Annotated in this window: 392 protein-coding genes, 8 tRNA genes, 1 other RNA gene, 1 pseudogene and 4 riboswitches (2 of these 406 only partly in view); of the genes and pseudogenes, 214 read left to right on the top strand and 188 right to left on the bottom strand. The window is 62.3% G+C overall.

Annotated elements, in window-relative coordinates; translation table 11 throughout:
- The 7 genes in view from pyrE to ACYQ2T_RS09680 are tightly spaced (at most 18 nt apart) and all read left to right on the top strand, a layout consistent with a single transcriptional unit that may run on beyond the window.
- Positions 1-282, top strand: partial view of an orotate phosphoribosyltransferase gene (gene pyrE, locus ACYQ2T_RS09650; RefSeq protein ID WP_459900212.1) — the 3' portion only. The gene continues 279 nt to the left of window position 1, outside the view; 282 of the gene's 561 nt are visible here — the last part of the coding sequence; the start codon falls outside the window, past its left edge; it ends in the stop codon at positions 280-282.
- Entirely contained in the window at positions 266-877 is a 612-nt protein-coding gene (locus ACYQ2T_RS09655; RefSeq protein ID WP_459900214.1) for a hypothetical protein, read from the top strand. Before pyrE ends, ACYQ2T_RS09655 begins: the two co-directional genes overlap by 17 nt.
- A gap of 7 nt (positions 878-884) precedes the next feature.
- Positions 885-2,162: a L,D-transpeptidase family protein gene (locus ACYQ2T_RS09660; protein WP_459900215.1), complete on the top strand. Its 1,278-nt coding sequence runs from the start codon at positions 885-887 to the stop codon at positions 2,160-2,162.
- Positions 2,163-2,873 (top strand): hypothetical protein, encoded by a 711-nt coding sequence (locus ACYQ2T_RS09665; protein WP_404844008.1) that lies wholly within the window; start codon positions 2,163-2,165, stop codon positions 2,871-2,873. It begins immediately after the preceding gene.
- On the top strand, positions 2,839-4,623 hold the full coding sequence (locus ACYQ2T_RS09670; protein ID WP_459900217.1) for a M99 family carboxypeptidase catalytic domain-containing protein: 1,785 nt from the start codon (positions 2,839-2,841) through the stop codon (positions 4,621-4,623). Before ACYQ2T_RS09665 ends, ACYQ2T_RS09670 begins: the two co-directional genes overlap by 35 nt.
- Positions 4,623-5,423, top strand: a complete 801-nt coding sequence (locus ACYQ2T_RS09675; protein ID WP_459900219.1) for a sugar phosphate isomerase/epimerase family protein — start codon at positions 4,623-4,625, stop codon at positions 5,421-5,423. The genes ACYQ2T_RS09670 and ACYQ2T_RS09675 overlap by 1 nt, the downstream gene beginning before the upstream one ends.
- An 18-nt stretch (positions 5,424-5,441) precedes the next feature.
- A complete protein-coding gene (locus ACYQ2T_RS09680; RefSeq protein ID WP_459900220.1) occupies positions 5,442-6,296 on the top strand; it encodes a histidine racemase CntK family protein in 855 nt (284 codons plus the stop codon).
- A gap of 188 nt (positions 6,297-6,484) precedes the next feature.
- Here ACYQ2T_RS09680 and ACYQ2T_RS09685 read toward each other — a convergent pair whose 3' ends face one another.
- Positions 6,485-7,540, bottom strand: coding sequence for an elongator complex protein 3 (locus ACYQ2T_RS09685; protein WP_459900222.1), 1,056 nt, complete (start codon positions 7,538-7,540; stop codon positions 6,485-6,487).
- A gap of 438 nt (positions 7,541-7,978) precedes the next feature.
- On the opposite strand from ACYQ2T_RS09685, the gene ACYQ2T_RS09690 reads away from it, so the two are divergent.
- A complete protein-coding gene (locus ACYQ2T_RS09690) occupies positions 7,979-8,266 on the top strand; it encodes an integration host factor subunit alpha (protein WP_404844003.1) in 288 nt (95 codons plus the stop codon).
- Here the strand turns inward: ACYQ2T_RS09690 and ACYQ2T_RS09695 are convergent.
- Complete coding sequence (locus ACYQ2T_RS09695; protein WP_459900223.1) at positions 8,256-9,044, bottom strand: septal ring lytic transglycosylase RlpA family protein; 789 nt, start codon at positions 9,042-9,044, stop codon at positions 8,256-8,258. The genes ACYQ2T_RS09690 and ACYQ2T_RS09695 overlap by 11 nt on opposite strands.
- Positions 9,045-9,473: 429 nt before the next feature.
- Here ACYQ2T_RS09695 and ACYQ2T_RS09700 point away from each other — a divergent pair, with 429 nt between their 5' ends.
- The 6 genes from ACYQ2T_RS09700 (at position 9,474) to hisG (ending at position 15,617) form a co-directional block, all read left to right on the top strand.
- Entirely contained in the window at positions 9,474-10,400 is a 927-nt protein-coding gene (locus ACYQ2T_RS09700) for an aspartate carbamoyltransferase catalytic subunit (RefSeq protein ID WP_459900225.1), read from the top strand.
- Between the two features lie 9 nt (positions 10,401-10,409).
- Positions 10,410-11,684 (top strand): dihydroorotase, encoded by a 1,275-nt coding sequence (locus tag ACYQ2T_RS09705; protein WP_459900226.1) that lies wholly within the window; start codon positions 10,410-10,412, stop codon positions 11,682-11,684.
- Positions 11,685-11,766: 82 nt separating this feature from the next.
- Positions 11,767-13,092, top strand: coding sequence for an HD domain-containing protein (locus ACYQ2T_RS09710; protein WP_459900227.1), 1,326 nt, complete (start codon positions 11,767-11,769; stop codon positions 13,090-13,092).
- Positions 13,093-13,259: 167 nt separating this feature from the next.
- Positions 13,260-14,315: a dual-specificity RNA methyltransferase RlmN gene (gene rlmN, locus ACYQ2T_RS09715; protein ID WP_459900228.1), complete on the top strand. Its 1,056-nt coding sequence runs from the start codon at positions 13,260-13,262 to the stop codon at positions 14,313-14,315.
- 7 nt (positions 14,316-14,322) lie between these two features.
- The gene (gene hisI, locus ACYQ2T_RS09720) at positions 14,323-14,712 is read left to right on the top strand and encodes a phosphoribosyl-AMP cyclohydrolase (protein ID WP_459900230.1); all 390 of its coding nucleotides are present in this window, start codon (positions 14,323-14,325) and stop codon (positions 14,710-14,712) included.
- Positions 14,712-15,617 (top strand): ATP phosphoribosyltransferase, encoded by a 906-nt coding sequence (gene hisG, locus ACYQ2T_RS09725; protein ID WP_459900232.1) that lies wholly within the window; start codon positions 14,712-14,714, stop codon positions 15,615-15,617. Before hisI ends, hisG begins: the two co-directional genes overlap by 1 nt.
- Positions 15,618-16,236: 619 nt before the next feature.
- Here the strand turns inward: hisG and ACYQ2T_RS09730 are convergent.
- From ACYQ2T_RS09730 to ACYQ2T_RS09745, 4 genes are all read right to left on the bottom strand, one after another.
- Positions 16,237-17,583 carry a glutamine synthetase family protein gene (locus tag ACYQ2T_RS09730; RefSeq protein WP_404843995.1) on the bottom strand — a complete coding sequence of 449 codons (1,347 nt, stop codon included), beginning with the start codon at positions 17,581-17,583 and terminating at the stop codon, positions 16,237-16,239.
- 826 nt (positions 17,584-18,409) lie between these two features.
- The gene (locus ACYQ2T_RS09735) at positions 18,410-20,737 is read right to left on the bottom strand and encodes a DEAD/DEAH box helicase (RefSeq protein ID WP_459900234.1); all 2,328 of its coding nucleotides are present in this window, start codon (positions 20,735-20,737) and stop codon (positions 18,410-18,412) included.
- Between the two features lie 209 nt (positions 20,738-20,946).
- Positions 20,947-21,675 (bottom strand): hypothetical protein, encoded by a 729-nt coding sequence (locus tag ACYQ2T_RS09740; RefSeq protein ID WP_459900235.1) that lies wholly within the window; start codon positions 21,673-21,675, stop codon positions 20,947-20,949.
- Between the two features lie 202 nt (positions 21,676-21,877).
- Complete coding sequence (locus ACYQ2T_RS09745; protein ID WP_459900237.1) at positions 21,878-23,002, bottom strand: NAD(P)/FAD-dependent oxidoreductase; 1,125 nt, start codon at positions 23,000-23,002, stop codon at positions 21,878-21,880.
- 122 nt (positions 23,003-23,124) lie between these two features.
- Here ACYQ2T_RS09745 and ACYQ2T_RS09750 point away from each other — a divergent pair, with 122 nt between their 5' ends.
- The 3 genes from ACYQ2T_RS09750 to ACYQ2T_RS09760 are packed head-to-tail and all read left to right on the top strand — an operon-like array spanning position 23,125 to position 27,055.
- Positions 23,125-24,093: a YbgA family protein gene (locus tag ACYQ2T_RS09750; protein WP_459901612.1), complete on the top strand. Its 969-nt coding sequence runs from the start codon at positions 23,125-23,127 to the stop codon at positions 24,091-24,093.
- Complete coding sequence (locus ACYQ2T_RS09755; RefSeq protein ID WP_459900239.1) at positions 24,086-25,657, top strand: SDR family oxidoreductase; 1,572 nt, start codon at positions 24,086-24,088, stop codon at positions 25,655-25,657. Before ACYQ2T_RS09750 ends, ACYQ2T_RS09755 begins: the two co-directional genes overlap by 8 nt.
- 9 nt (positions 25,658-25,666) lie before the next feature.
- Positions 25,667-27,055, top strand: a complete 1,389-nt coding sequence (locus tag ACYQ2T_RS09760; RefSeq protein ID WP_459900241.1) for a deoxyribodipyrimidine photo-lyase — start codon at positions 25,667-25,669, stop codon at positions 27,053-27,055.
- Between the two features lie 70 nt (positions 27,056-27,125).
- Here the strand turns inward: ACYQ2T_RS09760 and ACYQ2T_RS09765 are convergent, their stop codons facing one another.
- Entirely contained in the window at positions 27,126-29,456 is a 2,331-nt protein-coding gene (locus tag ACYQ2T_RS09765) for a type IA DNA topoisomerase (protein WP_459900242.1), read from the bottom strand.
- Between the two features lie 238 nt (positions 29,457-29,694).
- On the opposite strand from ACYQ2T_RS09765, the gene ACYQ2T_RS09770 reads away from it, so the two are divergent.
- The 3 genes from ACYQ2T_RS09770 to ACYQ2T_RS09780 all read left to right on the top strand — a co-directional run bounded on the left by ACYQ2T_RS09770 (position 29,695) and on the right by ACYQ2T_RS09780 (position 32,984).
- On the top strand, positions 29,695-30,081 hold the full coding sequence (locus ACYQ2T_RS09770; protein ID WP_459900243.1) for a hypothetical protein: 387 nt from the start codon (positions 29,695-29,697) through the stop codon (positions 30,079-30,081).
- Between the two features lie 134 nt (positions 30,082-30,215).
- The gene (locus ACYQ2T_RS09775; protein ID WP_459900244.1) at positions 30,216-30,977 is read left to right on the top strand and encodes a hypothetical protein; all 762 of its coding nucleotides are present in this window, start codon (positions 30,216-30,218) and stop codon (positions 30,975-30,977) included.
- Positions 30,978-31,145: 168 nt separating this feature from the next.
- Entirely contained in the window at positions 31,146-32,984 is a 1,839-nt protein-coding gene (locus ACYQ2T_RS09780; protein ID WP_459900245.1) for a triose-phosphate isomerase, read from the top strand.
- A gap of 108 nt (positions 32,985-33,092) precedes the next feature.
- On the opposite strand, the gene ACYQ2T_RS09785 is transcribed toward ACYQ2T_RS09780, so the two are convergent.
- On the bottom strand, positions 33,093-34,976 hold the full coding sequence (locus tag ACYQ2T_RS09785) for a LysM peptidoglycan-binding domain-containing protein (RefSeq protein ID WP_459900246.1): 1,884 nt from the start codon (positions 34,974-34,976) through the stop codon (positions 33,093-33,095).
- Positions 34,977-35,130: 154 nt separating this feature from the next.
- Here ACYQ2T_RS09785 and rlmB point away from each other — a divergent pair, with 154 nt between their 5' ends.
- Positions 35,131-35,898, top strand: a complete 768-nt coding sequence (rlmB, locus tag ACYQ2T_RS09790; protein WP_459900247.1) for a 23S rRNA (guanosine(2251)-2'-O)-methyltransferase RlmB — start codon at positions 35,131-35,133, stop codon at positions 35,896-35,898.
- Positions 35,899-36,254: 356 nt separating this feature from the next.
- On the opposite strand, the gene ACYQ2T_RS09795 is transcribed toward rlmB, so the two are convergent.
- Complete coding sequence (locus ACYQ2T_RS09795) at positions 36,255-37,190, bottom strand: IS110 family RNA-guided transposase (protein WP_459898185.1); 936 nt, start codon at positions 37,188-37,190, stop codon at positions 36,255-36,257.
- 445 nt (positions 37,191-37,635) lie between these two features.
- Here ACYQ2T_RS09795 and ACYQ2T_RS09800 point away from each other — a divergent pair, with 445 nt between their 5' ends.
- The 12 genes from ACYQ2T_RS09800 to ACYQ2T_RS09855 all read left to right on the top strand — a co-directional run bounded on the left by ACYQ2T_RS09800 (position 37,636) and on the right by ACYQ2T_RS09855 (position 46,603).
- The gene (locus tag ACYQ2T_RS09800) at positions 37,636-38,616 is read left to right on the top strand and encodes a protein kinase family protein (RefSeq protein WP_459900249.1); all 981 of its coding nucleotides are present in this window, start codon (positions 37,636-37,638) and stop codon (positions 38,614-38,616) included.
- A gap of 17 nt (positions 38,617-38,633) precedes the next feature.
- On the top strand, positions 38,634-39,089 hold the full coding sequence (locus ACYQ2T_RS09805) for a universal stress protein (RefSeq protein ID WP_459900250.1): 456 nt from the start codon (positions 38,634-38,636) through the stop codon (positions 39,087-39,089).
- 45 nt (positions 39,090-39,134) lie between these two features.
- Positions 39,135-40,010 carry a universal stress protein gene (locus ACYQ2T_RS09810; protein ID WP_459900251.1) on the top strand — a complete coding sequence of 292 codons (876 nt, stop codon included), beginning with the start codon at positions 39,135-39,137 and terminating at the stop codon, positions 40,008-40,010.
- Positions 40,011-40,096: 86 nt separating this feature from the next.
- Positions 40,097-41,497 (top strand): F0F1 ATP synthase subunit beta, encoded by a 1,401-nt coding sequence (gene atpD / locus ACYQ2T_RS09815; protein ID WP_459900253.1) that lies wholly within the window; start codon positions 40,097-40,099, stop codon positions 41,495-41,497.
- Complete coding sequence (locus ACYQ2T_RS09820; RefSeq protein ID WP_459900255.1) at positions 41,497-41,877, top strand: F0F1 ATP synthase subunit epsilon; 381 nt, start codon at positions 41,497-41,499, stop codon at positions 41,875-41,877. The genes atpD (ACYQ2T_RS09815) and ACYQ2T_RS09820 overlap by 1 nt, the downstream gene beginning before the upstream one ends.
- A 3-nt stretch (positions 41,878-41,880) precedes the next feature.
- Positions 41,881-42,201, top strand: a complete 321-nt coding sequence (locus tag ACYQ2T_RS09825) for an AtpZ/AtpI family protein (RefSeq protein WP_459900257.1) — start codon at positions 41,881-41,883, stop codon at positions 42,199-42,201.
- Entirely contained in the window at positions 42,182-42,490 is a 309-nt protein-coding gene (locus ACYQ2T_RS09830) for an N-ATPase subunit AtpR (protein ID WP_459900259.1), read from the top strand. The genes ACYQ2T_RS09825 and ACYQ2T_RS09830 overlap by 20 nt, the downstream gene beginning before the upstream one ends.
- The gene (locus tag ACYQ2T_RS09835; RefSeq protein WP_459900260.1) at positions 42,474-43,169 is read left to right on the top strand and encodes a F0F1 ATP synthase subunit A; all 696 of its coding nucleotides are present in this window, start codon (positions 42,474-42,476) and stop codon (positions 43,167-43,169) included. Before ACYQ2T_RS09830 ends, ACYQ2T_RS09835 begins: the two co-directional genes overlap by 17 nt.
- Before the next feature lie 19 nt (positions 43,170-43,188).
- On the top strand, positions 43,189-43,467 hold the full coding sequence (locus ACYQ2T_RS09840; protein WP_404843975.1) for a F0F1 ATP synthase subunit C: 279 nt from the start codon (positions 43,189-43,191) through the stop codon (positions 43,465-43,467).
- 25 nt (positions 43,468-43,492) lie between these two features.
- Positions 43,493-44,239 carry a F0F1 ATP synthase subunit B family protein gene (locus ACYQ2T_RS09845; RefSeq protein ID WP_459900262.1) on the top strand — a complete coding sequence of 249 codons (747 nt, stop codon included), beginning with the start codon at positions 43,493-43,495 and terminating at the stop codon, positions 44,237-44,239.
- Positions 44,236-45,771, top strand: coding sequence for a F0F1 ATP synthase subunit alpha (locus tag ACYQ2T_RS09850; protein WP_459900264.1), 1,536 nt, complete (start codon positions 44,236-44,238; stop codon positions 45,769-45,771). Before ACYQ2T_RS09845 ends, ACYQ2T_RS09850 begins: the two co-directional genes overlap by 4 nt.
- Positions 45,758-46,603 carry a F0F1 ATP synthase subunit gamma gene (locus tag ACYQ2T_RS09855; protein WP_459900266.1) on the top strand — a complete coding sequence of 282 codons (846 nt, stop codon included), beginning with the start codon at positions 45,758-45,760 and terminating at the stop codon, positions 46,601-46,603. Before ACYQ2T_RS09850 ends, ACYQ2T_RS09855 begins: the two co-directional genes overlap by 14 nt.
- Positions 46,604-46,709: 106 nt before the next feature.
- Here ACYQ2T_RS09855 and ACYQ2T_RS09860 read toward each other — a convergent pair whose 3' ends face one another.
- The 5 genes from ACYQ2T_RS09860 to ACYQ2T_RS09880 form a co-directional block, all read right to left on the bottom strand.
- Complete coding sequence (locus ACYQ2T_RS09860) at positions 46,710-47,198, bottom strand: hypothetical protein (protein WP_459900268.1); 489 nt, start codon at positions 47,196-47,198, stop codon at positions 46,710-46,712.
- Between the two features lie 132 nt (positions 47,199-47,330).
- A complete protein-coding gene (locus ACYQ2T_RS09865; RefSeq protein ID WP_459900269.1) occupies positions 47,331-48,329 on the bottom strand; it encodes an ABC transporter ATP-binding protein in 999 nt (332 codons plus the stop codon).
- A 93-nt stretch (positions 48,330-48,422) separates the two neighbouring features.
- Positions 48,423-49,526 (bottom strand): metal ABC transporter solute-binding protein, Zn/Mn family, encoded by a 1,104-nt coding sequence (locus tag ACYQ2T_RS09870; RefSeq protein ID WP_459900270.1) that lies wholly within the window; start codon positions 49,524-49,526, stop codon positions 48,423-48,425.
- Between the two features lie 220 nt (positions 49,527-49,746).
- A complete protein-coding gene (gene mazG, locus ACYQ2T_RS09875; RefSeq protein ID WP_459900271.1) occupies positions 49,747-50,598 on the bottom strand; it encodes a nucleoside triphosphate pyrophosphohydrolase in 852 nt (283 codons plus the stop codon).
- Between the two features lie 4 nt (positions 50,599-50,602).
- Positions 50,603-51,235, bottom strand: a complete 633-nt coding sequence (locus tag ACYQ2T_RS09880) for a CvpA family protein (RefSeq protein WP_459900272.1) — start codon at positions 51,233-51,235, stop codon at positions 50,603-50,605.
- Between the two features lie 360 nt (positions 51,236-51,595).
- On the opposite strand from ACYQ2T_RS09880, the gene ACYQ2T_RS09885 reads away from it, so the two are divergent.
- Genes ACYQ2T_RS09885 through ACYQ2T_RS09900 form a run of 4 tightly spaced genes read left to right on the top strand, consistent with a single transcriptional unit; the run spans position 51,596 to position 56,402 of the window.
- Entirely contained in the window at positions 51,596-51,844 is a 249-nt protein-coding gene (locus ACYQ2T_RS09885) for a DUF4212 domain-containing protein (RefSeq protein WP_459900274.1), read from the top strand.
- 42 nt (positions 51,845-51,886) lie between these two features.
- A complete protein-coding gene (locus ACYQ2T_RS09890; RefSeq protein WP_459900275.1) occupies positions 51,887-53,662 on the top strand; it encodes a sodium:solute symporter family protein in 1,776 nt (591 codons plus the stop codon).
- A gap of 60 nt (positions 53,663-53,722) precedes the next feature.
- Positions 53,723-55,648, top strand: a complete 1,926-nt coding sequence (locus ACYQ2T_RS09895; RefSeq protein WP_459900277.1) for a putative nucleotidyltransferase substrate binding domain-containing protein — start codon at positions 53,723-53,725, stop codon at positions 55,646-55,648.
- 13 nt (positions 55,649-55,661) lie between these two features.
- Positions 55,662-56,402 (top strand): 3'-5' exonuclease, encoded by a 741-nt coding sequence (locus ACYQ2T_RS09900; protein ID WP_459900279.1) that lies wholly within the window; start codon positions 55,662-55,664, stop codon positions 56,400-56,402.
- Positions 56,403-56,405: 3 nt separating this feature from the next.
- Here the strand turns inward: ACYQ2T_RS09900 and ACYQ2T_RS09905 are convergent, their stop codons facing one another.
- From ACYQ2T_RS09905 to ACYQ2T_RS10015, 23 genes are all read right to left on the bottom strand, one after another.
- Positions 56,406-56,963 carry a biotin transporter BioY gene (locus ACYQ2T_RS09905; protein WP_459900281.1) on the bottom strand — a complete coding sequence of 186 codons (558 nt, stop codon included), beginning with the start codon at positions 56,961-56,963 and terminating at the stop codon, positions 56,406-56,408.
- Positions 56,960-57,937, bottom strand: a complete 978-nt coding sequence (gene bioB / locus ACYQ2T_RS09910; RefSeq protein WP_459900283.1) for a biotin synthase BioB — start codon at positions 57,935-57,937, stop codon at positions 56,960-56,962. Before bioB ends, ACYQ2T_RS09905 begins: the two co-directional genes overlap by 4 nt.
- The gene (locus ACYQ2T_RS09915) at positions 57,934-58,248 is read right to left on the bottom strand and encodes a helix-hairpin-helix domain-containing protein (RefSeq protein WP_459900285.1); all 315 of its coding nucleotides are present in this window, start codon (positions 58,246-58,248) and stop codon (positions 57,934-57,936) included. The genes bioB and ACYQ2T_RS09915 overlap by 4 nt, the downstream gene beginning before the upstream one ends.
- Before the next feature lie 2 nt (positions 58,249-58,250).
- Positions 58,251-59,468, bottom strand: coding sequence for a precorrin-6y C5,15-methyltransferase (decarboxylating) subunit CbiE (cbiE, locus tag ACYQ2T_RS09920; protein ID WP_459900286.1), 1,218 nt, complete (start codon positions 59,466-59,468; stop codon positions 58,251-58,253).
- On the bottom strand, positions 59,465-60,565 hold the full coding sequence (locus ACYQ2T_RS09925; protein ID WP_459900288.1) for a cobalt-precorrin-5B (C(1))-methyltransferase: 1,101 nt from the start codon (positions 60,563-60,565) through the stop codon (positions 59,465-59,467). Before ACYQ2T_RS09925 ends, cbiE begins: the two co-directional genes overlap by 4 nt.
- A gap of 21 nt (positions 60,566-60,586) precedes the next feature.
- A complete protein-coding gene (locus ACYQ2T_RS09930) occupies positions 60,587-61,984 on the bottom strand; it encodes a cobyrinic acid a,c-diamide synthase CobB (RefSeq protein WP_459900289.1) in 1,398 nt (465 codons plus the stop codon).
- Positions 61,985-62,779: 795 nt separating this feature from the next.
- A complete protein-coding gene (locus ACYQ2T_RS09935) occupies positions 62,780-65,983 on the bottom strand; it encodes an ATP-binding protein (protein WP_459900290.1) in 3,204 nt (1,067 codons plus the stop codon).
- 15 nt (positions 65,984-65,998) lie between these two features.
- Complete coding sequence (locus tag ACYQ2T_RS09940) at positions 65,999-66,973, bottom strand: substrate-binding domain-containing protein (RefSeq protein WP_459900291.1); 975 nt, start codon at positions 66,971-66,973, stop codon at positions 65,999-66,001.
- 5 nt (positions 66,974-66,978) lie between these two features.
- Positions 66,979-68,316 carry an ABC transporter substrate-binding protein gene (locus ACYQ2T_RS09945; protein ID WP_459900293.1) on the bottom strand — a complete coding sequence of 446 codons (1,338 nt, stop codon included), beginning with the start codon at positions 68,314-68,316 and terminating at the stop codon, positions 66,979-66,981.
- Between the two features lie 247 nt (positions 68,317-68,563).
- Positions 68,564-69,046: a MarR family winged helix-turn-helix transcriptional regulator gene (locus tag ACYQ2T_RS09950; protein ID WP_459900295.1), complete on the bottom strand. Its 483-nt coding sequence runs from the start codon at positions 69,044-69,046 to the stop codon at positions 68,564-68,566.
- A gap of 78 nt (positions 69,047-69,124) precedes the next feature.
- A complete protein-coding gene (locus ACYQ2T_RS09955) occupies positions 69,125-72,259 on the bottom strand; it encodes an efflux RND transporter permease subunit (RefSeq protein WP_459900297.1) in 3,135 nt (1,044 codons plus the stop codon).
- A 2-nt stretch (positions 72,260-72,261) separates the two neighbouring features.
- The gene (locus ACYQ2T_RS09960; protein WP_459900299.1) at positions 72,262-73,422 is read right to left on the bottom strand and encodes an efflux RND transporter periplasmic adaptor subunit; all 1,161 of its coding nucleotides are present in this window, start codon (positions 73,420-73,422) and stop codon (positions 72,262-72,264) included.
- A 240-nt stretch (positions 73,423-73,662) separates the two neighbouring features.
- A complete protein-coding gene (gene tsaA / locus ACYQ2T_RS09965) occupies positions 73,663-74,154 on the bottom strand; it encodes a tRNA (N6-threonylcarbamoyladenosine(37)-N6)-methyltransferase TrmO (RefSeq protein WP_404843951.1) in 492 nt (163 codons plus the stop codon).
- Positions 74,155-74,244: 90 nt separating this feature from the next.
- Complete coding sequence (locus ACYQ2T_RS09970) at positions 74,245-74,676, bottom strand: GtrA family protein (RefSeq protein ID WP_459900300.1); 432 nt, start codon at positions 74,674-74,676, stop codon at positions 74,245-74,247.
- A gap of 2 nt (positions 74,677-74,678) precedes the next feature.
- Entirely contained in the window at positions 74,679-76,091 is a 1,413-nt protein-coding gene (locus tag ACYQ2T_RS09975; RefSeq protein ID WP_459900301.1) for a DUF6056 family protein, read from the bottom strand.
- On the bottom strand, positions 76,084-77,040 hold the full coding sequence (locus ACYQ2T_RS09980; RefSeq protein WP_459900303.1) for a glycosyltransferase family 2 protein: 957 nt from the start codon (positions 77,038-77,040) through the stop codon (positions 76,084-76,086). Before ACYQ2T_RS09980 ends, ACYQ2T_RS09975 begins: the two co-directional genes overlap by 8 nt.
- Before the next feature lie 183 nt (positions 77,041-77,223).
- Positions 77,224-77,301 (bottom strand) — tRNA-Glu (locus tag ACYQ2T_RS09985).
- A 7-nt stretch (positions 77,302-77,308) separates the two neighbouring features.
- Positions 77,309-77,383, bottom strand: a tRNA-Gln gene (locus ACYQ2T_RS09990).
- 282 nt (positions 77,384-77,665) lie between these two features.
- Complete coding sequence (locus ACYQ2T_RS09995; protein WP_459900305.1) at positions 77,666-78,259, bottom strand: GNAT family N-acetyltransferase; 594 nt, start codon at positions 78,257-78,259, stop codon at positions 77,666-77,668.
- Positions 78,260-78,383: 124 nt separating this feature from the next.
- Positions 78,384-78,461 (bottom strand) — tRNA-Glu (locus tag ACYQ2T_RS10000).
- Positions 78,462-78,470: 9 nt separating this feature from the next.
- Positions 78,471-78,545: transfer RNA gene (locus ACYQ2T_RS10005), tRNA-Gln, on the bottom strand.
- 70 nt (positions 78,546-78,615) lie between these two features.
- Entirely contained in the window at positions 78,616-78,954 is a 339-nt protein-coding gene (locus ACYQ2T_RS10010) for a hypothetical protein (RefSeq protein ID WP_459900307.1), read from the bottom strand.
- Entirely contained in the window at positions 78,951-79,463 is a 513-nt protein-coding gene (locus ACYQ2T_RS10015) for a DciA family protein (protein WP_404843945.1), read from the bottom strand. The genes ACYQ2T_RS10010 and ACYQ2T_RS10015 overlap by 4 nt, the downstream gene beginning before the upstream one ends.
- Before the next feature lie 228 nt (positions 79,464-79,691).
- Here ACYQ2T_RS10015 and fliJ point away from each other — a divergent pair, with 228 nt between their 5' ends.
- The 4 genes from fliJ to ACYQ2T_RS10035 all read left to right on the top strand — a co-directional run bounded on the left by fliJ (position 79,692) and on the right by ACYQ2T_RS10035 (position 83,654).
- Positions 79,692-80,135, top strand: a complete 444-nt coding sequence (gene fliJ, locus ACYQ2T_RS10020; RefSeq protein ID WP_459900308.1) for a flagellar export protein FliJ — start codon at positions 79,692-79,694, stop codon at positions 80,133-80,135.
- Complete coding sequence (locus ACYQ2T_RS10025; RefSeq protein WP_459900310.1) at positions 80,122-80,742, top strand: MotE family protein; 621 nt, start codon at positions 80,122-80,124, stop codon at positions 80,740-80,742. The genes fliJ and ACYQ2T_RS10025 overlap by 14 nt, the downstream gene beginning before the upstream one ends.
- Positions 80,743-80,745: 3 nt before the next feature.
- The gene (gene truA, locus ACYQ2T_RS10030; RefSeq protein ID WP_459900312.1) at positions 80,746-81,513 is read left to right on the top strand and encodes a tRNA pseudouridine(38-40) synthase TruA; all 768 of its coding nucleotides are present in this window, start codon (positions 80,746-80,748) and stop codon (positions 81,511-81,513) included.
- A 62-nt stretch (positions 81,514-81,575) separates the two neighbouring features.
- Positions 81,576-83,654, top strand: a complete 2,079-nt coding sequence (locus ACYQ2T_RS10035) for a hypothetical protein (RefSeq protein ID WP_459900314.1) — start codon at positions 81,576-81,578, stop codon at positions 83,652-83,654.
- 155 nt (positions 83,655-83,809) lie between these two features.
- On the opposite strand, the gene ACYQ2T_RS10040 is transcribed toward ACYQ2T_RS10035, so the two are convergent.
- The 5 genes from ACYQ2T_RS10040 to ACYQ2T_RS10060 form a co-directional block, all read right to left on the bottom strand.
- Positions 83,810-84,661, bottom strand: a complete 852-nt coding sequence (locus tag ACYQ2T_RS10040) for a ThiF family adenylyltransferase (RefSeq protein ID WP_459900315.1) — start codon at positions 84,659-84,661, stop codon at positions 83,810-83,812.
- Positions 84,662-84,665: 4 nt separating this feature from the next.
- Entirely contained in the window at positions 84,666-84,893 is a 228-nt protein-coding gene (locus tag ACYQ2T_RS10045) for a MoaD/ThiS family protein (RefSeq protein ID WP_459900316.1), read from the bottom strand.
- 150 nt (positions 84,894-85,043) lie between these two features.
- Complete coding sequence (locus ACYQ2T_RS10050) at positions 85,044-86,987, bottom strand: molybdopterin biosynthesis protein (RefSeq protein WP_459900318.1); 1,944 nt, start codon at positions 86,985-86,987, stop codon at positions 85,044-85,046.
- A gap of 98 nt (positions 86,988-87,085) precedes the next feature.
- On the bottom strand, positions 87,086-88,330 hold the full coding sequence (locus tag ACYQ2T_RS10055; protein ID WP_459900320.1) for a molybdopterin molybdotransferase MoeA: 1,245 nt from the start codon (positions 88,328-88,330) through the stop codon (positions 87,086-87,088).
- 185 nt (positions 88,331-88,515) lie between these two features.
- Positions 88,516-89,148 carry a hypothetical protein gene (locus ACYQ2T_RS10060; protein WP_459900322.1) on the bottom strand — a complete coding sequence of 211 codons (633 nt, stop codon included), beginning with the start codon at positions 89,146-89,148 and terminating at the stop codon, positions 88,516-88,518.
- A gap of 213 nt (positions 89,149-89,361) precedes the next feature.
- Here ACYQ2T_RS10060 and ACYQ2T_RS10065 point away from each other — a divergent pair, with 213 nt between their 5' ends.
- The gene (locus tag ACYQ2T_RS10065; protein WP_459900324.1) at positions 89,362-91,086 is read left to right on the top strand and encodes an aldehyde ferredoxin oxidoreductase family protein; all 1,725 of its coding nucleotides are present in this window, start codon (positions 89,362-89,364) and stop codon (positions 91,084-91,086) included.
- 228 nt (positions 91,087-91,314) lie between these two features.
- Here the strand turns inward: ACYQ2T_RS10065 and ACYQ2T_RS10070 are convergent, their stop codons facing one another.
- From ACYQ2T_RS10070 to ACYQ2T_RS10090, 5 genes are all read right to left on the bottom strand, one after another.
- Entirely contained in the window at positions 91,315-92,085 is a 771-nt protein-coding gene (locus tag ACYQ2T_RS10070) for an adenosylcobinamide-GDP ribazoletransferase (RefSeq protein WP_459900326.1), read from the bottom strand.
- Positions 92,085-92,912: an SAM hydrolase/SAM-dependent halogenase family protein gene (locus ACYQ2T_RS10075; RefSeq protein WP_459900327.1), complete on the bottom strand. Its 828-nt coding sequence runs from the start codon at positions 92,910-92,912 to the stop codon at positions 92,085-92,087. The genes ACYQ2T_RS10070 and ACYQ2T_RS10075 overlap by 1 nt, the downstream gene beginning before the upstream one ends.
- A 1-nt stretch (position 92,913) precedes the next feature.
- Positions 92,914-93,765 (bottom strand): YitT family protein, encoded by an 852-nt coding sequence (locus ACYQ2T_RS10080; RefSeq protein WP_459900329.1) that lies wholly within the window; start codon positions 93,763-93,765, stop codon positions 92,914-92,916.
- A 226-nt stretch (positions 93,766-93,991) separates the two neighbouring features.
- On the bottom strand, positions 93,992-95,419 hold the full coding sequence (ahcY, locus tag ACYQ2T_RS10085; protein WP_459900330.1) for an adenosylhomocysteinase: 1,428 nt from the start codon (positions 95,417-95,419) through the stop codon (positions 93,992-93,994).
- A 19-nt stretch (positions 95,420-95,438) separates the two neighbouring features.
- Complete coding sequence (locus ACYQ2T_RS10090) at positions 95,439-96,362, bottom strand: ArsR/SmtB family transcription factor (RefSeq protein ID WP_459900332.1); 924 nt, start codon at positions 96,360-96,362, stop codon at positions 95,439-95,441.
- A gap of 139 nt (positions 96,363-96,501) precedes the next feature.
- Between ACYQ2T_RS10090 and ACYQ2T_RS10095 the strand changes: the two genes are divergently transcribed.
- From ACYQ2T_RS10095 to ACYQ2T_RS10105, 3 genes are all read left to right on the top strand, one after another.
- Positions 96,502-97,260, top strand: coding sequence for a FadR/GntR family transcriptional regulator (locus ACYQ2T_RS10095; protein ID WP_459900333.1), 759 nt, complete (start codon positions 96,502-96,504; stop codon positions 97,258-97,260).
- Between the two features lie 103 nt (positions 97,261-97,363).
- Positions 97,364-98,392, top strand: a complete 1,029-nt coding sequence (locus ACYQ2T_RS10100; RefSeq protein ID WP_459901614.1) for an alpha-hydroxy-acid oxidizing protein — start codon at positions 97,364-97,366, stop codon at positions 98,390-98,392.
- Positions 98,393-98,449: 57 nt separating this feature from the next.
- Complete coding sequence (locus ACYQ2T_RS10105; protein WP_459900335.1) at positions 98,450-99,247, top strand: sulfite exporter TauE/SafE family protein; 798 nt, start codon at positions 98,450-98,452, stop codon at positions 99,245-99,247.
- Positions 99,248-99,768: 521 nt separating this feature from the next.
- Here the strand turns inward: ACYQ2T_RS10105 and tpx are convergent.
- The 3 genes from tpx to treS form a co-directional block, all read right to left on the bottom strand.
- Positions 99,769-100,281: a thiol peroxidase gene (gene tpx, locus ACYQ2T_RS10110; RefSeq protein ID WP_404843927.1), complete on the bottom strand. Its 513-nt coding sequence runs from the start codon at positions 100,279-100,281 to the stop codon at positions 99,769-99,771.
- Between the two features lie 90 nt (positions 100,282-100,371).
- The gene (gene malQ, locus ACYQ2T_RS10115) at positions 100,372-101,886 is read right to left on the bottom strand and encodes a 4-alpha-glucanotransferase (RefSeq protein WP_459900336.1); all 1,515 of its coding nucleotides are present in this window, start codon (positions 101,884-101,886) and stop codon (positions 100,372-100,374) included.
- 82 nt (positions 101,887-101,968) lie between these two features.
- Entirely contained in the window at positions 101,969-105,328 is a 3,360-nt protein-coding gene (gene treS / locus ACYQ2T_RS10120) for a maltose alpha-D-glucosyltransferase (RefSeq protein ID WP_459900337.1), read from the bottom strand.
- A 316-nt stretch (positions 105,329-105,644) separates the two neighbouring features.
- Here treS and ACYQ2T_RS10125 point away from each other — a divergent pair, with 316 nt between their 5' ends.
- Together ACYQ2T_RS10125 and ACYQ2T_RS10130 are read left to right on the top strand one after the other, a co-directional pair.
- A complete protein-coding gene (locus tag ACYQ2T_RS10125) occupies positions 105,645-105,836 on the top strand; it encodes a FeoB-associated Cys-rich membrane protein (RefSeq protein ID WP_459900338.1) in 192 nt (63 codons plus the stop codon).
- A gap of 65 nt (positions 105,837-105,901) precedes the next feature.
- A complete protein-coding gene (locus ACYQ2T_RS10130) occupies positions 105,902-108,415 on the top strand; it encodes a heavy metal translocating P-type ATPase (protein WP_459900339.1) in 2,514 nt (837 codons plus the stop codon).
- 233 nt (positions 108,416-108,648) lie between these two features.
- On the opposite strand, the gene ACYQ2T_RS10135 is transcribed toward ACYQ2T_RS10130, so the two are convergent.
- Positions 108,649-110,046, bottom strand: coding sequence for a response regulator (locus ACYQ2T_RS10135; protein WP_459900341.1), 1,398 nt, complete (start codon positions 110,044-110,046; stop codon positions 108,649-108,651).
- Positions 110,047-110,147: 101 nt separating this feature from the next.
- The gene (locus tag ACYQ2T_RS10140; protein WP_459900343.1) at positions 110,148-110,831 is read right to left on the bottom strand and encodes a LysE family translocator; all 684 of its coding nucleotides are present in this window, start codon (positions 110,829-110,831) and stop codon (positions 110,148-110,150) included.
- Positions 110,832-111,539: 708 nt separating this feature from the next.
- On the opposite strand from ACYQ2T_RS10140, the gene ACYQ2T_RS10145 reads away from it, so the two are divergent.
- Entirely contained in the window at positions 111,540-112,475 is a 936-nt protein-coding gene (locus ACYQ2T_RS10145) for an IS110 family RNA-guided transposase (protein WP_459898185.1), read from the top strand.
- 121 nt (positions 112,476-112,596) lie between these two features.
- Here ACYQ2T_RS10145 and ACYQ2T_RS10150 read toward each other — a convergent pair whose 3' ends face one another.
- Complete coding sequence (locus tag ACYQ2T_RS10150) at positions 112,597-115,020, bottom strand: methyl-accepting chemotaxis protein (RefSeq protein WP_459900345.1); 2,424 nt, start codon at positions 115,018-115,020, stop codon at positions 112,597-112,599.
- Positions 115,021-115,290: 270 nt separating this feature from the next.
- On the opposite strand from ACYQ2T_RS10150, the gene ACYQ2T_RS10155 reads away from it, so the two are divergent.
- From ACYQ2T_RS10155 to ACYQ2T_RS10165, 3 genes are all read left to right on the top strand, one after another.
- The gene (locus tag ACYQ2T_RS10155) at positions 115,291-117,696 is read left to right on the top strand and encodes a Lon protease family protein (protein WP_459900347.1); all 2,406 of its coding nucleotides are present in this window, start codon (positions 115,291-115,293) and stop codon (positions 117,694-117,696) included.
- Positions 117,697-118,319: 623 nt separating this feature from the next.
- Positions 118,320-118,781 (top strand): MarR family winged helix-turn-helix transcriptional regulator, encoded by a 462-nt coding sequence (locus tag ACYQ2T_RS10160; RefSeq protein WP_459900349.1) that lies wholly within the window; start codon positions 118,320-118,322, stop codon positions 118,779-118,781.
- Positions 118,781-120,187: an MFS transporter gene (locus ACYQ2T_RS10165; protein WP_459900350.1), complete on the top strand. Its 1,407-nt coding sequence runs from the start codon at positions 118,781-118,783 to the stop codon at positions 120,185-120,187. The genes ACYQ2T_RS10160 and ACYQ2T_RS10165 overlap by 1 nt, the downstream gene beginning before the upstream one ends.
- A 114-nt stretch (positions 120,188-120,301) precedes the next feature.
- On the opposite strand, the gene metK is transcribed toward ACYQ2T_RS10165, so the two are convergent.
- The 15 genes from metK to ACYQ2T_RS10240 all read right to left on the bottom strand — a co-directional run bounded on the left by metK (position 120,302) and on the right by ACYQ2T_RS10240 (position 134,100).
- Positions 120,302-121,474 (bottom strand): methionine adenosyltransferase, encoded by a 1,173-nt coding sequence (gene metK, locus ACYQ2T_RS10170; RefSeq protein WP_459900352.1) that lies wholly within the window; start codon positions 121,472-121,474, stop codon positions 120,302-120,304.
- Between the two features lie 21 nt (positions 121,475-121,495).
- Positions 121,496-122,131, bottom strand: coding sequence for a DUF502 domain-containing protein (locus tag ACYQ2T_RS10175; protein WP_404843915.1), 636 nt, complete (start codon positions 122,129-122,131; stop codon positions 121,496-121,498).
- 24 nt (positions 122,132-122,155) lie between these two features.
- Positions 122,156-123,010 carry a pantoate--beta-alanine ligase gene (panC, locus tag ACYQ2T_RS10180; protein ID WP_459900354.1) on the bottom strand — a complete coding sequence of 285 codons (855 nt, stop codon included), beginning with the start codon at positions 123,008-123,010 and terminating at the stop codon, positions 122,156-122,158.
- Positions 123,011-123,217: 207 nt separating this feature from the next.
- Positions 123,218-123,318, bottom strand: a riboswitch (SAM riboswitch).
- Positions 123,319-123,971: 653 nt separating this feature from the next.
- A complete protein-coding gene (locus tag ACYQ2T_RS10185; protein ID WP_404843913.1) occupies positions 123,972-124,631 on the bottom strand; it encodes a redox-sensing transcriptional repressor Rex in 660 nt (219 codons plus the stop codon).
- Between the two features lie 74 nt (positions 124,632-124,705).
- Complete coding sequence (gene atpE / locus ACYQ2T_RS10190) at positions 124,706-125,020, bottom strand: ATP synthase F0 subunit C (RefSeq protein WP_404843912.1); 315 nt, start codon at positions 125,018-125,020, stop codon at positions 124,706-124,708.
- 84 nt (positions 125,021-125,104) lie between these two features.
- Complete coding sequence (gene atpB / locus ACYQ2T_RS10195; protein WP_404843911.1) at positions 125,105-125,797, bottom strand: F0F1 ATP synthase subunit A; 693 nt, start codon at positions 125,795-125,797, stop codon at positions 125,105-125,107.
- Between the two features lie 5 nt (positions 125,798-125,802).
- Entirely contained in the window at positions 125,803-126,234 is a 432-nt protein-coding gene (locus ACYQ2T_RS10200; RefSeq protein ID WP_459900355.1) for an ATP synthase subunit I, read from the bottom strand.
- The gene (locus ACYQ2T_RS10205; protein WP_404843909.1) at positions 126,212-126,478 is read right to left on the bottom strand and encodes an AtpZ/AtpI family protein; all 267 of its coding nucleotides are present in this window, start codon (positions 126,476-126,478) and stop codon (positions 126,212-126,214) included. The genes ACYQ2T_RS10200 and ACYQ2T_RS10205 overlap by 23 nt, the downstream gene beginning before the upstream one ends.
- Before the next feature lie 875 nt (positions 126,479-127,353).
- Positions 127,354-128,562 (bottom strand): [FeFe] hydrogenase H-cluster maturation GTPase HydF, encoded by a 1,209-nt coding sequence (gene hydF, locus ACYQ2T_RS10210; RefSeq protein ID WP_459900357.1) that lies wholly within the window; start codon positions 128,560-128,562, stop codon positions 127,354-127,356.
- Positions 128,555-129,562 (bottom strand): [FeFe] hydrogenase H-cluster radical SAM maturase HydE, encoded by a 1,008-nt coding sequence (gene hydE / locus ACYQ2T_RS10215; protein WP_459900359.1) that lies wholly within the window; start codon positions 129,560-129,562, stop codon positions 128,555-128,557. Before hydE ends, hydF begins: the two co-directional genes overlap by 8 nt.
- On the bottom strand, positions 129,559-130,221 hold the full coding sequence (locus tag ACYQ2T_RS10220) for a hypothetical protein (RefSeq protein ID WP_459900361.1): 663 nt from the start codon (positions 130,219-130,221) through the stop codon (positions 129,559-129,561). The genes hydE and ACYQ2T_RS10220 overlap by 4 nt, the downstream gene beginning before the upstream one ends.
- Positions 130,222-130,380: 159 nt before the next feature.
- Entirely contained in the window at positions 130,381-131,793 is a 1,413-nt protein-coding gene (gene hydG, locus ACYQ2T_RS10225) for a [FeFe] hydrogenase H-cluster radical SAM maturase HydG (RefSeq protein WP_459900362.1), read from the bottom strand.
- A 15-nt stretch (positions 131,794-131,808) separates the two neighbouring features.
- Positions 131,809-132,051, bottom strand: a complete 243-nt coding sequence (locus ACYQ2T_RS10230; protein ID WP_404843903.1) for a TM1266 family iron-only hydrogenase system putative regulator — start codon at positions 132,049-132,051, stop codon at positions 131,809-131,811.
- A gap of 463 nt (positions 132,052-132,514) precedes the next feature.
- Positions 132,515-132,856, bottom strand: a complete 342-nt coding sequence (locus ACYQ2T_RS10235; RefSeq protein WP_459900363.1) for an iron hydrogenase small subunit — start codon at positions 132,854-132,856, stop codon at positions 132,515-132,517.
- Between the two features lie 11 nt (positions 132,857-132,867).
- The gene (locus ACYQ2T_RS10240) at positions 132,868-134,100 is read right to left on the bottom strand and encodes a [FeFe] hydrogenase, group A (RefSeq protein WP_459901615.1); all 1,233 of its coding nucleotides are present in this window, start codon (positions 134,098-134,100) and stop codon (positions 132,868-132,870) included.
- A gap of 743 nt (positions 134,101-134,843) precedes the next feature.
- On the opposite strand from ACYQ2T_RS10240, the gene ACYQ2T_RS10245 reads away from it, so the two are divergent.
- Both ACYQ2T_RS10245 and ACYQ2T_RS10250 read left to right on the top strand, forming a co-directional pair.
- The gene (locus ACYQ2T_RS10245) at positions 134,844-135,530 is read left to right on the top strand and encodes a TVP38/TMEM64 family protein (RefSeq protein ID WP_459900365.1); all 687 of its coding nucleotides are present in this window, start codon (positions 134,844-134,846) and stop codon (positions 135,528-135,530) included.
- Between the two features lie 12 nt (positions 135,531-135,542).
- Positions 135,543-137,033: a dihydrolipoyl dehydrogenase family protein gene (locus tag ACYQ2T_RS10250; RefSeq protein ID WP_459900366.1), complete on the top strand. Its 1,491-nt coding sequence runs from the start codon at positions 135,543-135,545 to the stop codon at positions 137,031-137,033.
- A 196-nt stretch (positions 137,034-137,229) separates the two neighbouring features.
- On the opposite strand, the gene cydB is transcribed toward ACYQ2T_RS10250, so the two are convergent.
- The 14 genes from cydB to mnmL form a co-directional block, all read right to left on the bottom strand.
- Positions 137,230-138,255 (bottom strand): cytochrome d ubiquinol oxidase subunit II, encoded by a 1,026-nt coding sequence (gene cydB, locus ACYQ2T_RS10255; protein ID WP_459900368.1) that lies wholly within the window; start codon positions 138,253-138,255, stop codon positions 137,230-137,232.
- A gap of 54 nt (positions 138,256-138,309) precedes the next feature.
- Positions 138,310-139,611: a cytochrome ubiquinol oxidase subunit I gene (locus ACYQ2T_RS10260; RefSeq protein WP_459900370.1), complete on the bottom strand. Its 1,302-nt coding sequence runs from the start codon at positions 139,609-139,611 to the stop codon at positions 138,310-138,312.
- Between the two features lie 84 nt (positions 139,612-139,695).
- Positions 139,696-140,901 carry an FprA family A-type flavoprotein gene (locus ACYQ2T_RS10265; protein ID WP_459900372.1) on the bottom strand — a complete coding sequence of 402 codons (1,206 nt, stop codon included), beginning with the start codon at positions 140,899-140,901 and terminating at the stop codon, positions 139,696-139,698.
- A gap of 150 nt (positions 140,902-141,051) precedes the next feature.
- Positions 141,052-141,210 (bottom strand): rubredoxin, encoded by a 159-nt coding sequence (rd, locus tag ACYQ2T_RS10270; protein WP_404843896.1) that lies wholly within the window; start codon positions 141,208-141,210, stop codon positions 141,052-141,054.
- A 29-nt stretch (positions 141,211-141,239) separates the two neighbouring features.
- Entirely contained in the window at positions 141,240-141,620 is a 381-nt protein-coding gene (locus tag ACYQ2T_RS10275) for a desulfoferrodoxin (RefSeq protein WP_404843895.1), read from the bottom strand.
- A 530-nt stretch (positions 141,621-142,150) separates the two neighbouring features.
- Entirely contained in the window at positions 142,151-144,166 is a 2,016-nt protein-coding gene (locus tag ACYQ2T_RS10280) for a methyl-accepting chemotaxis protein (protein ID WP_459900374.1), read from the bottom strand.
- Positions 144,167-144,181: 15 nt separating this feature from the next.
- Complete coding sequence (locus tag ACYQ2T_RS10285; protein WP_459900375.1) at positions 144,182-144,652, bottom strand: cytochrome c family protein; 471 nt, start codon at positions 144,650-144,652, stop codon at positions 144,182-144,184.
- A 267-nt stretch (positions 144,653-144,919) separates the two neighbouring features.
- Positions 144,920-146,479 carry a ribonuclease Y gene (gene rny, locus ACYQ2T_RS10290; RefSeq protein ID WP_404843892.1) on the bottom strand — a complete coding sequence of 520 codons (1,560 nt, stop codon included), beginning with the start codon at positions 146,477-146,479 and terminating at the stop codon, positions 144,920-144,922.
- Positions 146,480-146,716: 237 nt separating this feature from the next.
- Positions 146,717-146,898, bottom strand: a non-coding RNA gene (ssrS, locus tag ACYQ2T_RS10295) — 6S RNA.
- A 22-nt stretch (positions 146,899-146,920) separates the two neighbouring features.
- A complete protein-coding gene (gene zapA / locus ACYQ2T_RS10300; protein WP_404843891.1) occupies positions 146,921-147,187 on the bottom strand; it encodes a cell division protein ZapA in 267 nt (88 codons plus the stop codon).
- A gap of 15 nt (positions 147,188-147,202) precedes the next feature.
- Entirely contained in the window at positions 147,203-147,433 is a 231-nt protein-coding gene (gene zapB, locus ACYQ2T_RS10305) for a cell division protein ZapB (protein WP_404843890.1), read from the bottom strand.
- Between the two features lie 45 nt (positions 147,434-147,478).
- Positions 147,479-148,861 (bottom strand): bifunctional UDP-N-acetylglucosamine diphosphorylase/glucosamine-1-phosphate N-acetyltransferase GlmU, encoded by a 1,383-nt coding sequence (glmU, locus tag ACYQ2T_RS10310; RefSeq protein ID WP_459900376.1) that lies wholly within the window; start codon positions 148,859-148,861, stop codon positions 147,479-147,481.
- A 152-nt stretch (positions 148,862-149,013) separates the two neighbouring features.
- Positions 149,014-149,490 carry a methylated-DNA--[protein]-cysteine S-methyltransferase gene (locus tag ACYQ2T_RS10315; RefSeq protein WP_459900378.1) on the bottom strand — a complete coding sequence of 159 codons (477 nt, stop codon included), beginning with the start codon at positions 149,488-149,490 and terminating at the stop codon, positions 149,014-149,016.
- Positions 149,487-150,455, bottom strand: coding sequence for a tRNA modification radical SAM protein MnmL/YtqA (mnmL, locus tag ACYQ2T_RS10320; protein ID WP_459900379.1), 969 nt, complete (start codon positions 150,453-150,455; stop codon positions 149,487-149,489). Before mnmL ends, ACYQ2T_RS10315 begins: the two co-directional genes overlap by 4 nt.
- Positions 150,456-150,601: 146 nt before the next feature.
- Between mnmL and ACYQ2T_RS10325 the strand changes: the two genes are divergently transcribed.
- The 13 genes from ACYQ2T_RS10325 to ACYQ2T_RS10385 all read left to right on the top strand — a co-directional run bounded on the left by ACYQ2T_RS10325 (position 150,602) and on the right by ACYQ2T_RS10385 (position 162,410).
- Positions 150,602-151,642 (top strand): rod shape-determining protein, encoded by a 1,041-nt coding sequence (locus ACYQ2T_RS10325; protein WP_404843886.1) that lies wholly within the window; start codon positions 150,602-150,604, stop codon positions 151,640-151,642.
- Positions 151,596-152,495, top strand: a complete 900-nt coding sequence (gene mreC / locus ACYQ2T_RS10330) for a rod shape-determining protein MreC (protein WP_404843885.1) — start codon at positions 151,596-151,598, stop codon at positions 152,493-152,495. Before ACYQ2T_RS10325 ends, mreC begins: the two co-directional genes overlap by 47 nt.
- Positions 152,496-152,504: 9 nt before the next feature.
- Positions 152,505-152,972 carry a hypothetical protein gene (locus ACYQ2T_RS10335; protein WP_459900380.1) on the top strand — a complete coding sequence of 156 codons (468 nt, stop codon included), beginning with the start codon at positions 152,505-152,507 and terminating at the stop codon, positions 152,970-152,972.
- Positions 152,953-154,743, top strand: coding sequence for a penicillin-binding protein 2 (gene mrdA, locus ACYQ2T_RS10340; protein ID WP_459900381.1), 1,791 nt, complete (start codon positions 152,953-152,955; stop codon positions 154,741-154,743). The genes ACYQ2T_RS10335 and mrdA overlap by 20 nt, the downstream gene beginning before the upstream one ends.
- Positions 154,740-155,855: a rod shape-determining protein RodA gene (rodA, locus tag ACYQ2T_RS10345; protein ID WP_404843882.1), complete on the top strand. Its 1,116-nt coding sequence runs from the start codon at positions 154,740-154,742 to the stop codon at positions 155,853-155,855. The genes mrdA and rodA overlap by 4 nt, the downstream gene beginning before the upstream one ends.
- Before the next feature lie 54 nt (positions 155,856-155,909).
- Positions 155,910-156,335: a bactofilin family protein gene (locus ACYQ2T_RS10350; RefSeq protein ID WP_459900383.1), complete on the top strand. Its 426-nt coding sequence runs from the start codon at positions 155,910-155,912 to the stop codon at positions 156,333-156,335.
- A gap of 154 nt (positions 156,336-156,489) precedes the next feature.
- Positions 156,490-156,906, top strand: coding sequence for a F0F1 ATP synthase subunit B (locus tag ACYQ2T_RS10355; RefSeq protein WP_459900385.1), 417 nt, complete (start codon positions 156,490-156,492; stop codon positions 156,904-156,906).
- 86 nt (positions 156,907-156,992) lie between these two features.
- The gene (gene atpF / locus ACYQ2T_RS10360) at positions 156,993-157,571 is read left to right on the top strand and encodes a F0F1 ATP synthase subunit B (protein WP_404843879.1); all 579 of its coding nucleotides are present in this window, start codon (positions 156,993-156,995) and stop codon (positions 157,569-157,571) included.
- Positions 157,568-158,119 (top strand): F0F1 ATP synthase subunit delta, encoded by a 552-nt coding sequence (locus ACYQ2T_RS10365; protein ID WP_459900386.1) that lies wholly within the window; start codon positions 157,568-157,570, stop codon positions 158,117-158,119. Before atpF ends, ACYQ2T_RS10365 begins: the two co-directional genes overlap by 4 nt.
- 4 nt (positions 158,120-158,123) lie before the next feature.
- Positions 158,124-159,632, top strand: a complete 1,509-nt coding sequence (gene atpA / locus ACYQ2T_RS10370; protein ID WP_459900388.1) for a F0F1 ATP synthase subunit alpha — start codon at positions 158,124-158,126, stop codon at positions 159,630-159,632.
- Positions 159,633-159,651: 19 nt separating this feature from the next.
- A complete protein-coding gene (locus ACYQ2T_RS10375) occupies positions 159,652-160,527 on the top strand; it encodes a F0F1 ATP synthase subunit gamma (protein WP_404843876.1) in 876 nt (291 codons plus the stop codon).
- A gap of 18 nt (positions 160,528-160,545) precedes the next feature.
- The gene (gene atpD / locus ACYQ2T_RS10380) at positions 160,546-161,958 is read left to right on the top strand and encodes a F0F1 ATP synthase subunit beta (RefSeq protein ID WP_459900390.1); all 1,413 of its coding nucleotides are present in this window, start codon (positions 160,546-160,548) and stop codon (positions 161,956-161,958) included.
- Between the two features lie 23 nt (positions 161,959-161,981).
- A complete protein-coding gene (locus ACYQ2T_RS10385) occupies positions 161,982-162,410 on the top strand; it encodes a F0F1 ATP synthase subunit epsilon (protein ID WP_404843874.1) in 429 nt (142 codons plus the stop codon).
- A gap of 1,626 nt (positions 162,411-164,036) precedes the next feature.
- Here the strand turns inward: ACYQ2T_RS10385 and ald are convergent.
- The 4 genes from ald to ACYQ2T_RS10405 all read right to left on the bottom strand — a co-directional run bounded on the left by ald (position 164,037) and on the right by ACYQ2T_RS10405 (position 170,341).
- Complete coding sequence (ald, locus tag ACYQ2T_RS10390; RefSeq protein WP_459900392.1) at positions 164,037-165,140, bottom strand: alanine dehydrogenase; 1,104 nt, start codon at positions 165,138-165,140, stop codon at positions 164,037-164,039.
- A gap of 96 nt (positions 165,141-165,236) precedes the next feature.
- On the bottom strand, positions 165,237-165,728 hold the full coding sequence (locus ACYQ2T_RS10395) for an Lrp/AsnC family transcriptional regulator (protein ID WP_404843872.1): 492 nt from the start codon (positions 165,726-165,728) through the stop codon (positions 165,237-165,239).
- Between the two features lie 775 nt (positions 165,729-166,503).
- Positions 166,504-167,922 carry a sigma-54-dependent transcriptional regulator gene (locus ACYQ2T_RS10400; RefSeq protein WP_459900394.1) on the bottom strand — a complete coding sequence of 473 codons (1,419 nt, stop codon included), beginning with the start codon at positions 167,920-167,922 and terminating at the stop codon, positions 166,504-166,506.
- Entirely contained in the window at positions 167,906-170,341 is a 2,436-nt protein-coding gene (locus ACYQ2T_RS10405; protein ID WP_459900396.1) for a c-type heme family protein, read from the bottom strand. Before ACYQ2T_RS10405 ends, ACYQ2T_RS10400 begins: the two co-directional genes overlap by 17 nt.
- A gap of 242 nt (positions 170,342-170,583) precedes the next feature.
- Here ACYQ2T_RS10405 and ACYQ2T_RS10410 point away from each other — a divergent pair, with 242 nt between their 5' ends.
- The 6 genes from ACYQ2T_RS10410 to ACYQ2T_RS10435 all read left to right on the top strand — a co-directional run bounded on the left by ACYQ2T_RS10410 (position 170,584) and on the right by ACYQ2T_RS10435 (position 174,546).
- Positions 170,584-172,224: a YeiH family protein gene (locus ACYQ2T_RS10410; RefSeq protein WP_404843869.1), complete on the top strand. Its 1,641-nt coding sequence runs from the start codon at positions 170,584-170,586 to the stop codon at positions 172,222-172,224.
- 9 nt (positions 172,225-172,233) lie between these two features.
- Positions 172,234-172,404, top strand: coding sequence for a hypothetical protein (locus ACYQ2T_RS10415; protein ID WP_404843868.1), 171 nt, complete (start codon positions 172,234-172,236; stop codon positions 172,402-172,404).
- A gap of 142 nt (positions 172,405-172,546) precedes the next feature.
- Positions 172,547-172,993, top strand: coding sequence for a universal stress protein (locus ACYQ2T_RS10420; RefSeq protein WP_459900398.1), 447 nt, complete (start codon positions 172,547-172,549; stop codon positions 172,991-172,993).
- Entirely contained in the window at positions 172,990-173,610 is a 621-nt protein-coding gene (locus ACYQ2T_RS10425; RefSeq protein WP_459900399.1) for a hypothetical protein, read from the top strand. Before ACYQ2T_RS10420 ends, ACYQ2T_RS10425 begins: the two co-directional genes overlap by 4 nt.
- Positions 173,611-173,676: 66 nt before the next feature.
- The gene (locus ACYQ2T_RS10430) at positions 173,677-173,970 is read left to right on the top strand and encodes a hypothetical protein (RefSeq protein WP_459900400.1); all 294 of its coding nucleotides are present in this window, start codon (positions 173,677-173,679) and stop codon (positions 173,968-173,970) included.
- Between the two features lie 330 nt (positions 173,971-174,300).
- The gene (locus ACYQ2T_RS10435) at positions 174,301-174,546 is read left to right on the top strand and encodes a hypothetical protein (RefSeq protein ID WP_459900402.1); all 246 of its coding nucleotides are present in this window, start codon (positions 174,301-174,303) and stop codon (positions 174,544-174,546) included.
- Between the two features lie 420 nt (positions 174,547-174,966).
- On the opposite strand, the gene ACYQ2T_RS10440 is transcribed toward ACYQ2T_RS10435, so the two are convergent.
- From ACYQ2T_RS10440 to tyrS, 4 genes are all read right to left on the bottom strand, one after another.
- Positions 174,967-175,374 (bottom strand): rhodanese-like domain-containing protein, encoded by a 408-nt coding sequence (locus ACYQ2T_RS10440; RefSeq protein ID WP_459900404.1) that lies wholly within the window; start codon positions 175,372-175,374, stop codon positions 174,967-174,969.
- Between the two features lie 140 nt (positions 175,375-175,514).
- Complete coding sequence (locus ACYQ2T_RS10445) at positions 175,515-175,844, bottom strand: DMT family transporter (protein WP_404843862.1); 330 nt, start codon at positions 175,842-175,844, stop codon at positions 175,515-175,517.
- Between the two features lie 137 nt (positions 175,845-175,981).
- Positions 175,982-176,830: a 4-hydroxybenzoate octaprenyltransferase gene (locus ACYQ2T_RS10450; RefSeq protein WP_459900405.1), complete on the bottom strand. Its 849-nt coding sequence runs from the start codon at positions 176,828-176,830 to the stop codon at positions 175,982-175,984.
- A gap of 149 nt (positions 176,831-176,979) precedes the next feature.
- On the bottom strand, positions 176,980-178,236 hold the full coding sequence (gene tyrS / locus ACYQ2T_RS10455) for a tyrosine--tRNA ligase (protein WP_459900407.1): 1,257 nt from the start codon (positions 178,234-178,236) through the stop codon (positions 176,980-176,982).
- A gap of 660 nt (positions 178,237-178,896) precedes the next feature.
- Between tyrS and ACYQ2T_RS10460 the strand changes: the two genes are divergently transcribed.
- On the top strand, positions 178,897-180,132 hold the full coding sequence (locus ACYQ2T_RS10460; RefSeq protein WP_459898806.1) for an ISL3 family transposase: 1,236 nt from the start codon (positions 178,897-178,899) through the stop codon (positions 180,130-180,132).
- Positions 180,133-180,411: 279 nt separating this feature from the next.
- Here ACYQ2T_RS10460 and ACYQ2T_RS10465 read toward each other — a convergent pair whose 3' ends face one another.
- The 7 genes from ACYQ2T_RS10465 to ACYQ2T_RS10495 form a co-directional block, all read right to left on the bottom strand.
- The gene (locus ACYQ2T_RS10465) at positions 180,412-183,417 is read right to left on the bottom strand and encodes an AIR synthase-related protein (protein ID WP_459900408.1); all 3,006 of its coding nucleotides are present in this window, start codon (positions 183,415-183,417) and stop codon (positions 180,412-180,414) included.
- A 139-nt stretch (positions 183,418-183,556) separates the two neighbouring features.
- Positions 183,557-186,046, bottom strand: coding sequence for a diguanylate cyclase (locus ACYQ2T_RS10470; RefSeq protein WP_459900410.1), 2,490 nt, complete (start codon positions 186,044-186,046; stop codon positions 183,557-183,559).
- 18 nt (positions 186,047-186,064) lie between these two features.
- The gene (locus ACYQ2T_RS10475; protein WP_459900412.1) at positions 186,065-187,054 is read right to left on the bottom strand and encodes a polyprenyl synthetase family protein; all 990 of its coding nucleotides are present in this window, start codon (positions 187,052-187,054) and stop codon (positions 186,065-186,067) included.
- Positions 187,055-187,105: 51 nt separating this feature from the next.
- Positions 187,106-187,909 carry a 1,4-dihydroxy-6-naphtoate synthase gene (locus ACYQ2T_RS10480; RefSeq protein ID WP_459900414.1) on the bottom strand — a complete coding sequence of 268 codons (804 nt, stop codon included), beginning with the start codon at positions 187,907-187,909 and terminating at the stop codon, positions 187,106-187,108.
- A gap of 192 nt (positions 187,910-188,101) precedes the next feature.
- Positions 188,102-188,800, bottom strand: coding sequence for a futalosine hydrolase (gene mqnB / locus ACYQ2T_RS10485; RefSeq protein ID WP_459900416.1), 699 nt, complete (start codon positions 188,798-188,800; stop codon positions 188,102-188,104).
- A complete protein-coding gene (locus ACYQ2T_RS10490; RefSeq protein WP_459900417.1) occupies positions 188,797-188,970 on the bottom strand; it encodes a hypothetical protein in 174 nt (57 codons plus the stop codon). The genes mqnB and ACYQ2T_RS10490 overlap by 4 nt, the downstream gene beginning before the upstream one ends.
- A gap of 72 nt (positions 188,971-189,042) precedes the next feature.
- Entirely contained in the window at positions 189,043-190,356 is a 1,314-nt protein-coding gene (locus ACYQ2T_RS10495; protein ID WP_459900419.1) for a nucleotide sugar dehydrogenase, read from the bottom strand.
- 77 nt (positions 190,357-190,433) lie between these two features.
- Between ACYQ2T_RS10495 and ACYQ2T_RS10500 the strand changes: the two genes are divergently transcribed.
- Positions 190,434-190,634 carry a DUF2065 domain-containing protein gene (locus ACYQ2T_RS10500; protein ID WP_404843852.1) on the top strand — a complete coding sequence of 67 codons (201 nt, stop codon included), beginning with the start codon at positions 190,434-190,436 and terminating at the stop codon, positions 190,632-190,634.
- A gap of 13 nt (positions 190,635-190,647) precedes the next feature.
- On the opposite strand, the gene ACYQ2T_RS10505 is transcribed toward ACYQ2T_RS10500, so the two are convergent.
- The 5 genes from ACYQ2T_RS10505 to ACYQ2T_RS10525 form a co-directional block, all read right to left on the bottom strand.
- Positions 190,648-192,222: a ubiquinone/menaquinone biosynthesis methyltransferase gene (locus ACYQ2T_RS10505; protein WP_459900421.1), complete on the bottom strand. Its 1,575-nt coding sequence runs from the start codon at positions 192,220-192,222 to the stop codon at positions 190,648-190,650.
- Between the two features lie 67 nt (positions 192,223-192,289).
- A complete protein-coding gene (locus ACYQ2T_RS10510; protein WP_404843850.1) occupies positions 192,290-192,460 on the bottom strand; it encodes a hypothetical protein in 171 nt (56 codons plus the stop codon).
- 749 nt (positions 192,461-193,209) lie between these two features.
- Positions 193,210-195,306: a hypothetical protein gene (locus ACYQ2T_RS10515; protein ID WP_459900424.1), complete on the bottom strand. Its 2,097-nt coding sequence runs from the start codon at positions 195,304-195,306 to the stop codon at positions 193,210-193,212.
- Positions 195,307-195,382: 76 nt separating this feature from the next.
- Positions 195,383-195,781 carry a cytochrome c3 family protein gene (locus ACYQ2T_RS10520; protein WP_459900426.1) on the bottom strand — a complete coding sequence of 133 codons (399 nt, stop codon included), beginning with the start codon at positions 195,779-195,781 and terminating at the stop codon, positions 195,383-195,385.
- A gap of 246 nt (positions 195,782-196,027) precedes the next feature.
- Complete coding sequence (locus ACYQ2T_RS10525; RefSeq protein ID WP_459900428.1) at positions 196,028-196,864, bottom strand: DNA polymerase III subunit delta'; 837 nt, start codon at positions 196,862-196,864, stop codon at positions 196,028-196,030.
- 142 nt (positions 196,865-197,006) lie between these two features.
- Here ACYQ2T_RS10525 and ACYQ2T_RS10530 point away from each other — a divergent pair, with 142 nt between their 5' ends.
- Together ACYQ2T_RS10530 and thpR are read left to right on the top strand one after the other, a co-directional pair.
- The gene (locus ACYQ2T_RS10530) at positions 197,007-197,495 is read left to right on the top strand and encodes a CinA family protein (protein WP_459900430.1); all 489 of its coding nucleotides are present in this window, start codon (positions 197,007-197,009) and stop codon (positions 197,493-197,495) included.
- An 18-nt stretch (positions 197,496-197,513) separates the two neighbouring features.
- Positions 197,514-198,080 (top strand): RNA 2',3'-cyclic phosphodiesterase, encoded by a 567-nt coding sequence (gene thpR / locus ACYQ2T_RS10535; protein ID WP_459900432.1) that lies wholly within the window; start codon positions 197,514-197,516, stop codon positions 198,078-198,080.
- Positions 198,081-198,149: 69 nt separating this feature from the next.
- Here thpR and ACYQ2T_RS10540 read toward each other — a convergent pair whose 3' ends face one another.
- Entirely contained in the window at positions 198,150-198,641 is a 492-nt protein-coding gene (locus ACYQ2T_RS10540) for a hypothetical protein (protein ID WP_404843844.1), read from the bottom strand.
- A 350-nt stretch (positions 198,642-198,991) separates the two neighbouring features.
- Between ACYQ2T_RS10540 and ACYQ2T_RS10545 the strand changes: the two genes are divergently transcribed.
- From ACYQ2T_RS10545 to ACYQ2T_RS10580, 8 genes and pseudogenes are all read left to right on the top strand, one after another.
- Complete coding sequence (locus ACYQ2T_RS10545; protein WP_404843843.1) at positions 198,992-199,435, top strand: universal stress protein; 444 nt, start codon at positions 198,992-198,994, stop codon at positions 199,433-199,435.
- An 84-nt stretch (positions 199,436-199,519) separates the two neighbouring features.
- Positions 199,520-199,987 carry a universal stress protein gene (locus ACYQ2T_RS10550; protein WP_459900434.1) on the top strand — a complete coding sequence of 156 codons (468 nt, stop codon included), beginning with the start codon at positions 199,520-199,522 and terminating at the stop codon, positions 199,985-199,987.
- Between the two features lie 13 nt (positions 199,988-200,000).
- On the top strand, positions 200,001-200,444 hold the full coding sequence (locus tag ACYQ2T_RS10555; RefSeq protein ID WP_404843841.1) for a universal stress protein: 444 nt from the start codon (positions 200,001-200,003) through the stop codon (positions 200,442-200,444).
- A gap of 157 nt (positions 200,445-200,601) precedes the next feature.
- Positions 200,602-201,720, top strand: a complete 1,119-nt coding sequence (hisC, locus tag ACYQ2T_RS10560) for a histidinol-phosphate transaminase (RefSeq protein WP_459900436.1) — start codon at positions 200,602-200,604, stop codon at positions 201,718-201,720.
- Positions 201,713-202,354: pseudogene (gene cmk / locus ACYQ2T_RS10565) on the top strand ((d)CMP kinase); the annotation flags it as partial. The gene hisC and the pseudogene cmk, both read left to right, overlap by 8 nt.
- Before the next feature lie 96 nt (positions 202,355-202,450).
- Positions 202,451-203,185, top strand: coding sequence for a precorrin-4 C(11)-methyltransferase (gene cobM, locus ACYQ2T_RS10570; protein ID WP_459901617.1), 735 nt, complete (start codon positions 202,451-202,453; stop codon positions 203,183-203,185).
- A 155-nt stretch (positions 203,186-203,340) separates the two neighbouring features.
- Positions 203,341-203,736 (top strand): secondary thiamine-phosphate synthase enzyme YjbQ, encoded by a 396-nt coding sequence (locus tag ACYQ2T_RS10575; protein ID WP_459900438.1) that lies wholly within the window; start codon positions 203,341-203,343, stop codon positions 203,734-203,736.
- A gap of 456 nt (positions 203,737-204,192) precedes the next feature.
- Entirely contained in the window at positions 204,193-204,456 is a 264-nt protein-coding gene (locus tag ACYQ2T_RS10580; protein ID WP_404843835.1) for an RNA-binding regulator, read from the top strand.
- Positions 204,457-204,608: 152 nt separating this feature from the next.
- On the opposite strand, the gene ACYQ2T_RS10585 is transcribed toward ACYQ2T_RS10580, so the two are convergent.
- On the bottom strand, positions 204,609-205,601 hold the full coding sequence (locus ACYQ2T_RS10585; RefSeq protein WP_459900440.1) for an NAD(P)H-dependent glycerol-3-phosphate dehydrogenase: 993 nt from the start codon (positions 205,599-205,601) through the stop codon (positions 204,609-204,611).
- Positions 205,602-205,798: 197 nt separating this feature from the next.
- Here ACYQ2T_RS10585 and ahbB point away from each other — a divergent pair, with 197 nt between their 5' ends.
- The 5 genes from ahbB to ACYQ2T_RS10610 all read left to right on the top strand — a co-directional run bounded on the left by ahbB (position 205,799) and on the right by ACYQ2T_RS10610 (position 210,041).
- The gene (gene ahbB / locus ACYQ2T_RS10590; protein ID WP_404843833.1) at positions 205,799-206,278 is read left to right on the top strand and encodes a siroheme decarboxylase subunit beta; all 480 of its coding nucleotides are present in this window, start codon (positions 205,799-205,801) and stop codon (positions 206,276-206,278) included.
- A 238-nt stretch (positions 206,279-206,516) separates the two neighbouring features.
- Positions 206,517-207,785, top strand: a complete 1,269-nt coding sequence (gene hemL, locus ACYQ2T_RS10595; RefSeq protein WP_459900442.1) for a glutamate-1-semialdehyde 2,1-aminomutase — start codon at positions 206,517-206,519, stop codon at positions 207,783-207,785.
- A gap of 16 nt (positions 207,786-207,801) precedes the next feature.
- On the top strand, positions 207,802-208,875 hold the full coding sequence (locus ACYQ2T_RS10600) for a cobalt-precorrin 5A hydrolase (protein ID WP_459900444.1): 1,074 nt from the start codon (positions 207,802-207,804) through the stop codon (positions 208,873-208,875).
- Between the two features lie 44 nt (positions 208,876-208,919).
- A complete protein-coding gene (gene cobJ, locus ACYQ2T_RS10605) occupies positions 208,920-209,627 on the top strand; it encodes a precorrin-3B C(17)-methyltransferase (RefSeq protein WP_459900445.1) in 708 nt (235 codons plus the stop codon).
- Entirely contained in the window at positions 209,628-210,041 is a 414-nt protein-coding gene (locus ACYQ2T_RS10610) for a cytochrome c3 family protein (protein ID WP_459900446.1), read from the top strand. It abuts the gene before it with no gap.
- Between the two features lie 1,469 nt (positions 210,042-211,510).
- Here the strand turns inward: ACYQ2T_RS10610 and ACYQ2T_RS10615 are convergent.
- The 4 genes from ACYQ2T_RS10615 to ACYQ2T_RS10630 all read right to left on the bottom strand — a co-directional run bounded on the left by ACYQ2T_RS10615 (position 211,511) and on the right by ACYQ2T_RS10630 (position 215,719).
- Complete coding sequence (locus tag ACYQ2T_RS10615; RefSeq protein WP_404843828.1) at positions 211,511-211,870, bottom strand: P-II family nitrogen regulator; 360 nt, start codon at positions 211,868-211,870, stop codon at positions 211,511-211,513.
- An 18-nt stretch (positions 211,871-211,888) separates the two neighbouring features.
- Positions 211,889-213,271, bottom strand: a complete 1,383-nt coding sequence (locus ACYQ2T_RS10620; RefSeq protein ID WP_459900448.1) for an ammonium transporter — start codon at positions 213,269-213,271, stop codon at positions 211,889-211,891.
- Positions 213,272-214,227: 956 nt separating this feature from the next.
- Entirely contained in the window at positions 214,228-215,304 is a 1,077-nt protein-coding gene (gene rsgA / locus ACYQ2T_RS10625) for a ribosome small subunit-dependent GTPase A (protein ID WP_459900449.1), read from the bottom strand.
- Positions 215,297-215,719: an RNHCP domain-containing protein gene (locus ACYQ2T_RS10630; protein ID WP_459900450.1), complete on the bottom strand. Its 423-nt coding sequence runs from the start codon at positions 215,717-215,719 to the stop codon at positions 215,297-215,299. The genes rsgA and ACYQ2T_RS10630 overlap by 8 nt, the downstream gene beginning before the upstream one ends.
- Positions 215,720-217,045: 1,326 nt before the next feature.
- Between ACYQ2T_RS10630 and ACYQ2T_RS10635 the strand changes: the two genes are divergently transcribed.
- The 13 genes from ACYQ2T_RS10635 (at position 217,046) to trpA (ending at position 229,100) form a co-directional block, all read left to right on the top strand.
- Positions 217,046-217,852, top strand: a complete 807-nt coding sequence (locus ACYQ2T_RS10635; RefSeq protein WP_459900452.1) for a 2-amino-3,7-dideoxy-D-threo-hept-6-ulosonate synthase — start codon at positions 217,046-217,048, stop codon at positions 217,850-217,852.
- A 29-nt stretch (positions 217,853-217,881) separates the two neighbouring features.
- Positions 217,882-218,856, top strand: coding sequence for a 3-dehydroquinate synthase II family protein (locus tag ACYQ2T_RS10640; RefSeq protein ID WP_459900454.1), 975 nt, complete (start codon positions 217,882-217,884; stop codon positions 218,854-218,856).
- Positions 218,857-218,858: 2 nt separating this feature from the next.
- On the top strand, positions 218,859-219,992 hold the full coding sequence (pheA, locus tag ACYQ2T_RS10645; protein WP_459901618.1) for a prephenate dehydratase: 1,134 nt from the start codon (positions 218,859-218,861) through the stop codon (positions 219,990-219,992).
- A 35-nt stretch (positions 219,993-220,027) separates the two neighbouring features.
- On the top strand, positions 220,028-220,252 hold the full coding sequence (locus tag ACYQ2T_RS10650) for a DUF2283 domain-containing protein (protein WP_404843822.1): 225 nt from the start codon (positions 220,028-220,030) through the stop codon (positions 220,250-220,252).
- 17 nt (positions 220,253-220,269) lie between these two features.
- The gene (locus ACYQ2T_RS10655; protein WP_459900455.1) at positions 220,270-221,622 is read left to right on the top strand and encodes a 3-phosphoshikimate 1-carboxyvinyltransferase; all 1,353 of its coding nucleotides are present in this window, start codon (positions 220,270-220,272) and stop codon (positions 221,620-221,622) included.
- A 12-nt stretch (positions 221,623-221,634) separates the two neighbouring features.
- Positions 221,635-222,399 (top strand): prephenate dehydrogenase/arogenate dehydrogenase family protein, encoded by a 765-nt coding sequence (locus ACYQ2T_RS10660; protein ID WP_459900456.1) that lies wholly within the window; start codon positions 221,635-221,637, stop codon positions 222,397-222,399.
- Positions 222,400-222,601: 202 nt separating this feature from the next.
- Entirely contained in the window at positions 222,602-224,017 is a 1,416-nt protein-coding gene (locus tag ACYQ2T_RS10665; RefSeq protein WP_404843819.1) for an anthranilate synthase component I family protein, read from the top strand.
- A complete protein-coding gene (locus tag ACYQ2T_RS10670) occupies positions 224,001-224,615 on the top strand; it encodes an anthranilate synthase component II (protein WP_459900458.1) in 615 nt (204 codons plus the stop codon). Before ACYQ2T_RS10665 ends, ACYQ2T_RS10670 begins: the two co-directional genes overlap by 17 nt.
- 39 nt (positions 224,616-224,654) lie before the next feature.
- Positions 224,655-225,650 (top strand): anthranilate phosphoribosyltransferase, encoded by a 996-nt coding sequence (gene trpD / locus ACYQ2T_RS10675; protein ID WP_459901620.1) that lies wholly within the window; start codon positions 224,655-224,657, stop codon positions 225,648-225,650.
- Positions 225,643-226,416, top strand: coding sequence for an indole-3-glycerol phosphate synthase TrpC (locus tag ACYQ2T_RS10680; protein WP_459900459.1), 774 nt, complete (start codon positions 225,643-225,645; stop codon positions 226,414-226,416). The genes trpD and ACYQ2T_RS10680 overlap by 8 nt, the downstream gene beginning before the upstream one ends.
- On the top strand, positions 226,413-227,042 hold the full coding sequence (locus ACYQ2T_RS10685; protein ID WP_459900460.1) for a phosphoribosylanthranilate isomerase: 630 nt from the start codon (positions 226,413-226,415) through the stop codon (positions 227,040-227,042). Before ACYQ2T_RS10680 ends, ACYQ2T_RS10685 begins: the two co-directional genes overlap by 4 nt.
- A 76-nt stretch (positions 227,043-227,118) precedes the next feature.
- Positions 227,119-228,285, top strand: coding sequence for a tryptophan synthase subunit beta (trpB, locus tag ACYQ2T_RS10690; protein ID WP_459900462.1), 1,167 nt, complete (start codon positions 227,119-227,121; stop codon positions 228,283-228,285).
- A 44-nt stretch (positions 228,286-228,329) separates the two neighbouring features.
- Positions 228,330-229,100, top strand: a complete 771-nt coding sequence (trpA, locus tag ACYQ2T_RS10695) for a tryptophan synthase subunit alpha (RefSeq protein ID WP_459900464.1) — start codon at positions 228,330-228,332, stop codon at positions 229,098-229,100.
- A 60-nt stretch (positions 229,101-229,160) separates the two neighbouring features.
- Here the strand turns inward: trpA and ACYQ2T_RS10700 are convergent, their stop codons facing one another.
- Entirely contained in the window at positions 229,161-229,931 is a 771-nt protein-coding gene (locus ACYQ2T_RS10700) for a prepilin peptidase (protein ID WP_459900466.1), read from the bottom strand.
- A 164-nt stretch (positions 229,932-230,095) separates the two neighbouring features.
- Here ACYQ2T_RS10700 and ACYQ2T_RS10705 point away from each other — a divergent pair, with 164 nt between their 5' ends.
- Positions 230,096-231,403: a phenylacetate--CoA ligase family protein gene (locus ACYQ2T_RS10705; protein WP_459900468.1), complete on the top strand. Its 1,308-nt coding sequence runs from the start codon at positions 230,096-230,098 to the stop codon at positions 231,401-231,403.
- Between the two features lie 81 nt (positions 231,404-231,484).
- Here the strand turns inward: ACYQ2T_RS10705 and ACYQ2T_RS10710 are convergent, their stop codons facing one another.
- Entirely contained in the window at positions 231,485-232,390 is a 906-nt protein-coding gene (locus tag ACYQ2T_RS10710; RefSeq protein WP_459900470.1) for a sulfite exporter TauE/SafE family protein, read from the bottom strand.
- A 173-nt stretch (positions 232,391-232,563) separates the two neighbouring features.
- On the opposite strand from ACYQ2T_RS10710, the gene ACYQ2T_RS10715 reads away from it, so the two are divergent.
- Entirely contained in the window at positions 232,564-232,698 is a 135-nt protein-coding gene (locus ACYQ2T_RS10715; RefSeq protein WP_459900472.1) for a hypothetical protein, read from the top strand.
- Here ACYQ2T_RS10715 and ACYQ2T_RS10720 read toward each other — a convergent pair.
- Positions 232,695-232,838, bottom strand: coding sequence for a hypothetical protein (locus tag ACYQ2T_RS10720; RefSeq protein WP_404843810.1), 144 nt, complete (start codon positions 232,836-232,838; stop codon positions 232,695-232,697). The genes ACYQ2T_RS10715 and ACYQ2T_RS10720 overlap by 4 nt on opposite strands.
- An 85-nt stretch (positions 232,839-232,923) precedes the next feature.
- Here ACYQ2T_RS10720 and rlmD point away from each other — a divergent pair, with 85 nt between their 5' ends.
- From rlmD to ACYQ2T_RS10740, 4 genes are all read left to right on the top strand, one after another.
- On the top strand, positions 232,924-234,288 hold the full coding sequence (gene rlmD, locus ACYQ2T_RS10725; RefSeq protein ID WP_459900474.1) for a 23S rRNA (uracil(1939)-C(5))-methyltransferase RlmD: 1,365 nt from the start codon (positions 232,924-232,926) through the stop codon (positions 234,286-234,288).
- Positions 234,289-234,595: 307 nt separating this feature from the next.
- A complete protein-coding gene (locus ACYQ2T_RS10730; RefSeq protein WP_459900476.1) occupies positions 234,596-235,180 on the top strand; it encodes a GDSL-type esterase/lipase family protein in 585 nt (194 codons plus the stop codon).
- 269 nt (positions 235,181-235,449) lie between these two features.
- Positions 235,450-236,658 carry a tryptophan synthase subunit beta gene (gene trpB / locus ACYQ2T_RS10735; RefSeq protein WP_459900478.1) on the top strand — a complete coding sequence of 403 codons (1,209 nt, stop codon included), beginning with the start codon at positions 235,450-235,452 and terminating at the stop codon, positions 236,656-236,658.
- A 292-nt stretch (positions 236,659-236,950) separates the two neighbouring features.
- Positions 236,951-237,592: a peroxiredoxin gene (locus ACYQ2T_RS10740; protein ID WP_404843806.1), complete on the top strand. Its 642-nt coding sequence runs from the start codon at positions 236,951-236,953 to the stop codon at positions 237,590-237,592.
- 107 nt (positions 237,593-237,699) lie between these two features.
- On the opposite strand, the gene ACYQ2T_RS10745 is transcribed toward ACYQ2T_RS10740, so the two are convergent.
- The 3 genes from ACYQ2T_RS10745 to ACYQ2T_RS10755 all read right to left on the bottom strand — a co-directional run bounded on the left by ACYQ2T_RS10745 (position 237,700) and on the right by ACYQ2T_RS10755 (position 239,986).
- On the bottom strand, positions 237,700-238,338 hold the full coding sequence (locus tag ACYQ2T_RS10745; RefSeq protein ID WP_459900480.1) for a Crp/Fnr family transcriptional regulator: 639 nt from the start codon (positions 238,336-238,338) through the stop codon (positions 237,700-237,702).
- A gap of 240 nt (positions 238,339-238,578) precedes the next feature.
- Entirely contained in the window at positions 238,579-239,259 is a 681-nt protein-coding gene (locus ACYQ2T_RS10750; protein ID WP_459900482.1) for a TIGR04282 family arsenosugar biosynthesis glycosyltransferase, read from the bottom strand.
- Positions 239,252-239,986, bottom strand: coding sequence for a TIGR04283 family arsenosugar biosynthesis glycosyltransferase (locus tag ACYQ2T_RS10755; protein WP_459900484.1), 735 nt, complete (start codon positions 239,984-239,986; stop codon positions 239,252-239,254). The genes ACYQ2T_RS10750 and ACYQ2T_RS10755 overlap by 8 nt, the downstream gene beginning before the upstream one ends.
- Before the next feature lie 95 nt (positions 239,987-240,081).
- On the opposite strand from ACYQ2T_RS10755, the gene ACYQ2T_RS10760 reads away from it, so the two are divergent.
- Both ACYQ2T_RS10760 and purU read left to right on the top strand, forming a co-directional pair.
- Positions 240,082-240,549 carry a pyridoxamine 5'-phosphate oxidase family protein gene (locus ACYQ2T_RS10760; RefSeq protein ID WP_459900486.1) on the top strand — a complete coding sequence of 156 codons (468 nt, stop codon included), beginning with the start codon at positions 240,082-240,084 and terminating at the stop codon, positions 240,547-240,549.
- The gene (gene purU / locus ACYQ2T_RS10765; protein ID WP_404843801.1) at positions 240,546-241,409 is read left to right on the top strand and encodes a formyltetrahydrofolate deformylase; all 864 of its coding nucleotides are present in this window, start codon (positions 240,546-240,548) and stop codon (positions 241,407-241,409) included. The genes ACYQ2T_RS10760 and purU overlap by 4 nt, the downstream gene beginning before the upstream one ends.
- A gap of 631 nt (positions 241,410-242,040) precedes the next feature.
- Here the strand turns inward: purU and ACYQ2T_RS10770 are convergent.
- Positions 242,041-243,333, bottom strand: a complete 1,293-nt coding sequence (locus ACYQ2T_RS10770) for a type III PLP-dependent enzyme domain-containing protein (protein WP_459900488.1) — start codon at positions 243,331-243,333, stop codon at positions 242,041-242,043.
- 134 nt (positions 243,334-243,467) lie between these two features.
- Here ACYQ2T_RS10770 and thrB point away from each other — a divergent pair, with 134 nt between their 5' ends.
- The 5 genes from thrB to ACYQ2T_RS10795 all read left to right on the top strand — a co-directional run bounded on the left by thrB (position 243,468) and on the right by ACYQ2T_RS10795 (position 249,819).
- The gene (thrB, locus tag ACYQ2T_RS10775) at positions 243,468-244,022 is read left to right on the top strand and encodes a homoserine kinase (RefSeq protein ID WP_404843798.1); all 555 of its coding nucleotides are present in this window, start codon (positions 243,468-243,470) and stop codon (positions 244,020-244,022) included.
- A complete protein-coding gene (locus ACYQ2T_RS10780; protein ID WP_459900490.1) occupies positions 244,012-244,617 on the top strand; it encodes a hypothetical protein in 606 nt (201 codons plus the stop codon). The genes thrB and ACYQ2T_RS10780 overlap by 11 nt, the downstream gene beginning before the upstream one ends.
- 17 nt (positions 244,618-244,634) lie before the next feature.
- Positions 244,635-245,156, top strand: coding sequence for a hypothetical protein (locus ACYQ2T_RS10785; protein WP_459900492.1), 522 nt, complete (start codon positions 244,635-244,637; stop codon positions 245,154-245,156).
- Between the two features lie 153 nt (positions 245,157-245,309).
- Entirely contained in the window at positions 245,310-246,599 is a 1,290-nt protein-coding gene (locus ACYQ2T_RS10790; RefSeq protein WP_459900494.1) for an HD domain-containing phosphohydrolase, read from the top strand.
- Between the two features lie 97 nt (positions 246,600-246,696).
- Positions 246,697-249,819 carry a UvrD-helicase domain-containing protein gene (locus ACYQ2T_RS10795; protein ID WP_459900496.1) on the top strand — a complete coding sequence of 1,041 codons (3,123 nt, stop codon included), beginning with the start codon at positions 246,697-246,699 and terminating at the stop codon, positions 249,817-249,819.
- Positions 249,820-249,862: 43 nt separating this feature from the next.
- Here ACYQ2T_RS10795 and ACYQ2T_RS10800 read toward each other — a convergent pair whose 3' ends face one another.
- The gene (locus ACYQ2T_RS10800; RefSeq protein ID WP_404843793.1) at positions 249,863-250,009 is read right to left on the bottom strand and encodes a hypothetical protein; all 147 of its coding nucleotides are present in this window, start codon (positions 250,007-250,009) and stop codon (positions 249,863-249,865) included.
- Positions 250,010-250,167: 158 nt separating this feature from the next.
- Here ACYQ2T_RS10800 and cbiR point away from each other — a divergent pair, with 158 nt between their 5' ends.
- The 7 genes from cbiR to ACYQ2T_RS10835 all read left to right on the top strand — a co-directional run bounded on the left by cbiR (position 250,168) and on the right by ACYQ2T_RS10835 (position 259,129).
- The gene (gene cbiR / locus ACYQ2T_RS10805; RefSeq protein WP_459900498.1) at positions 250,168-250,920 is read left to right on the top strand and encodes a cobamide remodeling phosphodiesterase CbiR; all 753 of its coding nucleotides are present in this window, start codon (positions 250,168-250,170) and stop codon (positions 250,918-250,920) included.
- 26 nt (positions 250,921-250,946) lie between these two features.
- On the top strand, positions 250,947-251,957 hold the full coding sequence (locus tag ACYQ2T_RS10810; protein WP_404844116.1) for a DHH family phosphoesterase: 1,011 nt from the start codon (positions 250,947-250,949) through the stop codon (positions 251,955-251,957).
- Positions 251,958-252,013: 56 nt separating this feature from the next.
- Positions 252,014-254,680, top strand: a complete 2,667-nt coding sequence (gene polA / locus ACYQ2T_RS10815) for a DNA polymerase I (RefSeq protein ID WP_459900500.1) — start codon at positions 252,014-252,016, stop codon at positions 254,678-254,680.
- Between the two features lie 524 nt (positions 254,681-255,204).
- Positions 255,205-256,368 (top strand): pyridoxal-phosphate-dependent aminotransferase family protein, encoded by a 1,164-nt coding sequence (locus ACYQ2T_RS10820; RefSeq protein ID WP_459900502.1) that lies wholly within the window; start codon positions 255,205-255,207, stop codon positions 256,366-256,368.
- Positions 256,369-256,456: 88 nt separating this feature from the next.
- A complete protein-coding gene (locus ACYQ2T_RS10825) occupies positions 256,457-256,750 on the top strand; it encodes a DUF1844 domain-containing protein (RefSeq protein WP_459900504.1) in 294 nt (97 codons plus the stop codon).
- A 9-nt stretch (positions 256,751-256,759) separates the two neighbouring features.
- Positions 256,760-257,815, top strand: coding sequence for an N-acetyl-gamma-glutamyl-phosphate reductase (gene argC / locus ACYQ2T_RS10830; protein ID WP_459900505.1), 1,056 nt, complete (start codon positions 256,760-256,762; stop codon positions 257,813-257,815).
- Between the two features lie 30 nt (positions 257,816-257,845).
- Positions 257,846-259,129, top strand: coding sequence for an EAL and HDOD domain-containing protein (locus ACYQ2T_RS10835; protein WP_459900506.1), 1,284 nt, complete (start codon positions 257,846-257,848; stop codon positions 259,127-259,129).
- Positions 259,130-259,213: 84 nt separating this feature from the next.
- Here ACYQ2T_RS10835 and rfbA read toward each other — a convergent pair whose 3' ends face one another.
- Complete coding sequence (gene rfbA, locus ACYQ2T_RS10840) at positions 259,214-260,083, bottom strand: glucose-1-phosphate thymidylyltransferase RfbA (protein WP_459900507.1); 870 nt, start codon at positions 260,081-260,083, stop codon at positions 259,214-259,216.
- 156 nt (positions 260,084-260,239) lie between these two features.
- Between rfbA and ACYQ2T_RS10845 the strand changes: the two genes are divergently transcribed.
- Both ACYQ2T_RS10845 and ACYQ2T_RS10850 read left to right on the top strand, forming a co-directional pair.
- Entirely contained in the window at positions 260,240-260,941 is a 702-nt protein-coding gene (locus ACYQ2T_RS10845) for a DUF1614 domain-containing protein (RefSeq protein WP_459900508.1), read from the top strand.
- Between the two features lie 16 nt (positions 260,942-260,957).
- Complete coding sequence (locus ACYQ2T_RS10850) at positions 260,958-261,761, top strand: MogA/MoaB family molybdenum cofactor biosynthesis protein (RefSeq protein ID WP_459900509.1); 804 nt, start codon at positions 260,958-260,960, stop codon at positions 261,759-261,761.
- Between the two features lie 478 nt (positions 261,762-262,239).
- Here the strand turns inward: ACYQ2T_RS10850 and ACYQ2T_RS10855 are convergent, their stop codons facing one another.
- The 3 genes from ACYQ2T_RS10855 to aroC form a co-directional block, all read right to left on the bottom strand.
- Positions 262,240-263,001, bottom strand: coding sequence for an RNA methyltransferase (locus ACYQ2T_RS10855; RefSeq protein ID WP_459900510.1), 762 nt, complete (start codon positions 262,999-263,001; stop codon positions 262,240-262,242).
- A 23-nt stretch (positions 263,002-263,024) separates the two neighbouring features.
- Positions 263,025-264,125, bottom strand: coding sequence for a redox-regulated ATPase YchF (gene ychF / locus ACYQ2T_RS10860; RefSeq protein WP_459900512.1), 1,101 nt, complete (start codon positions 264,123-264,125; stop codon positions 263,025-263,027).
- Positions 264,126-264,283: 158 nt separating this feature from the next.
- Positions 264,284-265,336 (bottom strand): chorismate synthase, encoded by a 1,053-nt coding sequence (gene aroC / locus ACYQ2T_RS10865; protein WP_459900513.1) that lies wholly within the window; start codon positions 265,334-265,336, stop codon positions 264,284-264,286.
- 162 nt (positions 265,337-265,498) lie between these two features.
- Here aroC and ACYQ2T_RS10870 point away from each other — a divergent pair, with 162 nt between their 5' ends.
- Positions 265,499-266,086, top strand: coding sequence for a hypothetical protein (locus tag ACYQ2T_RS10870; protein ID WP_459900515.1), 588 nt, complete (start codon positions 265,499-265,501; stop codon positions 266,084-266,086).
- A gap of 64 nt (positions 266,087-266,150) precedes the next feature.
- Here the strand turns inward: ACYQ2T_RS10870 and ACYQ2T_RS10875 are convergent, their stop codons facing one another.
- From ACYQ2T_RS10875 to ACYQ2T_RS10895, 5 genes are all read right to left on the bottom strand, one after another.
- A complete protein-coding gene (locus tag ACYQ2T_RS10875) occupies positions 266,151-267,095 on the bottom strand; it encodes a DUF1848 domain-containing protein (RefSeq protein ID WP_459900517.1) in 945 nt (314 codons plus the stop codon).
- A 96-nt stretch (positions 267,096-267,191) separates the two neighbouring features.
- A complete protein-coding gene (gene mqnE, locus ACYQ2T_RS10880; RefSeq protein ID WP_459900519.1) occupies positions 267,192-268,268 on the bottom strand; it encodes an aminofutalosine synthase MqnE in 1,077 nt (358 codons plus the stop codon).
- 164 nt (positions 268,269-268,432) lie between these two features.
- On the bottom strand, positions 268,433-269,107 hold the full coding sequence (gene purN, locus ACYQ2T_RS10885; protein ID WP_459900521.1) for a phosphoribosylglycinamide formyltransferase: 675 nt from the start codon (positions 269,105-269,107) through the stop codon (positions 268,433-268,435).
- 185 nt (positions 269,108-269,292) lie between these two features.
- Positions 269,293-270,801 carry a uroporphyrinogen-III C-methyltransferase gene (gene cobA, locus ACYQ2T_RS10890; protein ID WP_459900522.1) on the bottom strand — a complete coding sequence of 503 codons (1,509 nt, stop codon included), beginning with the start codon at positions 270,799-270,801 and terminating at the stop codon, positions 269,293-269,295.
- A gap of 232 nt (positions 270,802-271,033) precedes the next feature.
- Positions 271,034-273,691 (bottom strand): valine--tRNA ligase, encoded by a 2,658-nt coding sequence (locus ACYQ2T_RS10895; RefSeq protein ID WP_459900524.1) that lies wholly within the window; start codon positions 273,689-273,691, stop codon positions 271,034-271,036.
- Between the two features lie 208 nt (positions 273,692-273,899).
- On the opposite strand from ACYQ2T_RS10895, the gene ACYQ2T_RS10900 reads away from it, so the two are divergent.
- Complete coding sequence (locus tag ACYQ2T_RS10900) at positions 273,900-275,165, top strand: BPL-N domain-containing protein (protein ID WP_459900526.1); 1,266 nt, start codon at positions 273,900-273,902, stop codon at positions 275,163-275,165.
- A 63-nt stretch (positions 275,166-275,228) separates the two neighbouring features.
- Positions 275,229-276,359, top strand: coding sequence for an AI-2E family transporter (locus ACYQ2T_RS10905; RefSeq protein WP_459900527.1), 1,131 nt, complete (start codon positions 275,229-275,231; stop codon positions 276,357-276,359).
- A 120-nt stretch (positions 276,360-276,479) separates the two neighbouring features.
- On the opposite strand, the gene hemC is transcribed toward ACYQ2T_RS10905, so the two are convergent.
- The 3 genes from hemC to ACYQ2T_RS10920 all read right to left on the bottom strand — a co-directional run bounded on the left by hemC (position 276,480) and on the right by ACYQ2T_RS10920 (position 278,383).
- Positions 276,480-277,406 (bottom strand): hydroxymethylbilane synthase, encoded by a 927-nt coding sequence (gene hemC, locus ACYQ2T_RS10910; RefSeq protein ID WP_459900529.1) that lies wholly within the window; start codon positions 277,404-277,406, stop codon positions 276,480-276,482.
- A 90-nt stretch (positions 277,407-277,496) separates the two neighbouring features.
- On the bottom strand, positions 277,497-277,733 hold the full coding sequence (locus ACYQ2T_RS10915; protein WP_404843771.1) for an FmdB family zinc ribbon protein: 237 nt from the start codon (positions 277,731-277,733) through the stop codon (positions 277,497-277,499).
- Positions 277,734-277,765: 32 nt separating this feature from the next.
- Positions 277,766-278,383 (bottom strand): D-sedoheptulose 7-phosphate isomerase, encoded by a 618-nt coding sequence (locus ACYQ2T_RS10920; RefSeq protein ID WP_459900531.1) that lies wholly within the window; start codon positions 278,381-278,383, stop codon positions 277,766-277,768.
- A gap of 240 nt (positions 278,384-278,623) precedes the next feature.
- On the opposite strand from ACYQ2T_RS10920, the gene ACYQ2T_RS10925 reads away from it, so the two are divergent.
- Complete coding sequence (locus ACYQ2T_RS10925) at positions 278,624-279,808, top strand: ABC transporter substrate-binding protein (RefSeq protein ID WP_459900533.1); 1,185 nt, start codon at positions 278,624-278,626, stop codon at positions 279,806-279,808.
- A 59-nt stretch (positions 279,809-279,867) separates the two neighbouring features.
- Here the strand turns inward: ACYQ2T_RS10925 and ACYQ2T_RS10930 are convergent, their stop codons facing one another.
- Positions 279,868-280,344 (bottom strand): hypothetical protein, encoded by a 477-nt coding sequence (locus ACYQ2T_RS10930; protein ID WP_459900535.1) that lies wholly within the window; start codon positions 280,342-280,344, stop codon positions 279,868-279,870.
- Between the two features lie 156 nt (positions 280,345-280,500).
- Between ACYQ2T_RS10930 and ACYQ2T_RS10935 the strand changes: the two genes are divergently transcribed.
- Positions 280,501-283,149, top strand: coding sequence for a bacteriohemerythrin (locus tag ACYQ2T_RS10935; RefSeq protein WP_459900537.1), 2,649 nt, complete (start codon positions 280,501-280,503; stop codon positions 283,147-283,149).
- A gap of 159 nt (positions 283,150-283,308) precedes the next feature.
- Here the strand turns inward: ACYQ2T_RS10935 and ACYQ2T_RS10940 are convergent, their stop codons facing one another.
- Together ACYQ2T_RS10940 and cobT are read right to left on the bottom strand one after the other, a co-directional pair.
- Positions 283,309-284,139: a class I SAM-dependent methyltransferase gene (locus ACYQ2T_RS10940; protein WP_459900539.1), complete on the bottom strand. Its 831-nt coding sequence runs from the start codon at positions 284,137-284,139 to the stop codon at positions 283,309-283,311.
- A gap of 284 nt (positions 284,140-284,423) precedes the next feature.
- Positions 284,424-285,503 (bottom strand): nicotinate-nucleotide--dimethylbenzimidazole phosphoribosyltransferase, encoded by a 1,080-nt coding sequence (cobT, locus tag ACYQ2T_RS10945; RefSeq protein WP_459900540.1) that lies wholly within the window; start codon positions 285,501-285,503, stop codon positions 284,424-284,426.
- Between the two features lie 274 nt (positions 285,504-285,777).
- Between cobT and ACYQ2T_RS10950 the strand changes: the two genes are divergently transcribed.
- From ACYQ2T_RS10950 to ACYQ2T_RS11030, 17 genes are all read left to right on the top strand, one after another.
- Positions 285,778-286,632, top strand: coding sequence for a zinc metalloprotease HtpX (locus ACYQ2T_RS10950; RefSeq protein WP_404844115.1), 855 nt, complete (start codon positions 285,778-285,780; stop codon positions 286,630-286,632).
- Between the two features lie 2 nt (positions 286,633-286,634).
- Positions 286,635-287,996: a trypsin-like peptidase domain-containing protein gene (locus tag ACYQ2T_RS10955; RefSeq protein WP_459900542.1), complete on the top strand. Its 1,362-nt coding sequence runs from the start codon at positions 286,635-286,637 to the stop codon at positions 287,994-287,996.
- Between the two features lie 218 nt (positions 287,997-288,214).
- Positions 288,215-288,403 (top strand): ferredoxin, encoded by a 189-nt coding sequence (locus ACYQ2T_RS10960; protein ID WP_404843763.1) that lies wholly within the window; start codon positions 288,215-288,217, stop codon positions 288,401-288,403.
- A gap of 228 nt (positions 288,404-288,631) precedes the next feature.
- Positions 288,632-289,486, top strand: a complete 855-nt coding sequence (locus ACYQ2T_RS10965) for a YkgJ family cysteine cluster protein (protein WP_459900544.1) — start codon at positions 288,632-288,634, stop codon at positions 289,484-289,486.
- Entirely contained in the window at positions 289,487-289,855 is a 369-nt protein-coding gene (locus tag ACYQ2T_RS10970) for a hypothetical protein (protein ID WP_404843761.1), read from the top strand.
- Positions 289,856-289,891: 36 nt separating this feature from the next.
- Positions 289,892-290,518: a tetratricopeptide repeat protein gene (locus tag ACYQ2T_RS10975; RefSeq protein WP_404843760.1), complete on the top strand. Its 627-nt coding sequence runs from the start codon at positions 289,892-289,894 to the stop codon at positions 290,516-290,518.
- A gap of 12 nt (positions 290,519-290,530) precedes the next feature.
- Positions 290,531-291,229, top strand: coding sequence for a DVU0298 family protein (locus ACYQ2T_RS10980; RefSeq protein WP_459900547.1), 699 nt, complete (start codon positions 290,531-290,533; stop codon positions 291,227-291,229).
- A gap of 27 nt (positions 291,230-291,256) precedes the next feature.
- Positions 291,257-291,514, top strand: a complete 258-nt coding sequence (locus ACYQ2T_RS10985) for a hypothetical protein (RefSeq protein WP_459900549.1) — start codon at positions 291,257-291,259, stop codon at positions 291,512-291,514.
- 819 nt (positions 291,515-292,333) lie between these two features.
- Positions 292,334-292,675 (top strand): DVU0772 family protein, encoded by a 342-nt coding sequence (locus tag ACYQ2T_RS10990; RefSeq protein ID WP_459900551.1) that lies wholly within the window; start codon positions 292,334-292,336, stop codon positions 292,673-292,675.
- A gap of 649 nt (positions 292,676-293,324) precedes the next feature.
- Positions 293,325-294,638: a dissimilatory-type sulfite reductase subunit alpha gene (dsrA, locus tag ACYQ2T_RS10995; protein WP_459900553.1), complete on the top strand. Its 1,314-nt coding sequence runs from the start codon at positions 293,325-293,327 to the stop codon at positions 294,636-294,638.
- 12 nt (positions 294,639-294,650) lie between these two features.
- Positions 294,651-295,799 carry a dissimilatory-type sulfite reductase subunit beta gene (gene dsrB, locus ACYQ2T_RS11000; protein ID WP_404843755.1) on the top strand — a complete coding sequence of 383 codons (1,149 nt, stop codon included), beginning with the start codon at positions 294,651-294,653 and terminating at the stop codon, positions 295,797-295,799.
- Between the two features lie 64 nt (positions 295,800-295,863).
- Positions 295,864-296,109, top strand: coding sequence for a dissimilatory sulfite reductase D family protein (locus tag ACYQ2T_RS11005; RefSeq protein ID WP_459900555.1), 246 nt, complete (start codon positions 295,864-295,866; stop codon positions 296,107-296,109).
- 144 nt (positions 296,110-296,253) lie between these two features.
- Complete coding sequence (locus ACYQ2T_RS11010) at positions 296,254-297,651, top strand: cobyrinic acid a,c-diamide synthase CobB (protein WP_459900557.1); 1,398 nt, start codon at positions 296,254-296,256, stop codon at positions 297,649-297,651.
- 22 nt (positions 297,652-297,673) lie between these two features.
- Positions 297,674-298,405: a metallophosphoesterase family protein gene (locus tag ACYQ2T_RS11015; protein ID WP_459900559.1), complete on the top strand. Its 732-nt coding sequence runs from the start codon at positions 297,674-297,676 to the stop codon at positions 298,403-298,405.
- A 3-nt stretch (positions 298,406-298,408) separates the two neighbouring features.
- A complete protein-coding gene (locus tag ACYQ2T_RS11020; protein ID WP_459900561.1) occupies positions 298,409-299,755 on the top strand; it encodes a protein kinase domain-containing protein in 1,347 nt (448 codons plus the stop codon).
- 18 nt (positions 299,756-299,773) lie between these two features.
- Entirely contained in the window at positions 299,774-300,280 is a 507-nt protein-coding gene (locus ACYQ2T_RS11025; RefSeq protein WP_459900563.1) for a GNAT family N-acetyltransferase, read from the top strand.
- Positions 300,281-300,299: 19 nt separating this feature from the next.
- On the top strand, positions 300,300-300,974 hold the full coding sequence (locus tag ACYQ2T_RS11030; RefSeq protein WP_459900564.1) for a YkgJ family cysteine cluster protein: 675 nt from the start codon (positions 300,300-300,302) through the stop codon (positions 300,972-300,974).
- Between the two features lie 279 nt (positions 300,975-301,253).
- Here ACYQ2T_RS11030 and ACYQ2T_RS11035 read toward each other — a convergent pair whose 3' ends face one another.
- The 5 genes from ACYQ2T_RS11035 to rimO all read right to left on the bottom strand — a co-directional run bounded on the left by ACYQ2T_RS11035 (position 301,254) and on the right by rimO (position 307,981).
- Positions 301,254-302,489 carry an ISL3 family transposase gene (locus ACYQ2T_RS11035; RefSeq protein ID WP_459897527.1) on the bottom strand — a complete coding sequence of 412 codons (1,236 nt, stop codon included), beginning with the start codon at positions 302,487-302,489 and terminating at the stop codon, positions 301,254-301,256.
- A 372-nt stretch (positions 302,490-302,861) separates the two neighbouring features.
- On the bottom strand, positions 302,862-303,416 hold the full coding sequence (gene amrA / locus ACYQ2T_RS11040) for an AmmeMemoRadiSam system protein A (RefSeq protein ID WP_459900566.1): 555 nt from the start codon (positions 303,414-303,416) through the stop codon (positions 302,862-302,864).
- A gap of 167 nt (positions 303,417-303,583) precedes the next feature.
- Complete coding sequence (sppA, locus tag ACYQ2T_RS11045) at positions 303,584-304,471, bottom strand: signal peptide peptidase SppA (RefSeq protein ID WP_459900567.1); 888 nt, start codon at positions 304,469-304,471, stop codon at positions 303,584-303,586.
- Entirely contained in the window at positions 304,455-306,191 is a 1,737-nt protein-coding gene (locus ACYQ2T_RS11050) for a 30S ribosomal protein S1 (RefSeq protein ID WP_459900569.1), read from the bottom strand. The genes sppA and ACYQ2T_RS11050 overlap by 17 nt, the downstream gene beginning before the upstream one ends.
- A gap of 488 nt (positions 306,192-306,679) precedes the next feature.
- Positions 306,680-307,981, bottom strand: coding sequence for a 30S ribosomal protein S12 methylthiotransferase RimO (gene rimO, locus ACYQ2T_RS11055; protein WP_459900570.1), 1,302 nt, complete (start codon positions 307,979-307,981; stop codon positions 306,680-306,682).
- Positions 307,982-308,159: 178 nt separating this feature from the next.
- Here rimO and ACYQ2T_RS11060 point away from each other — a divergent pair, with 178 nt between their 5' ends.
- From ACYQ2T_RS11060 to ACYQ2T_RS11085, 6 genes are all read left to right on the top strand, one after another.
- Positions 308,160-309,656 carry a two-component system sensor histidine kinase NtrB gene (locus tag ACYQ2T_RS11060; protein WP_459900571.1) on the top strand — a complete coding sequence of 499 codons (1,497 nt, stop codon included), beginning with the start codon at positions 308,160-308,162 and terminating at the stop codon, positions 309,654-309,656.
- Between the two features lie 70 nt (positions 309,657-309,726).
- Positions 309,727-310,335: an XTP/dITP diphosphatase gene (locus tag ACYQ2T_RS11065; protein WP_459900572.1), complete on the top strand. Its 609-nt coding sequence runs from the start codon at positions 309,727-309,729 to the stop codon at positions 310,333-310,335.
- 91 nt (positions 310,336-310,426) lie between these two features.
- The gene (gene glmS / locus ACYQ2T_RS11070; RefSeq protein WP_459900574.1) at positions 310,427-312,250 is read left to right on the top strand and encodes a glutamine--fructose-6-phosphate transaminase (isomerizing); all 1,824 of its coding nucleotides are present in this window, start codon (positions 310,427-310,429) and stop codon (positions 312,248-312,250) included.
- A 325-nt stretch (positions 312,251-312,575) separates the two neighbouring features.
- The gene (locus tag ACYQ2T_RS11075; RefSeq protein ID WP_459900575.1) at positions 312,576-313,262 is read left to right on the top strand and encodes a Crp/Fnr family transcriptional regulator; all 687 of its coding nucleotides are present in this window, start codon (positions 312,576-312,578) and stop codon (positions 313,260-313,262) included.
- Positions 313,263-313,381: 119 nt separating this feature from the next.
- On the top strand, positions 313,382-313,726 hold the full coding sequence (locus tag ACYQ2T_RS11080; RefSeq protein WP_404843740.1) for a DUF190 domain-containing protein: 345 nt from the start codon (positions 313,382-313,384) through the stop codon (positions 313,724-313,726).
- A gap of 111 nt (positions 313,727-313,837) precedes the next feature.
- Positions 313,838-314,557: a DUF554 domain-containing protein gene (locus ACYQ2T_RS11085; RefSeq protein WP_459900577.1), complete on the top strand. Its 720-nt coding sequence runs from the start codon at positions 313,838-313,840 to the stop codon at positions 314,555-314,557.
- Between the two features lie 87 nt (positions 314,558-314,644).
- Here ACYQ2T_RS11085 and ACYQ2T_RS11090 read toward each other — a convergent pair whose 3' ends face one another.
- Both ACYQ2T_RS11090 and ACYQ2T_RS11095 read right to left on the bottom strand, forming a co-directional pair.
- A complete protein-coding gene (locus tag ACYQ2T_RS11090) occupies positions 314,645-316,303 on the bottom strand; it encodes a methyl-accepting chemotaxis protein (protein WP_459900579.1) in 1,659 nt (552 codons plus the stop codon).
- Between the two features lie 101 nt (positions 316,304-316,404).
- Positions 316,405-317,157, bottom strand: coding sequence for a substrate-binding periplasmic protein (locus ACYQ2T_RS11095; RefSeq protein ID WP_459900581.1), 753 nt, complete (start codon positions 317,155-317,157; stop codon positions 316,405-316,407).
- A 295-nt stretch (positions 317,158-317,452) separates the two neighbouring features.
- Between ACYQ2T_RS11095 and ACYQ2T_RS11100 the strand changes: the two genes are divergently transcribed.
- Positions 317,453-318,232, top strand: coding sequence for a hypothetical protein (locus ACYQ2T_RS11100; RefSeq protein ID WP_459900583.1), 780 nt, complete (start codon positions 317,453-317,455; stop codon positions 318,230-318,232).
- Positions 318,233-318,239: 7 nt separating this feature from the next.
- Positions 318,240-318,938 (top strand): RluA family pseudouridine synthase, encoded by a 699-nt coding sequence (locus ACYQ2T_RS11105; protein ID WP_459900584.1) that lies wholly within the window; start codon positions 318,240-318,242, stop codon positions 318,936-318,938.
- Positions 318,939-319,154: 216 nt separating this feature from the next.
- On the opposite strand, the gene ACYQ2T_RS11110 is transcribed toward ACYQ2T_RS11105, so the two are convergent.
- From ACYQ2T_RS11110 to ACYQ2T_RS11145, 8 genes are all read right to left on the bottom strand, one after another.
- Positions 319,155-320,396: a dicarboxylate/amino acid:cation symporter gene (locus ACYQ2T_RS11110; protein WP_459900585.1), complete on the bottom strand. Its 1,242-nt coding sequence runs from the start codon at positions 320,394-320,396 to the stop codon at positions 319,155-319,157.
- A 138-nt stretch (positions 320,397-320,534) separates the two neighbouring features.
- Positions 320,535-321,278, bottom strand: a complete 744-nt coding sequence (locus tag ACYQ2T_RS11115) for a fumarate reductase iron-sulfur subunit (RefSeq protein ID WP_459900586.1) — start codon at positions 321,276-321,278, stop codon at positions 320,535-320,537.
- 3 nt (positions 321,279-321,281) lie between these two features.
- Entirely contained in the window at positions 321,282-323,114 is a 1,833-nt protein-coding gene (locus ACYQ2T_RS11120; RefSeq protein ID WP_459900588.1) for a fumarate reductase flavoprotein subunit, read from the bottom strand.
- 13 nt (positions 323,115-323,127) lie between these two features.
- Positions 323,128-323,778, bottom strand: a complete 651-nt coding sequence (locus tag ACYQ2T_RS11125; protein ID WP_459900590.1) for a succinate dehydrogenase/fumarate reductase transmembrane subunit — start codon at positions 323,776-323,778, stop codon at positions 323,128-323,130.
- A gap of 104 nt (positions 323,779-323,882) precedes the next feature.
- The gene (locus ACYQ2T_RS11130) at positions 323,883-325,217 is read right to left on the bottom strand and encodes an anaerobic C4-dicarboxylate transporter family protein (RefSeq protein ID WP_459900592.1); all 1,335 of its coding nucleotides are present in this window, start codon (positions 325,215-325,217) and stop codon (positions 323,883-323,885) included.
- A 131-nt stretch (positions 325,218-325,348) separates the two neighbouring features.
- Positions 325,349-326,752, bottom strand: coding sequence for an aspartate ammonia-lyase (gene aspA / locus ACYQ2T_RS11135; RefSeq protein WP_459900593.1), 1,404 nt, complete (start codon positions 326,750-326,752; stop codon positions 325,349-325,351).
- Positions 326,753-327,152: 400 nt separating this feature from the next.
- A complete protein-coding gene (locus tag ACYQ2T_RS11140; RefSeq protein ID WP_459900595.1) occupies positions 327,153-328,577 on the bottom strand; it encodes a sigma-54-dependent transcriptional regulator in 1,425 nt (474 codons plus the stop codon).
- A complete protein-coding gene (locus ACYQ2T_RS11145; protein ID WP_459900596.1) occupies positions 328,574-330,352 on the bottom strand; it encodes a transporter substrate-binding domain-containing protein in 1,779 nt (592 codons plus the stop codon). Before ACYQ2T_RS11145 ends, ACYQ2T_RS11140 begins: the two co-directional genes overlap by 4 nt.
- A gap of 294 nt (positions 330,353-330,646) precedes the next feature.
- Here ACYQ2T_RS11145 and ACYQ2T_RS11150 point away from each other — a divergent pair, with 294 nt between their 5' ends.
- Positions 330,647-332,020: an MATE family efflux transporter gene (locus ACYQ2T_RS11150; RefSeq protein WP_459900598.1), complete on the top strand. Its 1,374-nt coding sequence runs from the start codon at positions 330,647-330,649 to the stop codon at positions 332,018-332,020.
- A 66-nt stretch (positions 332,021-332,086) separates the two neighbouring features.
- Here ACYQ2T_RS11150 and ACYQ2T_RS11155 read toward each other — a convergent pair whose 3' ends face one another.
- The gene (locus ACYQ2T_RS11155) at positions 332,087-333,322 is read right to left on the bottom strand and encodes an ISL3 family transposase (protein ID WP_459898806.1); all 1,236 of its coding nucleotides are present in this window, start codon (positions 333,320-333,322) and stop codon (positions 332,087-332,089) included.
- Positions 333,323-333,635: 313 nt separating this feature from the next.
- Between ACYQ2T_RS11155 and uvrA the strand changes: the two genes are divergently transcribed.
- The 5 genes from uvrA (at position 333,636) to ACYQ2T_RS11180 (ending at position 341,592) form a co-directional block, all read left to right on the top strand.
- Entirely contained in the window at positions 333,636-336,401 is a 2,766-nt protein-coding gene (gene uvrA / locus ACYQ2T_RS11160; RefSeq protein WP_459900600.1) for an excinuclease ABC subunit UvrA, read from the top strand.
- Between the two features lie 207 nt (positions 336,402-336,608).
- Entirely contained in the window at positions 336,609-339,215 is a 2,607-nt protein-coding gene (locus ACYQ2T_RS11165) for a cobyric acid synthase (protein WP_459900601.1), read from the top strand.
- Positions 339,216-339,560: 345 nt separating this feature from the next.
- Entirely contained in the window at positions 339,561-339,962 is a 402-nt protein-coding gene (locus tag ACYQ2T_RS11170; RefSeq protein ID WP_404843723.1) for a Ros/MucR family transcriptional regulator, read from the top strand.
- 119 nt (positions 339,963-340,081) lie between these two features.
- The gene (locus ACYQ2T_RS11175) at positions 340,082-340,756 is read left to right on the top strand and encodes an ABC transporter ATP-binding protein (protein WP_459900603.1); all 675 of its coding nucleotides are present in this window, start codon (positions 340,082-340,084) and stop codon (positions 340,754-340,756) included.
- On the top strand, positions 340,753-341,592 hold the full coding sequence (locus ACYQ2T_RS11180; RefSeq protein WP_459900605.1) for an ABC transporter permease: 840 nt from the start codon (positions 340,753-340,755) through the stop codon (positions 341,590-341,592). Before ACYQ2T_RS11175 ends, ACYQ2T_RS11180 begins: the two co-directional genes overlap by 4 nt.
- A 69-nt stretch (positions 341,593-341,661) precedes the next feature.
- Here ACYQ2T_RS11180 and ACYQ2T_RS11185 read toward each other — a convergent pair whose 3' ends face one another.
- The 5 genes from ACYQ2T_RS11185 to ACYQ2T_RS11205 all read right to left on the bottom strand — a co-directional run bounded on the left by ACYQ2T_RS11185 (position 341,662) and on the right by ACYQ2T_RS11205 (position 347,425).
- Positions 341,662-342,675, bottom strand: a complete 1,014-nt coding sequence (locus ACYQ2T_RS11185; RefSeq protein WP_459900607.1) for a sensor domain-containing diguanylate cyclase — start codon at positions 342,673-342,675, stop codon at positions 341,662-341,664.
- A gap of 115 nt (positions 342,676-342,790) precedes the next feature.
- Positions 342,791-344,440 (bottom strand): AMP-binding protein, encoded by a 1,650-nt coding sequence (locus ACYQ2T_RS11190; RefSeq protein ID WP_459900608.1) that lies wholly within the window; start codon positions 344,438-344,440, stop codon positions 342,791-342,793.
- Positions 344,441-344,530: 90 nt separating this feature from the next.
- Complete coding sequence (locus tag ACYQ2T_RS11195) at positions 344,531-345,085, bottom strand: helix-turn-helix domain-containing protein (protein ID WP_404844114.1); 555 nt, start codon at positions 345,083-345,085, stop codon at positions 344,531-344,533.
- A gap of 108 nt (positions 345,086-345,193) precedes the next feature.
- Entirely contained in the window at positions 345,194-346,840 is a 1,647-nt protein-coding gene (locus ACYQ2T_RS11200; RefSeq protein WP_459900610.1) for an AMP-binding protein, read from the bottom strand.
- Between the two features lie 18 nt (positions 346,841-346,858).
- Positions 346,859-347,425 (bottom strand): helix-turn-helix domain-containing protein, encoded by a 567-nt coding sequence (locus ACYQ2T_RS11205; protein WP_459900611.1) that lies wholly within the window; start codon positions 347,423-347,425, stop codon positions 346,859-346,861.
- 378 nt (positions 347,426-347,803) lie between these two features.
- Here ACYQ2T_RS11205 and ACYQ2T_RS11210 point away from each other — a divergent pair, with 378 nt between their 5' ends.
- Positions 347,804-348,454: a class I SAM-dependent methyltransferase gene (locus ACYQ2T_RS11210; RefSeq protein ID WP_459900612.1), complete on the top strand. Its 651-nt coding sequence runs from the start codon at positions 347,804-347,806 to the stop codon at positions 348,452-348,454.
- 15 nt (positions 348,455-348,469) lie between these two features.
- Here the strand turns inward: ACYQ2T_RS11210 and gmd are convergent, their stop codons facing one another.
- The gene (gmd, locus tag ACYQ2T_RS11215) at positions 348,470-349,558 is read right to left on the bottom strand and encodes a GDP-mannose 4,6-dehydratase (protein ID WP_459900613.1); all 1,089 of its coding nucleotides are present in this window, start codon (positions 349,556-349,558) and stop codon (positions 348,470-348,472) included.
- A gap of 207 nt (positions 349,559-349,765) precedes the next feature.
- On the bottom strand, positions 349,766-350,467 hold the full coding sequence (locus ACYQ2T_RS11220) for an HAD family hydrolase (RefSeq protein ID WP_459900615.1): 702 nt from the start codon (positions 350,465-350,467) through the stop codon (positions 349,766-349,768).
- A 104-nt stretch (positions 350,468-350,571) separates the two neighbouring features.
- Between ACYQ2T_RS11220 and ACYQ2T_RS11225 the strand changes: the two genes are divergently transcribed.
- Positions 350,572-351,723: a geranylgeranyl reductase family protein gene (locus ACYQ2T_RS11225; RefSeq protein WP_459900616.1), complete on the top strand. Its 1,152-nt coding sequence runs from the start codon at positions 350,572-350,574 to the stop codon at positions 351,721-351,723.
- Positions 351,724-351,804: 81 nt separating this feature from the next.
- On the opposite strand, the gene purE is transcribed toward ACYQ2T_RS11225, so the two are convergent.
- From purE to ACYQ2T_RS11275, 10 genes are all read right to left on the bottom strand, one after another.
- Positions 351,805-352,296 carry a 5-(carboxyamino)imidazole ribonucleotide mutase gene (gene purE / locus ACYQ2T_RS11230; protein ID WP_459900618.1) on the bottom strand — a complete coding sequence of 164 codons (492 nt, stop codon included), beginning with the start codon at positions 352,294-352,296 and terminating at the stop codon, positions 351,805-351,807.
- Entirely contained in the window at positions 352,297-353,571 is a 1,275-nt protein-coding gene (purD, locus tag ACYQ2T_RS11235; RefSeq protein ID WP_459900620.1) for a phosphoribosylamine--glycine ligase, read from the bottom strand.
- A 240-nt stretch (positions 353,572-353,811) separates the two neighbouring features.
- Positions 353,812-357,075 carry an efflux RND transporter permease subunit gene (locus ACYQ2T_RS11240; RefSeq protein ID WP_459900621.1) on the bottom strand — a complete coding sequence of 1,088 codons (3,264 nt, stop codon included), beginning with the start codon at positions 357,073-357,075 and terminating at the stop codon, positions 353,812-353,814.
- Entirely contained in the window at positions 357,065-358,216 is a 1,152-nt protein-coding gene (locus ACYQ2T_RS11245; protein WP_459900623.1) for an efflux RND transporter periplasmic adaptor subunit, read from the bottom strand. Before ACYQ2T_RS11245 ends, ACYQ2T_RS11240 begins: the two co-directional genes overlap by 11 nt.
- A gap of 82 nt (positions 358,217-358,298) precedes the next feature.
- Entirely contained in the window at positions 358,299-358,532 is a 234-nt protein-coding gene (locus ACYQ2T_RS11250; protein ID WP_459900625.1) for a hypothetical protein, read from the bottom strand.
- Positions 358,529-358,720, bottom strand: a complete 192-nt coding sequence (locus tag ACYQ2T_RS11255) for a YgaP family membrane protein (protein ID WP_459900627.1) — start codon at positions 358,718-358,720, stop codon at positions 358,529-358,531. The genes ACYQ2T_RS11250 and ACYQ2T_RS11255 overlap by 4 nt, the downstream gene beginning before the upstream one ends.
- Positions 358,721-358,978: 258 nt before the next feature.
- Entirely contained in the window at positions 358,979-359,497 is a 519-nt protein-coding gene (locus ACYQ2T_RS11260) for a hypothetical protein (RefSeq protein WP_459900629.1), read from the bottom strand.
- Positions 359,498-360,002: 505 nt separating this feature from the next.
- Entirely contained in the window at positions 360,003-360,845 is an 843-nt protein-coding gene (locus ACYQ2T_RS11265; RefSeq protein WP_459900630.1) for an ABC transporter permease, read from the bottom strand.
- Positions 360,842-361,837: an ABC transporter permease gene (locus ACYQ2T_RS11270; RefSeq protein WP_459900631.1), complete on the bottom strand. Its 996-nt coding sequence runs from the start codon at positions 361,835-361,837 to the stop codon at positions 360,842-360,844. The genes ACYQ2T_RS11265 and ACYQ2T_RS11270 overlap by 4 nt, the downstream gene beginning before the upstream one ends.
- A 31-nt stretch (positions 361,838-361,868) precedes the next feature.
- Positions 361,869-364,997, bottom strand: a complete 3,129-nt coding sequence (locus ACYQ2T_RS11275; RefSeq protein WP_459900632.1) for an ATP-dependent DNA helicase — start codon at positions 364,995-364,997, stop codon at positions 361,869-361,871.
- A gap of 191 nt (positions 364,998-365,188) precedes the next feature.
- Between ACYQ2T_RS11275 and ACYQ2T_RS11280 the strand changes: the two genes are divergently transcribed.
- The 4 genes from ACYQ2T_RS11280 (at position 365,189) to ACYQ2T_RS11295 (ending at position 370,293) form a co-directional block, all read left to right on the top strand.
- Positions 365,189-365,264: transfer RNA gene (locus tag ACYQ2T_RS11280), tRNA-Ala, on the top strand.
- Between the two features lie 820 nt (positions 365,265-366,084).
- Complete coding sequence (locus tag ACYQ2T_RS11285) at positions 366,085-367,488, top strand: radical SAM protein (protein WP_459900634.1); 1,404 nt, start codon at positions 366,085-366,087, stop codon at positions 367,486-367,488.
- A gap of 3 nt (positions 367,489-367,491) precedes the next feature.
- Complete coding sequence (locus tag ACYQ2T_RS11290) at positions 367,492-368,766, top strand: glycosyltransferase (protein ID WP_459900636.1); 1,275 nt, start codon at positions 367,492-367,494, stop codon at positions 368,764-368,766.
- A 507-nt stretch (positions 368,767-369,273) separates the two neighbouring features.
- Complete coding sequence (locus ACYQ2T_RS11295; protein ID WP_459900638.1) at positions 369,274-370,293, top strand: IS481 family transposase; 1,020 nt, start codon at positions 369,274-369,276, stop codon at positions 370,291-370,293.
- Here ACYQ2T_RS11295 and ACYQ2T_RS11300 read toward each other — a convergent pair.
- Positions 370,277-373,834, bottom strand: a complete 3,558-nt coding sequence (locus tag ACYQ2T_RS11300) for a transporter substrate-binding domain-containing protein (RefSeq protein WP_459900640.1) — start codon at positions 373,832-373,834, stop codon at positions 370,277-370,279. The genes ACYQ2T_RS11295 and ACYQ2T_RS11300 overlap by 17 nt on opposite strands.
- A 216-nt stretch (positions 373,835-374,050) precedes the next feature.
- Between ACYQ2T_RS11300 and ACYQ2T_RS11305 the strand changes: the two genes are divergently transcribed.
- The 3 genes from ACYQ2T_RS11305 to ACYQ2T_RS11315 all read left to right on the top strand — a co-directional run bounded on the left by ACYQ2T_RS11305 (position 374,051) and on the right by ACYQ2T_RS11315 (position 379,092).
- Positions 374,051-374,584, top strand: a complete 534-nt coding sequence (locus ACYQ2T_RS11305) for a hypothetical protein (protein WP_459900641.1) — start codon at positions 374,051-374,053, stop codon at positions 374,582-374,584.
- Between the two features lie 132 nt (positions 374,585-374,716).
- Positions 374,717-375,295, top strand: a complete 579-nt coding sequence (locus tag ACYQ2T_RS11310) for a TetR/AcrR family transcriptional regulator (RefSeq protein WP_459900643.1) — start codon at positions 374,717-374,719, stop codon at positions 375,293-375,295.
- A gap of 344 nt (positions 375,296-375,639) precedes the next feature.
- Positions 375,640-379,092: an acyl-[ACP]--phospholipid O-acyltransferase gene (locus ACYQ2T_RS11315; RefSeq protein ID WP_459900645.1), complete on the top strand. Its 3,453-nt coding sequence runs from the start codon at positions 375,640-375,642 to the stop codon at positions 379,090-379,092.
- Positions 379,093-379,166: 74 nt separating this feature from the next.
- Here the strand turns inward: ACYQ2T_RS11315 and ACYQ2T_RS11320 are convergent, their stop codons facing one another.
- A complete protein-coding gene (locus ACYQ2T_RS11320; protein ID WP_404843693.1) occupies positions 379,167-379,529 on the bottom strand; it encodes a hypothetical protein in 363 nt (120 codons plus the stop codon).
- A gap of 252 nt (positions 379,530-379,781) precedes the next feature.
- Here ACYQ2T_RS11320 and ACYQ2T_RS11325 point away from each other — a divergent pair, with 252 nt between their 5' ends.
- Entirely contained in the window at positions 379,782-380,624 is an 843-nt protein-coding gene (locus ACYQ2T_RS11325) for a nitroreductase family protein (RefSeq protein WP_459900647.1), read from the top strand.
- Positions 380,625-380,763: 139 nt separating this feature from the next.
- Here the strand turns inward: ACYQ2T_RS11325 and rarD are convergent, their stop codons facing one another.
- Positions 380,764-381,666, bottom strand: coding sequence for an EamA family transporter RarD (gene rarD / locus ACYQ2T_RS11330; protein ID WP_459900649.1), 903 nt, complete (start codon positions 381,664-381,666; stop codon positions 380,764-380,766).
- A gap of 127 nt (positions 381,667-381,793) precedes the next feature.
- Here rarD and ACYQ2T_RS11335 point away from each other — a divergent pair, with 127 nt between their 5' ends.
- From ACYQ2T_RS11335 to ACYQ2T_RS11360, 6 genes are all read left to right on the top strand, one after another.
- Positions 381,794-382,381, top strand: a complete 588-nt coding sequence (locus tag ACYQ2T_RS11335) for a DNA-3-methyladenine glycosylase I (RefSeq protein WP_459900650.1) — start codon at positions 381,794-381,796, stop codon at positions 382,379-382,381.
- A 164-nt stretch (positions 382,382-382,545) separates the two neighbouring features.
- Positions 382,546-383,103 (top strand): glycine cleavage system transcriptional repressor, encoded by a 558-nt coding sequence (locus ACYQ2T_RS11340; protein ID WP_459900651.1) that lies wholly within the window; start codon positions 382,546-382,548, stop codon positions 383,101-383,103.
- 36 nt (positions 383,104-383,139) lie between these two features.
- Positions 383,140-384,513, top strand: a complete 1,374-nt coding sequence (locus tag ACYQ2T_RS11345; RefSeq protein WP_404843687.1) for a PFL family protein — start codon at positions 383,140-383,142, stop codon at positions 384,511-384,513.
- 40 nt (positions 384,514-384,553) lie between these two features.
- Positions 384,554-384,907: a tRNA-binding protein gene (locus tag ACYQ2T_RS11350; RefSeq protein ID WP_459900652.1), complete on the top strand. Its 354-nt coding sequence runs from the start codon at positions 384,554-384,556 to the stop codon at positions 384,905-384,907.
- A 475-nt stretch (positions 384,908-385,382) separates the two neighbouring features.
- Positions 385,383-385,458, top strand: a tRNA-Ala gene (locus tag ACYQ2T_RS11355).
- Between the two features lie 141 nt (positions 385,459-385,599).
- Positions 385,600-385,929, top strand: coding sequence for a hypothetical protein (locus ACYQ2T_RS11360; protein ID WP_459900654.1), 330 nt, complete (start codon positions 385,600-385,602; stop codon positions 385,927-385,929).
- 224 nt (positions 385,930-386,153) lie between these two features.
- On the opposite strand, the gene ACYQ2T_RS11365 is transcribed toward ACYQ2T_RS11360, so the two are convergent.
- Together ACYQ2T_RS11365 and ACYQ2T_RS11370 are read right to left on the bottom strand one after the other, a co-directional pair.
- Entirely contained in the window at positions 386,154-386,744 is a 591-nt protein-coding gene (locus tag ACYQ2T_RS11365; protein WP_459900656.1) for a hypothetical protein, read from the bottom strand.
- A 102-nt stretch (positions 386,745-386,846) separates the two neighbouring features.
- Complete coding sequence (locus ACYQ2T_RS11370; protein WP_459900658.1) at positions 386,847-388,373, bottom strand: sigma 54-interacting transcriptional regulator; 1,527 nt, start codon at positions 388,371-388,373, stop codon at positions 386,847-386,849.
- Between the two features lie 230 nt (positions 388,374-388,603).
- Here ACYQ2T_RS11370 and ACYQ2T_RS11375 point away from each other — a divergent pair, with 230 nt between their 5' ends.
- The 4 genes from ACYQ2T_RS11375 (at position 388,604) to ACYQ2T_RS11390 (ending at position 394,293) form a co-directional block, all read left to right on the top strand.
- Entirely contained in the window at positions 388,604-390,190 is a 1,587-nt protein-coding gene (locus tag ACYQ2T_RS11375; protein WP_459900660.1) for a flavocytochrome c, read from the top strand.
- A gap of 140 nt (positions 390,191-390,330) precedes the next feature.
- Positions 390,331-392,016 (top strand): HAL/PAL/TAL family ammonia-lyase, encoded by a 1,686-nt coding sequence (locus tag ACYQ2T_RS11380; RefSeq protein ID WP_459900661.1) that lies wholly within the window; start codon positions 390,331-390,333, stop codon positions 392,014-392,016.
- Positions 392,017-392,115: 99 nt separating this feature from the next.
- Positions 392,116-392,571 (top strand): cytochrome c3 family protein, encoded by a 456-nt coding sequence (locus tag ACYQ2T_RS11385; protein ID WP_404843680.1) that lies wholly within the window; start codon positions 392,116-392,118, stop codon positions 392,569-392,571.
- A 48-nt stretch (positions 392,572-392,619) separates the two neighbouring features.
- On the top strand, positions 392,620-394,293 hold the full coding sequence (locus ACYQ2T_RS11390; protein ID WP_459900662.1) for a cytochrome b/b6 domain-containing protein: 1,674 nt from the start codon (positions 392,620-392,622) through the stop codon (positions 394,291-394,293).
- Positions 394,294-394,784: 491 nt separating this feature from the next.
- On the opposite strand, the gene ACYQ2T_RS11395 is transcribed toward ACYQ2T_RS11390, so the two are convergent.
- Positions 394,785-396,047 (bottom strand): serine hydroxymethyltransferase, encoded by a 1,263-nt coding sequence (locus tag ACYQ2T_RS11395; RefSeq protein WP_459900663.1) that lies wholly within the window; start codon positions 396,045-396,047, stop codon positions 394,785-394,787.
- A 57-nt stretch (positions 396,048-396,104) separates the two neighbouring features.
- Positions 396,105-396,190: riboswitch (ZMP/ZTP riboswitch) on the bottom strand.
- 195 nt (positions 396,191-396,385) lie between these two features.
- Here ACYQ2T_RS11395 and ACYQ2T_RS11400 point away from each other — a divergent pair.
- A complete protein-coding gene (locus ACYQ2T_RS11400; RefSeq protein ID WP_459900665.1) occupies positions 396,386-397,384 on the top strand; it encodes a cache domain-containing protein in 999 nt (332 codons plus the stop codon).
- A 290-nt stretch (positions 397,385-397,674) separates the two neighbouring features.
- Positions 397,675-400,095 (top strand): methyl-accepting chemotaxis protein, encoded by a 2,421-nt coding sequence (locus ACYQ2T_RS11405; protein WP_459900666.1) that lies wholly within the window; start codon positions 397,675-397,677, stop codon positions 400,093-400,095.
- A 170-nt stretch (positions 400,096-400,265) separates the two neighbouring features.
- Here ACYQ2T_RS11405 and ilvN read toward each other — a convergent pair whose 3' ends face one another.
- Complete coding sequence (gene ilvN, locus ACYQ2T_RS11410; RefSeq protein ID WP_459900668.1) at positions 400,266-400,580, bottom strand: acetolactate synthase small subunit; 315 nt, start codon at positions 400,578-400,580, stop codon at positions 400,266-400,268.
- A complete protein-coding gene (ilvB, locus tag ACYQ2T_RS11415; protein ID WP_459900670.1) occupies positions 400,567-402,246 on the bottom strand; it encodes an acetolactate synthase large subunit in 1,680 nt (559 codons plus the stop codon). The genes ilvN and ilvB overlap by 14 nt, the downstream gene beginning before the upstream one ends.
- A gap of 671 nt (positions 402,247-402,917) precedes the next feature.
- On the opposite strand from ilvB, the gene ACYQ2T_RS11420 reads away from it, so the two are divergent.
- The 3 genes from ACYQ2T_RS11420 to ACYQ2T_RS11430 all read left to right on the top strand — a co-directional run bounded on the left by ACYQ2T_RS11420 (position 402,918) and on the right by ACYQ2T_RS11430 (position 406,987).
- Positions 402,918-403,841 (top strand): IS110 family RNA-guided transposase, encoded by a 924-nt coding sequence (locus ACYQ2T_RS11420; protein WP_459898067.1) that lies wholly within the window; start codon positions 402,918-402,920, stop codon positions 403,839-403,841.
- 1,062 nt (positions 403,842-404,903) lie between these two features.
- The gene (locus ACYQ2T_RS11425) at positions 404,904-406,646 is read left to right on the top strand and encodes a YeiH family protein (protein WP_459900671.1); all 1,743 of its coding nucleotides are present in this window, start codon (positions 404,904-404,906) and stop codon (positions 406,644-406,646) included.
- A gap of 80 nt (positions 406,647-406,726) precedes the next feature.
- Complete coding sequence (locus tag ACYQ2T_RS11430) at positions 406,727-406,987, top strand: hypothetical protein (RefSeq protein WP_459900673.1); 261 nt, start codon at positions 406,727-406,729, stop codon at positions 406,985-406,987.
- A 117-nt stretch (positions 406,988-407,104) separates the two neighbouring features.
- Here the strand turns inward: ACYQ2T_RS11430 and ACYQ2T_RS11435 are convergent, their stop codons facing one another.
- A complete protein-coding gene (locus ACYQ2T_RS11435) occupies positions 407,105-407,467 on the bottom strand; it encodes a hypothetical protein (protein ID WP_459900675.1) in 363 nt (120 codons plus the stop codon).
- A 274-nt stretch (positions 407,468-407,741) separates the two neighbouring features.
- Here ACYQ2T_RS11435 and ACYQ2T_RS11440 point away from each other — a divergent pair, with 274 nt between their 5' ends.
- On the top strand, positions 407,742-408,662 hold the full coding sequence (locus ACYQ2T_RS11440) for a diguanylate cyclase (protein WP_459900677.1): 921 nt from the start codon (positions 407,742-407,744) through the stop codon (positions 408,660-408,662).
- A gap of 438 nt (positions 408,663-409,100) precedes the next feature.
- Here ACYQ2T_RS11440 and ACYQ2T_RS11445 read toward each other — a convergent pair whose 3' ends face one another.
- Complete coding sequence (locus ACYQ2T_RS11445) at positions 409,101-410,804, bottom strand: glutamine--tRNA ligase/YqeY domain fusion protein (protein ID WP_459900679.1); 1,704 nt, start codon at positions 410,802-410,804, stop codon at positions 409,101-409,103.
- 187 nt (positions 410,805-410,991) lie between these two features.
- Entirely contained in the window at positions 410,992-412,449 is a 1,458-nt protein-coding gene (locus ACYQ2T_RS11450; protein WP_459900680.1) for an aminotransferase-like domain-containing protein, read from the bottom strand.
- Between the two features lie 645 nt (positions 412,450-413,094).
- On the opposite strand from ACYQ2T_RS11450, the gene ACYQ2T_RS11455 reads away from it, so the two are divergent.
- From ACYQ2T_RS11455 to mnmE, 21 genes are all read left to right on the top strand, one after another.
- Positions 413,095-415,251, top strand: a complete 2,157-nt coding sequence (locus ACYQ2T_RS11455; RefSeq protein ID WP_459900682.1) for a methyl-accepting chemotaxis protein — start codon at positions 413,095-413,097, stop codon at positions 415,249-415,251.
- A gap of 30 nt (positions 415,252-415,281) precedes the next feature.
- Entirely contained in the window at positions 415,282-416,181 is a 900-nt protein-coding gene (locus ACYQ2T_RS11460; protein WP_459900684.1) for an alpha-1,2-fucosyltransferase, read from the top strand.
- Positions 416,178-417,218 (top strand): glycosyltransferase family 2 protein, encoded by a 1,041-nt coding sequence (locus ACYQ2T_RS11465; protein ID WP_459900686.1) that lies wholly within the window; start codon positions 416,178-416,180, stop codon positions 417,216-417,218. The genes ACYQ2T_RS11460 and ACYQ2T_RS11465 overlap by 4 nt, the downstream gene beginning before the upstream one ends.
- Positions 417,215-418,432 carry a glycosyltransferase family 4 protein gene (locus tag ACYQ2T_RS11470; protein ID WP_459900687.1) on the top strand — a complete coding sequence of 406 codons (1,218 nt, stop codon included), beginning with the start codon at positions 417,215-417,217 and terminating at the stop codon, positions 418,430-418,432. Before ACYQ2T_RS11465 ends, ACYQ2T_RS11470 begins: the two co-directional genes overlap by 4 nt.
- Positions 418,429-419,610 carry a glycosyltransferase family 4 protein gene (locus ACYQ2T_RS11475; protein WP_459900689.1) on the top strand — a complete coding sequence of 394 codons (1,182 nt, stop codon included), beginning with the start codon at positions 418,429-418,431 and terminating at the stop codon, positions 419,608-419,610. The genes ACYQ2T_RS11470 and ACYQ2T_RS11475 overlap by 4 nt, the downstream gene beginning before the upstream one ends.
- Before the next feature lie 3 nt (positions 419,611-419,613).
- On the top strand, positions 419,614-421,917 hold the full coding sequence (locus ACYQ2T_RS11480; protein ID WP_459900691.1) for a glycosyltransferase: 2,304 nt from the start codon (positions 419,614-419,616) through the stop codon (positions 421,915-421,917).
- Positions 421,907-422,995 carry a glycosyltransferase family 4 protein gene (locus ACYQ2T_RS11485; RefSeq protein WP_459900692.1) on the top strand — a complete coding sequence of 363 codons (1,089 nt, stop codon included), beginning with the start codon at positions 421,907-421,909 and terminating at the stop codon, positions 422,993-422,995. The genes ACYQ2T_RS11480 and ACYQ2T_RS11485 overlap by 11 nt, the downstream gene beginning before the upstream one ends.
- A 65-nt stretch (positions 422,996-423,060) precedes the next feature.
- Positions 423,061-424,065 (top strand): GDP-mannose 4,6-dehydratase, encoded by a 1,005-nt coding sequence (locus ACYQ2T_RS11490; RefSeq protein ID WP_459900694.1) that lies wholly within the window; start codon positions 423,061-423,063, stop codon positions 424,063-424,065.
- A complete protein-coding gene (locus tag ACYQ2T_RS11495) occupies positions 424,062-425,273 on the top strand; it encodes a glycosyltransferase family 4 protein (protein WP_459900695.1) in 1,212 nt (403 codons plus the stop codon). Before ACYQ2T_RS11490 ends, ACYQ2T_RS11495 begins: the two co-directional genes overlap by 4 nt.
- Positions 425,263-426,456, top strand: a complete 1,194-nt coding sequence (locus ACYQ2T_RS11500) for a glycosyltransferase family 4 protein (protein ID WP_459900697.1) — start codon at positions 425,263-425,265, stop codon at positions 426,454-426,456. The genes ACYQ2T_RS11495 and ACYQ2T_RS11500 overlap by 11 nt, the downstream gene beginning before the upstream one ends.
- A 178-nt stretch (positions 426,457-426,634) precedes the next feature.
- Positions 426,635-427,816 (top strand): MraY family glycosyltransferase, encoded by a 1,182-nt coding sequence (locus tag ACYQ2T_RS11505; protein ID WP_459900698.1) that lies wholly within the window; start codon positions 426,635-426,637, stop codon positions 427,814-427,816.
- 205 nt (positions 427,817-428,021) lie between these two features.
- Positions 428,022-428,897 (top strand): ExeA family protein, encoded by an 876-nt coding sequence (locus ACYQ2T_RS11510; protein ID WP_459900700.1) that lies wholly within the window; start codon positions 428,022-428,024, stop codon positions 428,895-428,897.
- A 198-nt stretch (positions 428,898-429,095) separates the two neighbouring features.
- A complete protein-coding gene (locus ACYQ2T_RS11515; RefSeq protein ID WP_459900701.1) occupies positions 429,096-430,145 on the top strand; it encodes an HD-GYP domain-containing protein in 1,050 nt (349 codons plus the stop codon).
- A gap of 38 nt (positions 430,146-430,183) precedes the next feature.
- On the top strand, positions 430,184-431,323 hold the full coding sequence (locus ACYQ2T_RS11520; protein ID WP_459900702.1) for a polysaccharide biosynthesis/export family protein: 1,140 nt from the start codon (positions 430,184-430,186) through the stop codon (positions 431,321-431,323).
- Between the two features lie 13 nt (positions 431,324-431,336).
- On the top strand, positions 431,337-433,475 hold the full coding sequence (locus tag ACYQ2T_RS11525; protein WP_459900704.1) for a GumC family protein: 2,139 nt from the start codon (positions 431,337-431,339) through the stop codon (positions 433,473-433,475).
- A 9-nt stretch (positions 433,476-433,484) separates the two neighbouring features.
- Positions 433,485-434,927 carry an O-antigen ligase family protein gene (locus ACYQ2T_RS11530; RefSeq protein ID WP_459900706.1) on the top strand — a complete coding sequence of 481 codons (1,443 nt, stop codon included), beginning with the start codon at positions 433,485-433,487 and terminating at the stop codon, positions 434,925-434,927.
- Positions 434,924-435,247 (top strand): hypothetical protein, encoded by a 324-nt coding sequence (locus tag ACYQ2T_RS11535; RefSeq protein WP_459900708.1) that lies wholly within the window; start codon positions 434,924-434,926, stop codon positions 435,245-435,247. The genes ACYQ2T_RS11530 and ACYQ2T_RS11535 overlap by 4 nt, the downstream gene beginning before the upstream one ends.
- A gap of 178 nt (positions 435,248-435,425) precedes the next feature.
- The gene (locus tag ACYQ2T_RS11540; RefSeq protein WP_459900710.1) at positions 435,426-436,358 is read left to right on the top strand and encodes a YceI family protein; all 933 of its coding nucleotides are present in this window, start codon (positions 435,426-435,428) and stop codon (positions 436,356-436,358) included.
- Positions 436,359-436,474: 116 nt separating this feature from the next.
- Positions 436,475-437,656 carry a glycosyltransferase family 2 protein gene (locus tag ACYQ2T_RS11545; RefSeq protein WP_459900712.1) on the top strand — a complete coding sequence of 394 codons (1,182 nt, stop codon included), beginning with the start codon at positions 436,475-436,477 and terminating at the stop codon, positions 437,654-437,656.
- A complete protein-coding gene (locus tag ACYQ2T_RS11550) occupies positions 437,653-438,840 on the top strand; it encodes an HD-GYP domain-containing protein (protein ID WP_459900714.1) in 1,188 nt (395 codons plus the stop codon). The genes ACYQ2T_RS11545 and ACYQ2T_RS11550 overlap by 4 nt, the downstream gene beginning before the upstream one ends.
- Before the next feature lie 50 nt (positions 438,841-438,890).
- Complete coding sequence (gene mnmE / locus ACYQ2T_RS11555; protein ID WP_459900715.1) at positions 438,891-440,291, top strand: tRNA uridine-5-carboxymethylaminomethyl(34) synthesis GTPase MnmE; 1,401 nt, start codon at positions 438,891-438,893, stop codon at positions 440,289-440,291.
- Between the two features lie 89 nt (positions 440,292-440,380).
- Here mnmE and ACYQ2T_RS11560 read toward each other — a convergent pair whose 3' ends face one another.
- Positions 440,381-441,358, bottom strand: a complete 978-nt coding sequence (locus ACYQ2T_RS11560) for a TVP38/TMEM64 family protein (RefSeq protein ID WP_459900717.1) — start codon at positions 441,356-441,358, stop codon at positions 440,381-440,383.
- A gap of 9 nt (positions 441,359-441,367) precedes the next feature.
- Positions 441,368-442,093, bottom strand: coding sequence for a glycosyltransferase family 2 protein (locus ACYQ2T_RS11565; protein ID WP_459901623.1), 726 nt, complete (start codon positions 442,091-442,093; stop codon positions 441,368-441,370).
- A 90-nt stretch (positions 442,094-442,183) separates the two neighbouring features.
- Here ACYQ2T_RS11565 and ACYQ2T_RS11570 point away from each other — a divergent pair.
- A tRNA-Met gene (locus tag ACYQ2T_RS11570) sits at positions 442,184-442,260 on the top strand.
- Positions 442,261-442,404: 144 nt separating this feature from the next.
- Positions 442,405-442,481: transfer RNA gene (locus tag ACYQ2T_RS11575), tRNA-Met, on the top strand.
- 199 nt (positions 442,482-442,680) lie between these two features.
- Here the strand turns inward: ACYQ2T_RS11575 and ACYQ2T_RS11580 are convergent.
- The 3 genes from ACYQ2T_RS11580 to ACYQ2T_RS11590 form a co-directional block, all read right to left on the bottom strand.
- Positions 442,681-443,025, bottom strand: coding sequence for an MGMT family protein (locus ACYQ2T_RS11580; protein WP_459900719.1), 345 nt, complete (start codon positions 443,023-443,025; stop codon positions 442,681-442,683).
- A gap of 535 nt (positions 443,026-443,560) precedes the next feature.
- Entirely contained in the window at positions 443,561-444,271 is a 711-nt protein-coding gene (locus ACYQ2T_RS11585; protein WP_459900721.1) for an SIMPL domain-containing protein, read from the bottom strand.
- Positions 444,272-444,308: 37 nt separating this feature from the next.
- Positions 444,309-445,442: a hypothetical protein gene (locus ACYQ2T_RS11590; RefSeq protein ID WP_459900723.1), complete on the bottom strand. Its 1,134-nt coding sequence runs from the start codon at positions 445,440-445,442 to the stop codon at positions 444,309-444,311.
- 603 nt (positions 445,443-446,045) lie between these two features.
- Between ACYQ2T_RS11590 and ACYQ2T_RS11595 the strand changes: the two genes are divergently transcribed.
- On the top strand, positions 446,046-446,429 hold the full coding sequence (locus ACYQ2T_RS11595) for a ferredoxin-thioredoxin reductase catalytic domain-containing protein (protein ID WP_404843642.1): 384 nt from the start codon (positions 446,046-446,048) through the stop codon (positions 446,427-446,429).
- Between the two features lie 87 nt (positions 446,430-446,516).
- On the opposite strand, the gene thiC is transcribed toward ACYQ2T_RS11595, so the two are convergent.
- The 7 genes from thiC to ACYQ2T_RS11630 all read right to left on the bottom strand — a co-directional run bounded on the left by thiC (position 446,517) and on the right by ACYQ2T_RS11630 (position 453,067).
- Positions 446,517-447,821: a phosphomethylpyrimidine synthase ThiC gene (gene thiC / locus ACYQ2T_RS11600; RefSeq protein WP_459900724.1), complete on the bottom strand. Its 1,305-nt coding sequence runs from the start codon at positions 447,819-447,821 to the stop codon at positions 446,517-446,519.
- Between the two features lie 10 nt (positions 447,822-447,831).
- Complete coding sequence (gene thiE / locus ACYQ2T_RS11605; RefSeq protein WP_459900726.1) at positions 447,832-448,482, bottom strand: thiamine phosphate synthase; 651 nt, start codon at positions 448,480-448,482, stop codon at positions 447,832-447,834.
- Positions 448,479-449,093 (bottom strand): sulfur carrier protein ThiS adenylyltransferase ThiF, encoded by a 615-nt coding sequence (gene thiF, locus ACYQ2T_RS11610; protein ID WP_459900728.1) that lies wholly within the window; start codon positions 449,091-449,093, stop codon positions 448,479-448,481. The genes thiE and thiF overlap by 4 nt, the downstream gene beginning before the upstream one ends.
- Positions 449,090-450,232 (bottom strand): 2-iminoacetate synthase ThiH, encoded by a 1,143-nt coding sequence (gene thiH / locus ACYQ2T_RS11615; RefSeq protein ID WP_459900730.1) that lies wholly within the window; start codon positions 450,230-450,232, stop codon positions 449,090-449,092. Before thiH ends, thiF begins: the two co-directional genes overlap by 4 nt.
- Positions 450,233-450,234: 2 nt before the next feature.
- Positions 450,235-451,005: a thiazole synthase gene (locus ACYQ2T_RS11620; RefSeq protein WP_459900732.1), complete on the bottom strand. Its 771-nt coding sequence runs from the start codon at positions 451,003-451,005 to the stop codon at positions 450,235-450,237.
- Positions 451,006-451,010: 5 nt separating this feature from the next.
- Positions 451,011-451,211 carry a sulfur carrier protein ThiS gene (thiS, locus tag ACYQ2T_RS11625; RefSeq protein ID WP_459900734.1) on the bottom strand — a complete coding sequence of 67 codons (201 nt, stop codon included), beginning with the start codon at positions 451,209-451,211 and terminating at the stop codon, positions 451,011-451,013.
- Between the two features lie 177 nt (positions 451,212-451,388).
- Positions 451,389-451,500, bottom strand: a riboswitch (TPP riboswitch).
- Positions 451,501-451,586: 86 nt separating this feature from the next.
- Positions 451,587-451,692, bottom strand: a riboswitch (TPP riboswitch).
- A 136-nt stretch (positions 451,693-451,828) separates the two neighbouring features.
- Positions 451,829-453,067: a dicarboxylate/amino acid:cation symporter gene (locus tag ACYQ2T_RS11630; RefSeq protein ID WP_459900736.1), complete on the bottom strand. Its 1,239-nt coding sequence runs from the start codon at positions 453,065-453,067 to the stop codon at positions 451,829-451,831.
- 288 nt (positions 453,068-453,355) lie between these two features.
- Here ACYQ2T_RS11630 and ACYQ2T_RS11635 point away from each other — a divergent pair, with 288 nt between their 5' ends.
- The 3 genes from ACYQ2T_RS11635 to ACYQ2T_RS11645 all read left to right on the top strand — a co-directional run bounded on the left by ACYQ2T_RS11635 (position 453,356) and on the right by ACYQ2T_RS11645 (position 459,752).
- Positions 453,356-455,161 carry an aldehyde ferredoxin oxidoreductase N-terminal domain-containing protein gene (locus ACYQ2T_RS11635; protein WP_459900738.1) on the top strand — a complete coding sequence of 602 codons (1,806 nt, stop codon included), beginning with the start codon at positions 453,356-453,358 and terminating at the stop codon, positions 455,159-455,161.
- 308 nt (positions 455,162-455,469) lie between these two features.
- Positions 455,470-456,705, top strand: a complete 1,236-nt coding sequence (locus tag ACYQ2T_RS11640; RefSeq protein ID WP_459900740.1) for an ISL3 family transposase — start codon at positions 455,470-455,472, stop codon at positions 456,703-456,705.
- Positions 456,706-456,962: 257 nt separating this feature from the next.
- On the top strand, positions 456,963-459,752 hold the full coding sequence (locus tag ACYQ2T_RS11645) for an ABC transporter substrate-binding protein (protein WP_459900741.1): 2,790 nt from the start codon (positions 456,963-456,965) through the stop codon (positions 459,750-459,752).
- A gap of 88 nt (positions 459,753-459,840) precedes the next feature.
- Here the strand turns inward: ACYQ2T_RS11645 and ACYQ2T_RS11650 are convergent, their stop codons facing one another.
- Positions 459,841-461,034: a response regulator gene (locus tag ACYQ2T_RS11650; protein ID WP_459900742.1), complete on the bottom strand. Its 1,194-nt coding sequence runs from the start codon at positions 461,032-461,034 to the stop codon at positions 459,841-459,843.
- 196 nt (positions 461,035-461,230) lie between these two features.
- Here ACYQ2T_RS11650 and ACYQ2T_RS11655 point away from each other — a divergent pair, with 196 nt between their 5' ends.
- Positions 461,231-461,373 carry the 5' portion of a hypothetical protein gene (locus tag ACYQ2T_RS11655; RefSeq protein WP_459900744.1) on the top strand. It continues 58 nt past the right edge of the window, so only the first 143 of its 201 coding nucleotides appear in the window; it begins with the start codon at positions 461,231-461,233; its stop codon lies off the right edge, out of view.

Consider the following 461,373-nt stretch of genomic DNA (forward strand, 5'->3'; position numbering starts at 1 on the left):
ATCGTCCGCAAAAAGTCCAAAGGCCACGGCACGAATCAGTACCTTGAAGGTATGGCCAACTTTGAAAAGGGCGCCAAGGTCGTCCTGCTTGAAGATGTGGTGACCACGGGTGGCACCCTTGTCAAAGCCTGCGAGCGCGTGCGCGACGCAGGGCTGGACATTGCCGGCGTCATCTGCGTGCTGGACCGAGAGGAAGGCGGCAGGGAGAACCTGAAAGAAGCCGGGTTGGAACTGACTTCCATCTTCACCCGGAGAGAACTGCTCGATGCGGGCAAGGACTAAACAGCTCCTTTTATTGATTGTCACCTGCCTGACCCTTGGCGCGTGTAGCGTCGAGGGTCGGCAGGCTGTTGACTTTCTGTGGCCGGACCTGAACGACCCCTACGTTGCCGCAACGCGGACGTGGTCGCGCTCCCAGACCTTGTACGACGGGGTGAATGCCGAGTTCACCGCCGTGGCTACCCTTGCGTCCAGCGATTGGCGCGAGGCCTACGCCCAGCGCTATGGCGAGGTCTATGGTCTGACTCCACAGGAGCAGCAGGACTTTCTGGACGACCAGATGCGTGCCCATGAGCGCGAAACAACGTTCATTGTGGCCGTCTCTGGCGCGAAGCGCGAACTGACGCGCCTTGCGCCGCGGCTGAAGACGTGGCGCATTACCGTGCAAAATGACGGCAGAACCGTTCTGCCACAGGAAGTACGCCCCCTGCAGGAAGAGGAGTGGTCCTCCGAGCGGCTGGCGGCATTCTTCCCCCATCACACTCGTTGGCAGAAGTATTATTTTATCCGCTTCGAGCCCCTGTCAGCGGGCCCGGTGCGCCTTATGGTCTCGGGTCCGGCCGGCCGGGTGGCGTTCGACTGGCAGAACTACAAGTAGAGACCTAGTGAACCGACGCATCAGCATCATCACACTCGCGACCATCCTGTGCATGGTTGGTACGTCCTGGGCCTCCGGGTGGAACGCCACTCTGGATAGTCATCCCAATTTGCCCCAGAAGTTTTTGGCCATCGACAAGACGGCGCAGAAATTCTTTGTGTATACGCAGCACAGCCCGCTGCGGCAGGTGCGCAACCTGCCGTGCACCACGGGCCAGCGCAAAGGGGACAAACTGCGTCAGGGCGACCTGCGCACCCCGGAGGGCATCTATTTCGTGGAGCGCCACCTGCAAGGTGGCCTGAACTACGAATTGTACGGGGACCAAGCGTTTACGCTCAATTTCCCGAACCCTGTGGATAAGCTCAAGGGCAAAACGGGCTATGGCATTTGGATCCATGGACGCGGCAAGCCGCTGACCCCGCGCGACACGCAGGGCTGTGTGGCCCTGTCCGACTCGGACCTGCACACCGTGCAGGACGAGATTGCGCCGGGGCTGCCTGTGGCCATCACCACCACCATGCGCGTGAGCGAGGGCATGCCCACCACGCCGTCCGAAATGGATCAGACCATTGACGCCCTTGTGGGCAAGGTGCGGGGCTGGGCGCATGCGTGGGAGACGAAGTCCGACGCCTTTTTCGCGTTCTATCACCCGGAGCGCTTTACGAGGTCGCAGGGCAAGAACTTTGCCGCCTTCAAAAGCCGCAAGGAGCGCCTGTTTGCCACCTATCCGTGGATTCGGGTGATGGTGGACGACATCCGCGTGCTGCCCGGACCGGACTACTGGGTGACCTATTTCCGCCAGTATTACCGTACGCCCACCGTGGTGACGGAGGGCATAAAGCGCCTGTACTGGCAGTATGACGAGGCTGGTGACCTGCGCATTGTGGGCCGCGAATGGCTCCGCACGCCCACCACCCTCAACGACGCTTACCTTGCCGACTCCCGCAAGGCGGTGGAGCCCCTTGTGGACGCATGGCGGGCCGCGTGGGAAAAGGGCGATCTTGACGCCTACCGCGCGTTCTACGACGAAGACGCCACGCAGGACGGCCGCGCCGGTCTGCGCGCCATTGTCCAGCACAAGAAGGACGTCTGGTCCCGCTCCGCGCCCGAGCGCGTTGCGCTGGAGGATGTCCGCTACGCCATCGCCGCGGACGGCATTGCCGTCACCTTCCGTCAGGATTACGCCGCCACCAGCGGCTACAGCGACTATGGCCGCAAGACCCTCGTCTTTGCCCCCTTTGCTGGCGGTTGGAAGATTGTCCGTGAAGACTGGAGACATCTGTAAATGAGCAACGCCAAGTACAATGTGCTGATGATGCGGGACAACAGTCCCGTGCGGCGCTATCGCCTGAGTCCGCTGTGGCTGAAGACCTTTGTCTATCTGCTGCTCATATTGTGCGTGGTGGCCGCGGCTGGCGGCTGGGCCGGATTCACCTTCTGGACCGAGAATGCCGACCTTAAGGAGCAGCTGGCCTCCACCCAGCGCGAACTGCGCGACGCACGCATTGAACTGGAGCGGCTGCAGAACATCGACAGCATCCTCAAGTCCAACGATCCCGAAGAGTTGCAGGCGCTGCTGGGCACGGTGTCTTCCGGCGAAAAAACGCCGCCCAAGCCTGCCAAGCCCCCGGTTGACCTGCGCCGACTCTTTAAGCGAGTGGACCTGCAGCAGGTGGGCGTGGACAACCTGCAGGCCAAGGTTGCCGGAAGCAAAATCAGGATTTCCTTCAACCTGAACAACCTCATATCCTCCGGGTCCATTTCGGGCGTGGTGGGGGTGTCGCTGCTGACCACGGACGGCAACGAACTGCGCCCCAAGGTGAATAAGGACGATCTGGAATTCCAGATTCAGCGGTTTAAGAAAATTCAGACCGCCTTTAACATTCCGGGCAAGACCTCGATGGCAAAGGTGTTCGGCATTCGCCTGAGCATCAAGAATTCGTCGGGGCAGACGCTGTTCAGTGAGACGTATCCGCTGTCGTACATTCGTTCTTAGTCTGCTGCTTGTTGTGGTGTGCGCCGCGCTGGCGCATGCCGAGTCGCATACTTTTTTTAGCGGGACGCAGTACCCGCTGACCGTGCACATCCTGCGCGGCAAGGCCCCCGGCCCCACGGTGATGGTGCAGGGCGGCATTCAGGGCGACGAAGCCGCGGGCTATCTAACCGCGCAAATCCTGACCCGCGCCAAGGTTGATAACGGCACGCTGCTCATTGTGCCCCGGGCCAACGTGCCCACGGTGCACGTGCGCAAACGTCAAATCAACGTGGACCTGAACCGGCGCTTCGACAAAGACTACAACACCTTCTACGAAGACCGCCTCGCGCGGGTTATCCGCTATCTGCTCTCGCGCTCTGACGCGCTGATTCACCTGCACGAAGGGTCGGGATTCTACCGCCCCACCTACGAAGACGTCCTGCGCAATCCCAAGCGCTACGGGCAGTCCATCATCATCGACACCCCGGTGTTTCAGAACCGCATCAATCTTGCCAAGGTAGCCAATACCGTTCTGACGGAACTCAACGCCACCATCGTGCCGGATTACCGCTTTACGCTGTTCAACACGAACACCTTCGCCAACAACACCACCCACCCGGAGCAGCGCAAGTCGCTGACCTACCACGCCCTCAAGGACGTGGGCATCCCTGCGCTGGCCATTGAGGTCAGCAAGGACATCATTCAGGTGGGGTGGAAGGTTATCCAACAGCTTCGGGCCACGTCGCTGGTGCTGGAGCAGTATGGCGTGCACATGACCCTGCCGCGCGTCACCGAAGCGGAAATTGACCGCTACGCGCGCAAAGCGGGGCTTGTGAAGGTCAACGGCCGCAAGGTCGTGCCCGGCCGCACCCTGACGCTGACGGTGCCGCAGGGCTCGCGCATTGAGGCCGAACCGGCCCCGGCGGACGACAACCCCGAGTGGGAGCCCGCTCCGGCGGTGTTTGCCTCGGACCGTCCGGGCGTGAACATCCTTGAGACCCCGCGCCTTGCGTTGACCCCTATTTCCTCGCTGGATGTGCGCGCCGACGGCAAGCGCCTGAGTGAGGTCACGGTGGCGTGCCCGGATGCCGCCGCCATTGCCGGGCGCGGCGCGCCTCCGCGCCCGGGACGGACGCTGTTTGTGTGCTGGCTGAATAAGAAGCTGCACTTTGTTCCGGCGGGCGAAACGCTGGAGACGGTGGACGGGGACCAGTTTGTCATTGAAGGCGTGTGGGACGGCGTGCGTCCGCCCAAGGAAGAGGTGCTCAATTTCAAGGGCTATGTCTCCCAGCGCGGCTACAACAGCGGGCAGGATATGGGGCAGGAAATCATCCTCGACCCGGACATTTTTCTTGGCCGCTTTGTGGAGCATGCAGACGGCCTGACGCGTTGCCGCGTGGTGCGCGAGACCGAAGGCAAAAAGCGGACGGAATTTTACCTGAATATCCGCCCCCGGCGCATCAACGCCGTGGTCTTGCGCGGGAACGATGGCCGCAGGCATCTGGTGCCGTGGCACCCCGGCAACCTGATGCGCCTTCCCGCAGGCAATTACGAGCTCACGGACATCTGGAGCAATGGCAAGCGCGACAAGCTCGTCGCCACCGTGGATGAGGAGCGCGTGCCGTGGAATGGCCGCGTGTCCCTTGTACGCGGGCAGAGCCTGACCCTGACCTTGCGGCAGGCCACCACCTTCCGCGAGGTGGGGCACATGACCTTGCTTGGGGATGTGCCGTCCCTGCAGGCCGTGAACCTTTTGGGAGCCATGCCGTAATGCCGTTTTACGTCAATTTGCCCCTGTCCTATGCGGCGGCGGATGAGCGGTATGTGGCCTTGTTCTTGGACAAGGGCCTGCATCCGGAGCTGGGCATTGACGCGGTGGCCATTGAAACGCTGCCCATGTCGTGGCACAGGCAGACCGCCGCGCGCCTGCGCGATGCCGGGTTGACCTGCGGCGTGCACCTGCCGTTTCATGATTTGCATCCCGGCAGTCCGGACGCGCTTATTGCCGGGGCCACGCGCACGCGCCTTGCGCAGGCGCTGGAGATTGCCGCCCTGTATGCTCCCCGGCATATGGTGGGGCATGCCATGTACTCCACGCGGCTCTACAACGGGCTATACGAGGCATGGCTGGAGCACTCTGTGGAGACGTGGCGGACGACCCTCGCCACATGGCCGGAGCATCCCACGTTGTGCCTTGAGAATGTTTTTGAAAGCGCTCCGGACACCCTTGCCGCCCTTGTTCGCGCCATAGACCACCCCAAAGTGGGCGTGTGCTTCGATGTTGGGCACTGGCACAGCTTTGGCGGCGGCGCGGCGCAGGATGACCTTGAACACTGGCTGGACGTTTTGGGGCCGCATATCCGTCACATGCACCTGCACGACAACGACGGTTCCGGCGACCAGCACAGTGGCATCGGGCGCGGAAAGATTCCTTTTGACCGGCTGTTTGCCGCGCTGGAGCGGCAGGACCTGCGCCCTGGCGTGACCTTTGAACCCCACACGGAAGCCGCCCTTGCCGACGCGTTGGCCTGCCTTGCCGCGCAGCCCGGCTGGTTCTCACGGCTTCTGTAAACCCCGCCACATGCCGCCATGACCGCATCTTCGTACCGCTTCGTCAAAGTCAGTCCCGGTGGCAACACCACCATTCTTCTCCTCGACCCGCCCGAGATGACCGCGCGTGAGCGCGCGGAGCTTGCCGCGCGCCTTATGGACCCGCTTCATCTGGGTGCGGAGCAGGTGGGCTATTTGTCCTGCGGCAGTGAGCCGCATCTTGAGATGATGGGCGGCGAATTTTGCGGCAACGCCGCGCGCAGCGCGGCCTATCTGCTGGTGCGGCAGGGCCACCCGGCCTTTAGCGTCCATGCGGACGAGGCTACGGGCACCCTTGGCGTGTCCGGCGTGGACGCGCCCCTTGAGGTGCGCGTGGATACGGCGCTGGGCACGGCGGCGGTGGAGATGCCCCTTGAGGGCATAAGCGATTGCCTGCACAGCCACGCCGAGGGCTGCGCCGTGGTGCATCTGGATGGCATTTCCCATGTGCTTCTTGACGCGGCGGTGCACCCCTTTCCCGAGGACCCGGTGGCGGCGTGCGCGTCCTACCGCGAGGCCCTAGGGCTGGACGGTCCGGCGGTGGGGTGCGTGTGGTATTCAGCGGTGGAGGACGACTACGCCATTACCCCCGTGGTCTGGGTGCGCGAGACGGCAACAACGCACGTGGAAACCGCGTGCGGATCGGGCACGGTGGCGCTGGCTCTGCTTATGGCGCGTGAGCGCGGCGCGTCCCAGCTGCGGGCGCGTCAGCCCAGCGGCAGCACCATCACGGCCATGGTCCTGCTGGACGGACAGGGCGCGCCAAGTCTGGCGTGGATTGATGGCCCTGTGCGCATTGTGGCCGAGGGCGTGACCCATCTGGAGGCGCCCACAGGCACGCGGCGCAGAAGCTGACGCAAAGCGCTCCCCGAGGGCGTATTTGAGCACATTGACCTGCCGCGTAGAGAAAACGCGCTTTGTCAGGCGGACTTCGTTCCTGCGCCGCGCGTGTCTCTTGTGATTGGAAAGCCGCGTCCAGCAGAGAAGGGCGACAACGATTTGTGATGAGCCCCCGTTCACCCAGAGTGGACGGGGGCTGTTTCTTATGCGGCGGGGGAGGTGGCAGACGAAAGGCAGAAGGTGTCGCCCCCGTGGAAGGTGATGGCCGCGCGCGGCAAGCCTATGGCGGCGTAGCGCTCCGTCATGCGGCCCTTGTGTCCAAGAAGGTCGCTACGGAAGCGCTCCGGGCACGTGAGGCGGTTTGGCGGGGGCGTCATGGCCGCTACGCGGGCGGCAATGGCGTGAAAGAGCGCCTCGGAGCGCACCAGTTGCCCCATGGCCGGGTGCCATGGCCCGTCAAGGATGGCGGAATGCAGGTCGTGCTCGGGCGCAAGGCCGATGCGGATAACATGCACGCCGTGCTCCCACAGCCGCAGCAGGCCCGCGCCAAGGGCGGCGACAGTGGTCTCCAGCGGCCACGGCGCGTAGCCCCCGTCACGCCACGTGGCGGCAAGGGGCGTATCCCGCAGCACAACGCACGGGTACAGCCGCGCCACTTCCGGGCGCAGGGCGCAGGCCGCGTCAATGTCGCGGGCAAAGGCGTCCGGCGTGTTGCCCGGCAGGCCGGGCATAAGCTGTACGCCAAGGGCGAGCCCGGCGTCTGTGACCATGCGGCAGGCGCTTTGGGCCACCTGCGGGGTGTACCCGCGCTGTGAGGCGGCTAGGGAGGCGGCGTCAAAGCTCTGGATGCCAAGCTCCACCATGTCCAGCCCTAGGCCCTTGAGCCGGGCGAGCATGGACTTCGTGATGCAGTCCGGGCGGGTGGAGCAGCGCACGCGCGTAATCAGCCCGGCGTCTCGGAACTCCCGCGCAAGGCCAAGAAAGCGCTCAGGCCATGGCTCCGGCAGGGCAGTGAAAGTGCCGCCGAAGAACGCCAGTTCCAGAGATTTTGTCTTTTTTTTCAATGCCCGGTTGAGTCCAGCCGCGAGATTGTCGTATAGTGTGTGTAGTGGACTCTGCGCCTGGCCCGTCAGGGTGTTTTGCGCGCAGTAGGTGCAGCGGAACGGACATCCGGCAAAGGGCAGGAATACTGGCCAAATTCTGGTCCGGGAGGCCTGCGGAGCCGGGTGACTGAAGGGTGGCGCTGTTCTGTGTGACATAAAGGGGCAGTCCAGCAAAAATACTTGATATAATCAAAAAGGTTATGTAAAAATTGTATTACGCTCGACGCGTATTCTCCACGACTTCTCACGAGGCACCGCCCTGCGGGGCCTCAGCCTGAAATTCATGCTGCACTCGAGCTTAAATCGAAAATGGACAGTACAGTGAGCACCGGCAACCCGTGGACGCACCGCCAAGGTGCAGTGGGGTAAACGCCAAAGGTTCTGCTTGTCCCCCCGGCTTCTTGAACTCTCGGCCCGTACGCAATCGTCCGGCGGCCGCCAAGAGGAACGGGCAGACCACGAAGGCGCCACCGTACCCGACGCCGGGTACCATCCACGCTGCTCACGCCACTATTGTACTCTGTTGCGATTATCCGGCCGTTCCGGATGATTCATACACAACGATCAAAAACCGGGGGAACTGAGGAGGACCACATGGGCAAGACGCTGACCAAAGCCGACATCGTCGACAGCATTTACGAGAAGGTCGACAGAAACAGAGCGGAAGTCAAAGGCCACGTCGAATCCCTGCTGGAGATCATGAAGCAGGCCGTCAAACGTGACCATTCGCTGCTTATCAGCGGATTTGGCAAGTTCGAGGCCTACGACAAGAAGGCCCGCAAGGGCCGTAATCCGCAGACGGACGAGACCATTGTTCTGCCGCCGCGCAAGGTCGTGGTGTTCAGGCTTTCCCGGAAGTTTCGCGCTGAGCTTAATCCGTAAGCACAAAGCTCCCGGGATACCGGCTTTTTAGGCGGGCATGGGCGAGTTTCGCCTTGTCCATGCCCGCAAACACGCCTGCCTGTACGCGCCAGTACGTCTGGCCGCCTATCTCGGCGCGCTGGATGCGGCTTTGCGTGTAGCCCCTGTCTTTGAGGGCCGCGCGCAGGCGCTCCGCGTTGCTGCGTACCGTAAACGACCCCACCTGAATGTAATAGCGCCCCGTCGCCACCGAGCGTGAGACGGAAATGGTGCTGTCTCCTGCCATGCCTATGGCTTCCAGAACAACCGGAGCCGTGCCCGGCTTCACCACCCCAAGGCGCCTTGCCCCTGTGTAGGACAGGTCCACAATGCGGTTCTGGACGAACGGTCCCCGATCGTTCACGCGGAACACCGCGCTCTTGCCGTTATCCTTGTTCGTCACCCGTACCACGGTGTTCATGGGCAGAATCTTGTGCGCGCAGGTCATGTCATACATGTTGTAGCGTTCGCCGTTGGACGTCTTTCTGCCGTGAAATTTTTTGCCGTACCACGAGGCAAGCCCCTCTTGGCGGAAGCCGTCGGCCTTGGCCAGCGGATGGTAGCGCTTGCCCGCCACAATGTAGGGACGGAAGGTGCCCTTGGGGGATGGTCCGGCCTTGTGCCCGTGCGAGGCTGAGCTCTGCCGTTCGGTGCGGGGCAGGGGAGAGGCGTCAGGAAGGCGGCTCTTGCCGCAGGCGGTGAGCACAAGGGCGCACATCGCAGCGGCGATGCAGGGCAGAACAAGACGGCGAAGGGACATGGGCGCTCCGTATGGGGTCAGGTGTGGCTATCCAGTGGACCTCATACCCGAAGACCCGCCGGGTTCGCAACGTCTTCCGGCGCTTCTGTGTCGGTGGCGCGTGGCTTGGCCTTCATATGTTCCAAATGTTCCTTTTGTAGCTATCTATCCAAAATAAAGAGCAAAGTTCTGAACATTGTGCCGCGCATCGCGTTCTGCGGCCGCCCGGCGCGAGGGCACACAGACGGCGCGGCGCGCCCTTTGGTGTGGCAGAGGAAAAAGCGCCGCGTTTTGGGCGTGTTTGGCTGCGATCTGCATTCGCGTGCGGTTTTGGCGCGGCTTTTTCTTGAAACCGGAGCCCAGTCGAGGTAGAGGATACTCCCGGACGGATGACCTAATGATTTCTGACCGGGACGGCATCCCGGTCCTCACCATAATGCGAGGGACCTGATGAAGTGGCCATATAAAGACCTGCTCGATGTCGACATACTCTCCGTGGACGAGGCGAACCGAATATTTGACGCCGCCGAATCCTTTATGGAGATCAATACCCGTTCCGTTAAGAAAGTCCCCACGCTCAAAGGCAAGAGCGTGGTTCTTTTTTTTGCGGAACCGTCCACACGGACCAAGACGTCCTTTGACGTGGCCGGAAAGCGCCTTTCGGCGGATACGTTCTCCCTTGCCAAAAGCTCCAGCAGCCTGACCAAGGGCGAAACCCTCAAGGATACCGTCCTCACCCTCCAGTCCATGAATCCCGACGCCATCGTCCTGCGCGATTCGCGCAGCGGCGCGGCAAAATTCATCGCCGAGCGCCTCAATTGCGCGGTGGTCAACGCCGGTGACGGCTGGCATGCCCACCCCACACAGGCGCTTTTGGACGCCTTCACTCTGCGCCGCGCATGGAATGGCGAGTTCGAGGGCAAGACCCTGCTCATCCTTGGCGACATCACCCACAGCCGGGTGGCGCGCTCCAATGTGCACCTGCTCACCACGCTGGGCGTCAAGGTGCGCGTGTGCGGCCCCAGAACGCTTCTGCCACCGCGCATGGAAACGTGGCCCGTCGAGGTCTACACCAATCTGGACGAGGCCGTGACCGGTGTGGACGCCGTGATGTGCCTGCGCCTGCAGTTGGAGCGCCAGCAGGACGGCCTGCTGCCGGACCTGCGCGAATACGCCCGCACCTACGGCCTTGGCATGCGGCATGTGGAACTGATGAAGCCCCACGCGAAGATTCTGCATCCCGGCCCCATCAACCGGGGCATGGAGCTGTCTTCCGAGATTGCGGATATGGCCGACAGTCTCATCCTCGATCAGGTGGCGTCCGGCGTTGCCATCCGCATGGCCGTGCTCTTTCTCCTCATAACCCGCAAAGACTAGGGGGCCAGCGTGTCCAAACCCGATACAGTTATTCAGAACGCCACATGGCGCGGCGAATCTCACGATCTGCTTCTCTCCGGCGGCGTTGTGCTGGAGCTTCGGCCTTCGGCTGGCGGGCAGGAGTATGCGGACGCAGAGATTGTCGACGCCAAAGGTATGCAGCTTTTGCCCGCTCTTATCGACGTGCACACCCATCTGCGCGAGCCGGGCTTTGAGTGGAAGGAAACCGTCGCCACCGGCCTGACCGCAGCGGCTCACGGCGGTTTTGGCACCGTGATGTGCATGGCGAACACCGACCCCGTCAACGACTGCGCCGCCGTCACCGAGCAGATGCTGGACAAGGCCCGCGCGGCGTTTCCGCAGGGTGGCCCGCGTCTGTTTCCCATCGGGGCCCTGACCATGGGCCTGAAGGGCCGCGAGCTTGCGCCCATGGGCGAGCTGAGGGACGCAGGGTGCCGCGCCGTCTCCAACGATGGCCTGCCCGTGGAGAACAGCGAGCTGTTCCGCCGCGCCGTGGAGTATGCCTCGGACTTTGGCCTCACCGTCATTGACCACTGCGAAGACCCGCACATGGCCCTTGGCACCGGCATCAACGAGGGCGTCATGAGTGCGCGCCTTGGCCTCAAGGGCCAGCCCACCGTGGCCGAGAGTCTGCAAGTGGCGCGCGATATTCTGCTGGCCGAGTATCTGAATCTGCCCATCCACATCGCCCACGTCAGCTGCCGCGAGTCCGTGGAGCTGGTCCGCGCGGCCAAGGAGCGCGGCGTGCCCGTCACTGCCGAGACCTGCCCGCACTATTTGATGTTTACCGAGGAGGCCGTGGAGGGCTACGACACCGCCGCCAAGGTGAATCCGCCCCTGCGGCCTGCCGAGCATGTGGAGGTGATGCGTCAGGCGCTGCGCGATGGCGTCATTGACATGCTCGCCACCGACCACGCCCCCCACGCCACCCATGAAAAGGAAGAACCGTTCTCGCAGGCTCCCAACGGCATCTCCGGCTTTGACACCGCGCTGAGCGCCACTATGCAGCTTGTGGATAAGGGCATCCTTGAGATGGACCACCTCATCCGCGCGTGGACCACGGCCCCGGCCAAGGCCTTTGGCCTGCCCGTCAACACCTTTGCCCCCGGCGATCCCGCGGACTTCGTCCTGTACGACCGTGAGGAATTCTGGGTGGTTTCGCCGGGGTCCATGCACTCCAAGGGCAAGAATACCCCCCTGTCCGGCCAAACAATGCTCGGCAGAACCGCCGCTCTGTACGTTGAAGGACGCCGTGTCGTTTGACGTTCCTGCAGGAGCTTCATATAGTTCCTTCCTTCACACGGATTTGAACCGGCCCGAGTGCATTAGCTAAACGGAGAGATAAATGAGCGACCCGTACAAGGACGCAGTTGGAATCTGCAAGACCATCATGCGAAACGGCTATGACGCCTACGTCGTCAATGCGCGCCTTCAGCGTGAGATCATGCGGGACAGCACCGATATTGAACTGGACATCATGACGGATATCGACTTCCGGGGCCTCGACAAGTTGTTCCCGGAAATCGAGCACACCAACGAGCCCAAAGTCGTTGCCGCGCTTCGTGAAGAGGGTATCCTCTTCCGTTTCTACCCCATCGAGGCCAAGGACGGCGCGTATCCCGAAGACTGCGTGGCGCGGATGACGCCCCGTCTGCTCAAGCATCTGGAGCAGACCAACGAGCTTCCCGCCAGCCTTGCCTGCCCCTACCTGCCGGAGGAGCAGGAAGACTCGTTCATGGGCTTCAAGGACTTCGAAAGCGGCGAAGTGTGCCTGAGCGGTTTCGCCGACGATACCCTCAAGCGCGACTATCTGCGCGGCGTGCGCGCCCTGCGGTTTGCCGCCAACTACCACCTGCCCATTGAAAAGAACACGTGGCTGGCCATCATCCGTGGCGTGCGCCGTATTCTGGACTATGTGTCCGTGTCCGACATCATGGACGAGTGGCGCAAGGTGGAAGCCGAGAACATGCACCTCTTCGTGCGCCTGCTCTTCGACTGCCAGCTGCTGCATGGCCTCATCCCCGAGGTTGCCGCGCTCTCCCGCGTCTCGCACATGGTGCAGGACGAAGAGGAAAGCGTGTTCGACCACGTGCTCAAGGTCATGAAGTACTACCCCGAGGAAAACGCCTACGACTGGAAGGGCACCCTCGCCTGCATGTTCCACGACGTGGGCAAGCTCTACACCGGTGAATACTTCGCCGGAAAGTGGCACTTCTTCCAGCACCACCGCGTTGGCGCACAGGTCACCAGAAAGATTCTGAACCGCCTGCGCTTCGACGCCGAGGACATTGACCTCATCTGCAACCTTGTGCGCTACCACAAGCGCTTCAGCTTCATGCTGACGGACAAGGGTATCCGCCGCTTTATGGTTCTTCCCGATCACAAGCGCATCATCGAGATGGAGCGCGCCGCCGTGAAGGCCAGAGAAGGCAACTACACCGAGTTCAACCACAACATGAAGATGATGGAGCGGACCGAAACGCCCGAGGAGATGCTGGAGCCCCTCCTCAACGGCAACGAAATTATGGACTTCACCGGCATGCAGCCCGGCCCCAGCGTCGGCCTCATCCGCGATGCGCTGCTGCAGGCGCAGGTGGCCGGAGACGTCACCTCCGTGCCCGACGCCGTGGAGTTCGTCATCCGCTACAAGGAACGCGAGAACCTCTCCTAGCACAATCATACCGCCCGGGGCCGCGCGCCCCGGGCTACCATACAGCATGAGAACAGCACGGTGCGGGTGGTGTCAGCCCGCACCGTCCTCTCGTCTCTGCCGCCACAGGGCGCAGGACCGGGAACACCACGCGCCGCAGGCCGTGCGCCATGGATAAAGAAGACAGAATGAACACAAAGACGAACCTGCTCGACCTCACCTTTGAGGAACTGCAATCGTTCCTGCAACAGCTTGGCGAATCCCGCTTTCGGGCCGCTCAGGTGTTCCAGTGGCTTTGGCAGAAGCGTGCCCGCAACTTTGCGGAGATGACCAACCTTTCCAAAGCCCTGCGCCAAAAGTTGGCCGAGTGCGCGGACGTGGTGTACCCCGAACGCGAAAAGACCGCCGTCAGCAAAGACGGCACCGTAAAATTTCTGCTCCGCCTCGCCGATGGCGAACTCATAGAAACCGTCATCATCCCCGAGGAAGGACACACCACCCAGTGTCTTTCCAGCCAAGTGGGCTGCCCCATGGCCTGCACCTTTTGCAGCACCGGGCAGATGGGCTTTACCCGCAACATGACCATGGGCGAAATTCTCGCTCAGGTGCTCGTTGCGCAGGACTACATAGCGGAGCACGAAGACGAAATCGCCCCCGTGCGCAATATCGTCTTCATGGGCATGGGAGACCCCCTGCTCAACGTGCAGGAGGTGCTCTCCAGCCTCACAATCATGACTGATGCAAACGGTCTTGGCTTCTCGCGACGCCGCATCACCGTTTCAAGTGTTGGAATCCTTAAAGGACTGGAGGTGCTCGGGGATTGTGAGCTGGCACAGCTCGCCATCTCCCTGCATGCGCCGACGCAGGAGCTTCGGGAAAAGCTGCTCCCCAAGGCGGCCAAGGCTCTTCCGCTGGATGAGCTTATGGCAACGCTGGACGCCTATCCCCTGAAGCCCCGTGAACGCGTCACCTACGAATACATTCTGCTGCGCGGCGTGAACGACAGGCCGGAGCACGCGCGGCAGCTGGCCAAACTGCTGGGAGCACGCAAGGCGAAGGTGAACCTTATCGCCTACAACGCCGCCCCCGGCGCGCCCTTCGAGGCGCCAGACCACGACGACGTGCTCGCCTTCGAGAAAGTCCTTTGGGACAAAGGCATCGTCGCCATCCTGCGCAAAAGCAAAGGGCAGGATATTGCGGCGGCGTGCGGTCAGCTCAAGGCAAAGCACAACACCCAGTCATAAAAACGCATTGACGAGGATTCACATGTTCGCACCGGACTTTGACAAACAAGGCGGCCTCATTCCCGCCATCGCACAGGACGCCGATACCGGAGAGGTCCTCATGCTCGCCTACATGAACAAGGAAGCATGGGAAAAGACCCTCGAAACCGGCGAAGCCCACTACTGGAGCCGCAGCCGCCAGACCCTCTGGCATAAAGGCGGAACCAGTGGGCATGTGCAAAAGGTCAAGTCCGTCCGCATCGACTGCGACGACGACACGCTTGTCCTGCTCATCGAACAGCTCGGTGGCGCCGCCTGCCACAAGGGCTACCGCTCCTGCTTCTACCGCGAACTTCGAAACGGCGAAATCAACGAATGCTCCCCGGTGGTGTTCGACCCCAAGGAGGTCTACAAATAATGGCTGCCAACAATACCAACGGTAACGGTTCCGTACTCAAGTTCGGACTGCCCAAAGGCTCCCTTCAGGATGCAACCATCTCCCTGTTCGCCCGAGCAGGCTGGAAGCTCCGGCAGCACCACCGCAACTACTTTCCCGACGTCAACGACAAGGCCCTCAAATGCAACCTCTGCCGCGTTCAGGAAATTCCCCGCTATGTGGCCGACGGCACCCTTGACCTTGGCCTCACCGGCCGCGATTGGCTCCACGAAACAGGGTGCGACAAGGACGTCGAAGTCGTCTCCGACCTCGTCTACTCCAAAGTGTCCAACCGCCCCGCGCGATGGGTGCTCGCCGTTGCCGGCGACTCCCCCTACAAGCGCCCCGAGGACCTCGCCGGGAAAAAAATCGCCACCGAGCTTATGAACTTCACCCGTGAGTACTTCGACAACGCCGGAATTCCCGTGCAGGTCGAATACTCCTGGGGCGCAACCGAAGCCAAGGTCGTCGAAGGCCTCGCCGACGCCGTCGTCGAAGTCACCGAAACCGGGACCACCATCAAGGCCCACGGTCTGCGCATCATCGCCGAGCTTATGCAGTCCAACGCCCAGCTCATCGCCAACCCCGAGGCCCTCAAGGACCCCGTTAAGCGCAAGAAGATCGAACAGATCGACATGCTCCTGCACGGCGCCCTCGACGCCGAGTCCATGGTCGGCCTCAAGATGAACGTGCCCGAAGACCGCATTCCGGCCATCCTCGACGAGCTCCCAGCCATCACCGCGCCCACCGTGGCCAACCTTTGGAACAAGGACTGGGTCTCCGTCGAAATCATCGTCAACGAGTCCGTCGTTCGCGACCTCATCCCCAAGCTCGTCGACCTCGGTGCCAAAGGCATCATCGAATACTCGTTGAATAAGATCATCTAGTTCGCCAGTCCGCTATGCGGACCGGTCGTCATTCATGATGAGTACGCCCCGCCTTCCTTTTGGGAGGTGGGGCTTTTTTGTTCTTGTGGCGAGAGGGCGGGTGACGTTGGGAGAGTGGGGGGCAGGAAGGGGAAGGGTGAAGATTTGCCTCCGGCGGTTTAAGGGCTACCGCCCTTAAAAATCCCATTTGCGCACAGACCGGGCGGCTTTGTAAGGTACTGTCGTCACCCCTGACGGCTCTCGTCCGTGTGGTTGGGAAGAGTTTTTTTGGGGGGGCTTGGTGCCGAGTGATGGGCGGTGAGAATCCCTGTTTGAGGTGTGAAGAACAAAGAGAAGGCAGAAGAACCCGCCCACCCACCCCTATTTTCGGGGCGGCTTCCGCCCCGAAAATCCTGGGGATTCTCAAGGGTGTCACACCCTTGAGCCGCCGGAGGCTCTCTTTATCTCTAAGGCCCTTGGTCCTTACAGGCCGAACGACCTAAGGCCGAACGCCTGCGGAGCAAAAAAATTCGGGTCCCAACGTGCTGTTGGCGGGGCCGTACAACGTGAAAAGCCCCCTTTGGGGAAGGGGGCTTTTCGGTGTGCAGTGCGTCGAAGAGGGTAATGGAGGTATGATCGATTACAGGACTGGCAGGTACCTGTTGATCTCGAATTCGGAGACGTGGGTGCGGTAGGCGTCCCACTCGGCGAGTTTGTTTTCCACGAGGTTCTTGTGGAGGGATTCGCCGAGGGTCTCCTTCATAAGCTCGGACTTCTCCAGCTCCTTGGCTGCGGAGTAGAGGTCGCCGGGCAGTGCTTCGATGCCGTGGGTATCCATATCTTCTTCGGTGAAGGCGAAGATGTTTTCCTCCACGGCGGGGGCGAGCTCGTAGCCTTCCTCAATGCCCTTCAGGCCAGCGGCAAGCTGGACGGCAAAGCAGAGGTAGGGGTTGGCTGCCGGGTCGGGGTTGCGAAGTTCGATGCGGGTGGCTGCTTCCTTACCGGGCTTGTACATGGGCACGCGGATGAGGGCGGAGCGGTTACGCTGAGCCCAGGCGATGTACACGGGGGCCTCGTAGCCGGGCACGAGGCGCTTGTAGGAGTTCACCCACTGGTTGGTGATGCAGCAGAATTCTTTGGCGTGCTTCAGCAGGCCTGCGATGTAGGACTTGCACTCGGCGGAAAGGCCGTGGGGGTCCTTGGGATCAAAGAACACGTTGCGGCCGTTCTTGAACAGGGACTGGTGCACGTGCATGCCGGAGCCGTTCTGACCGAAGATGGGCTTGGGCATGAAGGTGGCGTAGGCGCCGTGCTTGCGTGCAACTTCCTTGGTCACCACGCGGTAGGTGGTGGCGATGTCGGCCATCTTGAGGCCTTCGTTGTAGCGCAGGTCGATTTCGTGCTGCGAGGGAGCGACTTCGTGGTGAGAGTATTCCACCTGAATGCCCATGCTCTGCAGCGCGAAGATGATTTCGCGGCGGATGTCGTTGCCGAGGTCGAGCGGCGGTGCATCAAAGTAGCCGCCCACGTCCATCAGCTCGGGGCTGCGGGAGTTGCCGAAAACGAAGAACTCCAGCTCGGGGCCAACGTAGAAGGTGTAGCCCTTCTCGGCGGCCTTGGCGATGACCTTGCGCAGCACGTGGCGGGGATCGTTTTCGTAGGGCGTCATGTCCGGCAGTTTGATGTCGCAGAACATGCGGGCAACAGGACGGTCCGTGGGGCGCCAGGAGACCATCTGGAAGGTGGTGGGGTCCGGGATGGCGACCATGTCGGATTCCTCAATGCGGGTAAAGCCGAGGATGGAGGAGCCGTCAAAGCCCATGCCTTCTTCAAAGGCGGCCTCAAGCTCGCTGGGCGTTACCTGAAAGCTCTTGAGCGTGCCAAGCGTGTCGATGAACCAAAACTGAATGAAGCTGACGTTGTAGTCGCGGACAGCTTTCAGGACGTCATCGGCGTTTTTGCAGTTGAAGACAGGGGCCTGTTCCATGAGTATCCCTCCGGGAATGTGTATTCGTGTAAAGGACGAAAAGCCTTCATCGTCGTCGTTCTGGTCTTTCCATTACAAGAGCCGGGCCAAGAGTGGAAAAACCTTGTGAGACAAGCGGATAGCAAGAACCAGCCTGAATGGCAAATTTTTTATTTTAACAAAAATGTTTCTTTAAGCGCTTTTCAAGCGCAAGAAATAAACAAAAATGCAAAACTACATTTTTTAAATTGCGCCGCGTGCGCAACATTCCGCCACGCATTTCCGCTGGGCCGCATGGCCCTTTAGCGCCATTGTACAGCCCCGCGCGCAGCACAGAATATCACTACGCACCCTACACCCTCTTTCGCTCGCGTGACAAGGCAATGACGATTCCGGAGGCATCTTTGCGCCAAGAGAGGACGAAGAGGGCCTCCGGCGGCTCAAGGGGCGCGCCCCCTTGAGAATCCCATTTGCGCACAGACCGGGCGGCTGTATAGGGCACTGTCGTCACCCCTGACGGCTCCCGTCCGTGTGGATTGGAAGATATTTTTTGGGGGGCGTTGGCGCTGTCTGATGGGCGGTGAGAATCCCTGTTGGGGATGTGTGTGTAGAACAAAGAGAAGGCAAAAGACCCCGCCCACCCACCCCTATTTTTCGGGCGGCTTCCGCCCCGAAAATCCTGGGGATTCTCAAGGGTGTCACACCCTTGAGCCGCCGGAGGCTCTCTTTCTCTCTAAGGCCCTTCGTCCTTTCAGGCCGAACGACCTAAGACCTTGAGCCTGCGGAGCAAAAAATTTCTCCCAAAAAAAGCCGCCAGCCCTTGTGGGGCTGGCGGCTTGTATGCGTTTTAATCCTGACCGCCGTTATTGTTGGTGGCGGGTTTCTTTTTTCTGCGGCGGCGGGGGCGGCGTTTGCGTTTGGGCTTGTCGCTGGTGTCGCCGGCCTGCTGCGCGTCCTGTTTTGGTGCGTCCTGTTTTGGGCGCGGGCTGTCGGAGCGCGCTTCTGCGGGCTTTTTCCGGCCCCGGTTTCTGCTGCTGGTGGCTCTGCTGGGGCGCTTGCGTTCGCTGCGGGGGGCGTCGTCCTTGGGGGCAGGGGCGTCGGCTTCCGTGGGCGGCTGCGGGGTATCGTGCAGGGTCTTTTGGTAGGTCTCGTCGAGCAGCATGGCGACGAGCTGGACGATGTCCTCGTGCTCGCTGAGGGAGCGAACGAGGGGCACGAAGCGTTGCAGGCGCTCGCGGGTGACGGCGTCGATATCGCGGAAGCGTGCTTCCAGCAGGGCGGTGACGCGGTTGCCGACTTCGGCGGCGAGGTCGTCGTCGGAGGGCAGGTCGCGCTTTTCGAGGGTGATGGAATAGGTCTTGGCGATGCGCTCAAGGGAGAGGCGTTCCATGACGTCCACAAGGGAGATGACCTCACCGGAGGCTCCGGCGCGTCCGGTGCGTCCGGCGCGGTGGATGTAGACCTCGTGATCCTCGGGCGGCTCGTACATGAAGACGTGCGAGATGTCGGGGATGTCGATACCGCGTGCGGCGACGTCGGTGGTGATGAGGAAGCGCAGTTCGCGTTTGCGCAGGCGTTCGAGCACTTGTTCGCGTTTGGCCTGCGTCAGGTCGCCGGAGAGTTCGTCGGCGTCGTAGCCGAAGCGCTTGAGCACGGTGGTCAGATAATGCACGTGCTGTTTGGTATTACAGAAGATGAAGCCCGTGGCCGGATTTTCCAGCTCGATGATGCGCACGAGGGCGCGGTCCTTCTGCATGGCGGGGCACTCGAAGTAGACGTGGGGCGTCTCGGCCACGTGCACCTGCGCGCTGGAGAGGGACAGAATCTGTGGCTTGTCCATGAACTCGCCGGCCAGCCGCAGAACGTGCGGGGGGTAGGTGGCGGAGGTCATGAGCATGCTGATGTCGCGGCGGGGCAGATAGGTCTGCACCTGCTTCATGTCTGGGTAGAAGCCAATGGACAGCATACGGTCGGCTTCGTCGAAGACGAGGGTGTCGATGCCTTTGAGGCTGAGGGAGCCGCGCAGCAGATGGTCGAGCACGCGGCCCGGAGTGCCGACGACAACGTGCGCGCCTTCGCGGAAGGCGTCGAGCTGGGCCTTGTAGCTGGTGCCGCCAAAGACGGCGACGGTGCGCAGACCGGTGCCTTCCGCGAGCACTTCGATTTCGCGGGCGACCTGCTGGGCGAGCTCTCGCGTGGGAACGAGGACAAGGGCCTGGCATTCGTTGCGGCCAACTTCGACGCGGTCGAGAATGGGCAGGCCGAAGCTGCCTGTCTTGCCGCTGCCGGTGCGCGACTGAATCATCAGGTCGCGGTTGGCGAGCAGGTAGGGGATGGCCTTGGCCTGTACGGGCATGAGCTTGTCCCATCCGGCGCGGGCGCAGGCATCCTGCAGATGCTGGGGCAGATCGCTCAGGGTAATTTCGGGCAGTGTTTCATCCTCGGGCACTTCGGCAACGCTTTGGGCGGGCCCACGCTTGGGCTTTGCGGCTGGTGCAGGGGCTTCCTGCTTGGGCGCTTCCTGCTCCTTGGCTGGTGCGGGGCGCTCTGTGGGGGCGTCTTCGGCGTGAGTGGGGGCGCTGGGGCGCTCGTCGGCCTTGGGCGCTTTGGGTCGTTCTGAGGATGAAGCTATGGTCGTATCCTTCTCTGCTGCGGGAGAGGCCGCAGGTTCCTGCTCGGCGCTGGGTGTGGCCGGAGCTTTGGGTGCGGAAGCCTGGGGCGCGTTCTCGCGTGCGGAGGGTTTGGAGGCTTTGGAGCGTCTGGAGGAGCTGCGCCGACGTTTGGGGCGCGGCTTGGACGCGGGTTTGTCCGGGCTGGCGTCTGCGCTTGCTTTGGGGGAAGCCTCGGGAGCTTCTGCCTGCTTGGGCGCGCTTTGTGCGGACTCGAGTGCGGACTTTGGGGCGGAGTCGGAAGCGGACTTGGGCGCGTCGTTTTGCGCGGCGTCCTGGGGCGCGTCCGTGCGGGGTTTGCGCGCGGAGCGGCGCCTGCGCGGGCGGCGGGGGCGGGCGGGTTTGTCCTTTGCGCCTTCTGCCGCTTTTGGGGCTGCACCATTGGACTCAACGGGCTTTGAAGCCTCTTTCTTCCCGGAGTCTGCCTGCGGTGCGTCGGCGCTTTTGTCCTTGGTCGGCTGTTTCTTGGCGGGTTTCAGGCCAAAAATGCTGTGGTCATCACTCATGAAACACGTTTCCTCGTAAACGTTTACGTATCTTCGACCCGTCATTATGTGCCATGCTTTATTGATTTTGACCAGTCCCGCGGAAATTTCTTCAGTCGGACCAAGGTCGCGCCGTGGGGTGCGTCTGGGCCGAGCCGACCGGATGAAGCAAGGTCGGACTTCGGGTGCTGGCCACGCATGGAGCGGGCGAAGGCGGCTGCTGCTGGCGCTCACGCCGGTGGCGTGGGGCCGCGCAGGTGGGCAACGGTACGGACGCCTTCAAGCGGTGTTTCCCGGACGAGTTCCACTCGTTTTGTGGGGGCCGCGTTGGCGTTTGGCTGGTCTTGCATGGCAAGAAGCAGTCCGTCGTCTGCCCGGTACCAGTAGGTGGACTTCCTGCTTTTTCCGAGGAAGTCGGTGGCGGTGTATTCGTAGCGCACCGCGCTGACGCGTTTGCCGCAGATGCTGATGTCTTCCGTCCCCTCGCGGTGGAGGGTGACGTGCCAGAAGGTGTCCTGCCGCGCGTTTGCGGTACAGAACCGGATTTCGTCCGTGCCGGCGAGGACAGCGGCGCACAGTTGCAGAGGGGAGGCAACCCAGGGCGCGGTGGCCCGGTAGCCTTTCTGCACGGCGCTTTGTCCTTTGTGGCCGGTTAGTTCCAGCACGCTGTCGGTCTTGCGGAGGATGAGGCGGGTATCGCTCTGCGGGGCGCGATACTCCTCAACTATGGTCTCCATAGTGGCCGTGGCGACAATGGCCCGGGAGGCGCCCTGCGAATGTATCGTCAGACGCCAGCCTTCTTTGGAGGGTTCCACAAGGCAGTCCTGCATACGGACGTCGGCCCCCGGCTCCGTAACACGATAGGCAAGAACCAGCGGTGCGTTTGGGAACGCAAAGGCGGAGGATGTCATCGCGAGAAGGAGAACGAGGCCGAAGGCGGCGGACAGGGAGGGTCTCATGGAGCACCTGAAGGGCCGGGATGGGATTGCTTTCTCAAAAGCGTTCCGGCTGTGAATGAAGGAATACATTCCCTGTGTCCTTGTCAAGAGAAGACTTGCGCCCAAAGTGCGCGGCGCGTGCATTTTTGCGCCGATTTTCTCCCGTTGCCATGGGAAAACCCGTGCTGCTGCGGCGGGTTCGGGGCCAGACGGCACGTTGGCCCTATGTCCGAAACTTTTCCATAAATCGTCTGTCGATGAAGTCCTTAATCCACCATGCGGGCGCGCCGCCGAATACAAGAGGACCCTTGTGGAAGATGCCTGTACCGTCGCCAAGGTTGTACACCAGCAGATACTGTCCGCCGGGGTTGAAGGGTGTGAGTGGGCGGCCCTCCAGCGCCGCAAGCAGGTTGCCGGGCAGGACGGCATGCTGGCGCACGGCGTAGACGCCCACCTTGTCCAGCGGCTGGTCCTTAAAGTGGATGCAGTCGCCGCCGCCAAAGATGCGCGGCGCGCCGATGCTTTGCAGATGCCGGTTCACGGACAGGCCGCCGTCCGGACCGGTCGGCAGGCCCGAGGCCGCAATAAGCTCCGGCGGGCGCACGCCAAGGGCCAGAAAGATAATGTCGCCGCTAAAGACTTCGCCGTTGTCCAGCGTGACGGAGCCGGGGGCGATGGATGTGGCGTAGCCGTGCTCGATGATGGAAATGTCGCGCCGGGTGAGGCTTTTTCGCGCGCGGCGGGCCACGCCGGGATGCGCGCGGGAAAGAAAGTGCTTCCCCGCCAGAATGCGGATGCGGGGCATGCGTCCGCCGTGCTCGTCGCGCATGCGGCGGGCTGCGCCCCAGGTGTTGCCCGCAATCTCAAGGGCGGCGGGGCCGCCGCCGACCACAAGGACGTTGGGCTCGCGCTCCTGCAGCAGGGCCAGCATGCGCTCGCGCGCCATGAGCAGGTTGTCGATGGGTTTGACGGGGTAGACGCCGTCTTCCGGGCCGGGGGTGGTGGCGCCGAGGGTGGGCACGCCGCTGCCGATATTGAGGGAAAGGACGTCGTAGCGCAGTACTGTGCCCGAGGCGAGGGTGACGGCGCGCTCTGCGCTGTCGATGTGCTCTATGGAATCCTGCACAAAGGCCGCGCCCTTGGCGGTGGCCATCTCCTCAACGGGAAAGCTGATGTCGTCTGGCGTGTAGGCGCCGCCCAGCATCCCCGGCCCCATGCCGGAGTAGTGGTGGCGCGGGGCGGGGCTGACGAGGGTGACCGAATGGCCGCGGTCGATGAAGTCCTGAAGGCCGTCAATGACTGCCACATGCGCGTGGCCGCCACCGGCCAGAATGAGATGCTTACCCATGCACTCTCCTTTTCAGCTCAACGGGAAGGGTGTATCCTGCCACTATACCCTGCGCCTACTGGGAGTACAATGCTAGCTTGTAAGGAGTTATTCACGTGGAGGAGAACCTGAAATCCCACGACATGGCCGAAGCCGGCCACGACACACAGCCCATCCGTCTTGGCATTGCCCGGTGCCTGCTTGGTGACGAGGTCCGTTATGACGGCACGCACAAGTTGGACAAATATATCCGCGATGTCCTTGGGCAGTTTGTGGAGTTTGTCCCCGTGTGCCCGGAGGTGGAGTGCGGTATGCCCATCCCGCGCGAGGCTGTGCGCCTTGTGGGGGACGTGGACAGTCCGCGCCTTGTGGGGCGCGAGTCCGGGACGGACTGGACGGAGAAAATGCAGACGTGGGGCAAGACCCGCCTGCGTCAGTTGGAGAGTGAAGACCTGTGCGGCTACATCTTCAGGTCGCGCTCGCCGTCCAGCGGCATGGAGCGCGTGAAGGTGTTTCAGGACAACGGCCAGCCGCTGTATACCGGTGTGGGCATGTGGGCCCGCATGTTTATGGACCACTTCCCCATGCTGCCCTTTGAGGAAGACGGCCGCTTGAACGACATGGGCCTGCGCGAAAACTTCATCAAGCGCCTGTTCGTCACGTGGCGGTGGCGCAACCTGATGAAGGCGGGCTTCTCCATGGGCGCGTTGGTGGACTTCCACACCCGGCACAAGATGCTCATCCTCTCGCACAACCAAAGCGTGTACCGCGAGATGGGCAAGCTGGTGGCCGGAGGCAAAGATATGGACCCGGACGAGCTTGCCGCCACCTACTGGGACCTGCTCAGCCGCGCCATGGCCAAAAAGGCCACGGTGAAGAACCACGTCAACGTGCTCACCCACATCCTTGGGCACTTTAAGGACGATTTGACCTCGGACGAAAAGCAGGAGCTTTTGGACCTTGTCGAATCGTACCGCAAGGGCCTTGTGCCGTGGATTTCGCCGCTGACGCTGGTGAACCACTACGTGCGCAAGTACGACAACGATTACCTGCGTCAGCAGGTGTACCTGAACCCGCATCCCAAGGAACTGAAGCTGTTGTTCCATGCCTGATGCCGCAACGCAAAGAACACGGGTGGCCGTTATCGGCGCCACCGGCTATGTGGGCGGACGGCTTGTGCCGCGCCTGCTGGAGGCCGGGTACGCCGTGCGCGCCGTGGCGCGCTCCGCAGTGAAGCTGCGGGGGCGGCCATGGGGCGGTCACCCGAATCTTGAAGTCGCCGGAGCGGATGTGCACGACCGCGCATCCCTCTCGGCGGCGCTGCAGGGCGTTGAGGTTGCGTATTACCTTGTCCACTCCATGGTGCCGGGGCAGAAGGATTTTGCCAGCGCGGACCGCGATGCCGCCCGCCACATGGCCGAAGCCGCGGCGGAGCAGGGCGTATCGCGCATTATTTACCTTGGCGGGCTGGGGGACGAGGATGACCCGGACCTGTCCCACCATTTGCGCTCGCGCATGGAGACGGCGCGGGTGCTGGCCGAGGGGCCGGTGCCGGTCACCTTCCTGCGCGCGGCCATGATTCTTGGCTCGGGCAGCGCGTCCTTTGAAATCATGCGTTACCTTGTGGACCGGTTGCCGGTGATGGTCACTCCGCGCTGGGTGCGCACCCTGTGCCAGCCCATCGCCATTACCGATGTGCTGGGCTATTTGCAGGGCTGCCTTGATGCGCCGCAGACGGCGGGGCAGACCTACGACATCGGCGGCCCAGACGTGCTGGACTACGAGCAGATTTTCCGCATCTACGCCGAGGAGGCCGGACTGCGTCGGCGGCTGGTCATTCCGGTGCCCGTGTTTACCCCCAAGCTCTCGTCGTGGTGGATACACCTTGTGACGCCCGTGCCTGCCGCCTTGGCGCGCCCCCTTGCCGAGGGCCTGCGCAACGAGGTGGTGTGCCACGAGTCGCGCATAGCGGAGGTCATCCCCCGCCAAACCCTCACCGTGCGGCAGGCTATCCGCCGCGCCCTCGACCGCGTGCGTCAGCACGAGGTGGAAACCTGCTGGGCCGACGCCGGGGAGTTGCTTCCGCCGGAATGGCTGGCCTGCGGCGATGCGCCCTATGCCGGGGGCACGGTGTTGGAGTCCAACCACAAGGTGTTGCTGGCCTGCCCGCCGGAGCGCGTGTGGAAGACCATCCGGGGCATTGGCGGCGTGCATGGGTGGTATTACGCCGAGCCGCTGTGGATGCTGCGCGGCCTTGTGGACCGGCTTATTGGCGGCGTGGGCCTGCGGCGTGGCCGCCGCGACCCGGACGACCTGCGCCCCGGCGACGCGCTGGATTTTTGGCGCGTCACTGCCGTGGAGGAAAACAGCCGCTTGCAACTGCTGGCGGAGATGAAGCTCCCGGGCGAGGCGATTTTGCAATTTTCCCTGACGCCCACCGAGGACGGTGGGACGGAGCTTGCGCAGGTGGCGCGCTTTCTGCCGCGCGGCCTTGTGGGCATTGCCTATTGGTACAGCCTGTATCCGGTGCACGGCTGGCTGTTCAAGGGCATGCTCCGCACCATTGCCGGACGCACGGGATGCGCTGTCTGTGACGCCCCGCACGCCTTTTCCGGCAGTGGCGGCATGTGCGTTTTGCCCGAGGCGCAGGACGCGCCGCCTTCCAAAACCGATTGAGGAGACACGATGCATACCGTTCATCCGGCCCGTGTCCGCCGCGTCCGTGATGGCGCGGGCGGAACCGGGCCTGTTGTGTACTGGATGAGCCGCGACCAGCGCGCGGACGAGAATTGGGCGCTGCTGCACGCACGGGACTGCGCCGATGATGCGGGCGTGCCCCTTGTGGTGGTGTTTTGCCTGTCGCGGACCTTTCTTGGCGCCACGCGCCGGCAATATGACTTTATGTTGCGCGGGCTGGCGGAGACGGCCCAGCGCCTGAGGCAGGTGGGCATTCCCTTCACCGTCCTGCGCGGGGCCGCGCCCGAGACCTTGCCGGGGTATCTGGCGGAAGTCCGCTCCGCGCGGCTGGTGACGGACTTTGACCCGCTGCGCCTCAAGCAGCAGTGGCTGGCGGATGTGGCGCGCGCCGTGGCCTGCACGGTGGATGAGGTGGACGCCCACAATATTGTTCCCTGCCGCCATGTTTCGGACAAGCAGGAGTACGCCGCCCGCACCATCCGCCCCAAAATCCACCGCATGCTGGATGAATTTTTGGAGCCGTTCCCGGAGCTGACGCCGCCGCGCGCCTCCGGCGCGGACTTTGGAATGGATGCCCCGGATGCAGACGCTTCAGACGTGGACGCCCTGCGAAGCTGGGTGCAGGCCGACGCCGCCGTCCCGGCCGTGGACCTGCCACCGGGCGCGGAAGCGGGCTTGCGGCGCATGGAGGATTTTCTGCAGAGCCGCATCCGCCGCTACCATGAGACGAGCAGCGACCCCACGGTGGATGGCGTGTCCATGCTGTCGCCGTATTTGCACTTTGGGCAGGTGTCGCCGCAGCGGGTGGCCCTTGCGGCCAGCGCGTGCGGGCGCGGCGAGGGCGTGACCGCGTTTTTGGAACAGCTGGTGGTGCGCCGGGAGCTCACGGATAACTTTTGCCTGCACAACGAGCGTTACGACAGCTTGGACGACGCGCCGGACTGGGCGCGGCGTACGCTGGATGCCCACCGCGATGACGCGCGCCCGCACCTGTACACGCGTGAGGCCTTTGAGCGGGCGCAGACCCACAGCGCCCTGTGGAATGCGGCCCAGCTGCAAATGGTGCGCACGGGCTTTATGCACAACTACATGCGGATGTTCTGGGCCAAGAAGATTCTGGAATGGTCGCGGACGCCCGAGGAGGCGCTGGAGACGGCCATATACCTCAACGACCGCTACCAGCTTGATGGCCGCGACCCCAACGGCTACGTGGGGGTGATGTGGTCCATCGGCGGCGTGCACGACCGGGGCTGGCGCGAGCGCGAGGTCCTTGGCACCGTGCGCTACATGAACGAGCGCGGCTGCCGCCGCAAGTTTGACGTGGACGCCTATATCCGCGCCTACGGCAACGCCCAGCAGCAGATGCGCCTGCTGTAAGGAGTTCGCCCGTTTTGACAAGAAAAGCCCCCGGCATCGTGCGATGCCGGGGGCTTTTGCGTGGCGGGTGTTAGTCCTCGAAAGTGAGTTCTACGCGGGTGCCGCTTAGCTTGAGGTTGGCGTTGAAGCGCTTGCCCTTTTTGGAGACAAAGCGCCCGCGTTTAAAGGTGCGGCCCTTGGCCAGCAGGTCGCGCATCTGGTTGGGCAGAATTTCCCCGCCAAAGGCGCGGCGGCGGATGCTGAACGCGCAGGTGCCGCCGCTTTGCGCGGCGTTTTCGCACTCGTACACGTCCGGCTGTTCCAGAACGTTTTTGCCGCACAGGGGGCAGGCCCCTACGGATTCCCCCGCGTGCTTGGGCGGGGTTTTGGCCGGGCCGCCAATGGGGAAGCCGTCGGCGTCCACCTGCGGCGCTGGGGCGGCTGCTGGGGCCTGCTCCTGCTGCGGCGCGGTGGCGCTCTGAGGAGCCGGGGCGTCCAGCGGAAAGCCGTCGCGGTCCACGCGGGGGCGGGGCTTAGGCCGGGGCTGGGCGGGCTTCTTGGGCGCGCCGGCCGGAGCCATTGAGGGCGGCGGCAGGGGGAAGCCGTCCTTGTCAAAGGCGCGGTGGTTTCGGATGACCGTCACATTATGGTGCACGTTCTGCCGCACGGCCTGCATGAACTGGCTGTAGGAAAAATCGCCGCGTTCAATGTCGCCGAGCTTCTTTTCCCATTCGCCTGTGAGTTCCGGCGAGGTGACGTCGGGCAGGTGGGCGGTGATGACGTCAACGGCGTGGCACCCGGCATCCGTGGCGATGAGCTTTTTCTTGTCTTTGGCGATGTACTTGCGCGAGAGCAGGGTCTCGATAATTTGGGCGCGGGTGGCAGGCGTGCCAAGGCCGCGTTCCTTCATGGCCTCGCGCAGTTCCTCGTCGTCCACCAGCTTGCCCGCCGTTTCCATGGCGCCAAGCAGGGTGGCGTCCGTAAAGTGGGACGGCGGTTTGGTCTGGTGCGCCTTGCTGTGCAGGTCGTCCACGGCCACCTTGGAGCCCTTGCGCAGTTTGGGCAGGGGATTGTCCTTGGCCGCGCGCCATGGTTCGGCGGCCAGCCAGCCGCGGTCCTTAAAGACCTTGCCCGTGGCTTTGAAGCGCTCGTCCTCCACCGTCACCCACAGCGTGGTGGCCGCAAACTTCACCGGCGGCAGGAAGGCCGCGATAAAGCGGCGGCAGACCATCTCGTAGATATTCCATTCGTTGTCGGACAGGGACTCGCGCACGGCCTTGCGCGCCGTGGGGATGATGGCGTGGTGGTCCGAGACCTTCTTGTCGTTGACGCAGGCAAAGCTGGATTTGGCTTCCTTGATGCGTGTTGCGGCGTCAGCGGAAATGTCCGGGAACAGGTGGTAGGTGGCCCGCAGGTGCGAGAGCGCTTCCTTGAACAGTTCCTTGGTCAGGTAGCGGGAGTCCGTACGCGGATAGGTGAGCAGCTTTTTTTGCTCGTACAGCGCCTGCGCGATGGCGAGGGTGTCCTTGGCGGACAGGCCGTAGCGGGAGTTCGCCTCGCGCTGGAGGGTGGTCAGGTCAAAGGGCAGCGGGGGCTTTTGCTGGCGCTGTTGGCTTTTGGTGCCGTCCACCACGCCGTCCTTGCCAAGGCACTTCTCCACGATGGCGGCGGCGTCCGCTTCCGCATCGATGCGCGTTTCCTTGTACTCCGGCGGCTTGTGCCACACGGCGGAGAAGGCTTCGTCCTCGCGGGACATGGTGGCCTCTACGGTCCAGTAGTCCTTGGGGACGAAGTGCTCAATCTCGCGGCGGCGGTCCACCAGCAGTTTGAGGACGGGCGTCTGCACGCGGCCTACGGTGATGAGGTTTTTGTCCTTGAGGGTGAACAGGCGCGAGTAGTTCATGCCGATGAGCCAGTCCGCCTCGGCGCGGGCAAAGGCCGCAAGGCCGAGGTTGCGCTTCTTTTCGCCCTTTACGGTGCTGGCGAGGGCTTTTTTGAGGCCCTGTTCGGTCATGTCGCTGGCCCACAGGCGGCGGATGGGCTTGTCGCATCCGGCCATGACGTAGATGCGGCGGAAAATCAGCTCGCCCTCGCGCCCGGCGTCAGTGGCGTTGAGGACTTCGGTCACGTCCGGCGCGTCCAGAAGCGACTTCACGATGTGGAACTGCTTGGCGGACTTGGGGAGCACGGCCAGCTTGAAGCGCCGGGGAATCATGGGCAGCTGGTTCATGTTCCAGCGTCCGGCCCATTTTTCGTCCTGCTTTTCTGGCTCGGCGATGTTGACCAAGTGGCCTACCGCCCAGGTGACCGCGTACTGCTCGTTGGCGATATAGCCGTCCTGCCGCGCACCGCGCACGCCGAGGACCTTGGCTATTTCCCGAGCCACGGATGGTTTTTCCGCTATGATGAGTGTTCGTCCCACGTATGAAGCTGCCTCCGGTTCATGATTGCCGCGCGAGCGCGGCTGAGCATGCAATACAATTGAATGGCCCAAAGGGAAAGGGGGCAGGTGGATTTGTATGCGCTGCGCCCCAGCCGGGCCGTCCCCGCGTCCCGGGCAATTCACCTCGACATACGCCCCCGCCTCTTTTACTCTGAGAGAGTGGAAATCTGCGCGCACCAGTACCGCGCGGGAAACCGGAAGCCAAGGGGGCAGGGCCGTGTCGTTTGCCGAAGCCGTTATCGCCGGAGGGGCAGGGGGACTGACTGTTGTGGCCATGGTGGCCGGATGGGCCATGGTGAGCGTGCCGGTGCGCGTTGCGCGCCAGCGTGGCCGGGGGGAGACGCCGTCGGCTCTTGGGGCGGGGCTGCGCCAGCGGGCCCGGCAGGTGTGGGCCCTTGCGCCCTACAGCCCTGCAGTGTTCGTCTTTAGCCTGTGCGTGGCGCTTATTGCGGAGTACGACGGGCGCGGCATCATCCCCTATGTGCTGGCCGTGGTGTGCATTTTCGGCACGGTGGGCATGGTGTTCGCCGGGCTGCATTGGTCCTCACGCCTTGAGGGTGCGCGGAGGGAGGAGAGCGGCTCCCCGCCCCCGCCGGACGCCTGATTCTGTGCCTCTCCTGTGTTGCCCCGCAGCCCCCGGCATGCGCCGTGAACACCTTGCCCCGCGAAAGGTTTGCTTGTTCCGGGACGTATGCTAGAAGGTGATGTCCGAGGGGGACAAAGGAGAACAGAGCAGGAATGTCGAAAACGTGGATACGTACCAAAAGGCCGGAGTTCGTGCGCGATGTCGTGCGCGATTTCTGCCTTGTTCATCGTGAGCTTGAGAAGGAGTTCCGGCACTACGACAAGACCGGACATGTGGATTTCTCCATGATCCGCAACCTCTTGGGGCAGGAAATGAACAAGGGCCTCCTGTGGCGGCTCAAGGACACCGCGCACCTGCTTTTCAAAAAGAACGCCTCGGAAAACGGCCTCAACGGCCAATTCCTCGACTGGAGCATCGGCTACATCTTCCACGACACCATCAAGCTCAAGGAAGATGCCTACCAGCAGCAGAACTACGCCCCGTGGTTCCGCGAGCTCCAGCGCCGCCAGCTCTCCGACGACGCCCGCCTTATTTCGCAGGAGCTTATGCGCGTTCTCGATCAGACCAACGAAAGCATCGAGCGCGAGATAGGCCGCATCCGTTTTATCCTCTTCAATTGCCGCCGCCTGCTTATCGACTATCTGGCCCTGCACCGGGATAATGAACTTCTTGCCCGCTTTCTGCTGGCGCGGGAGGAACTGGTGCGCGAGGTTTTCGGCAGCGGCTACGCCCGCCTGCTGGAAAGCGTGTACGGCGACGAGCCGGAGCTGTTGTATCTGCTGGCCGCGCGCAGCCTGCGCGAAGGCGGCTGGCGCGAGGACGCCATGCGCGCCCTCACCGAGGCCGAACGCATCAACGCCGATCATCCCTTGCTGCATCAGGAACGCGGACGCATCTGCGCCAAACGCTCCTGATGTGGCCGGCCCTGCGTGCGCAAGCATCAACGCAGGGCCACACGCCTGCCGCCGGTGAGGCCATATCCGGCATTTGCACTTCTCCGACTTTTTGGTACCGTTCCGCTACGATAGGGCAGGAATCTTCTGCCATGCGCAATATATTCCAGTACAAAGGAGCCGTACCCAATGCCTTTTCTGCACTTCAACCGTCCTCCAACGTACGCGTTGCAGAACCCTGACGAGCCGGAGCTCTTTCGGCAGAATTTCCCCTACACCAAAGTCGGCCGCGTCAACTTTGACGACAGCTTTCTGGTTCCGCGTCCCGCAGAGCCAATGTTCATAACGGATACCACCTTCCGCGACGGACAACAGGCCAGACCGCCCTACACCGTCAAGCAGATTGCCACCATCTACGACTATCTGCACAAGCTGGGCGGGCATTCCGGCCTCATCCGCCAGAGCGAATTCTTTCTCTACTCCGCCAAGGACCGGCGTGCCGTCGAGACCTGCCTTGCCCGGGACTACGCCTTTCCGGAAGTGACGGGGTGGATCCGCGCCAATCCGGACGACCTGCGCCTCGTCAAGGAAATGGGGCTGCGCGAGACGGGCATGCTTACCTCCGTGTCCGACTACCACATCTATCTGAAGCTCAAAAAAGACCGCCAGCAGGCCATGGACGACTATTTGGCCATCGTGGAAAAGGCCCTTGAGTGGGGCATTGTGCCGCGTTGCCACTTTGAGGACATCACCCGCGCGGATATTGACGGCTTTTGTGTGCCCTTTGCCATCCGCCTGATGGAACTCGCCCGCCAGAGCGGCCTGCCTGTGAAGATTCGCCTGTGCGACACCCTTGGCTTTGGCGTGCCGTACCCCGGCGCGGCGCTGCCGCGCTCCGTGGCCAAGATTGTGCGCGCCTTTACCGACCAGGCTGGCGTGCCCGGCGAGTGGCTGGAGTGGCACGGGCACAACGACTTCCACAAGGTGCTCGTTAATGCGTCCACGGCGTGGCTGTATGGCTGCTCCGGGGCCAACGGCACGCTCCTTGGCTTTGGCGAGCGCACGGGCAATGCGCCGCTGGAGGCGCTGATCTTTGAGTACATCTCCCTCACGGGCGAGGACGACGCCGCCGTCACGGAGGTAATCTCCGAGATTGCGGACTACTTCGTGCGCGAGCTGGATTACCGCATTCCGCCCAACTACCCCTTCGTGGGGCGCGACTTCAACGCCACCAGCGCGGGCATCCATGTGGACGGCCTCATCAAAAACGAGGAAATCTACAACATTTTCGACACGGAAAAGATTCTCGCCCGGCCCATCCCCATCATCATCACGGACAAGACCGGCAAGGCGGGCGTGGCGTACTGGATCAACCAGCATCTGGAGCTCAAAGGCTCCGAGCGCATCGACAAGCGTCACCCCACCGTGGGCAAGATTGCCGGGCATATCGCCCGCGCCTACGAAAAGGGCCGCACCACGCACTTCTCCAACAAGGAGATGAAGGCGCTGGTCAAGCGCTTCATGCCCGAACTGTTCCCCTCGGAGTTCGACCACCTCAAGACCGTGGCCCACACGCTGGCCGCCAAGGTCATCGAGCGCCTGTCCAGCCAGTGCGACATCCGGGGTATGGAGACGTCCGCGGTGGAGCGCTGCATGGACGACTTCCTCGCGGAGTACCCGTTCATCCAGTATCTGTACCTCATCGACACCACCGGCCATATTATCAACAGCGCCGTGTGCAACGCCGAGGACCGGCCCAAGTACACGCTGTTCGACTACACCACCGACTTCTCCGACCGCGAATGGTTCACCGTGCCCATGCGCACCGGCAAACTGCACGTGACGGACTTCTACAAGTCGCACTTCACGGGCAAGCTGTGCCTCACCGTCGCCACCCCTGTGGATGACGAGAATATGGAGATTCAGGGTATCCTTGGCGCGGATATCCGCTTTGAGGAATTGCTGCGCCGCCACGAGGCGCTCATCATGGAGGAGGAAGAGGAGAACGGCGAGGCGCACGCCCGCTAGCCCTGCACAGGGCTTCCTTTCCCCACCTGCCTACCAAGGCGCAAAAAAAGGCTCCGGAGTATCTCCGGAGCCTTTTCTGTGTGGTCGGTATCGTGGTGCGCCGCGCGGCTATTGGTACAGCTTCAGGCTGTCGCCGGGGTAGATGCGCGGGGAGGACATATTGTTCCACGCCATGATGCTGCGCGTGCTGACGCCAAAGCGGCGGGCAATGTCATACAGGGTGTCGCCGCGGCGGACCTTGTAGGTGATGAGCTGCTTGGCCTTGCGCGCTTCGGACTTGGTGCGCTTGGCGGCCACGGTGCTTTGGTCCGGGATGTACAGGCGCTGGCCCGGGCGCAGCGTGCTGCGCGACGAGATGCCGTTTGCGCGCGCCAGCGTCGCCACGGTGGTGTTGTAGCGCTTGGCCACATCCCACAGGGTGTCGCCACGGTGGACCGTGTAGTTGGAGCGCGACTGCGCCAGCTGGCGGGTGCGGGCCTTGGAGGTGCCGCGTCCCGGAATGGCAAGGCGCTGCCCCGGCATAATCTTGGAGCGGGTGGTAATCTTGTTGGCGCGGGCCAGTTCGCTGACGCTAACTCCATGGCGGCGGGCGATGGTCCACAGGGAGTCGCCACGGCGCACGCGGTAGGAGCTTGCCGTCAGGTTGCGCTTGGCGGACCGCTTGTTCACCTTCTGGGCGGTCAGGCGGGTTTGGCCCTTGCCCGGAATCTTCAGCGTCTGGCCCGGACGGATGAGGTTGGAGCGCCTGCCGTTGAAGTTTTTCAGCACCGCGATGGGGACGCCAAAGCGGCGGGAAATGCGGTACCACGAATCGCCACGGCGGACCTTGTAGAACGCGTAGTAGCCCGTGTACGTCTTGAAGTCCGCGCTTGCGAGGTAGCCCTGTGCGGCTTCCAGCTTGTCCAGCGGCACGTACACCGTGCTGGATTTCTGCGGGTGGGTTCCCGGCTCCACGTAGGCGGTGTTCATGGCGTGGAATTCCTTCCACGGCACGTCCAGCGCCTTGGCGAAGGCTTTCAGGTCCGTGCGGGGCTTCGTCTCCACGGAGGCAATTTCGCCGGAGCCGCTCCAGTTGGGCTTTTCAAAGCCCAGCGACTCCAGATTGCGGACAATCTTGATGACGGCCATCAGCTTGGGCACGTACTGGCGCGTCTCGCGCGGGAGGTAGTACAGGCGGCGGCCACGGCGCCAGCGGTTCTGGCGCTTTTTGGACAGCTCAAAGAAGTCGTCACAGCCGCTGCGCTTCATGGCGCGCATCACGCGGCCCTCGCCGGCGTTGTACGCCGCAAGGGCAAGGTACCAGTCGTCAAAGTCGCCGTAGAGCTTGGTCAGGTAGTCCGCGGCGGCGTGGGTGGATTTGTAGGGGTCATAGCGCTCATCCATCCACCAGCCAACGTCCAGACCGTACTTTTTGCCCGTAAACGGCATGAACTGCCACAGCCCCTTGGCACCGGCATGCGAACCGGCTTTGGGGTTGAAGCCGCTCTCCACAAAGGGCAAAAACACGAGGTCATGGGGAAGGCCGCGGTCAGCAAAGACCTTGCGGACATACGGAAGATATGTTTCAGAACGCTCAAGCCAACGGGCGAAGTTCTTGCGCCCCCGCTTGTTGTGGGTAAAATACCGGAAGAAGGAGAGCATTTCCTTGGTTTCCACGGAGTCGAGCTGAAAGCTCAGGTCCGCTTCGGTTTCCAGGGCCTCCTGCTCCGTAGCGGACAAAGGCGCTTCGTCCGCTTCGGCAAATTCCTGCACGGCCTCATCACTGGGCTGTTCAGGTTCCTCGCCATGCTCCGGCGCTGCGGCCAATTCGTCCGGCATGCCCTCGTCCACCGTGATGACGGCGTCCTCTTCGGGCAGCGGCTTCTTTGTGGCGCAGGCCGAAAGCCCCGCGATACAGAGGGCGAGGACCAGCACCAGCAAAGTGCGGGTAACGGCCGTCGCGTGTGTATGTGCCTCTGGGGCGTCGGTCTCAGAGTATGTGTATGTGCTCATCGGTTCAGGATGTGTTTGCGCTCAGTCGAGCATGCTAGGTTAGAAAAATATCTAGAGAACAGCTGTTGAAAGTCAAGGAAAATCGGGATGTAGACTCGGGCTTGAGGGCCTAAGTCCCTGAATTTTTTAGGCAGGCAGCAGGGACGTAACTACCATGAATACCAAAGGAAAAAAACGGCAGACCGGCGGTGACGATAACCTCGTTCCCGGACGCAAGCCCGTTTTGGAACTCGTGCAGAATAGCCGCGACACCGTCGATATGGTGTTCGTGCAGGAAGGCGCACGCGGAAAAGATGTCGGGGCCATCATCGACGCGTGCCGCGATGGCGGGGTGCGCTTTCGTAAAGTGCCGCGGGGCGATATGGCCCGGATGTTCGACGGCAACCATCAAGGCGTGCTCGCAAGAACATCCGCCGCGTCGTACACCGAGCTGGAGGATCTGCTGGACGCCGCGCTGGACGCGCCGCTGCCGCTTCTCCTCGCCCTCGACCAAGTGCAGGACCCCGGCAACGTGGGCGCTATGGCGCGCACGCTCTACGCCCTCGGCGGGGCCGGAATCATCGTCCCCAAAGACCGCACCGCCTACCTCGGCGGAGCCGCCGTCAAGGCGTCCGCCGGCGCGCTGACACGCCTGCCCGTCGCCCGGGTGGTCAACCTCTCCCGCGCTCTCGATGCGTGCGATGAACGCGGTTGGCCTATCTATGGTTCCATGGTCGACCCCGTCGGAAAGAACATGTACGCGCAAGCATTGTCAACTCCGGCCGTCCTCGTCATGGGTAACGAAGAAAAAGGCATCCGCCCCGGCGTTGCCAAAAGGTGCTCGGAAAAATTGACGATTCCCCTGCGCCGGCCCTTCGACTCCTTCAACGTCGCCCAAGCCGCCGCCATCATCATGGGCGAATTCTCCCGCCAACACGGCTAACGCCGTATGGCGAGATGCTGCGACTCTTCAGCGTCCCCTGCTTCGTGTGGAAGCAGGGGACGCTTTTTTTCTTTTGCCTCCGGCGGCTCAAGGGTGTGACACCCTTGAGAATCCCCAGGATTTTTCGGGCGGAAGCCGCCCGAAAAATAGGGGTGGGTGGGCGGGTCTTTTGCCTTCTCTTTGTTCTACACACACATCCTCAACAGGGATTCTCACCGCCCATCACACAGCGCCAACGCCCCCCAAAAAAATATCTTCCCATCCACACGGACGGGAGCCGTCAGGGGTGACGACAGTGCCATACACAGCCGCCCGGTCTGTGCGCACGCAGGATCGTTAAGCAATCGTATTGGCAATCAAGCGTTAAGTGCAGGATCCCAAGGTTTTCCCGTCCGTAAAATCGCATTGCAAATCACGAGAAGCTTCCTTGCACAGGCAGTGAGGGCGACCTTTTTAGGTTTGCCCGCATCGCAAAGACGCTGGTAGAAGGCTCGAATTGCAGGGTTCCAGACAGTCGCTGAGATTGCGCTCATGTAAAGGGCGCTACGTACTTTTATTCGTCCTCCCCAAACGCAACGTTGCCCCGTTTTCTTGCCGCTATCCCTGTTGAATGGTGCCAGGCCTGCTAGAGAAGCTGCTTGCTTCGGCGTTAACGTCCCCAACTCAGGAAAGAAAGCAAGAAGAGTCGCAGAGGTTACTGACGAAATCCCTTTCGTGGTTTCAAGCAACGTTGCCTTATCGCTAAAATCTTTGTCACTGAGAATGTGTTTCTTGATTTCAAGTGACAAACTCTTTTCTTGCGTTCTTAGAGTAGCAATGACGTCTTCAATATAAGGGCGCACATCAGACGAAGCTCGCTGCAAGCGAACGCGCTCCCGGGAAAGGATTTCGACGACCTGCCGACGACGGTTAACTAGAGTTTCCAGCTTGCGCTGAGTTGCCCGGACTTTTTGATTTTCCCGGACAGGGACGACTTCCCCAAACTGAACAAGAACAAGAGCATCAATACGATCCGTCTTCGCCAACACTCCGAGGCTCCGGGCAAAGTCACGCACACGGCGAGGATTCACAACAGCGACGGGAATGCCTTGCTCCATCAAAAAATCTGCGGCGTCAGACTCATATCCACCTGTCGCTTCCACGATGACGAGCTCAACATTATGCGCTTCTGCCGTCTCAACGATTTGCTGAAAACCCGAAGGGGTATTTTCAACAGTGGACGTGCTGTCGTCACCAGAAATGGCGACATCAAGCTTGGCCTTCGATACGTCAATGCCCATGGTGCGTTTCATCGTAGTTCACTCTTCCTTGCAAATTCGAGCTTTGTGCTCTAACAATCATTCGAGTTTGTACTACATATTGCGGCGACCCAGCTTAACAACGAGCTCATTACTCAAGGACGTACGGTCTGCCGCAACAGCCGCCTTCATGCCAGTCATGGAGGCGGCTTCCTTTTTTCTCCGCCTTCGGCTTGAGGGTCAATATACAAGGACGGTAGTCCTTAACCCGCCGGAGGCTCTCTTCCTCTTTTCTTCCCGCGCCTTGTCCCCGGCGCACCTGTCCCCAACTTTTCGTAAAAAATCCGCCAATCGTTCAAAAAGCCTTGCATGCGAGGGGTGCGGGCGGTGTGTGAATGTTGTGCAGAGGCTAGGAGAAGGGAAGGGAGTGTGATAGATTGGGAAAACCTGTGGAGAAAACCGTTGTATCACGGCTGGATGCGTCACTTTGGAGGGCTTTGTGTCACAGGAAGTACGCGACCTTGTCAGGCGATTTATGCCGGACTTTCCACTTGCACGCTGCGGCAAGCTGTATACGGACACGACGGAGTTTATGGACATTTCGTATGGGGATGTCATGCTCCTTGGCGGTCTGCATTATATGGTGCTGAAGGAGGAAGTGGAGCGGCGCTATGGCCTTGAGGACCCGAAGTATTGGGTTAAGCGCTGCCGTGTGCTGGAGACGGGCGAGCGGCGCATTGCCAAGCTGGTGTTCCACGAGAATTTCCCCCTGCGCATCGGCGCTATGGAGGTGCGGTGCTTCCGCAGTCCGGAAAAGGAGGCGCGCATTTTGAACCTTGTCCGGGGTGACCGGCGGTTCATGCAGGGGCAGCCCCTGCACGACAGCAAGGGCAATATTGTGCGGCTGCTGGAGATTGTGCACGGGCGGCGGCTGGACAGCATTGTGGACGGGCTGGAGGTGGGCCACAGGGAATATTTCCTTCAGCATTTGCCGGGGCTTTTGGAAAAGTTCATCGAGGCGGCTGAAGCCATCGACTATTTGCATTCGCGATTTGAAAAGCACGGCGACATCCGCCGCGACCATTTGCTCATTCAGCACGGCTCCGGGCGGCCGTGCTGGATCGACTTCGACTATACCTTCGATTTTCAGGAGAACCCGTTTGGGTTGGACCTTTTTGGACTTGGGAACATCCTTGTCTACCTTGTGGGGCAGGGCGACCTGATCCGCGAGGTCTTTGCCTCGCGCGGGTTGGGCGCGCCGGAGGAGGCGGGCTTGGAGCGTGAGGATTTTTCCATTGTCTTTGCCAACCGCGTGGTGAACCTGCGCAAGCTGTATCCGTATATTCCAGAAGCACTCAATAACGTGCTGATGCATTTCAGCGCGGGGACGTATGTCTTTTATGAATCCGTGGAGGAGTTCCTTGCGGAGCTGCGCCCGTGCGTGCCGCTTGTGCGGCGCATGGCGCGGCAAGCAGGGTGACAACAGGGAGAGGCGTCATGATGGACTGCAGGCGAATTTTGTTGGCGGTGGATACATCGGAAAATTCATTGCGCGCCATTGAGTATGTGGCGCAGATGCTGGGCGGCGGCTGCGGCGGCGAGGTGGAGCTGTTGCACATTGTGCGGCTGCCGGAGCGGGATATGTATCCGGACGAGGAGGCTTTTGACGCCAAGCTGTGCGAGCAGGAGGAAGAATCGCATGCCTTTCTCGACACGGCGCGGGGCATCCTGCTGGACGGCGGCTTTACGGACGAGGCGGTGACAGAGCGGCAACTGTGCATTACGGCGCCATCCATTGCCCAGCACATCCTGCGTATCCAGAAGGAGGGCGGCTTTGGGACGGTTGTTGTTGGCCGCCGGGGCGTGAGCAAAGCTGAGGAATTTCTGTTTGGCAGTGTGTCGAGCAAGGTTGTGCACTACGCCAAGAATTGCAGTGTGTGGGTGGTGGGGTAGACGCGTGGGGCTCAGGCCCGGAGGATGAAGAGCATGGGAGTTGGAATGGAAAAACATCTGCTTGTGACGGTGAGCGGCGAAGAGAGCGCCATGCATGGCATCCGCTTTATCCTCAATTTTTTCAAGAACAGGCAAAACCTGCGCCTGACGCTGTTCTACGCGGCCACCCGCCCGCCGGAGGTCTGGGAGCACGAAAAAAACTTTGAAACGCTGAATGAGCAGCGACGCATGGCGGACAAGGCCGAGGCCAAGGGCCGCAAGGCTCTGGAGGAGGCGCGCACGCACCTGTGCAGTCTGGAACTGTGCGAGGAGCAGGTGGACGCCAAGCTCATGTTCCGCAAGGACACCAAGGCCATGGACATCCTGCGCGAGGGCGAGGAGGGGCTGTACGACGCCATTGTGCTGGGCCGCCGGGGACTGACACGCATAGAACAGCTGGTGGAGGACAGCGTGAGCATGGAAATCATCGGCAAGCAGTCCATTGCGCCGATGTGGATATGCCGCTGGCCGGAGAAGCACCGCCAGCATGTGCTCCTGTGCCTTGACGGATCCGATGCCAGCTACCGCATGGCGGACCATGTGGGATTTATGGTGGCGGAGGAGAAGCACCACCATGTGCGGCTGCTGCGCGTTATCAAGCCGGGAACGCGAAGCCACCGCGAAACCGAAGAAATTTTTTCCCGCGCGGCGGAGTCCCTCTTGGAGAACGGTGTGGACGAATCGCGCATCCGCATGACGGTGCGCGAGCGCAATACGCCGTGGCGGGCCATTATGGAGGAGGCCGAGGACGGCATGTACGCCGCGGTGGCCCTTGGGCGCACGGGCGCGGGGGGCGGCATGTTTAAGCGGCTGTTCATGGGGTCTACGACGATTAACCTTATGCGTGAGCTTGCTGGCGCAGTGCTGTGGGTGCGTCCCTAAGGACGGGGCGAAGCCCTGCCCGGAGGCCCCGGCGCGTGTGAGCGAATTTTCGGCCCCTTGCGGGGCAATCTGCGACTGAGGAGGCAATGACCGTGGTGGAAACCAAAGCGGAAAAAGCCGCCAGCTATGACGGTGTGGTGGATGCGGTTCGCGGCGGCGTGGTGGACGTCTCTTTTCCGGATGGCCTGCCCCCCTTGCGGACGCTGGTACGCACCGATGGTGACGACGGCATCGTGATGGAGGTGGCCTCGCATATTGATGCTGAGCGTGCGCGGTGCCTTGCGTTGATGGCGGTGCAGGGCGTGGCGCGCGGGGACACGGTGCGCGGCGAGGGCAGCCCGCTGGAGGCGCCGGTGGGCGAGGGACTGCTTGGGCGCGTATTTAACGTGTTTGGCGACCCCATCGACGATAAGCCCGCGCCGGACCTTGAGCGGCGCGGCGTGCACCGTGCCCCGGCCCCGCTGTCCGAGCGTGTGGCGGGGGAGGAGGTCTTCCCCACAGGCATTAAGGTTATTGACCTGCTGGCTCCGCTGGAGCGCGGCGGCAAGGCCGGAATGTTCGGCGGCGCGGGCGTGGGCAAAACCGTCGTCATTACCGAGCTTATCAACAACATGGCCGGACGCCACAAGGGCGTGAGCATCTTTTGCGGCATTGGCGAGCGCTGCCGCGAGGGCGAGGAACTCTACCGCGACATGCGCGAGTCCGGCGTGATGGACTCCACGGTGATGGTGTTCGGGCAGATGAACGAGCCGCCGGGGGCGCGCTTTCGCGTGGGGCTGTCGGCCATGACTATGGCGGAACATTTCCGCGACGACAGGGGGCAGGATGTGCTGCTCCTTGTGGACAATATTTTCCGGTTTATTCAGGCGGGCATGGAATTGTCCGGCCTGATGGGGCGCTTGCCGTCGCGCCTTGGCTACCAGCCCACCATGGCGACGGAACTGGCGGAACTGGAGGAACGGATTTCCAGCTCGCGCCGCGCGGCCATTACGTCCATTCAGGCGGTGTACGTGCCTGCTGATGACCTGACGGACCCCTCGGCGGTGCATACCTTTGCGCACTTGTCGGCAAGTATTGTGCTTTCGCGCAAGCGCGCGGGCGAGGGACTGTATCCGGCGGTGGACCCGCTCCAGTCGTCCTCGCGCATGCTGTCGCCTGCGGTGGTGGGCCAGCGGCACTACGACGTGGCGCGCGAGGTGCGCCGCACGCTGGCCTCGTATGAGGAGCTCAAGGACATCATCGCCATGCTGGGGCTGGAGGAACTCTCCAGCGAGGACCGCAAAACCGTATACCGCGCGCGGCGGCTGGAGCGCTTCTTGACCCAGCCGTTTTTCACCACGGAGCACTTTACGGGCAAGAAGGGCCGCATGGTGGACCCGGAGAAGACCGTGGAGGGCTGCGAACGCATTCTTGCTGACGAGTTCGCGGAGATGCCGGAGCCTGCGCTGTATATGATTGGCGACATCGACGAGGCCGGGGGCGCGTGATGCAGCTGAGCGTTGTTCTGCCGCTGAAGGTTTTCCTTGAGGAGGAGACGGACAAGGTGGTGGGCATGGGCCTGCGCGGGGGCTTTTGTTTGCGGCCGCGCCATGTGGATATGGCTACAGCGCTCATTCCGGGCATTCTGTCATGGTGGGCGGATGGCGAGGAGCGCTTTGTGGCCGTGAACGGCGGCATATTGGTGAAAAGCGGCGACGAGGTCCGCGTGGCCACGCGCCACGCCGTCAGCGGCGAACTGGGGCACCTGCGCGAGGCCGTGGACGCCATGACCGAGGAACTGGACGAGGGCGAACGTGCGGCGCGTACGGCTTTGGCGCGCCTTGAGGCGCGCTTTGTGCGCGGTGTTTTGGACTTTGGGAGCCGATAGACCATGCCGGAGAAATTTTCACGCGGGGTGGACAGGCAGGAGCGGCGGCGCATTGGCGGGCGGCGGGACAACCGCCCGGAACTGCTGCGCGGGCTGGGGATGTTTGGCCTTGTGGGCTGGGCTGTGGCCGTGCCGCTGTTGGTGGGCACCTTTGTCGGGGTGTGGATTGACCTGTCGCATCCGGGCACGTCGTCATGGACGCTGATGCTGATGGTGCTGGGGCTTGGTATTGGCTGCGCCCACGCGGCGTACTGGGTCAGCCGCGAGCGGCGGTCCATTTTGCGGGACAAGGAGGAACACGGGCATGACCGTGATGGGAAATGAGCCGATGGTGCTGGCTGTGGCGGCCGTGTGGGGCATGGTCCTTGGCGCGCTGTACTTTGGCGGGCTGTGGCTGAGCCTGCGGCTGGTGCCCGGGCGGCGTCGCCCGCGGGCGACGTTTGGGGCGCTGTATGTGGCGCGCCTTGCCGTGGCCCTTGCCGGATTCTGGGCCGCGCTCACTGCCGGGCCTCTGGCCCTTGGCGCGGCCATGGTGGGATTCATTGCTATGCGCGCGCTCATGGTGCGCCGCCTTGGCGGCGTGAGCGGAGGACGGCATGGATATAAGTCCTGACTGGATTGTATACTGGCGCTACGGCCCGGTCACGCTGAGCGCAACCCTTGTCTATACGTGGGTGGTCATGGCGCTGCTTGTTGGCGGGTCGTGGCTGGTGACGCGGCGGCTGGTGCGGCACGAGGATGTGTTGGCGGGGCAGAAGGTGCCGCGCTGGCAGACCGTGCTGGAGACCGTGGTGGTCTACGCGCGCGGCGAGGTGACGGAGGTGCTGGGCAAGGGCGCGGCGAGTCTGTTGCCGTTTTTGGCGACGCTGTTTTTGTTCATTGCCGTCAGCAATACCTTGGCGGCGGTGCCGGGCTTTATAGCGCCCACGGGGTCGCTGTCCACCACGTCGGCGCTGGCGCTGTGCGTGTTTGTGACGGTGCCGGGCTATTCGTTGCTGCGTGTGGGGCTGCGGAAGTATCTGGTGACCTATGTGCGCCCAACGCCGCTGATGCTGCCCCTGAATATTTTTGCGGAACTGTCGCGGACCATGGCGCTGGCCGTGCGTCTGTTTGGCAATATCATGAGCGGGCGGATGATGGGGGCGATTTTGCTCATCATTGCGCCGCTGTTTGTGCCCGTGGTGATGCAGGTGCTTGGCCTGCTTATCGGGCTGGTACAGGCCTATATTTTCGCGGTGCTTGCCGCCGTGTATATCGCCGCCGGAATTGAGGCGGAAGAGGAATCCCCGTGAAACTGACAAGGAGTCGAACATGGACAGTCTGACCATCGTTGCCGCCGCGTCCATCATCGGCGCGGGATTGTGCATTGGCCTTGGCGCTATTGGCCCGGGCATTGGTGAGGGCCACGCCCTTGGGCGGGCGCTGAACTCGTTGGCCCAGCAGCCGGACGAGGCCAGCACCATCACCCGCACGCTGTTTGTGGGCCTTGCCATGGTGGAATCCACGGCTATCTATGCCTTTGTGGTCACCATGATTTTGCTGTTTGCCAATCCGTACTGGAACTATTTCCTCGGGCAGGCCGGAGGCTGAACCCGGGCAGGCAAGGAGTTCCACCGTGCTGTTTGACTGGTTCACCATTGGCGCGCAGATCGTCAATTTTCTGATCCTGCTGTGGCTGCTGAAGCGGTTCCTCTACGGTCCCATACTGCGGGCCGTGGACAGCCGCGAGGCGGCCATTGCCCAGCGCCTGCGCGATGCCGACGCCGCGCGTGACGCCGCCGAGGAGGAGCGCCGCGCCCTAGCCAGGGACCGCGAGGGCTTCGCCGAGGAGAAGCGTCAGCTTATGGAAAAGGCCCGCGAGGACGTGCAAACATGGCGCGAAAGCGCCGAAGAGCGCGTGCGCGGCGAGGTGGAGGCCCGCCGTGAGCGCTGGCTGGAGAGCCTGAGCGCGGAGCAGGCCGAGTTCGAACGCGCCCTTGCCGAGCGCGTGGCGCGCGAGGTTGTTTCGGTATCGCGCCGGGTGCTCACTGACCTTGGCGACGCGGACCTTGAGGAGCGCCTTGCCGAGGCCTTCCTGCGCGAGGTGCGCGAGCGGCGCGGCGCGGCGGTGTCCGGCCGCGTGACCGTGGGCACAGGCGCGGACATGGGGCCGGAGGCCCAGCGCCGCGTGGCCGAGGGGCTGCGCAATGTGTTCACGGAGGTGACGGAGGTGGACTTTACGCAGGCCTCGGAGCTTGGATTCGGCATGCGGATGGAAACGGGAGACACGCGCATCGGCTGGACGCTTTCCGGTTATCTGGAAGGTCTTGAACAGCGGGTGCTGGACGAACTGGCGGCAACGCCGCAGGGAGGCATGGCGTGAGCGACACGGGCAGAAGCATGCAGAATGCGCTGGAGACCGGAACGCAGGCCGTGGACCGCGCCCTTGGGGACTACGACTACGCGCCCACCACGGAGGAGGTGGGGCGCGTCATCGCCGTTGGCGAAGGCATAGCGTGGGCCGAGGGGCTCGGCGCGGTAGGCTCTGGCGAATTGGTGAAGCTGGCCGGACGTGTTTCGGCCTTGGTGATGGATATTTTGCCGGACAAGGTGGGCCTTGCTCTGCTCGACGACGCCACAGGCCTGTCCGCAGGTGACGAGGCCGTGCGCACCGAGCGCGTGCTGGATGTCCCTGTAGGCGAGGGGCTGATGGGGCGCGTGGTGGATCCGCTCGGGCGGCCGCTGGATGGCGGCGGACCTGTGGACGCCCCGGCACGCTGGCCCGTTGAGCGCGACGCGCCGCCCATCATGCACCGCGCGCCTGTGGAACGGCCAGTGGAGACGGGCATAACGGTCATAGACGCCCTTATCCCCGTTGGGCGCGGGCAGCGCGAGCTCATCCTTGGCGACAGGCAGACGGGCAAGACCGATGTGGCCCTGACCGCCATCCTGAACCAGCAGGGCAAGGACTGCCTGTGCGTGTACTGCGCCGTGGGACAGCGCAGTTCCAGCGTGGCCAGCGCCGTGGAAACCCTGCGCCAGAATGGCGCGCTGGAGTACACCATGGTGGTGGTTGCCGAAGGCGGCGACCAGCCCGGCATGATTTACGCCGCGCCCTTTGCGGCCACAAGCATGGCTGAATACCTTATGCACGAGGGACGCGACGTGCTGGTGGTGTACGACGACCTGACGCGCCACGCCGTGGCGTACCGCCAGCTTTCGCTTCTGCTCCGGCGTCCGCCGGGGCGCGAGGCCTTTCCCGGCGATATTTTCTACCTGCATTCGCGCCTTTTGGAGCGCGCCACCCACCTGCGTGACGAGCACGGCGGCGGCTCCCTTACCGCGCTCCCCGTCATTGAGACGGAAGCGCAGAACCTGTCGGCCTACATCCCCACCAACCTTATCTCCATCACCGACGGGCAGATTTATGTGAATCCGGACCTGTTCCGCAAAGGGCAACTCCCCGCTGTGGACGTGGGCAAGAGCGTGTCGCGCGTGGGCGGGCGCGCCCAGCATCCGGGCTACCGCAAGGTCGCCGGGGACCTGCGCCTGTCGTATTCGCAGTTTCAGGAGCTCGAAGCCTTTGCCCGTTTTGGCACCCGGCTCGACGAGAGCACGCGAAAGACCCTTGAACACGGGCGCCGCGTGCGCGAGGCCTTTAAGCAGCGGCGGTACGAGCGGCTGTCCGCGCCGGAGCAGGTGAGTCTGCTTTTTGCCGTGACTAGCGGCTTTTTGGACACCATCCCCGTGGAGAATTTGCCGGATGTACGTCAGCGTTTGACGCAGGCGCTGGAGCCGCGCGAGGATCTGATGGAGCCGCTCACGCAGGCCGGGCCGGATGACGGGGTGTGGGAGGAGTTGCAGGGCGAGATGGAGCGGTTCTTTGCGGCGGAGGGGGGCGATGATAACCCTTGAGGCGCTGGAAAAGCGCATTGCCACCGCCGGAAATCTGCTGTCCGTGGTGACGTCCATGAAGAACCTCGCGGCGGTGAACATGCGCCAGTATGAGCGCGCCGTGGAGGCTCTGGAACGCTACTCCGTCATCAACGACATGGGGTGGCAGGTGCTGCTGCGCAATGGCGCGCTGCGGCCCGTTGCGCCGCGCGGCGAGGCCGTGTGCCTTGTCATAGGCTCGGATCAGGGCCTGTGCGGCACGTTTAACGAGGCCGTGGGCACAAAGGCGGCAGAGGCGCTGGCGGAGCGTGACAGGGCGCGTGTGTGGTGTTCCGGAGCGCGCGCCGAAAGCGCCCTTGATGAGGCCGGGCACACCCCGGATGGACACATCCCCCAGCCCGCAGGGCTGACGGGCATCAGCACGGCGGCCATGCGCGCCGTGCGGGACCTGCCGGAGCCGCCCGGAGCCTTGACGCTCATTTCCAACGAGCCGGAAAGCGGCGGGGGCTTTCGCACGCGGGTGCGGCAGGTGTTGCCGCTGGACGCCGCATGGCTGGAGGAACACCGGGCCGCGCCGTGGCCGCGCCGGAACCTGCCCATGCCCGGTGTGCCGCGCCGTGAACTGTTTGCCCAGCTGTTCGCCCAGTATCTGTTTATTTCGCTGTACCGGGCCTTTGGCCTGTCCATGGCGGCGGAGAATGCCGCGCGCCTGACGGCCATGCAGCGCGCGGAAAAGAACGTGGAGGAAATGCGCGACGACCTTGCGGCCCAGCATCGCGATTTGCGCCAGAGCCTTATCACGGCGGAACTTTTGGAAGTGGCCGCCGGGTTCGAGGCCCTCGAAGGCGGCTGAACCTCCCCCCGCGCCGCAACCAGATGAAAAACGCGCCCCGCAGACGGAAGCCTGCGGGGCGCGTTGGTATGCTGTATGGGCCGGGACGCCGCCCTTTAGGGCAGGGCTACTGCACGGCTTCGCCGGTTTCGGCGCTGACGTCGGTGAGGCGGGAGAGGTAGTCCTGCACTTCCTGCGTGCCCTTCCACTCCTCGTAGCCGGTCATCCACTCGCCAAAGGACATATATTCCTTGTCCAGTTCATCCTCATGGCCCTGCATCCACAGGCCAAAGAGGTACATCTCAATTTTCAGTTCCTTGGAGTCGAAGCTCTTTTCCACGAGTCCGGGGGGGTACTTTTCCCCGTCGTAGACGCTGGCAACATGCGAGCACACTTCGGTACAGGAGCGTTCGTAGTCGATGAGGCTTTTGTCGTAGCGGTTCGCAAGCTCATACAGGTGGGGGTATCGTCCTTCAATATCCTTGAGGATTTCTTCCGGGATGCCGATGAGCAGGGCCTCGCCCTGTTCTTCTTCCACGAAGTAGAACCGCAGCCAGTTTTCAAACTTCATGACTTCCGCCACGTCGGCGACGGCGTAATCGATTTTGCGCGCCATTGTGTATGCCTCCATTCCGGTCATTGATTACGTTGTGCAGAAGTTCACAAGTAGGCATCAAGTCCGGCGGAGTCAAGGGGCTTGTCTGGGGCACCCGCTGGCGGGCCGTTTTTTCGGCGCTGGCGGCGTGGGTTAGGACTGGTGCAGGTGGCAGGCCACAAAGTGCTCCGGCGCGGCCTCGTGCCATGCTGGCGCGGCGGCGGAGCACACGGGCATGGCCTCGGGGCAGCGGGGGTGAAAGGGGCATCCGGCGGGGGGATTGATGGGGCTTGGGATGTCCCCGGCTACGCGCAGAGCAAGGCCCCCGGATTCCGGGTCCGGGCGCGGCACGGCGTCCAGCAGGGCGCGGGTGTAGGGGTGCAGGGGCGCGGCGTAGATGTCCCGGCTGGGGGCCAGCTCCATCAGGCGGCCAAGGTACATTACGGCGACGCGGTCGCTCATGTAGCCCACCACCGCAAGGTCGTGCGAGATGAAAATATACGTCAGTCCCAGCTTGTCCTGCAGGTCCTGCAACAGGCCGATGACCTGCGCCTGAATGGACACGTCCAGCGCGGAGACGGCTTCGTCGCAGACCACGCAGGCGGGATTGAGGGCAAGGGCGCGGGCAATGGCCACGCGCTGGCGCTGGCCGCCGGAAAATTCATGGGGATAGCGCGAGATGAGCTCCGGGCGCAGGCCCACCCAGTCCATAAGTTCGCGCACGCGCTGACGGCGCTCCCTGCGCGGCACGCCGTGGATGGCAAGGCCCTCGGCAATGGTGCTGCCGATGCGCTTTCGCGGATTCAGGGAAGAGAACGGGTCCTGAAAAATCATCTGCACCTTGCGGGGATAGGCCTTCTTAAAGGCGTGGTCCGCGGACCAGATGTCTGTCCCTTCCAGTTCAATGCCGCCGGACGTGGGGCGCTCCAGCCGTAGCAGCTGGCGCGCCAGTGTGGACTTGCCGCACCCGGATTCCCCCACCAGCCCAAGGGTCTCCCCGGCGCGTACCGATAGCGACACGCCATCCAGCGCGTGGACAAAGCTTGTCTCCGCACCAAAAAGTCCGCTGTCGACGGGGTAGTGCTTCGTGAGGTCGGTAATGCGCAAAAAGGTGGAAATGGCTGGTTCTCCTTGCTCCTGAGGTATGGTCATGGGGACGCTGGCGCGCCCCTGCGGCGCAAGACGGCCGCCCCCGCAGTGTGCCGGGGGCGGCCGGAAATGGCAAGCGTGTGCGGGCGGTTGGCTTTAGCGCAGGGCCGCGTGGAAGGCGTCGGCCACGGAGCGCATATTGGCAAGCCAGTCGTAGGCCAGCGGGTCTGCGGGGATGACGGTGCCGTCCACGCCGCGGGCGATGGCTTCGGCGCTGCGGCGCGCGAATTGGGGCTGGACGAAGATAACGCGCACGCCCTTGGCCTTGGCCGTGGCGATGAGGTGTGCGAGGTCGCGCGGGGAGGGTTCCTTGCCGTCCTGTTCAATGGGCAGCTGGCGCAGGTTGTAGTCCCGCGCGAAGTAGCCCCACGACGGATGGAAGACCATAAACGTGCGCGCACCATCGGACAGGACCGGGGCGGGGGCGTCGTCCTCCTCGTCCGGGGCGTGGTCAAAGGTGGCGGTGAGTTCCATGTGCAGGGCGGTGACGTCGCTGATGAAGGCGGCGTGCCCGGCCTTGTAGGCCTTGGCATTGACGGGGTCGGCAAGGATGAGCGCGTCGCGGATGGTATCCGCCATGCGTACCACATAGCGCGGGGACAGCCAGACGTGCGGGTCCATGGTTTCGGTATCCGCGCTGTGGTCATGGTGTCCAGCGTGATCGTGGTGGGCCGCATGGTCATGATGTCCCGCATGGTCATGATGCTCTTCGCCCTCGTGAGACTCGGCGCCGTCATGGTGGGTGTCGGTGCTGTGCCCCATATTCTCCGCCGCTTCCACCGCATGGTGGGCGCTGTGGTCGTGGTCGCCATCCTCGCCACCGGCGTGATGGTGCGCATGGGGCGCAATGGGAATGCGGGGCAGGCCGTCGGCAATGTTGACGATGCGCATGTCCGCATTGGCGGATGCAAAGCGCGGCAGCCACGCTTTTTCAAAGGGGACGCCAATGGCGAAGTACACCGCCGCATCATTCAGGCGCACCATTTGGCTGGGCTTGGGGTCGTAGAAATGGGGCTGTGAACCGGGCGGCACCATGACCTGCACGTCCACAAGGTCGCCGCCGATGCGTTCGACAAAGTATTTTTCCGGCAGGATGCTCACCGCAACGGACAGGGGCTGGGCCATGGCCGCCCCGGCCAGAAAGACAAGGCCGGCAAAGGCGGCCACAGTATATGCAAAGCAGCGTGATAAAACATGCATAGGCAGACTCCTTTCGCGTACTGTATCGCCCCTTTGCATGCATGTGTCAATGATTGCGGCAGCCCTGCGCGGGCGGGGCTCAGCCAAGATGCCGTGCACCTGCGTGCATGTTGGGGCAGAAAAAAGGCCAGCGCGCGTGGTGCGTCGCTGGCCGGAAAGGCGGGTGGTGAAACGGGCAAAGCGGGCAGGCAAGCAAACAGCCCGCAGGGCGGTGCGCGCCCTATTTCTTGGCCTTTACGCGCTCCCACAGGGCGTTCATTTCATCAAGGCTCAGGTCCGCGATGTCGCGGCCGCCGTTTTGGGCGGCGTCCTCAATGGCGCAGAAGCGGTTCAGGAACTTCACGTTGGCGTCCTCAAGGGCCATGTTGGCCTTGAGACCGTGGCGGCGTCCGTATTCGATGAGGGAGAACAGGTAGTCGCCGAATTCTTCCTGCATGCGCTCTTTGTCGCCGGAGGCTTCGGCCTCCAGCCATTCCTGCCATTCGCTGTCCAGGTGGGCTTTTTGGTCCTCGTCGGACTCCCACGTAAAGCCGGTGCGCGCGGCCTTGGAATTCACGCGGTAGGCCTTGAGCATGGGCGGCAGGCCTTTGGGCAGGGAATCGAACACACGCTTTGGGGCTTCGCCCTCGCCGTTCTTTTCGCGGCGCTTGATGCGTTCCCAGTTGGAGAGCAGTTCGTCCTTGCTGCCGAGGTGCAGGTCTTCAAAGACGTGCGGATGGCGGCGGATCATCTTGGTGGCGCTGTAATCAAAGGAGTCCGCCAGCGAAAAATGTCCGGCGCGGCGGTACAGCTCGGCCACGAAGACCAGCAGGAAGGCCACGTCGCCCAGTTCCTCCATGACTTCGTTGGTGGTCTCGGCGGTGGAATGCGCGGGGGCGTCGTTGCGGATGGCTTCCACGAGTTCAAAGGACTCCTCAAGGATGTAGTCGGTGAGGGTCCAGGGGGTCTGCTCCTTGTCCCAGGGGCAGCCGTTGTCGCCAAGCAGGCTGTCGATAACGCCGGAGAGTTTGTCCAGCGCTTCGGCGGTGGTCAGAGGCGTGGTGGAGGTTGGTGCGTCGGCATTGGTGGGCATGGTACTACTCTGTGGCCTCCTTGAGGGAACTTTTCACGGTGTCGAGCATTTCGAGGGAGCTTTCGCCCAGCTTTTTGCCGGAGGAGCGTGCCCCTTCCAGAAAATCATCCAGAGCCTTTTCGCGCTCGCGCTGCATGCGTTCGCGCAGGTCCGAGGGATCGAAGTTGCGCATTTTGTCCGGGGTGAACTGCGACAGGGTGTCCACGCCGCGCTGCAGGTAGGGCGCAATGGCGGACTCGCGCGTGACGTCGGAGCTGGGCATAAAGGACGCCAGCGCCACCAGCAGAATGCAGCACAGCCCGCCAGCCTTGATAAAGCCGACCGCCGCGCCGCCGGGAATGTCCAGCCACGGCACGGGCATGATGCGGAAAATGCGCACCAGCATCCACGCCACGATGGACACGCCAATCATCACCCCGGCAAACAGCGTGATGTAGGACAGAAAATGCAGCAGGCCCGGGCTTTTGAACCATGTGGAATAAAAGCCCACCAGCATGTCGTTGTGGGCGTTGGCCAGCCAATACGCGAGTATAAGGCCAAGGGTGGACGCCACTTCCTTGATAAGGCCGCGAAACGCGCCCCGGACAAAGAAATAGGCCGCAATGGCAATGAATATGATGTCCAGAAAGTTGAACATGAAGTGGATTTCCTTTTTTGGAGCGGACCGGACGGTCCGGTGTGGCACTGGGGCGGCGCGGGCGGCGGTGCATCCGCGACGCCGGAAAAATCTTTCCGTTACCTACCAGAACAGCGTCCAAAGGTGAATAGGGGTGTTGCACGTCCCGGACGTTGATATGCGTCATTTGGGGGGCGGGCGGCGCAAGATGCGGGGCAGGCGGCGTGTCTGGCGCGCGGCCCGTCCTTTACGCCGCAGGGTGCGCCGTTCACCGATTTGCACGTGCCGCAGGGGCCGGGCGGGTGTATAACGAAAAAGTATCCATACCCCGCACGCGGTGGACGCCCCCCGGCATCCGCCGGCGGGATACAGGAGGTCGTTATGGACAAGCGGCAGGAGTATTGGCGGCGCAACCTCAGGTACATGGTTATTTTGCTCAGCATCTGGGCGGTTGTGTCCTATGGGTGCGGCATTCTCTTTGTGCAGCCCCTCAACGCCATCCACATTGGCGGGTTCCCCTTGGGGTTCTGGTTTGCCCAGCAGGGAGCCATCTATGTCTTCGTGATTCTCATCTTCGTCTATTTCTTTCTCATGCGGCGTTTGGACAAGATCTTTGACGTTCATGAATAGCCCGCCCCTGCTGTGGCGTGCGGAAACCATGCGGAGGGCGCGATGACGCTTCAGGTGTGGACCTATATCATGGTCGGGGTGACCTTTGGGGTGTACTTGACCATTGCGTGGATGTCCCGTGTGCGGGATACCAAGGGCTTTTATGTGGCGGGGGGCGGCGTGCCGCCTTTGGCCAACGGCATGGCCACGGCTGCGGACTGGATGAGCGCGGCGTCGTTCATCTCCATGGCCGGACTCATTTCCTTTTTGGGCTACACGGGCGCGGTGTACCTCATGGGCTGGACCGGCGGCTATGTGCTGCTGGCGCTGTTGTTGGCCCCGTACCTGCGCAAGTTTGGCAAGTTTACGGTGCCGGACTTTGTGGGCGACAGGTACTACTCGCGCACGGCGCGGGTGGTGGCGCTGGTGTGCGCCATTTTTGTCTCCCTCACCTATGTGGCGGGGCAGATGCGCGGCGTTGGCATCGTGTTCTCGCGTTTTTTGGAAACGGACGTGAATACGGGCGTGCTCATCGGCATGGTCATCGTGTTCATCTACGCCGGGCTTGGCGGCATGAAGGGCATCACCTACACGCAGGTGGCGCAGTATTGCGTGCTCATCGTGGCGTTTCTTATCCCGGCGGTGGCTATTTCCCTCAAGATTACCGGCGTTGCCATCCCGCAGATTGGCTTTGGCAGCACCATTCAGGCTGGCCCGGATGCGGGCAAGTACCTGCTGGAGACGCTGGATACCATTGGCAGGGACCTTGGGTTCCGGGAGTATACCTCGGCCTTTGGGGCGGGGAATAAGTCCATGCTGGACGTGTTTGCCCTGACCATGTCCCTGATGGTGGGCACTGCGGGCCTGCCCCACGTGATTATCCGCTTTTACACCGTGCCCAGCGTGCGCGCCGCGCGCCTGTCTGCCGGGTACGCGCTGCTGTTCATCGCCATCCTGTACACCACGGCGCCTGCTGTGGCCTCGTTTGCGCGCTACAACATGATTGGCACCGTGAACGATGCGCCCTACGTGCAGATGCCCTCGTGGTTTACCAAGTGGGAACAGACCGGGCTTATCGCGTGGGTGGACAAGAACGACGACGGTCTCATCCAGTACCGCGCGGGCAAGGTCTTTGCCGGAAAGCCGAACTTTATTGATGGCGCGGGCAGCCACGGCCAGCGGCTGGTGGCGAATCAGGTCACCGAATCCCCCAATGAATTGTACGTGGACCGGGACATCATGGTGCTGGCGAATCCCGAAATTGCCGCGCTGTCGCCGTGGGTCATCGCTCTGGTGGTGGCGGGCGGTTTGGCCGCGGCGCTGTCCACGGCCTCGGGCCTGTTGCTGGTCATCGCGTCCAGCATCTCGCACGACCTGTACTACCGCATCATCAACCGCAAGGCCTCGGAGAAGAAGCGCCTGCTTATCGGGCGCATCATGATTGGCGTGGCCGTGTGTGTGGCCGGGTACTTTGGCGTCAACCCGCCGGGATTTGTGGCGCAGGTTGTGGCGCTGGCCTTTGGCCTTGGCGCGTCCAGCTTCTTCCCGGTGCTGGTGCTTGGCATCTTCTCCAAGCGCACCACGCGCGAAGGCGCCATCTGCGGCATGATTGCGGGCATTGGCTTCACCATGTTCTACATCGTGCAGACCAAGTTCCTTGGCGTTGGCTGGTGGCTGTTTGGCATCAGCCCCGAGGGCATCGGCATGATTGGTATGCTCATCAACTTTGCCGTGACCCTTGGCGTCTCCGCCATTACCGCGCCGCCGCCGCAGGAAGTGCAGGAGCTGGTTGAGAACGTGCGCTCCCCCCGCGGTGCGGGTTCGGCCATTGATCATTAGCCCAACCGGCGCGCGGCGCACACCCGCGCCGCGCGCCGAAAACGCCGGAAGCGAGGCGCTATGCACCGGGACGTGTTCGCGGCCCAGCCGTCGGAAATCATCCCCTTTTTAAAGGCAACGTTGCCCTTCTCCGAATTGGACGACGACGTCCTGCGGGAGTTGGCGCGCAAGTGCTCCATCGACTTCTACCCCAAGGGCACGAGACTGCTCACCCAAGGGGAGAGTGCGGTGGAGCATTTGCTTATTATCCAGCGTGGCGGCGTGCGGCTGTATTTGGTGCAGGAGCAGGGCGGGGACAAGCTGGTGGACTACCGCGGCGAGGGCGGCACCGTGGGCGCGCTGGGCATTATCCGCGAGAGTGTGGCCAGCCTGACGGCTGACACCATTGAGGATACCTTCTGCTTCAAGATGCCTGCACTGGTCTTCCGCCAGCTGGTGGAGACCCACCCGGCCATTGCCCGGCATTTTCTGCACAGCCTCTCGGAGCATTACGTCTCGCGCGCGTTTTCGGAACTGCGCCGCCAGCACGCGGACCTGTGCACGGACAGCCCGTTGTATTTGTTTTCCACCCGCATCGGCGACCTTATCCAGCGCGCCCCGCGCGGGGTGGAGCGGGGGGCGAGCATCCGCCGGGCCGCGCGGCGGATGCTGCGTGGCGGCATCGGCTCGCTGCTGGTGACCGAGGGCGAGGGCGGCGCTCCTGTGGGGATTGTCACGGACAAGGACCTGCGGCGCTGTGTGGCCGAAGGCGTGGACCCTGCCGCGCCTGTGGAGAGCATTATGAGCGCGCCGCTGGTGACGGCCAGCCACCGCGCTGTGTGCTTTGACGCCCTGCTGAGCATGATGGCGGCGCAGATTCACCACTTGGCTGTGGAGGAGGACGGGCGCGTGGTGGGGATGGTGACGTCCCACGACATCATGGTGCTGCAGGGCCGTTCCCCGGTGTATCTGTTCCGCGAGATATTGGCCCAGCGCCGGATTGAGGGGCTGTACGCCCTGTCGCAGAAGGTGCCGCTGGTGGTGGGGTCCCTTATTGAGGAGGGGGCCAAGGCCGGGAACATTACACGCATGATTACCGTGCTGAATGACCTGATTCTGGAAAAGCTGCTGACCATGCTCCAGGACAAGATGGGTCCGCCGCCGGTGCCGTTTTGCTGGATGCTCATGGGCAGCGAGGGGCGGCGTGAGCAGACCTTTCATACCGATCAGGACAACGCCATCATCTACACCGACCCGCAAGACGCGGACGAGGCCGCCAGCGCCGAGGCGTATCTGGCGCGCTTTGCCGATGCCGCGCGGGACCATTTGGGGCGCTGTGGCTACCCGCCGTGCCCCGGCGGCATGATGGCGTCCAATCCGCGCTGGCGGCGGCCCTTTGCGGTGTTTCGGGAGTTCTTTGAGGAGATGATGCTGCGGCCCGAACCGCAGGAAGTGCTCCACGCCACGATTTTCTTTGACTTCCGCCCCGGGTGGGGGCGCGCGGACCTTGGCGAGAGCCTGCGGCGGCACATCACCCTGCACGCCCCGCGCGAGGCTGTGTTCCTGCGGCATTTGGCGCGGGACTGCCTTGGCGCGCGCCCGCCGCTGTCGTTTTTCCGGAACTTCATTGTGGAGAAAAACGGCGAGCACAAGGACACGCTGGACCTGAAGGAGCGCGGGCTGGTGCCCTTTGTGGACTTTGCGCGGCTGTTTGCCCTGCGCCATGGCATTGCGGCCACCAACACGCTGGACCGCCTGCACGCCCTCGGCGCGCAGGAGCACGTAGCGCAGGACCTGTGCTCCGAGGCTACGGAGGCCTACGAATTTTTGATGCAGCTGAGGCTGGTGCACCAGATGCGCCAGATACGTGAGGAACGCGAACCGGACAACCGGGTGCGCCCGTCGGCGCTGACGGACCTTGAGAAGCAGACCCTCAAGGAGGCCTTTGGCGTGATTTCGGGCTTGCAGGGCTTTATTCGGGACGTGTTTCGGCTGAACATCGCCTGACAGGGAGGATGGTATGACGGCACCTGCCGCCACACGCGGGCGGAGCCTTGGGGAGCGCCTGTTGCGCCTTGTGGGCCTTGGCGCGTCCGGGCCGCTGGCCGAGCACCGGAGCCGGTACGCGGGGCTGGATCAGGACCGGCCCCTCACGGACTATACCTTTACGGTGCTGGATACGGAGTTGACGGGCCTGTCGCCGCGCACGGACGAGATTGTGTCCATTGGCGCGGTGAAAGTGCGCGATTTGTCCATTACGGCGGACAGCTTTTATTCGCTGGTGGCGCCGCGCGGCGGCGTGCCCAAGGTGTCTACCATGGTGCACCGCATCACGCCCGAGATGTTGCGCGGCGCCCCGCGCTTGCGGCAGACCTTTCCCCGGCTGATGGAGTTCCTTGGCGACTCGCTGCTTGTGGGGCACAACATCGGGCTGGATATGTCGTTTTTGAACCGCGCGGCGCGCGATATTCTGGGCGGGCGGCTGCGCATTCCGTGCGTGGATACCATGCGCCTTGCGCAGGTGTACGAGCGGGAGTGCTGGGAAAACTACTACGACCAGTTTGACTCGCGCGTGTCGTACCAACTGGGGGATTTGTCCGCGTCCTACGGCCTGCCAGCCTTTGACCAGCACAACGCCCTCTACGACGCCATGCAGACGGCCTACCTGTTTCTTTTCCTTGTGAAGAAATTGAAATCCGGTGGCATTGAGACGCTGCGCGATGTCTACCTCGCGGGGCGCAGTTGGCGGTGGTATCTGTAGGCGCTACAAGCGCAGCAGGCCGCGCCGCTGCATGTGGCGTGCGCAGGCCGCCGCCGCGACGATTTTGACCGCGTCGGGGAGGATAAACGGCGCGATGCCCACCATGGCGGCGCGCTCCATGGAGATATTGAGCACGGCGGCGAGGCGCCACGTGCCAAGGCCGTAGGCCACCACCAGTGCGGCCATGCCCCAGACAACGGCGTGCGCCCATGGGATGGGATTGCGGCGTCCGGCCATGCCCGTCAGCGCCGCTGAGCCCACAAAGGCCGCAAGGTAGCCGCCTGTCGGTCCCAGCAGATAGGCAAACCCCGCATTGCCCCCGGCAAACACCGGCAGGCCGATGATTCCCGCCATAAGGTACAGCGCCACACTCAGCGCGCCGTAGGCCGGGCCAAGGGCATACCCCGCCAAAAACACAAAGAACGGCTGCATGGAAAAGGGAATCGGCCCGATGGGGAAGTGCAGATACGCCCCCACGGCAATGGTTGCCGAGAACATGGCCGTCCACACCAGCCGGTGCAGGGATTCCAGCGTATGCAGGCTGTGCCCGGAGTGCGTCATGCGGGCTCCGGAAGAAGGCCGAGGGCGTCCATGTCCGCACGGTCGGCGGCCACGTCGTTGCCCTGCACGGTCAGGTAGTCGCCAATCATCAGTCCGCTGGCCCCGCACAGCAGGGGGCGCATGCGGTCCGCGCCAAACACGGCGGGGCGGCCGCCGCAGATGCGTATATGCTTGCTTGGCAGCATGAACCGGAGCAAGGCGATGATGCCCGCCGCTTCCCCGGCGCTGAGCAGGGGGCGGGAGGCAAGGGGCGTCCCCGGGATGGGGTGCAGGAAATTGACGGGCACGGAATGCACGCCAAGGTCCGCCAGCGTCCGCGCCAGTTCCGCACGCTGCTCCCATGTTTCGCCCATGCCGAACAGCCCGCCGCAGCAGACCATGAGGCCCGCGTCCACGGCGTCGCGCACGGTTTGCACGTCCTCGTCGTAGCTGTGGGTGGTACAGATGCTGGGGAAGAAGCTGCGGGCCGTCTCCAGATTGTGATGGTAGCCGGACAGGCCAGCATCGCGCAGGGCGGTGAGCTGGGCCGCGGTGAGGATGCCGACGCTGGCGTCGGCGCGCAGGCCAAGGTCGCAGATGCCGCGCACGGCGCGGAGCATTTCGTCAAAGTCCGCCTCGGACAGGCCCTTGCCGCTGGTGACGATGCTAAAGCGCGAGGCACCGGCGGCCTGCATGGCGCGGGCGGCTTCAAGGATGCGCTGCGCGCCCACAAAGGGATATTCCGGGCTGTTGACGCCGTGGTGGGCGGACTGGGCGCAGAAGCGGCAGTCCTCGCCACAGCGTCCGCTTTTGGCGTTGATGATGGAGCACAGGCCTACGGCCTTGCCAAAGGTGTGCTCCTTGATGCGCACGGCCTCGGCGTGGAGGCATGCGGCATCCTCTGCGGCTGCGCACGCAATGGCGCGCACGTCGTCGTCAGTGAGGGCCTTGCCGCCGAGGACGTCGTCGGCAAGGCGCGTGAAATGATGGGTCACGGGGTATCCTTCCAGTCCCACCAGCGCAGGCGCTGCGGGTCGCGTCCGCCTGCGGCGTAATACACCGCAAGGCGAAAGACATAGAGCACGCAGCGGTCCACGTGCTCCCCGCGCTGGCTGATGAGCCTGTCGTACATGTCCTGTGGGTTTTCACCGCGCAGGGCGTCAATATCCGCGTAGTCCAATTCCATAAAAACCTCCGCCAGCCGGGGGCCGACGGTGGGAATGATGCGGAAGACGTCCGGCGCGGTTTCCTTTTGGACCGGTATAGTCGGATTTGGGGTGGATGACAAATGCCGCGGCGGCGTCATGGCTATTCCAGCGGCTTGTCCGCGATGAGGGCGAACACGGGATTCTGCGCGGCAATGCGCAGGTCCCCGGCCAGCGGCGCGGATTCGCCGCCCTGGATGAGGGTGACAGAGTAGGGCCAGTCGTGCTCCTCCAGAATCTGGCGCGCGCGGGTGAGGGTATCCAGCAGTACGGCGTGGGCCACAAGGCGTCCGCCCGGGCGAAGGCGTTTGCACACGATGTCCAGCACGGTGTCGGCGTCCCCAGCAAGGCCGCCGCCGATGAAGATGCGGTCCGGCGTTGGCAGGTCGGCGAGGCAGGCGGGCATGGAGCCGTGCACCACGTCCACAAGGTAGGCGCCGGTGCGGCGGATATTCTCGCGTATCATGGCGACGCGGTTGGCGTTTTTTTCCACGGCGATGACGTTGCCGCGCGTGGTGAGGCTGGAGGCCTCAATGCCGATGGCGCCGCAGCCCGCGCCAAGGTCCCACATCACGGAGTCCGGGCGCAGGCGCAGGGCCGCAATGCCCACGGCGCGGGCAGGGCCCTTGGTGATGAGGTTCTTTTCGCGCATGAACAGATCGTCCGGGGTGCCGAGGCCGAGGGGGATTTGCGGTTCGGCCACGCGCTCCAGCAGCACAAGGTTGCGCGGGGAAAAGCTCTTTTTCCGAGCTTCCTCAAGGGTGTACTTGCCGATGCGTTCCTTGTCGCTTTCCAGGTCCTCCAGCACCCACATGCAGTGGGTTTCGCCGCTTTTGTCCAGAATGCTCTGGGCGATGGCCGAGGGGATGTTGCGGTTGTCCGTAAACACCGCCACCCAGTGGGCCTCAAGCAGGGCGCTGAACATGGGGCGGTAGTCGTTTCGGCCATGCAGGGACACGGTGCGGATGCCCTGCCACGGGATTTTCAGGCGCGCGGCCGCGGCTTGCAGGGTGGTGACGTTGGGGTAGATGCGCACGTCCTCAGGCCCAAAGCGCTCGATGAGCGAGGTGCCGATGCCGAAAAAGAGCGGGTCGCCGTCGGCAAGGACGACAACCTCAAGTCCGTCGGCCTGCCGCGCGGCCATGGTGGCGTACACCTCCTCCAGCGGGGCGGCGATGGGCAGCTTTTCGGCGGGGTGGCCGTCAAAGTGCTCCAGCAGGGCGCGTCCGCCCACCAGCACCTGTGCGTGGTCCAGCAGTGAGCGGGTGTCGTCGGGAAGGTTGTCCGGGTCCTGACCGAGGCCGATGATATGAATGGTCATGATGCGTCCTCCGATGTGACGTGGCAAAGGCGCGTGCCGTCGAAGTCGTAGACGTGGTATTCGATGCGGATGCCCGGTCCGGCAAGGGAAAGGGCAGCGCGCAGCGCGCGGTGTGCAATTGCCGTAACAATAGCATTTTTATGGGCATCGTTCACGAGAATTTCCAGAGCGTGGCGCGCGGTGTTGGCGCCGGCGATATCCCGGGCATGGCCGGGCTGTGCTCCAGCCTGTAGGCACCACTTGGCCAGCAGATCGAAATCGATGCGGTTGTCTTTGGCGTGGGTGTATTCGTAGCCCTGCGCCATCTTGACCAGCTTGCCGAAAAAGCAGCCGATGACGATGCGCGTCATGCCGTGCTGGCGGGCGCCGCGCAGGGCGCTGGCGAAAAAGTCCGCTATCTGCACGCTGGCGATGCGGGGGATGTCCGGCCGGTCCGTCAGCAGCAGGCGCTCTGTGCGCCCGCCGGTGGACAGGGCGATGGTGTGATGCCCTGCCGCGCGGGCCACGCTCAGGGCTTGATTGATGCTGGCTTCGTAGGATTCGTGGCTGTAGGGCTTCACCGTACCGCGCGTGCCAAGGATGGAGATGCCCCCAACAATGCCAAGGCGCCCGTTCATGGTGTGGGCGGCAATGGCCTCGCCGTCCGGGACCTCTATGGTCACGTCCACCGCGCCGCAAAAGTCTGTTTCGTCCATGGCCTCGCGCACGGCGTCTGCAATCTGCTGGCGCGGGGCGGGGTTGATGGCGGCCTGTCCGGGCGGGATGGGCAGGCCGGGTAGGGTGACGCGTCCAACGCCGGCGCCGCCCTCAAGGTGCACCTCGCCGCGTGGCCCGTCCGGCAGCAGGCGCACGACGGCGCAGATGGTGGCCCCGTGGGTGGCGTCCGGGTCATCTCCGCCGTCCTTGGTGACGCTGACGCGGATGGCGTTCCCTTCTGGCTCAAGGGCCGCGATGGGAATGCTCAGGCGGCCGGCGCGCGGGGTCGGCGTGTCCATGACGGCCCCGCGCCACCCGCGCACAAGGGCGAGGAATCCCGCCTTGGCTGCGGCTGCGGCTGCGGTGCCTGTGGTGAAGCCTTCTCGAAGATGTGTGGTCATGATGGTGGCCGCTGCGCAGCGTTACTCTGCCGCGCTCTGGGCTGTGTGGGCGCGGGCGGCGTCCACAAAGGCGCGGGCCGCGTCGGGGTTGGAGGCAAAGTGCACATGGATGTACGAGGCAAGGGTCTGGCGCAGGGCAAAGCCTTCCTTGGCGCCGGTCCAGCCGCGCCGGTCCATGACCTTGTAGACGGCGGGGATGTCCGCGTCCAGCGCGGAGGGCGAGGAGTAGTGGAATTCGTGCCCGCGCAGCATGGTCCATTCCGGCCCGAAAAAGGTGGACGCGGTGGTAACGGCCTCGCGGTAGCCCAGCGCGCGAAAGCGTTTGTCCATGGCTGCATGCATGGGAAAGACGCCCACCATGGGGTGCTCTGCACCCTCGGCGGTGGTGATGCCCCGCATCAGGTACATGAAGCCCCCGCACTCGGCGTACACCGGGGCATTGGCCTCGCTGAATCCGCGCACGGCGGCGCGCATGGCGGCGTTGTCTGAGAGCTGCGCCGCGTGCAGTTCGGGATAGCCGCCGCCAAGGTACAGGCCGCCAATGTCCGGGGGCAGGGCGGCGTCGCGCAAGGGGGAGAAGAAGACGAGCTGCGCGCCCGCGGCCTCAAGCTGGCGCAGGTTCTCGTGGTAGTAGAAGCAGAACGCCTCGTCGCGGGCTACGGCGATGCGCACGGGCTTTTCCGCCTGCGTGGGCGGGGCCGTGGGCGTCAGGTGGCGCTCGGGGCTGCGGTCCAGCAGGCGGCCAAGGTGGCAGCCGTCCTCCATCCACTGGGCCAGCTGGGTCACGGTGTCTTCGGGTAGGTGATGGTCCTGCGCGGTCACAAGCCCAAGGTGGCGCGAGGGCAGTTCAAGGCCCTCACGGCGGCGGAGCAGGCCAAGCAGTGGCGGCTGGCTGCCAAGGTGGTCTGGCAGGCCACGCAGTGCGTCGTCCAGGAGCTGGGCGTGGTTGTCGCTGCCAACGCGGTTCAGCAGAATGCCCGCAAAGTCGATGTCCGGGTCAAAGGCGGTGTAGCCGGTGACAAGGGCGGCGGCAGAGCGCGCCATGGAGCGCGCATCGGCCACCAGCACCACCGGCGCGCCAAGCCATTTGGCGATTTGCGCGGTGCTGCCGTCCTCGCCGGTGCCGGTGCGGCCGTCATAAAGGCCCATGACGCCCTCCACCACGGCGACGTCGGCATCTGCGGCTTCCCGCGCAAAGACCTCATGCACGGCGTCGTGTCCCATCATCCAGCCGTCGAGGTTGTGGCTGGGGCGTCCTGTGATGCGCTCGTGGTGGCCGGGGTCGATGAAGTCCGGCCCGCACTTGAAGGCCTGCACGGTGAGCCCGCGCCGCACAAGGGCGGCCATAAGGCCGAGGCTGGCCGTGGTTTTGCCGCATCCGCTGTGGGTGCCGGCAACGACGATGGTTCTGGTGGGCATAATCCGTCCTGCGTCCGTGGAAATGTGGAAGAAACGAGAGCGTCCGCACTGGATATATCGGAACACGCCGCGCACGAAAAGGGCAAGGCGGCGGGCAAAAAAACAAGCGGACCAAAGCCGCAGGGATGGCTTTGGTCCGCTTGGTAGGGAAATGATGCGAAATGGCTACTGCGTTTCCCGTGAAGCGGGAGGGAAAAAGGGCGGCGGCCGGGTGGAGGAGCCGCCGCCCCATGACATGGTTCTGCACTGCTACTGGAGGTAGGAGCTCAACAATGTGCCATGTCGGAGGTGCCTGTTGTCTGCGAAGCCGCCCGCTTGACGGCCCTGTGGGCCTGCGGCTTCGTTACGGCATGCGGGGCGTCGTCCGCGCAGACGCCGCCCTCGCTGTCTCCGTCTCCGGCAGGTGATGCTGGCAATGTGGTGTCGTGGAAGATGGCTCGTGCGCAGCATGCCTACTGCTGCGGGGGCGTCGCCATTGGAATGGTTGTTCTTCCGCGCCAAGGCCGGGAGGGTGCTTCATGCCGCATCGGCCCCGTGGCATCGCGTGCCGGGATGGAATGGATCTATGGAAAACATGCGACCGCAGTTGCTGTTAAACTGGAGCGCCGCACAATGTGTCGGCTGACTGACATATGTTTGGGCGGTTCGTCAAGCCCCTAGGCGCAATTTTCTTTCCTTGAGGGCATTTTCCGCTGGTGGTGGACGTGGTTCCGGTTTTTGCGGAGGATTTTGACGGTTTGCTTTGGGCAAAATTCGCCTAACCGTGCTCAGGGGGCTGGGGCGGGGCGGCCCTGCTCAGGGGCGGTTGTTGGCCAGCCACGCCGCGATTTCCTTGGCCGTATCCAGCGCGGCGTCGTAGTGCCCGCGTTGCAGTTGGCTGACAAAGGTGTCGCCAAGGGGCTGGAGCAGAGGCGGGAAGGTGGTTGGCGTTACATCACCAAGCAGGGTGCGTATGCCTTCGCTGTCGCCGCGCTGAGCCAGATGTTCTGCCCGCTCCAGCAGGGCCAGCAGACGCGTGGATGTGGTGTCGCGCCGGGTGGGGCGGTGCCCCTCGTGGGGGGCGCCGGGGGCGTCTGCATTTCCTGTGGGGACGTCAGCTTTTCGGGGTGGCTCCTCTTGGGCGTCCTGCTTCAGGGCGTTTTCGATGTCGCGCAGGGCGGTTTCGATGTCACGGATACGGTCTGTGTCCTTGTGCTGCGCCTGAAGCGCGGCGTCCAGCGCGGTGGCGGCCTGCTGGACGTCCGTAGCCACGACGTTTTCGGCCATGCCGATGAGGGACTGCATGACCATGCGCGCCTCACTGAACCGCTCCTGCTCCATGAGGGGCCTGAGGGTGGCGTCAATGCTGGAAAAGTCCTTCACGAGCCGGGCCAGAAGGGAGTGGTATAGCGTCCGGTCGCCTGCCGCGCGCCGCAGTCCTTCGCGCATGTCCACGCCGGGGATGCTGGTGGGCAGGGCGTCGCCGCCGTCCACGCGGCGGGGGAGCGCGCCGTCTTGTGGGGCGGGGGGAGCGTGCTTCGGACCGGGCGTTGTGGGTAAAATCCGCGACAGCGCAGCCACAAGGGAGTCCGCGGTGATGGGTTTCGTGAGCACGGCGTCTAAGTCGATATCCGGCGCGCGCTCATGCAGGACATTCTGCGGGAAGGCTGAGGCCATGATGATGGCCGTGTGTGGCGGTATGCCGGGATGGGTGCGGATGGCGCGTGTGGCGTCAAGGCCGTCCATGACGGGCATGGCCCAGTCCATGATGATGGCGTCAAAGGGCTGGCCCTCCTGCGCGGCCGTGGCCGCGGCGGTCACCGCCGCAGAGCCGTCCACGGCCTCATGGGCTTCAATGCTCAGGTGCGAGAGCATCTGCCGCAGAATTTCACGCGCGGTTGGGCTGTCGTCCACCACAAGGATGCGGTTTGGCGCGGTGTCGGGCAGGGGCGCATGCTGGCGCGTCCGGATTGGTGCGGTGTTGCGCGCCAAGGTGAGCGTCAGGGTGACGGTGGTCCCTTCCGCCGGGGCGGAGTCCAGCGTGATGGAGCCGTCCATGACGTCCACCAGCCGCGCGCAGAGCGCCAGACCAAGGCCGGTGCCGCCGTGTCTGCGGGTGGCGGTTTCATCGGCCTGCGAGAAGGGCACAAAGGCTTCGTCAATGCGCTGCTTGTCGATGCCGATGCCTGTGTCGGTAACGCTAAAGCGGAGGGTGACGGTTTCTCCTTCGTCCTGCTCCACCGCGATGGCAAAGACAACTTCGCCTTCCTCGGTGAATTTGATGGCGTTGTCCATGACCGCATCCAGAATTTGCGCCAGCTTGATGGGGTCGCCCACAAGGTCGAGGGGCAGGTCCGGCGGGATGTCAAAGACGAGGTCCAGTTCCTTGTCCTGCGCCTTGGGCGTTGATGTCGCACTCAGGCCACGGATGATGTCGTCCAGTGCAAAGGGCACCGAATCGAGTTCCATGGCCTGACTCTCAAGGCGGGAAAAGTCCAGAATATCCTCCACCAGCCGCAACAGGTGCAGGGCAGAGGAGTGCATCTTTTCCAGATAGTCCTGCTGCTTGTCCGAGAGTTCGGTCTTTTGCAGCAGGTGCCCCATGCCGATGATGGCGTTGAGCGGGGTGCGTATCTCGTGGCTGATGTTGGCAAGAAAGTTTGCCTTGGCCTGTGCGGCCTGTTCGGCGGCGTCCTTGGCGATGAGCAGGGCGTCGGCGGTTATTTTGCGCTGGGCGATTTCGTCCTGCAGCTTTTCGTTGGCAAGGCTGAGTTCCTGCGTGCGGGCCTGCACGCGCTCCTCCAGTTCATTGCGCGAGCGCATGAGCGCTTTGTAGGCATTGTCCAGGCGGGTGGCCATGTTGTTGAAGGCCGAGGCAAGGGTGCCCAGTTCATCGCGCGAGGTGACGGCAACCGTGCGCGTAAAGTCTTGCGTTTGGGCGATTTCCGTCATTTGGCGGCTGATGGTGGCCAGCGGCTTGGTCACGGCGCGTCCGGCGGCGATGGCGAGAATCATGGCCAGAACAAGGCCGATGCCAAGGCCTGTGAATTCCAGCAGGATGACGGCCTGTGAGCGCTTGGACAGCGCCGTGCGTGAGGCCAAAGTGGCAAGGCGGGCCGCTGGGATGTCTTGATTCCGCAGGGCGGTGGCCAGCGCGTAGAAGGGGGTGCCCGCCGCCGAGGTCTCGACCATGGCGTCCGGGCTTGCCGTGCTGGGGAGCATGCCGTCCATGAGGATATAGGGCGCGTTGGAGGCGAGCAGGGTGCCGTTGGTGGCAAAGATGGCCGAGGCATTCCCCTGAAAGGATTTTTGCTCCGCAAGCCAATCGTCGGTGATGTGGCGGTGCAGCAGGATAGCCCCGAGGGTGGCCGTGTGCTCCTGCAACGTCTCTGGGTCCAGAACAGGGGCGGTGATGGGGGCGACAGCTTCAAGGACAAGCCCGCTGGGCTGGATCGTCCAGTCCACATGCATCCCCACGGGTATGGACAGGTGGTGGGGCAGGTCGCTGGTGGCGGGGACGGGCTTCCACCGTTCGCGGGTAAAGCGGATATAGGCCGAGGGGTTCAGCGGTGCATAGTGCACCGGCCCTTCCTGTTGGGGCACCACAAGGCGCATGGAGTCCTGCGTGGCGTAACCGCGCAGGCCATCCGGGGTGTAGAGGGCCACAAGGTCGTAGAGCTTGGCCCGCCCAACGGTTTGGAGCGACCGGACAATGCTCAGGTACAGGTCCAGCAGGACGTCGGTGTTGCTTTTGTCCAGTTCATAGGCCGAGCGGGCGCGGTAGATAAGGCTTCGGTCGCTGACTTGAAGCTGGAGGGTGCCCTGCATGTTTTGCCGCAGGGACTGCAGGTTTCTGTTGACGGTCTCCAGCTGAGTTTGCAGGTCCTTGCGCGTGGTTTTGCGGTCCTCCTTCAGCAGCACAAGGGTGGACATGCTCCCGCCAAAAAGCGCAACGGCAAGCGCTGGCAAAAATGCCAGAACGAGGAGCTTCATCCGAAGGGAGCGGCGAAGGGGTCTCACTGCGCTGTTCTCCGTCTAGCGGATGCCCTGCCGGGCAAGGTCCTGAACCGCTTGTACGTTGGTTTTGTCCACAATGCCGACACCGGTGTTGATGTCCGTTGGGGTCAGGGCGTAACGCGCCGCAAGGTTGAGCAGTGTTACGGCCATAAAGCTCTGCATGTAGGGCTGCTGGTCAATGGTGAACGCCACAACGCCCGCTTCTATGAGCTGTACTGTCTGTGGCGACAGGTCAAAGCAGCCAACGTACAGGTCGCGCCGCTCCTGCAGCAGGCCGACGAGGGCATGGGTCACCACCGGCCCAAGGCTGAACAGGGCCGAGACGTCCTTGTGCCGCTCCAGATAGTTGCGCATGGCGGAGACGGCCAGCGCCGGGTCGGCGGTCATGTCCACAACGTCCACATTGAGGCCCTTGGGCTCCAAGATGGAGCGCAGCCCGCGCAGGCGCGCCATAATGCCCGGCACGCCAAACTGCTGCGCGGCAACGCATACCCGCCCCGTGAGCTTGCCGGAGGCCAGCGCCTGCCGCGCCGCCCGTTGCCCTGCGGTAAAGTCGTTCATGCCGATATAGGCGAGGAAGGGCGTTGTTGTGCGGTCTACATCCGTGGGGATGGAGTTGAAGATGACAACGGGAATGCCGCGTTGTTTGGCCGCCTTGAGCGAGGGGGTGAAGGCCGTTGGGTGCGAGAGGGTGGTGGCAATGCCGTCAGGTTCCGCAAGGATGGCCTGCTCCAGCAGTTCGCGCTGGCGCATGATGTCGTTGGGAAATTCCGGGGCAAGAATGTGCAGGTCAACGCCGAGGCGCTGTGCGGCGTCGCGCGCGCCCTTGAACTCAATGCCCCAGAAGGGATCGCCCGCACCGGCATGGCTGATGAGAAAGATTGTCGGCTCCTTGGCCTGTGCCGGGGCAAGGCTGAGGAGAACAAAGAGGCAGGTGGCAAGGGCCGCAAGGCCGCAGGAAACGCAGGCTGTTTTGGGCGCAGTGTGTGGCATGACCGTTATCCTTTGGTCGTGAGTTCGCTCCACCGGGCGAGCAGGTAGCGGCTTTCGTCCATGAGGGAGTTCCAGCAGGCGATGCTGCTCATCCTGTCAATGTAGGAGCCGCCGTCACGCCGCTCGCCGGGCTGGGCAATGACCAGTCCATGCGGACTGACGATGGGTTTGGTGGCGGGCTCTCCTTCCATCCAGTAGGCCCACTCGTGCGGCTGCATGGCCTTGTGCATGGTGGCGGGGACGGAGGGGTAGTAGCCTTGCCGCCCGAGGAAGGCCCCAACCCACCCCGAGAGGAACCAGTTCATAAACGCGTAGGCGGCGTCCAGCTTGGCGCCATTAAGGGCGCGGCTGAGTCCCAATCCGTAGCACCAGCCCCGGTGTCCCTCGGCCAGTGGGGGATAGGTACAGGCAATGCCGTGCTGGCGCACCTGCGTCACCGCCGGGGACCACATGGACTGGATGACCACATTGCCCGAGGCCATAAAGTCCACGCTTTCGCCAAAATCCTTCCAGAAGCCATAAAAGTGCCCGCGCCGCTTCAGGCGCAGCAAGTGGCGCATGGTGGCGTCAATTTCCGCGCGGGTCATGTTGGCTTTGTCTTGATAAGTGATGCGTCCTGCGGCTTCGAGGGCAAGGGCGGCGTCAAGGATGCCCACGCCCGGGCGGCTGACAAGGGCGGTGCGTCCGGCAAACTCTGGGCTGAGGAGTTCGCGCCACGAGGTAATGGGCCGCCCAACAAGGTCCGGGCGTACGCCAAGGGTGTCCGCGTTGTACATGGTGGGCACAAGGGCCATGTGGCTGGTGGGACCCGGGGCAAAGGCGTCAGGAGCGTTTGGGCGCAGGTACAGGTGCGTATAGGGCGCGCCGCCCTGGGTGGACAGCGTAGTGTCCCCGAGGCTGCCGTCCGTAAAGATGGTGGAGAGGCGGTCGTATTCGTCTATACGCTTTGTCTCGATGGGGGTCAGCATCTGCAGGCGGACAATGGTGTCGATATTGCCGAAGTCGAGGTCGACCACGTCAACGGACTTGGGCCGGGTGATGGCGCGCCGCATGTTGTCATGGATGGTATTGGCGCGCTCCATGCGGATGGTGATGCCAAGGTCCTTCTGCGCTTGCTTGGCAATTTCCCGGTATCCGCTGACGTTGGAGGCCAAATAGGTGAGTGAGATGTCTTTTTTGGCCCATACAAGGGGGCCGTCCAGAAGTATGGCACCAGCGGTGACGGCCGCCATGCGCAAAAAGCGCCGCCGCGTCATGTGGGCGCGGCAAACGGCCCGTGTCGCCGGGGCGAAGCGGCGCGCCGCAAGGCGGCGCCTGCTGGAGGTGCGGTCGTTGTTGTCCATGCAGCCTCCGGGAATGCCGTTTGGGAGTGACTGGAAGCGTCAACACACGTCAATGCCTGAGTATGCCATAGGCGCGCGGGGAAAGGAAATGTGTGGGGACATTTTCCGTCACCTTTGTTCGGGCCGTAAAATGGCCGAGGCGGGGCATGGTCCATGGACCATGCCCCGCCTCGGTGTGGGGGGAGAGGAGGAGATATGAGGGGTGGTGGGGGTTGGGGGGACTCCTCCTCGGTGCGCCGCGGGCTGCCTAGTTGGCGTGGCCCATGGCGGAAAGCTTGTCCTGCAAATGCAGGAGCACGTTGGTACAGGCGGCAAGGTCGCGCTCGGGCAGGCCCTGAATGGCCTCGTCGCGGATACCGATGGCGATTTCCTCAAACTCGTCAAGGAAGGCATGGGCTTTGGGCTCCAGCACCACGATTTTGACGCGGCGGTCCTGCTCGGACACATGGCGGCTGACCCAGCCGTCCTTTTCCAGCCGGTCCAGCAGGCGGACCAGCGTTGGCCCTTCAATGCCCATGGCCTCGGCCAGTTGCTTTTGCGACACCGCGCCAAGCTCGCTCAGGCACACCAAGGTGACCCAGCGCGCGCCGCTGATGCCAAAGGGTTTCATGCGCTCATCAAGGCGCATGCGCCATTCGCGGGCAACGGCGGCGATAAGCACGCCAAGCTGGCGCGAGTTCGTCTTGAATATCTCCGTGACCTTAACGTCCAGATTGTCCAGTGAAGACATGATGTTCGTCCCTCCTGCCGCACATGGCGGCGGCTGACCCTGACGGGCGGGAGGCGTGAGGGCCTCCCGCCCCGGGAATTATGCGTTCTCGGATGCTACCTTGCGGTTCTTGCGTGCGCCGCGCACCGTTTCGGTGAGCGAGGCCACGGTCTTGTAGAACGCAGGGATGAACAAGGTGGCGATGAAGGTCGCCGCCAGCATACCGCCGATGACGCCGGTGCCGATGGAGTGACGGCTGGCCGCGCCGGCGCCGTGGCTGATGGCCAGCGGCACAACGCCAAGGATGAAGGCCAGCGACGTCATGACGATGGGGCGGAAGCGAAGGCGCGCCGCCTCAATGGCCGCGTCGAAGATATTCAGGCCTTCGCGGTGCTTCATGGCCGCGAATTCGACGATGAGGATGGCGTTCTTGGACGCAAGGCCGATGAGTGTCACCAGAGCAATCTGGAAGTACACGTCGTTGGCCAGCCCACGTATCCAGTTTGCGGTGATGGCGCCAAACAGGGCGAAGGGCACCACCATGATGACCGCAAAGGGCAGGGACCAGCGTTCATACTGGGCCGCAAGGATGAGGAACACCATCAACAGGCCCAGCAGGAATACCTGCGAGGACGTGCCGCCCGTCGCTTTTTCCTGATAGGCGGAACCGGTCCACGCCAGGGTGTAGTCGCCGGGCAGAACCTTGGCCGCCACCTCTTCCATGGCCGCAAGGGCCTGACCGGAGCTGTAGCCCGGTGCAGGGCCGCCAACGATCTTGGCCGCCGGGAACACGTTGAAGCGTTCCACAATGTTCGGGCCAACGGTCTGCTTGATGTGCACCAGCGCGGTGAGCGGGATCATCTCGCCGGTGGCGGAGCGGACGTAGACGTTGCGCAGGTCGTCGGGCGTACTGCGGTAGTCGGACTCCGACTGGATCTGCACACGGAAGGTGCGGCCCATCTTGTTGAAGTCGTTGACGTAGTATGCGCCAAAGGTAGCCTGCATGGTCTGGAACACGCGGTTGACAGGGACGCCAAGGGCCTTGGCCTTTTCGCGGTCGAGGTCGATGTGCAGCTGGGGCGCGTTGGCGCTGAATGTGGTGCTCAAATTGCCGATTTCAGGGCGCTTGGAAGCTTCGGCCACAAGGGTTTTGGTCTGCTCGGCCAGTGCGCGCATGCCAGCGCCGCCACGGCTCTGGACAAAGCCTTCAAAGCCGCCGGTGTTACTCATGCCGCTGATGGGCGGCGGGTTAAAGGCCAGAACCATGGCGTCGGTGATGCCGTAGCTCTTGCGGAAGACGTCCTTCACCGCGTCAAAGGAGGATTCTCCCTCGCCGCGCAGGTCCCAGTCCTTGAGGTTGATGAACATGGTGCCGGAGCTGGTCTTGGCGCTGCCGGAGAACAGGTCATACCCCGAAAGGTTGATGGTGTCCTGCGTGGTCGGGCTTTCGAGCAGCGTGGATTCCAGCGTGTCCATGACGTCGGTGGTGCGGGACAGGGATGCGCCGTCCGGCAGGATGGCGGTGGCGATGAACACGCCTTGGTCCTCGTCCGGCACAAGGCTGCCGGGCACGCGCTGGAACAGGCCCCACGTTACGGCGCACAGGCCCGCAAACAGCAGCACGCCAACCAGCGTGCGCTTGAGCAGGAACCGCACACCAGCGGTGTAGCGGCGGGTGACGCTGTCAAAGAAGGCGTTGAACCAGCGGAAGGGGGCCAGCGGCTGACTGTGGCCGGGCTTCAGCATCAGGGAGCACAGGGCCGGGGTCAGGGTCAGGGCTACAATGCCGGAGAGCACAACGGAGACCGCGATGGTAACCGCGAACTGCTTGTACATTTCACCGGCAAGGCCGCCCATGAACGCAACAGGCACGAACACGGAGCACAGCACCAGCACAATGGCGATAACCGGGCCGGTCACCTCTTCCATGGCTTTGACCGTGGCGTCATGGGGCGAGAGCCCGTCCGTGGACATGATGCGTTCCACGTTTTCAATAACGACGATGGCGTCGTCAACAACGATGCCGATGGCCAACACAAGGCCAAACAGCGTGAGCGTGTTGATGGAAAAGCCCAGCAGATACATGCCCGCAAAGGTACCGACAATGGAGACCGGCACGGCAAGGCAGGGGATGATGGTCGCCCGCCAGTTCTGCAGGAACAGGTAAATGATTAGGAACACGAGGAGCATGGCCTCGAACAGCGTGTGCACCACCTCGTTGATGGAGATGCGGACGAACTCCGTGGTGTTGTACGGCACGGCGTAGTCAATGCCATCGGGGAAGCGGTTGGACAATTCGGCCATGCGCGCGTTGACGCGGTCTGCCGTTTTGAGGGCGTTGGCGCCCGGGGCAAGGAACACGCCAAGGGCGATGCACGGGTTGCCGTTATGCTTACTCTCGATGCTGTAGCTGTAGGCGCCAAGCTCCAGACGAGCCACATCCTTGAGCCGCAGCAGCGTGCCGTCGGGGTTGGCGCGCAGGATGATGTTGCCAAACTGTTCGGGCGTGACCATACGGCCCTGCGTGGTGACGGTGTAGGTCAGCTGGACAGGGTCGCTCAGCGGCTCCATGCCGATGGTACCGGCCGCAAACTGGGAGTTCTGCTCCTTGATGGCGCCCGCGATGTCGTCCGGCGTCAGCTTCAGCTGCGCCAGCTTGTCCGGCTGCAGCCACACACGCATGGAGTAGTCATGGTCGCCAAAGATGATGGCGTCACCCACACCGGGAACGCGGCGCAGGTCGTCCAGGACATTGACGAGGGCGTAGTTGCCCATGAACACGGTGTCGTAGCGGCCGTCGGACTCCAGGTTGATAACCTGCAGCATACTGGGCGAGCGCTTGCTCACCGTGACGCCCTGCTGGCGCACCTCCGTGGGCAGGCTCGACAAGGCGGACTGCACACGGTTGTTGACGTTAATGGTTGCCTGGTCCGGGTCCGTGCCAATGGCAAAGGTCACGGCGATGGACAGCGCGCCGCTACTGGAGCTGGACGAGCGCATGTAGAGCATGTCGTCAACGCCGTTGATTTCCTGCTCCAAGGGCGCGGCAACGGTCTGGGCGATAACTTCGGCGCTGGCGCCGGGGTACGCCGTGGTGACGTTGACCTCGGGCGGGATCAAGTCCGGGTACTGCTCCACGGCCAGCGTCTCAATCGCCAGAGCGCCCGCCAGCGTAATGAGCAGCGAGATAACCGTGGCGAAGATGGGACGGTTGATGAAAAAGCGAGATATCACAGCTAGCCCTCCGCACCCGCGTTGGCGGGTTTGGTTCCGGCCACGTTCACGGGCGTACCGGGACGGACCTTCACCACGCCTTCGGAGACGATGCGCTCGCCGTCCTTCAGGCCGGATTCAACAACAAAGGCCTCGCCAACGGAATCGCCAAGGGTCACCGGGCGCGGGGAGGCGGTGCCGTTTTCGTCCAGCGTGTAGACGATGGGACCGTTCTGCGTGAACAGCACGGCGCGCTGAGGCACCATCAGGCAATTTTCGAGCATGGCGCCATCAAGGAGCACACGCACGAACTGGCCGGGAAGCACCATGCCCTCGGTGTTGGAGAATTCCGCGCGGGAACGGATGGAGCCCGTCATGGGGTCCACCTGCTTGTCCGAGAAGTTGATGTGGCCCTTGGTGTCGTAAATGGTGCCGTCGCTCAGGCGGATGCGTACGCTGTAGCCAGCCTCGGGCAGATGCAGCCTTCCCTCCTCGGCCAGCTTGCGGTAGTGCAGGGCTTCGGTGCCGGGGATGGAAAAGTTCACGTAGATGGGGTCCAGCTGCGTAATGGTCGTCAGCAGGCTGCCGGAGGCGTCCGTGCTGATGAGGCTGCCCTCGGAGCGCGTCTCCTTGCTGGTGATGCCGGAGATGGGCGCGCGAACGTCAGTGTAGCCGAGGTTGATGGCGGCCTCGCGCACGCGGGCGCTGGCGGCTTCCACGTCCGCCTTGGCGGAGTCGTAAGTGGTCAGGGCGTTGTCACGTTCCTGCGTACTCACGGCGCCTTCCTTGAAGAGTTCAAGGATGCGGTCACGGTCGAGGATGGCCTTCTGCAGGGTGGCCTTGCACTTGGCCAGCTGGCCGTTGGCCTGTCCAAGCTCGGCGCGGAAGGGCTCCGGGTCGATGGTGAACATCAGGTCGCCCTCGTTGATGGGGCTGCCTTCCACGTAAGCGCGCTTGAGCAGGATGCCGCCGACACGGGCGCGGACCTGAACCTCGCGCGAGCCAGCGGTCTGGCCGACGTATTCAAGGGTCAGGGGCACGTCGGTGCGCGACACGGTCTGCGCCTTCACCAGCGGCGGGGGCGGGGTGGCGCTTTTGGAGGCTTCGCTCTCGGTGCAACCCGTGGCCAGTGCGGCCGACAGGAGCAAGCAGGCGAACAGTATCAGGTGTTTAGCGTTCTGCATGAAAAACACTCCGTTGCTTCATGTATGGTTCGTGACAAGGAAAAATTGATTAGCAAGCTATTTAATAGGAGGCATAGATATAGGGGCGCACTCATCGGTTGTCAACCCGCGTGAAATAAGGCTTTTGCCCCAAAAATGGAGGGGGAACCAGTGCGGGGTGAGTGAGTTTCCTTGGAGGCAAGAAAATGAAAAGGCCGCCCCCGGAAGAGGGCGGCCAAGTTTCCTGCGGCGGGTGAAATATTATTTTTTGGTGACGAATCGGTCGTCAGACCGCAGGGACTCGCTGAGGGCGGCTTTGTCGTCCAGCCAGCCGCAGCGGGTGGCGTCCGGGGCGTCAAAACGGGGGACGTAGGGCTTAACGTCCAGAAGGGGCGTGCCGCTGAGGACGTCCACCCCGCAGATGTCGAGCCGGTTTCCCGCCCTGCCCAGAAGCTCCACCACGGAAAAGCCGATGGGATTCGGGCGGCGCGGCGCCCGCGTGGCAAAGAGACCGCGCTCGGTGTCGTCCATGAAGGGGGTAACCTTCAGGGAAAAGCCGTTGGACTGATGAAAGGCGTACAGCAAAATAATGTGCGAAAACCCTTCAATGTCCTGCAAGCCCGCCGCGTACTTGGGATCAATATCAATATACCCAATGGCATCCCGCGCCCCGGTGGGCTGAATGGGCATGTCGCTCAGCGACTTATGCGGCGAATGGATGGTGCCGATGGAAGTGAATTCAAATGTGGTCATGAAGCATGCGTCCTGATGGCTGGAGTCGAAAGAACCAAATCGTTCCCACTGCCTTAAGACATAGGCATGACAGGGCGCCGAGGCAAGGGGTTAGGCGTCACCTCCGCGCAGCGCATTGGTCCCGAGGCGGGCAAAGCTGAAAAAAAGGTGCCCAAGAAAGTTAAAGACAAACCCAACTCCGATGCCAAAGGCGTGGGCTGTGCCATTAAGAAGGGACTGGGGAAGCTGGTCGCTTACAAAAGGATGGAGCGCCCAAAGGGCAAATTCACTGCACCCCATGACAACGGCAAGACCAACATGCGCTGTGATGGCGAAGCGAAGAAAGGCGGTTTTCCAGGAGAGCGTGGTGGCAAAAATGCGCTTGTACGACAACACGAAGATAACCACCATCCCAACATATGTGGCTGCGGCGACGCTGTAGAGAAAGGGCATGAAAAGCTCAAAGAGAAAACGGCTGGCAAAGTTCAGCGCAGTGCCGATGACGGACGCCGTAAAGTAGCGGGACAGTGTTCGGAGTACCACGCTTAGTTCCTGTGCTCGAAGGTGATGGAGGTTAAGCGCCAGTAGTCTTTGTAGACGCCAGCAAGCCAGGTTCGTTTCGGGTCATCAAGGGCTCGAAACCATACAGGGTGAGGGTGATTGGACGATACGGGGATAACCGCTGGGCGTTGTGTATGCTTTCGAGCAATTTCTTGTTGTTCTCGTTTAAGGTTTCGGTATTGCAAAAGGTTGCCGTTTGCCAGGTTGTAGAGTGTGAGTGACGTGTTGGGCATAGCGAGAGAAATTACAATGAAGGTTCCGAAAGTAATTTTACTCAGCGCGTGGGAAGAGGCCAGTTTATGAAGTCTTGTTGAAATATCGGCGCAGAACAAGAGAATTCCAACACTGCCAAGGATGATAGCTGTCGCAAAAATACCACTACGAACGCGGGCATATGGATATCCACCGATTGCTGCGTAGGCCAGGAAGTAAATCGCAAACAGAATAAAGAGAAGTATGATAAATATTGAATATGCATTGTGCTTCGTTGTGCCTTTGGCAAGAGGGAGTTGTGTTTTGCTTTTAGGCTTCATGCGTATGCAAATAAAGAGCACTCCTGGAATGAATGGGGAGAGGAAGAACCATTTGAAGGACTCAAAAGCTCCGGATACTCCTCCGCCTAAGCACAGTAGGACTTTATTGAGAATGGAAGCATTAACATGGGGAGAGTTGGTTGCCCGAGCAAAGTTGCCGGGGGCTAGGAAAGACGCGAGAGCGAAAAGTGTGGTCACAAATGCGATCACGAGGAAAGTCCGCTTCGCGTGATGATTATTCAAATAGGCAGTTCCTACAGCCACATAGGTCGTTAAAAGTACGCCCAAGCAGATCATTTCTGTTGCTCCACAACACAGGAAAAGGCTTAGGAACAAAAAAGGCCATAAGAGGGCGTGACGCGGTGCTTTTGCAAGGGCGAGATGAAAAAGGCATGCGAGCAGAATGGGGAAAAAGGAAAAAGAAATTTGGTAGGTCAAGGAGCCCGACATCCAGTAGAGACTTTGGCGAAGAGTGACAGAGGCTGTAAAAAATATACATGTAATGATTAGGGAAAAAAGAACTTTATTACTGAAAGAGTTCTTGCATGCAGTATGAAACGCAGCAAGTGTGCCGCCAAAAAAAATGACAATGAGCAGAAGCGGCAATGTTTGGTAGAGTATGATGTGCCTGTTGAGCGGTTCGAGGAGCGGGATGAGAATATTTGAAGCGTATCGGCCAGACCACGTCATATAGAAGTTTACAAGATATTCAGTAAAAGGGGTGTTTCTTACTTTTAATGCATATGAATAGTCGTCAGCTATTGGGTAAGTGAAGAACGCAGCAATGCAGAAAATACTTACGATAAGTGCCGTGGCGGCGATGTGCGCAGAAGTGTGGTGATTCATGGGATCGGTGTTATTCATGGCTGTCCTTCTCCACGCCACCCTGCTCTTTGAGCAGATACATGGGGCGAAGCTTTACTTCTTCATAGATGCGGCCAAGGTACTCGCCAATGATGCCAAGGGACATCAGGATGCACCCGCCGAGGCCGAGGATGGAGATGAGCAGTGAGGAATAGCCTGGGACATCCACGCCGAAGAAGAGAGTCTTAAGGAAGGTGTATGCGGCGTAGAGGAAGCTGGATGCGGCGACGAGGAAACCAATGTAGGCCCAGATGCGCATGGGGAAGGAGCTAAAGGCGGAGATGCCGTCGATAGCGAAGTTCCAGAGCTTCCAGGAGTTCCATTTGGTTTGCCCTTTGGCGCGCTCGGGGCGGACAAAGTCCACGGTGGCTTCATCGAAGCCGACCCATGCATAGAGGCCTTTAGTGAAACGCACTCGTTCTGGCAGCAGGTTGAGCGCTTCGACAACACGGCGGTCCAAAAGGCGGTAGTCACCAGTGTTTGGAGTAATTTTCACCTTCGAAAAGATGTTGAACACCCTGTAGAAACCCGCTGCTGTTGTGCGCTTCAGGAAGGAGTCGGATGAGCGGCTGTTGCGGAATCCGGCCACGGAGGCATGTCCTGCTTCCCATTTTCTGAGGAATTGTGGGATGAGCTCTGGCGGGTCCTGAAGGTCAACATCCATGATAATGACGGCGTCGCCCTTGGCGTTTCGCAGGCCTGCGGCCATAGCCGTTTCCTTGCCGAAGTTGCGGCTTAGGGACAGGAAGCCAATGGAGTCATCCGTCTCGCTGAGTGTGCGGAGGATGCTGAGCGTCGCGTCGGTGCTGCCGTCGTCGACGAAAAGGAATTTCCACTGGTATGGCTCATTGCGGATGACGTTTCGGACCGTGTCCAAAAAGTAGGCGATGCTGTCCTCTTCGTTGAGGACGGGGACAAGGATGGTAATGGTTTTGACGCGTTCAGGCATTGGCGACTCGCAACAGAGCGTTCTTGACGGCTGAAGGGTTGGAAAAAGGTGCAACCATGAGCGATTCGTGAGTTCTATAGCAAGGAAGGAGTGAGGTCCAGTGCTCGGGAGTGGTGAGAGCTGAGAGGGGCGTTTTGCGCACAAAAAAAGCCCTCCGGATTGCTCCGGAGGGCTGTGCTGTCCTGGCGTCCCCAAGGGGATTTGAACCCCTGTCGCCTGCGTGAAAGGCAGGTGTCCTGGGCCAGGCTAGACGATGGGGACAAGCAGTTGGCTGGCGGACAAGGACTTGAACCTTGATTACTGGGACCAGAATCCAGCGTCCTACCACTTAGACGATCCGCCAACGCGAGAAAAAGCATCTACGGAGAATTTTCGCCGTTGTCAAACGAAAAAATGCGGAGAGGGGTATTTTTTTGTGTGAAGGACGGGGTAGGGGCGCCGGGGCGGGGAAGAGCGTGTGTTTTTGGCGGCAGCGTCGGGTTTTCTGGATGAATTGCGCCGAGGCTTGCGCAAGGGCTTGGAACACAGGGGAAAAGTGTTGTGGAAGCCATGTGGAGTGGCGCGAGGGGGGCTCTTTCTCCACCTCGTGTTCGCAGGGAGTGTTTTCCCTGGGGTATGGCGCTGGCTACGCCTGCGCGCGGTGCTTTTGCCAAGCCTCGCGGGTGATGCGGTACAGGACGAACGGTTGCAGGGGATGATTCGCCGGGACGGCGGGGTGGATGAAGTCGCCATGGGCGTCGCGTGTCATGCCGAGGCGGCGCATAACGGCCAACGACGGGACGTTGGTATGGGCGGTGAAGGCGACAATACTTGTGAGGCCAAGATGCGTGAAGCCAAAGTCCAGCGCGGCGCGGGCGGCTTCCGTGGCGTAGCCGTTTCCCCAGTGCTCCCGGCCAAGGCGCCAGCCCACCTCGACGCAGGGCGTGAAGTGGAGGTCCACTTGAGGCGCGTTCAGCCCCACGAAGCCGAGAAAGGCGCCTGAGTCGCGATGCTCCACCGCCCAGAATCCCCAACCGTTGTCCGCAATGCGCTGCGCCAGATGCTGCGCTGTTTCGTCGCTTTCCTCCCGCGAGAGCAGGGCCGGGAAATAGCGCATGACTTCCGGGTCGGCCCCAAGGGCGGCAAAGGGCGCGCGGTCGGCCTCGCGCCATTGGCGGAGGATAAGGCGCGGCGTGGTCAGTGTGACGGGGGTGGTCTGTGGGGCGTCGTGACGGGGCATGGCGTCTCCTACGGGTGGATTTCCCGTTTCAGTAGCACGGCCTGTATTGGAGGGCGAGAGGGCGAGGCGTGGCGCCTCGCACAACGAAAAAGCCCTCCGGATTGCTCCGGAGGGCTGTGTTTCCTGGCGTCCCCAAGGGGATTTGAACCCCTGTCGCCTGCGTGAAAGGCAGGTGTCCTGGGCCAGGCTAGACGATGGGGACGTGATAAGTTGGCTGGCGGACAAGGACTTGAACCTTGATTACTGGGACCAGAATCCAGCGTCCTACCACTTAGACGATCCGCCAGCGCGGAAACAGCGATTTACGGTTTTCGCCCGGGGGTGTCAACCCTTAAATCGCGCTTTTTGAAATTTCGTTAGGCGGAGTGCGCCAGACGACGGGTGTACTTCTTGAGCTTGTTGATCTTCTTACGGATGATCTCACGCTCTTTGCTGCCCTTCGTGGTCAGCTTCTTGGCGCGCAGCTCGTTCAGCTCTTTTTTGATGCGGGCGATCTGACCCTGGTAGGGGTTGCCCTTGTTCTCGTCGTCGTCAGCGATGCCGAGCACCTCTTTGATGGCGGCGAGGAGAGTGTCTTTGTCCATGCCGGATGCACCGGTGATCTGCGGGATCTCGGCGATGGCGAGTTCGCGCAGTTCCTTGATGGTCATCTTCTCAAGCGGCTTTTTCAGCTCGATGTTGATTTCTTCGCTCATCTCGTTTTCTCCTCCTTGGGAAAGTCTGTATTCGTCGTCCGGGGCTGACGGGTACCGTTTTGCCCTCGTTCGTTGAAAAGCTTCACATAGGCGGCGTAGCACCTTGCCACGGCAGAGTTCGCGTCGAACGCGTCGGCCTGAGAGCCGAGATTCTGTGGGCGACTGGGCTCGAAGCGAACCGCCGAAGTGGTTCTTTTCTTAATTAGGTCCAGTGAAACGCGGTCTCTTATCAACTCTGGGAGAACTTTGTCAAAGCTTTTTGTACCAAGAAAGGCATTCACCTGTTCCAGAATGTATGGCGCATAAAACGTGAGGTCCTGCATGACCATGGAATCTTCCACGCCAATGAGCAGGATGCGTTTTCTATGGCCGATGGGACGGGCAATCTCGGCGATGTGTTCGTCCACAATCTCCGGCCAGTGCCGCCACAGTCGGCGCAGTGTGCGTTGCATGCCATCTGGGTCGTGCTTTTTTAGAAATGCACGCAAGACGGTTTCCATTCTTTGCATAGGGAAGTGCTCTCCTCTCAGTGCAAATGAGCATATCCGTGCGCGATTCGCAACCCATGGGCGCGCATTGGTCAAAATCGGCTCTGCCGCCCTCTTTGCGCTGGCGGTCGCGCCTTGGTATGGTGGGGGCCGCCAGGGCGAAATCCGCTTCGGCCCGGATATTGCTACTTTGCCGGTGGAACCTATTTTGATGTCGCAAGGTTGACGCTACGCTGAAGAGGAAACACCGTGCCCAAACGTTTTTCATTTCGGCTGCAACGGGTGCTGGAGTACCGCGAGCAGCTTGAAACGCGAGCCAGAATGGAGCTTGCCGTCGCCACGCGGGCGCATCAGGAGCAGTCCGCACTGGTGGAGGGCCTGCGCGAGCGTCTGGCCGGGCACGAAGCCTCGCTGGATGGTCGCCGCAATCTTTCCGAAGGCGACCTGTGGCTGTGGCGGATGTATAAGAGTCGTCTGGAGCAGGACATCTCCATTGCCGAGCAGGAGTTGTTTCAGCGCGCCAAGCGCCTGAACGCCTGCAGGCAGGAGGCCGTGAAAACGGCAAAAGAGAAAAAGACCCTCGAACGGTTGCGCGCGTCGCAGGAGACGGCGTTCAACCGCGAGGAGAATGCGCGAGAGCAGAGGGAAGCCGATGAGATGGCCACGCTTCGTTACGAAAATGGGACTCTCTAAGATCGTTAAGGGCCTGATGACGCTGGCCCTTCTGAAATTGTGCCTGCTGACCTTTATTGGGTGGCAGGCTGTGGTCGATGGCCCCGTGAGTACGGTGCGCCAGACCCAGCAGGTGGCCCAGCGCGCCCCGCAGCCTGCGCCCCAGCAGGCGGTGCGCAAGGTGGTGGAGCCCGCAAGGGCCCACGCGCAGGACGCCCCCGCCGCGGCGCAGAGTGAGGCCCAGCCCACCGAGCCGCCCCTCGGCCGCGACGCCCTCATGCAGAAGCAGGAGGAGCTGGACCGGCGCGAGCGCGACCTCAATGCGCTGGAAGACAAAATTGCCCGCGATATGGCCGAGCTGAAAAAGACCCGCCAGCAGATTGAACGGATGCTCGAAGACGCCAAGGCCATCAAGAACAAGCGCGACAAGCACCTTGTGGAGGTCTTCTCCAACATGAAGGCCAAGCAGGCCGCGCAGGTTCTGGAGACCATGGACGAGCGGCAGGCCGTCAAGATTCTGTCAGGCATGCGCGGACGTCAGGCCGGCGAAATCCTCACCTACGTCAACGCCAAGAAGGCGGCGCGTCTGGCCGAAAAGCTGACCCGCTTGCAGATTCCCTTCGAGTAGTCCGTGCCCAGACTGCGACTGGATATCGCCTACGAGGGCACGGCCTATTGCGGCTGGCAGATTCAGGCTGGCCGCGCTGACCAACCAACCATTCAGGGACTGGTGGAATCCGTTATGACCCGCGTATGCGGGTGCCCCGTCCGGGCCTTTGGGTCCGGACGGACGGACTCCGGCGTCCATGCACTGGGGCAGGTGGCGCACATGGACATTCCGCCGGACAAGGCCGGAGTGGACTGGATGCGCGCCTGCAACGCCCTGTTGCCGGACGACGTGGCCGTGACGGCCGCCGCCCTTGTGCCGGACGACTTCCACGCCCGCTATTCCGCCACGTCCAAGACCTATGCCTATAGTTTATGGCTGAATGGCCGATATGTTTTACCGCAAAGGCGGCGCTACGTCTGGAAGACGGGACCGCTGGACATGGCGGCCATGGACGAGGCGGCAAAGCGGCTTGCCGGAGAGCATGACTTTGCCTCGTTTCAAAACACGGGGACGCCCGTGAAGAGCACTGTGCGCACCGTGACGGGCATAACCCGCAGCGCCGGAGCATTCGCTGATGAAGTGGTGTGGCGCTTTTCCGCCGACGGCTTTTTGAAGCAGATGGTGCGCAACCTGATGGGCCTGATGGTGGAAGTGGGGCGTGGACGCTTTGCCCCGCAGGACGTGGACCGCGTCCTTGCTGCGGCGGACCGGAGCGCTGTGCGCTACGTGACCGCGCCGCCACAGGGCCTGTGTATGGAGCACGTCGACTACGCCGGGGCGGACGCCTAGCCCGCCCCGTTTCTCTCCGCCCGCCTTTGCGTGTTCTCGCACCCCTTGTGTTGGGCGGGCATATGGTCAGCATTGATTATCAGGGACGCATCAGCGCGGGTGATACGCTGCGCGGCACCGCTGCCGAGGGCAAGGCCTTTGCCTCGCCCCTTGAGCGGCTGGCCCTTGATTCGCGCGTGGCGTGGCGCTTTGAGAATGCCCAGCGCCGCCAGCGCTACGGCAGGCTGGTCACCGGCACTGTGGAGCGCCTTGGCTCCAAGGTGGCGGCCTTTGAAGACGCCCTTGCCCGCTTTGCATGGCCTGAAGATACCTCCTTTACCCGCGCCCGCCTTGTGACCCCTTCCAATGCCTCGGATGAGCTGTCCGGTCGCCTTGCCGCCCGCGTGCGCCCTCAGGACGAGGTGACGCGCTATTACAAATATTTTTCCAGTGGCCACATGCCGTGGACGTCCACAGACCTTGCCGGTGGCGAATACCGCTTTTCCGTGACCCAAGGGGGCGAGACGGAGAATGTGGACATCGCGCTGGATGACGACGCCACGTGGGGCGATATGGTGGAGCAGGTGGCGGCGGGCATCAATGCGCTGTCCCTGCCCGTGCAGGCGGAGGTTGTCCGCCAGAACGCCCCGAATCAGTATGTTGACGGCCTTGTCGCCGTTGGCTCCGCCCTTGCCATTACCGTCAATCCCGCCGTCAGCGCGCAGGATGTCTCCCTTGCCGATGAGGACGGGCACCTGCTTGCCGAGTTGAATCTGAAAGCAACCACCACGCCCGCCTTTGCCGCCGAAACCTTGCCCTACCGCGTCCGTGTGGACTCTACAGCGCATGCGTCCAGCGTGCGTTCCGATGTACTGGACCCCGGGGCCGCCTCGCCCTTTGCCGCAGGGGAGCATCAGGTGCGCTTTTCCATAAATGGCGCGACTGAGGAGGTGCTTGTCTCCCTTGAGGCGGATATGACCATGGGCGAGGTGCTGCGCGCGCTTGCCGGGGCGCTCAATTCCTCATCGGGGCGCCTGCGGGCGGAGATTCGTGACGGACAGCGTCCGTCTGGGCTGGATACGCAGCCGCTCATGGCGGAGGGCGAGTACTTGGAGGTGACCCTTGTCAGCCCCAAGCGTGGGGAGCGCATGTACCTGCGCGACTTTGGCGGCCCTGTTGTGGACGACGTGCTGGACTTTTTTGACCCGACGGCGGCCTTGCCCGCCGCGCCCGTCAATGGCGAGCGGTATATCGCCTCGGCCACGGCCAATGGCTGGGTGGAGAACCGCATCTATGAATATGACGAGCTCAGCGCCACGTGGGACGAGACCACGCCCACGGACGACAACACTGTGTACAGCGAGGAGGACGACGCGTGGTATTTCTACGATGGGTCGTCATGGACCACCACGGTGGGCGGAACGCTCCTTGAGACCCTTGGCATGAACGCCACGGCGACGCCGGGCATGGATGCGCGGGTGGTGGTGGATGGCGACGAAGTGGTGTCCGAGACCGGGCTGGTGGCGGTGGATAAGGGGCGCGTGGTGTTTGAGGCGCAGTCGTCGTATGGCGAGGCCATTCCCCTGCGCGTGGTGGAGGCCTACGGGGAGGTGGAGGACCGCCTTGCCGATGTGGTGACGGCTTATAATGACCTGCGGGCGTTTGTCCTGCCGCATCAGGAAGTCTTTGAGGACGGCTTTGCCGACCGTTGGCGTGCGGCCATTACCTCGCGCGAGGGGGAGCTTGCGGGGTACGGCATCCGTGAGTTTACGGCGGAAAAACTGCTGGTGGTGGACCGTGAGGCGTTTATGGAAGGCGTCATGCGCGACCCGGACGCGGCGCGCAGCACCTTCGCGGGGCTGAGCGGATTGGTGGCGGACTGGCAAAAGGCGTCGCTCTCGGCGCGGACGCCGGACCTATATGAGCGCCTGCTTCCCAAGTCGGCCCTTGAGGATCCGGGGCCGCCCATTGCCGAGGAATTCGACCTCACCAAGCGCAAGACCCTGCAACAGGTCATCACGTCGCTGGCGACCACGTCCATGCCCGAGGGCAATCCGCTGCTGGAGACCACGGACGTGCTGCGCAATATTGTCACCATCAAGCGCACAGCGCTGACTGCGCCCCTTGCGGGGCCGGGAGGGATTGTGAGCAGGCAGGGTTAGTGGGGTGGCGGAATCCGTTATTCAGCGGGACTTACCAAAAGACGCATTCCTTTGTAGAGCATGGTGCCGCGTTGGCCTCGCGTCGAGCCCGCGCCGCGGGCTTTGCGTGTGTTGAACGTCCGCCCATGGTGGGGGACAGCGGTGGGGGAGGCGGGTTAGGACGCGATGTCAATGGTTTCGAAGCTCATGTCCCGCAGGTCGAACAGGAGCATCTTTCCGGCGAGGGCCGGCGTCCCCGTACCTAGCAGACGCATGATCTCCGCGCTTTGCAGACTGGCGGCGGTATACACGCCTGGAGCAGGGCTGCCGAGGGCGTCCTCGGCTCCGCCGCTGGCGCCAAAGAAGTCCGCCGGACCGGGCTGGCCCGGCATCACCGTGGCAACATAGCCCGACAGGCCCGCGATGCCCGCCGTCACAAGGGGCAGGCCGGCGCGCGCGGCCACGCGTTGCAAGGCGGGGCGGTCGTCCAGTCCGCCAAGGGCGTCCACCACCACGTGGGCGTCTTCGCACATGGCCAGCATGTCGGATTCATCCACCATCACCTCATGGGCCAGAAAGTCCACGGCGGGGTTCACGGTCATGGCGCGGACGGTGGCGGCGCGGGTTTTGGGAATGTCCACGATATCCGTCGTGGAGGTCAGTTGGCGGTTGAGGTTGCTTTCCTCAAAGGAGTCGCCGTCCGCCGCCTCAATGGTGCCAACGCCCATACGGACCATGGCTTCAAGGAGCAGGCCGCCAAGGCCGCCAAGGCCAATGAGCACGGCCTTGGAACACAGCAGGCGCACCTGCCCCTGACAGTCCAGCGTGGAAAAGTTGCGGATGTAGCGCTCCGGGATGACCCCGGCGCCAAGGGCGGCGACTTCTATGGCGCGGAGCGTTTCGCCGCACTCGGCGGCAAGTTCGCGGGCCGCATGGATGCCAAGGCTCAAATAGGGCGAGCCGTCGGGCATGGCTGCGGAGAGGGCAAGCTCCCGCGTTCGGTTGCCTATGGGGTCCGCGCAGCCCATGGCGTCATCCTCCGCCTACGGCAGGGAACAGGCCCACCCGGTCGCCGTCGTGTATGGTGGCGTCCACGGTGGTGTGCTTGTTGTTGATGAACATGATTTTGACCTCGTCGCGGGGGATGCCGAGGTGGTCCATCAGGCCGCCCACGGTGACGCCGTCCGGCGCGGTGTAGGCCGCCGCGTCCTGCGGCTCAAAGGGCTTGAGCGTGGCAAAGCATTTTACTGTGATAATCATGCCCCGCATTGTGGCAAAAAATCACGGAAAGGCAAGCCCTTGTGCTGGTTCGGTCACCGGACCTGCCAGAGGCAGAAAAACGGGCGGCGCTGTGTGCGCCGCCCGTTTTTGTGAATGGTGGGTTGTGTGCCCCGCATGGGGGCGGCCTGCCTAGGGCAGGCCCTGTCCGGCTTCCATGAATTCGCCGGTGCAGGTGGTTTCGTAGCCGCCAAGGGCTTCAATGCTTGTGCGGAAGTCCGCGCTGCGGATGAGGTCCAGCACGGCCTTGACGCGTGGGTCCGCAAGGTGCTCGCGCGGGATGAGCAGGTCGTAGCGCTCACGCGCAAGGGGGACAAAGTCCAGCCCGAGGGCGCGGGCGGCGGCCATGATGCCCAGCCCGCAGTCCACCGCGCCGGTGAGCACGTTTACCGCCACGGCCATGTGGGTGAATTCTTCCTTGTCGTAGCCGTTGACCTGCTGGGGCGTGATGCCGGCCTCGGAGAGGTGCCAGTCCAGCAGGATGCGGGTTCCCGCCCCGCGCTGGCGGTTGATGAACTGCACGTCCTCGCGGGCGAGGTCGTCAACGCCCGAGATGCCTTTGGGGTTTCCTGCCGGGACCATGAGGCCCTGATGGCGCACCGCAAGGTTGACCAGCACTGCGTCCACATCCGGGAGATATTTGCGGACAAAGGGCGTGTTGTAGTCGCCGGTTTCGGGGGCGAAGAGGTGGGTGCCCGCCATGTGGCAGGAGCCGTTTTTGACGGCCATGAGTCCGCCCATGCTGCCCACATGGGTGGAGGCAAGGTGGATGGGCGTCTCCAGCCCCATGAGGGCGTTGGCGAGCAGGTCTATGGTGTTGTCATGGCTGCCCACGGCGACAAGGGTGCGCTCCAGCGCGTCCTGCGGCACGCGCAGGTCGGCGCGGACGGTGGCGCCCTGTTCTACGCCTTCGGAGTTGGCCGGAATGCGGCAGATGCCCTGCGCGCGGGTCATGGTGGTAATCATGCCCGCCCCGCGCGACAGGGGCGTGGCGACGTACTTGCCGCCAACGCGGCCGATGGACAGGCGCAAGAATTCTTCCATGCCCAGCTTGGACGGCACGCTGCGCGTTAGCTCCACGTCCACTTCCGGGCGGCGGGGCAGGGTGCGGCGGGTCAGCCACGCGCACAGCGGGGCCACCAGTTCCTCCATGCACACCACCGCGCTGACGGGATAGCCCGGCGCGCCCACAAGGAGCTTGCCGCCGTGGGCCTTGTCCGCCATGCCCAGCAGGGTGGGCTTGCCGGGCATGGCCTTAATGCCGTGCACCAGCACGCTGCCGACGCTCTCCATGACGGTGCGGGTGTAGTCCTTGGCGCCGGCCGAGGAACCTGCGCCAATGACGATAATGTGCGCGTCTGTGCCAAGGGCGTCTTCCACGGCCTCGATGAGGGCGCCGGGCTTGTCCGGGACGGGCGCGGTGCGGCGGATGTCGATGCCCCAGCTTTGCGCCAGTGCGGCAAAGACCTGCGAGTTGCTTTCCACCACCTGCCCCGGCGCCGGGGTCGGGCGGTCCGTAAAGTCCAGCACCTCGTCGCCGGTGGGAATGACGTGCATGATAATGCGCTCATGCACGGTGACCTCCCAGATGCCCGCAGAGAGCAGCGCGCCAATGTCATAGGCCGTGAGCTCGTGGTTCTGCGGGATGAGCAGTTCCGTGGCGACGATGTCCTCGCCGATGCGGCGTACGTGCTGCCACGGAAAGGCCGGCGCCTCAATGCGGGCGCTGCCGTCGGCGGTCATGACCACGTTTTCGATCATGATGACGGCGTTGGTGCCGTCCGGCAGCGGGTTGCCGGTGTTGACCGGGACAAAGGCGTCCGCCCCAAGGGTGAGGGGCTCGTCCTCGCGCGCGGTAAAGGTGGCTTCGGCGTCCACGGCAATGCCGTCCATGGCCGCACTGTGGTAGGTGGGCGAGGACAGCCGCGCATGGATGGCGCACGCCGTGATGCGGCCTGCGGCCTCGTGGGTGGGAATGGTTTCGGTGCCGAGGAGGCTTTCCCTGTCTAGGGCGGCCTGAACCTTGCCCACGGCTTCGTCAATGGGAATGGTGTCGAGATAGATATTGCGCTTCATGGGTGCCTTCGCTGTGTGCGGTGCTTTGGCTGTTCATGCGCTGTGGCGCGGGCCTGCCGTTGCTGTGCTGTTTGGGACGGTGCCTGTTTGGCGTGCTGTTAGTTGAGCAGCCATACGTCCACGGGGTGGCCCTCGAAGAGGCCTTCCGTATCCGCCGGGATGCGGACCAGCCCGTCGGCGCGGAGCATGGTGCGCAGCAGGCCGGATTTGCCAAGGACGGGCGTGGCTATGCTGGCGCCGTCCTCGCGGGTTTCCAGCCGGACTCGGACGTAGTCCTCGCGCCCCTGTTTGGAGGCGATGTTGCGCCCGAGGGTGGCGCGGCGCACGCTGCGGCGGCGCGGGGCAAAGGCGTCCCTGTCCCCGGCGATGTGGCGCAAAAAGGGCAGGCCAAACACGTGCATCACCACCTGTGCGGAGGTGACCTGTCCGGGCAGTCCCCACACGGCGGTGCTGCCTGCGCGGGCCAGAATGGTGGGCTTGCCGGGGCTGACGGCAACGCCGTGGGCCAGCACCTGCGCGTCGGGCAATTCCTCAATGGCGGCCTGCGTCAGGTCGCGCACGCCAATGGAACTGCCGCCGGAGATGAGCACCACGTCATTTTCCTCTACGCCTTTTTTGATGGCAGCGGCAAGGCTGGCCTCGTCATCGCGCACCAGGCCGTACAGCGTGGGCACGCCGCCTGCGGTGCGCACCAGCGCGCCGAGGGCGTAGCTGTTCACATCGCGGATTTGTCCCGGACGCGGCGTGTCCGTGACGGGGATAAGTTCGTCTCCGGTGGAGATGAGGCCAACGCGCGGGCGCTTTCGCACCGGCACTTCGCTGACGCCAAGGGCGGCCAACAGGCCGACCTCCTGTGGGCGCAAGGGGGTGCCTGCGGTGAGGGCGGGCTGTCCTGCCCGGGCGTCCTCGCCGCGCTGCATAACGTTGTCGCCGGGGGCGACGGACTTGCGGAATTCAATGGTGCCAGCGCCAAGCTCCTGGGTGTGTTCCACCATCACCACGGCGTCCGCCCCTTCGGGCAGGGTGCCGCCGGTGACAATGCCCACACAGTCCCCGCGGGACAGGGGGGCTGAGGGCTGTTCATCGATAGACAGACTGCCCCGGCACTCCAGATAGGCCGGGTTGGATTCGCTTGCCCCAAAGGCGTCGCGCGCGTTGACGGCGTAGCCATCCATGCACGAGCGGTTGACCATGGGCAGGTCTTCGGCGGCGGTGACGTCGCTGGCAAGAATGCGCCCCGCCGCGTCGTGCAGGGGGACGGATGTCTGCGCGAGGGTGGGAAAATCCTTGAGCAGGCCGATGAATGTTTCCGGGCTGACGACTTGAAAGAAACCTTTTTGCACTTCGCCTCCGAACACGTGACGAGAAAATTGAACGATTTAATAGGTCTGCAATACCGCAACACAAGGCAATTGCAAATGCCCCATGTCCGGCGTGGTGGCGGGGCGCGGTAGCTGGGCGCATGGGCGCACTCCCCCCGCGCCCGCGCTGTGCGTGGGCGGCGTTATGCGGTGAAAAGCGGCATGACTCAGGCCGAAACGGTCAGATGGATGATGGCGTCCGCGCATTGGCGCAGGTGCTCTTCAAGGGCGGCAGGAGCGATGGGCGATCCCTCTGCGGTGGCGCTGTGGATGGCGTCCTGCGCCGTGAGGACGGGCGCCAGCGCCCCGCGTGCGCGGCGGGCTGTGAGCTGAACCCCGGCGGCAAAGACAGGAGCGGCCACGCCCTTGGCGATGAAGTTGAAGGCGCGCAGGCGGATGGTTCCGGCGCCGCCTTCTGCCGGCGCGCCGTCCTGCAGGGCAATGCCTGAGCGCATGCGCGCAATGGGGCTGTGGCGGCGCATGGTGATGCCGCAGATGCCGGGAAGCGACCCGGAAAGGGCAAGCGTGCTGCCAGCGGCGATCTCGGCGGTGTCGATATCATCCACGGGGTGGCCTTCGAGAAACACGGTGCTGATGTCGCGGTCCACGTAGTCTGCGGGGATGTGCAGGTGCTGGGTCAGCAGGTCGCGGACCGTCATGGGCTGTGGCAGGGCGATGTCCACGCCCTCTTGCAGGAGGAGGTGCAGGGACGCCGCGTGCCCCGGCGCGAGGCGGATGGCTATTTCCCCGGAAATATCACCGGAACCGGGCTGGGGTGAAATCTTTGGAACGGATTGCAAAATTTTCCTCCGCGCTTCTGTTGGGATTGGTTCGTCTTGGTTATTTTGTGGCGCTTCAATCCGGAGAACAGAATAAACTGTCTTGCAGGAACTGTATGTAACAACAATGCAGTTTTCTATGATTTTGACAATGTATTCAGTTGGTCATAGACGATATGAAGTTTGAAGCATTGAAGCAACAGTTTATCGAGCTGCAAACTGGAGGAAAGCACGATGAAAATTTTGCGTATCAACACTCGCGAGCGTACGTACAAGTACGAGGATATGGGGGAATATGCAGGTCTTGGAGGCCGCGCCCTCACGTCCCGCATTGTGCGTAAAGAGGTTCCGGCCGACGCTCACGCCCTCTCTGCCGACAACAAGCTCATTTTTGCCCCCGGACTGCTGTCCGGCACCATGGCCGCCAACTCCGGCCGCATTTCCGTTGGCGCCAAGTCCCCGCTGACGGGCTCCATCAAGGAGTCCAACTCCGGCGGCATGCTGTCCCAGAAGCTGGCCAAGCTGGGCCTCGCCGCTGTTGTGCTGGAGGACAAGCCCGAAAAGGACGCTCCCTTCACCGCCATCCGCATCACCAAGGACGGCGTGGAATTCTCCGACGCCCCGGACCGTGAAGGCAAGGACAACTACGCGTACCAGAAGGTGCTGGACGAGGCCTTTGGCGGCAAAGCCACCGTGGCCCTCATCGGTACCGCCGGCGAGCAGTGCCTGCAGGCGTCCACCATCCAGTTTACCGACCCCTTCGGCAACCCCGCACGCTCCGCTGGCCGTGGCGGCATGGGCGCTGTGATGGGCTCCAAGCGCGTGCGCTGCATCGCCGTGGACAACTCCGGCGCCAAGGGCATTGAATACGCCGACAAGGACGCGTTCAAGGCCGCCAACAAGCGCTGGACCGAAATCCTCAAGACCCACCCGGTTACCGGTCAGGGCCTTGCCGGATTCGGCACCGCCATCCTCGTGAACATCATCAACGAAGCTGGCGCACTGCCCACTAAGAACTTCCGCAGCGGCCAGTACGAGCACGCCGCCGACGTCTCCGGCGAAAAGATGTCCGAACTCATCGAAAAGCGCGGCGGCAAGGTACACGAAGGCTGTCACCCCGGCTGCGTGATGCAGTGCTCCCAGCGCTACGTGGACGAAAAGGGCGAATACGTGACCTCCGGCTTTGAGTACGAGACCCTGTGGGGCTTTGGTCCCAACGGCCTTGTGCACGATATCGACCTCATCGCCGAAATGGACCGCGTTTGCGACGAAAAGGGCATCGACACCATCGAGATGGCCAACGCCGTGACCATGGCCATGGAAGGCGGCCTCATTGAGTGGGGCGATGGCCCCGCCGCCAAGGCGCTGCTGGAAAAGGTCGGCACTGACGACCCGCTGGGCCGCATCATCGGCAACGGCACGGGCTCCACTGCCGCCGCCTTTGGCGTGGACCGCGTGCCCACCGTCAAGAATCAGGCCCTGCCCGCCTACGACCCCCGCGCGGTCAAGGGTGTTGGCGTCACCTACGCCACCAACCCCATGGGCGGCGACCATACCGCCGGCTACGCCGTGTGTCAGAACGTCCTCAAAGTGGGCGGCGATGTGGACGGCATGAAGGACGACGGCAACGTTGAGCTGTCCAAGAATCTTCAGGTGGCCACCGCGTCCATCGATTCCACCGGCATGTGCCTGTTTGTGGCCTTTGCCGTGCTGGATACTCCGGACGCCATGCAGGTGCTGTGCGACCTGCTCAACGCCCGCTACGGCGGCAACATCACGCCGGACGACGCCCTCGCCCTTGGCGTGCAGACTCTGAAGGACGAGCACTCCTTCAACGCCGACGCCGGCTTTACCAAGCACGACGACCAGCTCCCCCGCTGGTTCAAGGAGGCCCTGCCGCCCCACAACGTGACGTGGGACTACTCCGAAGAGGACCTGCAGGCCGCCAAGACCTTCTAAGGTCGCCCCAATTCCCGCGCAGTACGACAGCGCCCCCGTTCGGCTCTTCCGGACGGGGGCGCTTTGTCTTGTGTGGTGATGGCGCCGCTGAGGGCGCGGCGTGTGGCCGTGGATGGTGCGCAGGGCGGCGATGGGAGGCGGTGCCACGTGGGGCGGCAGGGGCTTCGGCGTCTGTGCCGTGTTGCGCCGGTGGGGGAACCTGTCGGGACCGCGGGGCTTCCCCTGCGGCTAGTAGAACAGCGGCAGCAGGTTGCGCGTCAGGTTCATGGCGATGCACCAGCCCAGCAGGGTGGAGATTTCGCCCCAGATGACGGCCGCGCCCAAAAAGTCGCCGTTCATGCCACCGTGGGTGCGGGCCAGCAGGGCCATTTCCATAATGCCCAGTCCGGCCAGCAGGGCGGTGGGAAGCAGGAAAATAAGGGGCTGGACGAACAGCGCGGCACACAGCGTCTGGATGATGACGAGGAGCACAATGGGCGTGGTTGCGCCGCTCAGAAACAGCCGACCCTGTCCGTCGCGGGTGAGATGGCGGCCGGTGTAGGCCGTGCATACGGAGACGGTGCGGCCCATGATGAAGGCAAACACCACCACGCCATACGCCTGCGCGGCCAGCGCCTGATGCAGCAGAATGATTTGTCCCGCAATGCCCATGACCATGGCAAGAACGCCAAAGGCGCCGTTGCGGCTGTCCTTGACGATGGTCCAGAAGCGTTCGCCGCGCGCGCCGCTGCCCCAGCCGTCAAAGAGGTCGGCCCAGCCGTCCCAGTGCAGGGCGCGGGTCAGGGTCAGGGAGCCGCCAACCACCAGCCACGCCTGTACCCACGGCTGACCGCCAAGAACGCCAAGGGCAAAGGGCAGGGTGACAATGGTGCCGATGATCAGCCCAATAACGGGAAACCACCCGATGGTGGCGGCAACGGTCTTTTCATCATAAATGCGGGCGGGGCCGAGGCGGGTCATGAAGCTGAGGGATGCGAGAAACGAGGTGAAAAAGAGCATTACAGCCTTTGCGCGGCGGCGAGGGTTATGGTGGTGCCGCATGTGGCGGCCAAAAGACGGGCGGCGGAGGCCTGATTCATGGACAGTTCAAGGTAGCCCTGACTGCCTTCAAGCAGGCCCATGCTGCCAAGGGGCAGGTCCGCGTAGGTGCGGCAGCAGGTGACGGCGCCTGTGCGGCCCTTGGCGGACAGGGCAAGCCCTTCCCAGTGGCACAGACGGTCCAGCCACTCGCGGGCCGGCAGGTTCAGAATGCAGTTGCCAAAGCGGTCCACGTGCAGGACCGTGGCGGTGACGGCGGCGTTGTCGTCCTCAAGGCGGGGCCTTGCCCAGTCCAGCGTGACAAGGTCGTCTGGTGCCATTTCCGGGCCGAGGGATTCTGCCTCCGCTCCCTGCGCCAATTGCGCGGCAAGGGGGGCGAAGACGTCGCGCCCGTGGAAGGTGGCACTGACGGTGCGCGGGGAGTGCATGTGCACGGACAGGTCAAACACGCGCACAGGCCCGCCGCTGCCAAGCACAAGGCTGGCAAGGCCGTTGTCCGGGACGATGATGGATTGCCCGTCCTTTTCAAGGAGAACAATCCCCCGCGTGGTGCCAACCCCTGGGTCCACCACGGCGGCGAACACCGTCCCTTCGGGAAAGTGCCGCCTACTGGCGTTCAGGAAGAATCCCCCCTGCGCCAAGTTGAACGGCTCCACCCCGTGGCTGATGTCCACGATGCGGGCGTCCGGCACAAGGGACAGAATGCGGCCTTTCATCTGGGCGACGTACGGGTCGCCCAGACCAAAGTCCGTCAGCAGGGCGATGGGGGCGGGTGTCCTCGCGGTCATGCTAATAGACCTTCCGTCTGGAGAATTTGCGGCCAATGACGTTCATGGGGCTCTCCACAATGGTGAAGGCGTCCGGGTCAATGGCGTAGATGGCTTGTTCCAGCCGCTTGACTTGAATGTTGAACACCACGGTCAGCAGCACGCTCTTGGGCCTGCCGGAGTAGGCGCCGCGTCCGTCGAGGAAGGTGGCGCCCCGGTGCAGGTCGCGCATGATGGCGGCGGCGATTTCCTCGGTCTTGTCCGAGATGATGAAGACCATCTTGCGCTGATGGAACAGCCCAAGGACGTATTCCATAATCTGCGCGGCAATGAACACCGTGGACAGCGAGTACAGCACAAGGTCCACCTTCATGAACAGCATGCTGACCACAAACAGCGCCAGATTGAAGCCAAACGTCACCGCGCCTATGCGCAGATTGTACTTCTGATTGATGGCGACGGCAATGATGTCCGTACCGCCCGTGGATCCAAGCGACCGAAACGTGATGCCGAGGCCGGTGCCAAAGGTGGCTCCGGCGGCAATGGCGGCCAGCCACGGGTCGTGCACCGGCAGCTGCCATGGAATAAGCTCCATGAACACCACAACGGACATGGCCCCATACAGGCTGTACAGGAAAAAGCGGCGGCTGACGCCAAACCAGCCAAAGAGGAAAATGGGGGCGTTGAGCAGAAACAGCCATTGCCCCGGCGAGAGCTTGTCCGTCAGGTAATACAGCAGCAGGCCAAGGCCGGACATGCCGCCGGAGATAAACCCGTGCGGTAGGGCGATGGCTTTGATGCCAAAGGCAAAGATGCCCGTTCCTATGGTGATGAGAGCAAGATTCCACGGTACAGAGTATGTGAAGTCGCGCATGGCCCCTCCCAGGGCTGTTCGCGGCAGGTTTGGAGGCGGCCGCGTTTGGCTTCCCTTTGCCAGTATTTTGCACGAATTGGAAGCCTGATTCCACCCGTCAGAGCCCGGCGCGCGTGCGTTTGAGAAAAAACGCCCCCAGCAACGGCAAAGCGCCCCGCCTCCACAACGGAGACGGGGCGCCCATTCGGTCTTGAGCCAGTATGCCAAAAAGCGGGCGTGGCCGCGCTTAGTAGCGGTAGTGGTCGGCCTTGAAGGGGCCATCCACGGGAACGCCGATGTAGTCGGCCTGTTCCTTGGTCAGGGTGTCGAGCTTCACGCCCAGACGGTCAAGGTGCAGGCGGGCTACTTCTTCGTCCAGACGCTTGGGCAGAACCATGACCTGCGGCTCGTAGTCGTTCTTGGCGAGGTCAATCTGCGCCAGAGCCTGGTTGGTGAAGCTGTTGGACATAACGAAGGAGGGGTGGCCCGTAGCGCAGCCAAGGTTCACCAGACGGCCCTCGGCCAGAACGATGACGCTCTTGCCGGACTTCATGGTCCACTTGTCCACCTGCGGCTTGATGACGGTGCGGGTGCAATCCGAGTTGTCCTCAAGGTAGGTCATTTCGATTTCGCTATCGAAGTGGCCGATGTTGCAGATGATGGCCTCGTCCTTCATGTTTTCCATGTGCTCGCCGCGGATGACGTGGTAGTTGCCCGTGGCGGTGACAAAGATGTCGCCCATGGCGGCGGCTTCGTCCATGGTGGTGACTTCAAAGCCTTCCATGGCGGCCTGCAGCGCGCAGATGGGGTCAATTTCGGTGACGATGACGCGCGCGCCAAAGCCGCGCATGGACTGGGCGCAGCCCTTGCCCACGTCGCCGTAGCCGATGACGACCACAACCTTACCGGCAATCATGATGTCGGTGGCGCGCTTGATGCCGTCGGCCAAGGACTCGCGGCAGCCGTAGAGGTTGTCGAACTTGGACTTGGTCACGGCGTCGTTGACGTTGAAGGCGGGGAACAGCAGTTCGCCGGACTTCTGCATCTGGTAGAGGCGATGCACGCCGGTGGTGGTCTCCTCGGAGACGCCGCGCACCTTCTTGGCGATTTCGGTCCACTTGGTGGGGGTGGCTTCGTAGCTGGCGGCCAGTCGGCTCATGACCACGGCGAATTCCTTGTTGTCCACCTTCTGCTTCAGAATGGAGGGGTCCTTTTCGACCTTCACGCCCTGATGGATGAGCAGGGTGGCGTCGCCGCCGTCGTCCACGATGAGGTCCGGGCCGGAGCCGTCGGGCCAGGTGAGGGCCATTTCCGTGCACCACCAGTATTCCTCAAGGGATTCGCCCTTCCAGGCAAACACCTTGGCCATGCCGGAGTCGGCAATGGCGGCGGCGGCGTGGTCCTGCGTGGAGAAAATGTTGCACGATGCCCAGCGGATGTCCGCGCCCAGTGCGTGCAGGCACTTGATGAGCATGGCGGTCTGGATGGTCATGTGCAGGGAGCCGGTGACTTTCAGGCCCTTCAGGGGCTTTTCGTCGCCGTACTTCTCAATAAGGGCCATCAGGCCGGGAACTTCGCGCTCGGAGAGCTGCATTTCCTTGTAGCCAAAATCGGCTTCGGCAATGTCCTTGACCTTGTAAGGAAGGGTCAGGTCCAGCGGCTGTACGTCTGCCATGGTTCTTTCCTCCGGGAAATTAGTGTTTTGCCGCCTCGAACACCCGAAGCCGCAGCCCCGATGGAAGTTCGAACCGGTCTTCGTTGACGATGGAAAATCCTACTTTCTCCAGCCATGCCCGGACATCGCCGGGGGCAAAGCCCAGCCATCTGTCGCCGGACTCGGTGCGCATGGCCTCCACCTCGTGCTTGTCAAAGTCCGCAAGGACAAAGCGCCCGCCGCCGTGCAGGGCGCGGTAGGCCTCGCCAATGCCCTCGCGCGGGGAGGCCAAATGGTGCAGAGAAAGACACATTACCGCAAAATCCGCTTCGCCGTCAGCAACGGGAAGATGTTCCAGGTCGCCAATGCGCAGGCTAATGCGCCCCGACGCCCCGGCCTGTTCGCCAAAGGCTTCCCGCGCGCGGTCCAGCATCTCCGGCGAGTTGTCCACGCCGATAACGCTCTCCGCCTGCTGGGACAGGGCCGTCAGCAGGCCGCCCGTCCCGCAGCCAAGGTCAAGGGCCGTGCCCGCCCCATGCATGCGGCTGGTGACTAGCCCGGCGATGTCCAGCCCCCCAAGGGTGTCGCGCCGCATCTGGTCCCACTCCTCGGCGATGGAGCCGAAAAAGCGCGCCGTTTCGCGGCGGCGTGCGGCCACAACGCGCGCGGCGGCTGCCGCGTCGGCGTCAAGGTCGGCCTCGGCGTGGACAAAGGGCGACAGCGCGGCAAGGTAGTCGCCAGCTTCGCCCTGCGAAGAGGCCTGGTAGAAGACCCACTGCCCGTCGCGCCGCCATTCGACAAGTCCGGCGGATGCAAGGATTTTCAGGTGCCGCGAGATGCGCGACTGCTTGAGGGCCAGCGCTTCAACAATCTCGGCCACGGCCAGCTCGTGCTCCATAAGGATGCGGATGAGCCGGAGCCGGGTGAGGTCGGCCAGCGCTTTGGAAAACTGTAATATCTGCATATTGAGATATTGTAATATATCGCCTGCGCCGTCGTGTCAATGCATGCACGACCGCCGCGAAACAAAATGTGGTTGGGGGCTTGACTTGGGTGGTCCAATTGGTACTTTGGTCCTACCAATTTTTGCCAGAAGGACAAGTATGCCGCAACGGATACCAGCCGAAGGATTTGCAGGCGGCGGGAGTGTACAGCGCTCCGCCGTGTACGAGCAGATTGTACGGCGCATCAACGAAATGCTCGCCTCCGGCGAGCTTGCCCCCGGAGACCGTCTGCCGCCGGAGCGGCGGCTGGCCGAGGCCTTTGGCGTGTCGCGCAATTCCGTGCGCGAGGCCATCCGCGTGCTGACCCAGCGCGGGGTGGTGGAGACGCGCCCCGGCAGCGGCACCTATGTGGCGCAGGGCCGGGACGATGATCTTGTGGCCGGCATTGCCGACTCCATGCTGGAAGGGCGCACGCGCCTGCGCGAGGTAATGGAGGTGCGCCTTATTCTGGAGCCGCGTGTGGCGCGGATGGCCGCCGTGCGCGCCACTTCCGAGGATGTGGCGGCGCTGCGCGGCACGCTGGAGATGCAGCGGCGCGACGTGGAACGTGGCGGGACTGGAGCCAAACAGGACGAGGCCTTTCACGCCAGCCTTGCGTCCATGTGCGGCAATGCGCTGTTGCACTGCCTGCTTGGCCGTATGCATGGCATGTTTGCCGAAAGCCGCGACGAGGTGCTTGTACCCTCTGAGCGGCGGATGGCCTCTCTTGCCGTGCATGAGGCCATCGTCGCCGCCATTGAGCACGGCGACGGAGCAGCCGCGGAGCGGCGCATGGCCCGCCATGTGCGCGATGTGGCCGACAGGCTGTTCCCCGACGGCGGGCTTGCCGTAGCGGGCGGCTTTACCTTCGAGGACTAAGCGAATGGTTTTTCCGCGCCCCCCGGTCATGACCACGTGGCCCCGGAGCCGGTATTTCATCAGTATATGACGTTTATCAACATCACGGAGTAGCATTATGGAAATGCCCGATGTGCGAGCAAAGGCTAAGGAATTGATGAAAGGGTACTGCCGCGTGTGTCCCGTCTGTGACGGACGCGCCTGTTCCGGCGAAGTGCCGGGTATGGGCGGCCTTGGCACCGGCGAAGCCTTCCGTAGCAACGTCCGCGCCCTGCGCGAGGTGCAGCTGAACATGCGCCTCATGCATGATGCCGCCGAGCCGGATACCTCCACCTCTCTGCTCGGTCTGGACCTTGCCCTGCCCGTTATCGCCGCGCCCATCGGTGGCGTGTCCTTTAATATGGGCGGCGGCATCACCGAAGCCGAATACGTGGACGCCATCCTTGGCGGCTGCAAGTCCCGCGGCATCATTGGCTGTACCGGCGACGGCGTGCCGCCCTTCATCGTCGAGGCCTCCTTCGGCGGCCTGAAAAAGGTGGACGGCTACGGCATCCCCTTCATTAAGCCGTGGGAAAGCGACGAGCTGGATGAAAAGTTCGCCATGGCCTTCGACAGCGGAGCCAAAGTCTACGGCATGGACGTGGACGCCGCCGGACTCATCACCCTGCGCAAGATGGGCCGCCCCGTCGCCCCCAAGACGCCGGACCAGCTGCGTGAAATCATCCAGAAGGTGCATGACAAGGGTGGCAAGTTCATCCTCAAGGGCGTCATGACCGTGGACGAAGCCGAAAAGGCCGCCGAAGTCGGTGCGGACGCCATTGTCGTGTCCAACCACGGTGGCCGCGTGCTCGACCACGCCCCCGGTACCGCCGCCGTCCTGCCCGCCATTGCGCAGGCTGTGAAGGGACGCATCGGCATCATCGTTGATGGCGGTATCCGCGACGGTGTGGATGTGCTCAAGATGGTCGCCCTCGGCGCAGACGCCGTCATGATTGGCCGTCCCTTCTCCGTGGCCGCCGTGGGCGGAACGCAGGAAGGCGTGGAGGCCTATATTGACGCGTTGAAAGCCCAGCTGACGCAGGCCATGGTGCTCACCGGCTGCAAGGACATCGCCGCCGTCGGAAGCCACATTCTCTACACCAACGGCAAGTAGCTTTAACCGGGCCGGAGCCGCCGCGCTCCGGCCCCTTGCATAAGGAATCGGCGCATCATGCTGACTTCGCTTCTTCTTTACGTTGTTCTTGGCGCGTTTGCCGGTGTTCTGGCCGGACTGTTGGGCATTGGCGGCGGTTTGGTCATCGTGCCCCTGCTGACCTTCTCCTTCACATGGCAGGGGGTGCCCCACGAGCATATTCTGCACATGGCCCTTGGCACGTCCCTCGCCACCATTATCTTTACCTCCCTGTCCAGCATGCGCGCCCATCACGGGCGGGGAGCCGTTGATTGGTCCGCGTTTTGGCGCGTGACCCCCGGCATTCTCACCGGCACCTTTCTTGGCGCATGGATTGCCGCGCAGTTGCCGACCAACATTCTCAAAGGCTTCTTCGGCATCTTCCTCTACTACGTGTCCTACCAGATGCTGCTCGGCAAAAAGCCCAGCGCCTCCCGCGAACTGCCCGGCGCCACCGGTATGTTCGGCGCAGGAAACGTCATCGGCGTTGTCTCCAGCCTTGTCGGCATTGGTGGCGGCACGCTGTCCGTGCCCTTCCTCACGTGGTGCAATATGGCCATTCACCGCGCCATCGGCACCGCCGCCGCAATCGGGCTTCCCATCGCCATCTCCGGCACCCTTGGCTATTTCGTCAACGGTATTGGCGTGGAAGGCCGTCCCGATTGGTCCCTCGGCTACATCTACCTGCCCGCGATGGTTGGCATCGTCAGCATGAGCGTGCTTACCGCCCCCTTTGGCGCCAAGCTCGCCCACTCCCTGCCCGTGGCGACCCTGAAAAAATTCTTCGCCCTTCTGCTCTTCGTCGTCGGCACCCGTATGCTCTGGAGCCTCCTCTAGAACGTGCCCGCGCCGCGACAGGAAGACCAATGGAAGGCTCCGCGAAATGCTTCGCGGGGCCTTTTTTATGAGATTTTTTTTGTCTCCGACGGCTCAAGGGTGTGACACCCTTGAGAATCCCCAGGATTTTCGGGGCGGAAGCCGCCCCGAAAATAGGGGTGGGCGGGCGGGATCTTCTGCCTTTTGCTTTTGTCTTTCGTCTTTCGAACAGCCAGACAGGGATGCTCACCGCCCTTCACACCGCGCCAACGCCCCCCCCAAAAAAACTCTCCCATCCACACGGACGAGAGCCGTCAGGGGTGACGACAGTCCCAGATAAAGGCACTCGGCCTGTGCGCAAATGGGATCGTTAAGGGCCCGCGGCCCTTAACCCGCCGGAGGCAAAAATGTTCGTTAAATGAGTATATATTTTAGACCAATAGCACATTTAGGAACACAACAAACAACTGATGCCGCCCGTCCATGGGCACCAAAAAAAGGCCGCCTTTCGGCGGCCTTTCACTTCGTGTCGACTGGTGCGTCTAGAGCGCGGCTTTGGCGGCGTTTATAGCCGCGTTGTAGTCGGGCTCATTGGAGACTTCGCTGACGATTTCCTGATGCGTGATGGCGCCCTCCTTGTTGATGACGAGAACGGCGCGTGCGAGCAGGCGCAGTTCTTTAATGAGCAGTCCATAGTTCGTACCGAAGGAGACATCCTTGTGGTCGGACAGTGTGACGACTTTATCCACGCCTGCTGCGCCGCACCAGCGCTTCTGGGCGAAGGGCAGGTCGGTGGAGATGGTGAGGATGGTCACATCGCCGAGGTTGGCGGCTTCCGTATTGAAGCGCCGGGTCTCCATGTCGCAGACGGGCGTGTCCAGTGACGGCACGGCGGAGACGATGAGGACGCCTCCTGCGTAGTCTGCCAGCGATTTGGGGTTGAGGTCGTTGTCCAGCACGGTGAAGTCGGGCGCTTTTTGCCCAACTTCCACGGGCGAGCCTGTGAGGGTCAGCCCGTTGCCGTGTAGGGTTACGATGCCGCTACGTTCTGCCATGAACTCCTCCTTGCCGTGAGTGGTGAAGGATATGCGGAGCCGATTTACCGCAGGCTCCACTGCCCGTAGTACACGAGATTGAGCTTAGCGTCAGCCGTTTTGCTGATGCGAGTTGCCGCGTCCGGAAAGCTCCGTCAGACGGGCGAGTTGTGTTTCGTGCTGTGTGGTGATGCTGCCGGGGCGCATGCGCCAGTGCCAGTTGCCCTTGAGGTTTCCGGGGCGGTTCATGCGGGCGTCTGCGCCGAGGGCCAGCAGGTCCTGCACGGGGATGATGGCGAGCTTGGCGTGGGAAAGAAAGGCCATGCGCGCCAGAATCCATGGCGCGGTGTCGGCGGTGACGTTTTGGCCGGCGTAGTCGATGAGGCGCTTTCGGGTGGCGTCGTCGGCTTCGTCGGTGAACCAGCCCTTGGCGGGCATATTGTCGTGGGTGCCGGTGTAGACGACGCTGTGCGGGCCGATGTTGTGCGGCGCGTAGGGGTTGCTCGGCAGGTCGTCGCCAAAGGCGAAAAGCAGAATCTTCATGCCCGGCAACGCGTAATGGGCCATGGTCTCGCGCACGTCCGGGGTGATGACGCCAAGGTCCTCGGCCACGAGGGGCAGGGTGGGACGCCTGGCGAAGAGGGTGTCGAAGAATTCGCGAACCGGCGCTTCGACCCATTCGCCGTTCATTGCTGTGGGCTCGCCTGCGGGCACCTCCCAGTAGGCGACAAGACCGCGGAAGTGGTCGATGCGCAGGGTGTCGAACAGGTCCAGATTGCGGAAGATGCGGCGCACCCACCATGAGAAGTTGTTCTTTTGCAGGGCGTCCCAGTCGTAGATGGGGCTTTCCCAGAGTTGGCCGGTGGCGCTGAAGTAGTCCGGCGGCACTCCGGCTACGACGGTTGGGACGTACTCGTCGTCGAGCTTCCAGCAGTGGGGGGCGCTCCACAGGTCGGCGCTGTCGAGGTCCACATAGATGGGCATGTCCCCGAAGAATTGAATGCTGCGCTCGTGGCAGTAGGCCTTGAGGGCGTCCCACTGCTCCTGAAACACCCACTGGAGAAAACGCACTTCGTCCATGACGTCGGCAAGGTCGGCGCGGGCGCGGGCGAGCGCCTCGGGCTGGCGGGTGCGCAGGGGCTCCGGCCATGTGTTCCATGGCTTTTCGCCGTAGCGCGAGCGCAGGGCCACATAGAGCGCGTAGTCGTCCAGCCAGTGGGCGCTCTTTTGGCAGAAGCGGTGATACTCGGGGTGGTTCTGGGGATTGAAGCGGGCGTGGGCCTTGGTGAACAGGGCCTGCTTCCATTCGGTGACGGCGGCAAAGTCCACGGTGTGCTCGGGAAAGTTTGGGGGCGAGGCGATGTCGGCTTCGTCCAGCCAGCCTGCTTGAACAAGGCGTGCGGGGCAGATGAGCAGGGGGTTGCCCGCAAAGGCGCTGACGCTGTGATAGGGGTCGTTCCATGAGGACTGCGCCGTGGGGGTAAGGGGCAGAATCTGCCAGACGCGCTGGCCGGTGCGGTGAAGCATGTCGGCAAAGGCGTAGGCTTCGTCCCCAAGCCCGCCGATGCCGTAGGGGCTGGGGAGCGAGGTGATGTGCATGAGCAGTCCGCTTGAGCGCAGAATCATGTGATCCTCCAGAGCGGTTTTGGCCCAGCCCCGCTTGTGCGGGGCTGGGCGGGTGGTCAGATGATGGATAACGCGGCGTGGCCTAACACGAGGGGCTGTCCACAATGGCCCGGATGGCGGCAAGGGGAACCTGCGTCCATGCCGGGCGGTTTTTCAGTTCCTCGGCGAGTTCGGCCACGGCCTTGTCCAGCAGGAAGCTGTCGAGCAACAGCCGCCGTTCAGTGGGGTCGGTTGGAATCATGACGCTTTGCTTGGCGGTGGCGAGGTACGCGTCAAGGAAGGCGGCCCCGGCCCAGTACTGCCAGTAGCGGCCCCAGCAGAAGAGGTTGGAAAGGTCGCTGACTCGGGCGTAGCCTTGCTCGGCAAAGGCGGACAGCGCGGCAAAGGCGGCAAAGTCCATGGACCGCAGAAGCGTGGCTACATCGCGCAGGGGCGAGCGCAGCAAGCGGCGTTCGCCGTAGGTGCGGTCCGGGTCGCCCTCAAAGTCGATGAGGGCGAAGTCTTGCCCGGTGAGCAGGGCGTGCCCGAGGTGGAAGTCCCCATGGCAGCGGATGCGCTGCCCGCCGAAGCGCTTGGAGGTAATATTCTTGTAGAAGTCCTGAATGGTGGCCTTGTTGTCCAGCGCCCAGTTGGCGTCGCCAAGGGCCTCCTGCGGCAGGTCGTCGATGCGCTTTTTGAGCTGAGGCCACACACGCCCGACGTGACTGCGCAGCCCCTGATACAGGGAGCGCTGATACAGGCGGGTGAAGTCCTCGGGCAGGAAGGCGTCGTGCTCCAGCGTGCCTGTTGGTGAGGACAGCGCGAGGTGCAGCTCCGCCGTGCGCTGGCCGAGGACGGCAAAGCGCTCAAGGGAGGAGCCGAACATTTCTGCGGCGCTCTCGGGCGGCGTGATGCTGGAGACATCAAGCATGTGCTCTTCGGGGATGTTCGGCGCTTCTTCGCGCCGGGCCTGCGCCCTGTCAAAGACGCCTTGGAGCATTTCCAGAACGTAATGCCACGCCGTGCCCTGATTTGGGATGTATTCCGTCAAGGTTGCCAGCGTCATGGGGGCGTGATGGCGGCCGCGGCGGTACTCGATGGCGCCGACCACATTGGGGCTGTGGGGGTAGTTGCGCTCGTTGAGAAAGCGGCCGATTTCCAGTTCCGGGCTGATGTCCGGGTCAAGGCGGCGGAAGAACTTGAGCACGAAGGTGTCGCCAAAGACGATGACGGTGTTGTTCTGGTCCACGCGCGCGGACGGGGAGTGCAGGGTGAAGTCCGCATCCTGCACCATACGCCGCAGGGCGCGGGTGCTGCTGATGGCGATGCGGTCCGTGGCCTCCACGGTGGCGGCGCGCCGGGGCACGTTTTCAAGGAGTGCCATACAGAACGTCCGCGATGCCAGCGCGTCGAAGAGGTAGCCTTCCTCGTTGCTGGCCGCGATGGATATTTTGCCGAGGATGGTGTGCGGCTGTTCGCTGTAGAGGCGCTCGGCGCGGTTGCCCGTGGCAAAACCAAGGGGCACGGAATAGTACTCCTCGGTGCCGTCCATGTATTCCACATGCACGAGGGTGATATAGGCGGGCGGGTCCAGATTGGACACGGTGAGCCACTGGCGGAAGCTGGCCGTGGCGATGCGCCGGTTGCCGCCGCAGAACCATGGCGAGCTGGCAATATAGTGCGGCAGCAGGGATTCCAACCGCTCCAGATGCGGCGCGGCCAACACCTCGTCCCACGAGGCGGAGCAGGCAAAGGCCGGGGTCTCTTCGGTCTTGCCGGTGATGATGTCCGCGCCCACGCGCAGGGGGGCGAGGACGAACCAGAAGAACGTGTGCCCCGCAATGGTCAGGGTGTAGGGCCGGTTGCCGATTTGCGGAAATTCCGAGCGGCCGAACATTTCGACGGGCACCATGCCCGCGAATTCGGAGAGGTCCAGCTCCGCGTGCTGGGCGTAGCGCGACAGGTTGGCGACCACAAGGATGCGCTCGTCCTCGTAGGAGCGCACAAAGCAGAGGATTTTTCTGTTCTCCGGCGAGATGAAGTCGATGTCGCCGCGTCCAAAGGCCTTGTGCTTGCGGCGTAGGGCGATGGTGCGGCGCATCCACCACAGCAGGGAGTGGGGGTTATTTTCCTGCGCGTCCACGTTGACGGTTTCGTAGTGGTATTCCGGGTCGATGATAACGGGCAGGAACAGCTGCTGCGGGTTGGCGCGCGAGAATCCGGCGTTGCGGTCTGCGCTCCACTGCATGGGGGTGCGCACGGCGTTGCGGTCGCCAAGGTAGATGTTGTCGCCCATGCCGATTTCGTCGCCGTAGTAGATGACGGGGGTGCCCGGCAGGGAGAAGAGCAGCGCGTTCATGAGTTCGATCATGCGGCGGTTGTTGCCCATGAGCGGGGCAAAGCGGCGGCGGATGCCGAGGTTGACGCGCATTTGCGGGTCGCGCGCGTACACGCGGTACATAAGGTCGCGTTCCTCGTCGGTGACCATTTCAAGGGTGAGTTCGTCATGGTTGCGCAGGAACAGCGCCCACTGGTTGGTGGCGTTGATGTCCGGGGTCTGTTCCAGAATGTCCAGCAGGGGGAAGCGGTCCTCCATCCACAGGGCCATGAACAGGCGCGGCATGATGGGAAAGTGGAACGCCATGTGGCACATATCGCCGTCGCCAAAGTAGGCCACGGCGTCTTCGGGCCACTGGTTGGCCTCCGCCAGCAGCATGCGCGAGTCGAACTTTTTGTCAATATGGGCGCGCAGTTCGCGCAGATAGTCGTAGGTCTCCGGCAGGTTTTCGCAGTTGGTGCCCTCGCGCTCGTAGAGGTAGGGCACGGCGTCAAGGCGCAGGCCGTCCACACCAAGGCGCAGCCAGTAGTCCACGGTCTGCTTCATGATGCGCCGCACCTGCGGGTTGTCAAAATTCAGGTCCGGCTGGTGGGAGTAGAAGCGGTGCCAGTAGTAGGCCCCGGCCTCGTCGTCCCATGTCCAGTTGGAGTTCTCGAAGTCCTGAAAGATGATGCGCGCTTCTTCGTACTTTTTGTGGGTGTCGCTCCACACGTAGTAGTCGCGCGCGGCGCTTCCGGGTTTGGCGCGGCGGGCGCGCTGGAACCACGGGTGCTTGTCCGAGGTGTGGTTCAGCACCAGTTCGGTGATGACGCGTATGCCCCGGGCGTGCGCCGCGCGCAAAAAGGCCTTGAAGTCGCGCATGGTGCCGTAGTTGGGGTGGATGTCGCGGTAGTCGGACGTGTCGTACCCGTCGTCCTTGAGGGGGGAGGGAAAGAAGGGCAGCAGCCAAATGGCGGTAACGCCAAGGTCCTGCAAATAATCCATCTTTTCCGCAAGGCCCTTGAAGTCGCCCACGCCGTCACCGTCGCTGTCGGCAAAGGCGCGGACGTGAACCTCGTAGATGACGGCGTCCTTGTACCAGAGGGGATCGTTCTCAAATATCTTGCCGGGCTTTTTCTGGGCCATTGTATCGGCTCCTCACGGTTCAGCGCAGGGTTGAGAGTCACAATCACCATACGTCATCTGGCCCAATTCGCCAAGCATCTCCACGTATTTGCCGGGTCGTGCGAAGTGGCGTGCGTTGCGCGCTGCCTGCCTGCGGGGCGGGCCTTTTTGCGCAGCGCCCCGTGGCGCGCGGGAGCGGTGCCCGCCCAAAAGGGGAAAACCCGCCCCAGCATCCTTGACGATACGGGGGACGAGGATTAGATGTTGAAAACGACATTCACTATCATAAAGAAGAATTCAAAGAACACGTCCGGGGTCAGCCCCGGGGGAGGACAGCATGGACAGCAATATATTCGACATTGTGGCCGTTGTGGTTTTGATTGCCGCTGCCGGCGGGTATCTTGTGTGGCGGTACACGAGCAAGAAGTCTTCGGGCTGCGGGTGCGGCTGCGACGGGTGCGATTCCGCCTCATCATCCAAGAGCCTCGACAACCGGGGCGGTGGCTGCGGCGGGTGCGGCGGCTGCTAGGAAGGGTTGCACAGTGGTGCCGGGTCGGCGTAGCGTTCTGAATTATGACCAACGAGCAGAAACCAATGGATGAACAGCACAGCGAAAAGGAAAGCCTGAAGCGCATTCTTGCCCCGGTTAAGGGCATGCATTGCGCCGCCTGTTCCGGCCGCATTGAAAAAGTGGTGGGGCAGATGGAGGGCGTGGACAAGGCGTCGGTGAATCTGGCGGCCGAGACCATGGACGTGGCCTTCGACCCCGCGAAGCTCGACTTTTCCGACATTGCCGACCGCGTGAAGGGACTTGGCTTTGAGACCGAAGCCCCGCCGGACAACCGCGAGGTGACCCTTGCCATCAGCGGCATGCACTGCGCCGCCTGCTCGGGACGCATTGAGAAGGTGGTGGGCCAGATGCAGGGCGTGGAAAGCGCCAGCGTCAGCCTTGCCGCCGAGTCCGGTGTGTTTGCCTTTGACCCGAAGGTCACATCCCAGCGCGCCATCCGCGAGGCCATTGCCAAGCTGGGCTTCACGGCCACACCCGCCAGCGCGGGCACGGATATGTTCGAGGAACGCCAGCAGGAGGCCCTTGCCCGCCTCGCCGATGCGCGGCGGCGGCTGATTCCGGCGTTCGCCTTTGCGCTGCCGCTGCTTATCCTTTCCATGGGGCATATGTTTGGTATGCCGCTTCCGGCGTGGCTGGACCCGGCGCATTCGCCGCTGGCCTTTGCCGTGGCGCAGCTGGTGCTGACGCTCCCTGTGGTATGGTCCGGACGGCACTTCTACCTGCGCGGATTTCCGAATTTGTGGCGGCGCTCGCCGGATATGGACTCGCTCATTGCCGTGGGCACGGGCGCGGCGCTCATCTACAGCCTGTGGAATACGCTGGAGATTGGCCTTGGCGTGAATCCCCACGCGCGGGCCATGGACTTGTATTTTGAGTCCGCGGCGGTGCTTATCGCCATGATTTCCCTTGGCAAATATTTTGAGGCGCGCTCGCGCATCAAGACCTCGGACGCCATCCGCGCCCTGATGCGCCTTGCCCCGGATACCGCGACCCTCGTGGACGACTCCGGCGAGCAGCGCGAAATTCCCGCCGAAGAGGTGGAAGAGGGCGACACCCTGCTGGTGCGCCCGGGCGAGCGTATCCCCGTTGACGGCACGGTGGTGTCTGGACGCTCCGGCGTGGACGAGTCCATGCTGACGGGCGAGTCCTTGCCCGTGACCAAGACCGATGGCGACACCGTGGCGGGCGGCACCATGAATACCTCCGGCGCGCTGACCATCCGTGCGGACCGTGTGGGGCAGGATACCACCCTCGCCCGCATCATCCGCATGGTGCGCGAGGCGCAGGGCACCAAGGCCCCCATCGCCAATCTTGCCGATACGGTGAGCTTTTATTTTGTGCCGACGGTTATGGCCATTGCCGTGGTGTCCAGCCTGGCGTGGCTGGCCTTTGGCGCGGTGGACTTCCCCTTTGCGCTGCGCATCTTTGTGGCGGTGCTGGTTATCGCCTGCCCGTGCGCTATGGGTCTTGCTACCCCGACGTCCATCATGGTGGGCACCGGGCGCGGCGCTGGCCTTGGCGTGCTGGTGAAGAGCGGTCAGGCCCTGCAGGCCGCGCAGGGCGTGCGGGCCATTGTCTTTGACAAGACAGGCACCCTGACCCACGGCACCCCCCGCCTGACGGACATCGTCCCCATTGGCGGCGCGGATGAGGCAGACGCCCTGCGCCTTGCCGCTGCGGCGGAAAGCTCCTCGGAGCATCCTTTGGCCACGGCCATCACAGCCCGCGCCAAGGAGGACGGCGTCCGCCTGCCGCGTGTGGAGAACTTTGAAGCCCTGCACGGACGCGGACTCTCCGCACAGGTGGAGGGGCACACCGTGCTCGTGGGCAACGACGCCTGCATGCGTGAGGGCGGTGTGGACGGACTGGACGCGCCCGAAGTGGGCGAGAAGGCCGCGGCCCTTGCCGCAGAGGCCAAGACCGTTCTGCATATGGCCGTGGATGGCCGCATGACGGCGCTTCTTGCCGTGGCGGACACCATGCGCGAGGAAGCCCCGGAGGTGGTGGCGGAATTAAAGCGTATGGGCCTCAAGGTGGTCATGCTGACGGGCGACTCGGAAGAAACCGCCCGCGCCGTGGCCGCCAAGGTTGGCATTGATGACGTTGCGGCCCGCGTTCTGCCCGAGCGCAAGGCCGAGGTCGTGCGCGAACTGCAACAGCAGGGCCTGTCCGTGGCCATGGCGGGCGACGGCATCAACGACGCTCCGGCGCTGGCGCAGGCGGACTGCGGCATCGCCATGGGGTCCGGCATTGACGTGGCCGTGGAGTCCGGCGATATCGTCCTTGTGCGCGACAACCTGCGAAGCGTGTTGACGGCCCTGCGTTTGTCGCGCGCGGTGCTGCGCAATATTAAGCAAAACCTCTTTTGGGCCTTTGCCTTCAACTCCCTCGGCATCCCCATTGCCGCGGGCGTGCTGCACATCTTTGGCGGGCCCACCCTGAACCCCATGATTGCCGGGACGGCCATGGCTCTGTCCTCCGTGACGGTCGTCTCCAACGCCCTCCGGCTTCGGTTCTTCAACGACGCGGCGCGCTAGCGCGCTCCCCCGCACTGCACACGAAAGAACGGGCCGCCCTGCATGATGCAGGGCGGCCCGTTCGCGTTGAAAAGGGGGCGTCTTTGTCCGCGGGGCTGTTTTGGCCTGTGCGTGGTGCGATGGTGCCGTGCGAACTGGCGGAGCGTCCTCGGCGGTGGTGGCGCGCAACGCGCTACGCGCGTCAGAAGAATGCCGCGCACGAGCGCGTGGGGCGGCGTGAACGGAAAGGGGCGCTACAGCGGCGTCCCGGCCGTGGCCGGACGCGGCGCATGCTGGCCGGATTCCTCCAGGTACTGCAGAAACACGTCCACGCATTCCGGGCACAGGTGCGAGCCGCGCGCGTCGTTGATGATTTCCAGCACCCGGTCCTCGGGCATGGGCGCGCGGTAGGGGCGGTTGCTGGTCAGGGCGTGATAGATGTCCCCCACGGCAATGATGCGCGCAAACAGCGGAATTTCGTCGCCTTTCAGCCCTTGGGGATAGCCGGTGCCGTCAAGGCGCTCGTGGTGGCTCTGCACGGCGGGGATGAGGTCGGCGAGGGAGGGGATGGGGCGCAGGATGTCCGCACCGATGGTGGGGTGCGTTTTGATGATTTCGTACTCTTCGTCCGTGAGCTTGCCGGGCTTGAGGAGCACGGAATCCGGGATGCCGATTTTGCCAAGGTCATGCAGGCGCGCGGCGATTTCAAGGCTTTCTACCTGTTCGGCGGGCATGCCCATGGTGCGGGCCATGCCGGTGGCGATGCGGGCCACGGCTTCGGAGTGGCCGCGGGTGTACAGGTCGCGCGCTTCAAGGGCCTGAATAAGGCTGGTGATGGAGGCCAGCAAAAGGCCGTGTTCGGACTGGAGGCGTTCCTTTTCCCGCAGTAGCTTGAGGAAGTTGTCCGAGAGCAGTTTTTCCGCCGTGTGCACAAGGTGCGGGGCGTTGAAGGGCTTGGGCACATAGGACGCGGCCCCGGCGCGGTACAGCCGCCGGATGGTGCCTTGGTCCGCCATGGAGGTCATGACGAGGAAGGGGATGGAATGCCACTGCGGATGCCGCTTGATGGTGGTGAGCAGTTCCATGCCGCCCATCTGGGGCATCTCAATGTCGCTGATGATGAGGTCCGGCGCGCCGTTGTCCGCAAGCCACTGCATGGCGTCGCGTCCATTGTTGGCCGTGGCAACGCGAAAGCCTGCCTGCGTCAACGCGTCGCTGACGCTGTGGCGGACAAGGGTGGAGTCGTCCACCACAAGGATAAGGCGGCCGCTGATGATATTGGCGCGGTCCAGCACGTCGCGGATGGCGCGGCGGAAGCCCTCGCTCCCGTCGGACTTGGGCAGGTAGCCGTCCGCCCCGGCGTGGAAGCCCTTGTCGATGGCTTCCTCACTGTCCTGCGAGCTGCAGATCACCACGGGCGTACGCGCGGTTTTCGGGTCCGCTTTGAGCTGCTGGCACAGGGTATACCCGTCCATACGCGGCATATCCACATCGGAAATGATGAGGTCGAAATGATCGGCGTGGGCCTTTTCCAGCCCCTCCTGACCATCGCGGGCCTGTGTGACCATAGCGCCAAGCTGGGTCAGCTCGTGCTGGATGGCCTTGCGGATAAGCAGGGAGTCGTCAACGACCAGAATTTTCGGAGTCGGCATGGATGTGCTGTAGGGCATTTTTGCCATCAGTGCAATGCCGGGCGCATGCACGGCGTAGCCGAAGGTTTACAAGTGTTGCCGGATGTTTGCATGTGGCGGGGCTATTGAAGCGCAATGGCATTTCCGCGCTGCGTGTACCAGATAACCCCCTCATGGGCGAGGAAGATGGCAAAGCCCACAAGGATGATGGCCATGCCGCGCAAAATGCTGGTGTACACCCGCGGCGTCAGCAGGCCGGAGGAGCGCGCCACACCGTAGGCCACAGCCATCTTGGCCCCCACCAGCACGGCGTAGAAGCTGACCACAACCAGCACAGGCCCGGTCATGCCCGCTTTCTGCATGGAGGTCGCCATGAGCGGCGTGCCGATGGTGAGCCAGAAGAGGTACGGATGCGGGCTTAAGAGGTTCACCAGCGCCCCTTTCATGAGTGACCGTGGCGGGCGCGCGGCAGGTGCAAAGCTCGGCAAAGGTGCGCTCCACGTCTCGCGGGCGAGGTAGACCAGAAAGCCCGCGCCGATAAGGGAGACAACGCCAAGGCCCTTGGCAAGGCCGGGGATGGTGAGCTCCGATGTGGCGCCAAGGGTGATGGTGCTCAGGACGTACAGGCAGCCCAGCACGATGGGCGAGTCTGAAACCAGCGGCGCAAGGGCCACGCGCAGGCCGGAGGAAAAGCCATTGGATAGGCTTTCCGTGACAACCAGCGTCAGCAGAGGGCCGGGGGCAAGCCCGGCGGCCAGCCCAAGGAGGGTGCCGGTGACGAGGAAAGAGAGGGCGTCGTATGTCATGGGCTAGTGGTGCGGTATTTCACGCGCCTTGGCAAGGGCGGGCGTGTCCGCCGCGCGCCATGTATGGCGCAGAGCATGCAGCGTCGGTTGGTTGTTCGTTGTGTTCCAAAGCGATGTATCATGTTGAAATATGTTGAGAAATTATGAACATTATGCCCGGAGCCGCAAAAAAGTCTCCCCGGCTTCGTGTGCCAAGCCGGGGAGAGTGCCAGAGGGGAGTGTGGGAGTTGGAAGGGGGTTGTCGGAGGTGTCTTTCTCTTCTGTTGTGCGTGCCTCTCTGCGGTGCTTTCAGGGGCTAGGGCGAACCTACGGGGGCACTGTGACGTGGCGGTGACGCCGTGGTGGAAAGTGTGTGTCGCGTGACGTCTGGGGGGCAGAGTGTGCGGGGGGAAGAGCAGTTGTTTCCGCTGTTGGAGGCCGTAATGGATGGCATCACCACACGGCTGGCGTTGGGCATGCCGTGTGGTGATGCCTGCCGTATATTCCCTCCGGGGGGGTAAGGATTTCATCCTTGTATATTGACCCTCAAGCCGAAGGCGGAGAAAAAAGGAAGCCGCCTCCATGACTGGCATGAAGGCGGCTGTTGCGGCAGACCGTACGTCCTTGAGTAATGAGCTCGTTGTTAAGCTGGGTCGCCGCAATATGTAGTACAAACTCGAATGATTGTTAGAGCACAAAGCTCGAATTTGCAAGGAAGAGTGAACTACGATGAAACGCACCATGGGCATTGACGTATCGAAGGCCAAGCTTGATGTCGCCATTTCTGGTGACGACAGCACGTCCACTGTTGAAAATACCCCTTCGGGTTTTCAGCAAATCGTTGAGACGGCAGAAGCGCATAATGTTGAGCTCGTCATCGTGGAAGCGACAGGTGGATATGAGTCTGACGCCGCAGATTTTTTGATGGAGCAAGGCATTCCCGTCGCTGTTGTGAATCCTCGCCGTGTGCGTGACTTTGCCCGGAGCCTCGGAGTGTTGGCGAAGACGGATCGTATTGATGCTCTTGTTCTTGTTCAGTTTGGGGAAGTCGTCCCTGTCCGGGAAAATCAAAAAGTCCGGGCAACTCAGCGCAAGCTGGAAACTCTAGTTAACCGTCGTCGGCAGGTCGTCGAAATCCTTTCCCGGGAGCGCGTTCGCTTGCAGCGAGCTTCGTCTGATGTGCGCCCTTATATTGAAGACGTCATTGCTACTCTAAGAACGCAAGAAAAGAGTTTGTCACTTGAAATCAAGAAACACATTCTCAGTGACAAAGATTTTAGCGATAAGGCAACGTTGCTTGAAACCACGAAAGGGATTTCGTCAGTAACCTCTGCGACTCTTCTTGCTTTCTTTCCTGAGTTGGGGACGTTAACGCCGAAGCAAGCAGCTTCTCTAGCAGGCCTGGCACCATTCAACAGGGATAGCGGCAAGAAAACGGGGCAACGTTGCGTTTGGGGAGGACGAATAAAAGTACGTAGCGCCCTTTACATGAGCGCAATCTCAGCGACTGTCTGGAACCCTGCAATTCGAGCCTTCTACCAGCGTCTTTGCGATGCGGGCAAACCTAAAAAGGTCGCCCTCACTGCCTGTGCAAGGAAGCTTCTCGTGATTTGCAATGCGATTTTACGGACGGGAAAACCTTGGGATCCTGCACTTAACGCTTGATTGCCAATACGATTGCTTAACAATCCTTTTATGGGGGGGGGACGGGTGTGTCGTGAACGGTTCGCCGCCGCCACAGGCGCCCGGCGTCAGCCGGGGCGTGGCCTGTGGCGGGCGGGGCGCGTTAGCGGATGCTTTGGATGAGCGATTCCAGCCGTTTGGCCTGCGTTTCGAGGGAGGCGATGGTTTCCAGCGCGTTGCCGGATTCCGTGGCCGTGGTGCGCGATATGGAACTGATGTCCTCAACCGCGCGGCGTATTTCCTCGCTGGCGGCGGACTGTTCATCCCCTGCGGCGGCGATGGTGTGGATTTGGTCCGCCGTTCCGGCCACCAACTCCACAATTTCCTGCAGGGCGCGTCCGGATTCTTCGGCGAGGGCTGTGGAGCGGGTGACGGCGTCCTCGGCCTTTGCCGTGGCTTCGCGGCTGGAGGCAGCGCTGGATTGGATGCTGGAAATGGACTGCGCCACATCGCGGGTGGCGAGCATGGTCTTTTCCGCCAGCTTGCGGACTTCGTCAGCGACCACGGCAAAGCCGCGTCCCGCTTCGCCCGCGCGGGCGGCTTCAATGGCCGCGTTGAGGGCGAGGAGGTTGGTCTGGTCCGCAATGTCCTCGATAACGGTCATAATTTTTCCGATGCCCTCGGCGCTGACCGACAGCTCGTCCATGGCCGTGCCAATGGCCTTGGTGCGTTCGTGCACCTCGCCAATGGCAGTGACGGCCTCCTCCACAATGGCGTTGCCGCCTTCGGCCTTTTCCCGCGCAATGGTGGCGCTGTGCGCCGCGTCCGAGGCATTCTGCGCGACATCCAGCGTGGTGGCGGACATCTGCTGGACGCTGGCCGCTGTGGATTCGGTGCGCCTGCTTTGGGTCATCGCGCCCTGCTCCATGCTTTGGCTGCGTCCGTGCAATTCCGTTGCGGCTTCGGACACCTGCGAGGCAATGCCCGCAGCCTGCTGGGCCACGCGTTCCAGACTTTGCGTATGTTCCTGAATGCGCTGCTCCTGCTCGCGGATGTGCGTCAGGTCGTAGTACATGGCAAAGGCTCCGAGGATGTCGCCATCAAGGTCATATATCGGCGTTGCGCTGATGCTCACCTGTTTGGCTCCGCTGTGCGTGGCAAGGGCCTGCTCCTCGGCAAGGGTCACGCGCTGGGCCAGGGCGTGAAGAGGGAGCGCCGCGTCAGCGTCTCCGCCGGGCAGCACCTGCTCCAGCGGCTGGCCGGTCAGGGCCTTTGGCTCCTGCGTGCTGCCAAGCAGTGTCAGCGCGTGGGTGTTGATGAAGGCAAGACGTCCCTGCGGGTCCAGGACAAGGCAGGGCTGGGCAATGCCTCTGAGCACGCCCTGTGCAAAACCAAGGCGTTCCTTCACCGTATTGAACATCTGGCGCACTCCGCTGGCCAGTTGGAGCATCTCGGCCTTGAACGTGCCCTCCAGCGTGCAGGAGAAGTCCCCTGCCGCCGTCTGGCGCAGGAAGGCCGTCACGGCGTCGAGGGGGCGGGTAATTTCCCGGCGGACAAAGAGAATGGTCAGCGCAAGGATGATGCATCCTGTCACCGCGCCAAGCAGCAGCGCGGCGCGCCACAGGCGGCGGACCGGAGCAAAGGCCTCTGCGGTGTCAACCTCGGCCAAAAGCGCCCAGCTGAGGCCATGCACCTGCACCGGCGCATAGGCGGACAGTGTTTCCACACCGCCATAGTCCGTTATAATGCGGGTGTCGGCCTCTCCGGCGAGGGCGGCGGTGGCGGCCTTGGTGGTGATGCGCGCTTCATCCGGCGCGGCGTACACCGTCCCCAGGTCCATGGGCGTCGTCGCGTTTTGCAGCGAGTCCGACCGCAGCAGGCCATCCGGGCCAACGATGTAGGTTTCTCCGGTATCGCCCATGCCCGCGCGCCCGTTCATGATGGAACTTAGGCGGTCCACAGGCAGACGCAGGGCGGCCACGCCCTCCACCGCACCGGTATGGTCCAGCACGGGCGAGGCCACAAACATGGCCGGAGCGCCATCCAGCGCCGGGTAGGCGGCCATATCCGCAAAGGTGGTCTGGCCCTCAAGGGCGCGCTTCCACGCCGCGGCGAGGTTGGAGTCCTGCAGCAGCGCCCCCTTGGCGAGGTCTTCACCAAGGTCGCGCCCGCCCTGCACGGTGTAGAGGATGCGGCCATCGTCGCCGATGAGGTAGGCGTCAGCGTAGCCCAGCTTCTTCACGAAGGGCGTAAACGCGCGCGACACATAGGCGGCCAGCTCCGTGTACTCCGCGGCGGTGATGTCCATGCGTTCACCGGCTTTGGCCTCGCCCCATGCGTAGTCGCGCAGCATGCCAAGGGCGTTGTACACATCCTTGGACGTGGCATAGATGCGCGCCTCGTCATGCCATGTGCCAAGCAGTTCGGTGACGGTTCGCTTGCGTGCGTCGCGCACTGAGGTCAATTGATTGAAGGCGGCGTCGGACAGGCTGTCCGTTGCCAGCTTGACGCTGTAAAAGCCCATGAGCGCCGTCGGCAGCAGGCCGACCAGCAGGCAAAACAGCACCAGCTTGGATTTTACACTCATATTCTCCCCCCAAGGTCATTGGAATGCCAGACTGGCAGCAGGAGCTATGGCGTAATACTGTGTGTAACGTATGGCTTTTCTGTGACGTTTCGGTAACATGGGAGGTGACGCGGCGCGACAAACAGCCAAACAGACCCGTAACGTGCGCTCTTCGCCTTGCCCTGCTCCATATTTGGCTGGGTTGTGGATGATGACAAATTGGCGACGAGTGGGTAGTCCTGTGCCAGAGGCGGCTTGACGCCGCGAATATGCAGTATAAGAAGGAGCCCCATGGCTAAACCGAAACCGCTTTCCAGCACCAGACTCCGGGCCGTCATGCCCCCGGAAAAGATCGCCTACGCCGACAGCCGAGAGATTCCGCAGTCCGCAGCCATCAAGCCGCCCCAGCCCCGTGCGCTCATGGGCCTTGAGATGGGCCTCGCCATCAGCGACCCCGGCTACAACGTCTATGTGGCCGGTGACCCGAACCTTGGCCGGACCTACATGGTCCGCCAGTTTCTGGAGCCGCGCGCGGCAAAGAAGGACCGCCCGACGGACCTCGTCTACGTCTACAATTTTCAGGATCCTGACCGGCCGCGCATCATGCGCCTGCCCGCAGGCGGCGGCAAGACGTTCAAAAAAGCCCTCGACGCCGCCATCACGGACATCCGCCGCGAAATCCCCGAGCGCTTGGAGCAGGACTCCTTCGCCCGCAAGAGCGAGACGCTGCTGCGCTCCTTTCAGGACCGGCGCGAAGAGATGGTCCGTGAAATGGAAAAACGGGCATCCGCCAAGGGTTTTGAGTTGGAGGTGGACGAGCAGGGCGGCATGAGCCTCTATCCCCTCGTGGAAGGCAAAGTCGTGTCCGAAATCGACTTCGACAAGCTCGACGTGGGCCTGCGCACCAAGCTCAAGAAGAGCGGCGACACCCTGCTGGCGGAGATGACCAAGAGCCTGCGCCAGCTTACCCGCGAAGAACGCGACTACCGCGAGGACCGGCGCAAGCTGGAACGCAGCGTCGTGGACGCCGTTCTGGACGTGCACCTGAAGCCCCTCGCCGACGGCTACGAAGACAGCGACGACGTCTCCGGCTACCTCAAGGCCCTGCGCGCCGACATTCTCGACAACATGGACCAGTTCCTGCCCGCGGATAGCGCGCCTGTCTCCGGCATGCAGGCGCTCTTTGACGGTGGCTCGCAGGTGGACTTTTTTGTGCGCTACACCGTCAACCGCTTCGTGGATAACTGCGACTGTTCCGGTGCGCCCATCATTTTCGAGAATCATCCCACCGTGGCCAATCTGCTTGGCAGCATTGAGCGGGAATCCGAAATGGGCGCGCTGTACACAGACTTTACCCTCATCAAGGCCGGCGCATTGCACCGCGCCAACGGGGGCTTTCTTGTCCTGCGTATGGAAGACCTGCTGCAGGAGCCGCAGGCGTGGGACGGTTTGCTCCGCGCCCTGCGCGCAGGCGTCAGCAAGATAGAGGACGCGCAGGAACGCGAAGCCATGCGCACCAAGGGCATTGAGCCAAAGCCCGTGCCCCTGTCCGTGAAGGTTATCCTCATCGGCACCGACGACATTTACGAGACCCTCTACGCCGTGGACGACCGCTTCCCAAAGCTCTTCAAGCTCAAGGCGCACATGCAGGACACCGTTCCTCGCAGCGCCAGCTCCATCAAGGGTTATCTGGGCGTCATGGCGCGCATCATCCGCGACGCCGACCTTGCGCCCTTTGACCGCACCGCCCTTGCCGCCCTTGTGGATCATGCTTCGCGCATGGCTGAGGACCAGAAGAAGCTGTCCCTGCAACTCCCCCTCGTGCGTGAGCTGATGATTGAGGCCTCGGCCCTTGCCCGTATGGAGAAGCGCGAGGTTGTCACCAGCGACATCTTCGAGCGCGCCGCCCGCAACCGCGACTTCCGCGCCAATTACTACGAGGAAGAATTCCTCGGCGAGTACGACCGTCAGCTCATCAAGGTCGCCACCACCGGCGACGCCGTGGGCCGCGCCAACGGGCTCGCCGTGACCGCCTACGGCGGCTACGAATTCGGTCTGCCGCACCAGATTTCCTGCACCGTAGGTGTGGGGCACGGTGGCATTCTCGATCTGGAGCGCGAAGCCGAACTCGGCGGCCCCATCCACACCAAGGGCATGATGATTCTCAAGAGCTATCTCACCGGCCTGTTCGCGCAGGACAAGCCCCTCGTCCTCACCGGGAGCCTCTGCTTTGAGCAGTCCTACGTCGAGGTCGAAGGCGACTCCGCGTCCGGCGCCGAGCTGGCCTCGCTCCTCTCCGCGCTCTCCGGCGCGCCCATCAACCACTCCTACGCCTTCACCGGCGCCGTCAGCCAGTCCGGAGCCATCATGGCCGTCGGCGGCGTGACCCGCAAAATCGAAGGCTTCTTTCAGGTCTGCAAGCGTCGCGGCCTGACCGGCAAGCAAGGCGTCATCGTCCCCAAGGACAACGTTGTGCATCTCATGCTCGGCACCGAAGTCGTCGAAGCCGTCAAGGCTGGCATGTTCCACATCTACCCCGTGGAGACCATAGAGCAGGCCATGGAGATTCTCACAGGCCTGCCCGCAGGCAAACGCCGCCCCTCCGGCAAGTTCCCCACCGGCACCCTCTACCGCCGCGTGGACGACCGCCTCGCCGAACTCGCCGAGCTTGCCGCCAAGAACCAGTGCGACGAATAGCCGCACCGTAAGGCGTCTCGCCATTGTGATGTCGTAACGCGCCGCTCCCGGAAATGGGGGCGGCGCTTTTTTGTGCTCCGCAGGCCTAAGGGCCGTGGGCCCTTAGGGATCCCATGTGCGCACAGACCGGGTGCCTTTGTATGGCGCGGTCGTCACCCCTGACGGCTCTCGTCCGTGTGGATGGGGAGTTTTTGGGGGGGATGGCGTTATGGGGTGGGCGAGGGCAGGGCTTTTTGTGCTCCGCAGGCCAAAGGGCCGTGGGCCCTTTGGAATCCCATGTGCGCACAGACCGGGTGCCTTTGTATGGCGCAGTCGTCACCCCTGCCGTGCTCCCGTCCGTGTGGATGGGGAGCATTTTTTTGGGGGGCGTTGTCGCCATTTGAATGCCGGTGAGCATCCCTGTTTGGCGTGAGCAAGAAAAAAGGACAGCAGAATCCACCCCTATTTTCGGGGCGGCTTCCGCCCCGAAAATCCTGGGGATTCTCAAGGGTATCACACCCTTGAGCCGCCGGAGGCATGCCTTCCTTCCCCAAAAACGACCCTCTTGGTAGGGTTTGACACAGCGTCCCCTGAGCGTTAGTTCTCCGGGCAACTGTTCACTAAGCAACAATGGAAATGACGATATGCAGAATTTGAAGGAACGGCGCAAGACGTCTCCGGGGCACAAGGTGTCGCGTTTGGCGCGTCTTCTTGCGCTTCAGGTGGAGCGTACGGCGGCGCCGTTGGGTATTGGGCATGGTCAGGTGCCGTACATGTGCGAGCTGTTGTACCATGGGCGTTTGACGCAGGACGAGCTGGGGGCGCTGGTTGGCGTCAACCGTTCGGCCACGGCGCGCGCTGTGGCGCTGTTGGAGCGCAAGGGGCTTGTGAGCCGGTGCGAGAACCCGCAGAACAGGCGGCAGAAGTTTGTGTCGCCCACGGCGCGTGCCTGCGAGCTTGAGACGGCGTTTTTTGCTGCTTTGGATACGAATAATGAGGTGATGTTCCGCGGCCTGAGTACGCAGGAGCGGAGCATGGCATTGGAGCTTTTGGAGAAGATGGCGGTGAATCTTGATGCCGAACTCCGAGGGGAGGGCGCGGCGTAATGGGTACGACGGCGCAGACACGGCGCGGGGCGCTGTTTGCAGTGACGGCCACGCAGTTTGCTGTTCCGTTCATGGTTTCGGCTGTGGGCGTGGCGCTACCTGTGATTGGCGAGGAACTCAGCGCCAGCGCGGTACAGCTTGGGCTTGTGGAGTCCGGGTATTTGGCTGCGGTGGCGATGATGATGTTTCCCTGTGCGCGGCTGTCGGACATGTATGGCCGGGGGCTGCTCTTTGTCAGCGGCGTGGCGATGTTCACGGTGATGTCGCTGCTGCTTGGCATGTCGCAGAGCATTGAGATGCTTATTGTGTTCCGCGTGATGCAGGGCCTTGGCGGCGCGGCGCAGGTGGCGACGGGGCTGGCCATCCTGACGGAGGTGTTCCCGCGCGAGGAGCGCGGCAGAGCGCTGGGGATTGCCGTCACGGGCGTGTATATCGGCTTATCGCTGGGCCCGTACTTTGGCGGGCTTATTGCGACGCATTGGGGCTGGCGGTGGATTTTCTTTGTGGGCATCCCGGCGTGCCTTGTGGCGCTGTATATGTCCTTCCGCGGGCTTGATGTGCGTCTGCTGCGGGATAGAACGCGCCGGTTTGACTGGGGCGGCTTTGTCCTGAGTGCGTCGGGCCTTGGCATGATGGTGCTGGGCAGCGCGGAATGGGAGGACATGGCGGGCAAGGCGCTGTTTGCGGCCTCGCTCGTGCTGCTGAGCGGCTTTGTGTGGTGGGAGCGGCGGCATGATAGCCCGCTTTTGGACATGGGGCTTTTTTTGAGCAGCCGGTCCTTTGCCTATGGCAGCGCGGTGCAGTTTATTAATTACGCGGCGACCTTTGGCGTGACGTTCTTGATGAGCCTGTATCTGCAGACAGTGCAGGGCATGACGGCGGGGCAGGCCGGGACGATTCTGGTGGCGCAGCCGCTGGTTCAGGCGGCGCTGTCCACCACGGCGGGCCGCATGGCGGACCGCTGGCCGCCGCACCGCATTGCCACGGCGGGCATGGCTGTGGCGACGGTGGGCCTTGCTGTTGCCGCGGGCTTTGACGAGCATACGGCCGTGACCACGGTGGTGGGCATATTGATGCTGTTTGGAACGGGCATTGCGCTGTTTTCCGCGCCCAATACCAGCGTGATTATGGGGAGTGTGCCGCCGGAGCATTATGCCACGGCGTCGGCCATGACGGGCGGTATGCGTACCACGGGCATGACGGTGAGCCTTGTGTGCATTGGCATGTTTTTGTCTGTGTTTATGGGCGAGTACGCGGTGACGGTGGAGACGCACAGCATGTATTTGCAAGCGATGCAGTGGGCCCTTGGCTGTTTTGCCGTGGTGAGCGGGGCGGGTGTGGTGCTGAGCCTGCGCGCGCCCATGCCCCAGCGCGCTGATGAGCCCGCAGAGTCACGCGGGGAATAATGTGAATTGCTGAAAAGAACCGGGGCGGGAGTCGTACGACTCCCGCCCCGGCTTTTGAGGCCCAGCCAACGTGGTGTTGGCTGGGCTTTTTTGTGCTCGTGGATGGCGCGCGGGTTAGACGCGGCATGCGGCTTTGAGGTCTTCGGCGGCGTCGGTGCGCTCCCAGGTGAACTGGGGCAGTTCGCGGCCGAAGTGGCCGTAGCAGGCGCTTTCGGAGTAGATGGGGCGGCGCAGGTCGAGGCGCTTCAGGATGTGGTAGGGGCGCAGGTCAAAGACTTCCTTCACGGCCTTGGTGAGGATTTCGTCCGGAACCACGCCGGTGCCCATGGTGGTCACGAGGGTGGACACGGGCTGCGCCACGCCGATGACGTAGGCAATCTGCACTTCGCACTTTTCGGCCAGACCGGCGGCCACGATGTTCTTGGCGATGTAGCGGCCCATGTAGGCGCCGGAGCGGTCCACCTTGGACGGGTCCTTGCCGGAGAAGGCGCCGCCGCCGTGGGCGCCCATGCCGCCGTAGGTGTCCTGAATGATCTTACGGCCGGTGAGGCCGGCGTCGCCCATGGGGCCACCGATGACAAAACGGCCGGTGGTGTTAATGAACACGCGGGTCTTTTCGGGGTCCACGAATTCCTTGGGCAGGGTCTTGAAGATGACTTCGTTGCGGATGCCGTCGCACAGGTCGTCGTGGGAGACGTCTTCATCGTGCTGGGCGGCGATGACGACGGTGTCGATGAACTTGGGCTTGCCTTCTTCGTAGACGAAGCTGACTTCGGTTTTGCCGTCGGGGCGCAGGAAGTTCAGCACGCCGTCCTTGCGGACCTTGGTCAGGCGCTCGGAGAGCTTGTGGGACCAGTAGATGGGGGCGGGCATCAGGGAATCGGTTTCGTTGCAGGCGAAGCCGAACATCATGCCCTGGTCGCCAGCGCCCTGATTTTCGGGGTCTTCACGGTCCACACCCTGCGCGATGTCGGGGGACTGCTTGTCGATGGAGGAAATCACAGCGCAGGTTTCGGAGTCGAAGCCCATGTCGGAGCTGGTGTAGCCGATTTCGCGGATGGTGTTGCGCACGATCTGGGGCAGATCGGCGTAGCCCTTGGTGGTGATCTCACCGGCGATGAAGGCCATGCCGGTGGTGACCATCGTCTCGCAGGCAACGCGGGAATCGGGGTCCTGCTCCAGCAGGGCGTCCAGTACGGCGTCGGAGATTTTGTCGGCGACTTTGTCGGGGTGACCTTCGGTCACGGATTCGGAAGTGAAGTGGTAGCGTCCGTTGCTGTGAACCATGAGTTCCTCCAAAGAAGTGAGTTACACCTGTTTGTTTTCAGGATTGATTATTCCACCGGATATAAGAACCTTAAACGAGTCTTCTACGCTCATGTCGAGGGTGATGAGTTCGTCCTCAGGCACCATAAGGTAGAAGCCCGACGTGGGATTGGGCGTGGTGGGCACAAAGATATTGATGACGCGTTTTTCGGTACGGCGCTGCATCTCGCCGACGGCGGTTCCGGTCACATACGCGATAGCCCAAACACCCTTGCGTGGATACTCCACCAGCACCACGCGTTTGAAGTCCTTGCCGCCACCATTGATGATGGTGGTCACAAGCTGTTTGACCGCGTGGTAGAACTTGTTCACCAGCGGAATGTTATCGACGATGCGTTCACCAATGCCCATCAGCCAGCGGCCAAGAATGTTGCGGCCAAGCAGGCCGGCGATGAACAGGAATATGAACAGGACAAGGATGCCAAGTCCGGGAACCTTGAAGGGCAAGTAGTTCTCCGGGCGGTAGGCCTGCGGAATGAGCAGGAGCACCTTGTCGCCCCATTTCATGAGCAGCCCAAGGAAAAACGCGGTGGCGGCCAGTGGCGTCGTCACGAGAATGCCCGCCAGCAGGTTGGCCTTGAGCGTATCTTTTATTGTGCGAGCGATGCGTTTAAGCACGGAAGCGTTCTCCAAAAAACAGCGTTAGGCGTCGGCCAGCAGCAGTGTGTTGTCCAGAAGCCGGGCCTTGCCGATGCGGACCGCGGTGGCCGCAAGGGTGGGACCGGTGAGGTCGAGGACGGGCTGAATATTGTCCGGGTGGACCAGTTCAAAGTAGTCAATCTCGGCGCCGGGAATATGCTGGGCGATGTAGTCGGCGAAGGCGGCCTTGAGGGCGGCGGCGCTGCGCTCCCCAGCATGGGCAAGGGCGGCGATGTGCTGAATACCCTTGTGAATGTGCGGCGCGTGCTGGCGCTCCTGCGGGGTCAGGTAGACATTGCGGGAGCTGAGGGCCAGCCCGTCGGCCTCGCGCACGATGGGGCGTCCGATGATTTCTGTTGGGATGAACAGGTCGCGGGCCATGCGGCGCAAAAGGGCCAGCTGCTGCCAGTCCTTTTGGCCAAAGACGGCCATGGAGGGCATGGCAAGGTGCAGCAGAATGGACACAATGGTCGCCACACCGCGAAAATGCACGGGGCGCGAGGCGCCGCACAGATGCTGGGCCAGTGTGGGGACCTCCACCCATGCCGCGTGGTCCTCGGCGTAGATGGCGCGCGGGTCCGGCGCGAACAGCACGTCCACTCCGGCCTCCTCGGCAAGGCGGGCGTCGCGGTCGAGGTCGCGGGGGTAGGCGTCCAGGTCTTCATCGGGGCCAAACTGCGTGGGATTGACGAACAGGCTGACGTAGACGGTGTCCGCATGTTCGCGCGCCCAGCGCATGAGGCTCAGGTGCCCTTCATGAAAAAAGCCCATGGTCGGCACCAGAGCGGTGGTGGCTCCTGATGCGCGCTCTGTCATGGCGTGTTGTTGAAAAGCGTGCGGATCGGTGATGATCTGCATATGTCGTGTTCCTCCGGCCCGGAGCGTGTCCGGGCGAAACTGCGTGGTCGAAAGCGGGCCAGTCGGTTGCCCTGTGTGTGCAGGGCGTTTGGGGCCGAATCTACCGCATGCCGGCGGCGGGCGTCCACCGTCTGGCCGTGGTGGAGCGCGGGCCAAAAAAAAAGAGACCCTCCCGAAGGGGAGGGTCTCATGAATCCAGGATTGTTGTCTCCATGGGTCCCTTTCGGGGCTGGCATTAGCACCTTGCCTTGATGGCAGGTTGCCGGGCGGTCGTCGGGCCAGATCCCTCGCGCCTCTCTGCATGATTCGTTGTCAAAGTGCCCGGCTTGAGCGCCAAAGCAAATAAAACGGTAGACGCCTTACTTTGAAAACGCAAGCGTTTTTCGTCTGTAGCAGGACACTTTTTCGTGGAATATCACCGGAGAAACCGTGAAAATCCGCACTGCACAGGCTTTTGGTGCTGTGTATACGTATTGCTCGTGCGTATGCACGCTTTGAGATGTACTGATGCGTGCATTGTGGTTGTGTGGTCAATCAATTGTTACGCAAGAATGGCGCGGCAGGAGAGGAAAATGGCTTGCGGCAGGGCTTGATGTGGGTTTTGAGCGTTGCGTGCGTGGTACGTGGCGGCAAGGCGGGGAAGCGGCGCGGCAGGACTTCTTGGTACCTCTTTATAAATGAGGCAAAAGATGCGGCAGCGCGGGAAGCGCTGCCGCTCATGCGTATTTACGGAATGCAATGCTGTGTCTGCTTCATGACATGTCGCCTCCGTGACATTTGGAGTACATGGTGTAAGAGAGCAGAGCAGGAATTCTAGGGGGAAGATAGAGAGAAAAAGGGGGAGTTACAGTGCCGTTCAATGGATGCAGAAAATCCCGGAAAGAGGGAAGTGGGAAGGTAGGATTTTCCCTCTCTCCTGACGGCAGGCGGATCCGGTGTCCGCGGGGAGAAAAGAGCCTGTCTAGTCCTGCAGCGCGAGGGTGACGTTAAACGCCACGGCGTAGAAGTGGTGGAAGAAGTCCACGTACTCTACGTTCACGTTGTCGGGCACGTCGATTCGCGCGGGGGCGAAATTCAGGATGCCTTGGATACCAGCGTCCACAAGGTAGTTGCAGGCTCGCTGCGCGCGCTCTGGCGGCGTGGTGATGATGCCGACCTCAATGCCCAGCTCGTCCACCTTCTCTTTGAGGCGGCGGGAGCAGACAACTTCAAGGCCGGAGACGATTTCACCAATCTTGAAGGGGTCGCAGTCAAAGGCGCCAACAATATGGAAGCCGCGCAGACGAAACTCGCGGTGATTGAGCAGGGCGCGACCGAGGTTGCCAACGCCCACGAGGGCGCATTTCCAAACGCGGTCGACACCGAGCGCTTGCTTGATGCTGGTGATGAGGTCCTGCACGTAGTATCCCACACCGCGCACGCCAAACTCACCGAAGTAAGCGAGGTCTTTGCGGATCTGGGACGGATTGACATCACAGGTGCGGGCCAGAAGCTCCGAAGAGATGACGTTTTTGCCATCGCGCTGGAGGTTCTCAAGGACCTGAATGTAGACGGCCATCCTCTGGATAGTGGCTCTTGGAATGTGCTGACTTTTCACTTTTGTAGTTTTTCCGGGATTCATGTGAAATTTTTAACAAAAAAGTGGAAAAAGAAGGCCGCGCCGTGGCGCGGCCCTCAGTGTAGCAATTTTCGTTCTTAAGCGAAAGGCTTAACGAACAGGAGGATCAGGTTGACGACGAGGGCGTAAATGGCGAGGGACTCGACGAAGGCCAGACCCAGAATGAGGGTAACGGTGATCTTACCGGAAGCCTCGGGGTTACGGGCGGTGCCCTCACAAGCGGCCTTGAGGCCCATGCCCTGACCAAGACCACAACCAGCAGCGGCGATAGCCATGCCAATGGCGGAAGCCCAGACGGAAGCGGTAGCAACGCCACCATCAGCGGCGAAGGCAACGGAAGCGACGGCGACGAGAGCCACGGTGTTCAGCACGGTCAGAATAGCTTTACGCATTGGATAAAACCTCCAGGTAGTTGATATACAATCGGTCAAATGACCGTTTCCCCCGGTATCGGGATTGGCGCGCTATGCGCCGGATCAATGTGCGTGTTCCAGAGAGCCCTTCAGGTAGATCATGCCCAGCATGAAGAAGATGAAGGCCTGGATGAACTTCGCCAGTACGAACAGGAAGTACATCGGAAGCGTGCCCACCAAGGGAGCCAAGGTGAACATCAGCACGAGGACGATTTCCTCACCCTTAATGTTGCCGAACAGACGAAGCGTGAGCGACAGCGGACGGGAGAGATGGCTGACGAACTCGATGATCATCATGAGCGGTGCCAGCGCGGGAATCGGACCCATGAAGTGTTTGACGTAGCCAAACTTCCACTTCTTGATGCCAATCCAGTTGTAGTAGAGGAACAGGAACATCGCCATGGCGGCGTTGGTGTTCACGTTGGCGGTCGGTGCGTCGAAGCCCGGAATCAGGCCCACCCAGTTCATGGGCAGGATGAACAGGAACAGCACACACAGGACCGGAAAGACCTTGCGGCCTTCTTCGCCAATGTTGGTGACGACGAAGTCCTCAAGCCCACCGATGATGAGCTCGAAGAGGTTTTGGAGCTTGCCCGGCACCATCTTCAGGTTGCGGCTGACAATGAAAGCCGTAACGAAGAGGAGCAGCATGACGGTCCACGTCAGGCTGATGTGTATCGGGACATGGATTCCCATGGCGTCCAGCGCGTTGGGAACCAGAAGAACCGGATGCGGTAATCCACCACCAGCTGCCATTTTCCTTACGCCTCCTTCGCGTTTTTCCCTATCACCTGGGCGGCGCCCCAGATGAGAATCGTGACCACTACCGTGGAAAGACCGGCGAGCAATGCCGCAACGACCGCGTTTCCCCAGACGATCAGGGCAAACAGAGCCAGACCGGTCAAAAAGAGCCGCCCGTAAAACCTGAAGAGCAGACGGGCTACGGCGCCATCTCTTTTGTGCACGAGATGCTGAACGAATTGAGTCAGGGAAGAGAAGTTCAGCGTGATAAGCACCGCGCCTGCAGCAAAATCAAACAGCCACGGGTACATCCAGCCAAGGCATGCCGCTATGACGACAGAGCCTGTGGCGAGGTACAACTGATTCCGGACCAGGATGCGGACATCCCTCAGCGTGTAGCCCATCCGGTACAGCCGTGCCTCGACGTTCTCATGTATCATCGCGAGACGCATCGTCTTCATCCTTATCGTTCATCATTCGCATCGCCTGCTCATATACGTTTTTGAATCCGGCGGCAATGCCGACAAGGAGGAAGAAAAGCAGTAACCACGGGCCAGTACCGAGCCATTCGTCCAGATAGTAGCCTATGGCCAACCCCACAAACGTGGAGGCCACCATGTGCATGCCGATGGTGCCCACGTCTCCCATAAGGTCAAGGAGGGGTCGTTCGTCTTTCTTCCGTTTGCCAAAGAGCATGTGTGCCGTCCTCACCGTAGCGAGCGACTTGCGTTTCGTTCAAACATTCACAAACAGCAAGCCCCTACCACGGTACGTTGTGCCAAGTCAACGGATATTCTCTGCAATTTCCGGTGCCCATGGCGTGTTTTCGCGGTGTGCATTCCCGTCATGCAAGGCGCTACGCGTGCTCCGGGGAATGTCTGTACAATTGCGACCGGTTGCGTGCCGCTCTGTTCTGTTTCGCCGCACGTGGTTTTGCCCGCGCCTCGCGCTGTGTGGCGGCTGCGCTGGCAAAGCGCTGCGCGCTGCCGGGTGGTCCTGATGCTACAGCCAAGCGCCTGTGCAATCCAGCAGGAATCTGCGCGGCAGGGAGTGCGTGTGGCTGCGCCCTTGCCCTTTGGTGCGCGGCGCGTGTCCTGCCGCTTCCTCTCGGCCTTTTGGCTCCTGTGTTCTGCGGCAGGCTTCTTGGCAGGTGGCTCACGGCGCGCGCAGGCGGCGGGGGACCATGAGCAGGATGATCACCGCCGGCATAAGATGAGGCGTATGCGCAAGCGCATGCCTCGGACCTCGCTTTGTGTTCAGTGCCGGGTTTAGCGCCTGCCCCGCCATCTCCAGCCAAAAACGCAGTCGCCCAGCGCCGCTACGGCGCTGGGCGATGTGTGGGGCGGGAACGGACGTGCCTGCGCAGGTCTGGGCGCGGGGCGCATGCCTGCGTCTGTGCGTCTGACTGCGTGCGGCGCGTCAGGACGCCCTGCGCGCTGCCGCTGGGGAGTATCCGGCGCGCCGTCATCCGGACGGCGCGGCCGGGGCGGTGTGGGCGCGGGTATCCTGCTGCCGTGCAGGACGTTCCCGCCACAACAGGGTGGGGCGCTGTGGCCCGAAGGCGGCCCGTCCTACGGCGTGAGGCCGAGGGGACGGATGACGCGCTCCAGAACGCCCTGCAATTTGGAGATGGCAACCCCGTAGTTGGTGATGGGCACCCCGCGCCGGACGCACTCGCGGATGCGGCGGAGCATCTCGCGGCGGTTCAGCATGCAAGAGCCGCAGTGGATACACAGGGCGTACTGCTCAAGGTCCTCGGGGAAGTCGTGCCCGGCGTAGACGTCAAAGATGATGTCCTTGCCCGTGGCGCGTTTCATCCACTGGGGAATCTTTACGCGGCCGATGTCGTCGTCGGCAACGTGGTGGGAGCAGGCTTCGGCCACCAGTACCTTGTCGCCATCCTTGAGGGTGTCGATGGCGCGGGCGCCTTCCACCAGCGGGCCAATATCGCCCTTGTAGCGCGCAAACAGGGTGGAGAAGGTGGTGGTGGGCACGCGGTCCGGCACGGTGGCCGCCACCTTGTCGATGACCTGCGAGTCCGTGATGACAAGGGCGGGGTCGTCCTTGAGGCCGCTTAGCGCGTCGGCCAGCTCGAATTCTTTGACGGTGACGGCAAGTGCGCCCGCATCCAGCAGGTCGCGCAGGACCTGCACCTGCGGCAGAATCAGGCGGCCCTTGGGGGCGGAGAGGTCGATGGGCACCACGCACACGGCCCACTGTCCGGCGTCCACAAGGTCGCGGCACAGCAGCGGCTCGTCGCGGAATTCCGGCGGCGCGGCGGCGATGAGAGCTTCCTTGAGTTCGGTGATGTTCTCCCCCGTGGTGGCGGAGACAGCCAGCCATGTGATGCCCTCGGCCTCGCACCATGCGGTGTCCGTGGCGGCGGGGGCGGAGCGGTCGCTCTTGTTGAAGACGACGAGGAAGGGGATATCCAGCTCGCGGATGCGGGCGATGGTCTTCTGTTCGTAGGCGTCGAGGCCTTCGTCGCCGATGACCACCACCGCGAGGTCCGAGCGCAGCAGGACCTTGTTGGTGGCCTTCACGCGCAGGCCGCCAAGGTCGCCCTCGTCGTCGAGGCCGGCGGTGTCGTAAAAGGTGACGGGCCCGAGGGGAATCAGCTCGTAGTGCTTGGCTACGGGGTCCGTTGTGGTTCCGGGATGGTCCGAGACAATGGCGATGTCCTGCCCGGTGATGGCGTTGATGAGGGAGGACTTGCCAGCGTTGCGGCGGCCGGCCAGCGCAATGACGAGCCGGACCCCGCGTGGGGCTTTATCAGACATGGGTGCTCCTCGGTGAAAAGCCTTGGGAGGCCGAAGGGGTGTATCCGGCCTCGCGGATCATGGCCTTGACGTCTTCCGCGTAGGCGAGGGCGTCGGACGTGAAGGTGTTTTTGCCGGGGTAGATGGAGTAGGCCGCGCGCACGTCTTCGGGCGTGAGCGAGGGCATGATGACGTTGCAGCCCCGGGCAAGGGCGGTGCAGCGTCCACCCGCTTGCAGAACATCCAGCGCGCTGGTGGCGGGGATGTTTGCCTGCGGGTTCAGCAGGCGCAAAATGGCCGAGGCGCGGTAGTTGGTGTCCAGCGAGCCTTGGGCCTCGCCCGCGAAGGGCGTTTGCGGATGCGGAACAAAGGGGCCAGCCGCAATCATGTCCAGCTCCAGCGAGGACAGGCGCAGCAGGTCGTCGGCAAGGCGTGGCGTGGTCATGCCGGGTAGGCCCGTGATGACGCCGGAGCCGACCTCGTAGCCCAGTTTGCGAAGCTCCTCGATGCGCCGGAAGCGGTCCGCGAGGTTTTCTCCCGGTCGGCAGGCGGCGTACAGGTCCGGGTCCGTGGTCTCCAGCTTGAGGAGATAGCGGTCCGCGCCGCTGTCGCGCCACAGGGCAAAGTCGTCCTCGGTGCGGTCCCCAAGGGAGAGGGTGATGGCGATGTCCTGCTGCTCCTTGATAGTGCGGACAAGGGCGGCGATGGCTTCGCCGGAGTAGGTGAAGTCGTCCCCGGACTGGAGCACAAGGGTGCCAAAGCCAAGTTGCGGCACAAGGGCGGCGGCGTTTTCAATGTGCTTGGCGTCCAGCCGGTAGCGCTGGGCCTTGGTATTGGGGGCGCGCAGGCCGCAGTACTGGCAGCGGCGGCAGCAGTGGTTGGAGAACTCCACAATGCCGCGCAGGTACACGTCCGTATCGAAAACGTCGCGGCGTGTTGCGTCGGCAGCGCCGTAGAGCCATTTGTCGGCGTGGCCGTCCAGCAGGGTGATGATGTCGGAGCGGGAAAGGTTCATGGTCATGCGTCGGGTCCTGTGTGAAGGGTCGTGGCCGAGGCCATGGCGTGACGGCACTCGGCAAGGATGCGCAGGGCCGCGCGCTGGTCGGGCGTGGCGTCGCCGGGGATGCGTCCGGCGTCCAGCCACGCATCAAGCAGGGCGGTGTCCGTGTCCACGCGCATCCAGTAGCCCTCTGGTGCGGGCACTGGGGCGTGGGCGTAGTGGCCAAAAAAGAGACTGTCGTCGATGACGAGGGCCGGGAACAGGCCAAGGTGCGGCGTTATGTGGATGCGCACCCGTTCCGGGTGGCGCGCGGCCAGCCTGCAGACAAAGTCCAGCGAGGCGTCGGCGTGCTCGTGCATGGCCTGCGCGCTCCAGTGGTGGCGCAGGATGCGGGCGGCGTCCGGAACGGCATCCGTCCCCGCGCTGTCCGGGATGTGGGGTGGTGTCCCGCAGTCAAGTGCCTCGCATGCGTCTGCCGCTTTACCAAGGGCCTCGGGGGCGATGTGAATGATGTCCAGCCCCTGAAACTCCGGCGCGGCCAAGACGGCGTCAAACGCCGCGGCGTGGCGGGGTGAGGACGCAAAATTGCCATACACGGCGGCGTGCAAAATGATGCGGCGGCGCGCCGCGGCAAGGGCGTCCGGGACGCCAAGGGCGGCAATGCCGGGAACAGCGAGCATATCGGCTCCTGAAAACGGACGGCACACATGCCTACGCCGCGCCGGGGCGCGGCGGCCTGCAAAAGCGAGGGGGACAACGGAGTGCGTGGAGGGGCGGCAGGCGTATGGCAATGGCCCCCGCCCGCCAATGGCGGACGGGGGCCGTGTCGTCGGTATGCTCTAGAAGTAGAGGTCGCGTTCACCCTCGTCGATGCGCTTCATGCGCTCGGCAATGCGGGTGTGGGTCTTTTCGTCGCCAATGCCTTTGAGTTCCTTTTCAAGGAAAAGGCGTCCCGCCTCGCGGGTCTCGGGGGAGGCGTAGTCGTTGAGGTATTCATTGAAGGTCATCATGGCGTTGGGGTGGCAGAACTTCTGGATAAAGCCCTTTTTGGCCAGTTCCATGAAGTGCTCGCCGGTGCGGCCAAGGCGGTAGCAGGCTGTGCACCACGAGGGCAGGTAGCCCTGCTCCACAACGTCGCGGATGACTTCGTCAAAGGAGCGGTTGTCGCCCACGCAGAACTGCTGCACGTCCGGGCGGTCGTACTCGGGGTCCGTGTACGCGCCGGGGTAGGTGCGGGAGCCGCCGGAAATCTGCGAGACGCCAACCTTGATGAGCTCGCGGCGGTACTCGGCATTTTCACGCGTGGTGAGGATGAGGCCGGTGTAGGGCACGGCCAGGCGCAGGATGGCGACGACCTTTTTGAAGTCGTGCTTGGAGATGGCGTAGGGCGGATCGTAGGACATCTCAGACCCCAGCGCGGGCTCCATGCGCGGGAAGGAAATGGTGTGCGGGCCAACGCCCCAGTCCTTTTCCAGCTGCTCGGCATGCTGGAGCAGGGCCAGCATTTCAAAGCGGTGGTCGTACAGGCCAAAGAGGGCGCCCATGGCCACGTCGTCAATGCCGGCTTCCTGCGCGCGGTGCAGGGCGTTCAGACGCCAGAGGTAGTTGGTCTTGCGTCCGGCAAGGTGGACCTTTTCGTAGGTCTTGCGGTGGTAGCTCTCCTGGAAGCACTGGTAGGTGCCGATGCCGGTTTCCTGCAGGGCGCGGAAGCCGTCCACATCCAGCGGCGCACAGTTGACGTTGACGCGGCGGATTTCGCCGGATTTCTCGGAGATGGTGTCGTACACCACCTGCATGGTGTGGGCGATCCATTTGGCGTCAAGGCGGGGATGCTCGCCGTAGACGAGGAGCAGGCGCTTCTGGCCGAGGTCCTCAAGCACGCGGGTTTCGCTGGCGATTTCCGCGTCGTTGAGGGTGCGGCGGTCAAGGTCGTCGTTGTCGGCGTTGAAGCCGCAGTACGCGCATTTGTTACAGCACTCGTTGGTGATGTACAGCGGCGCGAACAGCACCAGACGGTTGCCGTAAATGCCCTGCTTCACGGCCATGGCCGTGGAAAAGATTTCTTCGTCGAGGTCCTTGTCCGTGTTCTGCAGAAGCACGGCGGTCTCGTACTGGGTCAGCCCCTTGCGTTCCGCCGCTTTGGCGAGGATATCCCGCACTTCCGCGGGGTCCGGGGAGCCTGCCTTTTCAATGGTTGCCCAGATGGCGTCTTCGTTGATGAAGTCCTTGGCCGTGGATGTGTCGATGAGCATTCCCGCCTCCTTGTGCTACACGAGCATGGATTTGACTTTGACATTGGCAAGCTGGCCGAGCCGTCCGGTCATGGCGCCGACCTCGTCCGTGGAAGCCTCGATAATCAGCGAGATAACGTTGACGCCCTTCTCCTTGTAGGGAAGGCCCATACGACCCACCACAATGTGGCCGTAGTCGCTGAGAATCTCGTTGACGGCCGAGGCTGCGGCAGTCCTATCGTGGATGATGATGCCGATAACGCCCATGCGTTTTTCCATGGTTGAGCTCCGTCGCCGTGTGCGGGCGGTTGTGCCTGCGCTGGGCCAGCATCTGGCCGCGCGGGCGGTGGTCAGCTCGATCTGTGAGGGGGATGGAGGAAGTGTGCGGGTGCACCTGTGGCCTTACGCCAGCACTGGTGTGCGGACGCGCAGCGTTCAGGTCGCGCAGTGGCCTCCCCTCTGGTTCAGACGTACGTCCTCCCCGCAGGTCGATTCACGTATATAGGTAACACGAATTTATAAATCGTGTGCCAGAGGAGTACCCGCTTCACTGCGGTATGTCAATGGGGAAAATTGGAGAAAAAGTGAAGAAAAACAGATGGTTAGAAGAAAAATAAAATCCCTACGAAATCCGCAGGATTAGCGGGTTTCGTTCGGGAAAAGGCGGGTGTGGAAGACGGGCGAGCCCTTGGGGTCAGACGCGGTGTCCTTCCCGCAGGCGAGCCCGGTTGCGTGCGGGGACCTAGCGCTTCAGTTCGAAGCCCTTGTCCTTGAGCGCCTGTACTTTGGCGCTGCGGTCAAAGTAGTGCGTGTGCAGCAGGTGGTGCGACTTGTGCCCGCAGGGGCCTTCGGACAGGAAGCCGTCCTTGGCGTACAGGGACATAACAGTCGGGTTGTCCTGCGACTTGCGCAGCTTATAGATGTTGGCGTCAGCATTGTAGACGGAGCGCTGGCGCAGACCGACGAATTCCATGGCGGCGGCCACGGCTTCTTTGGTCAGGTTCACGCCGAGAACGGCGTACCCGCAGGCCAGGCCGGCGGCCTTGATGAAACCACGTCGGGTCAGAGTAGCGACATTGTGCATGGTTTCCTCCTTTAGGCGATGCTGCGCGCGCGGAAGCGCTTGTTGACCTTGGCAATCATGCTCTTGAACAGGGAGGCCTGGACAGCCGGGTCCATGGGCTGGCCGCCGCCGTTCACACAACCGCCGGGGCAGGTCATGATTTCGATGAAGTGGTAGGGGGACTTGCCCGCGCGCACTTCGTCGCAGAGCTTGGCCGCGTTTTCGAGGCCCGAAGCCACAGCCACCTTAACGGTGCCGAAGCCGGGGATGTCGATGTCCGCAGCGTTGATGCCTTCGTGCGTGCGCACGACCTTGATATCGGGAGCGGGCAGGTCCTGGCCGGAGAGTTCCTCGTAGGCCAGGCGCAGGGCCGCTTCCATAACGCCGCCGCTGGTGCAGAAGATGGTCGCGGCACCGGTGGACATGCCAAGGGCGGGGTCGGGCTGGACCTCGGGCAGGGCGTTCCAGTCGATACCGGCCTTCTTGATCATGTAGGCCAGCTCGCGGGTGTTGATGGTGGCGTCGATGTCGCGGAAGCCGCTGGCATCCAGCTCGGGGCGCATGCCTTCGTACTTCTTGGCGATGCAGGGCATGATGGACACGGTGTAGATCTTTTTGGGCTTCTCACCGGTCTGCTCTGCGCCGTAGGTCTTGGCCATGGAGCCGATCATGCCAATGGGCGAACGGCAGGTGGACAAGTGGGGGATGAGGTCCGGGTAGAAGCTTTCGCAGTACTTGATCCAGCCGGGACAGCAGGATGTGAACTGCGGCAGGGGCATCTCGCCGGTCTTCACGCGGTTGATGAGCTCGGTGCCTTCTTCAAGGATGGTGACGTCGGCGGTCCACTCGGTGTCCCACACGTAGTCAACGCCCATCTTCTTGAGAGCAGCGTGCATTTTGCCGCTGACGAAGGTGCCGGTCTCCTCGCCAAAGCACTCGCCAAGGGCGTAGCGCACGGCGGGGGCGGGCATGGTGACCACGATGGTGTCGGGGTCCTGCAGCTTTTCAAAAAGCTCGTCCACGTACGAGACGTTCTCGTAGATGGCGCCATAGGGGCAGCTGAGCAGACACTGGCCGCAGTTCATGCATGCGGCAGGGTCCACGACTTCGTGCACGAAGTCCGCGTTTTCCTGAATGGCTCCGGTGGGACAGTGGTCCTCACACTCAAAGCAGTCTACACAGATCTCGGGATCCACCTGCACAAAGAACATGCTGTCCGGCTCAACACCGTGGGGCGCGTTCATTTTGTAGCGGATGGACTCCATCTCCTGCGTGGCGCCTGCTCCAACCGGCGCAACGCCGGAGAGATCGACCGGCTCGACAGGCGGCTGCTGTGCCTTGCAACCTGACATGGCGATCCTCCTTCCGTTTGAGCGGGCAAACAGCCCGCGTTGTTGAAACACCTCCTGGGAACTGGGAGCGATTGTTACATTTTTTCTATTGATAGTACAATAGGAATATTAATTGCGAAATGTTATTACGCAATGCACGGTGCATACAAAAAATGGCGTTGAGGGCGATGAGACAGGCAATTTTGGGGCGGGAAGCGTCTCTATAGGACGTAGGACGGAAAATTCAAGGAGTGAGAACAGTTATTGCGAACGCAAAGAAGGGCATCACTCCACAACGCTCCCGCCCTGCGCCACTATGAGGAGGCAACGGGGGACGGGGAGCGGATTGTGGATGATGGCACAGCACGCGGGGGAATACCCCGCTGGAAGGAAGAATCATGAAAAAACCCCGCGCGAACGGGGTTAGCGGTAGGATGGGGCACACGGAGGTGTCGTTGTGTGCTGTTCCCATATGCTGAAAATGACTCTACGTGAGGTGTGGTGCGTCGTCAATGCATAATTCGGCCAGTCGTAACGCGAAAGTGTCACGCGGGTGACATATGTGCTACTCGGCCGGGCGCTGTGGTGCGGGCGGCTGGTCTTCACCGCGGGGCTTGTGCAGTGTATATGGAAATGGAAGCGGCGCGTTGTGCGCTGTTGTGAAACAAGGTGGAGTCATGTCGTTACGCAAAGTGGTGGTTCTGGTGCTCGTGTTGCTTGGTCTTGCCGGGTACTTTGTGTTTGATCTTGGGCGCTTCTTCTCTTTGGACTTTGTCCGCGAGCAGCAGGCGTGGTTTGCGTCGGTGTATGCGGAGCACACCGTGGCCGTTATTGGCGTGTATTTCGCTGTCTATGTGCTGGTGACGGCGCTGTCGGTCCCCGGCGCAACGGTGATGACGCTGCTTGGGGGCGGGCTGTTCGGCTTTTGGCTGGGCTTGGTGGTGATTTCCTTTGCCAGCACCCTTGGGGCGACGTTGGCGTGCGCGGCGTCGCGCTTTATCCTGCGCGACTGGGTGCAGCAGCGCTTTGGGGGCAGGCTGGTCACCGTAAACCGGGGCATTGAGCGCGAGGGCGCGCTGTATCTGTTCACCATGCGGCTTATCCCGGCGTTTCCGTTCTTTGCCATCAATCTGGTGATGGGGCTGACCACAATGCCCTTGCTGCGGTACTATTGGGTGTCGCAATTGGGCATGCTGCCCGGAACCATGGTGTATGTGAACGCTGGCAAGGAGTTGGGGCAGCTGCAGTCGCTGTCGGGCATTCTGTCGCCGTCGCTGCTTGCGTCCTTTGCGGCCCTTGGCCTGTTTCCCCTTGTGGTGAAGAAGATTATGACCCGCGTCCGCGCGCGGCGCTTTGGCGCGTAAGGAGCATGGCGTATGGGCTCGTACGACTTTGACCTAGGCATTATTGGCGGCGGGGCGGCTGGGCTGACTGTGGCCGCAGGGAGCGCCCAGCTTGGGGCCAAGACCCTGCTTATCGAGCGCGAGCCCGCCCTTGGCGGCGACTGCTTGCACTATGGCTGCGTGCCCAGCAAGACCTTGCTCCACAGCGCCCATGTCTATCATCAGATGCGCTCGGCCCACCGCTTTGGTCTGCCAAGCGTGGACGTGCCGCCCGTGGAGTTCTACCGCGTTGCCGAACGCATCCGCGAGGTGCAGGCCGTGATTCAGGAGCACGACTCGGTGGAGCGCTTTTGCGGGCTGGGGGCGCGGGTGGAGTTTGGCGAGGCTGTGTTTGTGGACGAGCACAGCGTGCGCGTTGGCGGCGCGGTGTATTCCGCAGGCTCGTGGGTTGTTGCCACGGGTACGCGCCCCGGTGTGCCGCCCATTCCGGGGCTGGACAGCGTGGACTACCTCACCAACGAGCAGATTTTTTCGCTGGATGAACTTCCGGCGTCGCTGACCATCCTTGGGGGCGGACCCATTGCCTGCGAAATGGCGCAGGCGTTCAGCCGCCTTGGGAGCAAGGTCACGCTCATTCAGCGCAGCGCGCATATTCTGTCCGGAGAGGATGCGGATATGGCGGAGGTGGTCCAGCAGGCCCTGCGTGACGACGGCGTCAGCGTGCACGTGGGCACCTCAGTGCGTGAGGTGGTCAGCACCGGGCACGCCGCCGAGGTGGTGTTTACGGATGCGGCGGGCGCGCCGCGCTCTGTGGTGGGCGAGGCGCTTTTTGTGGCGCTGGGGCGTGCGCCGAATATTGAGGGGCTGGGTCTGGAGCAGGCGGGCGTGGACGCATCGCGCCGCGGCATCGGCGTGGACGCGCGTATGCGCACCAATGTGAAGCATATTTACGCCGCCGGGGACGTGACCGGCCAGCATCAATTCACCCACGCCGCAGGCTATGAGGGCGGCATAGTGGTGTCCAACGCGGTGTTTCACCTGCCCCGCAAGGCCGACTACACCAACCTGCCGCACTGCACCTATACATGGCCCGAAAGCGCCTCCATCGGCCACAACGAGAAGTCCGCGGCGAAGGCGGGGCTGGATGTGGACGTCATCACCGAGGATTTTGCAGGCAACGACCGCGCCCTTGCCGAAGGCGAAACGCGCGGACGTATCAAGCTGCTGCTCACAAAGGGCCGTCCCGTTGGCGTGCAGATTGTCGGCCCCCACGCCGGGGAGCTGATTAACGAATGGGTGGCTATCCAAAGCGGCGGCGTGAAGCTGAGCACACTCGCCAGCGCGGTGCATCCCTATCCGACCCTTGGTGAAATCAACAAGCGCGTGGCCGGGAATTACCTTGGCCCCAAGATTTTCTCCGACAAGGTCAAGAAGACCCTGAAGCTGTTCTTCAATTACAAGGGCAACGCCTGCACCCTTGGCGCGCCCGACGCGGGGGCGCTTGCCGAGGATGACGACGCCTGACGCCATGGCGGCATCGCCGCCGATGCAAAAAAGTCAGTATGGGGGCCGAGCCGCGACGTCGGAGCCCTCCTGAAAAAGGCGGATTCCCCTTTGCCCTGCCAGCGCATTTTCCGCCCGCTTCCACAAAAGACGCCGCCCCGGCCAAGGCCGGGGCGGCGTTGTGTTTTCCACAGGGCGGCGGAGAAAAATCGCCGCGTTAGTAGGCTTCCTCGTAGTCGAGGTCGTCCTGCGTGATCTTGTGGGAGAAGGTTTTATACACCCACGCCTGGTACGCGATGACGATGGGGATGGTGATCAAGGTCACGGTGAGCATGATCTTGAGGGTCAGCGGTGTGGACGCCGCGTTGTGGATGGTCATGCTCCATGCATCGTTGAGGCTGGAGGGCAGCAGGCGGGGGAACATGCCCACCACGCCGAACAGCGCGGTGCCGCCAATGCCCACGGCCGAGGCCGTCCACGCGCGCCACAGCCGGCCCGCGCCAAGGGCGGGGCGGATGGCAATCATGCCCGCAACCGCGCCAATGAGGATGACGAACAGCAGCGGGTTCGCCAGATAGTTGGCAAAGGTGTTGGTCTCAACGCCGGTGTAGACCACAAAGAGCACCGCCCAGATGATGAGCACGGGCCATGCCTTGGTGGCAAGGTTCACGGCGCGGTCATGCAGGGGGCCCTGCGACTTGATGCCCAGCCAAATGGAGCCGTGCACCACGAACATGATGACGAAGAGCACGCCGCCAGCCAGCCCGTAGGGGTTCAGCAGCTGCAGCAGGCCCGCTTCGTTGATGCCCTCGGCGTTGAGGGGAATGCCGCGGAAGATGTTGGCAAAGGCCACGCCCAGCAGGAGGGCCGGGGCAAAGCTGCCAATCACGTGGCACACGTCCCACAGCTTGCGCCATGCGTCGCTTTCCACCTTGGAGCGGAACTCAAAGGAAACGCCGCGCAGGATGAGCGCAAACAGCAGCAGGAACAGCGCCGAATACATGGCCGAGAACAGCGCGGCATACGCGCCGGGGAAGGCCGCAAAGGTCACGCCGCCAGCGGTAATAAGCCACACTTCGTTGCCGTCCCAAAAGGGACCGGCGGCATTGTAGATGGTGCGGCGGTCGGTTTCGTTTTTGCTGATGAAGGGCATGATGGTGCCCATGCCCAAGTCGAATCCGTCCAAAATGAAGTAGACGGCCCACAGTACGCCCCACAGCAGGAACCATACAGTCTCTAACATGCCTCTTCCTCGTCAGGTAAGAAGTTGGTGTCGATACCCGTTGTCATGCCCGGCCTATTGCGGACCCTTGCGGGCGTACTTGAACAGCAGGAAGATGTCCGCTGCGCCAAGCAGCAGGTACATGCCCACCAGTGCCGCCAGGGAGAAGCCCACCTGCGTCGTGGTCACGGCGGGCGAGACGCCCTCGGACGTGCGCATCAGGCCGTAGACAACCCATGGCTGGCGGCCAACCTCCGCCACTATCCAGCCGAACTGGTGGGCGAGGTAGGGCAGCGGAATGGTCCATACCAGCGCCTTGAGCAGCATGGGGTAGTCCGTCAGGCGGTTGCGTACCAGCCATGCAAGGCCGGCAAGGACGATGAACAAGGTGCCAAGACCGACCATGGCGCGGAAGGAGAGGAACGTCAGCATGACGGGAGGCCGCTGGTCCTTGGGGAAGTCCTTCAGGCCCTGCACGGTGGCGGAGGGGTCGTTGAAGGCCAGCAGGGACAGCAGGCCCGGAATGGGGAACGCTTCAATGAGGTTCTCCTCATTCTTTTCATCGGGAATCTGCAGCAGGTACATGGGCGCGTAGTCTGTGGTCTCCCAGTGCGCTTCCATGGCGGCCAGCTTGGCGGGCTGCACCTGGGCCACCTCGTTGCCGTGCATGTGGCCCTCAAAGGCGGTGAACAGCGAGAAGATGAGCGCTGCGTAGATGCCAACGCGCATGGACTTCTGGAAGAAATCCGTGTGCGAGCCGCGCAGCAAATGCCATGCGCTGATGCCCATGATAAAGAAGCCCGCGACGATGAGCGATGCCGGAATGACGTGGAAGAACTGCATCCACCCAAAGGGGTTGGTGATAACGTCAAGGAAGTTGGCGAGTTCCGCGCGGCCGTTTTGCAGCGTGTAGCCGACGGGGTTCTGCATAAAGCCGTTGGCCAGCAGAATCCACAGGCCTGAAAGATTGGAGGCGATGGCCACAATCCAGATGGCGGCACAGTGCATCTTGGGCGAGAGCTTGTCCCAGCCAAAGACCCACACCGCAATGAACGTGGACTCAAGGAAGAACGCCACCGTGGCCTCAATAGCCAGCAGCGAACCGAAAATGTCGCCCACATAGGCGGAGTAGCGGGACCAGTTGGTGCCGAACTGGAATTCCAGCGTAATGCCGGTGACGACGCCGAGGGCAAAGTTGATGAGGAACAGCTTGCCCCAGAACTTCGCCATTTTCTTGTACGTCTCGTTGCCGGAGGTGACGTACTTGGTTTCCATCACGGCGACGAGGATGGAAAGCCCCAGCGTCAGCGGGACGAAAATGAAGTGAAACATGGTCGCGGCAGCGAACTGGAGCCGCGAGAGGAACAAAGCATCCATTGTGTGCCCCCTTGGTCGGTGGTTTCCTGCGCCGGTTCAAGAAGCGCCGGAGGTCCGGAGACCCCCGGCGCGTGCGAGACGGATTTAGTCGGCCAGTTTGGCTTTGAGCGCCTTGCCGACGGCGCGGCCCAGTTCAAGGCATTCCTCAAGGGATTCCTTGGCGGGGACGTGCTTGGTCTTCACCGGGTCCACAACTTCAAAGCTCATGGACTCCAGCCATTCGGTGATGGTCTTGACGCATTCGCCGCTCCAGCCGAAGGAGCCGAACGCCGCGCCCACCTTGTTCTGCGGGCGCAGGCCCTTCATGTAGGTGAGCATGTCGGCCACCAGCGGCAGGATGCCGTTGTTGTGCGTGGGGGAGCCCATCAGCACAGCGCCGGACTTGAAGACCTCGGTCATCACTTCGGAGTGGTGGTAGCTCTTCAGGTGCATCAGGCGCACTTCCACGCCCTCGTCCATGAGGCCGTCGGCGATGGCCTTGGCCATCTTTTCCGTGGAGTGCCACATGGTGTCGTACACGATGACGGCGCGGTTCGTGGGCTTTTGCTCGGCAAACTCGCGGTAGGTCTGCATGGCGAACTCCACGTCCTCTTTGCCGCGGAAGATGGCGCCGTGGTCCGGGGCCACCATGTCCACGTCCAGGTCCAGCTCATGCACGCCGTCGAGGGTTTTTTCCACAACGGGGGAGTAAGGCACAACGATGTTGGCGTAGTACTCCATCATGCGGCGCTTCAGGAACCCGCGGTCCAGCTGGTCCGCGTAGCGCTCGGAGGAGGCAATGTTCTGGCCGAAGGCATCGTTGGTGATGAGCAGCTTGTCCTCGGGGATGTAGGACAGCATGGAGTCGGGCCAATGCAGCATGCGGGTTTCCACAAACTGCACGGTGCGCTGACCAAGGGAGATGGACGAGCCGGTCTTCATGGCTTCAATGGGCCAGCCTTCGGGGTGGAAGTGGGCCTCAATGGCACGCTTGCCCATGGGGGAGCAGAAGATTTTTTCGGGCTTGGCCAGCTCGACGAGGTCGGCAAGCAGGCCGCCGTGGTCGGGCTCCAGATGGTTGGCCACGATGTAGTCGATGTCTTCAATGTTCACGACCTGCGCGAGGGTGGCGAGGAATTCGTCGCGGAATTCGGGCTTCACCGTGTCGAACAGGGTGATTTTTTCGTCTTTGACGAGGTAGGCGTTGTACGTGGTGCCGTGACGGGCAATGGAATAGCCGTGAAAGTCAATGCCGTTCCAATCAACGCAGCCAACCCAGTAGATGTCTTTTTTGATTTCAACCGGTCTCATGATTGTTCTGTCCGTTTCGTTTGTGAGTCTGTGTTTCGCCGCGTGCGCGGCGTCTTCCCTGCGGCCCGGTTTCTCTCTCGCGGGCCTTCCGGGCGTGACGGACTCTGCCGCCCCGCCGGGAAGGCCCCCGGCAAGCGGGGGCCATGGATGCTATTCTTTTTCGAAGTCTTCCTTGCCTGCGCCGCAGATGGGGCAGACCCAGTCATCGGGGAGGTCTTCAAAGGCGGTGCCGGGGGCGATGTTGCTATCGGGATCGCCTTCGGCGGGGTCGTACACATAGCCGCACAGGGTGCAAACATACTTGGCCATGAGGGAAATCTCCTTTTGCCGCTGGGGGCTTAGCTCTCGGCCTTCCACAGGCCGTGCAGGTTGCAGTATTCGCGGGCCGTCACGGAGCTGGCGGAAATACAGAAGGTGGCTTCGGGTGCGTCACCGGGCTTCAGGAACTGGCGGTAGGCTTTGCCGTCCGCGATGAGTTCAATCCACTCGATGTAGTGCTTTTCTTCCATGGGGTGGGCCACATCGCCAACCTTCACTTTATAGCCGTCGGCTGTCTTTTCAATGACAGGCACGTGCTTTTCTTTGGCGGCATCCACGGTGTTTTCAGCGAACTTCTTCATGGGCTCGCCACAGCAGACCAGTTCGCCTGCGCCACCATGCAGCACTTCCACAATGTTTCCACATGCTTCACATTTGTAGACTTCTAATACTTCGGGCATGGTTTCCTCCTGTCTTTTCATTGCAGGTGATTCGCAGTTGGTATTAGGAACCATTAGCGATTAAGATGGCCTTTGACAAGGGGTTTGGGCAGGAATTTTCCAAATTCCTTCGTGATGGCAGGGCATTCCAAATGCGCGCGGTGCGGTGAGGTGCGGCGCTGACTGTGGTGCGCCGTGTTGTGATGTGTTGGCATTGAAATCCCATCATCCCCCTAGGAGTTGGAAGGTAGTCTGCCACAATCTGGGCATTTTTCAAATGCCGAAGAGATGGAACGCCTCGGAAAAAGAGGAAAACCGTCTCTTTAAGGATTCACCAACACTATATACGCAAAAGGTGGGGCTCTATCAACACGCTTTCCTGACAGGAAATGAACATTTGAAAGGACGGAGAGTCGCACGGGATGCCGTGCAGTACTGCTGGGAGGAACTGTGCGCTACCTACGCAGTTGGGGAAAAGTGCCCGCATGCTGCATGCGCGTGGCGGTGGGGAACCATGGCATGCAGCATGCGGGCGGCTTGGAGAACCGGACTTATTCGCGGAATTTCTCCACCAAAGTGCTCAGCTGCTTTGCCATGCCCGCCACATCCTGAATGGACGCGTTGGCCGTGGATATGCGCTGGGAGATATCCTGCGACAATTCATTGATGCTGGAGACATTGGCGTTGATTTCATCGCTGGTGGAGGATTGTTGATCCGCCGCCGTGGCAATGGAGCGCACCATGTCCGCTATGGAATCGGATTGGGAGACGATGCGCGTCAGCACGGAGCCCGCGTTGGAGGCCAGGGACTGGGTGTGGGTTGCGCGGTCGCGGGTTTGGTCCATGGCGGAGACAGCGTCGTGGGCGCTTTCCTGAATGCCGCGGATGGCGCCGTCCACCTCGCGGGTGGCCTGCATGGTCTTTTCCGCCAGCTTGCGCACTTCGTCCGCCACCACGGCAAATCCGCGCCCGGCCTCGCCCGCGCGGGCGGCCTCTATGGCGGCGTTGAGCGCTAGCAGGTTGGTCTGGTCCGCGATATCATTAATAACGCTCATAACGTGGCCGATGTCCTCGGCGCGTTCGGACAGGCTGCCAAGGCTTTGGGCAAGGCCCTGCGTTGTCTCGGCCATTTGGCGCGTTTCCATGACGGTGTTTTCCACTTCCTGCCCGCCGTCCTTGGCCACGCCGCTGGCAGAGGTTGAGGCCTCGGCGGCGCGCCCGGCGTTTTGGGCAACCTCCAGAACCGTGGCGTTCATTTCCTCCATGGCGGCCGCCACCTGCCCGGTCTGGGCCGAGGTCTGTTCCATGCCGTTCATGAGTTCCTGCATCTGGTGCGCCAGCTGGTCCGCCGAGGCGGTAAGGGCTGTGGCGACCTCGGTGACGTCATCCGCCACGTGGAGCAGGTTCTCGCGCTGGGCGCGGATGCGCTCTTTGTCGGCTTCCTCCTGCGTCAGGTCAATCATGGTGGCGATGGCGCCGACCACGGCGTCGTTGGCGTCCGTGAGGGGCGAAACTTCGTAGTGCAAGGGGTATTGCGCGCCGTCCTGCCCCGTGTAGGTCAGCTGGCCGCTTGCGCTGGCGCCCGAGGCGATAACGCGGCGCGCCACCTGGGCGTGCTCGGGCGGGCACTGGGCAAAGAGTTCAGACATCTTCCGCCCGGCAATGCGCCCCTCGGGCAGGCCGAGGATGCGGCGCATGGGCTCGTTGGTGAAGGTGACGCGTTCGTCCCGGTCCGTGACGATGAGGGGGATGATGATGCCGTGCAGAATGCTTTTGTTGTATTCCAGCTGGTTCTGCACGGTTTGCACCATGACGCGCAGGTTGTCGGACAGCGAGGCGAGTTCGTCGTCGCCGCAGGTGTCGAATTCCGCGTTGTAATCGCCGTCCTTGATGCGGTCGCTGATGTCGGCGATGCAGACCACCTTGGAGATGACCATACGCTTGATGAAGCCAAGAAGCGCCAGCAGCAGGAAGGCCGCCCCCGCGAGGGAGAGGCCGATGGTCATCTTTTCCGCGTTCCACAGGTCCGCAAATTGCGGGCTGACGTCCTGCATGAGCACCATGGACCCGAGGATGGGCTGGGACGCGCCGTGACAGTGGTGACAGCTTGCCTCGTTGGGGATGGAATTGACGGCCACAAAGTAGGGGCGCCCGCCAATGTGCAGCAGTTCGCCCGCTTCCTGCGGGGCTGCAAGGCTGGCGGAGAGCAGGTTCTGGATGTCCTGTTCCGGGCGGATGGTGGCAAGGTCCTTGCGGACGGCCTCTTCATCCGTGGAGTAGGTGATGTTGCCCTTGAAGTTGGTCAGGAAGACGGTGACGTCGCTGTAGCTGTCCGCCACTTTGCGAAGCTGCATCTGCGTGCCCTCGTTGTCGCCGATGGCCATAGGCTCCTCAATGGCGGAGAGCAGGGTGGAGGCGATGCGGGTGGCAGAGTCGTGGATGATGTCCGTGGTGGCGTGGCGGTGCCACGCGGAGTTGGTGACGCCAAGAACGGCAAAGGTGAAGATGGTGATGATGGAGATGGGGACAATGATCTTGAGCCGCAATGATTTGCTGTAGAATCCCATGCCTGCCGACCTCCTTTAATGCGCCCCGCCGTAGAGCATGGGCTTGAAGTTGAACGCGCCGACACGTTCTTCGTTGTGGCAGTGTTCACAGTCCTCAATGCTCAGCGAGCCGTGGATTTGGTCCGGGTCGCCGCCCCATTCCACATGCACGGAGCCGGGGCCGTGGCAGACCTCGCACCCGGCGTGGCCGAGTTCCGGCGTTTGCTCAAAGCTCACGAATCCGCCGGGTTCGCCGTATCCCGTGGTGTGGCAGGCGTAGCAGCCGCGTTCTTCCTCTTCGGTGAGGTCCGACGACATGATTTTGATGCTGTGGGCGGAGGTGGCTTTTTTGGCGTGGCGCATAAAGTTGTCATACTGTTCGGGATGACACTCCGCGCACGCTTTGGAGCCGACGTAGGTCTTCTCCTGTGCGGCCACAGGACGTGTGAACAAGGGTATTAGGGCCACAGACGCAAGAATAAGCGGTGCAACAAGCCGGATTCGCATGGAATTCCCTCCCTCTTAGAGTCCATGTCAGCTGTATTGCGCCTTGGACAACAGATGTCAATATCCCGAGTTGTGGCATGGGTTTGGGTGATACGTTGTAAGGCCTGCCACATTTCGATTTTTGCGTGTGCGTGCTGTAATGGTCTTTTTTTGTACAAGGGCATTGTGCATTCTATTGAGGACATAGGCGCGGCGCGCTGGGCGCAAAAAAAAGACCGGAAAGGCTGAGCCTTTCCGGTCCGTGTGTTCTGGTTGGGAGCGCTGACGCTACTTGGCGTAGCCCACGGCGCGGCGTTCGCGGATACAGGTCACGCGAATCTGGCCGGGGTAGGTGAGGTTCTCCTCAATCTTCTGGGAGATGTCCTTACACAGCAGGTAGGTCTTGTCGTCGTCGATGCGCTCGGAATCGACCATGACGCGGATTTCGCGTCCGGCCTGAATGGCGTAGGCCTTGGACACGCCCTCGAAGCTGGTGGCGATGCCTTCCAGCTCTTCAAGGCGCTTCACGTAGTTTTCCAGCAGCTCTTTACGCGCGCCGGGGCGTGCGCCGGAGAGGCTGTCCGCTGCCTGGACGAGGACGGCCAGCACCGTGGTGGGGGCGGTGTCCTCGTGGTGGGCGGCGATGGAGTGGATGATGTCCTTGCCCTCGCCGTATTTCTTGGCGAGGTCCGCGCCGATGAGGGCGTGGGGACCTTCCACTTCGTGGTCCACGGCTTTGCCGATGTCGTGCAGCAGGCCGGCGCGCTTGGCCTTTTTGGCGTCCAGACCAAGCTCTGCGGCCATGATGCCGCACAGGGAGGCCACTTCCAGAGAGTGCTGGAGCACATTCTGGGAGAAGCTGGTGCGGTACTGGAGCTGGCCCAGCAGACGGACGACATCAGGATGGATGCCGTGCACGCCCACGTCGAAGGTCGCCTGCTCGCCAATTTCGCGGAGCTTGACGTCCATTTCCTGTTCCACTTTCTTCACCACGTCTTCAATGCGGGCCGGATGGATGCGGCCGTCGCTGATGAGGCGTTCCAGTGCCAGCTTGGCGACCTGGCGACGCAAGGGGGAGAAGGCGGAAAGGACGACGGTTTCGGGGGTGTCGTCAATGATGAGGTCCACGCCCGTGGCGGCTTCCAGCGCACGGATGTTGCGGCCTTCGCGGCCGATGATGCGGCCCTTCATATCTTCGCTAGGCAGGGTGACGGCGGCGACGGTCTGCTCGTTGACGAAGTCGCCGGAATACCGCTGGATGGCGGTGGCGAGGATTTCTTTGGCTTTGCGGTCGCCGGTTTCTTTGGCTTCCATCTCAATCTGACGGACGCGCTTGGCGGCCTCGTGCCTCGTCTGGGATTCGATTTCACCCATGAGGCGTTCTTTGGCTTCTTCAGCTGTCAGGCCGGAGATTTCCTCCAGCTTGGTCATCTGCTGTCCTTCCAGTTCCTCGATGTGCTCCTGACGGTTGGTCAGCTTGCGTTCGAGGCGGGAGAGACGCTTTTCCATGGCGACGAGTTCGGATTCCTTGCGGTTGGATTCCTCTACGCGGCGCTCAAGGCGTTCTTCCTTGTCCTGGTTGCGGGATTCACGTTTTTTGAGGTCGCGTTCAACGTCTTTGAACTCGCCCTCCATTTCTTTTTTCAGGCGGAGGATTTCGTCCTGCGCTTGGAGCATGTACTCCTTGCGCTGGGCCTGTCCTTCCTTACGGGCCTCGTCGAGGATGCGGTCGGCGAGGTCCTTGGCGCCAGCCAGCCGCTTCGATGAGATGTAATTGTGCAGGACATAGCCTGCTGAGGCCCCTAATACCGCGCCGACAATTGCGGCGAACAATATTGCCAAACTCATGGCACTCTCCTTTTATGCGCTACGGGTTGCCGCAAACCCGATATACTTCGGCAGGGCTTCTGCTCCTGCCAGCGGCGAGGGGTGAAGAGCGATACATCGGAAGTGAGCGGCCGGAGGCAGCCGCGGCTGGAAGACCCGCAAGGGGCCATGAGGAAAGGCGGGTGAGGCGTGTTAAGGGTTTATCCTGCAAGCGTTCATGCCGGGTTAAGGTATTCTCCCACAACCAAGAATGTATATATCTACCCCGGGGCGCCGTGTTGGGAACTCTTTTGAACCTTGCAAAGCAAGGTGGGTGCTGCTGTACCTGCCGTCAGGCTCCCCGTCTTGCGGGTGTGCACACGGGCAGGCCTTAAAGCTGCTCCCGTTTTAGAAGTGTTGGCTCAAAAATTGTTCCTCAATCACAAACCCCCCAGGGAGATACGCAAGTATGACGCCCGTTAATCAGGTCCCGCCATTATCGATCTTATCGAGAAGATCGGAAAGTTTTCCATCCAGCTCTTCTAGTTTCCGGTTGCTCTGGAGCAGGTCGTCTGCCAGCCCAAGAGCCAGGAATGTCAACAGCTTCTCTTTGCTCAGTCGTCTACCGTGCTGTGTGATTTCCCGGTACCGTTCCTCAAGAAGCTCCTTTGCCTTGAGAACTCGGGTATGGTCAGCCTTTGCCCTGAAGGAAACTTCCAAATCAAGGACAGAAAGAGTGTAACTCGGCATATGTAGATATTCCGCCTATTCAGTCTCTGACTGAAGTTTTTCCAGCAGATTGTCTATCTTGGCGAGGACGTCTCTCTTTCCGGCCCGTTCGCGCTCGAGTTCGTCGCGCAGAGCTCGGTTTTCGCTTTCAAGCTCTCGTTTGCCACCATCGAGCTCCCGCCGAAGACGCCGGTTTTCCTCCTCCAGAACCCGGTTCTTGGCAAGCATGGAATCGATTCGGGCTTCCAACTGGCTCAGTGCATCCATAGGCGAAATTTCTACCCTGTTCAGATAGTAAAATCAAGAAATGTGTTACTTCCTTCTTGGAAGTTCGCGTTGTTTTGCGCGGGTGATGCCTATGGTATTTTCTTTGACGTTTCGCGTAATTACCGAGCCTGCGCCGACAAGTGCGCCTTTGCCGATGGTTACGGGGGCCACGAGGGCGGTGTTGCTGCCGATGAAGGCGTCGTCCTCAATGACGGTTTTGAACTTGTTCACGCCGTCGTAGTTGCAGGTGATGGTGCCTGCGCCGATGTTGGCGCCTGTGCCCACTTCGGTGTCGCCAAGATAGGTCAAATGGCTGGCTTTTGAGCCGGGGCCGAGGGTGGCCTTTTTCATTTCCACAAAGTTGCCGACCTTGGCCTCGTCGCACACCAGCGCGCCGGGGCGCAGGCGGGCGTAGGGGCCGATGTGGCAACGCGCCTGCACGGTGGCTTGTTCAAGGTGAGAAAAGGGCAGCACGGAGGAGTCCTCGCCGATGTGGCTGTCGTGCATCCACACGTTGGAGGCGACGCTTGCGCCTGCGGCGATGGAGCTTTCGCCAAGGATTTCACAGGGGCCGCAGATCTCGCTGCCCGGGGCAACGTTAGCGCGCGGGCCAATGGTTACAGCGTCCGGGCGGCGGATGAGCACGCCTTCGTCCAGCAGGCCGTCCACAATGCGCTTTCGCAGAAGTTCCTCGGAGCGTACAAGCTCGGCTGGGCTGTTCACGCCCAAAAGGTGCGGGTCACTGCCGCCGTTAATGCCCTGTACGGTCAGCCCTTCGGCCACGGCCAGCGCCACAAGGTCGGTGATGTAGAACTCGCCGCTGGCGTTCTTGTTGGTCAGGCGGCTGAGGAGCGGGCCGATGGTCGCGGTGTTCAGCCAGTAGATGCCCGCGTTGATTTCATGCACTTCGCCGCCGTGGTCCTCGGGGCGGAAGTCCTTGGCCTCGATGATGGCGGCAACCGTGCCGTCCGCGCCGCGCGTGACGCGGCCATATGCGCCGGGGTCGTCGAGGGTCAGGGTCAAAAAGGCAATGTCCGCATTCTGGGCGATGGATTCGTCCATGAGGGCGCGCAAGCTGGCGGCGGGAATGAGCGGCGTATCGCCGTTGGCGACCAGCACGGCGTCCAGCCCCGCACCGGAGATGGCGTCCCACGCCTGCTGCACGGCGTGCCCCGTACCCAGCTGCTGCTCCTGCACGATGAACGCGTCCTGCCCAAGGTGCGAGAAAGCCGCGCGCACGTCATCCGCGCCGTGGCCGATAACGGTCCACAGTCCGGATAGGGGCAGGGTGGACAGGGCGCTGTGGACGTACCACAGCATGGGCTCGCCAAGAATGGTGTGCAGAACTTTGGGCGTATTGGAGCGCATTCTGGTGCCCTTTCCGGCGGCGAGGACCAGTGCGCCTGCGTTCACGGTGCGTTGGGACATATGTTTCATTCCTTGGGATTGCTGTGCGTGGTGCATGCGGCGGCCTGCGGCGCGTCCGCCCACAGCCGCTTAGCGTGGCGGCGGCGGTGTTGTCCAGTGTCTGTACCAGTCTTTGATGTCGCCGCGGGGCCGTTCGGGACCGGGGCGAAGGCCTACGGCGCGGGAACGCCCTCCAGCTCAAGGAGGGCGCGCTTGAGGTCCACGCCCGAGGCGTAGCCGCCAAGGCCGCTTGTGCTCAGCACGCGGTGGCAGGGCACCAGTAGTAGCCATGGATTGCGGCCCATGACCTGCCCCACGGCGCGGGCGCTGTTGGGCGAGCCCGCCATGTCCGCAAGTTCCTTGTAGGTGACGGTGTGGCCGTGGGGGACCTCGCGCCGCAGGGTGGCAAGGACGCGGCGGGTGAAGGCCGGGAGCTTGTGCTCGGCAAGGGGCAGGTCCGGCCACGTGACCGAACGGCCCAGAACATAGTTTGCCAGCACGCGCTGCACCGCACTGCCCGCGGCGGACAGCTTGAGCGATGGCGTTGTGGTTTCGCTCCACGACAGGGCGGAGCCTGTGAGCAGCGCGCCGGACCATGTCAGCGTGAGGGCAAGGGGACCGGCGGTGAGGGTTTCCGTTTGTGTTGTCATGCAAACAGTCCTTGTGGGTAGGGGACGTCGTGCTCAAACCACTCCGGCATGGGGCGGTCCGGGGCAAGGGCGCGCCCCTGCCATGTGTCCAGCCGCGCAAGGGCGGTGGTAACGCCGTTCATGGTGGGTCGCTTCATGGCCGCCCATTCGGGCGCGACAAGCTGGCCGGATTCGGGGTCCGAGACAATACGGTGGACCACGATTTCCGGGCGCAGATGCTCAAGGGCGAAGACCACGGCTTCAATGTACTCCCCACGCGAGGGAAGAGGAAAGGGCGAAGTGCGCCACATGTCCTCAAGGGGGGTGCCCGGGCAGATAAAGAGGTTATGGAGCTTGATGCCGTGGATGGGCAGAGCGTTGACGTAGTCCACACTGGCAAGGAAATCGTCCTCGTCCTCGCCGGGCAGGCCCATAATGAGGTGGGCGCAGACCTTGAGTCCGCGCTCTGCCGCGGCGCGGGTGGCGGCGGCAAAGTCCTCGGCGGTGTGCCCGCGGTTGATGCGGACGAGGGTGTCGTTCCGCGCGGTTTGCAGGCCAAGGTCCAGCCAGATTTCCTCAATGGGCTGGTTGGCCAGCAGGTCGAGCTTGGCGTCGTCAAGGCAGTCCGGACGCGTGCCGATGCACAGCCCCGCCAGCTGCGGCAGGGGCGTGATGCGATCCAGAGTGGCGCGCAGGTGCTCTATGGGGCCGTAGGTGTTGGAATAGGACTGTAAATACGCCAGAAAAAGGTGCGCGCTGTATTTGTCGCCCAGTTGGGTGCGCCATTTGTCCCACTGCGCCGCAAGGTCCGCCCCGCTGGCCAAAAGTCCGGTGCCCGCGCCCTTGGCGTCGCAAAAGGCGCACCCGCGTGTGGACAGGCTTCCGTCGCGGTTGGGGCAGGTGAATCCCGCGTCCAGCGGGATTTTATGGACGCGCCCGCCAAAGCGGCGCTTGAGGTAGGCCGAGAGGCCATGGAAACGGTTCATAAATATGTATCCGGGAGAATTTAGTGTGGACCCCTTGCCTGATGACAGTGGTTTGTATACTAACTCAGAGTGACGTTGCGGGCTGGAGCACACCCAGGTTCCAGCCTTCCGAAATTCCACGAATTCATTGACCCAAGAGAGTGTTTATGTCCAGAATCTTGGATACGGTTCTCGGATTTTTCTCCAATGATCTCGCGATAGACTTGGGCACAGCCAATACTTGCGTTTACGTCAAGGGGCAGGGCATTGTGCTGCGCGAACCCTCCGTCGTTGCCGTCAAACAGGACAGCAAGGGCGGCAAGAAGGTTCTCGCCGTCGGGCTCGAAGCCAAGCAGATGCTCGGGCGTACCCCGGCAAACATCGTCGCCATCCGGCCGATGAAAGATGGCGTCATCGCCGATTTCGAGATCACCGAGGCCATGCTGCGGCATTTTATCACCAAAGTGCACAACAGCCGCCGTCTGGTGCGGCCGCGCATCATCATCTGCGTGCCCACGGGCATTACGCAGGTGGAAAAGCGCGCCGTGAAGGAATCCGCCGAAAGCGCGGGTGCACGCGAGGTGTACCTCATTGAGGAACCCATGGCCGCGGCCATTGGCGCGGACCTGCCCATCACCGAGCCCACCTCCAACATGGTTGTGGACATCGGCGGCGGCACCACCGAGGTCGCCGTCATCTCGCTGTCCGGCATCGTCTACTCCAAGTCCGTCCGCGTTGGCGGCGACAAGATGGACGAGGCGATCATGCAGTATGTGAAGCGCAAGTACAACATGCTCATCGGCGAGAGCACGTCCGAGACCATCAAAATTCAGGCGGGCAGCGCCTACCCCTCGTCCCACGAGGTGGAAATGTCGGTCAAGGGCCGGGACCTCGTCTCCGGTATTCCGCAGAATATCACCATCACGTCCGAAGAGGTGCGCAAGGCCATTGCCGAACAGGTGGACGCCATTGTTCAGGCCTGCCGCATCGCCCTTGAGCAGACGCCCCCCGAACTGGCCGCGGATATCGTGGACCGGGGCATTGTGCTCACCGGCGGCGGCGCGCTGCTGAAGGGACTGGACCAGCTCCTGCGGGAGGAGACCGGACTGCCCATCACCGTTGTGGACGATCCGTTGTCGACTGTTGTGCTGGGGTCCGGCCGTGCGCTCGACAATCTGGACGTCCTCAAGGAGGTCACGATCGATTAACCTCCGATCGCGAAAAGGGGCCATCGGTGCCCTGCTCCTTATTCTGTTCCTGTACCTGAGTCTGTTTACGTGGAATCTGCGTACGGGAGGACTGGACGCCATTTCCGGCCACACGGGTCTGGAGTTCGTCGGCTGGGTGCTCAAGCCCGGCCAGTGGACCGTGGACAAGGCCACAACGCTCTGGCGCGACTACGTCTACCTTGTGGACGTGCGCGAAGAGAACGAGCAGCTTCAGACCCGGGTGGGCCAGCTCAAGCTGGAACTGGCAAAAGTGCAAGAAGACGCCGCCGAGGCCCAGCGCCTCAGGCGGCTCATGTCGTTTGCTCCGGTTCCCGGCTGGTCGCGGCAGGGCGTGCGCGTTATTGCGCACCGTCTTGGCCCCGGCGCTGTGCTGGATACCCTCACCGTGGACAAAGGCTCCTCGACGGGCGTGGACCAAAACGACCCCGTCTGCACTGAGGACGGCGTCATGGGCCGCGTCCTGCGCCGCGGGCTGACCACGGCTACCGTCCTCCTCATCACCGACATCAACAGCAAGCTGCCCGTCCTTGGCTCCCAAAGCCGCGTCAGCGGCGTTTTGTGCGGCCGAAGCGACGAAGGCATGCTGGAAGTGCGATACGTGCCGCAGAACGCCCCCCTTGCCGTTGGCGAGGAGCTGTTGACCTCCGGGCTGGCGGGCATCTTCCCCAAGGGATTGCCCGTGGCGCGGGTGGTGGGTGTTGAGCGCTCGGACATTTCGCTGTTTCTGACCGTGCGGGCCAAACCGCTGGTGGACCTGCGCAATGTCGAGGAGGCGCTTATTCTGCATCAGGAGGCCGTTGTCTCCGAATCCGGGCCAAGCAAGGCGAAATAGGAACCCCACATGCATCCGCTCCTTTGGTGGACACTCTTTACCGTTGCGGGAATCTGGCTGCAGCGTCTGGTTCCCGGCGTGGATTTTCTGGCTCCGGGCCTCGTTATCCTTATGCAGGAGCGCGAGGTCCGCGTTGCCGCGTGGCTGACCTGCATCTGGATTCTGGTGCAGGAGGGCACGGGCGGTATGGCCTTTGGGTCCGCGCTGCTCTGGTACGCCGCCCTTGGCGCGCTGTTTTGGGCGGGGCGCTGGCTGTTCGAGTCCACCAACCTTTTGTTCGTCATGCTCATTGGCATCGCCATGGGCGTGTGGCACGTGGGCCTCTTTGAACTGATGGCCCAGTTGCAGGACCTGTCCGTCTCCACTCCCCGCCTCATGACTGAGGGGCTGTTGCAGGCCGGTATTTTCTTCATCGAGTGGGCCTTTGCCTACGCCATCTACAAAAATTGGGTCCGCCATGGCGCCAACGCACTTTGAACCGGAAGGCCAAGCGCCACCGCGTACCGGTCTCATCCTGCTGCAGTGTCTGATATGGGGCCTGTTCTGCCTCTTTGCCCTGCGCTTTTGGTACCTGCAGGTGCACAAGGGCGCCGAGTTCGCCCAGAAGGCGCGCGACAACCAGCTGCGTCAGGAATACCTGCACGCGCCGCGTGGCCTTATCCGCGACCGCAGCGGCACCCTTGTGGCCGTTAACGAACCCGCCTACGCCCTCGGCCTCATCCGCGAGGATGTCCGCGATATTGAGTCCACGCTGGACCAGATTAGCGCGTGGACCGGCGTGGAACGTGCCGACCTCGAAAAGAAATTCAAGAAGGGCCGCCGACGGGTGAAGCCCTTTGAACCGCTCATCCTTGTCCCGGACCTGCCCTTTGAGCAGCTGGCCCGCATTGAGGCCAACGCTCTGTTTTGGCCGGGGCTGGAGATTGTTGTCCGTCCGCGCCGGTTCTATCCGCAGGGCGCGCTGCTCTCGCATGTGCTGGGCTACGTGGCCGAAGCCAACGAGGACGAACTGGAAAAAGACCCGTCTCTGAGCCTTGGCGACAACGTGGGCAAGGGCGGTCTGGAATATATGCTGGAGGACCGCCTGCGCGGCGAGAAGGGCCTTCGTCAGCTTGAGGTGGACGCCACAGGACGTCGGCTGAACCAGCATACCCTGCGTCCGCCGCAGGCGGGCGAGGATCTGACGCTGTCCATTGACCTTGGCCTGCAAAAACGCTGCTCGGACATGCTGGAGGGCAAGGCCGGAGCCATTGTGGTTATGGAGCCGGAATCCGGCGAAGTCCGCGCCTTTGTCAGCCAGCCGAGCTTTGACGCCAACTGGTTTGTGACCGGGCTGTCCAACAAACAGTGGGCCAGCCTGCGCGATAATCCCATGCATCCCCTGCAAAACCGAGTGGTTCAGAGCACCTATCCGCCCGGTTCGGTCTTCAAGCTGGTGGTGGGCGGCGCTGTACTGGCCGAGGGCATCGACCCCAAGGAAGAGGTCTACTGCCCGGGCTTTATGAAGCTCGGCCGCCGCGTGTTCCGCTGCTGGCGCAAATGGGGCCATGGCAAAACAGATTTCATGAAGGGTCTCGTCAAGTCCTGCGACGTCTACTACTACGAGATGGGCAACCGCCTTGGCGTTGACAAGCTTAGCGCCTTCTCCATGGCCTGCGGCTTTGGTGAGAAGACGGGCATCCGCCTGCCCCACGAAAAGTCCGGCCTCATCCCCACGCGGGAATGGAAGCGCCGCCGCTTCGGCGAATCGTGGCAGGGCGGTGAGACGCTGAACATGGCCATCGGGCAGGGCTACACCCTGGTGACGCCTCTGCAGGTGGCGCGTTTTATCGGCGCGTTGCTCAATGGCGGCGACATCCTGCGCCCCAAGCTCATCGCCGGTGGCGAGCCGGAAAAGCTGGGGCACCTGCCCCTGTCCGATGAACACCGCGAGCTGCTGGTCAAGTCCATGGTCGAGACCGTGAACACCGGCACGGCGCGGCGTCTGAAACGCCGCGACGCCGTCATGGGCGGCAAGACCGGCACCGCGCAGGTGGTGCGCCTCAAGCTCAAAAAGGGCGACAAGCGCCGCAAGCTGGAGGAAATGCCCTACGAGGAACGCGACCACGCATGGCTGGCGGCCTTTGGCGAAAAGGACGGCAAGACCTATGTCGCCGTCTGCATGGTGGAGCATGGCGGACACGGTGGCTCCGCCGCCGGACCAATCCTCAAAAGCGTCTACCAATACCTTTTCGGGAAGAAGAAATGACCCCCATTGACCGCCGCATCCTGCTGCATATCAACTGGTCCCTCTTGGGACTGACGGTTTTGCTGTTCGCCGTGGGCGTGCTGAATCTGTATTCGGCCAGCGGGTTTCGCATGGAGGGCGGGCTGTCCGTCAACCCGTTCTACAAAAAGCAGTTCCTGTGGGGAATGATGGGCTTTGGCGGCATGCTGTTCTTTATGCTGTTCGACTACCGCCACCTCAAGACGCTGGCGTGGCCTATGTTCTGGGTGACGGTGCTTTTGCTGTTGTGCGTGCCCTTTTTCGGCAAAACCATTTACGGCGCGCGCCGCTGGCTGGACCTTGGGTTCTTTAACCTCCAGCCCAGTGAGGTCGCCAAGATTTCCATCCTGCTCATCGGGGCCAAGATTCTGTCCAAAGGCCAGCTGCCCCTTGGGTGGCTGCGGTTGTTTGCCGTCATTGCCGTGGGCATGCTCCCTGCGGGGCTTGTGATACTGCAGCCGGACCTTGGGTCGGGACTGTCTGTCCTGCTCTTGCTGGGCGGCCTTGTGCTGTATCGCGGTGTGGAGATGCGCGTGTTCAAAACACTGGTCATCATGGGGCCAATCCTGATGCCTTTGTCGTGGTTCGTTTTGCACGACTACCAAAAGCAGCGCATTTTGACGTTCCTTAATCCGGGACGCGACCCCCTTGGTGCGGGCTATCATATTATCCAATCGCAGATAGCCATCGGCTCGGGCCGACTGTGGGGCAAGGGGTTTTTGGGCGGCACACAGAGTCAGCTGCGTTTTCTTCCCGAGAAGCATACAGACTTTGCCATCGCCGTTTTTGGCGAGGAATGGGGCTTTATCGGGTGTATTATTCTCCTTTCCCTTTTCTGCCTCTTCCTGTATCAAATTTACCTCACGGCGCATGACGCGAAGGACCGTTTCGGCAGCTTTCTCGCCGCTGGGGTCTTTTTCTATTTTTTCTGGCAGATACTCATCAACATGGGGATGGTGCTTGGCCTGATGCCGGTTGTGGGCATTCCGTTGCCGTTCATCAGTTACGGCGGCAGCGCCACAGTGGTGAATCTGTGCCTCATAGGCCTTGTGTTGAACGTTTCCATGCGCAGGTTCGTGTTCAAGCGCGGATAGCCGCGCGAAAGCCGAACGCGGCCTGCTGTGAACCTTCGTGATCGGGAGCGACTCATGGCGCGCGACGAGATCAATGCCTTTCTTGGCAGCGGGACCACCTACCAGGGGCGCCTGGAGTTCAAAGGTTCCGTCCGTATTGACGGTAAATTCAATGGCGAAGTGGAGTCCGAAGGCACCCTCGTCATCGGAAAGGACGCACGCGTGGAAGGAACCATCCACGTCGGCCAGCTTATCGTAAGCGGCAAAGTGCAGGGAGAAGTGCGCGCCACCGGCAAGGTTGTTTTGCACAAAACGGCCAACGTCGACGGCAGCATGGCCACCCCTGTGCTCATGATGGAAGAAGGTGCGGTAATGGAAGGCAGCATCAGCATGGGCACCAAGAAGGCCGCCCCCAATGCAGAGGCTGGTAAAAACGCCGCCGATGCCCGCCAGACGGGCTCTTCTGCATCCTCCAAACCGTCCCTTGCAGTAACGAAATAGCGCCCGAGAATGTGCTTTTTTTCTCGAGTTGCAGGCGCCTCTGAAAAGCCGCCGCAAAGCCGGTGGTTTATAAAAAAGTTTTGACAGGTCGCTGGAAATTGGCTAAAGGCCGTTTGACTTTGCTCAATAATTCACAACCTCCGAGAGGGCGCGTATGATTGATCTCGATATCACCTTTTTTATTCAGTTTGTGAACTTCGTGGTCACGTTGGTCGTTCTTAACTTTCTTCTCGTCCGTCCCATCCGTGAGATCATCAGAAAGCGTAATGATCGGATGGCCGGATACCTTGAGGACGCCGAAGGCTTCAACGAGACCGCGGAGCAGAAGTTGAAGAACTATTCCGCCGCCCTCGACGAGGCCCGCCGCAACGGCGTGGATATCCGCAGCAACCTCCGCGAAGAGGGTGTTGCCGAGGAGAAGGGCATCATTGAGGCCGCCAACGGCAAAGCCGCCACCGCGCTCAAGGCCGAGCGTGACGCCGTCGCCGCAGAGGTGAAGTCCTGCATGGACGACCTCAAGGCTCAGGTGGATGGCATGGCTGGCAAAGTTGTGGCCAAGGTGCTCGGCTAGTTCCGCGCACAAGGCGAAGCCGTACGGGTTTCGCCTTCTCGTTTTTTGCTTAAGCCAAAGAACCGGATGGAAAGGAGGGTTTCGCGTTGAAAGGGCTCAAACGAATCGTGCCGGCTTTGCTGCTCGTACTGGCAGTGGCATCGGTCGCTTATGCGTCCGAGGCTGGCGGCGCGCACGGGGGGCACGGGCCGAACTGGAAAGACTTCGGACTTCGTGTCGTCAACTTTATCATCTTTGCCGGCATCATCTACAAGTTCGCCGGAAAGAAGATCGCCGAAATCTTCGGTGGCCGCCGCAAACAGATCGAGACCCAGCTGGCCGACTTGGCAGAACGTCGCGAAGATGCCGAGAAAAAGCTGGCTGAGGTCGAGAAGAACATCGCCAACATCGAGCAGGAACGCGAGGCCATCCTGGCCGAGTTCCGTGCGCAGGGCGAAACGCTCAAGGCATCCATCATCGAGGGTGCTAAGGAAAGCGCAGAGAAGATCACCGCCCAGGCCAAGCTCACTGCCGAGCAGGAACGCCGGACCGCCGTTCAGGATGTTCGCGCCGAAGTGGCAGAGCTGGTCGTTGACGCCGCTGAAAGGCTCCTGGCGGAGAAGCTCTCTGCCGATGAGCACAACAAGCTGATCAACGATTCATTAACGAAGGTGGTGCTCAATTGATTGCTGATATCGTAGCACGCAGGTACGCCCGTGCGCTGTTCTCCATAGGACAGCAAAAGGGCGATGCCGAGATCGAGGCATACGGCAAGGACCTGGCCGAATTCGCCTCCGCGATGAAGAACACGCCGGAGCTCGTCAAGATCTTCCGCAACCCCATCTTCACCGTTGAGGAAAAGAAGGCCATCGTGGAGAAGATTCTGTCTAAGCTGGATCCCAATCCTACCGCCAGGAATTTCCTCTTCCTGCTGGCAGACAAGGACCGCCTGTCCATTCTGCCGGAAATCGAAGCCTACTTTGGCGCTCTGCTCGATGAAGCCAAGGGCGTGGTGCGTGGCGAGCTCGTCACCGCCGTCGCACTCGAGGACGCACGGCAGCAGGAAGTCCGCAAGGAACTCGCCGAGCAGCTCGGCAAAGAGCTTGTGCTGGACTTCGATACCAACGCCGACATCCTCGGCGGTGTGGTGCTTAAGGTGGGTGACAAGATTTTGGATGCTAGCTTGCGCGCTCAGCTTCACGGTATGAAAGAACAGATCAAAAGGGGTGAGTAGGGCCATGCAGATCAAAGCTGAAGAAATCAGTAAAATCATTGAGGATTCGATTTCTAATTACGAATCCAAGGTGGAGATGACCGAAACCGGCACGGTTCTCTATGTCGGTGACGGAATCGCCAGAGTCCACGGCGTGGAAAACGCCATGGCCATGGAGCTTCTGGAGTTCCCCGGTGGCCTGATGGGCATGACGCTGAACCTTGAAGAAGACAGTGTGGGTGTGGCCCTTCTCGGCGACGACACCGGCATCAAGGAAGGCGACCCCGTCAAGCGTACCGGCAAGATCTTCTCCGTGCCCGTCGGCGACGCCGTTATGGGCCGCGTTATCGACCCGCTGGGTCAGCCCATCGACGGTCTGGGACCCATCGAGTCCAATGAAATCCGTCCGGTGGAGTTGAAGGCTCCGGGCATCATCGCCCGTAAGTCCGTTCACGAGCCGATGTACACCGGCCTCAAGGCCATTGACGGCATGACCCCCATCGGCCGCGGTCAGCGTGAGCTGATCATTGGCGACCGCCAGACCGGTAAGACCGCTGTCTGCATCGACGCCATCCTGGCCCAGAAGAACTCCGATGTGCATTGCATCTACGTTGCCATCGGCCAGAAGAAGGCTTCCGTGGCCCTCGTTGCCGACGTCCTGCGCAAGCACGGCGCCCTCGAGTACACCACCATCATTTCGGCCACCGCTTCCGAGCCGGCACCGCTCCAGTTCATCGCCGCCTACACCGGCGCGACCATGGGCGAGTACTACCGCAACAACGGCAAGCACTGCCTCATCGTGTACGATGACCTGTCCAAGCAGGCTACCGCGTACCGCCAGATGTCCCTGCTGCTTCGCCGTCCTCCGGGACGTGAGGCCTTCCCCGGTGACGTCTTCTACCTCCACTCCCGTCTGCTGGAACGTGCCGCGAAGGTGAACGACGATCTGGGCGCCGGTTCCATGACCGCCCTGCCCATCATCGAAACCCAGGCCGGTGACGTGTCCGCCTACATCCCGACCAACGTTATCTCCATTACCGACGGTCAGGTGTACCTGGAGCCGAACCTCTTCAACGCTGGTGTCCGTCCGGCCATTAACGTTGGTCTGTCCGTCTCCCGCGTTGGTGGCGCCGCGCAGATCAAGGCCATGAAGCAGGTTGCCGGTACCATGCGTCTGGAAATGGCTCAGTACCGCGAGCTGGCCGCCTTCGCGCAGTTCGGTTCCGACCTCGACAAGGGCACCCAGCAGAAGCTGAACCGTGGCGCCCGTCTGGTGGAACTGCTCAAGCAGCCCCAGTACCAGCCGCAGCCTGTTGAAGAGCAGATTGTGTCCATGTTTATGGCGACCCGTGGCTTCATGGATGATGTCCCTGTTGAGTCTGTTGCAAAGTGCGAGACCGAGCTGCTCGACTTTATGCGCAACTCCAAGGCCGACATCCTTGAGGGCATTAGGACCAAGGAAGTCATCGACGACGAAATCGACGGCAAGCTCCGTGCTGCTATCGAAGAGTTTAAGAAGAACTTTCAGGCTTAATACTTGAGGAGGTCATGACATGCCTTCACTCAAGGATGTCCAACTGAAGATAACCGGGGTCAAGAAGACCAAGCAGATCACGAAGGCCATGAATATGGTGGCCTCGGCGAAGATGCGCAGCGCTCAGGATCGCATTGAGCGCTTCCGCCCCTACGCCGACAAGTTCTACGAGATGCTTGGTGACCTCGCGGCTGGTGTGGATACCGACGCGCATCCGCTCCTTGAAGTCCGCGAAGAAATCAAAACCTCGGCAATCGTCCTGATTACCTCCGACCGCGGCCTGTGTGGCAGCTTCAACACCAACCTCATCAAGAGGGCGCTGAAGCTGGCCGAGCAGAAAGCTGCGGAGGGGAAGACCGTAAAGTTCTATTGCATCGGCAAGAAGGGACGCGACGCTGTCGCCAAGTCCGACTTCGAAATGCCTCTGGGCCTGCCCGATGCCATGAGCCACTACGACTTCACCCTGGCGAATCAGGTCGGAATGCAGGTCATCGACGGCTACCTCTCCGGTGAACTGGACGAAGTGACCGTCGTTTACGGCAAGTTCATTAATATGGTGAAGCAGGATCCGGTGGCGCTGGATATCCTCCCCATCGAGGCCGGCGAGGCCGAAGAGGTGGAAGAGGACTCCGGTGCGGAGTACATCTACGAGCCCGAAGTCGAAGGACTTCTGGCCGAGTTGCTGCCCCGTTTTATCAAGGTCCAGATCTATCGCGGGCTGCTTGACACCTCTGCTTCCGAGCATGCTGCACGCATGACCGCCATGGACAACGCCACAAGGGCTTGCGACGACTTGGTCGACTCCCTCACGCTCGTCTACAACAAGACGCGTCAGGCGGTTATCACCACGGAGCTTATGGATATTGTCAGCGGCGCAGAAGCGCTGAATGGATAAGAAGGGGGCATTATTGCTATGAGTGCTAACGGAAAAATCGTTCAGGTAATCGGCGCCGTTGTTGACGTCGAATTCCCCGCGGGTCAGTTGCCGAATATTCTGACCGCGCTTGAAATCTCAAATCCGAATAACGTCGATGCGCCCGACCTCGTGGTCGAGGTTGCCCAGCACCTCGGCGACAACGTCTGCCGCTGCATCGCCATGGACGCCACCGAAGGCCTCCAGCGTGGCATGGCAGTCGTGAACACCGGCGCACCTATCCAGGTGCCCGTCGGTTCCGGCTCCCTCGGCCGTATCATGAACGTCGTGGGCCGCCCCGTGGACGAAATGGGTGACGTCAAAGCTGACAAGAAGCTCCCCATTCACCGCGCCGCTCCGACTTTCACCGAGCAGAGCACCGACATCGAAGTGCTCGAAACCGGCATCAAGGTCGTCGACCTGCTTATCCCCTTCCCCAAGGGTGGTAAGATGGGCCTCTTCGGCGGCGCCGGTGTTGGCAAGACCGTTATCCTCATGGAGATGATTAACAACATCGCCAAGCAGCACGGTGGTATCTCTGTGTTCGCCGGTGTTGGTGAGCGTACCCGTGAAGGTAACGACCTCTACCACGAAATGAAGGACGCTGGCGTTCTGGAGAAAGCCGCGCTCATCTACGGTCAGATGAACGAACCTCCGGGAGCCCGTGCCCGTGTCGCGCTCACCGCGCTGACCTGTGCGGAATACTTCCGTGATGAAGAAGGCCAGGACGTGCTCCTCTTCATCGACAACATCTTCCGCTTCACCCAGGCCGGTTCCGAGGTGTCCGCACTTCTCGGCCGCATGCCTTCCGCTGTTGGTTACCAGCCCACGCTCGGTACTGACCTCGGTGGCCTGCAGGAACGTATTACCTCGACGGTTAAGGGCTCCATTACCTCCGTCCAGGCCGTTTACGTCCCCGCTGACGACTTGACTGACCCCGCGCCGGCAACGACCTTCTCGCACCTTGACGGTACCCTCGTTCTGTCCCGTCAGATCGCCGAGCTGGGCATCTACCCCGCGGTGGACCCGCTTGACTCCACCTCCCGTATTCTGGACCCCAACGTCCTGGGTGCCGAGCACTATCAGACCGCTCGTGAGGTGCAGGAGATTCTGCAGAAGTACAAGGACCTTGGCGACATCATCGCCATCCTTGGTATGGATGAGCTCTCCGACGAAGACAAGCTCACCGTCGCACGCGCTCGTAAGATCCAGCGCTTCCTCTCTCAGCCTTTCCATGTGGCTGAGGTGTTCACCGGTACCCCCGGCGAATACGTTAAGCTCGAGGACACCATCCGTGGCTTCCGCGAGATTCTCGAGGGCAAGCACGACGACATGAATGAAAACGACTTCTACATGGTCGGTGGCATTGAAATGGCTCTGGAGAAGGCTAAGGCCCGTCAGGCCCAGGGCTAAGTCCTGGTTAACAGGAGGAAGCTATGGCCAAGTCGCTGCATCTTGAGATTGTCACCCCGGACAGACTCGTCCTCAGCCAGGACGTGGAGTACGTGGGAGCCCCCGGTTACGAGGGCGAATTCGGCATCATGCCGAACCACGTGCCGTTTCTGTCCGCACTGAAGATTGGCAATCTGTACTATAAGGAAAACGGCAAGACGTACTACGTCTTCGTCGCTGGAGGCTTCGCAGAAGTCTCCGCTAATAAAGTCACCATCCTCGCTGAAGTGGCCGAAAAAGCCGCTGAAATCGATATCGAGCGCGCCCGCAAGGCACGTGAACGTGCCGAACAGCGCCTCGCACAGCAGCAGGAAAAAATCGACAACGCTCGGGTTCAGGCTGCCCTGGCTCGCGCTCTCGCGCGACTCAATTGCCAGGAACACGCTTCCAGCGCCGGAACCAAAGCGTCCTAAGCGATCGTAACCCATCGCTGTACTGCCCCGAAACAAAGGCGGACCACCTCAAAAGGTGGTCCGCCTTTCGTTTTGCCTCACCAGCCAAGAAGGCGAAAGAATTGTGCCTCCGGCGCCTTGACCTCCTCGGTCGTTCGGCCTGAAGGGATGAAGGGCCTTAGAGATCACGATAGCAGAGCTGTTAGGGAAATACCGTCCTTAACGATCTTTAGGGTTTTTGGAGCGGAAGCCGCTTCAAAAATAGGGTGGTGGTGGGCAACCTGTGCCGCCAGAACCTGTTACCTCTGTTCCCGGACTGAAGCGTTCCCCATGTTCCGGGGTGCACAGGTGAACGTGGGGAGAGGTGGGAGAGTGGGTTCTGTGTGCGTACGGGGGGCTTGTGTGTCGTGGAGCCGCGTGTTCAGAAGGAGAAGGGATAAAACGTTTCCGCCCATGTGTTGGTGATTAAGGCTAATTGTTATGGAGCGCTTGATTGTCGGTCTGAGGCGACTTGTGCTTTGAGGTCGTTCGGCCTGAAAGGCTGTAGAGAGATAAGAAGCAGAGCAGGTTACGGAACGAAGGTGAATTTTCTATACAATCCTTAGGTCTTTTCGAGCGGTAGCTGCTCCAAAAAGAGGAGGGAGGGGGGCGGCTTGTGGTGGGCGCGGGCTGAGGTGGGAGTGTGGCTTCTGTGTCTGCGTACGGGGGCTTGTGTTTTTGGGAAGGTAAGATTTTTCGGTGTTGCCGTAAGAATGGGGAGAGGTGTTGTCGGCCCGGGTGGAGGGATTCGAGGACAGCCTTTCGTTTTCCTCGCTTTGAAGGTGAATGCGTTTTGTGGCGGCCTTCCTCTCCACGTGCCATCGGATTCCTCAGACTTCGTCTCTGCACTGCAGGATACCGCTCTCCAATCCGTACTCCATGCCCCTTTGCCTTCTGTTCTTCCAGTGACAGGGATTCTCACCGCTTAACCACACACCAAGCCCCCCCCAAAAAAACGCTTTATATAACCCCACCGCCCACCTCAGCGCCTCCGCCCCGCATCCCCGCCCCTCGTTCCATCCCATGCCCCGAAAGCCGTCAGGGGTGCCGCCACGCTTGTTCCTGTGGCACGCGTCGTGACCGCACATGGGATTCTTAAGGGCAGCGCCCTTAAGCCTGCGGAGCACATCCCGTTCCGCGCCACCGCACCGCCCACCTCAGCGCCTTCGCCCCGCATCCCCGCCCCCACGTTCCATCCCATGCCCCGAAAGCCGTCAGGGGTTCTGCCACGCTTGTTCCTGTGGCACGCGTCGTGACCGCACATGGGATCCTTAAGGGCAGCGCCCTTAAGCCTGCGGAGCACATCACGTTCCGCGCCATCCCACCGCCCACCTCAGCGCCTCCGCCCCGCATCCCCGCCCCACGTTCCATCTCATGCCCCGAAAGCCGTCAGGGGTGCCGCCACGCTTGTTCCTGTGGCACGCGTCGTGACCGCACATGGGATTCTTAAGGGCAACGCCCTTAAGCCTGCGGAGCACAATTCGCATCGCGCCTCCTCCCCACCATGTCCTGTGGCTCCATCCCAAAAGAAAGCCCCCGACTTTAAGGGGGGTCGGGGGCTTTGGGTGCGGTTTGGTCGGTCCGCACCGGGGGTGAATGAGAGAGTGGTTAGAGGAGTTCCTCTGGGGTCTTGGTCGGCAGGTTGAATGCTTCGCCGACCGCAGGGCAGGTGAGAGCGCCCTGATAAGTGTTGAGTCCCTTCATGAGTGCCGGGTCGTCGCGCAGGGCGTCCATGCCGTTGTCTGCGAGCTTGAGCAGATAGTGGATGGTCTGGTTGGTGAGGGCGAAGGTGGACGTCCTTGGGACGGCGCCGGGCATATTGGTCACGCCGTAGTGTACGACGCCATCGACTTCGTAGATGGGGTCGGCGTGCGTTGTGGGCTTGATAGTCTCGATACAGCCGCCCTGGTCGATGGCAACGTCAACGACGACAGCGCCGGGCTTCATGGTCTTAATCATGTTGGCGGTGACGAGGTTGGGTGCTTTTGCGCCGGGGATGAGTACGGCGCCAATGAGCAGGTCCGCGTAGCGAACGGCGCGGCGGATGTTGTGCTCGGTGGAGGTGGTGGTGATGAGCCGGCCACCGAACACGTCGTCCATGTAGGTGAGGCGATGGTGGTTGATGTCGATGATGGTGACCTGCGCGCCGAGACCGAGGGCCATTTTGGCGGCGTTGGTACCGACGATGCCTGCACCGAGGATAACGACTGCGCCGGGTGTCACGCCGGGAACGCCGCCGATGAGAATACCGCGTCCGCCGTGGGTCTTTTCGAGATAGTGGACGCCGACCTGCGTGGCCATACGTCCTGCAACCTCACTCATGGGCATGAGCAGGGGCAGGGAGCGGTCGGGCAACTGGACGGTCTCGTAGGCGATGGAGGTACAGCCGGACTCCATGAGGGCGGAGGTCAGGGGGCGGTCGGCGGCGAGGTGGAGATAGGTGAACAGAATGAGGTCGTCACGCAGGAGGTGATATTCCTCTTCGATGGGTTCTTTGACTTTGACGACGATGTCGGTGTGCCACGCTTCGTCGCGGGAGACGATGCGTGCGCCTTTGGCGGTGTATTCGTCGTCGGTAATTCCGCTTCCTAGGCCGGCTCCGCGCTCGACGAGCACTTCATGTCCGCGTTTGATGAGGGTCTGGGCGCCACCGGGGGTGAGGGCGACGCGGTTTTCCAGCGTTTTAATCTCTTTGGGCACACCGATAATCATTGGGCCTTCCTTGCTGTTTGGCGTTGGTGATACCGCCGAAAGGGCGGAGCCACAGGTCGGTGGCGGCTCCGCAAGACGCGACGCCGCCGGAATGCCTTAGGGCAGCTGTCGCAGGTCTCGTGCGCCTTTTGGCAGCAGCACCCATTTGCGCCGTGCCTGCATGACCACGAAGGACTCGGTGCCAGTAACGGCGCCAATCTGCGAGAGCTCCTCGTTAATGAAGCGGTAGAGGTCGTCGATGCCTTCCGTCAGGACGATTTCCACCAGCAGGTCGTATCGTCCTGTGACGACGGCGACCCAGTTGACGTTATCGAGCTTGGAAATCTGCTCCATTTTTTGGTCAAGGGTGTTGTGGCTTTCGACGGTGAGGCCGACGAGGGCCACAGTCAGCCCTTTTACGCGGAATGGGTCGACCAGTGCGGCAACGCGTGCCACGCCGGAGGAAATGAGATTCTTAAGGCGGGAGCGGATGGTGGGGCCGGTAACGCCGAGGCGCTCGGCGAGCTTCCCTGTGGACTGCTGGCCATCTTCTGTGAGGGCAGCGACGAGTTTGGCGTCGGTTGAGTCGAGTTTTCGTTGCTGGTCCACGGCGTCCATCCTGGGCTAGGCGAGGTGTCACGGGAAAAAATCCAAACAGCAGGATTTTTCGTAAGCGTCAATTTGTACGGCAGTAAATATCTAATGGGCAAATTGTCTGTCAATATTTTTTCTTGCGCAATCGTTTTGATTGTAGCGTTTTATGACGCTTGGGAAAAAGCGATTGCTGCGGACGCCTGCGGGACGGGGGAAAGGGCGGGATGCGGCGCTCGCGGGGTGCAGAACGGGTTTGGTGAGGAATGCACGCGACGAAGAACTGCGTTGACGTTATGCACGGGGTGATTGCTCAATACAGTGGGTTGCTGGGGATGCGTGCGGCGCTAAAGATGCTGGAGCCTGTTGCGTCAGAACAAGGGAAGGCCGGAACGTTCTCCACAAGAGAGACGTGGCGCATCGGACGGCGTAGTGCGCTGTGGGGCGGCGAAAATTGCTGCGCGGGGGCGAAGGAATGGGGCAAAGGGTGTGGAGAAAGGCTCCATGTTAACGCGTGGTGACGGAGAATAATGCGAAAGGCGCGCTGCAACACAATCTGGCGCGGTTTTGGGTGTGGAAAACGTCCAGCCTGGACACGCGGGCGCCGTGGCCGCTTTACCCCCTCTGGAAGAGTGCGAGAAGTGAAATTCCTTCTGTGGCAGTGACATTTGCGCATTATTCTGCCGTGGAGAAACCCGCCGCCCACGCGGGAGCCATGGCCCTGTGGCGCGGAAAAGCGGAGCCACAGGGCAAAATGGGTGGGGCTGGCTGTGGAAAACTCGCGCACGCCCACCTAACTGCTGCGGAAGGACGCCGCGTGGATGTCGAGGCGTTTGAGAATCTTCTGGAGGGAAACGCGCTCCAGACCCGAGAGCCGCGCGGCTTCGGAGATGTTGCCGCTGGTCTTCTTGAGCAGTTCTGTGACGTAGTTGCGGGTGAATTCGTCCATCACGCGGGCCTTGGCGTCCTTGTAGGGCGGCAGGCCTGCGGGCTGGTCCTCCTCGGCGGGGCGCGACTCGGACAGGCGCACCAAGGGTAGATCAATGACATCCCCCTGCGAGAAGACGGCAAGACGGCGCATGAAGTTTTGCAGTTCGCGCACGTTGCCCGGCCACGGACGGCTGGCGAGGTAGGCGAGCACCTCGGGGGCGATTTCCTTGGGCATCAGGCGCAGCTCGCGGCAGGCCTGCGTCAGGAAGTGGTGCGCCAAAAGCGGGATGTCCTCGGTGCGCTTGTCCAGCGGCGGTACATAGACGCTGAGGACGTTCAGGCGATAGAACAGGTCCTCGCGAAAGAGGCCGTCCTTCATCTTCTGCTCAAGGTCCTTGTTGGTGGAGGCCAGAATGCGCACGTCCACGCGCACGGACTGGCTGGAACCGACGGGGCGCACTTCCTGCTCCTGCAACACGCGCAGGAGCTTTGTCTGAATATTCATGGGAATGTCGCCAATTTCGTCCAGCAGGAGCGTGCCGCCGTTGGCGGAGACGAACAGGCCCTTGTGGGAGCGGTCCGCGCCGGTGAACGCGCCCTTGACGTGGCCGAAGAGCTCGCTTTCCAGCAGCTGGTCGGGAATGGCGGGACAGTTCACCTGCAAAAACGGCCCAGCAGAGCGCGAGGACATGGAGCGGATGGCGCGGGCGACCATTTCCTTGCCGGTGCCGGACTCGCCGGTGATGAGCACGGTGTAGTCGCTGACGGCCACGGCGGCGATGGAGTCCTTGAGGCGCTTCATGGTGGCGGATTCACCGATAAGGCTGGCGCTGAGCTCGCTTTGGGCCATAAGGCTGCGCAGACGGGAATTCTCACCCAGCAGACGGGCGCGCTCAAGGCCCTTGGCCGTAGCGCGGAACAGGTCGTCCGGCTCCACGGGCTTGGTGAGAAAGTCATACGCCCCGGCTTTCAGCGCTTCCACGGCAGATTCAATGGACCCGTAGCCCGTGAGCATGACCACTGTGAGGTTTGGGTCGGCGGTGAGGGCCTGCTGGAGCAGGTCCAGCCCGGACAGGCCGGGCATGCGCAGGTCCGTGAACATGAGGGCGATGCGCTGGGTAGCGAGGATGGACAGGGCCTCCTCGCCGCTGGTGGCGGTGAAGCACGGCGTCTTTGGAAATTCGCGCGTCAGCAGGCGCGAAAGCCCGCGCGCAAAGTCGTGCTGGTCATCAACGATGAGTATGGCGTCGGACGTGGCGTCCTGATTATGCGGTAATGTCATCTGCTGTCTCCGAGATGGGGAAAGTGAGGGTGAACCGTGCGCCCCCGTCGCTGTGAACGGTGATGGTGCCGCCGATGTCGCGCATCAGGCCGAACACCACGGCGAGGCCAAGCCCCGTGCCTTTGCCCACATCCTTGGTGGTGAAGAACGGATCGAAAATCTGGCTCTGCATGTCCTTGGGAATGCCGGGGCCGTTGTCGGCCACCACAATGCGCACGGCGTCCGGCGTGGCTTCGGCGTGCACGCGCACCTCGCCCGTGTCGCGCGGGACCACGTCCAGCGCGTTGATGAGCAGATTGGACAGCACCTGCTCCAGCGAAATGGGGTCCGTGGTCACGGGGGGCAGTGCGTCCGGTACGTCCATGACCAGCCGGGCGTGCCGGGCTTCGGCCTGAACGGTAAAGACGTCGCCAAGCATGCGCAGCACCTCGCCGGGGTCGCTGGGGCCTTTGCCAGCCGAACGGGGGCGGGCAAAGTTCAGGAGGTCCTGCAGCACGTGCTGGGCCTGCTTGGTGTGGCGCAGGATAACGTCCACGTCCGCGCGGTCGTCGTCCTTTTCCGCGCCGGAGCGCAGAAGCTCCGCGTAGCAGGCGATGACGCCGAGGGGGTTGTTGATTTCGTGCGCTAGTCCGGCGGCCAACTTGCCTACGGTGACGAGCTTTTCGCTCTGCTGCATCTGGGCCAGCATCTGCTTTTCCGCCGTGTTCTCACGGGCGTAGACAACGGCGCGGCTGTCGCTCGCCTCTGCGCCGCGTACGGGGTAGATGGAAATCTGGAAGGAGCGCCCGCACGGCAGTTCGCGCTCAAACGAGAGCGGCTGGCCGCCTGCGATAACGCTGCGCAGCGGGCAGGTGTCGCCTTCGTCCCGCGACAGGCCAAACAGCGGCGGCACGGCGTCGACATAGGCCTGCGGGCTGATGGCGGATTCGCCAAGGGCGCGTGCGGCTTCGTTGGCGATAATGACGTTGCAGCCGCCATCCATAAGCAGCAGCGGGTCCGCAATGCCCTCAAAGATGGAGCCGAGCAGGTCGTTCTGCGTCAGCAGGGTGTCCAGCGCGCTGAGGTTTTCCATGGCAATGCCCAGCTGCTGCCCCAGCGCCACAAGGATGTCGCGCACCTGTCCGGGCTCGGTGTCTGCGCTGTCGTCAAAGTACAGGCACAAGTAGCCCTCCACGGTGTGCTCCGAGGAACGCACCGGGATAAAGGCGCTGTCGTAGGTGAGCAGGGGCTCGCCGCTGGCAACCACTTCGCTCCAGTTGTCCGGCTTTTGTGGCTGCACGCCGGGCTTGGGCCACGAGTAGTAGTTCTGCGAGGCCAGCGTGCAGACAAAGGCGGCCTTGCGCGCGTTAAAGCGTTTGCCAATGCGCGGGAGGGCGGCTTCCAGCAGTTCGCGGCGGGTGTGGCTGACGTTCAGCGTGTTGAGGATATTCACGAACAGCGTCACGTCCGTGCGGCGTTCCATGGCCTCGCGCGAGAGGTCGGCGGTGCGGTCGTCCACCATCTGGCGCAGGTTTACGGCGTAGTGTTCCAGTTCGCGCCGCGCCTGTGACAGGTGCGAGGCCAGTTCCTCCACGCCGTGGAGCACGTCCTCAATCTCGTCGCCGTCGCCCAGCTGGGTGAGGACGGAGGTATCCGCCTGTTCGGTGAAGTGGTCCGTCAGGACGTCCGTCAGCCGCCGCAGGTTATGCACCACCACGCGGTTGAACAAAATGTTCACGATGCCAAAGGATAACAGCGCCCCAGCGATGGCAAGGGAGATATAGCCCAGCGTTGCCCCGCGGATGCGTGACAGCGCACTGCCAACGGGCAATGTGACGGCGGTGACGCCGCCGATGGTGTCGACATCATGCCCAAAGCCGCGGGTGTTGCCGTAGCGCTGGATAAGCTCCTTGGGCGCGCGGCCCGGCTCGCCGTGGCAGTTCATGCAGGATGAGACGAATTTCACCGGGCGGGCCGTAATATAGAACTGCTGGCCGTCGATGGTGTCGAACCCGGAGAAGGTGCGCTTGCCCGGGTGGTCCTGAAAATATTGGACGAGCTCGCGCTCGCGCGGGGTGGCCTCGTAGTTGGGATTGCGCGCGCCGATGGCGACGCGGCGGTAGTGCGGACTCAGCGCGCCCGTGGTGGCCATGCCGTCCATGACCTTGCGTGAGATGTACGACGTGCTCATGGCCTCGATGATGAATTGGTCCTCGGGCAGGGCGCGGTACATGGCGGGGCGCAGGGTGCTGCGGACGTAGGTTCGCACCGCCTCCACCTGATTGAGCATCATGTCCGCCTTGCTGGCGACTTCCGTCTCCAGAAGCGTGCGCAGGTGGAAGTACAGCCCGCACGCAAAGAGCAGACCACCGCCGAGGGCGATGCCCGCGAGGCCGAGCAGGAACTTAGTCTGAAGCTTCTTTGGACGGGTGACTTTCATGGGCTCATGGTGTTTGGGTCAATGGTTCACGCGCACAGTAGACGGCCTTTGCGGCTGACGCAAGGGGTGGGTGCGTTCTTGCGGCAACACGTGTTGCCTCGGGTTTGCAAAACGCACGGCGAATGATTCGCGAAAGCGACGACTGCGAAAGCAATTATACGGATTGTGAATATTGGAACACATATTGCTGTAAACGGGCAGACGAAGAGAGGAGGTTTCACAAACCATACGGGAGGTTAGCTATGGCAAATGGCGAACTGGCGCGTCCCGGCAGTGGACCGGTATGGGCCATCAGCGTGATTCTTTTGGCCTACGCGGCCTTGGTGCAGACCGGGGCCATTACGGACACGCTGAAGGCGCTGCATGTGCACAAGGCCATGGATACCATGATCTACCTTGGGTACATTGGCGGTTTTCTCGGCGTGGTCACGGGACTCATCCTGAACATGCGCAAGGACAAACCTGTCGGCAACTTCGACATCTTTGTCGTGAACACCATCCCCGGCATCCTGTTCATTATGCTGCTGGCCATGGGCATCCGCTGGTTTGCGGAGCCGCTCATCACCATCATGTCCACCAACCTTGTGCCCGTGTTGGGCTTCAAAATCCATAAGGTGCTCAACCTCAACTATGTGGTCCTTGGCATCCTTGTGGGTATCGTCATCACCAACACATGGGGCATCCCGAATTTTGCGGCGTCCGGCGTGAAGACCGCCCGGTTCGTCCTGAAAATGGGCGTCATCCTGCTGGGTGCCCGCTACTCCTTTGCCGAGCTGGCAAAGCTGGGCATGACCTCCATCTGGATGATCGGCTTCTTCGTTTTGGGCACCGTGTTTATGGTGCTGTGGCTTGGCCGCGTGTTCGGACAGCCCAAATCCATGAGCGGCGTGCTCTCCGCCGGTATGGGCGTGTGCGGCGTGTCCGCCACTGTGGCCTGCGCCCCCGTGGTCCGCGCCCGCTGCTCCGAAATGGCCTACACCATCGGGACCATCCTCGGCTTTGGCGTGCTGTGCATGTTCGCCTTCCCCACCATTGGCAAGCTGGTGGGCATGTCCCCCACGCAGTTTGGCGCATGGGCGGGCACCGGCATTTTGAACTCCGCACAGGTTGCGGCGGCCTGCCTCGCCTACAACGCCGTGGATATCAAGACCCTCAAGGTCGGCGAAATCTTCAACATCACCCGCGTGCTGTTCCTGCCCATCATCGTTTTGGTGTTGGCCGGCTGGTACGGCCGTCAGTCCGGGCAGCGGCTCACCTTTAAGGAAGTTGTCATCGACAAGTTCCCCCTGTTCATCATCGGCTTCCTGCTGCTGTTCTTCATGTCCTCCATTGGGCTGTTCAGCCCGCCCAGTCACTACAAGGGCAAGTACCTCGACTTTACCTACAACCAGCGCACCGAGGTGACGCCGGAAGAACTCACGGTCATCAAGGGCGCCGTGGCGCAAGGCATTCCCGGTTTGCATGAGGATGAGGCCGCCGCACTGGCCGACCTGGCCCACCAGCGCCAGATTGCCGGCGACTTTGCCGACAAGGACAACCACGCCGTGTACGACGCCACCGGCCGCAAGCGTATGGCCGCTCTGGAATCCATCATCGCCCGCGTGAAGGGCGGCGAGCTGACCATTGCTGCGCCCCTCGTCTCGGCCGTGAAGCACGCCGTCAAGCAGGTGCACAAGAAGTCCAAGACCATTGTGGCCCTTACTGACGCCATGATGTGGTTCTTCGCCTACGGCCTCATTGGCCTTGGGATGCAAATCACGCGCAAGGCCATCACGCAGGCGGGCGGCTGGCCGCTGGCCATCGGGCTTATCTCCGGTGTGACCAAGGCCACGCTGTCCTTCCTTGTGGTTATCCTGTTCGTGAAGGAAGTCGTGCTCAAGTAGGAGGCAAATATGAGCGAGATTCGTACAGAAAACTGCGACGTGCAGCAGGACGATCAGTCCCAGAACGAAGAGCGCGCCCTGTCCGTGTTCGAGTCCGAACGCAACGAGGACCTTACGGCCCTTGGCTTTGTGCTGGTTGTCGTCTTCTTCGTGCTGCTGTTTACCAAATGGATGGCTTAGCTGTCCCATGAGGACGGCTGGCGGAGACTTTCGGCCTGCATAGGGCGGGCCGGATGCACCTCCCTCATTCCGTCTCCCCGGCCCGCACACGGCCCGTGCGGGCCGGGGGCAATCACCCCAAACCCGGAGGCATGAAACGACGATGTTCAGGAATATCCTCGTGGCCAGCCACGGCACCCCCGGCGCGCGTCAGGCCGAGAGCATGGCCGCGTCCCTCGCCCGGGAGTGCGGCGCGGCGCTGACCGTGCTCTCCATCGTCAACATCGACTGGAACGTCATGACAGGGGACGATTGGCTCAATTCCTCAGCCACGCGCAACCACTTTGCCAACTACGTCGAAGGCGAAATTCAGCGCGAGGTCAGCGCCGTGTGGGAACGCATTCAGGAGGAGCATCCCGACCTGTCGCCGCACTTTGTGCGCAAGGTTGGGGAGTTGGAGGACGCCCTTGTGGACGCCGCCGCAGAAGCCGGGGCGGACCTCATCGTGGTCGGCGCGCGGCAAAAGACCCGAACGCCCGGGTTCAAGGCCCGGCTCAAGGGGAAAAAGCTGCACCCCCGGCTCGGCTGTCCGTTGCTGGTGGCCCCATGAGCGTGTATTCTGAAACGATGATAGATACGTCCGGCCGACATTTTAAGGATCTCATGGGCCTGCTCATGCAGCCCCGCGCGGGGTGGACGGAGGTGAATTTGCCGTGGAACAGGGCGTTTTGGGAGGACCTGACGCCCGCCACGCTGGCGCGCCTCAACCCGCACTGGGAGCTGTCCTACGATGAGAAAGGCTCCATGCACATCTACGACCATTTGCTCGACGTCTCCTTCGTGGCGGATATCGACATGCACGTGGACGAAACCGGCTGGGCCGCGCACATCGCGCCCCTTGGCGTGGCTATCATGGCCCGCCCGCAGTCCGGCGAGTGCAACACCCTGTTCAATTACGCCTTCACCGGTGATGCGGACATCACGCTGTCCGGTTCGCAGGCCGAGGAGTGGGCGTTCTATTGGCTGCGCAGTCTGCGCGAGTATCTGCGCGTGTGCGTCGCGCGGGGACCAGCGGGCATCTTTTGGCGCTTTTTTATGCGCCGGTGTTGGCTCAGGATGTCCCCGCCACAGCGGCGCATCAGTCTGTTTATGATTAAGCTGACCCTCATGGAGATGGTGCTCATCGTTGCCCTTGGGGTCGGCTATTGGGCCTACGTCACGCTGTAGCCGCGCCGCACAGGTGCTGCGTCCCCGCGTTAGCAGGGGCAGCGGTCAGGCCAAGGGAGGAAGAACATGCGGAACTGGATGCGGCACTTCTGGTGGTCGTTTTTCGCAATCTGCTACGTTGGGTCCATGCCCGTCATTTTGTATCAACTCATGGGCCAAGGCCGTGACTGGCCCGGCATTTTCCTGCAGACCGCCGTGCTACCATCCGGAGCATGGCAGGCCGACATTCTCTGGACGAACCCCGGGTTGGCCGTGGTGTTCGCCCTCTATATCGCCACCGCGTCCGTCTACGCCACATGGCGGCGCAATGATCATCTCAGCTACCGCGAGTCGCGCGTACAGAGCGCCCGCGGCTTTTAAGCATTCTCACCGCACCACAAGAAAGCAGCCGGGACCCGCAAGCGGATTCCGGCTGTTTCACGTGTGATGTCGAGGCGTCTCGTTGAGGCTGACAACTCCTTAAGCTACCGCCGAAGCTCCCAATATTCCACCGCCATACAGCGCACCTTTTCGCATAAAAATCGACAGCGCAAGAGAACTCTCGCATTCGCGCCGCGCCGTCGCACGCCATACGATAAATCGCCGGAAAAGCGCGGGTATCGGCCGTAGACAGCGGGCGCGTCCGGCCATACCGTGGAACTGCGGCTAAGGTTCCAAGTGTTTCAACTGGAAACGTGTAAGGGAGGAACCATGATCGATAGAGAAAGAATTGCGAACAGGCAGCGTATCGGCAAGAGACTGCTTCAGTGGCACTACGAAGAAGCGCCCCACATCAAGCGTCTCGGCTTTGACGGCGAAAACGAAGAAGCCCGCCGCCTGCAAGGCAAGTTCGGCAACACCCGCGTGCAGACCTCCAAGCGCCGCAAGTACGGAAAGGATGCCATGACCCTTCAGGAACGAAAGTTCGAAGAAGCATGGCCCTGGTACGACTTCTAAGACCACCACCCAGTCACGCGCGAATGCGCGCGGCAGGACATAAGCACCATCTCACCTCCTCAGCCCCGGCACTCGCCGGGGCTTTTTTTGCGGCGAGCCATGGGGGGGGAGGTGCTGCGAATGTTTTTTTGCTCCGCAGGGTTAAGGGCCGCGGGCCCTTAACGATCCCATGTGCGCACAGACCGGGCGGCCTTGTATGGCACGGTCGTCACCCCTGACGGCTCTCGTCCGTGTGGATGGAAGAGTTTTTTTGGGGGGGGCGTTGTCGCCGCGTGCAGGACGGTGAGAATCCCTGTTTGTGGTGGGGAAAAAAACAAGACAAGAGCCCCCGCACCCACCCCTATTTTCGGGGCGGCTTCCGCCCCGAAAATCCTGGGGATTCTCAAGGGTGTCACACCCTTGAGCCGCCGGAGGCTCTCTTTATTTCTTCGGCCCTTCGCCGCTGGCGGTTTTGCCACCACTGAGGAGCCACCCGGCCATGCCCCATGTGAGGTTGGAGGCGTTGGCTGCGCCGTGGCGTTTCAGTCTCCATGCCATGATGGGTGAGCGGTGGCCGGTCATGCAGATGATGACGGCGTGGCGTGTGCGCATTTGGTCGAGGATGGGCTGCGGTGGCAGGGCGGGTGCGGGGATGTTGATGGCGCCGGGGATGTGGAAGGCGCGGAATTCCTGCGGCGTCCTGACGTCGATGAGCAGTGGCGGCGCTTCTGAGTGCAGGGCGGACTTGAGGGCCCATGGCGGGGTCTGTTTGATGCCGAAAAGCAGGACGAGGCCGTCCCAAGCGAGGATGAGGACAATGACGGTTATGATGAGGACTTTGACGTTCATGGTGCCTCCGTATGCGGTGGTGGCGGGCGCGGGGGAACGGTCTGGGGATAGTGGATTATGGACGGAAACGGGGGCGGAGGGCAAGGGGAGGGCGCGCCATCCGCCGCAAATTGCGGATGGCGCTGTGGAAAACGTGTGGATTAATGCGTTGATCCACTGAGGTTCAGGCCGATGATGCCCACAACGATGAAGGACATGAACAGCACTTTTTTGGCGGTGAGTTCGTCGCCGAAGAAGAGCACGCCCATGACGGCGACAAGGGCGATGCCCAGCCCGCACCATGTGGAGTACATGATGCCGAGGTCAAAGTAGCGCATGGCGCGCATCATAAGCCAGAAACACGCGACGTAGAAGCCCGTGGTGGCGATGATGCCCCACATGGCCTTTGCTCCGCCCATGGAGGCGTACTTGAGTGCGGAGGTGCCGAGCACTTCGCAGATGATGGAGAGAAGGAGGTAGACCCATTTCATAGGGATGCTCCCGTCAATGTCTGGAAGAACGCGTTCTTCGTTGAGTACGTGGCCTGCGTGCGGCAGGTGTCTGGAGACAACAAGGCCGCCGAAGTTCCCCTCGGCGGCCTGTGTGGAACAATTGTGTAAGCGTGGGCTTACAGAAAAATGCCGAGCATAACGCCGACGAACAGCACAACGGATATGACGCCATTGAGCGTGAAGAACGCGATGTTCACACGGCTCATATCCTCCGGCGAGATTAAACGGTGTTCGTAGACGAGAATGCCTGCCACAGCGGCCCATACGGGATAGTACCATATGCCGATGCCCGCCGCCCAGCCAGCAAGGCCGAAGAAAATGGCCGTGATGATATGGCTGAACGAGCTGAGGGTGAGCGCCGTAGGGATGCCAAGGCGCGCCGGGATGGAGTGCAGGCCGTGTTCGCGGTCGAATTCCATATCCTGACAGGAGTAGAGGATGTCGAATCCGGCCACCCAGAAGGTCACGCCAAAGAAGAACAGCACGGCGGGCAGGGTGAACGTGGGGTCATAGGCCAGCCAGCCCGCAAGGGGCGACAGGCCAAGAACACTGCCCAGCCAGTAGTGGCACAGCATGGAGAAGCGCTTCATGTAGCTGTAGCCGCCCGCCACAAAGAGCGCCACGGGCGATAAGGTCAGGCACAGGCTGTTCAGCCCAGCGCAGGCCGCCACAAAGATGGCGGCGGTGGCGATAAGGAAGATGACGGTCTCGCGGACGCTAATCTCGCCAGTGACGAGGGGGCGGCCCTGTGTACGCGGGTTCTGGGCGTCTATCTTGAGGTCCGCAAGTCTGTTGAAGCCCATGGCAAAGGAGCGGATGGCCACCATGCCAAGAGTGAGAAAGAGAAAGACCCGCAGCCCCGGCCAGCCGTCAGCCGCCAGAAACATACCGATATACGCAAAGGGCAGGGCAAAGACCGAATGCTCAATCTTTACCATCCTGCACAGGGCGAGAAACTTTTCCATCAGTGCCTCCTTGCGCGTGGCCTCGGCCAGAATGCCGCGTAGCGCCAACGCGTGGTCCGTACAATGGCCGAAAGCGGCCACAGGGCCGCTTTCGGTCAGAGAGATTCATGGACGACTCCCCACAGCCACCATGCGGTGGGGAGCCGAAATTAGTTCAGGGTCACAAGCCCGTAGTGCTTTTTGCCCTTCTTCAGCAGCAGCACTTCGCCGTGCAGAAAGTCATCTGCGGCAGGGCTGTGCATCATGTCTTTGATCTGCTCGCCGTTCACGCGGACAGCGCCGGCCGAGATATCCTTCTTGGCCTGCCCTTTGGACTTCACAATGCCAAGGTCCACCAGCATGTCCGCCAACTGCGGCAGGGAGTTGGACGCGTACTGCACGCTGGGGGCCGACTGCATGGCCGCGCGCAGGGTTGCCACGTCAACAGTGGCAATGTCGCCGCCGCCGAACAGCACGTCCACCGCGCCGAGGATTTTGTTCAGCTCGTCCTCGCCGTGGATCATGATGGTCATCTCAGCGGCCAGAGACTTCTGCGCCTCGCGCAGGTGCGGAGCCTCCTCCACGCGCTTGGCCAGTTCTTCAATCTCTTCCTGCGTCTTGAACGTGAAGAACTTCAGCAGCTTCACCACGTCGCGGTCGTCGGCGTTGATCCAGAACTGGTAGAACTCCCACGGGGAGGTCATTTCAGGATCAAGGTAAATCGCGCCCTTTTCGGACTTGCCAAACTTGGCGCCGCTGGCCGTGGTCAGCAGGGGGAAGGTCAGGGCAAAGGCTTCGCCGCTGGATTTTTTGCGGATAAGCTCCGTGCCCGCCGTGATGTTGCCCCACTGGTCAGAACCGCCGATCTGCAGGCGGCAATCCTTGGTGTTGTACAGGTGATCGTAGTCCAAGGACTGCAAAATCATGTAGCTGAACTCGGTGTAGGAGATGCCGACTTCGTCGCGGTCAATGCGCTGGCGGACAGACTCCTTGCGCATCATCTCGTTCACCGTAAAGTGCTTGCCCACGTCGCGCAGGAACTCGATGGGGTCCATTTTGCGGATCCAATCGTAGTTGTTCAGCACCTCGGTGTCGTCGCCAAACAGCTTGTGCACCTGCTTGCGGATGGCGTCGATGTTGCCGTCAATGATGCTGTAATCCAGCAGCTGGCGTTCCTGGTCCTTGCCGCTGGGGTCGCCAATACGGCCCGTGGCGCCGCCCATCAGCGCCATGGGCTTATGCCCCGCGCGCTTAAAGCGCAACAGCGCCAAAAGCGGCACCATGTTGCCCACGTGCAGGCTCTTGGCCGAAGGGTCAAAGCCACAGTACAGCGTGCGTCCCGGCGTCTCAAAGTACTCGCGGAGATTGGCTTCGTCAGTGGTCTGGAAAACAAGGCCGCGCCATTTCAGCTCGTCGATGATATTCATCGGTCTGTCCTTTTCAAAAACGCCCCCGTCAGGGCGATAAAAGTCATATGGTGAAAGAATGAAAGACTAGGGACGCTGTATACGCCCGGCGCCGGTCCCGGTGAGTGCGCCGGGCTAGCAATACAGACTCTGGGTGTACAGACGGCCATACATGACGTCTGCCCCAGGAAAGGAGGACCGTAAAAAAACGGCGGTGCGGAAGATGAATCGTGAAATATGTATATTTTGCATCATACATTCCCAGAATGTCGGAGATACGGCCTGTGGTTGTAGCCCGTGGCGCCAAGAGAGTCAAATCCAAGGGCACAACGCGCCCGCCGCGCATCCCCCTGCGCCTGCGTTGGGCGCTGCTGACGCGCAAGGGCGTCGGGGTGAGAATGGGGGCGTGGTGTGGGTGTAGGGGAAGAGTGGCGGTGGTCGGCGAGAGTTTTTTTGCTCCGCAGGTTTAAGGGCCGTGGGCCCTTAAAAATCCCATGTGCGCACAGGCCGGGTGCCTTTTATGGGACAGTCGTCACCCCTGACGGCTCTCGTCCGTGTGGATGGGGAGAATTTTTTGGTTCATCTCCTAATTCCGGGGGAAACATAAAAAATTGAGGACAACGGAAACCCTCAGTAATCTCGACAGTTGCACAACAGACGAGAGCTACAAGGAGGGCACCGTTGTCCAAGGGCAAGATTACCCGGTTGTTGGGAGACTGGAAAGGGTATCGTGTTGGAACTGTTCAGCGTCTTGAAGCCAGCGAAGCTCGGAAGCACCCCGAAGTCTGGATCGAGTTGATTCCAATCAGGCGAAGGCGAATGAGATGCAGCGGGTGCGGCAGGCTTGTCTGCGCAGTTCACGACTATGTCGAACGCTGGGTTCGTGACTTGCCTGTATTCGACGCGGCAACGCATTTGCTCGTTATCCGGCGTCGGGTCCATTGTCCCGTCTGTGGACCAAAGCTGGAGCAGCTTCCTTGGCTCGACAGGTATTCGCGTGTCACAAGGCGGCTGGCCGAGTCCGTTGTTCGGCTCTGCCGCATACTTCCCATTAAGCACATCGCGGAATGCTACGGCCTGAACTGGAAGACCGTGAAGACAATCGACAAGCGGTACCTAGCGGAAAAACTCAATCCCATTGACTTGAAAGGCGTCAAGGTTGTCGCAATGGATGAGTTTGCCATCCGCAAAGGACATCGCTACGCCACGATCATCGTCGAGCCTTACACCAAGCGGGTTCTGTGGGTAGGAAGAGGCAACAGCCGGGAGAGCATCCGACCATTCTTTGAACTGCTTGGCCGTGATGGTTGTGCCCGAATTGAGGCCGTTGCAATGGACATGAACGGTGCGTATGCCGCCGAGGTGAAGGCGCAATGCCCGAAAGCCGAGATCGTCTACGATCTGTTTCATGTCGTTGCCAAGTATGGCCGAGAAGTAATCGACCGCGTCCGAAACGATGAGGCCAATCGCCTCAATCATGACAAAGACGCCCGTAAGGTTGTCAAAGGCTCACGATGGCTGCTCCTGCGCAACAGGCAGAATCTCATGCGACAGGAAGATCGAATCCGGCTCTATGACCTGCTTCGAGCCAACAAAAATTTGATGAAGGTTTATATCCTCAAGGAGGATTTGAAGCGACTCTGGGACTACCGATACTCCAAAGCTGCCAAGCGGTTTTGGAAAGGTTGGTACCGCCGCGCCATGCAAAGCCGAGTCGAGCCGCTCATTAAATTCGCTAAGCGCCTCAAACCCTACATCTCGGGCATTATCTCACACTGCCGATATCCGCTACACACCAGCCTACTCGAAGGGATCAACAACAAGATCAAGGTGATCAAACGGATGGCCTACGGCTTTCTCGACGACGAGTACTTCTTTCTCAAAATCAGAGCAGCCTTCCCCGGAATTGGGAGATGAACCAATTTTTTTGGGGGCGTTGACGGTGTGTGAAGGGCGGTGAGAATCCCTGTTTGGCGTGGATGAGGAAAAGAGAAAGAACAAGAAAAGACAAGAGAACCTGCCCGCCCACCCTTATTTTCGGGGCGGCTTCCGCCCCGAAAATCCTGGGGATTGTTAAGGGTATCATACCCTTAACCCGCCGGAGGCCTCTTCTCTTTCCCAAAAAACGGCCCCGCTTTGCATGCAAAGCGGGGCCGTTGGCGTTTATGCTGTCACGCTTGGCGCGGCATGGCGGTGTTAGTTGGCTTTGCCGTTACCGCCGAGGGTGTTTTGCCATGCGTCGGTGAGGGCCTGAACGTGTTCTTCGACGAGGTGCTTGCCGCCGGATTCGATGACGAAGGTCTCGCCGCCGGTGACTTCGCCGATGCAGGCGCAGTGCTGTCCTGCGAAGGCGGCTTCGAAGGCGTCGCGGTTTTCGGGTGCGACGGAGACGAGCAGGCGGGAGTTGGTTTCGCTGTAGAGGATATCGGTGGCTTCCATGCTGTCTGGGCAGACGGGCACGTTGTCGAGGTTGATGCGTGCGCCGATGCGTCCGCCGATGGCCATCTCTGCTGCGGCGACGCCGAGGCCGCCGTCGGAGAGGTCGTGTGCGGCGGTGACGAGGCCGTCGGTGATGGCGCTGTGCAGGGCGTAGTAGCGTTCACGCGCGGTGACGGCGTCCACCTGCGGCACTTCGGTGAAGGGGGCCTTCATCATGTCGGAAATCTCGCTGCCGCCGAGTTCGGGGCGTGTGAGGCCGAGGATGTAGACGAGGTCGCCGGGCTTCTTGAAGTCGGAGGTGACGCACTTGTTGACGTCATCCACGAGGCCGAGCACGGAGAAGAGCACCGTGGGCGGGATGGAGATTTTCTGTCCGCCGCCGGTGTAGTCGTTCTTCATGGAGTCTTTGCCGGAGATGCAGGGCACGCTGAAGGACTGGCAGTAGTGGGCCAGCGCCTGATTGGCGCGCACGAGCTGGGCGAGCTTGTAGTGCCCGTCGGGGGTCTTTTCGGACTGGACGGGGTCGCACCAGCAGAAGTTGTCCGTCCCGGCCATGTGGCGCGGGTTGGCGCCGATGGCAACGGCGTTACGGATGGCTTCGTCGATGGCGGAGGCCATCATCCAGTAGGTGTCCAGCTTGGAGAACTTGGGGCAGATGCCGTGGGAAACGACTATGCCCTTGGTGCTGCCGAGCACGGGACGCATGACGCCAGCATCGGAGGGGCCGTCGTTCTGCGCGCCGGTAAGGGGCTTGACCACGCTGCCGCCCTGCACTTCGTGATCGTACTGGCGGACGATGTATTCCTTGGAGCAGATGTTGAGGCGGCCGAGCATCTTCTTGAGCAGATCGGCGTGATCGGCCACGAAGAAGGGGATGTACGGATCCTCGTCTGCGGGGCGTTCCCAGATGGCCTTGAGCTGCATCTGCGGTACGCCGTCGTGCAGGAACTGCATGGGCAGATAGGCGACGGGGCGGTCCTTGTAGGTGACGTGGAAGTAGCCGGAGTCCGTGAATTCGCCAAGAACACTGGATTCCACGTTCATTTCGCGCGACAGGGTGAGGAAGGCGTCCAGCTTGTCCTGCGGCACGGCGAGGGTCATGCGTTCCTGCGCTTCGGAGAGCAGAATCTCCCACGGGCGCAGGCCGTCGTACTTGAGGGGAGCCTTGGAGAGGTCCATTTTGCAGCCGCCGCAGAACTCGGCCATTTCGCCGACGGAGGAGGACAGACCGCCTGCGCCGTTGTCGGTGATGGCGTTGTAGAGACCGGCGTCACGGGCGCGCATGAGGAAGTCGTACATCTTGCGCTGGGTGATGGGGTCGCCAATCTGCACGGCGGTGGCGGGGGAGCCTTCGTGGAGTTCCTCGGAGGAGAAGGTGGCGCCGTGGATGCCGTCCTTGCCGATGCGGCCGCCGCACATGACGATGGCGTCGCCGGGGATGGCGGTCTTTTCGTGGCTGGGCTTGCCGCTGACTTCAGCGGGTAAGAGGCCGATGGTGCCACAGAAGACAAGGGGCTTGCCGAGGTACTGCTCGTGGAAGACCACGGAGCCGTTCACGGTGGGGATGCCGGACTTGTTGCCGCCGTGCTCCACGCCTTCGCGCACGCCTTCAAGCACGCGGCGGGGGTGCAGCAGACGGGGCGGCAGAACCTTGTCATAGAAGGGCGAGGCAAAGCAGAACACATCGGTGTTGCAGATGAGGTCTGCGCCCATGCCGGTGCCCATGGGGTCGCGGTTCACGCCGACAATGCCGGTGAGCGCGCCGCCGTAGGGGTCGAGGGCGGAGGGGGAGTTGTGCGTTTCGACCTTGATGCAGATGCTGTGGTCCTCATCAAAGGTGATGACGCCGGCGTTGTCCTTGAAGACGGACAGGCAGAAGTCGTCCTCGCCGCGTTCCTCGCGGATGCGGGCGGTGGAGTCCATGATGAAGGTCTTGAAAATGCTGTCGATGGTGGTGCGGGTGCCCTTTTCGCGGTTTTCGTAGTCGATTTTGGCGCTGAAGATTTTGTGCTTGCAGTGCTCGGACCACGTCTGGGCGAGGGCTTCCAGCTCCGCATCCGTGGGGTGGGCGCTGAGGCCTGCGGCCTTGCGCGCGGCGGCTACGTCCGGGGCGGTGTAGTGGTCGCGGATGGTCTGCATCTCCTCAAGGGAGAGGGCGAGGGTGTTCTCGCGGGAGAAGGCGACGAGCTCGTCGTCGGTCATGGACTGCAGGTCAACCTCGGCGACGTCGTCGAGCACTTCGCCGGTGACCTGTGCGGCCTTGGGCTCAAAGCCCGGGGCCTTGGCCCAGTCGGCGGCGGATTTGTACTCAAAGCGCTGGATCAGCTCGTTGGCGAGGAAGTCCTTGCCGATGCGGGCGACGTCGTCCTCGGACAGGTCGCCGGACAGGAGATACTGGGTGGAGGTGTATACCGCGATGGTTTCGGCCTCTTCCGGAGTGCGCTCCAGAATGAGGGCAAGGCTTTGGTGGGCGGTGCGGCCTTCGTTGTCGGTGACGCCGGGCCTAAAGCCCACTTCGATAATCCAGTCGAACCCATCGGCCTGCGGCGTGGTGGAGGCGACGTGGAGGACGGGGTCGTGCAGGGCGGCGGCATCAACGATGGAACGGACGTCGCAATCGTCCACGCCCTGAATGGTGAAGACCTTGATAATACGGCAATCCGTCACGGGCAGCCCCAGCGCGTGGGTGATGCCGTGGGCAACCTTTTTGCCCACAGTGTCCGTGACATGCTTCTGAAGTCCCAACTCAACTCGCCTGAGCATTGACGTGTCTCCCTGTTTGCGTGCTGCTCGGACCGGGAGTCCGGTCCTGCGGTTCCCTTGAAAAGATGAAGCCGGGTCCACGGTTGTGGCCCGGTCTGTCAGTGCGCCCCGCATGGGGCGGCGTCGAAGTCGCGAAAAATCATTCCATCCAGTGGATGCGGTTGCCGCCGACGGCCTTGGCGGCATAGGTGCCTTGGTCCGCGCGCCGCAGCAGGTCCGCCGGGCGTTCGTCCTCGCCGAGGAGCGCCGCGCCCATGCTGAGGCCGACTGCGCCCTTGAAGCGGGTGTTGACCGCCTCGTGAATGCGCTGGGCCAGCGTGCGCATGCCTTCCTCGCTGGTTTCCGTGACAATGACGGCGAACTCGTCCCCGCCGTAGCGGCAGGGATAGTCCGTCCCGCGGCGGACGGTGTGGCGCAAAATCTGGGCGACGCCCTTGAGGACGTCGTCTCCGGCCTGATGGCCGTGGGTGTCGTTGATGGCTTTAAAGCCGTCTAGGTCGAAAAAGAGCAGCCCCAGCGGTCGGCCTGTGCGGCCAAAGCGCTGCGCTTCGCGCTCCAGCAGGCTGTGGAACTGGTAGTGGTTGAACAGCCCCGTCAGCCCGTCGCGCACGGCCTGCCTGCGGAGCTTTTCCTCAAGCCGCCGGATGTCCGTAAGGTCGCGGCCCACAACGAGGTAGGTTGCCTGCTCGCCCGCGGTGCCCACAAGGAGCGAGATGACCATCTCAAGGGGGAGGGGCTTTTCGCGCCCAACATCAAGGGCAACCTCCACACTGGTGGTCTGCGGGTGCAGGCGCGAGGCATCCCATGCGCCGTCGTTTTCGTCCACGGGGGTGGCCACGGTGAACAGATTTTTACCCACGAGGTGGCGTTCATGCTCCGGCGAGGCAAAGGTGATGACGCCGCGCGCGTCCGTGGTGAGCACAACGTCGCGCATGGAGGAAATGACCTGCTCCAGAAATGCCCCCTGCCGCAGGGCCTGCATTTCAACGGAGGAGACCTCGGTGACGTCCTCAATCATGAACAGAATATCCTGCTTGTCCTGCTTGTGGGCGGAGAGATAGACGCAGCGGGGCGGCGTGTCCCCGGAGGGCTGCAGGCAAAAGACCTTGCTGAATGCCTCGCGCGAGGGCGTGGAGAGAAAGTCCGTCCAGTCGCGGCCAAGGCCGGTGGAGCCGATTTCGTGCAGGCAGTCGATGATGAGGCGCCCTTGGGGATTCTGCGGGTAGCCGAGGAGCTCGTAGAGCTTTTGATTCATCTCCCACACGCGGCTTTCGGCGTCGAGGCGGGCAACGCCCACGGGCAGATTATCCAGCGTGCGCGCCTTGCTGACAAGGACCGCTTGGCGCTTGTTGTAGCGTTCAAGGGAGCGGCTGACGAAGCGCAGATACAGCTGCGCCTTGGCCATGATGTCGTCCGAGGCACCGGTGTGGGGGAAGCGGATTTCGCCCCATTTGTCGCCAACGGCAATGAGCTGATGGGCGTCGCCTGCTGCGCCCCGCCATGGCAGGTCGGCAAGCTGTTCGGCCGCGCCGGAGGCGGTGACGCCGTCCTCGGGGTGGCACTGATAGAGGCTCCAGCGGTGCTGCCCCGGTTCGCTCAGGCACAGGTCCCAGTCGCTGAGGGCGAAGTTCCAGCGCAGATGGCGGGCCAGGGTGCGGGCCACGGTGTGGGTGCCGCCGTCGGCGGAGGCGATTTCCATGGCTTGCAGATGGAAGGTCTGCATGTCCTGCAGGGAGTGCTCGTAGAGCCTGTCGGCCTTTGGCACTTCGGAAAGATGGATGGTGGAGAGCATGGAGCGGAAGCGCGTCAGACACATGGCGCGCAGTTCTTCCATCTCCTCGCGGGTGAGGCCGAGAATCTGCCGGATGAAGGCCTCGTGATGGACGAGTTCCTCCGGGGCGTTCATGCCGTGGCAGTCGTTGGCGAGTTCGGCCCAGCGGGTGGCGAGGATGACGATACGGGTCGGAACGGGGTGGCGCTCGATGTCGTCCAAGTCATGGTGGTGGCGGATGCTGTCGCACCCGATGTCCGGGATGTCCCAGAGGCGCAGAAGCTGCGCGGAAAGTTCGGCGTGGTCAACGGACCATATTTCGCGCTCGGCCTCCAGCTGGCCGGGGCGCAGGCAGGTGAGGGGGACCTTTGGCGGAGGCGGCAGGGAACCGTTTTCGTCGCCAGAAAGCGCGATGAGGGAGATATCCTTGAGCAGGGTGCACAGGTAGAGCTTGTCGGCCTTGTCCGGCACGGCGCGCTCGGCCATCAGCCCGGCGGCCACGGCGGACCACACCACCATGCGCCAGTTGCAGAAGGCGTCGTCTGTGTCCACAGCGGCGGACTGGCGCGATTCCAGATAGGAGACGGACAGGGCAATCTTGAGAATCTCGCGCGTGCCGAGGACCACGGCGGCGCGTTCCAGATTGGTGACGCCCTGCGACAGGCCATAAAAGGGGGAGTTGACCAGATTCAGCACGGCCACAGTCATCGCCGGATCAAGGCTGATGATGCGGGCGATGGCTTCGAAGCTCGGCTCGGGTTTGACCAGTTCCTGCAGCAGCTTGGACATTGCGGGCGGGAAGGTCTGTTCCAGACTCTGTCTGGCGGAGGTGAGAACGGTCTTCAAGGCGTGCTGCATGGTCGGGTGCCTGTGCTCCTACTTTTCCCGTGACAGAACGTAGTCCAGAACCGAGTGGAGAACCTCTCGCTCCGGTGTCTCCGGGAAGGCCGAGAGGGCGTCGTGGGCCATGTTGGCGTAGCGCTCTGCGGCTTCGCGTGTTTTCTGCGGCAGGCCAAGGCGCGTTATCTCGCCGAGGATGTGCGCTGTTTCGTCCTCTGTCAGGGCATTGTCCCGGAACTTGGTCAGCACCTGCTGGCGCTCGGCGTCCGGGAGGGAGTCAAAGTAGCCGATGAGCGGCAGGGTGAGCTTGCCTTCCTTCAGGTCGCCGCCCGAGGGCTTGCCCGAGACGTCCGAGGGGGACACGTAGTCGAGGGCGTCGTCCACAAGCTGGAAGGCGATGCCAAGGTACAGCCCGTAGTTGTGGGCGGCCTGTTCCTGCTCTGGTGTGGCTCCGGCGACAATGGCTCCGGCCTCGCACGCGGCCTGAAAGAGGTAGGCCGTCTTGCCGGTGATGATGTCGAGGTAATCGTCGTTGGTGAGGTCCGTATTGCGGACGTTGGCGATTTCCTTCACCTCGCCGGTGGCGGTGCGCAGGATGGCCTCGGACAGGATGGCGGTGAGGCGCGGCTCGCCGTAGTCCGCCACAAGGCGGTTGGCAAGGGCCAGCAGCACGTCGCCTGCGAGGATGGTCACGTTGGGGCCGTAGACGATGTGGGCGCTTTTGCGGCCACGCCGCAGGGCGGCTTCGTCAAGGATGTCATCGTGCAGCAGGGTGGCGGAGTGGAGCATCTCCAGCGAGCAGGCCAGCGGATAGGGCGTATCGCCCTGCGCGCCAAGGGCGCGGGAGGCCAGCAGCGTCAACAGCGGCCGGATGCGCTTGCCCCCAGCGGCCAGAACGTGCTGGATGGGCGGCCGGACACTGCCGTCGAGCTTGTCTGTTTCACGCTCCAAGAACGCATTGATGCGCGGGAGCTCGTTTTCAAGATACGATAAAATAAGCTTGTGCATAGGTGGTGTATTATCCATGTTCCCCTGTTGCAGGGCAAGACAAGAGTAATGGGCTGAACAGGGTGGTCCCTATCCGATAGATGCTCCGGATGCAAGCTGCGAAAGCCTCTTGAGCGCGCAGCGTCCGGCCTCGGACATATCAACGCTCAGGTCGTCCACATAGGCTGCAATGTGCCGCTCCAGCGTTTCATCGTCCATTTCCTGCGCCAAGGTGCGCACCAGCGGCCAGATATCCTCGCGGTGGGCGCGGGCGTGGAGGATGCTGCTGCGGATGCTCTCGGTGATGGCGCCGCGCTCGGCTTCGGGCAGTGCGGTGCGCGCGGCAATGACGCCAAGGGGAATGGGGGCCTCTTCGCCCTGTTCCTTCCACCATGCGCCAAGGTCCATGCGCAGCTGGAGGCCGTAGCGCTCGTAGACGAGGGCGGTTTCGTGGATGACCAGCCCCGCGTCCACCTTGCCCTGTCGCACGGCGTCCACAATGTCCGAGAACAGCATAGGGACGGGGGTGAAGCCGTTTGGCAGGGCGGCGCGCAGTACGGTGTAGGCCGTGGTGCCAAGGCCGGGGACGGCAACGGTCTTCGGGGTCTTAGGCGCGTCGGGGCGTGCCACCAGCTTGGGCCCGGCGCCTTTGCCAAAGGCCGCGCCGCTGTCCAGCACGGTGTAGGTGCGGGTGAGGCCAAGGGATGCGGCGGCGGACATCTTGACGACGTCGTAGCGCTCCTCGGCGGCGGCGTGGTTGAGTTCCTCGACGTCCGCCCACACAAAGCGGACGGGCCGCTCAAGGCGCTCTGGGATGCGGCCCAGAATCCATGCGGCAAAGATATACGTGTCGTTAGGACACGGGGAAATGGCAACGGTCAAAGCATCAGTCATGGTCATGGTCCAATTGCCGGGTCTGTGTCCGGCGTGCCTCCGGCAGGGCCGGAGCGTGGTTGTACTGTTCCCGCTTTGGGGTGTGTGCGGCGCGTGGCGCGGCATAGGCGCGCGTCGTTTGTGACGGCGAAAATCCACGTGCGGCGGATATTTTTGCCGTTTTGGCTGTGGAAAACTGTGCGCCTGGGCGCGTTATTCTGCCGCGGGGCCAAGCAGGGTTTCACAGGCGGCGGCAAGGGCCGCGAAGGCTCCGGGGATGTCCCAGTCTGCCGCGGCGCGGGAGCCAACGGCGTTGGACACCGTGCGCAGTTCAAGGAACGGCACGCCTGCCTGCGCGCAGGCAAGGGCGCAGGCAAAGCCTTCCATGTTCTCCACCTTCGCGTCCGGGTAGCGCGCTTGTATGGTTGCGGCCCGTTCCGGCGTGCCACTGACGCCTGCAACGCTCACAATGGGCGCAAGAGGCCACGCCTGCGGCAGCGTAAGGCCCATGGCCGTTGCGGCGTCGTGCGGGGACAGGGGGAGGCGGTCATACACGTCGCCGCCTTCCCACTGCGCAAAGCCAAGGCCCTGCGGCGACAGCCCGCTTGGCGTGAACAGGCCGTACTCCGGGAAGATTTCAGCGCTTGCGGCGCATGTTGCGCCAAGGGGCAGGGCGGCAAGGTCGAGGCTGCCGCCCAGTCCGGCGTTGACCACGCCGCAAATCTCCGGGTGCGCCCCCAACATGCGGCCTGTGGCAATGCCCGCGCTGACAGGGCCAACGCCCGTAATCAGCACGCGGCACGCGCGCCCATGCAGTGTGGCCGCCGCGCTGCCTCCCGGCTTGGGGAGGTCCTGCAGCGCGGGCAGGGCGGCGGCGCATTCCTTGGCGGTGGCAAAGACCAGCGCAATCATGATTCGTCCTTCCGGATGGTCAGTCTGTACAGGCCGTCGCCAATGCGCGCTGTGGAGACAATGCTGGCGCCCCTGTGCCGCAGGACGATGTCCACCTTTGGCAGGCCCGCCTCGTTGGCGTCGGCCTCCATGGTGCCACCCGGCGGCAGGGACTGGAGATGCAAACTCATCTCCCGGAATCCGGCTCAGCAGTCCTGCCAGCAGTTAATGCGCCGTACGCCGTCCTGCATCGTGCAAAGCTCCTACAGCCGCCACAGTTCCAGCCCGAGGGCTTCGAGGCTGTTGCGGTCGAAAAGGCTCTTGATGTCCATCACCACGCCCTGTTTCGGGTCGCGGAAGAATCCGGCGATGGTCTCGGCCGAGAACGCCATGTATTCCTCGTGCGGCACGGCCAGAATCAGGCCGTCCAGCTCCGTGAATTCCTCAAGGCCCACAAGGTCCAGCCCGTATTCGTGGCGGGCTTCCTCGGGGTCGGCCATGCTGTCGTGGATGAGCACGTTGGCGCCGTATTCGCGAAGCTCCGTCACCACGTCAACAACCTTGGTGTTGCGCAGGTCCGGCACGTTTTCCTTGAAGGTCAGGCCAAGGATGCCGATGCGGGCGTCCTTGATAAGGCAGCAGCGGGCGATGAGCTTTTTGATGAGCGTTTCGGCCAGCCATTTGCCCATGGAGTCGTTAATTTCACGTCCGGCAAGGATAACCTGCGGGTGAAAGCCCATCTCCTCGGCCTTGAAGGTCAGGTAGTAGGGGTCCACGCCAATGCAGTGCCCGCCTACAAGGCCGGGGCGGAAGGGCAGGAAGTTCCACTTCGTGCCTGCGGCCTCCAGCACCTCGACGGTGTCGATGCCCATGCGGTCGAAAATAAGGGCCAGCTCGTTCATCAGGGCGATGTTCAGGTCGCGCTGGGTGTTTTCGATGACCTTGGCGGCCTCGGCCACCTTGATGCAGGACGCGCGGTGCACGCCAGCAGTGACAACGGTTTCGTACACGCGGCAGAGCAGGTCCGCCGTGGCGTCATCCTGTCCGGCCACCACTTTGACGATGGTTTCCAGCGTGTGCACCTTGTCGCCGGGGTTGATGCGCTCCGGCGAGTAGCCCACAAAGAAGTCCGCGCCGCAGGTGAGGCCGGACTGCTCCTCAATGATGGGGACGCAGATTTCTTCCGTGAGGCCGGGGTACACCGTGGATTCGTAGACAATGACGGTGCCGGGGGCGAGGTTGGCTCCAACGGTGGTGGAAGCCCCCGTGACGGGAGTCAGGTCCGGGCGGCGGTTGGCGTCGATGGGGGTGGGCACGGCCACGATGATGAGGCCGGCCTTTTTCAGGTCCGCCGGGTCGCAGGTGTAGTCGATGGAGACGGTAGGGAGCTTGCCGTCCTCAACCTCGCCCGTGCGGTCAAAGCCGCCCTTCAGCTCGTCAACGCGCTTGGCGGAAATATCAAATCCGATGACGGAAAAGTGTTTGGCCAGCGCAACGGCAAGGGGCAGGCCGACATAGCCCAGCCCAACAACGGCAAGGGGCGTCTTTTTGCTACGCAGGTCTTCAAACGATACCATGATGTCAACTCCTTCAATGCACCGGCATCGGGGTGCGGAGGGTGGACAGCGCCTTGGGCCGGATGTAGGACAAAAGCATGATGAACTTTGATTGGAGACTGTTCGTAGCCGCCCTAGGCCTTGCGTGTGTTCTTGAGGGAGCGCTGTATACTCTTGCCGCGAACCAGATGCCGCGCATATTGCGACAACTCGCGGAGCGGCCGCCCTCCGAACTGCGGAAGTTCGGATTGACGGCCGTCATCCTCGGTCTTTTGCTTGTGATGTTCGCGCGGTCTTAGGCGCCGCGCGGACTTATTTCTTCTTTTTCTTCTTGGCGGCGGTCTTTTTACTGGCCGCCTTTTTCTTTTTGCGGGCCGTTGCAGTTGCGGATTTTTTGGTGGCCTTCTTGGGCGCCGCCTGTTCCTCCGCCTGTCCCGTGGCCTCGGTCTTCGCTTCTACGGCTTTTGCCGGGGCTTTCGCAACGTCTTTTTCCGGCGCGGGCTGTGTGGCGGCAGTGTCCTTTTTGGGGGCCGTCTGCACAGGCGCTTTGGCCTGCTCCGCCTTCTTGGGCGTTTCGGAAGCGGCATCAGCAGCCTTCGCCGCTTCAGCCGTCTTCTTTTTAGCCGCAGTCGCAGGCTTTTTTGCCTTTTTTGCGGCAGGCGTCTTGGCGTCTTCTGCCTTGGCCTGAGGCTTTTCAGCCGCGGCCTTCTTTTCCGCCTTTTTGGGGGCCGCTTCCGCGTCCTTCTGCGCCGCTTTTGCCGTCTTGGCAGCGGGTTTGGCCGCCGTCTTGGATGAACTGCTCGCCTTCTTCGCGGGTTTCTCCGCAGGCTTCTTTGTCGTCTTTTCAGCCGTGTCCGCAGCCTTCTTGGGTGCGGTTTTCTTTGCGGTGGTCGTCTTGGCCGTGGCGGTCTTCTTCGGCGTTTCAGCGGCCTTGCTCGCCGTTGCCGCGGTTTTGGCGCTCGTCGTCTTTTTCTTGGCCGCAGGTTTTGCCGCCTTGGCCGTGGTGCTGGTTTCCGCCGCGCTCTTTTTGGCCGCCGTCTTGGTTGCGGCTTTCTTCGCCGGAGCGGCCTTTTTCGTGGCCGCCTTTTTCGGCTTTGGCGCGGTAGCCGTGCTGTACGCATCAAGGGCGAAGGCGACGGCGTCCGGGTTGCGGTCCAGCAGGCCGGAGCCCGGCTCCTCGGGCGCTTTGGACGCCTTGGGGGGAGCGGTGATGGCCGCCGCGCTCTTCTGCGCCACATGGATATTCACAATGCCGGACAGCAGCGGGACATGGTAGACCCGCGCAAAGCCCGAGGCCATGATATCACGCGACAGCTCTTCCGGCGTCGGGAAGCCCGTAATCGTATCCGCAAGGTACGAATACGCGTCCCTGTCGCCTGAGAAGACGCGCCCGATGCCCGGCAGCACCGTGTTCAGGTAAAAATTGTACAGCCCCTTCCAGATGGGTGTGCGTCCGGAGCCGAACTCCAAGATGCACATGCGGCCACCCGGGGCCAGCACGCGGAGCATCTCCGCGTAGGCGTCCTCGCGGGGCTTTATATTGCGGATGCCAAAGGCAATGGTCACGTTGTCCACGCAGGCATCCGGCAAGGGCAGAAACCGACCGTCAGCAAGCACAGGCTGGATGCCGGAGTGTGTGCCCGGCTTCAGCTTCGTCTTGCCCTTCATCAGCATGGGCTTGGAGAAGTCCATGGACAGGACGTCCATCTCAGGGTGCTGGCGCTTGATCTCAAGGGAGACATCCAGCGTTCCGGCAGCAAGGTCCAGCGTGCGGCCCGTCGAGCCAGGACGCAGCGTACGGACCAGCCGTTGCCGCCAATAAATGTCCTGACCAAGGCTCAGGAAATGATTGAGAAAGTCGTACCAGCCAGCAATGCGTCCGAACATGCCAGCAACATTGCCAGCATGACGTGAATGGTCGGGATTCTGCATGTGTGTCGAACCGTGCCTGCGTTTAGCGCTGAATCTGCGCGTTGTCGTCCTCAGCGGAGATGGTGGCCAGAACCTCGTTGTATATCTTGGAAAAATAGTCCGGGAAATTGGTCGGTGAAATGCGGCCCGTTTCAATAAACTTCACCACGATCTCTTTCGTGACCTGCAAAGCCTGCTTCTGTAGCTTTTCCACTGGAGCCTCCCTGTGGATGGCGCTTGCGATGCGATAGAGGTTGTCATTGGAAAAACCCGCCCGGGGGGAAACGTCACCTGACCACCGTGTCAAATGAGACCGGGCGGGTAAAAAGAATAACCCGGTAGGCCATCCCTTTTTTTGTGGGCTTTTAGCATCTTGCATCACAGGAGTCGAGGTTTACTCTACAGCGCCGCCACGTGCGCCCCGCCGCATGCTGCGTTTTGCGCAGGCTTTCGAGCATGGCGCTTGCGTTGGCAGGCGCTCTGCGGCGCAGCGTGCAGCGGTGGGGGGAAGTGGTGCCGGGTGCAGGGTGGATGGAGCCATGGGAGAGTTTTTTTGCTCCGCAGGTTTAAGGGCCGTGGGCCCTTAAAAATCCCATGTGCGCACAGGCCGGGTGCCTGTAGAGGTCGCGGTCGTCACCCCTGACGGCTCCCGTCCGTGTGGATAGGAGAGTTTTTTGGGGGGGCGTTGGCGGTGTGTGAAGGGCGGTGAGAATCCCTGTCTGGCGTGGATGAGGAAAAGAGAAAGAACACGAAAAGACAAGAGAACCCGCCCGCCCACCCCTATTTTCGGGGCGGCTTCCGCCCCGAAAATCCTGGGGATTCTCAAGGGTGTCACACCCTTGAGCCGCCGGAGGCACTCTTCATCTTGTCCCCCCCGGAGCGTAAAAACCCCCGGTCCGCCAAGGGCGGGCCGGGGGATTATTTGAAAGCGGTGGCGGTAAAGCGCGCCGTGGCGCGTTGCCGCTAGTCGTCGCCGAGGGATTTGGCGAGGGCGGCGATTTCTTCGCGTATGATGCGTGCTGCGGCGGCGGGGACGGCCTGTTCCATGTGCTGTTCCACTTCGGCCACGATGGTGTCCTTGAGGCTGCTGGAGAGCTGGCTATCCACTTCGCGGTGCAGTTCGGCGCGCAGGTCGTCGATTTCTTCGAGCAGGGCCTTTTTGAGCGTGGTGGCGATTTCGGCTTGCAGTTCCACCTTGATGGACGCCTTGAGTTCGTCGAGGGACTCGGGCGACGGGGTGGCGTCTGTTTCTGCCAGTTGCTCTTCAAAGGCGGAGAAGCGTGCGTCGAGGCGTTCGTCCAGCGCGGTGCCGACGGAGGACTCAAGGGCGTCCAGCCGTGCCAGAATGCGGTCCAGCGCAGGCGCTGCGGGCTGCTGCGGCTCGGTGGCCGGTTCGGCCTGCTCGGGCGCGGCGGGTGCCGCCTCCGGCGTGGGCGCGGGCGCTTCGGAAGCCTCAGGGGCTTCGGGCTGTGCAGATTCGGCCTCAACGGGAGCCTCGGGCTCGGCCGGAGCTTCCGGCGTTGGCGCTGGGGCTTCCTCGGTGGCCGGGGCTTCGGCTGTTTCGTCAGCAGGTTCCGCGGCAGGCTCTGCGGGGGCGGCTTCGGGCTGCACGTCCGCGCTTGCGGCGAGGGTGTCGAGGTCCGGCCCGGGCTCGGCGTCGGCGTCTATGCCGTCGTCTTCGGGCAGGTCAAAGGAGTCAACGTCCTCGATGTCCGCAAGGTCGGCGAGATCATCCAAGTCGTCCAAGTCGCCGAGGTCGTCCATTGCGTCGCCTAGTCCATCGTCCGCTGCTTCTGCTGCGGGCGCTTCGGCCTCGGGCTCTGCGCTGCTGGCTTCATCGGCGGATGATTCGGCGGCTTCAGGCTCCGCTGCGGCTTCCGGCTCTTCGGTCGCGGGAGCTTCTGCCGCAGGTTCAGGAGCGGGTTCCGGCTCCATAGGCTCGGGCTGCGCGGCGGGCTCGTCTTCTGCTGGTGCTTCTTCGGCGGCAGCTTCGGCTGGAGCGGGCTGAGAATCAGCGCCGGCGGTGTCTGTGGGTTCCTCTGCGGGCTCCTCTGCGGGAGCGCTGGCGGCTTCTTCGGCGGGCTGGTCGGCCTCGGGCGCATCGTTGCTGCCGAGGTCGGCGGCAAGGGCGTCGAGGTCGTCATCGCCAAGGTCACCAAGGTCGTCCAAATCGCCAAGGTCGGGCATGGCGTCATCCATGTCCGCTTCGGCATCTTCGAAAATTTTGTCTTCGTCAGGCAGGGCTGGCGCTTCGGGCGCGGGCTTTTTGGGTGCTTCGGGTTCCGAAGCGGCCTGCGGCTGCTCGTCCTGTGTGGGGTCGTCTGCGGGGGCGTCGTCCTGTGTGTCGGCGCTGGGTTCATCCAGTCCGTCCAGCAGGTCGTCCAGTCCACTCAGGTCGATGTCGTCGTCATCGCCAAGGTCGGTGTCATCGTCGTCTGAGGCGGCAATGTCGTCGAGGGCGCTGAGGTCGATGTCATCGTCTCCGGCGTCGTCTGCGCCGGATTCGGTATCGGCATCAGAATCGCCGCCAAGGAGGGCGTCGAGGTCATCAAGGTCGCCGAGGTCGTCCAAATCGCCAAGGCCGAGGTCGTCGTCCTCGTCGTCTTGGGGGGCGTCGGCAGTGGGGGCGGCGTCTGGTTCGGGCGCGGGCTTTTCGGGGGCGTCGGTAAAGTCGGCGGCGAGGGTGTCGCTTTCTACTTCGTCGAGCAGGGAGTCGATGTCGTCCATGTCGTCGAGGTCGTCGAGTCCGCCGAGGTCGTCGTCAGAGGTGGCGTCTGGTTCGGGCGCGGGCGTGTCGTCGCCAGCCTCGTCCTGCGCATCGCTTTGGGCGTCGGCGTCGTCGTCCAGTCCGAAGTCCTCGTCGAGGTCGGAAAGGTCGATTTCCTGCACATCATCGCCATCTGCGGCGTCGTCGTCGGAAAACAGCTCTTCGAGTTCCTGCTCGAAGCTGAGGTCCATGTCCTCGTCCGACGTGGCTTGGTCCCCATCAGAGAGGTCACCTTTTTTAATGATGTCGGTGAGTTCGAGGATTTCCTCGTTTTTGCCGTTTTCCGGAGCCATGGCGTTACCTCTGGGTTATCCGTGGGGTCTTACGTAGAAGGGGGCCGCTGTGCGGCCCCCAAGACAGCATCATGATTTAGGGATGGCAGGCAGACTTTCTGCAGCCAGTGAGTTCCCGCTTCATCTCTCTGTCCTTGCCGGCGACGTCGCCGTGGCAGCTAATGCAGGACTGAACGTCCTTCACGCGGCGGTTGTGCATGGCCTTGTAGTAAGAGTCGGGACCCTTGGCCTTGCGGTCGAAGTTGTCGTGGCAACCGGCATCGGAGCACTTTTTGATGGCGGAAGAGCCATCCCACTGGTGGTGACAGTCTTTGCACTCGTAGTCACCGTGAGTGGAGTGATTGAAGGTGACAGGCTTTTTGGTAGCCTCCATCTTCAGTCCGTCGGCGGGCGCGTCAGCTGCGTTCAGCACGGGCAGAGCGCAGAAACTCGCAATGGCGAAGCATACAACGCCCAAGAAAAGGATCTTCTTCATCTCGCGTTTACCTCCTCATAGGTAATGATAAAGTATTCACATCGTTCTCACTATTGCACCCGCCGTCAGGTGTCAAGCAGGATGGACGTGAATCGCCGCTAGTGCGTGATGAATTGCGAGGTTTCTGCAAAACTATACCACAAGGGGCGAATCACGCAAACATACGTGATGTATCAGCGTTGATTCTGTCCGCACGGCGACATTTTGCGCGGCTGCGGTAGATGGAGGGTGTGGGGCGGGGCCGTGTTACGGGCGTTCTCGGAGCAGACGGTACGTCCGCGTTGCGAGCCAATCTAGGACCATGGCGGGGTTGACAGCCGTTGGCAGGCTGAGGGCGTCCTCTGCATGGGCGAGGGTTAGGTCGAATTTTTTCAGTCGGCCTAGGTCAAGGCGCGCGGCAAGCTGCGCGCCCATGGGTGAGGGCGAGCGCCCGGCCAATATGGCGGTGAGGTCCTTGCGGCAGGCTAAAACAACCTTGAGGGCAATATCGCGTGTGACGGCGCCCTTGGCGCCGGTTTTGGCAAACCAGCCCGTGCCGCTTTGGGCGAATTGCCCAAGGGCGCGCAGCCAGTCCGCGGCTTCGCCGTCAAGGCCGCCGCCGTGGGGCCACGGCAGGGTCAGCACCCAACTGCGCGAAACCAGCGTCGGCAGCAGGCGTTCGCGCTGCGGGGCCAACAGGACAAACAACGTGCCCGGGCACGGCTCCTCAAGGGATTTCAGCAGGGCGTTGGCCGCCGCGACGATAAGCTCCTGCGCTTCGGCAAGAATGACCACACGCTTGCCGTCGCCGCGCGGGGGCTGGCCGAATAGGGGCTTGAGTTCGCGCACGTCGTCGATTTTGATTTTGCCTTCGCGGCCGTCAAGGAGCTTGATATCCACATGCACGCCCTGCTCAATCTGAACGCAGGCGGGGCAGTGGCCACAGGCCGTGCGGGTGGCGCAGTTGTTGAGGCGCGCCCAGTGCATGGCCATATCCATACGTTCATCCACGGTTCCTCCCTCAAGAAGGAGAACCTGCGGCTGGGTGTCCACAAGACGGGTAAGAACGTCCTGAATTCTGCTGTGCTGTGCTGTGGCGGTCATTCGTATGCTCCGTGGCGGCGCGTGGTGTTTGGTCCGGAAGCGGACGCGGCGCGTCACCGGATTCCGGCGGTGTACCGCAAGCGGGGTTGTATGGCAAACGCGGGACTGCTATCCACAAGGCAAACCTTATGGAGGCTTTGGAGTGGATATACAACGACAGGCAGAGCGTGTGGCCTTTGAGCTTGGTGAGGCGCTGGTTCGGCGGGAATGGTCCGTGGCCACGGCGGAATCGTGCACCGGCGGCCTGATTGCCAATACTTTGACGAACGTGCCGGGCAGCTCGCGCTGGTTTCGCGGCGCGGTGGTGGCCTATGCTAATGATGTAAAGACGGCGCTGCTTGGCGTTGGCGGCAGTGTGCTGGCGGCGCATGGCGCGGTGAGCCGCGAAACCGTAGAAGCCATGGCACCGGGCGCGTGCCGCGCCGTGGGCACGCAGTGCGCTGTTGCGGTCTCCGGCATTGCCGGGCCGGACGGCGGCACGCCGGACAAGCCTGTTGGCACGGTGTGGATTGGCTGGAGCGTGGACGGCGCGGTGTCCTCGCAGGTGTTCCATTTTGCGGGCGACCGCGACGCCGTCAAGGCGCAGACCGCGCAGGCCGCCATTGAGGGCTTGCTCCAGCGGGTGGGGTAGCCTGCCGTGGGAGGGACGATGCGTGACGGCATCCGCGCGTTTATTGGTGTGCCGCTGCCGCAGGAGTATCAGGCGGCGCTTGGGGAGCTGGGTACGTGGCGCAGCCGCCTTGCCTCGCGCACCACGTGGACGCGGCCCGGAAATTGGCATGTGACGCTCCGGTTTCTTGGCGAGCTGTCGCCGCAGAAGCTGGACGAGGTGAAGGTGGCCCTTGGCGGCGTATCGTTTGCGCCGTTTTCTTTGCGGGCCGGAGGCGGCGGCACGTTTCCGCGGCGGGGAAAGCCGCGTGTGGTGTGGGTTGGCGTCGAGGAGGGCAGGCAGGAGCTTGTCCGCCTTGCAGACGCCGTGAACAGGGCGCTTTTGCCCCTTGGGTTCCCCGAAGAGGGGCGCCCCTTTTCGCCGCACCTCACCGTCTGCCGCGTGCGCGAGGCGCGCGGCGACAGGTGGGCAGCGCTGATTGATGCGTTAAGCGATCGGGAGTGGGCGTCTGTGCCGGTGGACCGGTTCACCCTGTGGCGCAGTACATTGACGCCGCAGGGTGCGCAGTATGGGGTGGTATCCGAATATGGGGCCACGTCCGTGTAGCCCCAAGGCTTCGGGAAGACTGTGGTGCGGCGGAAGGCCAGTCCTTTGGCCCGCCGCGCGGGGCAGCCGCTAGGCCATGTAGTCGCCGCGGTTGAGCTTGATGCGCTCGGTCACGGCGAGGACTTCCACCTCGTCGACAATGGCGCCCGCTTGCGGGTTGTCATTGGCGAGGTTTGGCCACTTCTCGCGGATGTCGGCAATGCCGTTTTCAATGGAGGTCAGTTCGCCATCAGCCTGACGCAGAGTCGCTTCAGGCGAGCCGAGCTTCGCGGCATAATTTTCCCATCCATTCAAGAGGTTTTCCAGCGTGTCCATGACGTGCTGTCCCGTCTGCGAGGGTTCACCGGACTGGTCTGTGCCCTGAGCCGTGAGGATTTGGCCGGGCAACAGCCCGGTCATGGGAGGCGTGGGGGCCGTCCCCTGCGTCTTGGACGCCTCCTCGCTCTTCCCGATCGTCTCGGCGAGAAGCTTGCCAAACTCGTCCCCGTTCGTCTTCTGAACGCGGCCGTGTTTTGCTTGCTCCTGTTCGAGGGCTTTAATCTGATCAGGATGGATTTTCATGACACACTCCTATCCGTATGGTGTTTCCCTCGGTATAAGCAAATAGCTTGCCAATGCCGGTAGGAAGCCAACTTTCCGTAATGCTTGATGCTCCGCATGCCGCGCGGCGGCAAAAAATTCCCCAGCAGATTGGTGGTGCGTTGCGCTCCTGCGCCGTGCAGGGAGTTGTGCATGCCTTGGCGTGTACCCGTCAAGTTTACGGAAGAAAAAAGCCCTTGTCGAACCGGGGGAAGTATGGGTAGGGATGAGGTGTATGACTCCCGGAAGGTCCGGAACGCTCTTTTCCTTGATACTGGACGCATGCACCGGCCGTATGCCGGTGTTGCAAGCACCAACCGGAGGCAAGTTCCATGGTACAAGTGAACAAGATTCTATGCGCCGTCGACTTTTCTGACTACAGCCCCAGCGTTGCCGAATATGCTCAGGCCCTTGCCAAGTGCATGAGTGCAGAGGTTGTTGTGCTGTATGTTGCGCCGTCGCTCAATCAGTACGTCGGCTTCCATGTTCCGCCCTCAAGCATCGAGACCTTTGTTGGCGAAATTGTCAGCGGGGCGGAATCCACCATGAATGAATTCATTGAAAAGAATTTTACCGACGTTCCCGTGACAGGGCGCGTGGGAACCGGGTATGCTGCGGAAGAAATTCTGGAGGCGGCCCAGACCGAAGGCGTGGACATGATTGTCATCGGTACCCACGGGCGCAAGGGGATAGACCGTATCCTCTTTGGTTCCGTGGCGGAAAAGGTGGTCAAGAGTGCCGCATGCCCCGTCCTGACTATTCGCCCGGAAGCCTAACGGTTGGGGCGCGTTGCCAAAACACACACCAAGGGCCGTGGTTCCATGAGGACCCCGGCCCTTTTTTCATGGAGGAGAAGGCCAATGGTACAGATGAAACGAATCTTGTGCGCGGTGGATTTTTCGGAGTACAGTGGTCATGTGGCGGAGTATGCCGCCACCTTGGCGGCGTGCAGTGACGCCGAGGTGACGGTCTTTTACGCCGCGCCGTCCTTTGACCAGTATTTGAGCTTTGATGTGCCGCTGACGCGTATTGAGGACCTTGTGGGTGGCATTATGCAAGGCGCGCACGACAAGATGAAGGCCTTCGTGGCGGAGCAGTTTCCCGGCAAAAACGTGACGGCACGCGTGGCGACCGGGTACCCCGCGCAGGAAATAGTCGGCGAGGCCCGTCGGATGCACGCAGATGTCATCGTGATGGGAACCCATGGCCGGGAGGGGCTGGACCGCGTCATCTTTGGCTCTGTGGCCGAGAAGGTGTTGCTGGCCGCGCCCTGTCCGGTACTCACCGTCCGCCCCCGGGCAGTCAGGGAGGACGACGACGAGGAATAGGAGGAAGAACGGTATGAAGGACATTCAGAAGATTTTCTGTGCCATTGATTTTTCCGGACACAGCGCCAAGGTGGCGGAATATACCCGCATGCTGGCGCTGTGCATGTCCGCCGAGGTGGTGGTATTTTACGCCGCGCCCACGCTGGAGCACTATGCCGGGTTTGATGTGCCCGCCAGCAAGCTGAACGCCGTGGTGGGCGACATTATCTCCGGCGCGGAGAAGAGCATGGACGACTTTGTGGAAAAGCATTTTGCCGGGCTTAAGGTCACGCCGAAGGTCGTCAGCGGCTATCCGGCGGACGAAATCCTTGCCATGTCGGATGCGGAGGACTGCGACCTTATCGTTATCGGCACCCATGGCCGAAAGGGACTGGACAGGCTCCTGTTTGGTTCCGTAGCCGAAAAGGTGGTGAAGTCGGCCACAAGGCCGGTGCTCACCGTGCGTCCTGAAGCCTAGATTCCCCGTGGTGCGGGGCGCGCTGTGAGCGCCCCGCACCATTGACTTTCCTGCCGCTTTCCATTCTCATCTGCCCCGCATAGTCAAAAGGAAACCGTTCACCCTTATGCGCGCGCCGCGTCCTGCGCCGCGCGCTCACACCCGTGAGGCATTCGTCATGGATTTGCAGAAGACCGTTCAGCCGCAGGTGCCGGAGTTCAAACCCTACAGCCCCGGACTGGCCATTGAAGAGATTCAGGAGCGTTACGGCCTTGGCCGCGTGGTCAAGATGGCCAGCAACGAAAACCCCCTCGGCACTTCCCCCGTGGTGCACAAGGCGCTGACGGAGCATGCCGCGCTGGCCTTTCGGTATGCGCAGGCCGGGACACCGCGCCTGTGCCGCGCGTTGGCGGAGCATCTGGGCGTGCCGCAGGAGTGTGTGGTGGCGGGCAACGGTTCCGATGAAATCATTGACCTGCTGGTGCGGGTGAAGGCGCGCCCCGGACGCGACAATATCATTGCCTTTTCCCCGTGCTTTTCCATGTATGGCCTTCAGGCGCGGCTGTGCGGGGTGGAATTCCGCCAGACGCCGCTGAACCCGGATTTCAGCTTTCCATGGGACGCGCTGGTTGGTCTTGCGGATGAGAATACGGCCCTGTGCTTTGTGACCACGCCGGACAACCCCTCGGGCTATACCCCGGATGTGGAGGACCTGAAGGCCCTCGCGCGGCGGTTGCCGCCGCAGTGTCTGCTGGTTGTGGACGAGGCGTATATGGACTTCGTCGAGGACCCGGCCGCGCATTCCCTGATGGGCTGTTTGGATGCATTCCCTAATGTGGCGGTTTTGCGCACCTTCTCCAAGCTGTACGGGCTGGCGGGGCTGCGCCTTGGGTATGGGGTTATGCCCGCGTGGCTTGCCAGCTACTGCGCGCGGGTGAAGCCGCCGTTCTCCGTGAATATTCTTGCGGAGGTGGCGGGGCTTGCCGCTCTCGAGGATGCGGATTTTGTCCGCGCCACCCGCCGCGCTGTAAGTGAAGGACGGCAGTATCTGCGCACGGAGTTGACGGAGATGGGCTTTACGGTGCATCCCTCGCAGGCCAACTTTCTGCTGACGGAGATGCCAGCCGCTTCGCCGCTGGATGCGGGCGAATTTGTGGAGCGTTTGCTCCAGCGCGGTATTATTATCCGTCCTATGGGCAGCTACAATATGCCGCGCTCGGTGCGCATCAGCATCGGCAGCGCGGAGGAAAACCGCGAATTCATCGCCACCGCCAAGGAGATTCTGGCCGATGCCTAAGCCGCTTATTGTGACTATTGACGGACCTGCCGGTGTAGGAAAGACCACGCTGGCGCGCCGCACCGCCCAAGCCTTGGGTGTGGCCTATCTGGACACGGGCGCCATGTTCCGCACCACCGCCTTGGAGCTTGGTTCCGGGGCGGATGCGCTGGCCGCCGACGACTTGGACGCGCGCCTTGCCGCGTTGGAGTTCACGTTGTCCGGAGAGGGCGAGGCGTCGACGCTGTTCGTCAATGGCCGCCGTATCGGTGAGGAAATCCGCACGGAAGAGGTGGGCATGATGGCTTCGCGCGTGGCGGTGCTGCCGCAGGTGCGGGCCTTCCAGAAGCTGGCCCAGCAGCGCCTTGGCCGCGCGACTTCCCTTGTGGTGGAGGGGCGCGATATGGGCACCGTGGTCTTCCCCGACGCCACATGCAAGATTTTCCTCGACGCCACGCCGGAAGTGCGCGCCGAGCGCCGGTTTAAGCAATTGCAGGAGATGGGCAAGCCCGCCGACTTGGACGCGCTGGCCCAGCAGATTCGCGAGCGCGACGACATGGACCGAAACCGCGCCGAAGCCCCCCTGCGCCCCGCTGATGACGCCGTTATCATCGATACCTCGCACATGACCATTGATGAGGTTTTTGCCGCCATTACCGCCACCGTGGAGGCCGTGCGCGCCCATGGCGCGTCCGCCGCGCCGGAGCGCAGGGCAGGGACGTCCTTTCAGGACGGACCGGATGTGTGGTTTGTGGGCGCTGGTCCCGGTGACCCGGAGCTCATTACCGTGAAAGGGCAGCGCCTTGTGCGCGAGGCCGACGTGGTGATCTATGCCGGGTCCCTTGTGCCGCGCGCCATTGTTGCCGAAGCGCGCGAGGACGCCGAAGTGTACGACTCCGCGCCCATGAACCTTGACGAAACCCACGCCCTTATCCGCGAGGCCGTGGCGGCGGGAAAGTCCGTTGTGCGCGTGCATACGGGCGATCCGGCCTTGTATGGCGCGGTGCGAGAGCAGGCGCGGTTGCTGGATGCCGACGGCATCACGTGGCAGGTCGTTCCCGGCGTCACGGCGTCCTTTGCTGGCGCCGCCGCGGCAGGGCTGTCCTTCACCGTGCCGGAGAAGACGCAGACGCTGATTATTACCCGCATGGAGGGACGTACGCCCGTGCCCGAGGGCGAACGTCTGCGCGAGCTTGCGCGGCATGGCACGTCGCTGGCTATTTACCTGTCCGCAGGTGACCCGGAGGGCCTTCAAAGTGAATTGGAAGCCGCAGGGCTGGCGGGCGATGTCCGGGTGGTGCTGGCCTACCGCGTGGGCTGGCCCGAGGAGACCCTCGCCTATACGACGCTTTCGGAGCTTGCGGTGACTGCGCGCGAGAATGGCTTTACCCGGCAAACCGTCTTCCTCATCCTGCCCGGCGAGGATGACGAAGAGCATGTCTCGAAATTGTATGACAAGAATTTTGCCCACGGCTACCGCGCCTAGCGCGCCGTGACGCTTCGGCCCCGCCGCGTACTGCGCAGCGGGGCCGCGTTGTCTGTGGTGGAAGGGCGCGTGGGCTGGCCTGCATGGGCAGGTCATAACGCGGCAGCCTAAGGCCGGATATTTCAAGTGACCCTGTGGAAAATGGAGGTGCGCCTGTGGAGAGTCTCGTCATCCCAACGCAGTCCCGGGAAGAGTTGGTCAACATCACATCCGCCGTACAGGACAAGGTCCGCGCCATGGGTTGGACCGACGGCGCACTCCTCCTGTGGTGCCCGCACACCACAGGCGCGGTGACGGTCAACGAGGGCGCGGACCCCGACGTCATGCGCGATATCGTCGTCAACATGCGAAAACTCGTCCCGCACCGGGGCGACTACCACCACGCCGAAGGCAACTCCGACGCGCATATCAAGTCCAGCATGTTTGGTTGCGACCAGATGGTCATTGTCGAAGACGGACGCCTGCAACTGGGGACGTGGCAGAGTATCTACTTCTGCGAATTCGACGGCCCGCGGACGCGCAAGCTGTGGCTGAAGTGGCTTGGGGCATAGGAGTGCGCTCCGGTCGCGATGTGTTTATGGCAGAAATGAAAGCCCCCGGATTGGTCCGGGGGCTTTTTTGCGAGCGGAACCGCATTTGCCAGGACGCAGTAAGGCGAGAGAAAGGGGGTGACGGTGCGCGGTGGATATGATGTAGGGTTTTAATCGGGAAAAGATTGTAAAAGGCTGAGGGGCGGAAGGCTGTATAGTGAAAAAAAGATGCTCAAAAGTTCATGTTTTGATTTTACATGTGCTGTTTAAGGTAGTGTATTGGGCATTGTATGGGAAAAGGCGTGCACCTCGTATTTTTTATTTTGCAAATACAGAAGAAAAACGTTTGACTTTGTTCTCCGGTTGCATGTAGAACCTACAAATCGATTTGAGCGAAGTGCAGTGTTCATCTGAGCATCTGCACAACACACTTCCCCACCTTTTTTCGGGGATGACTTTATTCGGAGTTTATCTATTTTGACCAAGAATATCTATGTCGGCAATCTGTCCTGGGAATGCACCAATCAAGATCTTCAGACCCTTTTTGCTGGTTACGGCGAGGTTTCCTCTGCCCGTGTGATCGAAGATCGTGAGACCGGTCGTTCCCGTGGTTTCGGCTTCGTGGAAATGGAAGCCGCAGGTGCCGAACAGGCTATTGAGACGCTCGACGGCTCGCAGTTCCTCGGACGCGACATCAAAGTGAACGAATCCAAGCCCCGCGAGCGTCGTCCTCGCTACTAAGCGAGACACTTTGCGATTTAAAGCCCACCTTTTGGTGGGCTTTTTTTTGTGCTTTTTTGGGGGGCTATGCTGGAAGCGAGGGTAACCGCCCACAAAAAAACGGCGGCCCCTGTGGAGCCGCCGTTTGTCGTTTCGCGTCTGTCCGCGCGGGACTATTCGTCCTTGAGGCCGCGCGTCATGAGTTCGTGCACGGCGTCCTGCGGGTTCTTGTCGTTGTAGAGGACATCGTAGAGCTGTTCGGTGATGGGCAGGCTGACGCCGAGCTTTTGGCCCAGTGTGTAGACGGCTTCCGTGGTTTTAACGCCTTCGGCAACCGACCGCATTTCTTCCAGAATGTCCACCAGCCGCTGGCCCTGTCCGAGTTTGAGGCCCACCTGGCGGTTGCGCGAGGAGTCGCCCGTGCAGGTCAGGACCAAGTCGCCGAGGCCGGAAAGGCCTTGGAAGGTGGCGGCCTTGGCGCCCAGTGCTTCGCCGAGGCGACTCATTTCCGCAAGGCCGCGGGTAATCAGGGCGGCGCGGGCGTTGGAGCCGAAGTTCAGGCCGTCGGAGACGCCGGCGGCGATGGCCATGATGTTCTTGAGCGCCCCGCCAAGCTCCACCCCGCGGTAATCCGAGGTGGTGTAGATGCGGAACGTTTCCGAGGACAGGGTTTCCTGAATGGCCTTGCCACGTTTTTCGTCAGCGCAGCCGAGGGTGACGGTGGTGGGGATGTCGCGGCTGACTTCGTCCGCAAAGGACGGGCCGGACAGCATGGCAAAGCGCGGCTTCAGCGGCGCAAGCACGTCGTCCACAACCTGCGACATGGTCATCAAGGTCTTCAGCTCAATGCCCTTGTTGGCGCAGATGATGGTTGGTTTTTTGGGCAGATGGGGGCGAAAGCCCTCCAGCGCCTTGCGGGTGTACTGCGCGGGCACAACCCACACGAAGTATTCAGCGCCTTCGGTGGCATGGGCCACATCGGTGGTGGCCTGGAGGCGCTCATCCAGTGTGATGCCGGGAAGGTACCAAGAGTTTTCATGGTCCCGGTTGATCTTTCCAACTACTTCTCGTTCGCGGGCCCAGAGGACCGTTTCCAGCCCCTTGCGGGCAAAGACGTTGGCGAGGGTCGTTCCCCATGCGCCAGCTCCAATCACGGCTATCTTCATATGGCAGCGACTCTCCGTTTAAGAGGGTGTTGATGCGATGGCAGCGTTTGCGTATGCCGATGGCATGCCGCATAGCTACATATCCTGCGCGCCAACGCAAGGCAAGGATGGCGGTTGCAAGGGGGCGAGCCCTTGGGTATCACAGGTCCTTCGGGTGCACGCCCGAACCACCCTTAACAGCAAAGGACGACGAGAATATGGCAGCACGCACTTTCACCGCGTCCCAGCGCGAGGTTCTGCGCCGGATTCAGGGCAATCTGCCCGACAGCCCTACGCCCTTCGCGGATATCGCCGCCGAAGTCGGCGTCACCGAAGAAGAGGTTTTGGAGCTTGTCCGCGGCCTCAAGGCCGACGGCGCTATCCGGCGCTTTGGCGCAACCCTCAGGCACCAGAAGGCCGGGTATTCCCATAATGCCATGGTTGCCTGGTTTGTGGAGGACGGGGTTGATATTGACGAAGTTGGCGCCAAAATGGCCGCCCGCCCCGAAATTTCCCATTGCTACCATCGCCGGAACTGCATGGACTGGCCCTATAATATCTATACCATGATTCATGGCCAGTCCCCGGACGATTACAAACGCGTCGTCGAAGAACTCATCGAGGAAACCGGCGTAACGCAATATGATGTTCTGGAAAGCCTGAAGGAACTCAAAAAATCCTCCATGGTCTACTTTTAGGCGCCGCCTGCACGGGCGCGCCGCGCCCGCGGCGTGTTGCCCGCCGCCCCGCATTACCGGGGCGAAGCATGCCATGGATGACGCCGCCCGCGCGGCGCAGAGCTGCAACCACACGTGACGCGACGGACCGCCGTGCGATGCCCCCCGCATGGCTACATCCCGCACAGACGTTTCTGTATGGGGGACAAGGCCGAAGGACCGGCGCTAACGCGCCGCGCCCAGACGCCGGAGGTTCACTATGAGTACATCGCACAAGCTTTTTGAATTGGCGAAAAACGTCATCCCCGGTGGCGTGAACAGCCCGGTGCGCGCCTGCCTGAGCGTCGGCGTGGACCCGCTTTTCATCGACAGCGCGCAGGGCGCGCATCTCACCACCGTGGACGGCGAAAAGCTGCTTGATTTCGTTATGTCTTGGGGCCCCATGCTCCTTGGCTACTCCCACCCCGAGGTGCAGGCCGCCGCAGCTGCTGCAGCCGCCAAAGGCTCCAGCTTTGGCGCTCCCTGCGCGCAGGAAGTTGAAATGGCCGACGCCGTGGTGCGCACCGTGCCCTCCATCGAGATGGTCCGCATGGTCAGCTCCGGCACCGAGGCCACCATGAGCGCCCTGCGTCTTGCCCGTGGCTACACCGGCCGCAGCAAGGTGCTGAAGTTCGTCGGCAACTACCACGGCCACTCCGACAGCTTCCTCGCCAGCGCCGGTTCCGGTGTTGCGACCCTGTCCATCCCCGGTACCCCCGGTGTGCCCGAGGAGACCGTGGCCCACACCCTGCTGGCCCCATACAACGACATCGACGCCGTCCGCGACGTCTTCGCCAAGCATGGCGACGAAATCGCCGCCGTCATCGTGGAGCCCTGCGCGGGCAACATGGGCCTTGTTCTGCCTGCCGAAGGCTTCCTGCAGGGCCTGCGCGACGTGACCACCGAGTACGGCGCACTGCTTATCTTTGACGAGGTCATCACCGGTTACCGCGCCTCCCTTGGCGGCGCGCAGGGCCGCTTTGGCATTACCCCGGACCTGACCACCCTCGGCAAGATCATCGGCGGCGGCTACCCCGTGGGCGCCTACGGCGGCAAGCGCGAAATCATGGAGCGCATCGCCCCCTGCGGCGACGTGTATCAGGCCGGAACCCTCTCCGGAAATCCCGTGGCCATGGCCGCCGGTCTCGCCACCGTGAAGCTCCTTGAGCAGGCCGACTACGCCGCTCTGGAAGCCCGCACCGCCGCCCTTGTGCAGGACGTAAAGGCCATCTTTGCCGAGAAGTCCATCCCCGTGCAGGTCAACACCGTGGCGTCCCTGTTCACCGTGTTCTTCGCCGAAGAACCCGTGGTGGACTTCGAGTCCGCGCAGAAGGCCGACGGCGAGCGCTATGCGTCCTTCTACCGGCAGATGCGCCAGAGCGGTATCAACCTCGCCCCGTCCGGCTATGAATGCTCGTTTACGTCCTTCGCCCACACCGAAGCCGACTACGACGCCTTCCTGTCCGCCGTGCGCAAGGTGCAGTTCTAAACCGCAGGAGACCATCATGCCCGTCCCGGAACGTGCCGATCATGAAGCGGTCGCCATCTATGCCGTAACACAGGCCGGTGCGCGTCTGGGACGGGTTCTTGCCCGCGAGCTTGGCGGTGAACTGTTCGTCTCCGAACGCTTCGCCGCCGAGTTTGGCGCGGCCTCCTTTCCGCGTCTTGTGCCCTTTGTGGCCCAGACTTATTCCCGCTACGCCCGCCACGTGTTCATCACGGCCGCAGGTATCGCCGTCCGCGCCGTTGCGCCCTTGCTGCGCGGCAAAGACCGCGATCCCGCCGTTGTGGCTGTGGACCAGCGCGGGCGCTACGCCGTCAGTCTTGTGTCCGGCCATCTCGGCGGCGCAAACGACCTTGCCCGCGCCGTGGCCGCCGTCACCGCCGGGCAGGCCGTTGTAACCACCGCCACGGACACCGAGGACTTGCCCTCCCTCGACACCATGGCGCAGGAGCGCGGCCTTGGCATCGCCAATCTTGCCGCCGTCAAGGACGCCAACATAGCGCTCCTCAGTGGCGAAGTGCTCCAAGTCTTCGACCCCGACGATTGGCTGGGCCTTCGCGAGCCGCAAAGTCCCGGTTTGCCCGATTGGACTCGGCATTTTGCGTTCATTGCCAGCCTTGCCGAATGGCGCTCCGGCGCCCCCGGAGTTGTGGTGACGCACTCCGCCATCACGCCGCAGCCCGGCATGCTGGTGCTGAATCCGCCCACCCTTGCCGTAGGCGTCGGCTGTCGCCGCGGGGTGAGTCAGCAGGATATTCAGGAGCATCTGCGCGCCGTTTTTCAGGAAAATGGCCTTGCCCTCGGCTCCATCCTCGGGCTAGGGAGCATCGTCGCCAAGAACGACGAGGAAGGCCTGCTTGCCGCCGCCGCGGATTTCGGCGTCGGTCTGTTTTTTTATGAATCCGAAGAACTCTCCGCCGTGGACGCGCCCAATCCATCACAGCGCGTTATCGAGCGGATGGGAGTACCCAGCGTATGCGAAGCAGCGGCAATGCTGTTGGCAGGGGCGACGACGCTCCTCGTCCAGAAAACGAAAAGCGACCGGGTGACCGTAGCAGTCGCGCAGGTTCCCTGACGGTTATAGGCCTCGGCCCCGGCGACAACGCGCTTTTGGCCCCCATGGCTACCCGCGCCCTTGAGGCGTGCGATGCCATCGTCGGCTACGGCACCTACATGGACCTCGTCCCCGACTCCCTCAAAGCCGGTAAAAAGCACATCGTCACCGGCATGAAGAAGGAACTCGACCGCGTCAGCGCCGCCGTGGACGCCGCGCAGGATGGTCAGGACGTTGTCATCATCTCCAGTGGCGACTCCGGCGTTTATGGCATGTCCGGCCTCGCCCTTGAAATTATCGAGCAGCGCGGTCTGCTCGGTGAGCTTGCCTTTGAAGTTGTCCCCGGCATCCCCGCCCTCAGCGCCGCCGCGTCCTTGCTTGGCGCGCCGCTGATGCACGACTTCGCCGTGGTCAGCCTCTCCGACCTGCTCACGCCGTGGGAGCGCATTGAAAATCGCGTGGCCCACGCCGCCGCCGCAGATTTCGTCATCGTGCTCTACAATCCGCGCTCGCGCCGCCGCGACTGGCAGCTTGCCCGCGCCATCGAGCGCGCCCGCGAGCACCGCGACCCCGCAACGCCCGTCGGCATCGTCCGCAACGCCTACCGCGAAGGGCAGGATGTGCGTACCTGTCGTCTCGATGAATTCGATCCGGAAACCGTCGATATGCTCACCATTGTCATCATCGGCAATTCCCAAACCCGCTTTGCCGGAGCATCGCTCCTGACCCCTAGAGGATACGCCGACAAGTACGATCTGAAAGGACAGGACTAAATGCGACGCACCCTCTGCGGGCTGACAGTGCTCCTCGCACTGCTCGCCCCCGTGGCCGCGCTGTCGGTCAACGCCCCCAAGAGGCCAGACCGCGTTATCGTCACCCGGCCCCGCGGCATGTATCCCCAAAAGCTGCGCGTTCCCTTTCCGCATCAGCGCCACGTCACAATGGCCTGTCAGGACTGCCATCACACGCTCAATGCCCTCGGCAGCGTCGAGAAGTGCTCCACATCCGGCTGTCACGACATGGTCGCCCCGCACTGCCCCCGCGAGATGCGCTCCGGGCGCTACTTCAAGAACGCCTTCCACAAGAGCAAGGCCAGCTGCCGCGGGTGCCACAAGGCCCGCCAGCAAGCCCATGAAAAGTCCGGCCCCACGCGGTGTCGCGGCTGCCACAGCGTTCGCCGCTCCTAGCCCCTCGCGCGTACAGGTCGGTTGCCAAAAATAACACCGCCCCAACCCCTGATAGCTTTCGCGTCAAGGGCTGGGGCGTTTTGCTGTGGGGCGTTGGCCGGAGTGGTGGGGCTGTGTGCGGGAGGGTGGTGTTTGTTAGCGTTGGGAGAAGAGTTTTTTGCTCCGCAGGTCTAAGGGCCGCGGGCCCTTAGAGATCCCATTTGCGCACAGACCGGTTGCCTAGGGAAGGGACTGTCGTCACCCCTATGAGGCTCCCGGTCGTTGGAAGGGGGATTTTTTGGGGGTAAGGGGGATGTTTTGGTGTTTGTTGGCGTTGGGAGAAGAGTTTTTTGCTCCGCAGGTCTAAGGGCCGTGGGCCCTTAGAGATCCCATTTGCGCACAGACCGGTTACCTGGGGAAGGGGCTGTCGTCACCCCTGTGAAGCTCCCGGTCGTTGGGAGGGGGAATTTTTTGGGGGGGCGTTGGCGCTGTGGAATGGCGGTGAGAATCCCTGTTGATCGGGAGGATGTGGAGTGGTGTGGAGTGGGATTTAGGGCGGCCAGCCCGCCATCCAAGAGTGGGACCATGTCCCTTTAGCCCAACACTCCCCAATCACCATCCCCCGCGCGAGGCACGGAATCCCAGAGCATTCGGACGCTTCTAAGCGTCCAGAGCGGCCCAGCCCGTGCCGCGCTCCGCCATACGCCCTCCGCCAAAACTTGCGGACAGCACCCAGTCAGCCCGCCACGATTAATAAAACCTCACCACCCGAGCCTAAACCTCCCTAACCACCAGACCCCCGCGCGAGGCACGGAAACACCAAAGCATTCGGACGCTTCTAAGCGTCCAGAGCGGCCTAGACCGTGCCGCGTTCCACCATCCGCCTACCGCCAACTCCCGTGTACAGCACCCGGTCAGCCCGCCATCCATCCATCAAAACCTCACCACCCGAGCCTAAACCTCCCTAACCACCATCCCCCCGCGCGAGGCACGGAATCCCAGAGCATTCGGACGCTTCTAAGCGTCCAGAGCGGCCTCGCCCGTGCCGTGCTCCGCCATACGCCCACCGCCAACACCCGCGCACAGCACCCGGCCAGTCCGCCCACACTAGCCTAAAAACCACGCCCGAGGCCGCCTCGCACTCACCACCTCCAACAATCCGGCTCCGGCCGGAGGGGGGCGGGTGTCCAGAGGGTGCGGGGGGAATCCTGCAAGGTTCCCCCAACACCCTTTGGCCGTCGGAGACACGGCGACAACATACAGAAATTCCATCGAAAGCATCTCTCGGCCCCGCCAACACAACACCCAACCACCAAGGCCGCTTTCCCTCGACACCGAAAGCACCTCTCGCCCCCGCCAACACAACGTCCACCCACCAAGGACTCTCTTCCCTGCCTTCTCCCCCCCCCCAAAAAAAAACAAACCACCCCGACCGGTAGGAGGCAACCAGTCGGGGTGGCAGTCTTAAGGGAGGACGAAAGGGGGGTGCGCTATGCGACGTCGCGTGTGGCGGCGACGGCCGCGATGTCCGTCTCTCCGGTGCGGATGCGCAGGGAACGTGTTATCTCGGTGACGAAGATGACGCCATCGCCTTCGGCTCCGGTGCGGGCACCTTCTGTTATCGCGTCGAGGGCTGCATCCACAAAGTCCTCGTTGACGCCGATTTCAAGGCGAATCTTCTTGAGCAGGGTGACCTCCACCGGCAGGCCGCGATAGGTCTCGACAAACCCTTTTTGGCGGCCGCTGCCCAGAACGTTTGTGACGGTCATGCTGAAGATATCCTTGGCGTACAGGGCCTTTTTCACTGCGTTGAGGCGCTCGGGCCTGATGTATGCTGTGATGAGTTTCATACTTTTCTCCGGCGGTGGTTATTCGGTGGTGAAGATCTGGAAGCCGTTGTAGGACTCCACGCCATGCTCGGCGATATCGAGGCCTCGGAGCTCTTCGTTTTCTTCAACGCGCAGGCCCATGAAGGCTTTGACTGCGGCGAAGGTGACGACGCCGGTACCGAAGGCCCAGCCGAACACGGAGGCAACGCCGAGGGCCTGAATTCCTAGCTGCGTGAATCCGCCGCCGTAGAAGAGGCCAGTGATGTCGCCGTAGCCGGGGGCGGCCATGAGGCCGACCATCAACGTGCCGTAGGCGCCGCAGACGCCGTGTACGGAGATAGCGCCCACCGGGTCGTCCACCTTGAGGACCGTGTCAATGAACAGGACGGACAGGACAACCAGAATGCCGCCGCCGAAACCGGTGAGAAGTGCTCCCATGGGGGAGAGTTCGTAACAGCCTGCCGTGATGGCGACGAGTCCGGCCAGCGCGCCGTTCATGGTCATGGACGGTTCGGGGTGACCGAAGCGCAGCCATGCGGTGATCATGGCGCCGAGTGTGCCTGCAGCAGCGGCGAGGGATGTGTTGACCGCGATGTAGCCGATAGTCCCGTCGGCGGTGGTGGTGGAGCCGGGGTTAAAGCCGAACCAGCCAAACCACAGGATGAAGACGCCAAGGGCCGCGAGGGGCATGTTGTGGCCGGGCAGGGCGTAGGCCTGTCCATCCGCGCCGTATTTGCCCACACGGGGGCCGACGGCCATGGCGCCGGCAAGGGCGATCCAGCCACCAACGGAGTGTACAACGGTGGAGCCGGCAAAGTCCGCAAAGCCCATGCTTTCAAGCCATCCACCGGACCCGCCCCACAGGCCGCCCCAGCACCAGTGGCCGGAGATGGGGTAGATAAGGCCCGTGACAACCATGCTGACGGCGATGTAGGCCGAGAATTTGGTGCGTTCGGCCACGCCACCGGACACGATGGTTGCGGCGGTGGCGGCAAACACGCTCTGGAAGAACCAGAAGGTCAGCGTCCACATGCCGTCCGGTGTGGTGGCGTCGACGCCCATAAGGCCGAAGCCGCTGCCACCAATCATGGACCCGATGCTGTCGCCGAACATCAGCGCGAAGCCGAAGAGGAAGAAGGCGACGGAGCCGACGGAGAAGTCCAAAAAGTTTTTCATGATGATGTTGCCCGCATTCTTTGCGCGGGTGAAACCGGTCTCAACCATGGCAAACCCAGCCTGCATGAACATGACGAGGATAGCGGCGAGCAGCGTCCACAGAATGTTGGCGTTATCCTGACTCAGCATGGCCTGCGACTCTGCTGCAAAGGCGGCAACGGGAGTGGTGGCGATGACGGCCAGTGTGAGCGCACCCGCAAAGGGGAGCGATAAGGGACGCTTGGGACTGAGCCAGAACACAGACATGAGAGACCTCCTTTTCGGCGCCGCTTGCGGCACCATTTGCGGAAATTCCGCCCCACAGAATCGGGGCGCGACATATCTGCTACAGCAAGCCCCGGGCCAAACTTGATAACACTCCGAAATGATGGGAGTTGTTGAATATCCCCGGACAGCGCAAGATGATAAGTGCGACAAAAATTAACAAAAAAAGCATTTATACACGCTATATAAAATTACAAAAAAGTTAATTTAGAGTTTTTAGATAATACTACGAAAATACTGCGAAAAACCCACCTCTCCGACAAAATGGCAGCCTGAAATGTCAGAATTTCGTGAAAACGGTGCGCCGGGGCTGGTGGGGAGTGGGAGGGGTGTGCAGATGTTTGGGGCTTGGGTTGTTTTGTGTCCTCGTCACAGGGCGAGGCGCTGGCGATGTGGGGCGCTGATGGGGCCTGAAAGAGATGGCGCTCTGTAGAGAAGAGCACCGTCGCGTCAGTAGGCATTGACCTAAAGCGTCCATGTGCCCCCATCCCTCCTATCCTCCAGCGACAACTGCATCCCCGGCATTTCACCCCCACCCACACCACAGCTCCCCACCCCCAATATTGGGATTCTCAAGGGCAACGCCCTTGAGCAGCGTTGCTCTCTTGATCTCTAAGCCCCTTCGTCCTTTCAGGCCGAACGGACGAAGAGCTCAAGCCAGCGGAGCTATCCTCTTGACCGCGGCGTCGCGACCCGGCCCATCCTAGGGCACCGCATTCGGCGCCCCTCATGCGCAACGCCCTTGAGCAGCGTTGCTCTCTTGATTTCTAAGCCCCTTCGTCCTTTCTGGCCGAACGGACGAAGAGCTCAAGCCAGCGGAGCTCTCCTCTTGACCGCGGCGTAACGACCCGGCCCATCCTAGGGCACATAAAAAAGGGTGACTTCGCTGAAAGCGAATCACCCTTTTGTGTTGTGGCAAAAAGCCTCAGTGTGTTGCCTTATTGCCTTTTGTCGTTCTTTTGCGATTTCCGAATCAATTTCGAAAGGGCTTTTTCTTTAGCCTTCCTCTCATGATTCTTCTTTTCATTCACTTTGCTTTCAAGAAAGAGAAGCTCGGAACGCATGTTCAAATAGTTTTTATAGCGTTCCATCTCCAAAGAGCCATCCATGAGCAGTTCGCGTACGGCGCACCCCGGCTCATTTTGATGGGTGCAATCATTGAAGCGGCACCGCTTGGCAGCTTCATGAATCTCGCCGTAGGTGTCGTCTAGGCTCTGCCGACTTCCCCAAAGCTGAAGCTCGCGCATGCCGGGTGTGTCGATCACCATGGCTCCGCTTTCCAGAAAGAACAGCTCCTTGTGGGATGTTGTATGCTTCCCCCTCAAGTCGCTTTCACGCAGCGAACCGGTTTTCAATGCGCTTCTTCCCAAAAGAGCGTTGATCAGCGAGGACTTGCCCACACCGGAATGTCCGGTGAAAGCAAGAGTAGAGCCGCGACGAAAGCTCATTGAGAATGTCTCCAGCCCTTCATGGGTCATGGCACTCACCACGTGGATAGGGAAATCCTCCGCGACGCTCTGGGCTTGAAGCAGGGCGAGGTCCTTGTCGGCGCAAAGGTCTGCCTTGTTGAGGACGATAATCGGCTTGGCGCCGCCTTCCATGGTCATGGCAATATACCGCTCAACGCCCCGGAGATTGAAGTTCCTGCCTCCATCAAGGCCGCAGACGATGCAGAGATAATCAATGTTCGCTGCAATTACTTGCTCCTGCGTTTCCGATCCTGCTCTGTTGCGGGAAAACGCACTGGCCCGTGTCAGGACCTTCTCGATCTGGGCGTAATCGTCGCATTGTCGAATAACGACCCAGTCGCCCACAGTGGGGTAATCAGCCCGGTTGATGGCGGTGTACTGAAAGTGGCCTGAGACGTCTCCGTTCACGACGCCTTGCGGTGTGTATATCCTGTACTGGTGGCGTGATTCCTTTACAACGCGACCAACATTGAATCCTTGATGTTTGTATGGCTGAAACTGGTCTTCGAAAAACGGATTCCAACCGAGTTCTTGCATACTAAACATGTTCGCCACCCATGTGTTGACGTTCAATTTTGTCCAAAGCGATTCTGGCCGGGAAAGGCAATTGCGTAATCAGGCGTGCTGCCAGCGTAAACAGTACGACCTCATTGTCGTCGCAGGCAATGCGGTTGGTGCGGATAAAGCCGCATTTTTGGCACTGGTGTATAACAGCGCACTCCCCGTTGTCCTTAATCCACAAAGCGATTGGCTCCATGGTGCCTCGACAACCGGAACGACGATCACCAATTTTCATGTCCACGTGCTTGCTGTGCAGGCAGTGGCAACAATGGTTTCGATTTTTCGTTCCGCTTAATGGCGAGGGGACTGTGAGTCCGCAATGGTCACATATAAATGGGTTTGTATCAAAGTGTATGGTTTTCCGCTGTCGGGACATGACTTTGCTCCTGCAAATACACATTGTATTTACCTGCCTTTGCAGCCGCTTATGAAGCCTGTCTCTTGATTGGGCGAGAACAGCGCGCGGCAACGCGAACCTATAAAATCCAGTCGGGATTCACAGAGGTTGCCTGCTTGCGCATAGCACAAACCAAGAGCGTGCTTGAAGAAAGCCGCTACAAATGAACGTATCGGGGTAATGACAATATGGGGCAGGGGTGCCCTGTTTTGCGGGATGCGGAAGAAAGTGGGTATAAGAGCAGAAAGCTCCCATTAGAACGTTGTCTAATGAGGAATCTTTTCAAGCGCATTCCTAAAACAGGAACACCCTTTTTACATTTGTAAACATCAAAGCTCCTTTGAATTGATGCCATGCACATATTCAGTGAATGGCGCATTTGTCAATGGCTGATTGCCGTCACGAAATGGATGCTGGTGTGCTTCGTCCTTCGCGGCATCTGGCCTGCATTGAAGAAGTGTTGCGGTCCCGTTGCCCGCCCATGGCGAGCTGGTGTGGGTGTCCTCAGTTGCAGAACCGCACGGATGCCTCCCTGCGGAATCACCTCCGCTCCCGCCCCCATCGTTCAACACACCCGCCATCGCCACCCCACCCCCATCCCCCATATTGGGATTCTCAAGGGCGAAGCCCTTGAGCAGCGTTGCTATCTTGATCTCTAAGCCCCTTCGTCCTTTCAGGCCGAACGGACTAAGAGCTCAAGTCAGCGGAGCTATCCTCTTGACCACGGCGTAACGACCCGGCCCATCCTAGGACACCGCATTCGGCGCCCCTCATGCGCAACGCCCTTGAGCAGCGTTGCTCTCTTGATCTCTAAGCCCCTTCGTCCTTTCAGGCCGAACGGACGAAGAGCTCAAGCCAGCGGAGCTATCCTCTTGACCGCGGCGTCGCGACCCGGCCCATCCCAAGGCACCGCCTGTACAACACTGTGGTGTTGTGGAGGGCGATGCAAAAAATGCTGTTGCATGCGGCGGTGCAGTGACGCGCACGCGTTATATGGGGGCGGGGGAGGGTGGTGTGACGGGGCGTCACAGGATTGAAACATCCAAACCGCTTGACACAGCGGCAAAAGTGGGCGTAACACTTTTCGCATGTGCAACACCACCACCGCTACCACCACCCGCTTTACCATGACCGGCCTGATGTATTTCTGGCTGTTCTTTATGTATTTTATGCGGGCCTGCGGTCAGGGGTGGAAGGGTTTATAGCACGGGTAAAAACCAGCTTTCATCGGGGCCGCAGGCATCAGCCTGCGGCCCTTTTTTATGCAATTTCGGGCTTGTGCAGGCTGGTGTCGGCGCAGATGAGGCGCAACACAGTGGAGATAAGACAATGATGCTTGGCAAAGCCATCCGGCTGGAACGAATGTTCAACCGCAACACGGGACGTACCATCGTGGTTCCCATGGACCACGGGGTGAGTGTTGGCCCCATTTACGGCCTTGTAGACCTCAAGGGCACCGTGAATCAGATTGCGGAAGGCGGCGCGAACGCCGTGTTAATGCATAAGGGGCTGCCACGCTGCACGCACCGTGGTGCGGGACGAGACATTGGCCTTATCATTCACCTTTCTGCCAGCACGTCGTTGTGTCCGACGCCGAATGCCAAAACCCTCGTGGGCACGGTTGAGGACGCGCTGAAATTGGGTGCGGACGCGGTATCCGTGCATGTGAACCTTGGCGATGAGACGGAGCGCCACATGCTGCACTCCCTTGGCGAGGTGACCTCGAAGGCCGCAGAGTGGGGCATGCCTGTGCTGGCGATGCTGTACGCCCGCGGCCCGCAGATTGAAAACGAATTTGCGCCGGAGATGGTTCGCCACTGCGCCCGTGTGGGCGAAGAGCTTGGTGCCGATGTCGTCAAGGTCGCCTACACCGGCGATGTGGAGAGCTACGCCACTGTTGTGGAATCGTGCTGCATTCCGGTGGTGATTGCCGGTGGTCCGAAGCTGGACAACACCACGGACCTTCTGCGTATGGTACACGACAGCATTCAGGCGGGCGGCGCTGGGCTGTCCGTTGGCCGCAACGTCTTCCAGCACCGGGACGTCTCCCGCTTGCTCAAGGCGCTGAACGGCATCGTCCATCAGGACTGGGACCTTGATCAGGCCGTTGAATTCATGGGCGAGAAACTGGACTAGAACCGGCAAAACCACAGCGGAAGCGACCAATGAAACAGATTTTTGTACAAGCCATCCCCTTCGACAAGCACTTCGTGACTCTGGCTCTGGAATCCGGCGTAGACGGCGTTATCGTGGAGAAAAAGGACGCAGAAGCGGTCCGCGCGCTGGCCAAGACAGCCGTGCACACTCCCGGCGATTTCACCATCGTTGCCCTTGGTGGAAAAGAGGACGAGGAAAAGGCGGCAAAGGCCCTTACGGCGGGGAAAAACGTCATCCTGCGCGAGGGATGGGAAATCATCCCTGTGGAAAACCTTCTGGCGCAGGGGCAGGGCCTTGGCGTGGAAGTGGCCTCCTATGACCGGGCAATTCTGGCTGCGGGCATTCTGGAGCGCGGCGTGGATTTCCTTGTTGTGCTGCCCGAGGCGGCGGCGGATTTGAAGGCCATTGTCGGGGAGCTGAAATTGAGCCAAGGCACGTTGGAGCTTGAGACCGCCACGGTCACGGCAGTGGAGCAGGCGGGCCTTGGGCACCGCGTGTGCGTGGATACCCTGAGCATGCTGAAGACCGGCCAAGGCATGCTGGTTGGCAATTCCAGCGCCTTTACCGTGCTGGTGCATGCGGAGACGGAGTCCAACCCGTATGTTGCGGCGCGTCCTTTCCGTGTAAATGCCGGCGCGGTCCATGCCTATGCCGCCATGCCCGGCGACAAAACCAATTACCTTGAAGAGCTGCAGGCTGGGTCGCAGGTGCTGGTGGTGGATGCCTCCGGCAAAACCTCCCTTGCCACGGTGGGCCGGGTGAAGGTTGAAGTCCGCCCCATGCTGCTGGTGACGGCGCGGACCAAGGCCGGCGCAGAGGGCAAAATCTTTCTCCAGAACGCGGAAACCATCCGCGTGGTGCGTCCGGACGGAAGCCCTGTTTCCGTGGTGGAGCTGGTCCCGGGCGATGAAATCCTTGTTCGGACGGACGCGGCGGGCCGCCATTTCGGCATGCGCATTCAGGAAGAGATCAAGGAAGGCTGATGATGGGCGACGCCATGGAGAAGAGCGGCGCGAAGGAGCGCCTTGGCGAGCTCCGCCGCGAAATCGACGCCATAGACGAAGCACTGGTGGCGCTCCTCAACCGCCGGGCGGGCTGCTCGCTGGAGGTTGGGCAGATTAAGCAGGGCTCTGGCGACTGCGTGTTCAAGCCCCTGCGGGAGTTGCAGGTCATGGAGCGCCTGCTGGTGCATGCCGACGCCCTGCCGGAGCGCCATTTGCGCGCCATCTACCGCGAGATTTTTTCATCCAGCCGCCGGCTCCAGCACCCGCAGCGGGTGGCCTACCTCGGCCCCGAGGGCACGTTCTCGTACTTTGCGGGCATTGAATTTTTGGGCCACAGCGCGGACTACATGCCCCAGCAGGACCTGGAGGGCGTGTTCCGGGCGGTGAGCTCGGGCGAATGCGGCCTTGGCGTTGTGCCGCTGGAGAACTCCCTCCATGGCACCGTGGGCCAGAGCCTTGATTTGTTCCTGCGCTTTGACGTGCGCATCCAGAGCGAGCTGTACTGCAAAATCAGCCACAGCGTGCTGGGCGCGGCGCAGAAGCTGGGCGACGTAAAGCGGGTGTACTCGCACCCGCAGCCCCTTGCCCAGTGCGCGCGCTGGTTGCGCGGCAACCTGCCAAACGCTGTGCTGGTGCCTGTGGAAAGCACAGCCGCTGCCGCATCCCGCGTGCAGGACGACCCGGAGGCCGTGGCCATCGGCCATAAGCGCCTCGGCGATATCTTCGACCTGAACGTTCTGGTCGAGGGCATTGAGGACCTGCCGGATAACTGGACACGGTTTGTGGTGATTGGTCAGGGGCAGGAGACGGGAGAAGGGCGTGACAAAACGTCGCTCCTCTTCACCCTGCCGGATAAGCCCGGCGCGCTGTCCGGCGTGCTGGATGTGTTCACCCGCCACGGCGTGAACATGAAGAAGCTGGAATCGCGCCCCATGCGGGGCGAAAAATGGAAGTATGTGTTTTTTGTGGATGCGCAGTGTGATTTGGAACGCAGCGACTTTGCCCATGTCTTGACGGAAGTGGAAGAGCGCTCAACCACCATGCGCATTCTGGGGTGCTACCCGGAGGGAGAGTCCTTTGACGTCTCCTCGCAACCCGGGCCGGACGCGCCGTAAAAAATATTCGCATTTCGCAAAGGGAGAAGAAGGGAATGAAGGTCAACTACGACGAACAGAAGGACGTCCTACGTATCGTCCTCTCCGGAACGCCGGTCCGCCGGTGTGACCATGAAAAGCCCGGCGTGGTGCTGGGCTATGGCGGGGACGGAACACTGGTGAATCTGGAAATCCGCGACGCGTCGCGCAAGATAGACAATCCACGCAGTGTGGATATTGCCATGAACGGGCGCAGCGTGCACGGCATGCGCCTTCTGTAACGTTGGAGAAGACGTCCATGCATATTTCTCATGCCACCGTCCGAGTCAAGGCTCCGGCCAGCAAGTCCATGTCGCACCGCGCCGTCATCGCAGCGGCGCTGGCGCAGGGACAGAGTCGGCTGACCGGGGTTTTGGATAGCGTGGACCTCGACCGGACGATGGACTGCCTGCGCGCCTGCGGGGCGACCATCGAACGCCGTGGCGACACTGTCGTCGTGGATGGGGTTTCAGGCCTGCCCCGTGGTGGGGAGAACGAACCGGCGAACTTGAACGTACACGAATCGGGCACGACCTGCCGTTTGATGACTGGTGTTGTCGCGGCGGGCAGAGGGCGCTTTCGCCTCCACGGAGCGCCCCGCATGCACGAGCGCCCAATCGGTGCTCTTGCCAATGTGCTTGAAGACCTCGGCGCGCAGTTCGTTTGGGAAGGGAAAAAGGGGTTTCCGCCGTTCGTTCTTTCCGCCTCGGGCTTTCCGGGCGGCTCGGTCACCGTTGATGCCGGGGAGAGCAGTCAGTACCTCTCCGGCGTGCTGCTGGCCGCAGCGTGCGCCCGCGAGACGACAACCGTCGCCCTTGGCGGCGAAAAGGTCGTGTCGTGGCCGTATGTGGCACTGACACTGCAAATTCTGGACGACTTCGGCATTGATGTGCGCGTGCAGACCCGCAGCGAAGGCGGCCAATGGGCCGATACCGACTGGCGGGATATGGACGCCGCACGCCCCGGCCATGTGCGCTTTGTGGTGCAGCCGGGCGCTTATGTCAGCGGCGATTATGCCGTTGAGGGCGACTGGAGCAACGCGTCGTACTTTCTTGCGGCGGGGGCTGTTGGGCCGCACCCGGTACAGGTGAGCGGTCTGCGTATGGACTCCCTGCAGGGCGACCGCGCCATGCTGGACATCCTTGGCCTGATGGGCGCGCGCATTACGTGGTCTGCGGACGGCGTGCTGGTTGCGCCGCCGGTCTCCGGCGGCCTGCGCGGGGTGACGGTGGACATGGGCTCGTGCCCGGACATTGTGCCCACTGTGGCTGTTGTGGCGGCCCACGCCACGTCGCGGACCGTCATCACCGGCGCGGCGCATCTGCGCATTAAGGAATGCGACCGCCTTGACGCCACGGCCACGGAACTCGCCAAGGTGGGCGCCAAGGTCACGACCACGGATGACGGGCTCATCATTGACCCGGCTCCCATCCGTCCCGGAGCGGTGGACCTTGCCACCTACGGCGACCACCGCATTCCTATGAGTCTGTCCGTGCTGGAGCTGTCCGGCGTTGTGCCGCGCTTTGATACGCCGGAGTGTGTTTCCAAATCGTTTCCCGGTTTCTGGGACGAATGGGCTGCTGTCCGCCATGTTGCGGGCCGCGCTGAATAGAGAATGAAGAGTATGCAGATAGAAAGCCTCCTTGTCGTCGGCAGTCAGGGCCGAATGGGACAGCTGTTCATGCAGCGGGCCGAGTCGTGTGGACTTGGCGTGCGCGGCGTGGACAGGCCGCTGTCCCGCTCTGCCGTGGCCGAAGCCGCGCGCGGTGCGGACCTTGTGCTGTTGGCGGTTCCTGCCTCCGCCATGCAGGAGGTCGCCGCGCTGTGCGCGTCCGTGATGACGCCGCCGCAGATTCTGGCGGACATCTGTTCCGTGAAGGTGGCGCCAGTGGCGGCCATGATGGCCGTCTACGACGGCCCCGTTGTGGGGACGCACCCCCTCTTTGGCCCCGCGCCCAGCGCGGAGGACAGGCGCGTGGCCGTGGCCGGTGGCCGGGGCCACGCCGAGCGCGATGCGGTGCAGGCCTGCTTTGCCCGCATGGGCTTTGACTCCTTCATGACCACGGTGGACGAGCACGACAGCGCCATGGCGGCCATTCAGGGCCTCAACTTCGTGACCACGGTGTCGTACTTCGCGGCGCTGGCCGGACGCGAGGAACTGGAAAAATTCATCACTCCCTCCTTCAACCGCCGCCTTGATGCGGCCCGCAAGATGCTGACCGAGGACGCCGAGCTGTTCTGCGGTCTTATGGACGTGAATCCGCACACGCAGGAAAGCGTGCGCGCGTTCCGTTCCATGCTCAACATCGCCGCTGGTGGCGACATTGAACTGCTGGCCGAGCGGGCCAATTGGTGGTGGCGTCGTGATACCCTTGGGGGAGACGTGTAACCTTTTGCCAGCCGTCATATCGGCGCACCACCAGAAAAAAGGCCGCATCCCCCCACCGGGATGCGGCCTTTTTTCATGCCGCGCCGGGGGTGGATGCGCAGGGCGGGGCCGCCGTGTGATGGATGCGAATATCGGGTAGAATGGGGCGGGGGACCTCCCGCCAAAGCAGAACGTCAAGACCGCAGCACTCGCGGAGGACAGCATGAGCAGCATATCGGTACGGCAGCACGGCAAATGGATGCCTGCGGACATACAGACCCCCATCAGCCTTTTCCTTGGGTTGGTGGGGCAGCGGCAGGGCATCCTGCTGGAAAGCGCGCAGGTGGATGGCCGCCACGGGCGCTACAGCATTGTGGCATGGAACTTTGCCCTGCGCCTGTCCTGCGACGGCGGCAAGCTGAAAATTGGCGTGCGCGACCCGCGCTTTGAGCCGCTGCGCGAGCTGGCGGACATGCCCTACATGGACGGCGTGCGCGAGGCCATGCGCCGCATTGAAATCACGCCGGAGGAAGGCTTTGAGGACCTGCCTGCCATCACGCGCGGGCTGGTGGGCTACTTCGGCTACGGCGCGGCGGGCATGTTTGAACCCAAGCTCGCCGAGGTCCTGCACCCCGAGGACGCCGAGGCCTGCCTTGTCCTGCCCGGCAACGTGGCGATCTTTGACCACCTGCGCAGCCGTCTGTGCCTGCTGACGCTGAATCCCGGAGTGAAGCCGCAGGTGGATATGAAGGCCGTGGCCCGCGCCGCCGTGAATCCGGACATCGGCGAAACCAGCGTACATCCCGGCAAGCGCGACTATATGCGCAGCGTGGAGCGGACCATAGACCTCATCAAACAGGGCGAATGCATCCAGACGGTGCTGTCCACGCGCTTTTCCGCGCCATTTTCGGGCGACGCCTTTGTGCTGTACCGCCGCCTGCGGCAGGTGAATCCCTCGCCGTATCTGTTCTTTATGCGGCTGCCGGGCATTGAGCTGTTTGGCTCATCGCCGGAACTCCTTGTGCGGTGTGACGACGGGGAGCTTACCACCTGTCCCATCGCCGGAACGCGAAAGCGCGGGGCGACGCCTGCTGAGGACGCGGCGCTGGCCGAAGAGCTTCTTGCCGACCCCAAGGAGCGCGCCGAGCACGTGATGCTGGTGGACCTTGGCCGCAACGACCTTGGCCGCATTGCCACGGCCGGGAGCGTGAGCGTGGATTCCTTCATGCAGGTGGAGCGCTTTTCCCACGTGATGCACCTGACCTCGTATGTGAGCGCGCGCCTTCGCGAGGGGCTGGACGCCCTTGACGTGTTGGCGTCGGCATTTCCGGCGGGCACGGTATCCGGCGCGCCCAAGGTGCGGGCCATGGAAATCATCGCGGACATGGAGCCGCAAGCGCGCGGGCCGTATGCTGGCGCCATCGGCTGGGTCGGCCTCGACAAAGGGCGCGTGGATATGGACACGGGCATCACCATCCGCAGCATGTGGGTGCGCGACGGCACCCTGCATTGGCAGGCCGGGGCGGGCATTGTGTTCGATTCCGACCCGGAGCGCGAATGGGAGGAGTGCGCCAACAAGGCGCGCGTATTGGGAGAGATACTCAAAGGACGCGGAGGCGGCGATGTTCTTGCTGATTGATAACTACGATTCCTTCACCTTCAATCTGGTGCAGGCGTTTCAGCGGCTTGGGCGTGCCCCCCTTGTGCTCAAAAACGACGACCCCCACGTCCTTGAGCTGGCGGACAGCGGCGAGGTAACCAGCGTGTGCCTGTCCCCGGGGCCGAGTTGTCCGGCCAACGCCGGGCTGTGTCTTGAATTCCTTGGGCGGCTTGATCCGGCGGTGCCGGTGCTTGGGGTGTGCCTTGGGCATCAGGTGCTTGGTGAGTATGCCGGCGCGCCCGTGGTGCAGGCAGGGCGCATCATGCATGGCAAGGTGTCGGACATCACCCACGACGGCCAAGGGCTGTTTGCGGACATGCCGAATCCGGTAACGGTTGGGCGCTACCACTCCCTCATTGTGGATGTGGAAAACGCGGCGCCCGAGGCCAAACAGCGGCTGGTGGTCACTGCCCGCACGGAAATGGGCGAGGTTATGGGCATCCGCTATGTGGACAGGCCGTGGGTTGGCGTGCAGTTCCATCCTGAATCCATGCTCACTCCGGAAGGGCTGGCGCTGTTGGCGCGGTTTCCCGAGGGGCTTGTCAGTACACCGCACGCGGCGCGCGCTGGTGCGTAGAAAAACGCTATTCGCAGAAGGAAGGGAATCATGACAGGGATGCACATGGCCGAAGTGTTGGAACTTCTGGCGTTTCATAAGGATTTGCCGCAAGAGATGGCCGAGGAGAGCTTCCGCCGTCTGATGGATGGCAGCATGACGCCGGCGCAGGCCGGGTCGTTTCTCATGGGCCTCAAGACCAAGGGCGAGACGTCCCTTGAACTGACGGCGGCGGTGCGCGCGGCCCTTGAGCAGGCGCGGCTGGTGCCGGGGCTGACGGGCAAGCGCATCGACACCTGCGGCACGGGCGGCGACGGGCAGTGCAGTTTCAATTGCTCCACGGCGGTGGCCCTGACCCTTGCGGGCATGGGGTACGACGTGGTCAAGCATGGCAACCGTTCCGTCTCCAGCACCTGCGGCAGCGCGGACGCGCTGGAGGCCCTTGGGCTGTCGCTGACAACGGAGCCGGACGCCGTGGCCGGGGAGCTTGCGGAGCGGCATTTCGCCTTTTTGTTTGCTCCAGGCTACCATCCGGCGTTTAAGCACGTGATGCCGGTGCGCAAGGAAATCGGCTGCCGCACGCTCTTTAACCTGCTGGGGCCGCTTTTGAACCCCGCGCGGCCGACGCATCAACTGCTGGGTGTGGCTATGCCGGAGTTTGTCCTGCGGATGGCGACGGTGCTGGCGAATACCGGCGTCACGCGCGCGGCGGTGGTGCACGGCGCCGGCGGGTTTGATGAACTCACCCCCTTTGGCGTGAATGACATTGTGCAGGTGCGCGACGGCTGGCTGCGCGAGGAGCGCCTTGACCCGCGCGACCTTGGCTTTGCCCTGCATGCGCCCGAGGCCGTGGCCGTGCGTGGCCGCGAGGAAGCTGTGGACGCCCTGCGCGAGGTGCTGGCCGGTCGCGGTCCCATCGCCATGCGCGAAATGACGGCGCTGAATCTGGGTATGTGCCTGTTCCTGCTGGAGGACGACTACACCCTCAGCGAGGCCATGGACACCGCGCGTGAGGCGCTGTCGTCAGGGGCCGGGGAGACGTTGATCAATGCTTGAGCGGTTTGCCAATGCCAAGGCGGCGGAGATTGCCGCCCTTGAGGATATGCAGGCGCGCGGCGCCTTGCCCGCGCCCTACGCCGGGCCGCGTCCGCCCTTTGTGGAGCGCCTTGTCCAGCACGGGCCGGGGGCGGTTATTGCCGAGTACAAGCGCGCGTCCCCCAGCCGGGGCGATATTGCCCCGCACCTGCGCGCGCGGGATGTGGCCGAGGCCTACGCCCGCGGCGGCGCGGCGGCCATGTCCGTACTGACGGAGGCCGACCACTTCCGCGGCAAGCTGGAGTTTTTGGGCGAGGCCTGCGCCAGCGGACTGCCGCTCCTGCGCAAGGACTTCATCCTGCATCCTTTGCAACTGGTGCAGACGGCGGCAACGCCCGCGTCCGCCGTCTTGCTTATTGCGCGGATGGTGGATGTGGACCGGCTGGCGGAACTCTTGACCCTGTGCCGCGATCTGCGTCTGACGCCTGTGACCGAGGTCTTTGACGCAGACGACCTTGCCCGCGCCCGCACCGCAGGCGCGCGGCTTATTCAGGTGAATAACCGCGACCTGGACACCTTGGACGTGGACGTGCAAACCTCCCGCACGCTCATTGAGCGCAAGCAGTCCGGCGAGTTGTGGGTCAGCGCCAGCGGCATCACCACCCATCAGCAGGTCAGCGAGTTGGCCGGGCTGGGGTATGACGCCGTTTTGGTGGGCACCTTCCTTATGGAGGGTGGCGACCCGGCGGGCGCGCTGCGGCGGCTGACCACGGGGGGCGCATCATGAGCGGCGCGCGCTTTCGGGTGAAGGTCTGCGGCATGACGCGGCAGGCGGACGCCGACATGTGCATCCGTCACGGCGCGGATATGTTGGGCTTTATTTTCCATCCGGCAAGCCCCCGCAATATCACCCCAGAGGACGCGGCGGCCATCCGCACGCCGGGCGTAACGCGCGTTGGCGTGTTTGTCTCGCAGGACGCAGGCGAGGTGCGCGGCATCATGGCCCGCGCCGGGCTGGACATTGCCCAGTTGGCCGGAGACCACGACCGTGCGGCGTGTATGGCCATTGGGCCGGAGCGCGTTATGCGCGTGTTCCGTCCGGAGGCCCATGCTCGCCGCGCCGGGCTGGAGGCGGAGCTTGCCGCCTTTGACGGGGCCATGGCCCTTGCCCTGCTGGACGCCGGAACCGCTGGCGGGGGCCATGGCCGGACCCTTGATTTTGCGGGGTTGGCCGGATTGCGCAGTCCTACGCCGTGGCTCCTTGCCGGGGGCCTGTCGCCGCAGACGCTACCAACAGCGCTGCGGCAGTGTGCGCCGGACGGCTTTGACCTCAATTCCGGCGTGGAGTCCGCGCCCGGACGCAAGGACAACGCCCTTGTGGGGCAGGCGCTGGCACTCCTGCGCGGCGCGTAAACCGTTTTTGAAAGCAAACGACAACGAGAGAACACTCAATCCTCCGCCGTGTGGCGGAGTTGGAGGCCACAGAGATATGCAGAAAGGATACTACGGAGCCTTCGGCGGACAGTTTGTGCCGGAGCTTCTCATGCCCCCACTGGAGGAACTTGAGGAGGCCATGGCGCGCATTGTCCGGTCCCGTAATTTTTTGACGGACTATGCCCAGTTGCTTTCGGACTATGTGGGCCGCGCTACGCCGCTGACCCTGTGCCGCACCCTGTCGCAGCAGGTGGGTTTCAATATCTGGCTCAAGCGCGAGGACCTCGCCCACACCGGCGCGCATAAAATCAACAATACCATGGGGCAGGCGCTGCTCGCCAAGCACATGGGCAAGCCCATCCTGCTGGCGGAGACTGGCGCGGGGCAGCACGGCGTGGCGACGGCCACGGCGGCGGCCGCCCTTGGCCTTGAATGCGTTGTGTACATGGGCGCAACGGACGTGGAGCGGCAAGCGCACAACGTGCGGCGCATGGAGCTGCTCGGCGCGGAGGTGCGCCCGGTGCACTCCGGCACCAAAACCCTCAAGGACGCCACCAACGCCGCCCTGCGCCACTGGATTGCGGAGCAGGGGACCACGCACTATTGCCTTGGCTCCGTTGTTGGCCCGCACCCCTTCCCGGAGCTGGTGCGCGACTTCCAGACCGTGATTGGGCACGAGACGCGCCAGCAGAGCGTGGAGAAGTTCGGCGGCCTGCCGGACGCCATTGTCGCCTGTGTGGGCGGCGGCTCCAACGCCATTGGCATCTTCCACCCCTTCCTTGAGGACCGCGAGGTGCGCCTTGTGGGCGTCGAGGCCGCGGGCGAGGGCACGCCGGACTGCTACCATTCCGCCAGTGTGACCAAGGGCACCGACGGCGTCTTGCACGGGGCCAAGAGCCGCCTGCTCCAGACGCCGGACGGCCAGATTATGCCCTCGCACTCTGTTGCGCCGGGGCTGGACTATCCGGGCGTTGGGCCGGAGCACGTGCATCTGGAGACCTCGGGCCGCGCGGAATACGTGAGCGTGACCGACGATCAGGCCCTTGGCGCCTTCCGCGCCCTGTGCCGCAAGGAGGGCATCATCCCCGCCCTCGAATCCTCCCACGCGCTGGCGTACGTGCTGGAGAACGCGGATGTGTTCGAGCCCGGCAGCAATGTGGTGGTGAACCTTTCCGGACGCGGCGACAAGGATCTTGGCATCATCGCGGAACTGGACCTCTAAGACGCAACAGCATGCAGGCGGCACAGGCCGCCGTGGAGATTGATATGGCTGCATCAAAATTGACGAGTCGCATACGGCAGGCAAACGAGGCGGGGCGCAAGGGCCTCATCGCGTATCTTCCGGCAGGGTTCCCCAGCCTTGAGGAGTTCTTTGACGTCCTCAAGGAGCTGAGCACGGCGGGGGCGGATATTATTGAAATTGGCGTGCCCTTCTCCGACCCCGTGGCCGACGGCCCGGTGGTGGAGCAGGCCGCGCTGGAATGCATTGAACGCGGCGTAACGCTGGAGTGGATTCTGCGCGAACTGCCAAAGCACCGCGCGGACATTGACGCTGCGGTCCTGCTTATGGGCTACACCAATCCCTTTTACCAGTATGGCTACGACCGCCTTGCCGCCGATGCGTCGGCCGCCGGGGTGGACGGCTTTATCGTGCCGGACCTGCCCTTTGAGGAAGCCGGAGACCTGCTGCATGCCCTCAAGGACACGGACGCCGAACTGGTGCCGCTTATTGGCCTGAATACCTCAGCGGAGCGCATGGCGCTGTACACCAAGGGCTTTGGCGGATTCTGCTACGTGGTGAGCGTGCTTGGCGTGACCGGCGGGCAGGTGGACGTGCAGGCGCTGGTTGGCGAGAAGCTGGCCGAGGCCAAGGCGTGCTTTGACATCCCCGTGGCGCTGGGCTTTGGCATTAAGGAGCCGTCCCAGCTTGCGGACGTGGGCGGGCATCTGGACGCTGTGGTCTTTGGCAGCGCTCTTATTACCCACCTGCGCGAAGGCGGCACGGCCAGCGAATTCATGGCCGCGTGGACCGCATAGCCGCGCTGTTTCGGCCCGCCGTGGTCGGGGCTTCCTCAGGAGGCCCCGCGGGGCGGGCCGCTATCCGACAAGGGCGGTGTACACATCGCCCCACAGGATGACGAGGATGGTCGCAAGGCACAGAAAGGGACCGTAGGGCAGGGCGGATTCGCGCTTGTCCCCGTCGCCGCGCGCGGTGACAAAGCCCACAATGCCAGCGGCGGCCGCGCTGATGATGATAACGGGCGGCAGCATGGACAGCCCCGTCAGCGCGCCGATGAGGAAGATGAGATATACGTCCCCCTCGCCCATCCCCTGCACGCCGCGAATGCGCGTGTACACGGCGTTCACCGTCCAGAAGAGCCCCGCGCCCACCACAGCCCCCAGCATGGAGTCTACAAGGTCCACGCCAAGCACCGTTGGCGCAAGGCCCAGCGCGGCCAGCGAGCCGATGAGCATGGGTCGCAGGGGCAGGGTGTAGGTCTCAAGGTCAATGAAGCTGATAACGATGAACAGCCCGCTAAAGGCCATATACGTCGCCCACTTGGGGCCGGGGCCAAAGGTGATGGCAAGGGCCAGCGCAATGAGGGCGCTCAGGCCCTCCACAAGGGGGTAGCGCGCGCTGATGTGGCAGCGGCACGAGCGGCACTTGCCCAGCAGCAGGGCGTAGCTGAGCAGGGGGATATTCTCCCACCACGCCAGAAAATGCCCGCACTGGGGGCACTTGGAGCGGGGCGGATTGGCAACGGATTCGCCGGAGATGGTTCTGTGGATGCACACGTTGTAAAAACTGCCAAGGCAAAGCCCCAGCACAAGGGAAAGGCCGTGGAATGCGGCTGTATACTGCGTCATGGTGCGTTTTCCATGTGGCGGCAAGGGTTGATGGGGCTTCGGAATTGGGGCATTGTTCCCCGGTCCGGAAGCGTGATGTGCAATCAGTAATGAATTTCAAGGGTTCGGACAAGGCGCAGGCGCCATCTTCCGGACATCTACAGCGTTAAGGAGCCGCAAGGTCTATGCAAAGCACCACTCGTTTTCTCCCACACTACACGCCGGAAGAGCTGGCTACCATACAGTTGGATGGCCTGAAATGGACCGTGCGCCACGCGGCAACAGGCAGTGACGCCTACGCCGCAAAATTCCGCGATGCCGGTATCCGCCCGGAGGACATCCGCAGTCTGGACGATTTGCGGCACCTGCCGTGCACCAGCGTGGAGGACCTGCGCGACGGGTATCCGTTTCCGCTGCTGTCCGTGCCGGAGCGCAACGTGGTGCGCATGCATGCGTCCAGCGGCACCACCGGCAAACGCAAGGTGCTGACCTATACCCAGAAGGATGTCAACGACTGGATGGAGATGATGGCCCGCTGTTACGAGCTGGCCGGACTCACCGAGCTGGACCGCATCCAGATTTGCGCCGGGTATGGCCTGTGGACCGCCGGGGCGGGCTTCCAGCTGGGGGCCGAGCATTTTGGCGCCATGGCTGTGCCCGTTGGGCCGGGCAACATGAACATGCAGTTGCAGCTTTTGGTGGATATGGGCGTCACCTGCATGTGCTCCACGGCCAGCATGGCCCTGCTGATGGGCGAGGAAGTGGAAAAGCACGGCCTGCGCGACTCCCTGCGCCTTCGGACCTGCATCTTCGGCTCCGAGACGCACACCCCCAAAATGCGCCAGCGCTTTACGGAACTGCTGGGCATTGAGGACAGCTTTGACATCTCGGGCATGACGGAGCTTTACGGTCCCGGCGCGGGGCTGGAGTGCGCCGCCCACGACGGCATCCACTACTGGGCGGACATGTACATCGTGGAAATCCTCGACCCGGAAACGCTGGAGCCTGTGCAGCCCGGCGAGGTGGGCGAGATGGTTGTCACTACCCTGCGCAAGGAGGCCGCCCCGCTCATCCGCTACCGCACGCACGACCTGACGCGCCTCATCTCCGGCGAGTGCTCCTGTGGCCTTGCCCTGCCGCGGCACGACAAAATCATGGGCCGCAGTGATGACATGATCATCTTCCGCGGCGTGAATATTTATCCCGGCCAGATTGCCGCGGTCCTTGGCGGCTTTGACGGCATCTCCTCGGAGTATCAGGTGACGCTGGCCCGCCGCGACGGGCGCGACTTCATGACCGTTGCCGTGGAGCGCGCCAAGGGCGCCCACAGCGGCGGCGACGAGGCCCTTGCCACAGCCGTTGGGCAGGAGCTGCACCGCCAGCTCATGGCCCGCGCCGCCGTACAGGTGGTGGACCATGGCGCGTTGCCGCGTTCCTTCGGCAAGACCCGCCGCGTCATTGACGACCGCGAAAACGGCTGCGCCGCCGAGTAAGGCGCGCCGCGTCCTGCTGCGGTGCGAAGTGCAAGACTCAGCGCCGGACGGTCCCTATGGACTGTCCGGCGCTTTTGCGTGCTAGGCGAAAAAGCCGATGATGTACTTGGCCGCGGTCCCGGCCAGGACCAGGCAGAGCATGGCCTTGATGAGACGCGCGGGGATGAATTTTTGGCAGCGCGCGCCAAGCCACATGCCCACCGCGCCGCCAAGGCCGAAGGACAGCCCAAGGCCCCAGTCCGGGGCGATGCTTTGCGCGGGGTGCAGCACCGCCAGCAGTTGGTAGAAGGCCACCCCGGCCACGGAGGTGACAAAGGTGCCCATGAGCGCCGGCCCGGCCACCACATACACAGGAATGCCAAGGACGGAGACGAAAAACGGCGCGATGATGGCGCCGCCGCCAATGCCGTAGATGCCGCCGATGATGCCCACCACAAAGGTCAGGGCCATAAGGGCGGGCGTTTTGACGGTGAAGGTGTCGCCGTTGAAGGCGAAGCGGACGGTGGTCAGGGAGCCGGGCAGAGGGGTAACGCGCCCGGTGGTCCCGCGACGCGCGGCGCTGTGAAAGCGCGCCTCGGCGGAATCCTTTGGCCGGGCGAGCACGTCGCGCAGCAGGCGCACGCCAATGTAGAGCAGCACCACCCCGACAAACAGCTTAAAGTGCCGCGGGTCCGGCAGCCATGTGACGCGGATGACCGCACCGATGAGCACGCCGGGCAGGGTGCCCGCCACCACCGCCCATGTGAGCGGCCACAGCATGCGCCCCTCGCGCATATAGCGCAGCACGCCGCTGGGGATGGCAACGATGTTGAACAGCTGGTTGGTGGCGCTGACCGAGGGCGTGGTGTAGCCCAGCACCGTCATTTGAAAGGGCAGCAGGAGAAAGGCGCCGGACAGTCCGCCCATGGAGGTGAAAAAGGAGATGACGCACGCCGTGAGCGGCGGAATCCAGAAGGCGACGTCTATTCCGGCAACGGGAAAGTGCATGGCGGGCTCCTGTGCGCGGTTTGGGGTGCTGCGTTTGGAGTGTCACGCGTGGCGTGATGGGCGTCAAGTGCGGCGAGGGCGCGGTAAATGAATTATCCCCGTAAACGGGCCGGGCGCTTTGCGGGGAAGTATGCTAGTGTAGCGCCGTCACCAACGCGCCGGAGAGGGGCGGTATGCAGAAGCTCTGCAACGCCGCAAACCACAAGGACCACAGCACAAGACTGGGCCTTGTGCTGTGGTCCTTGGAGAAAATTCTGCTTGACCGCCGCCCGGAAAGTCGAGACATCCGGCTCGGCGCAGCTGACTAGTGGTGGTCTTTGTTCTGGCGGATGCGGTACAACGCAGTACCCACAATCAACGCCATGTACATGAAGATCAACGGCACGCCGACCCAGCCCTGGGGGGTGCTGTGATATGCATTCTGCATGAGCTCGAACAGGGTTTCCATGGTGCTCCTCCTCGTTGGCTTTTGAAGACCTCAAATTGAATGAAAACCCGAAAATGTCAAGTCGTTTGCACGCGAAAAAGGATATATGAGCGAAAAAATTCACAAAGGCGATATGCTGGACTGCACTGTTGATGCGCTGGCTTTTGGCGGGCGTGGTGTAGCGCGGGCTGATGGGCTGGTCTATTTTATCGACGGTGCATTGCCCGGACAGCGTGTGAAAGCCAAAGTTACGTCGGTCAAGAAGCGTTTTGCCGAGGCCGAGGTCGTCTCCCTTGTGGAAAGCGGCCCGGATGATGTGACCCCGTTTTGCCCCCATTACGGCAAGTGTGGCGGCTGTGACGTGCAGGACCTGTCCTACCCCGCGCAGCTGGAGTGGAAGCGCCGCTTTGTGGTGGACAGCCTGTCGCGCATTGGCGGCGCCGAGGCCCCGCAGGTGGCGCAGACCGTCCCCTCGCCGCAGGAGCAGCACTACCGCAACAAGATGGAGTTCGCCTTTGTCGGCGGCGGCAGCGAACGGAATCTGTCCCTTGGCCTGCATAAGCGCGGCTCCACGGATTCCATTGTGAATGTAGAGCACTGCGCCCTGCAGTCGCCGTTTGCCATGGACGTGGTGGCCGCTGCGCGCGAATTTTGCCGCGAGTCTGCCGTCCCCGCTTACAATCCCGTCACCCGCAAGGGCCTGTGGCGCTTCCTTGTGGTGCGCGAGGCGCGCGGCACCGGGCAGTGTATGGTCCACTGCATCACGGCCCCCGGCGCGGGCGGCGGCGTGGTGCGCGCCCTTGGCGCCATGCTCATGGAGCGCTTCCCCCAGCTGACGACCTTTGTGCACTCCACGCGCAAGGCCACCAGCGCCATCGCCTTTGGTGAGGAGCAGGCCGCCGTCCTCGGTCCCGGATACATTGAGGAAACCGTCCTTGGCCTGACGTATCGCATTTCCCCGGATTCGTTCTTCCAGACCAATACCGCTGCGGCGGAAGTGCTGTATGCCACGGCGCGGGACTTTGCCGGACTGACTGGCGGCGAGACCGTGTGGGATCTGTATTGCGGTTCCGGCGGCATATCGCTTGTTATGGCGCAGCAGGCCGGGCGTGTGGTAGGTTTTGAGAACGTGGCCTCCGCTGTGGAGGACGCCAGCGCCAATGCCGAGCGAAACGGCGTACAGAACTGCGAGTTCGTCGCAGGCGACGTGCGCGGACGCATCAGCCGCCGTAAGGAGCGCCCGGACGTGGTGGTCACCGACCCGCCGCGCAAGGGCATGCACAAGGACGTGGTGCAAGGCATCTTGGACGCCGCGCCCCAGCGCATTGTGTACGTGTCCTGCAATCCCACAACGCTGGCGCGCGACATCGGCATCCTGAGCGAGCGCTACGCCCTGCGGCAGGTGTGCCCGGTGGACCTCTTCCCCCACAGCGCCCATGTGGAGTGTGTTGCACTTCTTGAGTTGAAATAATGGGCAATCCACTGTATGTGGAAACTGAATTTCGTCATGTAAGGAGTGAGCTATGGACTTTTTCTGGTTCTTTCTCGGTTTGGTGATGGTGGGGCTTTGCATGTTCTACATCAAGCAGTCCTGGAAAAACGGCGAGTAGACCACACGCCGGAGCATTTTTCAAAAGGTCCGCCGGAATCCCGGCGGGCCTTTTGACGTTTTGGGGCTGTGGGGGCATGCTGGTGCCGCCTGCGTCATACGGCGGAGGCGCACGGCGCGGGCCTGCCATATTTGGCGCGCCCGCGTGACGACGGACAGGAGGACGACCATGCTGCTGTGTTTTTTGGGCGATTCCCTTGTAAACGGCACCCGCGACCCGGAGTGCCTTGGCTGGGCAGGGCGGCTGTGCGCCCCCATCATCGCGGCGGGGCTGGACCTGACCTACTATAACCTTGGCGTGCGGCGTGACGCCAGCGCGCAGGTGCTGGCCCGGTGGCGCAGCGAGGTTGAGCGCCGCCACATTGACGGCTTGCAGACCCGCCTTGTGTTCTCCTTTGGCACCGGGGATATGGCCATGCCTGGCGGCGCGCCACGCGCCACAGTGGACGAGGCCGCCGAAAATACCCGCCGCCTGCTGGAGGACACCCGCGATTACAAGGTGCTCTTCATCGGCCCGCCTCCGGTGGCGGACGCCGCCCACACGGCCCGAAACCGCGAGCTGTCCAACAGGCTGGGCACGGTGTGCGCCACCTGCGGTGTGCCGTATTTTGACCTGATGGGGCATATTGGCCTGTCCCGTGGCTATATTGACGACGTGAAGGCCTCCGACGGCATCCATCCGCGCGCCGTGGGCTATGGCATTTTGGCCGACTGCATTGGCGAGTGGCCCGCATGGCGGGAGTGGTTCGCCTAATGCGCCGCACTTTTGCATGATGCAGGAATTGGTGCTTGACAGGGCTGTGCGCTTGCGGGTAACCACAAAGCCATGCAAAAGAATCACACCATCGCACCCAGCTTTATTTCTTGGTGGTGGCTCTGGAAACAGAGCCGCGTGTGATGCTATTGCGATAAAGACGACATCAAAAAGACCATACATCAACCGCGGCAGTGCAACTGGCCGCGGTTTTTTTGTGTCCCCCCTCCCGGCCAGCACACTGCCCGCGAAAGGAAGGAGAACTCCTCATGACGACCATGCTCCCCAACGCGGACGGATTTTTCGGTGAACACGGCGGCCGCTTCCTCCCCGACGAAGTGATCCGTGTTGTTGACGAACTGGCCGAAGCCTACGACTCCGTTAAAAATACCCAAGAATTTCAGGACGACTTCAAACGCCTGCTCAAGCATTTCTCCGGCCGTCCGACGCCCCTGTATGCCTGTGCCAACCTGACCAAAAAGCTCGGTGGCGCGCGCATTTACCTGAAGCGTGAAGACCTGAACCATCTTGGCGCGCACAAGGTGAACAATACCATCGGCCAGATTCTGCTGGCCAAGCACATGGGCAAAAAGAAAATCATCGCCGAGACCGGCGCAGGGCAGCATGGCGTGGCCTCCGCCGCCACCGCCGCGCTCATGGGCATGGAATGCACCATCTACATGGGCGCAGAGGACATTGAGCGGCAGAAGCTCAACGTCTTCCGCATGGAGATGATGGGGGCCAAGGTTGTGCCCGCCATGACCGGCCAGCGCACCCTCAAGGAAGCCGTGGATGAAGCCATTGGCGCATGGGTTGCCGACGCGGGCGAGAGCTTCTACCTGCTTGGCTCCGCTGTGGGGCCGCATCCCTATCCCGCCATGGTGCGCGACTTCCAGTCCATCATCGGCACCGAGGCCCGCAAGCAGATTCTGGAGATGGAAGGCCGCCTGCCCGATTATCTCGTGGCCTGTGTTGGCGGCGGCTCCAACGCCATTGGCATGTTCCATCCCTTTATTGAGGATGAGGGCGTGAACATGGTGGGCGTGGAACCCGCCGGACGCGGCATGACCCCCGGCGACCACGCCGCGACCTTGACCTGTGGCACCCCCGGCGTGCTGCATGGCTTCAAGTCCTATCTGCTGCAGGACGAGAAGGGCGAGCCCGCGTCCGTGTACTCCATCTCCGCCGGGTTGGACTACCCCGGCGTTGGTCCGGAGCATAGCTTCCTTAAGGATGCCGGACGCGCCAGCTATTGCGCCGCCAGTGACGAGGAAGCCGTGAAGGCCTTCTTTGCCCTGTCCCGCACAGAAGGCATCATCCCCGCGCTGGAATCCTCCCACGCCCTTGCCGAGGCCATGAAGATGGCCCCCACCCTTGGCGAGGACAAAATCATCATCGTGAATCTGTCTGGCCGTGGTGATAAGGACGTGGCGCAGATTGAGCAGATGCTCTCCGACGGACGCATCACCGCCGATTAGCCCCCCCCTCCACTCCTTCCGTATGTTCTTACGGCCCGTCTGCCACTGGCAGGCGGGCCGTTTTTCGTGCGCTTGAAGCAAAAAAGGCAAATGTGCAGGCTACTGGTGCAATGGGGCTGTATATATGCTATATCCTTGATGGATTGCGAAATATGCTGGGATTGCGGCGCAATTCGCCCTTTGGGCAAAAAAGTTTCAAAGAGGGGTTGACGGAGAGTCTAATTGCTAATAGGAATTATTCTCAACAAAGACACAACGCCTCAACACGAAAAAAGAACCAAGGAGTATAGACATGGAAAACAGGATCCCCCTTCTTGGCGAGAAGTTCCCGGAGATGAAGGTCGTCACCACGCAGGGTGAGAAGAACCTCCCCGGCGATTATAAGGGCAAATGGTTCGTCCTCTTCAGCCACCCGGCTGACTTCACTCCGGTGTGCACCACCGAGTTCGTGGCCTTCCAGAAGCGCATCGAGCAGTTCAACAAGCTCAATTGCGAACTGATTGGCCTGTCCATCGACCAGGTGTTCTCGCACATCAAATGGGTGGAGTGGATTGGCGAAAAAATCGGCGAAGAAATCACCTTCCCCGTCATCGCCGACGACCGCGGCAAAGTTGCCGAGACCCTCGGCATGCTGCACCCCGGCAAAGGCTCCAACACCGTGCGCGCCGTGTTCGTGATTGACCCCGAAGGCCATCTGCGCCTGATGCTCTACTACCCGCAGGAAGTCGGCCGCAACATGGACGAGATTCTGCGCGCTGTAGAAGCCCTGCAGACCTCCGACGCCAACGGCGTGGCCATTCCCGCAGGCTGGCCCAAAAACGAGCTTATCGGCAGCCGCGTCATCGTGCCCCCGGCGCAGGACCATGAAGCCGCCAAAAAGCGTCTGTCCGAATACGACGGATACGATTGGTGGTTCTGCCACAAAGAACTGTAGTTCTCTCTCGACTGGATGGAGTCCGTACCATCCGGCCTCATAGCCCCTCGCTTCCCGCCCCGCAGATTCTTCCCACTGCGGGGCGGGCTTGCGTTTTGGGCTTGGCGCTAGACTGGCGCGGCCCTGCGGCGTTCGGCGGCGGTATGGGCGAGGTCTTTGGTCACCAGCAGGCGGATGGTGCGCTCGTTATCGTCGTTCATAAACATTTCAATAAGTGCGTGCTCCTCCAGCATGTGCAGGGCTTTGTCCACGCTTTCCTTGTTGACGTTAAAGGTCACGGCCAGCGAATTCAGCGTGTCCAGATAGTTCATCTCCGTCACGCCCGCACCGCCCAGCATGCCCAGCACGTTGCAGATGCCGGTGAACAGGTTCGGCACGCGCAGGGATTTGGTGGTGGCCGTCTTCAGGCGGTGGACCAGCACGTTGACCAGCGTGGAAATCATCACCGGCGACTGCTGGAGGAATTCCTCAAAGTCGTATTTTTTTATTTCAATGACTTTGGAGTCCTCCAGCGCCACGGCTGTTGCGGTGCGCTTTTCATCGCCCAGCAGGATGGCCATTTCACCGAACATGGACGGCGGGCGCAGGTGGGCAAAGACCTTCTTTTTGCCGTCCATAATTTTGGATATTTCCACCAGCCCCTCTTTGAGCAGATACGCCGTATCGCCCCGGGACCCCTCGGAAAAGATCACAGCATATTTCAGAAAGTTCTTTACCAAAAAAGACGCGCGCGATTTCGCCGCCATGGTCGCATCCTCCCGTTGCAGGCCGCCGCGTGTGCGGCATGGATGGGTCGTCACTTCACCATACGACCTTTGCGGAAATGCGACAACGTCAGGCTGAGAATGGGCGGGCAAAAAGTCCCGCGGCAGAGGGAGAACGGCAGGATTGGGCTGTGGGGAGGAGCGGCGCGATATGCCGCCATGGCCCGGTGCGTCGGCGCAAAGCGGCGAATTGCCGCGTGCGGGGTGTGGAAAACCAGGCGGCTAGTGCCGTCCGGCCAAGATGCCGCCCTCGCGCAGCAGGCGCATGGTGCGGCGGGGGCCGCCCGTTTCGCCAAAGCGGCGGCGCAGGCGCATCAGGTCGTCTACGGTGTCAATGTCGTCCAGCGTCGGCAGGATTTTGAGGGACGCGCTCGCAAGGGCAAAGGCCGCACGCGTCATGCGGAAGACCTCGGGCGTGCTCCACCGGATGCCCCGGAAGACCTGCGGCACAAAGCCAGTCTGCGTCATAGCGATGAGCGAGTAGCCGCCGTCCGAGCTTGGGGCAATGGCCGCGTCGTGCATTGTCAACGCGGCTTTGGCCTCGTGGATAAGGGTTGGCGTCAGGTGCGGCGCGTCGCTGCCCGTGAGCACCGCGCCCTTGGCGCCGCCTTCAAAGGCGTCCAAAAAGGCATGCATCATGCGCTCGCCAAGGTCGGCCCCGCGCTGGGCCGTGTAGGCCACATCCGGCCCCAGCCAGCCCCGGTAGTCCTCCAAGGGCGCGCTGGGGACGCACACCGCCGTCACTGGAAGCCCCGAGGCCAGCAGCGCGTCGCGCTGGTCGCGGGCAAAGGCGCTGTACAACAGCGCCGCCGCGCTGTCGCCGAGGAGGCGGCCAAGGCGGGTTTTTACCTCGCCGGCACGGGGGAGCTTCACGAACAGGAGGGCCGTTGTTGCATCATGCATTGTGGGTGTCCTTTGTGGCGTTGGGGCGGTACCAGCCCGCCAGCCGCGCGGCCGGAACGCCGCAGTGGTACAGCAGGCGGATGCACCAGTTGCGCAGGGTGCACCGCACCAGCCCCTCCTTGCGCCAGCGCCGGGATGACGTGGTCACCCGGTCCGGCAGGATGGTGACGCGCAGGCCCAGCTTGCGGGCGCGGGTCATGATGTCGAGGTCCTCCATCAAAGGCAGCGGCGCATACCCCGCAAGCCGCTCAAAAGCCGCGCGTGTGAAGAATTGCGCCTGATCGCCGTACGGCGCGCGCGTCAGCCGCGAGCGCAGGTTTGCCGTGGCCGCAATAATTCGCAGCCCCAGGGACTGTGCATCAAAGCCAAGGGAAAACGCTCCTGCCTCAGCGCCGCCCGCGACGGCGCGCAGGAGACTGTCAAAGGCCTGCGGCGGCAGTGTGGTATCCGCATGCAGGAAAAGGACAATGTCAGCACTAGACACTTCTGCGCCCGCATTCATTTGCGACGCGCGTCCGGCAGGGGCGGTGAGCGCTTTCAATGCTTTATGCCGCAGGGCTTTTAGGGTATCAGCAGAGGCTGCACCGTCGACGACGATAATCTCGACATGCCGCGGACCGGCCAATTCCCGGACGTTGTTCACAAGGGTGTTGATGCGTTTCTGCTCATGCAGAACGGGGATAATGACAGCGATCGAGGCGCCGTTTTGTGGGGTGGAATGCTCCATGATGTAGCCTTGTTAGGTCCTGTCATAGCCGGACTCTGGCTGGCTGTAAATGTGGATGCGGACCGCACATGGTTCGTAAAAGGATGGAAAGGGTCATGATGTGGCTCCAGCAGCCCCTTATCGGGCGCGATGATGTCGATGCGCTTTTGCGCGGTGAAGAAGTGCTCCGCCTCGTTATAACCGACGGCGGCGCTCCCCGCGTTTTGCCCGTCAGCTATGGCTACGACGGCGTGTGCCTCTATTGCCATTGCGGCGGCGACGTGCGCGACGTGGAGGCCTTGCTCCGCAATCCCCACATCTGCTTTGAAGTGGACGCCGCCTGTCCCGGAGCGCCGACCGCCGACAGCGAGTTGCCGCCATGCCCCGGCATCATGGGTGAAGGCGTCGCCACCATCCTCACCGACCCCGCCCAAAAGCGCGCCGCCCTCGTCATCATCGTCGGGCAGCGCGGCCTTGTCGCCGGAGTGCAAGAATTTCCAGCTCCCAGCGTGGAGCGTACCACCGTCATCCGCATCGACATCGAGCGGATGACTTGCAAGCAGAATGGATGGAAGAATCAATGAACAGTGATACCCGCGCGCGGCTTCTGATTTCCTGCCCCGACAGGCCGGGAATTGTTTCCGCAGTCAGCAGCTTTCTCTACTCCCACGGCGTCAATATTACCGAACTGGCCCAGCACTCCACCGACCCCGAAGGTGGCGACTTTTTCATGCGGTTGGAGTTTCAGACCCCGCACATGGATGTCTCCGCCCCCGTGCTCGAACAGGCCTTCTCCGACGTCGTGGGCGACCGCTTTGATATGAACTGGCGCCTCAGCTACGCCAGCCCGCGGCCCAAGACCGCCATCCTCGTCTCCAAGTTCGACCACGCGCTGCTCGAACTTTTGTGGATGTGGAAGCGCGGCAAGCTCGCCACCGATATCTCCATGGTCATCAGCAATCACGATGACCTCCGCTCCGCCGTGGAAGCCTTCGGCATTCCCTTTCATCACGTGTCCGTCACCAAGGACAACAAGGATGAAGCCGAGCAGCAGATTCTGGACCTCATGGAAGGGCAGGCCGACCTCGTCGTCCTCGCCCGCTACATGCAGATTCTCTCCCAGCGTTTCGTGGAGCACTACCCGAACCGCATCATCAACATTCACCACTCCTTTCTGCCCGCCTTCGCCGGCGCCGACCCCTACAGGCAGGCCTACGACAAAGGCGTGAAAGTCATCGGCGCCACCGCCCACTACGTCGTCCCCGAACTCGACGCCGGGCCCATCATCGAGCAGGACGTCGCCTCCGTCTCCCACCGTCAGAGCGTGGAAGACCTCAAAGACCTCGGCCGCGACCTCGAACGCCAAGTTCTCGCCCGCGCCGTCAAATGGCACCTCGAAGACCGTATTCTCCTCTACGGCAACAAGACCGTCGTCTTTAAATAACCACCAGCCAGCCCGCGTTGCTTTCGGCGCGGGGTGGTGCTTTTTGGGCCCAGTGCGTAAGCGCTGGGCCTTTTTTTATGAAACGTGCGGTGGGGGGCTGTTGGCGTGTGGTGGAGCGGGGGAGAGGGGAGGAAGATGTGCCTCCGGCGGGTTAAGGACTACCGTCCTTAACAATCCTGCGTGCGCACATGCCGGACGGCTTTGTATGGCACAGTCGTCACCCCTGACGGCTCTCGTCCGGGTGGATGGGAATTTTTTTTGGGGGGGGCCTTGGCGTCGAGTGAAAGGCGGTGAGAATCCCTGTCTGGCTGTTCGAAAGACAAAAGGCAAAGACTCCGCCCACCCTTATTTTCTGGAGCGGCTTCCGCTCCAGAAAATCCTAAGGATTGTTAAGGAAATTATTTCCTTAACCCGCCGGAGGCAAAAAAAGTGGCGCTCTCCAATAAAAAACCTCCGCACAAGCGAAGGTTGGGGGGTGTCCGCCCCGTCCGGCGCGGGGTGGCGTGTGCGGTCGCGGAAGATGCCGGACGGGGGGACAGGGGAACAGGTACTCCTTCCCCTATACACAAAAGACCGTAGAACGCAATCAGCTTTTTAATTCAGAGTGTTGGGGGAGAGATCGTGTCCGGGGCTACTCCCAGAAGCGCAGGACGTCTTCGGGCGTCTCGCGTTTTTTGAGTGTGCTGAAGGCGTGGTCTGCGTTGTAGCCAAGCACTTTGGGCACGGCGCGGGAGTTGTAGCGCGACCACATAGACAGGGTATAGGCGCCTGTATCGTGGATAAGCAGCCAGTCGCCCGGTTCGATGTGCGGGAGCAGAATATCGCGTCCGGGCAGGTCTCCGGCGAAGCAGAGGGGGCCGGCGATGCGGTATTCGCGCTCTGATGTGGTCTTGAGGGTGCCGTCGGGCGCGCAGACGCTGAATTCGTGGTGCCAGTCGCCGGGGTTGTAGCACTTGCGCAGGAACATATCGGCGCCGAGGTGGATGACGGCGGTGCGGATATCGCCCTGCGGCTTGACGTATTCCACGCGGCTGGCGGCGAAGCCTGCGTTGGCGTGCACGGCGCGGCCAAATTCGGTCATGAGGCGGTAGCGCCCGGAGAACAGGCGGGGGCAGGCCTCGCGCAGGGCGGCGGCGTACTGGTGAAAGTCTGTGGCGACGAAGCCGTCTTCGCCGTAGTCGGCAGGCAGTCCGCCGCCGAGGTCGAAGGTATTGATACGGCCGCCTGTGGCGGCGTTGACCTCTTCGACAAAGTCGAGAACGGCGCGCACGCCAAGGACGAGCTGATCAAGGGGGCAGCCTTGGGAACCGACATGAACGTGCACGCCGGTGAGCCATGGGTTGGCGATATAGGCGTCCATGAGCTCCTTGCGGAAGACTTTGAGCGGCACGCCGAACTTGGAGTATTCGGCGGCGACGGATGTTGCGCCGATGGTCCCTTGTCCGACCTGCGGATTGATGCGGATGCCGATGCCGCCGTGGGGGGTGCCTGATGTGATGGCGCTTCCGACGCGGGAGAGCTCCTGCAAGTTGTCCATGTTGAGGTGGATGCCTGCGGTGAGGGCGCGCTGGATTTCGGCTTCGGTCTTGGCGGGGGAGTCGAAGACGATGTGCTGCGGGGGAAAGCCCGCGGCGAGGGCGAGGGTCATTTCGGGCAGGGAGGCGGACTCCAGCCCAAGAAGGGGATACCCCTCGGTCCCGGACAGCGCGCAGAGGTGCTCCAGCACCTTGCGCAGGGGGTTGGCCTTGACAGCGATGGCGTGCAGGGTGTCGGACGGGAATGTATCGGCAAGCTGGCGGACCTTCTCTTCGATGAGTGACATATCGTAGAACAGGGCGCTGGCGTCTGCCGCGTCCACAGCGCCGCCGGCGAGGGCAGCGCGCAGTGCGTCGGACATGGCCTGTGGTGTGAGTCTGTTTCGCATGCGGCCCGTATACACCCGCCTTCGCGGTATGTGAACCACAAGAACACTGGACCCGATGTGCGAGAGAAGGTACAGGACCGTGTCCGGCAGAGTCCGGTTTTGCATGACGACAGCACAGAAAAAACGGAACGCACATGGCACATAAAGGAAGCAGTCTTTACGCCCGGGGTGGCGATTGCATCACCCTCATAGGCATGGCTGGAGCAGGCAAGACGACCATTGGCCGCGCTGTGGCCGAGCGCCTTGGCTGGCCCCAGCTGGATACGGACCACGTGATTGAGGCGCACTATGGCCGCCCGCTTCAGGACATCGCGGACGCCTTTGGGCGCGACAGATTCGTGGAGGCGGAGGACGACATTGTGTCCGCTTTGGCCGTGGTCCGCACGGTGATCTCCACGGGCGGCAGTGTGGTGTATGGCCAGCGCTGTATGCAGCGCCTGAAGGAGCTTGGCCCGGTCATTTACCTTGCCGCGTCGCAGGAGGTCATCCTTGAGCGCGTGGCCATGAATCCGGACCGCGGGCTGGCCATTGCCCCCGGCCAAACCGTGACGGACCTGTTCAACGAGCGCATGCCGCTGTACGAGGCCGCCGCCGACTTTGTGGTGGACTCCGGCGAGATGAATCCGGACGAGTGCGCAACCGCCATTTGCGAGTGGCTTAAGCAAAGGGAAGAGAAGAGTGAAGCGTAACAGAGTAGGGGTGTTTCGCCGTCTGGCCGCACTCTATGACCGTATGCAGAAGGAATATGACGCCACCGTGGCGGACACCGGCTTTACGTGCATGGACTGTCCGCAAAACTGCTGTACGAGCTATTTCCAGCACCACACATATGTGGAGTGGGCCTACCTGTGGAAGGGCATGGAGGCCCTGCCCGAGGACAAGCGCGCCCTGTACCTGTCCCGCGCGCAGGACTACGTGACGCATATGCAGGAGAAGCTGGCCGCCGGTGAGCGCCCGGACGCCATGTGCCCGCTCAACGACGACGGCCTGTGTGGGCTGTATACGCACCGCCTGATGATTTGCCGTTTGCACGGCGTGGTGCATACGCTGGCCACCAAGGGCCGCTTTGACCGCATCGAACAGAAGGAATATCCCGGATGTTGGCGGTTCAAGGAGGTTACGGACGGCCGCGACGATTTGCGCCCGCTGGACCGCACGCCTTTGTACCGCGATCTTGCCAAGCTGGAGATGGATTTTCTGGGATCCCGGATGGCTGCAATGCCCAAAGTGAACTTGACTCTTGCAGAGATGCTGGTGCAAGGTCCTCCTAAGTTGCAGTCTTAAGTGTCCGGAGGCATATGATGAAACGATTCGCAGTCCTGCTGTGCGGCGTAGTGTGCGCCGCTGTGTTGCTTGCGGGGTGCTCGCACATGAGCGTGAAGCACCTGAACCGCCAGCACTGGACGCTGGAGTCCGGGCAGAGCCTGCCCATGAAGTTTTGGCGCTTCGACTATGCCGTTGTGCCCCTTGAGAACCGCTTTGCCGTCCGCGGCACGGCCTTTCCTGTACAGGACGCCATCCCGCGTTGGGCCGAATATATCGGCGACCTGTGGTTCTCCGCCTATCTCTCGGACAAGGAAGGCCACGTTGTGGCCTCGGACCTGCGGGTGTTTCAGCCCAGCAAGCTGGACCGGGCGCAGGGCGTTGACTTTGAGTTCGTCCTCAAGCCCGATACGCTGGAGACGGACGACGAACTGTACATCACCTTCGGCTACCGCATGAAGCTCACCGCCAATCGCTTTGACGATGTGACCAAAAGCCCGGGCGACCCCACGGGCGGCGAGGTTTTCTTTGCTAGCGAAGGCGCGTTGACGCGTTACTAGCCGTCATCTCTTCGATTGTTCTAGGGCCCCCGGCTTTGGCTGGGGGCCTTTTTTCGTGCGCAGTTTTGGGGACTGTTGGTATGCAGGCAATTGCGGCTGCAAATCCTTGCATGGCGCGTGTGATGGGGTAGAGTGGGGAGTGGGAGTAGAGCCATGACACAATTCGATACAACAAACGATATGTTTCCGGTGCAGGTTCGCTTTGTGGACTTGGTGGGCGGGGTCTCTGCCGTTTTGGACCTCATCAGCCCTGTGGTGGTGGGCCACCACCAGCGCACGGCGTACATTGCGCTGCACATTGCCAGAGCGGCAGGCGCGACCATGGAGGAGCAGGCGGACATTGCCCTTGCCGCGCTGCTGCATGACGTTGGGGCCTTTACCATGCGCACGCGTCTGGACACCCTGTGCTTTGACACCGACGACGTGAAGCACATGGAAACGGGCTACCGCCTGCTGTGCCACGCGCCGGGCTTTGAGCGGCTGGCCCGGCTCATCCGGCGGCACCATGTGCCCGCCGCGCGCTTTGGTGGATTGACCGAGGATGACGGGCGCGAGCTGTGGATGAGCAACATTATCCAAATGGCCGACCGCATCGACGTGCTGGCCCCGCGCAAAACGCATGTGGCACCGGATGTGGCGCTGGTGCGCAAGCGACTGAACGCCGGGCGCGGGCGCATGTTTCTTGAGGATATCCACGACAGCTTTTCCCACCACCTTGAGGCGCGCGAGTTTTGGACCGGCCTTGAAAGCTGTGCGCGGTTCGAGTCCATCCGCGAGGCGTGCACCGTGCGCTCGCAGCTGCTGCCGCTCAATGAACTGGTGAACGTGTCGCGGGTTATTGCCCAGCTTGTGGACTTCCGCAGCCGCTTTACGGCCACGCATTCGCAGGGCGTTGCCGCCGTGGCCATGGAGCTTGGCCGCATGGCGGGGCTGGACGAGACCGAAGCCACGCTTTTGCAGGTGGCTGGCGGCCTGCACGACGTCGGCAAGCTGGCCATCCCCTCGGAACTGCTGGAAAAGCCCGGTCCGCTGGATGATGAAGAATACGGCGTCATGAAAGGGCACGCGTATTACAGCAACACGGTGCTGTCCTCCATCCCCGGCCTGAAGGACGTGGGCGCGTGGGGCGCGCGGCACCATGAGCGCTTGGATGGTACGGGCTATCCCTTCCAGCTGGGCGCGGGCAAATTGGACCTCGGCGCGCGTATTATGGGGGTGGCGGACGTGTTCACGGCTTTGACGGAGGACCGCCCCTACCGCCACGGCATGCACCGGCGCGAGGTAGAGGGCGTGCTGTATGACATGGGCTTATCCGGCGCGCTGGACAAGGAGGTTGTCCGCCTTGCTCTGGACGATTACCAGCATTTGGACACCACACGCCTTGAGGCGCAGGCCTCGGCGCGGCAGTCCTTTGAGGCGTTTGCCATGGGGTGCGACGCATAGGCGGCGTACCCCCGCCGCACTCGGGGCTTGAAGAGCGCGGCAATGGGTTCTATAGTTCCGGCGTCCCAGTCACTTTAGCCATACTGCGACGGAACTCATGGAACTCTTTCGGGCCGACTTGCATATCCACTCCCGCTTTTCGCGGGCGACGAGCAAAAAGCTGAATCTTCGCCTGCTGGCGGCATGGGCGCGGGTGAAAGGGCTTGATGTCCTTGCCACCGGCGACTTTACGCATCCGGGATGGATGGCGGAGATTGAAGACATGCTGGAGCCGGACGGCTCCGGCCTGTTCACCCTCAAGGACGACAAACGCCTTGAGCGCGAATTGCCGTTTTTGGATGGCTACCCCCTCTCCGGGCGCACGCGGTTCATGCTGTGCACGGAAATCAGCAGCATCTACAAGCGCGGCGGCGCGGTTCGCAAGAACCACAACCTCGTCTTCATGCCCAATCTGGACATGGCGAAGTCCTTTACCGAGCGCTTAGCGCAGGTGGGCAATCTGGAGTCCGACGGCCGCCCCATCCTTGGCCTTGATGCCCGTGACCTGTTGGAAATGGTCCTTGAGACCGGCCCCAACGCCTTCCTTGTTCCCGCGCATATCTGGACGCCGTGGTTCTCGCTGTTTGGCTCCAAGTCGGGCTTTAACAGCGTGGAGGACTGCTTTGGCGACCTCTCCAGCGAAATTTTTGCCATGGAGACGGGCCTGTCCTCGGACCCGGAGATGAACTGGATGTGGTCCGCGTTGGACCGCTTCCGCATGATTTCCAACTCCGACGCGCACTCCGGCGAAAAGCTGGGGCGCGAGGCCAATATCTTCAGTGGCGAAATGTCCTATGAGGGCATCTACCGCGCCCTGCGCGGCGAGGCGCTGGGGCACAAATTCCTCGGCACCGTGGAGTTCTTCCCGGAGGAAGGCAAGTACCATCTGGACGGCCACCGCAACTGCGGCGTGGTTCTGGACCCGCAGGAGACGCAGGCGCGAGGCGGGCTGTGCCCTGTGTGCGGCAAGCCGCTGACCGTTGGCGTACTGAACCGCGTCATGGAATTGGCGGACCGCGAGACCCCGCAGCAGCCTGCCGGGCAGCCGGGATTCGTCTCCCTCATTCCCCTGCCGGAAGTGGTGTCCGAGGTGCTGGGCGTTGGCCCCGGCAGTAAAAAGGTGAAGAATTTCTATGGCCGCCTCATTGCGCGCTTTGGCTCGGAGATGGCCGTCCTGCAGGACGTGCCCCTTGAGGACATCGCCAAGGTGTCCACACCGCTGGCCGAGGGCATCTCGCGCATGCGCAAGGGCCGCGTGGTGCGCCAGTCCGGCTTTGATGGGCAGTACGGCGTCATCACCGTCTTTACGCCCACGGAGCGCGAGGAAATCCAGCGCGGCGGTTCCCTTATCGCCATGCCGAAGGCCGCGCCAAAGCGTGTGGATATGGGCGCGGCAACGCCTGCGCCCCGCGCGGCCGAGTCCAGCGCGCCTTCCGCTCCGGGCGCCGTGCAGTACAACGAGGCCCAGCAGCGCGCCATTGATGCCGGTCCCGGACCGGTGCTGGTGCTGGCCGGGCCGGGCACGGGCAAAACGCAGACCCTGATGGGGCGCATCAACGCCCTGCTGGAAGGCGGCGAGAACCCCCGCCATATCCTGACGCTGACCTTTACCCGGCGCGCCGCCGGCGAGCTTGGCCGCCGCCTAGTGGAGATGCGCGGAGAGCAGGAGGCCCTGCCGCGTGCGGATACCCTGCATGCGTTGGCCTTTGAGTGCTGGACCGCCATCCACGGCGAAGCCCCGGTCATCCTCTCCGAAGAGGGGGCGCAGCGCGTGTTTGCCGAGGCGACGCCGGACCTGACCGCCAACGACCGCAAAGCCGCGTGGACGCGCCTTGGGCTGGCGCGGGAGCGTCTGGTGGAGCTGGACTCGCTGGCTGAGATTGCGGCGGCCTACACGTCCGTCAAGCAGTCGTGGAATCTTGTGGACTATACGGACCTGCTGGTCTTTTGGCTGGAGCAGGTAGAGGGCGGCACGTGGCCCAATCCGTACATCCATGTGCTTGTGGACGAGGTGCAGGACCTGTCCGCGCTGCAGCTGCGGCTGGTCAAGGCCTTGGCCGTGCACGGCGGGCGCGGCTTCTTTGCCATTGGCGACCCGGACCAGTCCATCTATTCCTTCCGCGGTGCGCGCGGCGACGTGCTGGACGACCTGCGGCAAACGTGGCCCGAGTTGGACATCATCACCCTGACGGACAACTACCGCTCGTCCCAGCAGGTGCTGGACCTGTCGCGTCCGGTCATTCCGGATGGCCCGGTCCTGCACGCCAACCGCGACATCACCGCCGACCTGCGCCTGTTCTCCGCGCCGAATGCGGCGCGCGAAGCGTCGTGGATGGGCGAGCGCATCCGCGAATTGGTGGGCAGCACCAGCCATTCCCTTGCCGACGCCGCGCCCTCGGCGTGCCTGTCCCCCGGCGATATTGCCATCCTTGTGCGGTTCAAGGCGCTCATCCCCGGCATCCGCGCCACGCTCGACCGGCTGGGCCTGCCCTGCGCCGTGCCCGAGGTGGACGCGTTTTGGAAGGAGCCGCGCGTGGCCGCCATTTTGGCCGCTGCGGGCCGCACTCTAGGCATTGCCCCGGCGGTGGACGTGCAGGCCGAGGAGGCCGTCGATGTGCCGGAGCAGGTGCTCTCGCGCGGGCCCCTTGGGCTTGAGGCCTACTTGCAGGATGCCCGTCCCTTTGACAGGCTGTTCTGGGAAAGCCGAGAATATAAAAAGCTCAAGAGGGCATTCGAAGAGCACGGCGGCTGGCATGGCCTCATCAACTGGGTGAACCTGCGCACGGATCTTGATCAGGTCCGGGCCAAGGCCGAAAAAATCCAGATTATGACCATGCACGCGGCCAAGGGGCTGGAGTTTGAAGCTGTGTTCCTGCCCGCGTTGGAGGACGGCATTGTGCCTTTTGCCGGGAGCGGAGTCTTGACGGGGACGCAGCCCGGCGCGCACACTGCGGCGGATGAGGCCGAAGAGCGGCGCCTGTTCTACGTTGGGCTGACGCGGGCCAAGAGCAAGCTGTATTTGAGCTATGCGGCGCAGCGCATGCTGTACGGCAAGGAACTGCGGCTTCCGCCCTCGCGCCTTTTGGACGCGCTGCCGGATGGAATGCTGAAAAAAACGCGGGTTGTGGGGAAGACGGTTCGCCAGACCAAGCAACTCGGCCTTCTGGGAGGAGGCGAGTAGCCGGGCCTGTCTGCCGCGCCGGATGGCGGCGCTGTGGGTGGGCTTAGGGTGAAAAGATTCTGTACACGTACCGCTCGTAGGCGGCGCAGACATGGCGCGTCAGCGCGGTGCTGACGCCGATGTCCCGCAGCCTGCAGTATACGTGCAGGGGGTTCAGGTAGTGTTGCAGAAGACTTTTGACAATCTGCATGGTGGGCCTCCTGTTTCCGAGCTGCGCCTTTATTGACTGGAAAAAGCAAGAAGCATACCCCGGCTGGCTTTGTGAATCGTTGTGGTCGGTTCCCTGCCTCCGCCTCCGGGCGGACCGGAAAATATGTCGGTGAACCGGCACAAAACGCGAGTCTGTATATGTCTTATCGGTCACTGGCGGAAAGAATTCAGGGGGCGGCGTGGACGCTGGCGGCCCCGTCCTCGGTCATTCCCGCGGGGGTGGCGGAAAATTGCTGTCATCTTGAGGGCACCTTTCCGGAAGTGGCCCTGTTGTTTTTCGAGTCCCAATCCTGTTTGGAATACACCCCGCAGGACCTGCCGCCGTGGCTGGCCGGGCTGGACCTGAGCTATCATGTGCATCTGCCGCTGGACCTGCCGTGGGGCGAGGGAGCGGACGCCGCGTGGGCCATTGTTCAGGAGCTGGTGGAAAAGGCCGCGTACCTTTCGCCGCGGGCCTATGTGCTGCATCCGCCCGCAGATGCCGCCACTATGGGCCGCTTTGCGGAGTTGTGGCGCGGGGCAGGCTACGACCCGGCGGACCTGCTGCTGGAGAACATCGACACCTGCAACCTGCGCGCGCATCTGCCGTACGTGGCGCAGTGGGGCGTGTCGCTGTGTCTGGACTTGGGACACATGTTGGCCTATGAACAGGAATTTCTGGCGGATGAAGTGGACTACGGCGCTGTGCGCATGCTCCACCTCAACGCCCCCGGCGAGAATGGACGGCACCTGCCGCTGACCGCGCTGGATGACAACGGGCGGGCTCTGCTGCAGAAGCAGCTTGACGCACTCCGCCCCGATGCGGTGATAACCGTTGAACTGTTTACAGAACGCGACGTCATGGATTCCGCACACGTCCTGCTGACTATGCTCGGCGAGGACCAAAGGTAGCGCCGCAGGCGCTCAGGGAGAAGATGATGGCGTATTTCCGGTCCATCCCCCGATTGGACGATTTGCTGGCGCTCTTCCGCCGCGAGGACCGGTGGCTTATCCTCATCAATGCCGACCCCGACGCCATGGCCTCGGCCATGGCGCTCAAGCGCATCATGGCGCGGCGGGTGCAGGATACGGGCATTGCCCACATCAATGACATCACCCGTCCGGACAATCTGGAAATGATTCGCTGTTTGCGCGTGCCCACGCGGCGGCTGACGCCCACCCTTGCCGCGCAGTACGACCGCTTTGCGCTGGTGGACTCCCAGCCGCATCACAACGCGGCCTTTAAGGAGTACGACTTTTCGCTGGTGATCGACCATCACCCGCTGTCGGCGGAGAATCCGGTCACCGCAACTTACGCGGATATCAAGCCGGACTACGGCTCCAACGCCAGCCTGATGACGGAGTATCTGTACAACCTGCACATCAGGCCCGGAAAGCTCCTTGCCACGGCGCTCCTCTATGGCATCAAGACGGACACCTCCAGCTTTGAGCGCGTGTTCTGCGAGGCGGACCTGCGCGCCTTCCAGTATTTGTCCAAATATGCGGACCATCTGCTGCTGCGCAAGATTTACCGAAGCGAATTCCATCTCGAATGGCTGCGGTATTTCTGTCAGGCCTACTTTAAGCTGCGCCTGACCGGGCAGGGCATTTTTGCCTACTTGGAGGACGTGGAAAGCGCGGACATCCTTGTCATCCTTGCGGACCTCTTCTTGCGCGTGCAGGGCGCGGCGTGGACCGTTATCAGCGGGACGGTGGACGATCAGGTCATCGCCGTGTTCCGCGGCGACGGCCTGCGGCGCGACATGGGCAAGTTTGCCGCGCGCTGCTTTGGCAGCATTGGCTCTGCTGGCGGCCACCGCAACGCCGCCCGCGCCGAGATTCCGCTCTCCGCCATTCCCGATGCACCTGTGGAAGTCTTCCTCTGGAACCGCATAAAATCGAAAAAAGCACGGCCGCGTAAGCCCGCCGCTGATTCCGGCGACGCCTAGCGCGGCGCTGTACGACCCCCATTCACCGCCGCATCCCCGCGGCGCATGGAGAACCAATGTCCCTGAAAGACCGTCTCGGACTCGATACGTCCCCTGTGTTCCTCGTTGACGGACACGCCTTCATCTACCGCTTCTACTACGCCTTCCGCGACATGCAGCGCTCCGACGGGTTCCCGACCAACGCCCTGTACATGTTCCTGCGGATGCTCATGAATATTTTGAAGAACGAGCGCCCCGAGTACATGGGCGTCTTTTTTGACGGCAAGGGGCCGACCTTCCGCCACGAGGCGTACGAGGCCTACAAGGCCCAGCGCCCGGCCATGCCCGAAGACCTTGCCATGCAGCTGGACCCCGCCCACGACGCCGTGCGCGTCTTGGGCCTGAGCATGCTGGTGGCCGAGGGCGTCGAAGCGGACGATTGCATGGCCAGCGTTGCCGCCCGCCTGAAGGACCAGCGCCCCGTGGTCATCGTGGGCGCGGATAAGGACCTCAAGCAGTGTCTGGACGAGCGCGTCTTCATGTGGGACCCCGGTTCCAAGAAGGAAAAGCTCACCACACTGGACGACTTCCGCACCGAGACGGCCATGGAGCCCAGCCAGTGGCCGGACTTTCAGGCCCTTATCGGCGACTCCGCGGATAACATTCCCGGCGTGCCCGGCATTGGTCCCAAGACGGCGTCCAAAATTATGGCCGACTATCCCACCCTTGAGGCCCTGCGCGATGCCGTCAGCGCCGGTGCGGGCGACTTTAAGCCCGCCATGCGCAAGAAGCTGGAAGCCAACATGGATGACGCCTTCCTCTTCCGCACCCTCACCCGGCTGTCCACTGAGGTGTGCACCGAGCTTGACCTTGACGCCCTGCGCGTCAGCGCGCCCGTGTACGAAGATGTGGACGCGTTCCTGACGGAATATGAGTTCCGCACCCTTCGGCGCGACCTGCCCAAGTATTTCCCCCAGCCTGAGGCCGCCAAGCCCGCTCCCGCTCCTGCGGCGGAAGCCAAGGCTGCGTCCGCCGGGGAGCAGCAGTTGTCCCTGTTTGGCGCGCCCGCCGCGCCTGCCGCCGAGCCCGCCGCACCGGCCGAGGCCGACATCGTGCGCATTGCCGCCGAACCTGCCGCACTGCCCGATGTGACGGGCGAGACCGTGGGCCTTGTCCCCGGCGACGAGGACGGCGTGTGGCATCTGGGCATTGCGGGCACCGAGTGGCAGGTGTCCGGCTCCCATGAGGACCTTGCCGCGCATGTGGCCTCTGCCGCCGCCATCGCCGCGCCGAACGTTAAGGACTTGCTGCGCGCCGATCCGGCGTGGGACGATATTCCCCTTGAATCATGGTTCGACATCGGCCTTGCCTGTTATCTGCTTTCCCCCGAGGACCGCGATTATTCGTGGCAGCGCCTCTATCGCCGCAACGCTCCGGAGCTGCTCGAAGCCGAACCCAAGGGCCACGGCGTCACCGCCGCCGCCATGACAACGGCCCTGCGTGACCGCCTTGACGCCGCGCATCTGTCGGACCTGATGCAGACCTTAGAGACGCCGCTTATCCCCGTCCTTGCCGACATGGAAGCCGCGGGCATCGCCATTGACTCCGCCGCGCTGCACAGCTTTCTCTCCGAAGTGCAGGAGAAGCTGGATACCCTCACCGCCAGCATTCACGAGCGCGCGGGGCGCGATTTTAATCTGCGCTCCAGCCAGCAGCTGGCCGAGGTGCTGTTCACTGACCTAGGCCTGAAACCGCGCGGCAAGACCCCCGGCGGCGTGCCGTCCACGGCCTTTGACGTGCTGGAAAAGATTCGCTCCGAGCATCCCATCATTGAGGATATTCAGGCGTGGCGAAAGCTGGAGAAGATGCGCTCCACCTATCTGGAGCCGCTGCCGCGCGCCGCGGACGATGCAGGCCGCGTGCACTCGCATTTTAATCAGCTGGCCACCGCCACCGGCCGCCTGTCCAGCTCCGGCCCGAACCTGCAGAACATTCCCATCCGCGGCGAAATGGGCCAGCGCATGCGCACCTGCTTCACCGTGGGCGAAGGCAACCTGCTTGTCGCGGCGGACTACTCGCAGATTGAACTGCGCGTGCTCGCGCATTTGTCGCAGGAGCCGGAACTCGTGGACGCCTTCACCAATGACGAGGACATCCACTCCCGTACCGCCGCGCTGCTCTTCGACAAGGCGCAGGCCGACATCGCCGCCGACGAACGCCGTAGCGCCAAGACCATTAACTTCGGTCTCATCTACGGCATGGGCCCGCAGAAGCTCGCCGGTGAGCTTGGCATTCCCCTCAAGGAGGCCAAGGCTTTCATCGAGCGCTACTTCGAGCAGTTGTCCGGACTCGCCGAGTTCTACAACGCCGTGGAAGAACAGGCCAAGACCGATGGCTCCGTCATCACCCTTGCCGGGCGCCGCCGCCTGCTGCCGGATATCAACTCCCGCAACTCCCACCATCAGGGACAGGCGCGCCGCCAAGCCATCAACACCCGCATTCAAGGCAGCGCCGCAGACATCATCAAGATGGCGATGCTGGAAGTGTGGCAGGATAAAAAGCTCCGCAAGCTCGGCGCAAAGCTCATCCTGCAGGTGCATGACGAACTGATCCTCGAAGTGCCGAAAGACGCCGCGCAGGAGGCCGGAAAACGCCTCGAAGCCATCATGTCCGGCATCTACGACCTCTCCGTGCCCCTCGCCGTGGACTGGGGCGTCGGAAACAACTGGGGCGAGGCGCATTAGCGCCGGGTGAAGGCTGAAAAGGGAAGAGGAAGAGTGCCTCCGGCTGCTTTAGCTCTTAGGTCGTTCGGCCTGAAAGGACGAAGGGCCTTAGAGATAAAGATAGCAGAGCTGCTCAAGGGTGTGACACCCTTGAGAATCCCCAGGATTTTTCGGGCGGAAGCCGCCCGAAAAATAGGGGGGTGGACGGGGTCTTTTGCCTTCACATCAAACACCGAACAGGGATTCTCACCGCCTTTCACTCAGCGCCAGAACCCCCCAATAAAATTTCCCATATCCACACGGACGGGAGCATGTCAGGGGTGACGACAGTGCCTTCTACGGGCACCCCCGTCTGTGCGCACATGGGATTCTTAAGGGCCCACGGCCCTTAAGCCTGCGGAGCACAAAACGCTCCGCCCAGCCCGCCTCGGCCCGCTAGTGGCACCACTGCCACCGCCCTTATGGGGAGGGCGACGACTTTTGTTGAGATGCCTGCGCCGTCGCAGGTGTGTGTATTTGAACGCATTGCAAGGGATGGAAGGGATATGGATAAGATGCGACTGTTGACTCCCGGTCCCACGCCGATGCCGGAGGAAGTCCGGCTGACGTTGGCCATGGATATGGTGCACCACCGCAAGCCGGGCTTTACGGCGCTGCTTGGCGAGATTCAGAAGGATTTGCGCTGGCTCTTTGGCACCAGCCAGCCAGTGGTGGCGATGTCGTCGTCCGGCACGGGCGCGATGACGGCGGCGGCCACGAATCTGTTTTCCAAGGGCGATCAGGTTATCGTTATTGAGGGCGGCAAGTTTGGCGAGCGCTGGGGCGAGATTGCCTCCACCTACGGGCTGGACGCGGCCATTGTCAGCGTGCCGTGGGGCAAGGCCATTACGGTGGAGCACCTGCGCACGGCGCTGGAGAAGTTCCCCAAGGCCAAGGGCATCCTTGTGCAGGCGTCGGAGACGTCTACAGGCGTGCTGCATCCCATCAAGGAGCTTGCGGCGTTTACGCGGGAGCGGGACGTCCTCTTGGTGGTGGATGGCATCTCGGCGGTTGGCATCTCGCCATGCCCGATGGATGAGTGGGGCGTGGACTGCTTGCTGACTGGCTCGCAAAAGGGGCTGATGTTGCCGCCGGGGCTGTCGTTTTTGGCGCTCTCCGAGCGGGCGTGGAAGCGCGTGGAAGAGGTGAAGCCGCGCGAGTTCTACTTTAACCTGCTGGGCGAGCGGGAAAAGATCGAGAAGAATTCCCAAACGCTGTTTACGCCGCCCATTAATTTGCTCATGGGCCTGCATACCTGCCTTGCCATGTTCAAGGAGCAGGGGCTGGAGAACGTGTACCGCAGGCAGTGGGCGCTGACGCAGTTGGTGCGCAGTGCCGCGCGCGCCATGGGCCTTGAGCTGTTTGCCGAGGAGCACTTTACGTGGGGCCTGACGAGCATCCGCCTGCCCGAGGGCGTGGACGGAAGCGCAGTGCTCCAGTGCTGCGCGGAGCGCTATGGCGTAGTGCTGGCTGGCGGTCAGGGCGCGATGAAGGGGCGTATTGTCCGGTTTGGTCATATGGGCCACGTGGACTACGGCGATGTGCTGGCGGGCCTGCATGCGCTGGCGAGCGCGCTTGAAGCCTGTGGTGGCTACACGGCCTCGCGGGACTACATGGAGCAGGGTATGCGCGCGTACGAGGCCGCCATGGCTGAGGGCTGCCCCGAATAGGCGCGGCGCCGGAGCAGGGCGGCCACCCGGCAGGGTGTGCGGCCCTTTCGGCGGATGTGCATGCACAGATGACGCAAGGAGCGTTACGATGTCTGACGAAAAGAAGACCATGGACGCGGCGTCGGGGAACATCCTGCTGCCGCAGGTGACATTTTCCACCTTTGTGATGTCGCTGGCGTCGTCGGCGCTGGTGCCGCTGGGCGAGGTGCCGGACCCGGAAACCGGCAAGCCTACGGAGAATCTGGCGCTGGCCAAGCACTCTATTGATGTCCTCTCCATGCTGGAGGAGAAGACCAAGGGCAATCTGGACGACGAGGAGCGGCAGCTCATCACGGATTTGCTGTACGACCTGCGCATGAAATACGTGCTGAAGACAAGGTAGGGGATGAGTATGACACAGCGTACCCCTGTCGGTCTTGTTGGGGTGACCGGGTATACCGGCATCGAGTTGGCGCGGCTTTTGGCGCGGCACGAGGGCATGGAATTGGTGCGGGCTACGTCGCGGTCCGAGGCGGGCAAAAGCCTGAGCGAGTTGTTCCCCAGCCTTGCGGGCTTTCCCATTGGCGATGTGGTGGTGTCCGTGCCGGATGTGGCGGACCTTGCCGAGGCGTGCGAATTGGTCTTTTTGGCGGTGCCGCATGGCACGGCCATGGAGATGGCGGCGGAGCTGGTGGCGCGCGGCGTGAAGGTGGTGGACCTGTCCGCCGACTTCCGCATCAAGGACGCGGGCACCTACGCCGACTGGTACGGCCTGGAGCACCGCCACCCGGAGCTTTTGCCCGAGGCCGTTTTTGGCCTGCCGGAGTTTAATGCTAAGGCCGTGCGCGGCGCGCGGCTGGTGGCGAACCCGGGGTGTTATCCGACGTCCGTCATTTTGGGCCTGTCCCCGGCGCTACGCGAGGGCATTGTGGAGACGGACGGCATTGTGGTGGACTCCAAGTCCGGCACCACGGGCGCGGGCCGCAAGGCCAGCGTTGGCTCGCTGTTTTGCGAGGTGGCGGACTCCTTTAAGGCGTACAACCTTGGCAAGCACCGCCATACGCCCGAGATTGAGCAGGAGTTGTCCGGCGTTGCCGGCGCGGAGATGACCGTGTCGTTCAACACGCACCTGTTGCCCATCAGCCGTGGCATCCTGAGCACGAGCTACGCCCGTCTCAAGAAAAGCCTTTCATTGGATGAAGTGCATTTGCTATACTCCAAGGCGTACGAAAAGGCCCCGTGGGTGCGCGTTTTGCCCCTTGGCAAGCTGCCCGAGACGCGTTTTGTCCGGGGCACAATGTTCTGTGATATCGGTCTGGTTGTCGATCCCAGAACGCAGCGCCTGATTGTTGTTTCTGCCATAGACAATCTGTGCCGTGGCGCATCCGGGCAGGCGCTGGCCAATGCCAACGTTATGCTTGGGCTTGATATGGGACTGGGGTTGGACCTTGTCCCACTGGTACCCTGATTTCGCCTCTGGCGCTTTATGAGGACGTCCATGCTTGAAATTACGCAGAGTGAATCTGCCGCCTCGCAACTTGCCGAATCTGTCTTTGTGGCCCGTCAGCCCATTTTTGACCAGGACCAAAAGGTCTTTGGCTATGAGTTGTTGTTCCGCAGTTCCGGTGATGCGACAGGGGCCTTTGTGACGGATTCGGACATGGCCACGACCAAGGTCATCGCCGACGGCTTTCTGCTGGCATACGCAGGCATGGAGGAGGGCCAGCGCGCCCTGATCAACTTCCCCAAAAAGCTCCTGCTGGAGGACGCCGCCTACGCCCTGCCGCCGGATATCGCCATTGTGGAGATTTTGGAGGACGTCAGCCCGGACGCCGATGTGCTTGAGGCCGTGGCCGCCATCAAGGAAGCGGGCTTCATGCTCGCCATGGACGACTATATGGGCGAGCCGGAGCTTGAGCCGTTCCTTAAGTATGTGGACATCATCAAGGTGGACATCCTTGGGCTGGATTCCGACCCGCAGCGCATCCGCGAGACGGTGGATAAGCTGAAGTCCTATGACTGTACGCTGCTGGCGGAAAAGGTGGAGGACGTTGAGACCTTTGAGGTAACGCGGAAGCTTGGGTTTTCGCTGTTTCAGGGGTTCTTTTTCTCCAAGCCGGAGATTATCCCCGGCAAAAAGATTTCCTCCAGCGAAATAGCCAAGATTCAATTGCTCAAGGAGCTGGGCCGCACGGATTTTGACGTGGTCCGCCTTGGACGCATTATTCAGGCAGACCTGTCCCTGACGTATCGCCTGTTTCAGTATATCAACTCCGTGGGCCTTGGCGTGCGCTACAAGGTGGAATCCGTCGCCCGCGCCATTACGCTGCTTGGCCAGCGCCAGTTGGCCCAGTGGCTGCGCGTTGCCATCATGTCCGACCTCAGCCCCAACAAAAAGGCTGAGGAGGTCGCCTTCCTGTCCGTGCACCGGGGGCGCTTTTTGGAATTGATGGAAGATTTGTCCAAAAAGTTTGGCATATCGCCGGAGACCATGTTCCTGCTGGGGCTGTTCTCACTCCTCGACGCGCTGCTTGGGCAGCCCATGGAGGAGATTCTGGAGAATGTGCCGCTGGATGACGAGGTTAAAGAGGCCCTTGTGGGACAGGAAAACCGCCTCAAGCCGCTGCTGGAGCTGTCCCGCGCCTATGAGCGTGGACAGTGGACGCACGTGCAGGAGGTGGTGCAAGCCACAGGCATCCGGCAGGAGGACGCCGATAAATTCTACGTGCAGGCCATGGCGTGGACGCAGGAAATCTTGGGCAAGAGCGACGACGCCGCCTGATTGCCCGGCCACCCGTTTCACACAAACGCGCCCGGAAGGCTTCTGCCTTCCGGGCGCGTTGCGTTTTCTGTCAGCCGCTGCGGGCTAGACGCCTTTGGCGACGTCCATGAGGTAGCGGCCGTAGTCGTTTTTGAGCATCTCCTCGGCCAGCTTCGCCAGTTGCTCCGCCGAGATGTAGCCCATGCGGTAGGCAATTTCCTCAATGCTGGAGACAATGACGCCCTGTCGTTCCTGTATGGCCTGCACGTAGGTGCTGGCCTGCAGGAGGGATTCGTGGGTGCCGGTGTCCAGCCACGCAAGGCCGCGCCCGAAGAATTCGGCCTTGAGCTGGCCGCGGCGCAGGTACTCGTTGTTCACATCCGTGATTTCCAGCTCGCCGCGCGCCGAGGGCTTCAGGTTTTTGGCGATGTCCACCACGTCGTTGTCGTAGAAGTAGAGGCCGGTCACAGCGTAGCGCGACTTGGGCTGCTTCGGCTTTTCTTCAATGCTCAGGACGTTTTGCAGGTCATCGAATTCCACTACGCCGTAGCGCTCGGGGTCGCGGACCTTGTAGCCAAAGATGATGCCGCCGCGCTCCAGCTGCGAGCATGCCTGAAGCGTCACGGACAGGCCCTGTCCGTAGAAGATATTGTCGCCAAGGATAAGGCACACGGAGTCGTCGCCGATGAAGTCCTCCGCCAGAATGAAGGCCTGCGCAATGCCCTCTGGTTCCGGCTGGACCTTGTAGCTGATCTTCAGGCCAAGGTGCGATCCGTCGCCGAACAGCTCCTCCAGCCGCGGCAGGTCGCGCGGGGTGGATATGAGGAGAATGTCGCGGATGCCCGCCAGCATGAGCACCGACAGCGGGTAGTAGATCATGGGCTTGTCGTAGACGGGCAGAAGCTGTTTGCTGGTTGCCCGCGTCAGGGGATAAAGCCGGGTGCCGGACCCGCCTGCGAGAATGATGCCTTTCATGCGCGATTCCTCTGGTATGAATGCCGTTTTACTTCGTCGTGTGGCTGGGGTACTCTGTGGTATCTGCGGAGTCGGCATTCCGCCGTCCGCGTCATCTGTATGGAAATATAGGGTATTTTCCGTGAATGCGAAACCCTGCCGGAGCTCTGCGACCTCATGAGACCATTCTTCTCCTTTCCGTTTATGGTGCTCGCCCTTGTGGGCCTTGTCTTCGGACTCATATTCTTCTTTATCCTCATACAAGTCGGCCTCGTCACCGTCGCCTTCACCAAGATAGGCCTTACGCCGGGGCAGGCTCTTCTTATCCTCATTGCCACTCTCTTCGGCAGCGGCATCAATATGCCGTTCTTCCGCACCGGGCGCACCGTGCGTGTGCCTGTGGGGCCGCGCCGTTTGTTCATGGATAGCCGCGGCTACATGCAGGCTTCGCCGCAGGAAATGGAGCTGCAGGATCAGGTGGTGGCCGTCAACTTTGGCGGTTGCATTATCCCCTGTCTGCTCAGCCTCATGGTTGTGGGGCAAATTGGCGTTTCCTTCGGCCTTGGTCTTGCCGTGGCGGGCGTTGTTGCCGTGTGCTATGCTGTAGCACGACCCATGCCAGGGCGAGGCATCGGCATCCCCATGCTTGTGCCGCCCCTTGTTGCGGCCCTGTGCGCCATTATTTTTGCGCCAGAGGGCCAAAGTGCCCACGTCGCCTACGTGGCAGGCAGCATTGGTACCCTTCTCGGAGCTGATGTTCTGCACCTGTGGGACCGCCGGATGCTCGACAAGCTCGACGCGCCGTTGCTCTCCATTGGCGGTGCGGGCACCTTTGACGGTATTTTCGTGACAGGCATCGTTGCCGTTTTGTTGGCGTAAGCAAGGAGTCTGACCCATGCGCATCGAATACAAGGACATTGTCCTCCTTACCGAAACGGAACTCGACTTTAAGCCCGGGGACCAGACCCCGCTGCCCACATATCCTTCCGCAGGGCACATCCTCTGGCCCGAGCATCCGCATCAGATGCCCGGCGTGGGTGCATACCTCCAGCGCGGCGAGGAAAAATGCTTCGCCATCCGCTCCCTGTTTTGGACCCCCGCGCCAGACCCCAAGGCCACCGCGCGCCGTGGCGCTGTGTTGGAGTCGCTGACCGATATCCATCTCGACCCCGGCTCCTACGGTTTCTCCTGCGTGAAGGATGGCATCAGCCTCGCGTGGATTGTCATGTCCGACAAAGGCGCTGCCGGAATGCGCGAGGACAGCTGCGGCCCCCTTATCGAAGAGGCCGTCAGCAAAACCCTGCCCCTGTGCATGACCCAAGGCTTCCTCATCCCCGACGACGCCCGGCAACTCAAAGGCCTGCTTTCCGGCCTGTCGCTGCACCAAGGCTTTGACCTTATCCTGACCAGCGGCGGCACCGGCGTTGGGCCACGCGACATCACGCCCGAAGCAACCCTCAAGGTGATCGAAAAACGCCTGCCCGGCTACGAACAGGCCATGATGCAAGCCAGCCTCGCCAAGACGCCGCACGGCGCCATCTCGCGCGCTGTGGCGGGGACCATCGGCTCCACCCTCGTCGTAAACCTGCCCGGCAGTCCCAAAGCCGTCAGCGAAAACCTTGAGGCCATCCTACCGACACTCCAGCACACCATAGATAAACTCCAAGGCGACCCCACAGACTGCGCCGCTGTGCTGTAGCTGCCGCTAGGGGGCAGACGCCACGATTGTGTTTGTAGGAGGGGTTCCACCGCGAGGTGGGGCCCTCCTTTTTTTGCCTTCGGCGACTCAAGGGTATGATACCCTTGAGAATCCCCAGGATTTTCGGGGCGGAAGCCGCCCCGAAAATAGGGGGTAGCGTTTTTGGCCTTCATCTTTTTCCATGGCCTCTGTTTTTTTCAAAACGCCGAACAGGGATTCTCACCGCCCATCCCCACGTGCCAAAGCCCCCCAAAAAAAGTCTTCCATCCACACGGACGAGAGTCGTCAGGGGTGACGACAGTCCCGTACAAGGGCACCCGGTTTGTGCGCACATGGGATTTTTAAGGGCCCACGGCCCTTAAACCTGCGGAGCACAAAACGCTTTTCTCCCTCGGCGCCGATGGCCTGCCCTTGGCGAAAAAAAAGCGGCCCCCTCGTACGAGGGGGCCGCTTGGAGCGTTGGGCTGTGGCGACGGCGTTAGCCGTTGTCGCTGTCTGTGGTGCGTCCGGCTTTGTCGGCGATCCATTTGACCTGCCTGCAGACGCCCATGATCATGTTGAATTCGCTCCTGCGGAAGGGGGCGCGTTGCAGGAAGCGGCGGACGGGGAGCATCCAGTAGTCGGTGTTCTCGTCCTTGAGGTAATCGATGGCGGCGAGGGTGTCCTTGAGGTTGCCGAAGAGCAGTTCCATTTCCTCGTGTGTGGCGAGGTTGGTGGGCGCGGGCTGCGCGGGTTCTTCGCCGGGGTGCTCCATGACGTTCTTGAAGCACTCGTAGAGCACGACGAGGACGGCTTGGGCGAGGTTCAGGGAGCTGGCTTCGGGCGAGGTCGGGATGGTGAGGAGCTTGCCGCAGATTTCGGTTTCCTCGTTGGTGAGGCCGCGGTCTTCGGGGCCGAAGACGACGGCGACGGAGCTGCCCTGACCCATTTGTCCGGCGATGGTGGAGCCTGCCTTTGCGGGCGTCCAGAGGCCCTTGCGCCAGCCGCCGGTGCGCGCGGTGGTGCCATAGACGAACTCAAAGCCAGCAAGGGCTGTGGGCAGGTCGTCCACGACGCGCATGGAGCTTAGAATGTCGACACCCTTGGGGGTGGCGAGGGCGCTGGCGCGTCCGAGGTCCCAGTTCCGGGGCTGCACCACGATGAGGTTGGGGCAGCCCATGTTGGCGCAGGCGCGCGCGGCGCTGCCCACGTTCTCGGGGAACTTGGGATGAAAGAGGACGATGGTCAGGTTTTCGAGCATCCGATGTGTCTCCGCTTTGGGGCCTAGACGTTGAAGAGGAAGTGCATGACGTCGCCGTCGTTGACGACGTAGTCTTTGCCTTCCACACGCAGAACGCCCTTGGAGCGGCATGCGGACTCGGAGCCGTTGGCCACGTAGTCGTCATAGCCGATGACTTCGGCGCGGATGAAGCCGCGTTCGAAGTCGGTGTGGATGACGCCGGCCGCCTGCGGGGCGGTGTCGCCTTCGTGGATGGTCCACGCGCGCACTTCCTTTTCGCCGGCGGTGAAGTAGCTGATGAGGCCGAGGGTGGCGTAGCCGGTGCGGATGATGAGGTCGAGGCCGCTTTCGCTGACGCCGTAGGACTCCAGAAATTCCTGATACTCTTCGCCTTCGAGGCCGATGAGTTCTTCTTCCATCTTGGCGTTGATTTTGGCGACGCCTGCACCGGTGGTGGCGGCGCGCTCGCGCACTTTGGTCACGAACTCGTTGTCCTCGACAAGGGCGTCTTCATCCACGTTGCAGCAGTAGACGACCTTCTTGTCGGTGATGAGGTGGAGTTCCTTGCGCACTTCGCGGCAGGCGTCGGAGTCGCGGCCCTCGAAGGTGCTGACGGGGTTCAGGCCGCCGAGGTGCTCCAGCAGGGCGGCGCAGCAGTCCACTTTGGGCTGGAGCTTCTTGTCGCCTTTGACCTGCTTCTTCATGCGCTCCAAGCGGTTTTCCACGCTTTGGGCGTCGGCCATGATGAGCTCGGCCTCGATGACTTCGATATCGCGCAGGGGATCGACGGAGCCGTCGACGTGGACGACGTCGTCGTTGGCGAAGCAGCGCACCACGTGCAGGATGGCGTCGGCCTCGCGGATATTGGCGAGGAACTTGTTGCCAAGGCCTTCACCTTTGCTGGCGCCTTTGACAAGGCCGGCGATGTCGATGAAGTCCACGGTGGCGTTCAGCACGCGCTGGGGCTTGACCAGGTCGGACAGCTTATCAAGGCGCGGGTCGGGCACGGGCACGACGGCCTTGTTGGGTTCGATGGTGCAGAACGGGTAGTTCGCGCTTTCGGCGTTCTGCGCCTTGGTCAGCGCGTTGAAGAGTGTGGACTTGCCCACGTTGGGCAGTCCGACGATTCCTATGCTCAGTCCCATGGGATGATTCTCCGGAGTTGGATTTGCAGCGCGGGTGGCGGGGTGAGGTGCGGCATGTGGCGCAGGAGGCCTCCGCGCGCGTTGCACGGGCTTAGTAACAGGTGCCTGCGCACTCGGCAAGCCCTGCGTCATGAGGGGAAAGGGTCCGTACCACTGGCCTAGGCGTTGCGCTTTTGCAAAAGCAATAAATCCGCAAGCACAAGGCTCACCATAGCCTTGAGCACGGGATTGACGCGGGGGATGGCCGCAATGTCGTGCCGTCCGCCGATGGAGATGCTGGTGGCCTCTCCGGCGCGGGTGATGGTGTGCTGCTCCTTGGCGATGGACGGAATGGGCTTGATGGCGGCGCGGGCGATGATGGGTTGCCCGCTGGAGATGCCGCCAAGGGTGCCGCCGGCGTTGTTGGTGGCGAAGCCTTCCGGGGCGATGGGGTCGTTATTGACGCTGCCCACGGAGCGCGCGGCGGCGAAGCCTGCGCCGATTTCAACGCCCTTGACTGCGCCAACGCTCATAAGGGCGTAGGCAAGGCGCGCGTCCAGCTTGTCGAAGACAGGTTCGCCGAGGCCTGCGGGTACGCCGGTAGCCATGACTTCCACAACGCCGCCGAGGGTGTCGCCTTGGCTTTTGGTGTCGCGGATTTTGGCTTCCCACGCGTCAATGATGGCGTCGTCCGGCGCAAAGAAGGGGCGGTCCTGCGCGCCTTCGGGGTCGGTGATGGGCGCGGGGATGCCGCCGATTTCCACGGTGTAGGCCGTAACGTGAATCCCCACGGTGGCAAGCAGGCCCTGCGCAATGGCGCCGCCGACAACGCGCGAGACAGTCTCGCGCCCGGAGGAGCGCCCGCCGCCGCGATAGTCCCGTACGCCGAATTTGGCGTCGAACCCAAGGTCGGCATGACCGGGGCGGTAGACGTTTTGAATTGTGGAATAATCGCGTGAGCGCTGGTCCTCGTTGGCGATGTGAAAGCCGATGGGCGTGCCGGTGGTGGCGCCCTCGAACACGCCGGACAGCAGGCGCACGGTGTCGCTTTCCTTGCGCGCTGTGGAGGCGATGCCTTGGCCGGGCTTTCTGCGGTCTAGCTCGCGCTGGATGCTCTCCTCGCTCAGGGCGATGCCTGCGGGACAGCCGTCCACCACGCCGCCAAGACCGGGCCCGTGTGATTCCCCATATGTCGTCAGACGAAAAACGGTTCCGAACGTATTTCCGCTCATGTTCCCTCCATTACTCGTGCGGTAGTAGCAGAAAAGCGCGCAGGGCACCACTGGCGGGCGACGCGTGGCGCGCTGGAGGCGGCGGGACAAGGGGCTGGCCGGGTACGGATGATGCATGCCCTGCCGCGAAGGGGAAAAGACTGCCGAGCAGGGAGAACACATATGGCACTATCTGGAATTGGCTCCGGCGGCCTTGGCGCCGGTTTGGGCGGCGCGACGTTGACTCCGCCCGAGCGCCCGCAAGGCGCAAGCGCTGGCGGGGCAACGAGCGGCGAGGCCCTCGCGCGCGAGGCGGAAAAGGTCCGCAAGGAGCAGGAGGCCAAGGAGCAGGCCGCCAAGCTTGAGCAATCGAAGATGGACTTCATCGCCAAGTATGTGAAGTCCTTTGGCGCGCCGGAGGAGTTGGACCGTGACAAGCAGTCCTTCAAGGACCGCCTGCGCGGCAATGGTGAGGATCCCGACAAGTCGGAGCACATGAACGCGTTGGCCTTTGAAACGCTCTCCGAGGCTGTGCAGGACCCCAATGACGAGGGGAAAATTACCGTCTACGCCACCAAGGTGGATGGAGAGGGAAACGGCAAGATTTCCCGCGCTATGGAGTTTGATTCCGGCGATGGCGAAGACCGCAGTCAGCTAACGCCGGAGCGTCGCCGCGCGGCCAAGATGTATGAGCAAAACGGCAAGAATGAGCAGGCTGTGGCTGGCGGGGAGAAAGACGACGAATCCCCGGAGACGGACAAGATGGTGTAGCTGGCGCCCGCCGGGAACGCGCTGATGCTGCGCGGGAACGAAGGCGCACCGCAGCGCATGCCCGTTAGGATGATTGCCAGAGGCTGAGCTGGCGCGGTTGCTCCTGCGGCACCTTGGGCCAGCCCACAAGGGCTGGGCTGTGCGGGTCGTGTTCGCGCAAGGTCTCGACGACGTTGCGCTCGCGCGATGTCGCGTAGCAGTAGGCGCACTTGAAGCGGCAGGTGTCGTACACGCCAACATCCACGGACGAGACGCACCGGCATCCCGCACGCTGGCCGGTATCCGGCGCGGCGTGGATGGGGCGGCTGGCAAGGCGCTCTATAAGGGGGCGGTCGAGGCAGGCGCCGGGATGGATGCCGTGGGCGGCAAGGTCTACGGATTCGGCGCAGGTCTGGATATGCATGCCATGGGCGTTCGCGGCGCAGGCAAGGGCGCGGGCGGTGTCGTTACGTCCGGCGTGGTCGGTGCGTGCGTCGTGGCAGTGGACGCCGTGGTCGCGCCTTAGGGCGTCAAGGCGGCGCTGCACCTTGGGGTACACGTCCAGAAAGCTGATGACGACGCGCAGGGTGGCTCCGGAGAGCGCCTCGGCAATGCGCCCAAAGGTGTCCGCATGAAACTGCGGCGGTGTGGCGCTCGAAAGGATGATGGGGTCGTAGCGCCAGACAACGCGCTCCGGCCCGAGACGGTCCGCAAGGCGCAGGAAGGCGTCTATGCGGCGCTCAAGGGACGGCAGGCGCGGCTCAAAGGCGCGCGGGTAGCCGTTCAGGGTGTAGAAAAACAGGGACCGGAACCCAAGGCTGGCCGCAAGGTCGAGGCTGCCCGAGAAGGGCTCAGGATTTTTTGACCAGAAGACGAAGAGGTCCACGGCGTCCGGCGTCAGGGGGACGCGGCGTACCTGCTGGGGATTCATGGGATTGATGGAAAGGGCGAGGCCCTCGCGCAGACGCAGGGAGAACCATGCGTTGTAAAAGGCGGGGATGTCCGTTCTTCTGCTGACACTGACGATCATGTCTGCTCCCGAAACGGCGCTGGCCGAAGCAAGAAGCGGGGGACCGGGGCGAGATGCTCCGGTCCCCCGTTTGTGTTGTTGTGGCGTGTGGTGGCGCTATGTGGCCTGTGTGGGGCCGGAAACTTCCTCAAAGAAGGTGTTGCGCTCCACCGGGGTAAAGCCCGCCTGCCGGATGGTTTCCTCCAGCTTGGCAACGGTCATGCCTGTGGGGGAGGACGCGCCGGCGGCGTGGCCGACCTTTTCCTCCACAAGGGTGCCGTCAAAGTCGTCCGCGCCGGCGTGCAGGGCCATCTGCGCAGGCTTGATGCCCGAGAACGCCCAGTAGGCCTTCAGGTGCGGCACGTTGTCCATGAACAGGCGCGAGATGGCAATCATGCGCAGGTAGTCCACGCCGTCGGTGCCTTCGGCCTCCAGCGGGTTGTTCCCCGGCTGGTACTGCAAGGGGATGAAGACCTTGAACCCGCCGGTACGGTCCTGCACGTCGCGCAGGGCGGCCATGTGCTCCAGCCTGTCGCGCCACGACTCAATGTGTCCAAAGAGCAGGGTGCAGTTGGTGGGCAGGCCGAGGCCGTGGGCGGTTTCGTGGATTTCCAGCCAGACGTCGCCGGAAACCTTCTCCGGACACAGCTTCTGGCGCAGCTTGGGCGAAAAGACTTCCGCGCCGCCGCCGGGCAGGGCGTTCAGGCCGCTGTTCTTCATGTCCGTGAGGACGTCGGCGTAGCTTTTGCCTGTCTGGCCGGCGAGGTAGGCCACCTCGACAGCGGTGAAGGCCTTGATGGCAATGTCCGGGCGCTCCTCACGCACGGCGGCGATGAGGTCCATGTAGTAGGAGTAGGGCAGGTCCGGGTTCAGGCCGCCGACGATGTGGATTTCCGTGATGGGCTCATGCGCGCGCTCGCGGATGCGCTGACGGATGTCGTCGATGGAGTAGGTATAGGCTCCCTCGTCGCCTGCGCGCTTGGAAAAGGCGCAGAACCGGCAGGCATTGGCGCACACGTTGGTGAAATTCAGGTGCTGGTTGTAGACCCAGAACGCCTTGTCGCCAAAGCGGCGCTCGCGCGCGGCCTTGCCCAGCTCGCCAAGGGTGTGGATGTCGCAGGATTCGGCGAGGGTCAGCGCCTCCTCAACGGAGATGCGGCCGCCGCCAAGCAGGGTGTCAAATATCTTCTGCATGGGTGGTGCCTCACATGCTGGTTTCCGCCGCCACGGTGAAGCCCGTGGCGCGTGGTGAACATACGGGCACAGGCCCGCTGAGTAAAGCCCCGGCCGGGAAGTGGAAAGCGGCCCGACGCAAATGCTCCGGGCCGCTGTGGCGGATTCTGTGAATGTCCGGCGGGTTAGAAGCCCTCATCCAGCGCGGGGCAGACGAGTGCTCCGGGCGTGCTGGCGGCGGGGATGGCTTCGGCGTCTTGCACGTGGACGTGGCGTCCGTCGATGCTGAGGCGGCCTTCGGCCAGCCACTGGATGGCCTGCGGGAAGATGCGGTGCTCGTAGCGCAGAATGCGCGCGCCAAGTTCGCCCTCGTCCTCGCCGGGCAGGGCTGGGACGGCGGCCTGAATGACGACGGGACCGTTGTCCATGATTTCATCCACAAAGTGCACGGTGCATCCGGAGATGCGCACGCCGTATTCGGCGGCGTCGCGCTGGCCGTGGGCCCCGGCAAAGCTGGGCAGCAGTGCGGGGTGGATGTTCAGGATATTGGGCGCAAACTCGCGGATAAAGCCGGGGGTGAGGATGCGCATGAATCCCGCAAGGATGATGACGTCCGCCCCGTGGTCGCGGATGGTGGATATCATGGCCGCGTCAAAGGCCTCGCGGCTGTTGTAGTCGCCGTGCTGGAGGACCGCTGTGGGCAGGCCGTGCTTTGCGGCGCGGGTCAGGCCGTAGGCGTCGGCCTTGTTGGACAGCACCAGCTTGATGCTGGCGTCAAGGCGGCCATCCTCGATGGCGTCGATGATGGATTGCAGGTTGGAACCGCCGCCGGAAACCAAAACCGCCAGAGACAGGGACATTCGGGTGCTCCTTGGGATGCTGCCAGCGCAGGCTGGCATGAAGCAGGCTGCTTACGAGGCGGAACTTCGCGGCGCAGATTCAAAAATGCAACGCCCCGCGCAGTGTGCATGCGCGCGGGCGTTGCCTTGCATTTGTGCCTTGCATTCCGCCATGTGGAAGCAGCTTGCCTTTGTATGACAGACCGTTAGGCCGAGGCCAGTGCGTCGGCAAGGGCCGGGATGGTGTAGTCCTCGGGCTGGATGTCCGGGGTGAAGCCGTAGCCCTCAAGGGTTTTGGCCGTCACGGGACCGATGCACGCCAGCTTCACCTGAGGCAGGTGCTTTTTCAGTTCCTCGGGCGGGAGCAGCTGAAAGAAGTTGTCCACGGTGGAGGAGCTGGTGAAGGTGACGTAGTCCACGTCGCCTGCGTCCAGCTTCTCCTGCAGGGATTCGGGGCCCTGTTCGTTCAGGCCGGTTTCGTACACGGGCAGGATGCGCACTTCTGCGCCCGCCTTGCGCAGTTCCTCGGGCAAAACCTCACGCGCAACCTTGGCGCGGGGGATGAGGATGCGCGTGCCGCTGGCTACGCCGCGCTCCAGCAGGCCGGAGACGACATGCTCGGCAACGTACTTCTCGGGCACGAAGTCCGGGCGGATGCCGCGGTGTTCCAGTTCCTTGGCCGTTGCGGGGCCGATGGCGGCCACTTTGCGCCCGCCAAAGGCGCGGGTGTCGAGGCCCATGGCCTCAAGCACGGTCCAGAAGCGCTTCACGCCGTTAACGGAGGTGAAGACCACCCAGTCGTAGGCGTCCATGCCGGTGATGGCCTCGCGGATTTCCGCGTCATCGGGCATGGGATTGATGCTGATGGTGGGGAACTGCATCACGCAGGCGCCCTGCTCGCGCAGGATGTCGGCAAAGCCGCTGGCCTGCTCGCGGGCGCGGGTGACGACAACGCCTTTGCCCAGCAGGGGGCGCTGTTCGAACCAGTTCAGCTTGTCATGCAGGGAGCAGACGCTGCCCACAACGATGATGGACGGCGCTTTGAAGCCGCGGGCTTTGGCGTCCTCGGCCACATTCTCCAGCGTGGAGACCATGGACTCCTGCGTGCAGCGGGTGCCCCAGCGCACGAGCGCCACGGGGGTTTTGGGATCGCGGCCGCCCTGCATGAGGTTGTCCGCGATCATGGGCAGGTTTTTTACGCCCATGTAAAAGACGAGGGTGGATTCGCTCTTGGCGTAGACATCCCAGTTGTGCCCGGATTTTTCCTTGGTGGGGTCCTCGTGCCCGGTGATGAAGCAGACCGAGGTGGTGTGGTCGCGGTGGGTGACGGGGATGCCCGCATAGGCCGGCGCCGCCACGCCGGCGGTGATGCCGGGGACCACCTCAAAGGTGAGGCCTGCGGCCATGAGCTCTTCGGCCTCTTCGCCGCCGCGGCCAAAGACGTAGGGGTCGCCGCCCTTGAGGCGGGCGATGGTTTTGCCTTCCGCCGCGCGCTGGACGAGCATCTCGTTGATTTTGTCCTGCGGGAGGGTGTGGTCGCCGCCCTTTTTGCCCACGTAGATGATTTCCGCGTCGGGGCGTGCGTACTGCAGGAACTCGTCGTTGGCGAGGTAGTCATAGACGAGGATGTCGGCGGTCTCCAAAATCTCTTTGGCCTTGATGGTCAGCAGTCCGGGGTCGCCCGGACCTGCGCCGATGAGGTACACGTCTGCCATTGTGGCTCCTTTGCAATATGATTGCGGCAACCGGGGGTGCCCCCGTGCTCTGTGTTCGTGGTCCGTTTCCGCCGCGCGGGCGGCGGGTTGGCAAGGCGGCGTGTGCGCCTGCGCGCATGTGTGCACATACGCAACCGGGCACCCCGGCGCAAGGCCGAGATGCCCGGAATGGTATCTCTTGTCTCGTTAGGTGCGGCCAGCCGTGCGGCCACACTGCTCGCGTCCTTCCGGGCTAGGCAATGGCCTCCCGCAGGCGCTGCTGGAGCGAAACGAGCTTGTCTTTCTTTTCGGTGAGTTCCGCGGCCTTGGCGCGCTCGCCGTCAACGACGTCCTGCGGGGCGTTGTTGACGAAACCGGCGTTGGACAGCTTCTTCTCCACGATGGAAAGGGTTTTTTCCGCTTTGGCGATTTCCTTTTCAAGGCGCGCCAGTTCGTCGTCAAAGTCCACGGCGCCGGACAGGGGCACGAAGACTTCATGACCGGCCACCACGTTGGTGGCGGAGGCCTTGGGCGCGGTGACGTCCGCACCGAAGTGCATCTCGCCAAGGCGGGCAAGGCTGGCGATGAGGTCCTGATGCGCGTCGAGGAATTCGCGGGTGTCTTCGTCCTTGGTGCGCACCAGCAGGGTCAGCGGCAGGGACGGCTTGATGTTCAGCTCGCCGCGGATGTTGCGGACGCTGACGATGATGTCCTGCAGCAGCTGCATGTGCTCCACCACGCCCTGAACGCGGCACTCGGGGCGGCGCTCGGGGTAGGGCAGGGTGGCCAGGTCCTTGCCGTCGTTGCCGGGCAGGGTGACGAAGATTTCCTGCGTGATGAAGGGCATGATGGGATGCGCCAGCGTCAGGATTTCGGACAGCACGGTGTGCAGGACCTGCTGGGTCATCTGCTTGCGGTCTTCGTCCTCGCCGTTCAGGTCGCCCTTGATCATTTCAAGGTACCAGTCGCAGAACTCATGCCACGTGAAGCCGTAGATGATTTGCGCGGCGTCGTTGAAGCGGTAGCCTTCAATGGCCTGCTGTACGGCGTCCTTCACCTCTTCAATGCGGGTGAGGATCCACTTGTCGGCAACGCTGGTGGCTTTTCGCACGTCGTGGCCGGGCATTTCGTCGGGCAGGTTCATGAGGGCAAAGCGTGCGGCGTTCCACAGCTTGTTCATGAAGTGGCGGTAGCCCTCGATGCGGTCCTCGGAGAGCTTGATATCGCGGCCCATGGCGGCCAGCGCGGTCAGGGTCAGGCGCATGCTGTCCGTGCCGTACTTGTCGCACATGGTCAAGGGGTCGATGACGTTGCCCGTGGACTTGGACATCTTTTTGCCTTCGCCGTCGCGGACAAGAGCGTGGATGTACACGTCGTTAAAGGGCACCTCGTCCATAAAGTGCAGGCCCATCATCATCATTCTGGCAACCCAGAAGAAGAGGATGTCAAAGCCGGTGCTCAGGCAGGACGTGGGGTAGAAGGTCTTCAGCTCCTTGGTCTGGTCCGGCCAGCCCATGGTGGAGAAGGGCCACAGCGCGGAGGAGAACCACGTGTCCAGCACGTCCTCGTCCTGCGTCAGGTTGGAGGAGCCGCACTTGCTGCAGGTGGTGGCGTCCTCGCGGGAGACGATAAGCTCGCCGCAGTCCTGACAGGTCCACGCGGGGATGCGGTGGCCCCACCACAGCTGACGCGAGATGCACCAGTCGCGGATATTGTCGAGCCAATGGAAGTAGGTCTTGTTCCAGGACTCGGGGTAAATCTTGGTGCGGCCGTCCTTCACGGCCTTGGCGGCCTCGTCGGCAAGGCCCTTCACGGCCACGAACCACTGGGTGGAGACGTAGGGCTCGATGGTGGTCTTGCAGCGGTAGCAGTGGCCCACGTTGTGCTCGTGCTCTTCGATTTTCTGCAGGTGGCCTGCCTCGTCGAGCATGGTGATGATTTTGGCGCGGGCGTCGGTGCAGGAAAGGCCCTCGAACTCGGGACCGGCGGCTTCGCTTAGCGTGCCGTCGTCGTTCAGGATGGAGATGACCTCAAGGCCGTGCTTGCGGCCGAGTTCCCAGTCGTTCATGTCGTGGGCGGGGGTCACCTTCAGACAGCCGGTGCCGAACTCGCGGTCGACGTACTTGTCGCCGATGATGATAAGCTTGCGGCCAACCAGCGGCAGGATGGCGTGCTTGCCGATGAGGTGGTTGTAGCGCTCGTCCTCGGGGTGCACGGCGATGGCGGTGTCCGCCAGCATGGTCTCGGGGCGGGTGGTGGCGATGGTCAGGTCGCCGCTGCCGTCCTCCAACTTGTAGGTGACGTAGTGCAGCGCGCCCTTTTCGGCGGCGCGGTCCACTTCGTCGTCAGCCAGGGCGGTGCTGCAGCGCGGGCACCAGTTGACGATGTAGTCGCCCTTGTAGATGAGGCCTTCCTCATACAGGCGCACAAAGACCTCGCGCACGGCGCGGGAGAGCCCTTCGTCCAGGGTGAAGCGCTCGCGGGTCCAGTCCACGGAGCAGCCAAGGCGGCGGATCTGGTTGAGAATCTTGCCGCCGTACTCTTCGCGCCATTCCCAGACGCGTTCCACGAATTTTTCACGGCCAAGGTCTTCACGGCGGACGCCTTCGGTGGCAAGCTTGCGCTCAACGACGTTCTGGGTGGCGATGCCGGCGTGGTCGGTACCGGGCACCCACAGGACGTTTTTGCCCTGCTGGCGCTGGTAGCGACACAGGATGTCCTGCAGGGTCAGGTTGAGGGCGTGGCCGATATGCAACTGGCCAGTGACGTTGGGCGGGGGAATGACGATGGAATAGGATTCACCCTCTGCGTCAACGTCGGGAGTAAAAGTCTTATTGTCTTCCCAATGGGCGCGCCAGCGCGACTCGACGTCGGCCGGCTCATAGCCTTTGGGCAGGGTTTTCACAGCCATGTGTGTATCTCCTCGTCTTCACTTCTTGACGTATTTTCCGTAAATTCAACCCTGTCCAAGACGCGCACCCGGCCATGGCCGCCACGTGACGGATGGGGGACGGCCATATGAATGCGGTGCCTCTGCACCGCCTTGAGCAGGGAAAGCTCCGCGGGGACAGGCTGCCTGCGGAGTGGCGCGGCAACACAGCCTAATGAGCATACGCACAATGTCAAGCATCTACATATACTGGGACGAATCGCACTTGTGGGGCCTTCTGGCCTGGAGAGCCATTAAATCCTGGGGTTTGCCCTACCGTCTTGTACGAGGCGACGAAATAGCCGATGGCATACTTTCCACCGACCCGCCGAAACTGCTGCTGGTTCCCGGCGGCTGGGCGCGGGCCAAGTACGATCTGCTGGGCGAGCAGGGCGTGAGCGAAGTGCGCCGCTATGTGCGCCACGGCGGCAACTATTTGGGCTTTTGCGGCGGCACCGGGCTGGCCCTGAGCGGGCCGTACGGCCTTGGGCTGTGCCCGTGGAAGCGCCGCGCCTTTACGGACCGCCTGCAGCACGCGTGCAGCGGGCATATGTTCACCAACGTGGAGGCGTCCAGCGACCTTGTGCCGGGCAGGCTTCCCGAACAGCCGCTTATCCCCGTGTGGTGGCCCGCACGTTTTGAGTATCAGCCGCACGAAGACATCACGGTGCTGGCGTCCTACAGCACGCCGGGGCCGGATTTTTGGGTGGCGGACCTGCCGCTTGAGAACGTGCCCAAGCAGCCGCTGTCGGACCTTGAGTCGCAATATGGCATCCGCATCTGGCCGGAGTTCATGACCGACCAGCCCTGCATCATTGAGGGCAAGTTCGGGCAGGGGCGGTACATGCTGTCCTACGCGCACCTTGAAACGCCTGCCTCCGTGGACGCCAACCATTGGCTGTCACACATTTTGTACACCATGACCGGCGAGGAACCTGCGGGTGGTGTGCTGTCCGTTTTGCCCGCGTGGAATCTGGAGCGCCTGCCCCGGCGCTGGCCCGACGAGGACGGCGGCGAGGCCCTTGCGGCGGTAAAGGCCGCCCTTGAGGACATCATCGCCCTTGGCATGGACCATCTGCTGCTCTTCCGCCGCAACTCGTGGCTGCTGGGCTGGCGGCGCGGCATCCCCGGCGGGTACATCAACTTCCTGTACTCCATGGCCTGTCAGGCCCAGAACCTGACGCCCACCAAGGAGGCCGCCGAGTACTGGAAGGCCTCGTGCGACAAATTCCTTGAGGACATGGACCACTTCCGCCACGGCCTTGCCGGATATCTGCTGGCCGAGCGGCTGGCCATGTCCGTGCCCGAGTCGTCGGGGGATATCCCCAGCGATAGCCTGCGCGAGCAGCGCATTGCCTTGTTCGGTCAGCATATGAACTACGGCGGCATGTACGCCAAGCTGGTGCGCGTGCTGGACAAGGTGCTGTGGCTGACCCTGCGTTACGGACCGTCCTGATGCGCGCACGCCGCGCCCTGATTGCAGACTGCGCCCTTTGTGGGCCGCAAATGGGAGGCCCCAGTGCTCAGTAACGAACGTCCCTATACCTTTGACCGCGTGGTCCGGCTGGCGTTGTCGGCGGTGTTTCTGGCGGCCCTTATATGGCTGCTGAACTACCTGTCCGACGTGCTCATTCCCTTTGCTGTGGCCCTGCTGCTGGCCTACCTCATCAATCCGCTCACCGAGGCCGTGGAGCGCCGGGTGGGCAACCGTTTGGTGGCGGTGCTGGGCAGTTTGGTCCTTGTGGGGGCCACCTTGTGGCTGGCGGTGTGGCTGGTTGCGCCTATGATTGGCACTGAACTGCGCCATATGGCGACGCTGGCCTCGCGCATTGCCGACGGGTCGGAGTTTGACCGCAAGGCCCTGCAAAGCCTGCCCCCTGAGGTGTGGGGGATGATCAAGGACGCCCTCGGGCAAAAGGACATCCAACAATTTTTGACCTCGCCGGATGTGCTGGCCTTTGCCAAGAATGCCATTGCGCGCATTGTGCCCGGCGTGTGGGGGCTGATGCAGGGGGCGGCCAGCGCGGTGCTGGCCGTGGCCGGTGCGTTTATCATCCTGCTGTACTTGGTGTTTTTGCTCCTCGACTACCGCCGCGTGCGCGATGGCTGGACGAGCATCATTCCCCCCGGACGGCGGGAGGCCGTGGTGGAGTTTGCCGCGGAGTTCAATAGCGGCATGAGCCGCTACTTCCGCGCGCAGGCCGGTGTGGCGTCCATTGTGGGCGTTCTCTTCGCCATTGGCTTTGCCCTCATCGGCCTTCCCCTCGGGGTGCTGCTGGGGCTGTTCATTGGCCTGCTGAACATGGTGCCCTATCTGCAAATTGTGGGCTTTATCCCTGCCTTTGCCCTTGGGGTTGTGCACGCGCTGGAGACGGGCACCAACGTCTGGCTGGTGCTGGCCCTGATTACGGCGGTGTTTGCCGTGGTGCAGGTGCTGCAGGACGGGGTGCTTATCCCGCGCATTATGGGCAAGGTGACGGGTCTGTCCCCGGCCATTATTCTGCTGGCGCTGTCCATATGGGGCAAGCTGCTTGGCATGCTGGGCCTGCTCATTGCGCTGCCCGCCACGTGTCTGCTGTGGGCGTATTGGCAGCGGTATGTGAACCATGTGAGCGTGGCGGCCACGCCGCCGGATGAGGCGGAGGGCTGACGCGCGGGCCAGAGGCTACAGCTGGCGCGCTTTCGACTGTCAGCGAGACGTTTTGCAAAAAAAACAGGCCGGTGCACCGTGGTGCACCGGCCTGTTTGCGTTGGGGCAAAAGGGGCGGGCTTACTGCTGCTCGCAGTAGAGCCTGTCGAGGATGGCTTTGCCGCCTGCGTCGAGGACTTCCTGCGCAAGGTCAAGGCCAAGCTCAAAGGCGTCCACGGCGTGGCCGCTGGCTTCGCGGCGGATGGGGGAGGTGCCGTCCACATCGCAGACGAGACCCGTCAGGTGGATGGTGTCGTCCTCCAACACGGCGTTGGAGGCGATGGGCACCTGACAGCCGCCATCAAGGCCGGTGAGGAAGCCGCGCTCGGCCTGCACGGTTACGCGGGAGACGGGATCGTTCAGGAAGGCGAGCATTTCGCCCATGGGGCCGTCCTCGGCGTATTCGATGCCAAGGGCGCCCTGCGCCACGGCCGGCAGGAACTCCGGCGGGCCAAGGCGGGTCATCTTGGGCGCAGTGAGGCCAAGGCGGATGATGCCGGCGGTGGCCATGATGATGGCGTCGTACTGGCCTTCTTCCATCTTGCGCAGGCGGGTGCCCACGTTGCCGCGCAGGTCCAGAACGTTCAGGTCCGGGCGCAGGGCCAGAATCTGGGAACGGCGGCGCAGGGAACTGGTGCCGACCTTGGCGCCCTCGGGCAGGGCGTCCAGTCCGTCGTAGTGCACGGAGAGGAGGGTGTCGGTATTGTCCTCGCGCTCGGGGTTCACGCCAACGATGAGGCCCTCGGGGAGCACGGTGGGGACGTCCTTCATGCTGTGGACGGCGATGTCCGCGCGTCCATCCAGCAGGGCTTCTTCGATTTCCTTCACGAAGAGGCCCTTGCCGCCGACCTTGGCCAGCGGAACGTCCAGAATTTTGTCGCCCTTGGTCTTGATGGAGAGCAGGTCTACCTCAAGCCCGGGGTACTGGTGCTGCAAACGGGATTTGATGTGCTCGGCCTGCCAGAGGGCGAGCTTGCTGCCGCGGGTGGCTATGGTGATGCGTTTCATACAGACTCGTGCGTGGGGTTGAAGGTACGACAAACCGGGAGGGTCCGTGTTGGGCGCTCCCGGTTAACGAGACGTGCTGGCCGGTGGTGCTCAGTGGCCGCAGGACGAACAGCTGCCGCCGGAGCATCCGGCGCAGCCGCTGGAGGACGAGCTGGACGCGGTGCCAAGGCTGTCCCCGCCGCCAGCGGATTTGAACTGGCAGCAGCTGAGGAGTTTTTCCGTCTTTTCGGAGCCGCAGGACGGGCATTTGACCTGCGTGGTGGAGCCGATGACAAGCTCCTCGAACTCGTTGCCGCATTTTTCGCAGCGGAATTCATGGATGGGCATGGGAACCTCCCGGGGTTTCGGACTCGAAGATGTTAGTCCTCATCCAGATAGGGCGTCAATTCCACCACCGCTTCAAAGAGGTAGTGGTCCACCAGCTGGCACAGCAGGTGCTCAATGGCAAGGTGAACTTCCTGAATGAGGGGGGTATGCTTGTGCTGGACGGCAAGCAGATGGTCGCAGTGGCGGGCCATTTCGCCGCCTTCTCCGGCGGTGAGGCCGATGGTGGTCAGGCCTTTGTCCCGCGCGGCCTTCAGCGCGCGCACAAGGTTGGCGCTGTTGCCGGAGGTGGAGATAGCCAGCAGCATGTCGCCGCTTGCGCCAAGGGCCTGCACCTGCTTTTCAAAAACTTGGTCAAAGCCGTAGTCGTTGCCAATGGCCGTGATGGCGGAGGTATCCGTGGTCAGGGCAATGGCGGGCAGGGGCGGACGTTCCATGAGAAAGCGGTTGACGAATTCGGCGGCCACATGCTGGGCGTCGGCCGCGGAGCCGCCGTTGCCGGCAAGAAGGAGCTTGCCGCCGCGCGCCATGCACACGGCGATGCGCCGGGCCACGTCCACAACATCGTCGGTGTGGTCGCGGAAGTATTCCTCACGGAGCGTCACGCCGGAGGCGGCGTGTTCCTGTACTATGGATCGTGCGTCGTCGGCCATGTAATGTCCTTGTGTGGGCTTGTCCGTTTTATCCGGACATGGAGAGTGTGAGCTATCCCATTTCCGGGCACCTGACAATAACCACCCTCGCGCCGATGGCAACCCCTGTGTCCATGGGCGTTGCGGGCGCAGTGCGGCCAGCGCTGTGCATTTCCGCGGGGGTTTGCTACGGTAGAGCCATGTGAAGAAAGCCTTCCCGCGCGCAGTGGTGCGGGGTGAAGTCGTATCCGGGAGGCGCTCATGAGACGCTGGATTGCCGCCTTGGCTGTGGCGCTGTGCATTGCGCCGGGGCCAGCGCTGGCGAAGCAGACCATCACCATAGGGTTCAACCTGTCGATGTCCGGCGATATTGCTGGCGTTGGGCTGTCCGCGCGCAATGCGGCGGAGCTGGCCCGGCGCGAGGTGAACAGCCGGGGCGGGGTGGAGATTGGCGGCGAAAAGTACGAACTGAAATTTGTGTACCGGGACAATGGCTCCGTAGTGGAGCAGGGTGTTGCCGTGGTCCAAAAGCTGTGCAGCCGCAGCGATGTGCTGGCGATTATTGGGCCGAACTCCTCCAAGCTGGCGGTGCCCGTGGGCGGCACCTGCAATGCGAGGGCAACGCCCATGGTGTCGCCATGGTCCACCCACCCCAGCACAACAAAGAACCGCCCGTGGGTGTTTCGGGTGCCATATCTTGACGATGCGCAGAGCAGGGTCGCCGTGGACTTTGCCCGGCGGACCTTTGGCGCGCGGACTGTGGGGATCATTTTCGATACCAGCAACGACCATTCCATCGGCATGGCCGAGATTTTCCGCACGCGCTGGGAATCTGTGGTGCCGGAGGGCGAGGTTGTTGCCTTTGAGCCGCACCCGCCCATGGTGCGGGACTATACGGCGCTGCTTCGGCGGGTTCTCGCCGCAGGGCCGGATATGTTGTACATCCCGGACAACTACAATCAGGCGGCGCGCATTATCCGGCAGGCCAGCGCCCTTGGCTGGGACGGGCCAATTATGGGGTCCGATGCGTGGGACGCTGTGGACTTCGTGAAGCTGTGTGGCGACCCGTGTCTGAATTTGTATTTTACCACCAACTATATCGCCACGGCAGGGGACGGCAGAACCCATGCCTTTGTGGACCGCTTTACGGTGGCGTATGGCTACGCGCCGGACACGGTGGCGGCCCTGACGTGGGACGCCGTCTATTTAGTGGTGCGCGCCCTTGGCGAGTTGGACGCGGTGGGGGATGACCTTGCCTCAAGCCGCCTTGCCGTGCGCGAGGCGCTGGCGGGCATCCGCAACTTTCGCGGCGTGACCGGGACAATGCACTTCAATGCGCAGGGCGACCCCGTCAAATGCGTGATTGTGGCGCGTGTGAACGAGAACGGCGAGTTTGCCTTTGTGGAGGAGGCGTGCCCGGAAGATATAGGCCCACAGGGCCACTAACGCCAAAGCGCCCCGGACCGAGAGGTTCGGGGCGCTTTGGCGTGTGCTGACGGGTGGCGCTAGGTGAGCGAGCCGGAGGTGACAAAGTCGGGCCCGATGCTGGGTGCGGAGGCGCTGCCGCCGCCCTGATTCTTGATGGCGTCCTGAAGTTGGGCCTGCAGGCTTGCCAGCTCGGACTGCTTCATGGCGAGCAGGCGGCGCTTCATGGCCGGGTCCATTTCCTTTTCCTTCAGCTCTTCAATTTCCTTTTTGACCTGCTCTATCTGCTTCCTGATGGATTTGATGAGCTTTTCCGAGGCGGTTTCGTCAGTCTTCTCAGGCTCCTTGGTATTGGCGAAAACGCCGCCTGCGGGAATGGCGGTGGCGTTCTCGCCCTTGGCGAGGTCTTTGCCCTGTTGGGAAAGGCTTACGGAGTCGCCGGACTGGGCAGCGCCCGGTGCGGCATTGGCGGCGGCGTCAGAAGTGGCGTCGTCGGGATGGGGTAGTTTGGCTGCAAACGCCGGGTTTCCGGCAAGTGCGTGGAGTGCTGTACTCATGATGTTCTCCCGAAGATGATACGCATTATACTTCTTCAATCGACCATGGGCGTTCAATCTTTAGGAGGGAAGGCGGTGCGCATCGAAAATTTGGACATTTGTCCCCGGTATGTGGAATAGTACAAGACGGTGGAGCAGCCATAAGCTGGGGGTGCCATGTCCAAGATTGAGCGGATACAGGTCATCAAGGGGGTGTACTGGGTGGAGGTGCCAGACGCGAGCCTGCGCCTGCTCTGCGGGTGCCCGGCGGATGTGGTGAAGCACCTGATGAAACGCGGATTCATCCAGTCCCGCCACCGCGACGGCGTGGTGTTTGAGTCCGGTCCCAACGCCATTTTGCTGTCTGACGTGCTGGTGCAAAGCGGCGCGTTCTCCAACCTTGCGGAATTTCCTGTCCTGCAGATGCTGTACCGGCAGGGAATGCTGATTCCCGGCCACCCCGGCAACACCGGCGAGCGCCCACTACTCGTTGGTGCGGAGCCGCAGGTGCGCGCCCAGATGAATTATATCCACCGCGGCAACTATGGCCTGCTGAGCGCGCAGGAACTGCGCGCTGCCGGGGTGCCGCAAAAGCGCGCCGAAGAGCTTATGCGCATGAAACTGCGCTTTGCCTTTGGACGCATCCGCCATCCCAGTGAATTGCTCGAAAGCCGCATCCTTGGCAACGCCCCGGCGGAGATTCGCGGCGGCGTCACCGTGCGCCGCCTGCGCCTTAATGTATTTGAAATCGAATACGATTCCAGCACCGTCACCGTGGACCTGAATTTGCCGCAGGGCAGTTCCGGCTACGACGCACCGTACCCGCTGGGCTTTAATGATGTGCGGCGGGAATACTTCGCCGTGGTGCACTCGGGGTGCGGCGACGGGTGGGATGTGAACCGCCCGGCCATGGCGTCCATTGTGATGTTTCAGGGGCGGGTGTACCTCATCGACGCGGGGCCAAACATTCTGCACAGCCTCACGGCCTTGGGGATTGGCGTCAATGAGGTGGAGGGCATCTTCCACACCCACGCCCATGATGACCACTTTTGCGGGCTGGCGACACTCATGCGCAGCGACCACCGCATCAAGTATTACGCCGTGCCCCATGTGCGCGAGTCTGTGGCGCGGAAGCTGGCGGCGCTGGTAGACCGGGACCTGTCGGACTTTGACCGCTATTTCGACCCGCACGACCTTGCCGAGGGCGAGTGGAACGATATTGCGGGGCTGGAGGTGCGCCCCGTGTTTTCACCGCACCCGGTAGAGACCACGGTCCTGCTGCTGCGCGCGCTGGATGGCCGGGGCTACAAGAGCTATGCGCACTTTGCGGATATCGTCAGCCTGAAGGTCCTTGAGGATATGGTCACCGAAGATGACAGCGCTCCGGGCGTGTCCGCCAAGATGTTGCAATCCGTGCGTGAGGACTACCTGACCTTTGCCAACCTCAAGAAGCTGGACATCGGCGGCGGGCTTATCCATGGCAACGCCGAGGATTTTGCGGAGGATACTTCACATAAGCTGGTGCTGGCCCACGTTTCGCGTGATCTCACGGGGCGCGAGAAGGAAATCGGCTCCGGCGCGCCCTTTGGCATGACGGATGTGCTCATCCATGGCGAGCAGGATTATGTGAAGATGTACGCCTTCTACTATCTGCAAACCTACTTCCCCACCATTCCCCGCCATCAAATCAAGATGCTGCTCAATAACGAGGTGGTCACCTTCAACCCGGAGACCATCCTCCTGCGCAAAGGCACGGTGCCTTCGGCCATTTACCTCGTGCTGACGGGCGCGGTGGAAATGATCGATACCGTGGGCGAGGTGCGCAACGTGTTGTCCGCGGGCGGCCTTGTGGGCGAGATTGCGGGCATGGTGCGCGCGCCGGTGCAGGAGACCTTCCGGGCCATGAACTTTGTCTATGCCCTGCGGATTCCCAGCGCACTGTACTTGGAATTTGTCCGGCGCGGCGGGCTGTACCATGACATTGAGCGCCTGCAGGACAGGCGGGACTTTTTGCAGAAAAGCTGGCTGTTCGGCGAATCCCTGTCCTATCCCGTACAGAATATCATTGCCAACAGCATGGCTACGGAGCGCTACGAAGCCGGGACGGAGATGCAGGTGGGGCTGGACGGCGACCGGTCGCTGTACGTGGTGAGTGAGGGCGAGGTGGAAGTGCTCATCGGCGACAGCGTTCTTGAGGTGCTGCGCAGCGGGGACTTTTTCGGCGAAGGGTGTGTTTTGTTCAGTACGCCGTGTGTCCACGGCCTGCGGGTCAAGACCACGGCGCAACTATTCCGCATCCGGCATGATGAGATTCTGGACGTGCCCATCATCCGCTGGAAGCTCTTTGAAACCTACGAGCGGCGCATGCGGCTTATGGTCAGTCCGGAGCTTGTGGGCGTGTCCATCTTTCGCTGGCGGGACGAGTACGAAACGGGCGTCGCCTCCATGGACGCCCAGCACAAGGAGATGCTCCTTGCCGCGGACCGCGTGTATCTGGCCCTGAACACCGGGGAAAAGCGTGAGCACCTTGAGGAGTTCATAGCCTTCCTGCTGGCGTATTCCCGCGCGCATTTTGAGGAGGAAGAAGTCCTGATGGAGCGCCACGGCTATCCGGATCTTGAGGAGCACCGCCGGAGACACCGGCGGCTTGTGGATGAAGTGGAATCGTCTCTGGAGCGGTACCGGAGAGGGGAATTTGCGCTGGACGTCGAGTTTATGGAATTGGTGAAGGACTGGATTGTGAACCACATCCTGCTGGACGACCGCAAGTATGGCTCCTTCCTGCGCCGCCACGAGGAGGGCGAGGACGCAGGCGAGGGCGACTAAAGCGCGCGAGGCGTGTGCCGGACGCGGAGGGCGCGTTCTGCGGTGGCAGAAATGGTTTTGTGGATGGGCCGCCGAGCCGGGCACAGGCAGGACGCAGGCGTCCCAAGGTGCTGTGGGCACGGTGAAGCCGCTCCAGATGGGGCGGCTTGTGTTTTGCCCTTAGCGCAGGACCACGTGGTACCCGGCAATGCGCAGGTCGTCGTCCGACACATGGTGGAACTGCGGGTGCAGGGCGCGCCGGGGCAGGGGCGGGCCGTCGTGGTGGCTGGTGCTGCGGACCGTGACGGTAAAGCCGCAGGCGTCAAAGTCTTCCAGCATTTCCGAGGGCGCGATGCGGTTGGTGTAGAAGCCGGCCGTGGCGACCCCCGGCCGCTCCCAGAAGGCGTCGCCAAAGCGCAGGTTGTTGCGGCCCCCGCCAAGGTGGTCGCGAAAGTCCACCTGATGCGAGCCCACGCCGCCGGGGCGCTGGATGCGCCGCAGTTCGCGCATGGTGTCCGCAAATTCATCACGGCGGATATGTTCCAGCACGGCGTTGGAAAAGACAAAGTCTGCGCACTTGTCCGGGAGTTCGCGCAGGGAGGCGAGGCCCTCGGTCAGGTAAACGGCGGCGTTGGCGCGCAGGTAGTCGTCCCGGCTGGCAGGGGGCGTGTGGTCTTTCGCACCGCCAAGGGCGGCGGCGAGGGCGGCGTAGGTGCCCGCGTCCGTGGCGGCAAAGTCTCCGGCATCCACAAGGATGGTGCGCCCTGCCCCGGCGCGCCGCGCCAACAGCGCTGTGGAGAGGGCGTCGCCGCAGCCAAGCTCAAGGCAGGTGAAGTCCGGGGCCGGGGCCTCGTACGCCGCAAAATGGGTGGCAAACACCTGCTGGGCGTGGGCGGGGTCGTCCATGGCGCCGTGGCGGAAGAGGCCCATGCGCCGCCAGAATCCGTAGGGGATGTTCAGCCGGGTCAGCAGGAGCTTTGCGCCCATTTTGGCCCACCAAGGCAGTGCCATGCATGCCTCCCATGCAAATGGTTTTCAGGAGTTATGCAAAGGATATAGCACGCCTTGGGCGTAAAGGGCTATGCCTTGGGCGCGCCGGGGTGCCGTCGCCTAGTCTGCGGACAGGTGCCGCCCGGGGGCGGGGTGTTGGACGCCGCACAAGGGGGGGGAACGTCTGTGGCGCGCCAGTGAAAAGCCTTTCCCGCGCCATGGTCCGGCCCGGTGGGGCGTTTTCGGGCGCACAATGCAGACAGCCCCCGGTTGGGGGCTGTTCTGCGTGGTCTCGCTGAAGGACGCTAGGAGGCGAAGGGGTCTTCCACCTCGGTGACGCCGGCATCGTCAAAGGTTGCCATGGCGTTGTAGGCATGGGCCGCGCCGCGGAGCAGGCTCATGGCTACAGCCGCGCCCGTGCCCTCGCCAAGGCGCATGCCAAGGTCCAGCAGCGGGCTGGCCTGCATGGCCTGCATAGCCTTGCGGTGCCCCGGTTCGGCCGATGCGTGGCTGAACACGCAGTAGCCCGCAACGGCGGGGCACATTTTCCACGCCGCCACATACGCCGCGGAGGAGATAAAGCCGTCCACCACCAGCACCAAGCGCTGCGCCGCGCCGCCAAGGATCAGCCCGGCAAGGGCGGCGATTTCGTAGCCGCCAAGGGCCGCCAGAATGTCCAGCGGCTGCCCTGCGGCAATGGTGGGCGCGTGCAGGGCCAGCGCCGTGCGGATGACGTCAGCCTTGCGGGCTGCGGCGTCTTGGCAAAGGCCCGCGCCGGGTCCGGTCAGCTCCTCCGGGTCCATGCCGAAAAAGGCGCAGTACAGCGCGGTGGAGGGGGTGGTGTTGGCAACGCCCATCTCGCCGGTGCCAAGGGTGCGGTAACCCTCGGCGCGCGCTTCGGCGGCAAGGTCCGCGCCCAGCAGGATGGCGCGGATGCAGTTCTCCCGGCTCATGGCCGGGCCTGCGGCGAGGTTGTCCGTGCCTTCGGCAATTTTCCGCTGGATGAGGCGTGGGTGTTCGGGGAAAGGACCGCCAAGGCACCCCGCGTCCACGGCTTTGAAGTCAATGCCGTACACGTCCGTCAGGGCATTGATGCCGCCGCCACCGGAAAGGAAATTGGCCATCATCTGGCGCGTCACCGCCTGCACCGATGGGCTGACGCCCTCGGCATGCACGCCGTGGTCGCCGCCGATGGTGTAGATACGCGCCGGGTCCATCTGCGGCGCACCGCCTTGAATGCAGTACATTTGCGCGGCAAGGTCCTCCAACCGGCCAAGGCTCCCCGGCGGTTTGGTCAGGGAGTCCAAATGACGGCGGGCGTGTGGCTCAAGCGCCCAGTCCACCGGGCGGACGCCGCGTATGAGGGCGTCAAGACGTGAAGGCATGCGTATCTCCTGAAAAACGGCTGGAGCCGTATGACGTGGCAATGTGGAACCCAAGGGGCCGTGCATACATGCGTCCATGCGGTAATGCAAAAACCGTCGGCTGGGCGGCATTGACAGCCCGGGGTGAATGTATAGTGTGACTGATACGCTGGCCGGGGGAAACCCGGCGCGCTCCGCAGCGCCACGGCGCGGGACGGCAGGGCCGTCCACGGGAGCGCGAGGGCGTCAGACACACCCGGTCCATTCCGGATTATCCCTAAGGAGTATGAATCAGATGACCAGTCAGCTCAAGACGGCCCTTTTGCTGGGCCTGCTCACGGGCCTCATCCTGCTGCTGGGCGGCGCGATGGGGGGCCGTGGAGGCCTGTATGTCGCCTTTGTTCTGGCACTTCTCATGAACGTTGGCAGTTACTGGTACTCGGACCGCATCGTCCTGTCCATGTACGGCGCGCGGGAATTGTCGCCCGCAGACGCGCCGGGCCTGCATACCATGGTGGAGGACCTTGCCCGTAACGCCGGGCTGCCTAAGCCCCGCATCGCCATCATCCCGCAGGAGGCCCCCAACGCCTTTGCCACGGGCCGTGGCCCGGAACATGCGGTGGTCGCGGTGACCGAGGGCATTATGCGCCTGCTGTCGCCCGAGGAACTCAAAGGCGTTTTGGCCCACGAGATGGGCCACATTAAAAACCGCGACATTCTTATCCAGAGTGTGGCCGCCACCCTTGCTGGCGTTATTATGTATGTTGCCAGCATGATCAAGTGGGCGGCGCTCTTTGGCTTTGGCGGCAGTGACGAGGAAGACGGCGGCAACCCCATTGCGGCTATTGGGCTGGCCATTATCGCCCCCATCGCCGCCATGCTTATCCAGATGGCCATCTCCCGCTCGCGCGAGTACCTCGCCGACCAGACCGGGGCGCAGCTGTCCGGTACCCCGCAGCATCTGGCGTCCGCGCTGGAGAAGCTGACGGCATGGAGCCAGCGCGCGCCCATGCAGGACGGCAATCCTGCCACGGCGCATATGTTCATCGTTAATCCCTTCACCGGGCAGCAGGTGATGCAGTGGTTCAGCACCCATCCGCCCGTTGAGGAACGTGTCAGCCGCCTGCGGGCCATGGCGGGAGGACGCTAGGCATGGGCCGTGCGGCAATGACGCGATTTGCGGCCTGTGTGCTGTGTCTTGCTGCGCTTGCTGCGGCCCCTGCCGCCGCCGGCGCAAAGGACGACACCCTGCGCATGACGCCTGTGGTCCGCGCGGTACAGGCCGTGTCACCAGCCGTTGTGAACATCACCACCGCCAAGGTGGTGGAGCGCGACGTGAATCCCTTTGGCGGGCTGTTCAACGACCAGCTGATGAACCCCATGCTGCGGGAGTTTTTCGGCTCCCGCGGGAAGCAGCGGTTCACGCGGCAGAGCCTTGGCTCGGGCGTTATCATTGACGGCCACGCCGGGCTGGTGCTCACCAATGCCCATGTCATTATGGGAGCAACGGAAATCAAAGCCCGGCTGCTGGACGGCCGCGTCTTCGACGCCGAGCTTGTCGGCTCCGACCCGGACTTTGACCTTGCGGTGCTGCGCCTTGATGCCTCGGGCGACTTGCCGCAGGTGCACCTTGGCGACTCGGACAACCTGCTTATGGGCGAGACGGTCATTGCCATTGGCAACCCCTTTGGGTTTTCGCATACCGTGACCACGGGCGTCATCTCCGCCCTGAACCGCACCGTGCGCACGGAGCACGGCGCGTACACGGACTTTATCCAAACCGACGCGGCCATCAACCCCGGCAACTCCGGCGGCCCGCTCCTCAATATCTACGGCGAGCTTATCGGCGTGAACACCGCCATTCAGGCCAATGCCGAGGGTATTGGCTTTGCCATTCCCATCGACAAGGCCCGCCGCGTTGTGGACGAGCTGGTCAGCGTTGGCACGGTGCAGCCCGTGTGGCTGGGCCTGAGCGGCCAGAGCGTGGACCAGCCAACGGCCAGCTACTTTGGTCTGGACGCTGTAAAGGGCCTGCTGGTGACGGAAATCTTTGACGAGACTCCCGCCAAGGAGGCGGGACTGCGTCCGGGCGACCTTGTTCTGAGCTTTGACGGCAACCCCGTGCAGGACAAGGAACGCTATCTCGAATACCTGCGCAACTACACGCGCGGCGAGGATGTGACCCTGACCATACTGCGTCAGGGCCGCACGGGCGAGGTGACGCTGAGTGTCCGCGCCTTCCCTGCCGAGCGTGCCCGGGCCATGGCGTGGGCGCGCTGGGGCGTGGAGGTGCGCGAAAGCGGCGGGGCGCTTGCCGTGGTGCGCGTGCGCGGCGGCAGTCCGGCGGAGAAGCTGGGCCTGCGCGCTGGCGACGGGCTGGTGAAGGTGGGCGGAATGCGCCTTGGCCGCATGTCGGACTTTGTCCACGCCTTTATGCGGTACCGTATGCAGAACGCATTGCTGCTGCTTGTCCGCCGGGGCGAGCGGGGCTACTACGTCCGCCTCAGGATTTAGGAATACAGGGCACTGCGTGTGCATTTGACGCGGAAAATGCGCCCAGGAGCAAGGCTGGAACGCTTCTTGGTCTTGACACCCGGGTAGGCAGGAGATATTCGGTTGTCCCTGGATGCCGTGACCGCACTCGGTCAGGGCATTGCAGCGTCCCCCGGGACGCGCTGGGAGGAAGCATCTTTTTCCGGCAACGGGAAAGAAAATCAAATCGGAGGTATACGATGGGTTACAAAGTTATCGTGGACAATGACAAGTGTGTTGGTGATGGCGAATGCGTCGACGTGTGCCCTGTTGAGGTGTACGAAATGCAGGACGGCAAGGCCGTGCCCGTGAACGAGGAAGAATGCCTCGGTTGCGAATCCTGTATCGAAGTCTGTGAGCAGGACGCCATCACGGTCGAGGAAGAGTAGTCCACTCTTTTCTCGATTCGAGACAGACGTTTTTGAAAGGGAGCGGTGCCGGATAGTGCCGCTCCCTTTGTTATACCATAGGGGTAACGGACTCCGGCCCCCCGCTGGACACGCGCTTTTTTTCGCGCCCCCTCTCGACAATTCGTGTGAAGACATTAGCTTTCGGGGTATTGAACCAAACGAAAGCGTCCGGACCTGCCTGGGTCCGGGATCAGGGTGGAGTAGACCATGAATCTGGATTTCAGCGAAATTTTTGAGAAATACGAGGCGATTGTCGCCGAAGTGGATGCGGTCTTTGAGAAAGTGAAGGCCGAACATGGCGACTGCGTAACCTGCAGCGTCGGGTGTAGTGACTGTTGCCACGCGCTCTTTGATCTGAGCCTTGTGGAGGCCGTGTACATCAACACGAAGTTCAACGAGCGCTTTGAAGGCCAGCAGCGCAGCGATATCCTCGACCGCGCCGACGAGGCCGACCGCCAGACCTACCGCGTGAAGCGCGAGGCGTTCAAGGCCTCCCGCGATGGCGCGCTGGCCTCCGAAATCATGGAGATGGTCTCCAAGTCCCGCGTGCGCTGCGCGCTGCTGAACGACGAGGACAAGTGCGACCTGTACGACTTCCGTCCCATCACCTGCCGCCTGTACGGCATCCCCACCGCCATTGGCGGCCGCGCGCATACCTGCGCCAAGACCGGGTTCGAGGGCGGCAAGCAGTACCCCACCGTGAAGGTGGAAAAAATTCAGGACCGCCTGATGGAGCTCTCCAGAGAACTGGCCGAATCCATCAACACGTCCTATGCCCAGCTCTCCGACATGCTGGTGCCGCTGTCCATGGCCCTCATGAATTCCTACGACGCCGAGTTCCTTGGCGCGCAGGATGAGAAGGCCAAGGCCGAGTGCGCCCCGTGTGCGGCCCCCGCGGCTCCCGAGCAGCCCGCCGAACAGCCCGCCGCCCCCGGCTCTGCCGCTTCAGCAGCCTTTGAGGGCGCTCCCTCCTGCGACAGCTGCGGCGAAGCCCCCGGCTCCAGCGCCTGCGATACCTGCGGCGGTGGCACCGTTTGGGAGATTGGCGGGGAGAAGAAGTAAATGGACAAGCTGACCCCCGATCAGGAAGAGCAGAAGCGCTTCATGTATGAGAAGATGTCGCCACGGCGGCGCAAGTTCATTGACCGTATGGGCTATGATAAATGGAACCCGTTCCAGAAGCCCTTCGACCCCATGGACATGCGCCGGGACGACACCAATCGCACCATTGAAGTTCTCGTTAAGCAGTTCCTGCGCGAGCAGGGCCAGTATCAGAAAGTTGGTGCGGGCTACAGCCGTGGCGCGCTGGAAGTGGCCATGGGCATCGTCAATAAGGACGAGCGCTATCGCGCTATGTATGACTTTTGTGTGTGGTATTCCGACCTCTTGCGCCGTGAGGGCAAGGGTGAGATGAATTGGGAACATGAATAATCCGGGCCCTAGGGCCTGGAAGACCAAGGACGCAACATGAGCACTCAAGCCAGAAACGTTGACGAGTATATTGCCGAGCTTTCCCAGCAGATCGCGACGAACCCGCAGTGTGCCAGCCACCATTACAATCTGGGTGTGGCCTACCTGCATAAGCGCATGTGGCAGGAAGCCGAAAAGTCCTTCCGCGAAGCAGTGGACAACTCCCCCCGCATGGCCGAAGCCTACGTCCAGCTGGGTGGCATCTACCTGCAGCGCGGCGACATTGACGGCTGCCTGAACATGAACAAGATTGCCAAGGGCTGCCGTCCGCAGTTTGCCGTGCCCTTTGCCAACATGGGCTTCTGCTACCTGCAGCAGGGCGACGTGGACGCCGCTATCCAGAACCTGACCAAGGCCATCAACCGCGACCCTGACTACGTGCAGGCCCTCGCGACGCTGGGCAGCGCCTACCTCACCGACAAGCAGTACGACGAAGCCCGCAAGGCGCTGAACAAAGCCCTTGAGCTGGCCCCGGCTTTTGGTCCGGCATGGAACAACCTGTGCCTGCTGGAGCTGGAGCTCGGCAACATCGAAAAAGCCCGCGAGTACGCCGCCAAGGCCGAAGAGACCGGGTATGAGTTGGCCGAAGAGGTCAAGAAGGAACTGGAGGCTGAACAGGCGTAAGGGAGGTTTCCCATGGCCGGTTTCCGTAGAATGAAGGAGCGCATCCGCACACTGCTGCGTGGTGACGACTGGCAAGATGGCATCAGGGAACTGGAGGACGAGGCGGGTACTCCCCTTGTGGGGCCGCTGTTCTCCCTGCTGCTCGACCCGGACGAAATTGTGCGCTGGCGCGCTGTAACTGCCCTTGGGGCTGTTGTGGCGAGCATGGCCGACACGGATATGGAGTCCGCCCGCATCGTGATGCGCCGCTTTATGTGGCACATGAACGAGGAGTCGGGAAACATCGGATGGGGCATCCCCGAGTCCATGGGCGAGACCATGGCCCGGCACCCCCGTCTTGCCGAAGAGTTCCATACGAAACTGGCCTCGTATGTTCAGTGCCCGGACTGTCTGGGCGACGATAATTATATGGATCATCCGCCTCTGCGGCTGGCGGTCTATTGGGGACTGGGGCGGCTTGCGCAGGTTCGCCCCCAGCTTGTTCAAAACGCGCTGCCTGAGCTTGAGGCCGCCGTGCAGAATGAGGACAGTCCCGGAGCCCGCGCCGCCGCGTGCTGGGCCATAGGCCGTGTTGGAACGGCTGACAGCGTCAGCGTGCTTCGTCCGCTTGTCGAAGACGCCACGCCCGTCACCCTGTTCCGCAATGGCAGGCTGGAGGACACCACCCTCGGGGCTGTTGCCCGCGAGGCGGTTGATGCACTGGCTTCCTGACCGCAGGGGGCAGACAAGGAGAGACCCGTGAAGGACGAAAAAGGCCTTTACTACTACCCCAGCATGCAGACCCACGACGTGCGCATGTATGTGCGCGCCACGGAAGCCGGGGATATTGAGTTCCGCATGTGGCACAAGTCTATGCCCGAGGTGTGGGAGAAGCACGAGTGGATTCCCATCGACGTGGTGAAAGCCGCGGCGGATATGTACGACCACCCGGACCGCAATCCCGTTGCTCTGTACGATTTGGACATCGCCAAGCGCCTCATCGCCGAAGGCAAATAGCCCGGACCATATGACGCATTCCAGCGCCCCCGCAGCATCTGCTGCGGGGGCGCTTTTGCGTGTGTGGCAGGGCTTGCGTGCCGGGTATATGGGAGCGGGCAGTACGTTGCTTCACCGCAGGCACGGAAGGCGGCGGACGCAACAGCGCGCCGCACAATGCGCGTTGTGGTCGGGGAGGGCGTGGGGTCGTCACAGCGCAAAGGTGGCGGCGTGACGAGGCCGGTAACGTCACTGGTGACGGCACAGCTCCCGTGGGGCAGGGGAGGAAGGCCGGGAGAGGGTGGCGAATGGTGCGTGGGCGCAGGGCCCCAAGCGGCATATGCTGCGCGCCGCAGGAGGGAGCGCAAAGGGGCTTTCCATGACGCAGGAGGAGAGGTCCCTGCGTCTTGCCGTGGAGTGCAGGATGCTGGCGTCGGTGCAGTCTGGCGCGTGTGCGTCTTTTGAAGGGGCAGCGCGCCTGTCTGATGGCCTTTGGATGGGCCCGGAAAAGGGTGGTTTGTGATTTCGTGGCCGAACGGCGCACAGCGCTCTTGGGAAATCAGGAACAAGCGGAGGGCGGTTTTTTTCGTGTTGGGAGCAGGCAAAAATGGTTGACTTCTTATTGGTAACGATTACTATTAAAACCATGACGAAAACGCGAAAGCCGTCATCCCCTTTCGGGGTGCCTCGTAGGGAGGCGAAAGTATTCACACGACTGGAGATATCCGTCTGGGGCGGCCGCAAGGCCGCCTGACACCACAGGGCGAGAGAGGCCGTCCTCGCCTGGTCCGCCGCAGGGGCGCACCACAGGATGATGGCCAAAAGGAGGACACCATGGGAATGCTGAAGAGATTTCGTGACTTGGAAATAGATTGGGAAATGGAGCCCGCGGACGCCGTTGCGCTGTACCTTGAGTGGGGCAACACCGGCTACGGTGGCAGCTACGAAAACCGTGTGCGTTCCAAGAACGATTATTCCAACTATTTCGTGGTGTACAACTGGGAGGACAAGCCCAAGGTCTGTCTGGTCCGGCGCAACTCCGAAGGCGCAGAAGACCTCGCCTGTTTGGTCGTCCCCGATGGCATGGGGCGGCGCTTCCAGGACGAGGTGGGCGGCAACAAGGGCGTCTACCCCCTTAACGGCGAAATTCGCAACTGGTTGGAAACCGAGCTCTATTCGTAACCAGCACCACACTGCCAATCGGGCGGGGATGGAGGAAACTCCATCCCCGCTTTTTTTATGACAAAGTGCTGGCGTGCAATAATGAGCTGGAGGAATAATTGCGGTGGTGGCGACTTCGTCAGACTGCGGCACTACGATGTCGAGTGGGCTGGTGGGGTTTGTGGGCGGCGTAAGAGCAGGATTGCACATTCAAGTCGCACGGCGCGAAAAACTTTCGAAGTGCGGTGGAATTTCGGTGTGCTGTGACGCGTCTGTCACGAAACGGTTTTGGGTCCGCAATGGACGCGACAAGAAAAAGAATTGCGTTGTACAGGATTCGTTGTACAAGAGGTTTGGGACGAAATGCGTTGGGTGCATCGCCGGAATAAGTCCGCAACACCCTATGTTGCGGGTGCAAAAGACCGTAGAAAATTCGTGTTGATTGTCCAATCTGTACGGGCATTTTGGGTTGACAAAGGTTGGGAATCTTCCTAGCGTCGCTTAGGATTATTTATGAGAATGTGAATACGTTCACGACGTGTGAATGCCGCCGCCATGTTTCGGCGAAGCGCGAACGGCAGGGAAAAGGTGCTGTGATGCGCTTTTTTGGTTCGCGGGCGGCTCGTGTTGATGAGGCTGAACCACATTCAAAGACAATGGAGGTAAAAGAATGGCAAAACATGCAACCCCATTGTTGGACCAATTAGAATCTGGGCCCTGGCCTAGCTTTGTGTCCGACATCAAACAGGAGGCCGAGCGCCGCCACGCCAACCCCGACAACGTTGAGTACCAGATTCCGGTCGACGCATGCGACGACCTGCTTGGTATTCTCGAAATGTCCTACGAGGATGGCGAAACTCACTGGAAGCACGGCGGCATCGTCGGCGTGTTCGGCTACGGCGGTGGTGTCATCGGCCGTTATGCTGACCAGCCTGAGCAGTTCCCCGGCGTTGCTCACTTCCACACCGTTCGTGTGAACCAGCCCGCTGCAAAGTACTACAAGACCGACTACCTGCGCCAGCTCATGGATCTGTGGGACTTCCGCGGTTCCGGTCTGACCAACATGCACGGCTCCACCGGTGACATCGTGTTCTTGGGTACCACGACTCCTCAGCTCGAGGAGATCTTCTACACCCTGACGCACGAGCTGAACACCGACCTTGGTGGCTCCGGCTCCAACCTGCGTACCCCGGCTGCTTGTCTCGGTCAGTCCCGCTGTGAGTTTGCGTGTTACGACACGCAGGAGCTCAGCTACAACATGACCCTGGAATACCAGGACGAGCTGCACCGCCCGGCGTTCCCCTACAAGTTCAAGTTCAAGTTTGACGGCTGCCCGAACGGCTGCGTTGCGTCCATCGCTCGCTCCGACTTCTCCGTCATCGGTACTTGGAAAGACGACATCAAGATCGACCAGGAAGCCGTTAAGGGCTACGTTGCTGGTGAGATCATGCCTAACGCAGGCGCTCACTCCGGTCGCGACTGGGGCAAGTTCGACATCCAGAAGGAAGTCGTTGACCTCTGTCCTACCGGCTGCATGAGCTGGGACGGTTCCAAGCTGTCTATCGACAACAAGGAATGCTACCGCTGCATGCACTGCATCAACACCATGCCCCGCGCACTGCACATCGGTGACGAGCGCGGCGCATCCATCTTTATCGGCGCTAAGGCTCCGATTCTCGATGGCGCACAGATGGGCTCCCTCCTGGTTCCCTTCGTCAAGGTCGAAGAGCCCTTTGACGAAGTTAAGGAAGTTGTCGAAAACCTGTGGGATTGGTGGATGGAAGAAGGCAAGAACCGTGAGCGCATTGGTGAAACCATCAAGCGCCAGGGCTTCCCCAAGCTGCTGGAAGTCGCCGGTATCAAGGCCGATCCTCGCCACGTGCAGGAACCCCGTTCCAACCCCTACATCTTCTGGAAAGAAGAGGACGTCGAAGGCGGTTGGGATCGCGACATCAACGAATACCGCAAGAGACACCAGAGATAGGGGGTTTACACAATGGCATTCATTTCCGCTGGTTACAATCCCGACAAACCGATGGAAGACCGTATCAGTGATATCGGTCCTCGCAAATACGAACAGTTCCTGCCGCCGGTCATCGCCAAGAACAAAGGCACCTGGCTGTACCATGAGATCATCGAGCCCGGTCTTCTCATGCACAAGGCCGAGAGTGGCGACGAAGTCTACACCGTGCGTGTCGGCTGCGCCCGCCTCTGCTCCGTGACCTACGTTCGCGAGATCTGCGACATCGCTGACAAGTACTGCGACGGTTACGTCCGTTGGACCACCCGTAGTAACGTCGAGTTCATGGTTGAAGACCTTGAGACCGCTAAGAAGCTCAAGGAAGACCTGAACAGCCGTAAGTTCGACGGTGGCTCTTACAAGTTCCCCGTTGGCGGCACCGGCGCCGGTATCACCAACATCGTCCACACGCAGGGTTGGGTGCACTGCCACACCCCCGCAACGGACGCTTCCGGTACCGTTAAGGTCGTCATGGACGAACTCTTCGAGGAGTTCGGTGCTCACAACATGCCCGCTCCCCTGCGCATTGCTATGGCTTGCTGCCTGAACATGTGCGGCGCGGTGCACTGCTCTGACATCGCCATCCTCGGCTACCACCGCAAGCCCCCGATCATCGACCACGAGTACCTCGACAACCTGTGCGAGATCCCGCTGGCCGTTGCCGCTTGCCCCACCGGCGCTATCCGTCCCTCCAAGCACGAGCTTGAAGACGGCCGCACCGTGAAGACCGTTGCCATCAAGCAGGAACGCTGCATGTTCTGCGGTAACTGCTACACCATGTGTCCTTCCCTGCCGCTTTCCGATAAGGAAGGCGACGGCCTGGTCATCATGGCTGGTGGTAAGATCTCCAACCGTATCAGCAACCCCAAGTTCTCCAAGGTTGTTGTTGCATTCATCCCCAATGAGCCTCCCCGCTGGCCTTCCCTGGCCAAGGTGATGCGTCAGATGGTGGAAGCCTACCGCAACGGTGCTCGTAAGTACGAGCGTCTGGGCGACTGGGCCGAGCGCATCGGTTGGGAACGCTTCTTTGAAGCTTGTGGCCTGGAGTTCTCCGAACACCTGATCGACGACTTCCGCGATCACGCCTACTACACCTGGCGCCAGACCTCGAACTTCAAGTGGTAAAACACGCTTGACAACAGGGGCGTGGACTTCGGTCCACGCCCCAATTACCTAGGAGAGGTGCTTTATGGCTCTCGACGTAGCTGAAGCCAAACAGCAGATTGTTGAATTCTGCGAATCCAAGAAGAAGACCAAGTTCTACTTCAATGACTTTCTGAAGGTCTTCCCTGATGCCAAGGCCCGTGAGGTCAAGAAAATCCTCACCGCTTTGATCAAGGACGAGACCCTCGTGTACTGGTCTTCTGGTTCCACCACCATGTACGGCCTGAAAGGCGCCGGCAAGCAGGAAGAAGCCGAGCACGAAGAAGGCTAAGCCTTTCGGCCTCCTGCTCTGCAAGCCTATGCAGACCATGGTGCTTGTGCCTCCCAGAGGTGCAGTGACCGATTTTCAAGCCGATTCTCCGGGCCGCTCTTTTGCGCGGCTCCGAAGGATCGGCTTTGTTTTAGGAGTTCTCCCGTGACCACGCCCCCCCTTGCGCGTCTTGTCGTCTCCGGATTGTCCGGCGGCGCCGGCAAGACCATAAATTCCCTCGGCCTCGCCCGTGCGTGGGCAGAAGTCGGGCGCACCGTGGCCCCGTTCAAAAAAGGCCCGGACTATATCGACGCCGTGTGGCTGGGCCTTGCCGCGCGCGACACCTGCGCCAACATCGACCCGTTCTTCATGAGCGAGGACACCATGCGCTCGCTCTTTTGGGACCGCGCCGCCGGGGCCGATGTCGCCATCCTTGAGGGCAACCGCGGACTGTTTGACGGCATGGACACCGAAGGCTCATGCTCTACGGCCTCCGTGGCGCGCGCACTGGAAACGCCTGTTCTCCTCTCCCTCGACTGCACGAAGATGACCCGCACCGCCGCGGCTGTGGTTGCTGGGATCTCCGGGTTTGAGCCCGGTGTCCGCCTTGGCGGCGTTATCCTCAACCGCACAGCAGGGCCGCGCCACCGCGCTATTCTCCGCTCCGCCATAGAGCACTACACCGACGTGCCCGTCCTTGGCGCGCTGCCCAAAATTTCGCCGGACCCCATTCCGGAGCGCCACATGGGCCTTGTCTCCAACCGCGAGTACGCCGGGCAGGAGGACATCCTCAGCAACCTCGCCTGCATCATGCGCGAGAACACCGACATGGACCGCATTTGGACCATGGCCCAGTCCGCCCCGGCTCCCTCGCATGCCATTGCGCCGCTGTGGCCGGATGCCCCTGCCGCGCCGGACGTCACCATCGGCTACGTTCGCGATGCCGCCCTGTGGTTCTACTACGAGGAAAATCTTGAAGCCCTGCGCCGCGCCGGAGCGCGTCTTGTGGAGCTTTCCCTGCTTTCCGATGCGCCGTGGCCGGAGATTGACGGCCTGTACCTTGGCGGCGGCTTCCCTGAGACCCTTGCCGCCGAGTTGTCGGCCAATACGGCTCTGCTCCAGCACGTGCGGGGCCTTGCCGAGTCCGGCCTGCCCATCTACGCTGAGTGCGGGGGCTTTATGTATCTCACGCAAGGGGTGACCTATGAGGGCACGGAGTACCCCATGGCGGGCGTGCTGGATGTGCACACGGAGTTTCGCCCGCATCCGCAGGGCCTTGGGTACATTGAAGCCCGCGTAGAGCGCGAGAATCCGTACCATCCCGTCGGCGCGGTTGTGCCCGGGCATGAATTCCACTATTCCGCGTGCGTGACGAACGCTCCCTCGGCGCATCCCACGGTCCTCGCCATGGAGCGGGGCAAGGGGACCATTGACGGGCGGGACGGCATCGTCAAAAACAATGTCTTTGCCGGGTATGCCCACATCCACGCCTTTGGCGCGCCATGGTGGGCGCCCAATTTTGTGGCGGCTGCGCGGCGGTTCAAGGACGGCTTGCGGCCGTAGTGCTTTGGAAATGGATACAGGTATGAGAATAGCTATTTTTTCAGATATTCACGGCAATGTGGACGCCTTCCGCAAGGTGCTGGCGGACATTGACGCCCAGCAGGTGGACGACATCATCGGCCTTGGCGACAACGTGGGCTATGGCCCGGACCCCAACGAGTGCGTGGCGCTTTTGAAGGAGCGGGGCATCACCTCCGTCCTTGGCAACCACGAGCACGGCCTGCTGCGCGAGCGGCACCGCATGTGGTTCAACCCCAAGCCGCGCATCGCCCTTGAAGTCACGGCGTCCCTGCTATCCGACGAGACCTTTGACTACATCGCCTCCCTGCCGCGCGTGGTGCTCCGCCACGGGCTTCGGTTCGTGCACGGGTATCCGCCGGACAGCCCCTACTATTACCTCTACGCCGCGGACGACGCCAAGCTGCGCAAGACCTTTTCGCGCATGCCCGAGGATGTGTGCTTCCTCGGCCACACGCATTTGCTGGAGCTTGTCACCAACGCGCCAAGCGGCCCCACGCGTCAGGACATCGGCGAGGGCGACCATCAGCTGGACGCCGGAGTGAAGTATTTGGTCAATGTCGGCAGCGTGGGTCAGCCCCGCGACGATTTTAACCGCAATGCCAAGTACGTCATTTATGACACCGAGGCGCGTATTGTCACCGTCCGCTACGTGGACTACGACGCCCGCCCCGTGGCCGAAAAGATGAAGGCGCAGGGCGTGCCGGACCAGTTCGCCGACATGCTCCTCGGGTAGCCTATGCGCAGCATCGGCGGGTACAGGATTCACGGACGTCTTGGGCGTGGCGGCATGGGCGCGGTGTACAAGGCCGCAAAGCCCGGAAGCCCCCTTGTGGCGCTGAAGGTGCTGGACCCCGCCGAGATGCTGGAGGCCATCACGGGCATGGAGGAGTTGGAGCGGCGTTTTCTCGCCGAGGCCGAGATCATGCAAGGCTTCCGCCACCCCAACATCGCCCCCGTGGAGAGCGTGGGGCGTGATGCCTCCGGGCGGCCGTTTTTCACCATGGAATACTGCTGCGAGAACGTCGGCGCGCTCATCGGCGAGACCTATCGCGTCGAAGACCCCTCCCGCGTGCTGACCGTGGACCGCGCCGCCGACATTGCACTCCAGACCCTCAGCGGCCTTGGCGAACTGCATGCCCGCGGTGTTGTTCACCGTGATGTGAAGCCCTTTAATCTGCTTCTCGCCCCCGGCCAGGCAGTGCGCATAATTGATTTTGGTCTGTCCAAGCTCCGCGGCGAGCGTATTCGTCTGCATGGCGCGGAGCAGGTCGGATCGCCGTTTTACGCCGCTCCCGAGCAGGAGGCGTCTCCCGACGCTGTGGACGGGCGGGCGGATTTGTACGGCGTTGGCGTTATGCTGTACCGCATGCTCACCGGGCGGCTTCCCGAGTTGTTCGAGCAGGAGCCAAGCGCCCTGAACACCGACCTTGACGACCAGTGGGATGCACTGCTGCACTGCGCCACGCATCCCGACCCCGAGCAACGTTTTGCCAGCGCGGAGGCTATGGCCGGCGCCATCACCGAGGCCGTCCGCAGTTGGGCGGAGCGCACGCAAGCAAGCTGTCGCCTGCCCGGTGACGCGCCGGACGAAGAATTCCTCACACTGCCGTGGTCAGCGCCACTCCGGCGCAACCCCGTGCACACCGGCCCCAAGGTGCGCCCTCAGGATTTGGGGCTCGACGCTCTGTGGCGGCCCGAGGCATACTGCCGCAATGATTTCACGGCCCACGGCGCCGAGGTGTACGACGCCGCCACCGGTCTCGTCTGGCAGCAAGGCTGTTCGCCCGAGGCGATGGACTGGCCGACGGCCCACGGCTATGTTGACGCGCTTAATGCGCGTCTTCCCGCAGGTGCTCCCGCATGGCGGCTGCCCACCGCGGAGGAGCTTTTGTCCCTCGTCGAGCCGGTGCAAAAGGGGCGCGCCCAGTGTGCGCCGCCGCTTTTTAGCACCGTGTGCAGGCGTCTGTGGTCCGCCGACCGCAGGACCTATGCCGCCGCGTGGTACGCGGATATGGAGCTTGGTTTTCTCGGCGCTCACGATACGACCTGTATGAACTGGGTTCGCGCCGTACGCGACGCGTAACGCGCGCAAGGAGGCGGTATGTCCATCACATTCTCCGAGTTGGCTCCCGGTCACGTTGCCGCGCTTTCCGCGCATATCGACGCTGTGTTCGACGCCTGCGTTGCACCCGAATTCACCCCCGCAGGGGCGCAGGAGTTCAAGCGCTACAGTACGCCCCAGAGCCTTGGTGAGCGTCTCGGCAGCATCAGCCGCATTTTCGTGGTTCACAGGGGGGATGAGCTTGTCGGGTCCCTAGAGGTGCGCGGCGGCTCGCACATTGCCATGTTTTTTGTTGCCGGGAACTGGCAGCGGCAGGGCATAGGCCGCAAGCTTTTGCGTTGGGCCATCAGCCAGCTGCGCGCGCAGGCCCCGGACCTCGGCGCCCTGACCGTCAACGCCTCGCCCAACGCCATGGGCGCCTACGAGGCCTACGGCTTTACTCCGGACTCCCCGGAGCAGGAAAAGAACGGAATTCGCTTCACCCCCATGACGCTCGCCTTCAAGGGCGCCGGCGCATGGGTGCTGGAGCCGGAACAAGACGCATAACAAGGACGTGGACGATACGATGGCACAAGAAGTACGTACGCATTGCGAACAGTGTGGGACCTGCTGCCGCAAGGGCGGCCCGTCCCTGCACAAGGACGATGTCAGGCTTTTCAATGAAGGCATTCTCGGCTTTGGCGACGCCGTCACCCTGCGGCGTGGCGAGTTCGTCAACAATCAGCTCACCGGTGCCTACGAGGCGCTGGAAGAGGAAATCGTCAAGCTTCACGGCTCCGGCCTGTCGTGGGTGTGCGCGCAGCTGAATATCGACGACAACTCCTGCCTCATCTACGAAAACCGCCCCGTCGAGTGCGCCGCCCTCAAGTGTTGGGACGTTTCGGACCTTGAAGCCGTCTACGCCAAGGACCGCATCACCCGCGCCGACCTCATCCCCGAAGGGCATCCGCTGCTCGAACTCATCGACACTCACGAAAAAGAGTGTCCCTACTCGCGCCTCGAAGCCGCCTGTCTCGGTTTTGTCAACAATGACCCCGGCGCAGACAAGGCCATTCTCGACATGGTCGATTACGACCTCAGCTTCCGCTCCGCCTTCCGCGACAAGACCGGAGCCTTAGCAGAGGAATGCGACTTCCTCTTCGGACGCCCGCTCTATCGCACCATTCGGCAGTACAATATCGACATCGTCACCAAAGACGGCCGCTCCGAAGTGCGCCGCATGAAAGGCACCATCGCCTAGGATTTCGCTTCATACCAGCGCAGGGCAAGAGGCCATGCGCTGGGTGCGCAGGAGAACGACGCGCGGCATGCTCCATACTGGGGCGTGCCGCTTTTTTTTGTGGTGGTGGCAGGTGGTGGCAGGTGGTGGTGGGGGAGGCAGAGGGGAAGAGGTGCCTCCGGCGGCTCAAGGGCCGTGGGCCCTTGAGAATCCCAAGTGCGCACAGACCGGTTGCCTTTGGATGGGACAGTCGTCACCCCTGACGGCTCTCGTCCGTGTTGAGGGGGAGAATTTTTTGGTTCATCTCCCAATTCCGGGGAAGGCTGCTCTGATTTTGAGAAAGAAGTACTCGTCGTCGAGAAAGCCGTAGGCCATCCGTTTGATCACCTTGATCTTGTTGTTGATCCCTTCGAGTAGGCTGGTGTGTAGCGGATATCGGCAGTGTGAGATAATGCCCGAGATGTAGGGTTTGAGGCGCTTAGCGAATTTAATGAGCGGCTCGACTCGGCTTTGCATGGCGCGGCGGTACCAACCTTTCCAAAATCGCTTGGCAGCTTTGGAGTATCGGTAGTCCCAGAGTCGCTTCAAATCCTCCTTGAGGATATAAACCTTCATCAAATTTTTGTTGGCTCGAAGCAGGTCATAGAGCCGGATTCGATCTTCCTGTCGCATGAGATTCCGCCTGTTGCGCAGGAGCAGCCATCGTGAGCCTTTGACAACCTTACGGGCGTCTTTGTCATGATTGAGGCGATTGGCCTCATCGTTTCGGACGCGGTCGATTACTTCTCGGCCATACTTGGCAACGACATGAAATAGATCGTAGACGATCTCGGCTTTCGGGCATTGCGCCTTCACCTCGGCGGCATACGCACCGTTCATGTCCATTGCAACGGCCTCAATTCGGGCACAACCATCACGGCCAAGCAGTTCAAAGAATGGTCGGATGCTCTCCCGGCTGTTGCCTCTTCCTACCCACAGAACCCGCTTGGTGTAAGGCTCGACGATGATCGTGGCGTAGCGATGTCCTTTGCGGATGGCAAACTCATCCATTGCGACAACCTTGACGCCTTTCAAGTCAATGGGATTGAGTTTTTCCGCTAGGTACCGCTTGTCGATTGTCTTCACGGTCTTCCAGTTCAGGCCGTAGCATTCCGCGATGTGCTTAATGGGAAGTATGCGGCAGAGCCGAACAACGGACTCGGCCAGCCGCCTTGTGACACGCGAATACCTGTCGAGCCAAGGAAGCTGCTCCAGCTTTGGTCCACAGACGGGACAATGGACCCGACGCCGGATAACGAGCAAATGCGTTGCCGCGTCGAATACAGGCAAGTCACGAACCCAGCGTTCGACATAGTCGTGAACTGCGCAGACAAGCCTGCCGCACCCGCTGCATCTCATTCGCCTTCGCCTGATTGGAATCAACTCGATCCAGACTTCGGGGTGCTTCCGAGCTTCGCTGGCTTCAAGGCGCTGAACAGTTCCAACACGATACCCTTTCCAGTCTCCCAACAACCGGGTAATCTTGCCCTTGGACAACGGTGCCCTCCTTGTAGCTCTCGTCTGTTGTGCAACTGTCGAGATTACTGAGGGTTTCCGTTGTCCTCAATTTTTTATGTTTCCCCCGGAATTGGGAGATGAACCAATTTTTTGGGGGCGTTGGCACTCTGTAGGGACGGTGAGAATCCCTGTTTGAAGTGTGTACGAAGAAAAGACACAAGAACCCGCCGCCCACCCCTATTTTCGGGGCGGCTTCCGCCCCGAAAATCCTGGGGATTCTCAAGGGTATCATACCCTTGAGCCGCCGGAGGCTCTCTTTATTTCTTTGCCCCTTCGTCCTTTCAGGCCGAACGAGCTAAGAGCAAAAGCCGCCGGAGGCCAAAAAAGGGTGCATCACCACCCCTTGAGACCTCAAAAGACTTCGGCTTGGAACCAGAAGATATTGGCGTCTTGTTTGGTCCATGCGTCTGGAGGCAGCCCGGCTTTGTTGCAGGTGTGTTGGAGGAAGGTCAGGCGGTCCCATCCCCATTCGACGGGCACTTGAGGGAGGAGCAGCCCGGAGCGTCCGGCGTGTTGGATGAGCAGGCCGTGTGTGCCGACGCGGATGCGTTCTGGGTCCGGGCACAGGGTGAGGGGGCTGAGGATGGAGATTTCTATGGAGACGGTGTCGAATTCTTCGTTGGTGAGCGGGGGAAAGCGTGGGTCATTGAAGGCGGCTTGCAGGGCCATGGCGTGGATGGTGTCCCACAGGGGCTTGTCGCCGATGACGTGGCCGATACAGCCGCGCAACTGGCCATCAATGGTGAGGGTGACGAATGCGCCGAGGTGTTCGGTAAGGCGCTGTGTCGGCGCGTCGCCGGGAGCGAACTCGGCGTCGCTGAGGTGGCTGGCGATGGTTTTGCGCACAAGGTCCTTGAGGGCGCGCTTTTCACCGTCTGTGAGGCTGAATTGGAATGTGTCTGACATGTGGGTGCCTCCGGTGGCGTTTCGTGGCGGACAGGGCGCGAGAGGGCGCTGTGGAGGCGATGATAGCAGGGGCGGGGGAGGCTGGTCTAGGGGTGCAGGTTTGGGGGGCGCTGGTTTGGCGGGGGCGGCGCGTGCCCTGCACCACACTGGGCGCAGGGCGCGGCCAACTAGCGGATAACGAGGCCGGGTTCAATGGCGTCGCTTGAGATAGTGATATTGATGTTGCTGAGAATCTCGCGCAGGTAGGAGGTCTTCTCCTTCGGCTGCTCGACGAGGGCGACGGGTTCGGTGATGCCGCAGATGGATTTGAGTTCATCCACGGCGTCTTCCATGCCGCCGAGTTTGTCCACAAGGCCAAGCTGGAGGGCTTGGCGGCCTGTGAGGGCGCGCCCGTCGGCGATGGCCTGCACGTCTTTGATGTCCATGTTCCGGCCTTCGGCGACGGCGGCAACGAACTGCTGGTGCATGTCGTTGACGATAGCCATGAGGTAGTCGCGTTCGGCTTTGGTCATGGGCTTGAAGGGGGAGCCTGCGCCTTTGAGTTTGCCACTGGCGAGGCTTTGGCGTTTGACCCCTATTTTTTCCATCAGGTCCTGCACGTTGGAGAGTTGCATGATGACGCCGATGGACCCGGTGAGGGTGGAGGGGTTGGCGACGATGATGTCGGCGGGTGCGGCGGCGTAGTATCCGCCGGAGGCCGCGACCGAGCTCATGGAGACCACCACGGGTTTGTATGTGGCCAGACGGCCGACGGCCCGGGAGATTTCCTGCGAGGGGGCGACAGCGCCGCCGGGTGAGTTGATGCGCAGAAGAACGCCTTTGATGTTGTCGTCTTCGCGCAGGGTGCGGATCCATGTATTGGTCCGCTCCGCGTCCGTAATCATGCCGTCAATGCGGACGAGGCCGAGGCTTTCGTCGGTTGCGGCGCGTCTCCCGTCACCCAGCCACATGCGAAAAGCGGCCGTGACCCCCGCAAAGAGGATCACGGCCGCCACTATCAGCGTGAAGCCGAAGATGAAGGGATGCTTCTGAGAGAAGTTACTTCTTGTCTGCATCCTCGAATTCAGCCCTCAGCAGGTCGCCCAGGTTGGTGCCTGCGGTTTCGCCGGAGTTGGAACGGAACTCCTTAGGAGCACTCTTCCGATCCTCTTCGGTCTTGAGCTGCTTGATGGACAGGCCGAGGCGGCGTTCGTCTGCGGAGACGTGGATGACCTTGGCCTGAATGGCGACGCCTTCCTTGAACATTTCAGAGGGAGACTTCACCTTCTTGCGGCTGATCTCGGAGACGTGGACCAGACCTTCGATGCCTTCCTCGACCTCAACAAAGAGACCGAAGTCGGTGATGTTGGTCACAGTGCCTTCGATGATGGTGCCTTCGGGGTAGCGATCCGGAACCATGAGCCACGGATCTTCAGCGAGCTGCTTCACACCGAGGGTGAACTTCTCAGCGTCCTTGTCGACGGTGAGAACCTTGGCCTGAACGGTGTCGCCCACCTTGTACAGCTCATTGGGGTGACGGATCTTCTTGGTCCAAGAGATGTCGGACACGTGAATGAGGCCGTCGATGCCGTCTTCGATGCCGATGAACATGCCGAATTCGGTGATGTTCTTGATGGTGCCCTCAAGGATGGTTCCTTCGGGGTACTTTTCGGCAACGAGATCCCAAGGATTGGGATTGACCTGCTTCATACCCAGGGAGATGCGCTTCTTGTCGGGGTCGACACCCAGGATGACCACGTCGACTTCGTCGCCGGTGTGGACCATCTGGGAGGGATGACGGAGCTTGCGGGTCCAGGACATCTCGGAGATGTGCACCAGGCCTTCCACGCCTTCTTCCAGCTCGACGAATGCGCCGTAGTCCACCAGGTTGGTGATGCGGCCATTGAAGCGTTCGCCTTCGGGGTACTTGGTTTCGATGCTTTCCCACGGGTCGGGCACGAGCTGCTTCATACCCAGGGAAACCTTCTGGTTGTCCTTGTCGAAATTCAGGACCTTCAGCTCAAGCTCGTCGCCCAGGGAGACCATTTCCTTGGGGTGCTTGATGCGGCGCCAGGACATATCGGTGATATGCAGCAGACCGTCGAGGCCGCCGAGGTCGACGAACACGCCGTATTCGGTGATGTTCTTGACCTTGCCCTTGAGTACCTGTCCTTCTTCCAGAGTGCCGAGGAGTTCCTGGCGCTTGGTTTCGCGCTCTTCTTCGAGGAGCACGCGGCGGGACACGATGACGTTCGAGCGGCGGCGGTTGATCTTCAGAATGCGGAAATCGAATTCCTGATCCACCAGGGCGTCCATGTCGGGGACGGGACGCAGGTCAACGTGGGAGCCGGGCAAGAAGGCCTCGATGCCACCCAGGTCCACAGTGTAACCACCCTTGATGCGGCGGATAATGCGGCCCTTGATGGTGTCGTTCTTCTCCTGAATCTCTTCGATGGTATCGAAGAGCTGCATGCGCTTGGCCTTCTCACGGGAGAGGATGATGGTGCCTTCGGACTCGTTCTTACGAACGACGTAGACATCCACCTTTTCGCCCACGGAGACGGTGACGGTACCGTCAGCATCCAGGAACTCGGAAGTGGGGATTTGTCCTTCGGACTTGAAGTTGACGTCCACGAGGACGTTGTCCTCGTCAACCTTGACAACTTCGCCGGGGACGATGCTGCCCTCCCCAAGATCGCCGCAATCGGCGATGGGAAGGTACTGTTCCAGAGCATCCTCAAAGCTGACTTCGTCGGCAGACAGGATGTTTTCCATTTCTTCGGTCGTTGCTACCATGTGTTACCTCCAACAACAATAATCCGCGCTACGTATCAGACCCGTGCCCCGCATGCAAGCCAAATATTTTCTCCGCTCGTGCGGGAAAGGTGCGGGAGGCCCGGTGCGATGCATGCCGGGCTGGTCTGATTACTGGGCAGTCTTGAGTGTATAGTTGATTGGTCGCGCCGCGTCCATAACATGGAAGTGCATTTTGGTGAAATGCATTGCCCTTGGTGAGTCCGTGGCACTGTATACCGTTGCCCATTTCCGCTTTTGGCGGCGAGATGCGGGCGTTGATATGCAGTCTTCCCGGGCTGGTGCACGTTGGGCCATGTTTGGGGCGGGGCGAGACGCAGGCCGCGAGAAAAAATTTCCCCCGGCATAACAAAAACGCACCAGAAACGGCATGCGCGAGGTCGCGCCGCCGTCTGGTGCGGTGTTCGATTGGTCTGAGGGGCGCAGGGGCGCCTGATGCAGTCCGGATGGTGAAATGTGTATCCTTCATTCTAGGCGAGGGCTACGAGGTCGTAGTCCTGCGCCTCCTCAATGCTGGCACGGATGAGCCGCCCGGAGGCGACGTCCGGCCCTGAAATATACGTGATGCCGTCCACTTCGGGCGCTTGGAACCACACGCGGCCCTCATACAGTCCTTCCCACTCGGGGTGGGGGCGGTCCACCAGTACGTCCATGTCCAGCCCTTCGTGGCTGGCAAGAAGCTCTGCGCTGATGTCCTGCTGCACGGCCATGAGTTCATTGCGCCGCGCTTCAATAACGTCCGCCGGAACTTTGCCGGGCAGGTCGTGGGCGCGGGTTCCTTCTTCGTCGCAGAAGCCAAACACGCCAAGATGCGTGAATTTGGCCTCGCGGACAAAGTCCACAAGCGCCGCAAAGTGCGCATCCGTTTCGCCGGGGTACCCTACAATGATGGATGTACGCAAGGCCGCAGAGGGGAAATACTTGCGAACGCGCTCCAAAACAATGCGCGGATCACGCGCGAAAGGGCGCCCCATGCTTTGCAAAATGTCCTGATGCGAGTGCTGAAGCGGAATATCAAAATAGGGCAGCAGCGGACGTCCCGCGTCCTTCATAAACGACAGCAAGCGGTCCGTGAGGCCGCCGGGGTACAGATACATGGGACGCAGCCACTTGAGGCCGTCAATGGGAAGCAGGCGTTCCAGCAGTGGGATGAGCCCATCCTTGTGCCCAAGGTCCATGCCGTAGGCCGTCAGGTCCTGCGCCACAAGGACGAGTTCGGGAACGCCTGCGGCGACAAGCTCGCGCGCCTCGCGTTCCAAAACATCCAACGGACGGCTGGCAAGGCGGCCGCGCAGGCTGGGGATGGTGCAGAACGAGCAGGCGTGGTTGCAGCCCTCGCTCACCTTCATATAGGCAAAGGACGGCCCTGTGGACAGCGCGCGCTCGTAGGGCGCGGGCTCATAGACCGGGCGGCCAAGGGCTTTGGCGATGGCTTCGGGCCAGTGGTCGGTCTCCAGCGTCTTGAGCCACAGGTCCACCTCAGGAATTTCCGGGATGAGCTCGTCGCGGTAGCGGCTGACAAGGCAGCCCGCCACGGCAAGCACGGGACGCGGGTCCATGTCCGCGATGTCGCCGGCCAGTTCGAGGATGGTCTCGACGGATTCCTTCACTGCCGGAGCAATGAAACCGCAGGTGTTGATGAGCACCACGTCGGCCCCGCGCGGGGACTCCGCGGGCACAAAGGCTGGGTCGAAGCTGGCAAGCATGCGCTCGGTGTCCACACGGTTTTTGGGGCAGCCGAGGCTTATGGAATAGATGCGTACGGGGTTCATTAACGTCCTTCTTGGATGGGGTGCGGTCTGGCGCGGCGGTGCCGTGCGTTTCCGCTAGCAGCGTCGTACCCTACTTGAAGTTGCCTTACAAGCCGCGTACAACCAGAAATGAGTCAGAGTGTGCACTGTGGAGCGAGCAACATGCCCGGAATCCTGTGGAATCGACGCCGGAGGCCCTATGCATCCCAATTTTCGCCCGAGCGGGGGGGAGGATTACAAAGTCGCCATTGTGGGAACGGGTGCGCCGTTCTCCTTCCTTATTGATGCGCTGGAACGCAGCGGAAAGGGCGGCCGGGCCGGGCGGTCCCTGTTTGCCGCCGTGATTGCCCCCGGGCTTGCCGGGCCGGAGGCCGCGCGCCTGAACGCGCTGGGGCTGGATGTTTTCCCGGATGCCACGGCCATGTTCCGCACACATGGCGATGTGAACCTTGTCTTTGACCTGCGCACCGATGATGAAGCCGTGGACGACACCCTGCCCGGGGTGCCCATGGAGGTGCCTGTTATCGCCATGCCCACGGCGTCGCTGCTCATCGAGATTGTCACAGGCATGCCGCCGCCCGGCGGCAGTGGCGTGCGGCGTTCCCACTCGCGCGAACTTCTCAATACCATAATAAACGAAATGGAAGAGGACATCCTGCTGCTGGACCCCAGCGGCCGCGTGCAGGATATGAATCGCAACGTCTTCGAGCGTCATGGTCTGGCCAAGGCCGACTTTATTGGCCGCCATTGCCGGGAGATTGAGGCCGCGGGGTTTTGCCAGCGCGGGGAGGATTTGTGCCCGTTTCAGGAGACCCTGCGGACGGGGCAGAAGGCCGAGGCCGTGCACACCCGCGTGGATGAGACGGGTCGGGTGCTCTATTACCGCGTGTACACCTATCCCGTGCTGTCGCGTGATAGCGAACTGACCCACGTGGTGGAGGTGCGCCGCGACATTACGGACCGCACGCATACGGAGCAGCAGTTGCTGCAGGCCCAGAAGATGGCCGCCCTTGGCGAGCTGTCCACCTACGCGGCGCATGAAATCCGCAATCCGCTCTTTGCCATCGGCGGGTTTGCCAATTCCCTGCTGCGTTCCACCAATTTATCGGAGCGCGAGCGCGAGAAGGTGAACATTATCCTCAAGGAGTCGCGGCGGCTTGAGGAAATCCTCAAGAGCATGCTGAATTTTGCGCGCCCGACGGACGGCGCCAGCGCCGTGGTGGACGTCAACGAGGTGGTCACCGACGCGGTGAATCTGATGCGCCATGGCTATGAACAGCACGGCATCACGTTGCAGACGGAGCTGGACTCCGGCATCGCCAACGCGCAGGGCACGCCAGAACTTATTAAGCAGTGCCTCATCAACATGCTGAAAAATTCCATGGAATCCATGCACGAGAGTGGGTGGGTGTCCGTGGTGACGCGCATGTCCGGACGCTGGGTGGAGCTGATAGTACGGGACAATGGTCCCGGCATCCCGGTGGAGATGCAAAACAAGGTCTTTAATCCGTTTTTTAGCACCAAGGACAAAGGCTCCGGCCTCGGGCTGGCCATGACGCGCAAGATTGTGGACGACCTTGGCGGCAAGCTTTTGCTTGAGAGTACGCCCGGCTCAGGCACCAGCATTACCATGCGCCTCGTGCCTGTGGCCGCCGTGGAGGACCCACTGCTGGACGAGGAGCCACTGCCGGAGTAAGGGAGGGAAGTCCCGCCGCAGGTGGCGGGCCCAACCCCAAAAGACACCGGAAGTTCAGAAGGAGGGCGTCTTGAGCGCTGTTGTATTGGCTACCCGCAACACAGGAAAAATTGCTGAGCTGTCGCAGATGCTTGAGGGCTTTCAGCTTGAAGTGAAAGGATTGGACGATTTCCCGGAAATAGGTGAAATCGAAGAGACGGGCGTAACCTTTGAGGAAAACGCCCGCATAAAAGCCAAGACCGTGGCCGAGGCCACCGGGCTTGTTGCCGTGGCAGACGACTCCGGCCTTGAGGTGGACGCCCTTGATGGCGCCCCGGGAGTCTATTCCGCCCGCTACAGCGGCGAGGACGCCACGGACGAAAAGAATAATGCCAAACTGCTGGACGCCCTGTCCGGCGTACCCTCCGAGCGCCGCACCGCGCGGTTTCGGTGCGTTATGCTGGCCTATGCCCCGGGCGGCGAGGAACTTGCCGCATCCGGCGCGTGGGAAGGGCACATCGGCGAAGGGCCGCGCGGCACCAACGGATTCGGGTACGACCCGCTTTTCGTGGATGCGGACAGCGGCAAGCACTCCGCCGAGCTTTCGTCCCAGCAAAAGAACGCCCGAAGCCACAGGGGCAAGGCCCTGCGGCAGCTTCTGGCGGATTGGCCCGCATTCTGGGCCAAGGTGAGCGCCTAAGCCGCCACGCCGGGAGCGATTCGACAGAAACGAGCGCGCCGGACCGTATGGTCCGGCGCTTCCTTCGGACGCCAACAACGGAATCGCGAATATGTGTGGAATCATCGGATATTCCGGTCACAGACCTGCTGTGCCCGTGCTTGTGGAAGGACTCCGCCGCCTTGAATACCGGGGGTACGACTCCGCCGGTGTGGCGTATATTGAAAATAACGAACTGACGCTCCTGCGCGCCGAGGGCAAGCTCTCCGCCCTGGAGACCAAAGTTGCCGGGTGCAGTCACCATATGGCGACCTCGGGCATTGGGCATACCCGCTGGGCCACCCACGGCGTGCCCGTGGAACGCAACGCCCACCCCCACCGGGACAACTCCGGCGAGCTCGCCCTCATCCACAACGGCATCATTGAAAACTATCAGGAGCAGCGCCAGTGGCTGTCCGAGCGGGGCTACACCTTTGCCTCGGAGACGGACACCGAGGTGCTGGTGAACCTTATCGCCGAGGGCCGCAAGCACACGGAGACGCTCCAGAAGGCCCTGAGCTGGGCGCTGGAGCGCGTGGAAGGCGCCTACGCCATTGCGCTGATGAGCATCCACGAGCCGGGCACCATCTACGCCGCGCGTCAGGCCAGTCCGCTGGTCTTTGGCAAGGGCATTGGCGAAAACTTTGTTGCGTCGGACATTCCGGCCTTTTTGCCCTACACGCGGGAAGTGGTTTTCCTTGAAGACGGCGAGATGGTCACCCTGACGCCTTCCAGCTGGGAGGTCTGCGACGCGCGCACCCTCGCCCCTATTGAAAAAGAGGTGCACACCATTACGTGGGATGTGCAGGCGGCCCAGAAGGGCGGCTACAAGCACTTTATGCTCAAGGAAATCTCCGAGCAGCCCAAGGTGGTGGCGGATTGCCTGACCGGGCGTGTGGACGCGGCGTCCAAGGCCGTGACCCTGTCCGAATTGGAGGGCACCACGCCGCCCAAGCGCCTGCATATTCTCGCCTGCGGCACGTCCTACCACGCGGGGCTGTGGGGCATGAATCTTATTGAGTCGTGGGCGCGCATTCCGGTGCGCGTGGAAATCGCCTCGGAGTTCCGCTACCGCGACCTGCTCCTTGATGAGGACGACGTGGTGCTGGCCATCAGCCAGTCCGGCGAAACCGCCGATACCCTTGCGGGCATGCGCCGCGCCAAGGAAATGGGCGCAACGGTCATCGGGCTGTGCAATGTGGTCGGCTCTTCGGTCTCCCGCGAGGCGGACCACGTCATCTACACGCAGGCCGGTCCGGAAATCAGCGTGGCGTCCACCAAGGCGCTGTGCAGTCAGATGACGCTGCTGTTGCTGTTGGCCCTGCATTGGGGCCGCCAGAAGGGAACCCTCTCCGCCGAGGTGGAGGAACGCGCCGTGGCCGGCGTGATGGGCATTCCGGGCATTTTGGAAGCCGAATTGCCGCGTATGCGTGGGCGCGCGCAGGAGCTGTCGCGCAAGTATTCCGCGTCGCGCAGTTTTATGTTCCTCGGCCGTGGGCTCCAGTTCCCGCTGGCCCTTGAGGGGGCGCTCAAGCTCAAGGAAATCAGTTATATCCACGCCGAGGGTTACGCCAGCGGCGAGATGAAGCACGGTCCCATCGCCCTCATCGACAAGGAATTCCCGACCTTTGCCCTTGCCCTGCACGACGACCTGTTCCCCAAGGTGAAGTCCAACCTTGAAGAGGTCCAGGCGCGCGACGGCCGCATCATCGCCCTGACCCATCCGGGGCTGGACATTGCGGCCGAGGACGTGTGGGTCATCCCCGAGGTGTGGGGCCCGCTCAACACCTTCCTCGTATTGCCCTGCCTGCAGTTGTTCTCGTACGAGGTGGCGGACTATCTGGGCAAGGACGTGGACCAGCCGCGCAACCTCGCCAAGTCCGTGACTGTGGAGTAGCCGGGGCGGGAGCGTGGGCCGCCAGTCGGTCCGCGTAGAAAAACTTGGCCGCCATGTGCGGCGTAACGAGCGTCTTATCCTGCGTGTGCCGTCCGTTTGGGCGGCATATGCAGAACACAAATGGGCGGCTGAACAGGGGGCGCTTGCGCCGCTGTGAAAGCCGCCCGTTTTGCGTTTTACGGCGCATTCGTTAGCATGGAGCCGTCCTTGCGTGCACCGGTGCCAGGGCGGGGGCCTGCGCCTTCGTTTTCGCGGCGTTTCGTGCGTTGCCGTCCGAGGCGGCGCGGCAGAGTCGCCGAGGACGGCACCATTGAAGGGAGACCCCATGGACCAGCCCATAGACGCGATGGTTCGCGTGCTTCAGACCGATATCAACCTGCGTCTTGCGGAGCCGCAGGCGCTTGAGGCGTTGGCGCGCAGGGCCCGGCAGCGCCAGTTTGCCAAGGGGGAGTACGTCTTCCACGCTGGTGAGGCGGCGACGCATTTTTATCTGATGCAGCGCGGCAGGGTCATTATGTCCAAGCAGGCCCCATCCGGCAGGTCGTTTACGTATTTGGTGGCGGGGCCGGGGATGTCCCTGAGCGGGATTGCCTGCTTTAAGGACGGGCCGCGTCTGTTCACCGCCCGCGTGGTGGAGGACGCCACGGTGCTCTCCATCCCCAGCGCCGAATTTCGAACGTGGGTGCAGGAGAATCCGGCCGTAGCCATTGGCATCCTCGGTACCATGGGGGATATGCTGAACGGCGCGTACACCCGGGTGCTGGACCTTATTGACGAGAGCGTGGAGACGCGAGTCGTCAACGTGCTGCGCATGCTCCATGCCCGCCTTGGCACCGACCTGCCCCTGACCAACAGCGATATTGCCGAAATGACCGGGACCTCGCGCGAATCCGCGGCGCGTGTCGTTTCGCGCTTGCAGGCGGCTGGAATTTTGTCCAAATCCCGTGGCCGCATTACCATCCTTGATCCGGAATGCCTCAGCGCCCCGTCCGGGCCGTTTTTCATCATTTGACCTTTTTGCCCCGTCAGTGACCGCCGTCACTGCCACGTTGGGGCCGCTCGTCTAGAACGGCCTGCATTGGCAGTGGCACGGAATGCAAGAATGCGCATGCGCAAAACAAGGCGGTATGCATGATGGCACAAGGGTATCTTTTGACGTTTTTTACCCAGCAGAACCGTCAGTACGACGGCAAGCCCCTTGCCGAATGGATTCTGGAACAGGCCAAGGCGAGGGGCGTGCGCGGAGCCACGGTGGTGTATGGCAAGGAAGGCTTCGGCCACGACGGCCGGTTCCATTCCGAAGGGTACTTTGATTTGGAAGACGTGCCCCAGCTTGTGACCATGGCGCTGACCGCCGAGGAGTGCGATAGCCTCCTCGCTCATCTGGACGCTGCCGGAGTGCGTGTGTTTTACGCCAAGGCGGAAGCGACGTTTGCCTTTACCTCGGGCCCCGCACCAAGCGAGCGGCCCGCCTGACCCGCCCCGAGCGGGATATTTCCCCTCCCCATCCCTTTGCGCTGCCATGCTCGTCCTTGCCATTCCCTCTGGGACGGGCTGGCGGCGCATACTCAGAAAAAGGAAACAGAAATGATTGGTCCGTATGTGAATGCGGCGGCTCTGCTGCTGGGCAGTGTCGCCGGGGTCGTGATTGGTCCACGGTTTAGCGCGAATATACGCACAAGAATGCCCATGGTCTTTGGCTGCGCCTCCATGGGGCTTGGCGTTGTGATGATTGGCAAGGTGAAGCTGCTGGCCCCTGTTGTCTTGGCGCTGGTTGTCGGTTCGTTTTTGGGTGAAATCATCCGGCTGGAGGGCGGCATTCAGAAGCTGGCGAATAGGGCGCGCACGTGGATTGAAAAGTTGGTCCGTCCCTCGGGGGACGTGAGTCAGGAGGAGTTTTTGGACAAGTACGTGGCGCTGTTGGTGCTGTTTTGCATGAGCGGAACGGGCGTGTATGGCTCCATGTCCGAGGGCATGACCGGCGACCCCACGCTGCTTATTGTGAAGGCCATTTTGGATGCGTTTACCGCGCCTATTTTTGCGTCCACGTTGGGGCTTTCCGTGGGGCTGCTTGTGGTGCCCCAGTTTGTGGTGCAGGGGGCTCTTTATCTTGGCGCGGCGCTTATCCTGCCGCTGACCACGCCGGATATGCTGGCCGACTTTTCCGCCTGCGGCGGGCTGATCATGCTGGCGACGGGTTTTCGCATCTGCGGCATACAGCAGTTTCCCGTGGCGAACATGATTCCTTCGCTTTTTCTTGTGATGCCCTTTTCGTGGGGGTGGGCGCAGCTGTTTGTGGCGCCATAGCGCCGCTGGAGCGCCCAAAGGAAAAGGCCGTTTCCACCTGTTGTCTCAGCGGGCGGAAACGGCCTTTGTGGTGCGTGAGCGCTGGCGCTACTGCGATTCCAGCTTGTTGATAAGGGCGATGAGCTGCTCGGACAGCTGCTTGAGGGTGCCCAGAGCGTCCGCCGCAGAGGTCATGTCCGCGGAGATATCTGCCGCGATGGCGTTGATGTCCTCCATGGCGCGGTTGATTTCCTCGCTGGATGCGGACTGCTCCTCGGATGCGGTGGCGATGGAGCGGATTTGGTCCGAAGTCGCCTCGACAATACTCATGATTTCGTTGAGGGCGTTTCCCGCCTCCTTGGCAAGGTCCATGCTGTGGCCAACGGCGGTGGTGGTGCTCTCCATGCCCTGAATGTTCTGGGCGCTGCTGTTTTGGATGGCGCGGACGGCTTCTTCCACTTCCTGCGTGGCGTGGACGGTTTTTTCCGCCAGCTTGCGGACTTCGTCCGCCACCACGGCGAAGCCGCGCCCGGCATCGCCGGCACGGGCCGCTTCAATGGCGGCGTTCAGGGCCAGCAGGTTGGTTTGGTCCGCGATGTCCGTAATAACGTTCATGATATTGCCAATGCCCTTGGCGTGCTCGCCAAGCTCCTGCAGGTTAGCCTTCATGGTGTCGGACAGGGTGTTGACCTCGTCAATGGAGGCCACCAGTTCGGAGACCTTGTCCACGCCAAGGGAGGCCTTCTGGTTGGAGGAGTCCGCGCTTTCCGCCGCGAAGCCGGCGTTTTGCGCCACTTCCAGCACGGTGGCGTTCATTTCTTCCATGGCGGTGGCGGTTTCGCCCACGCGGTCGCGCTGGCGGGTGGTGAAGTCCGTCACCCGCTCTACTTTGCCGTCCATCTGTTCCGCCGCGTTGACGATGTTTTCGGAGATGGACTTCAGGGTGTTGGCGGCCTCCTGCATGCCTTGCTGCCGCGCGCATTCGGCTTCTTCTCGGGCGGCTTCGGCGTCCTGCAGGGCGTCCTTGGCGCTTTGGGCGGACTCGGCGGCTTCCTGCTCCTTGACTTCCACTTCGCGGATGGTTTGCTTGAGGTTGGTCACCATCTGCAGCACCGCGTTTTTCAGCTCCTCCAGCTCGCCGGTGAAGGAGGCGGAGCCAAAGGAGGACTCAAGGTCCCCGTCGCTCACGCGCTCGGCAAAGCCCTGAATGACCTTGACGGGCGTGATGAGCTTGATGCGGATGACAAAGAAGAGAATGAGGATAATCAGCGTATCCGTCACGATGGTGTTCACGGTAATTTTGGTGATTTCCGCCGCGATGGCTTCCTTGAGCGAGGCCTTGCTGAGGTACACCGTTACCGAGCCGATGGGTTTTTCCTCACGGATGACCTCGGCGGTGCTGGTGACAAAGTCGCCGGTGGGCGGCTCCGTAATTTTTTCGGTTTCGTCCGGCCCTGTTTTGGACAGGGCGAGGAAGATGCTTTCGCCGTCGGCCTCGCGCACGACCACGGCGGACAGGTCTTCATCCTGCATTTCGGACTGGATGAGCCGGACGCCGAGTTCTTCGTCGTAGTCCCACATGGGCGTCACCATGCCGATGGCAAGGCGCCCGGCCATGTAGGTGGCGGCTTTGCTCAGTCTGGCGCTGAGCTGGCTGCGCGTTTCGTAATAGTCGCGGACGCCGAATCCAAGCAAAATGGCTGTGACAACGGCGACAAGGATGATGATGATTTGGAATTGAATGCTTTGATTCAGAAGCCTTTTCATGGGTCACCGTTCCGTTTTGTCGTGATAATTGTGCTGCGCCCCGGATGTGCCGGGGCCGCACCGCGCGTGCGCTGTGCGGTGCGGCCGCTGTGGCAGTGTGGTTATTGGTTCAGGAAGCTGGCGACGATGCGGTCAATCTCGCCGCTGTCCTGCATGGCCTTGATGGCCGCGTTGAACTTGGCCACGAAGTCCTGCTTGTAGGGCGCGTCAAAGTCGCGGGAGAATGCCAGATAACCGTTCTCGGTGTTGATCTGGGTGCCTTTTTTGATGACGTCGGAGCTGATGCCCATCTGGCTCATGGTGTACCGGATGGAGGCGTCGTCGTTGACGTAGGCGTCAATGCGTCCGGCCTTCAGCTTTTTGAGGTTGGCCTCGTTGTCCGCGGCTTCCTCAATCTTCAGCCCTTCGGTGTCCGGCACGGAGAACCCGGCGTTGATGCCGATGGTGAGGTCCTTATAGTCGTCCGGCCAGTTGGGGCGGGGGGAGGTCAGCACTTCGGCGCGGCAGTAGACGGCAAAGCCTTCTTCCAGAATGGGGTCGGACCATGGCTGAATCCACGGGCGTTGCTCTGGACGGTAGTAGGGCGGGAAGGCCGCAAAGCCTTGTCCCTTTTCAATGAGCTTCATGGCGCGCTTCCACGGCACCAGCTCGATGGTGACATTGTAGCCGTCCATGCGTTTGAAGGCGGTTTGGAAGATTTTGACGTAGATGCCGTCGGGCTGCCCCCGGTTTGAGAAGGAATAGGGCGTATAGGAGTCGTCACCATAGACCGTGACGCTCTGCGCCGCCTGCGCCGCATGGCTGGCCAGCAGGAGGACGGCACAGGTGATGGCAAGAAGAACAACCTTTTTCATTACAGCCTCCAAATTTTGGTGGTTGGGGGATACGTAGCTTCCAATATGCCTTGGGGAGCAGGCTGTGTAAACTGGGGGTGCGGTGAAAACTGGCTTGCCATCAGCGTTTTGCATGTTATGTGCGCGGTTTTGCTTGGGCTTTGCAGGGGAAGATATTTGCGGCGCTGATGGGGGGACGCTGCGGCAGGGTGAATCGAGGATTTTGAGGCGTTATGCAAGGGGGTTAGGCGGTGATGTGGCGCGCGCGGCGTGCTGGGGCTTTTCATCGCCGGGCAATGCCAGTATGTTCCGCGCCATGCCAACAGTATCCCTTTGTGACGTCACGCCGGACATGGTGCAGTGCGCCGGGCCATGTGCCCGGTGCGGAGTGGAGCATGGCCTGCCTGTTGGCGGGGCCCTTGCCCCGGCCCGCGCCCTGTTTGAGCGCCTTGAGGCCCTTGGCCGGGTGGATATCGATGTACCCGGCGTTGACGCCGACCCCCGCTGTGCGCTGGATTATCTGTGGGGCGAGGCGCGGGGGCAGATGTTTGGCGTGCTCAGTTATGTGGATGCCAGTGGCGCGTCCGGCACGCTGAAGGCGTTTTCCGGCCAGTACAATGGCGCGTGGGAGGTGGCGGGATGGACGCCGCCGGTCCTTGATGTGGCGGCCTTCCACGCGGTGAGTGATCCGGTGGAGCCGCAGATTAAGGCCCTTGGCCGCGAGATGGCGGCGTGCACAGACCCGGAGCGCCGCGCGGCGCTGAAGCGTCGGCGCCGGGCCATGTCGCAGGGGCTGATGCGCGACATCCACGCCCTGTACCGCCTGCGCAGTACCGCAGGCGAGGTGCGGCCCATGACGGAAATATTTCTGGCTCCCGGCGTGCCCACCGGGGCCGGGGATTGCTGCGCGCCCAAGCTGTTGCAGCATGCCGCGCGCCTTGGCGTACGGCCGACGGGCATTGTGGAATTTTATGTGGGGCGGGAGAACCGCTCCGGAACGCGCCGGCACGGGATGAGCTACGCGGCCTGCGAGGGCAAGTGCCGTCCCTTGCTGGGCTTTATGCTGTGCGGCCACGCCGCCGAACAGAATGGGTGATCATGCCATGACCGATGCGCTTTCCCTTGATATTTTGCACGCCGACCCCAAGGTCGTGGTGGTGAACAAGCCAAGCGGCCTTTTGTCCGTGCCCGGTCGCGGGCCGGAGAATCAGGACTGCGTGGTTACGCGCGTGCAGGCGATGTTTCCCGAGTGCCGCAAGTTCCCGGCGGTGCACCGGCTGGATATGGATACCTCTGGCATTTTGGTGCTTGGGCTGACGGCGCGCTCCAACCGCGAACTGTTTCAGCAGTTCCAGCAGCGGCAGGTCGCCAAGCGCTATGTGGCCGTCCTTGACGGCGTGCTGGAGGCGCAGTCCGGCGAGGTGGACCTGCCCCTGCGTCTTGATATCTACAACCGGCCCTATCAGGTGTACGACCCGCTGCATGGCAAGGCCTCGCGCACACTGTGGCGGCGCCTTGGCGTGCAGGACGGGCTGACGCTGGTGGAGTTTACCCCCAAGACCGGACGCACGCACCAGCTTCGCGTGCACGCCGCGCATCCCCTTGGCCTTGGTCTGCCCATCGTGGGCGACAGGCTGTACGGCCGCGGGACAGGGCCGGGGCAGTTGAAGCTGCATGCGGAGTACCTGCGCTTTACGCATCCAAAGACCAAGGAGGTCATGGCCTTTACCACGCCGCCAGCGGCGGATTGGCCGTCCTTTGCGCGGGAGCTGTGCGCCGCGCGTGATGATGTGGAGGCGTAATGCCGCGCCCATGTGCAGAAGGCCCGCCGGAGTTATCCGGCGGGCCTTCTGCGTTGTGGGGGGAAAAGAGCGCCCCGGGGATTGGGGCCGGGGCGCGTCTGGTTCCGGGAGGGGAGAAGCGGATGCCCGGTGTGCGGCGCACAGCGCGCCGCGTCAGGGAGTATGCACCGGGCATGGGTGTTTCCGCATTGGAGGGCTTGAAGGTGCTCCCGGAAATCAGTCCGAGGACTGGGCTGCCACCTGCACGCCGGAAGAGGTCGCCCCGGCGTAGGTGGAAAGGTCCACTTCATTTTCGCTGCGCGCCACGATGAGGGAGGTCATGGCGTCGCCGCTGATGTTTACGGTGGTGCGGGCCATGTCCAAAATGCGGTCAATCCCGGCGATGAGGGCGAGGCCCTCCATGGGCAGCCCGAGGGCGGAGAGGATAAGGGACAGCATGATAAGCCCGGCGCCCGGAATGCCCGCCGTGCCAATGGAGGCCAGCGTGGCCGTTAGCACTATGGTGGCGTAGTTGGCGGCGGTGAGGTCCACCCCGTAGGCCTGCGCCACAAACACGGCGCAGATGCCCTGATAGATGGCGGTGCCGTCCATATTGATGGTGGCCCCCAGCGGCAGGATGAAGCTGGCAATGGGCTTGGACACGCCAAGGTTCTGCTCCGTACACCGGATGGTGGCGGGCAGGGTGCCGGAACTGCTGCTGGTGGAAAAGCCCACCAGTTGGGCGTCCAGAATGCCGCGGAAGAAGCGCAGGGGATTCAGGCGCGCCACCAGCGCCACGCCCCCGCCGTACACGACGAGGATGTGGACAAGGCTCCCGGCGAACATCAGCAGGATGATTTTCGCCAGCGGGAGCAGGGTGTCCACGCCGTACTGCGCCACCACCTTGGCCATCAGGGCAAAGACGCCAACCGGGGCAAAGGCGATGACGATGGAGGTCATGGTGTACATGATGTCCGCAAGAGAATGGCAGAACCTGCGGACCGGCGCGGCCTTGTCCCCGGCAATGTTCATGGACACGCCAAGCAGCACCGCAAAGGCGATAATCTGCAAAATATTGCCCTGCACCATGGCTTCCAGCGGATTGGTGGGCACCACGTCCAGCAGGGTGTCCACAATGGAGGGGGCGTCCTTGGCGGCGGCTGTCTCGGCGGCGTGCAGGTGCAGGCCTGCGCCCGGCGCGGCCAGATTGGCAATGGTCAGGCCGATGGACACGGCAAAGGCCGTGGTCACAAAATAGGTCAGAAATGTCTTGGCGCTGATGCGCCCCAGTTTTTTCAGGTCGCTCATGCTGGTCATGCCCGAAACCAGCGAGGCAAAGACAAGGGGCACGATGAGCAGTTTGATGCCTTTGAGAAACAGGGTGCCAAGCGGCTCGACATACGGGGTCAGGGTGGGGAAGACGAGTCCGAAGAGCACGCCGATGACCATGCCGATAAGGATTTTCATCCACAGTTTCATATCGTCCTCCGCATGGAGTCTCCCGCTGCATGGCGCTGTGTACGGCGCCGGCGTGCCTGTGCGGGGCTGTGGTTGTGGTGGAGCGCGGTCCGTCTCATCCGGGGACGGACCGCGCTCGCCCTAAGGGATACGAGGTGCTTATTTCCTACCAGAGAACAGCCGTTTGAAGGCATGCAGGCCCATCTTGCGGCGCAGGAAGCCCAGCTGGTCCTGCAGGGGCAGGCCCTTGGGGCATACGTCCTCGCACGCAAGCAGACCCATGCATCCAAAGATGCCCTGGTCGGTGCCGATGATGTCGAAGTAGTCCTTGTCCGTGCGTTTATCGCGCGGGTCGATGACAAAGCGGCCGATGCGGTTCAGGGCCACGGCGCCAAGGAAGTCCTCGCGCATGCGCGCCGTGCCGCAGGCCGCAACGCAGCAGCCGCATTCAATGCAGCGGTCCAGCTCGTACACGGCTTCGGCGGTGTCGTTGTCCATGCGCTCTTCGGACGCGGCGGGGTCGAATTCCTTGTCGGTATGGACCCACGATTCGATTTTGCGGTTCATGTCCTGGAACCACACGCCCGTGTCCACGGCAAGGTCGCCGATGCACTTGAAGAAGGGCAGGGGCAGCAGGGTGATTTCGTCCGGCAGGTCCATGGTCTTGGTGTGGCAGGCCAAACAAGGGCGGCCGTTAATGACCATGGCGCAGGCGCCGCAGATGCCCGCGCGGCAGCAGAAGTCGAACTTGAGGGACGGGTCCTGCTCCTCGCGCAGACGGTTCAGGGCAATGAACACCGTCATGCTGGCGGTTTCGTCTATGGTGTAGGTCTGCATGCGGGGCATGGTTTCGCCCGCCTGCGGATTGTACCGGAATACGTTGAAAGTCAGTGTGCGCGCCATGGCTTAGGCCTCCTTGTCGTCTGCGCTGATAATCTTTCCGCCGCCGTAGCCACGGTCTCCCGGAGGGATATTGAAGACGGTGGAAGCCGGTTCATAGTTCAGGGTGGGCAGGTCGCTGCCGTCCTGCCATGTGGCAAGGGTGCGGACCAGCCAGTCGCGGTCGTTGCGGGCGGGGTAGTCCTCGCGGGCGTGGGAGCCGCGGCTTTCGCGGCGCTCCAGCGCGCCGTAGGCCACGCACAGGGCCAGCTTGACCATGCCGGGCAGGTTCAGGGCCAGACGCAGCTCGTCGTTGGCGCCGATGCCGTCGGACGTGAGGCCGATATTGCGGGTGCGCTGGTGGATGGCCTGCAGGTCGCTGACGGCCTTGGAGAGGCCCGTCTCGTCGCGGAAGATGCCAACGCCTTCCATCATGGTGTCCTGCATCAGGCGGCGCAGTTCATAGACGTTCTCGGTGCCGCCGCCGGAGATGAGGGTCTTGATGCGCTGCTCTTCCTTCTTGCGGAAGCTGTCTGCCTCGCTGGTGCTGAAGCGCACGTCGCAGCCTTCCAGAAATTCCACGACCTTTTTGCCGACAATGCGTCCGGCCACAACGGTTTCGGAGAGGGAGTTGCCGCCAAGGCGGTTGAAGCCGTGCATGTCCCAGCAGGCGGCCTCGCCCGCGGAGAACAGACCGGACAGGCCGTAGGCCGCGCCGTCCTTGTTGGTGCGGACGCCGCCCATGGAGTAGTGCTGGGTGGGGCGCACGGGGATGGGCTGGGTGATGGGGTCCACGCCAAGGAAATTGTTACAGATCTCTTCCACTTCGCGCAGTTTGTGCGTGATGTGGTGCTCGCCAAGGTGGCGGATATCCAGCCACAGGTGGTCGCCGTAGTCGCTGGGTACGCCAAGGCCCTTGCGCATGTGCTCGGTCATGCGGCGCGAGACCACGTCGCGCGAGGCCAGCTCGGCCTTTTCCGGCTCGTAGCTGGGCATGAAGCGCTCCATGTTCTTGTCCAGCAGGGTGCCGCCGTCGCCGCGGCAGCCCTCGGTGACGAGGATATTGGACGGCACAACGCCGGTGGGGTGGAACTGCACGGCCTCCATGTTGCCCATGGGCACAACGCCGGTGTTCAGGGCAATGGACTGGCCGCCGCCCTCGCAGATGACGGCGTTGGTGGACTCGCGGTAGATGCGGCCGAATCCGCCCGCCGCGATGACCGTGGCCTTGGCGAGGTAAGTGCGCAGTTCGCCCGTGCGCAGGCAGCGGACAATGGCGCCCTTGCACTGCTCCCCATCGTGGATGAGGGCGATGGCTTCGGTGCGGTCATGGACCTGAACGCCCTTGTGCATGGCGCGGTTGTCCATGGTGTACAGCACGGCGTGGCCGGTGCCGTCGGAGGTGTAGCAGGTGCGCCACTTGGCCGTACCGCCAAAGTTGCGCGCGGTGATGAGGCCTTCGTTCTCTTTCTTTTCCGTCTTGGAGAACTTTTTGCCGCCCTGGAAGTAGTCGTCGGTTCCGGCGACGACGCGGTTCCACGGCACGCCCCAGTAGGCCAGCTCGCGCATGACGATGGGCGCGGTGTCGCAAAACAGGCGGGCCACTTCCTGATCACAGCCCCAGTCGGAGCCTTTGACCGTATCCATAAAGTGGACGTCCGGGCCGTCGCCCTCGCCCATGGCGCAGTTGCCGAGGGCGGCCTGCATGCCGCCCTGCGCGGCAGACGAGTGGGAGCGCCGTGCGGGGACGATGCTCAGACAGATTGTGCTGTAGCCGGCCTCGGCGGCCTCGATAGCCACGCGCTCACCGGCAAGGCCTGCGCCAATGCACAGGACGTCGGTATATATGATGTCACTCATGTCGTGTTGTCTCCTAGATGCTGATGCCCGCGAAGGTCAGAAGCGTGATGAGGCCGATGAGGATAAAGCCGCCGGTGATGGCGTATTCCAGCTTCTGGAAGTTCTTGCGGCCGCTGCGGCCCACAAAGCCCCACTTCACGCCGATGCGGTAAAAGCCGATGCCGACGTGCAGTTCGGCCATGGGCAGCAGGATGAGGTAGAACCACATCCATCCGCCTTCCTGAATGCGGGTGGCGCTTTTCACGGACGTGATGGGCAGGTCCGTAAGCACGGTCCACATGTGCACTCCGGCCATGATGAGGATGACCATGGCGCTGACGGCCTGCACAATCCACAGCCACGTATCCTTGTGGCGCAGCATGCGGGCCTGGTTCCACATGCCCTTCTGCTGCGTGGTGGTGACGGGAATTTTGCGGATGGCCAGCACAAAGTGGACGAGGAAGACGACGCCGATGAGCGGACCGCCAATTTGGGCCATGTAGGTATATTCCAAAAATGCCGCCAATGCGTCGAAGACGCCCGCGCTAAGGTTCACGCTGGCGACCAGCAGCATATGGCACCACATGAAGACGATCAGGGCGGCGCCGCTGAGCATTTGCAGCCAGTCCAGATATGCGGAGGTGTTGCCCTGGATCGACGCGGGCATGGAGATGTCGGTCTGCATGGTTTCTTCCTGATTGAACGTTTATCGGGTTGCTGGGTGTGAAAAACGAGTCATCGCGGCGCTTGGATGGAATTTGCCAAGCGCCGCGATGCGCCGAAATACAGTTAGAACATCACGCCCGCAAGCATGAATCCAATGCCGATGGCGCCAACGGTGGCCACCAGCCCCGGCAGCATGAAGCTGTGGTTCAGCACAAACTTGCCGATATGCGTGGTGCCGGTGCGGTCAAAGTTAATGGCCGCAACGACGGTGGGGTAGTTCGGGATAAAGAAGTAGCCGTTCACGGCCGGGAACATGGCGATGAGCGCCGGGGCCGGGATGCCGAGGGCGATGCCCAGCGGCATCAGCGCGCGCACGGTGGCCGCCTGCGAAAAGAGCAGGATGGACAGCACAAACAGCGCAATGGCGAAGGTCCACGGCGCGGCGGTGACCATGTCCTGAATGTTGCCACTCAGGAACTCCATGTTGCTGCTAAAGAAGCTGTCGCCCAGCCACGCAATGCCGAAGATGGCGATTACGGCTTGAACGCCCGCACCAAAGACGCTGCCTTCGGCCAGCTTCTTCACGTCCACCCGGCTGATGAGCAGGATGAGCGCGGCCACGGTGAGCATGATGATTTCAATGGCGCTGGCCATGCTCATGCGTTCCATTTCGCCGCTCACGTTCCACGAGGGGCGCAGTTCGGGGCAGGAGCCAAAGAGCACGATGGACAGCGTACCCAGCAGGAACAGGCCTACGGAAATCTTGGCATAGCCGGGGACCTCGGTCTCCTCGACGGTTTCGCCGGCGTTGGCCTTTTCTATGGCGGCGCGCAGGCTGGGGTCGTTCAGGCGGCGCAGGTATTCGGGGTCCTTCATGAGGTCCTTGCCGGTCTTGTTGGCGATGAAGGCGCCAATCATGCAGGCGGCAAAGGTGGAGGGCACACAGACCATCATAATGTCCGACAGCTGCACGCCCATGCTGGCCGTCATGCCCAGCAGCGCCACGGTGGCGGCGGAGATGGGGCTGGCCGTGATGGCCTGCTGCGAGGCAATAACCGCGATGGACAGCGGCCGCTCCGGGCGGACCTTGGTGTTTCGGGCCACCTCGGAGATGACGGGCAGCACGGAGTAGGCCACGTGGCCCGTCCCGGCGAAGAAGGTGAAAATATAGGTGACGATGGGGCCGAGGAACGTAATCTGGTTCGGATTGCGGCGCAGGATGCGCGCGGCGATGTTGACCAGATAGTCCAGCCCGCCGGCGGCCTGCAGCGCGCCAGCGGCGGTGACCACAGCGGCAATCATCAGCATGACGTTGATGGGCGGTGCTGTGGGCTGCACGCCGAAGAAGAAACTCAGAACGGCCAGACCAAGGCCGCCCATGACGCCAAGACCCACGCCGCCAAGGCGCGCGCCGATGAAGATGGCGGCCAAAACGATAAGCAGTTGTATCCAGAACATACCTTAACTCCCTTGGGTGGTGTGGTGGTGAAGCCTCTCGGGTGGCGACACGGGGCGGACGGACCTCTCGCCAAGTCCGTCCGGCCCCTGCTGCGGGCCGATGCTCGGTCAGCCCAGTGGTCCGAGGGAGGCTAATTCCTGATGAATCGGGGGTGCATCATGTTCTCGGGGGAGAGAATCTCGTCCAGCTTCTCCTTGGTGAGCACCTTGTGCTCCAGAACAAGGTCGTAGACGGACTTGCCGGTTTCGAGGGCTTCCTTGGCGATGGCGGCGGACTTTTCGTAGCCGATGATGGGGTTCAGCGGCGTGACGATGCCAATGCTCTGCTCCACCATTTCGCGGCAGCGCTCGCGGTTGGCGGTGATGCCGCTGACGCAGCGGTCCTGCAGGATGCGGCAGCCACGGCGGAGCATATCCACGGCCTGGAACAAGGCGTTGGCGATGACCGGCTCCATGACGTTCAGCTCCAGCTGGCCGTTTTCCGCGGCCATGGTCACGGTGACGTCCTTGCCGATGACGTCGTAGGCAATCTGGTTGACCACCTCGGGGATAACGGGGTTCACCTTGCCGGGCATGATGGAGGAACCGGGCTGCATCTTGGGCAGGTTGATTTCATTGAGGCCCGTGCGCGGACCGGAGGAGAGCAGGCGCAGGTCGCTGCAAATCTTGGAGAGCTTGACGGCAACGCGCTTGAGCACGCCGGAAATCTGCACGTATGCGCCGGTGTCCCACGTGGCTTCGACAAGGTTGGCCGAGGTTTCAAACTCAATGCCCGTCATGTTGGCAAGGGCGTCGGTGGCAAGGCGGGCGTAGTCCTCGGGGGCGTTGATGCCAGTGCCGATGGCCGTGGCGCCGAGGTTGATTTCCTTCAGCAGTTCGCGGGCCTCACGCACGCGGGAGATGTCCTCGCCAAGGGTGGTGGCGTAGGCGGAGAATTCCTGACCAAGGGTCATGGGCACGGCGTCCTGCAGCTGGGTGCGGCCCATCTTGAGCACGTCGGAGAACTCCGCGCCCTTGTCGACAAAGCCCTTCTGCAGGTAGGCCATGGCCTCCATCAGCGTGGAGAGCTTGTTGTACAGCGCAAGGCGGAACGCCGTGGGGTAGGCGTCGTTGGTGGACTGGGAGCAGTTGACGTGGTTGTTGGGGTGGCAGTGTTCGTACTCGCCCTTCTTGTAGCCCATCAGCTCCAGCGCGCGGTTGGCGATGACTTCGTTGGCGTTCATGTTGGTGGAGGTGCCGGCGCCGCCCTGGATGGTGTCCACGGGGAATTGGTCGCGCAGCTTGCCGCCAACGATTTCGTCACATGCGGCGCAGATGGCCTTGCCCACGTCCGCGGGGATGACGCCCAGCTCCATATTGGCCTTGGCCGCGGCCTTCTTCACATAGGCCAGCCCTTCGATAAGCTCGGGCACATCGCCGATGTGGCGGCCGGTGATGAAGAAGTTCTCCACGGCGCGCAGGGTCTGGACGCCATAATAGGTATTCGCGGGGATTTCCTTTTCGCCGAGAAAATCATGCTCAATGCGGGACTTCATGTGTACAACCTCATGTTTTGTATGCTGAAAAAATGTGCAGCGTGCGGGGCATATCGGCCTTCGCATCCGCTTGCTCTTTTAAGAACAAATACGGTGCCAAAAGGCGTCAATTGCTTTACCTCTCTGAAATAGCGGGAGATTTGGGGCGAAATGGGAGGAGCCCGCTCAGCCCGAAGGCCCATGCAAAAAGTTATGGCGCGGGCTGCGGCGTGCTGGACTGGCCCAAGGCAGGGCGCGGTGTGTGCGGGGGTATATGCCCTTGGTTATGGCATAACCAAAGTTATTCCCCTTTCTATGCTAGGAATTGTCACATGTTGCCGGGGGCTTGGCGCAGCAGCAAAAACGGCCCGGAGCGCAGTGCGCTCCGGGCCGTTTGGCGTGTGGCGGGGTGGGGCAGCCGCTAGGAGCGCAGCTGCTTAAGGCGCTTACTCAGCGCGGGCTGGGAGATGCCAAGCATGCGCGCGGCCAGCGTTTGGTTGCCGTCGGCGCGCTCCACCGCTTCCTCTATGAGCATGGCGGTGCACTCCGTGATGGTGGGCAGATGCTCCAGCCCCGCAAAGGGGCGCGAGGAGTCAGCCACGGTCTGCGCATCCGGCGCGGGCGTATTTTCGCGCTCCATGGCCCTCAGAAAGCTGTGCATGGACAGCACCTTGGCCTTGTGGGTGCTGACGGCGTCGTACACCATGCCGCGCAATTCGCGGATATTGCCGGGGAAGGAATAGTTGGCCAGATGCAGGGGCAGTTCCTTGGGGATGGCGGGCTTTTTCTTGCCGAATTCTTCGGCGGCCTCCTCCAGAAAGCGGTCCAGCAGGGCGGGGATGTCCTTGGGGCGCTTGCGCAGGGGCGGCACGTCCACGTGGTGGGTGCACAGGCGGTAGTAGAGGTCCTTGCGGAAGGTGCCATCCTGCACTTTCTGTTGCAGGTCCTGATGCGTGGCGACGATGACGCGGGCCTGCATGAGCTTGGGCCTGTCGCTGCCAAGGGGGTAGAACTCATTCTCCTGCAGCACGCGCAGCAGCTTTACCTGCGATTGCAGGCTCAGGTCGCCGATTTCGTCAAGAAAGAGGCTGCCGCCGCGCGCCTGTTCAATCATGCCCGGACGGGTTGTCCCCGCGCCGGTGAACGCGCCGCGGGTGTGGCCAAAGAGCGTATCCGCAAAGCTGGTGTCGTCCAGCCCTGCAACATTTACGCTCACCAGCGGGCCTTTGCGCTCGCTCAGGGTGTGGATGGCCTGCGCCACCAATTCCTTGCCCGAGCCGGATTCGCCCGTCACCAACACGGGCTGGGTGCTGGGGGCTACGGATTCAATGTACTTGAACACGGCCAGCATGCAGGGCGACACGGTGACGATGTCCGCGAAGGCCTCGGGGTTTTGCAGCTCGCCGGTGAGGATGCGTTTTCGCATGCCGCTGTTGACGGAGTAGAGCTCCTGCGTGCGGATGGCGCGCAGCACGCCTTTGGTCATGTGCTCCTGCGCGTCGGTTTTGACGAAGTAGTCAAAGGCCCCTTGCTTGATGCACCGCACGGCGGTTTCCAGCTGGTTCATCCCGCTGATGATGATGACCTGAATGTGCGGGTACTGCTCGGTAATGGCGTCCAGCAGCTGTTCGCCGCTGAAGCCGGGCATGGTGAGGTCGAGCAGGATAAGGCCCACCTGCTCGCGCGAGAGGATGTCCATGACCTGCGTGCTGTCGTCGCAGGCGAGGACGTTGTTGATGCCCGCCGTGCGCTCAAGGGTGAGGCTGAGGCTCCTGAGCCACGCGGGTTCGTCGTCCACGAGCAGAACCTTGAAGGACGGATAGATGGTTTCCGTGGCGGGAATCATGAGGTGTACCTCCTTGCGAGTTGGGCTTCATTCTCCGCTGCGGCGGGGATGGAGAGGGTGACGGTGGTGCCCTGACCGGGCGTGGACTCAAAGTCCAGCGCGCCGAAGTGCTCCTTAACAATGCCTGCGGAGACGGACAGGCCAAGGCCTGTGCCGCCGGACTCGCGCTTGGTGGTGAAGAAGGGGTCGGTGATGTTGTCCAGATGCTCCTGCGGGATGCCGACGCCTTCGTCCTGGACGCGCAGGATGACGGCGTTGGCGGTGGAGTCGTATCCGGTGGTGATGGTGATGCCGTGGTCCTTGCCGGGCAGCGCCTGACAGGCGTTGAGCACAAGGTTGATGATGACCTGTTGAATACGCCGCGAACTGCCGGTGACGGTGGGCAGGTCCGGCGCGAGGGTCACGGTGACGGCGTTTGAGGACTTCTTCATGGCATTGCGCACCAGCCGCAGGGATGCCTTGACCAGATGGTTGAAGTCCAGCGGCTCCATCTCGTAGCGTTCGCCCTTGCGGGAGTAGTCCTTAAGGTCGCGCACAATGTTTTTGATGCGGTTTGCGCCGTCGAGCATATCGCTAATCATTTGCGGCACTTCGTCGCGCATGCGGGAGTAGGGCAGCCCACCCATGAGAAAGTCGCCGTGCTCGTCGTAGTAGTGGTCCAGCACCTCGGCGGCGTCCTCGTAGGTGTCGGCGAGGACGGGCAGGTTCATGAGCATCATGCCGTTGGGGTTGTTGATTTCGTGCGCCACGCCCGAGGCCATCACGCCGAGGGTGGCCATGCGGTCCGAGTGGATGATGACTTTTTGCTTGCGCTCCAGCTCGCGCTTGGCCTCAAGGTTTTTGCGGGCTTCCTCGCGCAGTTCGTTGGTGCGCTCCTCCACCTTGTGGCGGAGCATATGCGTCCAGAGCAGGCTGCCCATAAGGATGAGCAGCAGCGGCCCCAAAATCCACGCGCCATACCACATCACCGTGCGCCACGACAGCGCGTCCGGGCTGGGGACGGAAAGCCACTTATTGCACAGCTCGCGGTAGGTGCCGTCCTTTTTGAGGGTTTCCAGCCCGGCGTTGATGGTTGCCAGCAGGTGCGCCTTGTCCGGGCGCGTGGCGTAGCAGTAGTGCTGCAGGGAAAAGGGCGTACCGATGGGGAAGATATTGTCCAGATCGTTGCTATGCACCATGTAGCGGCCCGCCGTTTGGGAGACGAGGGCAAAGTCCCCGTGCCCCGCCGCCAGCTTGCGCAGGGCGTTTTCGTGGTTGTAGGCGGGAATGATGCGGATGCGTGGATAGTTTTGGGTGAGGGTGTCGTACATGGCGCCGCCCTCCTCCACGATGACTTCGGCGTCCTCCATGTCGTCCAGCGAGGTGGCAACGGGCGAGTCGTCCCGCGCGAAAATGGAGTATTCCACTGTGGTGTACGGCTCGGAGAACGACAGCGTGCTCTCGCGCGCGGAGGAGTGCGAGATGCCTTGCAGAACGTCGATGTCGCCTTCGGCAAGGGCCTCGCGCATGTTCTTCCACAGCCCAAGGCGGATGGTGATGTTCATGCCCGTGACCTTGGCGAGGGCGCGGGTGAGGTCCACGTTAAAGCCTGCGGGGTCGCCGGAGTCGTTGAGGAATTCATAGGGCGGGTAGTGCAGGTCGCCGCCAACCACGATGGAGTGTGGCGTCTCCCCGGCCTGTGCGGGCGGGGGAACAAGGGCGGAAAAGGCAAGCACCGCCAGGCAGATAAAGGCCGTGACCTTTACGGGAAAATACATAATGTTGCGTATGCGCATGGTGTGTATCGGGTGGCCAAAGGGCCGGTTGTCGTCATGAAAAGTGGTGCGCAGCCGGGCGAAAAGCGTGGCGAGAGAGGGGAAGGGGCCGAAGGGCGCGCACCCCGGGGCGCTCCCGGAGGGCACAAAGGTGTCCGACAGGCGACCTCTACAGCGAAGGCGCAGTGTTGACAAGGGGGGCGTGCCGCAGGGCTGGGCCGGGAGTTGACTATTTATTTGAGGCGGCCTAGGGGGACTCTGCCGGCAGTGCGGGCAAGAGTGGCTTGCCCGTCAGACCGGAGAATGGAGAGAAAAATGTCTATTGATCGGTGGAGTGCGCCCAACGGCTACCGCGACGTGCTTCGCGTTGGTATGCCGCTGGTCGCGAGCATGGCTTCGGCCACCATTACCATGTTCACGGACCGCGTGTTCCTCGGGCACTATTCCCTTGAGGCCCTTGCGGCGTCGATGACCGCAAGCACCATGAATTTTCAGTTCATCGCGTTCTTTTCCGGGCTTGCCACCTATGTGAACGTATTCATTGCGCAGTACACCGGCGCGCGCCAGCCGCATCAGGTTGGCCCGGCGCTGTGGCAGGGTGTGTGGTTTAGCCTTTTGTCGGCGGTGTGCATGGTGCTGCTGGCTTTGCCTGCGGAGGCGATCTTCGCCTTTGGCGGGCACGACCCGGCTGTGCAGGTGCTGGAGGTCGAGTACTACCGCATCCTGTGTTATGCCTCAGGATTCAATATCCTCACCGTCACCCTTGGCGAGTTCTACACCGGACGCGGCCTGACCCGCCCGGTGATGATTGTGAATATGATTGGCGCGGCGGTGAACATCCCGCTGGACTATATGCTCATCAACGGCGTTGGCCCGTTCCCGGAGCTGGGCATCCGCGGCGCAGGCATCGCCACGGGCGTGGCGTGGGCGCTGACGGCGGTCATCTTTGTGCTGATGGTGTTCCGCCGCCGCAACGAGGAGCAGTACGGCGTGCTCTCCGGCTGGCATTGGAATCCGGCCAAGTTCAAGCGCCTGCTGGTTTACGGCCTGCCAAGCGGCTGTGAGTTCTTCTTTGACGTGTTCGCGTTTGCCTTCTTTATCCTGCTGGTGGGCCGCCTTGGCAACGTGCAGCTGGCGGCGACGAATATGGTCCTGAGTGTGAACCACTTTAGCTTTATGCCCATGGTGGGCCTGCACATCGCCGCGCAGACGCTGGTGGGGCAGGCCATTGGCGCAGGGCGGCCTGACGACGCCGCCGAGGCGACGCGCAGCGTCCTGCACCTGAACGTTGGCTGGGCGCTGGTGATGATGTCCATCTACCTGCTGTTCCCGGACGCCTTGTCCGCCATGTTCCGCCCAAGCAGCTTTACGCCCGAGCAGTACGCCCCCGTGCGCGAGGCCGGACGCATTTTGCTGGTCATTGTGGCGGTGTACACGCTGTTTGACGCGGTGGTGTTCTCGTACTTTGGCGCGCTCAAGGGCGCGGGCGACATCCGCTATACCCTTAAGGTGATGTCCCTGTCGTCGGTGTTCATTATGGCCCTTGGCACCTACCTTATTCTGGAGGTGTTCCAGCTGGGGCTGTACGCCGCGTGGGGCGCGATGCTGGCGCATATCGGCACGCTGATGTTCTTCTCGTGGCGGCGTTTCCGTCAGGGGCAATGGCGCAGTATGAGCGTTATCCGCTAGGCGGCGGGCGCTTAAAGACGTTGCAGAAACGCGCGGGGCGGCTTGGGCTGCCCCGCGTTTTTTGGTTCATCTCCCAATTCCGGGGAAGGCTGCTCTGATTTTGAGAAAGAAGTACTCGTCGTCGAGAAAGCCGTAGGCCATCCGTTTGATCACCTTGATCTTGTTGTTGATCCCTTCGAGTAGGCTGGTGTGTAGCGGATATCGGCAGTGTGAGATAATGCCCGAGATGTAGGGTTTGAGGCGCTTAGCGAATTTAATGAGCGGCTCGACTCGGCTTTGCATGGCGCGGCGGTACCAACCTTTCCAAAACCGCTTGGCAGCTTTGGAGTATCGGTAGTCCCAGAGTCGCTTCAAATCCTCCTTGAGGATATAAACCTTCATCAAATTTTTGTTGGCTCGAAGCAGGTCATAGAGCCGGATTCGATCTTCCTGTCGCATGAGATTCTGCCTGTTGCGCAGGAGCAGCCATCGTGAGCCTTTGACAACCTTACGGGCGTCTTTGTCATGATTGAGGCGATTGGCCTCATCGTTTCGGACGCGGTCGATTACTTCTCGGCCATACTTGGCAACGACATGAAACAGATCGTAGACGATCTCGGCTTTCGGGCATTGCGCCTTCACCTCGGCGGCATACGCACCGTTCATGTCCATTGCAACGGCCTCAATTCGGGCACAACCATCACGGCCAAGCAGTTCAAAGAATGGTCGGATGCTCTCCCGGCTGTTGCCTCTTCCTACCCACAGAACCCGCTTGGTGTAAGGCTCGACGATGATCGTGGCGTAGCGATGTCCTTTGCGGATGGCAAACTCATCCATTGCGACAACCTTGACGCCTTTCAAGTCAATGGGATTGAGTTTTTCCGCTAGGTACCGCTTGTCGATTGTCTTCACGGTCTTCCAGTTCAGGCCGTAGCATTCCGCGATGTGCTTAATGGGAAGTATGCGGCAGAGCCGAACAACGGACTCGGCCAGCCGCCTTGTGACACGCGAATACCTGTCGAGCCAAGGAAGCTGCTCCAGCTTTGGTCCACAGACGGGACAATGGACCCGACGCCGGATAACGAGCAAATGCGTTGCCGCGTCGAATACAGGCAAGTCACGAACCCAGCGTTCGACATAGTCGTGAACTGCGCAGACAAGCCTGCCGCACCCGCTGCATCTCATTCGCCTTCGCCTGATTGGAATCAACTCGATCCAGACTTCGGGGTGCTTCCGAGCTTCGCTGGCTTCAAGACGCTGAACAGTTCCAACACGATACCCTTTCCAGTCTCCCAACAACCGGGTAATCTTGCCCTTGGACAACGGTGCCCTCCTTGTAGCTCTCGTCTGTTGTGCAACTGTCGAGATTACTGAGGGTTTCCGTTGTCCTCAATTTTTTATGTTTCCCCCGGAATTAGGAGATGAACCCGTTTTTTATGGGCGTAGGCAGGGCGGAACACGTTCCGGCGGGGCCGCTGAGGCGGCTTCTCCTGCAATATCCGGTGGCTGCGCTGTTTCCCACTGTTCCACTTGCCATACGCGCCATGATGGTTAGACTCTCGGTTTCGGGCTGAGGCCTCGGCCAGCCGCTTTGGTGCGGAGAATTCACTACACCGGGAAGAAAGCAAGGTGTTTGATGCAGAACAACAACTGCGTACATATAGAAGGCGCACGCCAACATAACCTCAAGGACCTGACGCTGGATATTCCGCGCAACGAACTTGTGGTGGTGTGCGGTCCGAGTGGTTCGGGCAAGTCCACCCTGTCCTTTGACATTGTCTATGCCGAAGGGCAGCGGCGGTATGTGGAGTCCCTGTCCGCCTACGCGCGGCAGTTTCTGCCGCAGATGGACAAACCCGATGTGGACAAGATTGAGGGGCTGACCCCCGCCATTTCGCTGGAACAGCAGACCACCTCGCGCAATCCGCGCTCCACCGTGGGCACGGTGACGGAGGTGTATGACTTTTTGCGTGTGTTCTTTGCGCGCCTTGGCACCATGTACTGCCCCAAGTGCGGGCGGCCCATTCAGGCCCAGACCACGGACGAAATCGTGGAGAACATCGCGGGCCTGCCGGAGCGGACAAAGTTTCTGCTCCTTGCCCCCCTTGCCGAGCAGAAAAAGGGCACGCATCAGGACCTGTTCAAGAAGCTGCGGAGCGAAGGCTTTGTGCGCGTGCGCGTCAACGGCGAGGTGACCGGCCTCGACCCCATGCCCGAGCTGGACAAGAAGAAAAAGCACACCATCGAACTGGTGGTGGACCGCCTCGTGGCCAAGCCGGACATGCGCAAGCGTTTGGCGGACTCCGTGGAGCTGGCCCTCAAATACGGCGAGGGACGGTTGACCGTGGGCATTGTCGGCGGCGAGCGCGATGGCGAGGACGTGCTGTATTCCTCCGAGGCCGTGTGCCCGGAGTGCCGCATCAGTCTGCCGCCGCTGTCGCCCCAGCTGTTCTCGTTCAACAGCCCGCAGGGCGCGTGCCCCAAGTGTTCTGGCATTGGCAGCGTGGACTACTTTGAGCCGAACCTTTTGGCCCCGAACAAGGGCCTGTCCCTGTCCACAGGGGCGGTTATCCCGTGGAAGAACCCCCGTGTGTTCTCCCGCTACAGCGACGCGTTGAAAAAGCTGGGCAAGGCCTATGGTTTTACGCTGGACACGCCGCTGGCTGAATTTTCGCAGGAGGCCATGGACGCGCTGTTCCACGGCGCGCCGGAGACCGACTGGCCCGGCGTGCTGACGCATATGGAAACAGGCATGCAGTTCGGGCACATCTGGCGCGATGAGCTGTCACGCTTCCGCCAGAGCCGCCCGTGCCCTGCCTGCAACGGCGCCCGTCTGCGTCCGGAATCCCTTGCGGCGCGGGTGGCGGACCTGAATATTTTTCAGTTCACCAGCTTGTCCATCCGCAAGGCCCTTGCGTGGCTGGAAGGCCTGCGCTTTGACGGGCATCTGGACATGATTGCCGGGCCGCTCCTCAAGGAGTTGACCCACAGGCTGTCCTTCCTCGTCAACGTGGGGTTGGACTACCTGAGCCTTGGCCGCAACATGGCGACATTGTCCGGCGGCGAGGCCCAGCGCATCCGCCTTGCCGGACAGCTGGGGTCCGGCCTTGTGGGCGTGACCTATGTGCTGGACGAGCCGAGCATTGGCCTGCATCCGCGCGACAACGACCGCCTGCTGGAGACCCTGCGCAGCTTGCAGGGGCGCGGCAATACCGTGCTGGTTGTGGAACATGATGAAGCCACCATCCGCAACGCCGACCACATTGTGGAACTTGGTCCCGGTTCGGGCTGGCTTGGCGGCGAGATTGTCTATCAGGGCAATGTGGCGGGCCTGATGAAGTGCAAAAAGAGCCTGACGGGCCAGTATCTGCGCGGCGACCTGATCATCGAGCAGCCGGAGCACCGGCGCGAGCCGCGCGGCCACGTGACCATGAAGGGCGTGACCACCAACAACCTGCAGGGCCTTGATGTGGCCATCCCCATGGGCTGCCTGAGTGTGGTCACGGGCGTATCCGGTTCCGGCAAAAGCTCGCTTGTGGTGGATTCGCTCTACAAGCATCTGGCCTTGGCGCGCGGCATCAAGGTGGACGAACCCGGCCAGCTGGCGGGCATTGAGGGCATGGAGGACATTGAGCGCATCATCTCCATTGACCAGACGCCCATCGGCCGTACGCCGCGGTCCAACCCGGCGACGTATACCAAGATATTCGACGAGATCCGCAAAATCTTCGCCCAGACGCAGGAGGCGCGCGCCAGAGGCTACCAGCCCGGCCGCTTCAGCTTCAATGTGAAGGGCGGACGCTGTGAAGCCTGCCGTGGTGACGGCTTCCTGCGCGTGGAGATGCACTTTTTGCCCGACGTGTTCGTGAAGTGCGACGTTTGCGGCGGCAAGCGCTACAACCGCGAGACGCTGGACGTCACCTACAAGGGCAAGAACATCCACGAAGTGCTGGATATGACCGTGCGGCAGGCCGCCAAGTTCTTTGAGAACTATCCGACCCTCAAGCGGCGCCTCGCCATCCTTGAGGATGTTGGGCTGGAGTACCTGCGCCTTGGTCAGCCCGCCACCACGCTGTCCGGCGGCGAGGCCCAGCGCATCAAGATATCGCGCGAGCTTGGCAAGCGAAGCCTGCCGGGGACGCTGTACATCCTTGACGAGCCGACCACCGGCCTGCACATGCACGAGGTGGGCAAGCTTATCAAGGTGCTGCACCGGTTGGTGGATAAGGGCGCGTCCGTTGTGGTCATTGAGCACAATACCGACGTGGTGCGCGCGGCGGACTGGGTCATCGACCTTGGCCCTGGCGGTGGCGAAAACGGCGGCCGCATCGTGGCGCAGGGCACCCCGGAGGACATCATTGCCAACCCGAATTCCGTGACGGGCACGTTTATCGCCCGCTAGGCGGCCCCTTTTGACGTGGACGGCCCCCGCCCGGCCTCGGCCGGGCGGGGGCTTTTTCGTTGTGTGGCGGGCAGGCGTGCGGTTATCGCCTTGCATCTTTGACGATTTTGTATCACACAGCTTACGCAACGTTTCGATGAATCTCATACCGCCCTGCACAGGCCGCACTTTGATGCGCGGTGGGGGCGTGCTAGGGTTGGCACCATCATGCAGCAGAACAGACACGGCGGAAATATATGGGATCTGGCCCGCAGGGCCGGATGCGCCCCGGAGGACATCACGGACTTTTCGGCCAATATCAATCCCCTTGGCCCGCCGTGGTGGTTCCGTGCGGAGGTGAGCGCGCGCCTGTCCGGGCTGGCGCATTATCCCGAGCCCCATTGCGACAGCCTGTGCGCCGCCGCGGCGCAGCGCTTTGGCATCACGCCGGATGAGGTGCTGGCGGGCAATGGCTCCACCGAAGTGCTCCACGCCGTGCTGGCGGCCCTGCGTCCGCCCCGCGCCATCATCCCCGTTCCGGCCTACAGCGACTACCGCCACGCCTGCGAGGTGGCGGACATTCCGGTGACCACTATCGCCCTGAAGCAAGGGGCGGGCTTTATGCCGGATGTGCAGGCCATCGCCGCCGCACTGGTTGATGCCCCGGAGGGCACGGCCGTCTTCATTGGCCAGCCCAACAATCCCACCGGCCGCACCATGGACCCGCAGGCCCTGCGCGGTATGGCGGCGGAGCACCCCTCGGCGCTGTTCATCGTGGATGAAGCCTTTGCGGACTTTGTGCCCGAACTGGACCGGCTGGCCGCATCGCGCCCGCAGAATGTTGTGGTTCTGCATTCGCTTACCAAATTTTACGCCATCCCCGGCTTGCGGCTGGGGCTTGGTTACGCTGCGCCGGACGTGGCGGCGCGCATCCGGCGGCGCATTCCCAACTGGTCGGTGAATGGCCTTGCGCAGGCTGTAGGCCTGCGCGCCCTTGCCGATGAGGACTACTCCCGGCGCACCGTGGAGCAGACCGTCGTCCTGCGCACGGAGCTTTTTGAGGCGCTGTGCGAGCTGGAGGGCCTGAGCGTGCTGTCCGGCGAGGCAAATTTCCTGCTCTGCCGTGTGGACGCGCCCGGATGCGACGCGCAGGCTGTTGCGGAGCGCTGCATTGCCGAGCGTGTGGCCATCCGCGTGTGCCACAACTTTGAGGGACTGGACGAGTGCTGGTTGCGCGTTGCGGTACGTCCCCGCAAGGAGAATGCGCAGTTGGTGGCTGCCCTGACCCGCGCGCTGCCCCGTGCGGTTGACGCGGCAACGCCGCCGCGCATCATCCTGCCGCGCAAGACGCCCGCCATTATGATGCAGGGCACCTCGTCCAACGCGGGCAAGAGCGTTTTGGCCGCCGCACTCTGCCGCGTACTGCTTCAGGACGGCTACGACGTTGCGCCCTACAAGGCGCAGAATATGTCGCTGAACTCCTATGTCACCCGCGATGGCGGCGAGATGGGCCGCGCGCAGGTGACGCAGGCGCAGGCCTGCCGTCTGGACCCGGACGTGCGCATGAATCCTGTGCTGCTTAAGCCGTCCAGCGATACCGGCTCGCAGGTTATTGTGTGCGGCTCTCCAGTGGGCAACATGGACATCACAAAGTACATGCACTATAAGCGCGAGGCCGCGGCCCGCGCCCGCGATGCGTACGATTCCCTCTCCAGTGAGCATGAGGTCATGGTGCTGGAAGGCGCGGGAAGCCCTGCGGAGATCAACCTCAAGCGGCACGACATGGTCAACATGGCCATGGCCCGGTACGCCGACGCGCGCGTGCTGCTGGTGGGCGACATCGACCGTGGCGGCGTGTTTGCCTCCTTTGTCGGCACCATGGAGCTGTTGGAGGAGTGGGAGCGCGACCTTGTGGCGGGCTACGTCATCAACATGTTCCGGGGCGACGCCTCGCTTTTGCGTGACGCCCTCGACTACACCACGGCGCGCACGGGCAAGCCGTTTTATGGCGTGGTGCCGTATCTGGCCGGGCATGGTCTGCCGGAGGAGGATTCCGTTTCCTTCAAAAGCGGCGTGCTCCACGGCGCGCGCACGCAGGAGCAGGTGGTGGACATCGCCTGCATTGACCTGCCGCATATTTCAAACTTTACGGATATGGACGCCCTTGGCGTGGAGCCGGACGTGCATATCCGCGTGGTGCGCCGCCCCGCCGACCTTGGCCGCCCGGACGCGGTGATTCTGCCCGGCAGCAAAAACGTGGTCGCGGATAGCCGCTGGCTGGGCCAGAGTGGCCTTGCTGAGGCCCTGACCGCCTTGGCCCGTGAGGGCAAAACGGAAATCGTCGGCATTTGTGGCGGTTTTCAGATGTTGGGCACGGGCATCAGCGACCCCCACGGCATTGAGTCCGCCGGGGAGACGTTGCAGGGCCTTGGCCTGCTTCCCATTCGCACCGAACTGGCGGCGGAAAAGACGCTGACCGCCACGGGCGCGCAGCATCTGCCGACGGGAGAGGCGCTGACGGGCTACGAAATCCACCATGGCAGAACCGTCCTTGAGGGCGACGCCGCCAGCGCCTGCGTAACGCGTGATGATGGCGAGGCCATTGGCTTTGCCGCGCGCAGCGGGCGCGTGTGGGGCAGCTATCTGCATGGTGTGTTTGACGCGGACGCCTTCCGCCGCCGCTTTGTGGACGCCCTGCGTCAGCACGGCGGGCATGCGCCCCTCGGCATGGTGGTGGCCTTGTACGACATAGAGCCCGCCCTGGACCGGCTGGCCGACGCAGTGCGGGCCAGTGTGGACATGAAGGCGCTTTACAAAAACGCAGGCCTCACGTAACGCACCCGGACCCGTGCGCAGACGGTGGTAGACATGCCCCAACGCACCTTGTAGTGTCCCCTTCAGCATGCATCGAGAAGATTCCAACGGCGGACCTGTCGGCACACACGGCATGTCCGCCGATTCCGTATGACTATGAGGGGATTGGCAGGGGCTTTTGTGCCCGCAACGCGTTGTGGACGCCTGCCGTTTTCCGTATGTAAAAATTTTCACGTTCTGCAAGTTGGACCGTGTGATGCAATTTACTACGCGCCGCAGTTGCGCTGTAGTGAAGTTTGGAAAAAAGCATTGATTTCGCAAACGCGATGTACTAGAGAGTCCACCAGCTTCATATTGGAGGAAAAAATGGACGAATACTTGAAAGAAGCCCTTGAGATAGTGAAGGCGCAGGCTAGCGTCAGGAATATGACCGAGGAAGAGATTCTCTCTATGGTAGACAAGCTCGCCAAGGGAATCGCCAACATCCATCACGCAGCCGAAGAAGGCGAAGCCGACAAGCCCGCCATCGACCCCAAAAAGGCTATCCGTGAGAAGTCTATTGTCTGCTTGGAATGCGGCAAGAGCTTCAAGGTGCTGACCAAGCGCCACCTTGCCACCCACGGCCTGACTCCTGTGGAATACAAGGAGAAGTACGGCTACACCAAGAAGACGTCTCTCGTCTGCAAGAGCCTCGCTCGCGAGCGCCGCAAGAAGATGGCCGACATGCGCCTTTGGGAGCGCCGCGGTCAGAGCAAAACTCAGGAATAGTCGCCTTTTCGCTTCACGCGACTGTTTTTTGACGATTAAAGCCCGGCTTTTGCCGGGCTTTTCTTGTGTGTGCCGCCGCGGTCTTTTCTCCATCCGGAATACGGAGTAGAGCTTTCCTTATGTCAGAGCATCCTGTCTTTTCTTTCGAATCCGTGACCTTTACGCACCCCGGCAACGGGCCGTGCCTGTCCGGTGCGTCGCTGGATATTCCGCGCGGCGCATTTGTGCTGGTGGGCGGGCCGTCGGGGTCGGGCAAATCCACCATGCTGCGGCTGATGAACCGCCTACTGGAGCCGGAATCCGGGCGCATCCTCTACCGCGGCAAGCCGCTGGACAGCTACGCGCCCCCGCGCCTTCGGCGCGAGGTGGCAACCGTTGGGCAGGTGCCCGCCCTTGTGCCCGGCACCGTGCGCGAGAATCTGCTGCTGCCGTTTTCCTTCAGGGTAAACACCGAACTGTATCCCCCGCGTGATGATGAGCTTGAGGGCTGGCTGTCGCGCATGCTCCTTGACGGGGTGCGCCTTCAGGCCAAGGTCTCGGGCCTGTCCGTCGGGCAGCGCCAGCGCCTGTGCCTTATCCGCACCATGCTCCTTGGCCCGCGCGTCATCCTTATGGATGAACCCACCAGTGCCCTTGACCCCGAAAGCCGCGAGGTGGTGGAGCGCACCGCCGAGGACCTGTGCGCAGACGGGCGCGTGACGGTGATTATGGTCACGCACCTTGATGTGGCCCACACGCGGGTTGCTCCCATGCGGCTCTATTTGAAGGACGGACAGCTGGAGGTACGGTCATGACGCTGGAACATTTGCTTGGCATTGGCGAAACAGCCGCGTCCGGCGGCAACAATCCCATTGTCATCGGGCCGGAGCAGTTGGTGCTGGCGCTGGGCTTCGTCCTCGTCGCCGGGGTGATTTCCCTCGTGTTCCAGCTGGGGCTGACGCGGAGCCTGCTTCTTGGCACGCTGCGCACCTGTGTGCAGCTGTTTGCCATGGGCTACGCCCTGCAATTCATCTTTGCCATTAAGATGAGCCTGCCCATTTTGGCGGTGTTTTGCGTGATGGTTGCGGCGGCGGCGCATATTGTACGCGGGCGGGTGCCCGAGCGCGATGTGTCCTTTGGCCTGCCCGTATTTGTGACCATGATCCTCAGCTACATGCTGGTGGGCATTACCGTGACGGGCGTGGTTATCGGCGCGAAACCGTGGTGGGAGCCGCAGTATTTTCTGCCCATTGGCGGCATGATTGCGGGCAACTCCATGAACGCGCTGGCCATTGCGCTGGAGCGGCTGTTCACGGGCCTGCGCAAAAGCCGCACGGAAATTGAGATGAAGCTGTCCCTTGGCGCGGACTACCGCGAGGCCAGCGACGCCATCACCAAGGAGGCCATCCGCGCGGGCATGATTCCGTCCATCAATTCCATGATGGCTGTGGGGCTGGTGTCCATTCCCGGCATGATGACCGGTCAGGTGCTGGCTGGGGCGGACCCGGCATTGGCCTGCCGCTATCAGATTGTGGTGATGCTGATGCTTGTGGCGTCCACGGCGCTGTCATCCTTTGCGGTGGTGTCCATTGTGCGGCGCATGTGTTTTGGCCGCGCGCACCAGCTGCTGTTGCGTCCGGAAAACGACTAGGCCCCAAGCGGGGCCAGAGGACGCAATGAAGCGGAGTCCGGCTATGGCCGGGCTCCGTTTTTATTTGCGCTAGCGGCACTGCTTGGCGTTTTTGTCGTCGTAGAGGCGGCTGTCCGCGCGCTTGAGCAGGCTGCTTGGGCCGGTGACGCCGCGCTCGTGCGCCTCGGCAATGCCAAAGCTGAAGCGGACCTGCAGATCGTACTGGGGAGTGGTTGTGCGCTCAAAGAACGCCGTGGCGCGCTGCATAAGGCGCAGGGCCTGTGCGGCGGTGGTTTCGGGCAGGATGACCACAAACTCGTCCCCTGCGTAGCGTGAGCAGATGTCCGTGGCGCGGGTGAGGGTTTTGAGGGTGGTGGCAAAGAAGTGGAGCAGACAGTCCCCGGCGTCGTGCCCCAGCGTGTCGTTGACGGTTTTAAAGTCGTCAAGGTCGATGAAGGCGAGGGACAGGGGGCTGTCGTAGCGTGTGGCGCGGGCGAATTCCTGCCGCAGGATGTCTTCCATGGCGCGGCGGTTGAGGAGGGTGGTCAGCGGGTCGCTGGTGGCCAGCAGGCGCAGGCGCTCGTGCGCGGTCACGTTGGAGAGGCACAGCGACACCTTGATGGCCAACTGGGAGAGCAGCCCCGTGTCCTTGTGCGGGGTAAAGCGCGTGGGGCTGACGTCGGCTTGATTCAGACTGCCGATGACGCAGCCGTCCAGCGTGATGGGCGCCACGGCGATGGAGCCGATGCCCTCGGGGCGCGGCTCGGGATACAGGGCCGTAAAAGGCGCAAGGCCCTGATTGACGAGGACCGGGCGCATGCCCCCGCGGGTGATGTTCAGGAAGCTGTCGCGGTCGATGGTGTTCAGGTGCCCGGCAAGGTCCTCGGCGCTGGTCAGGCCTTGGACAAGGGCTGCGGCGTCGCTGTCCTCGATGAGGGAAATCCAGACGTAGGGCACGTTGCATCTGTCGCGCATGAGGGTGACAAGGCGCGCGAAAAGCGACGAGTAGTCGAGGATGGTGAGGATTTCGCTCTCAATCTCAAAGAACCGGCGTTGGATGTCTTGGTTCTTTTCAAGGATGGCGTACAGTTGGCTGTTTTTCATGGGTGCTTGGGGCTGTAGTGTCTGGCGCGAGCATACTGAAAAGCCCGGAAAAGGAAAAGCGGCACCGACTGTGTCGGTGCCGCCGGGTATGGCTTTGGCCTTGGGGTGGGCTGAATTAGCAGCTGCACTCCATGTCGCGCTGGCGGATTTCCGCGCGCTTGATTTTGCCGGAGATGGTCTTGGGCAGCTCGTCCACGAATTCGATGACGCGGGGGTACTTGTACGGGGCGGTGACGCGCTTGACGTGCTGCTGGAGTTCGCGCACCAGCTCCTGCGTGCCCTCAGTATCGCTTGCCAGAACGATGGTGGCTTTTACGGCCTGTCCGCGCACCGGGTCGGGCACGCCGGTAACGGCGGCCTCCACCACGGCGGGGTGGGACACAAGGGCGCTTTCCACCTCAAACGGCCCGATGCGGTAGCCCGAGCTTTTGATCAGGTCGTCCACGCGGCCGAGGAACCAGAAGTACCCGTCCTCGTCCATCCATGCCTTGTCGCCGGTGTGGTAGTAGCCGTCGCATTTGACGGCGGCGGTCTTGTCCGGCTCGTTCACGTATTCGTTGAACAGGCCCACTACGGGGTTGTCCGGGGCCAGCCGCACGCAGATTTCGCCTTCTTCGCCCGGCGAGCACAGCGTGCCGTCCACGCCCTTGAGCACGATGTCCCAGCCCGGGACGGGCTTGCCGATGGAGCCGGGCTTGGGCGTCATGAACGAGAAGGTGGCGATTTGCAGGGTGGTTTCGGTTTGGCCGTAGCCCTCGCGGATTTCGAGGCCGGTTTGCGTTTTCCAGTCCTCAAAGACGCTGGTGTTCAGCAGTTCACCCGCTGTGGTGCAGTAGCGCAGTTTTGAGAGGTCGTAGCGCTCAAGGTCCTGCCGGATGAGGAAGCGGTACACCGTGGGCGGCGCGCAAAAGGAGGTCACGCCGCCGCGCGCCATAACGTCCAAAAGGGCGGCGGGGTCGAAGCGGCCGCGGAAGTCGTAGACGAACACCGTCGCGCCAGCCATCCACTGGCCGTACATTTTGCCCCACACGGCCTTGCCCCAGCCCGTGTCGGCCACGGTCAGGTGCACGTCGCCGGGTTCAAGGTTGTGCCAGTATGTGCCGGTGACGTAGTGCCCCAGCGCGTAGGTGTGGCGGTGCTCCACCATCTTCGGATTGCCGGTGGTGCCGGAGGAGAAGAAGATAAGCAGTGCGTCCTCGCCGCCGGCGGCGTCCACCGGACGGGGGAAGGTGTCCTGCGCGGTGGCGCAGATGTGGTCGTAGTGCTCCCATCCGGGCAGGAGCTGGCCGGGGCCGCACTGCACAAGGGTGGTCATGCTGGGGGACTTTTCCGCGGCGGCCTGCACGACCTCGGCCACGGAGTCCTCACAGATGCAGGTGGTGATGCTTGCGGCTTTGGCGCGGTAGACGATGTCCTTTTCCGTGAGCAGGTGCGGGGAGGGGATGGCCACAGCGCCAAGGCGGTGCAGCGCCATCATGCTCACCCAGAATTCAATGCGTCGGTACAGGAGCAGCATCACGCGGTCGCCCTTGCCAACGCCGCGCTGGGCGAGGGCGTCGGCAAGGCGCGCAGAGGCCTGCGCCAGCCAGCGGAAGTCGTACTCGCGGCGCACGCCGTCGGGGCCAACGTGGATGATGGCTTTGCGGGTGGGGTCCTTGGCGGCGATGTCGTCAAGGACGTCGTAGGCAAAGTTGAATTTTTCGGGAACGCGCAGCGCGAAGGAGGCGCAAAACTCCTTATAGGATTTGGGGGTCAGCTTATCCATGGGTAACTACCTCGGTGGTGAAAAGGGTTGCGGAAGGTTCCGTCTGACGTCGTCTGTGGGGGCGGCGGTTCACCGTGCGCGGTGAAACGCCTAGATAATGACGTCGAGGAACTCCGCATCCGCACCATCAAGGCCGCGCAGGGCGTGGGGCGTCTGGGAATCGAAGTAGAAGCTGTCGCCGGGTTCAAGCACCACGGCGTTCTCCCCAAGGCGGATTTCCAGCCGTCCGGAGAGCATGTAGATGAATTCCTGCCCGGGGTGCTGGGCGCTGTGCATGCTGGCCTCGTCCTTGGCGGGGACGCGCACGCGGAAAGGCTCCATCTTGCGCCCCGTGAACTTGTAGGCAAGGCTTTTGTAGTCGTAGTCCTTGCGCCGTTCTACGGCCAGCCCTTCGTCCTTTTTGACGAGGGAATAGTTGGTGAGGTGGGCGTCGCCGCCCGAGAGCAGAACCGTCAGGTCTACGCCGCAGACCTGAGCCACGTTGAAGAGGAAGCTCACCGGAATCTCAATGGTGCCGGATTCGTACCCGGCCACGGTGGCTTCGTCTACGCCGACCTTTGCGGCCAGTTCGCCAACGCTCAGGTCCAGAGCGTCGCGCAGGCCGCGCAGGCGAGGCGCGATGTCTTTGTACGCCTCATTGTGCATTTCCATCCCTGTCTTCTCCTGTAGAGGACCGGTCCGGGAAGGACCGTCGATCATGAAACGGGCGCTGCCCCCACGGCATGCGCCCGGTACCATCTGTCCCAGTGGCGGCTACGCCTTTGGCCACATTTCTGCGGCGATGTCGCGCAGCTTGTACTTTTGTATCTTGCCGCTCGCCGTCATGGGGTATTCGTCGAGGAAGGCGATGTAGCGGGGAATCTTGTGCCACGCGATTTTGCCGCGGCAGTGGTCCTGCACATCTTCGGGCTCCATGCTGACGCCATCCTGCAGGATGATGAAGGCACCGACAGCCTCGCCGTATTTCTTGCTGGGAACTCCCGCCACCTGCACGTCTTTAATGCCGTCCATGGTGTAGAGGAATTCCTCAATTTCTCGGGGATAGATGTTTTCGCCGCCACGGATGATCATGTCCTTCAGGCGGCCGGTGATGGTGACGTAGCCCTCGTCGTCCATGACGCCAAGGTCGCCGGAGTGCAGCCAGCCGTCAAGGTCGATGGTCTTGGCCGTGGCTTCGGGCATGTTGTAGTAGCCCTTCATGGTCAGGTAGCCGCGGCAGCAGACTTCGCCCTGTTCGCCGTTGGCGCAGGCCTCGCCGGTTTCGGGGTCCACAATACGGACCTCAACGCCGGGCATGGCCTTGCCCACCGTTTCGGTGCGGCGCTGGATGGTGTCGTCCATGCGGGTTTGGGTCATCACGGGGCTGGACTCGGTGAGTCCGTAGCAGATGGTGATGTCGCGCATGTACATCTTTTCCATGACCTGCTTCATGATGTGCACCGGGCAGGGCGAGCCCGCCATGATGCCCGTGCGCAGGCTGGAAAAGTCGAACTTGCTGAACAGGTCGTGCTGGAGCACGGCAATGAACATGGTGGGCACGCCGTACAGGGCGGTGCACCGCTCCTGCTCCACGCTCTTCATCACCAAGATGGGATCGAATTTTTCAAGGATGACCATGGTCGTGCCATGGGACACCGCCGCCAACACGCCCAGCACGCAGCCAAAGCAGTGGAACAGCGGCACGGGCAGACACAGGGTGTCCTTTTCCGTAAAGCCCTGATTCTCGCCAATCCAAAAGCCGTTGGTGGCGATGCTCTGGTGGGTGAGCATGACGCCCTTGGGGAAACCCGTTGTGCCCGAGGTGTACTGCATGTTCACCACGTCTTCGGGGTCCAGAGTGTCCTGCCGCGCGCGGTAGTCCTCGTCGGTGACGGTTTTGCCAACGCCCACGATCTCCGGCACGGAGTACATGCCCCGGTGCTTTTGCGGGCCAAGGTAGCCCACGCGCTTGAGGGCCGGGAACTTGGGGCTGTTCAGGCGGCCACGTTCCTGCTCGCGCAGCTCGGGGATGAGGTCGTACATGGTCAGCACGTAGTCGGTGTCGTAGTAGCCGTCCATGACGAAGATGTTTTCCGCCTCGGACTGCTGGAGCAGGTACTCCAGCTCGCTGACCTTGTAGCTGGTATTGACGGTGAGCAGTATGGCCCCGATTTTGGCGGTGGCGAATTGCATGGCCACCCAGTAGGGCACATTGGTGGACCAAATGGCCACCTTTTCGCCGCGCTCAATGCCAAGGGCCATGAGGCCTTTGGCAAGGTCGTCAACCAGTTGGCCGAACTGCCGCCACGTCAGGCGGAAGTCGCGGTCAACGTAGACGACGGCTTCGTTGTCGGGATATTTGGCAATGGTCTCGTCCAGAAGCTGGCCGAGGGTGATGTGGTGCACGATGTCTCGTCCCACGGGAACCTCCTTACACTCTTAGGCTGGAACGTAGACGACGGCGTAAATCTGCGCCGGAGCGTCGCCATGGGCGCCCACATAGTGGGGCACGACAGAATTGTAGTACATGCTGTCTCCGGGGCCGAGGATATGCTCCTCGTTGCCGTAGACGAGGGTGACCTCGCCGGAGACGACCACGATGAACTCTTCCCCCTCGTGGGAGGAGAGGTCCTGCGGCTCTGTCGTTGGTTCCAGTGTAATGAAGAAGGGCTCCATGGAGCGGTCCGCCTTGCCACGGCCCAAATGGTAGTAGGTCATATCCGGGCTGGCCGCGCCGCTGGCGTGGGCAACGGTCTCTTCTTTTCTTTCGGCAAGTCGCACGATGAGCGGGTCGCTGGTGATTTCGTCATCCATGAAGGTGCCAAGCCTTGTGCCCAGTGCGCGGGCAATCTTGACCATGATGCCAAGCGCGGGGTTCACCTCGCCCTCCTCCACGGAGGTGATGAACGCCGCATCCAGCGTGGTCTTTTCGGCCAGTTCCTCTCTGGTCCATCCTTTGCGCTCCCTAAAATTCTTGATGCGCGAACCGATTTTGCCGTTGTCCATGTTCTTCTCCTATGCGCTGTTACTCTGGAAAGACCGTCCCGGTGGGTTCAAACCCCTTCTCACCCGTCCCGGGCGCAGCGGCGCTCTTTGTGCGTGCCGCGCGCAGGTCTCCCTCAGGACCGAACACTCTACGGAAAGATGTTTGCGCTGGCAACTGATGAGTTTGAAGGGTTTCAGGGTGATGGAGCAGGCCGCGGCGGCGAGGGCGCGTGGTGGCTCGGCCAACGGCAGGCGCATGTTTGGCGCCGGGCTTGCAGAATTGCAGGGCGCTGCCAGAGGCACGGGCCGCAGGTTTTCAGTGCGGCGGGTGGGTGCTAGGATGGCGGGAACCACGCGCGGCAAGGCTCCCCTTGTCCCACGACCAGACATGAGGCCGATATGCACGATGAATACGAGTCCATAGCCCCACTGTACGACCCGGTCACCGCTCCGGCCCTGTGGGCCGTGCGCCGCCGCATTGCCGCGCTGTTGGCGGACCTTGGCGCGGTGCGGGTGCTGGACCTGTGCTGCGGGACCGGGCGGCAGTTTTTGACCCTGCCGCCATGCGTGGCCCGCGCTGTGGGGGTGGATGCCTCGGCGGCCATGCTGGCGGTGGCGCGGCGCGTCTGTCCGCCGTGGGTGCGCCTTCTGCGCGCCGACGCCGCGCATTTGCCCCTTGCGCGCGACAGCTTTGACGCGGTGCTTCTCTCCTTTGCCATGCATGAAAAGCCGCACGAAACGCGCCTTGCCATGCTGGAGGAAGCCCTGCGCGTTGCCGGGCCGCGCGGGCGCGTGCTCATCACGGACTACGCCCTGCCGCAGAGCGTCTCCGCGCGCATGGCCGGAGCTGTGGCCCACGGCGTGGAGCGCCTTGCCGGGGGCGAGCATTACCGCTTGTACAGGGACTACATGGCCCGTGGCGGGACCACGGGGGTCCTGCTTACGGCGGGGCATATGGCGCGGCGGCTGGCGTGGCCGGGCTGGGGCGCCATAGGCGTCTACGAGGTCCGCGCCGGGGCCTGCCCCCAGCTGCGCGCCCAGCGTCTGTAGCCGCGAAGCGCCGCACTATTCGTGGTGATTGAGAATGCGGAACCCTTCCTTGCGGCACAGGTCGTCGCGCCGCGCGTCGGCAAGGTCCGCCGCCACCATTTCGTGGATCATATTCTCCAGCGTAATTTTCGGCTCCCAGCCCAGCTGGGTTTTGGCCTTGGTGGCATCGCCCAGCAGGGTGTCCACCTCGGTGGGGCGGAAGTAGCGCGGGTCCACGGCCACAATGGTCTTGCCCGTTGCCGTATCCACGCCGTGCTCCTCCTGTCCTTCCCCTTTCCAATCAATGTCGATGCCCGCGCTTTTGGCGGCAAGGTCCACCACATGGCGCACCGTGTGCTGGACGCCGGTGGCGACCACGTAGTCATCCGGCCTGTCCTGCTGGAGCATCATCCACATCATGCGCACATAGTCCTTGGCGTGCCCCCAGTCGCGCAGGGCCGAGAGGTTGCCCAGATACAGGCAGTCCTGCAGACCGAGGCTGATGCGCGCCATGGCGCGGGTGATTTTGCGCGTGACAAAGGTTTCGCCCCGGATTGGGGACTCGTGGTTGAAGAGGATGCCGTTGCAGGCGTGCATGCCGTAGGCCTCGCGGTAGTTGATGGTGATCCAGTAGGCATACAGCTTGGCCGCGCCATAGGGGGAGCGCGGATAGAAGGGCGTGTCTTCGGTCTGCGGAATGTCCGCCACCTTGCCGAACATCTCCGACGTGGACGCCTGATAGAAGCGCGTCACGTCCGTAAGGCCGAGGATGCGGATGGCTTCCAAGAGGCGCAGCGCGCCAAGGCCAACGGAATCCGCCGTGTACTCCGGCGTTTCAAAGGACACGGCAACGTGGCTTTGCGCGGCAAGGTTGTAGATTTCGTCCGGGCGCACGGCCTGAACAATGCGGATGAGATTGGTGGAATCCGTCATGTCCCCGTAGTGCAGGACAAAGCGGCGGCCCGTTTCGTGCGGGTCCTGATACAGGTGGTCCACCCTGTCGGTATTGAACAGCGACGCGCGCCGCTTGATGCCGTGGACCTCGTACCCTTTCTTGAGCAGAAATTCGGCCAGATATGCGCCGTCCTGACCGGTGATGCCGGTGATGAGCGCCTTTTTCGTCATAACGGCTCCGTTGCTGCGGAAGTGGAAGCGCCTCTCCAGACGCTGGAGATGGTTCACGATTCTTCTTGTATACCGCAACTTGGGGGCTGTGTCTTCCCCCGTGGGCAAGGAAGGGGGCGCGTCGGCCATGGGGCGGGGAATGAGCGCGGCTTGGGGGCACGGGAGAGGCCTGTGCCCGGTGCCGCCGAGAATTAAGCCAAACGGCGTTTAGTTGGGGACGAGGGGCGGGGCGGGAACAAGGCGGCCCTCGGCGCGCAGGGCGCGGACCAGCGCGTCCGCGTCGTCGGCGATGTGGTGCGCGCCGCAGGCCAGAAAGCGGGCGCGGTCCGCCTGTCCGGTCAGCACGCCAGCGGTGGCGGTGCCGCTGTGGCGGCCGGTTTCAATATCCAGCGGATGGTCGCCCACCATCAGGGCGTGCTGCGGGCCAATGCCAAGGGCGCGCAGGGCCGCGCCCACGTGGTCCGGGTGCGGCTTCACGTTGGCGATGTCGTCGCGGGAGAGGAATACGTCCGCCGCGGCGTGGATATCCGGAAACAGCGTCAGCACGGCGTCCGTACAGTTGCGGGTGATGATGGCGGTGGCGATGCCGTCCGCGCGCAGGGCCGCCAGCAGGGGGCGGGTGAAGGGAAACAGCGCCCCGCACTCTGCGGCGTGGATTTCCGCCGCACGGATGATGTCCGCCGCGCGCCTCTCAATGGCCGGGATATGCCTGCGTGCCCCGCCGGGGAGGGCGTCCTTCATGGCGCGCAGCCACTCTAGCGCGGGGGTGTCGCCGGGGAGCGGTGCGTGCGGCAGGTACTCGCGCACAAGGCCGTGGAGGGCCAGCTTCATGCCGGCAAAGTCGATGGCCGTGTCCGCAAGGGTGCCGTCAAAGTCAAAAACAAGGGCGTGGAAGGGATGTGCGCGCATTTGGCGAGTATACGTGATGTGATTATGAAAAGCGACTTGAGACGGCGCTGTGGATGTTTTATAAACAATACCAGTCAGATGGCGGAAAACAGGGAGAATGCGCCATGTCTTCTGTGTATGACGGCATTGTGTGCGGCGCTGGCCCGGCCGGGGCCGTTGCCGCGATGGAACTCGCCCGCGCCGGAGCGCGCGTGGTGCTGGTGGAGCGGCGCCACCTGCCCCGCCCCAAACTGTGCGGCGGCCTGCTGACGTGGAAGGCCGTGCGCTTTTTGGCGGAGCACGTGGGCGTGGACGCCGAAACGCTGCGGCAGTGGGGCGCCTTTCGCGGCGAGGCGCGGCAGTACCGCGTGCATATGGGCGAAACGCTCCTTTCCAGTGGCGATATGCCCTTTGCCTTTAATTTTGTGCGGCGGGACGCCTTTGATGCGGGGCTTGCCGCCATGGCCCGCGATGCCGGGGCCGAGGTGCGCACGGGCGTGCGCGTCACCGGCTGTGATGCGCGCCGCGGCGAGGTGCACCTTGCCGGCGGCGAAACCCTCTCTGCCGCGTGCATTATCGGCGCGGACGGCGTCTCCAGCGTGGTGCGCCGCTCCCTCAATTACGACCGCGCGGCGTGGCGGCACAACCTTGGCGCCGGGCTGGAGCAGCTTCTGCCCTACGGCCGTTTTGACCGTGCGGTGGACGCGCCGGAAGTGCATTTTGGGGCTGTGCATGCTGGGTATGGCTGGCTGTTTCCTGTTGCAGACGGGGTGCTGGCCGGGGTGTGCGGGCTGCGGCGGGCCAACAGCGGGGCGGATTTCCGGCAGGGCTTTGCGGATTACCTTGCGCGGCGCGGGGTGCGCGGCGCGCAGGAGGTGACGCCGCGGGCGCATCCCTTGCCTTACGGGAATTTTCTCATGGAGCCTGCGCAGGGCCGCGCTCTGCTGACAGGGGACGCCGCCGGGTTTGTGGAGACCATCTTTGGCGAGGGCATCTACTACGCCCTGTGCAGTGGGCGCTTTGCCGCCCGCGCCGTCCTTGAGGGCGCGGGGGAGCCGCAGGCGGTGGCCGCGGCCTACCAGCGCCGCTTGGAGGAGACCCTGCTTCCGGAACTGCGCTACTCCCGGCGGCTGAGGCGGCTGGTGCATGCGGCCAGCGCCCTTGGCCGGTCCATGGGCGGGGCGCTTCTTGTCCACGCCATTGGGGAGCAGCGGCTGGTGGAGACGGTGCACGGCTACCGCTCCTTCAAGTGGCTGCGGCGGCGCGAGCCGGTGTAGGGCCGGAACATCTTTGGGCACGAAAAAGCGCCCCTGCCGCAGGTGCGGCAGGGGCGCTGACATTGTGCGGGGGCGGCGGCGCTAGCGCTGCGCCAGTTCCTCGGCGGCGCGCTCTACGGAAGCCTTAAAGGCGTCGCGCTTGGCGCGCAGCTTTGCGGCAAGGTCCTCGTCGGTAAGGGCCAGAATCTGCGCCGCCATCCATGCGGCGTTGCGCGCTCCGGCTTTGTCGAGGGCCACGGTGCCCACCGGGAAGCCCGGAGGCATCTGCACAGTGGCCAGCAGGGCGTCCATGCCGCCAAGGGCGGAGGCGGATACCGGAATGCCAAGGACCGGGCGGATGGTTTTGGCCGCAACGGCGCCAGCCAGATGCGCGGCCATGCCTGCGGCGCAGATAAAGACCTGACAGCCGCTGGCTTCCTCTTCTTCCACCAGTTTGGCGGTGCGTTCCGGTGTGCGGTGGGCCGAGGACACGGTAAAGGTGTAGTCAATGCCCAGCTCGTCCAGAATATCCGCGCAGGGGCGGACTTTTTCCTCGTCGGAGATGCTTCCCATAAAGATTGCAACGCGACTCATCTAGTCCCTCCTGAGTCCCTTGTCGCCGATGTCGCGGCGGAAATAACAGTTGTCAAAGTGGATGGCGTCCACGGCCTTGTAGGCGCGCTCCTTGGCGTCGGCGAGGTCGCTGCCAAGGGCGGTGACGCCCAGTACGCGGCCGCCGGCGGTGCGCACGGTGTCGCCGTCAAGGGTCGTCCCGGCCTGAAAGACCTTCACGCCGCTGATGGCGTCGGCCTCGTCAAGGCCGGTGATGGCCATGCCCTTGGGGTAGCTGGCGGGATAGCCGTCGGCGGCAAGTACTACGCAGATGGCGGTTTCGGGCTTCCAGCGGATGTCCACATCGGCAAGGGTGCCGTCAATGCAGGCCTGCATGATTTCGGCAAGGTCGCCATCAAGGCGCGAGAGCAGGGGCTGGCACTCCGGGTCGCCGAAGCGGACGTTGTATTCCAGCACCTTGGGGCCGTCCTCGGTGTACATGATGCCCGCGTACAGGATGCCCACAAAGGGCTGGTCCACGGTGCCCATGTGCCGGACGATGGGACGGATGACGAGGTCCGCCATCATTTCGTAGTCCTCGTGCGGGAGGATGGGGGCGGGGGAATAGGCGCCCATGCCGCCGGTGTTGGGGCCGGTGTCGCCTTCGCCAACGGCCTTGTGGTCCTGCGAGGAGGGCATGCAGACAACGGTGGTGCCGTCGCTGAAGGCAAGGAAGGAGGCTTCCTCACCCTTGAGGGCGTCCTCTATGACGATGCGTTCCCCGGCTTTGCCGAAGATTTGCTTGGCCATCATGTCGTTGACGGCTTCAAGGGCTTCCTCGCGCGTGGAGCAGACCACCACGCCCTTGCCCGCGGCGAGGCCGTCGGCCTTGACCACGCAGGGCATGTCGCGCTCGGCAACGTGCACGCGCGCGGCTTCCACATCATCAAAGACGCGGAAGTGTGCGGTGGGCACGCCCGTGTCGCGCATAACGCTTTTGGCGAAGGCCTTGGAGCCTTCCAGCTGGGCGGCAAAGGCGCTGGGGCCAAAGCAGGGGATGCCGGACTGGGCCAGCGCTTCCTTAAGACCGAGGACGAGAGGGAGTTCGGGACCGATGACCACGAGGTCGATGGCGTTGTCCTTGGCAAAGGACGTCAGCCCGGGCAGGTCGTCATCCGAAATGGGGACGTTCTGGCCGAGGGCCGCAGTGCCGCCGTTGCCGGGGGCGATGTACAGCTGCGTGACCTTCGGGCTTTGCGAGAGCTTCCAGGCAAGCGCATGTTCACGCCCCCCGGAACCGACGATGAGTATCCGCACAATGTTCTCCTTTTGCTCGCTGCGGGTCAGATGCGACCGGCAGGCCAACCATTCGGGTGCAACAATATCCTCGGGGTGGGGCACGTGCCCTGCCGCATAAGGCGCGCGCGGCGCATGCGGCGTAACCACTGCCGTGCAGTGTCGCGCGTTACGTAGCCTACCTTGCCGCTGTTGGCAAATGCAGAATGCGCCGTATGCGCGGGCATTGTGCATGGTCTGCGGCGTATTGCCGCCGGTCCATCATGCCCTGCGCGCGCCAAACGCAGCGTAATACGCCACCGGAACCACCAGCAGTGTAAACGCCGTGGAGGCAAACAGCCCTGTGATAAGCGCCCACGCCAGCCCGGAGAAGATGGGGTCCAGCGTGATGGGCCACGCGCCAAGGGCCGTGGTGGCCGCCGTGAGTACAATGGGCCGCAGGCGCACCGCGCCGCTGGCGAGGATGGCGTCGCGCATGGCCAGCCCCTGCCGCCGCGCGTCCTCAATGAACTCAATGAGCACAAGGGAGTTGCGGATAACAATGCCGCCAAGGGCAATCATCCCAATCATGGATGTAGCCGTGAAGAAGATGGGATTGGGCAGCGCCCCCACATCCGGGGCAAAGAATACGTTCAGCAGCCAAAAGCCGGGCATGATGCCGATAATGGTCAGTGGTACGGCGGTCATGATGAGGCCGGGCATGGCAAAGGAGCGCGTCTGGATGACCAGCAGGACGAAAATGCCAAGGAGGGCCGCGCCAAAGGCGATGCCAAGGTCGCGGAAGACGCTGAGGGTGATTTCCCATTCGCCTTCGCCCGCCCAGTTGGCGCTGATGCCCGGAGGCAGGGGCGAGGATTCCTGCGCGCTCATGAGGTCCAGCACCGCCGTGCCCGGTGGGCGTCCGGCCATTTCGCCGTACACGTACACCACGCGCTGGAGGTCCTTGTGGTGGATGGGCTGGTCGGCGGGCAGGGAGAGAAATTCACCAAGCTCGCCCAGCTCAACGGTTTTGCCCGGCGCGTCGCTGGCGGCCACGGGCACCTGCGAAAGCGCGGCCAGCGACGAGCGCTGGGGGCGCGGCAGGCGCAGGACCACAGGCAGGGGCTGGCGCTCGCCGGACAGGTGCAGGGTGGCCGGGGATTCACCGGAGATGGCCATGCGCAGGGCGCAGGCGACATCTTCGGCGCTGACGCCGTGTAGGGCGGCCTTTTCGCGGTCCAGCCGGAAGTCCAGCACGTCGCGTTCTGCCTCGGCGGAGGTGTCGATGTCCGTCACCAGCGGTTCGTCCCGCATCAGGTCCGTGATGTGCTGTGCGCCGCGGATGAGTTGGCCGTAGGACTTTTGCGGGGTGCCGGTGATTTCCGCAACCAGTGTAGACAATACGGGCGGTCCGGGCGGCACTTCCACAATTTTGAGGTCTGCGCCCACGTCGCGCGCAATGCGCTCAAGGTCCGGGCGCAGGCGCAGGACAATGGCGTGGCTTTGGGCCTGCCGCCGGGATTTGTCCGCCAATTGCACACGGATGTCCGCTAGGTTCGGGGCCTGCCGGACAAAGTAGTGGCGCACCATGCCGTTGAAGTCCATGGGCGAGGCCGTGCCGGAATAGGTGGTAAAGCTCTCCACCTCGTTCACGCTGCGCAGATAGTCGGTAAAGGACAACAGCGCGCGGTCCGTGGCCTCCATGGGTGTGCCTTCGGGCATGTCGATGACGAGTTGGAACTCGTTCTTGTTGTCAAAGGGCAGCATTTTGAGGGGCACCAGCCGGAAGGCCGCCAGCGCACACGACAGGACAAGCAGCGCGCCAATGCCCACCCACAGCGCGCCGCGCTTGCCGCGCGAGTCCAAAAACGGCGACACCACGGCGGTGTAGCCGCGCCTGAGCCACGGCGGCACGCCCGCATCCGGGGCGGCGTTTTCCGGGTCGTCGCCCTTGTCCGCCCCGGCCTTGTGCCGCAGCAGCAGGTAGGACAGCCACGGCACCACCGTCAGCGCCGCAAGGGTGGAGAAGATGACCGTCAGCGGCACGTTGGCGGCCATGGGCGCCATATACGGCCCCATCATGCCCGTGATGAAGAACATGGGCGTAAAGGACACAATGATGGCAAGGGTGGACATGAGCACCGGCGGCAGCACTTCGCCCACGGCAAAGAGCGTGGCGCGGCGTGGGTCCAGCCGCCCAAGGCGGATATGGCGCTGGATGTTGTCCACATTGGTGATGGGGTCGTCCACCACAAGGCCCAGCGACAGGATGAGGGCAAAAAGGGTCACGCGGTTGATGGTGTAGCCCAGCAGGTGGTTCACAAACAGCGCCAGCGCAAAGCTGACGGGCACGGCAAGGGCGACCACCGCGGCCTCGCGCCGCCCGAGGGTAAAGGTCAACAGGGCCACCACGGTGACGATGGCCAGCCCCAGCGAGGTCAGCAGGTTGTTGACCTTGTCCTGCGCGGTGCGCCCATAGTCGCGTGTGACTTCCCACGAGACGCCAGCGGGCAACACGTCCCGCGCAAGGTCCGCCATGCGGCGGTGGACGTCGCGCGCCACGGTGACGGCGTTGGTGCCCTGCTTTTTGGCGACGGCAAGGGTCACGCTGGGGGAGCGCTGGCCGCGGCGGGCATCCGGGATGGCGCGTTCTTCTTCCGCGCGCACGGAAAAGCCGATGTGCGTCGCGGTTTCGGCCTCTGCCGGGCCGTCGATGACGGTAGCCACATCGCGCAGGGCCACGGGGATGTCGTTAAAGACGCCGACCACCACGTCCCCGACCTCGCGCGCGGAGGTGAGGAAGGCGTCGGTGCGGACGGTGAGGCTGGTATTGGCGCGGTCGATGGTCCCTGCGGTGGCGGCGGTGTCCGCCCCGCCAAGGGCCGTGCGGACCGCACCGGGAGAGATGCCAAAGCCTGCCATGCGCTGCGGGTCCAGCTCCACGCGCACCTCGCGCGGGCGGCCGCCCGTGATGGTAACGCGGGAGACGTCGTCAATTGCCGCCAGCCGGGCGTGGAGTTCCTCGGCCATGCGGCGGAGCTGGTGGTCGTCGTAGCGGTCCGAATAGAGGGCGATGGTGACGATGGGAACGTCGTCAATCTCCACGGGCTTCACCAGCCAGCCCGTGACGATGGCCGGGACAAGGTCGCGGTTCATCAGGATGGCGTTGTGCAGCTTGATGAGGGATTTTTCGCGGTCCTCCCCTACGTGGAAGCGGACGGTGGCCATGGCGGAGTCGCGCCGGGATGTGGAGTAGACGTGCTCCACGCCGTCAATCTGCCACAGCAGGCGCTCTAGGGGCGTGGTGACCAGCTTTTCCACCTCTTCGGCGCTGGCGCCGGGAGCCTGCACGTGCACGTCGGCCATGGGCACGACGATTTGCGGCTCCTCTTCACGCGGGGTGATGAGCACGGCGGCGGTGCCAAGGGCAAAGGCCGCAATGACAAGCAGGATGGAGAGCCGTGTCTCCAGAAAGGTATTCACAATGGCGGCGATAATGCCGCGCGGGGCGTCCTGCGGCTTGGGAGCGGGTGACTCAGGAGCCATTGCCGCCTCCGGGCAGGGCGACTTCGTCCCCGGCGCGCAGGCCGGAGAGGACCTCGATCTTGTCGCCGTGGTCGTCGCCGGTCTTCACATAGATGGAGTGCCACGCCTCGCCGTCGCGGATGGTGAGGGCCTCCAGCTGGCCCACACGCGTTATGGCCGCGCGGGGCACAAGGATGACCGTGCGTGAGCCGGACGGCACCAGCAGGCGGCCAAACATGCCGGGATACAGCCCCGTAACGGGCGGCAGGCTGACCTTGACGAGAAAGGTGCGCGTGGTGGGGTCTGCGGCGGGGACGACTTCCTCCACAATGCCGTCCACTTCGGCATCAAGGGGGGCGAGGGCCACGCGCATGGTGCGGCCAACGCGCACCGCGCCGATGAGGCTTTCGCGGACGTGGGCTTCCAGCCGCAGGGCACCGGCGGTGTTGCCCGCGCTTTGCAGAATGAACAGCGGTTTGCCCGGCACGGCAAGGTCGCCGGGTTCGGCCATGCGCCGCGCCACTTCGGCGGCCTCGGGCGCGCGGACCACGGTGTATTCCAGAGCGATTTCCACTTCCTCCAGGCGCTGCTGCGCGCTTTTGACTTTGGCGCGGGCGGCGGCAAGGCCGTCGCGGGCCTGCGCAAGGCGGGCCTCGGTCTGCAAAAAGTCGGCTTCGGCGGCCTCCAGCTCGTGCGATGAGATTGCCTTTTCCTCAAAGAGCTGTTTGGAGCGGCGGTACTGCGACTGCGCGCGGGAGAATGCGGCCTGACTTTCATTGATGGCTTGGCGCGACTGCTCGCGCGCGGACATGGCGGACGCCAGCGCCTGCTTGGCCTGCTCCATGCGGGCGACGTATTCCCTGTCATCAAGCTCCGCCAGCACGGAGCCGCGCTCCACCAAGTCGCCTGCCGTCACCTTCATGGACCGGATGCGGCCTGAGACCTGCGCATCGATGCGCGTTTCCGTGCGGGGGCGGACGGTGCCGACGGCTTCGTAGGTTTCGTCTATGGTGCGCTGCTCGGCGGTGGCTGTGTGCTGCGGCGGGGTAACCGTGACGGGAGAGGTCCCGTGCCCCGGCGTGATGTCATCCGAGCAGGCGGAAAGAAAGCACAGCCCGAAAAGGACGGTGACTAGGGACAGAAGGTGTGATGAAGGCCGCATGACGTCTCCTCGTGATGCTTGGGCGTGGCCGCTTTGGGGGCGGCGGATTCGTCTTAGCATGTTGCCCGAATGAGGGAAAAGGTCAAGAATTCCGGCGTGCGGGCTGGCTGCGCCGGGGCCGGATGCGCAGAGGCCCGGCAGCCGGGCGTTTTCGCAGGGTGGCGTCCATAAGGGCAAGGCTGGCCGCCGTGGTGACGGCAAGCCACCAGCTGGAATGCAGGGCGGCGAGGATGAGGCTGCCCAGCAGTGCGCCCACAAAGGCGCACAGCGCCCCGCGCTGATGCGTGATGCGGTGGTGCTTGGGGGCGCTGGTCATTGTTGCGCCTTCTTGCTGCGGCGCAGGATGGCCATAAGCGGGCAGGTGTCCGTAAAGGCCGACTGCAGCAGATTGGCCCCCACAAAGGCGGTGAGCAGGAGCCACCACCGGCTGTGGGCAAGGCTGAGGGCCAGTGAGGCAAGAATCATGAATCCGGCTGCGCCGCGTGTTATGCGTTCGATGTGCATCGGTTCCTCCTGTGTTGGGTCCGCCAACGCGGCAGTGTGCTGCGCTGGAGGACAGGGCCCCTTTCGCGTGGGGGCTGTGGGGTGGGGCGGGTGTTTTGCCGCCTCTGCCGCGTGGTTCTTGGGTGCATGACGCTGGCGTGCAGGCTGGGCACCGCACTGCGCCGGGGATGCCCGGGCGCGACGGCGCGCAAGCAAACGCCCACCTCGGGACAGACTTCGGCGGTGAGTCTACACCATCGGCGCGGCGAGTGGAAGGCGTTAGAAGGTTTCTGCCGCAAACCCTTCGCGCAGCAGGCGCACGCCAAGGAAGGCGGCCAGCTTTTCGCCGATGGGCGGCGTTTCGCGTACGGAGGTGTGAAAGTGCAAAATGGTGCGCCGCTCGCCGGCTATTTCAATGAAGATGAGGTGCCATGTGATGTGGTCCTCGTGCACCACGGCGCGGATGGCGGACAGAGGGCAGGTGGCTTGGCGGCCGGTATGCAGGGGGATGAAGCGCCGGATGATGTGGAAGGTGTCGGCGCGTTTGTCGCAGATGATGATGGTTTGGGTGAAGCCCTTGTACAGGCAGAACAAACTGGCGATGCAGGTCATGAAAAGGCCGATTTGCAGGCGTCCGTCCGTTGCGGCCTCGCCCAGCTGGGTTGCGCCGAAGACGGTAACCAGACCAAAGAAGACGCCACAGAGCAGCAGCCACATGGGCCGCTCGACGATGGTCAGCACGTCGCCGTCACGGGTGATGGTGACCGGCGGCAGGGGCGGCATGGGGGGCTGGTACATGGGACCTCCTTGGTTGCGGTTGGGCCGCAGGGGCGCGCAGGATATGCGGGCGCGCCACCACGCTCCGGAAGGCGGCAGGAGCGCAGCGGGAGGACGTGCGGCAAAGGGCGGGAGGAGGCGCGGCGCAGCGCCGGAGTACGCGGCCAAGGCGGCGTGCGACGCAAAGCGGGACGGAGGGGGAAGCGACGGTAACCGAACGTGGTGCGGGATGAAGATGGAAAGGAGAGTGCTGGGGCGCGGTACGGCGTCGTTGCACGACGGTGCGTAGCAGGGCGGCTGTCCACTGGGCCGGCGTGGCGGCGGGCAGATGGCGCGGCCATACCCCGCAGGTCTGCCGGGGCAGGACGCACTGGCGGGGCGACGGGGTGGACTGCATGCGCTTCTCCGGGTTGAAGGGACATGGCGCGGACCGCGTGAAGGCGGTTCTTCGTCATTCCCCTTGTACTACGCCCGCGCGGCGCGCGCAACCCGGTGTGGCTCTGTCACCTGCTCTTACATGCCGGAATTATTGGCGAAGGCGCGGATCAAAGATGTCGCGTAGGGATTCGCCAAGCAGGTTGTAGCCCAGCACGGTGATGAGGATGGCGACACCCGGGAAGAAGGACAGCCACGGCGCAACGGTGAGCAGCACCTTGCCATCCATAAGGATATTGCCCCAGCTGGGCATGGGCGGCTGCACGCCAAGGCCCAGAAACGACAGCGATGATTCCACTAAGATGGCCCCGGCCACGCCAAGGGTAGCGGAGACCAGCACCGGCGCGATGGCGTTGGGCAGAATGTGGCTGAAGATGATGCGGGTGGGGCCTGCCCCGGCGATTTGCGCGGCAAGGACAAAGTCCCGCCGCCGCAGGGCAAGGGTTTCCGCGCGCACTAGACGCGCCACACCCATCCACGACGTCAGGCCAATGACCACCATAATGTTCACCAAACTTGGTTCCAAAAAGGCGATAACCGCAAGGATGAGGAAGAAGGACGGAAAGCACAGCATCACGTCCACGCCGCGCATGATGACTTCGTCGGTGATGCCGCCAAAGTATCCGGCCACCAGCCCAAGGACGAGGCCGATGGCAACGGACAGCCCGACGGCCACAAAGCCCACCCACAGCGACACACGCGCGCCGTACAGCATGCGCGAGAGCACGTCGCGCCCAAGGGCGTCTGTACCCAGCGGATGCAGCAGGCTTGGCGGCTCAAGAATGTGGGCAAGGTCCAGCGTGGTGGGGTCGTAGGGTGCAATCCACGGCGCAAAAATGGCCACAAGGGACATGCCCCCCACAATGAGCAGGCCCGTCACCAGCATGCCGTAGCGGCCCCAGAAGCGGCGGGAGAACAGGATGGAACGCATCATCGCCCGGACCTCCCGGCGCGGATGCGTGGGTCTGCCAGCCCGTAGGCCATGTCCGCAATAAGGTTGCCCGCCAGCGTGAGCATGGCGCCAAGGACGAGGTTGCCCATGATAAGCGGATAGTCGCGGGCCATAACGCCCTGATAAAATAGCTGCCCAAGTCCGGGCAGGGCAAAGATGGATTCAATGATGACGCTGCCGCCGATAAGGGCGGGGACGGACAGGCCAAGGATGGTGATAACGGGCAGCAGGGCGTTGCGCAGGGCGTGCTTGAAGATGACGGTCCGAAGCGGCACGCCTTTGGCGCGGGCGGTGAGGATATAGTCCTGCCGCAGGACCTCCAGCATGCTGGAGCGCATAAACCGCGACATTCCGGCAAGGCTGCCAAAGGTGTAGATGAAGATGGGCAGGGCCAGATGCCGCGCGATGTCCCACAGCTTTCCGAAGAAGGACAGCTGATTGTACTCCATGGATGTCAGGCCGGATATGGGCAGGATGGCCCAGTGGATGCCCAGCAGATACATAAGCAACAGCGCCAGCCAAAAGCCCGGAATGGCAAAGCCGATGAAGACGAACACCGTACTGGCCTTGTCGAACCAGCCGCCCTGCCACCACGCCGAGGCCACACCAATGGGCACGGTGATGCACAGTGTGAGGAAGAGGGACGCAACGTTCATCCCGAAGGTCAGGGGCAGGCGTTCTTTAATCTTATCCCACACGGGGCGGTGGTCGCCGCTCATGGATTGGCCGAAGTCCAGCCGCACGAGGCGCGAGAGCCAGTTGACGTATTGGACGTGCAGGGGCTTGTCCAGCCCGTAGAGGGCCTCCAGCCGGGCGCGGGCTTCGGCGGATGCCTCGGGGTTGAGGGTGGTTTGCAGGTCCGTCGGCGAACCGGGCGCCAGATGGATGACGGAAAAGCTGATGACCGTGATGCCAAGAAACACCACGAGCACCCACAGGCCCTTGATGAGGAGTTTTTGTAAAAGTGGCGGCATATCACCTTTCTAGGGCAAGACGGTTTGTGAATCAACGGGGTATGTCGCCGCTGTCTTCATCCTGAGATGGGGCGGCGGCGGTTTCGCCTCGTGTGGCGGCCTTTTTGCTCCGGCGGGCATCAAGGGCAAGGCGCAGGCGCGCTGCGGGCAGGTTGCAGCGCAGGGCGGCGGCGATGTCCTGCGCGCTGTCTCCTTGTGCTGCGCGCTCACGCATGGTCTGCATGACGTCGTCCGGCCATGGGGCGGGCGCGCCGGTTTGGGAGCAATCCAGCAGGCGTACGCGCGCGGCCAGTTGCGAGGGCGGACGGCGGTGCAGGGCGGCGAGCTTTTGCATGGGCATGCCGCCGTGGAGCTTGGCAATGAGGTGCAGGTCCTCGCGGATGGTCCATGGCGCTTTGGAGCGGTCCGACTGGCTTTGTGGCGTAACCGGCGCCATGCGCTCAAGGGGCGTAATGTGCAGAAAGTTTTTGGAGGCGATGCGCGAGTCCAGCACCACCACGCGTCCGGCGTCGTCCTCGCGCCGGACAAGGCGGCCAACGCCCTGACGGAATTTGATATACGCGTCGTAGTTGCAGCGCGCCCAGTATGCGCCCTCCGGCATGGAGCGCCGCCGCGCCAGTTGCAGGGGCGCGGACACGCTGGGGAAGGGCAGGCGCGTGATGATGACCTGCGTCAGCGTATCGCCGGGGAAGTCCACCCCGTGCCAGAAGGTCTCCACGCCAAAGAGGACGGATTCCTTTACGGCGCGGAATTCATCGCACAGGGCGGAGGCGGGCTCGCCGCGCTGCTGGAAGAGCAGGGGAAATTCGCTGTCCCACGAGGCTTCAAGGCGCTCGCGCACCCAGTCGAGGTCCTCATAGCTGGCAAAAAGGACAAGGGTCGCGCCTTTGTTGGCCTCGATGAGGCGGGGAATCTGGCGCAGGACGGCGTCGCGCCACTGCTCCTTGTTGCGGTAGCCGCCGTCTGCGGCGTCTGCGGGCAGGGCGAGGGTGGAGTCCGGCGTAAAGGGCGGGTCGAGAATGGTGGACAGGGTCGGCTTTTCGTTCTCCCCGTCGGGGATGAGCGGCTTTGTGATGCCCATGGCGGCGTTGAAGGGCGCAAAATCCTGTCCCAGCGTGATGGTGGCGGAGGTAAAGACCACGGCGTCCTTGGGCGCGAGGATGGCCTTGCGGATCAGGCCGCCCACGTTGACGCTGCCCGTGGTGAGCACCCAGTTGCGGGCGTAGACCTGCACGGAAGCAAAGGAGCCTTCCTCGCGTACCACGTCGCGCTCCATCTGCTCCAGACTGGTGACGCATTCCATAAGCAGAAGCCGCACCGACCGTAGGCGCGAGCGCGTGCCCGAGCGCATGGGCAGGACGGTTTTCTCTGTGATGTTGAAGAGCGCCATACCGTCCATCAGGTGCTCTAAGGCCTTGCGCAGGCCGATGAGGTCGTTGACCAGCTCGCCGCCCGTGAAGGCGGGGTTGGCGTTGACGACCTCCACCGCGCCGTTGGCGCTTTTGGGCTCCATTTTCAGGAAGCGCTCGCGCAGGTCGTCGATGCGCAGGGTGGCGTCTGTGGCGGCGTCCATCATCTCTGCGGCGCGCTCTTTGGGGCGCTGGCTCAGGCCGGGAATGCGCAGAAGCCCCGCGCAGCGCTGGTGCACAAAGCGTAAGTACCCGAACAGTTCCGACGAGGAGAGTTCCGGGCTGAACGCCGTGCGGACGGCGTTTTCAAAGTGGTTGGCCTCGTCAATAATGCAGTTGGAGAAGCGCCCGCCAAGGGTGCCGTCGTGGTCCATCACCGAGAGTTTGTTGTGGTTGGTAATCACAAGCTGGGCGTGGCGCGCCTCGGCGGTGACCACCTGCGCGGGGCAGCGCGTGTGCTTGGCCGAACAGCCGGACTTGGCCGAGACCTCGCTCATGAGCAGCGAGAGCATGCGGTCCTCGTCCAGATGCTGGCGCACGGTGCGGCTGACGTCGTCGCAGTCCGCCTCGCGGTGGCGGTAGCAGATATTGGCAAGGTACAGCCACGCCAGCAGTTCCGTCCCGGTCATCTGCGGATGCAGGACGTCGTCCAGCTTTTGGGCGCAGACGTAGTTGCTTTTGCCTTTGACCAGCGCCACCGGGATGTCTTCATAGTGCCCAAACAGTTCCACGCAGGATTCTACCTCGCGGGCGTAGACTTGGTCCTGCAGACTTTTGGTGTAGGTGGCGATGGCGATGCGGCGGGCGGGGTTGCGGCGCAGAAATTCCATGCTGGGCAGCAGGTAGCCAAGGGTCTTGCCCGTGCCGGTTCCGGCCTCCACTGTGGCGACGGTACCGGTATTCAGCGCGTGCGCCACGCACTGGGCGAACTCCACCTGCGGTTCACGCACGCGGTAGCCGGGGCGGCGCGCGGCGAGCTCTTCAAACAGCTCGCGGATGTCGTCCTCGGGGACGGGCTGAAGGGGCGGGGTCTGCTCGTCCTCGTCGCCGGGGATGGCGCGGGCCTGCTCCAAAAAGCGCATCCAGTCGCCGGTGTCCTCACCCGCCGCCGGGGTGATGAGGGTGGTGAAGCGTTGGGGATAGGTGCGCAGCAGGTCGGTCACGCAGCGGCCGAACAGCGTGCCGGATTTGTCCAGATAGTAGCGCAGGGCGCGGGCGGCGGGAAAAGCCGAGTCCGCAAGCATGGTCCCCAACAAATATTTCGTAAAGGTAAGGGCGGTTTGCGCGCCTTCGGTGGCCGTGTGGCTGACCTTGGTGCGCGGCGTTTCCTCCACAGCGTCCCACATCTGCTTAAAGCTGGCGATGTGCAGCCACGGCGCAAAGAAATCCGCCAGAAACCCAATGTCCACCACGCGCAGGTCCGGCAACAGGTCCGCCACGTCATAGGTCGCCCCCTGCGGGGCAAAGACCATGGCAAGGGTGCAGCCATCAAGGAATTCGGCCAGCTGCTCACAGACCTCGGCCGCTTCCGGCGCGGCGTCCAGCATGCCCTGCGACAGACGCGAGGCCACCCAATCCCGGGCACGGTTGCCCGAAACGCGGATGTGCGAGGCATAGGTAGACTGCCGCCCGTCCTCGGACAGCCGAATGGCCGCCACACTGTAGGGATGCATGGAACCGTCCGGACGGCGGCTGGTGTGGGCGTAGACAAAGGCGATGTCGTGGATGTCGCCGTCAAAGGGTGCGAGCATGGTGTTTGGTGGCTTGAGGTTCACAGGCGAGTGGCGACGTGCGCGCCAGTGTGGAGATAGCAGACTCCGGCCCCGGGGGAAACCTTTTGCGCCCCACAGCCCCTGCTGCCGGGCGCGACGGAAAAATTTCAAAAAAGCTGCATTTTCCCTTTGACAAGCGCGGTGAGATGAGGCAAATCACAAATCGCCGTGGGGCTGTAGCTCAGTTGGGAGAGCGCTTGAATGGCATTCAAGAGGTCGTGGGTTCAATTCCCTCCAGCTCCACCAATGATTATAAAGGCTTAGAAGGTTTTCCTTCTAAGCCTTTTTTCGTGGAATATACAAAAGAATATACAAATGATATCGGGTGGATGGAGACTGGTTTTGGGGATGGGGGAATTAGGTATGGTGTCCCCCTAATTCTTGGTGTCCCCCTAATTCTAAAATCGTCGCTCAGTGGTCCGAAGAACCGAGGCCACTTCTGAATAGACCACTATATGTGCTGAAAATCAAGCTAGTTATAGCGGTGGGCTTGTCAGAGTTAGTCCCAAAAGATGTGTGAAAAAGGTTGAATAGTATGTGTCCTTGGCATATATATAAAATATGTGAAGTTGGTTTTTGACGCTGTTGAAGCAAGACTCCGAGGAGCGTATATGTGGACTCAATATGTTAATAAAATTGTTGAACCTAAGTGTAATCCTTTTTCTGGAGGGATTGCTGGTAAAAAGATGACAACGTCTGCTGCCGGAAGTGGGTGTTCGGGGTGTGAAAATTGCTCCGGTGATGGCGATGGGTGTGGGCCAGGAATGAAGCTGTTCGCAACCAGTTATGCAGCAAGCAGCTGTGAAGGGTGTGGACATTGCAGTGACGGCACTTGTGGTAGTGGCCCTGGACCTTGCAGTATGGACGATTGAAAAAGATTTTTTTGGGTTGTGCCTATGGGCTTTTAGCAAGTCCATAGGCTCTTTTATTTCATGGGGATGAATGTATGCTGGAGAAGAGAAGACGGATACTATCTGAGTTTTTTTACCCAAATTTATTTTCGCATGAATTCGAATTATGCAGTCGGGTATTGAGTGATCTTAGGTCCGAGACTGATGAAGATATAGTGATTGAGTTCGGGGAGTCGTTTTTACAAATGGACTCAAGCAATCATAACAAAGAGGTGTGCCAGTTTGAATTAAATTGCAATAGGGCTTTTTTTAATAACAGTGCAAAGTTTGATAGCGATGATTATATGTTTTTCATCACTGAATTTACAGAAGAGTCCGCTGAAACTTTGTTCGGTTATAATAAGTCAGTAAAGATTTTCTCTTACATAGACTGCGAGTCGAGATTGGTTCATTTGGAGTTGTCTGAAGAATGTGACGATCTCTGTGATGCGAATGTGCTGATTGAGATTGCTAAAGGTGTAGGTGTAAAGCGGTCTTCAGAGAATTATTCACGCAGAAGCATATATGACGGTGTGACATTAAAGAAGAGTCATATCATAAACTTGCAGTGGCACATCACTAATGCTTGTCAAAATGATTGTAAACATTGCTATTTACAAGAAGAACAGCGATTTTTCGGTGAAAAACGATCAGTTCTTAACTTGTCAAAGGCAAAGCAAGTGATCGACGAAACGTACCTGTACTCACTTGAAAAAAAAGCACCTGCTCGAATAGTCTTGAGTGGCGGTGACCCATTGCTTTGTCCTTTTTTTTGGGAGTTGGTGGAATACGCTAATTTGAGCAAGTTGTATCCGATGGTTAAGGGGTTGCTTGGTAATCCCAATTTAATCACAGAGGGTGTTGCTAAGAAGCTTAAGAGGATGCATGTCGAGACAGTCCAATTCTCGTTGGAAGGCTTGCAGGAGATTAATGATGAGATAAGAGGGGATGGAAGTTGGGAAGATGTGTGGAGGGCGATAGATATATTAGAGGCTGCAGGCATTAAGACAAATATCATGTTCACAGTTTCACGAAAGAATTGTGATCAGCTTATTCCTCTCATCAATTATTGCGCACGTGTTCAGAAGACTGCTTTTTCATTTTCAAGATATTGTCCGACAGGCGAAGAGGATGTTTTAGAAACATTGACTTCTGATGAATATCGAACATTACTACTTCGGGTTTTTGAGGTGTTCAGATATTGGAAGCAAGAAAGAAGAAGTCCTGTCCGATGGGATCTTAGTAAAGATTCTTTGTATGCCCCTCTTTATGATGAGATGGGGATAAGTTTTTATGAAAGGAAGTCAGGCTGTTGTTTGTTAGGAAATGGACGTTCAATAGCAATGCTACCCAATGGATTGCTGCTTTTTTGTAGGAGAATGGCAAAATCTGTCGGCTATTGGCCTGATGTCTCCTTGGAGGCATCGCTGAGAATGCAAAAAGACTTGTCATACAAAAAAATTAAACACGAATCCTGCGTGGGGTGCTCTGTGGAGGAATCTTGTCGAGGCGGATGTGCAGCTATCGAGTATCGGATGAATGGGTTGCAAGACCGCAAAGATCCTCAATGTTGGAGATAGTTGATGAGTAATATTTGTTTTATATGTAAATATCCTCCAATTCAGGGAGGAGTCTCAGCAAGTACGTATTGGTATGTCCATGAATTGGCTAGGCGAGGACATGAAATTCATGTCGTATCAAATGCATGGGAGGTTGAAGAAGAGTATCGGCAATATCTTATTGGGAGTGATTTGGATTATATGAAGGATAGATCATTTCCTTCAGGGGGGGGGGTTGTACATCACTTTACTAACCCGTTTTTTGAACCAAAGCATATCCCATTTTCGCACCCCTATGTTTCTAAGCTTGCTTCCAAAGCTGTTGAAGTCATTAAAAAGTGTTCATGTGAAAAAATATTCGCTTACTATCTTGAACCATATGGAGTCAGTGCCTTTTTGGCTAGTCAGATAACAGGTGTACCCTATTATATTAGACATGCTGGAAGTGATATAACAAGGCTGTTTGATAATCACGAATTCACTTATCTATATGATGCTGTTTTGAAATCATCAAATGGTGTACTGACAACACATAGGTCTATAGGTAAAGTTCAAAAGATTGTTCAAGATCAATCGAAAGTAAAATTAATAGCATCAGACTTTCTGCCGCAGAAATATTTTATGCCAGAAGGAGAAGTTTTAGATGTTGAGACGTTGCTGACAGAACTTGATCAACATGCAAAGCAGGCAAAAATATTGGATTGGAGTAACGGTGTTTATGATAATAAAAAGATGAGCATTGGAGTTTATTGTAAAGCTGGACGTAATAAAGGTTTTATAGAGATCATAGATGCTTTAAGCTTAATAGATGGCGTTGAAGAAAAGATAAATCTATTGCTGTTGACTGGAGGAAGTAATCTGAGGAGCCTCCAGAATCATATTAAAAAAACTAAAGTTTGTGATGTCGCTTTTTTTATACCTTTTCTCCCACCATGGCGTATCCCTTCATTTCTGAGGCTTTGTGATGTCGTATGCGCCTTAGAGAATAATTTCTCTGTGCCTGTTCATGGCCCTAGAATTCCACGTGAAATTCTTTCTTGTGGTCGCTGTATGATTATAAGTAAGGAGTTGGTAGATAAGCAAGTTTTCTCTACTGATATTGTGCATAAAGGCAACGCCATGGTGGTCGATTCAGTGCAAGATGTTCGTGGATTGAGCCACGTTTTTAATGAATTGATAAGTTCGCCTGAGCTAGTTGAGCAGATCGGAGTAGGTGCGGGGACAATCGCGACAAAGTATTGCCTGCATTCTTCGGATCAATTTGTCGAAGAGTTTCAATCTGCATTGGATATTGAATAGGACTCCTTGCGTTACCACTCATATCCATCTAGTGAAATGCCCTCTTCAGGCCTTTGGGGACAGATGATTTTAGAATTAGGGGGACACAATACCTATTTATTTGAAGCAGTGGCCGGGTTGAGATGTTTGGAAACGATTAGATCGCTACTCGTTTGCGATGCCCCTCGCCTCTCAAAATGGTCAACCACCCGGTCAACCAAACGCCTTCAACACACCTCCAACATCACTGATCTTTTGTTGACTTCAAAATAAAAAGTCAAAGTATTTCAAGTCTTAAAATCTCGTTCTCGTGCATGGTATTCAAGATGTCGTGGGTTCAATTCCCTCCAGCTCCACCAATGATTATAAAGGCTTAGAAGGTTTTCCTTTTAAGCCTTTTTTCGTGGAATATACAAAAGAATATACAAATGATATCTGGTGGATGAAGATTGGTTGTTGGATGCTGAAATGACCTACTAGGTTAGTCCTCAGACAGATTTTGGGGTACAGTCTCACGATGGAGGCCCCATGAAAGCTGCAGAGAAAGTCGCCCGCCAGCGTATGAGTGTGCTTGAGCTTGCAGAGAGCTTGGGAAACGTCAGTGAAGCCTGCCGGCGACGCGGTATGCATCGTAGTCAATTCTACGAGTACAAGCGGCGTTTCCAGACTCACGGCCTTGAAGGGCTCAAAGATCTGCCGCCTATTCCGAAGTCCCACCCTTTCACCACCTCCGAGGAGGTGGTCGAGCAAATCTTGGAATTGAGCCTAGCTCATCCTGCTTGGGGGTGCGTTCGCCTTTCCAATCAGCTCAAACTCATCGGTGTTTCGGTGAGCTCCCCTACCATTCAAAACATCTTGATCAAGAATGGCATGGGCACCAAGTACGACCGCTGGCTTAAGCTTGAGCAGAAGCAAGCTGGCGAACCCATTGAATTATCGGGCGAACAGGTCGCTTTCATTGAAAAACAAAATCCCGTTTTTAAAGAACGACACGTCGAGAGTTCTCGCCCTGGGGAGCTGTTGTGCCAAGACACCTTTTACGTGGGACGTCTCAAAGGGGTGGGGCGAGTTTACCTGCATGTCGTCGTCGATTCCTTCTCAAGCTATGCCTTCGGCTTTCTGCATACCAGCAAGCGCCCAGAGGCTGCCGTTTCCGTCCTTCACAACGACGTCATGCCGTTCTACGAGGAAAAGGAAATTGCCGTTTCCGCTGTCCTTACTGACAACGGCAGGGAATTTTGCGGAACCGAGACCCATCCATATGAACTCTATCTGTCCCTCAACGAGATTGAACACCGCCGTACCAAGGTGCGATCACCTCGGACAAATGGCTTTGTCGAGCGGTTTAATGGCACTGTGCTTGATGAGTTCTTTCGCGAAGCCTTCAGAACAACGCTTTATCAGACCGTAGAAGCACTCCAGGCCGACCTGGACACCTGGCTGACCTACTACAATACTGAACGCTCACACCAAGGGTATAGAAACATGGGATGTCGTCCCATAGAAACCATTAACGAGTACCTCGAATCTGTCAGAGAAGAACGCTAGTAGGACAGCTGCGTTCGCCAAGGAGCAGGGTAAACAGCGTGGCGCCGGAGGCGAGAAAGAGCGTGGCCCCAACGGTGAGCAAAATGCCCCAGCGCATGCTGGTAAAGGTGGCGTAGGCTTCCGCGTGGTCCTGCTCTGTGGCGATGCCGATGCCAAGCTGCGCGTCCCATGACCATACCCCCACCACGTGCGAGCCGCGGTAGTCGGTGTAGCCCTTGAGGTCCATGCCGCTGCTGCCCTGCGTGGCGCTGGCCGCCATGCGCGTGAGGGGCGCGGGGGTAACGCCTGTGCCGGGCGCGTGCAAGGTAATATTCAAAATGCTGGTGGCGTTCTCCGCCAGCAGGCCTATGTCTTCCAGCTCGCGCTGGAAGCGGCTTTGCGAGAGCATGACGCCTTTGCGGTTAAAGGCGTAGCTCTCGCCCGTGCGGCCCATCCTGCCGGATTGCATAATTTGCGAGAATTCACTCATGGCGTCGATGCGCAGCACCAGCACGGCAATGCCCGAACCGTCCGGCCCGCGGACCGGCGCGGCGTAGCCCATGGGCACGGGCTGGGAGTCTGTGAGGGCCGTGCTGGGGCTGATGGGCGGCAGGAAGACGGTTTCACCCGAAAGGGCGCGCGCCAGCAGGCTGGCCTGCGCGTTGGCAATGGGGCTTGTGGTGCCGAGGGGCGCGTTGTCCTGCGCGGCAATGATGGTGCCGTGCGGGCTGATGAGGTGGAAGCCAAGGGTTTGGTGCAGGGCGGTGGTGTCGGCAAACAGCGTGCGGATGGCCTGCTGCGACTTGGACGCGGCAAGGGTGCCCGGCAGGTGGGGCATGGCAAGGAGCGCTCTGGCACCGCTGCGGACGGTTTCCGCCCCGGCAAGGGTTTCGGTGATGCCCCGGTGGCGCTGTGCCAAGGCGTTGAGGCGGTCCACAACGCTGGAGTGCACGGCGGTGAGGTTGTCTGCGATGGCGTCGGCCACGCGGTTGCGGTTGTACTCAAGGATGAACCACGCCAGCGCCGTGACCATGACGACAAGCAGCAACACGCCCGCAATCATCATGCTTCTGATGCGCCGCGAGCCAAGCCCCGAGGCAAGGGCGTCCTCGGAGACGGCGCGTAGGCTGATGCGGATGAGGTAGAACATCCCCGCAAACAGCACCACAATGCCAAGGCCCAGCATCCAGATGCGCAGGGTTTGGTCCTCCGTGCGGATGTCGAAGACCGTGCGGTTGCCGCTGGAGTCCAGCAGGCCAAGGTCGCCAATCCATTGGTCGTGGATTCTGGCGTTCTCCGTGGGGGTGATGGCGTCCATGCCCTTTTGGATAATGTCGCGCAGGATGGCGCTGTCTCGTGGTACGGCAATGTGCAGGGCCACCTCGAAGGTCTCGGGGGGCAGTCCGCCTGTGAGGGTGAGGTTCATCAGCGAGTTGCGCCGGATGAGGTAGGCCGCCTCGTTTGCGCCGCCAAGGGTGGCGTCGGCCTTGCCGTCGGCCACGGCCTTCAGGCAGGCCAGCAGGCTGTTGTAGAACTCCATGCGGATGTCCGGATAATCCCGGGCCAGCACTTCCTGCTCGTAAAAGCCTTTGATGACGGCCATGGTTTTGCCGCGCATGGCGTCGAGAGAGGTGGCGGCGGTGTTGTCCCGGCGGTGGATAAGGACGGAGGGGTATTTGATATAGGGGCGTGTGAAGGCGAAGTCCTCGCGCCGGGCGTCGGTCTCTACGATGTTGAGCAGCACGTCCAGTTCGCCGCGCCGCGCCATGTCCATAAATTCGTCCCAGCGGGGACCGGAGATGTACTCAATGGTCAGCCCCAGCTTTTGGGCCACAAGGTTCATGTAGGCGACGGAGTAGCCCTTGGGCTTGCCGCCTTCGTTGTAGTTTTGGGGCGGCCAGTTCATTTCATTGTGCACGCGGATGACGGGGTTGCGGGACAGGTAGTCCTGTTCGGCGGGCGTGAGCTGGATGGGCGCGCCCTGCGCGGTGGTGGAGACGGTGCCGAACCAGCGCCGTTCCAGCCGGGCCATATCTTCATCGGTAATGGAGCTGAGACCCTTTTGCAGGATGGAGTGCAGCTGCGGCCAGTCCTTGCGCACGGCAAAGCGGTAGCGCGGGTCGCGGTCCCCGGCCGGGATGTCGGCTTCGGCCACGGGGATGATGTTGGTGAGGGTAAAGCGGCGGATAAGGTAATGCGCCACGGCGCTGTCAATGACGGTGGCGTCGCCGCGTCCGATAGCCAGCCCCTTGAGGATGGCCTCATAGGTGGGCAGGTACTGGACGTCCGCATCCGGGACGGCCCGCGAGATGTACTCGCCAACGGTGTCCCCCCGCGAAAGCAGTACGCGCTTGCCCGCAAGGTCCTTGAGGGCGTTGACGCCCTTGACGTCGCTGCGCACAAAGATGGCGTTCACCACTGACTTGTAGGGCGATGTGAACAGAAAATGCCGCGTGCGCTGTGGCGTGTAGAAGATGGTGTGCACGAGGTCCAGCTTGCCGGTTTTGCCCATCTGGACCAGATTTTCCCACGTATCCTTCACAAAGCGCAGCTGCAACCCCGTGCGCGCGGCGATGATGCGCAAAAGGTCCACGGAAAAGCCCGTGGGGTGGCCGTTTTCACGAAAATCAAAGGGGGCGTAGTCTGGCTCGCTGGAGACGGTAATCTCCGGGTGGGTGCTCAGCCACATGCGCTCCTCATAGTTGAGGCGTACCGTCTCCGCCGCGGTGCGTTTTTGTCCCGTCCACTTGGCAAGGATGGCAAGCTCCTCACCAAGGCTGATGCTGGCAAGAGCCTTGTTGAGCAACGGTGGGAGGCCGGGCAGGTCCTTGCGTACGCCTATGGCGAGGATGGAGGCGTGCCCCGGCATGGTGGAGTGGACCGCAAGGTTGGTCAGCAGCTGTTGGGCAATGATGTACATGGCCACCGCGCGGTTGCCGATATAGGCCTCTGCCTGCCCCTGCGACACGGCCATCAGGCAGGCCGCTGTGTTGGGGAATTCCTTAATGGTGATGTCTGGATGCGTGCGCCGGAAGTGCTTGACGCTAAAGAACCCCTGCTCAAGGGCAAGGGCCTTGCCGCCAAGGGCGTCCGGCGAGGAATAGCGCGGTCCGTCGGTGCGGGCGATGAGGACATGCGGCACCGTCAGGTAGGGCGCGGTAAAGACCAAGAACTCCGCGCGCTCGGGCCGGGGCGTCACGTCCATGATGGCGTCCAGCGCGCCCGACTGCACGGCCGCCATGTTGTCCTTGAAGGGCGCGGGAGTGATGTCAAAGGCGATGCCGAGGCGCTTTTCGATAAGGCGCAGATAGTCCACGCCAATGCCCTCCGGCGCGCCGGAGGGGGATGCCGCGTTCATGGGCGGCCAAGCGTTCATGATGCCGATGGAGATGCGCGGATGCTTGGCAATCCACGCAAGGTCGGCCTCGGAGAGGGAGAGGGCGTCTGCTTGCCACGGCTGGGCAAGCGCATTCAGGCTGGCCCCGCAAAGGGCCGCCAGAACCATGATGGCGCAGGCGATGGGGCGCACGCGGCGCAGCCACAAGGCAAAAAGAGAATGCATCTTCAAATTCATACAGTATTTTGAGGCACGTTGGAACGCTTTTGCGCGGAGAATTGCGTGCAGTGGAAAATGCCAATGAATGAAAGAGAGCATGATATGCCGGGGCATTGCGGGAAAAGTTCGGAAAATCTATTGCAAGGTATAAAGTTTGCCCGATTGTCGCCGATACGATGCATAGTGCGGAGAAATACGTGCATTTTTACAAGGAAGGGCACAATGAATATTGCAGGCATCGGATCGTCCCCCACCCATTTTTATATGGGACAGGCTCCGGCCACCACGCAGGCCGGAGAGGGCGGAGCGCAGTCTCTGGCCGGCATGCTTGCGTCGCCTACGGAGAACGTGGGGACGCCCGGAAGCATGCTTGCCGGAAACTTTGTGCAGAGCGGTGAGCAGACCTCCCGCTACCTGAAGGGCATGATGATGGGGTTCGAGGTACAGAATCAGTACAAGAACACCATGAGCAGCATGATCGAAACCTATCAGATTCAGGCCAGCGTTGACCCGGGCAGCTATGCCTCCCGCACCCTCGCCGGGCAGAGGGCCGAACGCGCCGTGGAGGAGATGGACAACCGCGATGTTGCGAGGTCCGCCAACGAGCGTATGGAAGGGGAGCGCAAGGACGACGCCGAGCGCGCCGAACGGCGGCGCGAGGCCCCGGCGCAGCCTGAGGGCGCACCAAAGGCCAATGCCAAGAAGGCTGGTGACGCCCCCAAGGCCGAAACCCCTTCACTGGATGTTGTCGTGTAGCGCGCCAGATGACGCCAAAGCCCAAAGGGACGCTGACCAGCGTCCCTTTTTTTGTGCCCGCCTGACGCGTTGACAGGGCGGGGGCGACCCTTTATTTGAGAGTGAACATTCATTCACCGAAAAGGAGCGCCCATGGCACGACCGGCAGTAAAAAAGCGCGACATAGAGCAGGCGGCAATTGCGCTGTTTGCCACCAAGGGACTGGCCCGCACCACCATTAAGGATATTGCGGGCGAGGCTGGCGTGACCGAGGGCGCGCTCTACCGGCACTATAGCGGCAAGAACGAGATGGCGTGGGAGCTGTTCCGGCAGGAGATTGAGCGCTTTGCCGACGGCCTTGGCCTCCGTCTGTTTGAGGCGGGCGCAGGTGCTGCGGCCCGGCTGGAGCGCAGCGTCCGGTTCATCTTTTCCTATTACCATGAGCATCCCGTGGAATTTGCCTTTATCATGCTCACCCAGCACGGATTCCCCGAGGAGCAGGCCATGCCCGCAGAGGTGAACCCCAATGACATGACCGTGCGTTTTGTGCGCGAGGCCATGGATGACGGGGCCGTGCCCGACGGCGACGCCCCCCTGTACGCCGGGCTGGTCATGGGGGTGGTGCTCCAGCCGCTGGTGATGCACCGCTACGACCGCCTGCGCCTGACCCCGGCGGTGGTGGACGCCGTTGTTGCCGCAACCGCGCGGGTTTTGCAGCTCTCCGCAGACTAATCCGTCCCACATTTCGCGGCCAATCAGCCGCCATGCTGGAAAAGCCCTTGACCGCGTGGCGGTCTGTCCGTATTAGTAAGTCAACGTTTACTTACAAACAAGGCGAAAGGAAGTCCGGCGCGGGTGCGCCGGGCGTGGGCGATGGAGCGGTAAAGCCCGCCGCTGGCCCCGATTGGGCGCGCCGCTGCGCGCCAGAGCCTTGGCAACGTGGTATCATGCCCATGCGTCTGCCCCCGGTGGCGGCGCGGCAAAGCCCCGTGTTGCAGGAATTCGCAGTTTCCTCTACCAGAGGGGATTTCCGCACGTATTCCCATCCCGGGCAGGCACAAGAAAGGAACGAGAGCATGCAGAGTATTTGGAAGATTGGTGGTTTCCTGCCATATATACTGGTTGTCCTGCTGAACGCGGTGACGGATCTGGGGCACAAGATTGTCATCCAGAACACCGTGTTCAAGACGTTTTCCGGAACGGAGCAGATTGCGCTGACGGCCCTCGTCAACGCGCTTATCCTGTTGCCGTTTATTCTGCTTTTCACGCCGTCGGCCTTTTTGTCCGACCGCTACCCCAAGGACAAGGTCATCAAGGTCTGCGCCGGGCTGTCCATCCCCATTACGGTGGGCATTACGGTGTGCTACTACATGGGCCTGTTCTGGCCCGCCTTTGCCCTGACCTTTTTGCTGGCGGTGCAGAGCGCCTTCTATTCGCCTGCCAAGTACGGCTACATTAAGGAAATGACGGGCAAGGAAGGCCTTGCCCCGGCCAACGCCGCCGTGCAGGCGGTGACCATTGTGGCCATCCTTGCCGGCGCGGTCATCTTTTCCGGCTTTTTCGAGGCCTTCCTTGTCAGCGACGCCGCTACCCCGGCCGAGATTTTGCGCCAGATTGCCCCGTGCGGCTATTTTCTCATCGTTGGCGCGGTGATGGAAACGGCCATCGCCTTCAGCCTGCCCGAAAAGCAGGCGGGCGACCCATCCTCCAAGCTGGACCTGTCCACCTATCTGCATGGCGGCTACCTGCGCGCTAACCTGAACTTGCTGCGCGGCAAGGAAGTCATCTGGCTGTCCATCATTGGCCTGATGGTGTTCTGGTCCGTGAATCAGGTGGTGCTGGCCGCCTTTGGCGCCTACCTCAAGGAAGTGACGGGCGAGATGAACACCGTGGTGGCGCAGGGGATGCTGGCTATCGGCGGCCTTGGCATCATCCTTGGCTCCGCCGTTGCGGGGCGCTGCTCGCGCAATTACATCGAGACCGGAACCATTCCCCTTGGCGCCATCGGCATGGCCGTCAGCCTGCTGCTGCTGCCGTCCATTGAGAGCAAGTTCGTCCTTGGCTCGCTGCTGTTTGTCTACGGCGTGTGCGGCGGCCTGCTCATTGTGCCGCTCAACTCCCTGCTGCAGTTTGCGGCCAGCAAGGAGAACATGGGCAAGGTGCTGGCGGGCAACAACTTTCTGCAGAACATCGGCATGCTCACCTTCCTGGGGCTGACCTTTGGCTTGTCCCATGTGGGCGTTGGCAGTGTGCCGCTGTTTTATATGCTCTCCGCCGTGGTGCTGTGCGGTACCCTGTATACCCTGTACAAGCTCCCACAGTCCCTGTTCCGCTACCTGCTCCGCCTGATTTTTTCCCAGCGCTACAAGGTGTCCGTCTCCGGCATCAACAATTTGCCCTCCGAGGGCGGCGTGCTGTTGCTTGGCAACCATGTCAGCTGGATTGACTGGGCTATTTTGTCCCTTGGCGTGCCGCGCCGCATGCGCTTTGTCATGGACAAGGAAATCTACGAGCGGTGGTACCTGAAGTGGTTCCTGCGCTGGCTGGGCGTTATTCCTATCTCCGCCCGCGCCAACAAGGCCGCCCTGAAGGCCATCAGCGCCGCGCTGGAAAACGGCGAGTGCGTCGTCATCTTCCCCGAGGGCGCCATCAGCCGGAACGGCCAGCTGGGCGAGTTTAAGCGCGGCTTTCAGGGGCCGGCCCGCCAGTCCAACTGCGTTATCGTGCCCTTTTACCTGCGCGGGCTGTGGGGCAGCGCCTTCTCCTTCGCCACCACGCGTTTTCGTGAGATGTCCCGCATCCGCCGCACCCGCGACGTGACCATCTGCTTTGGGGAGCCGCTGTCCTCCGAGGCCTCGGCCCTTGATGTGAAAAACGCCGTGGCGCGTCTGTCCATCGACGCGTGGAAGGAATACGCCGAAACGTTTGACACCCTGCCCGTGGCATGGCTCAAGACCGCCAAGACCTACATGGGCCGCCATGCGCTGGCGGATTCCACAGGCGCGGACCTGACCTACCGCAGGCTGCTCACCACCACGGTGCTGGCCTCGCGCATGCTGCGAAACCGCGTCCGCGGCCAGCAGAATGTAGGCCTGCTGCTGCCTGCCAGCGCGGGCGGCGCCATCGCCAATCTGGCCCTGCTCATGCGCGGCAAGACCGTGGTGAACCTCAACTATACATCCGGCACCGACGCCATCCGCAGCGCCGTGGAGCGCGCGGAAATCCGCACGGTTGTCACCTCGCGCACCTTCCTGACCAAGCTGAAGGCCAAGGGCTTTGACCTGCGCGCCGTGCTTGAGGGCATGGACGTCTTCCTCATGGAGGACATGCGCGAGAACATCAGCAAGCGGAAGTTCATCGTCACCATGCTGGCCATGGAGGCCCTGCCGGTGTGGGTGCTGCGTCTGCTGTTTGTGCGGCGGGTGAACCTTGGCGATACGGCGGCCATCCTGTTCAGCAGTGGCTCCGAGGGCACGCCCAAGGGCGTTATGCTCTCGCACGAGAACATCATGGGCAACGTGAAGCAGGTGTCCAATCTGCTCAACGCGCAGGACCATGACGTCATCCTTGGAACGCTGCCGCTGTTCCACGCCTTTGGCCTTACCGTGACCACCTTCCTGCCGCTTTTGGAGGGCATCCCCGTGGTGTGTCACCCGGACCCGACGGATGCGCGCAATATCGGGCGCATTGTGGCGCGGCATCAGGTGACCTTCCTGTGCGCAACGCCGACCTTCCTTGGCCTGTACACGCGCAACAGGCGCTTGCATCCGCTGATGTTCGCCTCTCTGCGCCTTGTGGTGGCCGGGGCCGAGCGCCTGAGCAAGGAGACCCGCGTGGCCTTCCGGGACAAGTTCGGTCTGGAAATCTACGAGGGCTACGGCACCACGGAAACGACCCCGGTGGCCAGCGTCAATACCACAGACGTCCTGAATACCAAGGACTTCTCCGTGCAGATTGGTTCCAAGCCCGGCACCGTTGGCCTGCCCCTGCCCGGCAGCGCCCTGCGCATTGTGGACCCCGAAACGCTGGAGGACCTGCCCGAGGGCGAGGCCGGACTCATCCTCATCGGCGGCACGCAGATTATGAAAGGCTACCTTGGCGACGAGGAGCGCACCAAGAGCGTTATCGTGGAGAAGGAGGGCATCCGCTGGTACAAGACCGGCGACAAGGGCCGTCTGGACGAGGACGGCTTTCTGATCATTCTGGACAGGTACTCGCGCTTTGCGAAGATTGGCGGCGAGATGGTCAGCCTGACCGCCGTGGAGGACGCCATGAACCGCGTCGCGCCCGAAGAAGTGGACGTGGTGGCCGTGGCCGTGCCGGACGCCCGCAAGGGTGAGCGTGTGGTGGCCTTGGTAAGCGGTATGGACAAGCCCGCCACCCTTAAGGCCGCCATGCTGGAGGACGGGACCGACGCGCTGAATGTGCCGTCCACCTTCCTGAGCGTGGAGGAGATTCCCCGCCTTGGCACGGGCAAGACCGACCTTGGCGGCGCGCGCAAGATGGCGCAGGAGATGCTGGCCCGCTAGCGGCGCACCCCGCGCCGGTGAAGCAGATATGACAGCGCCCGCGCGAACGCCGTTCGCGCGGGCGCTTTTGCGTGCTAGCCCAGCTTCTCCATGCGCGACTTGTGGTAGAAAAGCTCCGCCAGCATGGGGTTGCGCTCCAGAATTTTGGACATCTGTTTGTCATGGAAAAGGATGCGCACCCAGCCCCGGCGCATAAGGTATAGCCCGAGGCCAATAAGGCCTGTGCACATGACGCCGATAAGGCTGAGCAGGATGACGTTGGAGGCCACGTCGTAGTACGGCGATGTTGCCACCAAAAAGGACAGGATAGCCAGCTGAAAGGCGCACAGGGAAACACCGGAGCGCAGGGTGGTATGCGCGGTGCGCTTTTCCGCCAGAATGAGCATCAGCATTTGAAATTCCAGATTGGGCAGGCCGGAGTCGTTTCTGTTTGGCATAGCTGTGTCGTGCGGGTTGAAGGTGCGGGGCGCGGCGGCCCGAAGTGGCGCCAGACGCGGGGTGCTGGCGGCGCAGGAAGCCATGGTAGCAGGTTGTGGCTGCGGTGTGGAGTGCCCGTCTGCGCGGCGGCCAAGGGTGGCGTATCGGCTCCGAAATAGGTATGCTACTGCGGCGAATTTGCAAAAATCCAAAGCTGACGGGCCATTAGCGCCGGACTTGCGCTTTGGTGAAAAACGACTAAGTAGGTGCGTATGCAAGTATCAAAGACACCCATAGCGATAGATGCCGAGAAGTGTGTGGCCTGTGGCCTGTGCGCCGCGGACTGTCCCCTTGGCGTGATTGTCCATAAGAAGACGACGGGAGAGGTTGGCCCGCATCCGCGCCGCGCGGAGCGGTGCTTTCACTGCGGCCACTGTATGGCCATCTGCCCCACGGGCGCGGTAACGCTGACGGCCTTTGAGGGCCGCGATGCAACGCGCTTTCGCCGCAAGGACCTGCCCGGCCTCAGCGATGCCGAGGCGCTGATGCAGTCGCGCCGTTCGGTGCGCGCCTTTACGGAGCAGGCCGTGGAGCGAGACATGCTGGAGCGCCTTGTGGACCTGACGGCCTATGCGCCCTCCGGTCATAATGAGCGCCGCGTCAAATGGTCCATGGTGGCGACGCCGGAGGCCGTGCAGCGCGTGGTGGCCCACGCCGCCGACTGGATGCAGGAAAAGGTGGATGAAAAGCACCCTCTGGTGCAGCAGCTGCACCTGCGCGGTGTGGTCCGCGCCTGCCGTGCGGGCAGCGACCTCATCTGCCGCAACGCTCCGGCGCTGGCTATTGCCTACGCCCCGCGCGAGGGCGCAACCCCCGGCGAGGACGCCGTCGTGGCCGCCGCGCATATGGAGCTTGCCGCCCACGCCGCGGGCCTTGGCGCATGCTGGGCCGGGTATGTCACCCACGCCATCAACGGCCATGCGCCCCTGCGGCAGTATTTGGGCGTTCCTGATGATGCCGTGGTTCACGCCGTCCTCATGCTGGGGCACCCGGAGCGCCGCTTTGGCGCCATTCCGCCGCGTATGGCGCCGGATGTGCAGTGGATTGATGGCTAGTACGATATCATACGGCTGAGAAGGAACCGGGGAGTGCGAAAGCGCTTCCCGGTTTTTTTGTGACAGGGCTGGGGGCGGTTACAGCGCGGCGCGCCATCCGGGGGGACAGCGCGCCGCAGAAAAGCTGATGGGGTAGGGGCTACACGCGGTGGCCGTGCTCGGTGCGGTAGCGCAGCAGGCTGTCCACGGTGTAGACGATGACGCCCGTCCAGATAAAGGCAAAGGTCCACAGGCGCGACATGCTGAAGGGCTCGCCGTACAGAAAGACGCCAAGCAGGAACATGCCCGTGGGGCCGATGTATTGCAAAATGCCAATGGTCGTCAGGCGCAGGCGGCGCGCCCCAAAGGCAAAGGCCGCCAGCGGCAGCGAGGTAATGGCGCCCGCGCCCACCAGCAGAGCGTCCGTGGACAGCGCCACATGCCCAAGGGCGGCATTACCCTGCGTTTCCAGCATGGCAAGGTAGGCCACGGCGGGCACGCTGAGGGCAAGAGTCTCCACAAACAGGCCGGGCAGGGCCTCCACCACCGCCACCTTGCGCACGAGGCCATACAGGCCAAAGCTCAGCGCAAGGACAAGGGCAATCCACGGCACGCGGCCAAATTCCCACAGCTCCATGAGCACGCCCGCCACGCCGAGGCAAATGGCAAAGGTCTGCATGCGCGAGAGCCTGTCGCGGAAGAAGATGAACCCAAGGAGCATGCTGACCAGCGGGTTGATATAGTAGCCAAGGCTGGCCTCGATGACATGGGCGGAATTCACGGCCCAGATGTAGGTAAACCAGTTGGCGCCAATGAGCAGGCTGGAGATGGTGAGCAGCCACGCCGTGCGCCGCGAGCGCAGGGCGGTGAGCACCTCGTTCCAGCGGCGCGAGGCCGTGAGCAGTATGGCGACAAAGGGTGCGGACCACACAATGCGGTGGCACAGGATTTCCGAAGCGGGAACGGCGTCGAGAGCTTTCCAGTAGATGGGGAGCAGGCCCCATGCGATAAAGGCGGAGGCCGCCGCGGCGAGGCCGAGGTGCGATGTCGTTTCAGGTTTCATTGACGGGGGAGTCCTTTGTGGTTGAAATGCGAACCGGCGTCCAACGGTACCGTTTGTTCGCCGCAAGTAAAGAAGAAATGCGCCGCAGGGCGGATGCTATGCCACAACATGCTGAAAAGGCGGAGAAATGAGCGATATGAGACGCTGCGCGTGGGCGCGTGGCACCGAAGGAATGGTGCGCTACCACGACGAGGAATGGGGCGTGCCCGAGCACGACGACGCCCGCCTGTTTGAATTCCTCATTCTGGAGGGCGCGCAGGCGGGGCTGAGTTGGCGGACCATTTTAGAGCGCCGCGAGGGCTACCGCGCCGCATTTGATGAGTTCGACATGGCGGCGGTGGCGGCCTTTGACGACGCGCGCATGGCCGCCCTTGCCGAAAATACGGCCATCATCCGCAACAAGGCGAAAATCCGCAGCGCTGTGAACAACGCCCGCGCCGCACTGGCCGTGCGTGAGGAGTTTGGCTCGCTGGACGCCTACCTGTGGGGCTTTGTGGACGGACGCCCCATCCAGAACGCGTGGCGCACCATGGAGGAGGTTCCGGCGCAGACGGATATCTCCGTGGCGATGTCCAAGGATATGAAACGCCGGGGCTTTAGCTTTGTGGGGCCGACGGTGATGTACGCCTTTATGCAGTCCATGGGCATGGTGAATGATCATTTGGTAGACTGCTGGCGGTACGAGGCCGTGCGCGCGCTGGGCGAGGGCGCGTAGACGCCGGGGCGCTGGCCTTTTTGCCGGGTTTCATATGGCGCGAGCATGTATTGCAGGCGCAGTAGGCGCGCTGTGCAATGATGCGCTTTTCTTGACAAAACCGCGCAGACTTTACATGCCTTGGCTGAACATTCCGCGACCAGCGGACAAAATGGGAGACACCAATGCGCAAGATCGTCGTATCGTTTTTGGGGCGCGACTGCCCCGGCGTCCTGCATAGCCTTGCGGACCTGCTCTGCAAGCTGGACTCGAATATTGAGGAAATCACCCAGACCATCCTGCAGACGGAGTTTGCGATGATTGTCATCGCCAGCTTTCCGCAGGAGATGGGGCTGGATGAAGTGCGCGGCAAGCTGGAAAGCGGCCTTGCCTCGTACGATATGAGCTTTACCCTGCGGGAGTTTGGCGCGGACGCCGCCAGCCCCGCCCCGGAGGCCGAACCCTTTGTGGTCACCCTCATCGGCATGGACCGAAAGGGCATCATCGCGGGCGTCAGCGGCGTGCTGGCCCAGTACGGCGTCAACATCGAGAACCTGAAGGCCCTGCCGCGTACGGCGGACTCGGAGCGTATGATCATCGGCTTTGAGATTTCCCTGCCCGTGTCGGTTGATGTGGCGGAGATCCGCGCCGCGCTGGCTGCCGAGGCCGAGCGCCTTGGCCTGAGCGTAACCCTGCAGCACAGGGACATCTTCGAGGCCATGCACCGTGTTGAGCCGCTGTAGGCCCCGCACCCGAATCTTTACACAAGGATAGAACCAATGCTGACAGACCGCGAAGTGCTCAGCACTCTGAATATGCTGCGCAACGAGCATCTCGATGTGCGCACCGTGACCCTTGGCATCAGCCTCTTTGACTGCGCATGCGACGACTTTGACCGCTTTGCCGCCAAGGTGCGCGACAAAATCAGCCGCCACGCCGAAAAGCTGGTCGCCTACTGCGACGAGGTGGGCGACAAGTACGGCATCCCCGTGGTGAACAAGCGCATCAGCGTGTCGCCCATGGGCGTTGTGGGTGCGGCCTTCGGCCCCGACGAGATGGTCCGCGCCGCCTGCGTACTGGACGAAGCCGCGCGCGACGCCGGGGTGGACTTCCTCGGCGGCTTTGGCGCGCTGGTGGACAAGGGCATGACCTCGGGCGACCGCGCCCTTATTGAGGCCCTGCCCGAAGCACTTGCGGTGACCGAGCGCGTGTGCTCCTCCATCAATGTTGCCACCTCCAAGACCGGCATCAACATGGACGCCGTGGCCCTCATGGGCGAGACCATCCGCAAGGCCGCCGACCGCACCGCCGACCGTGGCGGCATTGGCTGCGCCAAGCTGGTCGTCTTTGCCAATATCCCGCAGGACGTGCCGTTTATGGCGGGCGCCTACCTTGGCGTTGGCGAGCCTGACGCTGTGGTGAGCGTTGGCGTCTCCGGCCCCGGCGTGGTGCGCAAGGCCATTGACCGCGCCCGCGAGGCGAATCCGGAGTTCAACCTTGGCGAGCTGTCCGAGGTCATCAAGCGCACGGCCTACAAGGTCACCCGCGTCGGCGAAATTATTGGCCGCGAGGTGGCGGGCAAGCTGAACCTGCCCTTTGGCGTGGTGGACCTATCGCTGGCTCCGGCCCCGCAGGTGGGCGACAGCGTGGGCGAAATCTTCCAGAGCCTTGGCCTGTCCTCCATTGGCGCGCCCGGCTCCACCGCCGTGCTGGCCATGCTGAACGACGCCGTGAAAAAGGGCGGGGCGTTTGCGTCCTCCCACGTGGGCGGCCTGTCCGGCGCGTTTATTCCGGTGTCCGAGGACCTCAACATTGCCGAGGCCGCGGCCACGGGCAAGCTGAGCCTTGAAAAGCTGGAAGCCATGACCTGCGTGTGCTCTGTGGGTCTCGACATGGTGCCCATCCCCGGCGATACACCGGCCTCCACCATCTCCGCCATCATCGCGGACGAGATGGCTATCGGTATGATCAACTCCAAAACCACCGCCGCGCGCATTATCCCGGTTCCGGGCAAGGGCGTCGGCGATAGCGTGTCGTGGGGCGGCCTGCTTGGCGAGGCCAAGATTATGGCCGTGCCGCAAATGCAGGGTTCCGAGGACTTCATTGCCCTTGGCGGGCGCATCCCGGCCCCTATCCATCAGATGAAGAACTAACGGCGCATGCGGCGGCGCTGGCCCCGCACAGGAGAAGACGATGCAGGACACCGCGACCAGAGAACTCTCATGGGCTGATTTTGAAAAGGTTGAAATCCGCGTCGGCACGGTGGTGCAGGCGGAAGCCTTCCCGGAAGCGCGGGTGCCCGCGCATAAGGTGTGGGCGGATTTTGGCGGCGACATCGGCGTGTTGAAAACCAGCGCCCGCGTGACGGACATCTACGAGCCGGAAGAGCTGGTAGGGCGTCAGGTGGTGGGCGTGGTCAACTTTCCGGTGAAGCAGATTGGTCCCATGAAGTCGGAATTCCTGCTGACGGGCTTCCACCGTGAGGACGGCGCCGTTGTGCTGGCCGTGCCTGAACGCGACGTGCCAAACGGCAGCCGCCTTGCCTAAGGCGTAAGGCGGCGCCGCAGGGCGCCCTGCTGCGCCGTGGCGGAGTCGAGTTGCCCCCTGCCTGCGTGAGCGTTGGCGGGAGGCTGGGCTTTGGCGTGGCGGCAGAGGCCTGCCCCTTGGTGCCCCCCCCATGTTGTCTCATGTTGCCCCATGGAGCCGCGCGTGGGCTGGGCGGGCAAAGGCTTTGGCGCGGGGCGCTGACCATCTGGGGCGTGTCGCCGCCGTCCATGGCCGGCTCCGCGTGCCCACGCCAGCGCGCCAGTCGCTGCATGGCGGCGACGGAGCGCCCGCGCTAGGGGGAGTCTGCCCCGGCCGCGGGCGGGGTGCTTTGGCGCCGGATTCGGGCGGCAAAGGCCCGCCCCGGGCCGTTTTTGCAACCGTCCGCAATGAGGCGACTTTTGCAAAAAATTCGCGGAGAGGAAAATTTCCTGTTGACAAGGAGCCGCCATTTCGGCATTTTCCATTTCCGCCGAGTGGGGCTGTAGCTCAGTTGGGAGAGCGCTTGAATGGCATTCAAGAGGTCAGGAGTTCAATTCTCCTCAGCTCCACCACTCATAAAAATATCCACGCGCCAAGCACATTCAGCTTGGCGCGTATTTTTTCCCCCGGGCTCCTCCCTGTCGCCTTCGTGACGAATTTCTCAAAGGGAGCCGACCCAAAAATCCAGTGTTTCCCGCGCAGGTGGAGCGAGAATGGCATCCGGGCTTCCGGTGGCCGTTTTATTTGCGACCGCCATTATTGTGGAGCTTGTGCTTTTAGGAACAAACCCTTTACACAAGGCAGGTAGGAAAAAGGTGCACGAAGCAGTTCTCATACTTGGTGCTGCGGTTGTGGTGTTTATGGTTCTCTTCCCCCCGTACGTCATGCGGCGTAAGGGACAGGTCGCATCCCATAATTATTCCTTTATCTGCACTCCGCCCCGGCGCTTTGGCCGCCGCTGCGTGGTGAACGTACCCGCCCTGATGAGCCAGCTTTTTGCTTGCGGCGTCGTGTTCAGCCTGCTCGAGGTCTTCTGCGAGTAGTTTGTGTTCACGATTTTTCTTTGGGCGAGATAAAAAGGGGCCTGCGCTTTTGCGCAGGCCCCTTTTTGTTTGGGCAATTACCGGGCGGGAAGCCCGTGGACACGTGAAAAACAAGTGCTGTTCATAACCGGTGCGCGGCGCAAGAAATGGTCATGGGCGACGCGCCTGCGCACCGGGGCGCTGCCGCGTGCGTTGTACGCATCTGAGGTAATAGCTGGTGGGGCCTACTCGGGCATCCACTCTTCAATGCCGCGGGGCGGGTTGGCCGCAAGCCACTGGCGGAAGGCGTCTTCCGTCCGGACGCCGCCCTCAAGCACGGCCCGGTACACGCTGATGCTTGGCACCTTGTCCTCCGGGGGCAGGGCGTGCTTGATAGCGAGGATGGCGGCCTTGGTCTCCGGCGTCAGCCGCGCGCTGATGCGGTCCGCCACCTTTTCGAAATATCCCGCAAAGGGCGACTCCTCAAGGATGTGGATCATGTCGATTTGCCAGTCGTCGCCGTCTTCGTCGCGGTACCACGCGTGCCATTCCACGCACTGCTCCTCGGTGCGGAGCAGGTTGTCGTAGGTGATGCGTGTAATGCGCGGATTCTCCGCCAGCTCCGCAATGGCGGCAAAGCTGTCAGCAAGGCGGAAGTCCGTGGAGTAGATATGAAAATCAATGTCCAAATGGTCCATGATAAGGCCGGTGCGCACGGAGCCGACAGTATTGATGCGGCAACCGTGGCTGGGCCAGATGTCCAGAATGCGGGTGTCGGCGATGATGCGTTTGGCGCGCTCCAGGGCGCGCTCGGCGCGGGTGGTGATGTCGCACATGGTGTCCTCGCTGTGGGCAAATGGTGGTTGTGGTGTGCGGTGAGGAAAGAGGGTGACCACGGGTGGCGGGTCGCCGCCGCGCGTCGCGCCATTGCCGCGCTGTTAGCCGTGCTCGCGGCAGATGCCCAGCTTCTTCATGCGGCTGCGCAGGGTGCTGGGATTGAGGCCCAGAAGCTCCGCCGCGCCGCCGGGACCATGGATTTTCCCCTTGGTCTGCTCCAGCGTTGCGGCGATGTGGTTGGCCATGACGGTGTCCAGCGTACGCGGAGTAAAGGGCGCGTCCTGCGGGTCCGGGCAGGGCTGGGGGCGCGGGGGCGTCTGGGCCAGCCAGTCGAAGTGCAGGGTGGCGCCGCCGGAGAGGATAATGGCGCGTTCCACACAGTTTTCCAGCTCGCGCACGTTGCCGGGCCAGGAGTAGGCCATAAGGCGCTGCATTTCCTCGGGCGGGACGTCGGGCACGCGGCTAAGGCTCAGGCGCCGTGCGGCGCGCGCCGAGAACCACGTCACCAAATCCGGGATGTCCTGCGGGCGCTCGCGCAGGGGCGGAATGGTGACGGGAAAGACGTTGAGGCGGAACCACAAGTCCTCGCGGAAGGAGCCGAGTTCCACCATTTTTTGCAGATTGCGGTGGGTGGCGGTGACGATGCGGATGTCCACGTCCCGCGGCATGCTGCCGCCAACGCGCGTCACCTGATGGTTCTGCAAAACGCGCAGCAGGCGCACCTGCACGCTCTGCGGCAGTTCGCCTATTTCATCCAAAAACAGGGTGCCGCCGTGAGCTTGCTCAAACACGCCCTTCTTGGCGTGGGTTGCCCCGGTAAACGCGCCGCGCTCGTGCCCGAAGAGTTCGGAGTCCATGAGGGATTCGGGTATTGCGCCGCAGTTGACCTTAATAAAGGGGCCGTCGTGACGCGGCGAACGCGCATGGATGACGCTGGCAATGACCTCCTTGCCAACGCCGGTTTCGCCCAGCAGCAGCACGGTATTGGACAGCGGCGCCACCTGCGCCACGCGTTTCATCACGGTTTGCAGGCCGCCTTCGTCGCCGATGACCGCGCCGCTGCGGCTTTCGGACAGCTGCTCGCGCAGGATCTGGTTTTCCCGCGTCAGGCGGGAGTTGGTGCGCAGGAGCTTGCGGTGGCGCAGGGCGTTTGCCGTGGCAATGGCAAAGGGCTCGTGCAGCAGGCTGAGTAGGGTGCCGTGCCCGGAGTGGAACCGCCCGCGCCCGTGGGCGTGCAGGCCCACAACGCCAAGGTGGCGGTCCTCAATCATCATGCGCATGAGCAGAATTGATGTGTCCACCGGATAGATGGTTCCGGCCACGCGCCCGGTGACGGGATCGTCGTCCAGGTCGGCAAGGATGCGGATTCGTGGCCGATCCGGTTCCAGCAGGGTGCGGCACATGTCGTCGGTGATGGCGACCTGCTCGTTCATGGGGTTGCCGCCGCCCGCATCGGCCCGCGCGATGAAGCGAATTGCCTTTACGTCTGGGCGGAACATGTTAATGTACATACCATCTGCCGGAATATGCTGGCGCAAGTATTTCCAGCAGTCGTAGAGGGCTTTTTCGATGTCGAGGCTGCCGCAGATGCGCACTGTGGCGTGGTGGAAAAAATCATTTGTGTTCATGGAGACTCCGTGACGAATGAAACGCGAAATATCGCGATTAGTGCGAAATGTCGCACATGTCAATCGCTATATTTCGCGTTTTTTGTGTGCTGCCGTTTGTAAGGCCCTGAATTTGTTCATTGTGAACGTTGGCACGATTTCTGCCTCTATGGCGTGGTCGTTCGCCATAAGGCGGGCGTGAACGAGTCGACACGACGCAAGTTTTCGCAAGCAAGGAGCTTTCACTCGATATGAAAGAAACCGAAACGAAGCGCTCCGCACCCCAGAGTGCGCGCAAGTCTCGCCGGGACGTGCTGCGCGCCGGGGCGGTCCTGGCTGGTGGCCTCGCCGCCGGAATGCTCCAGGGCTGCGTGACCGGAGAGGAAAAAAAGGACGTCCCCGTGGAGAAATCCCGCACGCCCGTAAGTGCGTGGGACAAGGAGTACGACGTAATCGTCGTCGGCAGCGGATTCGCCGGAATGGCCGCCGCCCTTGAGGCACGTAAGGCCGGAGCGGATGTGCTTGTCGTGGATAAGATGCCCGTCTTTGGCGGCAACTCCGCCATCAACGGCGGCGCGTTTGCCGTTGCCGGTTCTCCCCTGCAGGAGAAGGAAGGCATCAAGGACTCCGTGGACCTTATGGTCCAGGACATGCTCAAGGCTGGCCGCGGCCTGAACCACATGGGCCTTCTGAAAATTGTCGCCGCCGGTACGCGTCCCGCCTACGAGTTCACCCTTGAGCACGGCGTGGAGTACAAGCCGTTCCTGCAGCACTTTGGCGGCCACAGCGTGCCGCGTACCCTGCAGACCACCATCAGCTCCGGCGCGGGCATCATCCGCCCCCTGAAGAAGAGCGCCGAAAAGCTGGGCGTGGCCTTCCGCAGCCGCTGTAAGCTGGAAGATTTTGTCATGGACGAAAACGGTGGCGTGATGGGCCTCGTCGTGCGTGACCGCTACGAGTTCCCGGACGAGAGCACAGGCGAGCTGCGCCGCTTCCGCGCCCGCAAGGCCGTTATTATGTGCTCCGGCGGCTTCTCGCAGGACCGCCGCTTCCGCATGATGCAAAACCCCAATCTGGACGGACGCATCGACTCCACCAACCATCCGGGCGCAACGTCCGAGGGCATGCAGGCCATGTTCGGCGTTGGCGCGGCTCCCGTGCAGATTAACCTGATCCAGCTCGGCCCGTGGACCTCCCCGGACGAGAAGGGCTTTGGCATGGTGTCGCAGTTCAACACCATCGCCGGGTTCCCCAATGGCATCATGGTGGACGTGCGCACCGGCAAGCGCTTCGTCAACGAACTGGCCGACCGTAAGGCCAGAGCCGAAGCCGTTATGACCCGCCTCGACGACGAGGGGCACCCCGTCTACCCCGTGGTGTTCTGTAACGCCAAGGGCGCCGAGCGCGCGCAGACCCTCAAGGCCTGCCTCAAGTACGGCGTGGCGTGGGAGTTTGACACCGTTGAGGAGCTGGCCAAGCACTTCGGCATGCCCGTTGAGGGCTTGAAGCAGCAGGTCGCCACCTACAACGAGGCCGTGCGCACCGGCGAGGACAAGGAATTCGGCAAGCCCATGGGCCGCGCCGTCCTGCTCGACGAAGGGCCGTTCTACGCCGTTCGCTGCTGGCCCAAGGTGCACTACACCATGGGTGGTGTGGAGATTAACACCGAGGGGCAGGTCATGCACATGCGCTCCGGCCAGCCCATCCCGGGCCTGTACGCCGCCGGCGAGGTGACGGGCGGTCCCCACGGCGCAAGCCGTCTGGGCAGTTGCGCCGTTGCCGAGACCTTGGTCATTGGCCGTTTGGCCGGACGCAAGGCCGCCCTGAGCAAGGCATAGATATTTCGTCTTCCTGGGAACGACCGGGGCGCGTTGACGGCGGAGGGTCGTCAGCTAGGGAGCGCCCCGGCCTGACTTTTTCCGTCACCCGGAAGCCGATGGTTTGGACATACATCAGAAGAGCTCAACTGGAGGAAACAATGCATCTCAAAGCTACCCGCAGGCTTGTGGCAGCCGTCATCTGCCTCGCCGCTATGCAGGTTATGGCCTGCACCGCATGGGCCGGCCACAAGATTGTGACCCTGAACGGTCACGATATGGATCTCGCACAGCTTGTGGACATCGCTGAAGGCCGCGCTCAGGTCTCCATCGACACCACCGCCATGAAGCGCGTCAAGGACAGCCGCGAGCTGCTCATGGCGTTCGCCGCCGAAGGCCGCCCCGTGTACGGCCTCACCGTTGGCGTTGGTCTGAACAAAGACAAGTCCATCTTCCACGTGGATGAAAGCGGCAAGCGCGTGCTCACCCCCGAGGTGCTGCGCCTGTCCGAGCAGTTCAATGTGAATGCCCTGCGCGCTCACAGCGCTGGCGTCGGTCCCGACATGGAGCCCCGCATGGTGCGCGCCACCATGGCCATCCGCCTGAACACCATGCTCTGCGGCCGTACCGGCGCCCAGCCCTACGTTGCCGAGCTTTACAAGGAATTTCTGAACAAGAACCTGCTGCCCGTCGTGCCCTCCCGTGGCACCGTTGGCGAATGCGACATCACCCTTGCTCCCCACATCGGCCTCGTGATGATGGGCGAGTGGAAGGCCGACTTCCAGGGTGAGCGTATGTCCGGCGCCGAGGCGCTCGCCAAGGCTGGCATCAAGGCCCTGAAGCCCTCCGGCAAGGACGCCCTCGCCATCCTGAGCACCAACGCTCCGGCCATGGCCAAGTCCGCCTTCGCCCTCAACGAAGCCGAGCAGTTCCTCAAGGTGGCTCCCGTTGTCTTCGGCCTGTCCCTCGAAGGCCTCAACGGCAACGTTGCTCCCTTCCTGAAGCAGGTCAACGACGTGCGCCCCTTCACCTGCTTTGCCAAGGCCTCCAAGGTTATGCGCGATGAGCTGGAAGGCAGCTACCTGTGGCAGCCCATGAAGGGCCGCGCCCTGCAGGACCCCCTGAGCTACCGGACCACCGCCTTCACCTTTGGCGCCGCCATGGAAGCCCTTGAGGACGCCGTGGCCAAGTGGAACGTGCAGGTCAACTCCTCCGACGACAACCCCGCCGTTGTCGTGGGCATTGAGCCCAGCGCCGACACCCCCGAGCAGGTCGCCAAGTACTACCTTGACGCCGGCCACATCAAGGGCGCCATCTTCCCCACCTCCAACTTCGAGCCGCTGCCTGTGGTGCTGAAGATGGAGAACCTGGGCATTGCCCTGTCCCACGTGTCCCGCAACGCCGCCATGCGCTGCCTGCGCCTCGTGGACCCGCACTTCACGCATCTGTCCCGCTTCCTGGCCGCCGACGACGTTGCCATCAACTTCGGCGCCATCGGCAAGCCCTTTGTGTCTCTGGACGCCGACGTGCGCTCCCTGGCCAACCCCGTGTCTCAGGACACCATCCCGCTGGCCGGCAACATTGAGGACACTGCCACCAACTCCATGCGTGTGGCTGACCGCCTCTCCCGCATTGTGGACAACATGTACTACATCTACGGCCTTGAGCTGTACCACGCCGCTCAGGCTATCGACCTGCGCGAGCGCGAGAGCGATATTGAACTGGGTCGTGGCACTGGCGCCATGTTCCGCGCCTACCGTAAGGATGTGGCCTTCATCGACAAGGACCGCCCCTTCACGCCCGACATCCAGACGTCCCACGACTTCCTGAAGGAATACGACAGGTAGTCTGAATCACGAAACGGTTGACCGTGGCGCCCGGTGCCCCATCCCCCCCGGGAAGCGGGGCGCCACGGTCAATTTCTACACCAGCCACAGGATACGACCATGAAGAAGCACACAGCCGTGATGTGCGCCCTTGTGCTTTCCGCCTCGATGTGCGGTTGGTTCGCCCCGTCCTTTGCCGCCGGGGAAAAGGTCGCCGAGACCAAGGTCGCCCACGAGCCCGGTGCGGCGGAGCGTATGCAGCTCTGGATTGACACCAAGCTGGGCCGCAAGACCGTCAAGGACTACCACCGCAAGGTCCACCAGAACGGGACCAACTGCGAACTGTGCCACGGGGCCAACAACCCCTCCACCGCGCCCGACGACAGAAACTGTCTGAAGTGCCATGGCACGCGCGAGCAGGTGGCGCAGCTGACGGCGAAGCTGGATCATAATCCGCACAATTCGCCCCACTATGGAACGGATGCACCCTGCACCACGTGCCACAAGGAGCACGAGGAATCCAAGGTGTACTGCAACACCTGCCATCCCTTCCACTACGAGAACTTCAAGAAATAGGGCTGCGGCAGAGACCTGTCGCCCAATAAACCATAGAGGATAGAACCAATGCGCAGAATAGCCGCAGGGGTCCTTTTACCCCTTCTCTTCTGCCTCCTCGCCGCCGCCCCGCTGTCGGCCAGGCAGATGCCGGCCAAAGAGGCCAATGCCGAGTGCCTGAAGTGCCACGGTGACATTGACCTCGCTCCGCGCACGGAGCGGGGAGCCTCGGTGGATTTGTACGTCCCCGCCGAGCGGTTCGCCAAGAGCACCCACCGTGGACTGGCGTGCACCGAATGCCACGAAGGCGCCGGAACGAAGGAGGACTTCAAGGTTGTTCCCCACAAGCTCTCCGGCAAGGGCGCAAAGGACTGTGCGGACTGCCACGGCAAGTATTTCAACGAGATAAAGACGTCCTTTACCGAAAGCCATCATGTGAAGAAGCTGGGCGACAAGTTCACCTGCGCCTCCTGTCACGATGCCCACACGGTGGAGAACGATCCGGCAACCAAGCCGTCGCAGGCGCAGATTCGTTTCGACAACTACACCTGCCTCGCCTGCCATACCGACCTGACCGGCTACAAGAAGCTGTCCGGGAAGGACGTCTGGGAACAGGACCTGTCGCATGACTTCCTGCCCAACAAGGACGCGCACTTTAAGGCCGTGCGCTGCGTGGAGTGCCACACCCCCGCGCAGACCACGGACATGCACCGCATCCTGCCCAAGGATGAGTCCGTCAAGGACTGCACCGTCTGCCATAGCGCAAGCTCCGCATTGGTGGAGCGTATGCACGAGGCCCCGACGGACAGCGATGTGGCCGGGAAGTTCCTCGGCAAGGGCCTGTTCGATGATACCGAGCTGATGACCAAGCTCCTGAAGCTGGATACCACCGGCGCAGACGCCTCGGCCTCGGTTATGCCCGAGGTGGACAAGCTCGGCTTTATCAATGATGGCCTGTTCAAGGATTCCTACGTCATCGGCGCAACGCGCAACGTCATCCTTGACGCATGGGCCTTTAAGCTGGCGCTGGCCGCGCTGTTTGGCGTGCTGCTGCATGGCGGCCTGCGCATTGTTACCGGCCTGAAGCGCCGCAACATGCCCGGCCCGAAGCACAGCGAATACGTGTACGACTTGCACGTGCGCCTGTGGCACTGGCTGAACGCGGTGCTGTTTATCGTGCTCATCGTTACCGGCTTTAGCCTGCATTTTGCCGGATTGCCGGGAACGCTGGACTTTGCGGCGAGCGTGCGCGTGCACGACATCGCTGGCTGGATGCTGGTTGCCAACTACGGCGTGTTCGTCGTGATGGCCATCATCACCGGCAACATCAAGCAATATATCCCCAATCCGCGCGGCCTTATCGTGCGGTGGTGGCTGCAGGGCCGGTTCTACCTGTGGGGCATCTTCCGCGGCGAGGCGCATCCCTTCCGCGTGACCCGCTCCCAGCGCTTTAACCCCTTGCAGCAGGCGGCGTACCTGCCGCTGATGTACATCATGATGCCGCTGCTCATCCTCTCCGGCGTGTGGATGTTCTTCCCCGAACTCACGCCTGAGACGATACTGGGCTACCCGGGACGCTGGCTGACTGCCTCGGTCCACTACGTGCTGGCCTTTGGATTCGCGGTTTTCCTCGTGGTCCATATCTACCTCAGCACCACGGGCGACCATGTTCTCTCCCTCGTGAAGGGCATGTTCACCGGCTATCATGAATCCCATGAGCATCATGACGAGGATGGACGGTAGTACGGACCATCCACACGGTGCGGGAACAGCCTCCTCCGTTCCCTGCACGCCTCGTCTTCCAAAAAGCCCCGCCGACTTCGGCGGGGCTTTTTTATGTGTGGTGGTGGGGGAAGGGAAGAAGGCAGGTGCTTCGGCGCGCTTTTGCTGGACTGGGCAGGGCGACGTAGGGCGAGAGGTGCTGGCGTGTCGCCGTTGGCGGCATTGCGGGGACGGAGTGGCGGGGGAGAGCAGGCGTGACTTTCAGACAGAAGGTCGCCCCGCGCGTGGGGGGAGTGCCGGGGCGCGCCCTGAAACTGCGGCGGGGGGCAGTGGAGGGGACAGCGAGAAAAGGAGTGATGGTCTTCGCCCCACGGGCGCTGTGACGAGATGAGCGCGCGAGGGAAATCTTCTTCCCCATAAAAAAGAGAAGCGTGCCGCCCGCAGTCGCTTCATCTGCAGGCGGCACGCGTCCGGTGCCTACTTCGTGTGGGGTGTTGCGTGGAGGGGTGTGGCTACGAGATTCCAGGCACCGGGAAGTCCCTGCACAGGGTTTCCACCTCGCTCTTGATGGAGGCGTGCAGGGCTGTGTTGGAGGGGGCCTTGAGGGTCTGGATCATCCAATGGACAAGGTGCTTCATATGGTCCTCGGTCATGCCGCGTGTGGTCGCGGCAGGTGTACCGATACGGATTCCGCTGGGCTTCAATGGAGGATTGGGGTCGTCGGGGATGATCTGCTTGTTGACGGTCAGCGAGATGGTGTCGAGGAGTTCCTCGGCCACCTTGCCGTCAAGGCCAAAACTTTCTTCTGTATTCACCACCAGCATGTGGTTGTCCGTGCCGCCGGTGACAAGGCTCACGCCCTCGGCGAGGAAGGCGTCCGCCATGGTGCGGGCGTTGACCAGCACCTGCTGCGCGTAGTCCTTGAATTCCGGCTCCATGGCTTTGCCGAGGGTGACGGCAATGCCCGCGACGGTGTTCATGTGCGGGCCGCCCTGCAAGCCCGGGAAGACGGACTTGTCGATGGCCTTGGCGAACTTTTCCTTGCACAGCACCAGTCCGGCGCGCGGGCCGCGCAGGGACTTGTGGGCCGTGGTGGTCATGATGTCGAAGCCGTGGTCAAAGGGATTTTCCAGCACGTCGCCTGCAACCAGACCGGCAAAGTGCGAGGCATCCACCATGGTGATGGCGCCAACGGCGTCGGCAATGGCCTTGAAGGCGTCGTAGTCGATGTCGCGCGGGTAGGACGTGTAGCCGCACAGCACCAGCTTGGGCTGGGTCTCTTTGGCAAGGCGCATGACTTCGTCGTAGTCGATGGAGCCGTCGGTGGGGTCCGTGGTGTAGCGGACGAAGTTGAACAGCTTGCCCATGTGCGACACGGGCGCGCCGTGGGTCAGGTGACCACCGTGGGACAGGTCCATGGCAAGGATGGTGTCGCCGGGTTCCAGCAGGCCAAGGTAGACGGCCTGATTCATGGGCGAACCGGACAGGGGCTGCACGTTGGCGTGCTCGCAACGGAAGACGGCCTTGGCGCGCTCACGCGCAAGGTCTTCGATGCGGTCGGTGTAGGTCTGGCCGCCGTAGTAGCGGCGTCTGGGGTAGCCTTCGGCGTACTTATTGGTGAAGATGCTGCCGAGGGTGCACAGCACTTCGGGGTAGGTGTAGTTCTCGGACGGAATCAGCTCAACGCCAAGGCGCTGGCGGCGGCTTTCGCCTTCCAGTGCGGCATGGATTTCCGGGTCGTTTGCTTTGAGGAGATCGAGATGGGACTGCTGCATGGGCGCGTTTCCCCCTTACACGTCTCTCCGCAGAGAGAACAGGTGTTTGGCATCGGGAGATGCAGCCCAGGCGAGCGGCTGGAATGGCTTGCCGCGCTTCCCTGTGGTTTGTTCCACAATTCTCGCCAGTCACGCGGTGCCGAAGTATCCAAAGATGTTGGGAAGGGAGCTATCCCAAGCCCGGCATGCTTGTCAAGCGGTCAGTGTTTCCTGTAGCGTGCCTGCTCCCCATCGATGAAAGGCAGCTGGAAAGCCGCACCGTGCGCGGCTTTTGTGAGAACAATTGCGAGCACCTCCCCCCGGCCTTCGCGGCGAGGAAAAGGGGAAAGGATCAAATAATGACGACAGGTTGCAAGAGAAAACAAATTTTTGTGTACGCCCTTGTGGTGTTTGCCGTTGCCGCGGCGTTTACCGCATGGTTCGGCGTGCGCCACCGTGATGCCATACAGGAGCAGCACTTTGCGCAGGCGGAGGCGATTGCGCAGCGCAGCGCTCTTGGCGCGGCCACGGGCATACGCACGTGGATGAAAGAAAAGCGTAAACAGGTGGTTGCGCTGGCGACGACGTACTCGGTGCTCGGCCTTGTCAATCATCCGTATGATATGCGCTATGTGTACCAGTTGGACGATCAGCTTGGGTGGATGGCTCAAGCGTCCCGGCCCGTCTTGGATATTCTTGTGACGACGGTGGGCGACCGAACGCTCAATGGGGAGACGCTCCCCGACGGACAGCTTCTTGGTTCGCTCGCCAAGAGGGACTTTCTGGGCAAGGTGGTGCCGGAGACGTCCTACAAGGTGGCCATCGAGAACGGCGCAAAGACCTTTGTGAGCGAGGCCTACACGGCCGTTACCATTGAGAGTCCCCGTTTTTACATCGCCGCGCCTGTGTTGTGGGACGGGGAACTGGTGGCGACGGTGGCTTTGGAGTGCGGCGCGCGTGACCTTGCCATCGACTTTTTGTGGCCCTTGAGCTTTGGCGAGACTGGTGGGGTGTATTTATGCGACTCACGCGGGGAAATGCTCGCGGGGCCGAATCTGGATCGTTTCCCGCAGGACTACGGCGTCTCTCACCGAGACGTGATGCAGCGCATTGCCAAGGGCGAAAGTGGCTTTGTGGCCGATTTCGAGGGGACGCGGCGTCTTATCCACACTTTCCCCTTGGAGAAGACGGGCAAAAAGGCCACCACGTGGTTCCTTTGCACCATGCAGGATGAGGCCGAGGTGCAAGGCGCCATCACCGCCGCGCAGGACGCGTTTGTGACGCAGTGCGGCATTTTCCTTGGCGTGCTGGGCGCCGCGCTCTTTGGCGGGGCCTTCTGGGTAACCAGACAGCGCTAGCCGGGCGCAGGCGCTGCGCCTGTCTGCCTCAGCCAATCAACAGCTTCGGGCCGGAGGGGATTCCCTCCGGCCCGTTTTTATGGCGGAAGGTGCGGAGGGGTCCCCGCATGCGTGTCAGCCGATAGAGGCAGGGCGATGCAGGCGCCCTCTCGCCGCGCATTACGCCTTGGCTGAGAAAAAAGTGGTTGGGCCAGAAAAAACCGTGATTCCTCGATATTTCCTTTCAGTGTATGAGGTGCAGAAGTGCAATATTCACTACGCGATTATACATCGCACAGAGAGGAAAAAATATGTTGAGGAGACTCGGACGCAGGGTGGCCCTGCGCTACATCGGAGCGGTTGGAATTGTCCTGTCCGTGCTCGGCGTGGTTCTGGGAACCATACAATACGAGCGGCAGCACAATGAAGAACGCGAAATGGCCCGGGCCAACGCCCATATGGCGCTGCAAGGTGCGGCAACTGCGCTGGAAAGCTGGATTGATGGGCAAAAGCGCCTTGCCCAGTCGCTGGCCCGCCGCAGTGAAATTGTTGAAGCATGCGCAAGCCCTGCGGACTCCGCCAAGGCCGCACGCGCGCATGAGGTGCTCCAGTGGGTGCACGACACCTACGGCATCTACGAAAACATTCCCCTTGCCGCGCGCCTTGCCCCGGGCGAGCGTGTGAGCGTCACCGGGCCCAAGGGCGAGGTCGGCATTACGGACGGTACGTTCTTTGTGGACACCGTGCAGGGCCGTACCCTTGGCAAGGGCGGCACGCAGCTCAGCTACAACGTAGCCCTTGCGCAGGGCGCGCCGTTCTCCATCAGCGAGGTGTATCCCAGCCTGCTGCGCGGGAACCCCATCTTTGTGCTGGCCGCGCCCGTACGGGAGCAGGGGCAGTTGGTGGGGTCGCTCATTCTCGCCCTGAAGATGACTGCCTTCACGGAGACCTTTGTGCGTCCCGTGACCTTTGGCGAGACCGGGCATCTGTTCTTTAGCGATTCACGCGGCAGCGTCATCGCCCACCCCAAGGCGGAGGCCATTCTCAGCGATGCCTATTCCCGCAAGAACAGCGATGTGCTCTCGCGCATCAGTTCCGGCGACAGCGGGTTTGAGGCGGACATTGACGGCGTTACCCGCATTGTTAACGTGCGCCCCGTGGTCCTCAGCGGCGGCAACACCCAGACGGATTGGTTCATTTGTTCTTCGCAGGACAAGGCGGAACTGGACGCCACCCTTGCCGACAAGCGCGCGACCTTTGCCACGGAGCTTGCGCTGCTCATCGTGGTCATGGCCCTTGTGCTCTACGGGCTGACCCATGGCATTGTGGTGCGTCCTCTGCGCCGGGTGACGCAGTATGTCCGCGCTGTGGCCGGAGGTGATTTCCGCGCCGAGCCCGGACGTCTGCCAATGGATGAGATTGGCGACGTGGGCCGCACCGTGCAGGAGATGACCGAAGGCATCATTGAGCAGTTGCAGGAGGAAAAGGGCTTCATGTCCGCCGTCCTCGACGGTATTGCCAATCCCTTTGCCGTGACGGACGTGAATCTGTCCATCACCGCGTGCAGCCGCAGTATGCTGCGCAACGTAGGTCGCGGCGGCGAGCCTAAGGACTACATCGGCATGAATCTCAGCCAGTTCTTGTTTAACGACACATCAAAGCCCACTATCCTCACCACCGTGCTGAAGGACGAAAAGCCCCGCACGGGCGTGAACTTCTCCTATACCAGCCTTGATGGCCGTGACGGCGAATTTATCATCGACGTCCAGCCGCTTTACGGCGTGGACGGCACGTTGGTGGGCGGCATCACCTTCTGGAACGACGTCACGGCCCTGCGCCATGAGCAGGCCGCAGTGGCCGAGCAGAATGCGCGCATTGAAGCCGCCGCCAAGGACGCGGCCGCCGCGTCCGTTGTTGTGGGCGAGGCCGTTTCCGCACTGACCACGGCCACGCGCGACTCCATGCAGCGTACCGACGCTCAGAAGGCCCGCGTGACCGAGACCGTCACCGCCATTGAGGAGATGAACGCCACCGTGCTGGAAGTGGCGCAGAACGCCGCAGACGCCGCCCGCAGCGCCGAGACAACGCGCGAGGAAGCGGAATCCGGCGAAGCCGTGGTGCGCGAGTCTGTGGAGTCCATCGTTGCCGTGCGTGAGAGCATTGCCAAACTGCGCGGAGAGATGGACCGCCTTGGCACCCGCGTGGATGGCATTGGCTCCGTGATGACGGTCATTAACGACATTGCGGACCAGACGAACCTGCTGGCCCTCAACGCCGCCATCGAGGCCGCGCGCGCCGGTGACGCCGGGCGCGGCTTTGCCGTCGTCGCGGACGAAGTGCGCAAGCTGGCGGAGAAGACCATGGCCGCCACGCGTGAAGTGGGCGAAGCCATCACCGCCATTCAGAGCGAGGCGCACATCAGTGTGGAGGCCATGGGCAAGGCGGACACCGAAGTCAGCCAAAGCGCCGAGCTCGCCCAGAAGACGCGGAGCATGCTGGAGGGCATTCTCGCCCTCACCGGCGAGACCAGCGACAAGGTGCGCAACATCGCCACCGCCGCCGAGCAGCAGTCTGCCGCCAGCGAGCAGATTGCCCACTCCGCGACCGAGATAGACGAGATTGCCGGAGAAACGGCGCAGGCCATGCAACAGTCCTCAACGGATGTGGCGTCCCTGTCCGGCGAGGTGGAACGCATCCGCAGCATCATCGGCGGCATGCGGCAGACCGTGTAGGCGCAGCGCGCCAAGGGTGAGCGTCAGTACATCCTGAAAATTGAACGAAAAGGAGGGCCGGTGGTTGCGAATCACCGGCCCTCATCCCTATTGAGCGAAGCCGTCCCGAAGGAGTCTGGCCCACAGGCGCGGTAATACCCCTATTCCCGCGCCCGGCGTGTATCAGGCGGTCATCTGAATGATGCTTCCAACCCGGAAAACACGTGGTGGCCGTCGTCATGCCGGGTGACGTCTACGACGTCCTCCAGCTTTCGGGCCTGCTTGATCATCTGGTCGAGTCGATTATCCCGTGTGACCAGAAGCCAGATGCGGCTTCTGGAACCGTCGCGCACGGGCATGCACAGGATGCCCTCCACGTTGAAGGCGCGGCGGGCAAACAGCCCGCACACGTGCGACATAACGCCGGGATGGTTGTTGACACACAGTTCCAGCACCGTGGTGCGTGCCGCGTCGAGAAGGCTGTCGTGGATATCAGGCTGTGACATGGGAGCCTCCTTCAATCATCACTGTGTTTGCGGCGCCCGGAGGCACCATGGGATACACGTTCTCCTTTTCCAAAATAGGAACGTGGACAAGGCATGGGCCGGGTGTTGCGAAGGCCCGGGCCAGCGTGTCGTGCGGGTCGCCATCGGCAAGGTCGAATGCCTTCATGCCGAACCCCTCGGCGATGCGCACAAAGTCCACGGGAGCGCGGTATCCCGATGCGAAAAGATTGCCCTTGTAGAACAGTTCCTGCTGCTGTTGCACCAGCCCAAGGCCGTTGTTGTTCATCAGCAAAATTTTGATATTGGCGTTTTCCTCAACCGCCGTCGCCAGCTCCTGCATGTTCATCATGAAGCTGCCGTCGCCGCTGACGCACAGCACCATGCGTCCCGGGCAGGCTAAGGCTGCGCCTATGGCCGCAGGAATGCCAAAGCCCATAGTCCCCAACCCGCCGGAGGTCAGCCATTGCCGCGGGCGGCGGAAGGGGTAGGCCTGCGCCGTGCGCATCTGGTGTTGGCCAACGTCCGTGGTGATGATGGTGTCGTCGCCGGTCAGGCGCGCGGCAAGGCGGATGATGCCATACGGTGTTTCCGCATTGTCCGAACCCGGCAGGCACACAGGGTGCGCCGTCTTCAGGTCCGCAATGCGCGAGGTCCACTCCCGGCGGCCGTCCTGCTCCGTCATCGGGATAAGCGATTCCAGCACCTCGCGGATGTCGCCCGTAATGCCAAGGCAGGAGCTTTTAATTTTGTCCAGTTCGCTGGCATCAATGTCGATGTGCACAATCGCCGCGTCCGGGCAGAACGTTTTGGCAAGGCCCGTGGCCCTATCGTCAAAGCGCACTCCCGCCGCGATGAGCAGGTCGCACTCCGCAAGCGCCATGTTGGTGTAGCGCGCCGCGTGCATGCCCAGCATGCCAATGGACTGCGGGTGGTCCGACGGCACCGCGCCAAGGCCCATCAGCGTCATGGTCACCGGCAGGCCGGCCTTTTCCGCCAGCCGCGTGGCAAGGCCGCCCGCGCCGGCAGCGATAACGCCGCCGCCAAGGTACAGGATGGGGCGCTTTGCGCCGTTGATGAGGTCTGCCGCCCGGCGGACCGAGGCTGTGGAGAATTCCGGGGCAGGGTCCGGCTGGCCCGGTTCGGGCCATGTTGCAACGTCCACAGTCTCGGTCTGCACGTCCTTGGGGATGTCGATGAGGACAGGGCCGGGACGGCCAGAGGAGGCGATTCGGAAGGCTTCCGGGATAACGGTCAACAGCTCCTCAGCGGAGCGGACCAGAAAATTGTGCTTGGTGATGGGAACGGACAAGCCATAGGTGTCCACTTCCTGAAAGGCGTCGGTGCCCATTTGGCAGCGCGGAACCTGACCGGTGATGCAGACAAGGGGGATGGAGTCCAGCTTGGCGTCGGCAATGGCGGTCAAGGTGTTGGTGGCACCGGGGCCTGATGTGGCGAAGAGGACGGCAGGTTTGCCGCTGACACGAGCCATGCCCTGAGCGATGAAGCCTGCCCCCTGTTCATGGCGGGCAAGCACATGGCTTATGCATGGGCTCTGGGAGAGAGCGTCGTATAAAGGCAGATTCGTTCCACCGGGAATACCGGTGATGGAACGGATGCCCTGACGCTCCAGAAGACGGATAACAATTTCCGCGCCGCTTTTGTGCATCTTTCCCTTCCTCCTCGTGGAGTCCCCGAGTGGGGCAGGGCCGGCGCTGTGTCTGCTTTAGGAAAACAAAATCCCCCGCCGGCTCCTGCGCCGGCGGGGGATGAATGTGCTGTATGTATGTACCTGACCCGCTACGACGCTATAGCTACTACTACGCGTACGATAATAATGGCTACTACGCCTACGAGTACCAGGCCGTTGCCGGCGGAGGTGTGTATGTGCGTAGAGTTGCGTAGCATGTGCGGGTTCCTTGGTGCGAATCGTTACAGTGTTGACGTCAAAGGTACGGAGAGCGCTTTCGCAAGTCAAGCGCCAATGTGGAAAAAATCCGCACCACTGGAGCGCAGTGCTGCCCGCTAGCCGTGTTTGGCTCGTGCGTAACGCACGCGTTGAACAGGGCGGAGGTGGGGCGGTTGGGCATGTGTTTTTTTTGGCCTCCGGCGGCTCAAGGGTGTGACACCCTTGTATATTGACCCTCAAGCCAAAGGCGGAGAAAAAAGAAAGCCGCCTCCATGACTGGCATGAAGGCGGCTGTTGCGGCAGACCGTACGCCCTTGAGTTACGAGCTCGTTCTTAAGCTGGGTCGCCGCAATATGTAGTACAAACTCGAATGATTGTTAGAGCACAAAGCTCGAATTTGCAAGGAAGAGTGAACTACGATGAAACGCACCATGGGCATTGACGTATCGAAGGCCAAGCTTGATGTCGCCATTTCTGGTGACGACAGCACGTCCACTGTTGAAAATAACCCTTTGGGTTTTCAGCAAATCGTTGAGACGGCAGAAGCGCATAATGTTGAGCTCGTCATCGTGGAAGCGACAGGTGGATATGAGTCTGACGCCGCAGATTTTTTGATGGAGCAAGGCATTCCCGTCGCTGTTGTGAATCCTCGCCGTGTGCGTGACTTTGCCCGGAGCCTCGGAGTGTTGGCGAAGACGGATCGTATTGATGCTCTTGTTCTTGTTCAGTTTGGGGAAGTCGTCCCTGTCCGGGAAAATCAAAAAGTCCGGGCAACTCAGCGTAAGCTGGAAGCTCTTGTTAACCGTCGCCGGCAGGTCGTCGAAATCCTTTCCCGGGAGCGCGTTCGCTTGCAGCGAGCTTCGTCTGATGTGCGCCCTTACATTGAAGACGTTATTGCGACTCTGAGAACGCAAGAAAAGAGCTTGTCACTTGAAATCAAGAAACACATTCTCAGTGACAAAGATTTTTGTGACAAGGCAACTTTGCTTGAAACCATGAAAGGGATTTCGTCTGTAACCTCTGCGACTCTTCTTGCTTTCTTTCCTGAGTTGGGGACGTTAACGCCGAAGCAAGCAGCTTCTCTGGCAGGCCTGGCTCCATTCAACAGGGATAGCGGCAAGAAAACGGGGCAACGCTGCGTTTGGGGTGGGCGAATAAAAGTACGTAGCGCCCTTTACATGAGCGCAATCTCAGCGACTGTCTGGAACCCTGCAATTCGAGCCTTCTACCAGCGTCTTTGCGATGCGGGCAAACCTAAAAAGGTCGCCCTCACTGCCTGTGCAAGGAAGCTTCTCGTGATTTGTAATGCGATTTTACGGACGGGAAAACCTTGGGATCCTGCACTTAACGCTTGATTGCCAATACGATTGCTTGAGAATCCCCAGGATTTTTTGGACGGAAGCCGTCCAAAAAATAGGGGGGCGGGCAGGGTCTTCTGCCTTCTGCTTTTGTCTTTGTAAACACGCCCAACAAGGATTCTCACCGCCTGTTTCAGCGCGCCAAAGCCCCCCAAAAAACATCCACACGGACGGGAGCCGTCAGGGGTGACGACTGTGCCAGCAAAAGGCAACCGGCATGTGCGCACATGGGATTTTTAAGGGCCCACGGCCCTTAAACCTGCGGAGCACAAAAAGCCCGGCGTAGCCACCGTCACACGTCCATGCCCTCCACCCGGGAGCTTCACAGGGGGGAGCACAATCTGCACCCCCACTTGAGCCGCAGAGCACAAAAAGCCTCGGCCCAGCGCTCCAAAGCCTGTCTGTTAGGCCTCGCCTTCCCACCTGCGCCGCACGCAGGCCATGCGGAAGATCCGGCCATGTCGGGTGTTTTTCCACCATCCCGCCGTATGTGAACAGCCTCACAACCCGCCCGGAAGGGGTGTAACCTTGTGGCTACACTAACGGGAACACGGCGTGCTAATCCCTAGTGCCCAGCTTGGTTTTCTCCCCACGCTGCGGTGAAGACGGAGCAGGGGACGTACGCGGGGCCACGATTGGGTGCGAGAGTTGGGCGCCTTTCTCCGCTTTTGGCATATAATATCCTGTTATAAATGAATATCAGTCACGTTTCGCCGGGCGTGATGTGGCGGGTTCTCTGCGTGATGCAGGTGGTGATTGGGACGCAAAGTGTCGGCTGTGCGACACGCTGTGGGGCGGATTTCCGAGGGCTGGGGTTTACAGGGTGTAGCTTGAAGTTAGCAGTTTGCTGAGGGGACGGGAATACCAGTGTTTATAATAAAAGCAATGAATTCGGTATGTTGTTGTCGATTGTTCTTTTTGGAACGATGGTTGCTCTAAGGGGAGTGCTGCGCTCAGGGCAGACAGCGGGTCCGGGACAACCGTTCTCCCTGCCTACGGTAACGTGCTGACCCCACGGTCTTGCCTTGAGCGACATATCTTAAGGAGGATTCATGGCTTATGTCTGAAGCAAGTAGCAACGTCGTAGTGGATCAGGCGCAATCGTCCTGGTCGGACCTGTGGAAGAAAGAGGACTACCTTGCCATTTGGCTTGGTTTCTTCCTGCTCGTTATCGGTGGGCTGATTTACTTTAATAATACCCCTGAGGGTATGGACGAAACCTTTGCCGAGTGCAACGCCATCATGGCTGCCGAGGCGGAGCGCGCTCCGTTCAAGACTGTGGCGTACCTGACGGCGCAGGACAAGAAGGAAGGCGTTCAGGGCAAAAAGACGTCCATTGGCAAAACCATTAAGTCGTGGACCAGCAAGCCCGGCACGTGGTCCAGCAACCCGCTGGACAGCTTCTACATGAGCGCCGAGCGTGCCAAGGAAATGAACGCCAAGTACGCGCCCAAGTACGAGGCCGCCAAGCTGGCCGCCAAAGAGGCGCGCACCGAAGCGCAGATTGCTGAAGCCGCTGCCGCCGCTGTGGGCTTTAAGAGCGCGGAGCTGAATCAGGTCGCGCAGGACAAGATTGAAAAGTGGCGCGCCGCGAAGGGCTCCATGAAGTCCGCCAAGAAGAAGGTAAAGCACAAGGCCTTTAACCGCTTCCCCACTCTGATTGGCTTGATGGTCGTCATTGGCCTGCTGTTCTCCGTGGGCATGCGCTGCATGGGCGAGAGCGCAGGCAAGTTCTTCAAGGGCTTCTGCTTCGTCTTCACCCTTGGCGTTATTGCGTACTTTATGTCGTACCAGTCCACGATGAAGCACTACGGCATTGGTTATGCCGCGTGGGCTATTTTCCTTGGTATGCTTATCTCCAACACCATCGGCACCCCGAAGTGGGTCAAGCCCGCCTTGCAGGTTGAGTTCTACATCAAGGCCGGTCTGGTTCTGCTTGGCGCCGAGGTGCTGTTCAACAAAATTATCGCCATTGGCGTGCCCGGCATCTTCGTGGCGTGGATTGTGACGCCTGTCGTCCTCATCTCCACCTACATCTTCGGTCAGAAGGTGCTGAAGATTCCTTCCAAGACGCTGAACATGGTTGTCTCCGCGGATATGTCCGTGTGCGGTACCTCTGCGGCCATCGCCACCGCCGCGGCCTGCCGCGCCAAGAAGGAAGAGCTCACCCTCTCCATCGGCCTGTCCCTGGTGTTCACCTCCATCATGATGATTGTCATGCCTGCCATCATTAAGGCCACTGGCATGCCCTTTATCCTTGGTGGCGCGTGGATGGGTGGTACCATCGACGCCACGGGCGCCGTTGCCGCCGCCGGTGCGTTCCTGTCCGAGAAGGCCCTTTACGTGGCCGCTACCATTAAGATGATCCAGAACGTGCTCATCGGTGTGACCGCCTTTGGTGTGGCTGTGTACTGGTGCACCAAGGTTGAGTGCGAAGCTGGTGGCAAGTCCATCGGCTGGATTGAAATCTGGCACCGCTTCCCCAAGTTCGTGCTGGGCTTTTTGTCCGCATCCATCGTGTTCTCCATCATGTACACCAGCCTTGGCACCGATGCAGGCTTCTCCCTCATCGACCAGGGCGTTATCCGCGGCTTTAGTAAGATCTTCCGCGGTTGGTTCTTCTGCCTGAGCTTCGCGGCCATTGGTCTCGCCACCAACTTCCGCGAGCTGAAGGGCTACTTCCGAGGCGGCAAGCCGCTCATCCTGTACTTCTGCGGCCAGTCCCTCAACCTCATCCTTACCCTGACCATGGCGTACATCATGTTCTACCTCGTCTTCCCCGAAATCACGGCGAAGATCTAAAGCTGAACTGATTGTGCCACCCCTCCGGACGGGGGACAGTGTCCCCCGTCCATCCCTCTTTACGAGGAGGTAGAGAAAAAATGGAACAGCAAAACAAGAGCCTTGCCCAGCGGTGGACGTCCTTTATCGTTGCCCTTGGCGTGACGTGGTTGGTCGTCTTTGTGGCGTGCCCGGCGCTGGTCAACGCCATCCCCGAAATGCGCCAGATGGCAGACTTCGTGGATGAAACGAACATCGAAACCGGCGAGTTTTACTACACGGATATCGAGTGCGTGGGCCACGCCAATATCGGCGCCCGCAGCACCTTTGACTATATGCCGAGCGGTCCCCAGCCCGACTAGGCAGTGCGCCGCCCTGTGCCGCGCCTGTTTCGTGAGCGCGCAAGGACGCCACGCCTCCCCCGGAATCCGGGACGAGGCGGGGGCGTCTTTGCGCGTTCTCGCGTTTGTGGGCGGGAATTAGTGCTGGTCCGGGCCGCCGGGGCGGAGCATGCGGTCTACGCGGTGGCTGACGTCCTTCAGGAACACCACCATGCGCACCGTGGCCGCCAGCAAGTAGGCGAGGCATTCACCGGGCGATGTGCCCAGCCCATACACATTGCTGTACAGGTGGAAGACAACCGCGAGCAGGCCGCCGCAGAAGAGGAGCGACAGGACACCCCGGTGCATGCGGGCCAGCGCTTCCTGCCGCGCAATCTCGTCGCGGTGGCGGAGTACCGCGGTGGCGATAAGGGTCATCAGCCCCATCCACGCACGGCAAAAGAGGTCCACGCTCACAATGCCCATCAAGATGGCGGAAAGGATGCTGGACTGTCCGTTCATGCGTCCCCCTCGCGGCCAGAGTCCCGCATGATGCGGGTCTCCATCGTACAAAGAGAATAGTGCGGGATGAAGCGCCCCGTCAAATCCTTCCGTCAGCATGGGCGTCCGGCACGCAGGCCGTTGTGGGCGAACTTTCCGCATTTTTGCGCCCCGCAGCGCGGCGTGCGGATTGTTTACTTTGCGCCAATTCCCGTGGTACCGTGCAACGATGGGCCACCAGTGAGTCCACAGGGATGACACCATGTCGGAATGACCAGCTGAAAGAAGGTGGGGCATGCTCAACACGCAGCGGCGGCAACGGGTACTTATCGTAGATGACTCCTCATTCAACATCAGTATGTTGGGTGAGGCGCTCTCGGACGATTACGATGTCAGCGTTGCGACCAATGGGACGGACGCGCTCTCCATCGCCGAATCCGACCCGCGCCCGGATCTTATCCTGCTGGACATCATCATGCCCGGAATGGACGGGCATCAGGTTTGCCGCGAACTTAAGGCCCGCCCCACAACACAAAGCATCCCCATCATTTTCATCACCGCCATGAATCAAGAGGGCGACGAGACCCGCGGGCTTGAACTTGGCGCTGTGGACTACATCACCAAGCCCTTCAGCATCCCCATCGTCAAAGCGCGCGTGCGCACGCATTTGGATCTCAAGCGCAAGACAGACATTCTGGAGAATCTCTCCTCCTTTGACGAGCTTACCAGTATCCCCAACAGGCGGCGCTTCGATGAAGTGCTCGACCTCGAATGGCGCCGCGCCCTGCGAAGCGCGCTGCCTATGTCCGTCATCATGCTCGACATCGACTTCTTTAAGCGGTTCAACGACAACTACGGCCACACCGCAGGCGACGACTGTCTGCGAAAAGTCGCCAAGCTCCTCGCAGGGCAACTCAAGCGACCCCACGACCTCGTCGCCCGCTACGGCGGCGAAGAGTTTGTCGTCGTGCTGCCGGAAACCGACTATGACGGGGCCTCCATCATTGGCGAAAGCATGCGCCTTGCCATCGAATCCAAATCCATCATGCACGAGCATTCAGATATCGCCAGCGTCGTCACCATTAGCGTTGGCGTCGCCGCGACCATCCCCAGCCAAGAGAAGAACGCCGAGGAGCTTGTTCACACCGCCGACAAAATGCTCTACCGCGCCAAGGAAGGCGGCAGAAACCGTGTCGAAGGCATGGTGCTGCCGTAGGTCGCGTTGCTTGGCCTTTGGCGGGGATTGGGAGGTGTGCCCGGGTTTTTTGTGCTCCGCAGGTTTAAGGGCCGTGGGCCCTTAAAAATCCCATGTGCGCACAGGCCGGGTGCCTGTAGAGGTGGCGGTCGTCACCCCTGACGGCTCCCGTCCGTGTGGATGGGGAGATATATTTGGGGGGGCGTTGGCGCCGTGTAACGGGCGGTGAGAATCCCTGTTAGGCGTGTTTACGAAGACACAAGCAGAAGGCTGAGGGACGCGCCCACCCACCCTTATTTTCGGGGCGGCTTCCGCCCCAAAAATTCTAAGGATTCTTAAGGAAATTATTTCCTTAAGTCGCCGAAGGCCCTCTTCCCTTCTTCCTCTCTTCCTCTCCAACACAAAAGGCCGCCCGGAGCAAATGCTCCGGGCGGCCTTTATACTCGTGCGGGTGCTGGGTTATTTTTGCATTTTTTTCTGCATCTTGGCCCAGGAGTCTCGCAGGGACGCTGTTCTGTTGAACACGGGGTTTTCCGGTGTGTGTTCTTTGCTGTCGGCGCAGAAGTAGCCTTTGCGCTCGAACTGGCAGATGAAACCGGGTTTGGCGTCCGCGAGGGAGGGTTCCACCACGCAGTGTGTGAGCGTGGTGAGGGAGTCGGGGTTCAGGTTGTCGGTGAAGGAGTCGCCTTCTTCGACGTCCATGGGGTTTTCCTTGACGAAGAGGTGGTCGTAGAGGCGCACCTGTGCGGGCAGGCCGTGCTTGGCGCTGACCCAGTGCAGGGTGCCTTTGACCTTGCGGCCGTCCTTGGACCATCCGCCCTTGGTTTCGGGATCGTAGGTGCAGTGGATTTCGGTGATGGTGCCGTTTTCGTCCTTCACCACGTCCTGACAGGTGATGTAGTAGGCGAAGCGCAGGCGCACTTCGCGTCCGGGGGCGAGGCGGAAGAATTTCTTGGGCGGTTCTTCCATAAAGTCGTCGCGTTCGATGTAGATTTCACGCGCGAAGGGCACCTTGCGTTTGCCCATGGATTCGTCTTCGGGGTGGTAGGGCATTTCGAACTCTTCCACCTGCTCTTCGGGGTAGTTGGTGATGACGACCTTCACGGGGTCGAGCACACCGAGAACGCGGGGGGCGGTGGCGTTGAGTTCTTCACGCACGCTGTGCTCCAGCATGGCGATTTCCACGGTGCTGTTGGCTTTGGCCACGCCGATGCGCTCGCAGAAGGTGCGGATGGCGGCGGCGGGGTAGCCACGGCGGCGGATGCCGCTGAGTGTGGGCATACGCGGGTCATCCCAGCCGGAGACGTGTCCTTCCTCCACCAGTTGGATGAGCTTGCGCTTGGAGAGGATGGTGTGGGTGAGGTTCAGGCGCGCGGCTTCGTACTGATGCGGGCGCGGGGCGATGCCGAGGGTATCGAGGACCCAGTCGTAGAGCGCGCGGTTGTTTTCGAACTCCAGCGTGCAGATGGAGTGGGTGATGTTTTCGATGGCATCGGAGAGGCAGTGCGCGAAGTCGTACATGGGGTAGATGCACCATGCGTCGCCTGTGCGGTGGTGGTCCACTTTGCGGATGCGGTAGATAGTGGGGTCGCGCAGGACGATGTTGGGGTGCGCCATGTCGATTTTGGCGCGCAGCACGTGGGAACCTTCCTCGAATTCTCCGGCCTTCATGCGGCGGAAGAGGTCGAGGTTTTCTTCGACGGAGCGGTTCCGGTAGGGGCTATCCTTGCCGGGCTCCTTGAGGGTGCCTCGGTACTGGCGGATTTCCTCGGCGGAGAGGTCATCCACGTAGGCCTTGCCGAGCTCGATGAGCTGTTCGGCGTAGGCGTAGAGCTTCTCGAAGTAGTCGGATGCGAAGAACTGGCGGTCTTCCCAGTCGAACCCGAGCCAGCGCACGTCTTCCTTGATGGATTCGACGTATTCGACGTCTTCCTTCACGGGGTTGGTGTCGTCAAAGCGCAGGTTGCACTTGCCGCCGTATTCTTCGGCGAGGCCGAAGTTCAGGCAGATGGCCTTGGCGTGGCCAATGTGCAGGTAGCCGTTGGGTTCCGGGGGAAAGCGGGTGTGGACGGAGCTGACGGCCTTGGATGCAAGGTCCTCGTCGATGATGGCCCGGATGAAATGCTTGACGCGACCGGTTTCGTTCGTCTCTGGCGCTGCCATGTTGTGGTACCTCTGTATGAATTCGTTCAGGGGCGCGGAGTACCCCTTAGTATCGCATGAATTGACAAGCCGGGCCAGCATGGTGCGCGTGGCACGCAGCTCGGCTGCCCGTGAATACGGAAAAAGCACAGTTCGGTCAAACGGCTGGCGCGGATTGTGGGGGCCGCGTGGCGCCACGGGAGCCGCGTTATTTGTCCGGTTCGGCGACCATCTGCGAAGCTATGGCGCCGAGGGTGGACAGGCCGTTTTCGATTTCCGGCGTCCACGCGCCGCCGCAGCTGAGGCGGATGAAGTTCTTGAACTTGTCCTGTGTGGAAAAAATACTGCCCGGGGCGATGCCCACGCCTGCGGCTTTGGCCTTGTAGAAGTATTTGACGGAGTCCACGCACTCGGGGAGCTCCACCCACAGCACCATGCCGCCTTGGGGGCGGGTGACGCGGGTACCGGGCGGAAAGTGGCGGCCCATATGGAGGTGCATGGTGTCGGCCTGCTTGGCAAAGGCGGAGCGCAGGCGCTTGCTGTGCCGCTCGTAGAGGCCTTGGCGCAGAAATTCGGCAATGGCCATTTGGCTGGGGCTGGCAACGCAGACGTTGGTTGTGGCCTTGATTTCCATGGCCTTGTCGCGGAAGCGGCCGGGCACCATCCAGCCCACGCGGTAGCCGGGGGCGATGGTCTTGGAAAAGGACGAGCACAGAACCACAAGGCCCTTTTCGTCGTGGCGCTTGAAGGTGCCGGGGCGCTCGGGCCCAAAGTGCAGGTCGCCCGCCACGTCGTCTTCCACGAGGGGAATCTCGCGCTCGGCGAGCATATCCACAATTTCCTTTTTGGCGTCGTCCGGGGTCAGGCTGCCGTCGGGATTATTGAAATTGGGCGAGAAGATGCAGGCGCTGATGTCGTACTTGTCCAGAACTTCGGCAAGCTCTGCCGGGGCGATGCCGCAGTTGGGGCAGGAGGAGACCTCCACCACACGCAGACCAAGGGTCTCCAGCAGCTGGAGAAAGCAGTAGTACGTGGGGGACTGGATGCAGACGATGTCGCCGGGCCGCGTGAGCGAGCGCAGGGTGATGTAGACGGCCTCGATGGCGCCGTTGGTGACCATGATGTCGTCGGGGCGGAAGCGTTCGCCGCGTTCAAGGCCCTGATAAGCCAACTGCTTGCGCAGTTCCGGGTTTCCGGAGACGGTCTCGTAGGCCAGCGGCGCACCGGGGTCCTCGCGCAGCACTTGGTTCATGATGCGGTTCATGGACTTGCCGGGCAGCAGTTCGGTGCCGGGGCAGATGACGCCGAGGGGAACAATTTCCTTATTGCCCACGGTTTCCAGCACGGTGAGGATGAGCTTGTTGCGGCTGACGCGTTTTGGCTCTGCCGGGGTCTGCTCGCTGCGTGTGGGCGCGGGCAGACGGTGCGACGCCGCGCGGACATAAAAGCCAGAGCGCGGGCGCGATTCCACCACGCCCTTCTTTTCCAGTTCCAAATAGGCCTGACTGATGGTGGAGATGGACAGGTTCATGGTGCGCGAGAGCGACCGCAGCGAGGGCAGCTTGTCGCCCCGGCTGAGGGTGCCGGACTCGATGAGCCCCATGATGTGCTGTTCCACGGACTGGTAGCGGAACTGCTCCTTCCAGCTTTCTGTCTGCACGGTCATATATCCTCCCCGGCAATCTGTTATGCACAGATTTTGGGCAATCTGTATCTGTATTGGGTGCAGTTTGCGGGAATCTGGCAGAAAGTCAAGCACGGATTTCGAGGGCGTATTGCCGTTGGAAATGAGGCTGTGACAGGGTTGTGTCCACTTTTTCCCAAGGGTGTGAGAAAAAAACTGTCCCGGGTGATTTTTTTTGTATCTGTATCTGTCGCCGTAACAGTTGGTGTGATTAATTAGGCCTCGTCAAGACGAAATCAGTGGGCCTAGGGCACCCCTCCCAAACCCCACTGAACGGTATCCCTTCCCTATGCGAAGCCGTCAGGTCGGGAGTGTTGCGAATCGAATCCGAACCGGCGGTAACAGGGCCGTAGCGAAAGCTACGGCCCTGTCTTTTTTTTTTAGCGCCCCCAGCCATGCGGCTGGGGGCGCTTTTTTTGTTTTGGCCCGGCATGGGCGGATATTGCACGCCAGTGCCATGATGTGTTGCCCACCTCCATACCGTGGAGCACCGGCGGTAACTGCCCGTGACGTTTGGCGCGTCGTTGCTTCGCGCCGAAGATTATGGCTATACTTCATGTGTGGTGTGCCCGGCTGCGGCCGGGAGAAGTGGCAATTGTGCTCCTTTTCGACAGCCGGAGGTGCCGGATGGCGTGGAAGGATTGTGGATTACGGGTCAAGTTCGGCGTTGCCTTTGGGGTGACGCTTGGTTTGCTGGCGTTGGTGGGCGGCTGGGGCATCCTTGGGGTGAACCAGATTGTCGGCAACGCGCATCAGGTTATTGTGGGCAATGCCCTGCGCGGCGAGTTGAACCAGCGCATCGTGGACCACATGCAATGGGCCGAGAAGGTGACGGCCTTCCTGACGGACGAGTCCATGCGCAATCTTGATGTGCAGACCAATCATACCCTGTGCGGATTCGGCAAATGGTATTATGGTGAAGGTCGGGCCAAGGCCGAGGCACTCATCCCCGGGCTTGCGGGACCGCTGGCCGAGGTGGAGGCCCCGCACCGCGCCCTGCACGAATCCGCTGTGACCATCGCCAAGCGGTTTAGCCATGTGGACCCGCAACTGGCGGCGTTTTTGAACGCGCGCAAGGCGGAGCACCTGCAATGGGTGAACGCCGTACAGGCGGCGCTGCTTGCCGGAGCGCGGCAGGTGGATGTGGAGATGGACCCCTCGCACTGCGCCCTTGGTGTGTGGATGGCGTCGCCGGAATGCGCGGCGCTTGAGGGCGAATATCCGGGCTTTGCGCAGGCTGTGGAGGCGGTGCGTGCTCCGCATGCGGCGCTGCATGCCTCGGCGGGGCGGATTAACGCCTTGCTGGGCGCGGGCCTTGTGGCGCAGGCGCAGCAGTACATGGCGGACGAGGTTATGCCCCACGCGCGGGCGACGCTTGCGGCGCTGGATGGCGTCATTGCGTGGCATGGGCAAAAGATGCAGGCCCGCCGGGCCGCGCTGGAGGAGTTCAACACGGTAACGCGTCCTAATCTGCAACGTGTGCAGACCGTGTTGGCCACAGCGCAGGAGACCGTCACCAGCAGCATTATGACGGACCAGCAGATGCTGGACGCCGCGCAGGCCACACAGATTGGCATCACGGCGCTGAGCGCTGTGGCACTGCCCCTCGGCTTTGTGCTGGCGGTTATTATTTCTAACGGCATTATGAATCCGCTGCGCGAGGGGGCGCGGTTTGCCGAGTCCTTTGCGCAGGGCGATTTGACGGCCACGGTGGCCGTGGACCAGCGCGACGAGGTGGGCCGCCTTGCGGCGTCCATGCGGACCATGGGCGACAAGCTGCGGGCCGTGGTGCAGGACGTGCAAAATGCTACGGAGCATGTGGCCTCGGGCAGTGAAGAGCTGTCCGCCTCGTCCCAGAATATGTCGCAGGGCGCGGCGGAGCAGGCGGCATCCGTGGAGGAAGTGTCGTCCTCCATGGAGCAGATGACGTCCAACATTGCCCAGAATGCCGACCACGCGCGCCGTACGGAGGAGCTGGTGGTGAAGGCCGCGGCGGAGACGGAGCAGGGCGGCAAGGCGGTGCGCCAGACGGTGCAGGCCATGCGTGAAATTGCGGAGAAAATAGGCATTGTTGAAGAAATAGCGCGCCAGACGAATTTGCTGGCCCTCAATGCGGCCATTGAGGCGGCGCGGGCCGGGGAGCACGGCAAGGGCTTTGCCGTGGTGGCGGCGGAAGTGCGCAAGCTGGCGGAGCGCAGCGGCGAGGCGGCCAAGGAAATCAGCGAGCTGTCCGGCTCCAGCGTGGATGTGGCGGAGGAAGCGGGCGAGAAGCTGGCGTCCATTGTGCCGGACATCCAGCGCACCGCTGAATTGGTGCAGGATATTGCAGCGGCCTGCGCGGAGCAGCGGCAGGGCGCGGAGCAGATTAGCTCGGCCATAAGCCAGCTGGATCAGGTTATTCAGCAGAACGCGGCGGCGTCAGAGCAGATGGCCGCCACGTCCGAGGAACTGTCCGCGCAGGCGGAACAGTTGCAGAGCGCCATGGGATTCTTTGTTGTGGATGGGGGCGGCGCACATGCGCCGCGGCTCGCGCCACCTGAAAGGTATGGAGGCGGGGCGCAGAAGACGGCGGGCGCACAGCGCGCAGGGGCGGCCAGCGGCGTGGCGCAAAAGCGGGAGCAGTCGTCCCGCCCCGGGCCGGGCGCCGCCACGGGCAAAGCAGCGGACGTCGCGCCTAAGAAGGGTGCGGACCAAGCGGCGGGCCAGCACTCCGGCGCGCCAGCGGGTGGTGTCACGTTGGATATGGAGGGCGAGAGTGAGGACGACGACTTCCAGCGGCTGTAAATTGTGGCCCTGCGCCTGTGGAGGCGTGGGGTGATCGTCGCGCGGCTTCAGGGCGGGCTGGGCAATCAGATGTTCCAGTACGCTGCGGGTCGCGCTCTTGCGGCGCGGTGGGGTGTCCCACTGCGCCTTGATGTGTCGGGGTTTCCTGATGTGCGGGGGCGGGAATGCCATATCTTCCGGTACCCCGTTGCGGCGCGGCAGGCCGAACCTGCTGAGGTGGCGGCCTTTCCGCCTGCGCCGCCGCCACGAGGGCGCGTGGCGCGTTGGGCTGGGGCACTTGCCGCGTACGCGCGTGCGCCGCGTCCGGCCATGGGCGTTCCGGTCACGTTTTGCGAGGGACCGGGCAGGGGGCTTGCCCAGTTTCGGGCCCTTGGCGACAGAGTGTACCTGCAGGGCTACTGGCAGAGCGAAGCGTATTTTTCCGGCATTGCCGAGGAGGTGGCGCGGGAATTGACCTTCCTTGCGCCGTATGCGGGCGCGAATGCGGCGCTGGCCGCGCACATACAGGATACCCGCAGCGTCAGCGTTCATGTGCGGCGCGGGGATTACGTTGCGGACTCGGACCTTGCTGGGCTGTATGCGGAGCTGACTCCCGCGTGGTACGCGCGGGCCGTGGCCACGGCCTGCGAGGGACTGGACGACGCGCACGTATTCCTCTTTTCCGACGACCTGGACTGGGCGCGTGACAATCTGGACCTGCCGCATCCTGTCATCTGTGTAGAGGGCAATGCAGACGCGCCGTGGGAGGACATCCGCCTCATGAGACTGTGCAGGCGGCATGTTATCGCCAACTCCAGTTTCAGTTGGTGGGGGGCGTGGCTGGACCGCCGTCCGGACAGCGTGGTGGTGGGACCGCGCCAGTGGTTTGGTCCCCGCCGGGCCGCGCGGAGGAGTCGCGACATCTGCCCCGCGCGCTGGAGGCTGGTATGAGCGCGCCTCCTGTGGTGAGCATCCTTTTGCCGGTACGAAACGGCGGCGCATGGCTGGGCGCGTCCCTTGAAAGTGTGTTGGCGCAGACGCTGACGCGCTGGGAGTGCCTTGTGGTGGACGATGCCTCAACGGATGCCACCCCGGATATTTTGGCCCAGTGCGCCGACAGCCGCATCCGGGTGCTGCGCAACAGCCGCCCCCGAGGTGTGGCATGGAGCCTGAACCGGGCCCTTGCCGCCGCCCGTGCCCCGCTTCTTGCGCGGCAGGACGCCGACGATGAATCCCTGCCCACGCGCCTTGAGCGGCAGGTGGAATTTCTGCGTCAGTATCCCCGCATTGGCGTTGTGGGCACGGGGGTTCACATGGTGGACGAGGCGGGACGCCCCGCCGGAGCGTACCGCCTGCATGAATACCACGCGAGCATCTCGTGGGCGCTGTGCTTTGGGCATCCCTTCGCCCACCCCACCGTGTGCATGCGGCGGCGGGTCATTGAGCAGGTGGGCGGCTATGACGTGACCTTTCCTGCCGCGCAGGACCATGACCTGTGGACCCGCCTTGCCGGACGCACCCGTTTTGCCAATATTCCCGACCAACTTGTGATCTACCGCAGACACGCGGGCGCGGTGAGCGCCGCGCGCCAGCGTCAGCTTGCGGCGGACGCCCGCGCCCGTGCGCGGCACCTGTCGTGGCTCATTGGCCGTGCGGTGGGCGAGGGGGAGCTCTTTTGGAATCCTCTGCCGCATCCTGTCCCCGGTGAGGAGGGCCTTTCCCGCGCCGAGGTGGCGCGCGGGGTGGCGGCGTATGGCGCGCTGGTGTGCGAGGCGCGGCGGGCCTTTTTGCGCCGCATGCACCTTGGGGAGGCCGAGCAGCGCGCCGTCAGCGCCCTTGCGGGGCGCAGGCTATGGAGTGTGGCGGCGCGGCTGTGGCGGGTGTCGCCAGTGCGGGCGCTGCCCCTTATGGCCCGTGCGGCGGCCCTTTGTCCCCAGCGGGCCATGCGCAGCGTTGGGGAGCGCCTGACGTGGAGGCGCGGCGTATGAAAATACTGCACGTTTCCGAAAATCTTGTTGAGGGCGGGCTGGAGCGGATGCTGCACCTGCTGTGCTTGGGGCTTGGCCGCCGCGGGCATGAAAACGTTATTCTGCATGGCCGCCGGGAGGGCAAAGACGTCCCGCCCGAGGGCGTGCACGCCGTGTGTGTGGATGGCGTCACCGCGCCGCAGTGTTCGAACCTCGCCGCCCGTCTTGCCGGAGTGGAGGAGGTGATGCGGCAGCACGCCCCGGATGTCGTGGTCATGCACCACGTTCGCCAACCCGTGCTGGTAGAGGTCCTTCGCCGCGCGGCGCCCTGCGTGCGAATGGTGCATGATGTGGGGTTTGTCTGCCCGGAGGGGCGCAAGACCCTGCGCCGCGGCACGCGTAGCGGCGCGCCGGAACTTTGTCCGCATCCTGTGGGCTACGCCTGCCAGATGCGGGCCTATGTCCACCGGTGCATGCCACGGCATCCTGCCAAAGGTTTGCCCATCATCGCGCGGCTTCGCCGCATGCTGGCCCTGCACCGGGGCGGCGTGCATATGGCCGTGCCCAGCCGCTTTATGCGGGGCATGCTGGTACACAATGGTTTTGATCCAACGGCGGTGACGGTGCTCCCCCATTTTCTGCCCGCCACGCAGACGCCTGATGGACCGCAGGGCGGCCAGCATATTGTGTTTGTCGGCCGCGTGAACAAGGGCAAGGGCGTGGACGTGCTCTTGGACGCTGCGGCCCGTATGACGCTTCCGGCGCGTGTGAGCATTGTTGGTGACGGGCCGGACCTTGCGGCCATGCGTGAGCGCGCGCAGGCTGTTGGCCTAGGGGAGCAGGTGGTCTTTCATGGCTGGCAGGAGCGCGCGCAGGTGCAGCGCGTGATGCGCGGGGCGGATGTGGTGGCGGTGCCCTCCCTGTGTCCGGAGGCGTTTTGCCTTATGGGGCTGGAGGCCATGGCCCTTGCGCTGCCTGTTGTAGCGGCGCGCAGTGGGGCTATTCCCGAGTGGCTGGACCATGGCCGCACAGGGCTGCTTGTGCCGCCGGGGGATGCGGACGCCCTTGCCCACGCCCTTGATGATATGCTGTCCGACCCGCACCGTGCGCGCGACATGGGCTGGGCGGGCTACCACGACCTTGTGGACCATTTTGACGAGGGGGCGGGCATAGCGCGCTGGGAGCGTTTCCTGCGCCATGTGAGTGAAGGGACTGACGGGCAGGAGGGTGGATGATGCGCATTCTTGCCATGTCGCCCACATTCCTGCCTGCGGTTGGCGGGGCGGAGCTTTTGCTGCTGCACGTCCTGCGCCGCCTTGCCCAGAGGCACGAAGTGCGCCTTGTCACCCCCGTACTGCCGCGCCATGTGGTGAAGCGCATTGGGCACAGCGAGTACGACGGGCTGGTGAATTTCGATGTCGTGCGCTTTGATGATGCGTGGAGCCTGATGCGCCTTCGCGGGCACCGCATTATGCGCGGGGCTATTGCGCCTTTTTCCCTGTCCGCCGTGACGGCCATGCACCGCGCGGTGCGGGACTTTGGGCCAGACGTGGTGAATGTCCACTACTGCATGCCAACGGGCCTTGCCGCGGTGTGGGCGCAGCGCGCTTTGGACGTGCCAACCGTCCTCTCCCTGACCGGACGCGACGTGCCCGGGCCGGGCGCGCCGCCGCTGTGGCGGTGGTGGCACCGGATGGTGGGGCGGCGCGTGGCCCAAACAACGGTCATCACGGATTGGTGCCGCCGTGCGGTGTGGGGGGAGGATGCACCGGCTTTGCCCATTTTGCCCGGGGGCGTGGATATGCCGCCCGTGGAGGACCCTGCGCGGACCAAGGCCATCCGGCGGCAGTGGGGCGTGCCGGAAGGGGGCGCGCTGCTCTTTGCCCTGCAACGGTTTGATGCGGTGAAGCGTGTGGATGTTCTGGTACGCGCCATGGCGCATGTCCGCCGCGCCGTGCCCGGTGCCGTGTTGGTCATTGGCGGCAAGGGCGCAGAGCGCGGCGCGTGCGAGGCCCTTGCGCGCGAGCTTGGCCTTGAAGACGCCGTCCGCTTTGCCGGGTTCGTCCCGGATAGCGATGTGGCCCCGCTGATGCAGGCCAGCGAGGCGTTTGTGTTCCATTCCACTTACGAGACCTTTGGCATTGTGGCCGCGCAGGCCATGGCGTGCGCCCGTCCGGTGGTGGCCGCCGCCGACCCGGCCGTGGCCGAGGTGGTGGAGCATGGCCGCACGGGACTGCTCACGCCGGTGCTGGACCACGAGGCCATGGCGCACGCTGTGGTGGAAATCCTCACCCAGCCGGACCTGCGGCGGAACATGGGGCAGGCTGGACGCCGCAAGGCCAAAGCATGCTATACTTGGGATGCTGTAGCGGCGGGGTACGAGGCGGTCTTTCACGATGTGACCGGAGCGTGAGTCATGACGCGGCGTGCAGAGGTTGGCGACAGAGCTGTTCGGGCAGCATACATTTTGGGCCGCAGTACATTCCTTGGCGGCGGGGAATGGAGCGCATTTGCGCTGCTGCGCGCTTTGGCGCGGGCTCGTCAGGTGGAACCCCTTGGCGTGGTAAGCGCGGATGGACCTGTGCGCCAGCGGCTCAGCGCGGCGGGCGTTGCATCAGAGGTGTTGCCCATCCCGTCGCCGTTACGCCATCCCGTTGGCGCGGTGCGCACGCTGTACCGCATGTGGCGGCTGCTGCGGCGGCGGGGCGTTGATGTGGTGCATGCGGGGCGCTCGCGGGCGGCGCTCTATGCCGGGATTGCCGGCCTGCTGGCAGGGGTGCCCATGGTGTGGCATGTGCGCGAGTCCGCGCAGGATGTGGCGGTGTATGACGTGGTGCTGGCGCTGCTCGCGCGGCGGGTGGTGTTTGTGTCCGGCGCGGCGCGGCGGATGCGGTTCCCGCGTTTGGAGCGCTATGTGCCGGGGCGTTTTGTTACCATCATCAATGGCGTGGATACGCAGGACTTTCGCCCGGATGACGGACGCGGCGCGGCCATGCGCCAACGCCTTGGCGTTTCGGAGGAGACCGTCCTCTTTGGGCTGGTTGGCAACTATATTCCGCGCAAGGGGCACCGTTTTTTGCTACGGGCGCTCACCCGCGCCGTGGAGCTGGGTCTGCCTGAAAATGCGCATGTGCTGTGCGCTGGGAATATGCTGGACGCCAATTTTGTGGCGACGCTGCGGCGCGAGGCGGATGCCCCCCAGCTTCGTGGCCGGGTGACACTGCATGACGCCGTGAACGACCCCGCGGCGCTGTTTGCGGCGCTGAATGTGTTTGTGTTGCCGTCCTCGGCGGAGGGACTGAGCCGCGCTTTGATGGAGGCCATGAGCGCGGGCCTTGCCGTTATTGCCACGGATATTCCCGAAAACCGCGAGGCTGTGCCCGCTGGCGGCATGCGCGCCGTCCCCCGGGGGGACGAGGAGGCCTTTGCCCGGGCCTTGGTGCGTTTTGCTGAGGACGCCGGATTGCGGCGCGCCGCAGGCATTGTGAACCGCCGCCATGCAGAACGGGCCTTTAGTGTCGATCGGCACGCCCGGCGCATGGCGGTGCTGTATGCCGGACTGCGCCGCCACGCTGAGGGCGGCGGTCCGCCCACGTTCTCCCTTGTGCGCATGGGGCGGCGTCTGCTGGCGCGCGCCGGGCGCGGCGTCCTTGTGCATTTGGCGTGGCTGTGGCGCCCGCGTGCGCGGGAAGCCGCGGCAGGGCCGGTCCTTATCATTCCCGCGCGCGGGGCTGAGGCCGGGGTGGAGATGCTGCCTGCCATTGCCGCTGCGGCGCGTGAGGTGCCGGGCGGGGTGGATGTGCTTGCCTGCGGCGCGGTGGCGGAATGCGCGGCGCGCATTCCGGACGTGCATGTCACGCTGTGCGATGTCCATTCGCCTTTGGGCCTGCTGATGGCCCTGCGTCAGGCGCGGCGCGGGGGCTATGGGCGCGTGTTGGTGGGCGAGGTTGGCCCCGAGCTTGGGTCCGCTTTTGCCGGGCTGGTGTCCGGGGCGGTGAGCGCTGGCCTTGCCGGATGCGGGCGCGCGGCGCTGCTCTCCCGCGCGGTCTTGCCCGGCAGTGAATGCACGCCGTTGTGGCGGCGTTTGGTGCGTGTGGAGCAGGTGAGCCGGGACGCCGCGCCGCGGCCATGCCGCGCTGTGCACAAGGCCGATGAAGCCCTTGAGCTGTTGTCCGGTCTGTGCCAGCCCCGGGGCATGCGGGGGCCGGATGCGCCGCTGCGGGTCGCGCTGCATCCTCTTGCCTCCCTAGCTACGGAGCAGTGGCCCATGACGGCCTTTTGTCAGCTTGCGACAAAACTGGAACAGCGCGGTGTGCAGGTGGAGGTGCTGGGGACCGTGTGGGACCCCTTGCCCGATGTGCCGCCCTGCTGGCACCGGGGGACGGAGCGGGTGCGCGCGGGGTGTGATGTGCCCGCCGTGCTGGACGCCATTGCCGCCGCCGATGTGGTGGTGGGGCCGCCCACGTGGGTGGTTCGGCTTGCCGCGCTGTGCGGGGCCCGCACGGTGCGCATTGCCGGGCCTTCGGCCGGGCACGAGTCATGTCCGGATGGCGTGCATAGGGAGGTCGCCGCCCATGATGTGGAGTGCCTTGGCTGTGGCGAGAGCTTTTGCCGGACGCGGACGCATGAATGCATGCTGGCCGTGGAGCCGGAGGATGTGGTGGACGCGGTGCTGACCTGCGCGGCGCAGCAGGACGGAGGGAGCGCGCATGGCGCGTAGCCGGACACTCCTTGTGGATGGGCGGGAGTACCCGCCGCAAGGGGGAACGGGCATTAGCCGCGTGTTGGATGGGCTGGTTCGCGCCCTTGTGGCGTCTGGCTGTGCAGACGAGGTACGCCTTGCCGTACGCCCGGCGTGCGCAGCGCACATCGCCAAGGACTGTCGCGGTCTTGTGCGGCGCGAACTCCCGGCCAGCCGCCTCGCCGCCGAGGTGGCGCTGTCGCGCCTTGCGCGGCGCAGCGCGGTGACGCTGTCTCCGTACCCCAAGGTTCCGGTGTGGGCAGGGCCGGCGCGCGTTGTGAATATTGTTCACGACGTCCTGAACATTACGCACGAGCGCTACCGCACATCGTGGCGGGCGCGCTATGCACGGGTGCGCCTTGCCCACGGCCTGCGCCGCGCTGCGCTGACGTGGTACGATTCCGCGTGGAGTAGGGAGCAAACGCAAGCCCTTGCCGGATGGACCGGGCGCGATGCGCGGGTGCGGCACTTGGGCATTGCGCCGGAGTTTTCGCCAACGCCGCAGGAGGATGACGCCGCGCATCGTGGCGCGCTGGGGCTTGCGCCGGGGTACGTCTTGGTCCTTGGCAATGGCCGCCCGCATAAGAATATTGGCGTGGCGCTGTCCCTGAGCGAGACGCTGGGCCGTCCACTTGTTATCGCCGGATGTCCGGACCGGTGGCGGCTGTGGTGGCAGGCGCGTCATCCCGCCGCGCAGGCGGTGTGGCTGCCCCTTGTGCCGGAGGCGGCGCTCCCGGCGCTGTACAGGGGGGCGTTTTGCCTGCTGCATCCGGCGCTCATTGAGGGCTACGGCTTTCCGCCCCTTGAGGCCATGGCCTGCGGCGTTCCCGCCATTGTCAGCGACATCCCGGTCCTGCGCGAGACAGCAGGCGGCGCGGCCGTGTTTGCCCCGCCGGATGACCGTGACGCATGGCGCGCGGCGCTTGCCCGCCTTGAGGACGGGGAGGAGCGGCGGCGCGTGTGCGAAAACGCCCTTGTGGCCGTGGCTGCGCGCGTTGGTCCACGCGCGTGGGACGCCCATGTGGCCGATATCCGGGAACTCTTTGACAGCATTTGAGGGCGCCATGCCTCGACATGGACGGTAACCTCCCGTATGTTCGTGACAATGGGAGGTGTATCGTCGTGAAGAAAGCGTTCATTACGGGCATCACTGGGCAGGACGGCAGTTATCTTGCGGAGCTTTTGCTTGAAAAGGGCTACGAGGTGCATGGCGTTGTGCGCCGTGTGGCCCTTGAATACCCCCAAAGCAGACTTCGGCGCATTTTGCACATTCAGGATAGGCTTGTGCTGCATAGCGCGTCCATGGAGAGCTACGCCAGCCTCTTCAACATCATCGCGGACGTGCAGCCCGATGAATGTTACCACCTCGCCGCGCAAAGCTTTGTGTCCTATTCCTTCGAGGATGAGTTCTCCACCATTCAGACCAACCTGAACGGCACGCATTATATGCTGTCGTCCCTCAAGCGGCAGGCCCCGGACTGCCGTTTTTACTTTGCCGGGTCCAGCGAGGTTTTCGGCAATGCGCCGTTGTCTCCGCAGGATGAATCCACCCCGTACAAGCCGCGCTCGCCCTATGGCATCTCCAAGATGGCGGGCATGGAGCTGACGCGCAATTACCGCGAGGCGTACGGTATGTTTGCGGTCTCCGGCATACTGTTCAACCACGAGTCCCCCCGGCGCGGGGCGGAATTCGTTACCCGCAAGATTTCCATGGCCGCCGCGCGCATCCGGCTGGGGCTGGAGAGTACCATCCGCCTTGGAAACATCGAGGCCCGGCGCGACTGGGGGCACGCGCGCGACTCTGTGAGCGCCATGTGGGCTATGCTGCAGCAGGACGCCCCGCGCGACTATGTCATCGCCACAGGGGCAACCCACAGTGTCCGCGATTTTCTGGACCTGGCCTTCCGGCATGTGGGACTGGATTACCGTGAGCACCTTGTGGTGGATAAGACCTTTTACCGTCCGGCGGAGGTGCATGTGCTGTGCGGCAATGCCTCGCGGGCGCGTCGCGAGCTGGGCTGGGAGCCGAAGGTGGACTTTGAAACGCTGGTCCGTGAAATGGTGGACCACGATATGGCGCTCTTCGCCGCTGGCGGACCGCCGGAGATGCGGGAGGTGGCGCTGTGAGGATAGCCGTCTTTGCCGATGTGTGGTTCCCCGATACCACGGGCGGGGCGGGGCGTATGGCGACGCAGTCGTCCCTGGAGTTGGCGCGGCGCGGGCACGAGGTGCACGTTGTCACCCGCAATACGCACCGCGCCTTTCCTCAGCGCGAGGACGTGGCGGACGGCGTTACCGTCCACCGTTTTCCCTTCCCCGGCGTGGAGGCGGGCGTTGTGCCTGCGCTGCGCCGTGAACTGCGCGGCAGTGTGCAGTGCTTCGACGCCATTGGCGGTCCGCGTTTTGATGTGGCGGTTATCCATCAGTGCCTGCCCGCGTTTGGCCCGTATATCTCCGGGCGGCTGCGCGGGGTGCCTTCGGTCTATTATTTCCATTCCCCGTGGCACGAGGAATTTCTCATCCGCCGGCTCAACGGCGTTGGGCGTGTGAGCGCGTTGACCTCCATGGCCGCGTGGATGATGCACCGCATGGAGCGCCGCATTATCCGCCGCTCCGGCGCTGTGGTTGTGCTGTCGCGCTATATGGCGGGCAAGGTGACGGAGTACCACCAGCCGCCGCCGGAGAAGGTGGTTCGCATTCCCGGCGGCGTGGACCTTGCGCGTTTTCGGTTGCCCGAAGGGGGCAGGCGCGCCGCGCGAGAGCGGCTGGGCCTGCCGCAGGACAAGACTATCTTCCTCACCGTGCGCAACTTGGCCCCGCGTATGGGGCTGGAGAATTTTATTGAGGCCTTTGCCGGGAGCGAAGCGCTGCGGTCCACGGGCTACGGCGTTATCGGCGGGCGGGGCCTGCTGGAGGAGCGCCTGCGCATGCAGGTGCGCGAGGCCGAGGTGGACGAGTGCATACGGCTGTGGGGGCACGTGGATGAAGAGCACCTGCCGGACCTGTATGGCGCGGCGGATTGGTTCGTCCTGCCAACGCGGGTGCTGGAGGGGTTTGGCCTTGTCATCCCCGAGGCCTGGGCCTGTGGAACCCCGGTCATAGGCACGCCGCAGGGCGGCATCCCGGACGTCCTCGGCACGCTGGATGGCGACTATGTGGTGGATGGCAGCGATGCGGCGGCCCTGCGCCGCAAGATGGAGGAGATGCTGTCGCCCCCGGCGCAGCTTGCGCTGTCGCCTGAGCAACTGCGTGACCACGCGGCGGAGCATTTTTCCTGGTCGCTTGTGGCGGATGCCTTTGAGTCCCTTGTGCGGCGGGTGGCGGATGAAGGCTGAGCGGGTGGGGAAGATCCGCGTTCTGCATGTGCATACCTTGCCCGTGGTCAGCGGCTCCGGCATCAACACCTTTCTGTCCATGCGGGGCCTGCCCCGGGAGCGCTACGACGTGGAGCTTGCCTGCGCCCCGGGCGGGCGGCTGCTTGATGTGGTGCGCGGCGCTGGAATGCGTGTCCGCGAGGTGCCGCATTTTGTGCAGCCCGTGGCCCCGCTGCGCGACCTGCGCGCCCTGTATGAGGTCTACCGCATCCTGCGGGCGGGGGACTATCACGTCGTGCATACCCACAATTCCAAGGCCGGGTTCATCGGCCGCCTTGCCGCGCATTTGGCGCGGGTTCCTGTCATTGTCCACACCGTGCACGGGTTTGCCTTCCATGACCGGGAGCCGGCGTGGCGGCGCTGGCTGTTCCGCCTGCTGGAGCGCCGCGCCGCGCGGTGGTGCCATGAGATGATTTTCATCTCCCGCCCTCTTGAAGCATGGGCGCGGCGCGAAGGGGTGCTTCGGCCGGGCGCATCGCACCACATTATCTACAGCGGCATCGAACTGGAGCGCTTCCGCCCGGTAAGCCCACGGCGAAAGCGCCGCCTGCGGCGCGAGTGTGGTGTGCCGCCGGACGCCCTTGTCGTCGGCATGATTTCCAAGCTGTGGCCGGGCAAGGGGCATGAGGTGCTCTTGGAGGCCTTTGCGGCCCTGCGCACGCGCCTGCCCGGCGCGCGGCTGCTGCTGGTGGGCGAGGGCGAAACCCGCGAGCGGTTGGAGCACTTGGCGCGCGTGCTGGGGCTGCGCCACTGCGTGGTGTTTGCGGGATTTATGCAGGACGTTCGCGCTGGCATTGGCGCGTGCGACGTCACGGTGTTGCCGTCATTTTTTGAGGGGATGGGGCGTGTGCTCTTGGAATCCATGGCAATGGGCGTGCCTGTGGTGGCGTCGGACGTTGGGGGGATTCCGGACATTGTGGACCACCGCGTCACGGGCCTGCTTGTGCCGCCCGCAGACGCCGGGGAACTGGCCCGGGCTCTGCACTTTGTCCTGCGCGATGGCGAGCGCCGCGCCGTCCTTGGCCGGGCCGGACGCCTGAGCGTGCAGGCCCGCCATGGCGCCGATGCCATGGCCCAGCAGATTGAACAGGTGTATGCGCAATCACTGCAAAGGCTAAACATTTCTCCGGGTGCTGGCCGATAAAGGGGGAGAGGGATGGATAGCCGCGTATGGCGGGAGGTTTTTCCGTTTTGGGGGGCGCACAGGCCGCGCCAAAGGAGTGCAGCCCCCTGTTTTTCCGGTTGAAATATGCTAGTCTGCAAGAGCGTGCGTCCCCTGCGGCGCGCGGCATATGGTCAAGTAAGGCGTGGAGCAGTGTCCGATGCTAACGATGCTGTGGCGGATTATAATCTGGAGCATGCTTGTCGTCCTCACCTTTCCCACGGTGCAGGCGTTCTACTTTCGTGCGGGCATGCGCTGGCAGTATATTTTGCTGTACGGATTTGTTGCCGCCTACGCCTTTACGCCGCTGTGCCGCTGGCTGGCTATGCGGCTGAACATTGTGGACCGCCCCGGCTGGCGCAAGGTGCACGACAGGGCAACGCCGCTGCTGGGCGGGGTGGCCGTGTACTGCGCCTTTATTTTGTCCCTGACGCTCAACGGGGTGTTTTTGCCTGGCATGGGCACCCTTGTGGCGGCGGGGACGCTTATTTTTGTGGTGGGGCTGTGGGACGATGTGCATTCGCTGTCGCCGGTGTTCCGCCTTGGCGTGCAGTTGGTGGCGGCGCTGTATGTGGTGTTTATCGGGCATATTCAGCTCAAGATTCTGCCGCCCAGCATCTTTGGGGCGTGGGTGAATGTGCCGCTGACGGTGCTGTGGCTGGTGGGGCTGACCAATGCCATGAACTTTTTTGACGGCATCGACGGCCTTGCCGCAGGGCAATCCATTATCATCTCGGTCTTTTTCGGGGCCATTGCCTTCAAGAGCGGGCAGGCGGCGCTGGGGTGGATGGCTGTGGCCATTACCGGCGCGTGTGCCGGGTTTATGCCGTTTAATTTCATCCCCGGGCGCTCCGCGCGGCTGTTTCTTGGCGACGCGGGCAGTACGTTTTTGGGCTTTACCCTTGCGGGGGTGGCCGTGTTTGGCGAGTGGTCGTCCACCAGCCACTTTGTGTCCCTGACCGCGCCGGTGCTCATTTTTGGCGTTCTTATCTTCGACATGCTCTATGTGACCCTCTCGCGCATTAAAAACCGCAAGGTCGCCAAAATATTCGAGCCGTTGGCGACGGCCAGTCAGGACCATTTGCACCACCGCCTCCTGGGTATGGGCTTTGCGCGCAAGGAGGCGGCGTTCGCCATTTTTACGCTGTCCGTGTGTTTGGGGGTGAGCGCGCTCATCATCATGGATGGCGTGCCCCTTGATGCCTTGCTGGGGCTGTTTCAGGCGGTGCTGCTCTTTACCATCATCGTGTCGCTGATGTTCAAGGGCCGCAAAAGGCGCATGGGCGGGGCGCAGCGGAATGGTGATGAAGGAAAAGGGGGCGGCGATGGTCGCTCTGAATGATGGACGGGGGCAGAATATGCCGCCGTATTGCGGTGGCTGTGTGGGCCGTACGCGCAAAATGCGCCGCCAAGGTGTGTGTGATGCATGGGTGTTGGGTGTTTTGGGTGGCGAAATGCGCGCGCCCCGTTCGGGGCGTGGTCTGCTCCTTGCACGACAAACCGAGGCGGCATGCATGCGCTGCGGCGTATAAGACAAGGAAGCGAAGATGTCTGCACTTGCCTATTTCGGCCTGCGGGAGCGCCCCTTTGAGGGGAATACCAATGTGAGGTTTTTCTACGTCAGTCAGGGGCATGGCGAGGCCTTGGCGCGGCTGCGCTATTTGGTGCGCGATAGAAACATGGGCATCGGCGTGCTGACGGGCGAGATTGGCAGCGGCAAGACCATCACCCGCAGCGTGCTGGAACGCATGCTGCGGACCACGGCCTTTCGGGTGGTGAGTCTGGAAAGCTCCAACCTGCCTTTTGTCCACCTGCTTGCGGAGTTTTTGAACCAGCTGGAGGGCCGTCCCCCGGACCTGACGGGGCTGACCAAGTATGAGCTCCTGTTCCGCTTTAAGAAGACCGTCATGGAGAATGTGCACCTGAAGGGGCGGCATTTGGCCGTCTTTTTGGACGAGGTGCAGCAGATGCACCCCGGCACGCTGGATGAACTCAAGAACCTGACCAACCTTTCCGTTGGCGGCGACAACCTGCTGACCATGATTCTGGTGGGTCAGCCGGAGTTTCGCGACACCCTGCGCCGCATGCCCCAGCTGGACCAGCGCGTGAGCCTGCGCTTTCATCTGAACTTTTTGGGCGATGACGAGGTGGGGCACTACATTCAGCACCGGCTGGAGATGGCTGGGCGCGATGAGGTTGAGCCACTGTTTTCGGACGACGCGGTGCGCCTTGTCTACCGCGAGTCGCAGGGGATTCCGCGCCTCGTGAATAGGCTGTGCAAGCTGTCCCTTGATCAAGGGTATTCCCTGCAGTGCAAGCAGATTGACGAGGACATCGTCTCCGGCATCATCAGCGACCTGCACCTGCAAAAGGGCGACCGGGACGAGACGCCGCGCCGGAAGTGGCATTCCGCCAAAATGTGACGCATTCCCCCGCGCAAAACGGGCGCGGATATGGTATGAGCGGGCAAGGTCCAGCGCCGCCAGTGGGCGCGGCGCAAGAGTGCGGCGCACTGTGCCCGCACTGCCAAAACAGCCTCAATGTGGCGCAGGTTCCGCCCCCCGGCGCGGGGAAGCGCACATGGGCAGGACCACCCGTAACGCGGCGGCGTGAGGAGAACAATGGCCAGCAGCTTTAGTGTGTTTGAGCTGGAAAAGCGCAAGTGGGAGCTTGCCCGCAACCAGCGCGAGGGCCGGAGTCCGGCTGACGGCGCGCAGGACACTGGTGGCTCATCGCCGGAGGAGCGCACGGAGCAGGTGACGCGCCTGCACGCCGCGCTGCTGGAGGTGACGGGCCGGGTGCGCTCTGCCGTTCGCGCCGGGAACCCACCCCCTGTGCGCGACGCCTTGCGGCGTCTGCGCGACGTGGTGAGCGCCCAAGCGGTGCGCGATGTCTTCGAGTATGCCTCGCTGGATGAGGAGCACCTCGGCGCGGACGCGGCGATGGTCTTTGTGGCCCTTGCCGCCATGAAGGTGGGCATGGGCCTTGGCTATGAGGACAAGCGCCTGCTGTGGCTGGGCCTTGGCGGAATGTGCGCCAATATTGGCCTGTACCGCATTCCCCGGCGGCTGGAGGGCGTGCATCCGTCGGACCTTTCTCCGCAGGACAGAGCCAAAAAGCGCACGCATCCGCACCTTGGCGGGCAGGTGCTGGAGCGCCTTGGCGAAGAGTACCGGCCGCTGGCGGAGATTGTGCTGCAGGTGCATGAGCGGGTGGATGGCTCCGGCTACCCCCACGGCCTCAAGGGGAAGGAAATCCACGAAATGGCGCTCATTATCGGTCTTGTGGAGCATGTGGTGTCCATGCGGCGGCCCCGCCGGTCCGGCAACCGGTTTTTGCAGACCACGGCCATTAAGGAGGTGGTGGACTCGGAGCGGCTGTGTTTCCCCCACCGGGTGCTTAAGGAATTTTTAGATCAGGTCTCGCTGTTTCCGGTGAATACGTACGTCCGCCTGAATAACGACTCCGTGGCCCGCGTGCTGGCGACCTATAAGGACAAGCCCATGCGCCCCACGCTGGAACTGCTCTACGACGGGCGCGGCAAAAAAAAGGATGCGCCGCGGCTGGTGCATCTGGAGCATTTTCCGCTGCTGCATATTGTGGACGCCCTTGAAAGCGGCGTCATGGAGGAGATGGCCGCGGAGCAAACGGAAGAAGGGGACGCCGGATGATGCGGCGGCCCGGACAGGAGAAGGAAGCGATGCCCCGGATGAGGACTCTTCCCGCGCTGTGCGTGCTGTGCGCGCTGTGGTGCGCGGCCCTGACGGCCTGCACCGGAACATCGGCCATCAAGGGCACACCCGTGAATGACGCGCCAGAGGTCCAGCGCCAACGCCTTGCCATGCACCAGCGCGGCGAGGAGGAGCGCGAGGAACTTGCCGCCATGAGCGACGTTTCCGCCAATGCGGTGTTCAAGACCGTGGACGGCGCGCCGGAGTACCGCGTGGGGCCGAAGGATGTTTTGGAAATCGCCTCGCGCTCGGGCAGCGCCGTAACGACCACCACGGTGCAGATCAATAATCGGGGGCGCATTTCCTATTCCTTTGTGGATGACCTTGAGGTGGACGGGCTGACGGCCAGTGAAATTGACGACCTGCTCACCCAACGCCTGCGCGATTTTTTGAAGCGCCCACGCATTGATGTGCGTGTGGCGGAATTTCGGAGCAAGTATGTGTCCCTGATGGGCGAGATTGCCTCCCTGCGCACCACGGGCGAGGGCGCGCGCCTGCCCAGCGGACGGCAGACCTTGACCGGGCGGACAACGCTCCTTGAAATCATTTCGCAGGCCTCGGGCTATACCGAGGACGCCGACCTGCGCCGCGTACGCCTTATCCGCGAGGGCAAAGCCTATGAAATCAATATGTTCGACATCGTGGAGGGCGGTAAGGGCTGGCTGAATGTGGTGCTAAATCACGGCGACGTTGTGGACATCCCGGAGCTGCCGAACGTGGCGCGGCGGGTGTACGTGATGGGGCAGGTGGCGCGCCAAGGCATCTATGACCTCGACAGCGCGGACAACCTGCTGGCGGCTCTTTCCGCGGCGGGCATGTTCACCCCCGTGGCTAAGGAGGAAAATACACTCATCATCCGGCCCGACGGGCACGAGGGCAAGGCGCTCATCCTTATGGCGGATGTGGAGCGCATGTTGGAGCGCGGCGACCTGACCCAGAACGTGCCCCTCAAGGAAGGAGACCTCGTCTATGTGCCGCGCCAAATCATCGGCGACATCACCGAGTGGATTACCACGCACGATACGTTCCTCGACTGGATATTCTACCCCAGACGTGTGCAGGACAATTACTTCTACGGCGAGTATTTGAAGTTCGACAGCAAATCCGCAGCAGACTAGGGCCGGAGGCCGAGTGGAGCAGTACGACGTCAACATCCGCGAGTATTGGCGGATATTCAAGAAGCGCAAGTGGATAGTCCTTGCCGCGACGGTGCTGCTTGGCCTGTCCAGCGCGGCCTTTGCCGTGTTTATGGGGCCGCCGCCGCTGTATCAGTCCATATGCAGTGTGCAGTTTAACCGCGAAAGCCCGGTGCGAGGCGTGTATCAGCAGACCATTACCTGGTCGCCCGAGACGGACCTGCAATCGCAAATTTCCCTCATGCGCAGCTACAAGGTTATGCAGCTGGTGGCCGAGCGGCTGGGGCGCATCCCTTCCGGGCTGTCGGATGAGGAGCTGCGCCAGCATCCCACCGCGGCGAAAACCGTGGACGGCCTGCGCTCGCGCGTGTCCATCACCCGCGACGCCCAAACCAATATCATCGACATCGCCGTCACCCACTCCGACCCCGTGTTTGCCCAGCGTATGGCCGATACCGTGGCCCTGACCTACCGCGAGATGTACCGCGAGGAGCAGCAGCGCCGCGCCAAGGCCGCCATCAGCTATCTGGAGGAGGAGCTCTCCCGCACGCGCGTAGCCCTGCGCGACGCCGAGGAGGAGTTCAACGCCTTCACCCGCGCCAACCAGCTTGTTTCCGTGGATTTGCAGGGCGAGAACCTGCTGACGCGCAGCAAGGAGATTGAAGAGGCACTGCGCAACAACATTGCGGCGGATGATGAACTGGCGGCCCTGCTTGTGCGGCTGGAGCGCTTTGCGGAAAATCCCTCGGGCTTTGGCAGCGACCTGTATTCCACCTACGCGGACAGCCAGTACGAAACCGCGCGGGGCAAGCTGGTGGAGCTGCTGGTCACGCGCGAATCCTTGCTTGAGGAGTTCACCTACAACCACCCGCAGGTCATCGGCGTCAACCGGCACATTGTGGAGGCCGCGCGCAAGATGACGGTCATCGTGCGTTCCCAGCGCGAAAAGCTGGCGCGCCAGCGCGAGAACCTGCAGGACGAGCAACGCACCGTTGAGGCCAAGATTAACGAATTGATGGAAAAGAAGCTGGCCTACAACCGCCTGCGGCGGCAGGTGGATTCCTACAGCGCCAAGGTCGCCATGCTGGAGGAGAAAAACCGCGAGGCAGCACTGCGGCAGGCCGAGCGGCCTGAGGAGGTGACTATCGTCAAGCCCGCGTTCCTGCCCAGTTCGCCTGTGAATCCGCCGCGCATTGCGCCCATTACGTCCGTTGGCGTGTTCATCGGGCTGGTGGTGGGGATGATTGGCGCGCTGGTCATGGAGGCGTTTGATACGTCCATCGGGGCCATTGATGACGTGGAGGAAACCCTTGGGGCCAAGGTGCTTGGCGTCATCCCCGACGAAAGCAGCCGCGAGGTGCGCGAGCTTATGCGCGAGGCCAGCGACGGCAAGCGCTCCGGGGTGCGGGCGCGGATTCACCTTGTGTCGCACTTTGTGCCCAAGTCCATGATTGCGGAGAGCTTCCGTTCGCTTCGCATCAATGTGCAGCTGTTTTGCAAGGAGCGGGGGCTGAAGACCCTCGCCATCACCAGCGCCACGCCGCAGGAGGGCAAGACCGTGGTCACCGCCAACCTTGCCGTGAGCATGGCGCAGGCGGGCAAGCGGGTGCTCATGGTGGGGGCTGATCTCAGAAAACCCATGGTCTCCGAGGCCTTTGGCGTGGACAACAACCCCGGCCTGACGGACATTCTGCTGGGCAACTACGCATGGCGCGACGCCATCAAAACCGTGACGGACGTCATGATTGGCGAGATGAGCATAGATGACGTCATGGCGACGCCCGGGCTGGACAACCTGCACCTGATGACCGCGGGCACCATGTACTCCAACCCCTCGGAGCTTATTGAATCCAAGCTGCTTGGGGAGTTTGTGGAGGAAGTGCGCGACAACTACGACATTATCATCTTTGACACCGCGCCCATTCTGTCCACGGCGGACCTGTCCGTGCTGGGGCCGCTGGTTGACGGCGTGCTCCTTGTCTACCGCGTGGGCTCCATTTCCAAGGAACTGCTCAAGCGGTCCACGGTGGAACTCTCGCGCGTGAAGTCCAACCTTATCGGCGTGGTCTTAAACGGTATGCGCGAGGGCGAAACGCCAGATTATCAGGATTTTAGAGCCTTTAAGTACTACTAGGCGGCAACGATGGCACAGCGGGGGACCAAGGGACCGGGGCCAAGCCCTTTGCAGTTGGCGCTGCCGCTGGTGATTGTGCTGCCCATGTGCGTGGCCTTTGGCTGGCTGTTGCCGCACCTCTCGCCCACCAAGGCGCTGGCCTTCATCAGCGCCATCATCATGTTCCTCATCTGCTTGTTCAGCACGCAGACCGCCCTGTACATCATCATTTTTTCCATGCTGCTTGGCCCGGAATTCGTTGTCGGGTCCACGTCCGGCGCGTCCCTCGGGCGCGGGGTGACGCTGCGTGTGAACGACTTTGTGCTGGTGGTGATGGGGTTTTCGTGGCTGGCAAAGATGGCCATCAATAAGCAGCTGGGGCTGTTTCGGCATACGCCGCTCAATGGCCCCATTGCGGCCTACACCATGGTCTGCGTGGCGGCGTCCGGTCTTGGGGCCATGATGGGCCGCGTGGACCTGAAAACGTCGTTTTTCTACGTGCTCAAATACTTTGAATATATGTTCGTCTACTTCATGGTGGTGAACCATCTGCGCACGCCCAAGCAGTTCAAGGGCTTTGTGGTGGCGTTTATTGTCACGTGCGTTATCGCGTCCATGGTGGGGGTGGCGCAGATTCCGGGCGGCGGGCGCATTACCGCCCCCTTCGAGGGGGCCAAGGGCGAGCCGAACACCTTTGGCGGGTACCTTGTGTTCATGATTGCCATCTTTATGGGGCTGGTGTGGCATCTGCGCCGGACGCAGGTGCGCGTGGGACTGACGGGGTGCGCGCTGTTTGCCTTGGTGCCGCTGCTCTACACCGGGTCGCGTGGGTCGTACTTGGGGCTGGCGGTGAGCATGCTGGTGTTTTTGGCACTAACACCGCGCAAGGCCGCAAGTGCGTTGGCGGTGGCGGCTTTTATAGCGGTGCTGCTCCTTGGCGCGCCGGAAATCGCCAAGCGGCGCATTGAGCATACGTTTACGCAGGGCGCGCAGCGCACGGACGTGGAGGAGGTGATGGGCGTGAAGCTTGATACCTCTTCATCCGCGCGGCTGCGCAGTTGGCGCTATGTGGCGCGCGATTGGCTGAAAAAGCCGCTGCTCGGCTATGGTGTGACGGGGTACCGCTTTTTGGACGGGCAGTATTTCCGGATACTTGTGGAGACGGGGCTGGTGGGTCTTGTGGTGTTTATTTTCCTCATGACGCGGGTGTGGCGGGTGCTGCGCGGCGTGTACCACCGCTGTCGCTATAGCGTCCACAAGGGGTGGACCATGGGCGTGATGATTGGCTTTGTGGGCCTGCTGGCCCATGGAATCAGCGCCAACACGTTCATCATTGGCCGCATTATGGAGCCGTTTTGGTTTGCGGTGGGGATGGTGGTGATGATTCCCGCCATTATGGAGGCGGCAGAAGAGGAGCGGCGCGCTGCGCAGGCCGCAGAGGCGGCGCAGCCACAGGGGCCGGAGCGTGGGTGACGGCGGCGCGGCAGGGCGCGGCCAAGGCCGCGCCCTGCGCGATGGCACATCAGCGCCGTTTAGTCGTGGTGATGGTGATGATGGTGGCCGTGTTCATGCGCATGGTCGTGCTCATGGGTATGCTCATGGCCATGTTCATGGGAATGTTCGTGCGTGTGGGCATGGCAATGGGCCTCACCGTCATGAGAGTGCTCATGCGTGTGCTCATGGGTATGCTCGTGCGTGTGTTCATGATCCTTGAGGAACTGCTGATACTTGCTTGTCTGCTGGGGGCCGCAGCCACAACCTTTGCACATATCGGACTCCTTGATGCGGTGTGAACGTAGTGCTCCCTATGGTCTGGGGAGTGGAATCAAGCGTACATGGAATTGCGTATCGTGTCACGGAGATGTCGGGTAGCCGTTTAGGATTTACGGAAAACTGGTTCTGACGGTGCTTTTGTGACATTATGGAGCGGGCTTTGGGGTGTTGGCAGGTACGAGAGACAAAGGAGGCGGTATGGCCATGGTGACGACGGCGGAGCGCGTAGCGCCGGAGGACCTGCAACGGTGGCTGGAAAACGGCGAGGACGTGGTGTGCCTTGACGTGTTGCTGCCGGACGTCTTTGACGCGCGGCGTATAGCCGGGGCGCGCTCCGCATGTGTGTACGAGGTGGAGTTTCCGGAGCATGTGCAGGTGGCGACAACAGGTTTTGACCAGCGCATCGTGCTCTATGGCGAGGATGAGCACACCCTTGGCGCGGACGTGGCCGCCGAAAAGCTGGGCCGCATGGGCTACAGTGATGTCCGGGTGCTGGCGGGCGGCATTGCCGGGTGGTTGAAGCGTGGGTTCCCAGTCGAGGGCACAGGTCTGCTGCCGCCGGAGGACGGCCTGCGCCTTGTGGAGGGCGTGTTTGCCGTGGACGCGGAGGAAAGCCGTATCGAATGGGTGGGGCGCAACGCCGGAAAGCGGCATACGGGAACGCTCCAAGTCTCGCGCGGGCGGCTGGACGTGCGCGACGGCGGCATGCATGGCGAGTTTGTCGTTCCGCTGTCCACCCTGCGCAATACGGACCTAGAGGACGATTCCCTGCGCCGCCTGTTGGTGGCGCATTTGTTGTCTGATGATTTCTTTTTTGCCGAGGCCTACTCCGAGGTGCGCTACAGCCTTGACGCCGCGGTGCCACTGCACGGGGCTATGCCCGGGACAGCCACGCATGATGTGCGCGGGCATCTGGAGGTGCGCGGTCAGCGCCACCCGCTTGCCCTGCGCGCCACCTTTGCTAATTTGCCTGACGGCGCCTACGCCGTGGAAGCGCATTGCGATTTTGACCGGACGGCGTGGGGCGTACTGTATGGGTCTGGACGCTTCTTTAAGTATTTGGGATACCATTTGGTGTATGACATTGTGAGTGTGCAGCTTCGGATGGTGCTGCGTCCGGTCACGGCCTAGTGCCGCGCCTGTGGTCCCGCTGGGGCGGGCGTGGTGGCAGGGGGCGCAGCTTGCTGAACTGACTGTTCCGTGTGCCGGGTGCGCCGCGCGGCGGTGTGGCCGAGGAGAAACGCGATATGACATGCTCCAGCCAGCGGCCAGTGGTGACGGCCCTCATCTCGACCTATAATGCGCGGCAGTTCTTTGCCGGGTGCATGGAGCATGTGCTGGGGCAGACCCTCTTTGCGCAGGGACGGCTGGAGGTCATCGTCATCGACAGCGGCTCCCAGCAGGGCGAGGCCCAGCTTGCGCGGGAGTATGCCGCCCGTGACTGCGGCATCACCGTCATAGAGACCCAGCGTGAAACGCTCTACGCCGCGTGGAACAGGGGCGTAGAGCGCGCCCGGGGGCGCTACATCGTCAATGCCAACACCGACGACCGCCACCACCCGCAGGCCTTTGAGCGTATGGCGCAAAAGCTCGGCGAAACCGGGGCGGCGCTGTGCTATGCCGATGCCTATCTGACGCGCGAACCCGGCGCGGACTTTTCCGGCGCGCTGCCCGAAACCGTGCTGGCCCTGCCGTCATACAGTCTGCGGCAGGCCTTGATGGACTGCCCCTTTGGCCCTGTGACCATGTGGCGGGCAGACGTGCATGAGGTGGCAGGCCCCTTCCCCGAGGACCTCGGCATCGCCGGGGATTATGCCTTTTTCCTCAAAGCGGCGTGGCGGCGCGGCGCGGTGCATCTGCCGCAGCCTTTGGCCGTGTGCTACGAGTCGGCGCAGACGCTGTCCGGCAACACTGCCGCCGCCGTGGGCGAGGGCTACGCCTTTTTGCCCGCGCTCCGTCGGCGCATCCCCCTTGACGATATCTATCCCTTTCTTGCGCAGTCGCCGCAGGCGCGTCATGTGGCCCTTGCGGATTTGGCGGACCTGTTGCTTTTCGCCGGGGGCGGGTTTTCGGACCCGGACCACGCTGTGGAGCTGTACGCGGCAGCGCGGGCGGCCGGGGCCAGCGCCTTTGCCACCATGCTCAACACCGCCGTGGCCCACGCCAAGGCGGGCCGCGTGGACGCCGCCTTGCAGGGCTTTGCGGCCCTGACGCCGCAATCGCGCGATGAGCAGCGCCTTGTTGTGCACAATCTGCAATGCATCCGGCAGGGCGCGCCCGTGTGGCGGATGGCTACTGTGCGAACGGAGCATCCGTTGCTGGAGACGCTGCCGCCCATCACCCCCCTGTCCCAGCGGCGGCTGACGCGCGCGGCGTACGCCGCGCGTTCGCAGGAGTCTGCCGCGGCACCTGAGCGGGGGCAGGCATGATCAAAAAGGTTGCGGCAGAGGAGTTGCGGCCCGGCATGTACGTTGTGGACACCGGGCTGTCGTGGATGGATTACCCGTTTCTCTACGCCGAGGAGGGGGAAATAGCCTCTGCGGAGCAGGTTGAGCGCATTGCGACGGAGTACACCGAAGCGTTTGTGGATACCGAGCGCGGCGCTGCGGCCCTGCGCGAGGGCGGCGACGACGGCTTTGCCGAGGCCGCGTCAACAGGGCGTGCGCGGCGCGAGGAACGCGTCCCCATTGCGCAGGAGATGGAGCACGTCCGCACCTTTTACGCGGATTCCGTGACCTTTGCGCGGGAGTTCATGACGGAGGTGAGCACCGGGGGCAAGGTGGACTACGAGCGCTCCGGCGTGTTCGTGGAGGAGGTCATTGATTCCGTCACCCGCAACCGCGACGCACTCGTCAGCATGACCAAGCTGCGGTCCTCGGATGAATACACCTACACCCACTGCATCAATGTGTCCGTTTTAGCCACAGCCTTTGGCGACGAAATGGGCCTGCCGCATGAGGTCCTTATGGACCTTGGCCTTGCGGGGCTGATGCACGACCTTGGCAAAGCGCTTATTCCGCCCATGGTGCTCAACAAACCCGGCAAGCTGACGGATGCGGAGTTTGACCTGATCCGCAAGCATCCACAGCGCAGCATCACCGTTCTGGGGCGGCTGGACGCCGTGCCGCGGCGCGTGCTGCGCGGGGTGCTGGAGCATCATGAAAAATACAATGGCGGCGGGTATCCGGCAGGGTTGATGGGGGACGATATTCACCTCTTTGCCCGGTATATTTCCCTTGCCGATGTGTACGACGCCCTGACCAGCGCCCGCGCCTACAAGCCCGGCATGCCGCCGCACAAGGCTCTGCGCATTATTTACAGTATGCGCGGGCAGGACTTCCACCCCGGCAATGCCGAACGGTTTATTAAGTTCATCGGCATTTATCCCGTAGGGTCCCTCGTGCAGTTGGAGGACGGGCGCTACGCCGTGGTCAGCGGGTCCAACCCGCAGGAGCCGCTGCGCCCGCGGGTGACCCTTGCCCTTGGCCCGGATGGGCGCCCCATCCTCCCCCGCCCCGTGGACCTTGCCCAGCCCGAAGGTGACGGCGTGGCCATTGCCTCGTGCATGGACGCCGCAGCCTTTGGCCTGAGGGCCGAGGACTATTTGCTCTAACGGCCGCCATGTGGCTTTGCAAATGGACCAGCCTCGCATATAACCCGCTCATGCAGAACAGCGCATCCATAAAGGACACCATAGCCGCCATCGCCACCCCGCTGGGGCAGGGCGGCGTCGGTATTGTCAGAGTCAGCGGCCCCCGCAGTAAAGACGTGGGGCGGACGCTCTTTCGTTCCTCTCGCGAGGATTTCGCGGACTTCAAGCCCTACCGCATGCATCATGGCTGGGCGCTCGACGAGCGGGGCGAGGCGCTGGACGAGTGCCTTGCGGTCTTCATGCCCGGTCCGGGATCGTATACGGGGGAGGACGTTGTGGAATTTCAGTGCCATGGCGGCCCTATGGTGGTTCGCGCCATTCTTGAGGCCGTGCTGGCGCAGGGCATCCGCGCCGCCAGCGCAGGGGAGTTCACCTACCGCGCCTTTGTCAGCGGCCGCATGGACCTGACGCAGGCCGAGGCCGTGGCCGAGATGATTGCCGCGCCCACGCGTGCGGGCATGACCTTGGCACAGGCCAAGCTGTCCGGCGCCCTTGGGCAGAAGGTTGCGGCCCTGCGCGCCCAGCTGGAGGAGCTTCGCGCCCAGCTGTGCGTTGCCGTGGACTTTCCTGACGAGGATATCGAATGCCTCAGCCCGGAGGAGTTCCTGACCGGAGTCAGCGCCGTCTCTGAGGCCGTGCGCGATATGCTGGAAAATTTCGAGCGCGACAGGTGCTGGCGCGAGGGCGCCTTCACCGTGCTGGCCGGGCAGGTCAACGCGGGCAAGTCCAGCCTCATGAATGCCCTGCTTGGGCGCGAGCGCGCCATCGTGACGGACATCCCCGGCACCACGCGCGACTATCTTGAGGAAGCCGTTAATCTGGACGGCCTGCCCGTGCGCCTTGTGGACACCGCAGGCATCCGCGAGACCGAGGACGCCGTGGAGCGCGCCGGACTGGAGCGTAGCCGCGACCTTGCCGCGCAGGCGGACCTTGTGCTTCTCGTGGTGGACCAGACCCGCGACGTGGCCGCCGAGGACGTGGACCTTGCCCAGCGCATTGGAATTGACCGCGTGCTGGTGGTGCTCAACAAGGTCGATATCGACTCCGCCGCGCCGGACGAAGGCCTGCAGGCCTCATGGTTCGCCGAGGCCGGGTTTGAGGTGGTGCCCATCTCCGCCAAGACGGGCAAGGGCCTGAACAGGCTGTGCGACCGCGTGCGCGAGCGTATTGTCGGGCGCAGCGGCGAGCCGGACGCCGGAGAAATTGTGCCCAACCTGCGCCAGTCGCAGGCCCTAGAGCAGGCCAATGCCGAACTCACGGCCCTTGCCGCCGACATCAGCGCAGGCATTCCCTACGACCTGCTGGGCGTTCGCCTTGAGGCCGCGTGCACCATCCTTGGCGAGATTACTGGTGAAATTGCCCCGGCTGACGTGCTCAATTCCATCTTCAGCAGCTTCTGCATCGGCAAGTAGCACGGGGCTGTATACCGCCCCAAGGCGTAAAAAAAGCAGGGTCATGCATCGCATGGTCCTGCTTTTTTGTGTGCTGTTGGGGGGGGAGATTAGGCTTCGCTGTCGGCCTCTTCGTCCGTGGCGTCTTCCATAACGCGTCCTGCGCGCTGGGTGCGGTACAGGCGGATGCCAATCCATGTGGAAATGACAAACAGCACCACGCTCAGCGCCACCTGCCACTGCCTGTCCACGTTAAAGCCGCTGCCAAGCAGGGCAAAGACGAGGTTCTGCGGGATGAATCCCAGAGCGGACCCCACAATGTAGGGCACTGCGCCAACGGACGTCACGCCCGCCAGCAGGTTCGTCAGCAGGTTGCTGCCCACAGGCATAAACCGGATGACCAGCGTGGTGCTCACCGTGTTGTGCGACAGAAAGCGGTCCACACGCCCAATCTTTTTTCCAAAGCGGCGCGAGACGTACGAGCGGCCAAAAAAACGCGCGTAAAAGAACGCCAGCGCGCAGCCCACCGTGGTGCCGGCCGTGCCCAGCAACGTGCCCATGACACTGCCGAAGGCGTAGCCGCCAAGGAAGCTGACCATCTGCCGGGGCAGGCCCACAGCTGTAAACAGCGAGGCCGCGCCAATAAACAAGGCGTATCCCGCAAGGCCGTGCCCGCGGACATGTGCGTCTATCCAGTGCTCGTCCATGGAGCCGCGCAGGTCCATGGCATTAAAGACCACGCCAATGCCCGCAAGAATCAGCAGCATGACGAGGCCTTTCACATAGGCGCGGGTGTGTTTTCGGGCCAAAAAGTCCTCCAGAACGGTTCCGGTACGGGGCCGGGAAGGCGAGCGGCGGCGGGCCGCCTGCATATGACGGATGGCAAAGGCCGCGCACACAAGGCACACGCCAACACCGCGGACGATGTCGCGTTCATATACGCTGACGCCCAGCGTCAGCGCCGCGCCGCAGACCATAGCGCCAAGAAGCAGGCGGCTGGAGCGCCCCATGACAAGGACACCGGCCACTGCCGCAATACACAGCAGCGAACCAACGGCCAGCGCCCACCATGACAGGCTCAGCACCATGCGCCCGAATTATTTCTGTTCTTTAATCGTGTAGTTGACGTGGCGCTTTTGCATCCACCGTACGGCAAAGAGGTCATACGAGGAAGCCACAAGGCGGTCCCACGTGCCGTACTTGCTCTCGCCGTGCTGGCGGTGGCGGTGGTTGACGGGAATCTCCACCACGGTTGCGCCCTGCATTTTCATAAGCGTGGGCAAAAAGCGGTGCATGCCCGTAAAAACAGGCAGGCGACGCGCCATGTCCGTGCGCATGGCCTTGAGGGAGCAGCCCGTATCGCGGACCGTTTCATTGGTCAGCTTGTTGCGCACGCCGTTGGCGATGATGGAGCTGATGCGCTTGACCATGGTGTCGCGGCGCGTGGCGCGCCAGCCAATAACCATGTCGGCGTCCTGCGTGATGAAGGTGTTCACCATCTTGGGCACGTCCGCCGGGTCATTTTGCAGGTCCGCGTCCATGGTGATGATGATGTCGCCCGTGGCGGCCGCAAAGCCCGCGCCAAACGCGGCAGACTGGCCGCAGTTGTGGGCAAAGGCCACATAGCGCACGTGCTCATCGTCCTGCGCAAGGTTTTTGATTACGGCAAGAGAATTGTCCGTGCTGGCGTCGTCCACAAAGACGACCTCCCACTCCAGAGCAAGGGGTGCAACTGCAGAGGTGATTTCCTTAAACAATATCGGGAGGTTATCTTCCTCGTTAAAAACGGGGATAACCATGGAGAGGCTTTGAATTTTGGTCATGACCGGACAGGGATAGTCAATTTGAAAAAAGTTGTAAATAGTGTTGACAATGACCTGCCCGCCGTATAGAAACTCATCTCTCGACAGCGTTGCGGGGTGGAGCAGCATGGTAGCTCGTCGGGCTCATAACCCGAAGGCCGTAGGTTCAAATCCTGCCCCCGCTACCAACACGATATCAAGAGCCTCAGGCTCCGGCCTGAGGCTTATTCTTGAATACTTGTCGAGACGGCACACGCAAAAAACGCCGCGATACGCGGAAAAAAGTTCTTGCATCTCAGTGCCACGGAGCGTAAAAGCTCCCCATACAGCGTTGCGGGGTGGAGCAGCATGGTAGCTCGTCGGGCTCATAACCCGAAGGTCATAGGTTCAAATCCTGTCCCCGCTACCAACGATTATTCAAGGACTCAGACTTTTGTCTGGGTCCTTTTTTCGTTGTTGCTTTGCGCGCCGTATTCCCGCGCACAGCGCGTCCTTTAGCGCGGGCGCCCTATATTTTCTCGTCTCCTTTCTTCCGCATTCCCTCTTTGCGTCTGTCTCCGAAAGGCCCTGTGCCACTGGCATGGAAGCGCGACAGGCAGGCCGCTACGTCATTCGTCATTCTCCAGCGCAAAATCCGCCGGGTTTGGCGTCCACAGGAAGACCTCAAGATTCACGCGCCCCATTTCGTCAACCTGCACGCCCTCGGCCTGAAGCGCTCGGCGCTGGGTTTCGTAGCCCGCTCCCGGGCGCAGCGAGATGCGGCCCTCGCGGTTGATAACCCGCTGCCACGGCAGGCCCTCCGTCTGCGACAGGGTATGCAAAACCCGCACGACCTGCCGCGCCCCTCGGGCATTCCCGGCAAGCCGCGCCACGCCGCCGTACGTCGCCACGCGTCCCCGTGGGATGCGGCGTATGACCTGAATAACCCGCCGCGTAAAAGGTCGGTGCGTCATCGTTTGGGTGCTCCTTTGCGTTCTCCTTGCTGGTTGTAGGGCGGGTGGGCGAGTGGCGCAAGGGGGCGGTGGTGCGAGGCGGTTTGTGCTCCGCAGGCCAAAGGGCCGTGGGCCCTTTGGAATCCCATTTGCGCACAGACCGGGCGGCCTTATATGGGACTGTCGTCACCCCTGACGGCTCCCGTCCGTGTAGATGGGGAATATTATTTGGGGGCGTTGGCGCTTCGTGAAGGGCGGTGAGAATCCCTGTTTAGGGTGTGGAGAAAAACAAGAGAAAGAAAAAGAGAAGACAAGAGGTCCCTCCCACCCCTATTTTCGGGGCGGCTTCCGCCCCGAAAATCCTGGGGATTCTCAAGGGTATCATACCCTTGAGCCGCCGGAGGCTCTCTTTATTTCTTTGCCCTTCGTCCTTTCAGGCCGAACGGGCGAAGAGTTCAAGCCGCCGAAGGCCCTCTTCCTCCCATTTTTTGCCCCAAAAAAAGGGCCGAAGCTCCAGCTTCGGCCCTTTTGTATAACGTCTGGCGTTCTCTGCGGGCTAATCTTTGAGGAAGTAGTCCACGGTGGTGACGACGCGCACCTTTTTGATTTCGGGGGTGTTGGCGTCGCGGTCGTTGATGGTGAAGAGGCCTTGGCGCGCACGGCGGATGCTGCCGACGGTGCTTCCGGAGTCCTTAGCGAACTGTTTGGCGGCGTCGCGGGCGTTTTGTGTGGCATCGGCGATCATGTCGGGCTTGATGCTGTTGAGCTGGGTGAAGCTGAACTTAGGCTGACCGCTGTAGTCCTGCACGAGGGCGACGCCCTTGGAGACGATGGCTCCGGCTTCGGCCATGGCGGCCTTGAGTTTGAGGACTTTATCGGTGCGCACGGTGATGCTGGCGCGCGCCGAGTAGCGGTTTTTGGGGACGTTGTTGGAGTACCCTTGGGCTTCGTGGTCGGTGATAACGGGCACGGAGCGGGAGATTTCGTCCTCGGAGAAGCCGCGCTCTTTGAGGAAAGCGGTGATGATGCCGCCGCCGTTGTCGAGCTTCTTTTGCAGTTGGTCGAGCTTGGGGGCGTTGAAGACGTAGACGATGGGCCAGATGGCGAGGTCGGCTTTCACTTCGCGCTCGGCAAGGCCTTTGACGGTGACATAGCGCTGTGCGGCCTTGATTTGCATCAGGCCGTTGCCGAGGAAGAATCCGGCAAGGGCGATGCCCACGGCGATGGTTGCGCCTAGAAGCAGGGCGGCGCTGCGGGAGTGGTTCATATCTGTCGTCCTTTGTCTGCTGGTGCAATGAAAACTGTCAGGAGTTTAGCCCCTGTGGGTGGCGAGGTAAAGCGCTGTCCGCATCAAGCGGCAACTGCCGCCACATATGGTGCAGCCCGGCAGCGGCAAAGGGTGCACACAGAGGGATAAGCGCCGCACGGTGCTGCCCTGTAGCTAGCGCGCCGAAAAACGCGGTCACAAGCACGAAGGCGCAGGCAATGAGGCCCCACGCCAAGGCAGGCTGGCGGCTTACGGCGCAGGGCACGCCGCGCAAGGTGAATCCCCAGAAGAGGACCAACAGCACGCCGCCACAGAGCAGGCCAACGACAAGGCCGGGAGCCGTGCCGATGAGCGTGTTGAGGCTTTCGGTCAGCGGCGCGCGTAGGAGTAAAAGCAGCACCCCGTCCGCTCCGTCGCGGACACCGACAAGCTCGGACGCATGGGCAAAGGCGGACTGCGCAAAAAGGGGCGCGCTGGCAAAAAATTCTGTTCCAGCGGGCGCGGGGGCAAGCGCATGGGCCGGGAGGTACGTCAGTGCCAGCACCGTCAACACCGCAGCACCCCCAAGTACCCGCCACGTTCGCCAGCCTTCGCCGCGCATGGCCGATACGGCGACACCAAGGGCCAGCGGAGCAAGCCAGACGGCTTCGCCGCGCAGCGTTCCGCTATAGGCAAAGAGGACAATGCCGCCCGCGATGGCCCGCGCGCGTCGCGTGGTCAGTCCCGTACTCAGGAGGAGCGCACCGCCTGCGATGCAGGCGGCCAGCAGCGCGTCCGGCGCGATGCGGCAGGCCGCAAGGGGAAGCGTCGGCAGGAAAAGCGCAAGGGCAAATGCCGCGTCAGCCGCGTCTGGTTCGTCCGGGACAAGCCGCTGTGTGAGGCCCGCGCACCAGTGCGCAGTGAGCAGCACAAGCCCCAGCTGCGTCGCCACAACCAGCGGCGCGAAGAGTCCGGTTTCGCCAACAGGGAGCAGCAGCGCCAAGAAGACCGCGTACCCCGGCGACGGCGCGCTGAGCACGGCCGCAGGCGCGGAGAACACCCCGCGCGCCGCGTCCACATGCGCGTGCGTCAGCGCCGTGATAGGAAAGGACGGCGACAGCGTTTCCAAAAGCACTAACGCGGCAGCACTCACAAGCAGGTAGGCGGCAGTCAGGCGCGCTCGTAAAGCCATGGCACTCCCAAATGGTCAAAGGAGAGAGGGGTATACTGCACTGTAGACCACTGCGCGCGCTGGCGCAACCGGGGGGACGGCATAACGGCGTTAGGTGGCAGGGAAGGGGGCCTTGTGTGGGTGGTTAGGCGTGGGTTTTTGTGCTCCGCAGGCCAAAGGGCCGTGGGCCCTTTGGAATCCCATGTGCGCACATGCCGGGTGCCTTTTTATGGGACAGTCGTCACCCCTGACGGCTCCCGTCCGTGTGGAGGGGGGAGAATTTTCTTTGGGGGGCGTTGGCGGTGCGAGATGGGCGGTGAGAATCCCTGTTGAGGGTGTGGAAGAAAACAAGACAAAGAAAAAAGAAGGCAAGAGAACCCGCCCGCCACCCCTATTTTCGGGGCGGCTTCCGCCCCGAAAATCCTGGGGATTCTCAAGGGTATCATACCCTTGAGCCGCCGGAGGCTCTCTTTATTTCTTTGCCCTTCGCCCTTTCAGGCCGAACGAGCGAAGAGCTCAAGCCGCCGGAGGCCCTCTTCTCTTCTCCGAAAAGTCTTGACCTTGACGGGCTGAACTGCTTGGACAACTCGTTGATACTGTCATCAAGCGATAAGGAGAACCACAGTGCCGAGCGACAAGAGCCTTGAACTCATCCGAAAGTATGTAGCGAAATACACTGCAAAGACCGGAACCTTCACGCATCCTGAGCCTGAGGTGACGGAAGCTGTTGTTCAGGGTCTTGCCGACCATATCGACACGCTTGGCAAGCCGCTGTGTCCGTGCCGTTTTTATCCGGACAAGCAGGAAGAGATAAAGCAGCGCACGTGGATTTGCCCCTGTGATGATATGCAGGAGTACAAGTACTGCCACTGTATGCTCTTTGTGGCGGAGAACGGTCTGCCCATTACGGAGCACCTGCCGGAGGACCATGACGGCAGGGCGGCGTACGGCGAGGTTGCCGACCCGGACCCGGAAAAGGCTCCGCGGTGTAAAAAGCGCTCCGAGTAGGCGCGACAATTTGGCATAAAACAGCCCCGGCTTCCATATGGAGCCGGGGCTGTCTGCGTTTTTGGGGATGGGGGCGAACGGGGCGGGCTATTTGGCCATGCCGAGTTCCTTGCCGTCCTTCACGCGCTTCATGGTGCGCACGGCGCACATTTTGCCGCACATGGAGCAGGAGTCCTCAACCTCGGGCTTGGAGGATTCGCGGAACTCGCGGGGGCGCTCCTCGTCGAGGGCGAGCTTAAACATCTTGCACCAGTCGAGGTCGGCGCGGGCGTGGGACATGGAGTCGTCCCAGTCGCGTGCGCCGGGGTGGTTCTTGGCGATGTCGGCGGCGTGGGCGGCAATCTGGGTGGCGATGATGCCTTCCTTCATGTCGTCGAGGTTGGGCAGGCGCAGGTGCTCTGCCGGGGTGACGTAGCACAGGAAGTCCGCGCCGGAGCCTGCGGCGATGGCGCCGCCAATGGCGGCGGTGATGTGGTCGTATCCGGGGGCAACGTCGGTGACGAGGGGGCCGAGCACGTAGAAGGGCGCGCCGTGGCACAGGCGCTTTTCCATCATGACGTTGCCGGGAATCTCGCCCATGGACATGTGGCCGGGGCCTTCAATCATCACCTGGACGTTGCGCTCCCATGCGCGCTTGGTCAGCTCGCCAAGGGTGATCAGCTCTTCAACCTGGCAGGCGTCGGTGGCGTCGTGCAGGCAGCCGGGACGGCAGCCGTCGCCAAGGCTGAGGGTGACGTCGTACTTCTCGCAGATTTCGAGCAGCCGGTCATAGTGCTCGTAGAAGGGGTTCTCCATGTCGTTCTGCTTCATCCATGCGTAGAGCAGGGAGCCGCCGCGGGAGACGATGCTGGTGATGCGGTCCGTCTTGTCGAGGCGCTCGGCAGCGGCGCGGTTCAGGCCTGCGTGAATGGTGAGAAAGTCCACACCGTCTTCAACGTGGCGCTGCACCACGCGGAAGAATTCGTCCACGCTGATGTCCTTGAGCTCTTTGTCATAAAAGCCGACGGCGTCGTACATGGGCACGGTGCCGACCATGGCGGGGGACATCTCCACAAGGCGGGTGCGGAATTCCTGCGTTTTGCCAAAGCAGGACAGGTCCATGATGGATTCGGCCTTGAGGTTCAGGGCGTGGCGGACTTTTTCCAGCTCCAGTTCCACGTCGTTGGCGTCCTTGGAGATGCCGAGGTTGACGTTGACCTTGGTGCGCGTGCCTTCGCCCACGCCCTCGGGGGAGATGCTGGTGTGATTGACGTTGCAGGGGATGATGACGGTGCCTTTGGCAAGACGCTCCATAAGGTCGTCCAAGCGCATGTGTTCCTTTTCGGCAACGGTCTTCATCTGCTCGGTGACGATGCCTTTGCGGGCGGCGTCCATCTGGGTGGTGTAGCTCATGGGGTGCTCCTTAGGCGTCCGCCATGTGGCGGCGGATGGTGTCGATGGTGTGTGGAATGTCCTTGGCTGCAACAATTTCGGTGACCATGGCAACGCAGCGCGCCCCGCGGCGGACCACGTCCGCAACGTTGTGCGCCTTGATGCCGCCTATGGCCACAAAGGGAAGCTCTGCGTTGGCGGCGGCCCATTCCAGATAGGTCAAGCCGACGGGGTCGCAGACGTCTTCCTTGGTGAAGGTCTTGAAGATGGGGCCAACGCCGATGTAGTCCGCGCCGTCGGCCTTGGCCTTTTGGGCTTGCTCCGGGGAGTGGGTGGAAACGCCAATGGCGACGTGCTCGCCAACAAGCTGGCGCACGGCGGCGACGGGCAGGTCGTCTTGACCAATGTGCACGCCGTCCGCGCCTGTGAGGACGCCGAGGTGCACGTCGTCATTGACGATGAAGGCCGCGCCCGCTTCGCGCGTTATTTGGCGCAGGGCGAGGCATTCCTCGTACTTGTCGCGCATGGATTTGGACTTTTCGCGGTACTGGACGAGGCTGACGCCGGCGGCCAGCATGTCCCGCACCACGTCGATAGTGCTGCGTCCGCCGGAGAACTTTTCTGCTGTGAGGCAGTAGAGGTCCGTGTCCAGAATGGTGCTTCGGGTGATGGGGCGTGTCATGCATGCTCCTTAAGGAAATGGGCGAGAACGAGGCCCGCCTGTTTGGCTGCGGCGATGCCGACGCCCGGTGAGAGAGGCGGGGCGTCTGGTCCGGCTTCGTCGCCGCCGTCGCCGACGATGTGCAGGTCCGGGCGCACGGTGCGGATGACGATGGCGTCGTTGTTGCCGCACCCGGCAATGCCGCTGGCGCCGACATAGAAGACGCCGCGTGGCAGCAGGGTTTCGGCCAGCATGGCTTTGGCCGCGGCATCGTCAAGGCACTCCACAACGGCGTCGCAGTCCGCAAAGACCTCGGCGGCAGTGTGGGGGGCAAGGGCGCGGTGCTCCAGCCGCAGGTGCAGTTCCGGATTGATGGCGCGGAGGTTTTCGGCCAGCGCGTGGGTCTTGGGCTGGCCAATTTGCCGCGCGAAGAAGAACTGCCGGTTCAGGTTGGAGGCTTCCACGCTGTCATGGTCGCACAGCACAAGGGAGGCGAAACCGCTGCGCACAAGGTGCATGGCGCAGTTGGAGCCGAGTCCGCCGCATCCGGCGATGCCGACGCGCACCCGGTAGAGGCGGGCGAGGGCGGTGGCGCCGATGTGGCTGGCGATGCCGTGCAGGGTGTGGTTCATGCGGACCACCGCCTTTGGCTTGGCGCGGCGATGGGTTCCCAGTCCTTAAAAACGGGCTGGTAGCCGCGCGCGCGGAGCATGGCCGTGAACTCGTCAAGGCTGCGGTCGTCGGAAATCTCGAACTGACCGGTCTCCTTGGCGTCGTCACCTTCGGCGTGGCCGCCCACGGCTGTGCTGACCCCGGCGCTCATCTTGGTGACGCCAAGGGGCAGGATGTTGTCGCGGAACTCCGGCGTCTCGCGCGTGGAGACCGTGATGCCGACAGAGGGCAGGAAGATGCGCTGGGCCAGCATTATCTGCACAAGCTCGGCGTCTCCCACCTTGCTGGCGGGTTGGTAGGCTCCGGCGTGGGGGCGCATGCGTGGCAGGGAGATGGCAATGTCCGTCCCCGGGTATTTGTGCTGGAGGTACTGGGCGTGCAGGCCCGTGGTGTAGGCCTCGCGCCGCCAGTCAGCGGCAAGGCCGAGGAGCGCTCCAATGTTCACCACGCGCAGGCCCGCGCGGCATCCGCGCTCCGGCGCATCCAGACGGAAGCTGAAGTCGCGCTTGGGACCGGCGGGGTGCAGGCGCTCGTAGAGGGTTTGGTCGTAGGTTTCCTGAAACATGGTCAGGCCATCTACGCCAGCGGCGGCGAGGCGGGAATATTCGTCATCCGTGAGGGCGTAGACCTCAATGGCGACGGACGGGAAGATGTCGCGCAGGATGCGCGTACAGTCCTCAAGGTAGTCCACGCCAGCCTTGGCCGGGGATTCACCTGTGAGGATGAGCAGTTGGCGCTGGCCCGTGGCCGCAATGGCCTCGCCTTCGGCGCGGACCTCATCCAGCGTCAGCCTGCGGCGGTGGATGCCGGTTTTGGCGTTGAATCCGCAATAGACGCAGTGGTTGGCGCAGAAGTTGGACAGGTAGAGCGGCGTGAAGATTTGGACGGTCCGCCCAAAGTGCCGCTGGGTGATGCTTTGGGCCTTGCGGGCCATATCCTCCAGCAGGCCGCTGGCCGCGGGGGAAAGCAGGGCGAGGTAGTCCTCGGCCGTGATGGTCTGCTTGGCAAGGATGCGCCGGATATGGTCTTCGTCCGCGGCCGCAAAGGTGGCTTCCAGCTCGGCGTCCTGCGCATGCTGGCAGATTTCGGCAAAGGACATGGCTAGCCCTCCAGAAATCCGGTCAGCGGTGAGGAGGCCGTGGCGGTTTCGCGCAGCGCGCCCTGTCCGGCAAGGTAGGCGGCGCGTCCGGCGCGCACGGCCTCGCCAAAGGCGCGGGCCATCATGACGGGGTTGGCGCTGGAGGCGATGCCCGTATTCACAAGGCAGGCGTCCGCGCCCATTTCCATGGCCTCGCAGGCGTGGGAGGGCTTGCCGAGGCCGGCGTCCACGACGATGGGCAGGTCAATTTCCTCGATGAGGATGCCGATCATCTCGCGCGTTTGCAGGCCGCGGTTGGTGCCGATGGGCGCGCCAAGGGGCATCACCGCCGCCGCGCCCGCGCCCACAAGGTCGCGCGCAACGTAGAGGTCCGGGTTCATGTAGGGCAGCACGGTAAAGCCGTCCTTCACAAGGCGCTCCGTGGCGCGGGCCGTTTCGTAGCCATCGGGCAGCAGGTTGCGGCTGTCGGAGATGACTTCAATTTTGATCCAGTCGCCACAGCCTGCGGCGCGCGCAAGGTGGGCGATGCGCACGGCCTCGTCGGCGTTTCGCGCGCCGGAGGTGTTGGGCAGCAGCTGCATGGTGCTGGGGATGTGGTCCATGACGTTGCCGGTGCCCGCGCCAAAGTCCACGCGCCGAAGCGCTACGGTGATGACGCTTGCGCCGGACGCCGCGGCGACCTCGGGGATAAGGGCGTCGTCGCCATATTTGCCTGTGCCGATGAACAGACGGCTCTCAAGCTGAACGCCGCCGATGGTCAGTGTCTCCGTCATTGTCTTCATCCTCCTCCGACAAAGCGCAGCACTTCCATGTGGTCGCCGTCGGCGAGGGCTGTGCTGGCGTAGTTCTCACTCGGGATAATGGTCCTGTTCAGCTCCACAACGACGGTTTCGGGCGCAAGGCCGCGCTCCGTCAGCAGGCTGAGGATGGTGGACCCATCCGCGCAGGGGGTGGATTGTCCGTTGAGTGTGATGGTCATGTGTTCCCTTCCCGTTTCGGGTTGTGAGTACCGGCCGTGGACCGAAGCAGTGCTTCGGCGCTTTTCCCACGTTGTCCGGTGGCCGCGAGTGCAGAAGGGAGGGAGTGTGACGCCCGGAGACAGACGCCCCGTGAAAAGCAGACAAGCCTCCCACGGGGGGAGGCCTGTCTGCATCGGTGATGCTGGCTGACGCTTCCCTCCGGCGGTATGAACCGCATCAGGTTCTAAGGGTCGGAAAACGCCTGTGTTTCCCATCTCAGCCCCGTCAGGAGCCCCCCTAGCGTCTGAGGACCGGTGCAAGAAGCCCGGTACGCAGATATATACGAGCAGTGGCGCAAAAAAAACGTCCGCCGGGAGGCGGACGTCGAGTGGTGTGCAAACGATGACCGGCTTCCCTCCGGCAGTGTAAGCTGCGTCAGGTTCAAAGGGTCGGAACGCGGTTCCATCTCAGCCGCCTAACGCGGCCCCCCTAGCTCGTAAAACTGACGCTAGGGGAAATTGCGCGCGCTGTAAAGCGGCGGCAGTGAATTTCTTGTTCAGCTGACCAATGCCAAAGAAAAAGCGCCCCCACCGTGTGGCGGGGGCGCTGGAGTATCCGAGAAAAGACCGTGTGGCGTTTAGGCTTCGGCCACCACGGGTTCTTCTTCAAGCTGGTCAAGTGGCGTGCGCGACATCTCGCGGTCCAGGTCGCCCTCCAGAGAGGCAATGACCACACCGGCGGTGTTGTCGCCCACAACATTGGCGAGGGTGCGGAACATGTCCAGCACGCGGTCAATGCCCGCCACAATGGCGATGCCTTCCAGCGGCAGACCAACGGACTGCAGCACGAGGGTCAGCATGATAAGGCCGCTGCCGGGGATGCCGGCGGTGCCGACGGAGGCCAGCACGGCGGTGAGCACAACCGTGGCCTGCTGGACCACAGTCAGGTGCACGCCGCAGGCGTCGGCCACGAAGATGGCGCCAACGGCCTGATACATGGCCGTGCCGTCCATATTGATGGTCAAAGCCAGCGGCAGGGTGAAGCCGGAGATTTTCTCCGGCACGCCAAGCTGCTTCTGGGCGCGCATGGAGAAGGGGAACGCCGCGGCGGAGCTGCACGTGGAGATGGCGACCAGCGCAGGCTCCAGAACCTTTTTGAGGAACTGGATGGGAGAGATGCGCGCGACAAGGCCCACGATGGCGCTGTAGGAAACGAGAATGTGCAGGAAGCACGCCGTCGCCACAGCAAGGATGATCTTCACCAGCGGCAGCAGGATGTCTGCGCCGTACTTGCCCGCGGTCCACGCGATGAGGGCGAAGATGCCGATGGGGGCCATGTTGATGATGATGTCCGTCAGCTTGAGCATGACATCAGCAAGGGACTGGAAGAAATTCGCGACCGGGCGGCCTTTTTCGCCACTGGCGGACAGGGCCGCGCCAAACAGCAGTGCAAAGACGATGACCTGCAGCGCCTTGCCGTCTGCCAAAGCGGCGATGGGGTTGGTCGGCACCATATTCACCAGCATGCCGGACAGGGTGACGGCCTCTGCCTTTTTGATGCTGTCTACGGAGCCGATGGTCAGGCCTGCACCGGGGTGCATCAGGTTGGCGACCAGCAGGCCGATGCTGACGGCGATGGCGGTGGTGAAAATGAAATAGATGAGGGTTTTGACGCCAACGCGCCCAACTTTTTTGATGTTGCCCGCGCTTGCGACGCCGTTGACCAGCGTGGCGAGGATGAGGGGCATCACGATGAGTTTCAGACACCGGATGAAGATGTCGCCGATGGGCTTAAGGACGGTGGCGTCCTCTCCAAAAATAAGGCCCGCCCCAAGGCCCAGTGCAAGGCCAAGGACAATCTTGTGATACAGTTTCATGACGTTTCGCTCCTCCCGATCGGAATTGGTCTCCCGCGCGGTACTCCCCCCCGGCGGGGCAAGGCTACAGACAATGAATTACCCTGTTTGTCAAGCCCGGCGTGGCCTCCGCGGTGGTTCTGTAGCAGTCAAAAGTTAGCTATTATCAGGCACATATGGAAAATTTGCGGTATCATTAGCCGTCTTTTTGTATATTGACAGCATGAGCGTTCTCGGGGAAAACCATTTCCGCTTCTTGTGCATTCCCGGTGCACCCCCATTTTTCCCAACCTTGAGGCCGCTCCATCCGTGTCAAACACCACGTTTCATCCGCGACAGCAGTTTCGCATTCTCAATGTCTCCCTCACGCAGGGGACGTTTGCGTGTGATATCGCGCATGACGTTGCCGTGCATCTGGGGGGCAGCGGGCTTGCGGCGGCCATATTTTCGCAGCACGGGTGCATGGGCCAGCCCGCGCGGCATCCCGACCAGCCCCTGATTTTCGCCATTGGCCCGCTGACCGGGCGCTTTCCCATGATGACCAAGGTCGTCTGCGGCTTCATGTCGCCCTATCACGGCCAGTACACGGAATCTCACGCCGGGGGGCGGCTGGGTATGTGCATGGCCCGCGCCGGATGGGACGCCATTGAACTGCGCGGCGTTGCCGAAGGCCCCGTGATGCTGCGCATCGACCCAGACGGCTGCCGCGTTGTGCCCGCTCCCGAGCTTGCGGGGCTGGATACCTTTGCCACGGAGCACGCCGTCAAGGCCCGTCTCGGCGCGGACGCCCAGCGCGCGTCCATATGCTGTATTGGTCCCGCTGCCGAGACCGGGTGCACCTACGCCTGCGCCACCGTGGACACCTATCGCCACTTTGGGCGCATGGGAGCCGGGCGCGCCCTCGCCCTCAAAGGCATTAAAGCCATAGCCGTGGTCGGCGCGCGCCGCGTGTCCAAGCCCGCCAGCGCCGAGTACAAAGCCGTCTTCGCCCGCCTCAGCCGCGAGTGCGCGACCTCGCAAGCCACGAGCAAGTACCGCGGTCCTGGCACCGCAGGTATTGTGGAGTCCATCAACGCCCTTGGCGCGCTTCCGTGGCGGAACCTTGAGGACAGCACGGACACCGGAGCCGAGCATATTTCCGGCGAGGCCTTTTTGCGCGACATTTGCGTGAGTAAGCGCTCCTGCGCTGGGTGCACCGCCGCCTGCATTCACCTCGGGCGCGTCACCACGCCCTACAATGGCGCGCCAACGGATCCGCAGTCCATCAGCTACGACTACGAGCATATTTTCGCCCTTGGCTCCATGCTGGGCATTACCGACCCGCACGCCGTCATGGGGCTGATTTTGTCCGTGGAGCGGCAGGGGCTGGATATCATGAGCACGGGCGGCTGTTTGGCGTGGGCCACCGAGGCCACGGAACAAGGCCTCATCTCCGCCACGCAGACCGTGGTGCCCCTCGCCTTTGGCAACGCCCCGGCCTACGCCGAGGCCATCGCCATGCTCGGCTGCGCCTACAATGAGTTCTACCGCGTGCTCGCGCGCGGCGCCGCCCATGCCGCTGCTGTCTACGGCGGCGGGGATTACGCCTGCGTTCTGGGGCAGGAAATGTCCGGCTACGCCACAGGCGAGGTATTCTTTGCCGCGCAGGCCCTCAATTTTCGGCATTCGCACCTCGACAATCTCTGCTACTGCTACGACTACGAGCACTTTGAGCGCGACGCCAAGGCCGCTGTGGACGTTCTCATGGCCGACGAACGCCGCAGGACGCTCGTCAACTGCATGGTCGGCTGCATGTTCGGCCGAAAAATCTACACCGCCGACGTCTTCGCCGACTGCATGCGTCTGCTTGGCTATGACGCCACCGCCGACAGTCTCGACGCCGCCGCCGACGCCGTGCAGCGCCATCGCTGGACGCTGCGCCTGCAGTCCGGCTACGACCCCAGAACCGTGCGCATCCCCAAGCGCTTCTCCAAAGTTGTCACCGCCCGCGGCCCCGTCGACCCCGCCTACATGGACGCCGTCCGCTCCACCTACGCTGCCGCCATTCTCGATATGGGTGGCGGAGTGCCACAGCCCAGCGCCGCCGCCGAAAGTGCGGCGGAAGAGCTGGTGTAGGAGCGAAGAGCGAAGAGCGAAGAGGGCCTCCGGCGGCTCAAGGGTATGATACCCTTGAGAATCCCCAGGATTTTCGGGGCGGAAGCCGCCCCGAAAATAGGGGTGGCGGGTTCTCTTGTCGTCTCTTTTTCTCGATTACTTTCACATCCCGAACAGGGATTCTCACCGCCCTTCACGCAGCGCCAACACACCCCCAAAAAAATGGTTCATCTCCCAATTCCGGGGGAAACATAAAAAATTGAGGACAACGGAAACCCTCAGTAATCTCGATAGTTGCACAACAGACGAGAACTACAAGGAGGGCACCGTTGTCCAAGGGCAAGATTACCCGGTTGTTGGGAGACTGGAAAGGGTATCGTGTTGGAACTGTTCAGCGCCTTGAAGCCAGCGAAGCTCGGAAGCACCCCGAAGTCTGGATCGAGTTGATTCCAATCAGGCGAAGGCGAATGAGATGCAGCGGGTGCGGCAGGCTTGTCTGCGCAGTTCACGACTATGTCGAACGCTGGGTTCGTGACTTGCCTGTATTCGACACGGCAACGCATTTGCTCGTTCTCCGGCGTCGGGTCCATTGTCCCGTCTGTGGACCAAAGCTGGAGCAGCTTCCTTGGCTCGACAGGTATTCGCGTGTCACAAGGCGGCTGGCCGAGTCCGTTGTTCGGCTCTGCCGCATACTTCCCATTAAGCACATCGCGGAATGCTACGGCTTGAACTGGAAGACCGTGAAGACAATCGACAAGCGGTACCTAACGGAAAAACTCAATCCCATTGACTTGAAAGGCGTCAAGGTTGTCGCAATGGATGAGTTTGCCATCCGCAAAGGACATCGCTACGCCACGATTATCGTCGAGCCTTACACCAAGCGGGTTCTGTGGGTAGGAAGAGGCAACAGCCGGGAGAGCATCCGACCATTCTTTGAACTGCTTGGCCGTGATGGTTGTGCCCGAATTGAGGCCGTTGCAATGGACATGAACGGTGCGTATGCCGCCGAGGTGAAGGCGCAATGCCCGAAAGCCGAGATCGTCTACGATCTGTTTCATGTCGTTGCCAAGTATGGCCGAGAAGTAATCGACCGCGTCCGAAACGATGAGGCCAATCGCCTCAATCATGACAAAGACGCCCGTAAGGTTGTCAAAGGCTCACGATGGCTGCTCCTGCGCAACAGGCGGAATCTCATGCGACAGGAAGATCGAATCCGGCTCTATGACCTGCTTCGAGCCAACAAAAATTTGATGAAGGTTTATATCCTCAAGGAGGATTTGAAGCGACTCTGGGACTACCGATACTCCAAAGCTGCCAAGCGGTTTTGGAAAGGTTGGTACCGCCGCGCCATGCAAAGCCGAGTCGAGCCGCTCATTAAATTCGCTAAGCGCCTCAAATCCTACATCTCGGGCATTATCTCACACTGCCGATATCCGCTACACACCAGCCTACTCGAAGGGATCAACAACAAGATCAAGGTGATCAAACGGATGGCCTACGGCTTTCTCGACGACGAGTACTTCTTTCTCAAAATCAGAGCAGCCTTCCCCGGAATTGGGAGATGAACCAAAAATCTCCCCCCTCCACACGGACGGGAGCCGTCAGGGGTGACGACTGTGCCATAAAAAGGCACCCGGCCTGTGCGCAAATGGGATTCCAAAGGGCCCACGGCCCTTTGGCCTGCGGAGCAAAAAAACGCTTCACCTTCCTTCTCTCGCCGTACCTCTCTGCTCGCCCCCGCCCAAAATATCCTCGTGAGTATACGCCTTCTGTGTTGTCTGCTATTCTGATGTGGAGTTCTGTCCTGTGCGGAGAGGAGTATATGCAGAGACGGCGATGGACAATGACGGCGTGGAGCGTATGGCTGGTGCGGGCGTGCTTTGGCGCGCTGACTGTGGCGGCCATTGTGTTGTGCCTTTGGGCGCTCCCTTCTGCGGCGCAGGACAAGGTGGTGTTGCAACTGAAGTGGCACCACCAGTACCAGTTTGCGGGGTACTATGCCGCGCAGAAGCTGGGGTATTTTACGGAGGAAGGGCTGGATGTTGAGCTTCGCGCGGGCGGTCCGGGCATATCGTTTGTGGACGAGGTGACCGAGGGGCGCGCCCAGTACGGCGTGGCGACGGCTGAGCTTATACTGGATTTTATCAACGACTCGCCGGTGAAGCTGGTGGCGGCTATTTTCCAGCACAACCCGTTTGTATTCATTGCCCGGAGCGATTCGGGGATTATTAGCCCCAAGGACCTCGTGGGGCGCAGGGTGATGGTGCCAAGTGGGCTGCCGCTGAGTCTTGTGCTGATGCTAATGAAGGAAGACGTGAGCATCCAGCAGTTGGAGCTGGTCCCGGGGTCTGGGCAGATGGACGCTCTGGCGGACGGCAGTGTTGACGCGGTGGTGGCGTATAGCATTGATGCGCCCCATGCGCTGCAAAAGCGGGGGATTCCGGTGACGATGCTGCACCCGCGCGATTATGGGGTGGACACGTATGGCGACTGCCTGTTCACGAATGTGGACGAGGCGCAAAACCACCCGGAGCGGGTGCGGCGGATGCGCCGGGCTGTGGTGCGGGGCTGGGAATATGCGGTACATCACGTGGATGAGATGGTGGAGTATATCCGCGAGCAGTACTTGCCCAATGCGCAGGTGCAGCGCCTGCGGTATGAGGCGGAGAGCCTGCGCGCGCATATCCAGCCGAATATCATTCCCATAGGAACGGTCTCTCCTGAGCGCTTGGAGCGCCTGCGCCGGGATATTGTGAGCGCGGGGCTGGTGAAGCCGGATGTGTCGCTGGATGGGTTCGTGTTTCCTCTGCGCAATGAATTGCTGTCGCGGCACCGAAACCTCTTTGTTGGGGTCTTGGTGCTTGTTGGTGCTGGCGTGTTTCTTCTGCTGTGGTTCAACTGGCGGCTGAAGCGGGGCATAGCGCGGCATACGCGGCGTCTGGAGCAGGCCAATGACATGTTGCTGGCGGAGATTGGCGAGCGCGCGGCGGCGGAGGACGCCCTGCGGCGCAGCGAGGCGAAGTTCCGCGCCCTGTTCGACCAAACGTACCAACTGTGCGCTATTATTTCGCCGGAGGGCGTGGTGCAGATGGTGAACCAAACCGCGCTGGATTTTGTAGATGACGAGGCGGAAAACATTGTAGGGAAACCGTTTTGGGATACGCCGTGGTGGCGGCACTCCGAGGCGGAGCGCGAGCGCGTGCAGGAAGGGCTGCTGTTGGCGCGGCAGGGGCGCGTTATCCGTGACGAGGCCGAACATATGGATGTGCGGGGCGAGTTGCGGGTTATTGATTTTTCGTTGAAGCCCATTTCGGATTCGGACGGCAAGGTGGTGTACATCCTTGCCGAGGGGCGCGACATCTCGGAGCGCAAGCGCGCTGCGGAGGAATCGCGTCGCCTGCGCAAGGTGCTGCAGGATGTGGTGGATTCACTGGAATCCATGCTGGTGGCCGTGGACAAGGACCTGCGGCTGACGCTGTGGAACCGCAAGGCTGTGGAAAATATGAAGGGCAAACCGCTGCGGCAGGGCATGGAGTTGCAGGAGGTCCTGCCGTACGTGTCGCCGTGGCTGGAGTTTGTGCATGGCGTTATAGCCAGTGGCGAGCCCTACCTTGAGTCCGGCGTTGCCGTGGACCATGAGGAGCGCTTTGTGGACCTTGCCATGTACCCCTTGGCGGGCGGTCAGGGCGCAGTGGTGCATGTGGACGATGTGACGGAGCGTGTCCGCCTGCAGCAGATGATGATCCAGACCGAGAAGATGATGAGCGTTGGCGGGCTGGCGGCGGGCATGGCGCATGAAATCAACAACCCGCTGGGCATCATTTTGCAGAGCGGGCAGAACCTGCGGCGGCGCTTTCAGGAGGACCTGCCCGGAAATACGCGCGTGGCCGAACGTTTGGGCCTCGATTTGGGCCTTGTTGGGCAGTATATGGAGGCGCGCGGCATCGGCAAATACCTCGACGGCATTGCGGAGGCAGGGGAACGCGCGGCGCGCATTGTGAGCTCCATGCTCAAATTCAGCCGCCGCTCCGAGGAGGACATGAGCCGCAACGATTTGCACGACCTGCTGGACGGGGTGCTGGAGCTTGCCGCTAGCGATTATGATCTTAAAAAGAAATATGATTTTAAACAGATAGAAATACGGCGGGAGTACGCAGACGACCTGCCGCGTATTGTCTGTTCGCGAAATCAGATGGAGCAGGTGTTCTTGAATATCGTCAAGAATGCGGCAGAGGCCCTTGGTGAAGGCACCTCGGACAATAATCCGCCCACGATTAGTCTGCGTACGGGTACGGCGCGCGGGGCGGTGTTTGTGGCTATTTCGGATAATGGCCCCGGCATGGACGAGGCCACGCGGCGCAGGGTTTTTGAGCCGTTCTTTACCACCAAGGCGCCGGGGCAGGGCACAGGGCTTGGGCTGTCCGTGGCGTATTTTATTGTGACCAGCACCCATAATGGCGTGTTCCGCGTGAGCACCCGTCCGGGGGGCGGCACGGTGTTTACTGTGGAATTGCCGGTACGCGCCCTTCGTGATGAAGAGGGGGCAAACGGTGATGATGACGAAAGGGGCGGGCAGGGGAGCGGAGCGAGCGGCGTGGACTTGAAGCTGTAGAGGGCTGGAGCCGCACCCGGGGCAATGGCCCGGTGGGGCACAAGGATGACACCGCGAGAGCGGTGTTTTTTTGTGGCAAATGGGGGGATTAGGACGGGGTAGAGGCTCGCCCGGTGTGCTGAATGTCCTCGTCGCTGTCGTCGGGGTAGGCTTCGCGGATGGCGAGCATGTCGTCCATGATGGTGAAGAAGATGTTCACCAGCTTGGGGTCGAAGAGAATGCCGCTGTTGTCGCGGAAGTAGTCGCCAATGCTTTTGATGGACCACGGGTCCTTGTAGACGCGCTTGGACAAAAGGGCGTCGAACACGTCGGCAATGGCCCCAATGCGGCCGTAGAGGTGGATTTCCTCGCCTGCGAGGCCCTGGGGGTAGCCGGAGCCGTCCCAGCGTTCATGATGCTGGTAGGCGAGGATGGCGGCCGCGCGCATGATGCGCTTGGGCGAGGCGTTGAGGATGGCGTAGCCGATTTCCGTATGCTTTTTGATGACTTCGTATTCCTCGGCGGTGAGGCGGTCTGGCTTGAGGAGGATGGAGTCCGGGATGCCGATTTTCCCGACGTCGTGCATGGGGGCGACCATGCGGATCATACGGGCTTCCTCTTCATCCAGTCCTGCGCCCTTGGCGAGGAGGTAGGTGAATTCCGCCATACGGCGGACGTGGTTGGCGGTTTCCTTGGAGCGGGTTTCCACCACTTCGCCAAGGATGAGGATGATTTCCTTCTGGGAGTCGAGGATTTCCTGCCGCTGCTTGGCAAGGGCCTTTTCGGCGCGGATGCGCTCCAGCATTTCGGTTTTGAGCTGGGCGGTGCGCTGCTGCACTTCGCGTTCAAGGTGCTCATGATACAGGCGGTTCTCGCGCAGCAGGCGGGCGCGTTCCAAGGCCTTGTCGATGGCGTGGGCAAGGACGGCCATGTCCTCAATGGGCTTGGTAACGTAGTCCCATGCGCCGCGGCGCAGCGCCTCGATGGAATCTTCCAAAACCCCGGTGCCGGAGACGACAATGATGGGCGTTTCCGGGCTTTCCTTGGTGATGTTGGAGAGTACCGCCAGCCCGTCCACCTCGGGCATGCGCAGGTCCACAAGGATGATGTCCGGCGTACGCTCGCGAAAAACCTCCAGCCCGACGCGGCCGTTTTCTGCCTGCAGGACGTTGTAGCCGCTATCTTCAAGATAATCGCCGATGCTTTGGCGGATCATCTCTTCATCATCGATGCAGAGAATGGTGGCCATGGCTTCGGACATGAGCGGGTCATGCTGCGGGGTATGCCGGGATGAAGGGTCCATGGTTCTCCGAATGGGCTTTGGGGAGTGGTTTTATAGTGTATATGTACCTTCTTTGGTGGGTGCGGGCAACTCCCAGACGCGCAGGAAGGGTGGCCGCGCGCGGAAAAACACCAAAATGCAACGCATCCGCCACAGAAAAAATACTGTTTTGGCGGTGGGTTCTGTCTTTACCACCGCACAAGGAAGAGGTATAGCCATGGGCATTATGAGTGTACTTCTTCAACGCTATTGCCCCAATTGTGGCGAACAGACCTACCAGCGCTACCATTGCTGCCTGAAGGAGAGGTTCACCTCCCGCTCGTACCGTGTTTGCGAAAAGTGCCACGCCAAAATCTTTGA

It is taken from the genome of Desulfobaculum senezii (genome assembly GCF_054657395.1).

Coding starts and splice junctions, on each gene's coding strand:
- ACYQ2T_RS09655 (WP_459900214.1), top strand. CDS start 266: ATGCGGGCAAGGACTAAACAGCTCCTTTTATTGATTGTCACCTGCCTG.
- ACYQ2T_RS09665 (WP_404844008.1), top strand. CDS start 2,163: ATGAGCAACGCCAAGTACAATGTGCTGATGATGCGGGACAACAGTCCC.
- ACYQ2T_RS09675 (WP_459900219.1), top strand. CDS start 4,623: ATGCCGTTTTACGTCAATTTGCCCCTGTCCTATGCGGCGGCGGATGAG.
- ACYQ2T_RS09680 (WP_459900220.1), top strand. CDS start 5,442: ATGACCGCATCTTCGTACCGCTTCGTCAAAGTCAGTCCCGGTGGCAAC.
- ACYQ2T_RS09685 (WP_459900222.1), bottom strand. CDS start 7,540: ATGTCACACAGAACAGCGCCACCCTTCAGTCACCCGGCTCCGCAGGCC.
- ACYQ2T_RS09690 (WP_404844003.1), top strand. CDS start 7,979: ATGGGCAAGACGCTGACCAAAGCCGACATCGTCGACAGCATTTACGAG.
- ACYQ2T_RS09695 (WP_459900223.1), bottom strand. CDS start 9,044: ATGTCCCTTCGCCGTCTTGTTCTGCCCTGCATCGCCGCTGCGATGTGC.
- ACYQ2T_RS09700 (WP_459900225.1), top strand. CDS start 9,474: ATGAAGTGGCCATATAAAGACCTGCTCGATGTCGACATACTCTCCGTG.
- ACYQ2T_RS09710 (WP_459900227.1), top strand. CDS start 11,767: ATGAGCGACCCGTACAAGGACGCAGTTGGAATCTGCAAGACCATCATG.
- rlmN (WP_459900228.1), top strand. CDS start 13,260: ATGAACACAAAGACGAACCTGCTCGACCTCACCTTTGAGGAACTGCAA.
- hisG (WP_459900232.1), top strand. CDS start 14,712: ATGGCTGCCAACAATACCAACGGTAACGGTTCCGTACTCAAGTTCGGA.
- ACYQ2T_RS09730 (WP_404843995.1), bottom strand. CDS start 17,583: ATGGAACAGGCCCCTGTCTTCAACTGCAAAAACGCCGATGACGTCCTG.
- ACYQ2T_RS09735 (WP_459900234.1), bottom strand. CDS start 20,737: ATGAGTGATGACCACAGCATTTTTGGCCTGAAACCCGCCAAGAAACAG.
- ACYQ2T_RS09740 (WP_459900235.1), bottom strand. CDS start 21,675: ATGAGACCCTCCCTGTCCGCCGCCTTCGGCCTCGTTCTCCTTCTCGCG.
- ACYQ2T_RS09745 (WP_459900237.1), bottom strand. CDS start 23,002: ATGGGTAAGCATCTCATTCTGGCCGGTGGCGGCCACGCGCATGTGGCA.
- ACYQ2T_RS09750 (WP_459901612.1), top strand. CDS start 23,125: ATGGCCGAAGCCGGCCACGACACACAGCCCATCCGTCTTGGCATTGCC.
- ACYQ2T_RS09755 (WP_459900239.1), top strand. CDS start 24,086: ATGCCTGATGCCGCAACGCAAAGAACACGGGTGGCCGTTATCGGCGCC.
- ACYQ2T_RS09760 (WP_459900241.1), top strand. CDS start 25,667: ATGCATACCGTTCATCCGGCCCGTGTCCGCCGCGTCCGTGATGGCGCG.
- ACYQ2T_RS09775 (WP_459900244.1), top strand. CDS start 30,216: ATGTCGAAAACGTGGATACGTACCAAAAGGCCGGAGTTCGTGCGCGAT.
- ACYQ2T_RS09780 (WP_459900245.1), top strand. CDS start 31,146: ATGCCTTTTCTGCACTTCAACCGTCCTCCAACGTACGCGTTGCAGAAC.
- ACYQ2T_RS09785 (WP_459900246.1), bottom strand. CDS start 34,976: ATGAGCACATACACATACTCTGAGACCGACGCCCCAGAGGCACATACA.
- rlmB (WP_459900247.1), top strand. CDS start 35,131: ATGAATACCAAAGGAAAAAAACGGCAGACCGGCGGTGACGATAACCTC.
- ACYQ2T_RS09795 (WP_459898185.1), bottom strand. CDS start 37,190: ATGAAACGCACCATGGGCATTGACGTATCGAAGGCCAAGCTTGATGTC.
- ACYQ2T_RS09805 (WP_459900250.1), top strand. CDS start 38,634: ATGATGGACTGCAGGCGAATTTTGTTGGCGGTGGATACATCGGAAAAT.
- ACYQ2T_RS09810 (WP_459900251.1), top strand. CDS start 39,135: ATGGAAAAACATCTGCTTGTGACGGTGAGCGGCGAAGAGAGCGCCATG.
- atpD (WP_459900253.1), top strand. CDS start 40,097: ATGACCGTGGTGGAAACCAAAGCGGAAAAAGCCGCCAGCTATGACGGT.
- ACYQ2T_RS09820 (WP_459900255.1), top strand. CDS start 41,497: ATGCAGCTGAGCGTTGTTCTGCCGCTGAAGGTTTTCCTTGAGGAGGAG.
- ACYQ2T_RS09825 (WP_459900257.1), top strand. CDS start 41,881: ATGCCGGAGAAATTTTCACGCGGGGTGGACAGGCAGGAGCGGCGGCGC.
- ACYQ2T_RS09830 (WP_459900259.1), top strand. CDS start 42,182: ATGACCGTGATGGGAAATGAGCCGATGGTGCTGGCTGTGGCGGCCGTG.
- ACYQ2T_RS09835 (WP_459900260.1), top strand. CDS start 42,474: ATGGATATAAGTCCTGACTGGATTGTATACTGGCGCTACGGCCCGGTC.
- ACYQ2T_RS09840 (WP_404843975.1), top strand. CDS start 43,189: ATGGACAGTCTGACCATCGTTGCCGCCGCGTCCATCATCGGCGCGGGA.
- ACYQ2T_RS09855 (WP_459900266.1), top strand. CDS start 45,758: ATGATAACCCTTGAGGCGCTGGAAAAGCGCATTGCCACCGCCGGAAAT.
- ACYQ2T_RS09860 (WP_459900268.1), bottom strand. CDS start 47,198: ATGGCGCGCAAAATCGATTACGCCGTCGCCGACGTGGCGGAAGTCATG.
- ACYQ2T_RS09865 (WP_459900269.1), bottom strand. CDS start 48,329: ATGACCATACCTCAGGAGCAAGGAGAACCAGCCATTTCCACCTTTTTG.
- ACYQ2T_RS09870 (WP_459900270.1), bottom strand. CDS start 49,526: ATGCATGTTTTATCACGCTGCTTTGCATATACTGTGGCCGCCTTTGCC.
- mazG (WP_459900271.1), bottom strand. CDS start 50,598: ATGCCCACCAATGCCGACGCACCAACCTCCACCACGCCTCTGACCACC.
- ACYQ2T_RS09880 (WP_459900272.1), bottom strand. CDS start 51,235: ATGTTCAACTTTCTGGACATCATATTCATTGCCATTGCGGCCTATTTC.
- ACYQ2T_RS09885 (WP_459900274.1), top strand. CDS start 51,596: ATGGACAAGCGGCAGGAGTATTGGCGGCGCAACCTCAGGTACATGGTT.
- ACYQ2T_RS09890 (WP_459900275.1), top strand. CDS start 51,887: ATGACGCTTCAGGTGTGGACCTATATCATGGTCGGGGTGACCTTTGGG.
- ACYQ2T_RS09895 (WP_459900277.1), top strand. CDS start 53,723: ATGCACCGGGACGTGTTCGCGGCCCAGCCGTCGGAAATCATCCCCTTT.
- ACYQ2T_RS09900 (WP_459900279.1), top strand. CDS start 55,662: ATGACGGCACCTGCCGCCACACGCGGGCGGAGCCTTGGGGAGCGCCTG.
- ACYQ2T_RS09905 (WP_459900281.1), bottom strand. CDS start 56,963: ATGACGCACTCCGGGCACAGCCTGCATACGCTGGAATCCCTGCACCGG.
- ACYQ2T_RS09915 (WP_459900285.1), bottom strand. CDS start 58,248: ATGACGCCGCCGCGGCATTTGTCATCCACCCCAAATCCGACTATACCG.
- cbiE (WP_459900286.1), bottom strand. CDS start 59,468: ATGACCATTCATATCATCGGCCTCGGTCAGGACCCGGACAACCTTCCC.
- ACYQ2T_RS09925 (WP_459900288.1), bottom strand. CDS start 60,565: ATGACCACACATCTTCGAGAAGGCTTCACCACAGGCACCGCAGCCGCA.
- ACYQ2T_RS09930 (WP_459900289.1), bottom strand. CDS start 61,984: ATGCCCACCAGAACCATCGTCGTTGCCGGCACCCACAGCGGATGCGGC.
- ACYQ2T_RS09940 (WP_459900291.1), bottom strand. CDS start 66,973: ATGCCACACACTGCGCCCAAAACAGCCTGCGTTTCCTGCGGCCTTGCG.
- ACYQ2T_RS09945 (WP_459900293.1), bottom strand. CDS start 68,316: ATGGACAACAACGACCGCACCTCCAGCAGGCGCCGCCTTGCGGCGCGC.
- ACYQ2T_RS09950 (WP_459900295.1), bottom strand. CDS start 69,046: ATGTCTTCACTGGACAATCTGGACGTTAAGGTCACGGAGATATTCAAG.
- ACYQ2T_RS09960 (WP_459900299.1), bottom strand. CDS start 73,422: ATGCAGAACGCTAAACACCTGATACTGTTCGCCTGCTTGCTCCTGTCG.
- tsaA (WP_404843951.1), bottom strand. CDS start 74,154: ATGACCACATTTGAATTCACTTCCATCGGCACCATCCATTCGCCGCAT.
- ACYQ2T_RS09975 (WP_459900301.1), bottom strand. CDS start 76,091: ATGAATAACACCGATCCCATGAATCACCACACTTCTGCGCACATCGCC.
- ACYQ2T_RS09980 (WP_459900303.1), bottom strand. CDS start 77,040: ATGCCTGAACGCGTCAAAACCATTACCATCCTTGTCCCCGTCCTCAAC.
- ACYQ2T_RS09995 (WP_459900305.1), bottom strand. CDS start 78,259: ATGCCCCGTCACGACGCCCCACAGACCACCCCCGTCACACTGACCACG.
- ACYQ2T_RS10010 (WP_459900307.1), bottom strand. CDS start 78,954: ATGAGCGAAGAAATCAACATCGAGCTGAAAAAGCCGCTTGAGAAGATG.
- ACYQ2T_RS10015 (WP_404843945.1), bottom strand. CDS start 79,463: ATGCAAAGAATGGAAACCGTCTTGCGTGCATTTCTAAAAAAGCACGAC.
- ACYQ2T_RS10025 (WP_459900310.1), top strand. CDS start 80,122: ATGGGACTCTCTAAGATCGTTAAGGGCCTGATGACGCTGGCCCTTCTG.
- ACYQ2T_RS10035 (WP_459900314.1), top strand. CDS start 81,576: ATGGTCAGCATTGATTATCAGGGACGCATCAGCGCGGGTGATACGCTG.
- ACYQ2T_RS10040 (WP_459900315.1), bottom strand. CDS start 84,661: ATGGGCTGCGCGGACCCCATAGGCAACCGAACGCGGGAGCTTGCCCTC.
- ACYQ2T_RS10045 (WP_459900316.1), bottom strand. CDS start 84,893: ATGATTATCACAGTAAAATGCTTTGCCACGCTCAAGCCCTTTGAGCCG.
- ACYQ2T_RS10050 (WP_459900318.1), bottom strand. CDS start 86,987: ATGAAGCGCAATATCTATCTCGACACCATTCCCATTGACGAAGCCGTG.
- ACYQ2T_RS10065 (WP_459900324.1), top strand. CDS start 89,362: ATGAAAATTTTGCGTATCAACACTCGCGAGCGTACGTACAAGTACGAG.
- ACYQ2T_RS10070 (WP_459900326.1), bottom strand. CDS start 92,085: ATGCTCTTTTTCACCTCGTTTCTCGCATCCCTCAGCTTCATGACCCGC.
- ACYQ2T_RS10075 (WP_459900327.1), bottom strand. CDS start 92,912: ATGACCGCGAGGACACCCGCCCCCATCGCCCTGCTGACGGACTTTGGT.
- ACYQ2T_RS10080 (WP_459900329.1), bottom strand. CDS start 93,765: ATGCGCGACTTCACATACTCTGTACCGTGGAATCTTGCTCTCATCACC.
- ahcY (WP_459900330.1), bottom strand. CDS start 95,419: ATGGCAGACGTACAGCCGCTGGACCTGACCCTTCCTTACAAGGTCAAG.
- ACYQ2T_RS10090 (WP_459900332.1), bottom strand. CDS start 96,362: ATGCAGATATTACAGTTTTCCAAAGCGCTGGCCGACCTCACCCGGCTC.
- ACYQ2T_RS10095 (WP_459900333.1), top strand. CDS start 96,502: ATGCCGCAACGGATACCAGCCGAAGGATTTGCAGGCGGCGGGAGTGTA.
- ACYQ2T_RS10100 (WP_459901614.1), top strand. CDS start 97,364: ATGCCCGATGTGCGAGCAAAGGCTAAGGAATTGATGAAAGGGTACTGC.
- ACYQ2T_RS10105 (WP_459900335.1), top strand. CDS start 98,450: ATGCTGACTTCGCTTCTTCTTTACGTTGTTCTTGGCGCGTTTGCCGGT.
- tpx (WP_404843927.1), bottom strand. CDS start 100,281: ATGGCAGAACGTAGCGGCATCGTAACCCTACACGGCAACGGGCTGACC.
- malQ (WP_459900336.1), bottom strand. CDS start 101,886: ATGATTCTGCGCTCAAGCGGACTGCTCATGCACATCACCTCGCTCCCC.
- treS (WP_459900337.1), bottom strand. CDS start 105,328: ATGGCCCAGAAAAAGCCCGGCAAGATATTTGAGAACGATCCCCTCTGG.
- ACYQ2T_RS10125 (WP_459900338.1), top strand. CDS start 105,645: ATGGACAGCAATATATTCGACATTGTGGCCGTTGTGGTTTTGATTGCC.
- ACYQ2T_RS10130 (WP_459900339.1), top strand. CDS start 105,902: ATGGATGAACAGCACAGCGAAAAGGAAAGCCTGAAGCGCATTCTTGCC.
- ACYQ2T_RS10135 (WP_459900341.1), bottom strand. CDS start 110,046: ATGCCGACTCCGAAAATTCTGGTCGTTGACGACTCCCTGCTTATCCGC.
- ACYQ2T_RS10140 (WP_459900343.1), bottom strand. CDS start 110,831: ATGACATACGACGCCCTCTCTTTCCTCGTCACCGGCACCCTCCTTGGG.
- ACYQ2T_RS10145 (WP_459898185.1), top strand. CDS start 111,540: ATGAAACGCACCATGGGCATTGACGTATCGAAGGCCAAGCTTGATGTC.
- ACYQ2T_RS10150 (WP_459900345.1), bottom strand. CDS start 115,020: ATGAGTGTAAAATCCAAGCTGGTGCTGTTTTGCCTGCTGGTCGGCCTG.
- ACYQ2T_RS10155 (WP_459900347.1), top strand. CDS start 115,291: ATGGCTAAACCGAAACCGCTTTCCAGCACCAGACTCCGGGCCGTCATG.
- ACYQ2T_RS10160 (WP_459900349.1), top strand. CDS start 118,320: ATGCAGAATTTGAAGGAACGGCGCAAGACGTCTCCGGGGCACAAGGTG.
- ACYQ2T_RS10165 (WP_459900350.1), top strand. CDS start 118,781: ATGGGTACGACGGCGCAGACACGGCGCGGGGCGCTGTTTGCAGTGACG.
- metK (WP_459900352.1), bottom strand. CDS start 121,474: ATGGTTCACAGCAACGGACGCTACCACTTCACTTCCGAATCCGTGACC.
- panC (WP_459900354.1), bottom strand. CDS start 123,010: ATGCAGATCATCACCGATCCGCACGCTTTTCAACAACACGCCATGACA.
- ACYQ2T_RS10185 (WP_404843913.1), bottom strand. CDS start 124,631: ATGAATCCCGGAAAAACTACAAAAGTGAAAAGTCAGCACATTCCAAGA.
- atpE (WP_404843912.1), bottom strand. CDS start 125,020: ATGCGTAAAGCTATTCTGACCGTGCTGAACACCGTGGCTCTCGTCGCC.
- atpB (WP_404843911.1), bottom strand. CDS start 125,797: ATGGCAGCTGGTGGTGGATTACCGCATCCGGTTCTTCTGGTTCCCAAC.
- ACYQ2T_RS10200 (WP_459900355.1), bottom strand. CDS start 126,234: ATGCGTCTCGCGATGATACATGAGAACGTCGAGGCACGGCTGTACCGG.
- ACYQ2T_RS10205 (WP_404843909.1), bottom strand. CDS start 126,478: ATGCTCTTTGGCAAACGGAAGAAAGACGAACGACCCCTCCTTGACCTT.
- hydF (WP_459900357.1), bottom strand. CDS start 128,562: ATGTCTGATAAAGCCCCACGCGGGGTCCGGCTCGTCATTGCGCTGGCC.
- hydE (WP_459900359.1), bottom strand. CDS start 129,562: ATGACCATGAACCTTTCCCGCTCCGACATCATCACCCTGCTGGACGGC.
- ACYQ2T_RS10220 (WP_459900361.1), bottom strand. CDS start 130,221: ATGCTCGCTGTTCCCGGCATTGCCGCCCTTGGCGTCCCGGACGCCCTT.
- hydG (WP_459900362.1), bottom strand. CDS start 131,793: ATGCTCATCGACACATCCACGGCCAAGGACTTCATCAACGAAGACGCC.
- ACYQ2T_RS10230 (WP_404843903.1), bottom strand. CDS start 132,051: ATGGAAAAACGCATGGGCGTTATCGGCATCATCATCCACGATAGGACT.
- ACYQ2T_RS10235 (WP_459900363.1), bottom strand. CDS start 132,856: ATGCACAATGTCGCTACTCTGACCCGACGTGGTTTCATCAAGGCCGCC.
- ACYQ2T_RS10240 (WP_459901615.1), bottom strand. CDS start 134,100: ATGGAGTCCATCCGCTACAAAATGAACGCGCCCCACGGTGTTGAGCCG.
- ACYQ2T_RS10245 (WP_459900365.1), top strand. CDS start 134,844: ATGTCGTTACGCAAAGTGGTGGTTCTGGTGCTCGTGTTGCTTGGTCTT.
- ACYQ2T_RS10250 (WP_459900366.1), top strand. CDS start 135,543: ATGGGCTCGTACGACTTTGACCTAGGCATTATTGGCGGCGGGGCGGCT.
- cydB (WP_459900368.1), bottom strand. CDS start 138,255: ATGTTAGAGACTGTATGGTTCCTGCTGTGGGGCGTACTGTGGGCCGTC.
- ACYQ2T_RS10260 (WP_459900370.1), bottom strand. CDS start 139,611: ATGGATGCTTTGTTCCTCTCGCGGCTCCAGTTCGCTGCCGCGACCATG.
- ACYQ2T_RS10265 (WP_459900372.1), bottom strand. CDS start 140,901: ATGAGACCGGTTGAAATCAAAAAAGACATCTACTGGGTTGGCTGCGTT.
- rd (WP_404843896.1), bottom strand. CDS start 141,210: ATGGCCAAGTATGTTTGCACCCTGTGCGGCTATGTGTACGACCCCGCC.
- ACYQ2T_RS10275 (WP_404843895.1), bottom strand. CDS start 141,620: ATGCCCGAAGTATTAGAAGTCTACAAATGTGAAGCATGTGGAAACATT.
- ACYQ2T_RS10280 (WP_459900374.1), bottom strand. CDS start 144,166: ATGGGATTCTACAGCAAATCATTGCGGCTCAAGATCATTGTCCCCATC.
- ACYQ2T_RS10285 (WP_459900375.1), bottom strand. CDS start 144,652: ATGCGAATCCGGCTTGTTGCACCGCTTATTCTTGCGTCTGTGGCCCTA.
- rny (WP_404843892.1), bottom strand. CDS start 146,479: ATGAGTTTGGCAATATTGTTCGCCGCAATTGTCGGCGCGGTATTAGGG.
- zapA (WP_404843891.1), bottom strand. CDS start 147,187: ATGCCGAGTTACACTCTTTCTGTCCTTGATTTGGAAGTTTCCTTCAGG.
- zapB (WP_404843890.1), bottom strand. CDS start 147,433: ATGGATGCACTGAGCCAGTTGGAAGCCCGAATCGATTCCATGCTTGCC.
- glmU (WP_459900376.1), bottom strand. CDS start 148,861: ATGTCCCAACGCACCGTGAACGCAGGCGCACTGGTCCTCGCCGCCGGA.
- ACYQ2T_RS10315 (WP_459900378.1), bottom strand. CDS start 149,490: ATGACAACACAAACGGAAACCCTCACCGCCGGTCCCCTTGCCCTCACG.
- mnmL (WP_459900379.1), bottom strand. CDS start 150,455: ATGAACCGTTTCCATGGCCTCTCGGCCTACCTCAAGCGCCGCTTTGGC.
- ACYQ2T_RS10325 (WP_404843886.1), top strand. CDS start 150,602: ATGTCCAGAATCTTGGATACGGTTCTCGGATTTTTCTCCAATGATCTC.
- ACYQ2T_RS10335 (WP_459900380.1), top strand. CDS start 152,505: ATGCATCCGCTCCTTTGGTGGACACTCTTTACCGTTGCGGGAATCTGG.
- mrdA (WP_459900381.1), top strand. CDS start 152,953: ATGGCGCCAACGCACTTTGAACCGGAAGGCCAAGCGCCACCGCGTACC.
- rodA (WP_404843882.1), top strand. CDS start 154,740: ATGACCCCCATTGACCGCCGCATCCTGCTGCATATCAACTGGTCCCTC.
- ACYQ2T_RS10350 (WP_459900383.1), top strand. CDS start 155,910: ATGGCGCGCGACGAGATCAATGCCTTTCTTGGCAGCGGGACCACCTAC.
- ACYQ2T_RS10355 (WP_459900385.1), top strand. CDS start 156,490: ATGATTGATCTCGATATCACCTTTTTTATTCAGTTTGTGAACTTCGTG.
- atpA (WP_459900388.1), top strand. CDS start 158,124: ATGCAGATCAAAGCTGAAGAAATCAGTAAAATCATTGAGGATTCGATT.
- ACYQ2T_RS10375 (WP_404843876.1), top strand. CDS start 159,652: ATGCCTTCACTCAAGGATGTCCAACTGAAGATAACCGGGGTCAAGAAG.
- atpD (WP_459900390.1), top strand. CDS start 160,546: ATGAGTGCTAACGGAAAAATCGTTCAGGTAATCGGCGCCGTTGTTGAC.
- ACYQ2T_RS10385 (WP_404843874.1), top strand. CDS start 161,982: ATGGCCAAGTCGCTGCATCTTGAGATTGTCACCCCGGACAGACTCGTC.
- ald (WP_459900392.1), bottom strand. CDS start 165,140: ATGATTATCGGTGTGCCCAAAGAGATTAAAACGCTGGAAAACCGCGTC.
- ACYQ2T_RS10400 (WP_459900394.1), bottom strand. CDS start 167,922: ATGACATTACCGCATAATCAGGACGCCACGTCCGACGCCATACTCATC.
- ACYQ2T_RS10405 (WP_459900396.1), bottom strand. CDS start 170,341: ATGAAAGTCACCCGTCCAAAGAAGCTTCAGACTAAGTTCCTGCTCGGC.
- ACYQ2T_RS10410 (WP_404843869.1), top strand. CDS start 170,584: ATGGCAAATGGCGAACTGGCGCGTCCCGGCAGTGGACCGGTATGGGCC.
- ACYQ2T_RS10415 (WP_404843868.1), top strand. CDS start 172,234: ATGAGCGAGATTCGTACAGAAAACTGCGACGTGCAGCAGGACGATCAG.
- ACYQ2T_RS10420 (WP_459900398.1), top strand. CDS start 172,547: ATGTTCAGGAATATCCTCGTGGCCAGCCACGGCACCCCCGGCGCGCGT.
- ACYQ2T_RS10425 (WP_459900399.1), top strand. CDS start 172,990: ATGAGCGTGTATTCTGAAACGATGATAGATACGTCCGGCCGACATTTT.
- ACYQ2T_RS10430 (WP_459900400.1), top strand. CDS start 173,677: ATGCGGAACTGGATGCGGCACTTCTGGTGGTCGTTTTTCGCAATCTGC.
- ACYQ2T_RS10435 (WP_459900402.1), top strand. CDS start 174,301: ATGATCGATAGAGAAAGAATTGCGAACAGGCAGCGTATCGGCAAGAGA.
- ACYQ2T_RS10440 (WP_459900404.1), bottom strand. CDS start 175,374: ATGAACGTCAAAGTCCTCATCATAACCGTCATTGTCCTCATCCTCGCT.
- ACYQ2T_RS10445 (WP_404843862.1), bottom strand. CDS start 175,844: ATGAAATGGGTCTACCTCCTTCTCTCCATCATCTGCGAAGTGCTCGGC.
- ACYQ2T_RS10450 (WP_459900405.1), bottom strand. CDS start 176,830: ATGGAAAAGTTTCTCGCCCTGTGCAGGATGGTAAAGATTGAGCATTCG.
- tyrS (WP_459900407.1), bottom strand. CDS start 178,236: ATGAATATCATCGACGAGCTGAAATGGCGCGGCCTTGTTTTCCAGACC.
- ACYQ2T_RS10465 (WP_459900408.1), bottom strand. CDS start 183,417: ATGCTCAGGCGAGTTGAGTTGGGACTTCAGAAGCATGTCACGGACACT.
- ACYQ2T_RS10470 (WP_459900410.1), bottom strand. CDS start 186,046: ATGCAGCACGCCTTGAAGACCGTTCTCACCTCCGCCAGACAGAGTCTG.
- ACYQ2T_RS10475 (WP_459900412.1), bottom strand. CDS start 187,054: ATGGATAATACACCACCTATGCACAAGCTTATTTTATCGTATCTTGAA.
- ACYQ2T_RS10480 (WP_459900414.1), bottom strand. CDS start 187,909: ATGACTGATGCTTTGACCGTTGCCATTTCCCCGTGTCCTAACGACACG.
- mqnB (WP_459900416.1), bottom strand. CDS start 188,800: ATGATTGCGCTGGTCTTTGCCACCGCCAAGGAATGCGCCGCCGCCCTG.
- ACYQ2T_RS10490 (WP_459900417.1), bottom strand. CDS start 188,970: ATGAGTTTGCATCTCCAGTCCCTGCCGCCGGGTGGCACCATGGAGGCC.
- ACYQ2T_RS10495 (WP_459900419.1), bottom strand. CDS start 190,356: ATGGTATCGTTTGAAGACCTGCGTAGCAAAAAGACGCCCCTTGCCGTT.
- ACYQ2T_RS10500 (WP_404843852.1), top strand. CDS start 190,434: ATGATGAACTTTGATTGGAGACTGTTCGTAGCCGCCCTAGGCCTTGCG.
- ACYQ2T_RS10505 (WP_459900421.1), bottom strand. CDS start 192,222: ATGTTCGGACGCATTGCTGGCTGGTACGACTTTCTCAATCATTTCCTG.
- ACYQ2T_RS10515 (WP_459900424.1), bottom strand. CDS start 195,306: ATGGCTCCGGAAAACGGCAAAAACGAGGAAATCCTCGAACTCACCGAC.
- ACYQ2T_RS10520 (WP_459900426.1), bottom strand. CDS start 195,781: ATGAAGAAGATCCTTTTCTTGGGCGTTGTATGCTTCGCCATTGCGAGT.
- ACYQ2T_RS10525 (WP_459900428.1), bottom strand. CDS start 196,864: ATGACCGCCACAGCACAGCACAGCAGAATTCAGGACGTTCTTACCCGT.
- thpR (WP_459900432.1), top strand. CDS start 197,514: ATGCGTGACGGCATCCGCGCGTTTATTGGTGTGCCGCTGCCGCAGGAG.
- ACYQ2T_RS10540 (WP_404843844.1), bottom strand. CDS start 198,641: ATGAAAATCCATCCTGATCAGATTAAAGCCCTCGAACAGGAGCAAGCA.
- ACYQ2T_RS10545 (WP_404843843.1), top strand. CDS start 198,992: ATGGTACAAGTGAACAAGATTCTATGCGCCGTCGACTTTTCTGACTAC.
- ACYQ2T_RS10550 (WP_459900434.1), top strand. CDS start 199,520: ATGGTACAGATGAAACGAATCTTGTGCGCGGTGGATTTTTCGGAGTAC.
- ACYQ2T_RS10555 (WP_404843841.1), top strand. CDS start 200,001: ATGAAGGACATTCAGAAGATTTTCTGTGCCATTGATTTTTCCGGACAC.
- hisC (WP_459900436.1), top strand. CDS start 200,602: ATGGATTTGCAGAAGACCGTTCAGCCGCAGGTGCCGGAGTTCAAACCC.
- ACYQ2T_RS10585 (WP_459900440.1), bottom strand. CDS start 205,601: ATGAAGATAGCCGTGATTGGAGCTGGCGCATGGGGAACGACCCTCGCC.
- ahbB (WP_404843833.1), top strand. CDS start 205,799: ATGGCAGCACGCACTTTCACCGCGTCCCAGCGCGAGGTTCTGCGCCGG.
- hemL (WP_459900442.1), top strand. CDS start 206,517: ATGAGTACATCGCACAAGCTTTTTGAATTGGCGAAAAACGTCATCCCC.
- ACYQ2T_RS10600 (WP_459900444.1), top strand. CDS start 207,802: ATGCCCGTCCCGGAACGTGCCGATCATGAAGCGGTCGCCATCTATGCC.
- cobJ (WP_459900445.1), top strand. CDS start 208,920: ATGGCTACCCGCGCCCTTGAGGCGTGCGATGCCATCGTCGGCTACGGC.
- ACYQ2T_RS10610 (WP_459900446.1), top strand. CDS start 209,628: ATGCGACGCACCCTCTGCGGGCTGACAGTGCTCCTCGCACTGCTCGCC.
- ACYQ2T_RS10615 (WP_404843828.1), bottom strand. CDS start 211,870: ATGAAACTCATCACAGCATACATCAGGCCCGAGCGCCTCAACGCAGTG.
- ACYQ2T_RS10620 (WP_459900448.1), bottom strand. CDS start 213,271: ATGTCTGTGTTCTGGCTCAGTCCCAAGCGTCCCTTATCGCTCCCCTTT.
- rsgA (WP_459900449.1), bottom strand. CDS start 215,304: ATGTTTAGTATGCAAGAACTCGGTTGGAATCCGTTTTTCGAAGACCAG.
- ACYQ2T_RS10630 (WP_459900450.1), bottom strand. CDS start 215,719: ATGTGTATTTGCAGGAGCAAAGTCATGTCCCGACAGCGGAAAACCATA.
- ACYQ2T_RS10635 (WP_459900452.1), top strand. CDS start 217,046: ATGATGCTTGGCAAAGCCATCCGGCTGGAACGAATGTTCAACCGCAAC.
- ACYQ2T_RS10640 (WP_459900454.1), top strand. CDS start 217,882: ATGAAACAGATTTTTGTACAAGCCATCCCCTTCGACAAGCACTTCGTG.
- pheA (WP_459901618.1), top strand. CDS start 218,859: ATGGGCGACGCCATGGAGAAGAGCGGCGCGAAGGAGCGCCTTGGCGAG.
- ACYQ2T_RS10650 (WP_404843822.1), top strand. CDS start 220,028: ATGAAGGTCAACTACGACGAACAGAAGGACGTCCTACGTATCGTCCTC.
- ACYQ2T_RS10655 (WP_459900455.1), top strand. CDS start 220,270: ATGCATATTTCTCATGCCACCGTCCGAGTCAAGGCTCCGGCCAGCAAG.
- ACYQ2T_RS10660 (WP_459900456.1), top strand. CDS start 221,635: ATGCAGATAGAAAGCCTCCTTGTCGTCGGCAGTCAGGGCCGAATGGGA.
- ACYQ2T_RS10665 (WP_404843819.1), top strand. CDS start 222,602: ATGAGCAGCATATCGGTACGGCAGCACGGCAAATGGATGCCTGCGGAC.
- ACYQ2T_RS10670 (WP_459900458.1), top strand. CDS start 224,001: ATGTTCTTGCTGATTGATAACTACGATTCCTTCACCTTCAATCTGGTG.
- trpD (WP_459901620.1), top strand. CDS start 224,655: ATGCACATGGCCGAAGTGTTGGAACTTCTGGCGTTTCATAAGGATTTG.
- ACYQ2T_RS10680 (WP_459900459.1), top strand. CDS start 225,643: ATGCTTGAGCGGTTTGCCAATGCCAAGGCGGCGGAGATTGCCGCCCTT.
- ACYQ2T_RS10685 (WP_459900460.1), top strand. CDS start 226,413: ATGAGCGGCGCGCGCTTTCGGGTGAAGGTCTGCGGCATGACGCGGCAG.
- trpB (WP_459900462.1), top strand. CDS start 227,119: ATGCAGAAAGGATACTACGGAGCCTTCGGCGGACAGTTTGTGCCGGAG.
- trpA (WP_459900464.1), top strand. CDS start 228,330: ATGGCTGCATCAAAATTGACGAGTCGCATACGGCAGGCAAACGAGGCG.
- ACYQ2T_RS10700 (WP_459900466.1), bottom strand. CDS start 229,931: ATGACGCAGTATACAGCCGCATTCCACGGCCTTTCCCTTGTGCTGGGG.
- ACYQ2T_RS10705 (WP_459900468.1), top strand. CDS start 230,096: ATGCAAAGCACCACTCGTTTTCTCCCACACTACACGCCGGAAGAGCTG.
- ACYQ2T_RS10710 (WP_459900470.1), bottom strand. CDS start 232,390: ATGCACTTTCCCGTTGCCGGAATAGACGTCGCCTTCTGGATTCCGCCG.
- ACYQ2T_RS10715 (WP_459900472.1), top strand. CDS start 232,564: ATGCAGAAGCTCTGCAACGCCGCAAACCACAAGGACCACAGCACAAGA.
- ACYQ2T_RS10720 (WP_404843810.1), bottom strand. CDS start 232,838: ATGGAAACCCTGTTCGAGCTCATGCAGAATGCATATCACAGCACCCCC.
- rlmD (WP_459900474.1), top strand. CDS start 232,924: ATGAGCGAAAAAATTCACAAAGGCGATATGCTGGACTGCACTGTTGAT.
- ACYQ2T_RS10730 (WP_459900476.1), top strand. CDS start 234,596: ATGCTGCTGTGTTTTTTGGGCGATTCCCTTGTAAACGGCACCCGCGAC.
- trpB (WP_459900478.1), top strand. CDS start 235,450: ATGACGACCATGCTCCCCAACGCGGACGGATTTTTCGGTGAACACGGC.
- ACYQ2T_RS10740 (WP_404843806.1), top strand. CDS start 236,951: ATGGAAAACAGGATCCCCCTTCTTGGCGAGAAGTTCCCGGAGATGAAG.
- ACYQ2T_RS10745 (WP_459900480.1), bottom strand. CDS start 238,338: ATGGCGGCGAAATCGCGCGCGTCTTTTTTGGTAAAGAACTTTCTGAAA.
- ACYQ2T_RS10750 (WP_459900482.1), bottom strand. CDS start 239,259: ATGCATGATGCAACAACGGCCCTCCTGTTCGTGAAGCTCCCCCGTGCC.
- ACYQ2T_RS10755 (WP_459900484.1), bottom strand. CDS start 239,986: ATGGAGCATTCCACCCCACAAAACGGCGCCTCGATCGCTGTCATTATC.
- ACYQ2T_RS10760 (WP_459900486.1), top strand. CDS start 240,082: ATGATGTGGCTCCAGCAGCCCCTTATCGGGCGCGATGATGTCGATGCG.
- purU (WP_404843801.1), top strand. CDS start 240,546: ATGAACAGTGATACCCGCGCGCGGCTTCTGATTTCCTGCCCCGACAGG.
- ACYQ2T_RS10770 (WP_459900488.1), bottom strand. CDS start 243,333: ATGCGAAACAGACTCACACCACAGGCCATGTCCGACGCACTGCGCGCT.
- thrB (WP_404843798.1), top strand. CDS start 243,468: ATGGCACATAAAGGAAGCAGTCTTTACGCCCGGGGTGGCGATTGCATC.
- ACYQ2T_RS10785 (WP_459900492.1), top strand. CDS start 244,635: ATGAAACGATTCGCAGTCCTGCTGTGCGGCGTAGTGTGCGCCGCTGTG.
- ACYQ2T_RS10790 (WP_459900494.1), top strand. CDS start 245,310: ATGACACAATTCGATACAACAAACGATATGTTTCCGGTGCAGGTTCGC.
- ACYQ2T_RS10795 (WP_459900496.1), top strand. CDS start 246,697: ATGGAACTCTTTCGGGCCGACTTGCATATCCACTCCCGCTTTTCGCGG.
- ACYQ2T_RS10800 (WP_404843793.1), bottom strand. CDS start 250,009: ATGCAGATTGTCAAAAGTCTTCTGCAACACTACCTGAACCCCCTGCAC.
- cbiR (WP_459900498.1), top strand. CDS start 250,168: ATGTCTTATCGGTCACTGGCGGAAAGAATTCAGGGGGCGGCGTGGACG.
- ACYQ2T_RS10810 (WP_404844116.1), top strand. CDS start 250,947: ATGGCGTATTTCCGGTCCATCCCCCGATTGGACGATTTGCTGGCGCTC.
- polA (WP_459900500.1), top strand. CDS start 252,014: ATGTCCCTGAAAGACCGTCTCGGACTCGATACGTCCCCTGTGTTCCTC.
- ACYQ2T_RS10820 (WP_459900502.1), top strand. CDS start 255,205: ATGGATAAGATGCGACTGTTGACTCCCGGTCCCACGCCGATGCCGGAG.
- ACYQ2T_RS10825 (WP_459900504.1), top strand. CDS start 256,457: ATGTCTGACGAAAAGAAGACCATGGACGCGGCGTCGGGGAACATCCTG.
- argC (WP_459900505.1), top strand. CDS start 256,760: ATGACACAGCGTACCCCTGTCGGTCTTGTTGGGGTGACCGGGTATACC.
- ACYQ2T_RS10835 (WP_459900506.1), top strand. CDS start 257,846: ATGCTTGAAATTACGCAGAGTGAATCTGCCGCCTCGCAACTTGCCGAA.
- rfbA (WP_459900507.1), bottom strand. CDS start 260,083: ATGAAAGGCATCATTCTCGCAGGCGGGTCCGGCACCCGGCTTTATCCC.
- ACYQ2T_RS10845 (WP_459900508.1), top strand. CDS start 260,240: ATGAGACCATTCTTCTCCTTTCCGTTTATGGTGCTCGCCCTTGTGGGC.
- ACYQ2T_RS10850 (WP_459900509.1), top strand. CDS start 260,958: ATGCGCATCGAATACAAGGACATTGTCCTCCTTACCGAAACGGAACTC.
- ACYQ2T_RS10855 (WP_459900510.1), bottom strand. CDS start 263,001: ATGCTCGAAAACCTGACCATCGTCCTCTTTCATCCCAAGTTCCCCGAG.
- ychF (WP_459900512.1), bottom strand. CDS start 264,125: ATGGGACTGAGCATAGGAATCGTCGGACTGCCCAACGTGGGCAAGTCC.
- aroC (WP_459900513.1), bottom strand. CDS start 265,336: ATGAGCGGAAATACGTTCGGAACCGTTTTTCGTCTGACGACATATGGG.
- ACYQ2T_RS10870 (WP_459900515.1), top strand. CDS start 265,499: ATGGCACTATCTGGAATTGGCTCCGGCGGCCTTGGCGCCGGTTTGGGC.
- ACYQ2T_RS10875 (WP_459900517.1), bottom strand. CDS start 267,095: ATGATCGTCAGTGTCAGCAGAAGAACGGACATCCCCGCCTTTTACAAC.
- mqnE (WP_459900519.1), bottom strand. CDS start 268,268: ATGCAGAAGATATTTGACACCCTGCTTGGCGGCGGCCGCATCTCCGTT.
- purN (WP_459900521.1), bottom strand. CDS start 269,107: ATGTCCCTGTCTCTGGCGGTTTTGGTTTCCGGCGGCGGTTCCAACCTG.
- cobA (WP_459900522.1), bottom strand. CDS start 270,801: ATGGCAGACGTGTACCTCATCGGCGCAGGTCCGGGCGACCCCGGACTG.
- ACYQ2T_RS10895 (WP_459900524.1), bottom strand. CDS start 273,691: ATGGCTGTGAAAACCCTGCCCAAAGGCTATGAGCCGGCCGACGTCGAG.
- ACYQ2T_RS10900 (WP_459900526.1), top strand. CDS start 273,900: ATGTCAAGCATCTACATATACTGGGACGAATCGCACTTGTGGGGCCTT.
- hemC (WP_459900529.1), bottom strand. CDS start 277,406: ATGAAACGCATCACCATAGCCACCCGCGGCAGCAAGCTCGCCCTCTGG.
- ACYQ2T_RS10915 (WP_404843771.1), bottom strand. CDS start 277,733: ATGCCCATCCATGAATTCCGCTGCGAAAAATGCGGCAACGAGTTCGAG.
- ACYQ2T_RS10920 (WP_459900531.1), bottom strand. CDS start 278,383: ATGGCCGACGACGCACGATCCATAGTACAGGAACACGCCGCCTCCGGC.
- ACYQ2T_RS10925 (WP_459900533.1), top strand. CDS start 278,624: ATGAGACGCTGGATTGCCGCCTTGGCTGTGGCGCTGTGCATTGCGCCG.
- ACYQ2T_RS10930 (WP_459900535.1), bottom strand. CDS start 280,344: ATGAGTACAGCACTCCACGCACTTGCCGGAAACCCGGCGTTTGCAGCC.
- ACYQ2T_RS10935 (WP_459900537.1), top strand. CDS start 280,501: ATGTCCAAGATTGAGCGGATACAGGTCATCAAGGGGGTGTACTGGGTG.
- ACYQ2T_RS10940 (WP_459900539.1), bottom strand. CDS start 284,139: ATGGCACTGCCTTGGTGGGCCAAAATGGGCGCAAAGCTCCTGCTGACC.
- cobT (WP_459900540.1), bottom strand. CDS start 285,503: ATGCCTTCACGTCTTGACGCCCTCATACGCGGCGTCCGCCCGGTGGAC.
- ACYQ2T_RS10950 (WP_404844115.1), top strand. CDS start 285,778: ATGACCAGTCAGCTCAAGACGGCCCTTTTGCTGGGCCTGCTCACGGGC.
- ACYQ2T_RS10955 (WP_459900542.1), top strand. CDS start 286,635: ATGGGCCGTGCGGCAATGACGCGATTTGCGGCCTGTGTGCTGTGTCTT.
- ACYQ2T_RS10960 (WP_404843763.1), top strand. CDS start 288,215: ATGGGTTACAAAGTTATCGTGGACAATGACAAGTGTGTTGGTGATGGC.
- ACYQ2T_RS10965 (WP_459900544.1), top strand. CDS start 288,632: ATGAATCTGGATTTCAGCGAAATTTTTGAGAAATACGAGGCGATTGTC.
- ACYQ2T_RS10970 (WP_404843761.1), top strand. CDS start 289,487: ATGGACAAGCTGACCCCCGATCAGGAAGAGCAGAAGCGCTTCATGTAT.
- ACYQ2T_RS10975 (WP_404843760.1), top strand. CDS start 289,892: ATGAGCACTCAAGCCAGAAACGTTGACGAGTATATTGCCGAGCTTTCC.
- ACYQ2T_RS10980 (WP_459900547.1), top strand. CDS start 290,531: ATGGCCGGTTTCCGTAGAATGAAGGAGCGCATCCGCACACTGCTGCGT.
- ACYQ2T_RS10990 (WP_459900551.1), top strand. CDS start 292,334: ATGCTGAAGAGATTTCGTGACTTGGAAATAGATTGGGAAATGGAGCCC.
- dsrA (WP_459900553.1), top strand. CDS start 293,325: ATGGCAAAACATGCAACCCCATTGTTGGACCAATTAGAATCTGGGCCC.
- dsrB (WP_404843755.1), top strand. CDS start 294,651: ATGGCATTCATTTCCGCTGGTTACAATCCCGACAAACCGATGGAAGAC.
- ACYQ2T_RS11005 (WP_459900555.1), top strand. CDS start 295,864: ATGGCTCTCGACGTAGCTGAAGCCAAACAGCAGATTGTTGAATTCTGC.
- ACYQ2T_RS11015 (WP_459900559.1), top strand. CDS start 297,674: ATGAGAATAGCTATTTTTTCAGATATTCACGGCAATGTGGACGCCTTC.
- ACYQ2T_RS11020 (WP_459900561.1), top strand. CDS start 298,409: ATGCGCAGCATCGGCGGGTACAGGATTCACGGACGTCTTGGGCGTGGC.
- ACYQ2T_RS11025 (WP_459900563.1), top strand. CDS start 299,774: ATGTCCATCACATTCTCCGAGTTGGCTCCCGGTCACGTTGCCGCGCTT.
- ACYQ2T_RS11030 (WP_459900564.1), top strand. CDS start 300,300: ATGGCACAAGAAGTACGTACGCATTGCGAACAGTGTGGGACCTGCTGC.
- amrA (WP_459900566.1), bottom strand. CDS start 303,416: ATGTCAGACACATTCCAATTCAGCCTCACAGACGGTGAAAAGCGCGCC.
- sppA (WP_459900567.1), bottom strand. CDS start 304,471: ATGCAGACAAGAAGTAACTTCTCTCAGAAGCATCCCTTCATCTTCGGC.
- ACYQ2T_RS11050 (WP_459900569.1), bottom strand. CDS start 306,191: ATGGTAGCAACGACCGAAGAAATGGAAAACATCCTGTCTGCCGACGAA.
- rimO (WP_459900570.1), bottom strand. CDS start 307,981: ATGAACCCCGTACGCATCTATTCCATAAGCCTCGGCTGCCCCAAAAAC.
- ACYQ2T_RS11060 (WP_459900571.1), top strand. CDS start 308,160: ATGCATCCCAATTTTCGCCCGAGCGGGGGGGAGGATTACAAAGTCGCC.
- glmS (WP_459900574.1), top strand. CDS start 310,427: ATGTGTGGAATCATCGGATATTCCGGTCACAGACCTGCTGTGCCCGTG.
- ACYQ2T_RS11075 (WP_459900575.1), top strand. CDS start 312,576: ATGGACCAGCCCATAGACGCGATGGTTCGCGTGCTTCAGACCGATATC.
- ACYQ2T_RS11080 (WP_404843740.1), top strand. CDS start 313,382: ATGATGGCACAAGGGTATCTTTTGACGTTTTTTACCCAGCAGAACCGT.
- ACYQ2T_RS11085 (WP_459900577.1), top strand. CDS start 313,838: ATGATTGGTCCGTATGTGAATGCGGCGGCTCTGCTGCTGGGCAGTGTC.
- ACYQ2T_RS11090 (WP_459900579.1), bottom strand. CDS start 316,303: ATGAAAAGGCTTCTGAATCAAAGCATTCAATTCCAAATCATCATCATC.
- ACYQ2T_RS11095 (WP_459900581.1), bottom strand. CDS start 317,157: ATGAAAAAGGTTGTTCTTCTTGCCATCACCTGTGCCGTCCTCCTGCTG.
- ACYQ2T_RS11100 (WP_459900583.1), top strand. CDS start 317,453: ATGCCAACAGTATCCCTTTGTGACGTCACGCCGGACATGGTGCAGTGC.
- ACYQ2T_RS11105 (WP_459900584.1), top strand. CDS start 318,240: ATGACCGATGCGCTTTCCCTTGATATTTTGCACGCCGACCCCAAGGTC.
- ACYQ2T_RS11110 (WP_459900585.1), bottom strand. CDS start 320,396: ATGAAACTGTGGATGAAAATCCTTATCGGCATGGTCATCGGCGTGCTC.
- ACYQ2T_RS11115 (WP_459900586.1), bottom strand. CDS start 321,278: ATGGCGCGCACACTGACTTTCAACGTATTCCGGTACAATCCGCAGGCG.
- ACYQ2T_RS11120 (WP_459900588.1), bottom strand. CDS start 323,114: ATGAGTGACATCATATATACCGACGTCCTGTGCATTGGCGCAGGCCTT.
- ACYQ2T_RS11125 (WP_459900590.1), bottom strand. CDS start 323,778: ATGCAGACCGACATCTCCATGCCCGCGTCGATCCAGGGCAACACCTCC.
- ACYQ2T_RS11130 (WP_459900592.1), bottom strand. CDS start 325,217: ATGTTCTGGATACAACTGCTTATCGTTTTGGCCGCCATCTTCATCGGC.
- aspA (WP_459900593.1), bottom strand. CDS start 326,752: ATGAAGTCCCGCATTGAGCATGATTTTCTCGGCGAAAAGGAAATCCCC.
- ACYQ2T_RS11140 (WP_459900595.1), bottom strand. CDS start 328,577: ATGATTCCCGCCACGGAAACCATCTATCCGTCCTTCAAGGTTCTGCTC.
- ACYQ2T_RS11145 (WP_459900596.1), bottom strand. CDS start 330,352: ATGCGCATACGCAACATTATGTATTTTCCCGTAAAGGTCACGGCCTTT.
- ACYQ2T_RS11150 (WP_459900598.1), top strand. CDS start 330,647: ATGTCTATTGATCGGTGGAGTGCGCCCAACGGCTACCGCGACGTGCTT.
- uvrA (WP_459900600.1), top strand. CDS start 333,636: ATGCAGAACAACAACTGCGTACATATAGAAGGCGCACGCCAACATAAC.
- ACYQ2T_RS11165 (WP_459900601.1), top strand. CDS start 336,609: ATGCAGCAGAACAGACACGGCGGAAATATATGGGATCTGGCCCGCAGG.
- ACYQ2T_RS11170 (WP_404843723.1), top strand. CDS start 339,561: ATGGACGAATACTTGAAAGAAGCCCTTGAGATAGTGAAGGCGCAGGCT.
- ACYQ2T_RS11175 (WP_459900603.1), top strand. CDS start 340,082: ATGTCAGAGCATCCTGTCTTTTCTTTCGAATCCGTGACCTTTACGCAC.
- ACYQ2T_RS11180 (WP_459900605.1), top strand. CDS start 340,753: ATGACGCTGGAACATTTGCTTGGCATTGGCGAAACAGCCGCGTCCGGC.
- ACYQ2T_RS11185 (WP_459900607.1), bottom strand. CDS start 342,675: ATGAAAAACAGCCAACTGTACGCCATCCTTGAAAAGAACCAAGACATC.
- ACYQ2T_RS11190 (WP_459900608.1), bottom strand. CDS start 344,440: ATGGATAAGCTGACCCCCAAATCCTATAAGGAGTTTTGCGCCTCCTTC.
- ACYQ2T_RS11195 (WP_404844114.1), bottom strand. CDS start 345,085: ATGCACAATGAGGCGTACAAAGACATCGCGCCTCGCCTGCGCGGCCTG.
- ACYQ2T_RS11205 (WP_459900611.1), bottom strand. CDS start 347,425: ATGGACAACGGCAAAATCGGTTCGCGCATCAAGAATTTTAGGGAGCGC.
- ACYQ2T_RS11210 (WP_459900612.1), top strand. CDS start 347,804: ATGCACGATGAATACGAGTCCATAGCCCCACTGTACGACCCGGTCACC.
- gmd (WP_459900613.1), bottom strand. CDS start 349,558: ATGACGAAAAAGGCGCTCATCACCGGCATCACCGGTCAGGACGGCGCA.
- ACYQ2T_RS11220 (WP_459900615.1), bottom strand. CDS start 350,467: ATGCGCGCACATCCCTTCCACGCCCTTGTTTTTGACTTTGACGGCACC.
- ACYQ2T_RS11225 (WP_459900616.1), top strand. CDS start 350,572: ATGTCTTCTGTGTATGACGGCATTGTGTGCGGCGCTGGCCCGGCCGGG.
- purE (WP_459900618.1), bottom strand. CDS start 352,296: ATGAGTCGCGTTGCAATCTTTATGGGAAGCATCTCCGACGAGGAAAAA.
- ACYQ2T_RS11240 (WP_459900621.1), bottom strand. CDS start 357,075: ATGGCTCCTGAGTCACCCGCTCCCAAGCCGCAGGACGCCCCGCGCGGC.
- ACYQ2T_RS11245 (WP_459900623.1), bottom strand. CDS start 358,216: ATGCGGCCTTCATCACACCTTCTGTCCCTAGTCACCGTCCTTTTCGGG.
- ACYQ2T_RS11250 (WP_459900625.1), bottom strand. CDS start 358,532: ATGACCAGCGCCCCCAAGCACCACCGCATCACGCATCAGCGCGGGGCG.
- ACYQ2T_RS11255 (WP_459900627.1), bottom strand. CDS start 358,720: ATGCACATCGAACGCATAACACGCGGCGCAGCCGGATTCATGATTCTT.
- ACYQ2T_RS11260 (WP_459900629.1), bottom strand. CDS start 359,497: ATGTACCAGCCCCCCATGCCGCCCCTGCCGCCGGTCACCATCACCCGT.
- ACYQ2T_RS11265 (WP_459900630.1), bottom strand. CDS start 360,845: ATGATGCGTTCCATCCTGTTCTCCCGCCGCTTCTGGGGCCGCTACGGC.
- ACYQ2T_RS11270 (WP_459900631.1), bottom strand. CDS start 361,837: ATGCCGCCACTTTTACAAAAACTCCTCATCAAGGGCCTGTGGGTGCTC.
- ACYQ2T_RS11275 (WP_459900632.1), bottom strand. CDS start 364,997: ATGCTCGCACCCTTTGACGGCGACATCCACGACATCGCCTTTGTCTAC.
- ACYQ2T_RS11290 (WP_459900636.1), top strand. CDS start 367,492: ATGAGTAATATTTGTTTTATATGTAAATATCCTCCAATTCAGGGAGGA.
- ACYQ2T_RS11295 (WP_459900638.1), top strand. CDS start 369,274: ATGAAAGCTGCAGAGAAAGTCGCCCGCCAGCGTATGAGTGTGCTTGAG.
- ACYQ2T_RS11300 (WP_459900640.1), bottom strand. CDS start 373,834: ATGCATTCTCTTTTTGCCTTGTGGCTGCGCCGCGTGCGCCCCATCGCC.
- ACYQ2T_RS11305 (WP_459900641.1), top strand. CDS start 374,051: ATGAATATTGCAGGCATCGGATCGTCCCCCACCCATTTTTATATGGGA.
- ACYQ2T_RS11310 (WP_459900643.1), top strand. CDS start 374,717: ATGGCACGACCGGCAGTAAAAAAGCGCGACATAGAGCAGGCGGCAATT.
- ACYQ2T_RS11315 (WP_459900645.1), top strand. CDS start 375,640: ATGCAGAGTATTTGGAAGATTGGTGGTTTCCTGCCATATATACTGGTT.
- ACYQ2T_RS11320 (WP_404843693.1), bottom strand. CDS start 379,529: ATGCCAAACAGAAACGACTCCGGCCTGCCCAATCTGGAATTTCAAATG.
- ACYQ2T_RS11325 (WP_459900647.1), top strand. CDS start 379,782: ATGCAAGTATCAAAGACACCCATAGCGATAGATGCCGAGAAGTGTGTG.
- rarD (WP_459900649.1), bottom strand. CDS start 381,666: ATGAAACCTGAAACGACATCGCACCTCGGCCTCGCCGCGGCGGCCTCC.
- ACYQ2T_RS11335 (WP_459900650.1), top strand. CDS start 381,794: ATGAGCGATATGAGACGCTGCGCGTGGGCGCGTGGCACCGAAGGAATG.
- ACYQ2T_RS11340 (WP_459900651.1), top strand. CDS start 382,546: ATGCGCAAGATCGTCGTATCGTTTTTGGGGCGCGACTGCCCCGGCGTC.
- ACYQ2T_RS11345 (WP_404843687.1), top strand. CDS start 383,140: ATGCTGACAGACCGCGAAGTGCTCAGCACTCTGAATATGCTGCGCAAC.
- ACYQ2T_RS11350 (WP_459900652.1), top strand. CDS start 384,554: ATGCAGGACACCGCGACCAGAGAACTCTCATGGGCTGATTTTGAAAAG.
- ACYQ2T_RS11360 (WP_459900654.1), top strand. CDS start 385,600: ATGGCATCCGGGCTTCCGGTGGCCGTTTTATTTGCGACCGCCATTATT.
- ACYQ2T_RS11365 (WP_459900656.1), bottom strand. CDS start 386,744: ATGTGCGACATCACCACCCGCGCCGAGCGCGCCCTGGAGCGCGCCAAA.
- ACYQ2T_RS11370 (WP_459900658.1), bottom strand. CDS start 388,373: ATGAACACAAATGATTTTTTCCACCACGCCACAGTGCGCATCTGCGGC.
- ACYQ2T_RS11375 (WP_459900660.1), top strand. CDS start 388,604: ATGAAAGAAACCGAAACGAAGCGCTCCGCACCCCAGAGTGCGCGCAAG.
- ACYQ2T_RS11380 (WP_459900661.1), top strand. CDS start 390,331: ATGCATCTCAAAGCTACCCGCAGGCTTGTGGCAGCCGTCATCTGCCTC.
- ACYQ2T_RS11385 (WP_404843680.1), top strand. CDS start 392,116: ATGAAGAAGCACACAGCCGTGATGTGCGCCCTTGTGCTTTCCGCCTCG.
- ACYQ2T_RS11390 (WP_459900662.1), top strand. CDS start 392,620: ATGCGCAGAATAGCCGCAGGGGTCCTTTTACCCCTTCTCTTCTGCCTC.
- ACYQ2T_RS11395 (WP_459900663.1), bottom strand. CDS start 396,047: ATGCAGCAGTCCCATCTCGATCTCCTCAAAGCAAACGACCCGGAAATC.
- ACYQ2T_RS11400 (WP_459900665.1), top strand. CDS start 396,386: ATGACGACAGGTTGCAAGAGAAAACAAATTTTTGTGTACGCCCTTGTG.
- ACYQ2T_RS11405 (WP_459900666.1), top strand. CDS start 397,675: ATGTTGAGGAGACTCGGACGCAGGGTGGCCCTGCGCTACATCGGAGCG.
- ilvN (WP_459900668.1), bottom strand. CDS start 400,580: ATGTCACAGCCTGATATCCACGACAGCCTTCTCGACGCGGCACGCACC.
- ilvB (WP_459900670.1), bottom strand. CDS start 402,246: ATGCACAAAAGCGGCGCGGAAATTGTTATCCGTCTTCTGGAGCGTCAG.
- ACYQ2T_RS11420 (WP_459898067.1), top strand. CDS start 402,918: ATGGGCATTGACGTATCGAAGGCCAAGCTTGATGTCGCCATTTCTGGT.
- ACYQ2T_RS11425 (WP_459900671.1), top strand. CDS start 404,904: ATGTCTGAAGCAAGTAGCAACGTCGTAGTGGATCAGGCGCAATCGTCC.
- ACYQ2T_RS11430 (WP_459900673.1), top strand. CDS start 406,727: ATGGAACAGCAAAACAAGAGCCTTGCCCAGCGGTGGACGTCCTTTATC.
- ACYQ2T_RS11435 (WP_459900675.1), bottom strand. CDS start 407,467: ATGAACGGACAGTCCAGCATCCTTTCCGCCATCTTGATGGGCATTGTG.
- ACYQ2T_RS11440 (WP_459900677.1), top strand. CDS start 407,742: ATGCTCAACACGCAGCGGCGGCAACGGGTACTTATCGTAGATGACTCC.
- ACYQ2T_RS11445 (WP_459900679.1), bottom strand. CDS start 410,804: ATGGCAGCGCCAGAGACGAACGAAACCGGTCGCGTCAAGCATTTCATC.
- ACYQ2T_RS11450 (WP_459900680.1), bottom strand. CDS start 412,449: ATGACCGTGCAGACAGAAAGCTGGAAGGAGCAGTTCCGCTACCAGTCC.
- ACYQ2T_RS11455 (WP_459900682.1), top strand. CDS start 413,095: ATGGCGTGGAAGGATTGTGGATTACGGGTCAAGTTCGGCGTTGCCTTT.
- ACYQ2T_RS11465 (WP_459900686.1), top strand. CDS start 416,178: ATGAGCGCGCCTCCTGTGGTGAGCATCCTTTTGCCGGTACGAAACGGC.
- ACYQ2T_RS11470 (WP_459900687.1), top strand. CDS start 417,215: ATGAAAATACTGCACGTTTCCGAAAATCTTGTTGAGGGCGGGCTGGAG.
- ACYQ2T_RS11475 (WP_459900689.1), top strand. CDS start 418,429: ATGATGCGCATTCTTGCCATGTCGCCCACATTCCTGCCTGCGGTTGGC.
- ACYQ2T_RS11480 (WP_459900691.1), top strand. CDS start 419,614: ATGACGCGGCGTGCAGAGGTTGGCGACAGAGCTGTTCGGGCAGCATAC.
- ACYQ2T_RS11485 (WP_459900692.1), top strand. CDS start 421,907: ATGGCGCGTAGCCGGACACTCCTTGTGGATGGGCGGGAGTACCCGCCG.
- ACYQ2T_RS11500 (WP_459900697.1), top strand. CDS start 425,263: ATGAAGGCTGAGCGGGTGGGGAAGATCCGCGTTCTGCATGTGCATACC.
- ACYQ2T_RS11505 (WP_459900698.1), top strand. CDS start 426,635: ATGCTAACGATGCTGTGGCGGATTATAATCTGGAGCATGCTTGTCGTC.
- ACYQ2T_RS11510 (WP_459900700.1), top strand. CDS start 428,022: ATGTCTGCACTTGCCTATTTCGGCCTGCGGGAGCGCCCCTTTGAGGGG.
- ACYQ2T_RS11515 (WP_459900701.1), top strand. CDS start 429,096: ATGGCCAGCAGCTTTAGTGTGTTTGAGCTGGAAAAGCGCAAGTGGGAG.
- ACYQ2T_RS11520 (WP_459900702.1), top strand. CDS start 430,184: ATGAGGACTCTTCCCGCGCTGTGCGTGCTGTGCGCGCTGTGGTGCGCG.
- ACYQ2T_RS11530 (WP_459900706.1), top strand. CDS start 433,485: ATGGCACAGCGGGGGACCAAGGGACCGGGGCCAAGCCCTTTGCAGTTG.
- ACYQ2T_RS11540 (WP_459900710.1), top strand. CDS start 435,426: ATGGCCATGGTGACGACGGCGGAGCGCGTAGCGCCGGAGGACCTGCAA.
- ACYQ2T_RS11545 (WP_459900712.1), top strand. CDS start 436,475: ATGACATGCTCCAGCCAGCGGCCAGTGGTGACGGCCCTCATCTCGACC.
- ACYQ2T_RS11550 (WP_459900714.1), top strand. CDS start 437,653: ATGATCAAAAAGGTTGCGGCAGAGGAGTTGCGGCCCGGCATGTACGTT.
- mnmE (WP_459900715.1), top strand. CDS start 438,891: ATGCAGAACAGCGCATCCATAAAGGACACCATAGCCGCCATCGCCACC.
- ACYQ2T_RS11560 (WP_459900717.1), bottom strand. CDS start 441,358: ATGGTGCTGAGCCTGTCATGGTGGGCGCTGGCCGTTGGTTCGCTGCTG.
- ACYQ2T_RS11565 (WP_459901623.1), bottom strand. CDS start 442,093: ATGACCAAAATTCAAAGCCTCTCCATGGTTATCCCCGTTTTTAACGAG.
- ACYQ2T_RS11580 (WP_459900719.1), bottom strand. CDS start 443,025: ATGACGCACCGACCTTTTACGCGGCGGGTTATTCAGGTCATACGCCGC.
- ACYQ2T_RS11585 (WP_459900721.1), bottom strand. CDS start 444,271: ATGAACCACTCCCGCAGCGCCGCCCTGCTTCTAGGCGCAACCATCGCC.
- ACYQ2T_RS11590 (WP_459900723.1), bottom strand. CDS start 445,442: ATGGCTTTACGAGCGCGCCTGACTGCCGCCTACCTGCTTGTGAGTGCT.
- thiC (WP_459900724.1), bottom strand. CDS start 447,821: ATGAGCTACACCACCCAGATGGACGCCGCCCGCAAAGGCATCGTCACC.
- thiE (WP_459900726.1), bottom strand. CDS start 448,482: ATGACACGCCCCATCACCCGAAGCACCATTCTGGACACGGACCTCTAC.
- thiF (WP_459900728.1), bottom strand. CDS start 449,093: ATGAACCACACCCTGCACGGCATCGCCAGCCACATCGGCGCCACCGCC.
- thiH (WP_459900730.1), bottom strand. CDS start 450,232: ATGTCCTTTGCCGAAATCTGCCAGCATGCGCAGGACGCCGAGCTGGAA.
- ACYQ2T_RS11620 (WP_459900732.1), bottom strand. CDS start 451,005: ATGACGGAGACACTGACCATCGGCGGCGTTCAGCTTGAGAGCCGTCTG.
- thiS (WP_459900734.1), bottom strand. CDS start 451,211: ATGACCATCACACTCAACGGACAATCCACCCCCTGCGCGGATGGGTCC.
- ACYQ2T_RS11630 (WP_459900736.1), bottom strand. CDS start 453,067: ATGAAACTGTATCACAAGATTGTCCTTGGCCTTGCACTGGGCCTTGGG.
- ACYQ2T_RS11645 (WP_459900741.1), top strand. CDS start 456,963: ATGCAGAGACGGCGATGGACAATGACGGCGTGGAGCGTATGGCTGGTG.
- ACYQ2T_RS11650 (WP_459900742.1), bottom strand. CDS start 461,034: ATGGACCCTTCATCCCGGCATACCCCGCAGCATGACCCGCTCATGTCC.